This is a genomic window from Bradyrhizobium sp. 63_E2_N1_3, assembly GCF_052076005.1.
Lineage (GTDB): Bacteria > Pseudomonadota > Alphaproteobacteria > Rhizobiales > Xanthobacteraceae > Bradyrhizobium > Bradyrhizobium barranii.
The window spans coordinates 8,584,512-8,918,488 of sequence record NZ_CP197235.1 but is presented as its reverse complement, the minus strand read 5'-3'; the positions used below and the strand labels follow the sequence as shown (position 1 = coordinate 8,918,488).

The window sequence follows — 333,977 nt, the reverse complement described above, 5'->3', positions numbered from 1 at the left end:
CGTCAAAAAACTTCTATTGAGAGATAAAGTTGCGTTGTGAGTGCCATGAAGGGGTCCCGCCAGGATCCTTCAAAGGGCACGACCTCGAGCGATTCCATCGTCGGACACAGCTCCGCCGTTCGGCGCGAACGCCGCGGGTCGGACTAGCGATGTCAGAGATGGAGGGGTCGCGAGGTCAGCGCGTACTCGGCGCTCCGTCACACGCGGGAGGCTGGAGGTTGGGCTGATCTAAACCGGCATCGTTGGAGTAGGTGGCTTGTTTCAATACCGCGTTGAGTCCGTAAGACATGATACCCTCCCCGTCCTGCCGTGATTGCTCACGGCAAGGTCCTGCGTGTCCTGAAGACAACTGCGACTGAAGTCGCCGATGTCCCGCCCGTCTGCACTGTTCGTCCGCTCGGCTACGCCATCACGTGTGTCGCGGTAGTTTCATGACATCTCTCGTTTGCGTCTGGCGCGAGCGGGATCGAAGATCCCACTTGGAGACATTCAGACAAAGAGCTACCGTTCCCATATTGCTATGGGTTTTGAACCGACAATCGCTTGTTGAAGCGTCGCCTACGTGCACACCGCCGCCGATTTGCACGCTCGCCCCGTTTCTAAAACCGCGCTGGTCTTGAGATCGTGGGCGCTGCGGACGACTTAAGGAATACACTATGCGGAAAGACTCGCAACGAAATTGATTCACACTTGAGGCGACTAAAAACTTGACCAGCGTTAACGGCGCGCGGGAGTTGTGCACAGGCTTGCGAGCAAGAGTTTGAATCCGTGCACAGATTCGAAGGCGCCGCGCGTCATGTGACAAATCTCCGCCACCGCCAAAAATTTTTTACAAAAGCGTCACGCGCACGCCTTGCGGGCAATTTTTCCAAATGCTTGTCGGCGCTATGTCGATAAGTGATTATTGAGACACCGCTTTTTGAGTCTCGTTTCGCAGGGTAACTCCATCGCGAGCCGGTTCCGGGAAAACTACGGTGTGCAGAACTCTCGCGCGCGCGGATTCAACTTAAGCCCGCCCCGCAGGGGTTTTTCGCAGCGCAGTGAAAGTTTCCGCTGTTGCAAAAACATCCGCCAGTGAAATTACGGGCGCAGCGCAGCGAAGACGACACGAGTCTTCCAACGGAAGAGTGGTCGCCCAACGACCGCAAGCGTGAATTGTGACAGGCAACAAAAAGCCCGGCGCGAGCCGGGCTGATTGACGAGCGCGATGTCGATCCGATCAGTCGATCGGATGACTCGACGAGCTTACTTCGCGAGCTTGGCGATCTGCGCGGTGAGCCGGGAGACTTTGCGGCTCGCGTTGTTCTTGTGAACGATGTTGCGCTGCGCGGCCTGCATCAGCGCGGGCTCGGCGCTCGCCATCGCCTTCAGCGCGGCGGCGCGGTCGCCGGTGGCGATGGCTTCTTCGACGGTACGCACGGCACCGCGCATCTGGGTGCGGCGCGACTTGTTGACGGCAGTGCGGCGGGCGATCTTGCGCGTCGCTTTCTTGGCGGAAGTGGTATTGGCCATGGTCTCAATATCCTTTGCGGTACCGGTCGCGTCTTGGTCGGGTAGCGCCGGCTGCTTGACCGCTTAATCGACGCTCGGATTTAGGGTGTTCGGTTGCTGGGCTGTTCCCGGAACATGAGCGACGGCCTTGCGGTCGTCTCTGAGGCTCCAAGCCTTTAAAGCTCATGGAGCCTGCAACTGCTCAAAGAACAGCGGCGGCAGGATTGCGCCCACCGCCAGTTGGCGCCCTTATAGAGGGGGTCTGCGGCACCGTCAACGCTTTCCGGGGCTGGAAAACAGGCCCTGAGAGCTCCAGCGCGCGCCGTAACGCCCTGAAGAGGTTGAATTTCTGCCGTCGCCCGGCTATTGGCTGGCGGCATTGCAGAGGTCGTCCGATCGGACGACCATATAGGTGAGGCATGATCCGCGGCTTTTTCCGACTGATTGGGCTGTTGCTGCTGGCCGGCGGGTTCATCTTCATGGTCTATGACGGCGCCCGCTGGGTGGCCGACCAGACCCTGCGGTTCACCCGGTTCGGCCAGTTCTGGAACGACATCAACCAGGCCAGCCAGACGGCGTTCCGCACCTGGGTCGAGGCCAAGGCGCCCTGGCTCTGGACCTCGGTGATCCGCCTCGTGCTGGATCAGCCGGTGTTCGCCGTGCTCGGCATTTTGGGCATCCTGCTGATGATCCTGTTCCGCCCGCGGAAGCCGCTGATCGGTTATTCCCGGGATTGATCTTTCAATTCCCGCCGAGACTGAACCTCGCGTTGACGGCAGCCGTAACAGGGCTGCCCCCTCCTGCGTAGATACCTATATTCCCACCTTGATCGCGAGCGCGCCGCCTGAGCCCTTGGCTTGTTGCATTGGCTCAAGCGACGGACAGCTCGTCTCGGAGAGCCAATCATGCTGTTCATGCGCAAGACCACCGCATTGCCGAGCGCCACGGAAGCGCTGCCGGGCCGTGCGCAAGCCATTCCCACCGCGACCACCCATTTCGTCAACGGCGCGAAGTTGCAGCCGCCTTATCCCGCGGGCCTCGAGCAGGCCGTGTTTGGGCTCGGCTGCTTCTGGGGCGCCGAGCGCAAATTCTGGCAGCTAGGCGACGGTGTCTACGCGACCGCTGTCGGCTATGCAGGCGGCCACACGCCGAACCCGACCTATGAGGAGACCTGTTCGGGACGCACCGGCCACACCGAAGTGGTGCTGGTCGTGTTCGATCCGAAGAAGATCTCTTACGAGAAACTCCTGAAGACGTTCTGGGAGAGCCACAACCCGACGCAGGGCATGCGCCAGGGCAACGATGTCGGCACGCAGTACCGAAGCGCGATCTACACTTATTCAGATGCGCAGAAGAAAGCGGCCGATGAATCGAAGGCGCTCTATCAGAAGGCGCTTGCTGCAAAAGGTCTCGGCGCCATCACGACCGAGATCGCGCCCGCCGGCGCGTTCTATTTCGCCGAGGACTACCATCAGCAATATCTGGCGAAGAACCCCGCCGGCTATTGCGGCCTCGGCGGCACCGGCGTGTCCTGCCCGATCGGCGTGGGCGTGAGTGCGTAAGTTCGCCACGAACAACTCGTCATGCCCGGGACAAGCCCGGCATGACGGAGTGTGCGGTGTCATCGCATCCGCATTGCCGCGCTGCCCCCCTCAACGCTTTGTTAACCATAACCGGTGCATGACTGGACCGTCTCGTTTCGAGGGATTAGGTCCGGTGCCGGTTGCACGCGCGTTTCGATGGTCGATCTTGACAGCCTCCTTGGCAGCGTCCGCCGCGCTTGCCCTCGGCGGCTGCATGCAGACCGCCGGTCCCGTCGCGGTCATGCAGCCCCGTGCCGATCTCGACTCCATGGCCTATGGTCAGCCCTATGGCGCACCACAGCCGGTCGTCGTCGCCGACGGTGGCGGCGCCATCGGCGCGCTGCGCAATTCCTTTGCCTCGTCGCCTGCACCCATGCCGGTCGGCTACGCCGCGCCGATGGCGGCGCCGGTGCGCTACGACTCCTCCTATCATCTCGATGCCGGCGACAGGCTGCGCGTCGTGGTCTACGGCCAGGAAGGCCTCACCAACAGCTATGCCATCGATGCCGGCGGTTCGATCACCATGCCGCTGATCGGTGGAGTGCCGGCCCGCGGCCGCACCCCGGCGGGTCTCGCCGGTGAAATCGCCGCGCGCCTCCGCAACGGTTACATCCGCGAGCCCTCGGTCGCGGTCGAGATCGAAGCCTACCGCCCGTTCTTCATCCTCGGCGAAGTCACCGCACCCGGCCAGTATCCTTACGTGCCGAACATGACGGTCGAAAGCGCGGTCGCGATCGCCGGCGGCTTCTCGCCCCGCGCCAAGCGCGACGTGGTCACCGTGACGCACACCGAAGCCGGCGGCGCGATGCGCGCCATCGTCCCGCTCGGCACTCCCTTGAGCCCCGGCGACACCGTGTTCGTCGGTGAGCGCTGGTTCTAGCTCACCGCCTGAAATCCAGCCGTCCGTTCGGAAAGCATCCGTCGATGCGCGTGCCATCGACCACGAGCCCGACCCATGGCCGCGTGATCGCAGGCGTGGTCAGGTTGATGTACTTTCCGACTAGGCGCGCGCCCTCGCGCGCAGCATCGATCAGGCCGTGCCGGCGGCCATGGTCCCAGTCGAAACGCAGATAGATCCGGCTTCCCGCGACGCGGACTTCGGCGCGCCCCTCTTTCCATCTGTCCGGCGTATCGCCTGCAATGGTCGGATCGGCGCCACCATTCCATCTGCTAGCCCAGATGCCTTCGAGCGGATCGGAGAGGGCGGCAATGGATGTCCATGCCGCCGCGTTGATGTCGGCCGCATCGCCGGCCAGCGTCGCGGTCGCCGCGTAGTCCATGACTTCAGAATCGTCCGGGCCCGGGACGTCCATGGTTCCGAACGGATTGCGGATGACGAGGTGCGTGATGGCTTGCTGCATGGCGATCTCCCGGCGCGAGTTGGTTTGATCGGCCAGCTCTATCGCCGGGTGCCGTGATGCAGCCACCCGATTCCTGCTCTGAGGCCAGACGCACACACTCGCTCTGTCATTCCGGGGCGCGACGAAGTCGCGAGCTATAATGCGCAATTGCGCATCTGAGAATCCATAACCCCAGTTCGTGGTTATGGATTCCGGGCCTGCGCCTTGCGGCGCATCCCGGAATGACAGCGGAGAGAGCCGCGCGCGCTATTTCAAATGCTTCGCGAAAAATTCCATCGAGCGCGGCCAGGCGACATCCGAGCTCGCCTTGTCGTAGCTCGGCCGCTCGTCGCAATGGAAGCCGTGCTGGGCGCCTGGATAGATGAAGACCGCCACATCCGGCCGCTTCGCCTTGACGGTCTCGACGTCGGTCAGGGGAATGCCGGCATCCTTCTCGCCGAAATGCAGTTGCGTCGGCGCCTTCGGTTTCTCGTCGGCAAAGCGCACCACGGCGCCGCCGTAATAGCCGATCGCGGCCTTCAGGCCCGACAGCCGCGTCGCCGCGACAAAGGCAACGCTGCCGCCCAGGCAAAAGCCGATGATGCCGACCGGCCCGACGCTCTTCACCGCGTCGATCGCGGCCTGCGTGTCGCGCAGCATCGCGTCCCAGTCGGGACTGGCGACGAACTTGCGCGCCTCGGCGATCTCGTCGGGCGTGTAGCCCGACTGGAAGTTCGGCGAGGTCCGGTCGAAGATCGACGGCGCGATCGCGACATAGCCTTCCCTGGCGATACGGTCGCAGACCGAGCGGATGTGGTGATTGACCCCAAAGATCTCCTGGATCACCACCACCGCGCCCTTCGGGGCGCCTGAGGGATTGGCGCGATAGGCGCCGAGCTGGAAATTGTCGGAAGCCGTCAGCTTGATGTCTTGTCCCACGCGGGTTGTCCTTCTTGGTTACTACGAACTCTAATCTCTCCCCTCATCCTGAGGAGCGCGTCAGCGCGTCTCGAAGGATGGAGGCCGAGAAGCAGCAGCGTGGCCTTCATCCTTCGAGACGCTTGCTCCGCAAGCTCCTCAGGATGAGGGGAGGCGGCTGTGCGTCGCTCTCACTCCCACATCCAGTTCTCGCCGTAGTCTTCCTTCCATCCCGCCAGCCGTCCGTGACGGAACTGCAGGAACAGGCGATGGCGGTAGGGGATCAGTCCGCTGCCGCCGAGGTTGCGAAGCGCGAGATAGATCTCGTTGCCGGGCCGCCCGCGCACATATTGCAGAGGCTGCCCCAGTGCCCGCGCGGTCTGCTCGGCATCCATGCCGAAGGCGAGCGGCGTGTTGTTCGACAAGGTCGCAACGAAGGGCCGGCGCGGCGGCGTGCCGCCGAACGGTTCTGCCTGCGCAGACATCGATAGCAGCACCGCGCTCGCAGCCAGTATCGCTTGCTTCATTGCCAGTGTCCTTCCGACCGTCCTATCCCGGCAAGTTCTTCAGGAAAGGCGTCACCGCGTCAATAAAAGCCTTGGGCTGATCGATGTTGACGGCGTGACCAGCGGCGGGGATCACGACCTTTTGTGCGCCGGGGATCTTTGTGGCCATGTAGTCGGACGCCGCAAGGAACGGCGCGTCGTCGGCGCCGACCACGACGAGGCTGGGCACCTTGATGTCGGGGAGCAGCTCGATCACGCGGGCATCGCGCTGGGTCAGCATGCCGCGTGCGGCGAGCGCCAATCCCCTGGCGTTGCGATGGCTCGCGGTGGCGCGCTCGCGTGTCGCCGACTTCAGCATGTCGAGACCTTCATGGTCGAGCTTGTCGGCGGTCGCTAGCGCCCGTGCATTCCAGGCCTCGCGCGCGTCGTCCTTCTTGAAGCCGGGGCCGGTGTCGATGATCAGCAGGGCACGGGCGCGTTGCGGGTAAGCGCGATAGAACGCGAGCGACATGTAGCCGCCGAGCGAGAGCCCGCCGATGATGGCGCGCTCGGCGCCGACTGCATCGAGGATCGCGGCCATGTCGCCGACGGTGCGCGCTTCGCTATAGGCATGGGGATCGTCGGGATAGTCGGACTGGCCGTGGCCGCGCATGTCCCACAGGACGAGCTTGTGGTCCCTCGCGAGCGCGTCGACCTGGCCATGCCACATCGCCGAGGTCGAGGAATAGCCGTGAGTGAGCAGCAGCGGCGGACCCGCGCCGTGAACCTCGTAGTAGATCCCGACGCCGTCCCGATCGATTTTTGGCATTGCTTCCGCCCTTGTCGTTCTATCTAGCCACGATGACGGTGCACCCTCGCCCCTTGTGGGAGAGGGTGGCTCGCCGCGTAAGCGGCGAGACGGGTGAGGGGTATCTCTCCGCACCGAAACTGCCCATCGAGTTCGCGGACAGATACCCCTCATCCGGCGCTTCGCGCCACCTTCTCCCACAAGGGGAGAAGGTGCATCCGCGTCGGCGGTTACATTCTAGCCGGTCAAGTTACCTGGAAGAAACTGCCTGAACGCGATGGCACGCATGCCTGATGCATTCTCTGTTGCGTCCAGTCGCTGCATCGGGTGCCGTTGTCGCAACGCACAACACTGAGCTGCCGCGATAGTTTCGATCGATTCCAAATTGCATTTGCCTCTGGCTGCGAACCCGATCATTCTTACGATCAAGGTGGGCGCCAGCCCGGTGGGCGTCCACTGTTCAAGTTGCCGCCGTAAGCGGCTTCATGCACCGGCAGGGGAAGACGCCTATGCCAACTCTCACCATCAACGGGCGGAGTCTGTCCGTGGATGCGGCGAACGACACGCCGCTCCTCTGGGCGATCCGCGAGCAATTGCAGATGACCGGCACCAAGTTCGGCTGCGGTGCCGGGCTGTGCGGTGCCTGTACCGTGCACGTCAACGGCGAAGCCGTGCGCTCGTGCCAGACTATGGTCGGCGATGTCGCCGGCAAGAAGATCACCACCATCGAAGGCCTTTCCGCCAAGGGTGATCATCCGCTGCAGAAGGCGTGGATCGCCGAGCAGGTGCCGCAATGCGGCTACTGCCAGTCCGGGCAGATCATGCAGGCGGCCTCGCTGCTGGCCAAGAATGCCAATCCGACCAAGGAGGAGGTCGTGGCGCATATGGACGGCAATCTCTGCCGTTGCATGACCTATTCGCGGATCCAGAAGGCGATCATGCGCGCCGCTACCGAGATGCGCACCGCATCCGTCTCCGGCAACGAACGGAGGCCCACATGAATAAGCACGTGAACACCATCACGCCCGAGACATCAGATCTCAGCCGCCGCTCCTTCCTGGTCGGCACGGCCGCGACCGGCCTCGTGCTCGGCTACGCCGGCGTGCCCGGCATCGGTGGGGCGCTCGCTGCGCCTTCGAACTTCGAGCCGAGCGTCTGGTATGCGATCGCGCCCGATGGCCTGGTCACCGTGACCTGCGGCAAGGCCGACATGGGCCAGCACATCGCCTCCACCATGGCGCAGATCGTCTGCGAGGAATTGGGCGCGAAGTGGAGCGACATGCGCGTCGCGCTTGCCTCCAACGATCCGAAGTTCAACGACCCCGTGCTCGGGGCACAGATCACCGGCGGCAGCTGGTCGACCATGATGAACTTCGACGCGATGAGCCGTGCCGGCGCAGCCGGACGGACGGCATTGACCGAAGGCGCGGCCGCCGCGATGGGCGTGCCGGCGTCAGAGCTCGTGGTGCGCGATTCCGTGATCTCGCATCCGAAGTCGAAGAAGCAGGTGTCATTCGCCGATGTCGTGAAGAGCGGCAAGGCGACCAAGACCTTCACGCCGGACGAGCTGAAGGCGATCAAGCTGAAGACGCCGGACCAGTACACCATGATCGGCGTGTCGGTGCCGCAGCTCGACATTCCCTCCAAGACCAACGGCACGGCCAAGTACGGCATCGACGTGATGCTGCCGGGCATGGCCTATGGCGCGGTGGTGACGCCGCCGGTGCGCTTCGGCGCCACGGTGAAGTCGGTCGACGACTCGGCTGCCAAGAAAGTGCCGGGCTTCATCAAGGCCGTCACCCTCGACGACAAGACCGGCACGACAACCGGCTGGGTCGTCGCGGTCGCCAGCACCTACGCCAACGCCAAGAAGGCCGCTGCGGCGCTGAAGATCGCCTATGACGGCGGTCCGAACGCGAAGGTCTCGAGCGAGTCGCTGCTCGACGAGGCCAAGCGGCTTCAGAAGTTAGAGGATTCCGGCCAGTTCTTCGTCAAGGACGGCGATCCCAACGCGGCGTTCGGCTCGGCCGCAAAGGTGCTGGAGGCGGAGTACACCACCAGCATCAACATCCACGCGCCGATGGAGCCGATGAACGCCACGGCGGAGTTCAAGGGCGACATCCTGCACATCTATTCCGGCAATCAGTTCGCGACGCGCTCCGGCGCGATTGCGGCAGGCGCCGCCGGGATCGATCCGAAGTTCGTGGTGATGCACCAGATGTGGCTCGGCGGCGGTTTTGGCCGCAGGCTCGATGCCGACATGATGGTGCCGGCGGTGCAGGCGGCGAAGGCCATCGGCAAGCCGGTGAAGGTGATCTATACGCGCGAGAACGACATGACGATGGATTTCTCGCGTCCGCTCACCTACCAGAAGGTCAAGGCCGGCGTGGACGGCGATGGCAAGCTCGTCGCGCTCAGCCACGACGTCGTCTCGGCCTGGCCGACCGCGCGCTGGGGCATCCCTGACTTCCTGACGCCCTCGGTCGACAAGAAGGGCCCGCTCGATTCCTTCACGGTGAACGGGGCCGACTTCTTCTACACCGTGCCCAACCATTATGTGCGCGCGATCAAGAACGAGCTCGCGCACAATGCGACGCCGTCCGGGCAGCTTCGCTCGGTGGCGCCCGGCTGGACGTTCTGGGCGGTCGAAAGCATGATCGACGAGATCGCGGCTGCGACCGGCAAGGACCCGGCGCAATTCCGCATCGCGCTGCTCGACGGCAAGGGCAAGAACGACGGCGGCGCGCAGCGGCTGCGCAACACGTTGCTCGCCGCGATGGGGCTGTCCGGCTACGGTACCAAGCAATTGCCGAAAGGCGAGGGCATGGGCGTGGCCTGCGTCTCCTCGCAGGAGCGCGCGACCGCGAGCTGGACGGCGTGCGTCGCCCATGTCGCGGTGGCGCCGTCGGGCGAGGTGACCGTGAAGAAGCTCACGGTCGCAACCGACGTCGGCACGCAGGTGCATCCCGACAACATCCGTGCCCAGGTCGAGGGCGCGGCGCTGTGGGGTCTGTCGCTGGCGATGTACGAGAAGGCGACGCTCAAGGACGGTGGCATCGAGCAGACCAATTTCGACAGCTACACGCCCTTGCGCATGAGCCAGATGCCCGAGGTCGCCGTCGCCGTGATCGCCAACGGCGAAAAGGCCACCGGCGTCGGCGAGCCCGCGGTGACGGTCATCGCTCCGGCAATCGGCAACGCCATCTTCAACGCCTCAGGCGCCCGCATCCGGGCCCTGCCGATCACGGCCGAGGCCGTCAAGGGGGCGATGAAGGCGTAAGGCGAGGCGTAATTGCCAAGTAAGCTGATCCGCCGGAGGGCAACTTCCGGCGGATTTGTTTTGGTAGGCGTCTCCACAATCTCGCTGTCATGCCGCGCGAAAGCGGGGCATCCAGTACGCCGCGGCCTCTCAGCTCCGGCCGCGCCGCCTCGGCGTACTGGGTCGCCCGGTCAAGCCGGGCGACGACAGCGGAGAGTGGGCGAGAGCGCCCCAAATTCCCCTTTCCCATCAAGGCCCGTTCTACTGTGCATGGGGTTGTTTTCGCCGTTTTCGACTGGAACCGCGCCGGGACCCAAAATCCCTAAAATTGCGCGCAATTCCGCAGGGTTCCGTTGAGCACGCCTCTTAAGGGCCGGAGAACCTGATCCGGCTTAGGCTGACGTCAAATCCAGTCCCGTGCTCTGGGGAAGCCATGAACGCGCCAGCCAAATCCGCCGCAAAACGCCGGCTCTTGCTCGCTTCCGACCGGAGCGACGAGAGCACCGAGCTTGCCAGCATCCTGAAGGCCGTGGGCGACGTTTCGACGGTGACGACGCAGGACATTCCCGAGCAGCCGTCGCGCGATCTGTCCGGTCTCGTGGTCGACATCAATCTGCGCTCGCCCGAGAGCGTGCAGCGGGTGCGCAACAAGCTGCGCGGCGATGCCTATCGCACGATGCCGCGGCTGTTCGTGCTCGCCGATGCCCTGCATCACGGCACCATGCAGGCCTGGGCACTGGGCGCCACCGACACGATCTCGCGGCCGCTTCAGCCCGATGCAATTCTTCAGCGCATCCGCGCCGCGTTCCCCGACACCGCCACCTATGACGCGACCGATCGCGGCAAGACGCTCAACCGCGGCGTCGAGGCGGCGCATGCGGTGCTGGCGAAGATGTTCGAGAAGCTGCCGCTCGGCGTGCCCCTGACCTTCGACGACGTCATCGCCGCCGAGAGCAAGATCCTGAAGGCGATCAAGCATTCATCGCTGCGCGAATGGCTCACCACCGTCGGCTGCCATCATGTCGGCAGCTATCGCCACTGCCTGTTCGTCACCGGCTTCGCCGTCGCCTTCGCGCAGCATCTCGGCATGCGCGAGGACGACCAGCGTCGCCTGACCCGCGCCGCGCTGTTGCACGACGTCGGCAAGGCCTTCGTTCCCTCCGTGCTGCTCGACAAGCCGGGCAAGCTCACCGACGAGGAGATGGCCGAGGTCCGCCAGCATCCGCGCCGCGGCTATGACGCGCTCGCGGAGCAAGGCGGCTTCCCGCCGGAGATGCTCGACGTCGTGCTGCATCACCACGAATTCCTCGACGGCTCTGGCTATCCGAACGGCCTGTCGTCGAACCAGATCAGCGACATCGTGCGGGTCACGACGATCGTCGATATCTACGCGGCGCTGGTGGAGAAGCGCGCCTACCGCATGCCCTTCACCCACTCGCGCGCCTTCACGATGATGGAAGGCATGGGCGGCAAGCTGGATCAGCAACTGCTGCAGGCGTTCCGGCCGGTGGCGCTGGGATCGTTTTGATTCCGGTCTCGTAGGGTGGGTTAGCGCAGCGTAACCCACCACTTCTGTCTCCGCGGATACCAAAGAGGTGGGTTACGCCTTCGGCTAACCCACCCTACAAAACTCACCCCACCATCTTCCGCAACTCCGCCTTCGCCACCTTCTCCAGCGTCGAGCGCGGCATGTCGTCGACGAGCCTGATCTCGCGCGGCACCTTGAAATCCGCGAGTCCCGCGCCGCAGGCCGCCATCACGCGATCATGCAGATCGGGCGCCGCGCCCGCGACGCCGCCGTGCGGGATGATGAAGACAACAGGCACCTCGTCCAGCATCGGGTGCTTCTTCGCCACCACCGCGGCTTCGCGCACGCCTGCTACCACCGCGATCACCTGCTCGATCTCGGAGGCCGCGACGTTCTCGCCGCCAACCTTCAGCATGTCCTTGGCGCGGTCGCCGAACCTGATGAAGCCGTTCTCCAGCCGCTCGACGCGGTCGCCGGTGAGGAAGAAGCCGTGCTCGTCGAAGCTTTCGCGCGTCGCCTTTTCATTGTGCAGATATTCGGCGAACAGCGACAGCCCGACGATGCCCTTGATCGAGAGATTTCCGGTGTCGCCGACCTCGGTCGGCCGTCCGTCATCGTCGGTGATGCGGATCTGATATTCGGGCGCGGCGCGCCCGATCGTCATCGGGATGTTGGGCTGGTCGACCTCGCCGACGATGCCGTGGGTGATGGTCTCGGTCATGCCCCACCAGCCGATCATCTTGACGCCAAACGCAGCAAACGCCGGCGGCTCGTTGATGGCGGTGCCCCACAGGCGGAATTTGTGGTCTTTCGGGATCTCCTGCTCGAGCAGGGCCTTCATGCAGAACGGAATCGTCGAGGTCCAGGTCGAGCCATGCTCGCGCGCGACGCCCCAGAAGCGGCTTGCGGAAAAGCGCGGCTGGATCACGCAGGTGGCGCCGACCCACAGCGTTGCCAGCATCGAATAGGCCAGCGCATTGGTGTGGAACAGCGGCAGATAGGTCTGGTGCACGTCGTTCGCATGAAGGTCCTCATGCGCGGCGTTGATCTTGGCGCCCCACAGCGCGTTGGCGTGGGTCCACAGCACCGCCTTCGGGCGCGATGTCGTGCCCGACGTGTACTGCACGCTGCACGGCGCGAGCGGGTCGGTCGCGCGCCTGGGACGGTCGGCGCTGTCGGCGAACAGTGAATCGAAACTGTCGCCGCGCGAGACCGCTTGCGCGGGCGCCGCACCCGCATCGTGCGAGGTCACCGCCAGCCAGCGGATGTTGCGGCAGTTCTGCGCGACGATCTCGGCATAGGCCGGCTGCGTGATCGCAGCGACCGCGCCGCAATGATCGGCGAAATATTCCATCTCCGCCGGAGCCGAGCGGGTGTTGGTGGTCACCGCGATGGCGCCGAGTTCGACGCAGGCGAACCAGGCCAGCAGCGCCTCGATGCAATTGTCCAGATGAATGAGCACATATTCGCCCGGCTTGACGCCGCGCTTCACCAGCCCCGCCGCGAGCGCGCCGACGCGCTCGTGAAACTCGCCGTAGCTCCAGCGCCGCGCCGGCGCGTCGAACGGCGCCCAGATCAGGAACGCATGATCGCGGCGCACCGCGGCGCGCATCTTCAGCAGCCAGGGTACGTCGAGCCCGTCGAACGGTCCTACGAGTCTGGATTCGGTGTATTGAGGTGGCATGGCTCCTCCCGTGCAGCCTGCATCTTGATGGCGGCTGCCTTTTGATTATTGCGTCTTCCTGCCATTGGATGACGCAGGGAGCAAATCGGGGGGCGCGAAAGATGGGCGCGGCGTACTCCGTGGTGCGCGCACGCTCTCTCCTCCGTCATGGCCGGGCTTGACCCGGCCATCCACGCCTTGGCGCGCTAGTCCTCGTACGACGAAATCTCAATCAGGCTGCCATCCGGATCCCTGCAATAGACCGAGCGCAGCGTGCCGCGGGCACCCTGCTTGGGAACCGGGCCTTCCTCGATCGCGACGCCATGTGCCTTCAAATGCGCCACGACTTCGTCGGGCGATGCAGACGTGAGGAAGCACAGATCCTCGCTGCCGGCGGTCTGATGGTCCGCGGTGAACCACTCCACCTTGTCGGCATCGCGCGGCCGGACGTTGATCTTTTGGTTACCGAATTGCAACGAAGTCCGCGGCGCTTTGCCGCCACCGGGGTCGAACACCTTGACTTCCATGCCGAGAATCTTGCGGTACCACTCGGAGGTCACTGCCACGTCGGCGACGTTGATTACGAGATGATCGAGGGCTTCGACCTTGACCGGCATGCCTTAATCCTTTCGTCGTGATGCGCCCGGCGCACTTTCCGCCTGCAGCAAGCTTTGTTACAACCGCGTCGACGCCACTTTGAAGCCATCTGGCTTTCAAGAACAACACGTTGGGAGAATCCTTGAGATGATCACTCGCCGTACCGCGCTGGGCCTGCTCGCCGCCAGTCCGCTTGCAGCAACCCCGCTGTCGAAGGCCTTTGCCGCCGACTATCCGGCCCGGCCCGTGAAATGGGTGGTCGGCTATCCGCCGGGCGGAGCCACCGACATCCTGGCGCGGCTCATCGGTCAGCGGCTGTCGGAACGGCTCGGCCAGCAATTCGTGATCGAGAACAAGCCCGGCGCCGGCAACAATATCGGCACCGAATCGGTCGTCAATGCCGAGCCCGACGGCTACACGCTGCAACTGGTCAATCCGGCCAACTTCATCAACGCTTCGCTCTACACCAACCTCAAATTCAACTTCGTGCGCGACATCGCGCCGGTGGCCTCGTTCCAGCGGGTGCCGAACGTGATGACCGTCAACAAGGACGTTCCGGCCAAGAACGTCGCCGAGTTCATCGAATATGTGAAGGCCAATCCCGGCAAGGTGAACATGGCTTCGTCCGGCAACGGCACCTCGGTGCATCTGTCCGGCGAGATGTTCATGGCGCTGACCGGCTGCAAGATGCAGCACGTGCCCTATCGCGGCGCGGCGCCGGCGATCACCGACATGCTCGGCGGCCAGGTGCAGGTGATCTTCGACAACATGCCCTCGATCATCCAGCACATCCGCTCCGGCTCGCTTCGCGCGATCGGCGTCACCACCACGGAGCGCTCGCCGCAGCTGCCCGACGTACAGGCTATCGCCGAGACCGTGAAGGACTACGAGGCCAGCGCGCTGTTCGGCATGGGCGCGCCGAAGAACACACCCAAGGAGATCATCGCCAAGCTCAACAATGAGATCAATACGCTCATGAAGGAGCCCGACATGACCAAGCGACTGGTCGAACTCGGCGGCGAGCCGCGGGTGCAGACGCCGGAGGCGTTCGGCGAGGAGATCAAGGCCGAGACCGAGAAGTGGAAGAAGGTCGTCGAGTTCGCCGGCCTGAAGGTCGAGTAGCGATCTTGTGATCCCTGAGATTGGAGCCCTGCCGCCTGGCAGGGCTTTTTTCTTGCGTACTTCGTTCCGTTGATCTGGAATAAAACGGCGCGGCGAAACCTGATGATACATGGCGCGTATCTCGCCCTGTGAAGAGAGGAGTCTGGATCATGCGCAAGACGCAATTGGCGCTGCTGACGCTGGGCGCGACGGTCTTTGCCGGCTTCGTCACCGTCACGCCCGCGGCGGCCCGCGACTACCCCTGGTGCGCCCAGGGCGGCGAGTATGACTATCCCGGCGAATGTGCCTACAGCACCTATGAGCAATGCCAGGCCAGCGTCTCCGGCCGCTTGCTGTACTGCGGGCCCAATCCAATGGTGGCCTATGGCCAGGCGCCGCAGCCGCAACCTCGGCCGCACCGTCGCGCGCGGCCCGTTGCACCGTACTAGCCGCGCGCGCATTGCGCAGCCGCGTATTTTGCGCGATCGCTCCGGAATAAACCGGCTCCGCGAGCCTTTCACTCTGTGAGGTCGGATGTCGCGCGGCGAACATGGGAGGTCGGTCATGGGCAAGGCGCAATTTGTGCTGGGCACCATAGTCCTTGTGTGGCTCGCTGGCGGGAGCCCGGCGCGCGCGGACTATGATTACGCGTGGTGCATTCAGAACTCGGAATACGGCTATCCCGGCGACTGCTCCTATCAGACCCGCGAGCAGTGTCAGATGAGCGCCTCGGGCCGCAAGGGCTATTGCGCGCAAAATCCTGCCCAGGTGGCCGTACGGCCTCCGCTTCAGCCGTCACTACGCGGTCGGTACGTTCGTCCGTACTAGTCGCGCCTCACACTGAGCACTGCCTGATCACGCAGTCGTGCAGATCCGGACGCGCGGGTTCCTGCTTGACGCCTTCTCGTTCACGTCTATACTAAACCAAATGGTTAAGTATAGAGACGAGACGCTCGACCGGACCTTTGCGGCGCTGTCCGATCCGACGCGGCGTGCCCTTCTCGCGCGGCTCGGCGAGCGGGACGGCCTGTCGGTGAGCGAGCTGGCCGCGCCGTTTCCGGTCTCGCTGCCGGCGATCATGAAGCATCTCGACGTGCTCACGGATGCGGGCCTGATCGTGCGGGAGAAGACCGGACGCACGGTGTCCTGCCGGCTCACCGCGCAGCCGATGGAGCAGGCGATGAACTGGCTCAATCGCTACGCGCAGTTCTGGTCCGAGAAGTTCGACCGCCTCGCCACCTTCGTGGAGGACAAGACATGGCCAACGCAGCCGTCAACGCCGATCCCCGCACAGCCGAACGTCCAAGCGAGCGTCCAAACGAACGTCCAAGCCTCACGCTCACGCGCCGGCTCCGCGCACGGCCGGAGAAAGTCTACGCCGCCTGGACGCAAGCCGCGCAGCTAGTCCAGTGGTTCGGGCCGCCGAACATGAAGCCGGCGACGCTGGACGCCGAGCTCGATGTCCGTACCGGTGGCCGTTACCGCATCAGCTTCACTGGTGACGACGGCGAATATTTCGAGGCCGGCGGCATCTATCGCGAGGTCGTGCCGAACGAGCGGCTGGTGTTCACCTGGGCCTGGCATTCGACGCCGGAGCGCGAATCGCTGGTGACGATCACGCTGAAGCCCGATAGCGCCGGCACGCTGATGATCTTCCATCACGCCCAGTTCTTCGACGAAACCGCACGCGACAATCACCAGCGCGGCTGGAGTTCGTTCCTCGACAAGCTCGACGCCTTCGTCGCCTGACACCATGGAGGATACCGTGCAGCAACATCAGATCGTCTCGCGCGAGCAATGGATCGCGGCCCGCAAGGCCCACCTGGCACATGAGAAGGAGCTCAGCCAGGCCCGTGAGCGCCTCGCCGAGCAGCGCCGCGCGCTGCCCTGGGTGAAGGTCGACAAGAACTATGTGTTCGACGGACCGAACGGCAAGGTGACGCTCGGCGATCTCTTCGGGGGGCGCCCGCAGCTCGTGGTGCAGCATGTGATGTTTGCACCCGACTGGGAGGCCGCATGCAAGAGCTGCTCGTTCTGGGCCGACGGTCTCGATCGCATGGTGCCGCACCTCGCCGCGCGCGACACCTCCACGGTTGCGATCTCGCTGGCACCTAGCGCCAAGCTAGAGGCCTTCAAGAAGCGGATGGGCTGGACCTTCGACTGGGTCTCGTCAGGAAGCAACGACTTCAACTACGACTACGAGGTCTCGTTCACGCGCGAGCAGATCGACAAGGGCGTGCCCAAATATAATTTCGGCACCACGCCGTTCTACGGTCCGGAGCTGCCCGGTATCAGCGTGTTCTACCGCAACGAGGCCGGCGAGATCTTCCATACCTATTCATGCTTCGCGCGCGGTCTCGACATGATGAACGCGGCCTATCAGTATCTCGACCTCACCCCGCTCGGTCGTCACGAGGGCGGCCTGCCCTATCCGATGGACTGGGTCCGCCTGCGCGACCAGTACGAGCCGCAGGCGAAGGGAGCGTGCTGCCACGGGTGAGGGGGCGGGTGCGCTGTGCCCACACCAACGGTGTCATCGCCCGGCTTGACCGGGCGATCCAGTACTCCGAGACGGTCGTGTCGAATCTAGAAGCCGCGGCGTACTGGATGCCCCGCCTTCGCGGGGCATGACAGCGGAGGCTGAAGCGCAGTCTACCGCTTCGCGTCGGCCTGCTCCGTGCCGTTGCACGAGATCAGCATCGTGTACGGCCGCGCGTTGCCGGCGATGTCGGTGGTCTTGAGCTCGCCCTTCGGTTCGGCGGTCTGGTAGGGCACCACGGAATTGTCGAGGAAGTCGCGCAGCATGCCGGTCTTGATGGCGAAGTTGATGTTCTCCGGAATGTTGCCGGTCGCAGCGACGATGCGCAGTGCGGGGATCTTTGCGGTGACCACGCCCACGATCTGACCGGTGGTGTCGAACAGCGGGCCGCCGCTATTGCCGGGCTGCACCGGCGCGCTGATTTGCAGGAAACGCGTGTCGTTGCGCATGCCGCTGAGCGAGCTCGCGATACCGGTCGTCACGGTGAAGTCCGACGTGAGCAAGCCATGGAAGGGAAAGCCGATTACGATGACGGAATCGCCGGAGCGGATCGAGCGATCGCGGATCCGCGCAAAGTCCTTGAATGTCGTCATCGACGGCGCCTGCAACAAAGCGAGATCGTTGTTGACGTCGCTCGACACGACGCGCAGCACCATCGCGGCCTCACCGGTGAGGTTGCCCTTGATGTCGCCGACACAGCCGTCGATCACATGGTTGTTGGTGACGACGTGGCCGTTCGCGCTGACCACGAAGCCGGTGCCGGTCTTGGCTCTGGCAACTTTGCCGCCGGCCGGCGGCGCCTGCTTGTCCGGCGCAGGCTGCGGCTTGGCGGCGATCTTGGTGAAGTCGCCGGCCTTGTCGAGCCCGTCGGCTTTTACCTTGGTCACGCAATTGGCCAATGCAGCGATCACCGGCCCGGTCGAGGTCAGATCGAAATTCAGAACGGCGCGGCCGGCCGTCGCCACCATCAGGCTCGCCTTCTGAAACGTACGCACAACATTGACCGGCATGATGGCCGTGAGCATGTTGGGCTGGTACGCCGTGGCGAACAGCCTGGCTTGCTCCTGCCCGTCAAAGGTCACGTCGATCGCGGCGTTCTCGCCCTTGTTGAAGCGGTAGCTGGGACTCGCAAAGGCGAGCGACCATGTGCCGGCGGCATTTTGGCTCACGACGAGGATGACGCCGTTCGCATAAGGCGTCGTCGCGGCGCAATGCGAGAAGGCGCCCGTCTCGTCATTGCTGAAGGCGCCGCCGATCCAGTTGCCGACATTGACGCTGCCGAATGGTCCTTTCGCATGCGCGATGCCGGCGACGCTCGCCTGCAACAGAGACGCGACGACAAATGACTTAAGCCACATACTTCCTTCCCCCCGGAATGCTTTTGAAGCCATCTTATCCGGCCGAGGTCGTGCGGCGCAACCGACAGTTGTTTGTGCGGATCGAACCATCCGGCTGCGACTTCCGGGCTTGCCTTTACTTTGCGGTGCTATATACTTTGCGATACAAAGTGACGGGACGGGCGGTCCCGGTTAATTGGGCGGAGCGGGGTTTTGGCGTTGCCAATGCGCGATCTCGACAAGGCACTGGCCGACATCGTGGCGATCCGCAACCAGATTGCGGCGGGCACGGCGTTCCGCGGCTACGGCCCGGCGACGATCGCTGCGACGGGCGCCGTCGCGCTTCTCACCGCAATCCTCCAATTCTGGCTGCTCGGCGATCCCACCAGCGAGCCGGTCGGCTTCTTCTTCGGCTGGTTCATGGCCGCGGTGCTCTCCGTCCTGATGATCGGCATCGAGATGCGCGCACGCTCGCGCCGTCATCATTCCGGCCTGGCCGATGCCATGATCCATCAGGCGGTCGAGCAGTTCCTGCCCGCGGGCGTCGCCGGCGTGCTGCTCGCGGTGGTGATGTGGAAGTTCGCGAGCGAGACGCTGTGGCTGTTGCCCGGCCTGTGGCAGATTCTGGTGTCGCTCGGCATTTTCGCTTCCGTCCGCTCGCTGCCGCGCACCGTCGCGCTCGCCGGCGCCTGGTATTTTATTTCCGGCTTCGCGGTCGTGGTGCTCGCGAGCCGGACTCACACGCTATCGCCGTGGACCATGGGGCTGCCCTTCGTGATCGGGCAGTCGGTGATGGCGGGCATTCTGTATTTCGCGTCCGGAGACCATGATGTCGAAGACTGACAGCGCACCCTTCTCCTATGAAGGGCTCGACCGCGTCATCCATGAGAAGGCGAGGCTCGGGCTTCTGACCTCGCTGATGGCGCATCCGAAGGGTCTGGCGTTCGCCGACCTCAAGCAGCTCTGCGGCCTCACCGACGGCAATCTCAGCCGGCATCTCGCCGTGCTCCAGGAGGCCGGCCTCGTCGAGGTGACCAAAGGCTATGAGGGCAACCGCCCGCACACGACCTGCCGCCTGACCAAGGCGGGCCGCCGCCGCTTCCTCGACTATCTCGCCGTGCTCGAGCGGCTGGTGCGCGACGCCGCCAAGGCCGCCGGCCGCGACGCGCCGCCGCTCGGCCGTCTCGGTATCATCTCGACCTGATCCCCCTTTTTGACCGGAGACTTTGCAATGCAAAGCGACATGACCTCTCGCAACGAGAAGCTTCACGTCGGCATCATCATGGACGGCAACGGCCGGTGGGCGACGCGCCGCGGCCTGTCGCGCCTGCGCGGCCACGAGGCCGGCGTGGAGGCGATCCGCCGCATCGTCGAGGCCGCACCCAAGCAGGGCATCGGGACGCTGACACTTTACGCCTTCTCCACCGACAATTGGCGACGGCCGAAAACCGAAGTCGCCGCGCTGATGACGCTGCTGCGCTTCTATCTCGCCAACGAGGTGCAGAGCCTCGCCAGGAACGGCGTGCGCCTCACCGTGATCGGCCGCCGCGACCGTCTGCCCGACGGCATCGCCAATGCGATCGCGCGCGCGGAAGACGCCACCGCGCACGGCAGCGCGCTTCACTTGCGCATTGCGGTCGACTATTCCGCGCGCGACGCGATCCTCAACGCCGCAGCGAAGGCGGCGGCATTGACGAGCCTCACCCGCGAAGCCTTCTCGCAGCTCGTTACCGGCGAAGCCGGCCTTCGCGACGTCGATCTCATCATCCGCACCTCCGGCGAGAAGCGGCTGTCGGACTTCCTGCTCTGGGAAGGCGCCTATGCCGAGCTGCACTTCACCGAGCGGATGTGGCCCGAATTCGACGCGGGCGATCTCTCCGCGGCTCTGGCGTCCTTCCACGGCCGCGAGCGCCGCTTCGGCGGCCTCCAGGCGATCATGCCCGACGAGGTGCCGTCACTCTCCCGTGTGTGATGCACGGCACGGGACAACGAGCTGTTCGTTTTCAGCCGCATGATTGGCAGTGGTGTCCAAGCCGCGGAAGCGCGGCCTCGGTTAGGTGTGCGAGCCACGCAACCTGCCGAGAGCATCACGCATGTCACTGTTGTTTCCGGGAGCCGTCGTCGAGCCGGTCGAACTGGCCGAAGCGAAGGGCATGGTCTGCATCAGGACCGCCAGCGTATCCGATGTCGAGAACCTGTCGGTTTATTTCACCGGCCTGTCCACGACGTCGCGCAACAAGCGCTTCATGGGCGCGCGTACCGACTTCGCCCTGGTCGCTGCCGAATGCGTGGCGAAGACGGGCCGTCCCGGTCATTTCACCCTGCTCGCCGAAGTCAGGCAGGACGGGCAGCACGCCATCATCGGCGAAGCGAACTACGCCTATGATGCGGCTGCACGGCATGGCGAGTTTGCCATCTCGGTCGCCGATGCGTTCCAGCGCCTGGGCCTCGGCTTGCAGATGATGACGGCGATGGAGACGCGGGCGACCGATCTTGGCCACGAGATGATCGCCGCGGAGACGGCGCGGACAAATACCGAGATGCGTGGTCTGGCGAAGAAGGCGGGCTTCCGGGATACCGGTCTCGGAGACTGGCAGTCGGTTCACCTCGCAAAGCGCCTGTCGCGGTAGCCGTCCGCGCGTTGCCGCCTGGCACGGATCGTGCTCTAGTATCGCCTGGATTTCCCCAGCGATGGGAGCTTCGGCGATGCGCGCAGTTCTGGATCATTGCACCGGCGGAACGGAGCGGCAGGTCATGGCCGGCACGTCGGTCGTTACCGAGGGCGGCACCAGCAGCGGCCATCTTTACGTGCTCGTCGAGGGCAGGCTCGAGGTGCTCAAGAGCGACACGGTGGTCGCGACCATCACCGAGCCCGGCGCCGTGTTCGGCGAGATGTCCGTGCTGCTCGGGCTGCCGCACACCGCGACGGTGCGGGCCAGCTCGGATTCCGTCATCTATGAGTTCGAGGACGCGGCGTCATTCCTCATCCAGCGGCCCGAGGTCGCGCTGCTGCTCGCGCGCACGCTGGCGCAGCGGCTCAACGTCGCCAACACTTATCTCGCCGATCTCAAGCGGCAATATGCTGGCCACGGCACGCATCTCGCCATGGTCGGCGAGGTGCTCCAGAGCATGATCAACCTGCCGCCGCTCGAGGTGTCGCCAGGCTCGGATCGGCAATCCGATCCAAGGATGTGAGCCAGTCCGGCGGCTCCTCGATGGTGTTTGCGGGCCGCTTCAGCGGTGCGCCGAGGTCGATCCACTGCGCTTCGCCCGCTGCCAGCCAGAACGCCTTGTCCGCAGCGAGATCCAGCACGATATGCGTCGGCGGCCGTCCCGGTTGCAGGCCGGCGTTGAACACCCAGGTCTGGCCGAGCCGGTCGAACCACGAGCCGTCGGCGACGAAGGGCGACTGGTGCACATGGCCCGAGATCACCATCGACGGCTGATACTGCATGATCCATTGCACCAGATCGACGTCGCCGAAGAAACGCTTGCCGCCCCAGCTGGTCGGTGAATTCGCCGGCGGCGCATGATGCGCCCAGATCCAGTGCTGCGGGCGGCTTTCGGCGGCGTCGCGCAGCTGTTCGACGATGCGCTGCTTGACCAGCGGGCCGTCCCACCACGGGCACACCGTGAACAGCGTGTCGCCGATGGTGAGGTTGCCGCCGTCGCAAGTGATCCCGAGCTCCCGCACCTCGGAGATCCAGCGCGAGATCTTTTCGCCCTCCGCATTGCGCTCGTCGAGGTCGTGATTGCCGGAGCAGAGGATCACGCGGGTCTGCGCCGCGAGCAACGCGAGGTATTTCTTCACCACCACGATCTGCGCGCGAAAATCCACCACCGAGCCGATGTCGAGCGCATCGCCGGCGAAGATCACGAGGTCGAACTGCGGTGCCGCGCTGACCAGCCAGTCGAGCTGCGGCAGCGAGTAGTGCAAATCGGCCACGACCAGGCAGCGCATTGAAAATCCGTGGGCGGGTTTGAAAAGGTCTGGGAATTCCAAAACGTTAATTACAAAGCAAGAAGCAGACCAGAATGGCTGCCTCTCTTCGTCAAGCCAATGGCCGGCAGCATGCTGCGGCGCATTGGCGTGCGCAAGTGACCGGGCGCCGCAGGGCTGGACCGTGTCATCGAATTCTGATGTCGTGGCGCATCCTCAAACGCCCGTATCCGCATGACCTCCTTCAAGACCATTCGTGCCCGCGCCGAGAAACGCAAGGGCGGCCCCAAGGCGCTGGACAAGCTGATGCCCGAAAAGCCCGACCTGAAGGGGCTCGCCAAGCTCGGCGACGATCGCATCCTCGCCGAGATGACCAGGCGGGTGTTTTGCGCGGGCTTTGCCTGGAGCGTGATCGATTCGAAATGGGACGGCTTTGAAGCGGCGTTTTTGCATTTCCAGCCGGCCAAGCTCACCTTCCAGCCGGAGGACTATTGGGAGGGCCTCGTGCGCGACGCGCGCATCGTGCGCAACGGCGCCAAGATCATGTCGGTGCGCGACAACGCCAGCTTCGTCCAGGAGATCGCAAAAGAGCACGGCAGCTTCGGCAAGTTTCTGGCGAAATGGCCGCCATCCAACGAGGTCGGCCTGCTCGATCTCCTGACGAAGCGCGGCAGCCGGCTCGGCGGCAACACCGGGCAGATGCTGCTGCGCTTCGTCGGCTGGGATGGTTTTGTCACCTCCAGGGATGTCGTCGCCTGCCTGCGCGATGCCGGCCTCGACATCGCCGAAGAGGTCAAATCAAAGGGCGATCTCGCAAAAGTGCAGGCACAGTTCAACGCCTGGGCCGAGGAGACCGGTCTGCCATACACATATCTGTCACGCATCTGCGCGCTCTCGGTTGGCGAGAACCGAGGCGAGCACTAAGTCACGAGAAACCAGGAGAATAAAAATGGCAAAAGCCTATTGGGTTGCCACCTACCGCGCGATCAAGAGCCCCGACGCCATGGCGGCCTACGCCAAGCTGTCGCGTCCGGCCATCGAGGCCGCCGGTGGACGCGTGCTCGCGCGCGGGATGCCGGTTGCGGCCTACGAGCACGGCCTGATGGAACGCGTCGTTCTCATCGAGTTCGATAGCGTCGAGCGCGCCAGGGCGGCGTATGAAAGTCCCGCCTACAAGGCCGCTCACGACCTGCTCGGAGACGGCGCCGACCGCGACATCCGGATCGTCGAAGCCGCCGAATAGCGGCATCGACAGGCGGATCGTGTGCTTCGTGTGGCGGTCCCGTGCCGTGAGCGCGGCAGATGAAACTCGCGATCACGAAATGCATTTTTCCGGAACATTCGTGCGCAACACCCGTTCGGGAATTTGAGCCAGGCGACACAGGCGCAGGGAACGCCCGTTTTGGCTCAACTCACTGAAACCCGGCACGACAGAAACGGAGCAGCGCATGAAGCTCACATCCGAACAGGTGAAGCAGACCGTCAACCAACTCGGCGCCCAGGTGCTGCCCGACGAACATCCCGCCATGCCGCAGCTCAACAGCATGTTCGGCGAACACACCTTCTTCGTCGACGAAACGGGCCTGAAGGTGCTCGAGCCGACGCCGTCGGTCGGCGCTGAGCGCCAGACCGGCGAAGTCGTCAGCCTCGCCAACTGGAGCGATGCCGACCTCACGCGCCTGATGGCCCATGAGCCGGAGCCGACGGGTGTGATCGTCGTGTTCGAGCATGTGAGGCATTGATTGGCCCGAGCGGATCGGCCTTCATCGGTGGCGGGTCTGAAAATCCCGCCACCTTCCATGGCTGGTTTGGAGCCGCGCCGCGGACAAGGATCTCGCGTTCGCGGAGGGCCTTTCCAGCCTGGTTCAAAGACCGAAAGTCAGCTGCGGCTCCGCATCGTCGCCGTCCTGGAGGGCAGACAGCGACACCCCCAGCAGCCTGACGCGCTTGGGTAGCGGTATCTCGGCTTCGAGCAAGCCGCAGGCCAGCCGCCCCAGATCGTCCCGGCCTGCAACCGGCGCCGTGACGGACCTGCTGCGCGTGATGATCTCGAAGTCGGCGAATTTGATCTTCAGGGTGACGGTCCGGCCGCGGTTGCCGGTCGTCTCGCAATGGCGCCAGACCTTGTCGACAAGCGGCTTGAGCTCGGCGGCCAGCGCGCCGTATTCGTCGAGGTCGGTCGAGAACGTCGTCTCCGCGCCGATCGACTTGCGGATCCGGTTGGCCCGGACCGGTCGCTCGTCGACGCCGCGTGAGATCCAGTAGTAATAGGCGCCCGACTTGCCGAAATTCGCATTCATGAACTCCAGCGTCTGGTTGCGGATGTCGAGGCCGGTGAACAGGCCGAGCGCGTTCATCTTCGCGCTGGTCGCCGGGCCTATCCCGTGGAACTTGCCGACGGGCAGCGTCTCGACGAAGGCGGGTCCCATCTCCGGCGAGATCACGAACTGACCGTTGGGCTTGCGATGATCGGAGGCGAGCTTTGCAAGAAATTTGTTGTAGGAGATGCCCGCCGAAGCGTTGAGGCCGGTCTCGGCCTTGATCTTCTCACGGATCCGCAAGGCGACGTCCCGCGCCAGCGGGATGCCTTGCAAATTCTCCGTCACGTCGAGATAGGCCTCGTCGAGCGACAATGGCTCGATGATTGGCGTGTGCTCGGCAAAGATGTCGCGGATCTGCTTGGAGATCGCCTTGTAGACCTCGAAGCGCGGCCTGACGAAGATCAGGTCGGGACATTGCCGCTTCGCGGTCACCGACGGCATCGCGGAGCGAACACCGAACTTGCGGGCCTCGTAGCTCGCGGCCGCGACGACGCCGCGTTCCGCGGAGCCGCCGACGGCGACCGGCTTGCCGCGCAGCTCCGGATTGTCGCGCTGCTCCACGGACGCATAGAAGGCATCCATGTCGATATGGATGATCTTGCGGACGGGCGTGGCCTCGCCAGTCACCGTGCCGGATTCGCTCATGGAACGATGATACAATTGCCCGAAGAGAAGCGCGAGGTGATGGATGCTTCAGTTGTTGGTCTTCGTCGTCGGTGTGGTCGGCATCGGCTGGCTGATCGGCGCGACCAATCTTCCGGGAGAGTGGTATGCGGCCCTTGCCAAGCCGGGTTTCGTGCCGCCGAACTGGGCGTTCCCGGTGGCGTGGACTATCCTTTACATCATGATCGCGGTTGCGGGCTGGCGGACTTTTCGCCGTGAGCCGCCGGGTCGAGCGATGCAGGTCTGGGCCGCGCAACTGGCCCTCAATTTCGTCTGGTCTCCGGTGATGTTCACGATGCACCAGATCGGAGCCGCGCTCGTCATACTCATTTGCCTGTTCGTCGCGATCGTGACCTACATCAGTCTCGAGACGTCACGGGACAGGCTGGCCGCCGCGTTGTTCATACCTTATGCAGCCTGGGTCGCCTTTGCCGGCCTGCTCAATGCGGCCATCTGGCGCTTGAATTGAGGCGATTTGTCCAAGGTTCATCAAAGAGCAATCTCAGGCTCGTGAGTGGCGAGCCTAGGCACGCGTTCCTATATAGGAGCGCGGAGGACAGCCAATGCAATACAGCTCCGAGCTCATTCAGACCATGCGCCAGGCCCTCGAGACCGTGATGGCGAGCGTACCGGCCGATCAGTCGGTGTTCGGTCTGAAAGCCGCTGTCGCCGAATGCATTTTGAAGGCTGCCGCGCACGGTCATACGTCGTATGACGCCCTGGTGACGTCCGCCTCCGATCAGATCCAGTCGATCATCTCGATGCTGACGTGAGGGAGGCAGGCGGCAGATCCGGAGTTCATGCCGACGGAGGCGCCCATAGGAACTCAGGACGAATGCCCTGCTGGATGAGGTCCGTGCCAAGCGACTGAAGTGTGAACATGGCGCCGATGCTGGGTCTTGTACCGCTTGTCCAGCACGTTTGAAGGCCGATCAAGAGCTGCGACAGGGCCTGATTGAACGCAAGCGACGGACTCGGTGTGACGGTCGATTGCTGAAAATCGAACCAGGTCGGAAACGGGATTGGTGCTCCCGTAAAGCTCCAATGGCCAGCCGCATCCTGCACCAGCGTTTTCTCGGTGTAGATTTCCTTGAAGACATAATAGTGGGCGAATGTTGCATTGCCGGTTGGGGGTTGGTTAGGAGAGCCTTCCGTACCTTCACCTTCGGCCTTGATCAGCAGGATCGCCGCCTGCGCATCGGCGATGCTCTTGATCGGCGTTGCTTCCCCCGAATTGACCGCGAAAGCGCTGGCATTGATCGCGGGATTGACTGTGGTGAAACCCTCGGCGATCGCATCGTAGAAATCACCAATCGTCGCAGGTCCCGTTCTTGCGGCGAGCGCAACCGGTGGAAATTCCGGATACTCGATCTGCATGAAGACCTGAACTTGATCTGGCGTAAGCGGCTTCAGATCAACGGGCAATTTTTGCAGAATTTCTCCGGGCAGGACATTGGTCGGGTAGCTCGGAATGAAGGTCGCATTGGCAATGGATGGCACGCCGCCGATCGCGGTCAGCATGTTGCCTGCCAGGGCAAAGTGATACATCTCTTGCACCACAATGTCCTGAATCATACCGCCGACACCGCCCGGGTCGCTGTTGATCGACCATTGCGCGCAAAGATAAGGCGGGATGGTGGAGAACTCCAATTGCATCGCGGTCTGGAGTGCGTCTTTCAGGTCGGAAAGCGTCGTAATGCGATCCTCGACGAACTGGGCGATGGTTTTCATCTGAAGCACCCCTCCCGACTCGGTTGATTGCGAAGCCCTGTTCCTGGCGCCGCCACTGGATCGACGTCGTCAAGCAGGTTCCGTGTTGGCTCATTGCTTGCGGGACGAGCGCTCCTGGGGTGATTCAGTCCGACAATAACCGGATATCGGTCTGCGACATCACGCCTACAATCGGACCTGCCCCGATGATCGCGACCAGAAACGTGCCGCGATCGGGCTCATTTTCCGCAACCCATGAACAATAGTACAATTTAAGGGTGCAATCAATTGCGCCGTTGGTCAGAGATTTGTGACCGCTTTTCCATTCGACGTGCTTAGCCGGACGCGCGCGCGACGTTGCGAAGGCCAGATTGCGAGCCGCAACATTTGATGGATGGTGCCGTCACAGCGTCAAAAGCCGGCACACAGTCTCGGTCCGGCACACAGTCTCGGTAAAGAGTAGGGAGACTGGCGCACCCGACACGATTCGAACGTGTGACCTTTGCCTTCGGAGGGCAACGCTCTATCCAGCTGAGCTACGGGTGCTAGTCGAGGTTCATTTAGCCGATTGGCGGGGGGTGGGCAACCTCCGCTTTGCCCGTGCCCGGACGCCCGGCATCGCCCAATTCCTGGTCTTATGCTTCGCTCTTCAATCCCGGAGGGCGGCCGGTCCCGAGATCTCGCCGGAATCGGTCACGAACATCAACGGGCCCGTCTCCGAGGTGGCGAACACGGCCGCGGTGAGCGGGCCGCCAAAGCAGGCGCCGGTATCCAGATTCAACCGGTTGGCTCGCAGATCAGGTGTCCCGGACCGGACCGGCGTATGACCATGGACAACGAAAAGCCCGTGGTCGTGATCCGACGACAGGAAGGGTTCCCGGATCCACAGCAAGTCTCGCTCGGATTGTGACGCCAGCGGCACGTCCGGCCGTAGTCCAGCATGGACGAACAGCCGCCCATGCTCGATTTTCGTCAGCTGAAGCGCGCGTATCCAGTCGAGATGCTCGCTCGGCAGATCGGCGGGATCGTCGATCCCGTAGCTGTCGAGCGTCTGCTCGCCGCCGTTGCCCCACCAATTCATGAGGTCGCGGTCGGTGCGCTCCATGTCGGCCGCGCGAAGCAGCATCTCCTCATGGTTGCCCCGCAGACAGACGAAGGGGCGGTCCTGCTTCCCTTCGCTGCCGACGAGAAAATCCATCACCTCGCGGCTTTGGGGTCCCCGGTCGATATAGTCTCCGACAAGCACAAACTGCGCGCTCCGCTCGCCGCGAAGCTCCTCGCACGCGGCGAGCAGCGACGTCAGCTTGTCAAAGCAGCCGTGGATGTCGCCGATCGCGAAGGTGAGTTCTTCGTGCTCGGGAAGATGCAAAGCCAGGTTTCTCCCGCGTGCCAACTTAGATGGTGAGACCCTTTGTCGTGCCTTTGAGCCTGATCCGCTCCGGACCCACGCCCACCTTCGCGAGCGATTCAATCACTCTGTCGCTCAGCGCCTTGCCGTCCTTGTCCTTGCGATCGCGTTGAACCGCGGTGAAATCATACACGAGCAGCCCGACATTGGCGCTGCTCACGTTGAGCTTGGCCCCGTCCGCAACAGCGCGGATCGCCGCAGCCACATTGCGATGTCCGTTGCTCCATTTCGCCATGCCGGCCAGATTATTCGCAACGCATCGATAGCTGTCTTCGATCTCCGTCTTGTGAAGGTCGATCACCTTCTGATAGTCCGCGATCTGACCGACAATATCGCCGTTCTCCAGCTCGGGGTTGCTGAACGTCTTGGCCTCCCAGAACACTAGATCCACGCCGGTCGCCGTCGTTTCGAAGTTCGCCAGGTCCATGCGGGGGAGGTTCCGCTTGATGCCGGGGACGCCGGATGCGTTGATCGCAATCTCGACGTCGACGACGGAGAGATTGGACGTCGCGATCTCGTGGACGCCTTCCTTCTCCTGTCCGGAATAGGGCGATGCGGCCCTTTTGAGCTTCGCCAGCGTCTCTGCGCCTTCGTAGTCGCGCGTCAGCATTCTTGGCTCGGCGTTGCCGAAGGCGAACTTCCCCTCGACCAGCGAGACCTGATCCTTCAAGTCCGGATTCAGCAGATATTTCTCGTGCGTCGAGGCGGTCACCTTCCCGCCCTTGAATGACACTTTGAAGATGGATTGCCCCTGCCAGTAGACGTTCAGGTACTCGTCCCGAATGCCGATGATGAGTGTGGGATCGGCGAGAACGTCTTTCCACCAGCCATCCTGCTGGGCGAGTGTCTCGAGTGCCTTGCGAAAGTCGTCGCCCCGGATTCCGCGTCTGAAGCTCATCTCATACCTCCCACCATTCGCCATCGCTGCGTCGCGTGACGTTGTCAAAATATCTGGAGAAACTGTCGCCTTCGAATGTGTGAACGGGCACGAGCCTGTCCGGCTGTATTGCGTTCGCGAGCCGCTTGAGATCCAGGATGCTGGCGTGGCCCGAGGTGTGGATGATCTCGATGGGAACGCCGCGTGTCGCGAGATCCGCCTTCAGTCTGGCGCCAGGACCGTCCTTCAGATATCCGTCCCATTGCGACCAGATCGCTCTGGTGCCGGGCCAGAGATTTGCGGTCTCCACGTCGTCGGCCATCGCCGGGCGAAACAGCATCACGGTGCGATCGGCGATCTCGGTGATGCGCTCGCGGTAGATCCGTGCGGATTTGTAGGGATCCAGCAGGTCGAAGCGCTTTTTCCTTGCGATCTGCCGCCGTTGATATTCCGGCACATAGACCGACAAATTGGGCCAGCCGGCGTTCGGCAAGCGCTCGTTGCCAGTGGCCCGCAATATCTCCATCGCATAGAGGTCCAGCAGCAGCGTCCGGCCGCTGCGCTTGCAGGCGCGATAGATACTGACGATGCGATCGATGTTCTGCGCGGACGCCGAGAGGATGACGAAGCCTGGCTGCTCAAAACTCTCGGTCAGCCTCGCCTCGATGTCGTCCTCCGTCGGGAATTGCGTGTGCTCGTCGAGACGGCCGAGGCTCGACCCCTCCATCAGCATCGTGTCGATACCGCGGGGCGGATGGCTCACCAATCGCTCGAACAGACCGCCCTTGCGACCGTGCGCACGGATGTCGCCGCTGTAGAACAGACGCCGGCCGGCAGCCTGGATCAGCAGCGCATAGGCATCATAGGCCGAGTGATCGACAAGATAGGGCGTGATGCTGAACGGGCCGATCTGGAAGGTTCTGCGATCGTTCAGCTCGAATGAAACATTGGGCACGAAGGCGTTGGGCACGAAAGGAGCTGCCGCACAGATGATGCGCGCGGTCGCAGCGCCCATGGCGAGGGGGACATTGGGTCTGCACAGGGGGAGCAAACCCCAATGATCGCCGTGTCCGTGCGACAGGACAACCGCACGCAGGGTTGGATCTTCGACGCGAAGCCCGGCCACAGGCGGGAGAAGATCGTCGGACGCGCCGTCGGCATCCAGCGGAAGGCCAAGGTCGAGCAGGATTCGCTCGCCCGCGGCCTCGAGCTCGATGCAGGTGCCACCAATTTGCTGCGTTCCGCGGTGGACACGTCCGCGAAACGAACCGGCTGCTTCGGTCATCAGCGGTTGGTCTTGGCGGCCGAGCCGGGTTCGGCCGTGACTCGCGACCAGGCGATGGCGTTTTTGGCGGAGGGGAGGGCACTGCGAGATGGGCGGGGAAATTTCAAAGCGAATACGGCTCCAGGCAACGACATATCTATATTCAAACGAGCGCCCGAGAAATTGCGGCTTTTCGAGAAGAAAATGTCCGTGTTGTTCCGGCGCAACATCACCTGCTGGTGAGGCCGAACGCAATAGAACCTTCGGTGGGATGAACGTCAGCCCCGGCTGGACCGGCGATTGGCGGCGACTTGAATCCCGGGCGAGCCGCGATCGGCGTGCGCGAATTCGGCAAGCAGGCGTTCGGAGCAGATGACGCGGTTGCGGCCGAGCCGTTTTGCCGCATAGAGCGCCTCGTCGGCCGCACCCAGCAGCCGGTCGGGGCTGCCGTCGGCCTCAGTGGGAATATGGCTTGCGACGCCGACGCTGAGGGTGACGTGGTCGCCGGCGTCAACAGCTCCATGAGCGATCCGCAAGGCCATGACGGCACGGCGGATCTCCTCGGCGATGGCGCAGGCGGCATCGCAATCCACGTCGGGCAGGATCAGCGCGAACTCTTCTCCGCCATAGCGGCTGGCGAGGTCGAGCGGGCGCACGGCATGGCGGCTGACGACATCAGCGACCGCGCGCAGGCATTCGTCGCCGCTCTGGTGGCCGTGCCGGTCGTTGAACAGCTTGAAATGATCGACGTCGACGAACAGCAGCGCCATCGGCTTCTGCGTCCGCTGGGCGCGGGCCCATTCGCTCATCAGCATCTGGTCGAAGGCGCGCCGGTTCGACAGGCCGGTCAGCCCGTCCTTGGTGGCGAGCTCCTTAAGCGCCATCTCGGCGCGCTTCTGATCGGTGAGGTCGCGCAGCGTCTCCACCACGGCGATCAGCTGGCCGGCCTCGTCGTGGATCGGGCCAGCGTCGATCGCGAGATAGAGCTGGCTGCCGAGCTTGGGCATCACGCACCAGTTCTCCGCGGAAAAGCCGAGCCCGTTGTGGCCGCGTGCGGCATATTCCGAATAAAACTCCGGCAGCTGCTCGGGACGGTCGAGCGCGACCAGGTCGGCGAGGCAGGGGCGCCGGGTCTCGTAGAAGGCCTGCCAGTGTTTCGTCGTGCCGATCACCTCCGCGGCGGGGACGCCGGTCAGCCGCTCGCAGGCTCTGTTCCAGATCACGACGCGGCGCTTGGGGTCGATCACGAAGGTCGGCACCACCAGATGCTGCATCAGCCGCACGGCATAGGAATCCGCGACGTCGACGCCTTTCGCTGACGTTTTCCTCGGCTTCGCCATCTCAGGCCACCGCCGCCACCGGCGCGGCATCGTTCGGACCGAACAGCTTTCGCACCTCGGCGGCCGGCTTCGGTTTGCTGAACAGATAACCCTGCATCTCCGTGCAGCCGAGCGCGCGCAGCATCTCGCGCTGCGCCTCGGTCTCGACGCCCTCGGCGACGGTGGTCATGTGGCTCGCCGCGGCGATGTTCACCACCGCCTGCACGATCACTGGCGCGCCGCTGGTCTCCGCGATGTCGGCGACGAAGCAGCGGTCGATCTTGATCTTGTCGAACGGGAAGCGCTTCAGATAGCTCAGCGAGGAATAGCCGGTGCCGAAATCGTCGAGCGCGATGCGCACGCCGATGGACCGGAGCTGGTGCAGGATCGAGAGCGCGGCCTCGTCGTCGCGGATCAGCACGGCCTCGGTGATTTCGAGCTCGAGCCGGGAGGGAGAGAGCCCGGAGGCGGCGAGTGCGCCGGCAATCCGCAGCGCCAGCGTGTCGCATTTGAGCTGCACCGGCGAGACGTTGACCGCAATCCGCACATGCGCCGGCCAGGTCGCGGCCTCGTTGCAGGCCATGCGCAGCACCCAGTCGCCGAGCTCGTTGATCAGGCCGGTATCCTCGGCAATCGGAATGAACTCCGCCGGCGACACCCAGCCGCGTTCGGGATGCCGCCAGCGCAGCAGCGCCTCGCAGCCCGACACGTCGTTGGTGCTCAGGTCGACCAGCGGCTGGTAGTGGATCTCGAAGCCGCCATTCACCAGCGCCTGGCGCAGATCCTGCTCCATGGTCAGGCGCGCCTTGGCGCTCGCATCCATCTCCGGCTCGAAGAAGCGATGGGTGCGGCGTCCTTCGGCCTTGGCGCCGTACATCGCAAGATCGGCGTGCTTGATGAGCTGGTCGAGATCGGTCCCGTCCTGCGGCGCCAGCGCGATGCCGATGCTGGCGTCGGTGGAGAGCTGATGGCCGAGGCAGTGATAGGGCTGGCGGATCGCCTCGTAGATCCGCGTCACGAACGATAGCACGTCCGCAGAGGACTGGATTCCGGTCTGGATCACGGCGAATTCGTCGCCGCCGAGCCGCGCGATCAGGTCGCTCTTCTTGAGGCAGCCGCGCAGCCGGGTCGCGATCGCCTTCAGCAGCTCGTCGCCGACGTGATGGCCGAGCGAATCGTTGATGCCCTTGAATTCGTCGACGTCGATATAGAGCAGCGCGAACTGTTCGCCGCCGGCGACCTTCGCCAGCTCGCGCTCGATCTGTTCGCGGAACAGCGTGCGGTTCGGCAGGTCGGTCAGCGCATCGTAATGCGCCATATGCGCGATCTTCTCGTGGGCGCGCCGCCGCTCGGTGACATCCTCGACGACGCTGATGAGGTAGCGCGGCTCGCCGGACTTGTCGCGAATGCCGATCCGGGTCGAGGTGATGTAGCGCGGTCCCTTGGTCTGGCTCTGCCAGGTGTGCTCGTCCTTGAACAATCCCCCGGGCGCCTGCAGCGCCTTGCTGTCGTCGTCGTTGACGATCCTGGCGGCGGCCTCCGGATACATGTCGAAAGGAGTCTTGCCGACGATGACGTCACCCGACTGGCCGAACTGCTCCTCGGCGGTCCGGTTGACCAGCAGATATTGCCGCGTCAGGGCATCCTTCACCGTGATCTGCGAGGGGATGTGATCGATGATCTCGCGCAGGAACATGTAGTTGCGGTCGCGCTCCTGCTCCAGATTGCGCCGCTCGGTGATTTCCTCGATCGTGGCGACCCATCCGCCCTGCGCCAGCGGGGTGTTGATGACCTGGAAGGCGCGGCCGTTGGGCAGTTCGTGGATCCTGCTGGAGACCTTGCCCTCGGCGACGACCCGCATCACATCGGTGCAAAACGTCTCGACGTCGCCGCCGAACGTGCCACGCTCCTTGCGATGCTGCATCGCCTCGCGGATGTGACAGCCGGGCTTGATGATGTCGTCGGACAGGCCGAACATCTCGGAGTAGCGGCGGTTGCAGGTGACGATAAATCCGGCGGCGTCGTACAGGATCAGCCCTTGCGACATGTTGTTCAGGGCGGTGTCGAGCCGGAGCCGTTCCGCTTCGATCCGCTCCTGGGCTTCCCGGTTCTGCCGGCTGATCTGGCGGATGATCAGGAAGAGGATCAATGCGATCACGATCGCCGAAAGCGTTGCCGTGGTGACCATGAAGCCGGTCTGCTGACGCCAGTCGGCCAGCGCGGCGCTCGTGGTGTTGGTCGCGACGATGACCAGCGGGAAATGCGACAGCGAGGCCCCCGAGCCGAGGCGGTCCTCGCCGTCGATCGGACCCTTGACGCGCAGCGTGTGCCGGCCGCCCTCGGCCAGCATCTTGCGCATCAGCGGCGCGTCCTTGAAATTCCTGCCGATCAGCTCTTCGACATGTGGATAGCGCGCCAGCATCTTGCCTTCGCGATCGAACAGCGAGATCGCCGTACCCTCGGCAAGCGCGACAGAAGCGAAATACTGCCGGTAGCTGTCCGGATCGATCCGCCGGACCATGGCGCCGAGGAAGGTGCTGCCGTCCGCGCCGCTCAGCCGCCGCGCGACGATCGTGGTCCATTTGCCGATGATGAAGCTGCGGACGGATTCCAGGATGACCGATTCGGCCATCGGATCGGATTTGAACGTCTGGAAATAGGCGCGCGAGGAGACGTTGATCTTGGGCAGCGGCTCGGCCCGCGACCAGTTGATCAGCTCGCCGTCGGCATCGTAGATCGCGATGTCGCCGAGATAGGAGACGGAGCTGATCTTGCTCCGCAGCATCTGATTCGTCGCGAGCCCGGACATGCGCTCGCGGAACATCGCCGGCGAGGTGATCTCCGGCAGGTTCATCTGCCCGATCAGGTCGGCGGCGACGACGTCGGAATCCTGGAATTGCTGATCGAAGTGCCGTGCGATCAGCTGCACCGTGTTTTCCAGCTCGCGCTCGCGGTTGGCCAGGGTGCGCTCGCGGAATTCGCCGACGGCCATGGCGGTCACGGCGAAGATCCCGGCGACCAGCAACACGCCGCACAGGGTCAGCCAGAGGACAGGACCACGCCGCGCCAAGGCCGCCCAGCCGTTGGTCGCGGCTGATGACATTCCGGCTGTCACCGTGGAAAAGACCTGGCGCATTCCCCCTCCCTGGAAGGACAGGAATACACCGCACAAATGGCGCAAACCTTAGGAAAGCCAGTTACCTAAGCATTAATCCGGTTGTGCAGCCGCGCCCGTATGCAGTGGGGCGGGAATCACGTCGCGGTTGTGCCGTGCCCATCACAACCGCTGCGCTGCATCATTAACCGCAGCTTAATGCGAAGCGCCCGCGCTCTTGTCGCGGCCGGCGTTGCGCAGACGTCCGACGACGCCGGTCGGGAAGAAGTAGACGCTGGCGATGAACAGCAGCCCGAGCCACAGCAGCCAGCGATCGGGATGCAGCAGCCCCGGCAGCAACGGCAGGCCGGCTTCGCTCGCCGCCTTGGAGGCGACGCCCATCAGCGATTGCAGATAGTTCTGGGCGAGGATGAAGATGGTGGCGCCGATGATCGCGCCGTAGATCGTGCCCATGCCGCCGATCACCACCATCAACAGAATGTCCAGCATGATCGAGAAGCTGAGCGAGGTGTCGGGACCGGCATAGCGCAGCCACAGCGCGTTCAAAATGCCGGCGCTGGCGGCGACCAGCGCGGCGAGGCAGTTGGCGTAGGTCAGGTGGAAGACGGTGCGAAAGCCGAGCGCCTCGGCGCGAAAGCGGTTCTCGCGGATCGCCTGGAGCACGCGTCCGAACGGCGAGTTCACGACACGCAACAGAGCGAGGATCATCAGGGCTGAGACGGCGAACACCAGGTAGAAGGTGAGGATGCGGCCGTTGATCTCGAATCCGAACAGGTTCTTGGAGATCAGCACCGTGCCGGGCCGCAGCAATTCCGGCAGCTGGAAGCTGCGCCCGTCCTCGCCGCCCGTCAGCCAGGAGAGCTGCGAAGCCAGCACCTGGAAGGCGGAGGCGACCGCGAGCGTGATCATGGCAAAGAAGATCGCGGCCACCCGCAGCGAGAACAGGCCGATCGCGAGCGCGAGCAGCGCCGCGAGCGGCAGGCCGACGACGATGCCGGTCGCGACCGCGGCCCAGTTCGGGCCCATCCCGTACAGCGCGATCGCGATGGCGTAGCTGCCGATGCCGTAGAACATGGTGTGGGCGAACGACACCGAGCCGGTATAGCCGAGCAGGAGGTCGTAGGAGGCGACCAGCGCGGCGAAGACGCAGATCTTGGCCGCGACGTTCAGCGCCTTGGCACCCGGGAACAGGAACGGCGTCGCCGCCAGCGCCAGGATGATGACGATGAGGAGGAGCGTGAGCACGCGGCTCTTCGGCGGATCGCCTGACAGGAGCATCATCGGCTGGTCACCGCATAGAGGCCGCGCGGCCGCCACATCAGAATGGCGACCATCAGCAGGATGTTGGAGACGAGGGCGAGTTTCGGCACCAGGAAGCCGCCGTAATTGGCCACCATCGCGACCAGGATGGCGCCGATGAAGCAGCCGCCGATCGAGCCGAGGCCGCCGATGATGACGACGATGAAAATCAAGACGGTGAGGTCGTCGCTCATGGAGGCGTGGACCTGCTCGCGATACAGCGCCCACATCACGCCGCCGAGGCCGGCGAGCGCCGATCCCGTCATGAACACGCCGAGGAACAGGCGGCGGATGCGATAGCCGAGCGCCTCGACCATCTCGCGGTTCTCGACGCCGGCGCGGATCAGCAGGCCGAGCTTGGTGCGGTTGAGCACGAGCTGGATCGCGATGAAGACCGCGAGGCCGACGAGCATCGCCAGCACACGGTATTTGGCGATCGCGACGTCGCCGAGGATGAAGGAGCCTCGCAGCGAGGTCGGCAAGGGTGTCGGGATGATCTGCGGTCCCCACAGCGCATAGAGCGTCTGCTCGGCGACGATCAGGCCGCCCGTCGTCATCAGGATCTGCTTCAGGTGCTGGCCGTAGACGGGCAGGATCAGCACGCGCTCGACGACCAGGCCGAGCGCGCCGGACACCGCCATCGACAGCAGCGCTGCCGGCGCCAGCACCGCGAGGTTCGTCCACAGCGAATCCGCCTGCATCGAGGCCGCGAACGGCGCCAGCACGAGGGTTGCCACATAGGCGCCGACGGCGATGAAGGCGCCGTGGCCGAAATTGAGCACGTCCATCAGGCCGAACACCAGCGTCAGCCCCGAAGCCATGATGAAGATCATCATGCCCATGGCGAGACTCGCGGCGGTCAGCGTCAGCCAGGTGCTGGGTGACCCCACCAGGGGAATCATCGCAAGCGCCAGTGCGACCGGCAGCAGGATCGGCGCGAGATCGCGCTTCGGCTTCGGCAGTGGATCATTTGCGGCGAGTTCAGTCACTGATGCGCCTCCAGGCTCAGGCCGAGCAGCCGCTCCTGCAGCGGCACGTCGGCGGCGAGCGCCGCCATCTCGCCGCGATGGACGATGGTGCCGTTGTCCATGACCAGCACGTTGTCGCCGAGCTCGCGGGCGGCAAAGAAATTCTGTTCGACCATCAGGATCGTCGCGCCCTTGCGCTCGATCTCCTTCAGGCACTCGATCAGTGCCATGACGATCGCGGGCGCCAGCCCCTTGGTCGGCTCGTCGATCAGCAGCAGCTTGCGCGGCTCGACGATGGCGCGCGCGATCGACAACATCTGCTTCTGTCCGCCCGAGAGGCTTCCCGCGCGCGACAGCCAGAACCGGCGCAGCGCGGGGAAGAAGCCGAAGATCCAGTCGAGCTGGGTATCGTCGAGCGGCCCGTCGCGCGCCGCCAGCACCAGGTTTTCCTTCACCGTGAGGTCGGAAAACACCGCCATGCTCTCCGGCACGTAGCCGACGCCGAGCCGCGCGATGTCGGGCGTGGCGCGGCTCTCGATGCGCTCGCCTGCGAGCGTGATTTCGCCGCTGGAGGCCTGCCACAGGCCCATCACGGTGCGCAGCGTCGTGGTCTTGCCGGCGCCGTTGCGGCCGAGCAGCATGGTGGTCTGGCCCTGCGGTACCGCGAGGTCGATGCCCTGGAGGATGTGGTAGCGGCCGATATGCGTGTGCACGCCGGAGAGTTTGAGCAGATCTGTCATGCGGCACTCTTTGGAGCAACGCCGAGATAGGCTTCCTGCACGATCGGTGAGGCGATCACCTCGGCCGGCGGACCGTCGGCGACAAGTTGTCCGTTGTGCAGCACGATGATGCGGTCGGCGAGCGAGCGCACCACGTCCATCTTGTGCTCGACGAGGAGGATGATCTTGCTCTTGTCCTGCTTGAGCTGGGCGATCAGGTTCAGCACGACCGGCACCTCGTCGATGCTCATGCCCGCGGTCGGCTCGTCGAACATGAACACTTTGGGTTCGAGCGCGATCATCAGCGCGACCTCGAGCTTGCGCTGGTCGCCATGCGACAGCGCAGTGGCGGCGACGCCGCGGCGATTGCCGAGTGCGACCTGGTCGAGGATGGCATCGGCGCGGGCGATCAGGTCGCGGCGGACCATCCAGGGCCGCAGCATGTCGTAATGGGTGCCGCTGGCCGCCTGCACCGCGAGGCGGACGTTCTCTTCCACGGTGAGATTCGGAAACAGGTTGGTGAGCTGGAAGGCGCGGCCAAGGCCCGCGCGGGTGCGCAGCGGCGCGGAATGTTGGGTGATGTCGGTGCCGTCGAATAGGATGCTGCCGTGTGAAGCGCGCAGCTGGCCCGAGATCAGGTTGAAATAGGTGGTCTTGCCGGCGCCGTTCGGCCCGACGATGGCGGTGAGCTCGCCGGGGCGGAACGTGCAGGTGACGTTGTTGACCGCGACATGGCCGCCGAAGCGGATGGTGAGGTCGCGCGTCTCTAGCGTCAGGGCCATGAGGATAACTCTGGAATAGGGAAGGATCCTCTCCCCGCACGGGCGGGGAGAGGGGATTCGATATCAGCGCTTGTTGCGGACCGGAACGTCCATGTCCTCGATCTTCAGCTCGCGTACCGGCTCGAGCACGGCCCAGGCGACGTTCGGATCGACCTTGACCTTGAAGTGATACATGCTCTGCAGCGCCTGATGGTCCTCCTTGCGGAACACCATCTTGCCCTTCGGCGTGTCGAACTCCAGGCCTTCCATCGCCGTGATCAGCTTCTCGGTGTCGGTCGACTTCGCCTTGGTGACGGCGGCGACGACGGACATCGCGGCGGCGAAACCGCCCGCGGTGAAGAAGTCCGGCGGCGCGTTGAAGCGCTTCTGGTGCTCGGCGACCAGCCAGTCGTTCACCGGGTTCTTCGGGATGTCGTAGTAGTAATAGGTCGCGCCTTCCATGCCGGGCAGGCCCTTATACGCCGCGAGCGCCGGCAGGATGTTGCCGCCGGTCGAGAGCTCGATGCCGTAGCGCTTCGGGTCCATGTCCTGCAGCTTGGCCAGCGGATTGCCGGCGCCGGCCCAGATCACCCAGATCACCTTGCGGCCGGGCTTGTCCTTGAGAGCGTCGAACAGGCGCTGGCCGACCGCGGTGAAGTCGGTGGTGTTGGTCGGGGCGTATTCTTCCGCGGCGAGCGTCGCGCCGGTCTTGGCGAGCGCCTCCTTGAAGGCGGCGACGCCGTCGCGGCCGAAGGCATAGTCCTGCGCCAGCGTGGCCACGGTGACGCCCTGCTTGCCGATCGCGACCGCGTTCGAGATTGCGTCCTGCGACGAGTTGCGCGCGGTGCGGAAGATGTAGCGATTCCACTTCTCGCCGGTAATCTGATCCGCGACGGCGGGCTCGACGATCAGGATCTTCTTGTTCTCCTCGGCGACGGGGAGGATGGCGAGCGCCGCGGCCGACGAGGTCGTGCCGATCGCGATGTCGGCCTTGTCGTCCTGATAGGCTTCCGCGAGCGCGGCTTTCGACAGGTCGGGCTTGCCCTGGTCGTCCTTGGTGATGACGACGATCTTGCGGCCGTCGAGCATCATGGTGCCCTTGGTGGCGTATTCAAAACCCATCTGCAGGCCGGTTTCGGTCTGCTTGGCATAGGCTTCGAGCGGGCCGGTCTTGCCGTAGATCAGCGCGACCTTGAGGTCGTCGGCCTGCGCGGAGGTGTTCGCGGCCAGGCCGAGGATGGCTGCCGTGAGAATGAGCGATCGACGCACGATGATTTCCTCCTTGAATGAACTGCCTTGATCACAGCGATTTGCACAAGTGTGCATACATTGCAATTCCACCTTCCGGCGGAGCTTGCACGAGGCTCATGTGACAGTCTCTTGACGTGCGCGTGCCGGATCGTCGCAGGCCGCGATGAGTTCGCGTTAACGATCCCCTGGCTTCACATCAGCCCATGCGTTTTCTCAGGCCGCCTCAGAGCAAGCCCTGCGCCAGATCCGGAGTTTTGCGCGGGAATGCCTGAAATTGCGGCGGATCGCGCGCGAATGCCACAGGCGAGTGCCGATATGGCGGTGTCAGGAGTCCGAGACTCCGGACACGTGCCGTCTCGAAAGTCAGACAGGCGGCGATCCCGACGCCAGTCCGAACTTGGCGAGCTTCTTGTAGAACGTCGCGCGCGAGATGCGCAGCATCCGCGCGGCTTCCGAGATCTGGCCGTTGCTGGCGGCGAGCGCATGTTCGAGCGTCTGCTTCTCGAACTCCGCCTCGGCTTCGGCATAGGGGACGACCGAGCCGGTCATCTGCGGCGCCGGTCCAGGGCCGGCCTCCGCGCTGACCGGCAGGATGTGAACGAAATCATCGCCGGTCAGGCGCCCGGAATCGCTCAGGATCAGTGCGCGTTCCAGAATGTTGCGGAGCTCGCGGACGTTGCCGGGCCAGTCGTAGCGCGCGAGCGCCGACAATCCGCTCGGCGTGATCCTGGCATTGAGGAAATCGCCGGAGGCGCTGATGTCCTCGATCAGCCGCGCACAGATGTCGGGCAGATCGTCGAGGCATTTTCTCAGAGGGGGCAGGTCGATCGAGAGCACGTTGAGGCGGTAGTAGAGATCGGCGCGGAAGGCGCCGTCGCTGACGCGCTTGCGCAAATCCACATTGGTCGCGGCAATGACGCGCACGTCGACCTTGCTGATCTTGTCCGAGCCGAGCGGCTCGATCTCGCGCTCCTGCAGCACGCGCAACAGCTTGGCCTGCAATTGCAGCGGCATCTCGCCGATCTCGTCGAGGAACAGCGTGCCGCCATCGGCGATCCGGAACTTGCCCTCGCGCCCCCTGCGGTCGGCGCCGGTATAGGCGCCCGGAGCAGTGCCGAAGAATTCGGACTCGATCAGCGTTTCCGGGATCGCCGCGACATTGACGCTGACGAACGGTTTTTCCGCGCGCGAGGACGCATTGTGGATCGCCTGCGCCAGCAGCTCCTTGCCGGTGCCGGTCTCGCCGGTGAGCAGCACGGTCACGCTCTGCCGCGCCGCGCGTTTGGCGAACTCCTTGGCCTGCGCGATCGCCGCTGTCGTGCCGACGAAATCGGCAAGGGTGAAGCGCGCCGCGCGGGCGTTGGACAATTGCCGCCGCGCCAGCCGCAGATCGCTCTCGAGCTGGGTGACGCGGGCAAGCAGCGGCTTGAGACTCTCGAGGTGGTCGTAGAGCACGAACCCGATCGCGCCGATGACGTTGCGGTCCTCGTCCTCGATCGGCATGCGCGTCACCACGAGCTGTTCGCCGCCGAGCTCCATGATGTCGAGCAGGATCGGCTCGCCGCTCTCGGCGACGTTCCGCATCAGGCTGTTCGGGATGATCTCCTCGATCGGCCGGCCGATCGCTTCGGTGGTCTGCTTGAGGCCCAGCGACGCCAGATATTTCTCGTTGACGTAGATCACCCGCCCGCCGCGATCGATCGCGATCGCGCCCTCGCACAGATGCTCCAGCCGCTCGAACAGCGTCACCATCGCCCGCGCGCGGACATAGGCGGGATCGCTGACGTCGGGGGAGGAGGGCATGGCGTACCTCAGGGAAGTCCGCCCGTGTATTAGCAAAAGGGCAGTAATTTCAAAGGGGGAAATGGGTGTTGCGGATGCGAGCCGCCCCCACCGCTGTCATGCCCCGGCTTGACCGGGGCATCCAGTACGCCGCGGCCTATCGGTTCAACCACAACCGTCTCGGCGTACTGGGTCGCCCGGTCAAGCCGGGCGACGACATCGAGATTGGAGCGGCGCTTGGGCTCTTACCGCCGATACCCGCTCGCCCGAGAATAGCCCTGCCGGTTCTGCTGCGTCGGGCGGTTGGACACGCCGGGACGGGATTCGCTGGAGGTGGGGGTGGCGAGCTTGAGCTCCTCCAGGAAGATCGGCCGGGCGAAATAATAGCCTTGCGCGTAGCGGATCTTGGTCGCGGCCTGGAGATAGGCCAGCTCCTCGTAGGATTCGAGGCCTTCGGCGATCACGGTCATCCCGAGCGCTTCGCTCAGGGATTCGATCGCGCGCAAGATGCCCTGGCTGCGCGGACGCTTATGGATGTCGGTGATGAACGAGCGGTCGATCTTGATCTCGTCGGCGGTGATGTCGGCGAGCGCCGAGAGCGAGGAATAGCCGGTGCCGAAATCGTCGATGGAGATGCCGACGCCGAGCTTGCGGAACATCGGCAGGATCTCGGTCTGGAAATGATTCTTGGCGACGAAGGCGTCTTCCGTCACCTCGATCATGAAGCGCTGCGGAAAGCCGGTCTCGTCCAGCGCCCGCGCGAAACTGCGCATGAATTCGGGATTGCCGGCCTGCTTGGCGGCGACGTTGATGCTGATGGTCGCTTCCGCGCCGAAGCTGTCGTTGATCAGGTCGATCGACTTGACGATCTCGGCGAGCACGAGATGGGTGAGCTCGTCGATGAGTCCCAATTCGCCGGCAAGGTTGATGAACGAGCCCGGCGCCTGGATCACGCCCTCGTCGTCGCGAAGGCGCACCAATGCCTCGATGCCGGTCACGGCCTGGGTGCGGATGTCGACCTTGGACTGGAACGCGCAGCAGAAGCGCTTTTCGAGGATGGCGAGCCGCAGCGACTGCTCGATCTTCATCCGCGCCAGCGCCTCGCGCTCCATGCTGGCGTCGAAGAAGGCCGCCGAGCCCTTGCCGCTGTTCTTGATGCGGTACATCGCGATGTCGGCGTTCTGGCGCAGCGTCTCGAAGCTGCGGCCGTGGTCGGGATAGAGGCTGACGCCGACGGAGGTGGAGGCGAAGACCTCCGAATTGTCGATGAAGAACGGTGCGGTCAGCCGCTCCAGCGTCGCTTGCATGAATTCGGCGACTTCCTCCTGGCTCTGGATCGGGGAGAGCAGCAGCAGGAATTCGTCGCCGGAGATGCGCGACAGCATGTCGGAATCGCGCAGGTCGCGCCCGAGCCGCTTCGACAGCTCGACCAGCAGCGCATCGCCGACGGCGTGGCCGTAATAGTCGTTGATGTGCTTGAAATTGTCGACGTCGAGAAAGGCGAGCGCGAAACGCTCGCCTTTGCCGTCGCGCGCGAGCAGGCTGGCGGCGCGATGCTCGATCACGCGCCGCGAGGGCAGGCCGGTCAGCTCGTCGAAATAGGCCGAGCGGAACAGCTGGTCCTCGAAATTCTTCTGTTCGGTGATGTCGGAGGAGGCCGAGATCAGCAGCTCGCGTCCGGCAACGCGGACGGGGCGATGGGTGGTCAGCAGCACCTGGCGTGCAGCTCCATCCTGGAGCGCTTCCTCGGAGATGACTGCCTCGCCGGACCTCAGTGCCCGCTGGCAGGCTTCCCGGCGCGGCGTCAGATCGGGCGACGGACGGCTGCCGTCCATGCCGAGCTGAGCGGCCGCGACATCGTTAACCAGGAGAAGCTCGCCCTGCGCGTCCTGCACGGTCAGACCGGCAGGCAGCATTCTAACGATTTCCTTGAGAAATCCGAGTTCGGCTTCACTCGCGCCGGAATATCTGTTGTCGTTCATAGAAGTCATGAATCTTGTTGTTTCAACGCGCCTTTGCAATGGACGCGATCTTGCGCAGTTCCCTCTTAGGTTTGGTTAAGGGGTACGGAGAAATACGGGGGTGTTTTGCGGCGATGCGACGCGCCCGACCCATCGTCATTAACGGAGCGTCAACGCGCGCAACGAAACTGCGAGCGGGGCGCGCGTCTCTTGCGCTCGTGCCGCGTCTAACCGTTCTGCGGGATGCGGCATTGCATGATGCAATGCAGGCCGGTCTTGAGATACGAGACCTCGGACTTGCCGTCGAAAGCCGACAGCGCTGACTTCAGCAGCTTGGTGCCGAAGCCGGGCTCGGAGACCTTGTCGATGCTCGGGCCCTCGGTTTCGTCCCAGGTGACGGTCAGACGGTCGCCGCTGACGGTCCACGACACCTGCAATAATCCGCGCGGCGCGGAGAACGCACCATATTTGCCCGCGTTGGTGGCGAGCTCGTGAAACATCAGCGACAGCGTGACCGCGAGCTTCGGCGGCAGGAACAGCCGGTCGCCGTTGAGCGTGAAGCGGACATGGCCGTAAGGTCCGAGCTCTGCGATCAGGAGATCGCGGATATCGCAGCCGCCCTTGTCGATCCGCGAGATCAGATCGTCGGTTGCAGCCAGCGACCGTAGCCGCGGATCGATCCGGGCCCAGACCTGCGGCTGGTCGTGCAGCACCTGGTGCAGCACGGCGTGCGCGGTCGACAGCTTGTTCTTCAGCCGATGCTGCAGCTCGTCGACCAGCAGCTTGCGGTATTCTTCTTCCTCGATCAGCCGTTTGGAAATCCGGCGCTGTTCCGCCAGCATCCCGCGATAGTGCTCGACGCCCCAGATCGTGAGTGCGGAGACGCCCCAATAAAGGGTCAGCAAGGTGAACCTGGAGCGATCGGCAAGAGCGTCGCTGAAATTGACGACGACGCCGAGCACGCCGCCGATCAGCGCGGTGATGATGCCGATCCGCAAGCCGCCGAACGCGGCGGCAAAGAACACGGCCGGAAAGTACGGGGTGAAGTAGACGTCGGGCCGCACATGCGCGAGACCCCAGCGCGCCACCGTCGCAACCAGCAGGCAGGCGACCGCGAAGCCGAGGCTCAGAGCGAGGGATGGCGCTGCCACGCCCTGCCAGCCCTTGCGGAATTCGTCGATCAGCTTCTCCATGCCCGGCCCGGTTGCGCTATGCGCGCGTAAATCGAGAAAGGAGCGGGAATGTTACGCATGTCGCATGCACAAGCAAAGCTTGCCTTGTCGCAGACCGGCAGGAATAGTGACTGTCGCGGCGCCGAGATCGATCGGCGTCCGCCATTTGACATCAAATCATTCGAAAACAGGAACATTCCATGGGTAGGTTGGATGGCAAGGTTGCGGTGATTACGGGCGCGACGAGCGGGATCGGCCTGCGTACCGCGGAAGTCTTCGTTGCCGAAGGTGCCAAAATTGTGATCGCGGGGCGGCGCATACCGGAAGGCGAGGCGCTGGCGAAGCAGCTCGGGGTCAATTGCATCTTTCGCCAGACCGACGTGACGGTCGAAGCGCGGATGCAGGCGCTGATCGCGCTCGCGGTCGAGAAGTTCGGCCGGATCGACTGCCTGTTCAACAATGCCGGCGGCCCGGCGCAGACCGGGGGCATCGAAGGCCTCGATGTCGAGCGGTTCGACGCGGCGATGGCGACCCTGGTGCGCAGCGTCATGCTCGGCATGAAGCATGCCGCGCCCGTCATGAAGAAGCAGGGTTCTGGCAGCATCATCAACAATGGCAGCATCGCAGGCCGTCTTGCCGGCTTTTCCTCGTCGGTCGTCTATGGCGCGGCCAAGGCGGCGGTGATCCATCTCACCAAATGCGTGGCGATGGAGCTCGGCGAGTCCAACGTGCGCGTCAACTCGATCTCGCCCGGTGCGATCGCGACCGGCATTTTCGGCAAGGCGCTGGGGCTCGCGACCGATGCGGCGGAGGCGACGCCTGCCGTGATGCGCGAAGTCTTCAAGACCGCACAGCCGATCCCGCGCGCGGGCCTCCCCGATGACATCGCGCAGGCCGCGGTGTTTCTGGCGAGCGACGAATCCAGCTTCGTCAACGGACACGATCTCGTCGTCGACGGCGCCGTCACCGGCGGCCGCAACTGGAGCCAGCAGCAGCAGGGTTACGTCGCCATGCGCAAGGCGTTCGATCAGGAGGCGTAGTAGCGGCAGGTGACGGTGCCGTAGGGTGGGCAAAGCGAAGCGCGCCCACCAATTCTTTCTTCGCGAGGAATGGTGGGCACGGCGCTACGCGCCTTTGCCCACCCTACGAAAACGGTGCCTAAACCGTCTTCACCCGCACCCGCAAGCCATCCCGCGGCTTCGGGATCGGCCACATCTGCCAGTCCGGCTTGTAGCCCGGCTCCAGCGACACTTCGAGGTTCTGCAAAAAGTGCCGGGCAAAACACTTCGCCTGCATGTAGGCGAAGTGCAGGCCGAGGCACATATGCGCGCCGCCGCCGAACGGCACCCAGGCGAAGCGATGCCGGTTGCGCTGGGCTTCCTCGGTGAAGCGCAAGGGATCGAAGCGATCCGGCTCCGGCCAGATGTCCTTCATGTGGTGGGTGTAGAGCGGATTGACGCCGACGGCGGTACCGGCCGGAATCGTAAAACCCTTGAAGGTGAAATCGCGCATCGCACGGCGCGGCATCGACGGCACCGGCGGCTTGATCCGCAGGGCCTCCTTGAACGCCATCTCCGACAGCGGCATTTTTTCGAGGTCGTCGAAGCTGCTCGGCGAACCCGGTGCGAGCCCCAGCGCAAGAACCTCCGCGCGCAATCTATCCTGCCAGTCCGGATTGGCGGCGAGCTCGCCGATGAAGGAGGTCAGCGACGAGGTCAGCGTGTCGTGCGCCGCCATCATCAGGAAGCTCATATGGTCGATGATGTCCTGCTCGGAGAGCAGGGCGCCATCCTCGTGGGTGGCGCGGCAGAGCTGCGAGAACAGATCGTCGCCGCCGTGATTGCCGCGTCGCAGCGGGATCTGCTCGCGGAAATAGGCGACGATGCGTTTGCGTCCCTTCACGCCAGCCGCCATCTGCGTGCCCGGCAGCGGCCGGCGGATCGGGGCGACCGCGGCCGCGACCATGTCGACGAACGCGCGGTTGATCTCGTCGACCTCCGGCCCGATATCCGCGCCGAGGAACGACGCCGCCGCGAGGTCGAGCGTGAGCTGCTTCATCGCCGGATAGAGCTTCATCTCGCCGGGCTTCGCCTTCCACTGCGCGACGCGCGCGGCGATGCCGTAGTCGAGATCGCTCAGATACGACTTCATCGGCCCCGACTTGAACGCGACCGACAGCGCCTTGCGATGCAGACGGTGCTCGTCGAAATCGAGCAGCATCAGGCCGCGCGGAAACAACAGGCCCAGCACCTTGTTCCAGCCATGTGTCGACGAGAACAGCTTTTGCTGGTCGAACAGCACGAGCTCGTTGGCCTCGGGCCCGAGCAGCACGACATTGGTCTCGCCGAAAATATGGGTGCGGTAGACCGGGCCGTATTTGGCGCCGTTCGCCTCGATATGTCCCTTGGGGTCGGCGAGCACCTGAAAGGTCTTGCCGATGATCGGCCAGCCCTCGTCGCCAGGGATGTGCGTCAGCTCGTTGCGCCTGGGTGCGGTGAACGGAAGCGCAGGGGCGACATTCTGCATCGACATGACGATTGCTCCGGTTGACCGACCGAACAGGCGCGCGAACACAGATGACTACGACCCGCGCCAGCTGACCGGGGTCAGCATAGCACAGGCCGGTATGTCTTTCTTGTGAACGTCGTTACAAGCGTAGTTCCGACGGGCCTACCGCTTCGCCGCTTCCTTCTGCAAATCCGGGGCGTTGACGGCGGGAATGGCGACGCGGCCGGCGCCGGTCACCTTCAAGGCCTCTGCAGCCTTTTCGTTCTCCATGATCTTCGCCATCACGGCCTGCCCGGCGCGTTCGAAGATCGCGCGGTTCTCAATCACGAACTTTTGCGACTTCCGCAATCCGTCGATATAGCCGTTGATCTCCGGCACGACGTAGCGCGCCACCAGGTCCCAGCTTCGGCGGGTATTTTCGGGATTGGCCCAATCGTGCACGAAGCCGATCACGGCGCCGACGCCGCCCGACACCTGCATCACGTTCTTGATCATCTTGACGAGGTCGTCGGGCGTGCCGATCACGGAGGCCGCACCGTCGACGAAAGCGGTCTTGTCCACGGCCTCGTCGGGCGAGGCGAACGCGGTCAGGCCCGGCCGCTGCAGCGTGCCGACATTATATTCGTTGTGCCAGCGCATCAGGCCGGCGCCGGCTTCGCGGCGGGCCTGCTCGCGGGTCTCGGCGAGGTGCCAGGTCAGCAGCACGCGCCAGTTCGCCCGATCCACCTTGGTGCCGTGCTTCTTGGCGGCGTCCTCGGCGAACTGCCATTGCTGTTGCAGGGACATCAACCCTTGCGTCGTCATCGAGCCCAGCGAGATGATGCCGATGCCGTATTTGCCGGCGAGCGTCATGCCCGACGGCGAGATCTGCGAGGCCACCACGAACGGCATCTCCTCCTGCAAGGGCAGGATCTGGAGTGCGGCGTCGTTCATGGTGAACCAGTCGCTCTTCGCGGTGACGCGTTCGCCGTTGAACAGGCGGCGGATCACGCCGATGGCCTCGTCCTGGCGGTCGCGCTGCGTCATCGGGTCGATGCCGAGCGTGTGCGCGTCCGACGCCAGCGCGCCGGGGCCGGAGCCGAAGATGGCGCGGCCGCCGGTCATGTGGTCGAGCTGCACCATGCGCTGGGCGACGTTGAAGGGATGATGATAGGGCAGCGACACCACGCCGGTGCCGAGCTTGATCCGCTTGGTGCGCTCGCCGGCCGCGGCCAGAAACATCTCGGGCGAGGCGATCATCTCCCAGCCGGAGGAATGATGCTCGCCGCACCAGAACTCGTCATAGCCGAGCGCGTCGAGCTGCTCGACCAGGTCGAGATCGCGCCGGAACTGGAGCATCGGATGCTCCCCGATCGGGTGATGCGGGGCAAGGAAGGCTCCGAACTTCAGGCGCGCCATGGCGTTCTCTCCGGCTGAATTTTCTGTTTGTTGAGGCGATGAGGCTACGTGCTGGCGATAGCGAAGGCAATCGCGCGGTGTCCCGCGCGGCGGAATGCAGGCATGCGTTGAGACGCTGCAACGACCTGCCTGGCCTGCATGGTTCGAGACGCCCGCTTCGCGGGCTCCTCACCGTGAGGGTCTAACACCTCGCCGCGAAGCGAGACCTCATCCTGAGGAGACCGCGCAGCGGTCGTCTCGAAGGATGGCCGCAAAGGGACTGTTCGCCAAATTTGCCGCGAAGAACGCCGCTACCGCGTCATCCTGTTCCACGCATCCAGCCCGGCGATCTTGTACGCCTCCGCCAGCGTCGGATAGTTGAACGTGTTCTGGATGAAATAGTCGATGGTGCCTTTGAGGTTCAGCACGGCCTGGCCGATATGGATCAGCTCGGTGGCGCCTTCGCCGAGGATGTGCACGCCGAGCAACCGGCGCGTCTTGGTCGAGAAGATCATCTTCATCATGCCGCTGTTCAGCCCCATGATGTGGCCGCGCGAGGTCTCGCGGAAGCGTGCGATGCCGACCTCGTAGGGAATGCCGCGCGTGCGCACCTCTTCTTCGGTGAGTCCCGTCGTCGATATTTCCGGCACCGAATAGATGCCGTAGGGGAAGAACTCCGGCGGCGCGAGCGGCTCCATGCCGAGCGCGTGGCAGGCGGCGACGCGTCCCTGCTCCATCGAGGTGGAAGCAAGGCTCGGAAAGCCGATCACGTCACCGGCGGCGTAGATGTGCGGCACGCTGGTCTGCAAGGTCACGGGATCGACCGAGATGCGGCCGCGATGGTCGACGACGATGCCGGCCGCCTCTAAGTTTAGCCGGTCGGTCGCGCCGACGCGCCCCGCCGCGAACAGCAGCATTTCCGTGGTGACGTGCCGCCCGTCCGACAAATGCGTGACGATGCCACCCTGCGCAGTCTTCTCGATCGAATTGACCTTGGCGCCGAGCCGCAGCGCGACGTTGCGGTCGCGCAGCTCGTGCACGAATTCGTCGATCAATTCCTTGTCGATGAAATCGAGGAAGGTCGGCCGCGGCTCGATCAGGGTCACTGGCACGTCGAGCGCGCTGAAGATGGTGGCGTATTCGACGCCGATCACGCCGGCGCCGATCACAGCCAGGCTGCGCGGCAGCTTTGCCAGCTCGATGATCTCGTCGCTGTCGAGCACGGTGGTGCCGTCGAACGGCACGTAGTCGGGGCGGAACGGGCGCGTGCCGCAGGCGATCAGGATGAAGGCGGCCGACACCACCTTTACCTCGCCAATTGAGCTCGTGATCTCGACCTCGTGCGGTGAGACCAGCCGCGCCTCGCCATTGGCGGTGCGCACCAGGTTGCGGCTGAACTGATGCTCGAGTACCTCGACCTCATGGTCGAGCGTCTTCTGAAGACGGATCATCAGGTCGCTCGCCGCGATGTCCTGCTTCACCTTGTAGGAGCGGCCGTAAAAGCCACGCTCGCGCCAGCCGGAGAGATTGAGCACGGTCTCGCGCAGGGTCTTTGAAGGAATCGTCCCGGTATGGACCGAGACGCCGCCGACCCGTCGGCCCTTCTCCACCACCAGCACGGCCTTGCCGAGCTTGGCACATTGCACCGCGGCCCGGCGCCCCGACGGGCCCGAGCCGATCACCACCATGTCGTAGTCGTACATCCGGAAAACTTCCGAGCCCGCGAAACCAGCGGGAATTGCCATGCAGCAATCGGGCCAAAGCGGCAAGTCCTACCTCGGAGGTAATCGCGCCAATGACGCCGATCTGCGAGTTTTGCGCGCAAATAAATCGCCGAAGGCTCGCGCGAAAATGCATCAAACCGTCACAAAACAAGTCGATTCGTCGCGCCGCTGGGGCGTGCTGGCGATCGTCGTCGCTGCTCAATTCATGTTCGGCGTCGACGCGTTCATCGTGAACGTCGCCATTCCCACTATCGCAGTGGACCTGCATGCGACGCCGGCGCAGATCGAATCCGTCATCGCGATATATCTGATCGCCTACGCCACGCTGGTCGTCACCGGCGGCCGCCTCGGCGACATCCACGGCACGAAGAATGTCTTCCTGGCCGGCGTGCTCGGTTTCACGGTGACCTCGCTGTGGTGCGGGTTGGCGCAATCGGGCGCGGAGCTGATCATCGCACGGCTGGCGCAGGGCGCGACTGCAGCGCTGATGGTGCCGCAGGTGCTGGCGACGCTGCATCTGCTCTTCACCGACGAACAGCGCAGCCGCGCTTTCGCCATCTACGGCATCGTGCTCGGGCTTGCGGGCGCCGCGGGCTTCCTGCTCGGTGGTCTCCTGGTCACGATCGACCTCGCCGGTACCGGCTGGCGCTCGGTGTTCTTCGTCAACGTGCCCTGCGGCCTCGTCATTGCGGCCGCCGCCTGGTGCATCATGCCGTCGGTGCCGCGCCGGGCCGGCACGCGGCTCGATATCAAAGGGAGCGTGGTGCTGTTCGCGGGGCTGTTGTGCCTGATCGGACCGCTGCTGTTCGGTCACGATGTCGGCTGGGCGCCGTGGCTATGGGCCGTGATGGCGGTCGGCGGCGCGATCCTTGTCGCGTTCCTGAAGCTCGAGCATGCGGTGGCGCGCGCCGGCGGCATGCCGCTGATCGATCTGACGCTGCTGTCCGATGCAGCCTTCCTGCGCGGGCTCGGCGCGGCGTTCTTTTTCTTCGTCGCCAACCTCTCGTTCTATCTGGTCATGACGCTGTTCATGCAGCGCGGCCTGAAGATCCCGCCGCTCGCAGCCGGCATGGCCTTCATTCCGCTCGCGCTGGCTTTCGTGGTCGCGTCGCGCCACAGCGGCGCGCGGGCGCGCCATCGCGGGACCAAGGTGTTGATCGAAGGCTGCATGCTGCAGATCGCGGGCCTCGCCGCACTCGCGCTGGTCACGGGGTATATCGATGCGCCCGCGCCGATCCTGCTCGCGCTCGTCATGATCATCTTCGGCTGCGGCCAGGGGCTGGTGATGGCGCCGCTATCCGGTGCGGTGCTCTCGACGGTGAAGCCTGTCGCGGCAGGCTCGGCGTCCGGCATGTACGGCACGACGGCGCAGATCGGAAATGCGGCCGGAGTGGCCGCAATCGGCGCGGCGTTCTTCGCGGTTGAAGCGTTGCAATCGGCGCGCGCAGGCTTCTTCGTTTCGCTCGCCGCGTTTGCGGCGTTAATCACGATCTGCGCCGCATTTCTGGCGTGGATGCGCCGCGTCTCTGCACGAAGTTGAGGCATTGCGGTTAATTCATGCGTATTCCTGCGGATTTTTGCGTGATTTCGGGTGATAGACAGCACACGGGCTTTTTATTTTGCACCGCAGCAACTATTTGGTTTGGGTGAACGTTGAACGTCGCCTGCCAGGAGTTGCCGTGTCGCTTGCCAAAAATCTCGCTCTCTTGAGACATCTGCCAAAGGTGGATGGTCTGCGCCTTGCCGAATTCGGCCGGAGCGCGGACGTATCCAGCCCGTTGGAAGAAGTCACGGGCTTCGGCGACAATCCCGGAAACCTGCGCATGTTCGCGTTCGTGCCGGCGCAACTCCAGAAGCCGCGCGCGCTCGTTGTCGTGCTGCATGGCTGCGGCCAGACCGCCGCTGCTTACGATCTCGGCGCGGGATGGTCGACGCTCGCGAAGCATTACGGCTTCGCGCTGGTGATGCCCGAGCAGCAACGCGTCAACAATGGCAACACCTGCTTCAACTGGTTCAATCCGGAAGACACTGCGCGGGACGGCGGCGAGGCGCGGTCGATCCGCGAGATGATCGCGCATATGGCCGAAGCGCACCGCATCGATCCCAAGCGCGTCTTCATCACCGGTCTCTCCGCCGGCGGCGGCATGACGTCGGTGATGCTCGCGACCTATCCGGAAGTTTTTGCGGCCGGTGCGGTGATCGCCGGGTTGCCCTATGGCATCGCCTCGAATCTGCGCGAGGCGCTGGACGGCATGTTTCATTCGCCGCAGCGGCCGGAGCGCGAACTCGGCGACTTCGTGCGGCGTGCCTCGAACCATCGCGGGCCGTGGCCGAAGATGTCGGTGTGGCACGGCAGCGCCGACCGCACCGTCAATCCCGGCAACGCCAGCGAGATCGTCAAGCAGTGGCTCGATTTGCACGATCTGCCGGCCGTGCCGATGGCGGAGACCATTGTCGACGGCTATCCGCGCCAGGCCTGGTGGAACAAGGACGGCGAAACCCTGGTCGAGTCCTACGCCATCACCGATATGGCCCACGGCACGCCGCTCGGCCTCGCCGACAATGATCAGCGCTACGGCATCGAAGGCGCATTCCTGATCGAGGCCGGTATTTCCTCGTCGTACAACATCGCAAAATTCTTCGGCCTCACCGGCTGGATTCCGGACGCGGCCGGGAAGAAGGCCGGGCCCGGGACGTCGAAGCCGGCGCTTTCACCCGCGCCGCATCTCGCCCGCTCGATCCGTGCTGCAGTCGCCGTTGCCGAAGAGCCGGCCGAGCCGAAGCGCGCGGCGGCGCGCGGCTTCGATCTCGGCCAGATCATCACGCGCGCACTGACCGCCGCGGGATTGATGAAGTAGTTCGTCGCTCGATAAGCGACGGCTACGCCGTCTGATCGATCCATTCGATCGGCGCCACCGTCACCTCGCCGCCGGCGACCTTCCGCGTCATCTCCTGATAGGCCTTGAAGAAGTCGCGCGATTGCAGCGCTTTTTGCGCAGCCTCGTCGGTGACGCTGGCGAGGTGGAAGTAGCTGGCGTCGTCGCGGTTCTTCAGGACCCGATAGCCGATCCGCCCCTTCAACTCCGGATCGCCCTCGATCGCCTTGATGAAGCGGCCGATCTCCTGGTGCCAGGCTTCCGTCGTGCCGTTTTTGAATTCGTACCTGATCATGAAATGCTTCATGTGACGCTCCCTGTTCGTCATGTGCGCCATCATCTGCGCCTTGCGGGCGATCCTGCAAGTATGGACAAAATTGATAGTATGGACTTTTTCGACGTCGCTCCTATCCTCCCGCAAGCTGGCTGCGTATGGAGGAGGCGACATGGCAAGGGCAAACCCGGCGCGCACCTGTCCGGTTACGGCCTTTCAGAAGATGATCAGCGGCAAGTACAAGCTCCGCATCGTCTGGGACCTCAAGGACGGTCCGCGCCGCTATGGCGAGATCAGGAGCGGCCTGTTGCGCGGCATGGCCGGCAGCGCCGAGATCACCCCGCGCGTGCTCAGCCGCGAATTGAAGGCGCTGACCCAAAGCGGCCTGATCGACCGCAAGGATTTTGGCGAGGTGCCGCCGAAGGTCGAGTATCGCCTGACGCGCAAAGGCAAGAGCTTCGTGCCGGTCGTCGCCGCGATCCGCGACTGGGGCGAACGCAACCTCAGTGACACCGCGGCGTTGGCGGAGGCCGCCGAGTAGAGCATGATCCGGAAAAGTGTGAAGCGGTTTTCCGAAAAGATCATGCTCAAGTAAAAGGCTACATCTCGCCGGTGATGAACGGATTGGTCATCCGTTCCTGGCCGATGCTCGAGCCGGCGCCGTGGCCGCAGATGAAGCCGACGTCGTCGCCGAGCGGCAAGAGCTTGGTCTTGATCGAGTTGATCAGCGTGGCGTGACTGCCGCCGGGCAGGTCGGTGCGCCCGACCGAGCCCGCAAACAGCACGTCGCCGACATGGGCAAAGCGCAAGTCCTTGTTGAAGAACACCACGCTGCCGGGCGAGTGGCCCGGGCAGTGCAAAATATCGAACTGCAGGCCGCCGATCGACACGCTGTCGCCCTCGTCGAGCCAGCGGTCCGGCTCGAAATTGCGGCCGCCGGTCATGCCGAAGCGCGCGCCGCTCTCGACCACGTTGTCGAGCAGGAATTTATCCGCGACATGCGGCCCCTCGATCGGCACCTTCAGCGCATCGCGCAATTCGGCCGCGCCGCCGACATGGTCGATATGGCCGTGGGTCAGCCAGATCTTCTCTACGGTGACGCCGGTCTGCTTGATCGCGTCCAGAATCTTCGGCACGTCCCCGCCGGGGTCGATCACCACGGCCTTCTTGCCGGGCTCGTCCCAGATGATGGTGCAGTTCTGCTCGAACAGCGTCACGGGGACGATGATCGCGCCAGCCTTGGCTTGCTGTGATTCTTGGGTATTGTTTTGCTCGGTCATGGCCTCACAATGCCGATTTTTGCCATGCCGCCAAGCAAAAGATTTGTGTCGTAGCCCCGGGAACAGCCGGTCGTCACACGGCCGTCCCAATTGGCCTGCTGGTTTGAACCGGGGCGTTCCTTTCGCGTTTTCTCGCGCAGGGTAGATTAGTGAGTGGTATTCCGGCCATGGCTCAGGGCGGCGACAATTGGTGGCGCGACGGCATCTTCTATCAGATCTACCCGCGCTCCTTTCAGGACTCAGACGGTGACGGCGTCGGCGATCTCGCCGGCATCCTGCGCCGGCTGCCTTACGTGAAATCGCTCGGCGTCGACGCGATCTGGCTGTCGCCGATCTTTCCCTCGCCGATGGCCGATTTCGGCTACGACATCTCCGACTATACCGGCATCGATCCGCTGTTCGGCACGATGGCGGATTTCGATGCGCTGCTCGCGGCTGCGCATGAAACCGGGCTGAAACTGATCCTCGACCTCGTGCCGAACCACACATCAAGCCAGCATCCCTGGTTCGTCGAGAGCCGGTCCTCGCGCGACAATCCCAAACGCGACTGGTACGTCTGGCGCGATCCGGCCGCCGATGGCGGTGTCCCGAACAACTGGCTGTCCGAATTTGGCGGCAGCGCCTGGCAATTCGACGAGACGACAGGTCAATATTACTACCACGCCTTCCTTGCCGAGCAGCCGGACCTCAACTGGCGCAATCCGGATGTCCGCGCGGCGATCTACGACGCGATGCGGTTCTGGCTGGAGAAAGGCGTCGACGGCTTCCGCGTCGATGTGATCTGGCACCTGATCAAGGATGCCGAATTCCGCGACAACCCGCCGAACCCGCATTACGTCGAGGGCCGGCCGCCGAACGAGAGGATCCTGACGCAATACTCCACCGACCAGCCGGAGGTGCATGACGTCATCGCCGAGATGCGGCGCGTCACGGATGCGTATCGCGACCGCGTGCTGATCGGCGAAATCTATCTGCCGCTGCACCGTCTGATGGCCTATTACGGCAACGATCTCACCGGCGCGCAGATGCCGTTCAACTTCGCGCTGCTCTCGACGTTCTGGAGCGCGCGCTCGATCGAGACAATCGTCGAGGATTACGAGAAGGCGCTGCCGAAGGGCGCCTGGCCGAACTGGGTGCTCGGCAATCACGATCGTCCGCGCGTCGCGAGTCGTGTCGGGCCGGAGCAGGCCCGCGTCGCCGCCATGTTGCTGCTGACGCTGCGCGGTACGCCGACGCTCTATTACGGCGACGAGATCGGCATGCATCAGCTGGCGATCTCCCCCGAGGACGTGCGCGATCCCTTCGAGAAGAATGTGCCCGGCATCGGAGTGGGGCGCGACGGCTGCCGTACGCCGATGCAGTGGGATGCGTCGCCGGCCAGCGGCTTCTCCGGCGTAAGGCCCTGGCTGCCGCTGCCGGAGGACCATATCCGCGAGAACGTCGCCGATCTCGAAGCCGATTCGCGTTCGATCCTCAGTCTGTACAAGCGGCTGATTGCCTTGCGGAAGGCATCTCCGGCGCTGGTCGAGGGCGACTACCATCCGATCGCCGCGCAAGGCGATCTGCTGGTCTATCGCCGCGAGGCCGAGGGCACCGCGATCATCGTCGTGCTCAATCTCGGGCCCGACCCGATCGCCGTGACCACCAGCGCGATCCGTTTCAACAGCGAGATCTTGCTGTCGACGTTTCTGGATCGCGAGGGCGAGAGGCTGGAAGGCGTGCTGGATCTGCGCGGGAACGAGGGCGTGGTGGTGATGCCGCCATATATCTAGCCGTTCGCGGGGACGACAGATGAGCGTGTGGCCGCGGTTCATCGGACAGTGTCCGCACCAACCGGAATCGGCTAAGCTCCCCCCATGGACAGCCCCGCCCGCAACATCGCTCTCGTTCCGCCGCCCGATCGCCGCCAGTCCGAGACGGCGCTTGCGATCGCGCGCGGCACGGCGCGGTTGCTGCGCTCGCTCGGCTTTACCTGCATCAGCGAATTACCGCTGCCGTCGGGCCGGCGCGCCGATCTGGTGGCGCTCAACGAGCGCGGCGAGATCTGGATCGTCGAGATCAAATCGTCGGTCGAGGATTTGCGTGCCGACCAGAAATGGCACGAATACCGCGCCCATTGCGACCGGCTGTTCTTCGCCTTCACGCAGGATCTGCCGTGCGAGATCTTCCCGCAAGACACCGGCCTGATCATTGCGGACGCCTATGGCGCGCACATGCAGTGCGAGGCGCCCGAGCACAAGCTTCAGGCCGCCACGCGCAAGCAGATGACGGTGCGTTTCGCGATGGCGGCAGCGCTCCGGATCAACCGTCTGGTCGACCCGCAGGGCCACGCGGATTTTTGGGAATGAAGTCGTAGGGTGGATTAGCGTAGACGCCGTAGGGTGGGCAAAGCGTAGCGTGCCCACCATCCAAGCCGATCAAAATTGAAGCAGAGTTGGTGGGCACGGCGCTACGCGCCTTTGCCCACCCTACGAGACCGTTACCGCGGCGCGCGCTTCGCCAGAATCCGCTGCAACGTACGACGGTGCATATTCAGCCGGCGCGCCGTCTCCGAGACGTTGCGGTTGCACATCTCGTAGATGCGCTGGATGTGCTCCCAGCGGACGCGGTCGGCGGACATCGGGTTGGTCGGCAACTCGGATTTCTCCGAGCTGGTCGAGAGCAGGGCGGCGACGACGTCGTCGGCATCCGCGGGCTTCGACAGATAATCGATCGCACCCATCTTCACGGCGGTCACGGCGGTGGCGATGTTGCCATAGCCGGTCAGCACGATCGCGCGGGCTTCGGGGCGCTTCTTCTTCAGCGCGGAGACGACGTCGAGACCATTGCCGTCGCCGAGCCGCAGATCCACGACGGCGAATGCGGGCGCGGCCTTGCCGATCTGCGCGAGGCCATCCGAGACGGTGTCACACGACGTCACCGCAAAGCCACGGGTCTCCATCGCGCGCGACAACCGCTCCAGGAACGGCTTGTCGTCCTCCACGATGAGAAGCGAGCGGTCGGTCTGTTCGTTCAGTTCGGCGATGGCGTTCAAGGTGTTGTCCTCTCTCTGCACATCTACATATGGCGTCGCAATCAGGCGGTGCCAAGGCCGCAAATAGTCGATCGGCCCTGCTGTGCGACGCAAGGTCGCGGCCTATCCTATTGTTTCTTCGAGCGTCTCGATAGTCTCAAAACGCTCTCTCGGCCAATTGATGTGAACCACAGCACCGTGTTCCGGAAAGGTCCGGTTGGTAAACGAGACCTTGGCCCCGGTGCGTTCCAGCAAGGTGCGCGCGATGAACACGCCAAGCCCGAGCCCGCGCCGCTCGCCGCCGCCGTCATCCAGATTGCGCCGCCGCGACAAATAGGGCTCGCCGATCCGGTTAAGGATATCGGGCGGAATGCCCGGGCCGTCGTCGGAGATCACGAGCTCGATCGTGTCCTTGTTCCACCATGCATTCACCTCGACGGTGGTGCGGGCGAAATCGACTGCGTTCTCGACGATGTTGCCGACGCCGTAGAGGATCGCCGGGTTGCGCGAGCCGATCGGCTCGGCGAAGGCCGCCACCGCGATCCGCACCTTGATGTCGACGCCGAAATCGCGGTGCGGGGCCACCACCTCCTCGATCAGCTCAGACATTTTCATGCGGTCGAACGGCGCGCCTTCGGAGGAAAGCTGGGTGATCTTGCTCAAGATGTCGCGGCAGCGCTGGGTCTGCTCGCGCAGGGTTTTCAGGTCGGCGGCGAAACTTGGGTCCTTCACCGTCTTTTCCAGCTCGCGCGAGATCAGGAAGATGGTCGCGAGCGGCGTGCCGAGCTCGTGCGCGGCTGCGGCGGCCAGGCCGTCGAGCTGGGTCAGATGCTGCTCGCGTGTCAGCACCAGCTCGGTCGCAGCCAGCGCGTCGGCGAGCTTGCGCGCCTCCTCCGTCACCTGGAACGAGTAGAGACTGGTGACGCCGATCGCGAGCACGATCGAGAGCCAGATGCCGATGAGATAAATCGGCGGCAGCACCAGGGGATCGTCGGAATCCCAGGGCAGCGGCAGATGGAAGAAGAACAGGACCGAAGCACAGGCCACCGCGAGCAGGCCGAGGCCGAAGGTGAGGCGGGCCGGCAGCGCCGTGGCCGAGATCAGAACGGGCGCGAGGAACAGGAACGAGAACGGGTTCTGCAGCCCGCCGGTGAAGAACAGCAGCCCCGCCAGCTCCACGATGTTCAGCGCGAGCAGTCCGGCCGCCTGCATCGGCTCCAGCCGTTGCAGCGGATTGGACACGGTCTGGAGCGCCAGGTTGAGCGCCGCCGACAGCGCGATGATGCTGACGCAGGGGACGATCTCGACGTTGAACTCCAGCCCCTGCGCCACGATGAAGATCGCCGCGAGCTGGCCGAGCACCGCGAGCCAGCGCAGCCGCAGGATCGTGTCCAGGCGGATATGCCGCTGTGCGTGGCGGAAATCGGTATCGGCAGTCTCAGTCATCTCGGCCAATGTGGCGGTGCCTTCTCGGTCACAAACGCGGGGCTCGCGGAACCACCCGGATTACAAGCCTTGCGCTATCCGCTGCAATAGCAGAAGAACGGCTAGCATGACCGGGAACGACAAAGCTTCAAGTCCGCCGACTGTCGCGGAGCGCGGCTCCTCTGCGGCCATTGCGGTCGATCACCTCGTCAAGGTCTACAAGCAGACCCGCGCCGTCGACGATATCTCCTTTTCGCTGCCGCGTGGCAGCATCACCGGGCTCCTGGGCGGCAACGGCGCCGGCAAGACCACGACCATCGCGATGATCATGGGCCTGGTGCTGCCGACCTCCGGCCGCGTGCAGGTGCTCGGGCATCGGATGCCGGAGCAGAGCGCGGCGGTGCTGGGGCGGATGAATTTCGAGAGCCCCTATGTCGACATGCCGATGCGCCTCACGGTGCGGCAGAACCTCACCGTGTTCGGCAAGCTCTATGCGGTGAAGAACGTCTCCGATCGCATCGCCAGGCTGGCCGACGAGCTTGATCTCACCGAATTCATCGACCGCGCCAACGGCAAGCTCTCCGCCGGGCAGAAGACCCGCGTCGCGCTGGCGAAGGCGCTGATCAACCAGCCCGCGCTTTTGTTGCTGGACGAGCCCACCGCCTCGCTCGACCCGGATACGGCCGACTGGGTGCGGGCGCATATGGAGCGCTATCGCAAGGAGAACAACGCCACCATCCTTCTGGCTTCGCACAACATGCTCGAGGTCGAGCGTCTGTGCGACCGCGTCATCATCATGAAGCGCGGCCGCATCGAGGACGACGACACGCCGGAGGCCATCATGGCGCGCTACAACCGCACCACGCTGGAGGAGGTGTTCCTGGACGTCGCGCGCGGGCGGGCGAACGGTGCGAAGGAGGCGGCGCGATGACCGAGCTCTCCCTCCACCGCGGCATTTCCATCCATCGCATCGGCGCGATGATCCTGCGCTACTGGTATCTGTTGATGTCGTCCTGGCCGCGGCTGCTCGAGCTGCTTTATTGGCCCGCGCTCCAGGTCATCACCTGGGGCTTTCTCCAGCTCTACATCGCCGAGAACGCCAATTTCTTCGCGCGCGCCGGCGGCACGCTGATCGGCGCCGTCATCCTCTGGGACATCCTGTTCCGCGGCCAGCTCGGCTTCTCGATCTCGTTCCTGGAGGAGATGTGGGCGCGCAACATCGGCAACCTCATGATGAGCCCCTTGAAGCCGATCGAGTTTCTGCTGTCGCTGATGATCATGAGCATGATCCGGCTCGCGATCGGCGTCATCCCGATGACGCTGCTCGCGCTGTTCCTGTTTCACTTCAACGTCTATGCCCTCGGTCTGCCGCTGATCGCGTTCTTCTGCAATCTGATCTTCACCAGCTGGGCGGTCGGCATCTTCGTCTCGGGGCTGGTCTTACGAAACGGCCTTGGCGCCGAGAGCATCGTCTGGACCCTGATGTTCGCGATCATGCCGCTCGCCTGCGTCTACTATCCCGTCAGCGTGCTGCCGGCATGGCTGCAGTACGTCGCCTGGTCGCTGCCGCCGACCTATGTATTCGAGGGAATGCGGGCGCTCCTGATCGAACAGACCCTCCGGATCGATCTGATGTTGCGTGCGTTGGCCATCAACGCGGTGCTGCTGGTTGCATCTTTTGGGGCATTCCTTGCCCTTTTGCGGAGCGCCAAGAAGCACGGCTCGCTGCTCTCGAGCGGTGAATAATCTCACTTTCCCGTGGATTCAGGCTGATTTAGCCGTTCCGGCTCCGTAGATGTACGGAACCATGCATTGACGCAATATTACGCATTCGGCAGTATGTTGCGATGCGAAGAGGATTTTAACGATGCCTATTGGTGAGTTCGGCGGCGCGCCGCCCCTGGCGGCCGAAGGCAGTCCGGTCCTGACGACGCCGATGTACTGGATGTACGAGATGGGGCAGGCCTCTCTCAATCCGGCGCGTGCGGTCACCGATGCGACCAAGCTCCTGTTTCAGAATCCCCTCAATCCGTGGGCGCGCACCGAGGTCGGCAAGTCCGTCGCCGCGGCCTGTGAATTGTTCGAACGCACCACGCGCCGTTACGGCAAGCCGGAATGGGGCCTCAACGACACCGAGGTCAACGGCATCCGCGTTCCCGTCGAGGTCCGCTCGGTCTGGGAAAAGCCGTTCTGCAAGCTGCTCTACTTCGATCGCAAGTTCGCCCGTCCCTTGCGCAGCCCGCAGCCGCGCGTGCTGATCGTGGCGCCGATGTCCGGCCACTACGCGACGCTGCTGCGCGGCACGGTCGAGGCGTTCCTGCCGGCGCATGAGGTCTACATCACCGATTGGGCCGACGCCCGCATGGTGCCCCTGAGCGATGGCCGCTTCGATCTCGACGACTACATCGACTACGTCATCGAGATGCTGCACGTCCTTGGCGGCAACACCCATGTCATGGCGGTGTGCCAGCCCTCCGTTCCCGTCGTTGCCGCCGTCTCGATCATGGAAGCGCGGCGCGACCCCTTCGTGCCGACGTCGATGACGCTGATGGGCGGCCCGATCGACACCCGCCGCAATCCGACCGGGGTGAACAAGCTCGCCCAGGAGCGCGGCATCGACTGGTTCCGCAACACCGTCATCACCAAGGTGCCGTTCCCGCATCCGGGCATGATGCGCGACGTCTATCCGGGCTTCCTGCAGCTCAACGGGTTCATCAGCATGAACCTCGACCGGCACATGGACGCCCACAAGCGCCTGTTCGCCAATCTGGTGAAGGGCGACGGCGACCTCGTCGACAAGCATCGCGACTTCTACGACGAATATCTCGCGGTGATGGATCTCTCCGCCGAGTATTATCTGCAGACGGTCGACACCGTGTTCGTGAAGCACTCGCTGCCGAAGGGCGAGATGACCCATCGCGGAACACGCGTCGACCCCTCGAAGGTCACGCGCGTGGCGCTGATGACGGTCGAAGGCGAGAACGACGACATCTCCGGGCTCGGTCAGACCGAAGCAACACACACATTGTGCAGCTCGATCCCCGATCACCGCCGCGTTCATTACGTTCAGAAGGGCGTCGGGCATTACGGCGTGTTCAACGGCTCGCGCTTCAAGTCGGAAATCGTGCCGCGCATCCATGACTTCATGGTCTCGGCTGCGAATCCGAGCTCGTTGCAGGCCCTCGCGGCCGAATAAGCGCGTTTTTCGGCTTTCCCGCTGAAAATCGACGCCCTGCCGGGGGTTCCGGCAGGGGTTGGTTCCCTCCAGATTCGCGGTATTTAGGTAGCTTTATAGGAGTGATTCCCACCTCAGCCCTTGGGGGTGCCGCATGCGTCCAGCGGGGGCGAAAAAACCGGGTTCCAACCCCAGTCTGTAGGGTCTCCCGGACGCTAGACCGCTGTATATTGGGCAAATGATTTGTTTTTGCGCCGAGCGCTTTCCCTGGCGGCGGTTATGGCAGAATCCGGGCGCCCTCCTGCCCCCCGGACTGACAGACATGGCCACTCGCGCACTCCTCTATCGACGGCCCCACGAGCCGAAGACCCTGGTCATCACCCATGGATCGCAGTTTTTTGCGATTCGATTGCGTCGGCACCGCCGCGCGCGCCGCTACACGCTCAGAATCCATCCGAGCGATCGCGAAGCCATCCTCACCATCCCGCCGCGCGGCACGCTGGCCGAAGCCAAGGACTTCGCACAACGTCACGGCGCGTGGATCGCTGCACGTCTCGGCCGTTTGCCGAAGGCTGCGCCGTTCCAACCCGGCACAGTGATACCGCTACGCGGCACGGCCCATCGTATCGTTCATCGTGCCGGCACGCGCGGCACGGTATGGACGGAAGTGCGCGACAGCGGTGAACGCATTCTCTGCGTCGCCGGCGGGGTCGAGCATGTCGACCGCCGCGTCAGCGACTTCCTCAAGCGCGAGGCGCGCCACGATCTCCAGCGCTCGGCGGAGGCCTATGCCGTCGAGCTCGGCGTCAGGGTCAAGCGCCTCTCGATCCGCGATCAGTCCAGCCGTTGGGGCTCCTGCACCTCGGCCGGCTCGCTGTCGTTCTCCTGGCGCCTGATCCTCGCGCCGCCCTACGTGCTCGACTACCTCGCCGCGCACGAGGTCGCCCATCTCGTCGAGATGAACCACTCGGCGCGGTTCTGGCGCGTCTGCGGAAAGGCCTGCCCGTCGATGGAGCGCGCCAAGAAGTGGCTCGATACGCACGGCAACGACCTGCACCGCTATGGGGTCGAGGATTGATCCTCGTCGCAGACTAGGCCTCGCTGCTAGCCCAACACTCACTGTCGTCGCCCGGCTTGACCGGGCGACCCAGTATTCCAGAGGCGGTTATTGTTAAGCCGAGAAGCCGCAGCGTACTGGATTCCCCGCTTTCGCGGGGAATGACAGCGGAGGACGGGGCGACATCAGTGCGTCTCGTGCCACGCTTTCCGATTTCCCCGAACGACCGACCCATCGGACTATCTAAGGCGAGCAGCTCTCGTCGCGCGACATCGCGGACGCTGAACGCCGGCGATAGCTGCTCGTTGTTCGGCGTCAGCCGGGATGATCTTGCTTGATGTGCTTTGACTCGTCGCCCGGATGCCGGGCGTCCTCAGACCATCTCTCAGGTCAGGCGCTGATATCTGCGCTTGTCCCCGGCTGCGCGCGCGAGGCGAGATAGGACGATTGCAGTTGCACGGCGGCCTTCGGGCCCTCGGCCAGCATCGCCTGGAAGGCCGCGTCGAGCTGATCGCGACTATAGGTGGCAGAATTGCTTTGACGCGGTGTCCATTGCGATTGCGTGATCGCGGTGGACGCTTTTTCGACGGTGCCGCCAAGCAGCTTGGCGTAATTGTCGGCTCGCCATTGCGCCAGATCAGGTCCACTCAGGCCGGGAGGATCCTCGAGCTTGCCGATCTTTGCGGCCGCCGCGTTGGTCATCGTCGAGGACCCGCCATTGTACAGAGTGGCCACCACCTTGCCGTCAACCTTCACCTGGGCATAGGTGTTCTCAGGTGCATCGTCCGAGGCGGCCGGTTGAGTCGCGTTCGCGCCGTGGGTCATCAGCCAATTCGTTGCCATCAGGTCGCGCAGGACCGGGTTATCAGCCACCGAGATCGGCTTGGCGCCTTGCAGCGGCTTGAGTTGCGACACGCTGATTCCGGGGCTGCTGGTCGCAGCGTCAGTTGCAGTCGACGCCTCCGGCTGGAGATCTGATGTCGTTGTCACATTGGAACCGGACGTTGATGCAGGACGCAGATGGGGCAACGCCGCGCTGGATAGACCTGTAATCATGGAACGCTCCTTCCCACTAAACCCGAGTCTTCGGAACTCAACCTAAGAGAGCAATTCCTGGGCCGATGTCGGAGCCTTGAAGAGACTGGTGTTTTGGCGTTCAGGGATATTTCGGCATCGGTAAATCTTGCCGTCTTGGGCAGGACTTGTTGGGCAGGACTTGTTGGGCAGGACTTGCCGAAGCCGTGGCGCGATGTCAGCCGGAGCAAAACGCTGCTGGCCGCATCCAGTACGCCGCGGCAGCTGTTTTGAATCTCGACGTCTCGGAATACTGGATTCCCCGCTGGAGCCCGTCATTGGGCTAGCCGAAGGCGAGACCCGGTGGCGGGGAATGACAGTTGAGAGTGGGGCGACGTCAGCGCGCTTTGCGCGATCCCCGCCATACTTCGCGACGATTGCGCGGCACGCTCGATTTGTCCCGCCGGATCAAACGTTTCCTACAATCCACCGCGCGGCGCGCCTGAAGTCACCGGCTACTGTGCATGGGGTTGTTTTCGCGTTTTTTGTCTTGAGGCCCTGGGGACCTCAGCTCGAAGCTACCGATTTCCGCCGAACAGCCGGTCCATCAGCCAGCCGTCGAGGCCTGCTGCGGCTTCCGGCCGCACATTGGCGCGCGTCGGAGGCGGGCGATAGCCGCCACTGCTCGCCGGTGCCGGTCCAGGCGCCACCGCCGTCGGCGGCGACACCTGCGATGCCGCCTGCGCGAGGTTCGAGAGGCCCCAGGTCGCTTGCGAGTTCGGCAAGGCGGCCACCGGCACGCCCTCGTGCGCCGTGCGCATGAAGCGCGACCAGACTTCGACGGGCAGGCCGCCGCCGGTCGCCTTCTTGGTCGGCGAGTTGTCGTCATTGCCGAGCCAGACGCCGGTGACGAGGTTGGCGGTGTAGCCGATGAACCAGGCGTCGCGATAATCCTGGCTGGTACCGGTCTTGCCGGCCGCCGGCCAGCCGGGGATCTCCGCCTTCTTGGCGGTGCCTGATATCAGCGTCTCCCGCATCATCGTGTTCATCATGCCGACATAGCGCGGGTCGATCACCTGATTGCGCTCTTCCGCTTGCCGCATGTAGAGCAGCTTGCCACTGAGCGTCCTGATCCGTGTGACGACATGCGGCGCCACGGCGAAGCCGCCATTGGCGAAGGGGGCGTAGGCGCCGACCAGCTCGACGACCGAGACTTCGGAGGTGCCGAGCGCGATCGAGGCATTGGGCTCGAGCTTCGAGGAGATGCCGAGCCGGTGCGCGGTGCGCACAACGTTCTTCGGCCCGACCTCGAGACCGAGGCGGATGGCGACGGTGTTGAGCGACATCGCCAGCGCCTGCGTCAGCGTCACCGCGCCGAAATATTCATGGGTGTAGTTCTCGGGCTTCCAGCCCTTGACCTCGATCGGCGCGTCCTGGCGCACCGTGTCCGGCGTCAGCCCCTGCTCGAGCGCGGTCAGGTACACGAACGGCTTGAACGAGGAGCCCGGCTGGCGCTTCGCAGTGACCGCGCGGTTGTACTGGCTGTCGGAATAGTTCCGTCCGCCGACCAAGGCGCGCACCGCGCCGTCGGGCGTCATCGCCACCAGCGCGCCCTGGCTGACATTGAACTTGACGCTCTTGGCCGCGAGCTCGTCGATGATGGCGGCTTCCGCCACGCTCTGCAGCTTCGGATCGATCGTGGTCTCGACCTTGATGCTCTCGTCGATCTGGCCGACCAGATCGTCCAGCACCTCGCCGATCCAGTCGGCGACGTAGTTGAGCGTGCCGGCGCCGGCCGGCTTCACGTTGTAGGAGGGGTGGCCGATCGAGGCCTGCGCCTGTGCTTCGGTGATGAACTTGGCATCCGCCATCGCCGCGAGCACGATCTGCGCGCGCGCTTCCGCGCCTTCCGGATTGCGGTTCGGCGCCAGCCGCGACGGCGATTTGACGAGGCCCGCCAGCATCGCGGCCTCGGCGACGGTGACGTCCTTCGCCGACTTGCCGAAATATTTCTGCGCCGCGGCCTCGACGCCATAGGCGCCCGAGCCGAAATAGACGCGGTTGAGATAGAGCTCCAGAATCTCGTTCTTGGAATGCTTGCGCTCCAGCCAGATCGCGAGCTCCGCCTCCTGCAGCTTGCGCGCCATGGTCCGCTCCTGGGTCAGGAACAGGTTTTTCGCGAGCTGCTGCGTCAAGGTCGAGCCGCCCTGCGAGACGCCGCGATGGAGTACGTTGGTGACGAGGGCCCGCAGGATGCCAATCGGGTCGATGCCGAAATGCGAGTAGAAGCGGCGATCCTCGATGGCGATGAAGGCCTTCGGCAGATAGGGGGGCAGGTCCTTCAGCGAGACGTTGGCGCCCGCCATCTCGCCGCGCTGCGCCAGCATACTGCCGTCGATGCCGACGATCTGGATCGTCGGCGGGCGCTTGGGAATCTCCAGCGACTGGATCGGCGGCAGATGGGCGCCGACATAGATCACGACGCCGATCACGGCGATCATGCCCCACAGGCCGAGCACCGCACCCCAATAGACGAGGCGGCCGAGGCTGAAGCCTCCGCCCGATTTCGACCGGCGCTTGGCGCCGCTGCGGCCGGCTTGTGCCTTCCGCTCGCGCGGCGGCTCGTCGCCGGCATCCTCGCTCTTGCGCTTGGCGGATGATTTCGTTGATTTCTTCGGCTTGTCCTCGCCGCCGGGGACGCGGTCGGCCGCGGTCAGGCGCAGATCGGCGAGCGCAGCAGGCAAGCCGAACAACGGCTCCTTCCGCCCACCCTTTTTCTTTCCCCACGCCATACGCAAAACGCCCGGTCAGCCCGCCCCGCCGCACGCTACCGGTCGCTGTTTAAGGCCCGGTTACCCAGAGCTTAACGCGCGATTAGGAGGTGCGGCATTCGCCTGCCGCAGTTCCGCTCGCCGGGCGGCAGGGCTAGGATCGCCCGCATAAAACAAGAGGGAACCGGCATGGGCCGTATCGATCCGAGCAAGGAGATTTTCGCGCAGTTCCGGGACAACGACCGCCCCGGCCCGATCCACATGCTCAATCTGGTGCGTTTGCGCAAAGAGGCGGCCTATCCTGACGGCCGCAAGGCGAGCGGCGCGGAAGCCTACGCTGCCTATGGCCGCAACAGCGGCCCGGTGTTCGAGCGCCTCGGCGGCCGCATCGTCTGGCAGGGCAAATTCGAGCTGATGCTGATTGGCCCGCAAGAGGAGCGCTGGGACCATTGCTTCATCGCCGAATATCCAAGCGTTGCCGCCTTCGTCGAGATGATCCGCGATCCCGTCTATCGCGAAGCGGTGAAGCATCGGCAGGCCGCGGTGGAGGATTCACGGCTGATACGGCACGCGGTGCTGCCGGTGGGGAAGAATTTTGGGGAGATACCGGAGTAGATGTCTCTGCGCGCATCTCCCTCCGCCGTCATGGCCGGGCTTGACCCGGCCATCCACGCCCTTGCCTTGCCGCTCCAAGAACGTGGATGCCCGGGCCTTCGCCGCGCCGAAGCGGCTTCGGCCGCGCAGGCGGGACAAGCCCGGGCATGACGTCGTTGAGGCAGTTGTTTCCGAGAACTAATCGATCGGGCCGGCATCCTCCAGGATCGGGCCGAACAGCTCCCAGCGCTCACCGTTGAACTTCATCATCTGAAGCTGCTTGTTGACGCGGTAGTCGGTCGGCGAGGTGTTGGCCTTGATGCCGGGCAGCGCGGTGTCACTGACGACGTCCTTCAGCGACGCGGCCTGCTTCATGACGTTCTCGCGCGTCAGGTCGTCGCCGCACTGCTTCAGCACATGGACCAGCAGCTGCGCCGTGCTGTAGCCGTAGGTGTTGAAGTTCGAGTCCTTGTCGCCGTCCGGATAGTACTTCGCCATGAAGTCGAAATACCTCTTCAGGCCGGCATCGTCCTTCCAGGTCGGATCGAGCGGTTCCTTGCCGTAGTTGACGCTGATCAAACCCTTGGCGGCATCGAGGCCGGCCGGCTTCAGCACCGCGCCGACCGAGGTGGCGTTGATGTCGACGATCTGCACCGGATGCCAGCCCATCTCGGCGATCTTCTTGATCGCTTGTGCGGCCTGCTTCGGCGTGGTGGCGCTGAAGAACAGATCGGCGCCGGCGTCCTTGATCTTGAGGACCTGCGAATCGACGGTCGGATCGGAGACTTCGTAGGAGGCTTCGGTCACGATCATCTTGGCGGCCTTGTCGCCGAGGCCGGCCTTGATGCCGTTCAGATAGTCCTTGCCGAGGTCGTCGTTCTGATAGAGCACGCCGATCTTGGCGTTGGGATGCTCCTTCAGAATGTACTGGCCGTAGATGCGGCCTTCGACGAAGTAGTTGGGATTGAAGCCCATGGTCCACGGGAAGTTCTTCGGATCGGTGAACCTCGATGCGCCGGTGGCCGCGAACAACTGCGGCACCTTCTTGGAGTTGAGATATTTCTGCACCGCCGCGTTCACGGGCGTGCCGATGATCTGGAAGGTCAGCAACACCTCGTCGCTCTCGACGAGCTTGCGGATCTGCTCCACGGCCTTCGGCGGCGAATAGGCGTCGTCATACTGGATCAGGTTGATTTTGCGACCGTTGACGCCGCCCTGGTCGTTGATCATCTTGAAATAGGCGGCCTGGGTCTTGCCGATCGACGAATAGACCGATGCAGGTCCCGAGAACGGCATGGTCTGTCCGACCTTGATCTCGGTGTCGCTGGCGCCCGGATCATATTTTTTCTGGGCACTGGCCGTGGTGACCGACAGCGCCAGGGTCAGCGCCGTTGTCGCGGCCAGATGCAGCATTCCATTCCTCATTCGCAATTTCCTCAGTTTGTTATTGCCGATGATCTGCCCGGATGCTCTTGCGCACAGGACGTCACCGCTGAGGGCGATTGTGGATGAGGCGTTGCTGCAACGCAAGGTGGGTGGAGACGCGCAGTTCGTAGGGTGGGTCAGCCTTGCGGCTGCGCGAAGCGCAGTCCGCCAGGCGTAACCCACCACTTCTGTTGCCGCGGATGTCGAAGAGGTGGATTACGCCGAGCAGATGCGCTTTGCGCATCTGCAGGGCTAATCCACCCTGCGCAGTTACTAACCCGCCGGGCCGTTGTCCTCGATGATCGGGCCGAACAGCTCCCAACGCTCGCCGTTGAACTTCATCATCTGCATCTGCTTGTTGACGCGATAATCGTTCGGTCCGGTGTTGATCTTGATGCCGGGCAGCGCGAAGCTCGGGGTGAAGTCCTTGATGTTGGCGACCTGCTTCATCACGTTCTCACGCGACAGGTCGTCGCCGCACTGTTTCAGCACCTGCGTCAGCAACTCGGCGACCGAATAAGCATAGGTGTTGACCGTGTTGAGCTTGTCGCCTTCGGGGAAATACTTGTCCATGAAGGCGAAGAACGCTTTCACGCCCGGATCGTCCTTCCACTGCGGGTCACTCGGCTCCTTGCCGTATTGGGTCGAGATGATGCCCTTGGAGATGTCGAGGCCGGCCGGCTTTAGCGTCGCCGAGATCGGGCTCGCGTTGATGTCGAGGATGTGCACCGGCGTCCAGCCGAGCTCGGCCACCTTCTTGATGGCCTGCGCCGCGAACTTCGGCGTCGAGGCATCGTAGAAAAGATCGGCACCGAGCGACTTCAGCTTGACCACCTGCGAGTCGACGGTCGGGTCGGTGACCTCGTAGGACACTTCGCCGACGATCATCTTGGCGGCCTTGTCGCCGAGGCCGCTCTTGAGGCCGGCGAGATAGTCGCGGCCCATGTCGTCGTTCTGGTAGAGCACGCCGATCTTGGCATTGGGGTGATTGGCGAGAATGTACTTGGCGTAGATGCGTCCCTCGGACACGTAGTTGGGATTGTAGGCGATGGTCCAGGGATAGTTCTGCGGATCGTTGAAGCGTGCGGCGCCGGTGGAGGCCAGCAGCTGCGGGATCTTCTTGCCGTTGAGATATTTCTGCACGGCGGCGTTCGCGGCCGTGCCGATGATCTGGAAGGTGAACAGCACCTCGTCGCCTTCGACGAGCTTGCGCACCTGCTCGACCGTCTTCGGCGGCGAATAGGCATCGTCATACTGGATCAGATTGATCTTGCGGCCGTTGATGCCGCCCTGATCGTTGATCATCTTGAAGTAGGCGGCCTGGGTCTTGCCGATATTGGCGTAGACGGAATAGGCACCGGAGAACGGCACGGTCTGGCCGATCTTGATCTCGGTGTCGCTCGCGCCGGTGTCGTATTTCTTCTGGGCGAGGGCTTGGCTGGCGGAGAACGCGAAGGCGAGCGCCGCCGTGGCAGCTATGAAGGCTCTGCGATTGTTCATCTTGGTTGTTCCTCCTGACGGAATTTCCGGTCGACGGTCTTTTCCCGTTGATTGCAACGGTCGCCATCGCTGCCGGAGAGTGTGGAGGAAGGTCCGGCGCCGCGCAAGGATCGCGACGCTGCGCCGTAGCGTCTCAGGTCACGAGAATCAGGTCAGAAACAGCGCAACCAGCGCGATCGCCGCCGGCAGCGCCTGCACGAGCAGGATGCGGGTGCTAACGGTCGCCGCACCATAGGCGCCGGCCACGATCACGCAGAGCAGGAAGAATGCCTTGATCTGGAATGCGAAGGCCGGGTTGCCGTGGACGAGGCCCCAGATCAGGCCGGCGGCGAGGAAGCCGTTATAGAGCCCTTGGTTGGCCGCCAGCACCTTCGTGATCTCGGCCTTTTCAGGCGTATTGCGGAATGTCTTCAAGCCAAGCGGCTTGTCCCAGAGAAACATCTCCAGGATCAGGAAGTAGGCGTGCAGTGCGGCGACCAGCGCCACCAGGACATTGGTGATCAGAATCAAGTTGAGCCCCCCAAAGCGTCAGCTTTCGGGTGGACGTTAGCACGGCCGGCATGGCAAGTGCGATGGCGTGTTTCGATGCAATGGTGCCGCAATGCCCGCTCGATCAACCAAACCGCCTGAACGATTCGGCCTCGATCGCCTGACGACGCCGATCGGGATCGCGCTGCTCGTCACCGATGCCGAGGGTGCGCTGCGCGCGCTCGACTGGGAAGACTACGAGCCCCGCATGCGCGAGCTGTTGCGCCTGCACTACGGCGCCGTGGATCTGAGCGATCAGCCTGCGCCGACGGAGATGCGGACGGCGCTGTCGGGCTATTTCGAAGGCGATCTCGGCCAGCTCTCGGGCGTCGCATGGCGCATCGCCGGCACGCCGTTCCAGCAGAAGGTCTGGACCGCGTTGGCAAAGATCCCTGCCGGCACCACGATGAGCTATGGCGCGCTGGCCGCAAGGATCGATATGCCCAAAGCCATTCGTGCCGTCGGCCATGCCAACGGCTCAAACCCGATCAGCGTGGTGCTGCCCTGTCACCGCCTGATCGGCGCGGATGGCTCGCTGGTGAAATATGGCGGCGGGCTCGAGCGGAAGCGCTGGCTGCTGCGGCATGAGGGGGTAGAGATTTAGCTCTCTCCTCACGCCGCCGGCTGCACCGCCTTGTCGCCGGCCATCACGTGGGTCAGCGCGCTCTTGATTGCGGACTGGCGCGTCGGCGCGTTGATCTGCGCGCCCAGGAGGTCGGTGACGTAGAACACGTCGCGGGCACGCTCGCCGAAGGTCGCGACATGGGCCGAGGCGATGTTCAGATTGAGCTTCGAGATCGCGGTGGTCAGCTCGTAGAGCAGGCCGGGGCGGTCGAGGCCGGACATCTCGATCACGGTGTAGCGGTCGGACCATTGGTTGTTGATGGTCACTTCCGGCTCGATCGTGAAAGGCCGCGCCTTGCTGCGCACGGTGCGCCGCGCCACCACTTCGGGCAGCCGCAGCTTGCCTTCCAGCACGTCCTCGATCATCTCGCCGATGCGCGTGGCGCGCCGGCCCTCGTCCTCGTCGCGGTCGTATTCCCTGGAGATCGAGATCGTGTCGAGCGCGCGGCCGTCGGTCGTGGTGTAGATCTGCGCGTCGACGATGTTGGCGCCGGCCGAGGCGCAGGCGCCGGCGATGATCGAGAGCAGCCAGGGATGGTCGGCGGCGAAGATCGTCAGCTCGGTGACGCCGCGCACCTCGTCGAAGCCGACATTGATCGCGAGCTTGTGGCCGGCCTGCTCGCTGGAGCGGACGAAGCGGGCATGGCGGATCTTCCGCGGCAGCTCGACCTTGAGCCAATAGGCGGGATAGTGCCGGCCGATATAGGCATCGAGCTCGTCCGCCGGCCACTCGGCGAAGGCCATGCGGAATTCGGCGTAGGCGGCCGTGAGGCGCTTGCCGCGGTCGACTTCCGAGAAGCCGCCGGTCAGCACCGGTTCGGTTTCATAATAGAGCGAGCGCAGCAGCTGCGCCTTCCAGCCGTTCCACACGCCCGGGCCGACGCCGCGGATGTCGGCGGTGGTCAGGATCGTGAGCAATTTCATCTGCTCGACCGATTGCACCACGGCGGCGAAATTCTCGATGGTCTTGCGGTCGGAGAGGTCGCGCGACTGCGCGACCGTGGACATCGTCAGATGCTCCTCGATCAGCCAGGCCACGAGCTCGGTGTCGGCCGCGCTGAAGCCGAGCCGCGGGCACAGCCGGCGCGCCACCTTGGCGCCCGCGATCGAGTGATCCTCCGGCCGTCCCTTGGCGATGTCGTGCAGCAGCGTCGTGATGTAGATCACCGCACGGTGCTCGGGCCGGATCTTGCGGAAGAGATCGCTGGCGACCGTGAACTCCTCGATGCCGCCGCGCTCGATGTCCTGCAGGAAGCCGACGCAGCGGATCAGATGCTCGTCGACGGTGTAGTGATGATACATGTTGAACTGCATCATCGAGACGATCTTGCCGAAGGCGCGGATGAAATGGCCGAGCACGCCGGTCTCGTTCATCCGACGCAGCACGATCTCGGCGTTGTCGGAGGTCAGGATCTCCATGAACAGCCGGTTGGCTTCCGGGTTCTCGCGCAGCTGCGCGTTGATCAGTCCGAGCGAGCGCGTCACGTCGCGCATCGCGTCCGGATGGAAGGCGAGGTTGTTCTTCTGCGCCAGGCGGAAGATCCGGATCAAATTGACCGGATCGTGCTTGAACACGTCGGGCGCGGCGACGTTGATGCGGTTGTTGTCGACGAGGAAGTCGTCGCTGTCGGGGACGCGGCGCTTCGCGGGGGCGGGGCGCAGCCGCGCCATCATCCGGCTCAGCACCGGCGCGGGCTTGGCCTGCTGGTCCTCGAGCTTGGCGCAGAGGATGGCGGTGAGGTTGCCCACTTCCTTGGCGACCAGGAAGTAGTGCTTCATGAAGCGCTCGACGTCCTGCATGCCGGGATGCGAGGTGTAGCCGAGCCGGACCGCGATCTCGCGCTGGAGATCGAAGGAGAGGCGCTCCTCCGCGCGGCCGGAGTAGAAGTGCAGATTGCAGCGCACCGACCAGAGGAAGTCGGCGCAGCGGCGAAACGTGCGGTATTCCTGCGCGTCAAACACGCCGCGCTCGACCAGCTCGTCGGTATCACGGACGCGGTAGACGTATTTGGCGATCCAGAACAGCGTGTGCAGGTCGCGCAGGGCGCCCTTGCCGTCCTTGACGTTGGGCTCGACCAGGTAGCGCGACTGCCCGCCGCGGCGGTGGCGCTCCTCGCGCTCGGCGAGCTTTGCGGTGACGAATTCGGACGCCGTGCCCTGCACCACGTCCTTGTCGAAGCGCGCGACCAGTTCGTCATAGAGCGGCTGGTCGCCGGTCAGGAAGCGCGTTTCCAGGATTGCGGTGCGGATGGTCATGTCGCCGCGCGCCTGCCGGATCGATTCATCGACCGAGCGCGTGGCGTGTCCGACCTTCAGTCCCATGTCCCAGAGACAGTAGAGAATGGCCTCAGCCACCTGCTCACCCCAGGCGGTCTGCTTGTAGGGCAGGATGAACAGGAGATCGATGTCGGATTCCGGGGCCATCAGGCCGCGGCCATACCCGCCGGTCGCGACCACCGCCATGCGCTCCGCGCCGCTCGGGATCGGCGAGCGGTAGAGATGCCGGGTCGCTGCCGAATACAGGATGCGGATGATCTCGTCCTGCACGTGGCACAGCCGCTCGGCGCAGCGCCTTCCGTGACGGTCCTTCAGCAGGATCGCCTGCGCCGCAGCGCGCGCCGCGATCAGCTCGGCCTTGAGCAATTGCGCCATGGCCGTGCGGAACGTGTCCTCACGTCCCTGATGCTTCTCGGCAAGCGCATCGACCGCGGCGGTGATCCGCGCGGTGTCGAAGCGATCGTCCACCTCGGCCTTGTGCTCAGTCGCGACGCTGTCCATGTCTCACCGGATATAAGAGGTGACAGGCGCTGTCACCCGCCATTCTCTGGCAATAGTCGTTCCATGCTGGAAAAGCCCCGCTTTGAGCAAATCTGTTCTCAGCAGACGGGCTTTCGGGATAGCGATTTTCTCGTTGACCTCTAGAAATAACTCATTGAAAAACAATGAAGTTTTTGAGGAGGCTGGGCATGACCGGGATTACACGACGCATTCTGTTGGCGGGGGCTGTTGCGCTCGCCATGACCCCTGCGGCACGGGCGGCGGATCCGCTCAAGGAAATCCGCATCGACTGGGCGACCTACAATCCGGTGTCGATGGTCCTGAAGCAGAAGGGCCTGCTGGAGAAGGAATTCGCCAAGGACGGCATCAGCATCATTTGGGTGCAGTCGGCCGGCTCCAACAAGGCGCTCGAATTCCTCAACGCCGGCTCGATCGATTTCGGCTCGACCGCGGGCTCGGCGGCGCTGGTGGCGAAGATCAACGGAAACCCCATCAAGTCGATCTATGTCTATTCGCGTCCCGAATGGACGGCGCTGGTGACATCAAAGGATTCCAAGATCGCGAGCGTTGCTGATCTCAAGGGCAAGCGCGTCGCGGTGACGCGCGGCACCGATCCGCACATCTTCCTTGTGCGCGCGCTGCTCGGTGCAGGCCTCACCGAAAAGGACATCACGCCGGTGCTGCTCCAGCACGCCGACGGCAAGACCGCGCTGATCCGCGGCGATGTCGATGCCTGGGCTGGCCTCGATCCGATGATGGCGCAGGCCGAGGTCGAGGAAGGTGCAAAACTGTTCTATCGCAAGGCGGATGCCAACACCTGGGGCATCCTCAATGTGCGCGAGCAGTTCTTGAAGGACTATCCGGACGCCGCCCGCCGCGTACTCGCGGTGTATGAAGAGGCCCGCAAATATTCGCTGGCGAATTACGATGACCTGAAGAAGACCTTCATCGCCGTGACCAAGCTGCCGGAGGCCGTCGTCGACAAGCAGCTCAAGGAGCGCACCGAGCTCACCCACAGCCGCATCGGCGCACCCCAGCGCGAGTCGATCCTCGCTGCCGGCCTTGCCCTGCAGCAGGCCGGCGTCGTCGACGCCAAGGTCGACGTGAAGGCGACGCTGGATGCCCTGATCGACGACCAGGTCCCGCTGCCGACGAACTAGTTCTGCGCAAGAGGCAGGCGCGCGCAACAAACTCCGCTGTCGTCCCGGGGCGCGAAGCGAGCCCGGGACCCATAACCCCAGGGAGTAGTTTGACGCGAAGGCGGTCACTCCGAGTCCCCGTAGCCATGTCTGCCTGTGGCTATGGGTCCCGGGCTCGCGCTTCGCGCGCCCCGGGACGACGGGCTGAGGGCGCGGCAAGAGTCATGTTGCATTCCGGCGTGAGACGCGCTTCCTACCGGCCATGATCACCGACGCGCCAGTCCTGCAACAGACCTCGGAACCGGCCGAAAGTGCCGCCGCGCCCTCGCGGCTGTCGCGTTATGCGCGGCCGTTGCTTGGAATCTTGCTGCCGCTCATCCTCGCGCTCGGCTGGGAGCTGGTGGTCTGGTCCGGCTGGTCCAACGGCCGTCTGGTGCCGTCGCCCTCGCGCGTCTTTGCGACCATCACCGAACTCGCCCGCTCCGGCGAGCTGGTCCGCCACATCGCCGCGACGCTGTGGCGGGTCGGTCTCGGCTTCGCCTTCGGCGTGATCGCGGGCACCGTGCTCGGTGCCATCTCCGGCTATTGGTCGCTGGCGCGGCGGCTGCTCGATCCGACCGTGCAGGCGCTGCGTGCGATCCCTTCGCTGGCCTGGGTGCCGTTATTCATCCTCTGGCTCGGCATCTTCGAGACCTCCAAGATCGCGCTGATCGCGGTCGGCGTGTTCTTCCCGGTCTATCTCGGCGTGATGGGCGCGATCCTTTCCGTCGATCGCAAGATCGTCGAGGTCGGTCGCACCTTCCGCCTCTCCGGGTTCGCCATGATCCGCCGCATCCTGCTGCCCGCGGTGCTGCCGGCCTATGTGGTGTCCTTGCGTGTCGGCCTTGGTCTGGGCTGGATGTTCGTGGTGGCGGCCGAGCTGATCGGCGCTTCCGAAGGCCTCGGCTATCTCCTGCTCGACGGCCAGCAGCTCGGCAAGCCTGCGCAGATTTTGGCCGCGATCGTGATCTTCGCCATCCTCGGCAAGCTTACCGACTGGCTGATCGAGGTCGGGGCTGCGCCGTTCCTGCGCTGGCAGGACGCCTTCGGGCGCGCGAAGGGAACGTAACACGATGCTGGCGCTCGACCGGGTCAGCAAGACCTATCCCAACGGCGTGCAGGCGCTGGCGCGTTTTTCCGCCGAGATCAAACAGGGCGAGATCGTCGCCATCATCGGCGGCTCCGGCTGCGGCAAGTCCACGCTGCTGCGCGCCATCGCAGGCCTCGATCGCGCGAGCGCAGGCACGGTGACGCTCGACAGCGAGGCGATCAATTCGCCGCACGCAAAAATCGGCATCATCTTCCAGGAGCCGCGGCTTCTGCCCTGGCTCAGCGTCGCCGACAATATCGGCTTCGGCCTTGCCGACCTGCCCGCGACCGAGCGGCGCGAGAAGGTGGCGCGCGCGCTCGCCCGCGTCGGGCTCACTGATAAGGCGCAGGCCTGGCCGCGCGAGCTCTCGGGCGGGCAGGCGCAGCGCGTCGCGATCGCGCGTGCGCTGGTGCCGCAACCGGAAGTGCTGCTGCTCGACGAGCCGTTCTCCGCGCTCGACGCCTTCACCCGCAGGGATCTCCAGGATCATCTGCTCGACCTCTGGGCCGACACCCGGCCGACGCTCATCCTCGTCACACATGACGTCGACGAGGCCGTGGTGCTGGCTGATCGCGTTTTGGTGATGCGGCCGCGGCCGGGCCGGCTGTTCGACCAGATCGAGATCAATCTGGGCCGGCCGCGCGATCGCAATTCGCCGCTGTTCGAGAATTTCAAGCGAAGTGTGCTGACGTCACTCGACCGTTCGCTCGACCGCAACGTGCCCGACCGTGACGCAACCCAGGGTCCCGGTCAGGCCATGTGGTGGTGACATTTTCTCTCTGAGCCGGTACATCGAGGGACGATTTTTCCGGGAGAGAACAAGATGGACGCCGCAGCACTGCGCCAGATGCAGGCCCCGATCAAGGAACGCTACAAGACCGATCCCAAGACCGCGATGATCACGCTGAAGGCCAAGGGCTCGACCGACAGCGAAGGCATCGCCTGCAAGGTCGAGACCGGTCGCGCCATCGCGATGGCTGGCCTGCATCCCGCGACCGGCGGCTCCGGCCTCGAGCTGTGCTCCGGCGACATGCTGCTTGAAGCGCTGGTTGCCTGCGCCGGCGTCACGCTGAAATCGGTCGCGACCGCCATCGAGATCCCGCTCAAGACCGGCAACGTCTATGCCGAGGGCGATCTCGATTTCCGCGGCACGCTCGGCGTCGACAAGGAGACCCCGGTCGGCTTCGCCGAGATCCGCCTGCGCTTCGAGGTCGACACCGACGCGCCGCAGGACAAGCTTGATCTGCTCCTGAAACTCACCGAGCGCTATTGCGTGGTCTACCAGACCATCAAGAACGGCCCGAAGGTTTCGGTGTCGATGCAGCGGATGTGACTTCCTGACCCTCCCCTTGAGGGGGAGGGTCGATCGCGCGCAGCGCGAGCGGGGCGGGTGATCTCTCCACTCGGGCGCCGTATCCGTCGAGAGACTGTCACCCCACCCCGTCTCATATTTCGCTACGCTCCATATGAGCCGACCCTCCCCTTCAGGGCAGGGTAAGAAGCAAAAAATGCCCCCCGAGCTCCACTTCATCATCTTCCTCGTCCTGCGCATGGCGATCGCCGCGGCGTTCGTCGTGTCCGCGTCGTTCATTGCCGAGCGCACCGGTCCGGTGATCGGCGGACTGGTGGCGACCTTGCCGATCTCGGCCGGTCCTTCCTACGTCTTCCTCGCGCTCGACCATGATGCCGCCTTCATCGCGCAGGGCGCGCTGTCGAGCCTTCCGGTCAACGCGGCGACGATCGTCCTTGGGCTCACCTATGTCGTGCTGGCGCAGCGGAACAATCTGCTGGTGAGCGCCGGCAGCGCGGTCGCGGTGTGGATCGTGCTGGCCTCCATCATCCGCCTGTTCGACTGGACCCTGACCGCCGGGCTCGCTGTCAACCTGGTCGCCTTCGGCATCTGCATTCCGCTGCTCGCACGATACCGCCATGTGAAGATGCCGCTGGTGACGCGTCGCTGGTACGACATTCCATTCCGCGCCTCGCTGGTCGCGACGCTGGTTGCGATCGTGGTCTCGACCTCGGGCTGGGTCGGCCCGCGGGTGAGCGGCGTCATCGCGCTCTACCCGATCGTGTTCACCAGCATGATGGTGATCCTGCATCCGCGCATCGGCGGCCCGCCGACCGCCGCCGTGCTCGCCAACTCCGCCTGGGGCCTGCTCGGCTTCGGTCTGGCAATTGCGGTGCTGCACGTCGCCGTCACGCAGTTCGGCTCGGCGATCGGCTTGAGTTGCGCACTCGCCACCTGCATCGGCTGGAACCTGACGCTGTGGTGGATGGGACGACGGAAGAGGCCGATGCATCAGCCGCGCCGCGCTTCGTAAGGCGAGTTACGCTGCGCTTGGGACCTCAACCCTGCGTCAGGATAGTTAGTTACCCGGGCTGGCAGACCCGCTAAACTGGCAACAGAGCAAGATCGGGGCGTGCGGTGGAGGGATTGTACAAGGTCGAATACGATATCAACGACGGCTCCGGCCGCAGCGTGCTGTACGCCCATGCCGGGAAAATGCTTGGCGGCAACACGGCCTTCGCGCACTTCGGCACCTACGAGATTGTGGACGGCGAAATCGTCGCCAGGCTCCGGACGAAGCGCCACAGCCGGTCGCCGCAGCACAGGTCGCTGGTCAGTTCCGACGCCGTCACAATCAGCATTCGCGGTCGACCGCAGGGCAAGCTCTACCGCTTCGAGGGAGAAGTGGTCGAGGACGCCTCGGTGTTTCGCGCCGTGATGACGCCGCTCGGCGACGATGACGTTCCCCCGCCCGGTGCGGTCGGCGAGGGCGGCATCGTCAGCGGACTCTATTCGATCGATATCCGGATGCTGGATGGAATTACCGGTGGCCATACCGGCGTGATGTTGCTGCGCGACGGCCGCATCCTCGGCGGCGATGCCTTCTTCTATTATCTCGGCGCCTATTCTTCGGCGAACGGTCGCTGGAAAGGCGAATTCGTCAATCAGGAACACACGCTGGCAAAGAGCGAGCATCCCTTGTTCGGTGGCTATGAGGTGGGCATCGGCTTCTCCGGCCACTGCGATGACAAGGGCGCCGACATGGAAGCGATCGCGCTCGCCGGCAAGCGCAGCATCCGCCTCGCCGCCACCTTGAAGCTGATCGAGCCGTTTGCCAGGGTGGGCCGCTGACGGCCGCCGGAAGGCGTTGCGTTAATGGGGCAGCATCCTGGACGGTAGTCGCGCGGAAAAGCGCGCGCGGGGCCGCAATCCGTTCATGTCGCGACGTCGCTAAGTATCGATTTGATCGTTGCTAATTCGCGTTTCGGCCGTTTCTTCCGCCGGCCATTTTCGGTTCCATCACTCCGTATTTCTTCGGAGATGGGCTGCCCGATTCCGATAGGTGCATTAATCTAAATTTGGTGCATTCCCCGTAAAGCTACTCGTCGGTTGTCGTTTCCGCGTTTGGGCGGACATGGGCATCAAGGCGGGTCCTCTGTACGCGTGAACGGACCCACATAGTTCACAGCTAGTCATATTCCAACGCTCGGTCTGTCCGAGGGCGTCCGCTCGCCTGTCTTTGAGGCGCGTTGCGCTGCGGCACCATGCGATCCATTCTGGAGATGTTTTGATGTTTGGTCGTAATCCCAATGGAAATGCCCAGGCACAGCTCGACGCCATCGGCCGTTCGCAGGCGACGATCGAATTTGCACTGGATGGCACCATCCTCACCGCGAACGAGAATTTCCTGAAGGCCCTGGGCTATGGGCTGGAGGAGATCAAGGGAAAGCATCACTCCATGTTCGTGCCCGCCGATCAGCGAGGCGGCGCGGCGTACAAGGCGTTCTGGTCCGCGTTGAAGAGCGGCGAGTTCCAGGCCGCGGAGTTCAAGCGGATTGCAAAGGGCGGTCGCGAGATCTGGATCGAGGCGTCGTATAATCCCGTGCTTGACGGCGACGGCAAGCCGATCAAGGTCGTGAAGATCGCGACCGATATCACCGCGAAGAAGATCAATGCCATGACGGAAGCCTCCAAGGTGTCCGCCATCGGCCGCGCCCAGGCCGTCATCGAGTTCAAGCTCGACGGCACTATCGTGACTGCGAACCAGAATTTCTGCCAGGCGCTCGGCTATTCGCTGGCCGAGATCGAGGGCAAGCATCACAGCCTGTTCGTGGCCCCCGCTGAGCGCGACAGCGCGGCCTATCGCGAATTCTGGGCCAGGCTTAACCGCGGTGAATACCAGGCGGGCGAATACAAACGTATCGGCAAGGGCGGCCGCGAGGTCTGGATCCTCGCCTCTTATAACCCGCTGCTCGACGAGAACGGCAAGCCGTTCGGCGTTGCCAAATTTGCGACCGACGTCACCGCGGAGAAGCTGAAGAACGCCGACCTCGCTGGTCAGATCTCGGCGATCGACAAGGCGCAGGCCGTGATCGATTTCAACATGGACGGCACGATCATCACCGCCAATGCCAATTTTCTCGGCACGCTCGGCTATTCGCTGGCCGAGATCAAGGGCAAGCATCACAGCATGTTCGTCGAGCCATCGGAGCGCGACGGCGCTGCCTATCGCGAGTTCTGGGCCACGCTCAATCGCGGCCAGTACCAGGCGGCTGAATACAAGCGCATCGGCAAGGGCGGCAAGGAGGTCTACATCCAGGCCTCCTACAACCCGATCCTCGATCTCAACGGCAAGCCGTTCAAGGTCGTGAAATACGCCACTGACACCACGCGGCAGGTGCTGGTCCGCATGGGCAATGAGCGCGTCCGCGGCATGATGGAATCGGTCGCCGCAGGCTCGGAGGAGCTGAACGCGTCGGTGCGCGAGATCTCCGAAGCGATGACCAAGTCCCGCGAGACCGCGATGAGCGCGGTGGAGCAGGTTGCCTCTGCCGACGCGCAGGCGCAGCGGCTGACCGAAGCGGCGAAGGCGATGAGCGGCATCATCGAGATGATCAACAGCATTACCAGTCAGATCAACCTGCTCGCGCTCAACGCCACGATCGAATCGGCGCGCGCCGGCGAGGCTGGCCGCGGCTTCGCGGTGGTCGCTTCCGAGGTGAAGAGCCTCGCCAATCAGGCGAGACAGGCGACCGACAAGATCGGCCAGGAGATCGGCAGCCTCAACGGCATCTCCGGCGACGTCGTCAGCGCGCTCGGCTCGATCAAGCAGGCCATCAACAACGTCAGCGAATACGTCACCTCGACAGCCGCCGCCGTCGAGGAGCAGAGCACGGTCACGAACGAGATGTCGACCAGCATGCAGCGCGCCGCCGCGGAAGCTGCTGCGATGGCGGCAAGGGCGTAAGCCAAGCGCGCAGAAGTCGTAGGGTGGGCAAAGGCGCGCTCTTCGCGCGCCGTGCCCACCATCTTTCCGCGAATTGGTCGTTGAATGGTGGGCACGCTGCGCTTTGCCCACCCTACGGCACCGTCACGGCTTCGGCAGCTTGGCCTTCAACGCATAGAGCGCATCCAGCGCCTCGCGCGGGGACATCTCGTCCGGGTGGAGGGCCTTCACGGCGTCCATCAATAGCTCGGCCTCGGTCGGCGGTGCGGCTTCGGCGGCGGCGCGCGAGGGCACCGCGAACAGCGGGAGGTCGTCGGCAAGCGCGCGGGCGGTCTGGCCGCGGTCCTGGGCTTCGAGTTTCGCCAGCACGGATTTCGCACGCGTGATCACGGCCGGCGGCAGGCCGGCGAGCTTGGCGACCTGGATGCCGTAGGAGCGGTCGGCCGAGCCCGGCAGCACCTCGTGCAGGAACACGACATTGCCCTGCCATTCCTTCACCCGCACCGTCGCGTTGAACATGCGCGGCAGTTTTGCCGAGAGCGCCGTCAGCTCGTGATAATGCGTCGCGAACAGCGTGCGGCAGCGGTTGCTCTCGTGCAGATGCTCGATCGCGGCCCAGGCGATGGAGAGGCCGTCGAACGTCGCGGTGCCGCGGCCGATCTCGTCGAGGATCACGAGCGCGCGCTCGCCGGCCTGGTTCAGGATCGCTGCGGTCTCGACCATCTCCACCATGAAGGTGGAGCGGCCGCGCGCGAGATCGTCGGCGGCGCCGACGCGCGAGAACAGGCGGTCGATGATGCCGATCCGCGCGCGCGTCGCCGGCACGAAGCTGCCGATCTGCGCCAGCAGCGCGATCAGCGCGTTCTGGCGCAGGAAGGTCGATTTACCGGCCATGTTGGGACCGGTCAGCAGCCAGAGCTGGCCGGATTTTTGCGCCGGTGTTGGCGAGAGATCGCAGGCATTGGCAATGAATGGCTCGCCATTGCGCTTCAAGGCCTGCTCGACCACGGGATGGCGGCCCGCCTCGATCGCGAAGCCGAGGGAGTCATCCACGTCCGGCCGCACATAATTGTCGTCGACCGCGAGCTTGGCCAGCGAGGTCGCAACGTCGAGCAGCGCAAAGGCATGGGCGGCGGCGCGCAGATCGTCGCTGATATCAAGCGCCTTCGCGGACAGCCGCTCGAAGATCTCGAGCTCGAGGCCGAGCGCGCGGTCGCCGGCATTGGCGATCTTGGCCTCGATCTCGCCGAGCTCCGAGGTGGTGAAGCGCACCTGTCCGGCCAGCGTCTGGCGATGGATGAAGGTCGCATTCAGCGGCGCCGACATCAGCTTGTCGCCGTGCTGCGCGGTGACCTCGACGAAATAGCCGAGCACGTTGTTGTGCCGGATCTTGAGGCCCTTCACACCGGTATGATCGGCGTAGCGCGCCTGCATCGAGGCCACGACGAGGCGCGAAGCATCACGCAGGCTTCGCGTTTCGTCGAGCGCGGGCTCGTAGCCCTGACGCACGAAGCCGCCGTCGCGCTTGATCAGCGGCAGCGGGTCATCGAGGGCACTTGCGAATTCAGCGGCGAGCTCGCGCGACGGACGCTGCAGGGCCGCCATCACCACCGCGATTTCCTGCGGCGGCTGGTCGAGCTCGGAAAGGCGCGTCAGCACCTGGTCGGCGGCAATGATGCCGTCGCGCAGGCCGGCGAGGTCGCGCGGTCCGCCGCGGCCGACCGAAAGACGGGCCAGCGCCCGCGACATGTCGGGCGCGCCGCGCAGGATGCTGCGGATGTCTTCGCGCGCAGCGGAGTCCGCAACGAAGGCGCTGACGGCATCGAGCCGCCGCGCGATTGCGGGCGCGTCCGTCAGCGGCGCCGCGAGCCGCTGCGCCAGCAGGCGCGAGCCGGCCGAGGTCACCGTGCAGTCGATCGCGTCGAGCAGCGAGCCGCGGCGTTCGCCCGCGAGCGTTCGCGTCAATTCGAGATTGGCGCGGGTGGCCGGATCGATCGCCATGGTCGCGCCCGAGGCCTCGCGCGCGGGTGGCGACAACGGCGGATGCTTGCCGACCTGGGTGCGGTCGACATAGGTGACGGCGGCGGCTGCGGCGGTCGCTTCGAGCCGCGTGAGCTGCGCGAGCCCGTCCATGGTCGCGACGGCGAAATAATCGCACAGGCGTTTTTCCGCGGTGGCGCCGTCGAAGACGTCGCGGGTCAGCGGCGTCACCGCCGGCAGCTCGCGCAAGGTCTGTCCGAGCTCGCTGTCATTGTAGAGCGCGTCGGTGACGATCGCCTCGTTCGGATTGATGCGCGCCAGCGTCGCGGCGAGCTCGCCGCTAGAGCATTCCATCACCGTGAATTCGGCGGTCGAGATGTCGATCCAGGCGAGCCCAAAACGGTCGCCGCCACCGGAGGCGCGGGCACGCGCGATCGCCAGCAGATAATTGTTGGCGCGCGCGTCTAACAGCGTGTCCTCGGTCAGCGTACCCGGCGTGACCAGCCGCACCACGCCACGGCGCACCACGCTCTTGTTGCCGCGCGCTTTGGCGGCGGCGGGATCCTCGGTCTGCTCGCACACGGCGACCCGGTGGCCGGCGCTGATCAGGCGATGCAGATAGTCCTCGGAACGCTCGACCGGCACGCCGCACATCGGGATGTCGGCGCCCTGATGCTTGCCGCGCTTGGTCAAGACGATGCCGAGCGTCTTCGAGGCGATCTCGGCGTCCTCGAAGAACAGCTCGTAGAAGTCGCCCATCCGGTAGAACAGCAGCAGGCCCTGATGAGCCGCCTTGATTTCAAGGTACTGTTCCATCATCGGCGTGACGCGCGCGATGGCTTCCGCCGGCGGCGTGGGCGCTTCGTCAGGGGGCGGCACAGGTATCGGCTGTTGCATTGTCATGGGCGGCGCAACCTACAAAATTTCGCCTCCTGCTCCTACCGGTTTGGCCGGCGAGGGGAGGTTTTCCACGTTGTCCGCACCACGGCATGCATTGGCAGCGTGCGCCCCCCTCGGAACAAGCAAGAAACCGTCAATTGACCTGCCGCGGGCGCCCTCCTAAAACTCCGCGGACATTGAAGAATTTGGGCCGGACCGCGGCATTCAGGGAGAACAACGATGCGTGACGTCTTTATCTGCGATGCCGTGCGGACCCCGATCGGCCGTTTCGGCGGCTCGCTCGCCAAGGTGCGCGCCGACGACCTCGCGGCGGCCCCGATCAAGGCGCTGATGGCCAAGCATCCCAATCTCGATTGGGCACAGGTCGACGAAGTCTTCTTCGGCTGCGCCAACCAGGCCGGCGAGGACAACCGCAACGTCGCGCGCATGGCGCTGCTGCTTGCGGGCCTGCCGGATTCGGTTCCCGGCCAGACCCTGAACCGGCTCTGCGCCTCCGGCCTCGACGCGGTCGGTGCGGCCGGCCGCGCCATCCGTTCCGGCGAGATCGAGCTTGCGATCGCGGGCGGCGTCGAATCCATGACCCGCGCGCCCTTCGTGATGGGCAAGGCGCAGGAAGCCTTCTCGCGCTCCGCCGAGATTTTTGACACCACCATCGGCTGGCGTTTCATCAATCCGCTGTTGAAGGCGCAATATGGCGTCGACGCCATGCCGGAGACCGGCGAGAACGTCGCCGAGGAATTCCAGGTCTCGCGCGCCGACCAGGACGCCTTCGCGATCCGCTCGCAGCAGCGCGCAGGCGCGGCGATCGCGGCGGGTTATTTCGCCGAGGAAATCACGCCGATCACCATTCCCGGCGGCAAGGCCGGCCCGATTACGGTCGACAAGGACGAGCATCCGCGCCCGGAGGCGACGCTGGAAGGCCTGGCAAAACTGAAGCCGATCGTGCGCAATCCCGGTACCGTGACCGCCGGCAACGCCTCCGGCGTCAATGACGGCGCGGCCGCGATGATCCTGGCTTCTGAAGCCGCCGTGAAGAAGCATGGCCTCACCCCGCGCGCACGCATCCTCGGCCTCGCCTCGGCCGGCGTGCCGCCGCGCATCATGGGCATCGGCCCGGTGCCGGCGACCCGCAAGCTGATGGAACGCCTCGGCAAGAAGATCAGCGATTTCGACCTGATCGAGCTCAATGAGGCCTTCGCCTCGCAAGGCATTGCCTGCATGCGCCAGCTCGGCGTTGCCGACGATGCCGATTTTGTCAATCCGCATGGCGGCGCCATCGCGCTCGGCCATCCCCTCGGCATGAGCGGCGCGCGCCTCGCGCTCACCGCCGTCCACGGCATGGAAAAGCGCGGCGGCAAGCTGGCGCTGGCCACCATGTGCGTCGGCGTCGGCCAGGGTGTTGCGGTCGCGATCGAGAAGCTGAACTGAGCTTTCTCCTCTCCCTCTCCCCGCAAGCGGGGAGAGGCGAAGATTCCGGGCTCGTTCGTTTCACTCGCGCCCGGAATGACGGGTAATCCGGAGACGAGCATGATCATCGAGCGCGAGCAGGACGTCACGGCCGCGGCACTGGCGGTGATGGAGCGGACGTCCGATCCGCGGCTGCGTCAGATCATGGTCTCCCTGGTCAAGCATCTGCACGCCTTCGTCCGCGATGTCCGCCTGACCGAGAAGGAGTTCCGGGACGCGACCGCGATCGTGGCCGAGCTCGGCAAGCTCACGACCGACACGCACAACGAAGTCGTGCTGATGGCGGGCTCGCTCGGCGTCTCGCCGCTGCTGTGCCTGCTCAACAACGGCGATCAGGGCAATACCGAAACCGATCAGTCGCTGCTCGGCCCGTTCTGGCGGCTGAACTCGCCGCGGGTCGAGAATGGCGGCTCGATCGTCCGCTCGGAGACGCCCGGCGCGCCGCTGTTCGTCAGCGCCCGCGTCGTCGACAAAGACGGCCGTCCCGTCGCCGATGCGGAGGTCGATGTCTGGCACGCCTCGCCGGTCGGTCTCTACGAGAACCAGGACCCTGATCAAGCCGACATGAACCTGCGCGGCAAGTTCACGACCGACCAGGACGGACGTTTCGCCTTCCGCTCGGTGATGATGGTGGGCTATCCCATCCCGACCGACGGCGTGGTCGGGCGCCTCCTCGAGGCGCAGAGCCGGCATCCCTATCGGCCCGCGCATCTGCACGCGCTGATCTTCAAGCCCGGATTCAAGGTGCTGATCTCGCAGGTCTACGACCCCGCCGACCCGCATATCGACAGCGACGTGCAGTTCGGGGTGACGCAGGCACTGATCGGCAAGTTCCAGCGCCACGACACGCCGCATCCGACCGCACGAGACGTCCCGACCCCCTGGTATTCGCTCGACCACACCTATCGGCTGGAGGCCGGTGAGGCCGTGTTACCGCGTCCGCCGATCAAATAGCGTGGCCCTGCCGGGCGCAGAACGCCCGCCAAACCCGCTTCCCTAGATTAGTTATGTTCTATAATGATCGGGGGAAGCGTTGACCGGCTGGAGCAAAATGGCCGGGGAGGAGTTCGCCAATGACATTCATCTATCCCGTCGACAGCAACAAGGCGCATCCGCTGCCGCTGTCGCCCGAATACAAGAGCTCGATCAAGCGCGCGCCGAACAAGCCCTTGATCCCGATGCGCCACACGCTGTCGGAATTGACCGGCCCGGTCTACGGCCACGAGACCGTGCGCGAGGGCGATGCCGATCTCACCACCCAGCATACCGGCGAGCCGATCGGCGAGCGCATCATCGTGCACGGCCATGTGCGCGACGAGGACGGACGCGGCGTGCCGAACTCGCTGGTCGAGATCTGGCAGGCCAATTCCTGCGGCCGCTACGTCCATGTCCGCGACCAGCACCCGGCGCCGCTCGATCCGAACTTCACCGGCGCGGGCCGCACCGTGAGCGATGCCGCCGGCTACTACCGTTTCGTCACCATCAAGCCTGGCGCCTATCCCTGGGGCAATCACCACAACGCCTGGCGTCCCGCGCATATCCATCTGTCGGTGTTCGGCCATTCCTTCGTCACGCGGCTCGTGACGCAGATGTATTTCCCGAACGACCCGCTGTTCCCGTTCGACCCGATCTTCAATTCGGTGCCGGACGAGAAGGCGCGGGCGCGGATGGTGTCGTCTTTCGACCTCGAGAACACGCAGCCCGAATGGGCGCTGTGCTACCGCTTTGACATCGTGCTGCGCGGCAAGAACGCCACGCCAATGGAGAACACTTAAGTGCAGGACAACGGTATTACCCCATCGCAGACCGTCGGTCCGTTCTTCAAATACGGCCTGACGCCGACCGGCGAATACGCCTGGAACGACGCGTTCACCAACTCGACGCTGACGCCCGACGTCACCGGGGATCGCGTCCGCATCGAAGGCCGCGTGTTCGACGGCGACGGCGTCGTGGTGCCCGACGTCATGCTGGAGATCTGGCAGGCGGATGCGCAGGGCCGCTTCGCCGACCCCCAGGACAAGCGCGCTCTGCCCAATGCCAGCTTCCGCGGCTTTGCCCGCTGCGGCACCGACAAGGACGGCAATTATTCCTTCGACACCGTCAAGCCGGGCGCGGTGCCCGATCCCGACGGCAAGCCGCAGGCGCCGCACATCGTGCTTGCGGTGTTCGGTCGCGGCATGCTGCGGCATCTCTACACCCGCATCTATTTCAGCGACGAGGCCGGCAATGCCACCGATCCCGTGCTGGGACTGGTGCCGGCCGATCGCCGCGCGACGCTGATCGCGACGCGCGAGGCGGGGAAGGCGGTCTATCGGCTCGACCTGCGGCTTCAGGGCGACGACGAGACGGTCTTCTTCGACATGTGAGGCAGCAACGCGTGGCGGCGATATCGACAGCCGCCACGCGTTTCTCATCCAGCGCAACTGAGCTGGTTGCTGCGTTTCATCGGGCCTGAGACGTTTCTGTTCGTGCCCCGAGTCGATCTCGCTGACTCAAAAACGACCGACTGACGTCCTCTTTTCGTAATTTTCCGGTGCCCGCGGGATACAATTTCCGCGCGAAGCAATCCCGTGTTTACCGCAGTTGTTTAGGGTCCGTTCGGATTTCGACCTGCGCCATTGGATTGTTTCATGAAAATTCGTCTCTCGCTTTCTTCTGCGGTCATTGCATTCGGGATCGTTCTCGCCATCGGCTTTACTGCCGTCGTCTCGACCAGCCTTTACGCCCTGCGCGAGCTCAAGGTCGGCGGTCCGCTTTATTCCGACATCAAGCTCGGCAACGACCTCATCGCGGACATCCTGCCGCCGCCCGAATATGTGATCGAAGCCTATCTCGAGGCCACGCTCGCCATGCGCGAGCCGGACCAGCTGTCGGCCCATGGCGAACGCCTGGTCCAGCTCCGCAAGGATTACGATGAGCGCAAGGCATTCTGGACCACCTCCAGCCTCTCCACCGATCTGAAGACGGCGCTGGTGTCGAAATCTGACGCCGAGGTGCAGAAGTTCTGGAAGCTTCTGTCTGATCAGCTCCTGCCGGCCCTCAAAGCCAAGGACGTGGCCGGCGCCGAACGCGCCTATGCGCAGCTCAAGGACGCCTACACCGCGCACCGCGCCGTCATCGACAGCATCGTCGAGAGCGCAAACAAGCAGAATGCCGACATGGAGAAGCTGGCGGCCGAGCGCGACAGCTCGATCCTCTACATTCTCCTCGGCGTCTCCGCAGCCGTCCTGGCCCTTATTGCCGCAGGCCTGCTCGGCGTCGCGCTTGGCGTGGTGCGCCCGATCGTGCGCATGACGGACACGATGCAGAAGCTCGCGACCGGCGATCTCGCCGCCGACATCCCCTTCGCGCACCGCCAGGACGAGGTCGGCTCGATGGCGGGTGCGCTCCAGGTGTTCAAGCAGGGGGCGATCGAGAATTCGCGCCTGCGCGAGGAGCAGTTGCGGAAGGAGCAGGAGGCCGCGACGGCCAAGCGCGGCGCCCTGCACCAGATGGCCGAGACCGTCGAGCGCGAGACCGGCCGCTCGGTCGATTCCGCGAGCGTGGCAAGCCAGGGCGTCGAACGGGCCGCCTCCAGCCTGTCCGAGATCGCCCGGTCGCTGTCCGCGGAGTCGCAGGCGGTGGCCTCGGCCTCCACCCAGGCGCTGGGTAGCTCGCAGACCGTCTCGGCCGCCGCCGAACAACTGAGCGCCTCGATCCGGGACATCGCAACCCAGGTGGCACGGACCAGCACTGTCACGAAATCGGCGGTCGCGGGCCGCGAGCAGGCGCGTTCGACCATCCAGGCGCTGGCGGGCGCAGTGAAGAAGATTGCGGAGGTCTCCGACCTCATTGGCGGCATCGCCGGCCAGACCAACCTCCTGGCGCTCAATGCCACGATCGAGGCCGCGCGGGCCGGCGAGGCCGGCCGCGGCTTTGCGGTGGTTGCGGCCGAAGTGAAATCCCTGTCCGACCAGACCGCCAAATCCACCGAAGAGATCGGGCGCCTGATCGCCGAGGTTCAGGCCTCGACCCAGGCCGCAGTCGATGCCGTCGAGACGATGGGAGGCCACATCGTCGAGATCGACGGCGTGGCGACGTCGGTCGCGGCGGCGATGGAAGAGCAGGACTCCGCGACGCGGGAGATCGCGCGGTCGATTTCCGAATCGGCATCCGCTGCGAAGGAGGTCTCGGCCAAGATCGCCAATGTCAGCCGCGACGCCGCCTCGGTGGACGCGCGCGCCACGGAGGTGAGGCAGGCGATCGCGGGCATGGCGGCCAACCTGGAATCGCTGCGGTCGGTCGTCGTCCGGACCGTGCGCGACTCGACCGCAGCGGCTTGAGCCGGGCGCCGGGTCTGCGGCTGGTGCGTGGGGTCGTGATCGTGCAGTATTGCGCGGGACAGGGGCATCGTGGTCATGACACCTCCACAACTGCCGGCGGTCGTTGAGCCCGCCCAACTGACGGCTGCGCTGCGCAGGGGTGGCGTGCTGGACGCTGGCGCCGTGCGCGAGGTGAAGGTGCTGCATCAGCGTGACACCGTCGTGTCACACATCGTCCGCCTCGGCCTGCGCTATGTCGGGGAATCCGCCGGTGCGCCGCAATCGCTGATCCTGAAGACCGCCAATTCCGCGTTTGCGCAGACGCTCGCCAATGCCGGCCGGCACGAGGTGGCGTACTACACGCAGCCTGCGCCGAAGATGCCGCTGGGATTGGTGCCGCGCTGCTTCGACGCGCATTTCGACGAAGAAAGCCTCGCCTGGCACCTGCTGCTCGAGGATCTCACCGACAGCCACGAGGTCGCAACGCAATGGCCGCTGCCGCCGTCACGCGAGCAGGCGATCGCGATCGTCACGACGCTGGCGCGCTGGCATGCGGCCTGGTGGGACCATCCCGATCTCGGCGAGACCGTCGGCAGCTGGGCGAGCACCGAAGACAGCACGCAGCACATGGAGGCGTTCGCGGGTCATTACGACCGCTTTGCCGATTTGCTCGGTGACCGTCTCAGCGAGGAGCGACGCCTCATCTACCGTCGCCTCATCGATCAGTCGGCCCGGCTATCCGAGCGCTATCATTCGCGCCGTCATCTCAGCATCACCCATGGTGATGCCCATAGCTGGAATTTCCTGCTGCCCCGCACCGGTGTCGCCGATACCGCGCGCATCTTCGACTTCGACCTGTGGGGCATCGACGTCCCGACCAACGATCTCGCCTACATGATGGCGATGCAATGGTACCCGGAGCGACGGCAGGCGCTCGAACGCTCGCTGCTCAATTTCTATCATAACACGCTGATCGAAAGCGGCATCACGGGCTACACGCGAGGTGCGCTCGATCGCGACTACCGTTGGTCCGTGCTCTGGCACATCACCAAGCCGGTCTGGCAGTGGAGCATCCAGATCCCGCCGTTGATCTGGTGGAATAATCTGGAGCGGGTGATGATGGCGGTGGACGATTTGGGCTGCGAGGAGTTGTTGTAGAAGCTCGTGCCACCTGTTCGCTGTCGTTGCCCGGCTTGACCGGGCGACCCAGTATTCCAGAGACGGTTGTGGGATTCGGAGAAGCTGCGGCGTACTGAATGCCCCGGTCAAGCCGGGGCATGACACCTGTGGTTACTCCATCACCGCATGTTCCGGCCCCGCGGCCTGCTTGCGCAGCGTGGCCTTGGTCGAGCCGATCAGCAAGGCGAGCGGGATGGTGCAGAGGATGAAGATCATCACCAGCATATAGTCGTGTGCGAAGGCGATGATCTGCGCCTGCACGCTGACCATCCTGTCGGCCATGGCGCGGCCGGCGTCGGTGGAGAGATTGATCATGCCGCTGACGCTGGGCATCTGGAGCGCGTGGTTGAACGGGTTGATGTACTCGGACAGGATCGCGTAGGTCCTCCGCGTTCCCTGCGTCAGTTCGGCGATGACGACGGAGATGCCGACCGAGCTCGCGACGTTGCGCATCAGGGTCAGCATCGCGGTGCCGTCGGTGCGCAGCTCGTTCGACAGGGTCAGGAACGCCACCGTCGAGAGCGGCACGAAGACGAGGCCGAAGCCGAAGCCCTGGATGACGCTGACGGTGACGATCTCCGGCACCTGGGTCAGGTCGGTCCACCCGGTCATCTGGAACAGCGAGCCCGCGGTCAGCGTCAGGCCGGTGATGATCAGTGTGCGTGCCTCGAAATAACGCATCATGCGGCCAACCAGCATCATGGCGAAGAAGGTACCGAAGCCGCGGCTCGCCAGCAGCAGGCCGGCGGTGATGATGGGATAGCCGATCACGTTCTGCATGTAGGGCGAGGCCAGCGCCATGGTCGAGAACAGCACGAGCCCCATCACGACCATGAACATGCAGCCGGTGACGAAGTTGCGATCCTTGAACAGCGCGAAGCGGATGAACGGCGTCGACGTCGTGAAGGAGTGCGCGAGGAAGAAGTAGAAGGCGACGGCCGACACAATGAATTCTGCGATGATCTCGCCGGATTCGAGCCAGCCCAATTGCTCGCCGCGGTCAAGCGCGAGCTGAAGCGAGCCGATCGCGATCGCCAGCGCGGCAAAGCCGAACCAGTCGAACTTGAGGCTGATGTCCTTTTTGGTCTCGTCCATGAAGACGATCAGCCCGAGCACGGTGATGGCGCCGAACGGCAGATTGACGAAGAACACCCAGTGCCAGGAATAGGTCTCGGTCAGCCAGGCGCCGAGCGAGGGGCCCATGATCGGGCCCATCATCACGCCCATGCCCCAGATCGACATCGCCTTGGCGCGTTCCTGGAGCGTGTAATAGTCGAGCATGACCGATTGCGACAGCGGCACCAGGGCCGCGCCGAACACGCCTTGCAGCAGACGGAACAGCACCATCTGGTTGATGTCCTGCGCCAAGCCGCACAGCACGGATGCGAAGGTGAAGCCGGCGGCGCAGATGATGAAGATGCGCTTGCGGCCGAAGCGGTTGGCGATCCAGCCGACCGGCGCCGTCATGATCGCGGCGGCGACGATGTAGGAGGTCAAGACCCAGTTGATCTGGTCCTGCGAGGCCGACAGTGAGCCCTGCATGTAGGGCAAGGCGACGTTGGCGATGGTGGTGTCCAGCGCCTGCATGATGGTCGCGGTCATGGCGCAGATCGTCACCATGTTCCTGCGCAGGCCGGGGACCATCAGGCTGGCATTGGGGCCGGACATCGGATCAGTCCTTGTCCTGGTCTTTGTCCTGGTTCGCCGTCGCCGACAATCCGAACAGGCCGGCGAGCGAGCGCTTGTGGCCAGTGTCGATGGTGGCGTAGACGCTCATGCCGGCCTTCAGCTTCCGCACGTATTTGTCGGTCTCGTCGAAATAGATCCTGACAGGCACGCGCTGTACCACCTTGACGAAATTGCCGGTGGCGTTCTGCGGCGGCAGGATCGCGAATTGCGCGCCGGTGCCGGGCGAGAGCGAACCGATCTTGCCCTTGAAGACGTGGTTCGGGAACGCGTCGACCTCGAGGGTCACAGGCTGTCCCTCGGTGACGTGGGTGAGGTCGCTCTCCTTCGGATTGGCGTCGACCCAGGGGTGGGCGACGTCGATGATGGAGAACACCGGCGTGCCGGCGGTGACGTAGCGGCCGAGCTGAATCTGCTCGACCTGCGTCGCAACGCCGCCCATCGATGCCCGCACCACGGCGTGGTCGAGATTGCGCTCGGCATTGTCGAGCTTGGACTTGGCCTGCGCGTAGGGGGGGAATTTCTCCAGCGGAAGGTCGGTGTCGCCGAGCAGCTGCGTCTTGGCCGTCGAGATCTGCTGCTTGACGTATTGCGCGATCGAACCTGATGTGACCAGCGCGTTCGCGGAGTTGTCGAGGTCGAGTTGCGAGCCGTAGCTGTTCTTCACCAGCGCCTGCTTGCGCTCGACGTCGCGCTGCTTGAGGTCGACGCCCTGTTGCGCGAGGTTGAGCATGTCGCCGTAGATCTTGATATTGGCGCGGAGGTTGTCATAGGTCGACTGCGCCTGCATCAGCTGCGCCCTGGCCTCGTCCACCGCGAGGCGGAACGGCACGGGATCGATCTCGAACAGCTCGTCGCCTTGCTTGACGATCTGGCCTTCCCTCACGACGACCTTCTGGATCTTGCCGGAGATGTCGGGCGTCACCAGGACCTTCTGCGCGCCGACATAGGCATCGTCAGTGCCGACGTAGCGGCCGCCGTTCAGATAGAAGGTGAGGCCGCCGACGGCGACGACGAGCGGCAGCACGACCAGGAGCAGGAAGCGGCGATAGCGGCGCAGGCCCGCCACCAGGCGGCGGCGCGGATCGGTGCCGGCTTTCTTGGTGGGCTTGCCGCTGTCGCTCTTCTGCTCGGGCTGGAACTTGAGGACCTGATCAGCCATAGCGCTGCTCCTTACGCGCTTGTTCCGCGCCGGATGTCTGGATCGCGTTACGCACGTTTTCCTTGATGGATTCGAGTTGGGTGAGGAGACGGTGGGCGTCCGCCGGGCTGATGCCGTCGAGTGCGTTCGCCGTGAGTTCCGATTTCAGGCCGCTCATCTTGCCGAGCAGCGCACGGCCGGCCTTCTTGAGATAGAGGCGCTTGACGCGGCGGTCCGAGGCGTCGCTGCGGCGCTCGATCCAGTCGCTGTCGCAGAGCTTGTCGATCAGGCGCGTCAGCGTGATCGGCTGCATCTCCAGCAACTCGGCGAGTTCCGACTGCTTCATGCCCTCGCTGCGCTCGACCTTGGCCAGGACCGCCCATTGCGCGCGGGTGATGCCGAAGCGCGATGCCTCCTTGTCGGCATAGACCCGCAAGAGGCGGTAGAGTTCACCGAGCGTAAACAGGAAGTTCTGGTCGACGGACCCGCGGGTCATAACGTTATCTCCAATGAGCTTGACTATAATAAGCAAGCTTATGATTATTTCGTGGCGGATTAGCGGGACGCTGTCCCGCAGCAAGAGCATGGCTGACAGGCGCATTCCCGGTCGCGCTTTGGGTTCCACGGCCGAAATGCTAGAAGGCAGGCCACATGACCCTCGCAAAGCCGGCATTTCCGACGCCTGACCACGATCACGGCCGCTGCACCGCGGACGCGCTGGCGCACGCCGAGACGGTTTGCGAGGCTCGCGCGCAGAAATTCACGCCGATCCGCCGCCAGGTGCTGGGGGCGCTGCTCTCCAGCCACCGGCCGCTCGGCGCCTATGAGATCATCGACGAATTGGCAAAGTCGATGCCGCGGCCGGCGCCGATCACGGTCTACCGTGCGCTCGATTTCCTGATGGCCAACGGCCTCGTGCACCGCATCGAAAGCCGCAACGCCTACCTCGCCTGCGCCGCCCACGACCACGACGCGACCTCGGCGGTGGCGTTCCTGATCTGCGAGCGCTGCGGCCTGGTCGGCGAGATCCCGTCGGCGTCCTTCGCCAAGGATCTCAATGCCGCCGCGCGAAGCTCAGGCTTCGCACCAAAACTGTCCGTGGTGGAGATTACGGGCGTCTGCGCCCATTGTCAGAAAGCTGCATAAAGCAACAAAGGCGCAAGCCGGTATTCGGGAAGAAATGTCCGCACCACAAGCCATACCGTCCGCCGGTCGCCCCCTCAGTGCCGGCGCCATCGCCGTGATGCTCATGCTGTGCCTGACCTGGGGCTTCAATCAGATCGCGGTGAAGCTGGTGCTGCCGGAGGTGCCGCCGATGCTCCAGGCGATGATCCGCTCGATGGGTGCGTTGCCCGTGCTGTTCATCGTCGGCAGCTTGCGCGGCGTCAAATTCTTCGAGCGCGACGGCACGTGGAAGGCCGGCCTGGTCGCCGGGCTGATGTTCGGCGTCGAGTTCGTGCTGATTTTCCAGGGCCTGCGCCTGACCTCGGCCTCGCGCGCGGTGGTGTTCCTCTACACGGCGCCGTTCTTCGTCGCGCTCGGGTCCTACCAGGTGCTCGGCGAGCGGCTCGGGGGCACCCAATGGCTGGGGCTGGCTGTGAGCTTTGCCGGAGTTGCGCTCGCGATCGGCGTGCCGCAGCCCAATGTGGATTCGCACATCCTGCTCGGCGACCTCCTGATCGTGGCCGGCGCAGGGCTTTGGGCGGCGACCACACTGGTCGCCAAGGGCACCCGGCTGCGCTTCGCGGCGCCGGAAAAGGCACTCGGCTATCAGGTCGCGACCTCGATCCCGATCCTGGGCACCGCCGCCTGGCTGTTTGGGGAGACCATCACCCGGACCCCGTCGCCGCTGTCGCTCAGCCTGATGGCCTTCCAGGCGATCTGGGTGGTTGGAACCACGTTCACGCTTTGGTTCGCGCTGGTGAAGACCTATTCGGCCAGCAAATTGTCGGCTTTTACCTTCATCACCCCTTTGTTTGGCGTGGTGGGTAGCTATTTCATCATGCACGACACCTTGAGCCTGACATTCGGGGCCGCTGCGATCCTTGTAATTGCTGGGCTTTTTCTGGTTAACCGTCCCAGCTCAACGGCTGCGGCGCCGCGCGATGCATTGCTCAACGTCACCAAAACCTGATATTTGGACCCCATGAACAAGCTCGAAAACCCCATTGATTCCGACATCGCGGGCCCGGCGCCCCGGCACCGGACCACCCAGGTCAAGGTCGGCGACGTCGCCGTTGGCGGCGGTGCGCCGATCGTCGTGCAGTCGATGACCAATACCGACACCGCCGACATCGACGGCACCATCGCCCAGGTCGCAGCGCTTGCGCGCGCCGGCTCCGAAATGGTCCGCATCACCGTGGACCGCGAGGAGGCCGCTGCTGCCGTTCCGCATATCCGCGACGGCCTCGCCAAGCGCGGCATCACCACGCCGCTGATCGGCGACTTCCATTATATCGGTCACAAGCTGCTCGCGGCCTATCCGGCCTGCGCCGAGGCGCTCGCGAAATATCGCATCAATCCCGGCAATGTCGGCTTCAAGGACAAGCGCGACACCCAGTTCGCCGACATCATCGAGATCGCGAACAAGAACGGCAAGCCGGTCCGCATCGGCGCCAATTGGGGTTCGCTCGACCAAGAGTTGCTGACCAAGCTGATGGACGAGAACGCCGCGTCCGCCAATCCGCGCGACGTGCGCGCGGTGACGCGCGAGGCCATGGTGCAGTCGGCGCTGCTCTCGGCCGCGCGCGCCGAAGAGCTCGGCATGCCCAAGGATCGCATCATCCTGTCCGCAAAGGTGTCGGCGGTGCAGGATCTGATCGCGGTCTATCAGGATCTCGCGGCGCGTTCCGATTACGCCATCCATCTCGGTCTCACCGAGGCCGGCATGGGCACCAAGGGCATCGTGGCCTCGTCGGCCGCGCTCGGCATCCTGCTTCAGCAGGGCATCGGCGACACCATCCGCATCTCGCTGACGCCGGAGCCCGGCGGCGACCGCACCCGCGAAGTGCAGGTCGGCCAGGAATTGCTGCAGACCATGGGCTTCCGCACCTTCGTGCCGCTGGTTGCGGCGTGCCCCGGCTGCGGCCGCACCACATCGACCACGTTCCAGGAGCTGGCGAGCTCGATCCAGGCGTTCATCCGCGACGAGATGCCGGGCTGGAAGACGAAATATCCGGGCGTCGAAGAGCTCAACGTCGCGGTGATGGGCTGCATCGTCAACGGCCCCGGCGAATCCAAGCACGCCAATATCGGCATCTCGCTGCCGGGCACCGGCGAAGCCCCGGCCGCGCCCGTCTTCGTCGACGGCAAGAAATTCCGCACGCTGCGCGGCCCGACCATCTCCGCCGACTTCAAGGCGCTGGTGATCGACTATATCGACCAGCGCTACGGCCAGGGCGCCAAGGTGCCGGTGACCGCAGCGGAGTAAGCGCCCACTCAACATTGAAATTGTAAGGCGGGTTAGCGCAAGCGTAACCCGCCTTATTTTTTGCGCGACCGTGAAATCCGGGGCGCTGCCCACCGCGGAACGACCGTTCCCGGATTGCGCTTCGCTGCGTCCGGGCTACGATGTCCCCAATCAACAATGATTGGGAGTAACACCCATGAGCTCGCTATCCGGCAAGCAGGGTCCGCGCTATCGCCACACGGCCGAAGACGGCGCGGCTTACGAGACCATCGCGGTCGAAAAGCTCACCCCCATCATCGGCGCGGAAATATCCGGCGTCGACCTCGGCAGCCTCGTCGATGGCGATGCCCGCTCCAACCGGCAGATGGACGAGATCCACCGCGCGCTCGCCGAAAACCTCGTCATCTTCTTCCGCGATCAAAACATCACGCCAAAACAGCATCTCGCGTTCGGCCGCAAGTTCGGCGATCTGCATTTCCATCCCGCAGCACCTCACGAGGACGAAGATCCGGCGCTGATGAAGATCTACGCCGACAAGAACTCGCCGCGGGCGAACGGCGAGGGCTGGCATTCGGACGTGTCCTGCGATCTCGAGCCGCCGATGGGCTCGATCCTCTACATCAAGCAGTGCCCGCCGCGCGGCGGCGACACGCTGTTCGCCAACATGTACGCGGCCTATGAGGCGCTGTCGGATCGGATGAAGGCGTATCTCGACGGGCTGACCGCGCTGCATGACGGCGAGCCGATCTATCGCGGGCTTTACGCCAATTACGGCGTCGCCGATCGTCCGTCCTATCCGAGCGCCGAGCATCCGGTGGTGCGCACGCACCCGGTGACGGGGAGGAAGGCGCTCTACGTCAACCGCGGCTTCACCCGCCACATCAACGGCATCCCGCGCGACGAGAGCGATGCGATGCTCGCCTATCTCTACCAGCACGCCGAGAACCCGCTGTTTCAGTGCCGCTTCCGCTGGACCGAGAACGCCATCGCGTTCTGGGACAACCGCTGCACCCAGCACCGCGCGATGTGGGACTACTGGCCGCACACGCGCTCGGGCACGCGGGTCACGGTGAAGGGGGAGCGGCCGATTTAAACGGCCACCGTCGCCAATCGCTCAGTGACCTGAATCACGGACTTGGGATCGCCCCCGTCGAATGATGTGGGCTCGCGGTGCTGCTTGCAGGGGCTACAACCAGCGATATACTCGCAAAGGGCGATTTGGGGGGAATTATGCGCTGGGTGGCGGCTACCATTCTTGCGCTCGTTTTTTACGGGTTCGCGGGTCAGGCGCTGGCCGAGAAGCGCGTCGCCCTGGTGATTGGCAATTCGTCGTACCGGAATGTCCCGAGCCTTCCGAATCCCCGGAATGACGCCGCCGAGATTGCCTCCCTGTTCAGATCTGCAGGATTCTCCGCGGTCGATGCTCGCCGTGATCTTGGTATTTCAGACATGCGGCGCGCGATCAGCGATTTCGCCGAGATGGCAAGCGATGCCGACGTGGCCGTCGTCTATTTCGCCGGCCATGGCATCGAGGTCGATGGTGCAAACTACGTCATCCCCGTCGACGCGAAGTTGTCCCGCGATTTCGACATTGAGGATGAAGCCATTTCCCTCGATCGCATTCTGAAATCAATCGAGCCCACCAGGCGGCTTCGCCTCGTCATCCTGGATGCGTGCCGGGACAACCCGTTCTTGAAGACCATGAAGCGAACCATAGCGTCCCGATCGATCGGTCGCGGGTTGGCCAAGGTCGAGCCGGCGATATCCGATACGCTGATTGCCTTCGCGGCCAAGGCCGGATCGGTTGCGCTGGACGGCGATGCCAAAAACAGTCCTTTCACGGCCGCGCTGCTGCACAACATCGCCGCTCCCGGCTTGGACTTGAGGATTGCGTTCGGCCGAGTTCGCGACGAAGTGCTGAAGGTCACCAATCGTCACCAGGAGCCGTTCGTCTACGGATCATTGGGCGGCTCTGTCATCTCGATCGTCGATGCACCGAAACTGCCGCCACCGCCAACGACGGATGACATCGTCTGGAACGCCGTGAAGGATTCGGCTTATCCGGGCGTGTTCGAGGATTTCATCGCGAAGTTTCCGACGACGCCACATCTGAAGGCGGCCGAATCACGGCGTGATGAGCTCAAGCAGGCGCAAGCTGCGGCTGCCGCGCGCATACCCCCGCCGCCGACCGCCGACGAAATCGTCTGGACGGCGATCAGGGATTCGAACTATCCCGCAATCTTCGATGATTTCCTCAGCAAGTTTCCGGCCAGCAAGCATCGCGCCGAGGCGCAATCGCGCGCCGACGAGCTGCAAAAGCAGATCGCCGCCGCTGCCGCCCGCGTTCCACCGCCTCCGACCGCCGACGAGGTCGTCTGGGATGCCATCAAAGGCTCGACGTATCCGGCAATCTTCGATGATTTCGCCAGCAAGTTTCCGGCAAGCCCGCATCTGGCGGACGCCCAGAGGCGCAGGGATGAGCTGAAAAAGCAGATTGCCGCCGCGCAAGCTCCGCCACCTCCCGCCGCCGAGGACATCGTCTGGGCCGCGATCAAGGGATCGCGCGATCCCGCGATCTTCGATGAGTTCGTGAGTAAATACGCGGCGAGCCCGCACATCGCGGCCGCACGACAGCGAGGGGATGACCTGCGGAAGGAGATCGCTGCTGCTCAAGCGCCGCCACCTCCGCCTGCAGATGAGATCGTCTGGAACGCGATCAAGGAGTCGCACGACCCCGCGATCTTCGAGGAGTATTCCGTCAAATATTCGAACAGTTCGCACCTCTCCGCCGCACTGTCGCGTCGTGACGAGCTGAAGAAGGAACGCGCGGCGACAACGGCACCTCCTCCGCCCCCGCCCGCAACCGACGAGATCGTCTGGAACGCGATAAAGGATGGGCGCTCGCCGGCGATGTTCGAAGAGTTTCTGAGCAAATTTCCCGAAAGCGCGCGCTCCGCAGAGGTGCGCGAACGGTTCAAGGCGTTACAGGCGGTGCAGATGGCCTCCACCAACGCCACGCTTCCGGCTCCAGACACGACCCCGCAGCGCGAAGGACTGACTGCGATCGGCATCAAGGTGTTGTCCGATTCGGAAGAGGCGGCTCTGAAGCAGAAGGCCAGCTTCAAGGAATGTGAAAAGTGTCCGGAGATGGTTGTGGTCCCGCCGGGCGCGTTCATGATGGGGACGTCGGAGAGTGCATCGAAACGCACCGCGGAATCGTCTCGCCACAAGGTGACGTTCGCCCATTCATTCGCGGTTGGCCGTTACGCTGTCACGTTTGCGGAATGGGACGCCTGCGTCGCCGATGGGGGATGCAATGGGTACAAGCCCTGGGACAACGGTTGGGGCCGCGGGAGACGACCGGCGATCAACATTTCCTGGTCGGATGCCAAGAGCTATGCAGCCTGGTTGTCGGCCCGCACCGGCAAGACGTACCGCCTCCTGAGCGAAGCCGAGCGGGAATATGTGACGCGCGCGGGAACGACGTCATCGTTCTGGTGGGGAGTCTCCGTGTCTCGGGGCCAGGCCAACTACGATGACAGGGCCAGCCAGGACAAGAATGCAAAGGGTGCCTCCGGGCAAAAGACGGCTCCTGTCGATTCCTTCCAGCCGAATCCGTGGGGCCTCTATCAGGTGCACGGCAATATCTGGGAATGGGTCGAGGATTGCGTCAACGACACTTATGAGGGCGCGCCTGTGGACGGGAGTCCTTGGCTGAAAGGCCGATGCGAGCAGCGTGTCCTCAGGGGAGGCTCCTGGGTCAGCAAGGCGGATGCAGTCGAAGCGGGGAGCCGTTACGGCGTGCAGTCCGAAGGACGCGTGAGCAACGTTGGATTTCGAGTCGCGAGAACCTTGAGATAGCCGGGCACGAGTGCATCGGCCTCGCCAGCCGGAACAATCCCATACAATAACTCTAAGATTTTTTCATTGGAGACTTATGAAATGACAACCTACCCGGTACGCCTACCGTCGGCCCTCTTGATCAAAATCACCGCGGGGCTCGTCCTGTTCTTCGGAATCCTCTGTGGCGCACATGCGGGCGGGGGGAACACGTCGCTCGTCGTGAAATCGGGCGAGGCAAAGGAAATCTGCAAATGCGGCGGACACTGGCGCGTCGACAGCAGTGGCAAGGTCTGGCCCGTCAGCATTGAAGTCGTGACTCCGCCGAAGAGCGGTGCCGTGACGACGCGAGCGAGCACCGGGCAACGCAAATTGAGAAGCGGAGAGGCCAAGACCGTGCGGCTGACCAGCGTGGTGTACCAATCCAAGAAGGGTTATGTCGGTGAAGACTCCTTCACGTATCGGCGCGTGACGGCGGACCCTACCGACCCGGATAATGGCAAGGTATACACAGTCGCCGTCACCGTCAGGTAATTGCGATGGGGGCGGATAGGAGCCCTAAGATCTGCCCCCTTCGGCCTGCGATAAAGGCGGCGATTACGCTGCGCCAACCCACTTCACGAAGCCGTGCTTGCGTTGACGTCTTCCCGCGTCCGCGCCAATCTTCCCGAAAATCAAATCGGGAGGATCCGCCATGCTCCGCGCCGAGGACAACAAGTTCCTGACCGAGTCCGGCTTGGGGACGGGAATGGGCGAGTTGTTGCGATCGTCGTGCAGCGCTTCGGCGACGTCGCCGACTTCGTCGGGAGGCCGCGGATCGCGGCAGCGGAGTAGGACTTGTCGTTAGGACGAGGCATCGTCACAATTCTCCTCGTGTCGCTGGTCGCAATGTTGCTTCCGTCGATCGACGCGGGCCGTGCTGCCCCGGCCCGAAAGGTTGCGAAAGCCAGACCTAAGCCGTCGCCCGCACCGGAGAAATGCGAGCCGCGAAAATTTCGGATCGTCGTCGACGTCGGGCACACCCCGGACTCCTACGGCGCGTTGAGCGCGCGCAATGATCCGGAGTTCGGCTTCAACTTCCGGCTCGCAAGGCTGGTCACGGCAAAACTCAAATCCGAAGGCTTTACCGCAACCCGGCTGCTCGTCACGGACGGCAAGGCGCGGCCGAGCCTGTTCAAGCGCGTCAGTGCCGCGAATGACGGCCGGGCCGATCTCGTGCTGTCGATCCATCACGACTCAGTGCCGGACAAGCTGCTCGAGACCTGGGAATTCGACGGCGCAAAGAGCTATTTTAGCGACCGTTTTTCGGGTCACTCGCTGTTCGTGTCCGAGCGCAATCCACGCTTCACCAGCAGCCTGAAGCTGGCCCGGATGATCGGCAGGCAGTTGAAGGAGCAGGGGCTGCACTATGCCAGCCAATACACCCTGCCGGTGATGGGCCGCTACCGACGCCAGCTGCTCGACAAGGATGTCGGCGTCTACCGCTATGACGGGCTCGTCGTGCTGTCGCGAGCGAGAAGCGCGGCCGTGCTGCTCGAGGCCGGCTCGATCATCAACCGCGACGAGGAGATGGAGATGAACTCGTCGGAGCGGCAGGAGATGATTGCGGGCGCCGTTGCGGCGGGGGTCGGGGAATTTTGCGAGAGGCGATAGTTGGTGCTGCCGTCATTGCGAGCGAAGCGAAGCAATCCAGAGTCTTTCCACGGCAGCAGTCCGGATTGCTTCGCTTCGCTCGCAATGACGAAAAGGCTACAACGGCACCCCCCGATACTCCCTGTTCGCAAGGCTTGCCTCTTCCAGGTCCAGGTCGCGCTCGATCCGGCGCCGCGTCTCGTCGGTGATCTGGCCGTCGCGCAGGAGGTCGTGGATGAACTTTCGCTCGGCGACGATCAGGTCGCGGGTCAGGGCGGTGCCGGCGGCGGAGACGTCGTGATGGTTGGGGTCGAGTGAATCCGGAAGCTGGTTGACACGAATCTCGTGACGCGCGCGCAGGAGCCGCATCACCTCGTCCGACACATCCTTTTCCTCGGTCATTGCGTCGAGCGACTTCAGCGCCGCCTCGAGCGCCTGGCGGCGTGCCGAGATCTCGGCCTCGTGCTCGGCGACATGCTCGTTGCGGCCGGCCTCGGCGACACCGAGCCAGCGCACCACCGGCGGCAGCGTCAGGCCGACGCCGATCAGCGTCACGAAGATGACTCCGAAGGCGACGAACAGGATCAGGTCGCGATACGGGAAGGCCTCGCCGCCCGGCAACGTGAACGGCAGCGCCAGCGCGGCCGCCAGCGACACCGCGCCGCGCACGCCGGTGAAGGCGAGCACGAACGGCCATTGCCATGGCGGCGATGGGTCGCGCTTGCGCAGGCTCTTGCTCAATATCCGCGGCAGATAGATCGCAGGATACAGCCAGACGAAGCGTGCGATGACGATGACCGTCAAAACCACCGCGGTCGCGATCATGATATCGTCGAGCGGAAACGCCTTCGACTTCTCGTAGAGTGCCCGCATCTGGAATCCGGTGAGCAGGAACAGCAGGCCCTCGATCAGATAGATGATGAGATCCCAGAAGAAGATGCCTTGCAGGCGGGTCGACGCCGAGATCAGCAGCGGCCCGTTCCAGCTCACATAGAGGCCGCAGGCCACGGTCGCGATCACGCCGGAGCCGCCGAGATGCTCGGGCAGCCAGTAGGACACGTAGGGCGTGATCAGCGACAGCGTCAGCTCGACCTGCGGATCCCTGGACCATTTGCGGAAGCGAAGGGAGAGCCAGCCAATGCCGATGCCAAAGGCGATCTCGCTGGCGACGATGAGGACAAACTCGCCGGCCGCCAGCGGCAGTGAGAAATGGCCGACCATGATGGCCGCAAGCGCGAAGCGGTAGAGGATCAGGGCGGTCGCGTCGTTCGCGAGTCCCTCGCCCTCGAGGATGACCAGGAGCCGGCGCGGTATGTTCAGACGGCGCGCGATCGCGAGCGGCGCCACCACGTCGGGCGGCGCGACGATGGCGCCCAGCAGGAATCCGATGGTCCAGGGCAGGCCGATCACATAATGCGTGGCAGTAGCTACCAGCGCCGCGGTGAAGATCACCGCGCCGACCGCGAGCAGCACGATCGGCCGCAGATTGTTCCTGAACTCGCGCCAGCTCATGGCGACGCTCGCCGAGTAGATCAGCGGCGGCAGCACCATCAGCAGCACCAGTTCCGGTGGCAGTTCCACCGGCGGCATGCCCGGCACGAAGGCGAGGCCGACGCCTGAGAGCATCAGGAGAATGGCGGGCGCGATGTTGAAGCGGCGGGCGACCAGCGCGGTGCCGGCCAGCACCGTGAGCAGGATGAGAAAGGTCTGAAATTTCGCTGCGATCATGGCCTGTCTTGGCCCGGAAGCGGCCAAAAGGTCAATGCGTCGCGGCTCACGCCAGCCGTTCGGCCACCATGCGTCCGACGCGCGCGAACACGGCTTCGATCTGCGCGGCGTTGGGCCTGCCGCCCTGGGTGTAGGCCGCGATCAGGATTGGTACATCTGGCTTACTGTCGAGCTTGGGCCAGACGACCGCGATATCGCCCGACGCATCCTTGCCGTTGTTGCCGGTCTTGTCGCCGATCTTCCAGCCTGCCGGCAGGCCGCCGCGCAGCCGGTTGGCGCCGGTCTTGCAGCCCACAATCCATTCGGTGAGCTGGGTCCGCGAGGCCGGCGACAATGCTTCGCCGACCACCAGCCGCTTCAGATTGCCGGCCATCGCCGCCGGCGTCGTGGTGTCCCGGGGATCGCCGGGCGGTGAGCGGTTGAGCTCGGGCTCGTTGTGGTCGAGCCGCGAGGTGGTGTCGCCGAGCGATCGCCAGAAGGCCGTGAGCGCGGCGGGGCCGCCGATCCGCGCCAAGAGCAGGTTGGCGCAGGTGTTGTCGCTGAGCTCGACAATCGCCTTGCACATGTCGGTGACCGACATCGCGCCGGCGGCGAGATTTTGTTTGGCGACAGGTGCGTAGTCGAGCAGGTCGGCCTTGCCGTAGGGGATCATGGCCGCAAGCTGCTCCTCGCCGCGATCGGCCCGCGCCAGCACGCAGGCCGCGAGCGAAGCCTTGAACGTCGAGCACATGACGAAGCGCTCGTCGGCGCGCCATGCGAGCTTCGCACCAGTCGCGAGGTTCTCGGCATAGACCCCGATCCGCCCGCCGGTTTCGCGCTCGTAGGATTCGAGCTCGGGTGGCGCGTCTGTGGCGAGCGCGGGAGAGGCGGCGATCCAGGCGAGCGAGGCGAGCAGGGAGCGGCGGTCGAGAGGCATAAGGGACTTTCAGACATCGTCATTGCGAGCGCAGCGAAGCAATCCAGAATCTTTCCGCGGAGACAGACTGGATTGCTTCGCTGCGCTCGCAATGACGGAGAATGCGGGGCGAGTGTGCCGGATTTCGGGCAGTGCGAGGGTGCCCTCACTCCCTCAGGTCATACCGGTACGATTTCGACACGATCTGCCAGCCGTCGGCGAGCTTCATCGCCACCAGGTAGTCCGTGAAAAAGCGCGGCGGCAGCTGGCACCTGACCTTGATGAAGGCGGTCTTGTCATCCGAGCGGTCCATGGTGACGATGAAATCCTCGCGCGGCTTGCCTTCGGCCTTGCCGGAAGGGCGCTTGCGGACGCGGTCGAGCCAGTCGGGGACGGTCAGCACCTGAAGCTCGCCCTTCTCGACCCAGCGCAAATCGGCGGAGGGATGGAAGATGGCGCCGAGTTTTTCGGCATCGCCTTCGTAAAGTCCGTCGAAATAGGATTGCACGACGGCTTCGACGCTCGAACGGTTCTGGCTCATGGGTCACCCCTTTGAATGATGGCTCGGGGCGAACTTAGTCGTACGCATCAAAATGCGCTATGGGTGTCTGCGTCAATTGCGCGAGGACGCTGGAATGACCGGATCAGAAAATTCGAACGCTCGTATCCTCACCGGCGAATGCTATTGCCGTGCGGTGCGCTACGAGGTCGCGGACGCGTTCTCTTACGCGCTGAACTGCCACTGTTCGAACTGCCGCCGCACCACCGGCTCCGCCTTCAAGCCGTTCGCCGGGATCGTGCAGGACAAGCTCCGCATCGTCCGTGGCGAGGACCAGCGCCTGATCTATGGCGACGACACAACCCACGACGCGCACTGCGCCCGCTGCGGCTCGTTGCTTTATTCCCGGGTGCGCGAGGGAAAATGGGTCCATGTCGCCATGGGAACCCTGGTTGACGCCCCCTCGATTCGGCCGAGCGCCCACATCTTCGTGGGCTCGAAAGCGCCCTGGCATGAGATCACGGACGAGCTGCCGCAATACCGGGGACACATCGGGGGTGACTGAGCGCATACTTGGCCTGCGCCAGCGAACCGCTATCGCTCCGGCGAGACTAAAGAGTTCCTTGGCAGTTTGCCGGCATCGTCTTCGTGATCTCCATCACAAATGCGATGGCGGATTCTGCTAAGGCAATCCCCAAAGGGCGACCGAATTGCTCCCGATCTCTGGAAGTTCTGTCATGCGTAGCCTGCTCGGACTTTGTCCGCTTTTTCTGGCTCTCTTGTTCGGCGCTGCGCCCGCTCTCGCCGGAAAGCGCGTGGCGCTGGTCCTTGCCAACTCGTCGTATCAGTACGCGCCGTCGCTCGCGAACCCCGTCAATGACGGTGCAGTGATGGCCAAGACGCTGAAGGACGCCAGCTTCGAAATTGTGGAGTCCCGGCATGATCTGTCCGCGTTGGAGACGCGGCGCGTGCTGCGCGATTTTGCCGATGCGACGCGCGATGCCGACATCGCCGTGATCTACTATGCCGGCCACGGCATCGAGGTCGAAGGCTCGAACTATCTGATCCCTGTTGACGCCAAGCTCGAACGCGACACCGATGTCTACGACCAGGGGCTGTCGCTCGACCGCGTCCTGGTCACGGTCGAGCCCGCCAAGCAGCTTCGCCTGGTGATCCTCGACGCCTGCCGCGATAATCCGTTCGGCAAGACCATGAAGCGCACGGTTGTCTCGCGCGGCATCGGCCGCGGCTTGGCCCAGGTCGAGCCGAACAGCCCCAACACGCTGATCGCGTATTCGGCCAAGGCCGGCTTCACGGCGCAGGACGGCGACGGCGCCAACAGCCCCTTTACTATGGCACTGTCGAAGCATCTGACGACGCCGGGCCTCGACGTCCGCCGCGCCTTCGGCTTCGTGCGCGACGACGTGCTCAAATCGACCGGCAACAAGCAGGAGCCGTTCGTGTACGGCTCGCTCGGCGGCGAGGACGTGCCGCTGGTGCCGGTTAAGGTGGTCGCGGCCGCTCCGGTGGCGCCGGTGGCGAACCCGCAGGCGGCCGATATCCGCCGCGACTACGAGCTCGCGCTCCAGGTTGGCAACAGGCCGGCCTGGGAGGCATTCCTGGCCCAGCATCCTGACGGCTTCTATGCGAATCTCGCCAAGCTTCAGGTCGACAAAATCGGTGCCGAGCAGGCCCATGCGGCGGCCACCGAGAAGGCGAAGCAGGCCGAGGCCGAACGCGATCGTCTTGCCGCCCTCGGCGCGCAGAAGGATGCGCAGGCCAAGGCCGCGGCTGATGCGAAGGCCGCCGAGCAGGCGCAGCTCGCCGCGCAGAAGGCCAAGGAGCAGGTGCAGCAGCAGGCAGCCGCGGCCGAGCAGCAGCGCGTCAACCTCGCCGCCGCGGCGCCAGGTGCTGCACCCGCCAGCACGGCGAGCCCCGCCGGCACCAGCGTCGCTTCACTGACGTCGACGACCACGCCGGTCGACCTCAGCCGCTTGGTGCAGACCGAGCTCGGCCGCGTCGGCTGTTTCTCCGGGCAGGCCGATGGCAACTGGAATACAACTTCGCGGCGCTCGCTGTCGCAGTTCAACCGTTACGCCGGCACCAGGCTCGACGTGAAAGTGGCGAGCACCGATGCGCTCGATACCGTCAAGTCAAAGCCGTCGCGCGTCTGCCCGCTGGTCTGCGAGCACGGCTTCAAGGCCGACGGCGACACGTGCACGAAGATCGTTTGCCGTGAGGGCTATGCGATCAACGACGACAATGCGTGCGAGAAGCAGCACATCGCCAAGCCTGCGACGGCCAAGCGCGCAACCGCCAAGCGCGACGACGGCGATGAGCGTCCCGCACGGCAGCGCCGTCAGGCCGGTGGCGCGGCGGGCGGCGATGGTGCCGCAGCGGGCATTGCGGCTGCCGCGAGCGCCGGCCGCGCCTCGGGTGGCGGGCAGATTTTCTGCAATGGCGGCAGCTGCCGTCCGGTCAACCGCGGCTGTCATCTCGAATATCGCGGCGGCGGCGGCCCCGGCAACGACGCCAATGCCGAGGTGTGCAACTAGGACCGCGCCATCGACGCCGTCGTCTCGGCACTTGCCGGGATGACGTCAGTTCGAGATCGCGCTTGCCGCGATGTTCACTGTCAGCGCCAGCAGCGCCGTGTTGTAGATGAACGACACGATGCCATGCGCGGTCGCGGTGCGGCGGATGGTCTTGTCGGTGATGCCGACGTCGGAGACCTGCGCGGTCATGCCGATCACGAACGAGAAATAGACGAAGTCCCAATAATCGGCGTGATCTTCCTTATCGCCGCTCGGAAATTGCAATCCGCCCGGCGGGTGCCGGTAATAATCATGGGCGTAATGCAGCGCGAAGGTCGTGTGCACGGCGGCCCATGACAGCGCGATGGTGGCGATCGCGATGGTCAACTCCCACGCCCCGCGATGCGGCGTGCCGAGCTCAGACATGATCGCTGCGATGCTGGCGAAGGCGCCGATCGCCGTCACCAGCAGGATCACGAAGCGGCCGTCGTCCTGCATTGCGGCACTGCGGCGGATGTGCTGCTGGTCGTTGCACAGCATCATCGCGTAGACCAGCACGAGATAAACCGCGATCAACGCATCCCAGCCGAACAGCAGCCGCGTCACCAGCCGGTGCGATCCCGGCAGCAGCAAGCAGACCAGGATGCCGGCAGCGAGTGCGATAAAGGTGCGCGGCCGCGCGTAAATCAGCCGCATCGGCCGCGACATCTTGCGGAAGCGGACGAGGACGGGATCGTCTTTGTCGGTGGCCATGATGGCTCCAGCCCTCTCGCTCAACTCTCGTTGTCGCCGCAGCGGCGGCCTGCTCCCTCGCCCCGCTTGTGGGGAAAGGGTCGGGGTGAGGGGGCGCCTCCGCAAGGACGGTGAGAGCTGGATTCGCGGAGGCTCCCCCTCACCCGATATTCAAGCTGCGCCTGAATATCGACCTCTCCCCGCAAGCGGGGCGAGGTGAAGATCGTGCACTACATCAGTTCTTCCGCTCGGCGACGAAGCGCGCGGCGGCTTGCAGCACGGCGGCGCGGTCGCCGAAGATCGACACGGCGCCGTCGGCCCGCGCGAGCAGGTCGCGCACGCGCTGCTTGGCGCCTTCGATGCCGAGCTGGGTGACGAAGGTGGTCTTGCCGAGTGCGGCATCGGCGCCGGCCGGCTTGCCGAGGGCCGCCGCATCACCCTCGACGTCGAGCAGATCGTCGGCGATCTGGAAGGCTTCGCCGAGCGCGCGGCCGTAATCGTCGAGCGCCTGATATTCCTTTTGCGAGGCCTGGCCGAGAATCGCGCCGGCGATGCAGCCGTAGCGCAGCAGCGCACCGGTCTTCATCTGCTGAATGCGGGCGACATCGATCGGCTCGTTGCCGCCAAAACGGCCTTCGCCGGCGAGATCGAGAATCTGGCCGCCGACCATGCCGCCGATGCCGGCGCAGCGCGCCAGCGCGCGCGTCAGCAGGAGGCGCACATTGGCGTCGCGGTGGATCTCATCGCGGGTGACGATGTCGAAGGCGAGCGTCAACAGGCCGTCGCCGGCGAGGATCGCGGTCGCGTCATCGGTCTTCTTGTGCAGAGTGGGGCGGCCGCGGCGCAGGTCCGAATTGTCCATCGCCGGCAGGTCGTCATGGATCAGCGAGTAGCAGTGGATGCATTCGAGCGCGGCGCCCACGAGCAGCGCCGCTTCGCGGGGAACGCCGAATACGGCGGCGCTCTCGACCACCAGGAACGGCCGCAGGCGCTTGCCACCGTTCAGGCTCGAATAGCGCATTGCGTCCATCAGTCGCTTGGGACGGGCGATCTCATCGTGCAGGATGTCGTCCGCCAGCAGGCGTCCAAGCAGGGCTTCGGTGTCATCAGCGGTCTTGTCCAGGCGTTTGGCGAAATCGGACGGGGACGTGCCGGTCATCAAGAAGGGCTCCAGAACTAAAATTCGGCGGGACAATCCTTTATGCGCCCGCCTCAGTCAATCGTTTGGAAGGCCTAAAAAGTGCTGGAAAAGGCCAGAATTATCACAGACTTAATGGCGGGATCCGTGGCCGCGTTTCATTTTGCGCCGGAAAGGTCGATTTGCGCATCGTCAAGACCCTGCTGGTAGCGCTCGTGGTCGTGGCTCTCGCGCCCTACGTGATCGCGCCGTTCTACCGCACCGGCCATCCCGTTTCGACGCTGATGGCCTGGCGGTCGCTCCGGGGTGCGCCGATGCATCGGGAGTGGATTGATCTGGCCGCGATGTCGCCCTCACTGCTGCGATCGGTGGTGGCGGCCGAGGACGCCCATTTCTGCAAGCATCATGGCATCGACTGGGGCGCGCTGCGCGAGGCGATCGACGATGCGAAGGAGGACGGTACGCCCTTCCGGGGCGCCTCCACCATCACCCAGCAGGTGGCAAAAAACCTGTTCCTCTGGCAGGGGCGGGATTTCGTCCGCAAGGCGCTGGAATTCCCGCTGGCGCTGTGGATCGATCTCGTCCTGCCCAAGGCGCGAATCCTCGAGATTTACCTCAACATCGCCGAGCTCGGTCCCCAGGGCCAGTTCGGGGTCGAGACGGCCAGCGCCTATGCCTTCGGCAAATCGGCGGCCAACCTCTCGCCTCGGGAGGCGGCACTTCTGGCCTCGATCCTGCCCAATCCGGTCAAACGGAGCGCCCGGACCCCCGGGCCTGGCGTCCGGCGGCTGGCGGGGACCTATGTGGCGAGGGCGCAGGCGAACTCGCTTTTGACCTGCTGGCGGGAAAATCGCTGATTTTGGGCCCTTTTCGGACGTATTTTCCGGTCCAAAAGCCTAGATTTACGGCCAGCCTTCCTCTATAAGCCCGGCCTTGATCGGCATTCAGCTCGCCTCGGTTTGCGGGTGCTGAGCCGTCCCCTCGCGGACGATGCCCTGACAACACCAATCCCTAGAGGATATTGAAATGGCCGTTCCGAGAAGAAAAACCTCGCCGTCGCGTCGTGGCATGCGCCGCTCGGCAGACGCCATCAAGAAGCCGACCTATGCGGAAGACAAGGACTCCGGCGAGCTCCGTCGTCCGCACCATCTCGACCTCAAGACCGGCATGTACAAGGGCCGTCAGGTCCTGAAGAAGAAAGAGTCCTGAATTTAGGACCTTTCTCCGGGCAGGATCATTTCGCCTGCCTGATTTCGGCCACCCAATGAGATATGACAATGACGGCGGCGGAGCTAATGCTTCGCGGCCGCATTGTCCTGTCCGGATATCTTGATCGAGAAGGCATTTCGCCGATGGTCGGTTTCCCGCTGCTCCTGATCCCGCTCGCGGTCTACAACATCATCGCCTTCCTGATGCCGTCCGTGTCCTTTACGGACGTGCTGTTCAGGGTGCCGATGATCACGGGCGAGACCTGGCCGGTCACGCTTGCCGACGTGATGCTCGCGCTCGGTATCGTGTTGCTGCTGTTAGAGGTGGTCAAAGGCGCGCGGCCCGGCTCGAAATTCCTGATGGATCATCTGCTGTCGCTGATCGTGTTCGGTGCCGCCGCGGCCGAATTCGTGATGTGGCCCAAGTTCGGCAACTCCACCTATTTCCTGCTGGTGCTGCTCGCGATGGCCGACTTCCTCGGCGGTATCGCCCAGCGCACGCGCCGCCGCGTCACCTATGTCGCGGAGACGACAGTGCCGGCGCCGCGCAAGGCTAAGCGCCAGGCCGAAGCGGCAGCGGACGACGCGGCGCCCGAACCCAAGTTCGAGCCGGTGTCTGCGCCGGCGGTGCCACCCGCGCCTTCAGCGCAGTCGGTCGCCGAATCCGTGCTGAAGGATCATCCCGCGCCGAAACCCGTGAACCCGCCCTCGCCGGAAATTCCCTCGCCGGATTTGCAACCGGGCAACGGCACGCCGCCGTCTCCCGACGCGCCGCGCTGATCCTTCAAACCACCTGCCGCGTGCGCGCGGTGACGCTCGGAAGCGGGCGCTTGCCGCCATAGGCCGTCTGCGCATCTTCGGAAGAGGCGCGGCGGAGCCGGCTGGCCTGGGGCAGGTGCTCCGCATTGGCGATGAGTTGGGTGACGAAGCTCGGATCGGGACGGGGCAGCGGCGCCTTGTGGACCCACTGCAACGTCGGCAGCAGCGGCACCAGGGCCGTGCCCGTGCCGTTGTCCGTGCAGTCCGATCGATCAGTACTTAACATCGCAATCACCGTTGATCCGGCGAGGCCTGTCGCGTTTCGAGACGCTGGCGCCGGTGCGTGTCATGTACTCGCAAGGCCTATGCCGGCCGGGCCGGTTTGGTTCCGCGGGCCTGCGAAACATGGTTTCCAAATTGTTTATGAACTTTGCCTAGAGTCGGAGTCGAATCTGGCCGTATTCTGTGCCGACTCAGGACTCCCTGCTGTCCCGAAACGAGGCGATTTTGACCCCTGCATTGCCGCAAGCCTCCGACATCCTGGCCGCTCTTGGTCAGGCCGTTTTCGCCTGGGACATCGCCAGCGATTCCATCGTGTGGGGTGAGCAGGTCGCCAGCGTCTTTCCCGGCATCCCGCCCGAGCGGCTCGCGACCGGCGCCGAATTCGCCAAGCTGATCGAGCCCGCGCAGACGCTGCGGACCGCCGCGCTGGCGCAGACCTCGCCGGTGCACGGCGCCGACGGCGCGCCCTACCGGGTCGAATATGGCGTGCGCATGAGCGCCGCCGATCCCGTGGTCTGGATCGAGGAGACCGGCCGCTGGTTCGCCGGCCCCGATGGCCGCCCGGTGCGCGCGATCGGCTCCATCCGCATCAACAATGAGCGCCACGCCCGCGACGAGGAATTGGCCAAGCTGGCTCGGCTCGATCCGCTGACCGGCGAGCTCAATCGTTCCCACCTGATCGCGGCGCTGGCCGAGGCGATCGAGGAGACGACCCGCTTCCGCTCGACCGCAGCCTTCATGCTGGTCGGCATCGATCATCTCGCCCGCGTCAACGACGCTTTCGGCTTCGACGTCGCGGACGCCGTGATCCTCGACGTGGCCAAGCGCATCCGCGCCCGCCTGCGCGGCGGTGACGTGCTCGGCCGTTTCTCCGGCAACAAGTTCGGTCTGATTCTGAAGAACTGCACCGTCGATGACATGAACGTCGCCGCCGAGCGCTTCCTTGCCGGCATCCGCGACGAGGTGGTGCCGACCAAATCCGGCCCGGTCTCGGTCACGGCGTCGATCGGCGCGGTTAGCGTGCCGCGCTATGCCCGCAGCACTGACGAGGCCGTCAATCGCGCCCATGAGACGCTGGACGCGGCAAAACAACGCCGCGTCGGTTCGTTCGCGGCGTGGCGCCCGGATGCCGCGCGCGACGCACAGCGCCGCGTCAACATCCGTGTCACCGACGAGATCGTCACCGCGCTGAACGAGCGCCGCATCAAGCTCGCCTATGAGCCGGTGGTCGCGGCCGCCTCGCGCGACTGCGCGTTCCACGAATGCCTGGTGCGGATGGACCAGGGCGACGGCCAGGTGCTGCTGGCACCCGACATCGTGCCGGTTGCCGAACGGCTCGGCCTGATCCGCCTGGTCGATCACCGCGTGCTCGAGCTCGTGGTCGCCGAGCTCGCCGCCGCGCCCGACATCTGCCTCAGCCTCAACATCTCGCCTGATACGACGATGGATCCGGACTGGTGGGCGGGAATTGAGTCGCTGATGCTGGCCCACCCCGGCGTCGCCGAGCGGCTGATCGTCGAGATCACCGAGACGGTCGCGATCCAGGACATCGATGACGTGCGTGGCTTTGTCACGCGGCTGAAGAATTTCGGCAGCCGCATCGCCATCGACGATTTCGGCGCTGGCTACACTTCGTTCCGAAACCTGCGCAAGCTCGGCGTCGACATCGTCAAGATCGACGGCGCCTTCGTGCAGAACATCACCCGTTCCGCCGACGACCGCGCCTTTGTGCAGACCCTGATCGACCTCGCCCGCCGCCTCGACATCAAGACGGTCGCCGAGTGGGTGCAGGACGAAGAGGCCGCCGCCATGCTGCGCGACTGGGGCTGCGACTACATCCAGGGCCGCCTGATCGGGCTCGCCTCAGCCGACCGCCCATGGGGCACGCCGCCGGACAGCGCACTGCCTGCGGCAGGATAGAGCTGCGTCCCTTGCTTCGTCGGATAACGACGAGCTGCGCGGGGCTTTCCGCATGCTCGCTGTCATCGCCCGACTTGATCGGGCGATCCAGTATTCCAGAGACAGTTGTGTTTAAGCCGAGAGGCCGCGGCGTACTGGATGCCCCGGTCAAGCCGGGGCATGACAGCTGAGTGGGAGGCGCGCAGCTACCCCACGCAAATACCGGGCACCGCGACCTTCTGGAACAGATGCGGGCTCGCGACTGCGGATGCGGGGTAGGCGGCGATCTTTGCGCGGAATTCCGGGTGGGTGAAAGCGGCGCGGAAATGCGCGTTGGATTCCCACACCGCGTAATTCAGATAGGCCGGGCTGTCGCCGACGGCGCGGTGAAGCTGGGTGGAGATGAAACCGGGCTGGCGCTTCATGAAGGCGGCGTCGTCCTGCCACGTCTTGAGGAAGCTCTGCTCATCCTCGGCGTCGAGCGTGAACACGTTCACGAGCACCACGGGGCCGGTTTCGAGCGCGATCTGACGGTCGATCGGGAAGGCAGGGTCGAGGGGGCGCATGAGGGGCATGACATTGCTCCGGTCAATTTGGTGTCATAATGTCAATTCGACAGTCCCGGATATAGCTAATCGACATCATGATGTCAATACGGATCAATGGTGCCAAATGAACAAGACCAAACGGACCCCGGCGGGCGAAGCGCTGACCGGCCTCATCCTCGACATGTTCCGCGCCAACAGCCTGCTTCTGACCGCTGGCGACCGGCTGGTGACGTCGCTCGGCCTCACCAGTGCGCGCTGGCAGATCCTGGGGGCGATCGCCGACGCCGAGCGCCCGGAGCCGGTCGCCTGGCTCGCCCGCAATCTCGGCGCCAATCGCCAGAACGTGCAGCGCATCGTCAACGACCTCGCGCGTGATGGTCTCGTTGTCTTCGAGACCAACCCGCATCATCGCCGGGCGCAGCTTGTGGTGCTCACCGACAAGGGCAGGCAGGTCTACGACGCCGCCGGCCGCTTGCAGGTCCCGTGGGTCAACGGCCTTGCGGATGGATTGTCGGTCAGGGATATCGACGTGGCCCATCGCGTCGTGACCGCACTGCGAGCCGGTCTGAAAGACGCCGGTGAAGCGAACGAGTAAGCAAGCGAGGCGCCGGGGGACACGAGGCGTACATCGTGTGAGCCCATTTCGGACTCAAATCCGCCGCCGACTCAATCGATGTATCCAAATGCGGTTGGAGGCATGTCCTGAGTTGGGGAATTTGCCATGAGTGATGAAGATTTAATGCGTCATAAGAGACAGAAGCTGATTTCCACTGCCGAAGATACCGTGCGTGACGAGTCTTTCGAACTCTTGTCGCAGCAGCTCTGCGAAGGCGCTAGCTTTTCGGACGATGAATCCCCGTCGAACGACGTTTTTTTGCTTCTTGAGGAGAATGCGCGGCTTCGTGCACTTGCCATCAGCCTTTCCAGCCTGGTCGGAGACCTCTCCGAACGGGAGTGGAGCAATGCGCTCGCATCGGCCGATCGTGCCACGCTCAATCGCCTGAGGTCGTGTCGGGCGTAACGATAGAGAGAGCGTCGCGGTGAAGCGGAGCGTCACGCCACGCGTCTGACCGCGCTCAGTCGCTCGATCGTGCGTCCGACCTCGGCTGCCGGGCACGGCCTGCCGAAATAGTAGCCCTGGACTGCTGTGCAGCCGCATTCGCGGACGAAGTCGAGCTGCTCGATGGTCTCGACACCTTCCGCCGTGGTCTCGACGCCGAGCACGGAGCCGAGGCTGGCGATGGTGCGAACGATGGCGACGCTCTCCGGGCTCTCGCCGAGCGTGCCGACGAAGGAACGGTCGATCTTGATGCGGTCGAACGGAAACTTGCGCAAATAGCTCAGCGAGGAATAGCCGACGCCGAAATCGTCGAGGCTGACACGCACGCCAAGCGCGCGGAGCTGGTGCAGGATCTCGATCGTCGCCTCGCTGTCGTCGAGCAGCGCGGTCTCGGTGACCTCGAGCTCGAGCCGCTGCGGCGGCAGGTCGGCTTCCGCAAGCGCGCTCGCGACCATCGCCACGAGTCCGCGCGAGCGGAACTGCACCGGCGACAAATTGACCGCGACGGTGACATCGGGCCAGGACGCCGCGGTCGCACAGGCCGTGCGCAGCACCCATTCGCCGATCGGGACGATCAGCCCGTTCTCCTCCGCGAGAGGAATGAATTCGGCCGGCGAGACCAAGCCGCGGGAGGGGTGTTTCCAGCGCAGCAGCGCCTCGAAACCGGTGAGCTCGGTGGTGTCGAGCCGCACCTGCGGCTGGAACACGAGGTGAAATTCGCGTGCCTCAAGCGCGCCACGCAGATCGTGCTCCAGCGCGTGCCGGCCGCGCGCCTGTTCCTCCATCTCGGGCTCGAACAGCTGGTAGGCGCCGCGCCCCTTGGCCTTGGCCTGGTACAGCGCAAGGTCGGCGCATTTCATCAGCTCGTCGGCATCGAGCCCGTGATCGGGCGCGATCGCGATGCCGACGGAAACGCCGACATGGATCGACTGGCTTTCCAGCGGCGGCGGGTGGCCGATGATCTCGACCAGGCGGCGGGCGAGCCGTTCCGCCGATTGCGGCTGCGGTCCGCGCTGGAGAACGGCGAACTCGTCGCCGCCGAGGCGGGCGACGGTGTCATGCTCGCCGACATTCTCCTTCAGCCGTGACGCGACCCAGCGCAGAAGCCGATCGCCGGCGGCGTGGCCGAGGCGGTCGTTGACCGTCTTGAAATTATCGAGGTCGAAGCACAGCACGGCCATCGCTCCGCCGGCGATCGCGACCTGGTTCAGTCCCTCGCCCATTTTCTCGCGGAACAGCGTGCGGTTGGGCAGGTCGGTGAGTGAATCGTGCTGCGCCATGTGCGCCACGCGGGCCTGGGCCTTGTGGCGCTCGGTGACGTCCTCATAGGTGACAACCCAGCCGCCGTGCTCCATCCGCTTGTGATTGAGCTTGATGATGCGGCCGTCGTTCAGGTGACGGTGCAGCGTGTGTTCGCCCTCGCGCAGCCTTTCGACATAGTCGGCATAGATCCTCGCGGCGGTCGTGTTCGGATGGATGCCGAGGTCGCAGCTATGCTCCATGATCTCGCGCATCGAGACGCCGGGCTTCACGACATCGGGCGACAGCCCATACATCTCGATGTAGCGGCGATTGCAGACGATGACGCGCAGGCTCGCATCGAGCATGCACAGGCCCTGGCTCATGTTGTTCAGCGCCGCGTCGAAGCGGCGGTATTGCTCGCTCAGCTCTTCGATCGCGCGCTCGCGGTCGGTGATGTCCTCGTAGGTGGCGACGAAGCCGCCCTCGGGCAGCGCGCAGTAGCGCACCGAGATCACGGTGTCGTTCGACATGCGCCGGCGCATCGGCGAGGAATCGTGGTTCGCGATCCTCGCGCTGGCGGCTTCCAGCAGCTGTTGCGGACTGTATTCGGAAGTGAACGCCCCGTTCACCATCGACCGCTCGATCAGCTCGCCGAGATGCGTGCCAGGCCTGGTTTCCTCCGGCGACAGCCGATAGATCTTGCGGTAGGTGGTGTTGCAGACGCGCAGGCGCATGTCGCTGTCGTAGAAGGCGAGCCCGTGCGCCATGTTCTCCAGCGCCGCATCGAGGATGAAGTTCTGTTGCCGCAGCGCTTCTTCGTACTGCAGCCGCTCGGTGACGTCCTCATGCACCGTCACCCAGCCGCCGTCGGGCAGGAAGCGGGACACCGCCTGCACCATCCGGCCGTCATAGCGCATCACCAGCAGGGTCTTCGCTTTCCTGGCGCGCACGTCCTCCAGGCGCGTGTGGCGGAATTCGTCAATCGGCATGCCCGGCAGGTTGCCGCGCGACATCCAGTGTTCGATCACTGAGCAATGCGAGACGCCCGGCTTCACGATGTCGGGGTCGAGATTGTAGAGGTTCAGAAACCGCTCATTGCAGACGACGACACGGCTGTCGCCATCGTACATGATGAGGCCGTGCGACATGTTGGCGAGCGCGTGCTGGCTGCGCTCCGTCTGCACACGTAATTCCGCCTCGAGCCGGGCGAGGCGGCTGACGTCATCGCAGATCGTCATCCAGCCGCCGCCGGGAAGCGGCTTCAGCTCGAGCGCCATGACGAGTCCGCTCGCCAGTTGCTGCTCCGTGCGGAACGGCTTCCCGCCTGCGATCTGCGCGATCCGCTTCGTATACAGCGCGTCGAGCTCGTCCTGAGGAAAGTTGCCGCGCGCCGCGCTGTGTGCGAGCACCTCGCGGTAGCTCGTGCCGACATGCACGATGTCGGCCGACATGTCGAACAGCGACAGATAGCTCTGGTTGACCAGCACGATCCGGTTGTCGGCGTCGTAGACGCAGACGCCCTGCTCCATGTGATCGAGCGCAAGCTGGCTCAGCCCGACGAGGGCCTGCGGGCCCTCTGCGTGGCGTGCACCAAGCTCGTTATCGCGGATCGGCGTCATGGGATCGACGGGTCTCGGCCGGCAATAGACTTAACGCAACGTAGTTCAGCCACTGAGCGTAGCGAAGAGGCCGGAAAATTCCCTTAAGCGCAGTAGTTTACGGAGGGTGACTGGGGATGCGTAGAGTGTGTGCCGGCGCGCGAATGCGGAAGTGCCTGCAAGCCAGAGTTGGCCGAGAGCCTGCAACAAATCAGGTGTAGTCCCTGCGAACGCAGGGACCCATGACCCCAGGGCGCAGTTTGGCGAAGACTGATCCGGAATGATCTTCCCGCGGTACCGGCGTCTGGGCTCACAGGTAGATCACGCGGTATGGGTCCCTGCGTTCGCAGGGACGACGGCGGATGTTGGGCCCGACCTTACCCTACGGCCCGTACAGCACGAGTTCCGTGTCCGTGAGGTCGCCGAGCTGCGGCCGGTGCGGGCCCTTGAAATATTTACGACCGCGCCGCTCGGTGTAGATGCCGGCGAGGCCGGGTATCGGGCCATTGGAGTCGATCGCCACCGAGATCTTGCCAAGTCGCAGCAGCAGCCGGCCGATGCGGCCTGCGCAGGCGGCGTATTCGGCGGCGCTGCGGCAATAGATCAGCTTCATCGCCGGCGGTGCGATGAAGCCGCGGCGGATGCGCACCGGCTGCAGGACGAAGGGGAACGTTCCCTTCGGCGTGCGGCAGACCAGGCTGAGGCAATTGTAGCGGGCATGCCGCGTGAGGAGCTGCGTCTCGTCGTCGGTCAGCCCCTCGATCGCCTTGGCGTGCTGCGAGATGACCTCGATCTTGCTCCAGCGCGGAGGGCGCGCGAGTGCAGGCACGGAGAAGAAGATGCCGTGGCAATAGGCACGAAAGCCCTGCGTCTCGATGATCGGCCAGGTCCACGGCGCCGGGCTGATGTTGAGATAGGTGACATCCTTGTGCCGCTGCGCGATCTTGGTCAGCAGCGGGGCGTAGTTGCGGTAGGCCGGATCGACATACCAGCTCGACAAATTGCACTGGATGGCGGCCTCTTCGCCGTGCTTTCGCGCCGTGTAGATCAGCAGCAGCACGCCGACGGGCGCGCCGTCATTGTCGAGCATGTAGCCGAAGCGCGGATAGCCCTCCGGCACGGGCCGGAAGGCCTGTCGGCGCAGCCCCTGAATCCAGTAATTGCGCGAGCGGCCGACGAAGCCGCGCGTCAGCAGGTCCGCGACCGCATCGACGTCGGCCTCCGTGATCTCGCGGCATCGGACCTTGGTGTGGATCACGCTCGTTTTACCCGTGGAAATGGGAGGCCTCGTTCGCTCTATCGTTTCAGCATGATCTTTCGGAAAACCGCCCCGCAGTTTTCCGGATCACGCTCTAGCGCCAGCCTTCACCATGGGCATCGGCCGTGGCTAACGGCTGCATGCCCATGATCTCCCGCACCTTGGCGGGCCAGGCGGCGAGATCGGTGCCGTGGGTGTGGAACATGGCGACGGCCAGGCGGTCCATGCCGAAGGCGACGCAGCCGGTGTGGGCCGGTTCGCCATTGGCGTCCTGGATGCCCCAGGTCGTGCCAAAATGTTCGCGGTGATAGTTGAAGCTCATGCAGGCGGTCGGCTGATCCTCCGAGCGGAGCGGGATCAGGAGCTCGAACTTGAGCTGCTGCTGCTTCTGGCTCACTGCCTTGATCTGACCGACGCGGCCGAAGAAGGGGTCGCTGGCATAGTCGACGCGGAAGGTCAGGCCGAGGTCGCGGGCAATCGCCTGCGCGCGCACCATCCAGCGCTCGCGGAAATCGGCGACGTCGTCGGGGCTGCCGATGCAGACATATTCGCGCATCCGGAACGATTGCAGCCGGTCGAGATGTTTCGACGGCTCGCGGCGGAAGCAGTCGGCGGCGACGTCGAAGCGCAGGCCGCCCTTCGGCAAAGGTCCGCGGCTCGCCGCGATCGGATAGACCGGGTAGCACGCGGCGGGCGACAGCACGAGGTCGGCCGGCGAGAGCGATGAAGTCCAGTCGCCGCCGGCGTCGAAGCGGCTCACCGCCGCGTTGATCTCGCGTTCGGTGCCGTGCAGGCCGCAGACGCAGCCGAGCAGGTTCGGAAAACTCTTGAGATAGCCGGATTTCTCGAGCTGGGCCCGGCTCATCACCGGCGGAAAGCGCATGACCTCGGTGCCGGCCTCGCGATCGCTCGTGATCAGCGCGGCGAGACGCTCGACGACGCCCTCATAGAGCGCGGTGCGGGCGTAGACGCCGTCCGAGCCCATGGGGTGGAACAGCTTGTCGGCGAGATGATCGAGCGGATCTGCGATTTGCGGCGCGGTCTCGGGCGAGTTGGGGAGAACAGCAATGTTCATGTTCGACTTCCTGCTATCTGAAATTGTTCTTTTTGGCCGAAAGGCACGTCAGTCGCGAAGGCTTTCTAGTCCCGAAGGCTTGCCGGAATGCCGCTCATCAGCGTCGACGTGGCGGCGTTGGCGAGAATGCGGTCGTTGTTGATCATGATCGGTGAGGACAGCACGTCGCGCAGGTGGCGGCCCATGGTGAACTCGCCGTCGTTGCGGTAGCCGGAGAGGCCCGCGGTGCGCATCGCATGCATCACGGTCTCGACCGCGAGCTCGGAGGCCTGCACCTTCAACAGCGTGATCGAAGACTGGAAATCGAGCGAGCTCAGCGCGCGCTCGTCATGTTCGGCGCGGGCAAAGGTGTCGACATTGGCTGCGATCAGCGCGCGCAGCTTGGCCAGCGACATCTTCGCGGCCGTGAAATGCGCCGCGGCCGGCGGCATCTGGCCGCCCGAGGTGCGGGCCGCCTTGCGAACGAAAGCCTGCGCACGGGTCACGGCCGCAGCCGCGATGCCGGCCCAGGCCGAGGACCAGCACAGATGCGCGAACGGCGTCATGGTCTGGGCATGGATCTTGTCATAGGATTCCGGGAAGATGCGGTCGGCCGGGCAATCGACCTTCAGCTCGAAGCCGGTCGAGCAGGTGCCGCGCATGCCGAGCGTCTCCCAGCCCTGCGTCTGCTTCAGCGAATAATCGTCCTTGGCGAGCGCCAGCAGAACCTGGTCGGAGGCGGCGGCCTCGGTGGCGCGGCGGGCGATGGTGACGAGGCCGTCGGCCTCCGCACCGTAGGAGATCACGGTGGCGTCGCGCATCAGCGAGACTGCGTCGCCGGCGTGGTCGACTGCCGCGGCGCTAGCGCGGATGTTGCCGCCGTTCTGGCCTTCGGTGGTGGAGGAGGCGAGCAGCCACTGGTCGCGGGCGACCCGGCGCATCATCGTTTCCATCCAGGGGATGCCGTGGCCGTGCCTGATGACACAGGCGACCTTGGTCGTGTGCATCGCATAGATCATCGCGGTCGAGGCGCAGGCGCGCCCGAGCGTGTAGCAGATGTCGGTGACGTCGTAGATCGAAGCGCCAAGGCCGCCGAACTCGACCGGGATCATGACGCCGAGCAGTTTCTGCTCACGCGCGACCTCGAAAGCCTTGTGGGGGAAGCGGGCGTCGCGATCGACCCCGTCCGCGTCGGCCGCCGCCGCAGTGGCGGTCCGGGTGGCGCGTTCGATGAGGGAGGGGCCGTGTTCGAGAAAGCTCGTTTGCGTTTCGTCGACAGTGAGGACTGCTTCACGCACGTTCATACTCGTCCGCCTCCGGTTTGCCGTTCAGGATCGCCGGCATCATTCGCGATGCCGTGCAAGCGATCCTCCGACCATTTTGCTTGTGAGACGAGGCTACGGATTTAATTCAAATTCGTCGATGAAATAGAGGGTAAACAAACCGCAATTCCCAACGAACAGTTAAGTTCGGGTTGTTTGCATCGCCGACAATTCCGTGATCGCGTTAGGGATCTGGAAGAACCCGGAATTCCAGACAATCTGAGTCATCGTTTACTAAGAAAGGCGAAGTAATGGTGGCGCCCATTGTGGGATCGGCCCGTCGCGCCCATCGTAGCCGGCAACCGGTCCGACCGTTGAATAGACAGATGGGAATTTACCGATGCAGGCCTTCGATACCGACGTGCGCGATCGCGTCATCAAGCTGGTGAAGGGCATCCTCGAGCAGAACTCGCTCACCGCGGACATCACGCCACAGGCGAGGCTCGTCGATGCGGGCCTGACCTCGATGGACATGGTCAATCTGATGCTCGGCGTCGAAGCCGAGTTCGACTTCACCATCCCGCAGTCCGAGATCACGCCCGAGAACTTCCAGTCGGTCGAGACGCTGGAGCGGATGGTCGCGAACCAGCTGCAGCTGGCCGCGGCGGCTTAATTAGACGTACCTATCTCTCCCCGGGTCGTCCCTGCGAACGCAGGGACCCATACCGCGGAATCTATCGATCGTTGAGGGTCGCAGTACAGAACGACGAACCCTCGCCAAACTGCGCCCTGTGGCTATGGGTCCCTGCTTTCGCGGGGACGACATCGAGTGTGAGGCGAGCACTCCACGCCCCTCACAGCACCGGCATCGCCCCACCACCCCCGTTTCAAAATCGCCGCAAAACTGGCATAGCTTAACCATGTCGCACATAGCTGACAGGGTGGAGCAGGCATGACGCAGGCGGTATTGGGCATCATTGGTGGCTCCGGCATCTACGATCTGCCGGGTCTCGAGGGTGCGCGCGAAGAAGTGATCAAGAGCCCCTGGGGCGAGCCGTCGGCCCCTCTGCGGCGCGGCTCGATTGCCGGCCTGCCGATCGTGTTCCTGCCGCGGCACGACAAGGGTCACCGGCTGTCGCCCTCCGACATCAACTATCGCGCCAACATCGATGTTCTGAAGCGGGCCGGCGTCACCGACCTGATCTCGCTCTCGGCCTGCGGCTCGTTCAGGGAGGAGCTGCCACCCGGCACCTTCGTTCTCGTCGACCAGTTCGTCGATCGCACCCACAAGCGCGAGAGCTCGTTCTTCGGTCGGGGCTGTGTCGCGCATGTGTCGATGGCGCATCCGGTCTCGCCGCGGCTTCGTATCCATCTTGGGGCGGCAGCCGAAGCCGAGGGCATCGCGTTTGCGCGCGGCGGCACCTATGTCTGCATGGAGGGGCCGCAATTCTCCACCTATGCGGAAAGCATGACCTACAAGACATCGGGCTATTCCGTGATCGGCATGACCAACATGCCCGAGGCAAAGCTCGCGCGTGAGGCCGAGATCTGCTACGCCACGGTCGCGATGGTGACGGATTTCGACTGCTGGCATCCCGACCACGACGCCGTCACCGTCCAGGACATCATCCGCGTGCTGACCTCGAACGCCGACAAGGCGAAGGCGCTGGTGGCGCGGCTCGCGACGGATTTTCCGCGCGAGCACGAGCCGTGCCCGATCGGTTCGGACCGCGCGCTCGACACCGCGTTGATCACGGCGCCCGAGGCGCGCGATCCCGAGCTCTTGAAGAAGCTCGATGCGGTGGCCGGGCGCATCCTGCGGGCGTGATACGAAAGGCAGAATGCCATGAAGGTTGACGGCAAGCATTTTCGCAGCATCTGGCGCGAGCGCGATGGCTGGTCGGTCGGCGCGATCGACCAGCGCCGGCTGCCGCATGAGTTCGTCATCGCTAAGCTGACTTCTTGCGAAGACGCTGCGGTCGCCATTCGCGACATGCTGGTGCGCGGCGCGCCGCTGATCGGTGCAACCGCGGCCTACGGCATGGCGCTCGCCATGCGCGAGGACTCATCAGACGCCGGCCTCAAGCGCGCCTATGACACGCTGGTCGTGGCGCGGCCGACCGCGATCAATCTGAAATGGGCGCTCGACGAGATGCGCACGGCGCTCGCGCCGGTCGATCCGGTTGAACGGGCGGAGGCGGCCTATGCGCGCGCCGACGAGATCGTCGAGCAGGACGTCGAGATCAACCGCGGCATCGCCGGCAACGGCTTGAAGCTGATCGAGGCGATCGTCGCAAAGAAGAAGCCGGGCGAGACCGTCAACGTGCTGACCCATTGCAATGCCGGCTGGCTCGCCACCGTCGACTGGGGCACCGCAACGGCGCCGATCTATCTGGCGCATGAGCGTGGCATCAAGATCCATGTCTGGGTCGACGAGACCCGTCCGCGCAACCAGGGCGCCTCGCTCACGGCCTGGGAGCTCGGCCATCACGGCGTGCCGCACACGGTGATCCCCGACAACACCGGCGGACACCTGATGCAGCACGGCATGGTCGACCTCGCCATCGTCGGCACCGACCGCGTCGCCGCCAATGGCGATGTCTGCAACAAGATCGGCACATATTTGAAGGCGCTTGCCGCGCACGACAACGGCGTGCCGTTCTATGTCGCATTGCCGTCGCCGACGATCGATTTCGCCGTTGATGACGGCATCCGCGACATTCCGATCGAGCAGCGCAGCGGCACGGAGGTGACCGACATGACCGGCCGCACCGCCGACGGCCGGCTGGAGACGGTGCGCATCGTGCCGGAGGGCTCGCCGGTCGCGAATTACGCGTTCGACGTGACGCCGGCGCGGTTGGTCACTGGTCTCATCACGGAGCGCGGTGTGCTGAAGCCGGATAGAGCATCGCTGGCGGCCGCCTTTCCGGAGCGGATCGCCGCCGCGGCGGAGTAGTCAGTCTGCCAGGCGAGATGGCTCTACGCCGTCATTGCGAGCGCAGCGAAGCAATCCAGAATCCCTGCGCGGAAAGACTCTGGATTGCTTCGTCGCTTCGCTCCTCGCAATGACAGGCTAGACTAGCGCAGCTTCAGCCCCGTCGCCGCCTCGAGCTCGGCGATGGCCTGGGCCCCGCTGGCTACCTTGATCGTCGTCATGCCCATCTCGCGCGCGGGTTTTAGATTGACGCCGAGATCGTCGAGATAGACGCAATTCTTCGGATCGACCCTCAGCGTCTCGACCATCATCCTGTAGATGCGCGGGTCGGGCTTGCGCAGGCCGATCTTGGCGGATTCGATGACGTGGTCGAACAGAACCATCACCTCGGCGATGTAGAGTGAGCGCCCGGTCATGCTGCCGATCGCGTTGGCAGGCAGATTGTTGGTGATACAGCCGGTCTTGAATTGCGCCTTGATGCGCTTGAGAGCTTCGACCATCTCGGGACGCAGATCGCCCTGAAGCAGCGGCAGCACGTCGCGGCCGCGCACCTCCGCGCCGAGCGCGCGCGATTCTTCCGCGAAGAGCTTGTCGAAGGTGTCGATGTCGACCTCGGCTCGCTCGAACTTGGCCCAGGCGTTTTCCAGATGATTGGCGGCGTTGGTGCGCCGGATGATGTCGACGGGCAGACCGCGCTCGGTCTCGTACCGCGCGAACGCCTCGAACGGCGAGCTCGTCAGCACGCCGCCAAAATCAAAGATCACAGCCTCGATCGTCAAGATCCCGCCCTCGTCAATTCCTTCCCAAGAGCGCTAGCATGCGCTATCGGCAAGGGCCAGTCCGAAGCAATCCCGCCGTCACCGATGCTGACGCCAAAGCGTGTTCCCATGAAGAAGCTTGCAACCCTCATCGCAGCCGCGCTGCTGCTCGCTACGCCCGCACACGCCATCGTCGGCGGCGGCACGCCGCAGGCCGATGGTGTCGCGCGCGCGGTCGTCACCATCGTCGGCTCGCGTGGCAATTTCTGCACCGGCAGCCTGATCGCTCCGAAGGTCGTGCTGACGGTTGCCCACTGTGTGCAGCCCGGCGCGGACTACAAGATCGTCGATCGCGGCGCTGACGGTGCGCCGCAATTGCTGAATGTGCGTACCGTCGCGATCCATCCGAACTTCAACATGCAGGCAATGCAGGCGCATCGCGCCACCGCGGACGTGGCATTGTTGCAACTGGAAATTCCACTCAAGGGAAAATCGACGGTGTCGGTCGGTGCGCCGACCATTCCAATCCAGGTTGGCAGCCGCTTCGTCATCGCCGGTATCGGCGTCACCGTCCGTGGCGACGGCAAGAGCGGCGGCGCGACGCGCGTTGCCGGGCTCGTGGCCACGGGCCAGCCCGGCACGTTCCAGATCCGGCTGGTCGATCCCGTAACCAACGGTGTTCGCGACGGAATTGGCGCCTGCACCGGCGATTCCGGCGGTCCGGTGTTCGAGGACAAGCCGAACGGTCCGGTGCTTGTCGGCGTCATCAGCTGGTCCACGGGACCGAACGGCGCCGCCGGCTGCGGCGGATTGACCGGCGTCACGCCGCTCACCCTCTATCGCGACTGGATTTTGCAGACCGCGCGGAGCTGGGGTGCGGCGTTATAGTTTGACCGCGAATTGATCTGTGTCATTTTGAAGTGGAAGCGCGATGGGCGACCATGCCCGTCGCGGAGGAAACGCGCCGTCCGGTCAAGGGCGGCCACAAAAACAAGCAAGGCACAGAAGCAACAATGAATGTCGCTGTCCGCAGTCACGCCACAACCAAGCAGGCCTCTGAACATTTCGACGTGCTGATCGTCGGTGCCGGCATCTCCGGCATCGGCAGCGCCTATCACATCGAAAAGCAGCTTCCCGGCACGAGCTACGTCATCCTGGAAACGCAGGCGACGTTCGGCGGCACCTGGAGCACGCATCGCTATCCCGGCATTCGCTCGGACAGCGATCTCCATACCTTCGGTTATAGCTTCAAGCCCTGGGTCGGCCCGCCGATCGCGACCGCCGAGGAAATCCTCACCTACATGAACGAGGTGATCGAAGACAACGATATCGCCCCGCACATCCGCTACAAGCACCAGATCAATTCCGCGAGCTGGTCGAGCGAGCAAAATCTCTGGACCATCGAGGCGACGACGACCGACACCGGCGAGGCGAAAACGTTCACCGCCAACTTCCTCTGGATGTGCCAGGGCTATTATCGCCATTCCGAAGGCTACACGCCGGAATGGAAGGGCATGGACCGCTTCAAGGGCCGCATCGTCCATCCGCAGAGCTGGCCCGACGATATCGACCTCGCGAACAAGAAGGTCGTCGTGATCGGCTCGGGCGCGACCGCGGCGACGCTGGTGCCGAACATCGCCGACGCCTGCGCGCATGTCACCATGCTGCAGCGCTCGCCGACCTATTTCCGGCTCGGCCGCAACGCCATCGAGATCGCCGAGGAGCTGCGCCGGCTTCAGGTCGACGAGGAATGGATCCACGAGATCGTCCGCCGCAAAATATTGTTCGAGCAGGATGCTTTCACAAAGCTCTGCATTGCCAAGCCGGAGCAGGTGAAGAAGGATCTGATCGACCAGATCCGCGCGGTTCTCGGGCCGGACTACGACGTCGAAACGCATTTCACGCCGACCTACCGGCCGTGGCGGCAGCGTATCGCCTTTGTGCCCGATGCCGATCTGTTCAAGGGCATCGCCAGCGGCAAGGCCTCCGTCGTCACCGACGAGATCGAATGTTTCGTCGAGAACGGCATCCAGCTCAAGTCCGGCAAGCTGCTGGAAGCCGACGTCGTCGTCACCGCAACCGGCTTCAATCTTGCGGCGCTCGGTGACATCGCCTTCGAGATCGACGGCAAGCCGCTCGCCTTCGGCGACACCGTGACCTATCGCGGCATGATGTTCACGGGCGTGCCGAACATGGTCTGGGTGTTCGGCTATTTCCGTGCGAGCTGGACGCTGCGCGTCGACGTCGTCGCCGATTTCGTCTGCCGGCTGCTCGGCCACATGAAGGCCAAGGGCACGAAGAAGGTCGAAGTCAGGCTGCGCGCTGAAGACCACAACATGCCGATCCTGCCCTGGATCGATCCGGAAAACTTCAACCCCGGCTACATCATGCGCAACATGGACCTGCTCCCCAAGCGCGGCGACAAGCCGGAATGGCAGCACAGCCAGGATTACTGGACCGAGAAGGACGAGATCCCGAAGACGGATCTGGATGACGGGGCGTTTGTTTACGGGTGAGTGATTGTTCGTGTGAGGGGCGGTAGCGATTGCCACGCACACGGCTGTCGTCCCGGGGCGCGAAGCGAGCCCGGGACCCATACTCCCAGGCAGTGGTTCTAGGGCGAACCGCTCACTCCGAGTCTTCGCCAAACTTCTCCCTGTGGTTATGGATCCCGGATCTGCGCTTCGCTTGTCCGGGACGACACTGTTTGTTGGGCGAACTGCGTCTCAACTCATTTGCAGTGCTGCTACGAATTCCTTCGCGTTGCATTCGTTGCAATCGCCGCCGCCGCGGTCCGGTTCTCCACGCCGAGCTTGGCGTAGATCTGCTCCAGGTGCTTGTCGACGGTGCGCGGGCTCAAGCCCAGGATCTGCGCGATGTCGCGGTTGGTCTTGCCCTTGCTGAGCCAGGCCAGCACCTCGCCCTCGCGGGTGGTGAGGCCGAGCTCGCTGGTGAATTCGGGCGGCAGCGCCGTGCCGGACTCCTTGGACAGCCGCAGCAGGAACTCGTTCGGCGCGGTTTCGCCCATGTAGTAGAGCCGCAGTTGCGGATTGTCGGGCAGGGGAGCCGCCTGCGACTTCGAGCTGCCCTTGTCCTTCGCCTGCTCCAGCCATTGCAGGAGTGATGGCGGCAGGACGAAGTCGTCGGCCTGCGCGCCATGATGATCGGCCAGCAGTTTTTGCGCCTGCGGGGTGGCCCAGAGGATGTGGCCCTGGCGGTTGACTGCGAACAGGAAGCGGCCGGAGACGTCGAGCGCGGCACGCGCGCTCTGAGTCAGGCGGGCATTGCCGAGATGGACGCGGATGCGCGCCAGCATCTCCTCGATCACAATCGGTTTTGTCACGTAGTCGACGCCGCCGGCCTCCAGCCCGCGCACGATGTGCTCGGTCTCTGCAAGGCCTGTCATGAAGATCACGGGCACGTTGGCAACGCCCGCGTCGCGCTTGAGGCGGCGGCAGGTCTCGAAACCGTCCATGCCGGGCATCACGGCGTCCAGCAGCACGATGTCGGGCGTGATCTGGTCGACGATGCGCATCGCGGCCGCGCCGTCGAGCGCCACCATCACCGTCATCCCGGCGCCGTCGAGCGCATCGGTGAGCAGCCGCAGCGTCTCCGGGGAGTCATCGACAACGAGCGCGACATCGCGCTTCCTCGACTCAATGCTCATGCGCATGCAACGTCTTCAATGTGGCCATGTACCGGTCGAGATCGAAGCGGTCGACGAGCGACCGCATTTCCGCAACGAAGTCGGCATGCTCGGGGTGCTCGCTGCCGATCTCGTCCAGCTTCAACTGGATGCCCTTGACGTAGCCGATCTGGCCCAGCCCCATCAGCGCCTCGATGTGCCGCACCGGTGGCCTTGATCCGCTCTCGAGCCGCCAGAACGGCACCGCGATCTGGTCCGAGCCGTACTGCCATTCGATCTTTAGGAGTTGGCGGATCGTCTCCAGCAGCCGCGGGATGTCGATTGGCTTCATCAAATAGCCGTCGTGGAAGGGCTGCGCCAGCGGCGTGCCGTGAGCCTCCAGAGCGCTCGCCGACACCATCAGGATGCGCGCCTGGTGATGGCCGCTCGTGCGCAAGGCCTCCGCGACGGCCCAGCCGTCCATGGCAGGCATCGAGATGTCGAGCAGGAACAGGTCGGGCCGGCAATGCTGCGCCAGCGCGAGGCATCCTGGCCCATCGGGTGCACTGAGCAGGATGAAGCCGAGCGGCGCCAGCACCTCGCGCAGGAGGTCGCGATGCACGGGGTCGTCGTCGGTGATGAGGATGGTCTTGCGTGCGCCCCGATAGCCGGAGACCGGCGCCTCCACCGGCGCGATGCGCAGCGGATTGGCGACTTCCGACAGCAGCATCTTGACCTTGAAGGTGCTGCCGGCGCCAACCGTGCTCAGGACCTTGATGTCGCCGCCCATGACGCCGGCGAGCAGCCGGCTGATGGTCAGGCCCAGCCCGGTGCCCGTCTGCGGCTGCGAGACGCCGAGCGCGCCACGCTCGAAGGGTGCAAAGATGCGTTCGAGGTCGTCGCCCTGGATGCCGGGGCCGGTGTCGATCACTTCGAACTCGGCAACGGGGCTGCGATAGTGCACGACGAACTGCACGCTGCCGGTCTGGGTGAACTTGATCGCGTTGGAGAGCAGATTGATCAGCACCTGACGCAGCCGCTTCTCGTCGGCGTAGACCACGACCGGCAAATGCGCGGGCCGCCTGAACACGAAGTCGATGCCCTTGGCGGCCGCCTGGAGACGGAACATGCCGACGAGCTGGTCGAGGAATTCGCTCAGCCGCACTTCGTCGCGCGACAGATACAGCCGCCCGGCCTCGATCTTGGAAATATCCAGAATGCCGTCGATCAGGCCGGAGAGGTGATCGGCGCTGCGACGGACGACGCGGACCTGGTCGCGCGGCTTGGTGTTGAGCGTCGCGTCCTGCTCCAGGAGCTGGGCATAGCCGCTGATCGCGTTCAGCGGTGAGCGCAGCTCGTGGCTCAGGCCCACCACGTAGCGGCTCTTGGCGAGGTTGGCGGATTCGGCGACCTCCTTGGCGCGCTGAAGCTCGGCGTCGGTGCGCTTGTGCGCGTCGATCTCCTGGATCAGCAGCGTCGTCTGCCGCCGCGTCTCGGCCTCGGCGGCGCGGCGGCTCTGCTGCGCCAGCACGAACAGCCAGGCCACCACGCCGATGATGATGCTGAGCGAGAAGAACACCTTCCAGAGCACGTTCGAGACGAGCAAATTCTCGCCGGGCACGCTCGCCGAGGTCTGGAGATAAATCAGTCCCAGCACCAGCGCGACGAGGCCGGCGGAGACCATGAACACGCCGATATAGTGGCCGAACTGCGAGTTGATCCGCCGGTAGATCGGTTCAGGAAGAATCCTGCCGAGCGCTTCGGCGAACTGCACCTGCGCGCGCGCATGCGGTTTGCAGAGGTCGTGGCAGCGTGCATCGAGCGAGCAGCACAGCGAGCAGATCGGGCCGGCGTAAGCGGGGCAGGACGTCATGTCCTCCGGCTCGAAACTGTGCTCGCAGATACAGCACTGGATCGACTCGATATTGGCCCAGCTCCGCTTCGGCTTGCGCGCGATGTAGTACTTTCCGTCGGTGAGCCAGGCGATAACAGGCGCGGTGACGAAGGCGACCGTGAGCGCGACGAAGGCGGCGAGCGCCTTCATGGTCGGACCGAACAGGCCGTAAAACGCCGCGATCGAGACGATGGTCGCGATCGTCATGGCGCCGACACCGACCGGATTGATGTCGTAGAGATGGGCGCGCTTGAACTCCATCTGCGGCGGGCGCAGGCCAAGCGGCTTGTTGACGACGAGATCGGCGACGAGCGCGCCGACCCAGGCGATCGCGACGTTGGAATAGAGCGCCAGCGTCTGCTCCAGCGCCTTGTAGACGCCGATCTCCATCAACAGCAGCGCCACCATCACGTTGAACACCAGCCAGACGACCCGGCCGGGATGGCTGTGCGTCAGACGCGAGAAGAAGTTCGACCAGGCGATCGAGCCGGCATAGGCGTTGGTGACGTTGATCTTGAGCTGCGACAGGATCACGAACATGCCGGTGAGCGCCAGCGCCAGATCCGGCTGCGACAGCACGTAGCGAAACGCTTCGAGATACATGTGCGCGGGCTCGGCCGCCAGCTCGCCCGAGAGGCCGTGGCTTAGCGCAAAGAAGGCGAGAAACGAGCCGAGCAACAATTTCAGTGCGCCGAAGATGATCCAGCCCGGTCCCGCGATCAGCAGGGCGATCCACCACGACGTTCGCGACGTGCGGCGGTCGCGCGGCAGAAACCGGAGGAAGTCGACCTGCTCGCCGATCTGCGCCACCAGCGAGAACACCACCGAGGATGCGACACCGAACAGCAGCAGATCGAAATGTCCGCTCGGGTCGCCATGCTCGCCGGCGAACTTGCGCCACTCCGTGAACGAGTAGGGGTTGGCCCAGGCGATCGCGGCAAAGGGCAGGATGTGCAGGATGATCCAGATCGGCTGCGTCCAGAGCTGGAAGCGGCTGATCAGCGTGATGCCGTAGGTCACGAGCGGAATGATCGCCACCGCGCTGATGAGGTAGCCGATCGGGCGCGGAATGCCGAAGCACATCTCGAGCGCCGTTGCCAGGATCACCGCCTCGATGGCGAAGAAGATGAAGGTGAAGGAGGCGTAGATCAACGAGGTGACGGTCGAGCCGATATAGCCGAAGCCGGCGCCGCGGGTGAGCAGGTCAATGTCGATGCCGCACTTGGCTGCGTAATAGGCAATCGGCACGCCGCAGAAGAAGATGATGATGGAGACGACGAGGATCGCGGCGCTGGCGTTGGTTACGCCGTAGTTCAGCGTGATGGTGCCGCCGATCGCTTCCAGCGCCAGGAAGGAGATGGCGCCGAGTGCAGTGTTGGCGACACGGGCGGCAGACCAGCGGCGCGCGCTCTTGGCGGTGAAGCGCAGCGCGTAGTCTTCCAGCGTCTGGTTGGCGACCCACTGGTTGTACTGGCGCCTGACGCGGTCTATTCGCTGCCGCCCTGCCACTCGTTACCCCACTCCCGATACGTCCCAGAGCCCTCGCAAATTCCGTACCAGAAGCCTACGTCGGTATTTTGCGGTGCAGTATACGCGATCTTGCGTATGCTTGCGCTGCACAAATTCGAGCCATCCTCACGGCACCAATCGCGTGTCCTCGAACAAAAGTGGGGTGCTCATGTCAGACGAAGCAAACAAGGGCCTGTTGTCGCCGCTCCGGCGCAAACTATTGATGGGAATGGCCGCCGTGCCGGCCATTACGATGCTGCCGCGGGCCTCTTTCGCGCAGGCTCCGGCGACCTCGGCGATCAACACGACGGGCCTGGCGGTCACCGACACCGAGGTGACGGTCGGCATCCTGCACTCGGCGACCGGCACCATGGCCATCTCCGAGACCGGCTCGATCGAGGCCGAAAAGCTCGCCATCGAGCAGATCAACGCCATGGGCGGCGTGCTCGGGCGCAAGATCAAGTTCATCCAGGAAGACGGCGCCAGCGATTGGCCGACCTTTGCGGAGAAGGCCAAGAAGCTGCTCGTCAACGACAAGGTCGCGGCGATCATGGGCTGCTGGACCTCGGCATCCCGCAAGGCGGTGCTGCCGGTCATGGAGCAGTACAACGGCATGCTCTATTACCCGACCTTCTATGAGGGCCTCGAGCAGTCCAAGAACGTGATCTACACCGGCCAGGAGGCCACCCAGCAGATTCTCGCCGGCCTGAACTGGATCGCCAAGGAAAAGGGCGCCAAGTCGTTCTTCTTCATCGGCTCCGACTACATCTGGCCGCGCACCTCGAACAAGATCGCACGCAAGCACGTCGAGAATGTGCTGAAGGGCAAGGTCGTCGGCGAGGAGTATTATCCGCTCGGCAACACCCAGTTCAACTCGGTCATCAACAAGATCAAGCTGACCAAGCCCGACGTGATCTTCACCGACGTCGTCGGCGGCTCGAACGTGGCGTTCTACAAGCAGCTCAAGGCCGCCGGCATCGACCTTTCGAAACAGGCGCTGCTGACGATCTCGGTGACCGAAGACGAAATCGACGGCATCGGCGGCGAGAACATCGCGGGCGCCTATGCCTGCATGAAGTACTTCCAGTCGCTCGATAATCCCAACAACAAGACCTTCGTGCCCGCGTTCAAGAAGATGTGGGGCGAAAAGACCGTGATCGGAGACGTCACCCAGGCTGCCTATCTCGGCCCGTGGCTGTGGAAGTTGACGGTGGAGAAGGCGGGCTCGTTCGACGTCGACAAGATCGCGGCGGCCTCGCCCGGCGTCGAGTTCAAGGGTGCGCCGGAAGGCTATGTCCGCATCCACGAAAACCATCACCTCTGGTCGAAGACCCGGGTGGGACGCGCCAAGCTCGATGGCCAGTTCGAGCTGATCTACGAGACCGCCGATCTCGTCGAGCCGGATCCGTTCCCCAAGGGTTACCAGTAAGTCGCGACGTCGCTCGCGCCTTTCCTCAACACCAAGCCGCTCCCTGGCGTGGACCGCAAATCCACGCCCAAGACCCCCGCGTCGCGAACCTGCTCGCGACGCGGGACCTTATCCCCGACGGAGGACATCGATGTTCGGCGACTATTCGCTTGGTGATCTTGGCTCCATCTTCGTCATGCAGGGTTTTGCGGGACTGATCCTGTTCTCGGTCTACGTCCTGATGGCGCTCGGGCTTGCGATCATCTTCGGCCAGATGGGCGTCATCAACATGGCCCATGGCGAGTTCATGATCCTCGGGGCCTACGTCACCTGGATGACCTCGAATTTCTTCCAAGCCTATCTGCCAAGCCTGTTCAGCGGCTATTTCTTCCTGGCGATGATCCTGGCCTTCGTCGCATCCGGCGCCCTGGGAATGCTGGTGGAGTGGGTGCTGATACGGCATCTCTACAAGCGTCCGCTCGACACGCTGCTGGCGACCTGGGGCCTCAGCCTGATGCTGCAGCAGGCCTATCGCTCCGTGTTCGGCGCGCGCGAGGTCGGCGTCGAGCTCCCGCAATGGATGCTCGGATCGCTGCACGTCACGGACAGCATCGAGGTGCCGATCAACGGCGTCTTCGTGATGTGCCTCACTGTGCTGATCACCATCGGCGTCGCCTATGTCATGTACAAGTCGCGCTGGGGCCGCCAGGTTCGCGCCGTCGTGCAGAACCGCATCATGGCCGGAGCCGTCGGCATCAATACCGAAAAGGTCGATCGCTACACCTTCGGTCTCGGCTGCGGCATCGCCGGTGTCGCCGGCAGCGCCTTTACGATGATCGGCTCCACCGGGCCAACTTCCGGACAGCTCTACATCGTCGACACGTTCCTGGTGGTCGTGTTCGGCGGCGCCGCCAGTTTGGTCGGCACCATCGCCTCGGCCTTCTCGATCTCGCAGACGCAATCCACCCTCGAGTTCTTCATGTCGGGCTCGATGGCGAAAGTGCTGACGCTGCTTGCGGTTGTCGGAATCCTGATGCTGCGGCCGCAAGGGCTGTTCGCCCTCAAGGTCCGCAAGTGAGAAACTGGGGCTGATGCAATGACCGACAATCGTTTCTTCAATCGATCGGAGTTCATCGGAATTCTGGTGCTCGCGGTCTTCCTGGTGGTGGTCCTGCCGCTCACACTTGATGTCTTCAGGCTCAATCTGGTCGCGAAATACCTGACCTATGCCTTCGTCGCGCTGGGGCTGGTGATCTGCTGGGGCTATGGCGGCATTCTGAGCCTCGGTCAGGGCGTGTTCTTCGGGCTCGGCGGCTACTGCATGGCGATGTTCCTCAAGCTCGAGGCGTCAAGCGTGGAGAACACCAAGATCCAGTCGACGCCCGGCATTCCCGATTTCATGGACTGGAATCAGATCACCGCGCTGCCGCTGTTCTGGAAGCCATTCAGCAGCCTCACCTTCACGATCGCCGCCATCATTCTCGTGCCTGGCATCTTCGCCCTCATCATCGGCACCGCGATGTTCAAGCGCCGGGTCGGCGGCACCTACTTCGCCATCATCACCCAGGCGGTCGCGGCCATCCTCACCATCCTGATCGTGGGACAGCAGGGCTACACCGGCGGAATCAACGGCATGACCGACCTGCGGACGTTGAAGGGCTGGGACATCCGGCCCGACCACGCCAAGATCGTGCTGTACTTCTTTGAAGTCGGGCTTCTGTTCGCCTGCATCATGATCGCGCAGTTCGTCCGGCACTCCAAGCTCGGGCGTATCCTGGTCGCGATGCGCGAGAAGGAGGATCGGGTCCGCTTCTCCGGCTACAGCGTCGCGAATTTCAAGATCTTCGCCTTCTGTATTGCCGCCGTGTTCGCCGCGATCGGGGGCGCCATGTTCGCGCTCAATGTCGGCTTCATGTCGCCGTCCTTCGTCGGCATCGTGCCGTCGATCGAAATGGTGATCTACACGGCGGTCGGCGGCCGGCTTTCGATCCTCGGCGCGGTCTACGGCACGCTGCTGGTCAACTTCGCCAAGACCAGCCTGTCGGAAACCTTCCCCGAATTGTGGCTGTTTGGCCTCGGCGGATTGTTCATCGCCGTGGTGCTGGCCTTCCCGAACGGTCTCGCCGGGATCTGGGGCGACTACGTGCAGCCGCGCATCGATCGCCTGATCTCGTCGCGCAAACCGAAACCTGACGGCTGGACCGACAGCTCGGTCGCCGACGGCGCCCCGGCGGAGTGAGGAGGTCATCATGCTCGTAGGTCACCACGATGCCGATGCCACGCTGGCAGTGAGGAGATAGATCATGCTCGTCGGTCATCAGCCCAAGGAATTCCTGCTCGCCGTCGAAGCACTGACCGTGTCGTTCGACGGGTTCAAGGCGGTCAACGATCTCTCGTTCTACGTCGACGAGAACGAGATCCGTGTCATCATCGGTCCCAACGGCGCCGGCAAGACCACCGTGCTCGACCTGATCTGCGGCAAGACCAAAGCAACGTCGGGTTCGATCCAGTTCCGTGGCAAGGAGCTGACGCGGATGAAGGAAAACGAGATCGTCAAGACGGGCGTCGGCCGCAAATTCCAGAACCCGTCGATCTACGACGATCTCACGGTGTTCGAGAATCTGGAGATCTCCTATCCGCGCGGCCGCTCGGTGTTCGGCGCGCTGACCTTCACCCGCGACGCCGCCGTGCGCGACCGGGTGCACGAAGTCGCCGAAATGATCTTCCTGAAGGATCGGCTCAACGTGAACGCCGATCTGCTCAGCCACGGCCAGAAGCAGTGGCTCGAAATCGGCATGCTGCTGATCCAGGATCCGGATCTGCTGATGCTCGACGAGCCCGTCGCGGGCATGAGCGTGTCCGAACGCGCCAAGACCGCCGAGCTGCTCAACCGCATCATCAAGAACCGCTCGGTGCTGGTGATCGAGCACGACATGAAGTTCGTCGAGGACATCGCGCACAAGGTCACCGTGCTTCACCAGGGGCAAATCCTCTCCGAGGGCACCATGGAGAAGGTGAAGAACGACCCCAAGGTCGTCGAAGTCTATCTGGGCCATTAAAGGAGACGCGACGATGCTGGCTATTTCCGATCTTCACGTCGCCTACGGCCAGAGCGAGGTGCTGCACGGGCTCAACGTCAAGGTCGCCGCGAACGAGATCGTTGCGATCATGGGCCGCAACGGCATGGGCAAGACCACGCTGATGAAATCGCTGATGGGCATTCTCCCCGCCAAAAGCGGCTCGGTGACCATGGACGGTGCCGAGCTCGGCGGTCTGCCGAGCTACGAGCGCGTCGCAAAGGGCCTCGCCTATGTGCCGCAGGGCCGCATGATCTTCTCGACCATGACGGTGAAGGAGAACATCGAGACCGGCCTCGTCGTCTCCGGCGGGACCGAAGTGCCGGCCGACATCTACGAATTGTTTCCGGTGCTGCTGGAAATGAAGGGCCGCCGCGGCGGCAATCTCTCCGGCGGACAGCAGCAACAGCTCGCCATCGCCCGCGCGCTCGCGACCAAGCCGAAGGTGTTGCTGCTGGACGAACCGACCGAAGGCATCCAGCCGTCGATCATCAAGGACATGGCGCGCACCTTGAAGCGCATCCGCGACGAAAAGGGGCTCTCGATCGTGGTGTCGGAGCAGGTCCTGAGCTTCGCGCTCGATATCGCCGACCGCGTGCTGGTGATCGAGAACGGCGAGATCGTGCGCGACGATCCGCGCGACGCCGTCGATGCCGCGCAGGTCTCGAAATATCTGTCTGTCTAACCAACCGTGTAGAAAGGGGAGCATCTCGATGCCAGAGACACTGATCAAGGTCGATCTCACCAAATCGGCTTACGATAATGACATGGTGCACAACCGCTGGCACCCCGACATCCCGATCGTGGCCTGGGTCAATCCCGGCGACGATTTCATTATCGAGACCTATGACTGGACCGGCGGCTTCATCAAGAACAACGATTCCGCCGACGACGTGCGCGACATCGATCTTTCGATCGTGCATTTCCTCTCCGGCCCGATCGGCGTCAAGGGCGCCGAGCCCGGTGATCTCCTCGTCGTCGACCTGCTCGACGTCGGCCCGATGAAGGAGAGCCTTTGGGGCTTCAACGGCTTCTTCTCCAAGCAGAACGGCGGCGGCTTCCTGACCGACCATTTCCCGCTGGCGCAGAAGTCGATCTGGGACATCAAGGGTCTCTACACCTCGTCGCGTCACGTGCCCGGCGTCAACTTCGCAGGCCTGATCCATCCCGGCCTGATCGGCTGTCTGCCTGATCCGAAGATGCTGGAGACCTGGAACAAGCGTGAGGCCGAGCTGATCTCGACCAACCCCACCCGCGTGCCCGGCCTCGCCAACCCGCCGTTCGCGGCGACCGCCCATGGCGGCCGCGCCAAGGGCGATGTGAAAGCCAAGATCGGTGCGGAAGGTGCGCGCACCGTGCCGCCGCGCGAGCACGGCGGCAATTGCGACATCAAGGATCTCTCCCGCGGCTCGAAGATCTACTTCCCGGTCTACGTGCCGGGCGCCGGTCTCTCGATGGGTGACCTGCATTTCAGCCAGGGCGACGGCGAGATCACCTTCTGCGGTGCCATCGAAATGGCCGGCTGGTTGCATCTGAAGGTCGAGGTGATCAAGGACGGCATGGCGAAGTACGGCATCAAGAACCCGATCTTCAAGCCGTCGCCGATCACGCCGAACTACAAGGACTATCTCATCTTCGAGGGCATCTCGGTCGACGAGGCCGGCAAGCAGCACTATCTCGACGTCCACATCGCCTATCGCCAGGCCTGCCTCAACGCGATCGAGTATCTGAAGAAGTTCGGCTACTCCGGCGCCCAGGCTTATTCGATCCTCGGCACCGCGCCGTGCCAGGGCCACATCTCCGGCGTGGTCGACGTTCCCAATGCCTGCGCCACGCTGTGGCTGCCGACCGAGATCTTCGACTTCGACGTGATGCCGTCGGCGGCAGGACCCATCAAGCACATCACGGGCGATATCCAGATGCCGATCTCGCCGGACAAATAGTCTCCCTGCGCGACGGGATGCGGGACGGCGCGTATCTGCCGCCCCGCATCCGCCGCGGGAATTCTCTCACAGGCAACAGCGTAGGGATGATGCGATGCCGGTCTATGAATATCTCTGTGACGACTGCGGTCCGTTCAAGGATTTGCGCCCGATGGCGGAATGCGACGATCCGCAAAACTGCCCACACTGCGAGACGATGGCGCCCCGCGTCATTCTGACCGCACCGAATTTCTTCTGCATGCCGGCGGACAAGCGCAAGGCGCACGCCGTCAACGAGCGCAGCTCGCACGCGCCGCAGACGCTCGCCCAATACAAGGCCTCGCACGGCCCGGGTTGCGGCTGCTGCTCCACGGGCAAGACCGTGAAGGACAAGAGCTCGACCGACAAGAAAAAGCCCGCGCGGCTGATGACCAAGACCAGGAGCGGCGCCAAGGGCTTTCCGACCGCGCGCCCCTGGATGATCAGCCACTAACTCGGTCGCTCGATCGACGGCAACCTCAAACGAATAAAAGACAGGAGCGCTCAAAATGCTTCACGGTGACATTTCCAGCAGCAACGACACCGTCGGTGTTGCAGTGGTGAACTACAAGATGCCCCGCCTGCACACCAAGGCCGAGGTGCTCGACAACGCCCGCAAGATCGCCGACATGCTGGTGGGCATGAAGGCGGGCCTACCCGGCATGGATCTCGTGATCTTCCCGGAATACTCGACCCAGGGCATCATGTACGACTCCAAGGAGATGTACGAGACGGCCTCGGCGGTGCCAGGTGAAGAGACCGCGATCTTCGCGGAGGCCTGCCGCAAGGCCAAGGTCTGGGGCGTGTTCTCGCTGACCGGCGAACGCCACGAGGAGCATCCGCACAAGGCGCCCTACAACACCCTGATCCTGATGAACGACAAGGGTGAGATCGTCCAGAAGTACCGCAAGATCATGCCATGGGTGCCGATCGAGGGCTGGTATCCCGGCAATTGCACCTATGTCTCCGACGGCCCGAAAGGGATGAAGGTCAGCCTGATCATCTGCGACGACGGCAACTTTCCGGAGATCTGGCGCGACTGTGCCATGAAGGGCGCCGAATTGATCGTGCGCTGCCAAGGCTACATGTATCCGGCCAAGGAGCAACAGGTCATGATCTCCAAGGCGATGGCGTGGGCCAACAACGTCTATGTCGCCGTCGCCAACGCCGCCGGCTTCGACGGCGTCTATTCCTACTTCGGTCACTCCGCGATCATCGGCTTCGACGGCCGGACGCTCGGCGAGTGCGGCGAGGAGGACTACGGCATCCAATATGCCCAGCTGTCGAAACATCTGATCCGCGATGCGCGCCGCAACGGCCAGTCGCAGAACCATCTCTACAAGCTGGTCCACCGCGGCTACACCGGCATGATCAATTCCGGCGAAAGCCCGCGCGGCGTCGCGGCCTGCCCCTATGATTTCTACAAGAACTGGATCGCCGACCCGGAAGGGACGCGGGACATGGTCGAGGCGATGACCCGTTCGACGCCGGGGACGGAGGAATGTCCGATCGACGGCATCCCGAATGGGTCGGCGGCGAGCAATTACTGAGCTATTGCGGACGGCGCGCTTGCCATTCATGCGAATGCGCCGGGGAAGGGGCACGGGGCGCGGCCCTGGATGATCAGCCAAGATGTGAACAGCTGTACATGGAACGGACATTCTGACGCATGGGCGCATGCGCGGGGTAGGAATTGAGCCCGGCAAAACCGTGGCTCGGTTGCAACATGAGTTGTTGAATCTGCCCAAGTTGCGGTCCCGTTGGCTGATTCTCGAGGAACCGTAGTTCTACCGGCCAGCCTCATGGCCTAAGTTCCTCGCGGCGCCGCTGGGGAGCGCCGCGGGTGAGGGGAAGAGCGTGGGGGCTTGGTTGCCATCGAGCGGGCGGGGTTGCTCGCGTCGTGCCACCGCTGTTCGCGCGGCATTCTGGATCGGCCTCGCCTTGAGCGCGGCGGCGGCGGCGAGCCCCGCAGCAGCGCAGCAAATCTTCAACGGGTCGCAGACCACGCCGAACGGCGCCGTCAACGGCGGAGGCGGCGTCTGGGACGCCACCACCACGAATTGGACGGACGTCTTCGGTTCGACCAGCACTGCTTACGATCCCTCGTCAGTCGGCACGGTGTTCGGCTACTCGGGAGTCTCGACGCCGGCAAGCGGTGGCACGGTGACGGTTACGCCAGGCGGCGTGCAGCTCACCAGCCTCGTGGGCTTCGACCTCACCGGCGACGGTTCTGTCTACACCATTCAGGGCGGCGATCTCAGGCTAGCCTCCGGGGGGACGACGTTCTTCACCAACGATGTCACCGGCACGACAGACCCATCGGCCGTCATCGCCTCGCGCATCACCGGCAGTGGTGGCATCTCCGTGCAGGGACCCGGCATCCTGGCGCTGCTGGGCGCCAACACCTATACCGGCGACACTTTCATCTGTTCGTGCGCAGCGCTGCAGCTCGGTGACGCCACCCACACCGCGAGCATCATTGGCGCCGTTAACAACGAGGGCCTCTTCAATATCGTCAATGCCGATACATCGGGAATTACATCGCTCCTGAACGCTATCTCCGGCACGACGATGTTCCTCAACGCGACCTCCGCCAGCTCTATGGTGATCACCAATAACGGCCAGCTGTACTTCGGTGATCCGCTCGGGGGCGGCACCGACACCGCCACGGCCGGCCGGGCGACCATCATCAATGACGGCGGCTTGACCGGCTTCTTTGGCCGGACCAATGCGGGCACGGCCAACATCACCAACCAGAATGGCGGCGGCACCGCATTCCTCGATCAATCCTCGGCGGGCTCCGCGACCATCGTGAACAAGGATTTCAGCGGGACCGTGTTTGGTACGCTGTCCGGGTCCGATACTGCGACCGCCGGCAATGCAACCATTATCAACGAGGCCGATGGCCTGACCAATTTCGGTGCGTTCACGACGGCCGGCAACGCCACGATCATCACCAAGGACGGTGGCAAGACCGAGTTCTTCGATAATTCCACCGGCGGCAATGCGCGCTTCATCACCACCGGCACAGGCGTCGTCGATTTCGGGATCAGCCTCGGCCCGAACGGCGACGGCCGCATCACGGCCGGTTCGATCGAAGGCAATGGCACCTACTATATCGGTGGCGGCAACACGCTCGTCGTCGGCAGCAATAACCGCTCCGCGCTGGTTGATGGCGTCATCGGCGACTACGATCCCTGCGGGTGTGGTTTCATCGGCTCCGGCTCGCTGGAAAAGGTCGGCAGCGGAACGCTGATCCTCTCCGGCACAAACACTTACACCGGTACGACGACGGTGAATGGCGGCATCCTGCGGGTTGATGGCGACATCTCGCAATCGAGCCTGACCACCGTGAATGCCGGCGGTGCGTTGTTCGGCGCCGGGATTGTCGGCAACACCGTTATCGCCACCGGTGGCATCTATGCGCCCGGCGACGGCGGCCCGGGCTCAAGCATGCAGGTCCAGGGCGATCTCACCTTGCAGCCCGGCTCGGTCTATGTTGTGCAGGCCGGTAGTGGATTCAGCACGAGCCATGCGCTCGTCAGCGGCAACGTCACGCTGGACGGGACCGTGGGTGTCGCGCTGTATCCCGGCAGCAAGATAATGCAACACTACTCGATCATGCAGTTTTTCGGCAGCGCCACCGGTAATTTCGCCGACGTTGCCGCGCCGGGTGGCCTAGTCGGCACGACGACGGTCGGGTCAAACGAAGTGTTCCTCGATTTCACGCTGAACTATGGCGCGAAATACGCGCTCAACATCAACCAGCAGAACGTCGCCACGACGCTTCAGAATTTCTTCAACACCAATGGCTTCCTTCAAGCCGAATTCGCGGGCCTCGGCCCCAACGGCCTGACCCAGGCCTCCGGCGAACCGGCAACGGGGTCGCAACAGACGACCTTCAATGCGATGAACCTGTTCCTCGGCCTCTTGACCGATGTGTTCGGCTCGGGACGCAGCGGCACATCAGGTGCGACGCCCTATGCCGACGAGCCGAGCGCGAATGCCTATGCCGCGACCGGCAAGGGCGGGCGTGACAAGAACGCGCGCGACGCCTTCGCCTCGATCTACCGCAAGGCACCGGCCGCAACCTTCGAGCAGCGCTGGGATGTGTGGGCGGCCGGCTATGGTGGCTCGCAGACCACCGACGGCAATGTCGCGCTCGGTTCGAACAACACCACCAGCAGTATCTATGGTACTGCCGTCGGCCTCGACTATCGCTTCTCGCCGTCGACGATCGCCGGCTTTGCGCTTGCCGGCGGTGGAACCGGCTTCAACGTCAACGGGCTCGGCTGGGGCCGCTCCGACCTGTTCCAGGCCGGCGCCTTCGTTCGTCACACGGCAGGACCTGCCTATATCACGGCGGCACTGGCCTATGGCTGGCAGGACGTCACGACCAACCGCATCGTCACGGCCGCCGGCGTCGATCAGCTGCGGGCGCAGTTCAACGCAAATGCGCTCTCGGGCCGTGTCGAGGGCGGTTACCGCTACGCTACGCAGTGGATCGGCCTCACGCCCTATGCTGCGGCCCAGGCCACCCTGTTCAGCCTGCCGAACTATTCGGAGTTCGCGGTGGTCGGCAACAGCACCTTCGCGCTCAACTATGCCGCCAAGGACGTGACCAGCACCCGCACCGAGCTCGGCCTGCGCGCCGACAAATCATTCGCCGCGGCCGGTGGCCTGATGACCCTGCGCGGCCGCGTCGCCTGGGCGCATGATTACAATCCGGACCGCACCGTCGGCGCGGTGTTCCAGACCCTGCCGGGATCGGCCTTCGTCGTGAACGGTGCGGCGCAGGCGCGCGATTCCGCGCTGACCACGGCGGCGGTGCAGATGAACTGGATGAACGGCTGGTCTGCGTCGGCGACCTTCGAGGGCGAGTTCTCGAACGTCACCCGCTCCTACGCCGGCAAGGGCGTCGTGCGCTACGCGTGGTAGAGCGTTGCCACCCTCCCCTGGAGGGGGAGGATAAGAAGGCGTCACTGCTTCTTCTGCGGAGGCTTGCGCGGCGGGCGCGGGGCGGCGGCAGGCGTGGGCGTGCCAGCCATCTTGTTGGCGGCGTCGCTGACGTCGAGCAGCGAGCGGCGGATGTCCTCGACGTAAGCAGCCGACTTCTTCTTCATGGCGTCGGCGAGCTCGTGCAGTCCCCTGATCTTCTCGAACAGCTCGTCCGCCTTGCCGTCGGCGAAGCCGGGGACCACGCCTTCGATCTTGGTGACCGCCTTGTCGAAGCCCGCGAAGGCGCTGTCGACCTTGGCCATGACCGAGTCGATTTCGCCGCCCTTGCTTCTGAGATCGGCGGTGTAGTTCTCGAACGTGCGCAGGCCGTCCTTGATCGCAGGGGCATTGCTGACGATCGTGCGATCGACGCTGTGCAGGGTGTCGACGATGGATTCGGCGTCGCTGAGATCGGCGATCAGCATGGGGACGCCGTCCGTATCCAGCGGCACCGGCGGCGCGGAGGGCGCGCCGCCGATCAACGAAATCGCGGCGACGCCGGTGAGACCCTGGAACTCGATGCCCGCAACCGTGTCCTTGCGAATCGGCGCGGTGTTGTCGAGCATCACCAGCGCCACGATCTTGCGCGGATTATCCAGCTTGATCGACAGGATCTGGCCCGCGGGAACACCGTCGAAATTGACCGGCCCGCCGCGGCGCAGGCCGCTGGCGGAGCCGCCCTCGAACACCACGCGCAACTGGCTCCGGCTCTGGGCGGTGCGCCATTTCTGCACGCCGAGCACGCCGCCGAACGCCACGGCGATGACCGCCAGCGTCGCCGTTCCGATTACGAGGTTGCTCGCGCGTGCCATGCAGGGCGATTTTACGGCCAAAGCGGGATGGTTGGAAGGACGATGCTGCGGCCGCAATACTAGAGCGGGCGGGTTAACGACTTGTCCGCCGTAGCTCGAAGAGCGAAGGCGGAAGCGTAACCCGCCAATCCGCCTTACGCGACATCAATGCCCGGCCGCGCGTTTTGCAGCAGCATTATTCAATACGATCAGCGCGTCGACGGCGACGCCCGTTTTGGTGTTGATCAGGAACGGGTTGACGTCGATCGAGGCGATCCGGTCGCCGGCATCTGCGATCAAATTGGACAGGCCGACCAGCGCTTTCACCGCGGAGGCTTCGTGCAGGGCCGGCTTGCCGCGATAGCCGCGCATCTTGATACCGGCCTTGGTGCGGCCGATCAGGAGCCGGGCCTCGGCCTCGTCCAGCGGTGCGCCGGCGAGCGCGACGTCCTTCATCAGCTCGATGTCGATGCCGCCGGTGCCGAACAGCACGACCGGCCCCATCTCGGCATCGAGCGAGGCGCCGACCACGAGCTCGAGATCGGCCTTGACCTGCTGCGCGATCAGGATGCCGTCGAGCTTCGGCTTGCCCTTCAGCTTCGCCACCCGCGCGGTGATGTCGGCGAATGCCTTCTTCACCTCGGCGGCGCTGTTAAGATTCAGTACCACGCCGCCGATGTCGGATTTGTGCAGGATCTCGGCGCTGACGACTTTTGCCACGACCGGGAAACCGATCTGCTTCGCGATCTTCGCGGCGTCCGCCGCCGTCTGCGCAATCGCTTCCTTCGAGACTGGAATGCCATAGGCCTTCAGCAGCTTCTTCGAGGCGACCTCGTCGAGCGCGGCACCGCTCGCCGATTTCAGCGCCTTCTCCAGCACGGCGCGGGCGGCAGGCTTCGAGCTCGAGACGATGTCGGGCACTTCCTTGCGCAGCCTCGCATAGGCGAGCAGCGACTTGATCGCGGTCACCGCACGGTCCATGCCCTGCATGACCGCGAGATGCGGCAGCGATTTGCGCAAGCCCTTGGTGAACTCGGTGAAGCCGATCGACATCGCGCTGATGTAGATCACCGGCTTGCCGGCCCGGCTCGCCATCCCATCGACGATGCGCAGATTGCGCTCGCGCAGCTCGTGCGGCGCCTTGGGCAGTTCGGCATCGATGATGACGATGTCGATATCGGGGTCGTCGATCATCAGCTCGATCGACTTCATGTAGACGGAGGGATCGACCACCGCGGCAAAGCCGGCATCGAGCGGATTGCCCACGATCGAGCCCGGCCCGAGCATCTTCGCCAGTTCGGAGCCGACGTGCGGGCTCAGCGGCGCAAAGTTCAGGCCTTCGGCATAGAAGGCGTCAAGCAGCATGCCACGCTTGCCGCCTGATAGCGTGACCGCGGCGAGCCGGTCGCCCTTGGGCACGGCCGAGTGAACGAAGCATTCGGTGGTCTCGATCAGCTCGTCGAGCCCGCCGACCCGGATCACGCCTTCACGGGTCGCGATGGCGTCGAAGGTTTCGATTGAGCCCGCGAGCGCACCGGTATGCGCCATCGCCGCGGCGCGGCCGCCCTCGGACGAACCGAGCTTGAGTGCGATGACCGGCTTGCTTGCCGCGCGCGCGGCCTTGCAGGCGTCGCGAAACGCCTTGGTGTTGCGCACGCCTTCGAGATAGACCACGATCACCTTGATGCTCGGATCCTCGGCGAAATAGCGCATCAGGTCCGGCGTCTCGAGCCCGGCCTCGTTGCCGGTCGTCACCATGTAACCGACCCCGACGCCGCGATCCTCCAGCGCCTGCCGGATCGCCATCACGATGGCGCCGGATTGCCCGGCGATCGCCACCGCACCCTGTTCCATGGTGACGACACGGTCGTCGATATTGGTGAAGAGCTTTTCGCCCGCGCTCAGATTGCCGAGGCAGTTCGGGCCGGTGACGGCGAGCCCCGTTTCGCGTATCGCGGCTTGCAATTCGGCAGCGAGCTTCTGGCTCTCCTCATCCTGCAACTCGCTGAAGCCCGAGGTGACGATGGTGGCCGAGCGCGCGCCGCCGGCGGCGGCGTCGCGGATCACCTGCACGGCAAAGCGCGCGGGCACCAGCACCAGCACGTGATCGGGCTTTTCCGGGAGGCTCGCGAAATCCTTGTAGCAGGGCACGCCCCAGACGGTGTCGCGCTTGGCGTTGACCGGATAGAGCCCGCCCTCGTAGCCGTACTTGACGAGGTTGTTCCAGATGCGCTCGGCATAATTGCCGGGCTTGTCGGTCGCGCCCACCAGCACAATGTTGTGCGGGTGCAGCATGGCGTGGATGCCCTTGACGATGTCGCTGGCATCGGGCGCTGGAGACCATGGACGCGGAGAAACGGACGCAGCAGGTACCTTGGCTTCCATGGCGCTTCCTCACCTCTTGTTCTTGTTGCAGCGCGCTGTCTTGCGCCGGCGTCTGGCGGGATTGATCGTGATGGCTCCATGCCGCGTGGCGGAATGGCGGGTGCTTCGCGACAAGGCTAGCATCACCAGACTTTTGGCGAAAGTGCGAACGATCGGACGACGTGCCACGACTGCGTGACGCGCATTCTTTCAAATGGTGATCACGCCTCTGCTATCGTTCAGTAACGCAGCAGGCGCAGCTTGTAGGCGTAGTGATAGGCCAACTGCTTCGCGAGATAGGAAGCGATGGCGCGCCGGATCTGCATCTGCGTCGGATCGAAGCCGAGAACGCGGCGCCGCAGGATGCCCATCTCCCTGACGCCGAGCGCGTAGGTTGAAGCCGTCTTCTGTGCATCGTGGATGCGGAAGCAGGCGAGAAATCGCGGCAGGCGCACGAACTTGAATTCCGCGGCTTGCGCCCGCAGGATAAAATCCCAGTCCATCGCGTAGTGAAAGCTCTCGTCGATGGGCCCGATCATGTCCCACACGCGCTTGCGCCAGAACATCGTCTCCTGCGGGATGTAGTCGGCATATTGCAAAGCCTTGCCGTCATGGGGCGGCAGCACGGCGCGTCCGACCTCGAGCCCCTCGCGGTCGACGAAGATGCGATGGCCGTAGACGACGTCGACATCGGGATGCGACATGAAGTAGTTGGCGACATAGGCGAGCGCTCCGGGCAGCAGCATGTCATCGCTGTTGAGATAGGCCATGATCTCGCAATCGGCACCGGCGAAGCCGAGATTGATGGCGTTCGACTGCCCCTTGTCCGGCTCGCTCGTCCAGCTGATGCCTTCGCCTCCGCTCTTCAGGAGATCGATCGTGCCGTCGATCGAGGCGCCGTCCTGCACGTGATAAGTGAGCTTCGGATAGTTCTGACTGACGATGCTCTCGATCGTGGCGCCGAGATATTGCGCCTGATTGTAGCTCGGTGTGACCATCGTGATCCGCGGCGCATTCGCCGGGATCGCGGGCGCAGGCGGGAAGGCAGTCAGGTTGAGCAGGCGCGGCGGATATTGCTCGAAGGTCCACATCGGCGGGCGTCGCCAGAGGCTCCGCAGCGAGGACCGTCTCTGTCCGGCAGCAATGAGGTCCTGATTCCGTTCAAGGAGCGCGACACGATTTTCGAGTTGCTCCAGCCGCTGTTCGAGGCGCTGCCTGAACTCGTCGTCCATTACAGGTTGTCCTGAAAATTACAGCGCCAAAAGATCAATCGGCTGTTCTTACAGGTCTATGGGAGACGACGCCAGTTCAGCGGCCCGATCAAGCGCGGTTCCCCGGCTGTTCGGCGCGGTCTCTATCGATCCCGGATGGCCGATTGCGAACCGCTATTCACCTGTTTCGATCAAGGTGGCATGCAGGACGTAGCGCTCGGGCCCGGGCGTGACGGCGTCGAAGGGCCAGCAGGTCGTGAGCACCAGTTGGACATCTTGCGCCGCGGGATCGATGCCGGAATCATCGAAGCGAACCACAGCGGAGGAATCCGCCCGATAGCGAAAGTGCTTTCCGTCACGGCGTGTGACATCGATTACGTCACCAATGGCGACATTCCGCAGGAAGCGGAAATGTGTATCGCGGTGCGCAGCATATACGGCAATGCCGCGCTCGCCGGCATCAGCCGTTTGGTGGATATGGCCGGGTCCGAACGCGAGGGCCTGGCCGCTGGCGCCTTCGAGCACGATCGCGCTGGCCCCGATCCGCTTCACCTCGATCCGCGCGACCGGCCAGGTGTCGGCCCATGACCACGGCTTGACCGGCTCGCCGGTCGCAACGCTCCTGTCGAACGCGCGCTCCAGCAGCACCTGCGCGAGCCGTGCCTTGGCATGGATGTAGGCGCCGTCACCGAACAGGATGAGGCCGACAAGTGCAAGAGCGAGAGGAGAGATCAGGCGGAGCATTGTTTCCACACGCGTCATTGCGAGCGCAGCCAAGCAATCCAGAATCCTTCCGCGGAGGCAGCCTGGATTGCTTCGCTGCGCTCGCAATGACGGCAAGAAGAAAAAGGCGCGCGCGGCCGTTGGTATGGGACGGGCAGCCGCGCGCGCTAACAGAGGAGTTCGGGGGGCTCCTCTCTCAAACGACGTCAGTGAGCAAGGGCTGACGCCGGTTGAACACGTACAGAATCAGTGCGAGCACGATCAGGATGAAACCTGCGATCATCTTGAGCTCGGCCGAGGTTGCGGTCTTCGGTAGGCGGATCGTATCGGGCGCGGCGGGCGTCGGCCGCCTCGTCGCCGGCTGGTTGCGCGCATCCGCATGGCGTTCGCGCAACTGTGTGGGCGTCAGGTGCGGTCGCTCGCCAAAAACCTTCTCGAAATCCCAACCGGCCGGCAGGTTGAGCGGTAGCTCGCTGAGCTTGAGCGGCGCGCCCTCGGGGCGGCTCGGCGTCTTGTCGACCGCGACGAGGCTGGTGAGCCGCGTGACGATCTGATGGTCGAGCGCCAGCGCGAGGATCGCCTTGTCGGAGTCTTCGGGCGTCATCTCGCGCATGGTACGCGCCACCTCGGCATCGCCGATCTTGCGCTTGGCCCAGAGTTTTGACAGGCCCTTGCCTTCGGCGGCGTTTTGCAGCGGCAGCGTCACCGACCACGGGCGGTCGCCGACACGTCCCTTGATCTCGAGCGAGCCGGCGAGCTTGTCGAGCTTTGCCGCCAGCACCAGCGGTTCGTCGCGATAGACGTCGGGAATGATCGCAGGCGTCACGTCTGCCTTGGCATCGGAGAACTTTACGCTGAGCCCGGTCACCGCGGGGTTCTCCAGCTTGGCGAACAGGCCGCGCATGCGCTCCTCGACCTGCTCGACGGAGCCGATATGGGTGAAGGCCCCACGGCCGAGCTCGGCGGCGCGCGTCATCAGATAGGTGTTGGGCGCGGATCCGATGCCGACCATGAACACGCGCGAGCGGCCCCGCATCGCAGTGATCGTTTCGAACAAGTGCTGTTCGTTGCCGATCGCGCCGTCGGTCAGGAACACCACCTGGCGGACCATGCTGGTGTCGCCAGCCTTGTCGGTCAGCGCGGCGCGCATCGCCGGCACCATCTCGGTGCCGCCGCGGGCCTGTAATCCATTCACGAAACCGAGTGCTTCGCCGAGATGCGCGGGGTCGGCCGGCACGGAGGTCGAGAACAGCACGTCCATGGTGTCGTCGAAACGGATCACATTGAAACGGTCATTCGGCTGGAGGCGGCCGAGGGCATAGAGTAGGCTCGCCTTGGCCTGAACGATCGACGTACCGCCCATCGAGCCCGAATTGTCGATCACGAACACGACCTCGCGCGGCAGCGGCTTTTGCGTCGTCTGCTCGGCACTGGGCGGGGTGACGAAGGCGAGCAAATAGTCGGCATCGCCGACACGCTCGCGGAACAGGCCAACCGATGGTGCCTTCTCCGCGGCCGGCTTCCAGGTCAGCTCGAAATCGCGGTCGGCGGCCACGGCGCCGTCAGCGAGCGTGACGATTCGCGTCGCATTGTCCGGGCTCTCGACCTTGACGTTATGGTGGTGACTCCTGACCTCGCCGAGCGCGAAGCCTGCCTTCAGGCGCACCGTGATGCTGGTCGGATTGACCGGCGCGTTTCTGGCGGGATCCAGCACCGGCGGCGAGATACGGTCGCGGTCCGGCACCGGCTCCGAATTGGTCGCGCCCCAGCCCGAGCCGTCCGTGCGGAAGTCGACGCTCTGCACGATCGGCGCCGGATTGTAGCGCGGCCCGACCACCAGCGGCAGCCGCAGCGAATATTCATTGCCGGATTGATGCACCGGCTCCTGATATTCGATCTGCACCAGCACGGTTTCGCCGGGACCGATATTGGCGACCGAATTGGTGAAGATGTTCGGCCGCTCCTGCTCGGTGAGCGCGGCCTTCTGGCCGGCACGGCGCGCCTGCTCGTAGATCACCCGTGCCTGCTGCCGCTCCTTGATGTCGCCGATGATGACGCGGTCACCGACCACCATCTTCAGCGTGTCGACGGCGCCGCCGGTGGGAAGCGGATAAACGTAGGTCGCCTCGACCCAGTCCTTGGTCGGATTGCGGAAGGCCTGGGTGACGCGGGCGCGCAGTGTCGGGCCTGATACCGTGATGTCGACGTCGATGCCGAGGCGGATCGCCTCCGTGTAGGCACCGTCCTCCTTCAGGAGAAGGGTGCCGGATTTGGCATCGCCGGGCTGGAGCAGGCTGGCCTGCTCCGTCGTCGCCGACCATCCGGGCTCAAGACTCACGAGCAGGGCCACGAAGGCGACCAGCATCACCGCGATGCCCTGCACCAGAAGAAACAATCCGAGCTTGATCAGCCGCCCCAGCATGGGGTGCTCGTCGCTGTCGGCTGTGTCGTAGCTATCCATTTCGCCTGCTCCCGAAGGGTGTTCGCTGGCTCCGAGCATCCGTCGGGAGCGCCTGAATGCGCGAGCAGAATGATCGGCAATGTTCCGCCGCGGCCGGCCCGGGCAGGCCAAGGCCGGGATGGCCATGTACGGTTTTGTGCTGGTTTGTCCGCCCTGCTAGACTGGCGTCCGTGGAGCAGGGCTGACGATGCAGATGCAGGATAAAGTCACCGACGGACAGCTTTCGGACGAGCAGAGCCGCGAGATCGCGGAGACCATTCGCGAGGAGCTCGCCAGGCGCCGGATTTCCCGGCAGGCGTTGGCCGAGCAGGCCAAGCTCAGCCTGTCGACGCTGGAGAAGGCGCTCGGTGGCCGGCGGCCGTTCACGCTGGCAACGACCGTGCGGCTGGAGCAGGCGCTGGGCGTCTCCTTGCGTAAAAGCACCGCCGTGGTGACGCCTCCGGCCGCAAACGATGTCGCGCCCGACAGCCTCGGCTCCTATGCGCATCGCGCGGTGACCTGGCTCGAGGACGTCTACATCACGCTGCGGCCGTCCTTCGGCGACAAGGATGCGATCTTCGCCTATCGCACCGAGATCGTCTGGGAGCCGAAGGTGTCTTCGCTGGTGTTCCGCGAGGGCGAGCGGACCGATGCCGCCTATGAGCATACCGGCGAAGTTGCGGTGCCGCATCAGTCCGGCTTCATCTATCTCGTCATCATCAAGCACGGCCAGCATCGCGTGATCACGGTGTCGCGGCCGACGGTTGCCGGCGAGATGTACGGCATCATCTCGACGCTCCGCGCCGGACCCGGCTCGCAACTGACGCCGATCGCAGCGCCGATCGCCTATGTGCCGCTCCGCAACGTTGCGAAGCCGTCCCTGGGACGGGTCGGCCCCGACGATGCCAACCATGCATTGTATGGAAAGCATCTGCGCCGCACGGTGGAGGAATCGTTCGCGTTGTTTCTGTCGGTATAGTCCGCGAGAAAGAGTCCGGAATGGCGTCGCGTGCGTCTATAAGGGAATATGCAGGACGTGCCCGCACCATACGGCGGTGAATCTCCGCTGTTCTCCATCATCATCCCGCTGGAACATCACCGCGGGCAGTGGGAGCTGTCCTGGCTCGGCTGGACGTCGCAGACCGCCGACAAATCGCTTTACGAAATCATCCTGGTGGTGCCGCCTGATTTCGAGGCACTCAACGAGCTGAAGGCGCTGGCCGGCGGCAAAGCGCGCCTCGAATTCACCAATTCGGACCATGACATCGGGCTCTGCGCCTTCGGCGCCACCAAGGCCCGCGGCAAATATCTGTTCTTCACGGAGTCGCATTGCCGGCCCGAGCCTGACGTGATGGAGGCCTGCATCCGCGCGATCGACGCGCGTCCCGACTGGGCGGGGTTCTCCTGTCAGTCGGTGCCGATCTGCCATAACCGGCTGTCCGTGGCGGAGGCCGCCATGTACCAGGCCGACATCGAGTTCGGCATGAAACAGCATCCCTGGCGCAAGGTGCTGGACCAGTGCTTCGTGACGCGGCGCGACGTCTATCGGGAATGCGGCGGCCTGCGCGAGGAATTCGGCCATTTCGCCGAATGGGTGCTCGCCGCCGCGTATCACGCGAGGGGCCATACGATCGGCTATCTCGAGGAGGCGCGCTTCCATCACTACTATATCGGCGAAATCGGCGAGCTGAAGACATTCACGCTCGATTTCGTGCGGGGCGAGATCCGCTATCTCAGCGAAGCGCACAACGATCCCGGCAGCGAGCTGCTCGAAACTCCGGTCGAGTGGAGCAGCCGCGGCGATTTCAACGTCGCGCTGGCGCGTAGCGCCCTTGCTGCACGGATGCGCGCCGGCGGCGTAACCGGCGAAGGCCTGCAGGCGATCGGGCGTTGGGGCGCGATCGCACTGGCCGGCGACCGCCTTGCGCTTGGTCTTGCACGTTTGTCGGCAGGCTATGCGCGTTGCAGTCTGACCCTGCTCACCATGGGCGGCTCTCGCGGCAGCATCGCGCGCTGGCTGAAGCGCTATATCGCCGCGCTGATCCACTATCAGCGCCTCCATTGTATCCGTGGCATTCGGGGGAGCCTTGGCGGAGCTGCGCAGAGTCCCGGCGATCAGATGGTCGCACAGGCCGGCTTCCATGCCTGGGAGGTCTGGCAGGGCCGCAGCTTCCGCTGGAGCGAGCCGGAAGCCGCCTTGCGGATCGAGGCGCCGCCTGGACGCACCATCATTCGCATCGCGTCGCCGGAAATTCGCGAGCCGCTGGATCGGATCGGCGTGCAGTTCTATCTCGACGGCGTGCGCGTTGCGGATACCGCGACCGCGATCGACGCGGGTGCCTTCGTTCTTCAGCTCGATCTGCCGCCATCGGGCGGGGCGATCCTGGCATGGGCCTGTCCGCGTTTTGCGGCCATCGATGACCCGCGCCGGCTCGGCCTGCCGGTCGCGGGGATCGACGTCAGTGCAGGCGAAGACGTCAGCTGCACGTCTCCGCCCGTTGCTGCGATGCGTGGCTAGCCGCCCGTTTCGGCGCTGATGATGTCGCCGAACAGCTCCCACTGGCCCTTCTTGAACCGCCACATCTTGAGCTGCTCGATTGGCGCGAAGTCGGTAGATGAGGTGTTGATCTTGATCCCCGGGATCAGCGTGTCGGGGACGAAGTCCTTCAGGCTGGCGGCCTGCTTCATCACGTTCTCACGGGTCAGATTGTCGCCCGACTGCTTCAGCACCTGCACCATCGTCTGGGCTGCGGCATAGGCGTACACCAGATTGGCGTCCGAGATGTTCGCACCGGGCATGTACTTGTCGATGAAGGTCATGAATTTCTTCATGCCCTCGTCGTCCTTCCACTGCGGATCCGACGCATCCTTCAGATAGCCGGCCGACAGCACGCCTTCGGATGCCTCGAGGCCGGCCGGCTTCATCACCGCGCCGATGGAGACCGAGACGTCGGTCATCAGGTGCATCGGCTTCCACTCGAGCTCCGCGATCTTCTTGATGGCCTGGGCCGCGAATTTCGGGGTCGCGATGTTCACGAAGACATCGGCACCGGTGCCCTTGAGCTTGACGATGTGGGCGTCGATCGACGGCTCCGAGGTCTCGTAGCTCTCCTCGGCCACGATCAGCTTCGATGCCTTGTCTCCGAACACGTCCTTGATGCCGGCGAGGTAGTCTTTGCCGAAATCGTCGTTGGCATAGAAGATCGCGACCTTCGCGTCCGGCCTCTCCTTCAGAATGTATTTTGCGAAGATCTGTGCCTCGACCCGGTAGCTGGGCTGGAAGCCCATGGTCCAGGGAAAGTTCTTCGGGTCGTTCCACTTGCTGGCGCCGGTGGCGAGGAAGAGCTGCGGCACCTTCTTGGAATTGTGATACTTCTGCACGGCGGTCTGGGTCGGCGTGCCCAGCGCGTTGAAGACCAGGAAGACCTCGTCGCTCTCGATCAGCTTGCGGATCTGCTCCACGGTCTTCGGCGGCGAGTAGCCGTCATCATAGGAAATCCAGTTGATCTTGCGGCCGTTGATGCCGCCCTGGTCGTTGATCATCTTGAAATAGGCTTCCTCGGTCTTGCCGATGATGCCGTAGGCGGACGCGGGACCGGAATAGGCCTCGACATTGCCGATCCTGATCTCGGTGTCGGTGACGCCGGTGTCGTACGCCTTCTGCGCATACGCGGACGGGGTCGCAAGCAGCGTCAACGCCGTTGCCGCGGCAAGCAGGGAGAGTTTCTTGTTCATGAAAATTCCTTGGGGTTTTCTTTGCGGTTTCTTCTGGGTTGGAGCAGGCACGTCAGAAACGAAGAAGCGCCCGCAAGGGGCGCTTTGATCAGGCGTTGGCGACTTTCTTGTCGACTTCGGACGCCACCGAGAATTCTTTCCGCAACGTCGGCTTGTGGATCTTGCCGGTGGCGTTGCGCGGCAGCGCATCGACGAAGCGCACCTGTCGTGGGCATTTGAAGCGCGCGAGATTGGCCGCGCAGTGCGCAAAGACATCCGCCTCGGTCAGCCGCTGACCGGGCTTGGCTGCGACGATGGCGAGCCCTACCTCGCCCCATTGCGGATCGGGAATGCCGATCACGGCGGCTTCCGCGATCGCGGGGAGCTGATGCAAGACGTTCTCGACCTCGGCCGGATAGACGTTCTCGCCGCCCGAGATGTACATGTCCTTCCAGCGGTCGACGATGTAGTAGAAGCCTTCCTCGTCGACGCGCGTCGCATCGCCCGTGTGCAGCCAGCCGTCGGTGAAGGATGTCTTGTTCGCCTCCGGCCTGTTCCAGTAGCCCGGCGTGATGTTCGGGCCCTTGACCCAGAGCTCGCCGAGTTCGCCGACCTCGGCATCGCTGCCGTCGGGTCGCACGATCCGCACCTCGGTGTGCAGCACCGGCTTGCCGGCCGAACCCGCCTTGCGTGCCGCATCCTCGCGATCCAGCACCAGCACGGCCGGCGAGGTCTCGGTCATGCCGTAGCCCTGCTGCAGCGCGACGCCGCGCGCCTCCCACACCTTGAGCAGCGGCACCGGCATCGGCGCGCCGCCGACACCGCAGACGATCAACCGGGTCAGGTCAGTCGTCGCGAAGGCCGGATGCTGTGCCATGAACTGATAGATCGCGGGCACGCCGAAGAACACGTTGATGCCCTGCGCCGGATCGTTGATCAGGCCGAGCGCCGTGCCGGGATCGAAGGCGCGCATGATCATCACGGTGCCGCCGGCATGCAGCACCGGGTTGGTGTAGCAATTGAGCCCGCCGGTGTGGAACAGCGGCAGCACCGTGAGCAGCACCGAGGCCGGACCGATGCAGGCGGGGCCGCCGAGATTGACGCAATTCCAGAACGTCATGCCATGGGTGATGGTCGCACCCTTGGGATGGCCCGTGGTGCCCGACGTGTACATGATGGTCGAGACGTCATCGAGCGTGACCTCCTCGGCGCGGGCAAGCGGCTTGGCGGACGCGATGCCGGTCTCGTAAGCGCCGCCGGGGCCGAGCAGCAGGCTGGTCGCGACGTTGCAGAGCTTTGCGACGGCGAGCGCGGTCTCGGCGAGATCGGTGTCGTGGATCATCACCTTCGGCGCGCAATCGCCGGTGATGAACTGGAGCTCGGGAACGGTGAGGCGGGTGTTCAGCGGCACGAAGACGGCGCCGAGCCGTCCGCAGGCGAACTGCACCTCCAGCGTATCGGTCGTGTTCAGCGCCAGCACCGCGACGCGGTCACCGCGCGAGACCTTGAGAGTGTCACGGAGAAATCCGGCCAGGCGCGAGACGCGGGCATCGAGCTGCGAATAGGTGAAGCGGCGCTCGCTCGCGAGGTCGATGACCGCGACCTTGTCAGGCGTACGGCGGCCGTGATGGACGATCCAGTCGTAATAACGAACGGCCAAAAATCCCTCCCTCGGCGGTCTTGTGCCGCCTGCGTCCCTATTTGCCGGGCACCATGCCCGGCGTGGCCCTGGGGCCAGCCGGAGTTTGTGCGCACGTCTTTTTTTGCCCCGGAGTTGGCCTGCGAGCGGCGAAAATCGTCTTGCGTTGAGTTGCTAGGCGATGGGCTGCCGTGCAGCGGTTCCCCCGGTCAGCCACTCTGCGCAAGTGAGCGGCAAATGTTCCGGCCATGGTGGCCAACACGAATCCGCCAGCAGGGCGAGACGACGATGAAGAGCCCGTTCTATACCACCGAGCATGACGCCTTCCGCGAGGTGATGCGCCGCTTTGTCGAGAAGGAGATCACGCCCTTTGCCCATGAATGGGACGAGGCCGGCGAATTTCCCCGCGAGCTTTATCGCAAGGCGGCCGAGATTGGCCTGTTGGGGCTCGGATTCCCCGAGGAATATGGCGGGATCGCCGCCGACCAGTTCATGAAGATCGTCGCGAGCCAGGAATTGGCGCGCGCCGGGGCCGGCGGGGTCAGCGCCAGCCTGATGAGCCACACCATCGGCTCGCCGCCGATCGCGCGGGCGGCGCGCCCGGAGGTCAAGGCACGCGTGCTGCCGCAGGTGCTGTCGGGTGAGAAGATCTCCGCGTTGGCAATCACCGAGCCGGGCGGCGGCTCTGATGTCGCGAACCTCCGCACCAGGGCGCGGCGCGATGGCGATCACTACGTCGTGACCGGCGAGAAGACCTTCATCACCTCAGGGATGCGCGCCGACTATCTGACCGTTGCGGTGCGTACAGGCGGCGAGGGCGCCGGCGGCGTCAGCCTGCTTCTGATCGAGGGTGACACGCCCGGCCTGTCACGGACGAAACTGAAGAAGATGGGCTGGTGGGCCTCCGACACCGCGACGCTGCATTTCGATGACTGCCGCGTGCCGGCCGAAAACCTGATCGGCGAGGAAGGCCAGGGCTTCAAGATCATCATGCGGAATTTCAACAGCGAGCGCATGGGCATGGCGGCCGGCTGCACCGCCTTCGCGCGGGTCTGCCTCGACGAGGCGATCGCCTATGCCAAGGAGCGCAAGACTTTTGGCAAGCCGCTCGCCCAGCACCAGGTCATCCGTCACAAGATCGTCGACATGGCGCAGAAGGTCGCGGCATCCCAGTCGATGCTCGAAATGCTGGCCTGGCGGCTGGAGCAGGGCGAGAGCCCGGTCGCCGAAATCTGCATGATGAAGAACCAGGCGACGCAGACCATGGCGTTCTGCGCCTCCGAGGCCGTCCAGATCTTTGGCGGCGCCGGCTTCATGCGCGGCATCAAGGCCGAGCGCATCTACCGCGAGGTCAAGGTCAATGCCATCGGCGGCGGCACGGAGGAGATCATGAAGGATCTGGCGTCAAGGCAGATGGGGCTGTGAACGCCCCACCGTCATGCCCGGGCATAGCCGTCCGCAGGACGGCGTCGCTTCCGCTCGCCTATGTCCTGGGCATCCACGTTCTTGCTGCCGGCTGACGAAGACGTGGATGGCCGGGACAAGCCCGGCCATGACGAGCACATTGGAGATACCGAGAGCTGAGCTGACAAAAATGCTATTCACCGCCGACCACGACCACATCCGTCGTTCCCTGCAAAAGTTCATCGCGGGCGAGATCAACCCTCACGTCGATGAGTGGGAGAAGGCCGACATCTTCCCGGCGCATGAGCTGTTCAAGAAGATGGGCAGCCTCGGCTTCCTCGGGCTCAACAAGCCGGTCGAGTTCGGCGGCTCCGGCCTCGACTATTCCTACGCCCTGATGATGGCGGAGGAGCTGGGCGCAATCACCTGCGGCGGCGTGCCGATGGCGATCGGGGTGCAGACCGACATGGCAACGCCGGCGCTGGCGCGGTTCGGCTCGGACGAGGTACGGGGCGAATTCCTCAGCCCCTCGATATCAGGCGATTACGTCGCATGCATCGGCGTCTCCGAGCCCGGCGCCGGCTCGGACGTCGCCTCGATCAAGACCAATGCGCGCTCTGACGGCGACGACTACGTCATCAATGGCGGCAAGATGTGGATCACCAACGGCACCCAGGCCGACTGGATCTGCCTGCTGGCCAACTCCGGCGATGGGCCGGTTCACCGCAACAAGTCGCTGATCTGCGTGCCCATGAAGAGCAAGGGCGTCACGGTGGCGCGAAAGCTCGACAAGATGGGCATGCGCTCGTCAGACACCGCGCAGATCTTCTTCGACAATGTCCGCGTGCCCAAGCGCAACCGCATCGGCGAGGAGGGCAAGGGCTTTACCTACCAGATGATCCAGTTCCAGGAGGAGCGGCTCTGGGGCGCGGCGGCCTGCCTGAAGGCGCATGAATACATCATCAACGAAACCATCGAGTACACCCGCAACCGCAAGGCCTTCGGGAAGTCGATCCTCGACAACCAGGTCGTGCACTTCAAGCTCGCGGAGATGCAGACCGAAGTCGAGTTGTTGCGCGCGCTGATCTATCGCGCCGCCGAGCAACTCGTGGCCGGCGAGGACGTAACCAAGCTTGCGACCATGGCCAAGCTCAAAGCCGGCCGACTCGGCCGCGAGCTCACCGACGCCTGCTTGCAATATTGGGGCGGAATGGGCTTTACCAACGAGACGCCGGTCAGCCGTGCCTATCGCGATAGCCGGTTGACGTCGATCGGCGGCGGTGCCGACGAGGTCATGCTGATGGTCCTGTGCAAGATGATGGGCACGCTGCCCGGCAGTAAAGGGAATGCCTGATGATCACGCTCTATCACTGCGACGCCGCGCGCTCGTTCCGTCCGCTCTGGATGCTGGAGGAGATGGGGCTTCCGTACGAATTGAAGATGCTGCCGTTCCCGCCGCGGGTCTTCGCCAAGGAGTACCTTGCGCTCAATCCGCTCGGCACCATTCCCTTCATGGTCGACGGCGAGACGAAGATGACCGAGTCCTCCGGCATCTGCCATTACCTCGGCATCAAGCACGGACCGACGCCGTTGATGGTCGGACCCGAAGATCCCGCCTATGGCGCGTTCCTGAACTGGATGTATTTCAGCGATGCCACGTTAACCTTCCCGCAGACGCTGGTGCTCCGATACACCCAGCTCGAGCCGGAGGAGCGCCGCAATCCGCAGGTCGCAGGCGACTATGCGAAATGGTTCCTAGGGCGCCTGCGCGCGGTCGAGGCGGCGACGGCCGATGCCGAAACATTGTGCGCAGGCCGCTTCACCGCCGCTGACATTGTCATCGGCTACGCGCTCCGGCTTGCCAACAACGTCGGACTCGCCAAGGATTTCGGGCCAAATGTCGCAGCCTATTGGGCGCGGCTGCAGCAGCGCGACGGATTCAAGCGTGCGGTCGCTGCGGAGCAGAAGGCCGGCGTCGAGCAGAATGTTGCGCCGCGCGTGAGGGCGTAAGCATTCCGTAGGATGGGACTGCGGTCTCATCGCGGTTCCGGGACGACTGATCATCGTCCCGGAATGGTAATCTTTTGCGCGCCATGACAGCGCTATCGCGCCGTGACAGCGCCCAAATTTCCGCTAAGGTGACCTCCGTCCGCAGCGGCCAAAGAGCCGCGCGAGGAGGATCCCAATGGAAGATAACGGTCGCGAATCCGACCATCTGATGCTGATCACGCCGGAGCGGGTATTCTATGCCGGCCTGCTCGGCCGCCCCCGCAAGCGCACCCCCGGCTGCTGCCACGTCTATGTCGCTGTGAAGGGCAGCCTGCATCTGACGATCGACGACGTTCTCGCCACCGGCGAGCTGTTCGTGACCCTGCCGAACCAGCGGCATTCCATCGCCAGCGACTACCGCACTGCAATCAGCGTCACGCTCGAGCCGGAAAGCATGCCGGACGGCGTGATCGAGGCCCTGGCCGCGCGGCTGACCGGACCCGACCGGGCCGTCTATGCCCGCAAGATCCTCGCCGCCTATACGCTGCTGCGCCAGCGCCGCTATGGCGACATCACCACCGCCGAATTCGACGAGATGTGCTTTGGCGAGGCGCTGCCGCGTCGCGTGCTCGATCCGCGCGTGATGCGCGCCGTCGCCCGCATCGGCCGCTTCTCCGGCGAGCCGGTGACGGCGGATACGTGCGCGGCGGAAGCGGGGCTCTCGGCCTCGCGCTTCCTGCATCTGTTCAAGGAGGAGACCGGCATCTCGTTCCGCTCCTTCCGCGCCTGGAAGCGTGCGCGGCATTTGCTGCACTTCGCCAACCAGGACCTCAACCTCGCCCATCTCGCGCAGGACATCGGCTATCCCGACTCGACCCATTTCAGCCATTCGATCCGCCGCTTCTATGGATTGAAACCGCGCGCGATCTTCGTCGGCTCGCGCGACCTTGCGATCTACCGCAGCACCGAGACGGTGAGGCTCGCGGAGGCGAGCTAGCGTCGCTCTCGTAGGGTGGGCAAAGCGAAAGCGTGCCCACCATCTTCGTTCAGCGCCAAGACATGGTGGGCACGGCGCGAGAGCGCCTTTGCCCACCCTACGATAGCCGTGCCTTCCAGCTTCTCCGCGCAAGAAGCCGCATGCCGCTCATCACATGATCGCAAGCGTTGAATTCTCAACGTGCGAGATATTTTTGGCATGAGCGACAAGGCCGTCATCACCTGCGCGCTGAACGGCGTGCTCACCGACCCGAAGCAGCACAACGTGCCGGTTACGCCCGAGCAGATGGCACGCGAAGCCAAGGCTGCGTTCGATGCCGGCGCCAGCATCATGCACATCCATCTGCGCCAGCAGGCGCCGGACAAGGGACATCTGCCGTCCTGGGACGTGAGTGTCAGCAAGGAGATTCAGCAGGCAATCCGCGAGGCCTGCCCCGGCGTCATCATCAATCACACCTCGGGCGTCTCAGGGCCGAACTACAGCGGCGCGCTCGACTGCATCCGCGAGACCAGGCCGGAGATCGCCGCCTGCAACGCCGGCTCGCTGAATTATCTGAAGGTGAAAGCCGACAACACCTGGGCCTGGCCGCCGATGATGTTCGACAACGCGGTCGAGAAGGTGAAGGACTATCTCGACGTCATGAACGCCGTCGGGACGATCCCCGAGTTCGAATGTTTCGACGTCGGCATCGTCCGCTGTGTCGGCATGTACCACCAGGTCGGCATGTACAAAGGCCCGCTCGAATATAATTTCGTGATGGGCGTTGCCTCCGGCATGCCGTCCGATCCCGATCTGCTGCCGATCCTGATCAAGCTGAAGCGGCCCGAGGCGCATTTCCAGGTCACCGCGATCGGCCGCGAAGAGATCTGGCCGCTGCACCAGCGCTGTGCCGAACTCGGCGGCCATCTCCGCACCGGTCTGGAGGACGCCTTCTATCTCGCCGACGGCAAGAAGGTGACGTCGAATGGCCAGTTGATCGAGGCCATCGCCGCCTGCGCCCGCCGTGCGGGCCGCGAGATCGCAAGCCCCGCCGAGGCGCGGAAGATCTTTGGGACGAATAGGTAAGGTATCGCCTCAACCGTCATTGCGAGCGAAGCGAAGCAATCCAGGGTCTTTCCGCGGTGACGGTCTGGATTGCTTCGTCGCTTCGCTCCTCGCAATGACGAGCAGGATAGAGTTATGTCCATTCTCGACAACACCACTTCCCCCGGCAGCACTGCCTATCATGCCAATCGCGACGGCATGCTCGCGCTGATCGACCGCATGCGCGCGCTGGAAGAGCGCACGCGTGCGGCGTCGGCGGCGGCAAAGGATCGCTTCCACAAGCGCGGCCAGCTGCTGCCGCGCGAACGCGTCGCGCTGGTGCTCGATCCCGGCGCGCCCTTCATCGAGCTCTCGACGCTCGCCGGTTACATGTTCGACGTATCAGATGCGAACAAGAGCGTGCCCGGCGGCGGCGTCATCGCCGGCATCGGCTTCGTCTCCGGCGTCCGCTGCATGGTCAGTGCCAATGACGCCGGCATCGATGCGGGCGCGCTCCAGCCCTATGGCCTCGACAAGACGCTGCGGGTGCAGGAGCTCGCGCTGGAGAACAAGCTGCCTTACGTCCAGCTCGTCGAAAGCGCCGGGGCCAATCTGCTGCGCTACCGCGTCGAGGACTTTGTCCGTGGCGGCAACATCTTTCGCAATCTCGCGCGGCTCTCGGCGGCGGGGCTGCCGGTCGTCACCGTCACGCACGGCTCGTCGACCGCGGGCGGCGCCTACCAGACCGGCCTGTCCGATTACATCGTCATGGTCCGTGGCCGCACCCGCGCGTTCCTCGCCGGGCCACCTCTGTTGAAAGCCGCAACCGGCGAGATCGCGACCGAGGAAGAGCTTGGCGGTGCCGAGATGCACACGCAGGTCTCAGGTCTTGGCGATTACCTCGCGGAGGACGACCGCGATGCGCTGCGCATCGCGCGCGAGATCATGGCAGCGCTGGAATGGGAGCGGCCGGGCCGCGCGGCTCCGCAGTTCAAACCGCCGCGCTACGACCAGGACGAGCTGCTCGGCATCATGCCGATGGACCACAAGCGCACCGTCGACATGAAGCAGGTGATCGCGCGCATCGTCGACGATTCCGACTTCACCGAGATGGCGCCCAATTACGGCCCCGCCACCGTCTGCGGTCACGCCCGCATCGAAGGCCAGGCGATCGGCATCATCACCAACAACGGCCCGCTCGATCCCGCCGGCGCCAACAAGGCGACGCATTTCATCCAGGCCTGCTGTCAGACCCGCACGCCGATCCTCTATCTCAACAACACCACCGGCTACATGGTCGGCAAGGCCTATGAAGAAGCCGGCATGATCAAGCACGGCTCCAAGATGATCCAGGCTGTCACGTCGGCGACGGTGCCGCAGATCACCATCTATTGCGGCGCCTCGTTCGGCGCCGGCAATTACGGCATGTGCGGACGCGGCTTCCATCCGCGCTTCTGCTTCTCCTGGCCCAACGCCAAGACCGCCGTGATGGGCGGCGAGCAGGCCGCCGAGACCATGGCGATCGTGACGGAGGCCGCCGCCGCGCGCCGGGGCAAGCCGGTTGAGAAAGAAAAGCTCGACGCGATGAAGGCGCAGATCATCGGTGTGTTCGACGGCCAGATGGACGTGTTCTCGACCAGCGCCCGCGTGCTCGATGACGGCGTGATCGACCCGCGCGACACCCGTGCGGTGCTCTCCGAGGTGCTCGCGATCTGCCGCGAGGGCGACGCGCGCACGCCCCAGCGCATGCAATTCTCGGTGGCCCGCCCATGAGGAACGGATCAGTGCAGCACCGGCCGTTCTTCAGGGTTTTGGTTGCCAATCGCGGCGAGATCGCGCTGCGGGTGATGCGGAGTGCGCGGCAACTCGGCCTCGGCGTCGTTGCGGTCTATTCGGATGCCGATCGCGATGCGCTCCACGTGCGGCAGGCCGACCAGGCCGTGCGCATCGGCGAAGCCCTGCCGGCGCAATCCTATCTCAACATTCCCGCGATCATCGCCGCGGCCAAGGTGAGCGGCGCAGATGCCGTGCATCCCGGCTATGGCTTCCTCGCCGAGAACGAGGACTTTGCACAGGCCTGCAAGGAGGCCGGCCTCGTCTTCATCGGCCCCTCGCCGCTGGCGATCGAGGCGATGGGCAACAAGGCTGGCGCCAAGGAGATCATGAAGAAGGCCGGCGTGCCCTGCGTTCCCGGCTATCAGGGCGCCGACCAAAGCGACGAGGTCATGCTCACGGAAGCCAGGAAGATCGGCTTCCCCGTGATGATCAAGGCGGTTGCGGGCGGCGGCGGCCGCGGCATGCGGCTGGTCACCGATGCCGCATCCTTCCCCGATGCGCTGCGCAGCGCGCGGTCGGAGGCAAACGCCGCGTTCGGCGATCCCACGGTCATCCTCGAGCGAGCGATCCAGAACCCGCGGCACATCGAAATCCAGGTGTTCGGCGATAGCCACGGCAACGCCATCCATCTCGGCGAGCGCGACTGCTCGGTGCAGCGGCGACATCAGAAGCTGATCGAGGAGGCGCCATCGCCGGCGGTCACGCCGGAGCTGCGCGCGAAAATGGGTGAGGTCGCTGTCGCCGCAGTCAAGGCGCTGCGCTATGAGGGCGCCGGCACGCTGGAATTCCTGCTCGACGCCAGCGGCGAATTCTACTTCATGGAGATGAACACGCGCCTCCAGGTCGAGCATCCCGTCACCGAGGCGATCACCGGGCTCGATCTCGTCGAGCTGCAGCTGCGTGTCGCGCGCGGCGAGCCTCTGCCGGTGAAGCAGCAGGACGTCCGATTCTCGGGCCACGCCATCGAGGTGCGGCTGTGCTCGGAAGATGCCGCGCAGGATTTCATGCCGCAGTCCGGCCGCATGGCGCGCTGGCAGGTACCTGACAGCATCCGCGTCGAGCACGCGCTGCGATCGGGTGCGGGGATTCCGCCGTTCTACGATTCCATGATCGCCAAGGTGATCAGCCATGGCGCGACACGGGAGGAGGCGAGGGGGCGGCTGATTGTCGGCCTGGAGCAACTCACTGCGTTTGGCGTGACCACCAATCAGGCGTTCCTGATGTCCTGCCTGCGCCATCCCGGATTTGCCAGAGGCGAGGCGACGACAGCTTTCATCGGTGCACATCGCGACGAACTGTTGGCGCCGTCGGCGAATGCTGCATTCAATACGGCGCTGGCGGGCCTGCTGCTCTATGTCACCAATCCGCGCGCGCCGTCATGGCAAGGTGGCCGGAGCCTGGCGGCAACATTCCCGCTGCCGGCGAAAGTCGAGATCGCCGGCCACACCCACGAGCTCGAAGTCACGCGTGAGCGCGATGGCGGCTACATCGTCGCCGCCGACGGCCGTCAGGACAAGTTCGAGATCGACCAGCTCGATCCCGACGCCATCCGCTTTCGCCACGACGGCGTGATGGACTGCGCAAAATTCCTGCGCGATGGCGACCGGCTCTACCTCCAGCATCGCGGCATCCCGCTTGCGGTCACCGATCTCACCCTCGCCGCGCCGAAGGCGGCCGCAACCAACGGCGGCGATGGCAAAGTCCGCGCCGCCATGAACGGCCGCGTCGTCGCCGTGCTGGTCAAGCCCGGTGACCGCGTCACCGCCGGTCAACCGGTGATGACCCTGGAAGCGATGAAGATGGAGCACGTCCACAAGGCCGGCATCGACGGCGTTATCGCCGCGATCGACGTCGCCGAAGGCGAGCAGGTCACCACGGGTAGGGTCGTGGCGGAGATCGGGGCGGGGTAGCGCTCTCGCCATTATCGCGAGGAACGACTTGTCCGCCCTAGCTCGAAGAGCGAAGGTGGAGGCGACGAAGCAATCCCGTCTCACTACTCGGAGGGGCCCGGATTGCTTGGCTGCGCTCGCAATGACGATGGGGTGAGATGCTCCGTCGAGCCCTGCCGTGGCAGCTCTTCGTTTTCGCGCCGAAATTTGAATGATTTCAATCCGATAGTTACCAGTTCGTGCTCAAGCGCAGTTTTATTGAACAATATTCACTTTCGGCTTACTAATATTGAACGATGTTCAATTCACGAGGAGGCCTGTATGTTGCGCGCAACTGATCCCGGCCGAAACACAGCTGCCACGCTCCCTTCGCGGTCCAACCGACTGCCGTTCGCCGCACCTCAGATCCGCGAAAAATATTTGATTGGCGCGCTCTTCGTCCTGACGCTGGTGGCGCTCCTCGCGCCGGCGTTGCCCGCCTCCGCCTGGCACATCCCGCATTTCGTCGACACTCGCACCTGGCTGGGCGTGCCCAACGCCGGCGACGTGCTGAGCAATCTTGCCTTCCTGGCGATGGGCGCTTGGGGCTTGCTGCGCCTGCGTGCCCACCCTGATGCGCCCGCGGGTGCAGGTTGCCTCTTCGTGGGTCTGATCCTCACTTGCATAGGATCGTGCATCTATCATCTGGATCCCGACGCGCCGCAGCGGCTGGTGGCCGATCGTCTCGGTATGGCGGTGGCGTTCGCGGGCTTTCTGGGCATCGCGGCCAGCGAGCGCATCAGCGTGCGTGCCGGTCAGGCGGTGGTGGTGCTGGTGACGGTTGCGGGCCTGCTCGCGGCCTGGGTGGCACGCGAGAATCTCACGCCATGGGTGGTCGTGCAGTTCGGCGGCATGGCGTTGGCCGTGGGACTGGCGTTGACACGGCCCCGGCCCGGTGCGCTTGGCGTGTCTCTGGGCGGCGTGATCTTCTTTTACGCGCTGGCCAAGCTTTTCGAGCTGGGTGACGTGACCATATTTGAAGCGACAGGCCACATTGTCTCGGGCCACACGCTCAAGCATCTGGCCGCCGCGCTGGCGGCCTGGCCGGTGATCCGGGCGTTGCGGCCTGTTGCTACTGGCTCCGCCCCGTCCCCTCGTTGAGCAGGCACGCCACCTGATGTCCGCCGCCTGCGTCCACCAGCGCCGGCCGCTCCGTCTTGCACCGCTCGATCGCAAACCGGCAGCGGGTGTGAAATGCGCAGCCGGAGGGCGGATTGACCGGACTCGGCACGTCGCCGTCGACCAGCGGCGCGAGCTTCTTGGCAAACGGGTTCGCAACCGGCACGGAGGCGAGCAGGGCCTGCGTGTAGGGATGGCGCGGATTGCGGAACAGCTCGTCCTTGCCGGCGATCTCGACGATGCGGCCGAGATACATCACGGCGACGCGGTGGCTGATATGGGCGACCACGGCGAGGTCATGCGCGATGAAGAGATAGGAGAAGCCGTGCGCCTTCTGCAGGTCGATCAGGAGATTGATCACCTGCGCCTGGATCGAGACGTCGAGCGCGGAGACCGGCTCGTCGCAGACGATCAGGCGTGGACCCAGCGCAAGCGCCCGTGCGATGCAGATGCGCTGGCGCTGGCCGCCGGAGAATTGATGCGGGAAGTTGCGCATCTGATCGGGCCGCAGGCCCACCTGCTCGAACAGTTTTGCGGTACGCGCTTCCAGCTCCTTGCCGCTTGCGAGCCCATGCACGGTGAGCGGCTCGCCGACGATGTCGCCGGCGGCCATGCGCGGATTGAGCGAAGCGAACGGGTCCTGGAACACGATCTGCATCGAGCGGCGATGCGGCCGCAGCGCGGTCTTGGAGAGACGGGTGATGTCCTCTCCGTCAAGGCGGATCTGACCCGAAGTCGGCTCGACCAGCCGCAGCACGCTGCGCGCCACCGTCGACTTGCCGCAGCCGGATTCACCGACCAGGCCGAGCGTCTCGCCGGTATGAACCGAGAACGAGACGCCGTCGACCGCATGCACGGTGCCGACCTGCCGCCGCAACACGCCGGCGCGCACCGGATAGTGCTTCTTGAGATCGGTGACTTCGAGCAGCGCTTCGGTCATGCCACCTCCGCCACTTCGGCCGCGCGCCAGCACGCCGCGAGATGGCCGCCGCCCCAGTCCTCCAGCGGCGGATATTCGGCCTCGCAACGCTTGATCGCGAGCTTGCAGCGTGGCGCGAAGGCGCAGCCTTTCGGCAACCGCACCAGCGAGGGCACCGTGCCGGGAATTTCGTTCAGCCGCGCCTGCACCGGAACACCTGACGCCGGCACGGCCGGGATCGAGGCCATCAGCCCGCGCGTGTAGGGGTGCTTGGGATCGGCGAACAGCGCTTCCACCGTTGCCTCCTCCACCTTCTTCCCCGCATACATCACGATCACCCGCTGCGCGGTCTGCGCGACGACGCCGAGATCATGCGTGATCAGCACGAGGCCGGTGCCGAGCTCCTTCTGAAGGTCGAGGATCAGCGCCAGGATCTGCGCCTGGATGGTGACGTCGAGCGCGGTGGTCGGCTCGTCCGCGATCAGCAGCGCCGGCCGGCAGGCGAGCGCCATCGCGATCATCGCGCGCTGGCGCATGCCGCCGGAAAGCTGATGCGGATATTCCCGCGCGCGCCGTGCCGGTTCGGGAATGCGGACCAGCCGCAGCATCTCGACCGCGATGTCACGGGCTTCTCTGGCCGGCATCGCCCGGTGCAACCGCACCGCCTCGACGATCTGGTCACCGATCCGCATCACCGGATTGAGCGAGGTCATCGGCTCCTGGAAGATCATGGAGATGCGATTGCCCCTGACAGCACGCATCTCGGATTCATCCAGCGCCAGCAGCTCGGTGCCTTCGAGCGTGACCGACCCGCCGACGATGCGGCCGGGCGGATCGGGCACCAGCCGCATCAGGGACAGCGCGGTGACGCTCTTGCCGCAGCCGGATTCGCCGACGATCGCGAGCGTCTCGCCACGTTTCACGGTGAACGAGACGTCGTCGACGGCTTTGAACAGGCCGGAATTGGTGAAGAACACCGTCTTCAGGTTCTTCACATCGAGCACGAGATCGGATTTGTCTGCCATCAGCCGCGCTGCCGGGGATCGAGGATGTCGCGTAGGGCGTCGCCGAACAGGTTGGCGCCGAACACGGCGAGGCTGATCGCGATGCCGGGGAAGATCACCAGCCACGGCGCGGTGCGGACATATTCGGCGGCGGATTCCGAGAGCATGCGGCCCCAGGACGGATAGGGTTCGGGAATGCCGAGGCCGAGGAAGGACAGCGAGGCTTCGGTCAGGATGGTCGAGCCGAGCTGCGCGGTCGCGAGCACGATCAGCGGCGCCAGCGTGTTCGGCAGCACGTGGCGTAGCGCGATCCGCACCTCGCTCATGCCGATCGACTTGGCGGCTTCGATAAAGGGCAGCTCGCGCAGCGCCAGCGTGTTGGCGCGAATGACGCGCGACACGGTCGGGATCAGCGGAATGGCGATGGCGATGATGACGTTCGGCAGGGACGGACCGAGCGCGGCGGTCATGATCAGCGCCAGGACCAGCAATGGAAGCGCTTGAAGAATGTCGGAGACGCGCTGGAATACGAGGTCGACCCAGCCGGAGAGATAGCCGGAGGTGAGGCCAACGATGACGCCGATCGTACCGCCAAGTGCCGTCGAGCCGATGCCGACCGCGAGCGAGATCCGCGCGCCGTGGATGATGCGGCTGAACACGTCGCGGCCGAAGGAGTCCGTGCCCATCCAGTGCGCCAGGCTCGGGCGCGCCAGCGCACGGGCGGCGTCGATGGTCAGGGGATCGTAGCGCGCGATGAAGTCGGCAAAGATCGCCGTGAGCACGAACAGCGTCATGATGATCAGCCCGGCCGCGCCCAGCACGTGCCGCTGTGCCAAATACAGTACGCGCCGCCAGCCGCCGGTCGCATGCGCGCCGGCCCGCCTCAGTTCGAGATCATAGTCAATCGCGGCCAAGCTGATCTCCTAATCCGTATACCGGATGCGCGGATCGAACACCGCGTAGAGCATGTCGACGATGAAGTTCGCGCTGACCACCACGACCGCAATCAGCATCACGAGGTTCTGCACGATCGGGTAGTCGCGCCAGCGGATCGCTTCGACCAGGAAGCGCGCGACGCCGGGGATGTTGAACACGGTCTCGGTCACGATCAGGCCGCCGATCAGGAACGCGGCCTCGATGCCGATCACGGTGATGACGGGCAGGATCGCGTTCTTCAGCGCATGCTTATAGTTGACGGCGGCGTCGGAGGCGCCCTTGGCGCGCGCGGTGCGGATATAGTCCTGCCGCAGCACCTCCAGCATCGAGGATCGCGTGATGCGCATGGTCAGCGCCGCGCTGCGGAAGCCGACGGCGGCCGCCGGCACGGCGTAGGTCGCGAACGCCTCGAGCCAGGTCTGCGGATTGGGATTGAAGATCGGCATCTGGTTGAACATCGCCACCGAAGCGGTGAGGATCAGCAGGCCGAGCCAGAACGAGGGCAGCGACAAGCCGCTGAGGCTGACGACGCGCAACGCGTAATCGAGCCGTGTCCCCTGCTTCACCGCGCTGATGACGCCGAGCGGAATGCCGATCGACGCCGAGAACAGCAGCGCCAGCCCGGCGAGCCGCGCGGTGATCGGGATCCGCGGCAGGATCTCCTGAAGCGCGGGCTTCTCCGAAACATAGGAGTAGCCGAAATCGCCGCGCAGAAAGCCGCTGATCCAGTGCCAGTACTGCACGACCAGCGGCTGGTCGATGCCGAGCTCCTTCTCCAGATTGGCCTTGTCGGCGGGATCGACGTAGCCCGCCGCGGCAAACAGGATGTCGACGATGTTGCCGGGCACGACGCGCAGCAGGAAGAAGATGACGACCGAGATCCCGAACAGGGTCACGAGCATCAGGAACAGGCGCCGCACCAGATAGGCAAGCATGCATCGCCTCCTGTCGAAATCGTCAGCCGCCTGCGCTACTTGTCCATCCAGACGTCCTCGTAGCGATACCCATTATAGGAGCTGTTCGACATCACCGTTACGCCCTTGACATAGGGCTGCCAGCAGGAGCCGGTGCGCGCGTGGAAGATGATCGGGCGGGCGACGTCCTCCTGCAGCTTCTTGTCGATGTCCCACACCATTTTCTTGCGCTTGTTGACGTCGGTCTCCTGCGACTGCACGTCGAACAGCTTTTCGATCTCCTTGTTGCAGTAATTGGTGTAGTTGCGCTCGGAACCGCAGGAATAGTTCTCGTAGAACGACTGGTCGGGATCGTCCACGGCGTTGCCGGTCAAATTGAGCCCGAGCATGTAGTCCTTGCGTGCGATCTTCGGGAACCAGTTCGCGGTCTCGACCACGTCGAGCTCGCCGTCGATATAGATGCTCTTGAGCTGGTCGATCAGGATCACCGCGGGATCGCGATAGACCGGAATGTTGCGGGTTGAGACCTTGACGGCGAGATGCTTGTCCGGCCCATAGCCGGCCTTCTGCATCAGCTTCCTGGCTTCCTCGCGGTTGGCGTTCACATCGGGGCCATAGCCGGGAATGCTCTCGAGCATCTCCTTCGGCATGCCCCACAGCCCGTTCGGCGGCGGCAGCATGGTGCCGCCGACATCGCCCTGGCCCTCGAACATGATCGAGATGAAGGCCTTGCGGTCGAGCGACAGCGCCATGGCGCGGCGGATATCGATATTGTCGAACGGCGGCGCGGACGAGTTGACGATGATGTTGGTGGCGACATTGTTGGGCTCGACCACGCAGACCGCTTTCGGCGCCTGCGATTTGACGTCCTTCAGCAGCGGAATGCTCACTTCGGTCGGGAACGCCATGTCGAACTTGCCGGCGACGAAGGCGAGGATCGCGGTCGAACGGTTCGGGATGATGGTGAACTCGATGCCGTCGAGATAGGGCCGCCCCTCGCGCCAATAGTCGGGATTGCGGGTCAGCTTGATCGATTCATTGGCCTTGAACTCGACGAATTTGAACGGGCCGGTGCCGATCGGGTGCGTGCGCATGTCGCCGGGCGAGACATGACAGGGATAGACCGGCGTGTAGCCCGAGGCGAGCAGGGCCAGCAGCGACGGCTGCGGCCGCTTCAAGTTGAAGGAAACTTCGAGGTCGCCGTTGGTGGAGACGTCATTGACCTGCTCGTACCAGGTCTTGCGCGGATTCTGCCGGAACTTCTGCTGCGACTTGCCCATCAGCATGTCGAAGGTGCATTTGACGTCCGCGGAGGTGAACGGCTTGCCGTCATGCCATTTCACGCCCGGGCGCAGCTTGAAGGTCAGCGTCTTGTTGTCGTTGACCCAGGCCCAGCTCTCGGCGAGTTCCGGAATGATGTTGTCCATCCTGTTCTGCGCCTCGTCCTGCTTGTAGATGACGAGGTTGTTGAACACAGGCATGAAGGGAACATTGAGCGAATAGGTCGCGCCTTCATGGATCGAGGCATTGCCGGGGCTGTCGCGGTGGTACATCCGCAGGATTCCGCCCTGTTTGGGCCCGCCGGCGAGCGTGGTCGTCGAGGCCGTCAGCACAGATAGCGCCGCCACTGCGGCGAGCGCCCACACGCTCCGCATGCTCATCCTCCCTGGACACTAGTCTTTTGGGCCTTTGCGGCCTGTTTGTCAGACGATAGCGACGCACGTGCAGCGAGGCAACCGGCAAGGCCGCTCGCCGCCTCGACAATTCGGATGACGGAAGGCCGCAGGCGTTCACACTCTCTTCATGTGAGAGTGCAGGTGCGAAGGGATGGTTCCTGTGCAGATGTTGCGGGCAGCTGCCTCAACAAACTCCGCCGTCGTCCCGGACAAGCGAAGCGCAGATCCGGGATCCATAACCACGGGAGTCGTTTGATGAAGACTCGGAGTTACCTGCTCGCGTGACGACTCCCGCCGGTGGTTATGGGTCCCGGGTTCGCGACTTCGTCGCGCCCCGGGACGACAGTGGGGCTCACACGATCCGTGACGTCTTGTTCCCCCAATATCGGTCCCGCAGCAGCCGCTTGTACAGTTTGCCCGTCGGCAGCCGCGGCAGTTCCTTTTCGAAATCGACCGAGCGCGGCACCTTCTGCCGCGACAGCGATTGACCGCAGAAGGCGATCAGTTCTTCGGCGAGCGCCTCGCCCGGCACGATGCCGGGCATCGGCTGTACCACCGCCTTCACCTCTTCGCCGAGATCGGGATTGGGCACGCCGAACACCGCGGCATCGGCGACCTTCGGATGGGTGATGAGCAGGTTCTCGCATTCCTGCGGATAGATGTTCACCCCGCCGGAGATGATCATGAAGGTCGCGCGGTCGGTCAAATAGAGGAAACGATCCTCGTCGACATAGCCGACGTCGCCGACCGTGCTCATGCTGCCGTCGGCCGAGCGCGCCTCCCTGGTCTTCTCGGGGTCGTTGAAATATTCGAACGACGATGCCGTCTTGAACCAGACCTGGCCCGGCGTGCCGGTCGGGCACGCCCTCATGTTCTCGTCGAGGATGTGGAGGTCGCCGAGCAGCACCTTGCCGACGGTGCCGCGGTGGCTAAGCCATTCCTCGCTGTTGCAGGCGGTGAAGCCGAGGCCTTCGGTCGCGCCGTAATATTCGTGGATGATCGGCCCCCACCATTTGATGATGTCGTCCTTGACCAGTGCCGGGCAGGGCGCTGCGGCGTGGATCGCGATCTCCAGCGACGACAGGTCGTAGCGGCCGCGCACCTCCTCCGGCAGCTTCAGCAAGCGCGAGAACATCGTCGGCACCAGCTGGGTGTGGGTGATACCCCATTGCTGGACGAGCTGGAGATAACGTTCGGGATCGAACGTCTCCTTGATGATCACGGTGCCGCCCATGCGGATCGTGAGGTTCACCGCGGCTTGCGGCGCGGAGTGATAGAGCGGGGCAGGCGAGAGATAGACCATGCCCTCGCGGTAGCGCCAAAGCTTTGTCAGGAAATCGAACAGCGGCAGATTGTGCTTCGGCGGTTCCTCCGGCAGCGGGCGCAGGATGCCTTTCGGCCGTCCGGTCGTGCCGGATGAATAGAGCATGGCGGTGCCGAGCCATTCATCGGCGATCGGAGCCTCGGGCAGGTCGGCGGTCACCTCGGCGAGGCCGACGATACGGTCGCTCTCGCCAGGGCCGTCGGCGACGATGCAGAGCTTGATGTCCGGACAGGCCTTGATCGCCTCGCGGGCGATGTCGAGTTTCGCAACGGACGTGATCAGGATTTTCGACTGGCTGTTGACGAGGAGATAGGCGAGCTCGCCCGGCGTCAGGAACGAGTTGATGCAGGTGTAGTACAGCCCGGAGCGCTCGCCCGCGCCGCAGGCTTCGAGGTAGCGCGAATTGTTCTCCATGAAGATCGAATAATGGTCGAGCCGCTTCAAGTCGTGCTTGCGGAACAGATGCGCCAGGCGGTTGCTGCGCGCATCGAGTTCGCGATAGGTGACGGCCTCGCCGGTTGCAGCCATGATGAAGGCGGGCTGGAGCGGGCGTAGACGAGCATGCTGACCTGGATACATCAGTCCTCCGGCTTGAAATTATGCGGCGAGAAGCAGGATTTCGCGAATGTCGGCGGGGCCGCCGATCTTGCGCGGGTTGCGCGGGATCCAGTTGGTGCGCATCGCCTGTTCGGCGATGGCGTCGAAATGCTCAGGCGAGACGCGGACGTCGGCGAGGCTGCGCGGCATGCCGAGCGAGCGGATGAAGGCGTCGAGCACGTCGCCGGCGTTGTGGCCGGGAAAACCCATCGCGGCGGCGACGATCATCTGGCGCTCGGAATTGTCGCGCGCATTCCAGCGCATCACCGCGGGCAGCATGATGCAGGAGGTGTAGCCGTGCGGCACGTCGAAGGCCGCACCCAGGACATAGCCGATGCCGTGGCTCGCGCCCATCGGCACGCCGGCGGCGAGCGCGCCCATCGACAGCCAGGTGCCGATCTGCGCATCCATGCGGGCGTCGAGATCGGCAGGGTCGGCCTTCACCCGCGGCAGCGCGTCGGCGAGCATGGCCAGCCCCTTCACCGACTGCGCGTCGGCATAAGGGTGCGTCTCGCGCGAGCAGATCGCCTCGACGCAATGGTCGACGGCGCGGATGCCGGTGGAGAGAAACAGCCATTCCGGCGTGTGCACGGTGATGGCGGGATCGAGGATGGTCGCACGCGGCACCGTGAGCGGATGCCGCAGCATCTGCTTCACATGCGTGCCACGGTCGGTGACGCCGGCGATCGCGCTGAACTCGCCGCCGGCGATCGTGGTCGGCACGCTGATCTGCCGCACGTTAGGGGCGGTCATCTCGGGCGCGACGCCCTTGTGGACGCGGATGCGCTCGATGCCCTCGACGTCGTCGATGCCGTTGGCAAGGCAGAGCTGCACCGCCTTGGCACCGTCGGTGATCGAGCCGCCGCCCACGGTGACGATCAGGTCGGCGTTCACTGCGCGCGCCGCATTGGTCGCCGCGATCACCGCCTCGCGCGGCGTATGCGCCGGCATGGCGTCGAACAGGCCGGCGCAGCGCGCGCCGAGCGCCTGTTTGATCTTCGCGATTTCGTCGGTCTGACGGTTCAGCGTGCCGGAGACCATCAGGAAGGCGCGGCGCGTCCCCAGCCGATCCATCTGCGCAACGACGGCCTCGGCCGCGGGATGGCCGAACACAACCTCCTCGATCGCGCCGTAAACGACACGTCCCTGGTGCACGCCTGTCCTCCCAGGACAATTCGGCTTTGTTTTTCTGGGAGCAATCTAGCCGAGCGGACGGTGTCCGTCATGTGCGAAGACGCTGGCGACTTTCTTACCCTCCGCCTCCCGGGGAGGGTGGCGAGCGCCGCGTCTTGATTGCTGACCTTCCGCCGACGCGCATCAGCTGCCGCTTGTCATCATCTCTCTCGCTGTCAACCCGTCATCCGGCTAGGGCATCCTCCCAAGCGTTGCGCGCGCTTTCGTCTTGAAGATTTCATCATTGAAACCCATCTTGTGTCGCCCGCGGGTAGGCGAGTACGCTGCTTTTGCTGCGGCAAATGTGCGAGGGACTTGGGATGAGCGGACCGGACCGAAACGAGCATTTTGTCAAAACGCACGATTTCGTCCTACCTCGACTTTGCGCAATTGCCGGGCTCCTCGCCGCGACGTTCGCTCTCACTGGTTGCGGACAACCGGCCTCGCAGGCCGCCGCCCCACCGCCCCCGCCGGTGACCGTTGCCCAGCCAGTCAAGCGCACCGTCACCGATTGGGACGAGTTCACCGGCCGCTTCGAGGCGGTCGAGGAGGTGCAGGTGCGCCCCCGTGTCGGCGGCTTCGTCAACTCCGTCGAGTTCCAGGACGGCGCGATCGTGCATCAGGGCGACCTGCTCTACGTCATCGACCCGCGCCCGTTCGAGGCGGTGGCCGAGCAGGCGGACGGCCAGTTGTCCGACGCGCGTGCCAAGGTGGAGCTTGCCAAGCGCGAGCTCGACCGTGGCCTGAACCTGGTCCAGACCAGCGCGGTCTCCGAGCAGGCCGTCGACCAGCGCCGCCAGGCCCTGCAGGCGGCGCATGCCGCGGAGACGCAGGCCGCAGGCGCGCTGAAGGCCGCCCGGCTCAATATCGAGTTCACCCATGTGACCGCGCCGCTCACCGGCCGCGTCAGTCGCCATCTCGTCAGCCCCGGCAATCTCGTGCAGGGCAGCGATACCGGCACCTCGACGCTGCTCACCTCGATCGTCGCGCTCGATCCGATCTACGTCTATTTCGACATGGATGAAGCTACCTTCATCAAATACAGCAAGCTGTGGTTCGAAGGCCGCCGCCCGAGCTCGCGCGACACCGCGAACCCGGTGCAGGTGACGCTCGCCGGCGAGACCAAGCCGTCGCATGAGGGCACCATCAACTTCCTCGACAACCGCCTCGATGTCTCAACCGGCACGCTGCGCAGCCGGGCCGTGATCAAGAACACCGATCTCTCGATCCTGCCGGGCCAGTTCGGCCGCGTCCGGCTGATCGGCAGCGCGCCCTATGAGGCGCTGCTGATTCCCGACGTCGCGGTCGCGACCGACCAGTCCCGCAAGATCGTGTTCGTCGTGAAGCCGGACGACACCGTCGAGGCCCGCCCGGTGGTGCTCGGTCCGCTCGATGAGGGCCTGCGCGTGATCCGCGAGGGGCTGAAGGCGGAGGACCGCGTCATCGTCAACGGCATCCAGCGCGCTCGCGTCGGCGCCAAGGTCGCTCCGTCTCCCGCGCCAGCGCCGGCCAAGTCCGGTGACAAGTCATGAACCTTGGCCGTCTCTCCATCAACCAGCCCATCCTGGCGATGGTGCTGTCGATCGTGCTGCTGATCGTCGGCGCGCTCGCCTATACGACGCTGCCGGTCTCCGAATATCCGCAAGTTGTGCCGCCGACCGTCGTTGTCACCACGCAATATCCGGGCGCCTCGGCGCAGACCGTGTCCGACACCGTCGCAGCTCCGATCGAGCAGCAGATCAACGGCGTCGAGGACATGCTGTATCTCTACAGCCAGGCGACCTCGAACGGGCAATTGACGATCACCGTCACCTTCAAGCTCGGGACCGACCTCGACAAGGCGCAGGTGCTGGTGCAGAACCGCGTCGCGATCGCACAGCCGCAGCTGCCGGACGAAGTGCAGCGCAACGGCGTCGTCACGCGCAAGAACTCGCCCGACATCCTGATGGTCGTGTTCATGCTGTCGCCGGACGATACGTTCGACCAGCTCTACATCTCCAATTACGCGCTGCTCCAGGTCCGTGACCAGTTGCTGCGGATCGACGGCGTCGGCGATATCCAGATCTTCGGCGCACGCGACTATTCGATGCGGCTCTGGCTCGACCCTGATCGTATCGCCAATCTCGGCCTGACCTCGACCGAGGTGCTGGCGGCGATCCGTGCCCAGAACGTCCAGATCGCGGGCGGCCAGATCGCCGAACCGCCGATCGCCGACCGGGCCTTCCAGCCAAACCTCGTTTTCACCGGGCGCCTGAAGGACCAGAAGCAGTTCGAGGACATCCTGATCAAGGCCGGCTCCGACGGCCGCACGGTGCGGCTGCGCGACGTCGCCCGCATCGAGCTCGGTGCTCTCGCCTACTCCACCAACAGCTTCCTGTTGCGCAAGTCGGCGGTTGCCATGCTGGTGACGCAGCGGCCGGGATCGAACGCGCTTGCGACGGCAAAGAATATCTCCGACACCATGGTGAAGCTCAAGGAGAGCTTTCCGAAAGGCCTCGACTACAATATCGGCTACAATCCGACCGAGTTTATCGCGCAGTCCGTCCACGAGCTGATCAAGACCATCTACGAGGCCATGCTGCTCGTGGTTATCGTGGTGCTGGTGTTCCTGCAAGGCTGGCGGCCCGCGATCATTCCGATCATCGCGATCCCTGTCTCGCTGGTCGGCACCTTCGCGGTGATGGCGGCGCTCGGCTTCTCCATCAACAACCTCACCTTGTTCGGCCTCGTGCTTGCGGTTGGCATCGTGGTCGACGACGCCATCGTGGTGGTGGAGAATGTGGAGCGCCATCTCGAGCACGGCTTAAGTCGGCGCGATGCGGCGCTGAAGACCATGGAGGAGGTCGGCGGCGCGCTGGTCTCGATCGCGCTGGTGCTCTGCGCCGTGTTCGTGCCGACCGCATTCATTGGCGGCATCTCCGGGCAGTTCTTCCAGCAATTCGCCGTCACCATTGCGGTGGCGACCGCGATCTCCTGCTTCTGCTCGCTGACGCTGTCGCCGGCGCTGGCTTCGATGATCCTCACGCCGCACGCAGAGAAGCGACCGCCTGCCGCCTGGAATCTCCTCGCGCGTGGCTGGAATGCGTTCACCGGCGTCTTCAACCGCGTGTTCGACCGGCTCTCGCATGGTTATGCCGGCCTCGCCAATTTCGTGATCCGCCATTCGGTGGTGATGATCCTGATCTATGTCGTGCTGATCGGCAGCGCCGGCTGGCTGATCGCGACCACGCCGCAGGGCTTCATTCCCGCGCAGGATCGCGGCTACGTCATCATCTCCGTGCAATTGCCGGGCGCGGCGTCGCTGGCGCGCACCACCGAAGTCGTGCGCGAGATCGAGCGGATCTCGCTGGACACGCCCGGCATCGTTCGCGTCGCCGCCTTCGCCGGCTTCTCGGGCGCCACCCGCACGCAGGCGGGCAATGCTGCGGCGCTGTTCCCGGTGTTCGACGAGCCCGAGGCGCGGATGAAGAAGGGATTGTCTGCGAACGCCATCACGGTCGAACTGCGCAAGCGCCTGGCCGCAATCCAGGGCGCCTTCATCATCGTGATTCCGCCGCCGGCCGTGCCCGGCATCGGCACCGGCGGCGGCTTCACCATCCGCGTCCAGGACCGCCAGGGCCGAGGACCTGAGCTGCTCGCCGCGGCCACCGACGAGCTTGTCGCCGCGGCGCGCAAATCGCCGTTGCTGCTCGGCCCCACGGTTTTCTCGCCGTTCTCGGCCAACACGCCGCAGCTCTTCGTCGACATCGACCGCACCAAGGCGCAGAAGCTCGGCGTGCCCATCGCCAGCATCAACGACACGATCCAGACCTACTTCGGATCGACCTACGTCAACGACTTCAACCTGTTCGGCCGCACCTATCACGTCACCGCGCAGGCTGACTTCCCGTTCCGAAAAGAGCCCAGCGACCTCTCGCGCCTGCGCACGCGTAACGCCTCCGGCGACATGGTGATGCTGGGCAGCGTGGTCGAGTTCAAGGACGTCTCCGGCCCCGACCGCGTCGCGCGCTACAATCTCTATGCTGCGTCCGAGCTCCAAGGCGAGCCGGCGCCGGGCACCAGCTCGACCACCGCGCTCAACACCATCAAGAAGCTCGCGGACGACATCTTGCCGAGCGGCTTCACCTTCGAATGGACCGATCTCTCCTACCAGCAGGTCACCGGCGGCAATGCGGGCCTGCTCGTGTTCCCGATCTGCGTGCTGTTCGTCTATCTCGTGCTCGCCGCGCAATATGGCAGCTGGACGCTGCCGTTCGCGGTGATCCTGATCGTACCGATGTGCCTGTTGGCCGCCACGATCGGCGTGCGCATCATGGGGCAGGACGTCAACATCCTCACCCAGATCGGATTCGTCGTTCTGGTGGGGTTAGCTGCAAAGAACGCGATCCTGATCGTCGAGTTCGCGCGCGACATCGAGAAAGAAGGCAAGCCGCGGCTGGAGGCGGTGATCGACGCCTGCCGCCTGCGCCTGCGGCCGATCCTGATGACCTCCTTCGCCTTCATCCTCGGCGTGCTGCCGCTGGTGATATCGTCCGGCTCCGGCTCGGAGATGCGGCAGGCGGTCGGCGTTGCCGTGTTCTTCGGCATGATCGGCGTCACCCTGTTCGGCCTGCTGTTCACCCCGATCTTCTATGTGGTGGTGCGGAACCTGGCGGAAGGGCGGAACGAGGGGAAGAAGCCGGAGGTGGTGGCTTCTTAGTTGTTGCGGGTGGCCACTGGCGTATCCACACCCTCGCTGTCGTCCCCGCGTAAGCGGGGACCCATACCCCAGGGGGAAATTGCGGCGCGAGACAGGTAACTCCGAGCCTTCGCAAAGCTTCTCCCTGTGGTTATGGGTCCCGGGCTCGCGCTACGCGCGCCCCGGGACGACAGCGGTGGTTGGCGCGCAGAATCCCATACTAACGGCCTACGCCGAAATGGATGGGCAGGCGCGGGGTTCTTCACTAGTATCCGCGCGATTTCAAAACAGAAAACTGCTGGGAGCCAACATATGAAATCAGCACTTTTGGCCGCTGTCGCGACGTCTGCTCTGTTGCTGGCTGCGCCGGCCTTCGCGCAAGGCGTAAAGATCGGCATTCTCAACGATCAGTCCGGCGTCTATGCCGACTACGGCGGCAAATACTCGGTCGAAGCCGCCAAGATGGCGATCGAGGATTTCGGCGGTGAAGTGCTTGGCCAGAAGATCGAGATGGTCACCGCCGATCACCAGAACAAGCCGGATCTCGCCACGTCGATCGCGCGGCGCTGGTACGACGTCGAGAACGTGGACATGATCACGGAGCTGACGACCTCCTCGGTCGCGCTCGCGATCCACGAGCTCTCCAAGGAAAAGAAGAAGATCGACATCGTCGTCGGCGCCGCGACCTCGCGCCTCACCGGCGATGCCTGCCAGCCCTACGGCTTCCACTGGGCCTATGACACCCGTGCGCTCGGCGTCGGCACCGGCGGCGCGCTGACGAAAGCGGGCGGCGACACCTGGTTCTTCCTCACTGCCGACTATGCCTTCGGCTATGCGCTGGAAAAGGACACCAGCGAGATCGTCACCGCCAATGGCGGCAAGGTGGCCGGCTCGGTCCGCGTGCCGCTCAACTCGTCGGACTTCTCCTCCTTCCTGCTCCAGGCGCAGAGCTCGAAGGCGAAGATCGTCGGCCTCGCCAATGCCGGCCTCGACACCACCAACTCGATCAAGCAGGCCGCCGAGTTCGGCATCGTCTCCGGCGGTCAGAAGCTCGCCGGCCTCCTGATGACGCTCGCCGAGGTGAACGGTCTCGGCCTGCAGGCCGCGCAAGGCCTGGTGCTGACCGAGGGCTATTACTGGGACCTCAACGACCGCACCCGCCATTTCGGCGAACGCTTCTTCAAGCGCACCAGCCGGATGCCGAACATGATTCAGGCCGGCACCTATTCGGCGACGCTGAGCTATCTCAAGGCGGTCAAGGCCGCCGGCACCAAGGACCCCGACGCGGTCGCCAAGAAGCTGAAGGAGCTGCCGGTCGACGACGACTTTGCGCAGGGCGGCAAGGTGCTCGAGAACGGCCGCATGGTCCACGACATGTATCTGTTCGAGGTCAAGAAGCCGTCGGAATCGAAGAAGCCGTGGGACTATTACAAGCTGCTCGCAACCGTCCCCGGCGACAAGGCGTTCTTCGCCGCCAAGGACAGCGGCTGCCCGCTGACGAAGTGAGGCTCTCGTGTCCCGGACGCGCTGCAGCGTGAAACGCTGCTGCGCAGAGCCGGAACCCACATTTCTCCATGGGGCGAGACCAGATTGGGTCCCGGTTCAGCGGCGCGGCGTTACACGCTGCACCGCGCCCTGGAGACGGGCGCGCGTGATGCCGCGCCTCACACCATCCGCAACACCACCGCCCCCAATGCCCCCGCCCACAGCGCAATCGCCGCAATGCCCTGGATCGCAAAGCCCGGGCCGCGCTTTGCCGCCGCCTGCGAATAACCGATGAAGTAGACGATGCGGCCGATGATCCAGACCGCGCCGATTCCCGCTGCAATAGCGTCGCCGATATAGATCGCGAACAGCCAGAGCGCCGGCAGGAAGACCGGCATCCATTCCAGCGTGTTCGCCTGGATGCGGAAGGCGCGCTCGAAATCCGGATGGCCCGACATCGCCGGCACCTTGACCCCGGTCTTGGTGCGCGCGCGCGAGACGTTGATGCAGGTGAACATGTAAAATGCGATCGCCAGCAGCGTGACGAGGGCGGTGAGATGATACATCGCAGATCCTTTTGAGGAGGTCGCGCTTCAATAGCCGGTCAGCTCGAGATAGCCAACGCCGTCATGCGTGCCGGCAAAGCTGATCGGCCCTTCCCAATAGGAGAAGCCGGTCCCCATCCAGGCTTTTGGGTTAAGCGGCCTGCAGCCAATCGAGAATGATCGTGAGGGGATCGCGATCTGCCATTCCACCGGCAACTTGCGCCCCGCGATCTCGGCGGTCGCTTTCGGACTCATCTGGATATCGTCACCCGAAATCATCTGTGTGTCACCCGCGGCGCTGATCCAGTTGCCGAACGGATAGTCCTTGCCGTCCTTCTGGCGCAGCCGGTACAGCATCAGCTTGTCGCCGGATGCGAGATGTAGCGACAGCCAGTCCCAGCCGGTCTGGTCGGCATCGAGCGGCTGGCTGCTCCACTCGCGGTCCATCCAGGCCTGGCCCGAGACATCGACGGATTTGTCGTCGATCGTGAGGCTACCGCGGGCGCGGTAGAACGGCTGGCTGTAATAGTAGGACGCCTGCCCGCGTTCGGACTTGCGGCTGTAGCCGTGATCGCCCTGCAGCACCACGGGACGATCGGCCTCCAGTGTGACCGAATAACTGAAGTCGGTGCCCGAAGCCTTCAGCGTCAGCGGCGCCAACGTGCGATCGTCGGTGCGCTCGGATTCTTTCATCTCCCAATCGTCGATCCACGCCGCAAATGGCTTTGCAGTGACGCCGGCCTGTCCAATGCCGCCGCGCGAAAACACCTCGTTGAAGCGGTGGGTGTCGGCGCGCGTCACCGCCGCATGCGCCATCCAGATCTGCTGATTGGCCCAGCCCTCTCCTTGCGGCCCTGGCCGCGCCGCCTGGCGGAACAGCGTAAATTGCAGGCCGCAAGCCGCTCCGCTGCTATCGACGAGGTTCGCGGTGAGATACCACCATTCGATGCGAAACTCCGGATGCGGGCCGTGATCGGCCGGGAAGCTGAACGTCTTTCCCGGCGTCACCTTCGCAAAGCCGTCGGCGGTCTCGCCGAGCCCGGCATAGCCTTGCGCGCCAGCACGGCGGGCCGCCGCGAGGGCGGCGATGCCGCCGGCGAAGGCGCGCCGCGAAATCTTGTCAGCGCTCATTGGCAAACACCTTGACGAGGCTCGCCGGCTGCATCCGCGCCAGTCGTATCATCGGCAGCAGCGCGGCAAGCAGCGAAGCGATCAGCGCGACCGCGACCAGCTCCACCAGCTGCAGCGGAAACACGTGGAACGGCAGCCGCCAGCCGAACGCCTTCACATTGACGATCGCGATCAGACACCAAGCCACCAGCAATCCGAGCGGCACGGCCAGCAGGGAGGTGAACAGCGCAACCGACAATGTCTTGGTCAGTTCGATCGCGGCAAGGCGCGGCCGGGTGATGCCGATCGCCCACAGCGGCGCGAGCTGCGGCAGGCGGGAATTCGCCAGTGTCAGCAGGCTGGTCAAGAGCGCAATGCCGGCCACGCCGAGCGTGAAGGCATTCAGCGCCGACGTCACCGCAAAGGTGCGGTTGAAGATCCGGATCGATTCCGCCTTCACTGTTGCCTGATCCGCGACGCTGCGGTCGTCGAGCGCGAATTGCTTCTGCAACGCCGCGATCAGGCCGGGGATATTTTCCTTCGCGACGATCAGGCCGATCCGCGTCTGCGGCGTCTGCGGGAAGTGCCGGATCAGCGCCGCGACGTTGACGGCGAGCTGCCCCTTGGGGTTGCCGTAATCGGCATAGATGCCGGCGATGTCGAGCTCCCAGGTGCCGCCGGGCGCCGGCACCTCGATGACATCGCCGACGCGGACGTTGAGGCGGCGGCTCAGCTGCTCGCTGATGAAGGCGGCATTGCCGGGCACGAGCTGGGTCCAGGCGCGCGGCGCGGTCTCCAGCAGTGGCCAACGTTCGCGATAGAGCGCATGATCGGGCAGGCCGAGCAGCTCGACCGGCTGCCCCTGAACCTGCGTATCGGCGCGTCCGCCCGACAGGATCGCCTGCACGTCGCTGCGCTCCTTCAGCCAGCTCCGGATCGCGACGCCTTGCGCATTGTCGGAGGCGCTGATGTAGACGTCGGCGGCAAGCCGCCCGTTGAGCCAGCCGACGAAGGTGCGGCTGAAGGTCTCCACCATGGTGGACACCCCGACATTGACGGCCAGCGCGAGCAGCAGCGCCATCAGGGCCAGCGACAAGCCGGAGAGCTGTTGCCGGCTGTCCGCCCAGAACCACAGGGCCAGCGGCCCCTTCGCCCAGCGCTGGCCCACGAGCAGGATGATCTCGAGGAATGCCGGCAGGATCAGCGCCGCGCCGAACATCAATGCGGCCAGCACGCCGAATCCCGCAATCAGCGATTGCCCGTAGTGCAGCAGCAACAGCGCGACCGCAAACACGGCGCAGGCCGCGCCGCTCTGCAGGATCAGCCAGCGGCGCTGCCGCTGCTGCCAGGCGTACGGCTGCGCAGTCGCCAGCACCGGCATCCTGACCGCCTTGATCAGGCTGGTCGCGGCGGCCACGAGTGCACCCGCGATGCTGATGCCGATACCGGCGAGCCACCATTCGGAGCGCAGTGTGAGCTGTCCCGGGATCTGCGCGCCATACAGCCCGCGCAGCGACGCCGCGACGTCGGGCAACAGCGCAGCCGCGATGAAATAGCCGCAGACGAGCCCGATCAATCCTGCGACCAGCGCCAGCGCCACCAGCTCGACCACCAGCACCGTGTTGACCAGCCGCGCCGAGGCACCGCAGGCCCGCAACGTGCGCAGCATCGGCAGCCGCTGCTCGAAGGCGAGGCCGACGGCGGAGTTGACGATGAAGAGGCCGACGAAGAACGACAGCAGGCCGAAGGCGGTCAGGTTGAGATGAAAGCTGTCGGTGAGGCGCTCCAGCTCCGTCTCCGCATTCGGCTCGACCCGCTGCAACTTCTCGCCGACGATACTGGCCAGCGGCGCCGGCTTGCCCCTCGGCTTGCCGATCAAAAGCCACGACACCTGGCCCGGCTTGTTCAGGAGCCGCTGCGCGACGCCGATGTCGACGACGAGTACGCCGGACACGAGCTGCGGCAGCACGCGCAGCGGCGGCAATTTTGCGCCGTTGCTGATCGGCGGTGCCGCGCCTTCCTGTTCCTGCAGATCGCTCAGCGTCTCCCGCGCCACCAATGTCTGGCCGGGCGGCGCAACAAAACTGCTCAAATCCGAGGCGCCGAGGCGTGGCGCATTGCCGACGTCGGCCGGCATCGTGACCGGCTCGATGCCGAGCAGCCGCACCGAGCGCCCGTTGACCTGGACGCGGCCTTCCAGCACCGGCGAGACCGGCCAGCCCGCGCGGCGAAGTTTTATGAACAGCTCTTGCGAGAAGGTCGCGGCATCAGGCGCCACCAGCATCGCCGTGCGCACGCCGCCGAACGTCGCCGCCGCGCGGTCATAGGCATTGCGGGCCTGCTGGTTGATCGCCTGCACGCCGCTCCACAGTGCGGTCGCCGCGATCAGCCCGATCAGGAGCGTCGCGAACTGCATCTTGTGCCGTCGCCAGTGGCTCAGCAGCACCGCGAGGACCCACAGCGCGCGCCTCATGCGATCCGCCCCGCATGCAAGGTGACGTGGCGGTCAAGCGTGCCGGCGAGATGCAGGCTGTGTGTCACCATCAGGAAGCCGCAGCCGGTGCGGGTGACGAGATCGCGCGTCAGCGCCAGCACGTCGTCGGCGGTATCCTCGTCGAGATTGCCGGTCGGCTCGTCCGCGAGCAGCAGTGAGGGCTTTGTCGCCAGCGCCCGGCCGATCGCGACCCGCTGCTGCTGGCCGCCTGATAATTGCTCTGGATAACGCTTGAGCAGATTGCCGAGCCCGAGCCGCTCGATCAGCTCCGTTGACCATGCCGCATCGTGACGGCCGGCGATCCGCGCCTGGAAGGCGAGATTGTCGGCGACCGACAGGCTCGGGATCAGATTGTACTGCTGAAAAACCAGGCCGATCCGGTCGCGCCGCAGCTCGGCCCGGCCCGCGTCCGAGAGCTTGGTGACCTCGGTGTCCTCCAGGCGAATTGTGCCGTCGTCGGCGGCATCCAGACCCGCGATCAAGTGCAACAGCGTGCTCTTGCCGCTGCCGGACTCGCCGGTCAGCGCGACGCGCTCGCCGGCCTTGAGGTCGAGGTCGACGCCACGCAGCACATGGACCGGCTCGCCGGCCGAGGAGAAGGTCTTTGAGAGGTTTCGGATGCTCAGCAAGGTCAATGCGCCGGACGGAATTAACTCAATGCTGCGTAGCACACTTGCCGTGGAAATGCCGGGGTTGCGTTGGCCTTGAAGCCGTTGTTAGCTCCCAAAACGGCCAAATCAAAAACGTGCCGACAAAAAGACATACGGGGAGATTGATGAGCGCTCAGGGAACGCCCGACGTTGCGGGCAGGACGGCAGGGGAAACCAAGGCAACGCCGAAGGGCGCCTGGACCGTCACTTTTCTCCTCTTTCTCTTCATGGTGGTGAACTTCGCGGACAAGATCGTCGTCGGTCTCGCCGGCGTGCCGATCATGACCGACCTGAAGCTCGATGCCGAGCAATTCGGCCTGCTCGGCTCCTCGTTCTTCTTCCTGTTCTCGATCTCGGCCATCGTGGTCGGCTTCATCGTCAACAAGGTGCCGACGCGCTGGGTGCTGCTGACGCTGGCGGTGATCTGGGCGCTGGCGCAGTTCCCGATGGTGGGCACCGTCTCGTTCACCACGCTCCTGATCTGCCGCATCGTGCTGGGCGCTGGCGAAGGACCTGCCTTCTCGGTCGCAGCCCACGCCATCTACAAATGGTTCCCCGACGAGAAGCGCACGTTGCCGACCGCGATCCTGTCGCAAGGCTCGGCCTTCGGCGTCATCCTGGCCGTGCCGGCGTTGAACTGGGTCATCGTCAATCACTCCTGGCACTACGCCTTCGGCGCGCTTGGCGTCGTCGGCCTGCTCTGGGTCTGCGCCTGGCTGACGTTCGGCAAGGAAGGCCCGCTCGAGGATACGCAGGTTCTCGCCGTCACCGAGCCGAAAATCCCTTATGTGCAGCTGCTGACCTCGCGCACCTTCCTCGGCTGCGTGATCGCGACCTTCGGGGCCTATTGGGCGCTGTCGCTCGGCCTCACCTGGTTCACGCCCTTCATCGTCAAGGGCCTGGGCTTCTCGCAGAGCCAGGCCGGCTACGTCTCGATCCTGCCCTGGGTGTTCGGCGCGACCGTCGTCATCCTCACGGGGTGGGTCTCGCAGGTGATGATGGCGCGCGGCTACACGACGCGCATCTCGCGCGGCGTGCTCGGCTCGGTGCCGCTGATCATCGGCGGCCTGATCCTGGCGATGATGGCGCATGTGCAGGGTGCTGGCCTGCAGATCGCGCTGCTCGTCGTCGGCTCCGGCTTGTGCGGGGCGATCTACGTCGTCTGCCCGCCGATGCTCGGCGAGTTCACCCCGGCCTCGCAGCGCGGCGCGGTCATCGCGATCTACGGCGCGCTGTACACGCTGTCGGGCATCATCGCGCCGAACGTGATGGGCACCGTGATCCAGCGCGCCGGCAACATGGTTGACGGCTACCTGACCGGCTTCACCATCAACGCGGTGGTCATGGTCGGCTCCGGCGTCATCGGTCTGATGCTGCTCTGGCCGAACACGGAAAAGGCCAGGCTGACCCGCGGTGCGGCCCCGCAGGCCGCGGCGCTGAAGGGCGCGGTGTCGCCGACGTAAGGGGCGCGCTTTCTTACCCTCCCCTGGAGGGGGAGGGTCGATCGCGCGCAGCGCGAGCGGGGTGGGGTGATCCCTCCGCTCGGGCACTATTGGATGTGGAGAGACTGTCACCCCACCCCGCTACACATTCCGCTTCGCTACATGCGTAGCGACCCTCCCCCTCCAGGGGAGGGTAAGCGGCAAGCTCGCTTAATTCACCCCCTGCGCACCCCGGATCAACTTCCCCGGTCGCCTGCCGGTGGCCTCACCGTGCCGCCGCGTCACCACGCCCGACACGATCGTCGCGTCATAGCCGTCGACATCCTGCAACAGTCGCCGCCCGCCGACCGGCAGATCGTAATGCACCTTCGGCGGATGCAGATGCAGCCGGTCGTAGTCGATCACATTGACATCGGCCTTATAGCCGGGAGCAATGAGCCCGCGATCGGTGAGGCCGACCGAGAGCGCGGTCTTGCGTGACTGCGCGGCGACCACGAAGGGGATCGTAAGCTTCTCGCCGCGCGTGCGGTCGCGGGTCCAGTGCGTCAGCAGATAGGTCGGGAAGCTCGCGTCGCAGATGATGCCGCAATGCGCGCCGCCGTCGGAGAGGCCCGGCACCGATTGCGGATCGATCAGCATCTCGCGTGTCGCGTCGAGATTGCCGTCGGCATAGTTGAGGAAGGGCACGTAGAGCATGCCCTTGCCCTCATCCGACAGCATCGCATCGTAGGCGAGCTCTTCCGGCTGGCGGCCCTGCTTGCGCGCCTGCGGGCCCAGCGCGTTCTCCGGCGGCTGCTCGTAATCGGGGGGATCGCCGAGCAGGAACATCTTGTCGTAGTTGGGCCGGAAGAACAGCGGATCGTCGGTCGCGGTCGCCGTCTCGCTCAGGATCGCGTTGCGTACGTCCGGCTGATGCAGCCGCGCCAGGCGCTCCCTGAGCGGCAGATGCGCGATCGCCTTGTAGCTCGGATGGGTCTGAAATGGATTGCGCGACAGCTCCAGCCCAAGCAGCAGGCCGACCGGGCGCGCCGCGATCTGCGCGGTGATGGAAAGGCCGCGTTGTGCGGCCGCATTGATCTCGTCCAGCGTCTGGCGCCAGCGGTTTGGCGCCTTGTCGTTCTGCGTGATCGAGAACGAGATCGGGCATTTGGTGGCATCCGCCACCCGCAGCATCATCGGCAGATCCTCGTGGAGGGTGGAGAGGTCGAGCACGAATTGCAGCACGCTGCGGCCCTGGCTGTGCATCGCGCCGGCAATCGCGGTGAGCTCGTCCTCGCCGGCCTTGAGCGTCGGCGTGAAATCGCCGGTCGAGGTGCGGTGGTTGAGCGTGCGCGAGGTCGAGAAGCCCAGCGCGCCCGAGCGCACCGCCTCGCCCGCGAGCTTCGCCATCGCCGCATTGTCCTCGGCCGTTGAGGGATCGCGGCGCGCGCCGCGTTCGCCCATGACGTAGACGCGCAGCGCGGCATGCGGCAGCTGCGCGCCGACATCGATGTCGAAATCGCGCTTCGACAGCCAGTTCATGTAGTCCGGAAAGCTCTCCCACGCCCAGGGAATGCCGGCGCTCAGCACCGGCTCGGGAATATCCTCGACCCCCTCCATGAGCTGGATCAGACGGGTGTGGTCGGCGGGCTTGCACGGCGCGAAGCCGACACCGCAATTGCCCATGATCGCGGTGGTGACGCCGTTCTGCGACGACGGCGTGATGTCCTGGCTCCAGGTGACCTGGCCGTCATAATGAGTGTGCACGTCGACGAAGCCCGGCGTGACGAGCTTGCCGCGCGCGTCGATCTCTTCCTGTCCCTTCGCGGAGATCTTCCCGACCTCGGTGATCTTGCCGGCAGTGATGGCGACATCCGCCTCGAACAATTCGCCGCCGCTTCCATCCGCGACGGTGCCGCCGCGGATCACGAGATCAGGGGTGCTCATGATGTTTCTTCCCGTTTTGTTGTTTTACGTTTTTCTATTCGTCGTCCCGGACAAGCGAAGCGCAGATCCGGGATCCATAACCACAGGGAGCAGTGTTGCGAAGACTCGGAGTGACCAGTCTCTTGCCGCAATGTCTCCCTGGGGTTATGGGTCTCTGCGTTCACAGGGACGACAGTTGAATTTGTGGCTTAAGCCTTGGCTTGCGGCTTCCGCTCCGTGAACGGCGACAGCACCACGGTTGCGACCATGAAGATCACGGACGCCCCGAACACCCAGTGCGGCGCGCTCTGGTCCATGATCCAGCCGAACAGCAGCGGGCTGACGATGCCGCCGAGATTAAAGCCGGTGGAGACGATGCCGAAGGCGCGACCCGCGGCGCCAGGAGGCGCGGCGTTGCGCACTAGCATGTCCCGCGACGGCGCGATCACGCCGGAGAGGAAGCCCGCAGTCGCCATCGTGACGGTCAAAGCCCAGCCCGGCAGTGTCACCAGCGCGATCAGCAGCACGATCAGCGCATTTGCGGCAAAGCAGGCGGCTGCGACATAGCCATGGCGCTCGGTGTAATCAGCGAGGAAGCCGCCCGCGAGCACGCCCACAGCGCTGGAGCCGAGAAACGCCGTCAGCGCGACGTTGGCGGCGGAGTAGGACGCGCCGTAGCCGCTCATCAGCGCCACCACGCCGAAATTGTTGATGCCGGCGACCGACAGGCTGAGCAGCATGAACAGCGCGGTGAGCGTGATCAGCGCCGGCGTGATGACGGCCTGCTTGGGCAGGTTCGCGTTGCCCGGCTTGGTCTTGTGCGCGCCGGCATCGGGAATGTTCATGACGATCAGCAGCAGGGCCACCAGCACGGCGATCGCGCCCGACGCGATCAGCGCACCCGTGCCGCCGGAGACGGTGACGAGCGCCGCGACGATCGCCGGCGCCACGGCGCCGCCGAGATAGCCGGCAAAGGTGTGGACCGAGAAGGCACGGCCCATCCGCGCCTCATCCATATGCTCGGCCAGGATGGCGTAGTCAGCGGGGTGGTAGACGCTGTTGGCAAGACCCAGCAGTACCGCGCAGGCAATCAGCGAGGCATAGCTGAGGTGCAGGCCGAGCAGGATCAGCGTGAAGCCGCCGAGCGCGAGCCCGCCCAGCAGGATCTTGCGCGCGCCAAAATGGTCGACGAGATAGCCGGTCGGCGCCTGCGTCAGGCCGGATACGACCGCCGAGACGGTGAGCGCGAAGCCGAGCTCGATATAGCCGACGCCGAGCTGGCTCTTCAGGAACGGAAACAGCATCGGCAGGACCAGCAGATGGAAATGGCTGACCCAATGCGCGATCGAAATCCCGGTCAGCGTGCGCAGCGCGCTGTCCGCCTTGCCTTGTTGCGGTGCGGCGAGAACGTCGACCATTGCAGTTCCGTTTCACGTCCTTAAGCGGACGCGCAAACTATCGGGCAGAGCCGTTATTTGTCCATGAACGCGGGCGCATGGCAGGTAGCGCGGGTGGGGGAAGTGAGGGGCGTTAGGGCGCCTCCACGCACCCATAACCCAGGGAGCAGTTTGGCGGAGGATCGCTGCTCTGTACTGTGACCTGTCACAGTCGAGATATCACGCGGTATGGGTCCCTGCGTTCGCAGGGACGACAGCGGGGTGTGGGCAGCGCTAGCACGCGATCAAAATCCGCGGCCGCCCTCACAACGGCTCGTCATCCGAACCGTAGCGGTCGCGTTTCGGCGTCGCGATGTCGCCGTCGTCGTAATCGTCGTCGTCGAGCGGAGGCGAGGGCTTCTTCGCCCTGTCGTCCGCTTGCTTGTTATCAACGACTTTGGGCGGCTTGCGCGGCTTGGCGGTCTTGGCCATGGGTGATCCCGGATGGTGATGCGTCATCCGCTTCTACCCCAAAAATATGTGCGGTTCCTGACTTACCGCAAGAAGGGGGCGTCAGTGCACCACAGGCCCGCCCGCCTTCTTCCAGGCATCGATGCCGCCGGCGATGTGGGCAGTGTTGGAAAGGCCGGCTTCCTTGGCGGCGGCGACAGCCATCGCCGAGCGTTCGCCGAAGGCGCAGAAGAACACGACGCGGCGGCCGGTGGCGGCCGCGACCTCGCGCAGCATGCCGCCGGGCTTCAGGCTGTCTTCAACGGACGGGTAGGGCGTATGCAGCGCGCCTTCGAGCATGCCGTGCTTCATCCGCTCATTGGTCTCGCGCAGATCGACCAGCAGGATATCGGGACGGCCAAGCGAGCGGATCGCCTCGACGGCGCTGACCGCGCGGCCCTCTTTCTCCAGCTCCTCCTGATGCAGGCCGACATGCATGTTGGCGGGCACCGCGACGTCCATCATCTTCGGATTGGGCAGCTTCAGGTTCGCCATCAACTCGATATATTCGTCGACCGAACGCACCTGGAGCCGCGGATTGTAGCGCTTCTCCTCGCCGATGGTGGAGACGGTGTCGCCCTTGTAGTCATGCGCCGGGAACACCATCGTCTCGTCCGGCAGCTTGAGCAGGCGATTGAAGATCGAATCGTATTGCGCGCGCGACGAGCCGTTCTGAAAATCGGTGCGGCCGGTGCCGCGGATCAGAAGCGTGTCGCCGGTGAAGACGCGGTCGCCCATCAGATAGGAGTAGGAATCGTCGGTGTGGCCGGGCGTATACATCACGTCGAGCGACAGGCCCTCGATCGTCACCTTGTCGCCGTCGGCGACCCGCATCGCCACAACGTCGGCCTTGGTCTGGTCGCCCATCACGGTCATGCAATGGGTGCGGTCGCGCAGTTCGCCGAGGCCGGTGACGTGATCGGCATGCAGATGGGTGTCGACGGCTTTCACCAGCTTGAGGTCGAGCTCGCGCAGCAGCCGGCAGTAGCGATCGACCTTCTCAAGCACGGGATCGAGGATCAACGCCTCGCCGCCGGGGCGGCTGGCGAGGACATAGCTGTAGGTGCCCGAAACGCTGTCGAAGAGCTGGCGAAAGATCATGGCAAGACCCGGCGTGGAACTGGTTTCGAGGATTCTACTACGCCAGAGGCTGGAAAGAGAAGCAATTCACTGTATAGAGAGTGAAATTTAGAAAATTATTATTCTGCGTGATGGGGTGGGGGGCGGTTTTGCCGTAGGTCCTTGCCCCACCACCGCTGTCATCGCCCGCGAAGGCGGGCGATCCAGTATTCCAGAAGCCGTGGTGGGATACGGAGGGCCCGCGGCGTACTGGATTCCCCGCTTTCGCGGGGAATGACACCGAGGGTGGCGCGGCGCCGTGCCCCGACAAAAAGGTCAGGGCCGCACCACCGTGTACCCATTCTCCGCCAGGAACAGGATCTGCCCGACGCCCACCTGCACCGGCGTCGCAGTCGGAATGAACTCCGGCCGTCTTCCGGTCTCCCGCTCGATCGTGTCGACCGTGTTGAGGCAGATATCGAAGCGCACGCCCTGCACGATCAGGCTTTCGACCTGCTTGCGGCGCTCGCTGCCGGTGAACAGGAGATCAATGCCGGGACCGAACGCCACCACCTCGATCGCGACCTTGTCCGGATCGTAGGCCTTCAGGAGATTGTTGGCGACGCTCAGCACCAGCGCGTGCTTCTTCGCATCGCCGTCGGAGAGCTGAAGCACGATCTTGTGCTCGGCGAACGGCTTGTCCTGGAGCGGCACTTGCTGTGCCGAGGCCCATGGCGTGGCGAAAGCGAGCGCCGCCAGCAGCATCGCGCAGCAGATTTGCGATCGCATCATCCCTGTCCTGCAATGCCTGGATTGCCCTCGACGCCCTTCAGCGTCACGCCGGAGCCGAGCCGCTCCTGAAACATCCGGCCCGAGCGCAGATATTTGGCGACGACATCCCACACCGGTGCGCCCTGCTGGCCGTTGACCGAGGCCCAGCCCGCGACCTTGTAGCGGTTGCTCGCGCTGAGCGCCTTGCCGCCATTGAGCTTCAGTTCGGAGATGCGGCTGCCGATCGCAGCTGTCGGCGTGCAGGTGTAGCTGAGCCCGCCGGCGCGCACCATGTCGCCGCCCTGCTGGTAATAGGGATCGGGGTTGAAGAGGTTGTCGCAGATGTCTTCCAGCACTTCCTTGATCTGGGCGCCGGTCATCTCCTGCACATAGGTCTCGGGATAGGTGATCGCGGTTTCCGCGAGCACATCCTCCATGGTCAGCGGCTGGCCGGACAGTGCGGTGACGCCCCAGCGGAAGCCCGGCGACAGCGCGATCTCGGCATCGAGTTCGCTGCGCAGCGCGGTGCAGATCAGCTCGTCGACGGGGCCGGCGAAATTGTCGCGGCGATAGAGCAGGCGGTCGGGCGTTGCGATCTTCTCCGACCAGTCGGTCACATGCGGCGCACGCACCCGGCCGATCAGCTCGGCCATGCCGGGGTCGGGCTTCAGCAGCTCGGAATAGACCGGCAGCAGATGGTACCTGACATCGCCGACCTTGCCCTTGTCGAGCGCGAGATCGAGGACGCCCAGAAATTTTCCGTTGGAGCCGGCATTGGTGACGAGCGTCGTGCCGCTCGCGTTCTTCACCGCGATGGGCTGCGGGATCGCATCATGGGTATGGCCGCCGAGGATGACGTCGATGCCGGTGATGCGGCTCGCGAGCTTGAGATCGACGTCCATGCCGTTGTGCGACAGCAGGACGACCGCATCGACCTTCTCGGTGCCGCGCAAGGCATCGACATGCTTCTGCAACTCCTCCTCGCGGATGCCAAAAGTCCAGTCCGGCGTGAACCGCTTGGGATGCGCGATCGGCACATAGGGGAAGGCCTGGCCGATGATCGCAACACGATGGCCGCCGAGCTCCTTGATCATCGAAGGCTTGAACACGCGCCCGCTCGCCTTGTCGAAGGCGGGGGCGTCGTTGAACGCGGCCTCCTCGGTCAGGAAGACGTTCTGCGCCAGAAACTCGCCCTTGAAGCGCTCGAGATTGTCGCGCAGCGCCTGCTCGCCATAGGTGAATTCCCAGTGCCCGGTCATCGCCTCGATGCCGAGCAGATTGGCGACCTCGACCATGTCGCGGCCCTGCATGATGTTGGCAAGACCCGTGCCCTGCCAGAGGTCGCCGCCGTCGACGAGCACGGAGTGCTTTTCGCCGGCATCGCCGCGCAAGCGATCGATCAGTGTCTTCAGATGCGCGAAGCCGCCGAGCTTGCCGAAGCGGCCTGCGGACTTCTCGAACTCGAAGCAGCTGAAAGCATAGGCATCGGCGCTGTCGGAGCGGATCCCGAACCGTTCGAGGAAAGCGCGGCCAACCAGATGCGGCGGCCGTCCTGCCATCTCCCCGATGCCGATATTGACGCTGGGCTCGCGGACATAGACCGGGTTGAGCTGCGCATGCGTGTCGGTGGTGTGTAGGATGCGCGCATTGCCGAACCGCTCAAGGTCGTAAATGCTCGCGGTCTCGGCGCCGCGCGCGAGCCGCGGCAGGCTGAGCGATGTGGCGACAGCAGCGGTGCTCTTCAGGAAATCGCGGCGGCGGATGGCCATCCAGAAATTCTCCGCGCCTCTCAACGGCAATTCGACGGTTCCACGAGATTTTTAGTCTAGCGGATTTCCATCGCCTTCCACGCCTCTTTTTCTGACGTCGCCTGGAAGATCGAGGCCTTCGCCAGCGCCTCGGCCTCCTTCGAAGCGGCAACCGCGCGGTCGAAATCGCCGCCGTCGGCCGCCTTCTTGGCTGCCGCCAGCGCTGATACGGTCACGGTCCACTGGTTGCGCATGCCGGCTGCCTCCTTGGAGGCGGCCTCCGCAGCGGCATAGGCCGCCTTGTAGTCTGCCTCGTCTGCCGCGCGCGCTGCTGGCGCGAGGCTCAATGCGAGCAACATGGCGAGAGGAAGTGACAGCTTCATGGCCGCGCTCCCGGCCCTGAAATCGGCAGGCCGTTGGCGACGTAGGACAGGAAATATTCGACGTCGCGATATTCATCGGCCTGCGGCTCCAGCGGAACCGCGCGGGTCTGGCTGTTGCAGGTGACGAAGCGGCGGCTGGTGGTACCCATGCCGCTCCATTCGGAGCGGTAGATCGGCATCGCGTTCAGAATGCCGAGTGCCGGCGCCAGGATCTCGGCGCGGATGCGCTCGCCCGGGCTCTGCACATGGCAGCTCGCGCAGGAGAAATTCATCTGGCCGCGGCGCGTGTAGAAGTAGCGCTTGCCGTTCTCGTACGCGGCGAGCGCGCGCGGGTCGTCGGGAATCTTGATGTCCATCGGCTTGCCGCGCGAGGTGAACGCCATGTAGGCGGTGAGCGAAGCCATCTCGTCCTTGACGTAGGAGTAGGGCGCCTCGCCATTGGCCTCGCGGCAGCGGTTGAGCGCGAGCTCCAGCGTGACGACCTTGCCTTCCCCAGTGTCGAAGTAAGGATAGTTCTGGCGGATGCCGATGCCGCCGTTCGGGAAGCAGTCGGCATAGGTCTTGCCGTTCTTGAACGGGGTCGCGAACATCTCCTTGCCGGCGTCGAGCGCGAACTCGTAGGGCGCAAATTCCTCCTTCTCCTGCCACTGCCGCTTCATGTCCTCGTTCATCGAATAAGGACCGTTGACGAAATCGTCGTGCTTCACGGTCGGAAACTTCTGGAAGAAGAAGTTCTGGAACGCTTTCGCATCGGCAACGGGATCGACCTTGTCGGCCGCGATCACGCGCGGAGAGGTGAGGGCGAACGCGACCAGCGCGGCGCTCAACGAACCAAGCAGGAGATAGAAGCGGACATTCATCACGAAATCTTCGCGGTGGTCGTGTCCGACCCGCCCTTGTTGTCGGTCCAGGAGACCTTGAGGTCGTCGCCCTTCTTGGCGCCCTTGAAGCTGAACTTGACGTAGGGGTCCTTCGAGACCGCGGTGCCCCAATCGGCGACGAAGACATCCTTGCCGTTACATTCGAACTTCAGTCGCTGGATGAAGTGCGCCGGAATCACCTCGCCCTTGGAGTCCTTGACCAGGCCGGTGTCCATGGGGTGCTGGATCAGTACCTGCACCTCGGTGATGTCGCCGTTGGCGGTGGCGCGGACGCGAATGCTGGATGCCATCTAAATTCTCCTAACCGCCGCAGCCGCCGACTGTGACTTTGACTTCCTTCGTCGCGCTGTAGAGCTTGCCGTCGGCTTCCACGATCGCTGTCACGTTGGTGGTCTTGGCCATCTTCAGGCGGTTGGCGACAGCAGGGATCGTGCCATCGGGAATCTTGTAGCTCGCCGCGAGCGCGCTCGGATTCTCGGCCACGAAGAACGAGATCGAGGTGACCTTGTCGAGCGTCGTCGTCACCGAGATCGGCACCACGCCGCCGTTCTCGGCGATCTCGGGCGCGTCGAGCTTGACCTTGTCGGACGGCTCGGCGGTCTTGCCGTAGAGCGCCTTGATCGCGTCCGCCTCGCTCTTCTGCTTGAACGCTTCTTCCGGGTATTTGTCGTTGGCCGCCGCACGCGCGGGCGCGAACGGCAGGTTGCCGAGGCCGAGCAGCGCGACGCCGGCTGCGCCCTGAAGGATCAGGCGCCGCGTCGGATGAGGGCCGGTGGTGATGGTCATCTCGAATCTCCTGGACATTCTCTTGGCGTGCCGGCGGTCACAGGGTCTGGAGGAAATCAACGATCGCGCTGATCTCCTGCTCGGTCAAAATCCGGTTCCGGCCGAACGGCGGCATCATGGTCTGCGGATTGCGCTTGGTCTCGTCGAAGATGATCGCGACCAGCTCGTTGCGATCAGGGTATTTTGACTTGATGTCCTTGAGCTCCGGTCCGATCGTGCCCGGCAGGTCGCCGCCCTTGATGACGTGGCAGGTCAGGCAATTGCCCTTGCCGCGGTCGAAGGCGAGCTTCTGGCCATCGGCCACGGCGGATTGCGCCCGCGCGGGGCCTGCGGCAAGCCCGGCGGCGATCGCCAGCAGGACGTAAAGGACGGGCGTCCGTGGAAAGGCGGTCAAGGCGTCATTCCGAGGCGTTATGTCGATGATCTCGTTCGCGGAAATATAGTGTTCCAAAGCACAAAGGGCATCGGCTGACAATCAAGACTATGCGCGCGGCAAAATGGAGTTAATATCTTCCGCATTGCAACTAAAGAGCTTATTTGTCCGGCGGATTCGGGCCAGGGGTGCTGGCCGGCTGTTTTCGGGGCGTTTGGGCGCCCATCGTGTTTTTTTCCCGTTCTCGTTTTTTCAAGGGGACCTCAATTGGCTGAATATGTCGTCGAATTTGGCAGGGACGGCGGACGGGTGGAGTCGGATGGGCGGCTCGATGCACCGGCATTTCATCGCAATCACGAGCCGCTCTGGGCGGCGCTGGAAAAGCATCTCGCAGGCCTGACCGGCAATGTCGTCGAGCTCGGCAGCGGAACCGGCCAGCACGTGGTCCATTTCGCGCAGCACACGCCCGGCCTGATCTGGTGGCCGAGCGACCTCAACCAGCGCCACCTCAAGAGCATCGAGGCCTGGCGCGTTCATTCGGGCCTGCAAAACATCCGCTCGCCGCTGCGGATCGATCTCACCGACCCCGACTGGTGTCCGGAGATGCGAAGCGGGCAGGGCCCGACGAGCCTGGCCGCATTGTTCTGCGCCAACGTGATCCACATCGCACCATGGAGCGTGGCCGAGGGCCTGTTCGCCGGTGCCGGCCGTTACTTGCGGGCCGACGGCAAGCTGTTCCTCTACGGTCCGTTCAAGCGCGACGGCAAGCACACCGCGCTCAGCAACGCCGTGTTCGACACCTCCTTGCGCGAAGGCAATCCCGAATGGGGCGTGCGTGATATCAGCGACGTCGAGACGCTCGCCCGCGGAGCGGGGCTGAGCCTCGTCGATACGATCGAGATGCCGGCGAACAATCTGACGCTGGTGTTTTCGCGCTAAGCCACGAAGGCGGTGCGCTCCCTCCCCCGCAAGGGGGGAGGGAATGAGAGAGCAGTGGCCGCCTCACGTCGTGATGCGATCAAAGTCCACGAGGGGCTGCGCGCCTACGCCTCCCCGTCCTTCCACCCGATCCTGTCCTTCAAGAACCGGAAGCCGATCACCTCGAAGCCGGCGCGCTCCTTGTTGTCCTTGCCGTAGCCGTGGCCGCCGGCTTCCGGCTCGTAGAACCAGGCCTCGTAGCCCATCGCCTGCAGCTTTGCGGCCATCTTGCGCGCGTGGCCGGGATGAACGCGGTCGTCGCGCCGTGTCGTGGCGATCAGGATCGGCGGATAGGACTGGCCGGCCTTCACGTTGTGATAGGCCGAGTAGGTCTTCAGCCACTCCCACTCTTCGGGCTTATCAGGGTCGCCATATTCCGCGATCCAGCTCGCGCCCGCGAGCAGCTTGGTGTAGCGGCGCATGTCGATCAGCGGAATGGTGCAGAACAACGCGCCGAAGCGCTCGGGGTAGCGCACCAGCATGTTGGTGATGAGGATGCCACCGTTCGACCCGCCTTGCGCCGCGATCCGCTTTGCTTTGGTCACGCCGCGTCGCACGAGATCGGCGGCAACGGCCGCGAAATCGTCGTGCGAGAGTTTCTTGCCGGCGAGCCGGCCGGCGTCGTGCCAGCGGGTGCCGAACTCGCCACCGCCGCGCAGATTCGCCTGCACGATGGTGCCGCCGCGCTCGAGCCACAGCTTGCCGAGCGAGGGGTTGTAGTACGGCTTCACCGCATGGGCGAAGCCGCCATAGGCGCTCATATAGACGGGCGCATCGCCGGTCTCGCTGGCCGGACCCGTTTGCACATAGGGAATGCGCTCGCCGTCGATCGAGATCGCCTCGTGCTGTGTGACCACGAGGCCGTCGGCGGTGAACGTCTTCGGCGCCTGCTTCAGCACGGTCGGGCTTGCGACGCCGCGCTCCAGCAACAGCAGCGACGGCGGCGTGAGCGGGTCCTGCACATTGGCGAGCAGGTCTCCATTGCTCTCGGACGGATGGCGATCGAGCGGCCAGATGTCGACGACGCCGATTTGCGGGAGTCCGGGAAGCGTCTCGCGGCTCCAGCCGCCGGCGGATGGTGTGAAGATCTCGAAGCGCGGCTGCAGCTCGTCGAGGATCGACAGCACCAACTTTCCCGCCGCCCAGAACAGACCTTGCAGGGCCTGCCGCGGCCCGGGTTCGAACAGGACGATGAAATCGCGGTGGCCTGAAAGGAACGCGGAGAGCGAGATGCCGAGCACCGTGTCGGTGGCGTAGGTCCGCTCCTCGACCGTCCAGTCCTTGCGCAGCTTCATCGCGAACCAGTCGCCATGCGCCTGCAGCCAGATGCCGGTCGGCAGATCGAGCTTCGTCGTCGCACCAGCCGCATCGCGCAGCCAGATCGCATGATTGAAGAAATCGATCTGGTCGACGATCCAGACCCGCGGCGCCGGTCCCGTGTCGTCGGCCATGCCTGACATCGCCATGTGATCGGCCGTGGTCTCGAGGATTACCTGGGCCTGATCGACGGGCTCGCCGCGCCGCCACACGCGAACGGTCCGCGAATATCCGGAAGTCGTCGCCATGCCCTCGCCGTGGGCGCTCGACAGCACCAGCGTATCGGCATCTATCCAGTCCACGCCGCCCTTGGCCTCCGGCAGCGTAAATCCGTCCGCAACGAAGCTCTTCGTGTCGAGGTCGAATTCCCGCAAGGTGACGGCGTCGCTGCCGCCGCGCGACAGGCTCAGAATCGCCCGCGAGTGTCCCGGCATCGTGGCGATCCCGCTCAGCAGCCAGTCCTCGCCTTCGCTCGCCGCGAGCTGATCGATGTCCAGCATGATCTCCCACGCCGGATGCGGTTTGCGAAATTCCGCCAGCGTGGTTTGCCGCCACAGGCCGCGCGGGTTGGCGGCATCCTTCCAGAGATTGTGTAGATCGCTGCCGCGCCGGCTGACATAGGGGATGTTGTCGGGACGATCGTAGATCGCCGCGAGGACATCGCGGTCGCGCTCGAAGGCCGCGCCCCCGAACGCGGCGAGCGTCAGCTGATTCTGCCGCGCGACGAAATCGAGCGCCTGCTTGCCTTCGATCTCCTCCAGCCAGAGCCAGGGATCGTCGTCGGGAGCGCTGAGCGTGGGTCGGTCGTCGACAGACATGAACGAAACTCCCAAGGATCGCGGCGGATAGGATTTGATCGAGCGCAAGCCGTCAAGCGCGCAGGCCCGGTATCATCCGCCCGATTGCGTCAGAGGCATGGCCTGCGCCCGTTTGCGCCGGTTGCCCGCCCTCCCGCGCCCCTCCATAGTGCCGGGAATCAACAAGTCCTCTCGGGCGGAAATGCCGATGTTAGACGTGACTACAGCCCACGAAATCGCTGCCGACGCCCGCGTGCGTGCCAATGTGGTGCGCCTTGCCGCGGCGCAAGCGCTGACCGGCGCCAACTCGGCGGTGATCTTCGCCACCGGCTCGATCGTCGGCGCGACGCTCGCGCCCGACATGTCGCTCGCGACGGTGCCGCTGTCGATGTACGTCGTCGGGCTTGCCGCCGGCACGCTGCCGACCGGCGCGATCTCGCGCCGTTTCGGCCGCCGCTGGGCTTTCGTCATCGGCACCGGCTGCGGCGTCCTCACCGGCGTGCTCGGCTCGTTCGCGATCCTGCATGCCTCGTTCGCGTTGTTCTGCGTCGCGACCTTCCTCGGCGGCCTCTACGGCGCGGTGGCGCAATCCTATCGCTTCGCCGCCGCCGACGGCGCGAGCGCGGCCTACCGGCCGAAAGCTGTGTCCTGGGTGATGGCCGGCGGCGTGTTCGCCGGCGTGCTCGGTCCACAGCTCGTGCAATGGACCATGGACGTCTGGTCGCCCTATCTGTTCGCCTTCAGCTTCCTGGTGCAGGCTGCGGTCGCGCTGGTCGCGATGGGCATCGTCGCCGGCGTCGACATGCCGAAGCCGGCACCGGCAGATCTGCACGGCGGCCGGCCGCTGCTCGACATCGTGACCCAGCCGCGCTTCATCGCGGCCGCTTTGTGCGGCGTCATCTCCTATCCCATGATGAACCTGGTGATGACCTCGGCGCCGCTCGCCATGAAGATGTGCGGCCTCAGTGTCAGCGATTCCAATTTCGGCATTCAATGGCACATCGTCGCCATGTACGGCCCGAGCTTCTTCACGGGCGCGCTGATCGCCCGATTCGGCGCGCCCAAGATCGTCGCCGCCGGCCTGCTGCTGGAGGCCGTGGCCGCCGGCATCGGTCTCTCCGGCCTCACCGCGATGCATTTCTGGGCCACGCTGATCGTGCTCGGCGTCGGCTGGAATTTCTCCTTCATCGGCGCCTCCGCGCTGGTGCTCGAGACGCACCGTCCGCAGGAGCGCAACAAGGTGCAGGCCTTCAACGATTTCCTGGTGTTCGGCATGATGGCGATCGGCTCGTTCTCCTCCGGCCAGCTGCTGGCGAATTACGGCTGGTCGGCGGTGAACATGGTGGTTTTCCCGCCGGTGGTGCTCGGCCTCGCCGTGCTCTCGCTGGCGTCCTGGGCCCGCCGCCGCAAGGCGCGGCTGGACGCAGCGATGGGCGAATTCCCGGATGCGATCTGAGTTGGCAGGAGGCTGTCAGCAGCGTTGATAGTTCGATCCAGGTCGAAGTGATTTTCTGAGGTGAGATAATAGATGCTGCGTCATGGCCGGGCTTGTCCCGGCCATCCACGTCTCGGGACGTCGAAGAAAGAACGTGGATGCCCGGGACAAGCCCGGGCATGACGGAGTAGGCGGCAAATGCTCGACAATCCTCAACAGCCCCGAATCGACGAATCCGCGCTCCGCTACGAAGGCTGGCGCATCGTCGCGGTCTGCTTCCTGCTCGCGACCTTCGGCTGGGGGCTCGGTTTCTACGGCCAGAGCGTCTATGTCGCCGAGCTCCAGCGCGCGCGGGGCTGGCCGGCCTCGCTGATCTCCTCGGGCACGACGTTCTTCTATCTGTTCGGTGCGCTGCTCGTCGTCTTCGTTGGCGAGGCCGTCAGAAAATATGGCCCGCGGCTCTGCCTTATCGCCGGCACGCTGGCGATGGCGGCGGCCGCGGTCGCGATCGGCGCGGTGCGCGAGCCCTGGCAGCTCTATCTCGCCGATGCCGTGCTCGCCTTCGGCTGGGCCGGCACGAGTCTCGCCATGATCACCAACACGATCAGTCTGTGGTTCGACCAGAAGCGCGGCATGGCGATCAGCCTTGCGCTCAACGGCGCCAGCTTCGGCGGCATCGTCGGCGTGCCGCTGCTGGTGACCCTGATCGGCCACATCGGCTTCGCCAGCGCGATGTACGCGGCCGCCGGCGCCATGCTGGTGTTGCTGCTGCCGGTGATCCTGCTTCTCGTCGGCCGGCCGCCCGATCTTCACGGCTGGCACGCGACGGCGAAGGCCAGGCCGCAATCGTCGACGGAGATCCGCGCATGGGCGTTGCGCGACGTCGGCTTCCTCACGGTGACCATTGCGTTCGCGCTGGTGCTGTTCGCGCAGGTCGGCTTTATCGTGCACCTGATCTCGTTCCTCGATCCCGTGATCGGCCGCGAGCGCGCGGCGGTGGCGGTCGCGGTGCTGACCGCGATGGCGGTGATCGGCCGCGTGCTGTTCTCGATGGTGATCGACCGCCTCAACCAGCGGCTGGCTGCAGCACTGTCGTTCCTGAGCCAGGCGGCGGCGCTTTGCGTCGTCATCAATTTGCACAACGACTATGTGCTGATCGCGGCCTGCGCGGTGTTCGGCTTCTCGGTCGGCAATCTCATCACGCTGCCGTCGCTGATCGTGCAGCAGGAATTCGACTCCGCCTCGTTCGGCGTGCTGATCAGCCTCAACACCGCGATCAACCAGGTGACCTATGCGTTCGGCCCGGGCGTCGTCGGCTTCCTGCGAGATTTCTCGGGCGGTTACGCGCTGCCGTTCTATCTGTGTATCGCGCTGGAGGTGGCGGCCGCGGCGCTGATCATGGTGCGGGGGAAGCCAAAAGCGAAAACGGCATAGAGGCGCGACGGCGCCTTAACACACTCCGTCATTGCGAGCGCAGCGAAGCAATCCAGGCTGCCACTGCGGAAAGATTCTGGATTGCTTCGTCGCTTCGCTCCTCGCAATGACGAGGAGAGAGCGGTATTTAAGCCTCGCGCTGCTTCAGCAACCCCTCGACATCCAGCCGCTTCGTGAACATCGCAAGCTTGCCGTCCGGCCCGAGCGGCCATTGGTCTTTCGGCTTGTCCCAATACAGCTCCACGCCGTTCTCGTCGGGATCGCGCAGATACAGCGCCTCGCTGACGCCGTGGTCGCTCGCGCCATCGAGCGCAATGCCGGCCGACAGCACGCGATGCAGCGCATCCGCCAGTGCGGGCCGCGTCGGATAGAGGATCGCGGTGTGGAAGAGACCGGTCGTGCCCGGCGGCGGCGGCGAGCCGCCCTTGCTCTCCCAGGTGTTGAGCCCGATGTGGTGATGATAGCCGCCGGCCGAGATGAACGCCGCGCCCGAGCCCATGCGCTGCATCAGCTCGAAGCCGAGCACGCCGCAATAGAAGCCGAGCGCGCGATCGAGATCGGCGACCTTGAGGTGAACGTGGCCGATCCTTGTGCCGGCATTGACGGCTGGGCTTTGCGACATGGTGCTGCTCCGTTGACCAACTCCAGATAAGGCCGGCTCCGGGACAGTGCTACCTGCCTATCCCGAAACCCATCGTTTCCAGATACGAAACTATGAGAGCTCCGGCACCTCGCCCTCCGGCAGCTCGAACTCGAACGTGTTCAGCGTCATCGACACCATTGTGTAATAGCCGCACAGCCCGATCACCTCGACCACGCCGCGCTCGCTGAGGACCTTCACCGCTGCATCGTAGAGGCCCTTCTCGACGCCATGGCCTTCATGCAGCGACTTCGCGACGTCGTAGATCATCTTTCCCTTGGGATCGTCGAAGACAGGCGTGCGGCGATCGCGGATCGCGTCGATGATCTCAGGATCCATGCCGCCCTGGAGCGCCAGGCGCTTATGCGCATACCATTCGTAATGCGCAGTCCAGTGCCGCGCCGTCACCAGGATCGCGATCTCCGAAAGCTTGGCGGGGAATATCGTGTCGTAGCGCAGCACTTCGCCGAGCCGCGTGGCGTGACGGGCCATGTCGGGGCTGTTGAGCCAGGCCATCATCGGCGCCGGCGGCTTGCCGCGCTTGCCGGCAATCGACTCGTCATAGGTCTGCCGCTGGCTCTCGTTCATTTCGCCAGGCGAAAGTAGTTTCAGGCGCATTGTTATTTCCTCTTTGTTTTCAAGCTCGCCGCGGCGGCGACTATAGCCGAATGCAGCGCCACGGAAGTGGTTGAATTCCACGGTGCGATGGCTCAGAGTCGCGCCCAACAAGTCTTTTTGATTGATGGAAACGACCATGAGTGAATCTGAACCCGCCGATCTTGAGAAATTCCGCAGCGAGACGCGCGCCTGGCTGGAAGCCAACTGCCCGCCGGAGATGCGCAAGCCGGTGACCTCAGACAGCGACGTGTTCTGGGGCGGACGCAATACGAAATTCGCGTCAGAGCCGCAGCGCCTCTGGTTCGAGCGCATGCGCGACAAGGGCTGGACCGTGCCTGACTGGCCTAGGGAATATGGCGGCGGTGGCCTGAGCGCCGCCGAGCACAAGGTGCTGCGCGCCGAGATGGCCAGGATGGGCGCGCGTCCGCCGCTGTCGAGCTTCGGCATCTGGATGCTGGGGCCGGCGCTGCTCAAATACGGCAACGAGGCGCAGAAGAGGGAGCACCTGCCTGACATCGCGGCGGGCCTGATCCGCTGGTGCCAGGGCTATTCCGAGCCGAACGCCGGCTCCGATCTCGCCTCGCTCCAGACCCGCGCCGAAAGCGATGGCGACGATTTCGTCATCACCGGCTCGAAGATCTGGACCTCCTACGCCAACTACGCCGACTGGATCTTCTGCCTGGTGCGCACCGATCCCGCCGCGAAGAAGCACGACGGCATCAGCTTCATCCTGTTCGACATGGCCTCGAAGGGCGTGACGACCAAGCCGATCCTGCTGATCTCGGGCTATTCGCCGTTCTGCGAAACCTTCTTCGACGGTGTTCGCGTGCCGAAATCGCACGTGGTCGGCACGGTCAACCGCGGTTGGGACGTCGCAAAATATCTGCTCCAGCATGAGCGCGCGATGATATCAGGCATGGGCGAGCGCGGCGTCGGCCGGCCGCTCGGCCAGATCGCGGCGGATTCCGTCGGCACCGATGCACAAGGCAAGCTCGACGATTCCATGCTGCGCGGCCGGATCGCGAGCTTCGACGTCGATGAGGCCGCGCTCGCCGCTTGCGCCGAACGCGCGGTCGATCTCGCCAAGGCCGGCCAGGCGCATCCGGCGTTCTCGTCCGCGATGAAATATTACGGCACCGAGCTCAACAAGCGCCGCCACGAGATCCTGATGTCGGCCGGCGGCGTCAACGCGCTGGAATGGGAGAGCGAGCGCTCCAGGCAGGGCGCCCGCCCGCGCGCCTGGCTGCGCACCAAGGCCAACTCGATCGAGGGCGGCACGACGGAGGTGATGCTCGGCATCGTCGCCAAGCGCATCCTGGATTTGCCGGGAGCGTGAGGCACGCTCTCACCACCCGTCATTCCGGGGCGCGCGACTTGTCCGCCGAAGCTCGAAGAGCGAAGGCGGAAGCGCGAGCCCGGAATCCATACTCCCGATCGTGGTTATGGATTCCGGGCCTGGCCCTTCGGGCCATCCCGGAATGACGGACCAAAAATAGATTTCGAATCGGAAACACGCACATGGCCCTCGTCCTCACCGAAGAACAATCGATGCTCCGCGACTCAGCGCGCGGGCTGATCAGCGACAAGGCGCCGGTGTCGCACCTGCGATCCCTGCGCGACAACAAGGACCCGACCGGCTTCTCCAAGGAGCTGTGGCATTCCTTCGCCGAGATGGGCTTTGCCGGCCTCCTGGTGCCGGAAGAGTTCGGCGGCAGCGGCCTCGGCTTCATGGAGGCCGGTGTCGTGATGGAAGAGATCGGCCGCACCTTGATGCCGTCGCCGTTCCTTGCCACCAGCGTGGTGGCGGCTTCGGCGCTGAATCGCGGCGGCAATGCTGCGCAGAAGTCGGAATTTTTGCCGAAAATTTCCAACGGCTCGCTGCTCGCGACGCTCGCGATCGACGAAGGCGCCAAGCATCGCCCGCTTCAGACCAGCCTCCAGGCGGTGCGCGCCGGCAACGGCTTCAAGCTCTCCGGCGCCAAGGCGCTGGTCGTCGACGGCCACGTCGCGGACCTCTTCATCGTCGCGGCGCGCACCGCTGGCGCCGCCGGCGAGCGTGAAGGGCTGACGCTGTTCCTGGTCAATCCCAAGGCCAAGGGCGTTGCGATCGAGCGCACCATCATGGTCGATGCGCACAACGCGGCACGGATCGAGCTTGCCAATGTCGAGGTCAACGCCGATAGCGTGCTCGGCGAGGTCGATCAGGGCGCAGCGCTGCTCGACGGCGTGCTCGACATCGGCCGCGGCGCGGTCGCCGCCGAAATGGTGGGCTTGAGCGAAGAAGTCTTCAACCGCACCGTCGAGTACCTCAAGAACAGAAAGCAGTTCGGCAAGCTGATCGGCGAATTCCAGGCACTCCAACACCGTGCCGCCGAACTCTATGTCGACATCGAGATCACCCGCGCCGCCACGATGAAGGCGCTGCAGGCGCTCGATGCCGACGTCGCCAAGGCCGCATCAAGCGTCGCCGTGGCCAAGGCCCGCGCCGGCACCACCGCCACGCGCGCGGTGCAGGAAGGCGTGCAGATGCATGGCGGCATGGGCATGACCGACCAGTTCGACATCGGCTTCTTCATGAAGCGCGCCAGGGTGTGCGAGGAGCTGTTCGGCGACGCGAACTACCACACCGAGCAGCTGGCAAGGGCGCGGGGGTATTGAGGCGAGTGGATGTGAGGCGCGAGGACGTGCCTCACACGCGGTGTCGTCGCCCGGCTTGACCGGGCGACCCAGTACGCCGCGGCCTGTCCGCATACGATTGACGTCTCGGAATACTGGATCGCCCGGTCAAGCCGGGCGATGACAGTTGAGAGTGTGGAGAGCGCCTGCCCCAAGCTCCGTCATGGCCGGGCTAGTCCCGGCCATCCACGTTCTTGCGATGCCTCAAAAACGTAGATGCCCGGGACTAGCCCGGGCATGACGATTGAGAGCGTGGCTGCAACCGAAGTCTATTACCGCATCGGCGGCGCGTACTGCACGCCGCCGGCATTCCACAGCTGGTTCATGCCGCGCGGGATCTTCAGCTTGGACTTCTCGCCGATGTTGCGCTCGTACATCTCGCCGTAATTGCCGACGTTGCGGATGATGCGGACGACCCAGTCCTTGGTGAGGCCGAGCTGCTCGCCGTAATTGCCCTCGGTGCCGACCAGGCGCATCACTTCCGGCTTCTTCGACTTCAGCGCCTCGTCGATGTTCTCCGAGCTCACGCCGAGCTCCTCGGCGTTGATCATCGCGTAGAGCGTCCACTTCACGATCATCATCCAGTCGTCGTCGCGCTGGCGCACCACGGGTGCGAGCGGCTCCTTGGAGATCATGTCCGGCAGGATCATATGGTCGCCGGGCTTGGAGAGATTGAGCCGCAGCGCGTAGAGCTGCGAGACGTCGGCGCTCAGCGTGTCGCACTTGCCGGAGTCGTAGGCCTTCACCACGTCATCCAGCTTGTCGAACTTCACCTCTTCATACTTCATGTTGTTGGCACGGAAGTAGTCGGCGACGTTGAGCAGCGTTGTCGTGCCAGCCTGCACGCAGACCTTGCTGCCGGTCAGGTCCAGCGAAGTCTCCTTGTTGCGTGAACGCGGCAGCATGAAGCCGGCGCCGTCGTAATAGGCCACCGCCGGGAAATAGAGGTCGTAGTCGAGCTCGCGCGCCATGCTCCAGGTCGAGTTGCGCGAGAGGATGTCCACCTTGCGGCTCTGCAATTCCTTGAAGCGCTCGCTGGCGTCGAGTGGAACGAACTTGGCCTTGCCGGGATCGTTGAAGATGGCGGCTGCCACCGCGCGACAGAAATCGACGTCGAATCCGGTCCAGTTGCCCTTGTCATCGGGGATCGAGAAGCCCGGCAGGCCCTTGTTGACGCCGCACAGCACCTCGCCGCGGCGAACGGTGCGCTTCAGGGTGCGGGTATCGTAGAACTCATAGATCACCGCCAGGGCGCCGACCAGTACGGCAACGGCGAGCCCGATCAGCAGGCCGCCTCGAAAAGTGCGCATCATGTTGCTCTCTCGAAATAATCGGGAAAAGGACTATTCGCTAAGGCGAGGAAGATCAGAGTTCGGGCTTCTGTCGGATGACCACCTTGGTGCCAACCGGGACGCGATCGTAGAGATCGGCGACGTCATGGTTGACGAGACGGAAGCAACCCGAGGATACCTTGGTGCCGATCGTATCAGGACGGTTGGTGCCGTGGATGCGGTAGACGGTGGTGCCGAGATACATGGCGCGGGCACCGAGCGGATTGCCGGGGCCGCCGGCCATGAAGCGCGGCAGATAGGGCTGGCGCTGGATCATCTCCGGCGGCGGCGTCCAGTCCGGCCACTCCTTCTTGTTGGTGATGTTCACGAGCCCCTGCCATTGGAAGCCGTCGCGGCCGACGCCGATGCCGTAGCGGATCGCGCGCCCGCCCGGCTGCACCAGATAGAGGTGGCGCTCGGCTGTCGAGATGATGATGGTGCCCGGCGTCTCGGTGGTGCGGAAGTACACGACCTGCTTCTGCCATTCCGGCTCGAGCTGGTAGGCGTCGTCGGCGACCAGGCCCGGCTCGTCGCCGCGGTCAGGCTGCTGGGCGGAGGCGTACGAGGTGGTCAGGACCAGGCCCAGCGCCGCGATGAACGCCCCGGTCAGGCGACGATAATCCGTCATTTCAAGCTCTCCCCGCTGCCACAGCGTAAATCATTCGGACCATCTGAACTCAGGGGCAGCTTCGTGGCAAGTTCATGGCACGCCCGGCTGGTATGTCACGAGAATGCTTTGGTTTTTTGACGAGGCCGGGCAATGCCACAAACAGGGGATGGCGCGAAAAGCCTAGATTGTCGCGGCAATGGTGGTGCGCTCCCTCCCCCGCTTGCGGGGGAGGACGATCGCACAGGAGTTCCTAGCGGCGGTCTGAGCGCGCGCCTCGTCCTTCGAGACGACCGCTTCGCGGTCTCCTCAGGATGAGGCTAAGACGCATCGGAGCCCGTCGAAATTGTCGCCGCGCACTCCGTCCTCATCCTGAGGGCCCGCCGTAGGCGGGCGTCTCGAAGGATGGCCGCAGGCGACTCTGTCAGATCGCCTTCAAATGCGATCGCGACGCCGCAAGCGGGGGAGAGCTAAATCTTGTTATTCTGCGCCGCGATCCCGAGCCGTCGGACGATTTCGGCACCCACCGCTCGGGCCTCGATCCGCGACCCGATTCGTGGGCTGCGAAAGCGTCGCCCCGAGCGCAACCGGATCGTAACGATGCAGTGCTCGTCCTCGGACCGGCCGCGGCGGTCGACGGTGATCGTCTTCACGTCGTGCCCCTCGATATGGTCGGCGCGCGGCGTGCCGTCGCCCCACAGGCGTTCGACGCGGATATCGCTCTCGCGGATGATCCAGAACGCGCCGGTCACCAGGTTGGCGTATCGGTAAACCGCGAATGCGGCGATCGCGCCGAGCGGCAGCAGCAGGATATCGACATGGCTGGGCGGCCATCCACGCCAGAGCTTGTAGGCGTAGGGAACGGCGGACAAGGCGACGGCGATCAGCGCGACGATCCTTATGTCCCGCGCGGAAAACGCCTCGAGGGGGTCGCCGAGACGCATCTCGGGATTGCTGGCATCGAGCGGATTGACGGGTGACTCGACATCGGGGACATCGAACTGTGCGGCGATCCGCGCCACGGTGTCGCGAACATGCGTGACGTCGGAGATCGGCGGGGACGTCAGGCGTTCCCCCGAGGCCAGCGTGAAGGCCAGCTGGAAACGGGCTTTCGCCCGCTTGCTGCCGGGAACCTGTAATCCCCTGATGTCGTCTTTCGCGACGACCCTGGTCCGGAGCTTTCCGAACGGACGCTGTTGCCCGATCAGGATCTCGTTCGGTGTGATGATCCACACCACCGCCGGCGCCAGCATGATGCCGACGACGAACGCTGCTCCGACGAGCAGCGCGGCCACCGAGACGATCACTTCCAACGTGTCGTGCGTGAACAGGCCCGGCGTGAAGCACAGCGCCACGGCGGCCGCAAAGCCGGACATGACCAGCCGTTGCGCGATCGAGGCGCCTTCGCGAAGGCGAATGTCGGTGCTGGTGGTCGCGTCGTCCATTGCGGGCGCTGATTCCGTCGCTCGGGAAACTCCACGGACGGGTCCGTGGAGTCAAGCAACAACGGCGGCAGCGGCGATCCGGCCTCAGCTGTTGGCGTTCAGCAGCTTTGCCACGGTGCGGTCGATCTCGTCGTAGCGGCCCTCGCCCTCGTGCTGGAACACGATCTTGCCGTTCTGGTCGATGATGTATTGCGCCGGCCAATACTGGTTCTGGTAGGCGTTCCAGGTCTTGGAATCATTGTCCTGCGCCACCGGATAGGTGATGCCGTGGCGCTTCAGCGCGGCCTGCACATTGGCGGCGGAGCGCTCGAACGGGAATTCCGGCGTGTGCACGCCGACCACGACGAGGCCCTTGTCCTTGTACTTGGCGTAGAGGTCGGTGACGTGCGGCAGCGTGTTGACGCAGCCATAGGTCCAGAAGTCGACCAGCACGACCTTGCCGCGGAGGTCGGCGATGCTGAGCGGTTTCGAGTTGAACCAGGTGTTGATGCCGGTGAAGTCGGGCGCGGTCTGCTGGCTCGCGGCAGCGGTGACGACAGGGGCGGCGCGCGCGGCCTCGTCGCAGATGCCGGGGATGACGGCGCCTGTTACGGCCATGCCGATCAGTGCGGCGGAGAGGGCGAGCAGTTTGAAAGTCATGGAAGCGTCCTCCGGTGAAGATGAGGGATGATCACAGGCCGATCTGGCCGGTGGGATAGAATCCTGTGAGCCACGCCACGATCAGCGTGTCGTATTGGAAGTAGGCGGCGACCGCGAAAGCGATCACGACGACACCAAAGCCCTGCTGCAGCCGCGGCGAGATCCGCGCAAGGCTGCGCACGCGCGTGGTCGCAGCCTGTCCGCCATAGGCGATCGCGAGCATCGGGATCGCTGCGCCGATGGCATAGGCAATCAACAGCACGCCGGCCCAGCTGGCGTTCTTCGACGTCGCGACCAGCGTCAGGATCGAGCCGAGCACGGGACCGGCGCAGGGCGTCCAGACCAGGCCGAGCGTGGTGCCGAGCACGAGGCCGCCGAGCGCACCCTCGCGCTGTACGGCGCCGGCATTGCCGAGATCGAGCCAGCCGTTGAGCCGGATCGACAGCCATTCGAACGGCGCCGGCCACAGCATCAACAGGCCGAAGCCGAGCAGCAGGATCGACGCGGCCTCGCGCAGCACGTTCGGATCGAAGTCGAACAGCCGCGTGATCGCACCCAACAGCAGCGCGGTCGCCGAGAACGAGACGACGAAGCCGAGCGCGATCATCGCGGGCCGCAAGTGGCCCGCCCGCCCGATCGAGGCGCCAAGCAGGATCGGCAGCATCGGCAGCGTGCAGGGCGCGGCGATGGTCAGGATGCCGGCAAGGACGGCGAAGACAAGTTCGAGCATCGGGCACTCGTGAAGGAGGTCACGAGGGCAGTTCGGGATGGCTGCGCGGGTTGTTACGTGGCGTCACGCCTTCGTGAGGGGCGGCTGCCTGGTGTGGGGCGTGCCGGGCGGCATTGCGAGGCAGCCCTGTTGGCCACAGCGCCGGCGCGCTCCCTCCCCCCTCGGGGGAGGACGGGGGAGAGGGGTGGCCCCGGGAAAGGTCTATCCATCCGCGATCGTGCCGTGCACGACAAATCGAGGGAGTCCCCATGCGGTACCCCTCGAGGGAATGATGGAGCGGTGCCCGCCTCACTGGGTGGCGAGAATGGGCCTCGGCGACCCCCAAATACAAAACGACCCGGAGGGGGGCATCCCGTCCGGGTCGTTGGAAGTCTTGGGAGGTTTAACGAAACCGTATGTGAGCTTTATAGGAGGGAAGTTTTTCCGCCTGATGTTGTGCTTTGTTTCAATTATTGCGTCGGCGGTAACACTTCCGTGTCAGGGGACAGGGCCGAAACCTCGGTCCTATCCCATTGAAATCCTTGGTCTTAGGCAGCGAAACGGTCGACGCCGGCGCCCTTAAGCAAATCGGCCAGTTGCTTGCGGGCATAGAACATCCGGGTCTTCACCGTGCTCTGCGGGATGCCGATGATCTGACCGACCTCCTCCACCGACTTCTCATGGTAGTAGACGAGGTTGATGATCTCGCGATGCGCGGGCGACAGTTTTTGCACGCAGGCGCGCAGGATGGCGCTGGTGTCGTTGCGGTCGAGCGAGGTCTCGGGCGTCTCGGCATCGTCAGGAATCTGGCGCACGTCGTCCTGGTCGATGTCCTCGAAGCGGCGCTGGCGCATCGCGGTCAGCGCTTTGAAGCGTGCGATCGAGAGCAGCCAGGTCGAAACCTGCGAGCGGCCCTGGAACTGGCCTGCCGTGCGCCACACGTCGAGGAACACCTGGCTGACCAGGTCTTCCGCTGTGGTCGCGTCACGCACGATGCGCAAGATGAAGCGATAAACCCGCACATTGTGCCGGCAATAGAGGATGTGCATGGACGTCCGGTTGCCGTCCGCAATGCTCTCCAGGAGCATGTCGTCCGAGGTCGCCTGAGCGGCAATGATGCTCTGGCTGGCTTGGGCGTTGATGGCGATGACGTTCGGCATTGACTTAGCTCCCCGTAGCGCCGCAACCGAGCGGCGTTTCCTTGGACCAATTGTTAATCAGCGAACGTTTCGGGACGTCTGCACGAAAAGCGAAAAATGGTTTCGTGCGCCGCCAAATTGTTTCGTCGGACAGGCCGCGACGAAACATTCGGGGCGAAAAGCCGTGGAATTTCAATGTACGGAAAATACGGGGGTGGGGATTGGGGAGCGCCCGGGGCAGCCGGGAACGAAATTCCGGGCTTTGCGTTCGGTCGCGCCACCCATGCCGTCATTCCGGGGCGCGAAGCGAGCCCGGGACGACAGCGGTAGGTGCCGCGCGCCCTACGCCTTCTCGCCCGCGGGCGAGAACAGATAGCCGCCGCCGCGGATGGTGCGGATCACGGCCGGCTTGGTCGGGTCGGGCTCGATCTTGCGGCGGATGCGCATGATGCGCAGATCCACGGCGCGGTCGAAGGCTTCGGCGTCGCGCGCATTGGCCAGTTCGAGCAGGCGCTCGCGCGACAGCACGCGCTTCGGATTGGCCGCGAACACTTTCAGCAGCCCGAACTCGGAGGCGGTGAGCGGGTGCTCGTTGCCTTCGTCGTCGCGCAAGGCCTGCGCTTCGAGGTCGAGCCATTTGGTGCCGAAGCGCACCAATTGATCCTTGTCCGATTTGGCGGGCGCGGTCTCGGCCGCCTTCACCGGCGTGCTCCGCCGCAACACCGAGCGGATGCGCGCCATCAGCTCGCGCAGCTCGCAGGGCTTTGCCACGTAATCGTCGGCGCCGAGCTCGAGACCGACGACGCGGTCGATCGGGCTCGCGGTCGCCGTCAGCATGATCACGGGCACGTTGATGCGGCTCTTGAGGTCGCGGATGATCGAGAGGCCGTCTTCCTCGGGCATGTTGAGGTCGAGCACAACGAGGTCGGGCATGCTGCCGTCGATCGCGGTGCGCAAGCTCTTGCCGCCGTCGCACAGCGTCACGGTGAAGCCGTGCATCTTGAGGTAATCGCCGACCATCTCCCGGGCCGGGGCCTCGTCGTCGACGATCATGATGTGCTGGCTTTGGGTCATATCACTCAGATCTCGGTACTCGAATCACGGCAACTCGGTCGCGGGCAGGGTGATGGTGAAGGTCGATCCCTTGCCGGGACCGTCGCTCTCGGCCGTCACCTCGCCGCCATGCATGTCGATAATACGCTTGACGATGGAAAGCCCAAGCCCCGTCGAGCTCTCGCCCGCGGTCGGTTTGGCCGACAGCCGCTGGAACCGGCCGAACAGGCGGCCGAGATCCTCCGGCGAGAGGCCGGCGCCCTCGTCGCTGACGCGGACGACGGTATCGCTGGCCTCATGGGTGACGGCGACGATGATCTTGCCGCCGATCGGTGAGTATTTGATGGCGTTGCTGATCAGATTGTCGATCGCCTCGCGGATGCGGTCGGTGTCGCACATGGTGACGATGTTGGGCGGCGCCGTGACGCTGATCGCCTGCTGCTTGTTGACCGCGAGCGGGTGGTTGGCATCGGCGACCTCTTTCACCAGCGCAGCGACGTCGACCGGCTCGCGGCGGATGGTGATGTCGAAGGCATCGGCCATCGCGTCCGAGATCAGATGATCGACCATCGTGGTCAGGCGCTTCGTGGCATCGCGGATGTGATCGACCTGGGCGACCACGCCGTCGGACGAGGCGCCGGTCGAGATCAGCTCCTTCAGCATCTCGGTGCGGCCGAGGATGACGCCGAGCGGATTCTTGAGGTCGTGGGCGACGGTGCCCAAAATCTCGTTCTTGAAGCCGTTGGCGCGCTGCAGTCGCAGCCATTGCGCCGAGAGGCGGCGGTTGGCTTGCATCAGCGCGCGGGTACGCTGGGCGACGCGGTCCTCGAGCTGCGTGTTGGCGTCCTGGAGCTGCTGGTAGAGGATGACGTTGTCGAAGGCGATCGAGAGCCGGCTGGAGAAGATCTCGACCAGCGAGCGGTCGGTCTCGGACAGCTCGCGCTCGGCCTGCAGCAGCACCACCACCTCGCGGCCGGAGCCGGTCCGCAGATAGATCACGCTGCGGTGGTCGGCGAATTCGTTCTTGCGGCCCTGGAACGCGGCTTCCACCATCGTCCGCAGATCGGGGTCGAGCGCCTTCGACGAGGTCGTGCCGATGAAGCGGCTGTAGCAGCCGCTGCCGGCGAGCACGGAGAGCTCGGGGTCCACGCCGCCATTGTCGCGCAGCACCAATATGCCGGCGCAATCGACATTGAGCAGCGAGGCGAGCTGGGTCAGCACGCCCTCGGCGAGCCGCTGCATCGACTTGAAGTCGTATAGCGTCGAGGCGGCGTCGATGATGATCTCGAGCCCGCGCCGCGTCTGCACCATGCGCTCGAGCTGCTGATAGGAGCGCAGCGCCGCGGTCAGCGAGGTGAACAGCTTGTCGGCGGTGAGCTCGGTCTTGGCCTTGTAGTCGTTGATGTCGTACTGGACGATCACGCGCCGCTCCGGCGCCTGGCCGGGCTGTCCCGTGCGCAGGATGATACGTACGGTCTCGTTCTTGAGCTCGTTGCGGATGAACTCGACCAGCTCGAGGCCGGCGACATCGGTCTCCATGATGACGTCGAGCAGCACGGCGGCGATGTCGCCATGCGCGGCCATCAGCTTGCGACCTTCCGCCGCGGAATGGGCGGAGAGGATCTCCAGCCCCTGGCCGTTGAGGCTGTAGTCGGACAGCGCGAAGCGGGTGCCGTCATGCACGGCCGGATCGTCGTCGATGACGGCGATCTTCCACTTCCGTGCGTTCTGGTCCTCCGGTGCGGTACCGGTATCGTCGATCAGGTGGAGGACATCGTCCTGTTCGGCCATTGAGAAGTCCCGTCAGTCTCTGTGCTTTGCGCGCCGCCCTTGGCGACCCGGGGCATGATAATGCGAAAAGTAGTGCCTTGTCCCAGCTTGGATTCCAGCATCATGCGCCCGCCGAGCTGCTGGGTGACAAGGTTATAGACGATATGCAAGCCGAGTCCCGTACCACCTTCATTGCGCCGGGTGGTAAAGAATGGGTCAAAGGCCTGGCGCTGCACGTCAGGGGTCATGCCGGCCCCGTCATCGGCGAAGATGATCTCGATGTCGTCGGTCCCGCGCGGACGCGCCGAGATCGTGATCGTGCCGGCGCGGCCGTCGGCAAAGGCGTGGTTGGCGGCGTTGAGGAAGAGGTTGGTCAGGATCTGGCCGTAGGAGCCTGGATAGCCGTCGAGCAGGAGCCCCTCGGGCACGTCGGCCTGGAGCGTGATCGGCGAGCGCTTCAGGACCGGACGCAGGCTGGCGATGATCTGGTCGGTGGCTTCGCTGAGTGAGAACTGCCGCCGCTCGGCATGCGAGCGGTCGACCGCGACCTGCTTGAACGACTGGATCAGCTCGCCGGCGCGGGTGAGGTTGGCGACGAGCTGCTGCGAGGCGTCGCGCGAGGACTGCACGAACTCCTCCAGCTGCGAGCGGCGCAGGCCGCCGTCGCCTTTGAGCTGGGCCTCGAAGATCTCGGTGCGCCGGGCGAAGCTGGAAGCGACGGTCAGGCTGATGCCGATCGGGTTGTTGACCTCGTGCGCGACGCCGGCGACGAGGCCGCCGAGCGCCGCCAGCCGTTCGGCGTCGATCAAATTCTGCTGCGCGGTGTTGAGCTCGAGCAGCGCGCTCTCGGCCTTCTCCTTGGACGCGCGCAGCTCGTCCTCGGTCTCGCGTTTCGCGATCGCGTTCTCGCGGAACACCTCGACGGCGCGCGCCATGGCGCCGACCTCGTCGCGTGCCTTGGTGCCCTGCACTTCGCGGTCGAGGTCGCCGAGCGTAATCGCGCGCATCGCGGTCATGATCTGCTGCAGCGGCAGGCGGATCGACAGCGCGATCAGCACGCCTGCGGTGAGGATGATGCCGAGGAAGATCACCGCGATCGACAGCACCCGCCGCGAGATATCGGCCAGGGTACGATCAAACGTCTCCTGCGCCTTCTGCTCGCGCTGGCGCATCTTCGTGGAGAGGTCGTCGATGGCGCCGATCGCCTCGGCCTGGCTGGCGTCGATGGTGTTGCGCAGCAATTCGGTGCGGCTCGTCAGCTGCTCGGAGAGCTTTGCGAAACCCTCGCGCAGCGCCATGGTGCGGGTCCCGAGCCGTTGCAGCGCCATGCGCTGCAGGTCGTTGTCGGCGAGATCGATCATGACCGGAATGGTCTTCTCGATCGTCTCGGTGTTGCGGCGCGCGTCGTCGGCGGCACCGGGCGAGAGCGACAGATAGTAGGAGTTGGCCGCCACCAGCATCGCGGTGAAGGCCTCGCGCGACTTGCCGAGCGAGGGCCAGATCAGGGCGTCGCGATGGCCGGTGGCGCCCTCGATGATGGAATAGAGACCGGCCATGTCCCTGGCCGGGCCCTGCACCTGCTCCTCATAGGTCTTGGCGATGGTCGCCTGCACACTGCGCAGCTCGCCGAAGCCGTTGAGGAAGCGGTCGGTGGTGCGCTCCAGCTCCTCGACCGAGCCCGACAGCATCGGGTCCTTGGCGGCACGGTCGGTCAGCGTGCCCAGCACCGCCTCGCGCAGCAGCAGGATCTCGGCGAACAGGTCCGGGCTCGGCTGGTTGATGTAGCGGTGGATCAGATTGTGCAGGCGCCCGGTCTCGCTTTCGAGCAGCGCCAGGATGCGGTCGGACTCGCGCACCTGGCGGACGTCGCCCCAGGCCGAGCCCAGCACCTGCGTGCCGTTCCAGATCAGCCCCACCAGCACCACGACCACGGCCGAGTTCAGCGCCGCGATCGACAGGATGCGCCAGCGGATCGGCACCGCGCGGAGCATCCCGACCAAACGTGCGCGCAGCCGCCCGAGCGGGCCGGGCGGCCTGTCTGCGTGCTCGCTGGGTCCAGGCGCAGCCAAGCGGCTCACTCCACCTTGCGAATGCGTTCGATCAGCGCGGCCGCGGCGGGATCGCGCCCCGCCTTGGCATAGATCGCAGCCATCGCGCCCTCGAACGGCTTGCGGTCGATATCCCTGGCGACGGTGATGCCGGCGGCTTCAGCCTTGTGCTGCGACTGCTCTTCGAGGTCGCGCCACTTCTCGCGCATGAACCGGCTGGAGCGAGCCGCGGCTTCGCGGAATATCTGCTGGTCGTCGGCCGACAGGCTCTTCCAGGCCTTCAGCGAGATCACCAGCACTTCCGGGCTCATCGTGTGCTCGGTGAGCGCGAGGTGGCCGGCATGTTTGTAATGGTCTGTCGTCACGAAAGATGGCCAGTTGTTTTCGGCACCGTCGATCAGATGGTTGGCAAGCCCGGTGAGCACCTGCCCGTAGGGCATCTCGACCGGCTCGGCGCCGAGCGAGCGAATCATCTCGCTCATCAACTCCGACTGCTGCACCCGGATCCGCAATCCCTTGAGGTCGGCGACACTTCGTATCGGACGGACGCCGTTGTAGATCGACCGCGCGCCGGAATCGTAGAAGGCGAGCCCGACGAAGCCGTAGGGCTCGAAACTGCCGAGGATCTCGCTGCCGATCGGCCCGTCCAGCACCTTCTGCATGTGCTCGATGGACCGGAACAGGAACGGCATGGCGAGCACGTTCATCGCCGGGACGAAGTTGCCGATCAGCGCCACATTGGTCCGGTTAAGGTCGATCGCGCCGACCCTGGTCTGCTCGATGGTCTCCTTCTCTTCGCCGAGCTGACGGGAATGGAACACCTTGATCTCGTGCCGGCCGCCGGTGCGCTCGGCAATCAGCGCGCCCATGTAGCGCAGCGCCTGGACGGTCGGGTAATCCTCGGCCTGGGTGTCGGCGGCGCGGAATTCGCGCGCAGCTGCGCTCGTCGCGCAGACCGCGAGCAGAAGCGCGACGAAGATCAACCCGGTCCGCGAGAGTTCGGCACGGTTCAGCACTGGCACACTCAACCCCTCAGTGGTGGAGTCTATGGCGAAGCAAAAAGGTTCAATGCAATCTAGCAGATGGTTGAGGGAAGGCCATCCCGCCGCACCCGGCGGAGCGATTGTGCGGCGCGGCCGCCGTTCATTCCCGGTTGAAACAGGAAATGCCGCGCCTTAAGCAGGTACGGTCGCCTTTGCCGCGCGACACGGGAAGAGCCATCGTGATTTCAGCATCGAGTCTTTTGCGGATCCTCGCCGCTTTCATCGTCCTCGCAATGCCTCTTCAGGCGCGCGCCGCAACCGACATCGCGCTGTGGCACGCCATGTCCGGCGAGCTTGGCCGGCAGCTCGAGAAGCTCGCCGCCGACTTCAACGCCTCGCAGTCCGATTACCGCATCGTGCCTGCTTACAAGGGCAACTACACCGAGACGGTGACGGCGGCGATCTTCGCCTTCCGCTCGCGCAGCCAACCGGCGATCGTCCAGGTCAACGAGGTCGCGACCGCCACCATGACCGCGGCCAAGGGCGCGATCTATCCCGTGTTCACCATGATGCGGGACATGAACGAGCCGTTCTCGCTGGGCGATTACCTTCCCGCAGTCTCCGGCTATTACACCGATGCGGCCGGCAATCTGTTGTCCTTCCCGTTCAATTCCTCGACGCCGATCCTCTATTACAACAAGACCATGTTCCGCGACGCGGGCCTCGATCCGGAGACGCCGCCGAAGACATGGCCCGAGCTTGGGCTTGCCGCAAAACGCCTGCGCGAGCGCGGCGCTGTGTGCGGCTTCACCACCTCCTGGCCGTCCTGGATCCACATCGAGAATTTCTCCGCCTTCCACAATCTGCCGCTCGCGACGCGGACCAATGGCTTTGCGGGGCTGGATGCCGAGCTGACCATCAACAACCCGGTCGTCGTGCAACACATCGCCCAGCTCGCCGAGTGGCAGAAGGACAAGGTGTTCGATTACGGCGGCCGCGGGCAGTCGGCCGAGCCGCGCTTCCAGAAGGGCGAATGCGGCATCTTCATCGGCTCCTCGGCGACGCGGGCCGACATCAAGGCGAATTCGAAGTTCGATATCGGCTACGGCATGATGCCGTACTGGCCCGATGTGAAGAACGCGCCGCAGAACTCGATTATCGGCGGTGCCACGCTGTGGGTGCTGCGCGACCGCCCGCGCGCGGAATACAAGGGCGTGGCACGGTTCTTCGCCTATCTGTCGCAGCCCGGCGTGCAGGCCGCCTGGCACCAGAACACCGGCTATCTGCCGATCACCCGCGCCGCCTTCGAGCTGACGCGCGCGCAGGGTTTTTACGAGCGCAATCCGGGCTCCGCGATCTCGTTCGAGGAGATCACGCTGCATCAGCCGACGGAGAACTCGAAGGGCATCCGGCTCGGCTCCTTCGTGCTGATCCGCGGCGCAATCGAGGACGAGCTGGAGCAGGCCTTTACCGGCCAGAAGGGCGCGCAGGCCGCGCTCGATGCCGCGGTCGAGCGCGGCAACAAGCTGCTGCGCCAGTTCGAGCGCGCCAGCCCGGACCGGTAGCGTATGCGTGAGTGCGCGCCTCGTCCTTCGAGACGACCGCTTCGCGGCCTCCTCAGGATGAGGCTAAGCGGCATCGGTGCCTGCCAAAATCGCTGCCACGCACTCCGCCCTCATCCTGAGGAGCCCCGCCAAAGCGGGGCGTCTCGAAGGATGGGCCGCGAGGGGAACTGTTTTTGAAATGCATAAGGTCGCGATGTCGATGAAACTACCTCACTTCGCCGATGCGGACAGCTTTCTCGCCTTTCGCTCTGATCCACGGCAATGGCTGGGAATTGCGCTCGACATCGCGCGCAGCCACGGTCTCGATATCAGCGCGCCGCACGTGTTTGCGACCGGCACCAATCTCGTCGTCGGCCTCAGTGAGAAGCTGATCCTGAAAATCTTCCCGCCGCAGCTCGGCGCGCAATTCGTGTCCGAACGCGGGTCGCTGGCGCAGCTTGCCGGCCGCCTTCATCTGCCGATCCCGGAGATCGTCGCGGAGGGTGAGCGCGATGGCTGGCCCTATCTCGTCATCACGCGTCTTGCCGGCACGCTCGGCTCGGAGGTGTGGCCGCAATTGGCCGAAGCGCAGAAGGAGCGCCTGCTGCGCCAGATCGGCGAGACCATCGCCGCCGTGCAGCGCGCACCGCTCGGACCGCTGGCGGAGATCGAGCCGCGCTGGGATGCGTTCATGCGCGCCCAGATGCAGGGCTGCAAGGCGCGGCACATGCGCCTCGGCCTTGCGCCGAAATTCCTCGAAGGCCTCGACGATCTCCTGCGTGACGCTGCAAAACTGATCCCGATGGATGCGCCGCCGGTGATCCTGGTCGGCGAATATATCCCTCAGAACTTCCTGCTCGCCTGTCATGACGATCAATGGTCGCTCGCGGGCCTGTTCGACTTCGGCGACGTGCTGACGGGATGGCGCGACTACGATCTGCTCGGCCCCGGCGCCTTCATGGCGGCCGGCCGGCCGGGGAGGGTGCGCAGTCTGCTCGAGGGCTTTGGCTATGCAAAGCCGGACTATGCGCTCAAGCGCCGGCTGATGGCGCTGATGCTGCTGCACCGCGCCAGTGACCTCAACAGCCACGTCTGTATCGAGGGCTGGCAGGACAGGGCGAACGATCTCGTCGAGTTGCAGGATCTGATCTGGGCGGGCTGAACCGCCCAGGCCATCTGCGACGTCCTGCTCAATCCAGCAGCGCTCAATCTTTCAGCTTATTTTTGAAGCAGAATCGCATCTTTGTATGCAATTGACCGGCTTGCCCAAAAGGCGATCAGCCGCCGAAATCACAAAAAATAGATTGGAATCAACGCTTTATATGGAAATTAAGAACCCATTAAGCGCTGGCACGAACCTTGCGAATCCCTGTTCCAACCAGAAACTTTTGCGTTGGAGCATTTTCCATGAAGCGCCGCGATTTCCTCAAGTCCGTGTCCGGATTGGCCGCAGGCGCGGCGCTTCCGGCGATCCCACAGGTCGTCTCCACCGCCTATGCCGATGCGCGTTCGGAGACGCTGCTGATCGTCTCGGAAGGCGGCCCGAACAATCTCGACATCCACGGCGTCGGCACCAACGTGCCCGGCTATGAAGTGTCGTGGAATTGCTACGACCGCCTGATCAGCCACGAGATGAAGGTCGGCCCCGGCGGCGTGCCCTATTACGACCGCGACAAGTTCAAGGGCGAACTCGCCGAGGAGATGAAGATCGACGACATGTCGGTCACCTTCAAGCTGCGCAAGAACGCCAAATTCCACGACGGCACGCCCGTCACCGCCAAGGATGTGAAGTGGTCGCTCGACCGCGCCGTCAGCGTCGGCGGTTTCCCGACCTTCCAGATGAGCGCGGGCTCGCTGACCAAGCCGGAGCAGTTCGTCGTGATCGACGACACCACCGTGCGCGTCGACTTCCTGAAAAAGGACAAGCTCACGATCCCCGATCTCGCGGTCATCGTGCCCTGCATCGTCAACTCCGAGCTGGTGAAGAAGAACGCCAGTGAGAAGGACCCCTGGGGTCTCGAATTCACCAAGCAGCAGACCGCGGGCTCCGGCGCCTACAAGGTGACGAAGTGGACCGCCGGCACCGAAGTCATCATGGAGCGCAACGAGGATTGGGTCTGCGGTCCCTTGCCGAAGATCAAGCGCGTGATCTGGCGCATGGTGCCGCAGGCCGGCAACCGCCGCGCGCTGCTGGAGCGCGGCGACGCCGACATCTCCTACGAGCTGCCCAACAAGGACTTTCAGGAGATGAAGGCGAACGGCAAGCTCAACGTCGTGTCGCTGCCGTTCTCCAACGGCATCCAGTATATCGGCATGAACGTCACCAAGCCGCCGTTCGATAATCCAAAAGTTCGCCAGGCGGTTGCCTATGCGCTGCCCTATCAGAAGATCATGGACGCGGTGATGTTCGGCCTCGCCAACCCGATGTTCGGCGCGCCCAAGGACAAGCCGACCGAAGTCGCCTGGCCGCAGCCGCACAAATACAACACCGACATTGAGAAGGCGAAAACGCTGATGGCGGAGGCAGGCCTCGCCAACGGCTTCGAGACCACGATCTCGTTCGATCTCAACTTCGCGGGCGTCAACGAGCCGCTCTGCGTGCTGGTGCAGGAATCTCTCGCGCAGATCGGCATCAAGACGACCATCAACAAGGTGCCCGGCGCCAACTGGCGCACCGAGCTGAACAAGAAGGAGATGCCGCTCTTCACCAACGTGTTCTCGGGCTGGCTCGATTACCCCGAGTACTTCTTCTACTGGTGCTATCACGGCAACAATTCCGTCTTCAACACCATGAGCTACAAGTCGGCGGAGATGGACAAGCTGATCGACGGCGCCCGCACGGCGGCGGCGACCGGCGACACTGCGACCTACGATGCCGACGTGAAGGGCTTCGTCGATCTCGCTTTCACCGACATCCCGCGCATCCCGCTGTACCAGCCCTTCGTCAACGTCGCGATGCAGAAGAACATCAGCGGCTACCAATACTGGTTCCACCGGAGGCTGGATTACCGCGCGCTGGTGAAGGGGTGAGCCGTCATGCTGATCGTCGGCGACGCATCGGCATGTGTTTGTCTCTCTGCTCGCGATGCGGTTTCGTCATCGCGTGAGATGGCCACCAATCTCTCGCTCCCTCCCCCCTTGCGGGGGAGGGTCGGGGAGAGGGGTAGCCACGAACTCCGACCTCTCCTGGGGCCACCCCTCTCCCTAGCCCTCCCCCGCAAGGGGGGAGGGAACGCAGCGGAGCCAGCCTGCTCACAATTGCCAAGCAGAAGGAGAGCGCTCCCATGCTGACCATGATCGGCAAGCGCCTGATGTTCGCGATTCCCTCGCTGATCGGGGTCGTCATCGTCACCTTCCTGCTGACGCGCGCGTTGCCCGGTGATCCCGCCGCATACTTCGCCGGTCCCGCCGCGACCAAGGAAGCCGTTGAGCAGATCCGCAAGAAGCTCGGGCTCGACAGGCCGCTGATCGAGCAGTTTTTCCGCTACACCAACGACCTCGCCCATGGCGATTTCGGCAACTCGCTCACCACGGGGCAGCCGGTCGCGGCCGAGATCCGCAACCGCCTGCCGGCTTCCGCCGAGCTCACGCTGCTCGGCCTCATCGTTTCGGTCGTGATTGCGATCCCGCTCGGCGTGCTGGCGGCGACGCGGCCGGGATCATGGGTCGACCATCTCTGCCGTGTCACGACGACGGCCGGCGTGTCGTTACCCGTGTTCTTCACCGGCCTGGTGCTGGTCTATGTCTTCTACTTCAGGCTAGGCTGGTCACCCGCGCCGCTCGGCCGCCTCGATGTGTTCTACAGCGCGCCGCCGACGGTGACCGGCTTCTATCTGATCGACACCCTGATCGCGCGCGACTTCGAGGCGTTCCGCTCGGCGCTGAGCCAGCTCATCCTGCCGGCGACGACGCTTGCGATCTTCTCGCTGGCGCCGATCGCGCGCATGACGCGCGCCTCGATGCTGGCGGTATTGTCGTCGGAGTTCGTGCGCACGGCACGCGCCAGCGGCCTGTCGCCGACAACGGTCATCGTCACCTACGCGTTCCGCAATGCGATGCTCCCCGTGATCACCACGCTCAGCATGGTGTTCTCGTTTCTGTTAGGGGCCAACGTGCTGGTGGAAAAAGTGTTCGCCTGGCCCGGCATCGGCTCCTACGCGGTGGAGGCGCTGATCTCGTCGGACTTCGCGCCCGTGCAAGGTTTTGTGCTGACCATGGCGGTCATGTACGTGCTGCTCAATCTCGTGATCGACATTCTCTACGGCGTGATCGATCCGCGTGTCAGGTTGGAGGGCTAGATCATGAGCTCCGTTGCGCCTGCTGTTGAACCCGTCGGTCCCGCGCGGACATCAGGGCTGGTCGCGATCCTCGAACAGACCCGCTACGTTCTCGGCGAGAACAAGGTCACGGGTTTCGCCTTCGCGCTGCTGATCGTGATCCTTATCGCGGCGATCTTCGGCCCCTACGTGGTGCCGTATGATCCACTCGCTTCCGATACCGCCGCGGCGCTGAAGCCGCCGTCGATGGCGCATTGGTTCGGCACCGATCAGCTCGGCCGCGACATCTTCAGCCGCGTCGTCGTGGCGACACGGCTCGATACGTTCATCGCGGTCGCCTCCGTCGTGCTGGTGTTCCTGATGGGCGGCCTCGCCGGCATCGCGGCCGGCTATTTCGGCGGCTGGACCGATCGCATCGTCGGCCGTATCGCCGATACCATCATGGCGTTTCCGCTGTTCGTGCTGGCGATGGGCATCGTCGCCGCCCTCGGCAACACCGTGCAGAACATCATTCTGGCCACGGCCATCGTGAACTTTCCGCTCTATGCCCGCGTCGCGCGCGCCGAGGCCAATGTCCGCCGCAATGCCGGCTTCGTGCAGGCCGCGCGTCTGTCGGGCAACGGCGAATTCCGCATCCTGCTGGTGCACATCTTGCCGAACATCATGCCGATCATGATCGTGCAGATGTCGCTGACCATGGGCTACGCCATCCTCAATGCCGCGGGGCTGTCCTTCATCGGCCTCGGCGTCCGCCCGCCGACCGCCGAATGGGGCATCATGGTCGCCGAAGGCGCGGGCTTCATGGTGTCGGGCGAATGGTGGATCGCGCTATTCCCCGGCCTTGCTCTGATGATCGCCGTGTTCTGCTTCAACCTCCTCGGCGACGGCCTCCGCGACATCGTCGACCCGCAGCGGAGGACGTGATGATTGTTTCCAAGCACGCCGATGCGCTCCCTCCCCCCTTGCGGGGGAGGCACAGGCCGCCTTCGGCGGCCGTCCTCTTAGTCAACGCCGAAGCGAAGCTTCGGCTATGGGAGAGGGGTAGCCCCGGGCGAGGTCTGAGCTCGTGGCTAGCCCTCTCCCTGCCCCTCCCCAGCAAGGGGGGAGGGAATGAGAGGCCGGTGCCCGCCTCACACGCAAATTTCCCGCCGAAATTCACCAATGATTCCAACCCCATTCTACTGTGCATGGGGTTGTTTTCGACATTTTTGATCGGGAGGTCCGCATGACCGCCCAGCCCCTGCTCGACGTCCAGGACCTCACGGTCGAATTCACCACCCGCCGCGGCATCGTCAAAGCCGTCCAGCACGTCAACATTTCCGTCGCCAAGGGCGAGACGCTCGCCATCGTCGGCGAGTCCGGCTCCGGCAAGTCGGTGACGTCCTATGCGGTGATGCGCATCCTCGACCGGGCGGGGCGGATCGCCGAGGGCTCGGTGATGTTCTCGGGCATCGACGTGAAGGCGGCATCCGAAGGCCAGATGCGCGACCTGCGCGGGCGCGAAGTCTCGATGATCTTCCAGAACCCGCGCGCCGCGCTCAACCCGATCCGGAAAGTCGGCGACCAGATCGAGGACGTGCTGCGTACTCATGTGCAGCAGGCGATGGTTTCGGACCACGGAGAAAAGGCGATCGAGGCGCTGGAGCAGGTCAAGATCGCCCGCCCGCGCGAGCGCTACCACGCCTATCCGTTCGAGCTGTCAGGCGGCATGTGCCAGCGCGTCGTCATCGCGCTCGCGCTCGCCTGCAATCCGCAGCTCCTGATTGCGGACGAGCCGACCACCGGCCTCGACGTTACCACCCAGAAGGCGGTGATGGACCTGATCGTCGAGCTGACCAAGCGGCGTGCGATGTCGACCATCCTGATCACGCATGATCTGGGTTTGGCCGCAGCCTATTGCGACCGCGTCGTGGTGATGGAAAAGGGCCGCGTGGTCGAGACCGCGAAAGCCGCCGACATCTTCGCCAACCCGCAGCACCCCTACACCAAGAAGCTGATGCGCGCGACGCCGCGGCTCGGCGTGTCCTTGCGGGATTTGTTGGCCGAGGAGGAGGGCGCGTCCTCATCCGCAGCCGTCATGGCCGGGCCTGACCCGGCCATCCATCAGCCTTCGCAAGGTGAGACCTCCAAGCCCCTCCTGCTCATCGAAAAGCTCGTGAAAGAGTATCCCCGCCAGGGCGCCACCGCCACGCTCGGAAAACTGTTCGGCCGCAAGCCGCCGGTGGAGCCGGACGTCTTCCGCGCCGTCGACGGCATCAGCCTCTCCATCGGCCATGGCGAGAGCGTCGGCCTGGTCGGCGAGTCCGGCTGCGGCAAATCGACGACGTCGATGATGGTGATGCGGCTGCTCGACCAGACCTCGGGCCTGATCCAGTTCGACGGCGAGGACATCGGCGCCATCCAGCCGGCGTCGTTTGCCCGGCTGCCGCAGCGCAGCCGCATCCAGATGGTGTTCCAGGACCCGACCGACAGCCTCAACCCGCGTTTCACCGCCGCCCGCGCCATCGCCGACCCCATCATGCAGCTCGGCGACATCAGGGGCCGCGATGCACTGCGAGCGCGCTGCGAGGAGCTCGCCACCATGGTCGGGCTGCCGCACAATCTGCTGGATCGGTTTCCGCACCAGCTCTCCGGCGGCCAGAAGGCCCGCGTCGGCATCGCGCGCGCCATCGCGCTGCATCCAAAACTCGTCATCCTGGACGAGCCGACCGCGGCGCTGGACGTCTCGGTGCAGGCCGTGGTCCTCAATCTGCTTCAGGACCTGAAAGCGCGCTTAGGTATGAGTTATCTGTTCGTCTCGCATGATTTGAACGTAGTGCGCTTGTTGTGCGATCGTGTCATTGTCATGCGGACAGGTCGAATCGTCGAAGAGGGCCCTTCCGAAAAGGTCCTCAGCGATCCGCAGGACGACTATACCAAGGAGCTGCTGACGGCGATCCCGCATCCGCCGTTGCAGGTCCACTAAGAGTGCACTGAGAGATTGTTTGGGAGCGTGATGGCCGAGCCGCTGGACGAGTATATCGACGCCGTATCGAAAGCGCTGGCGCTGCCGGTCGAGGAGGCCTGGAGGCCGGCGGTGCGCGCCAATCTCGAAGTCTCGCTCCGGCTTGGCCGACTGGTCGACGAATTCGCGCTGCCGGACGAGACCGAGCCCGCGCCGATCTTCACGGTCTGACCCCGCCATGACCACCAAGCCAGAGATGACGGCTGCGGACATCGCCAAGGCTGTGGCCGGCGGCAAGATGTCGGCACGCGATGCCACCGAAGCTGCGCTTGCGCGCATCAAGCAGCACGATGGCGTCCTCAATTCCTTCACCGACCTCACCGCCGATCGCGCCCGTGCGAAGGCGCGTGCGATCGACGCCGACATCGCGGCGGGCAAGGAGGTTGGCCCACTTGCCGGCGTTCCCTTCGCGGTGAAGAACCTGTTTGACGTCGCAGGCCTGCCGACACGCGCCGGCTCGAAGATCAACCGCGACCTTGCGCCAGCGAAACGCGATGCCACGCTGATCGAGCGGATGGAAGCCGCCGGCGCCGTGCTCGTCGGCGCGCTCAACATGGGCGAATACGCCTACGACTTCACCGGCGAGAACGTCCATGACGGTCCCTCGCGCAATCCGCATGACACGACCCGGATGACCGGCGGCTCGTCCGGTGGTTCGGGGAGCGCAGTTGGCGGCGCGCTGGTGCCGATCGCGCTCGGCTCGGACACCAATGGTTCGATCCGCGTGCCGTCCTCCTTCTGCGGCATCTTTGGTTTGAAGCCGACCTATGGCCGGCTGTCGCGGGCGCGCTCGTTCCCATTCGTCGCGAGCCTCGATCATCTCGGTCCGTTCGCGCGCTCCGCCGCCGACCTCGCGCTCGCCTATGACGCGATGCAGGGACCCGATGCGGATGATGCTGCCTGCACCACGCGTGGCCTCGAACCGACGGTGCCGCTGCTCGCCAATCCGATTTCGGACCTGCGCATCGCGATTGCCGGCGGGCACTTTCAGAAGAACGTGTTTCCCGAGGCCGTCGAAGCCGTCAGCCGCGTCGCCAAGGCGCTCGGGGTGACGAAGATCGTTGACGTGCCTGAAGCCTCGCGCGCCCGCGCGGCCGCCTATGTCATCACCACCACCGAAGGCGCCTCGCTGCATCTCGATCGCCTGCGCAAGCGCCCGAACGATTTCGATCCCGCCGTGCGCGACCGGCTGATCGCCGGCGCCATGGTGCCGGCGCCGCTGGTCGACCGCGCGCAGAAATTCCGCCGCTGGTATCGCGCGCAGCTCGCCGAGATCTTCAAATCCGTCGACGTGCTGATTGCGCCGGCCACGCCCTGTACCGCGCCGAAGCTTGGCCAGGTGAATTTCACGCTCGACGGCGTCGAGTTGCCGGTTCGCGCCAATATCGGCATCCACACCCAGCCGATCTCGTTCATCGGGTTGCCGGTCGTCGCCGTGCCTGTGCCGCTCGAGCCGCTGCCGATCGGCGTCCAGATCATCGCCGCGCCCTGGCGCGAGGATATCGCGCTGCGCGTCGCGCACGCATTGGAGCAGATGGGCGTGGTATCCGCGCCGTCGCCAAGGGGACTTTGAGAGGAATTTAGAATGGAGATCGATCTCCCCGAGGTGATCGCGGAAGTGAAGGCCGCGTTCGAGCGCTATGAGCAGGCCCTGATCACCAACGACGTCGCCGTGCTCGGCGAGCTCTTCCGCAACGATCCCCGCACGCTGCGCTACGGCATCGGCGAGAACCTCTACGGCTATGAGGCGATCTCCGGCTTCCGCGCTGGCCGCTCGCCGGTCGGCCTGAACCGCCGCACCGCGAAAACCGTGATCACCAGCTATGGCCGTGACACGGCCGTCGCCTCCACTCTGTTCTACCGCGACACGGCTCCCGGCAAGGTCGGCCGGCAGATGCAGACCTGGATTCGCTTCCCGGAGGGCTGGCGCGTCGCCGCCGCCCATGTCAGCATCATCGACGAGTCGAAAGAGACCTGATCGTATGACGCTTGACGATCTTCCGCCCGGAACATTGCCGGCCGAGCCGGTGGTGCCGCGCGTCGACCGGGCGCAGCCCAGCGTGCACAAGATCACGCGCGCCGAGGAACTGCGGCTTCAACTCGCCGACGAGATCGTGCGTGGAACCCTGGCGCCCGGCGCGCCGCTTGATGAAACCGACATCGCGCGGCGCTTCAGCGTCTCGCGCACACCGGTCCGCGAGGCGTTGCGCCAGCTGGTGGCGAGCGGCCTCGTCGAATCGCGCGCCCATCGCGGCGCGGTGGTGGCGCAGCCTTCGGTCGAGCGGCTGAAAAGCATGTTCGAGGCAATGGCGGAGCTCGAGGCGCTCTGCGCCGGCCTTGCCGCCGAGCGCATGTCGGCTGCCGAGCGCCACGGTCTCGAAGCCATCCACGAAGAGCTGCGCGTGCTCAGCTACGCCGGCAATCCCGATCGCTTCCACGAGGTCAACGAGCGCTTCCACAACGCGATCTATGCGGGATCGCAGAATGGCTACATCGCCGAGATCACGCTGGCGACGCGCGTCCGCGTGCAACCGTTCCGCCGCGCCCAGTTCCGCAATCTCGGCCGATTGGCAAAGTCGCAAGCCGAGCACGACCGCGTCGTCGTCGCGATCATGCGCGGCGACAAGCAGGGCGCCGCCGCCGCCATGCGCGCGCATATCGAGCTGGTGCGCGGCGAGTATGAGATTTACGCGGTGTCGGTGTAGGGCGGCAAACGCGGTACCGTAGGGTGGGCAAAGGCGCAAAGCGCCGTGCCCACCGTCTTTCTCAACGCGCGGTGATGGTGGGCACGCTGCGCTTTGCCCACCCTACGAGACCTACGTCTTCGCTGCTTCCGCCATGAACTTCCGCCAGCCACCATACGCCGTTATATCGCGCGCCTCGCCCAGCACCTCCGGCTCGACGAGAAACCCCTTCACGCTGCGGTCGTCCGCAAGCCTGATTGTGCCGATTGCCATCGGCGCTGGAATTGCATTCACGAACCTGCCGAACGCGGATGACGACAGCGACCAGATCTCCAGCTCGATCGACGCGCCCGTGCCAGCCTCGACGCGCAGCATGCCCGGCTTCGGGGGCGTGGTCTTGAGGGCGTAGAGCTTGTAGTCGGGCGCGGTCCTGGTCGCTTCGATTAGCTTTCCGTTGAGCGCCTTCAATTCGCCGTTCAGCGCCATGCCGGACAGGTGAGCGCCGACCACTGCGATCGGAATCTCGTCGCTGCTGCTTGCGGCAAGCGGCGCCAACGGGGCCTGCGCCACACCCTTCGCGCCGACGGTCAGTTTCGTATCCGCATGGAATGCACGGCCGATGCTCGCAAGCAGCGCATCGCGCCCCGCAGGCGCGAGCAGCGTGATACCGAACGGAATGCCGTCGGTGCGCATCGACGCCGGTACCGCGAGGCCACAGAGGTCGAGCAGATTGACGAAATTGGTGTAGGTGCCTAGCCGGCTGTTGAGCTCGATCGGATTGGCCAGCACCTGCGCGGTCGTATACGCGGTCGGCGCGGTCGGCAGCACCAGCGCGTCGATATTGGCGAAGGTGCGCTCGGCGATCTTGCGCAGGCCCTGCAAACGGTAGAGCGCAGAGAAGGTTTCCGCAGCGGTCAGCCGCGCGCCGGCGACGGTGATCTCGCGCGTCACCGGATGAATCGAATCAGGCGCGGATGCCAGCAGATCCTTGATCACGAGATAACGCTCGGCGACCCACGGCCCCTCATAGAGCAGCCGCGCCGTCTCGTAGAACGGCTCGAGGTCGAACTCGACCAGCTTAGCGCCGAGCGCGGTCCAGCGCTTCAGCGCATCGCCGTAAGTGGCTTCTGCCTTCCTGTCGCCGAAGAAGATCAGTTGTCCGTTGCGCGGTACGCCGAGGCGCAAATTCGCGGGGAACTGCGTGATCGCGCCGAGCGGCCGGTCGCGCGAGAACGGGTCGGCCTGGTCTGGACCCGCCATCACGGAGAGTGCGAGGGCGGCGTCGTCGACGGTCAAAGCGAATACCGAGATGCAGTCGAGCGTGCGGCATGCCGCCACCAGGCCAGCAGTCGAGATCATGCCGAGGCTCGGCTTCAGCCCGACGATGTTGTTGAGCATCGCCGGCACCCGGCCGCTGCCGGCGGTGTCCGTGCCCAGCGACAGCGGCACGAGTCCGGCACCCACCGCGACCGCCGAGCCAGAGCTCGAGCCTCCAGGAATGAGATCCTCGCGGATCGAATTTTTGGGGATGCCATAAGGCGAGCGCACGCCGACGAGGCCGGTTGCGAACTGGTCGAGATTGGTCTTGCCGATGATGATCGCGCCGGCCGCGCGCAGGCGCTCCACCGCGGTCGAATCATGCGTCGGCGTATACGAGAAGGCCGGGCAGGCCGCGGTGGTCGGAAATCCCAGCGCGTCGATATTGTCCTTCACCGCGATCGGCACGCCGTAGAGCGGCAGGCTGGTGGCATCCCTTGCGGCAAGCTTCTCGGCCTCCGCGATCGCGTCCTTCTCGTCGCGCAGGCTGATGAAGATTGCGGGATCGTTGTGATCGCGGATGCGCTGATAGGTTCGCGCGACGGTCTGCGCAGGCGTGATCGTGCCCGCGCGATGCGCGGCCACAATCGCGGCGATCGTTTCAGGCTGCTCAGCCCCCATGGTGACAAAACTCCGGCAACAGGTCTTACCCGGATTGAAGCAAGCGATGTGCCATTGTGTACACAATCCGGGCAGGCGCAATGCCCCGGATATTGTCGAGGGATCAGTGGCTTGTTGGATATTTCGAGGATTGATGGGCCGTCGTGCCAGCGCCCTGATACGGGCATTTGCGTAAATGTTGGGCAGTCTCGATCAGGTGAAGCCGGCAAGGATCTGGAGCAGCCGCTCTCGGTTCTCCTTGCCGATCTTCTCCACGACATGCCGCTCGTGCTCGGCGGCGAGGCGCTTGAATTTGGCAAGCGCCGTCTCCCCCGGTGCGGTGAGGTGCAGCGCGTGGGCGCGGCGGTCCGCCTTCGACTTGATCCGCTTCACCAGCTTGCGCTGTTCGAGGCTGTCGAGCAGATGCACCAGCCGGGCGCGCTCGATGCCGAGCCGCTTCGCCACCGCCATCTGGGACAGGCCCGGATTGGCGCCGATGACCGTCAGCACGGAATACTGCGTCGGCTTGATATCGACCTCGCCGAGCGTCTTGATGAAGTCCTGAAAGATCCAGATCTGGAAGCGCCGCACCGCATAACCGGCGTGCCCGACCAGCGCGTCGAGGCCGATCTCGTCCGCGTCGTTCGGCCGCGCCGCGCCGTTGCCGGCACGTTTGCGTGGGGAGGGGCGGGGCTCAGTTCGGGCTGCGCTGGCTGTCACGTGATCTCTCCTGCCGAGCAACCTTAGCGCTTCGAAGGCCTCAGTGGAAGATTGTTGTTGACGACAACAATTGTCGTGCCAAACAATATGGTCAAAGCGGCCCGGAACGAGGCTGTAGCCGATCCCTGATACGGGCGAGGAGGAAACCATGACAACCGCCGCACGCGGTGACGCTTCGAGCCTGTTCGCAACGCCCAAGACCGTCGCCGAGCATCGCGCCGACGGCAGCATCGTGCTGCGCTCGCCAGACCCCTTGCGCGACAGCGCGCGCTGCATCGGCGACTGGCTGGAGCAATGGGCGCGGCAGACGCCTGATGCGATCTTCCTCGCCGAGCGCGACAGCGCCGACACGCCCTGGGCCACCATGACCTACGCGGGTGCCCTGCGGCGGGTGCGCGCAGCAGCGAGCTGGATCTTGGCGCAAGAGCTCAGCGCCGAGCGTCCCGTCGTCATCCTCTCCGACAACAGCATCGACCATGCGCTACTCGCCCTTGCGGCCCAGCATGTCGGCGTGCCCTCGGCCGCGATCTCGCCGGCCTATTCGCTGATGTCGAAAGATTTCGACAAGCTCAAGAGCATGATTGCGCTGCTGGAGCCCGGCGCGATCTATGTCTCCGCGACGAAGCCGTTTGCCGCGGCGCTGGCCGCGATCAAGCCGCTGCACAGCGCGCAGATCATCAGCGGAAATGCCGGCGATGCTGATGCGCTGGCCTTCCGTGACATTGCGGCGACGCCCGAAACGGGCAACGTCGCAAAAGCCTTCGCCGCGGTGGCGCCGGACACGATCGCAAAATTCCTGTTCACCTCGGGCTCGACCGGCACGCCGAAAGCCGTCATCAATACGCAGCGCATGCTGACCTCGAGCCAGCAGGCCAAGGCGCAAACCTGGACGTTTCTCGAACCGGGCCGCGGCGATCTCGTGATCCTCGACTGGCTGCCTTGGAGCCATACCTTTGGCGCCAACCACAATTTCAATCTCGTGCTGCGCAACGGCGGGTCGCTCTATATCGACGGCGGCAAGCCCGCGCCCGGTCTCTTCGCAACGTCACTCGCCAATCTGAAAAGCGTGATGCCGACGGTCTATTTCAACGTGCCGCGCGGCTTCGACATGCTGATCGCAGCGCTGCGCGGCGACGAGGAGCTGCGCCGCCGCTTCTTCGGCGAGGTGAAATTCGCCTTCTATGCCGGCGCCGCATTGCCGCAGAACCTCTGGGACGCGCTCGAGCAGCTTTCGGTGGCGACGGTTGGTCGTCCGCTGCCGATGGTGTCGGCCTGGGGCTCGACCGAGACGTCACCGCTCGCGACCGACTGTCATTTCCTCGCAGAGCGCTCGGGCAATATCGGCGTGCCCATTCCCGGAACCGAGCTGAAGCTCGTCACGTCGGGCGACAAGCTGGAGGTGCGCGTGCGCGGCCCCAATGTCACGCCGGGTTACTGGAAGGCGCCGGAGCTGACGAAGCAGGCTTTCGACGACGAGGGCTTTTATCTCATTGGCGATGCCGTGAAGCTTGCCGATGCGAACAGGCCGGAGCGCGGGTTGTTCTTCGATGGTCGTGTTGCGGAAGACTTCAAGCTCAATTCCGGCACCTGGGTCAGCGTCGGCACGCTGCGCGTCGCCGGCATCGCGGCACTCGCGCCGCTGGCGCAGGATATCGTCGTCGTCGGCCATGGCGGCGACGAGGTGCGCTTCCTGGTCTTCCCGAACATGGCCGCGTGCCGTGCCCATGCCGGCTTGCCCGAGACGGCAGGCGTCAACGATGTGCTTGGCGATGAGAGGGTCAGGGCTGCGATCGCGCAGGGCCTGGCGAAGCTGAAGCAGCAGGGCACCAACTCCTCCGGCCACGCGACGCGCGCGCTGCTGCTCGCCGAGCCGCCGTCGGTTGACGGAGGAGAGATCACCGACAAGGGTTACATCAACCAGCGCGCCGTGCTGACGCGGCGTGCCGATGCGGTGGCGCGCGTGCATGATGATGCGTCGGGTGAGTGGATCGGTCTGTAGCCACTGGCAGATCAAGTCGGAGTGAGGCCACGCTCTGTCCACATCGTCATTGCGAGCGCAGCGAAGCAATCCAGAATCTTTCCCCGGTGGGGCTCTGGATTGCTTCGCTGCGCTTGCAATGACGGGGATGGGTCGAGCAGCTCGCGAAATACGCCAGCCATTCTGCCGCAATATCCTGCATGATTCTTTTGTTGCTTAAGCAACTAATTTGTGCGAACCGTTCCAGACAAGGATGACGGCGGGGGAACCGCTGCGCCTGATCCTGGAGGAAACGATGCTCGGCAGAGAGGGTGCCGCGGGCAAATGCCGGCGTATGCCTGAAGGCGGCGATGCCGCGCGCTTCACGCGCGCGTCAACTGGTGCTGCTGCCGGTCACTGCGCCGAGATTTTCGTGCAGCCGGCGCAGCAGATCGATCAGCACCTCGCGCTCGTCCTTGCTCAGGCAGGACAACAGCCGCCGCTCGCGATCGAACGCCGCGACGATCACCTTGTCATGGGTGGCGCGGCCTCTGGCCGTGAGCGCGATGGAATGGGTGCGGCCGTCATTCGGGTCGGTTCGAATCGAGACCAGCCCGCGCTTCTCCAGCCCCGCGAGCGTCCGGCTCACCGGCCCCTTGTCAAAACCGATGACGTGGCAGATCCGCGAGGCGGGAATGCCGGGCTCGATCGCCAGCAGCGACATGATCCGCCATTCCGTGACGTTGACGCCAAACTCGCGCTGGTAGAACGCGGTGGCGCTGTTCGAGAGCTTGTTGGCGATGAAGGTGACGAAAGCCGGGACATAACGGTCGAGATCGAGCGTCGGCCCGGTTTCGGCGGGTGCGGGCCTTTGGCGGGCTCTGGTCGAAGACGGCGGCATATCGGTCTTTTGTCTCGCGGCGTGTCCGAAGACCTAAGGGCAAGCGCGGCTCTTTCACAAGATCAAAATGAGGGAGGACTTCAATGAGCGCACCTGGCTCCGCCGTATCAGGCGTCCCGCATCTCGACGTCGATCCCTTCGACATGAATTTTTTCGCCGACCCCTATCCCACGCACGAGCTGCTGCGGGAGGCAGGTCCGGTCGTCTATCTCGACAAGTGGAACGTCTATGGCGTGGCACGCTATGCCGAGGTCCATGCCGTCCTGAACGATCCCGCGACGTTCTGCTCCAGCCGCGGCGTCGGCCTCTCCGATTTCAAGAAGGAGACGCCGTGGCGGCCGCCGAGCCTGATCCTCGAGGCCGATCCGCCCGCGCACACGCGGACCCGCGCCGTGCTCTCGAAGGTGCTGTCGCCGACCGTGATGAAGCAGGTGCGCGACCGCTTCGCCGCGGCGGCCGAGGAGCGGGTGGACGCGCTGATCGAAAGGCGCAGCTTCGACGCGATCGCCGACCTCGCCGAGGCCTATCCGCTCTCGATCTTCCCGGATGCGCTCGGGCTGAAATCCGCGGGGCGCGAGCATCTGATTCCCTACGCGAGCGTCGTGTTCAACGCATTCGGGCCGCCCAACGAGCTGCGCCGGGAGGCGATTGCGCGTTCGACGCCCCATCAAGCCTATGTTGCCGAGCAGTGCCAGCGCGAGAACCTTGCGCCCGGCGGCTTTGGCGCCTGCATTCATGCCCAGGTCGACGAGGGCGCGATCACGGCCACCGAAGCGCCACTGCTGGTGCGCTCGCTGCTGTCGGCTGGCCTCGACACCACTGTCAACGGGATCGGCGCGGCCGTCTATTGCCTCGCGCGCTTCCCCGAGCAATGGCAGCGCCTGCGCGGCGATCTCACGCTCGCGCGTAGCGCCTTCGAGGAAGCGGTTCGTTTCGAAAGCCCGGTGCAGACCTTCTTCCGCACCACCACACGTGAGGTCGAGCTATCAGGCGCGACGATCGGTGAAGGTGAGAAGGTGCTGATGTTCCTTGCCGCCGCCAATCGCGATCCGCGTCGCTGGGACAAGCCCGACAGCTACGACATCACGCGTCGCTCGTCCGGCCATGTCGGTTTCGGCTCCGGCATCCACATGTGCGTCGGCCAGCTCGTCGCGCGCCTCGAAGGCGAAGTGATGCTGACGGCGCTGGCGCGGCGTATCGCGAAGATCGAGATCACGGGCGAGCCGAAACGCCGCTTCAACAACACGCTGCGCGGGCTCGACAGCCTGCCGGTCACCATCACCCCGGCCTGACGAGGAGCCTCGATGCCAGCCATCACTTTCATCCATGTCGACGGCAAGTTCGATCGTGTCGAAACTTCAGGCGACGAAAGCGCCATGCAGGCCGCGACCCGCCATGGTCTCGACGGTATCCTGGCCGAGTGCGGTGGCAATGCCATGTGTGCGACCTGCCACGTCTATATCGACGCAGCCTGGCTCGCGCGCCTGCCCGCGATGGCTGATGACGAAGACGCGCTGCTCGACGGCACCGCCGCCGAGCGGCTGCCGAACAGCCGGCTGGCCTGCCAGATCATGATCACGCCCGCGCTCGACGGGCTGGTGCTGAGATTGCCGGAACGGCAGGTCTGATTCCAGAACGAGCCGGCGGCGACCGGCGCGACACACAAAGGGGAGGGAACGATGAAACACCTGAAATGGACTCTCGCGCTGGCGGCGAGCCTGATGAGCGGCGCGGCGAGCGCCGAGATCTCCGACAATGTCGTGCGCGTCGGCGTGCTCAACGACATCTCGGGCATCTTCCAGGACACCAACGGCATGGGCTCGGTCGAGGCCGCGCGCATGGCCGCCGAGGATTTCAACGGCGGCGGCAAAGGCATCAAGGTCGAGATCGTCTATGCCGACCACCAGAACAAGGCCGATGTCGGCAACGCGATCGCGCGCAAATGGCTCGATGTCGAGGGTGTCGATGCCATCGTCGACGTGCCGAATTCGGCCGTCGGCCTCTCCATCAACACGCTGCTGCGCGACAGCCGCATGACCTTCCTGGCGTCGTCCACGGCGAGCTCGGATCTCACCGGCAAGGCCTGCTCGCCCAATACGATCCAATGGGTCAACGATGCCTGGGCGACCGGCAACACCACCGCGGCGGCGATGATGGCGCGCGGCGGCAAGGACTGGTATTTCCTCACGGTCGACTATGCGCTCGGCAAGGGCATCGAGGCGGAGGCGCAGAAATACATCGAGGCGCATGGCGGCAAGGTGCTTGGCTCCTCGAAACATCCGCTCGGCACCTCCGATTTCGCCTCCTTCCTGTTGCAGGCGCAGGGCTCGAAAGCGCAGGTGATCGGCCTCGCCAATGCCGGCGGCGACACCATCAACGCGGTGAAGCAGGCTGCCGAGTTCGGCATCCAGCAAGGCGGGCAGAAGCTCGTCGCCTTCCTGCTCTTCATCAACGACGTCCATGGCATGGGCATCAAGGTCGCGCAGGGCCTCCAGCTCATGGAAGCGTTTTACTGGGACATGAACGACGATACCCGCGCCTTCGCCAAGCGATTTGCGGCGCGGCCCGGCATGAACGGCAAGATGCCGAGCGGCAACCAGGCCGGCGTCTATGCCTCGACGCTCGCTTATCTGAACGCGGTCGCCGCAACCGGCAGCGACAATGCGAAGGACGCCGTGCCCGCGATGAAGAAGTTCAGGGGTAAGGACAAGCTGTTCGGCGACACCACGATCCGCCAGGACGGCCGCGTCGTGCATCCCATGTATCTGTTCGAGGTGAAGAAGCCGGAGGAGTCGAAATATCCGTACGACTATTACAAGCTGGTCTCGACGATTCCCGCGGATCAGGCGTTTAGGCCGCTCGCGGAGGGCGGATGTGAGCTGGTGAAGTAAAAGATAGCTACGAGCGCTGCTGCACCCTCGCCCCTTGTGGGAGAGGGTGGCTTCGCGAAGCGAAGCCGGGTGAGGGGTCTCTCTCCTCACGAATGGTCGTGCGAGTGGAGAGAACCCCTCATCCGGCGCCATAACCGAAGCTTTGCTTCGGCGTTCTTGAGAACGGCGGCCGAAGGCCGCCTATGCCACCTTCTCCCGCAAGGGGAGAAAGTGAACTCTACGAGGCTCTACGAAGCTATAACAGCAGCAGCCTAAGCTGCTGAAATTACGTAATTTCTCTCTCTTGAACTCTACTGGGCTCTACCAATATCTAGGCTCATCGTAGGGACACTTCAGGGACACCGAGAGAAACCATGGCCCGCCGCATCCGTGCCGCATCACTGGAAAACCGAACCAACCGCCTGAAGCTGGCGGTTCGCAAGAAGCCGTACACCGCGCTGATCGCGCCCAACATCTCGATTGCTTATCGCCGCAACGAAGGCGCGGGTACGTGGAGCGTGAAGTGCAACGGCTCGCTGAAGCGCTTCGCGCTCGCCGACGACTACGAAGATGCCAACGGCGACAGCGTGATGACCTACTGGCAGGGGCTCGACCGTGCCAAGGCGCTGGCGCGCGCCGACGAGGGCAGTACCGACCAGCTCGCCAGCTTGGCCGAAGCCATCGATAGCTATGAAGCCGATCTCGAACGGCGCGGCGGTCGCAAGTACAACGCCACGCAATTGCGCCTGCACGTCTCCAAGACCATGCAGGCGAAGACGGTGGCGCTGCTCACCGAGAAGGAGATGCACCACTGGCGGCTCGGCCTGATCGCGGGCGGCCTGATGCCGTCGTCCGCTGACCGCATCGCCAAGTCGCTGAGATCGGCGCTCAACCTTGCGGCGGCCAATGACGACCGGATCAAGAACGCGAGCGCGTGGAAGGAAGGCCTGAAGAAGCCCGACGACGAGGATGCCGAGCCGCGCAACATCATCCTGCCCGACGAGACCATCGCGGCGCTGGTGCATGGTGCCTACGAGGAGGATGATCCCGCCTTCGGCGTGATCCTGGACACGCTGGCCGAGACCGGCAACCGCGAGAGCCAGCTCTTCCGGCTGAAGGTGCATGATCTGCAGGATCATCTCGCCGCGCCGCGCCTGATGATGCCGTCGAGCAAGAAGGGCAAGAACCGCAAGAAGAACCGCTCCATCGAATACAGGCCGCTGCCGATCTCGGTTCGCTTGGCGAAGGTTCTGCGCCAGCACGTCAAGGGCAGGCGGCTGGATGCGCCGCTGTTTGCCAAGATGTGGGATTTGGCCAAGCGGCTGAAGCCGGTGATCGAGCGGCTGAAGCTCGACGACGACGGCATCACGCCTTATGCGCTGCGCCACAGCTCAATTGTCCGGCAGCTCCTGCAAGGCGTGCCGATCAGGATCGTGGCCAGCCACCACGACACGAGCGTGGCCGAGATCGAAAGAACCTATTCCCGGTTCATCACTGGCGATCCGTCCGAAGCGCTGACGCGAGCCACGCTGCTCGATCTCGCCAAGCCTGCCGCAGCGAGCAACGTCGTCGCGCTGAAGCGGTGATGACCATGACCAAGATCCTGCCCGCACTGCTGGCGCTCGCGATGATGACCGCCGCAGCGTCGGCGCAACAGCGCTCGTTCTACGACGCGAGCGGCAGGCGCATCGGCAGCGCGACGACCGACAGTCAAGGCACGACGACGTTCTACGACGCAAGAGGCCGGGTCGTCGGCCGCCAGGCGACGAGCGGCAACACGACGACGGTTTACGACGCGGGCGGACGGAATGTCGGCAGGGGCACGACGAGCCGCTAGAGCGTTGCCTCTGAGCCGTGCAGCCTCAAAGCCGGTCCTCCGCGCGGATCATCGGGAGACGTTCGTCATCGCGAATCCGTGCCGCCGCTTGTCGAAGCCGCGACAGGGACACTCGCTCTTGCCCCTTCCACGGCTCGCCGGGCAGGAACTCCCGCACATAGTGCTCCGGGCCATTGTAGACAGCGCGGCCTATGCCCCGATCAAAATCGAGTTCAAGGACAAGCAAATGGTTCGCCTGCGCTTCCGAGTAGGTGAACGCGATGCTTTTGGTGGTGGGGCCTTTGGCCTTCACCTGAATGGTGCGCCCGTCCGGCGCGTAGCCGTCGAACCCGGCGTTTGACTTGGCCTTGACGAGCGTCATGCCGTATTCCTCGACGGCGCAGGCTTCGCCCAAATCGCCGACCAAATTGCCATCGAACGTGAATTCGAGATTCAATCCCTTGCGACGATAGTAGTCGCGAACCGCGATCCGAGCTTCGGTGAGCGGGCGCACTTCGGCCGGAAGCCGAAATTCGGTGTCACTGCGGTGACTCATGCATAAAGCTCGCAATCTGGGGAGCACCAGCCCCACCGTTCCTATCGGGATCGTAGTACCTTGTGAATAACCGGGACAACGGTGCCAATTCTCGTATTGCTACCCTGCATTGTGTCAGCGTGATCACTCGTGATTCGCAATAAGAGCAGGTTGGAGAGGCCCAATGGGGGTTGGAGACGATTTTTCCAAGTTCAAAGACAACTATCAAATTTCGGTCGAGTTAATCAGCTCAATTTCTTACCGCTATAAGCGGATTACTAGCCAGCTCAATTCGGATTTCTGGACAACTAATTCTGAGACAGCTCATAGTCTTTACGTCGGCTCTTACGGTCGCGACACGGCCGCCAAAGGGCTAAGCGATCTCGACATCGCTTTCATCCTACCAAACGCTGAATATCATAAATACAATTCATATCAGACGAACGGTCAGTCAGCACTACTGCAAGCCGTCAAGAAATCAATTCAGAAGACCTACAGCACCTCCGAGAGTTTCGGGGATGGCCAAGTCGTCGTCATCACGTTCACGGATGGTTTGACCTTTGAGGTGTTACCAGTCTTCGAAAACAAGGACAGCGATAGCTTCACCTATCCGAACGCGAACGCTGGAGGTAGTTGGAAGGTTTGCAATCCGCGCGCAGAAATTGAGGCCATCTCAAAAAGGAGCGAGGCCACAAATAGGAATATGAAGTACTTGGCGCGCATGGGCCGCGTTTGGTGCAATCATTGTGACGTGCCCATGAGCGGAATGCTTATCGATACGCTGGGATATCAGTTCATCGAAACCTATCAGTACCGCGACAAGTCGTTTGTGTACCATGACTGGATGATGCGCGATTTCTTTGATTTCCTTTCAAAACAGGATCAGAAGCAAACGTACTGGCGTGCACCGGGTAGCGGTTCGTCCGTGACAAGAAAAGGTGTCTTCGAATTCAAGGCTCGAAGCGCATACTTGCGCGCTTGCGAGGCCATCGCGTTCGACGACAAGGAATGGTCGCGCCGACAGAAATGGAGAGAAGTCTTTGGTAGCCTCTATCCCGGTTGAAGGCGAGCGGTATGCGCTCGAAAGCCAAATCCGTGAATTGTACGGACGGTGTGCCTATACGCACAAGACGCACGAAAAGATGGCCGAGCGCGCGAGCACTCACCTTTGGCGCGTCAAGTGGGCTCAAATCATCCTATCGGCACTGACGACAGGCGGAGCTATCGGCGTGCTGTTCGATCAAAGCTCCATAATCTACCCGTTGGCGACTGCCGGATTGTCCATTTCGATGCTCATTTTGAATAGCTACGTGAAAGATATTGATCCGGGTCAGGATGCCCAGATACATCGGGACGCCGCTTCGGACATTTGGAATGTTCGGGAGTCTTATCTGAGTTTGCTCACCGATATCCGCGACCAAGCGTTTAGCCTCCATGACCTCCGCAATCGTAGAGACGAATTGCAGGACCAGTTACACTCGATCTACAAGACAGCACCGCACACGAATGGTAAGGCCTACGGCGAGGCTCAAGACGCTCTTAAGAACAAGGAGGACCTCACGTTTACCGATGCGGAGATCGATGCTTTCTTACCGGGGCCGTTGAAACGAAAACGCGACGAGGCGTAATCACCCAACCGTATGACTTACCGGTGGCGTCGGCTTTCAACAACGCGCAGGCGCGGCTGCACTAGCGCAGGGCGAGCGTCACGGCGACAAGAAAGCGAGGCTTCTAGTGCGCACTTTCTTTGTAAAAATCGGCGCTGCCGAGTTGCCGACGCTCTCTCCGGCGACCGCAACGGACTGGACCAACGCGGAATTTCATGCGCCAGCAGCCCGACGGTTCATCGATGAGTCGAACTCAAACTCGAAAAGTGAACTTGTTGCCAGCCCTGCACCCGGAGATCGAGCGTATATCTGGGTCAACCAAGAAGCCGCCGGACCTGATGGTGGATTGGCTGCGAGCGGAGTAGTTGAGTGGATCGAGCCACGTGATGGCGCTCTCGCCTTTCGGTTGATGGACCTTATTCTTTTCCAAAGGCCCTTGCTGCGCCTGCAGGGCGGCAGGTCTGGCACACCGCGCCGTTTTGTCCGTGGCGGCGAAGGCGTTCCGGAATTTGGATTTCTCGAACGTATTCATCACGACCGAAGAAATAAGACACTCGAGCTTCGTGACTCCGACATCGACGACATTCACCGCGCCCTCGTGCAGCTTGGCACCAGATTGTCACCGACTGCCGAGTCTAGCCCACACCGGTGCTGGCTGGATGCAAACGATGAAACTGTTGCCCGAGAGGCGTCGTTGCGAGACGTTGCGGATCGACCGGCTCAACGCGAATTCAGAGCGCAAATTCGCCAGATTTACGGCAACCGGTGCGCCGTAACAGGCTGCGCCACACCTAGCGCGTTGCAAGCCGCGCACATCCGCACTTTCGACGGGAGCGACAACAACGCCCCAACCAACGGGATTTTGTTGAGAGCGGACCTCCATTTGATGTTTGACGCCTATTTGATCGCGCTAAGCGAAGACGGCAGCCAGTTGGAAGTCTGCAGTAGCCTGCAGGACCCGACATACGATTTTCTACGCAACGCACCTGTTTCGCCGCCAATTCGAGAGGATCTGCGTCCCTCCAGAGAGAATATTCGACATCATCGCGAACGGTTTGAGCGCGCCCGCGAGATGTAGACGAATGATTGGTCGATACAACTTTGCTCTTCGGGGCCCGCGCATTCGTGTGGATCGAGCGGACGGACGGCGTCCATCATCGCTGAGAGATCGATGGCTCCTCACTTCGCAGTCTGCATTTTTGCGCGGTCGTCCTCGACACGGTCGCACTGAGCCTTAGTCTAGATGGCGCACCGCCCAAGGCAAAGTCCCCGCACTGCCAATCAACCACGGCAGCGCGTCCGGAAAGACGTCGGCCTCCGCCTTTCCCGACCGCCAGAACGCCATCAGCTCAGCGCGGTTAGCCGCCCAGTCGGCATGCATCTCGGCGGAGGTGTAATCCGCGACATCGGTGCTCCTGCCATCGCCATAACCGCTATATCCTTGGACCGGGTACCGGATGCGACCCGTCAACAGTTCGTGTCTGCGGTAAGGGCCTAGTGAACTGCGCGATGCGCGCTTGCGTCGGATCACCGTGGTCATGGGTCACCTCTGTAAGGTCCCGCCGGGCGGCCAATCTCGTGACGGGCGGGCTCGATGTCCAAACCAAGGCGGTGCAGCGACCGCACGATGAAGGATTGCGCCGCGAGTTCATGCCGCAACAGCGGGTGGTCTTTGAGCCCCGCCTTGGTGCGGATGGTTGGTCCGTCGCGAGCGATGGCTGTTGCGTATTCGGCAACTCGGTCGGCAGCGGCGCAAATCTGGGTCAGCATTGCCAGTCCACCAGCATCGTCGATAGCGTAGTCGGCGTGGATGGCGTGCCAGAGCTTCGCGCCCGCTTCGCCCGTCCCTGGCGGCGGTGCGAGCGGATTTGGCTTCGATGACGGGTCGATCACCGTGAGCGTGGGGGGCTTTTTCGCCACGAGTTATGCCCTCGCGAATGTTTTCACCCAGTTTCAGTATATTCCGACCGCCGCCGCGCGGGAATAGACTACCTCTGAACCTTTCCAGACCCGCCCCCAGCCCCTGATCGGTGGACCGGCAGCCAGCCCCGCCACTGGGTTTTTAGGCCGGGTGTCTGTTCACCTTAAATTGGCTTATCGACCGCAAAGAATGAGCGATCACTTTGGCCGAAACGAGCAAATATTCGGCCTAGGATCGCAGGTTTCGTAGGCCTAGGCTCGAATAAGCAGTGAGGCTGTAGTAGGTGCGAGAAATCCCGCAACACTCGGAGCAGTTTCTTATGTCGAAATCGCACTACAAATCTCTTGCCGCAGCTTGGTGCGATGGCGAAGTCATCGTCGAGTTAGGCCTCGACAAAGAGCAGTGGGATCGAATAGCTCGGGGAGATCGTGTCGAAATCGAAGGACGTGGATATTGGTACGATGGTGACTGGTTCCAAGATTTCTGGGAATTCAACGGCGGATCGGGCGATCCTGAATTGATCGTCTGGTACGGTCAGCCATCTATCGGCGATTTTTCAGGTCAGGGCTATGTTGGATCGATAGAAGAGGTTCTGCAGGATGCGCTGGGACCACACCTTTCAGCGGGTCAAACCGAGAGCGACAAAATGCCTGAAGAAGATGACGGGCTGGGCAGCCGCTGCATCTATTGCGGCGAGCCGTTCTCGGCCCACGAAGTAGATTGGTGCAGCAGCGAAGAGGAAGCCGCACAGATGAAAGCCATACCGGGCGATCATAATAAGGTTGTCCTGTTCAGAAAGAAGGACCGCAAACCATGAAACCTGATGGTGAACCTGAATAGATCATGGTCATGCTAGTTTTGTCCCGATCAGACTAGTGGGCGCGCCGACCGCCTTAACCAACTCCGCGAGCAATTCAGTGTCGCATTTCCCCCAGTCTTTCAGCCACTCGATTGCTTCCGAGATGCTTTCGGTTGTGAATTGAAATGACTCGCCGCCATATTCGGAGGTCAGAACGCCGCCGCATATATAGCCATCCTCGATCCTAACCACGTCCTTAGGATCGATCTCTGGGGGGAGTATTGGGTTGCCTTCCTCATCGCCTTGCATCTCACCGAGGACTTCATACTGACAAATCTCGAGCACTGCGCTGTGGTCGCTCTTTTTGTCCAGCCGCAAGTATTCGGTCCACGTGCTGGCCATGGTCGAGCATTCTCGGGATGCCAGAATTTTCGGATACTCTGTTTCCATCAGGTCCTCCCAAGGAATGAACACGAGCAATAAATCGCTCTCTTCATTGCGCTTGCGCGCGATTACGCCCCGTTCGAGCTTCTTCTCAGTCCGCCTATAGCAAGCCAATCCTCCTTCACAAGCCACAAGTTGGGGTTGTCCTTCCGTGTTTCTATAGGCAAGTTAGCATCATTTCCAAGAACGGCGGGGACTTCCGAATCGTGAACCACCAAAATCTGTCTTCCTTTATCTGGTCCGTGGCCGATCTGCTGCGGGGCGATTACAAGCAGTCCGACTATGGCAAGGTCATCCTGCCTTTCACGGTGCTTCGGCGGTTGGATTGCGTTCTGGAACCGACTAAGGCGAAGGTGCTCGCCGAGTATACGGCCAAAAAGAAGGCAGGTTTGAACCCCGACCCATTCTTGCTCCGGGCCTCGGGCCAGAGCTTCTACAACACCTCCAATATGGACCTCCGCAAGCTGATGGGCGATCAGGACCACATCGGCCAGAACCTCTATGCCTATGTTCAGGGGTTCTCGCCTGCGGTGCGCGATATCTTCGACAGGTTCAGCTTCTCGACCCAGATCGACAAGCTGGCAAAGAGCGGGCTGCTATATCTCGTCACCGAGAAGTTTGCGGGCATCGATCTGCATCCCGAGGTCGTTGACAACCATGAGATGGGACTGGCCTTCGAGGAGCTGATCCGCAAGTTCGCCGAGCTGTCGAACGAGACCGCTGGAGAGCACTTCACGCCGCGCGAAGTCATCCGGTTGATGGTCAACCTACTGTTCGTCGAGGACGACGAAGTTCTAACCAAACCCGGAGTGGTCCGCACCATCTACGACCCCACGGCGGGCACAGGCGGCATGCTGTCGGTGGCTGGCGAACACCTCGCCGCGCTGAATCCGCAGGCTCGGCTGACCATGTTCGGCCAGGAGCTGAACGACGAGAGCTTTGCGATCTGCAAGGCGGACATGCTGATTAAGGGGCAGGATGTTGCCAACATTGTTGCAGGCAACACTCTCTCTGACGACGGTCACCCTCATGCCAAGTTCGACTACATGCTCTCGAATCCACCGTTTGGCGTCGAGTGGAAGAAGGTCGAGAAAGAGGTCCGCAAGGAACACGAGAGCCAGGGCTTCAACGGACGCTTCGGCCCCGGCCTGCCACGCGTGTCGGATGGCTCGCTGCTCTTTCTCCTGCACCTCCTCTCCAAGATGCGTCCGGCGCAAGATGGCGGCAGTCGCTTCGGCATTGTGCTCAATGGCTCGCCGCTGTTCACCGGCGGCGCGGGATCGGGCGAGAGCGAAATCCGCCGCTACCTGCTTGAGAACGATTTGGTCGAGGCCATCATCGGGTTGCCGGTCGACATGTTCTACAACACGGGCATTTCCACCTACGTCTGGATTGTCTCCAATCGAAAGCCGACGCCACGCAGGGGCAAGGTACAGCTCATTGACGCCAGTTCGTTCTGGCAAAAGATGCGGAAAAGCCTTGGTTCCAAGCGCAAAGAGATGAGCGAGGCAAATATTGCCGACGTGACGAAACTGTTTGGCTCCTTCATCGAGGCTCAACTCGTTACGGTGCTCGATGCTGAAGGTCAAGAAATCGCGCAACAGGTTGTGACCAATGGGGAGAAGGTCCCCGATGCGCCGCAAGGCGGCAAGGTGAAGTGCGCCCCGTTGTCGCGCATTTTCGCCAACGAGGCATTTGGCTATTGCACCATCACGGTCGAGCGCCCGCTCCGCGATGAGAAGGGGGCAATCGTGCTCGGCAGCAAGGGCAAGCAGAAGGATAAAGCACAGGCCGATAGTGCATTACGCGACACCGAAAACATTCCGCTCTCGGAAGAAGTTGACACATACTTCAAGCGCGAGGTGCTGCCTCATGCGCCCGATGCATGGATCGATGAGGAAAAGACGAAGGTCGGATACGAAATCCCGTTCAACAGGCATTTTTATGTGTTCGAGCCGCCGCGCTCACTCGTTGAAATTGACGCTGAACTTCTGCAGGTCACTGACCGCATTAAGGCGATGATAGAAGGGCTAGCTGCATGAGCCGGCCGGTATATGAAGGCTACAAGAAATCAGGTTTGGAGTGGCTGGGAGAAATACCTTCGCATTGGGAAGTGAGAAGGATTTCTTCGATCAGTACGAAGATCACAAATGGCTATGTCGGTCCTACGCGAGATATCTTCGTCGAGCACGGTGTTCGTTATCTGCAATCACTCCATATTAAGAGCAATCGCATCCGGTTCGATACGCCGTATTTCGTGCAGGACGCATGGAGCAGGCAGCACGCTAAATCGATCTTGAACTGCGGGGATGTTCTAATTGTCCAGACAGGCGATATTGGTCAAGTGGCGGTCGTAACTGATGAATTTGCAGGTTGCAATTGCCACGCGCTGATCATTGTCTCGCCACTGTCCTCCGTAGTTAGTGGAGTATGGGTCGCTTGGGTGCTCAGTTCCGATTACGGTTTTCACAATTTGCTATCGATCCAAACAGGTGCACTTCATCCGCATTTAAATTGCGGCGACGTTAAAGACATCTTCATACCTATTCCGTCTCTCGCCGAACAAATCGCAATCGCGACATTCCTAGATCGCGAGACGTCCAAGATCGATGCGCTCGTGGAGGAACAGAAGCGGTTGATCGACCTGCTAAAGGAGAAGCGGCAGGCCGTCGTCTCCCACACGCTCGCAAGGGGCCTCGATCCGAACGTACCGAAGATGGACGTCGAGTGGATTAGCGACGTGCCCGAGCATTGGGAAGTGAAGCGGATTAAACATCTGGCCGTTCTCATATCGAAGGGATCGACGCCGACAACAGTGGGAGCGGAATTCGTCCAAACCGGGGTGCGGTTTCTCAAAGCCGAGAACATCAAAGGTGGGAGCGTTTCAAACGAGCCGGAGTTCTTTATTACGCTAGACACTCACGCTTCTATGGCACGAAGCAACTTGCGTGAATTTGATGTCCTTGTGGTAATCGCCGGCGCGACGACTGGACGATCCGCAGTGCTTTGCGCTGAACTTGTACCTGCGAACACAAATCAGGCGGTTGCCTTTGTTCGATGCAGCGACCCACAACATGCGGCATTCGTCGATTTGTGGCTTTCTAGTACCCCGGTTCAGGAGAGGATCAAGCTGACGTCGGTACAATCGGCTCAGCCAAACCTCTCCATGGAAGATTTAGGAAACATACTCATACCTATGCCGCCGCCTGCGGAACGGTTGCAGATTTTGACCTATCTTAATGCCAAGCTAGAAGGGCTCGCTGATCTTGTAGCCGAGGCCAACAAGGCTATTGAACTCCTTGAAGAACGTCGCGCCGCATTGATATCCGCCGCCGTCACCGGCAAAATCGATGTGCGTGGACTGATCAAAATCGATGCGGTTACTCCCAACATGGTCGCCGCATGAGCCTGCACAAGGAGATCAGCTTCGAGGACGAGATTTGCCGGCATCTCTCCGCGCATGGCTGGCTTTATTCGGAAGGCGATGCCGCTGACTACGACCGCACTCGCGCCTTGTTTCCGTCCGATCTGGTAACGTGGGTGCAAGCGACGCAGACCACCGCTTGGCAGACGCTTGCCAAGAACCACGGCTCCAGCGCGGAGGCCGTGTTAATCGACCGCATTCGAAAGCAGCTCGATGATCGAGGTACTCTCGACGTACTGCGGCACGGCGTTGAGCTAATAGGACTGCGCCAACCAATTTCGCTAGCCCAGTTCAAGCCTGCCCTTGCGATGAACCCTGACATTCTTGCCCGCTACGCCGCCAATCAGCTTCGCGTCGTGCGGCAGGTGCGGTACTCGACTGCCAACGAGAATTGCCTCGATCTCGTGCTTTTTCTTAATGGGCTCCCCGTAGCGACAGTCGAACTCAAGACAGACTTCACCCAGAGCATCGACGACGCCATCGACCAGTATAGGTTCGACCGCAATCCGCGACCGAAGGGACAGGGCGTCGAGCCGCTGCTGAACTTCCCCAGCGGGGCGCTGGTGCATTTCGCCGTCAGCAACAGCGAAGTCCACATGACGACGCAGCTTGCGGGCCCTGCAACGGCTTTCCTCCCATTCAACAAGGGTGACCACGGAGCCAAGGGCAATCCATCTAACTCCGCCGGTCATCGAACCAGCTATCTTTGGGAGGAGGTCTGGCAGCGCGATAGTTGGCTGGAGATCATTGGTCGCTACCTGGTAACCCGGCGCGATGACAAGAAGAAGATCACCAGTATCACCTTTCCGCGCTACCACCAGCTTGACGCCACTCGGAAGCTCCAGGCCAAGGTTCTGGATGAGGGGGCGGGCGGCAAGTTCCTGATCCAGCACTCGGCAGGATCGGGCAAGACCAACTCTATTGCCTGGTCCGCGCACTTCCTTGCCGATCTGCACGACGCCAACAACGAGAAGCTGTTTTCCACCGTCATTGTCATCTCCGACCGCAACGTGATCGACGCCCAGCTTCAGGACGCGCTGTTCGATTTCCAGCGCACCACCGGCGTCGTTGCCACCATCAAGTCCGAAGGAGCGAGCAAGAGCGGGCAACTCGCAGAGGCATTGGCGGCAGGCAAGAAGATCATCGTCTGCACCATACAGACCTTTCCGTTCGCTCTGGAGGAGGTTCGAAAGCTCGCCGCCACGGAGGGCAAGCGGTTTGCGGTCATCGCCGACGAGGCGCACTCGTCTCAAACCGGCGACGCCGCTGCGAAGCTCAAGCAGGTGCTATCGCCGGAGGAACTTGCCGAACTGGGAGACGGCGGAGAGGTCAGCACAGAGGACATGCTGGCCGCGCAGATGGCGGCTCGCGCGAACGACAAGGGCATCACCTACGTCGCCTTCACCGCCACTCCGAAAGCCAAGACGCTGCAACTGTTCGGCCGCTGCCCCGGTCCTGACATGCTGCCCGAGCCGTTTCATGTCTATTCCATGCGGCAGGCCATTGAGGAGGGATTCATCCTCGACGTCCTTAGGAACTACACCCCCTATCGATTGGCGTTCAAGCTCGCCAATAATGGCAAGGAGCTGGACGACAAGGAGGTTGAGCGCGATGCCGCTCTAAAGAGCATCATGCGCTGGGTGCGTCTACATCCCTACAACATCAGCCAGAAGGTTGAGATAGTCGTCGAGCACTTCCGCGCGAATGTTGCGACATTGTTAGAAGGCCGCGCCAAGGCCATGGTGGTGCTAGGGAGCCGCCTTGAAGCGGTGCGCTGGCAGCTTGCCATCGAGAAATACATCAAGTCGCGTGGCTATAAGATAGGGACGCTGGTCGCTTTCTCGGGTGAGGTGAATGACAGCCAGTCGGGCACCGATCCCTTCACCGAGGCCAGCAAGGCGCTGAACCCGGGCCTCAACGGGCGCGACATCCGGGACGCCTTCAAGGGCGACGAGTTCCAAATCCTGCTCGTCGCGAACAAGTTCCAGACTGGGTTCGATCAGCCTCTGCTCTGCGGCATGTATGTGGACAGGCGTCTTGCTGGCATCCAGGCCGTGCAGACGCTGTCGCGGCTCAACCGCGCTTACCCCGGCAAGGACACCACCTACGTGCTGGACTTCATCAATAGCTCGGAAGAGGTGCTGGCCGCGTTCAAGACCTACTACGAGACAGCCGAACTGGAGAGTGTCACTGACCCGAACCTCGTCTACGATTTGAGGGCCAAGCTCGACGCGTCAGGGTACTACGACGAGTTTGAGGTGGACCGCGTGGCAGCCGTCGAGATGAACCCCAAGGCCAAGCAGGGTGACCTCATTGCGGCCCTTGAGCCGGTGGTGGATCGCCTTCTGAAGCGGTTCAAGCAGGCGCAAGACAAGTTGCGGGCAGCACAAGCGAAAGATGACACCAAGGCCACCGAGGAGTCCAATGGCGAGATCAATGCGTTAATTCTGTTCAAGGCCGACATGGGCGCATTCCAGCGTCTGTATAGCTTCCTGTCGCAAATCTTCGACTATGGCAACACCGCCATCGAGAAGCGGTTCATGTTCTATCGTCGGCTTATCCCGCTGCTGGAGTTCGGCCGCGAGCGCGAAGGGATCGACCTGTCCAAGGTGAAGCTTACGCATCACAGCCTAAAGGACGAAGGCAAGCGCCAGCTCGTTCTCGGGAACGGCGAAGCTCCGAAGTTGCCGCCGCTGTCCGAGGTGGGCTCAGGCTCCGTGCAAGAGAAGGAGAAGGCGCGGCTGGAGGAGATCATCGCCAAGGTGAACGACCTGTTCGAGGGCGACCTGACGGATGACGATCAACTGGTCTACGTGAACAACGTCATCAAGGGTAAGCTGTTGGAATCTGAGGAACTGGTTCTTCAGGCCAGCAACAACACCAAGGCGCAGTTCGCCAATTCCCCGACGCTCTCCAAGGAGATCATGAACGCGGTGATGGATGCCCTCGCAGCCCACACGACCATGAGCAAGCAGGCCATCGACAGCGAACAAGTAAGAGAGGGTCTGAAAGGTGTGTTGCTTGGTCCCGCGCAGCTTTATGAAGCCTTACGGGAGAAAGCGGGCGAGATCAATTGACCTCGCCAGCTCCTCCCAGCAGAGCGGCGCATGGAAGACAGTTCTCGTTTCGTTGGGGCGGGTGGCGATGAGACGAGAAGTGTCTGTATGGGATCACCTTCGCTCGCGACGGTAAGCGCGGAACGTCAAAATTCCTGCGGGTAAATCGAGCGAGAGGGAAATGTCGTCAGGGTGCATCGTTGCGGCCAGCTTCGAAAGGTCGAGCAGTGCTGCACCGAGCGCCGTTGGCAACCCCTCCACCGGCCCCAATCCAAAAGTCTGCTCGACGGTGTCGGGCTTTCGCGAAACGAGATCATTTTCCGTGGCAGTCATAATTGCCTCCTGAGGAATAGAGCAAGTCCTCTTGCTATAAGATCGACCAGCAAATCGCGATCATACTCGGGCGCTCCCGAAGTCCGCGAACCCTGCTGCCGCTCGCTCGCGTTCTGACGCTCAGCCGCTTTGGCTTTTTCGAGAAGCAGTGCATTCTTTTTCCGCAAGACTTCCGTACGATGACCCGCAAGATGCTTACGAGCTTGGGCAAATATTCTTGCCTCATCTCGCTTCGTGTACTTGGACATGATGGCTTGCCTCGATGTTCGGTCTCGACGGCGTCACTTGCTTGCTCCATCCAACATACCGCAAGACATGGAGCGGAGTGTCACGGCGTGACGTTTATTTGAGCCAGCGTGCCATCCACTCGATGATCAGGCGTGAGAGGGCCACCTCCACCAGCGCGTGATCCGAAAGGTCGGCTTCCGTCAATAGCCCGGAAACGCGCAAGGCTTCGGCAATTCGAGATTCACGCAAGACGATCACGTAACGCCGCTCACCAGCCTTGCTGCGAGCGCGGCAGCGGCGCTGCCGTTCGCGATCATTCCGAGCCCGCGCGTCCGGTGACGGCGGCGGTTTGCGGCGGCGGGTTGGCGGGCGGTCGTGCATCAGGCGGTGATCGCCTTAGACCGACAGGCGTCCGCGTACAGAAATTCGAACGCGCCACGGTCGTAGTTTATCTCGTCGAACATCTCCTCCGCTGCGCGCTCCAGCGCCGCGATAAGCTCGTAGGCGGTGCTATCGCCTTTCGTGGCGCGGCCAGCCAAAGCGTCGATGTGCGGCTGAGCGGCTTTGATGGCGTCGAAGAGATGGGAGATCGCTGCTTCGTTTTCGGTGGTCATGGTCGTTGCTCCTTGCTGTTGCCGGGCTCCTCCCGGCGCGGTTTACCTCGTCCGTCTCGTCCTCCTCGTCGGCTTGATCCGAACGCTGGTCTGGACCTGTGCGCGCAGAAATGGCCGTAAGAAAAGCAGGCCCAACTCGCGCTTCATGAGTTCTAGATCAACCCTCTCGACCATCGTCTCGCAGATCATCGCGTCGTGCTCGTCGCCAGCAAGGTCCTCCGGGTGGTCCAGCACCTCGGCGCGTAGAAGCTCCTCGCGGTGGCGGAGCGTCTTGATCTCGGCTCTGATGTCAGCGAGCAGATCCACCGGGTGACGGTTCGGCATTTACTCGCCCCCCTCGTCGAGGCGGTGCCGGTAGGCTCCCTCACATTCCCTATGGAGCCGGGCCGTCTGGCCGTCGCTGAAGGCTACCTCGTTGCCACCGGCACGACCGCAATAGTCGCAGACTTCGTCCTCTTCGCCGGCCCCCCCCCCTTCGATCCGCTACACCGCTGCAAGGCCTGCTGTTATAGGGTTTTTCGTATTTGCGATCCGCTACGTCGGTTTCGGCTGTAGCGGATTGAAAAAGCTCGGAAGTGCTGGATTTAAAGGGGTTGTAGCGGTGTAGCGGTTCGGAAGACCCCTCCGGGTCCAAGTAGCGTGAGAAGGCCTCTTCGAAGCGCTCCAAGATGTAGCCCTTGGGCACCTTGTCATCGATCCGGATGTTCTCGGGCACGATCTTCAGCGGCTTCAGCAACCGGGCGAGCTTGTTCTGGGTCAGCGGCTTGTCGTTCTTGCCGTACTCGGCCCAAGGCCGGCCTTCGATCTCGGCGAGCGCCTCGGCCAGTGCGGCCGATGGTATCCGGTCCGCCGGGTCGATCTCGTTCGCCGCCCGCTTGGCGAAAATGTCCCGGATGTCGCCGAGCAGAAGCTCCAGCAGCGCGGCGTCGTCGATGTCAGCGGCGGCACTCGCCAGCGCAGCCGCTTGCCCACGCTCCAGCCACTTGCCACCCGCCACAGTCGCGATGGCGAGCAAGGGCCGCCAGTTGTCCGCCGCGCGGTTGTAGATCCCGGTCGGCATCGTCGGCTCGGTCGCAGCGATCTCAACCGCGTGGTCCGCCGTCCAGCGCGCCAGTCGGCGCGCCAGGACGACGAGGTGTCCGACCCGGTCGAGCCGGAACGGCTTGATCGTCTCGTCCTTCTTCCGCCGGGTCAACGTGATCGGCACCGACCTGTCGGCAAGGGTGCCCGGCAACTGCCCGATGAGGGCGATGGCGCAGGCTCCAAAGGTCGAGAACGAACGCACCTCATGATCGTCGCCGACATTTCTCAGGACGCTGCCGCCCTTCCGGTGTCCGCTGTTCAGGACGCCACGCAGTTCGTCGTTGTCCCGGAGGAAGGTATCGGCCTCGTCGATCATCAAAGTCGGGCGAAAGCCCTCGACGACACGAAAGATCGCACTGGCCGAGACATTGGCGGATGGCAAGGGCCGCAGCACCAACTGCGACATCACGTCGAGCGCGGTGGTCTTGCCGCAGCCTCGGGTCGGCGACGTGATCGCCAACCGTGGCGAGATCATCGTGCAGTCGAGCAGGAAGGTATGGGCGGCCCATAGGGCGCAGGCGTCGCGGCTGGCGTCCGGCATGATCACATGCGCGCCTATCGCCTTGGAGATGTCATCCAGTAACGCGGCGCCATCGACCGGCTCCGGCCATGGCTCCGGTTCTGCAAGCGAGATCGCACGGCCTTGCAAGCCGGTGTCGTCGTCACCGCCAAGGCGCGCCCGCTCGTCCTGTACAAGCCGGTCGAGAACGGACGCACGAACTCCCAGTGCTTCGGCTGCTGTCTTTCTTTCCTGCTCGTATTTGATCACCGGGAGCCGCGCGAGCCGGGCAATCTCGATGTCGATCTCGCTTTGCTCTTCCTCGGGTTCAGACGGCTCGCTTGTTGCCGGACCGGTGGGCTCCCACTCGTCCGCTTCCTTCACGAGCTTCGCCAGCTTCACGCCAGCCGTGTCGTTGGTGATCCAGTCGGAAACGTCGGAGCCGTCATGGCGGTCAGGATATAGATCAACGACCCGGACCGATGCGGCGACGCCATGGATCGCGGTAGCAACTTTCAGGCCGTGCTTGCGGCCGGGCACGTCGGCATCCGGCAGGATCACAACATGCCGATCCTTGAAATGCTTCGTCGCTGCTTTATCCCACTCCGCCGACGAGCCCTCCGACATCGTGGTGGCAATGAAGCCGATCTTGGCGAGGGTGTCGCTGTCTTTCTCGCCCTCGCAAAAATGGATCACCGTAGTTTCCGAAGCGGCTTTCAGCTCAGGCAGGCGATACGGGATTTTCGGACCTTTGGGCGCTCCCGTGACCCAGCCGCTGCCGTTCCAGTAAGACTGCACAAATCTCCTTTTGCCCTTGTCATCCAATTTCTTTTCGACCCTGAGAAATGGCTTGTTGTCTGCATCGCGATAGATGTACGTGCCGAGCGTGGTCCACGGCTTGCCGTCGCCGGTCTTCTTCTGCTTCTTCTCCTTTGGCTTAGCCTTGGGCTCCGCGAGACCGAGCAGCTTGCGAACGTGATCGCGGCAGCTCCGCCAGTCATCACCTGCGAAGCTGTGCGTAACAAAACCTTCGCGGTCGGCACGGTCCGGCTTCACCGATAAGGAGCGGTCGTCGGCGCTGTGGTCCGGACCGGGACATAACACCCCTCCGCCAGCAACGTCGCCGCCGAGCTGCTCGGCGATCTTCGCGAGGCTGGCGATATCGATGCGGCTGGCGCGGATCATGTGCGGCTTCTCGTTTGTGGAAGAGGACCGGCCGGGCGGTATAGTGCGGGCTGGTGGTGCCCGACCTGTCCCCAGTCGGTTCGAAAGCCCGGACGTTTTCTGCGACGTCCGGGGGTAACGCGATGGTCAGCGAGGCTTGGGCGTCAACACTTGCTCAACAAGGCCACCGCTCGGAAATTCGAGACAAAACTCGTCATCCACCCAGACGCTGCGTTGCCAGAGCCTGCGTGACGTTCCGTTCTGGCGAGCGAGGTGCTCGAACGCTGCGGGGACGATAAGCCTCCAGCCCGCATAGCGATCAGCGGTCATCTTCAGAAACCGCGCCATGCTGTAGTTGAATTGCGGCTGGTCGTCGGCGCGGCACAGTGTGAAGGTCTTTGCTTCGAGGTCGCGCCGATACTCTGGTGCCGTGTAGACCTCGTTGCCGTCCCATCCCGCCATGCAGATGCCGAAGTCGAAGCGCGAGAGGTTAAATTGCATCCCGAGCGAGGAGCGCGGCTCGTCGTAGTACGTGTCGGACGGATAATGCAGGCCGATCAGGCAAACTGGTGTAGTCTCGTCGGCCTTCTCGAACTTGGCCACCCGCTTGACGGCCGGGTCGGAGAACATTTCATAGTTCTTCCACTCGCCGACCTTGACGAAGCCGTGCTGCGACCGCAGCAACTTCGCCGCCTCGTCGGTGCAATCGGCGTCAAGGAATAGGTCAACGTCCCGGATCGGCCGTTCTAGCAAAGTGTCGCGCACCGCACCGCCAGCAATATGTGCCGTTGGACAGATGCTCCTAATCGTACTGAGAATTGGGTTATAGCGTTCCAACATTTTTGTCTCCTGTTCTACTCGGTTGAGAGAAAAGAGGCGTCCGCCCTCGCGAGCGAACGCCAAGATGTCAGACCATCGCGGCCATGATCAGCTTGTCCCAGACCCAGTCCGAACCGAGCTGACGTCCGATGTCGGCCAGTTCCTCCGGCTTCGCTCGCGCCAGACGTGACGCGAGGGTGCTGCGAGGCTGGCCACTGCGAGCGTGATAGACCGCAGACGGCGAAACACCGCACGCACGTGCAATGGTCGCCTTGGTCAATCTGGGGAGAGGCCGCTGGCCGTCGATGACAGCGAGCGCGTACTGCACCCGCTCGGTCCGCGACATTTTTCGGGACAGGTGTGCCCGCACGGGCAGCGTTGTGCTGAATGCGCTTTGGGTATATTGCAACATGTACTGGTACTCCTTCTTGGCCCGGTCACCTCGCTCCAACGAGGGCCGGGCCTTCACCTGTTGGGGGGACCGCCGGATGGCCGGTGAACCGCCGACCAGCGGGAGTTCACTTAGGCAACGGCCTCCATGGTGGTTGCGGCTTCACGCATCCGCCGCCATGCCTGTGCGGCTTCAACGGCGATTAGAACGCGCCGACCGACCCGCATCTCGACAGGACCGAGACCTTGGGCTTTGAGCTTGAAATACAGCGCCGGGCTGAAGCCGTTGGCCTTGCAGAATTCAGCGATGGAGAGTGCGAGGAGAGGCAATGCCAGCGCCCTGCGCTGACGGTTTGGCTTCCGCTTCGGTGCAGACTGTTTCTTGCGAGGGCGCGAGCGTGCGCGCGTGCGCTTGTCGGATGACATCGCATTGCTCCGGCGTTCTGTTTGGTAATCTACGGAAGAGCATGCGCCTTCGCCGCCTCGCTTGTGAAGCGGAAAGGCCGGACAGGTTTGGGACAAGTAAGGACAGGTTGGTAACCTGTCCCGTCGCCTAGCGCAGACCGCGAAGGTATCGCCCCAAGGTCTTATCGCTGGCCTTGGTCTCTAGTTTGTCGCGAAGGTCCTGATACTTCATCTTCCAGCGTCGAGGATCGCGCACCAGTTTGGGCAGCAACTTTTGACCTCGTTTGATCTGGTCATCAGACAGCATCGGACCGGGACCGGACTTCTCTTTCGTCTTCTTCACTGGCTTGGCTGTTGCCTTGCGCGGCACGCTCACCTCGGTCGCTGTGCGCCAAGGCCGTGGAAGGTCGCCTACGCGCGGCGGCTGCGGCTGTTGAGCCGCCTCGTACAGGGCCTGCGCCATCTCCGCGTCGGACGAATAAACGCGGGCCGGTTTCGGCCGTGGCTGTTTTGGCTTAGCTTTCGGCTTCCGCACGCCATGCTCCTTTTGGCGTCGGGTTCTAGGGACCGCTCGGCGCTGTAGACGCTGGGCGGTCCTTTGTTTTAGAGCTTTGGGCGTAGGCGCGAAACGCTATTTCCCCGGCTATACCGGATTGGGCGTACGCGATGGACACTATAGGGACACCGAATTTCTAAGCCGCTGATGTCCCACGGCTTTTCCAGATGGCCTTTTTCCCACAAGGGGAGAAGGAAGAAAGATCTACGCCACCTTGCTACTTCCCTGCGTGATCAACCTCGCCGCGCGCTGGTCGCGGGCGTAGATCCAGAGCCAGCTCAGGGCGACGCTGAGGCGGTGGCGCAGGCCGATCAGGAAGTAGATGTGGGCGATGCCCCAGATCCACCATGCGATCGTGCCGCGCAGTTTGACCTTGCCGAAATCGATCACGGCGAGCCGCTTGCCGATCTGTGCGAGGCTACCGGAGTGCTTGTAGCGGAATGCACCTTTATTCTCGCCACGCAGGCGCGTCTTGATGGTTTCGGCGACGTGCCGGCCCTGCTGCTTGGCGGCCGGAGCGATGCCGGGCACCGGCTTCCCCTCCCAGGCATTGATCACAACGGTGTCGCCGATCGCAAAGATTTCGGGATGACCAGGTATCGTCAGATCGTCTTGGACCTCCACGCGCCCGGCGCGATCGCTTGGTGCGCCCAGCCATTCGGCGGCGGGCGAGGCGCGCACGCCGGCGGCCCAGATCCGCGTCTTTGCTTCGAGCAGCTTTCCGCCGAACACGACGCCCTCACGGTTGATCTCGGTGACGGCCTGGCCCAGCACGACCTCGACGCCGATCTTTTCCAGCGAGGCCTGCGCATAGGCCGAGAGATCATCGGGGAAGCCTGCGAGCACGCGCGGTCCGGCCTCGATCAGCACCACGCGTGCCTTGTGGGTGTCGATGTTGCGGAAGTCGGCGGGGAGCGTGTGGTGCGCCATTTCGGCGATGGTGCCGGCGAGTTCGACGCCGGTGGGGCCGGCGCCGACGATGACGAAGGTCAGCCGCGCCGCGCGTTTGGCCGGATCGGTCTCGCGCTCGGCGCGCTCGAATGCCACCAGGATGTGACGGCGCAGCGTGGTCGCGTCTTCGAGCGTCTTCAGGCCGGGGGCGAACTGCTCCCACTCGTCATGGCCGAAATAGGCATGGCGGGCGCCGGTGGCGAGCACCAGCGTGTCGTAGGGCACCTCGCTGCCGTCGTCGATCAGCACGCAGCGCCGGTCGGCATCGACGCCGCTCACCGTCGCAAACAGGGTCGTCACCTCGCGCCGGTCGCGCATCAGGTGCCGGACCGGCCAGGCGATTTCGCTGGTCGCGAGCGAGGCGGTCGCGACCTGGTAGAGCAGCGGCTGGAACAGGTGATGGTTGCGGCGGTCGATCAGCGTGATCTCGACCGGCGCGCCCGCAAGCCGGTAGGTCGCCTCCAGCCCGCCGAAGCCGGCTCCGACGATGACGACGCGGTGGGGATTTGCGGCCATGATACACCCTCGAATCTCGCTGCTGCTCTCCTTCATCTAAGTGCGCATTGGGCGCCGTAGTCCAATAGCCGTCATCAATCGCGGCATAGGCCGGGCGTATCGTCATCCCGCGAAAAAGCGCCGCAGCCTTGGTCGAAGTGAGTAGAATTATATTTCTTGCCATCCTCGATTGGGGCGAAATATGGTGCAGGGGCGGGCGCTGAGCCATTGGCGGCGCGACAGATTTTGCGTTCAATAGAGACAGACCCGGGGCGGCGATCACCCCGTTTCCGGGATCAATAATAAGGAGGGGAGTGGTTATGAGGACGGCATTCTGGCTGGCGGGCGCAGCGGCGCTGGTGCTGGCAAATCAGGCTTTCGCCGGCGACACCATCAAGATCGGCTTCGTTTCGACCTTCAGCGGCCCGACCGCCGTGATCGGCAACGACATGCGCAATTCCTTCGAGCTCGCGCTCGACCACATCGGCCGCAAGATGGACGGCAAGCCGGTTGAGGTGATCTACGAGGACGACGGGCAGAAGCCCGATGTCGGCAAGCAGAAGACCGAGAAGCTGGTGCAGTCCGACAAGGTCGATTTCATCGTCGGCTACATCTGGTCGAACGTGCTCTTGGCCTCGCTCAAGACCGCGGTGGACTCGCAGACCTTCCTGATCTCGGCCAATGCCGGTCCGTCGCAGCTCGCCGGCGAGCTGTGCTCGCCTTACGTGTTCTCGACCTCCTGGCAGAACGACCAGACGCCGGCCGCCATGGGCCTCTACATGAACCAGAAGGGCGTCAAGAGCGTGTTCCTGATCGGGCCGAACTACGCGGCCGGCAAGGACATGCTCGCAGGCCTGAAGAGCACGTTCAAGGGTGAGGTCAAGGGCGAGGAATACACGGTCTGGCCGAGCCAGCTTGATTTCTCCGCCGAGCTCTCCAAGGCGCGCGCCTCGGGCGCCGAGTCGATCTTCGTGTTCTATCCCGGTGCGGCCGGCGTGCAGTTCCTCAATCAATATGCGCAGGCCGGCCTGAAGAGCACGATGCCGCTCTACACCGCCTTCACGGTCGACGAGCTGTCGCTGCCGCTCCAGAAGGAGAACGCGCTCGGCGTTCCCGGCGCGCAGGAATGGGTCAACGACCTCCCGAACGAGCAGAACAAGCGCTTCGTCGCCGACTACCGCAAGAAGTACCCCAATCTGCGCCCGACCTATTACGGCGCCCAGGCCTATGACGCGGCCCAGCTCATCAACAGCGCGGTGGTCGCGGTGAAGGGCGACACCAGCAAGAAGGACGCGATGAAGGCCGAGATGGAGAAGGCCAACTTCAAGTCGCTGCGCGGCCCGTTCAAATACGGCAAGAACCACATCCCGGTGCAGAGCTTCTATCTCCAGGACGTGGTCAAGGACGGCGAAGGCCAGCTCTCGCTGAAGACGGTCGCGACGATCGTGGAAAACGACCAGGATCGATTCCACGACAAGTGTGCGATGAAGTGAGCTGATGCCTTTTCCCCTCTCCCCGTCTGCGGGGAGAGGGTCAGGGTGAGGGGGAGTCTCCGCGGGGACGGAGGTCGTTGTATTCCTCGATAGTCCCCACATCGTCATTGCGAGCGCAGCGAAGCAATCCAGACTGTCTCCGCGGAGGGACTCTGGATTGCTTCGCTGCGCTCGCAATGACGTGTTGAGAGAGCGTTGCTCCTGGGGGACATATGACTCTCGGAGAGTCCCCCTCATCCGGAATTTGCTGCCGCAAATTCCGGCCTCTCCCCGCAGGCGCGGAGAGGCGAAGACCTACACCCGCGGCATGCTCGCAGGTCTTACCTCGCGGGCCTGCGCCGCGAGCCTGATCCCGGCATTGGCTGCGCCGAATCCCTGATAGTCCCGTCGCTCCACGATCTCGAAGAAGAAGCGCTCATCGAAGATGTGGGTGTAGACTTGGAAGAACTCGCCGTCGCCTTCGCGGTCGTAGAGGATGTGGTTGGCGCGCAGCTGCGCCATCAGGTCGGGCGCGAGGTCATATTTGGCTTCGATGTCGTCGTAGTAATTGTCAGGGATATCCAGGAAATCCGCGCCACGCTTGCGCATCGCGGCGACCGTCGCGAAAATGTCCCGGCAGGAGAACGCCACGTGCTGCACGCCCGAGCCGAAGAACTCCGAGATGAAGCGCGCCGGCAGGGTGCGGTTGGCGGATGAGCCGTTGAGCACGAAGCGCAGGCTCTGGTCGGCGTTGATGACCGCCTGGCTCTGCACGAGGCCACGCGGGTCGGCGATCTCCATCTGCGGCAGCCGCTTCAGGTCGAGGATGCCAGTGTAGAACAGCAGCCAGGACAGCATCTCGTCGTAGGGCATCGACTGCGCGATGTGATCGACGGCAAGCAGGGCGTCGGCGTTCGCGTCACTTGCGACCGGCTCGAAATCGGTGTCCCAGTTCTTGCCGGCCTGATCGAGGAAATAGAGCAGGCTGCCGCCGACGCCATGGATCGCGGGAATCTCCAGCTCGCCCGGCCCGACCGGCTGGTAGAAGGTGCGCGTCTTCAGCGCTTCGGCGCGCTGCATGGCAAGACCGGCATTGTCGACGTCGAGCGCAATCGCGCAGACGCCGGGGCCGTGCGTGACGTAATGCGAATGCGCAAAGCCGTCGGTCTCGCAATTGATCACGAGCTCGACCTTGCCCTGCGACCAGCGCTCCACGGCCTTGCTGCGATGCTTGCCCGTCCTGCGGAAGCCGAGCTGCGCGAACAGGCGGGCGAGGTCGACCGCCTTGGTCTCGTTGACGGCAAACTCGATGAAGCCGGTGCCGTGGCTCTTGGCCTTCGGCGCCAGCGGCTCGCCGGCAAGCTTCGGCCAATCCGGTGCAAGCTGGTCCTCCAGCAGGATCAGCGAACGCAGGCCGTCGACCGCGGTCTGCGCGGCCGAGCCGGCACGGAACTGGTCGTTGAAGATTTCGAGCGACAGCGGCCCGGCATAGCCGGTCGCCGCGATCGCCTGCATGAACTCGCCGACCGGGAGGTCGCCCTGGCCGGGGAAGGAGCGGAAGTGCCGGCTCCATGAGAGGATGTCGAGCTCGAGCTTTGGCGCATCCGCGAGCTGCACCAGAAAGATCTTGTCGCCGGGGATCGAGGCCATGGCGCGTACCGGAAAGCCGGGCGCGAGCGCGTGAAAACTGTCGAGGATGACGCCGATCGCGGGATGATCGGCGCGCCGCACGATCTCCCAGGCATCGCGGTAGTCGTTGACATGGCGGCCCCAGGCCAGCGCCTCATAGCCGACGCGCAAGCCGCGCTTGGCCGCGCGCTCGCCTAGCTCGCGAAAATCGTCCGCGGCGCGATCGATGCCGCCGAGCGAGGCGGGCGAGACGTTGGAGCAGATCAGCAGGAGGTCGGTGCCGAGCTCCTGCATCAGGTCGAACTTGCGCTCGGCGCGGGCAAAGTTGCGTGTCCGCTGCGGCTCCGGCATGCCCTCGAAATCGCGGAACGGCTGGAATGCGCAAATCTCGAGATTGAGGTCCTTGCACAGCTGCGCCACCTCGCGCGGGCCGGAGCCGAACGACAGCAGATCGTTCTCGAAGATTTCGACCGAGTCGAACCCGGCTGATGCGATGGCGCGGAGCTTTTCGTCCAGGCTGCCTGAGAGCGAGACGGTCGCGATCGAGCGCTTGTTCATGCTGCGTTGTCCTCCATGGCGCCGCCGAGAAAGAGCTGGCCGATGCGCGGATCGTTCAAAATGCGTTTCGCGCTGTCGACCATGCGAGTCTGGCCGAGCTCGAGCACGATGCCGATGTCGGAAATCTCCAGCGCCGAGCGCGCGTTCTGCTCGATCATCAGGATCGTGACGCCGCGGTCGCGCAAGCTCTTCAGGATGTCGAAGGTCTGCTGCACCATCAGCGGCGACAGGCCGATCGAGGGCTCGTCGATCAGCACGAGCTTTGGCTCGAGCAGTAGCGAGCGCGCGATCTCAAGCTGCTTCTGCTCGCCGCCGGAGAGCGTGGAGGCCTGCTGCGCCGACTTGCGGCGCAGCGCGGGAAACAGGTCGAGTGCGGCTTCGATGCGTGCGGGCAGGTCGATGCCCTTGCCGGCGGAGACTCCGCCGAGCTCGATATTGTGGCGCACCGACAGTTCGGGAAAGATGTTGCGGCCCTGTGGCACGTAGCAGATGCCGGCATTGAGCAGCGCGCGCTGACTTAGATTGGTGACGTCACGGCCGGCAAAGCTGATCTTGCCTTCGCGCAGCTTCAACAGGCCGAAGATCGCCTTGAACACCGTCGACTTGCCGGCCCCGTTGGGACCGATGATGGTGGTGATGGTGGCCTGCGGCACGGCGAAGGTGGTGCCGTTCAGGATCGTCATCTTGCCGTAGCCGCCGACGAGATTGTGAACCGAGAGGATCGGGTCGCTCATGATGGCTTCCTAATGTCCGAGATAGGCTTCGATCACGGCGGGATTTTTCCGCACTTCGTCCGGCCGCCCCATCGCCAGCACCTTGCCCTCCGCCATCACCATCACGCGCGAGCACAGCGACATCACGAATTCCATGTTGTGCTCGATCACGACGAAGGTGGCGTTCTTCTCGCGGTTGATCGCGACCAGGCGGTCCTTCAGGTCCGACAGCATCGACGGGTTGACGCCGCCGGCGGGCTCGTCGAGCAGGACGAGGCGCGGGCCGCCCATGAAGGCCATCGCGGCATCGAGCAGTTTTTGCTGGCCATAGGAGAGCCCGCCGGCCGGCTCGTCGGCGAGATGGTCGAGCTTGAAGAAGCCGATCATCTGGTTGGCGACCTCGGTCAACCCGGCATCGGAGCGGCCGACCAGGCGCGAGGCCATATTGCCCTGGTGCTCCTGCCCTGCGAGGATCAGGTTCTCGCGCACCGAGAGCTTTGGGAAGACCTGCAGGAGCTGGAAGGTGCGGCTGACCCCGAGCTTGTTGAGCTCGGCAGGACGCAGGCCCGTGACCACCTTGCCGTCGAGCTTGACCTCGCCGCCTGATGGTGTGAGCTGGCCGAGGATGCAGTTGAACAGGGTCGACTTGCCGCAGCCGTTCGGGCCGATCAGGCCGAGGATCTCGCCCTCGCGGACGTCGAATGAGACGCCGTCGACCGCGCTGATGCCGCCGAAATTCTTCTTGATGCCGGTGACTTCCAGGACCGCGCTCATTGCACCGTCTCCAGCCGGGACTTTGCCACGGCCCGCAGCGCGGAGGCCGCCTTGGTGCGGCGCTCGGCGAGATAGCGATCGAGAATTCCCAGAATGCCGGTCGGCGACCAGATCAACAGCAGCATCACCGCGACCGCGTAGAGCATCAGATAATACCCTTCCGTGAAGCGCAGCCATTCCGGCAACAGCACCGCGATCATCGCGCCGAGGAAGGGGCCGAAGTAGAAGCCGGCACCGCCGACGATCACCATCATCAAGAGGTCGAGCGAGAGCGACAGGTTGAACGGCACGGGATCGATATATTGCGTCAGCGGCGCATACAGCGCGCCGGCAACGCCGCCGAGCGCCGAGCCGATCGCGAAGGCCATCAGCGTATAGCGCCTTGTGTCGACGCCGAGCGACTGCGCGCGCAGCGGATTTTCGCGCAATGCCATGAAGGCGCGGCCCCAGGGCGAGAGGATCAGCCACCACACCGCGAGCGACACGATCGCAAGCGAGCCGAGGCAGACATAATAGAACGGCAGCGGCTTGTTGGTCGCGATGCCGAAGATGTGCGGCCGGGGAATGTTGGAGATGCCGTAGATGCCGCCGGTGAGCCAGCTTTCGTTGCGGAACACCAGGAAGGCGAGGGTGGAGAAGGCGAGGGTGACGAAGGCGAGGTAATGGTGCTGCACGCGCAGCGCGGGATAGCCGAGCACCCAGCCGACCGCGAAGCTCAAGGCAATCGCGACCACGATCGCCGCCGGCAGCGGCCAGCCATGGGTCGTCATGATCGCTGCCGCATAGGCGCCGATCCCGACGAAGGCGCCTTGCGCCAGCGAGACCTGGCCGGCATAGCCGAGTGTCAAATTGAGCCCCATCGCGGCGATGCTCATCACCGCCCACTGGCTCAGGATGAACAGGCCGTAGCGGTTGAAGTTCATGGGGACGATGATCAGGCCGGCAATGACGATGAGGCCGAGCGCGATCTTCAACGGTTTGGCGAAGCCGCTCATACGGTGCGCTCCTCGGCGCGGCCGAGCAAGCCCTGCGGCCGGAACAGGATGACGGCGATCAGGAAGATCATCGGAACGGCGGCGCGGTACTGCGTCGAGACATAGGCGGCTGCGAGATTGTCGAGCACGCCGATCAGGAGGCCGCCGGCGATGGCGCCGCGCACCTGGTTGAAGCCGCCGACGATCGCGGCGATGAAGGCGGCCTGGCCCAGCACTTCGCCGGAGGAGAATTTTGCGAGGTAGATCGGTGTAATCAAAAGCGACGCCAGCGCGACCAGGAAGGCGTTGATCAGGAACGTCAGCAGGATCATGCGCTCGACCGGGACGCCGATGATGCGCGCCACCGTCGGGTTCTGCGCCGCCGCCTGCATCTGGTGACCGAGCGACGTGCGGTTGAGAAGGCTCGTCAGGCCGAAGACGGCAAGAATGGCGAGGACGAGGACGCCGATGCTTTGCAGCGAGACGGCATGTCCGAGAATGGAGATATCACCGGTCGGCACGATCGATGGGAAGGGCGAGGCCTCCGCGCTGAAGAACTGCTTCACGGCCTCCTTGATGCCGATCGCGAGCGCCATCGTCGCGATCGCCAGCGGCAGCACGCCATGGCGCATCATCGGATCGACCAGCAGCATCTTGAAGGCGAGGCCCAGCAGGAGCATCGAGAGCAGGATGCCGAGGATGATCGCAAGCCAGAACGGCGCGCCGGCATGCATCGCCGCCAGCATCAGGAACGCCGGCAGCATCACGAACTCGCCTTGCGCGAAATTGATGGTCTGCGAGGTCTGCCACAGCAGCGTGAAGCCGACCGCGACCAGCGCATAGATCGCGCCAGTGGCTAGTCCCGCGACCAGAAGATCGAACAGATTGGACATTTTCCCCTCTCCTGTCCCTCGCCCAGCTCTGTCGTCTCCCTCGCCCCGTTCTTACGGGGAGAGGGCGGGGTGAGGGGCACTATCCGCGAGCCCATCTCTCACCGTCCTTGCAGAATCACCCCTCACCCCGCCCCTCTCCCCGCGAAGAGCGGGGAGAGGGAGAGGAGAGGAGAGATCTCTCGCCGCATCCGCCTTCGCTGAAGCTTCGGCGGGACGGGCGCGGGGAGAGCGAAGATCGTCACTTCACCTTCGGCAGCACCTGCTTCACCACCTGCTTGCCTTCGACCACCTCGACCAGAAAGCTCTGCCGGTCGATGTCGCCGGTCTCGCTGAAGGTGACGTCCATCAGGATGCCCGGCTCGTCCGCGGCCTTGATGGTCAGGCCGTGCAGCGTGTCGGCGAACGCCTTGCTGTCGACCTTCCCCATCTTCTCGGTGGTGGCTTTCACCATGTAGACGGCGAGATAGCCCTTCAGGCCGTTATGGTCGGGCACGTAATTGTACTTCTTGGCGAACTTGTCGCGGAACGCCTTGATCAGGTCGACCGGTGCGTCCGTGGTGAGGCCGACATGGCCGCGCGCGCCGTTGGCGGCATCGCCGGCGAGCTCGATCACCTTCTGGCCGATCAGCGTGGTCTCGCCCATCAGCGGCGCGGTGACGCCCTGGCGCTTCAGCTCTTTCAGGATGCGCGCGCTCTCTTCTTCATTCAGGTAGACGAACACGGCGTCGGGATTGGCGGCCTTGATCTTACCGACGTCGGCGGCGAAGTCGGCTTGTCCCGCTTCAGTCGAGAGATCGGCGACCACCTTGGAACCAAGCCGGTCGAGTTCCTTCACGACGACGTCGCGTCCGCCACGGCCGAAGTCGTTGTTGACCCAGACCACCGCGACCGTCTTCGCCTTCATGTCGTCGTGGATGTACTTTGCGACCTTCGGCATCGACGATTGCTGGCCGAACGAGGTGCGGAACAGGAACTTGTTGCCGGCTTGCGTCAGCTCGGCGGCTTCGCCGCCCATGATCTGAGCGATGCCGGCCTCGGCCGCGAGCGGCGCCGTCACCTTGACCGAGCCGGAATAGCCGGGCCCGAGCAGCACATAGGGCTCGGCGTCGAGCGCCTTCTGCACCTGGGCGCGGGCAACGCCGGGGTTGGACTGCGAATCGGCATGGGTGACCTCCAGCTTGCGTCCGAGCACGCCGCCCTTGGCGTTGATCTCCTCGATCGCGAGGTCGATGCCGTTCTTCCAGTTGGTGCCGACGGTGGCGCCGCCGCCCGAGAGCTCGGCGACGTCGGCGAGCTTGATCGCCTGCGCATGGACGCTGGTTGCAGTCGCGAAGGCAAGCAAGGCGCCTGCCACTAGGGTCGATTTCATGGTCACTCCTCCCATTTTTCGTTGATGTTGTCCGCGGCCTTGTGTCCGGCCGCTTCGGTTACGCGGCGTGGTAGGCCGCGCTTCGTGCCGCCATCACCTCGTCAAATGCCTCTCCCATGACCTCGGTCGATGGGGCAAGGCCGGTGAACAATTCGAAGGCGTCAGCGGCCTGGTAGATCGCGAGCTCCCGCCCGGTCATGATCCGCGCGCCCTTGGCCTGTGCCGCCGCCAGCAGCGGCGTGATCAGCGGCGAATAGACGGCGTCCGCGACCCACATTTTCTCGTGCAGCAAGGCCGCCGGGACCGGCATGCCCCGGTTCGGCAGCATGCCGACCGGCGTGCCGTTGACGAGGCCGGTTGCGCCATCGAGCGCGTCCTCGACGCTTTTCGCCACCGTGGCGCCGCCGTGCCTGGCAAGCAATGAAGCGAGCTTTTCGGCGCGCGCCGTCTCGCTGTCGAAAATGCGGAGGCCGGAGACCTTCAGGCTCGCCAGCGCAAAGGCGATTGCCTTGCCGACGCCGCCCGTTCCGATCACGGCGACTGCATTTCCGGACGGTGCCAACAGCGGCGCGACCGCGCGCGCAAACCCGGTCGTGTCGGTGTTGTGGCCGATCAGCCGGCCGTCCCTGACGACGACGGTGTTGACCGCGCCCATGGCGGCCGCGCCCGGCGCCAGCTCGTCGAGCAGCGGGACCACCGCTTCCTTGTAAGGGTAAGTCACGTTGACGCCGGCAAAGCCGAGCCGCCGCACGCCCTCGAGCATCATGCGGAGCCCGGCCGCATCGGCGCCGGCGACCTCGATGAGCTGGTAGTGACCGCGCAGGCCGAGCGCCTCGGCGGCCCGCTCGTGCATGGCAGGGGAGGCGGAATGCGCGATCGGCGCCCCGATTAGGCCGGTGAGAAGCTTCTTGCTGGCGGCGTATCCGCGCTTGGACATGGTTGGCTATCGTCTCGTTGGGAGCGTTGGGTCCTGGCCATTAGCGGGGAAATCCGCACAATTCCAAGGGGGCTTCCAGTTGCGACGATAGCCTTTCCCGTGCCTAACACAATTACCCATTTATTGGGCAAACCTAACATAATGTTATTTCTTCCGCGCGCGTGCCGGGGCGGCGTTGCCCTCGCTGCGGGACGGCTCCACCGCGCGCATCTCGGCGCGCAGGGACTCGATGAAATACTCGACATGGAGCGACAGCGGCGCGCCGCGCTTCACCGCGATATAGGTCTCGAACCGCGTCGGCTCGGTGATCTTCAACAGCTCGATTCCCGGATAGCCGCCATGGGCCACCGTGAACTGGTCGATGATGGCGATGCCGAGCCCCGCCTTCACCAGCGCACACACCGTGGTGCCGAAGCGCGCGCGGATCGTGATGTTGTAGTCGAGCCGGTGGCGCGCAAAGATCCCGGCCATGATCCGGCCGTAGGGATCGTTGGGATCGATGCCGATCAGCGGATAGCGGGTGATCTCGGCGGCCGAGACCTGCTTGCGGCCGGCAAGCTCGTGACCCGGCGGCACGATGCAATAGAGCTCACCCGAGGCGAGCGGCATGAAGTCGAGCCCGGAATGCTCGAGCCGGTAGCTCATCGCCACGCACTCGCCGCGGCCGAGCAGGAGGTAGTCGATGGCTTCCTCGAGCTTGAGGATGTTGATGTCGATGCCGAGATCGGGATAGCGGCGCCGGACGCGCTCGATCGCGCGCGGCACCATCACCTGGGAGATGCTCGGCACCGAGCCGATGCGCAATTCCGACAAACCGCCGCGGCCGATCTTGGAGATGAGCTCGGAGAGGTCGTCGACCTTCTTGTAGACGCCGTTGATCTGCTCAAAGATGTTCTCGGCTTCCGGCGTCGGGAAATAGCGCCCGTTCTGGCGCTGGAAGAAGCGGATGCCGAGCGTGCGCTCGGTGTATTTGACCAGCCGGCTGATCCCCGGCGCCGACACGTTGAGCAGCTTCGCCGCGCCGCCGATGGTACCCGTCACCATCACGGCACGGATCACTTCAACCTGGCGCAGCGTCATCATGTCGTGGGCATCCCAAAGAGGATCGTGGTGGCGATCATCTCACGAGAGCCGTGATGTCATCCAGCGGCAAGTGTGCGACGGAGCGGGCGGCGCTTCACCCTCCCCCTCCAGGGGAGGGTAAGAGCGCAGCTCGCTCACCGGCAACAATTGCTGATTAACTTCGCAGTCAGAATGTTTCGGCCAAAATCGGCACGTTCGAATGGAAGGGCGCCGCTCGCGCAGAACGTATGCCTCACCTGTAACCGCGTTCTAGCTCGCCGGGCTCTCGGGCGACGCGCTGCCGGGCCGCTCCGCGCGTTCGCGCTGCAGCACTTCGCGCGCGTACTCGATGATCTTCTGCTTGTTTGCCGTTTCGCGGACGGCGAAAAACACGCGGTTGAGTTCCAGGCCGAGCACGCTGTTGAGGGCGATGTCCTCGTCTTCCATCGTGATTTTCCCGCTTCAGACGCCATAGGTGTAACTTGACGTCACTTCCTCCACAAGTAGATTAAATCTCGGGTGCAGACGAGGGCCGGTAAACTACGGAAGCAGCGAATTGAGGCAGCTCCCAAATACGTGCTATACCGACGGCGAGGCTCAGGAAACGCACCGATGTCCGCCGTAGACGCCGTAGATTATGGCCGGGAAGCGCTCGACTTCATCGAAGGCCTGGGGACCTATCGCAAGGTACCGGACGCCATGAATGCGCTTGAGGCGGCGTTCGGTCGCTTCGGCTTCGAGACCATCATCGTGACGGGGTTGCCGAATCCCGATCAGCGGTTCGCGCAGATGGTGCTCGCCAAGCGCTGGCCGGCAGGATGGTTCAATCTCTACACCCAGAACAATTACGACCGCGTCGACCCCGTGGTGCGGCTGTGCCGGCAATCGGTCAATCCGTTCGAGTGGTCGGAAGCGCCCTATGATGCCGAGCTCGAGCCGAGCGCGGCCGAGGTGATGAACCGCGCCGGCGATTTTCGCATGTCGCGCGGCTTCATCGTGCCGATCCACGGGCTCACCGGCTACGAGGCGGCGGTGTCGCTCGGCGGCGTCCATCTCGACCTCAATCCCCGCAGCAAGCCGGCACTGCACCTGATGGCAATGTATGGCTTCGACCATATTCGCCGCCTGCTGGATCCGGCGCCGCATCTGTCGACGCGTCTCACCCCGCGAGAGCGCGAGGTGATCGCCTGGGCCTCGCAGGGCAAGTCGGCCTGGGAGATCGGCGAGATCCTGCACATCACGCAGCGCACCGCAGAAGAGCATCTTGCAACCGCCGCGCGCAAACTCGGCGCCGTCAACCGTACGCATGCGGTTGCACTGGCGATTCGCAACAAGCTCATCAATCCCTAAGCGACGTACTGGGAAATTTCCCAATATCGAACCTGCCTCTTTTCGCAGAGGCTGCCCCTCATTCCGGCTGAATGGGGGTTTTCATGATTCACGCAATTTCTTCGGTCAATCGCCACCTTTACGAAGACGTACTCGAGCAGCACTTCCGACTACGCCACGACATCTTCGTCGAGGAGCGGCACTGGGAGACGCTGCGCCGGCCTGATTGCCGCGAGGTCGATTCCTACGACGACGAGGACACCGTCTATCTGCTCGCGCTGGAAGGCCGGCGCGTCGTCGGCGGTCACCGGCTCTACCCCACCACCAAACCCTCGATGATGAGCGAGGTCTTCCCGCATCTGGCATCGGTTCGCGGCTGCCCTGCGAATCCGCTGGTCTGGGAATGGTCGCGCTACTTTGTCGTGCGCGATCGCCGCGACGGCACTCTCAACCTGCAACTGATGGCAGCGGTGCAGGAGTTCTGCCTCGATCAGGGAATCGCGCAGGTCAGCGCGATCATGGAGACCTGGTGGCTGCCGCGCTTCCATGAGGCCGGCTTCGTCGTGACGCCGCTTGGTCTGCCCGCGCTGGTGGAGAACGCCTGGACCATGGCGGCGACCATCGACATTCGCCGCGAGACCCTCGATGCCCTGCATGATCGCATCGGCATGGATTCGATCGTACAACAAGACGGCCCGCGTCTGGACGCCGTCGCCCGTGCCAACCTCTGCGGCCTTGCTGCCGCACAACGAAAGAGCGCCTGAAATGTCGAACATGATGCGGGACAGCCAGATCATGGCGCAGACCAAGGACGAGAATCTCGGCTACATGTCCGACATGGCGCTCGAGCTGGCGCAGATGGCGGAAGACACCGGATTGGCAACGCTCGCCTATCTGTTCCGTATGGCGGCGCTGGAAGCCTCGACGGCCAACAGCGTGCTGGCCGAGCCGGATGATCTCCCCCGGCAGATGACGTCGCACTAGACGCCTTCTCCTACTTCCGTCGACCTTCGCGCCCTCTCCCAGGCATGCCTGGGGGAGGGCGATCGTTTGGGTGCGGCAGGTTGACCCATCCTGTGCGGCAGCCTTCTTGCAAGGCCAATTTCGATCGCATGCACCGGCATGCAACAAAGTGCATGTCTGGTGTTGAATCGCTCTTGCCTCGGAACGATACTGCCATTACCCATTTTTCCGCCTTGAAGAGGCAGGGGGAGCTCTTTCACTGATGGCGACCGTGTTCGAACATCGGCGCGACACCGCGTGCGCCTGAAAGAGTTTTGATGCTGCTCGTCGTCGAACAGTTCTTGAACGGATTGCAGTTCGGCCTGCTCCTGTTCCTGCTCGCCGCCGGCCTGACGCTGGTGTTCGGGATCATGGATCTCGTCAACCTCGCGCACGGCTCGCTCTACATGATGGGCGCCTATTTCGCCGCGACCTTTGCGGCCTGGACCGGCAGCTTCCTGCTCGGTGCGCTGCTGGCGCTCGGCGCGACTCTGGTGCTCGGCATCGTGCTGGAGATGTCGGCGCTGCGGCATCTCTACGGGCGCGACCATCTCGACCACGTGCTCGCGACCTTCGGCCTGATCCTGTTCTTCAATGAAGCCGTGCGGCTGATCTGGGGTCCGGCCGGGCTTGCGCTGCCGCTGCCGGCCTGGCTCACGGTGCCGGTGCCGATCCTGCCCGGCATCCACTATCCCGCTTATCGTCTCGCCATCATCGTGGTGGCGCTGCTGGTCGCGCTGCTGCTCTATCTCGGCGTGATGCGCACCCGCATCGGCATGCTGATCCGCGCCGGCGCCTCCAACCGCGAGATGATCGGTGCGCTCGGCATCAACATCAAGCTGCTCTATACGCTGGTGTTCGGCCTGGGCGCCGCGCTCGCCGGCCTCGCCGGCCTGATGCAGGCGCCGATCCTCACCGTGCAGATCGGCATGGGCGAGAACATCCTGATCCTCGCCTTCGTCATCATCGTGATCGGCGGCATCGGCTCGATCCGTGGCGCGTTCCTCGCCGCGATCTTCGTCGGCATGATCGACACGCTCGGCCGCGCCTTCCTGCCCAACCTGTTGCGGCAGGTGCTGAGCGGCGCCGCCGCCTCCACCGCCGCGCCCGCACTGTCGTCCATGCTGATCTATCTGCTGATGGCGATCGTGCTGGTGGTGCGCCCGGAGGGGCTGTTTCCGGCCAACCGTCGATGAAGGCTTTCACTGTGAGCAAGGCCGTCACGGCCCTGATGCTGGCGGGCCTCGTGCTGCTGCCGCTCTATTCGCAGCTGTCCGGCAACATCTTCATCCTGACGCTGTTTACCCGCATCGTCATCCTGGCGCTGGCGGCCGCGAGCCTCAACCTCATCATGGGTTTTGGCGGCATGATGAGCTTCGGCCACGCCGCCTATCTCGGCATCGGCGGCTACGCGGTCGGCATGCTCGCGCAGGAAGGCGTCGGAAGCGGCTTCATCCAGTTCCCGGTCGCACTCGCAGCTTCCGCGATCTACGCCCTGGTGATCGGCGCGCTCTCCCTTCGTACGCGTGGCGTCTACTTCATCATGATCACGCTGGCCTTCGCGCAGATGGCCTATTATGTCGCCTCGGGCCTCGCGCGTTACGGCGGCGACGACGGTCTCACCGTCTACAAGCGCAGCGACTTCTCCGGCCTGATCAACCTGTCGAACCGCACGCAGTTCTATTATCTCTGCCTCGCCTGCCTGTTCGCCGTGATCGTCCTGATCTGGCGCATCACCAATTCGCGCTTCGGGCTCGTCTTGCAGGGCCTGCGCTCCAACGAGCAGCGGATGCAGGCGATCGGCTTTCCGGCAAAACGCTACCAGCTCGTCTGCTTCGTCATCTCCGGTATGATGTGCGGCCTTGCCGGCGCACTGCTCGCCAACAACACCGATTTCATCAGCCCGGCCGTGATGTACTGGACCCGCTCCGGCGACCTCATGGTGATGGTGATCCTGGGGGGCATGGGCACGCTGTTCGGCCCGGTGATGGGCGCGGTGGTGTTTTTGCTGCTGGAAGAATTCCTGTCGCAGATCACCGAATACTGGGCGCTGATCATGGGCCCGCTCTTGCTGCTGATCGTGCTGTTCGGCCGCGGCGGCATCATGGGCCTGCTCGGGAGGCTCAATCGTGGCTGAACCGCTGCTCCGCGTCGAAAAACTGGTGCGCCGCTTCGGCGGCATCGTTGCGACGGACAACGTCTCGCTCGACGTAGCTAGCGGCGAGTTGCACGCCATCATCGGCCCGAACGGTGCCGGCAAGACCACGCTGATTAGTCAGCTCACAGGGCACCTCGAACCGCATTCCGGCAGCGTCTCGCTCGGCGGTCGCGACATCACCTATCTGCCGGCCTATCGCCGCTGCGCGCTGGGGCTCGCCCGTTCGTTCCAGATCACCTCGCTGCTGCTCGACTTCACCGCCGCCGACAATGTCGCGCTGGCGGCGCAGGCGCATGCAGGCCACTCGTTCCGCTTCTTCGCCAATGCGCGCAAGGAGAAGGGCCTGCGCGATGCCGCCCATGCCGCGCTCGACCGCGTCGGGCTCGGCCATCGCGCCGATGTCCTGGTGTCCAGGCTCAGCCATGGCGAGCGCCGCCAGATCGAACTCGCGGTCGCGCTCGCGAGCAAGCCGAAGCTGCTGCTGCTGGACGAGCCGATGGCGGGTCTTGGCGTCACCGAATCCCAGCGCATGGTGCAACTGCTTCAGGAGCTGCGGAAGGAAGTCTCGATCGTGCTGGTCGAGCACGATATGCCGGCGGTGTTCGCGCTGGCCGACCGCATCTCGGTGCTGGTCTATGGCCGCGTCATCGCCTCGGGCGATCCGGCCGCGATCCGCGCCAACGAGGACGTCAAGCGCGCCTATCTCGGCGACCAGCACGTGGTGACGCACCATGTCTGAAAAGGCGATGGCTGACACGCTGCTCAACGTCGACGGCATCGAGACCTGCTACGGCCTCTCCCAGGTGCTGTTCGGCCTGTCGCTGTCGATCAAGCCGGGCGAGATGGTCTCGCTGATGGGCCGCAACGGCATGGGCAAGACGACCACCATCCGCTCCATCATGGGCCTGACACCGGCACGATCAGGCACGATCCGCTTCGCCGGCGCAGAAGTGCGGCAGCTTCCATCCTACAGAATTGCAAAACTCGGCGTCGGTCTCGTTCCTGAGGGGCGCCAGATCTTCCCGAACCTCACCGTGCGCGAAAACCTGGTGGCGGCCGCGGCCGATCGCTTCGCTAGCCCCAATCCCTGGACGCTCGCCGCGATCTACGTGATGTTTCCGCGCCTCGCCGAACGTGCCTCCAACATGGGCAACCAGCTCTCCGGCGGCGAGCAGCAGATGCTCGCGATTGGCCGCGCGTTGATGACGAATCCGAAACTGCTGATCCTGGACGAAGCGACCGAAGGCCTTGCGCCGCTGATCCGCGAAGAAATCTGGAATTGCCTGTCGCTGCTGAAGAGCCGGGGACAGTCGATCCTGGTCGTCGACAAGAACGTCGACCACCTCGCCCGCATCTGCGACCGCCACTACATCATCGAGCGCGGCAAGACGGTGTGGAGCGGCACGTCCGTCGAGCTGATGGCCGAGCCGGATCTCCAGCACAAATATCTGGGCATCTGACGCGCTCCTGGATCTGACTGCCGTGCAGGATCGCCGCGCGCGCAGAACCTCGTCGAGGACGTCAGTTTCGAAGCTCTCCAAACTGCGCGCAGAGGTCTTGAGTGCGTTGCCGCCAGCCGCCAATGTCGCGGCGTAGCGGATTCGATGCAGGACTTTTACAATCAAATTGCCGGACGGCCTGACGACGACATCATCGGCTCCGCACAGCGAGGCGCTTCGACAGCGCCTCAGTGGCTGGATTTCCCGGGCTGTGTGTTCATCAGAGGTGAGTTTCGCGCCGATCCCGATCGGCCAGCGATCGTAGGGCCGGGCTTGTTCATCTCCGTTGCGCTCGATGAAGGCGCAGGCCGCGGCATTCTGACGCGCACAACCGGTGCAGGGCAGATGACGGCGATTGCCGTGCGCGAATCCGTCGCCGTAGGAGGCTCGGTTCGCTGCGGCGAACGTCCCGCGATCGGCCTGGCGCTTCCGCAAGCCTCCATCGACGGGCTTGGACTCGGCGACGAGGTTCGGGCGCTGTTCAAGACCGACGCGTTGGGCACGGCCATCGTCTCTGTCACGGCGTCTCCGCGTGTGCAGGCCCTCGCGGCAGAAATGTTCTCGCCACCGGTGGCCGGAAACGCGACGCAATTGCTGCTGTCGGCGCATGCCGCCGAGATCGTGGTCCACGCCTTGTTCGGCAAGCGCGGGATCGCGCTCGATCCTGCAGCCGACCTCCAGCGGGTGCGGTTGCAATCGGTCAAGGCGCGCATGGATGCCGATCTCGCTTATCCCTGGAGCATCGACGAACTGGCGCGGAATGCGGGGCTGAGCCGCCGGTCCTTCAACCAGAAATTCCAGATGGCGTATGGCGAGAGCGCGATCGACTATTTGCGGGCCCGCCGACTCGATGCCGCACGTGACCTTCTGATTCATCAACGGTTGTCGGTCACCGAGGCGGCCTTTCGGGTCGGCTATGCCCATCCGGCCAATTTCGCGACGGCATTCCGCAGGCACTTCGGCTATTCGCCGAGCCACTGTCAGTAAACTTGAACGCCTCCACGTGCGATCAAAGGTGATTTGCGCGCGCGCAAAGGCGGTGTGCGCCTCGATCTGGTTACTCCCGGGTTGTTCGAACACGGAACTCGGGGAAGACAATGACGCGCAACGACGGGCGGATGCTCGGCTGGGAACGGATGGCGAGAACTGGTCTGGGAGCGGCCGGCCTGGGAATAGTCCTGCACGCAACGCCGTCGGTCGCACAGACCTCCGGGACCAATGCAACGTCGACGGCGGCGACATTGCCTCCCGTCACGGTGGAGGCACCGATCCAGGCGCGTCCGCGCACCCAGCCCGCTCAGCGAGCTTCGCAGTCGTCGCGCGGCCGCATCGCGACGCAACGCAATGCCGGGCCCGCGCCAGCCAGAAATTCGGGCGCGCGCGAGGCCGGTGCCGGTCGCGCCAACGCGTCGAGCGAGAGCAGCTATGTTGCAGACAGCAGCTCGGCGGGTACCAAGACCAACACGCCGTTGCTCGAGACGCCGCAGTCGATCTCGGTCGTGACGCGCAAGGAACTCAACGACCGCGCCGTCCAGACGCTGACGGAGGCAGTTGGCTATGAACCCGGCGTCCGCATCGATGCTTCAGGCTACGATCCGCGTTTCGACGCGATCGCGATCCGCGGCTTCGACATCACTTATAACGGCGTTTATCTCGACGGATTGCGCCTCGTCGGAGCAGGTCTCAGCGTGTTCAAGACCGAGCCTTATGGGGTCGACAGCATCACCGTGGTCCGTGGGCCGAGCTCGGCACTCTACGGGCTCGGCTCGCCGGGCGGACTGATCGATCTGTCGAGCAAGCTGCCGACCAGCCAGCCGTTTCACGAGGTGCAAACGGTGTTTGGCGACCGCGATCGCGTCCAGGGCAATTTCGATCTTTCGGGTCCGGTCGATGCCAACGGTCAGTTTTCGTATCGGCTGACCGGCGTGATGCGTGACGCGAACGTGTTCGTGCCCGGCGGCAAGGATAACAGGACCTACATCGCGCCCGCCGTCACCTGGAAGCCGGATCAATCGACGACCCTGACGATTCTCGGGTCCTATCAGAAGTCGAAGACGCCCGGATCCATGTTCACCTACTCCACGGGCACCGGCACCGCCACGGACATCTTCACGGGCAGCCCGTCCTACAATTCGCTCGACCAGGAGCAGGGACGCGTGGGCTATCTGTTCGAGCATGCGTTCAACAACGCCGTGACCGTCCGCCAGAAATTCCGCTACGTCGATGTCGACGCGGTCACCCGCTATGTGGGCTTTCTCGGCGCGCCGGTGGGCAATGTCGTCTCACGCTACACCGGCTACGTCCACGACACGCTGCAATCGGCCATTATGGACAACCAGGTCGAGGCCAGGCTATCGACCGGGCCCGTGCAGCACACGCTCCTGGTCGGCACCGACTACACCGCGTCGAAGTTCAACGACAAGCAGGGATTCGGCTTCGGCGTCTCCGATCTCAACCTGGCCGCGCCGGTCTACGCGCCGGAATCCATTCCCGATCCCGCGATCTCGTCCTCGACGGCCCAGCGGCAAACCCAGTCCGGCGTGTATGTTCAGGACCAGGCCAGGCTCGATCACTGGATCCTGACATTGAGCGGCCGCAGCGACTGGGTCAGCACCACGGGCGAGGATCTGTTCGCGCTGACGCGGCAGACGCAGTCCGATCAGGCCTATAGCGGGCGAGCCGGGCTGACCTATGTGTTCGATTCCGGTGTTGCGCCTTACGTTGCCTATTCGACCTCGTTCTTTCCCAATCTCGGCGTCGATCCGTCGGGCGCCTTCTTCAAGCCGACCACCGGCAAGCAGACCGAAGTCGGTGTGAAGTACCAGCCGCAGGGCACGAGGAGCTTCATTGCCGCGGCGGTGTTCGATTTGACCCAGGACGGCGGCCTGGTCACGACGGGGACGGGCGTGACGGTCCAGCGTGGCGAGATTCAAAGCCGCGGCTTCGAATTGCAGGCGCTTGCCAGCCTGGGCGGTGGTTTCGACATCACCTCGTCGTACACCTATCTCGACATGGTGACCAAGCAGGCCGCTGACGACTCGCTGATTGGCAAGTTTCCCTCGGGCAATCCCCCGCATACCGCGACGCTGTGGGCGAACTACGCCCTGCCGCTGGCCGGACCGTTTGCAGGATTGAGCGTCGGTGGCGGCGCGCGTTACATGTCCTGGAGCTACGGCGATGATGCGAACACGTTCAAGAACAGCTCGGTAACCCTGATCGACGCGGCGCTGAAATATGATTTTGGCCAGGCGATGAAGGAGCTGAAGGGCCTCCAGTTCCAGGTCAATGCCAAGAACCTGTTCAATCTGCACTACACCACGTGCCAGGTCGGTTACTGCTACCGCGGCGCGCCGCTGACCGTCATCGCAACGCTCGGCTATCGCTGGTGAACCAGCTTGCGCCTGAGAAGCCCGGTTATCCGGTCAATATGTCTTACCCAAATCGCTGGCGCCGGCGACTAACGCGCCAGGTGGTGGGTGCCGATTTCAACCAAGGTGGTCCGGCAGGACAGGCGGTAGATCAGGCTGAACAATTGAACCCACATGATCGAACTCCACTGTTGATCATATGCAGGATATTAGGCCCCCAGTCTTTCCGGCCGTTTTCGAGGGACAGGGAAAATGGCTTCGTCGGCGAGCGCCGTGATGTCGTCGGAACAGACCGGACGAAGTCGCCTCACGCGGGCGTGAGACGTATCTCCCTCAAAACACCTCGAAATATTCGCGGTGCTCCCAGTCGGTCACCTCTGACAGGAAGCGGTCGATCTCGGCATTCTTGATGTGGGTGTAGTAGTCGACGAACTCAGGCCCGAACTTCTCGCGGAAGAACGGATCGTCCTTCAGCGCGGCGACCGCATCGCGCAAGCTCTTCGGCAACGGCGGCGCCTTGGTCTCGTAGGGCGTGTCGGCGGACGGGCCGGGGTCGAGCTTGCGGTCGACGCCGTCGAGGCCCGAGAGAATCTGGGAGGCCATGTAGAGATAGGGATTGGCGGCGGGCTCGCCGATGCGGTTCTCCAAGCGCGTTGCGGCATCATTGGCGCCGCCGAGCACGCGGATCATCACGCCGCGATTGTCGCGGCCCCAGATCGCCCGGTCCGGCGCCAGCGAATAGGAGCGGTAGCGCTTGTAGCCGTTGATGGTCGGGGTGGTGAACACGGTCGAGGCGCGGGCGTGGTCGAGCAGGCCGGCAAGGTACGCCCGGCCGAACGCGCTGAGCGGCTCGCTGCCGTCCTTCGTCATGAACTGATTTTCGCCAGACGCGCGCGAGACGATCGACTGGTGCAGGTGCCAGCCGCTCGCGAACATATTCGGCAGTTTCGGCCGACACATGAAGGTGGCGTGATAGCCGTGGCGGCGCGCGATCTGCTTCACGGCAGAGCGGAACAGCACCATGTTGTCGGCGGGCTCCAGCCCCTTCTTCGGCGCGAAGGTGAATTCGCACTGGCTCGGCCCGAACTCGACCTCGACCGAGCGCAAGGGCAGTCCGAGCGCGACGATATCGCGGCGCAGGATCTCCAGCACCGGCTCCATCTGATCGAAGCGCTGCTCGGTGAGGTATTGATAGCCGTGGCTGAGCAGGCTCACCGACGGCGGCGTGCCGGGCTGGCCGGCATCCTCGGGCCGCATATGCGCGTCGTCGAGCTTGAAGATGTGGAATTCAACCTCGAGGCCGGCGACGAAATCGTGGCCGCGGCCGCTGAGATCATCGAGCACCTTGCGATAGAGGCCGCGGGTCGCGAACGGCACGGGACGGCCGTCGCCAAAATAGAGATCGCAGAGCACCCAGCCCGTCGCGGGCGCCCATGGCAGCACGCGGAACGTGGTTGGGTCGGCGACCATCAACACGTCGGCCGCGCCCTCCATCTCCTTCATGCCGAATCCGCCGCCTGACGTGAACACCGGAAACACCGTGCGGTGCGAGGTGTCCTTGGCGAGCATGGTCGTGGTGATGGAGCAGCCGCTCTCCAGCGAGGCGATCGCCTCGGCGGCGATGATGGTCTTGCCGCGCAAAATGCCGTGCTGGTCCGGGAAGGCGAGGCGGATGACCTCGAGGTTCTTTTCCTCGACGATGCGGCGCAGGCGCGCTGCGGCGTCCCTCTGCTCATCCGACCACAGCGCATGACGCGCGACGAAAGTCACTCGGTTGCTCCTTCAGTCCGTGCTGTCATCGCCCGCGAAGGCGGGCGATCCAGTATTCCAGAGACGGCGACGTGTCCACGAGAGGCCGCGGCGTACTGGATGCCCCGCCTTCGCGGGGCATGACAGTGAAGTATGTGGCGCCCGCCGCTGATTGACGGCATTATCACTCCGCCGCCGTCAGCCGGTGCACGTTGTCCGCGATCTCCTTCGGCACCGGCGCGGCCCAAGGTGCGCCGCGGCGGCGCTTGACGTCGACCTCCATCCAGTAGAGCTCCCAACCCTGGGTCGGCCCGATGCCGTCCATGGTGGCCGGTCCCTGGATGCTGCGCGCCCTGCTCTCGTCCAGGAACAGCATCGGCTTTTCGCCGCCGCCGACCTTTTCGATCTCAGCCCGTAGCAGGCGGCGGTACTGCACGATCGCCTTGTCGCTGGAGCCGAGATGCTCCTTGGTGCGGTCCTGGATCGCGCCCATCGATTCCACCGCCCACTGGTCGTGCACGTTGATGTCGTTGCCCATGCCGGTGTAGGTCGCGGTCGCCTGCTCGTGCGGATCGAAGCCGTAATCGTTGCCGCGGTTCTTGCGCGACTTGTAGTCGGGCAGCTCATAGAGCTCGAGCCGCTGATCGCGCATCTTCTGCTTGTCGACCGGGTTGGTGTAGCTGGTGAAGATCGCGTACCAGTAGCAGTTCTCGTCGTCGACCGGCACGTGCCACTGCGTGATCGTCATTTCCGTGCTCATGGGGATGACGAAGCCGTGCGGGAAGAGCTGGTTGGTGACGCGCACATGGGTGCGCTCCTCGTCGATCTCGCGCAGCGCGATCAGCCGCAGGCCATATTCGGTGTGTTCGACATTGATGATCGGCCGGTCGTATTCGCGCAGGATCTTTGTCATCGGCAGATCAGAGCCGGCGGAGGCGCCGCGGAACTGCTTGCCATAAGCCGTCGACGTATCCTCGTCCTCGAAGAAGCGGTGCAGATAGGAGGCGTGCGCGGGATCGATGCCGACCTCCAGCGCCTGAAGCCAGTTGCAGGCCATGTGGCCCTTGAACGCAAAAGTGTGCGTGCCGGGCGCGACAAAGCAGTCGAGCTCCGGAAACGCCGGCGGCTCACCCTCGCCGAGATAAGCCCAGAGGATGCCGCTCTTCTCGACCACGGGATAGGAGCGCTGGCGGATGTTCTGGCAGAGTTTTGAATCCTTCGGTTCGGCCGGCGTCTCGATGCACTGGCCGGTGGCGTCGAACAGCCAGCCATGGAAGGCGCAGCGCAGGCCGTCATGTTCGAGACGTCCGAAGGCGAGGTCGGCGCCGCGATGGGCGCAGTGACGGTCGATCAGGCCGTAGCGTCCGCTCTCGTCGCGGAACAGCACCAGATTCTCGCCGAGCAGTTTGACGGGACGGATCGGGCGCGCGCCCTCCAGCTCGTCGACCAGCGCCGCCGGCTGCCAGTAGCTCCGCATCAGCTTGCCGCAGGGGTCCTTCGGACCGGTACGGGTGATCAGGTCGTTCTGCTCCTGGCTCATCATGGCGGGTGCGTCCTTTGTCGGAGAGGCGTTTGTTCGCCTATTGAACGAATGGGCGAATTATGCCATGCCTTGGTCCGGCGGCAAGCAATATTTTGCAGGATGTTCCCGGACCTATGCCCAAGCTGAAGCGAAGCGAAAGCGAAGAGCGGGCGACGGATTTCGTCGAGAGCCTCGATCGCGGCCTGCGCCTGCTGCAATGTTTCGGCACGACCACCGGCCCGATGACGCTGAGCGATCTCGCCCGGGCGGCAGAGCTGCCGCGCGCCACCGCGCGCCGCATGCTGTTCACGCTCCAGCGCGGCGGCTTCGTCGCCGGCGACGGAAAGCTGTTCTCTCTGACCCCGCACGTACTGACGCTCGCGGCGTCCTACCTGCGCTCCAGCCACCTCGTCGCCGTGCTTCAGCCGGTGCTCGATCGCGTCGCCACGGCAGCGCAGGAAATCGCCTCGCTCGCGGTGCTCGACGGCGACGACGTCGTGTTTGTCGCACGCAGCAGCCCGGCGCGGATGTTTTCGGGGGGGCTCGAGATCGGCTACCGGCTGCCGGCGTTCTGCACCTCGGTCGGCCGCGCCATGCTGGGGCAGTTCGATGATGCAGCGCTTGCCGCACGCCTGAAGACAACGAAGCGCGAGATGTTGACGCCGCAGACGGTGACCGATCCGAAGGCGCTGCTGGCCAGCATCACAGCCGATCGCGAGCAAGGCTATTCGCTGGTCGATCGCGAGGCAGAGCCGCATTTCCGCTCGATCTCGGTTCCGGTGCGCCGCTACGACGGCGTGATCGTCGCCGCCATCAACATGGGCGCCCATGTCGACCGCGTGCCGGCAGGGGAGCTGATCGACCGGTTGCTCCCGCTGCTCCGCGAAGGCGCGGAGTCCGTGCGGTCGCAGCTGTTATAGCAACGATCGTTGGCGCCGCGCGTCCGCGGGCCTATAATCTCGTCACGCAAGACAACAGGGAGGACGCCATGAAACACACCATGGTTCCCAGTGATCGCGTGGAGCACGTCTGCGTCTACGGGCGCGACGGCGCGAAGCTCGGCTCGATCGAGCGGCTGATGCTCGACAAGGTGACCGGCACGGTCGCCTACGCCGTGATCAGGACCGGCGGGCTGCTCGGCACGCACCACCATTATCCTGTGCAGTGGGGCGCGCTGAAATACGATCCCGCGCGGCAGGCTTTTCGTGTCGAGGTGACGCAGGACGAACTCGCCAGCGGACCGAGCGAGTTCGACGGCGACGAATTCGACTGGGGCGATCGTTCGCGGCCCTACGCGCACCCAAATTATTGGTCGATCTGACGGCGCGATTGCGGCAGGCGTCGCGCGCTGAGCCGCCTCACTTGGTCGCGGTGCGCCGGCGCGCGCGCTGTGTCAAAAGGCAAAAATGCCGCATGACACACCTCTCATCGCCACCATCGTCGTCGGACTTGGACTAGCTTTCGTACTCGGAACTATAGCGCAGCGGTTCCGCATTCCGCCGCTTGTCGGCTACCTGCTCGCCGGCGTTGCCGTCGGGCCGTTCACGCCAGGCTTCGTCGCCGACCAGGCGCTTGCGACCGAGCTTGCCGAACTCGGCATTATCTTGCTGATGTTCGGCGTCGGCCTGCATTTTTCGCTCCAGGATCTGCTGAGCGTCCGGCACATCGCCGTTCCGGGCGCCGTCGTGCAGATTGCGGTCGCCACACTGATGGGACTCGGCCTTTCATGGCTGATGGGCTGGAGCGTCGGTGCGGGACTCGTGTTCGGACTGGCGTTGTCGGTCGCGAGCACTGTGGTCCTGCTTCGCGCGCTGCAGGAGCGGCGCCTGATGGAGACCGATCGCGGCCGCATCGCGGTCGGCTGGCTCATCGTCGAGGACCTCGCGATGGTGCTCGTGCTGGTGCTGTTCCCGGCGATCGCAAGCCTTCAGGGCGCCAGCGGTGACAAGCCAGCCTTCGAGCCGCTGGCCGCGCAGGCCGGCTTCGGGCTTGCCGGCATCGTGATGCTGACCCTGGCCAAGATCATCGTGTTCATCGGGCTGATGCTGGTGGTGGGGCGCCGGGTGATTCCCTGGATCCTGCACTACATCGCGCATACCGGCTCGCGCGAATTGTTCCGTCTTGGCGTGCTTGCGATCGCGCTGTGCATCGCATTCGGGGCGACGAAGCTGTTCGACGTGTCGCTGGCGCTGGGCGCGTTCTTCGCCGGCATGATGCTGCGGGAATCGCCGCTCAGTGCACGCGCCGCGCAGGAATCGCTGCCGCTGCGCGATGCCTTCGCCGTGCTGTTCTTCGTCTCGGTCGGCATGATGTTCGATCCGATGAGCGTGGTCCGCGAGCCCTGGCCGCTGCTGGCGACGCTGGCGATTATCATGCTCGGCAAATCACTCGCGGCGTTCCTGATCGTGGTCCTGTTCCGGCATCCGGTCGCGACCGCGCTGACGATCTCGGCGAGCCTGTCGCAGATCGGCGAGTTCTCGTTCATCCTGGCCGAGCTCGGCGTCGCCTCGCAGATCCTGCCCAGCGACGGCCGCGACCTGATCATGGCTGGCGCGATCCTCTCCATCATGCTCAACCCGCTGATGTTCGCGGCCGCCACCTGGCTCGCGCCGCGTCTCGACCCGCGCCGGGATTCACCGCAGGCCGCGGCCGCCGTGCCCGAACCGATCCGCACCACGGACCTGACCGACCATACGATCGTGATCGGCTATGGCCGCGTCGGCGCGCTCGTCGGCGATGCCCTGAAGCAGCGGCAATTGCCGTTCCTTGTCGCCGAGGTCGGCGAGAGTGCACTGGCGAAGCTGAAGCAGGGCGGCATCGAGACCGTCATGGGCAATGCCGCGCAGCCCGAAATTCTCGGCGCCACCAATCCGTCACGGGCGCGGCATCTCGTCATCGCGATCCCCGAGGCGTTCGAGGCAGGGCAGATCGTGCAGCAGGCGCGTGCGGCCAATCCGGACATCCGCATCATCGCGCGAGCGCATGCGGATGCCGAGGTCGATCATTTGAAGGGGCTGGGGGCGGATGTCGTCATCATGGGCGAGCGGGAGATCGCGCGCGGCATGATCGAGGAGCTGGAGAGGAGAAATCCGGATGCTGCCCAGCAAGATCCACGTGCGCTCGCGGTCGGTTCGGTCGTTTGACCTGATCACGCCGAAGGGCCGGACCTACCGCTTTCCGCCGCCGACATTGTTGCAGCGGTTGTTGCGGTGGGGGCTCGCGCATGCGGAGACAATGGCGATCTCCGCGGCGATCCTGGCATTGATTTATGTGGCGGGCTTTGTGGCCGAGGCGCTGGATCGCTCGGTGTTTGACGCGTGCAATGACAGGGCTGGGGTGCGCAGGGTGGGTTAACCTGCAGCTGCGCGAAGCGCAGTCCGCTGGAGTAGCCCACCGCGTCCCCGCCTCGCGTTCTGTGTCACTGCCGATTGCGCATCCAGTCGGCAAGGCCCGATATCGCCTTGTCGAGGTCCTGCCGCGCGGCGGCGTCCGTGACCGTCTCGTCCAGCGCGCCGCGCATGCAGAGCAGCCACGCATCGCGCTCGGCGTCGCCAATGGCAAAGCCGATATGCCGCTGCCGCAGCCGCGGATGGCCCTTCTCGACGGAATAGAGTTTTGGGCCGCCGGTCCATTCGGTGAGATAGCGCTTCAGCACGTCCCTGATCAGTCCGAGGTCATCCGCGTGCATCGCGCGGATTATTTTCGCCTCCGGCAGCGTGTCCATGCGCTCGTAGAAACGGTCGACCAGAGAGTCGATCGTCGCGCTGCCGCCGATCCGCTCGAACATGGAGGTGGTGACGTCGCTGGAGGTCATCGTGAGTCCTGTCTGGTGCAAGGCTCTTCATATCGTCTCCCTTTGCGAAACGAAAAGGGGACGCATGGCGTAGCTGCGCGCTCAGCTCTGCTCCCTCCTCCCTTGCGGGGGAGGGCAGGGGAGGGGTCGCCCAGGAAATGGTGTTGGTTGTCGCGAAGAAGAAGCGCGTTGCGCGAGTGATGGAGTCCCCGTGTGGCACCCCTCTCCCTAACCCTCCCCCGCAAGGGGGGAGGGAACGCAGCGAGCGTGCCGTGAGAGATCGCCTTACAGCGCCACGCTGCGCAGGCCGAAACTCCGCGCTTCGTTTTGCAGCACCGGCCGCACCGCATCGATCAGCCGTGCAGCCGCCGCATCGACCGACAGCCCTGCCGTATCGACCACCGCCGTCGCGCGCGAATACAACGGTTCGCGGCTCAGCAAGATGTTGCGCAGCTCGGCCATTGCGGAGCGGTCGTCCGCCATCGGGCGCAGGTCGCCCTGGCGGCGAACGCGGGCCATGTGCTCCTCGGGCTCGGCCTTCAGCCAGATCGTGTAGAACGACGACAGGATCTGGTCGAAGGTCAACGGCTCCGACACGATGCCGCCGCCGGTCGCCAGCACCATCAGCTCGTTGCGCGCGAGCAGCTGTTGCAGCGCTGCCTGCTCCATGCGGCGAAAGCCTTCCTGGCCGTAGAGCGCGATGATCTCGGCGACCGAGAGCCCGTTCTGCTGCTCGACCTCCTTGTTGAGCTCGACGAAACTCCAGCCGACCTTCTTCGCCAGCATCCGCCCAAGTGTCGATTTGCCGGCGCCGCGCAGGCCGATCAGCGCGATGCCGCAGAACGGTGCGCGCCGCGGCGCCGACGCGCTGCCGCCGGCGAGAACGTCCTTGGCCTGAGCGATTTGCGCCGGCGTCGCCTTGCGCAGGAGATCGCGAAACATCTGCCAGTCCGGCGTCGGATCGGCCGAGGGAAGCAGGTCTTCGAGATGCGCACCCATCGCATCGGAGACGCGGCGCAGCAACACGATGGAGACGTTGCCCTTGCCGCTCTCGAGCTGCGCGATGTAGCGCTCCGAAATTCCCGATACCTTGGCGAGCACCTTGCGCGACATGCCGCGCAGCGCGCGCATGGTGCGCACGCGCTGGCCGAGCTGTTCGAGAAATCGGGATTCGGCGTCGGGACTGTCGGTCATGGACTGCAGATCATGGGCCTTCTTTAGTTGATGCCCTGCGGCGCGTTTTAATGAAACATAGTGCCTGCCAGCATTGACAGCAAGCCGCCGCGGTGTCTTTCTATGAATTATAATTCTAAAATCGGGGGAGAAGTCCGTGAGCGAGGGATCCTATAACGCGGTGACCTGGCTGCTCGACCGCAACGTCGAGGACGGCAGGGGAGGAAAGCTCGCCTTCGACGACACCGTCTCGCGGCTCACCTATGGCGAGCTCCAGCGCGAGACCCGGCGCGCCGCCAACATGCTGCGCCGGCTCGGGGTCCGCCGCGAGGAGCGCGTGGCGATGATCATGCTGGACACGGTCGATTTCCCGATCGTGTTTCTGGGCGCGATCCGCGCCGGCATCGTGCCGGTGCCGCTGAACACGCTGCTGACATCAGATCAATACGCCTACATCCTCGCCGATTGCCGCGCGCGCGTGCTGTTCGTCTCCGAAGCACTCTATCCCGTCATCAAGGACGTCGTCGGCCGCATGCCGGATCTCGAGCATGTCGTGGTCTCCGGCGCCAAGATGAACGGCCACAAGCAGCTCGCGGAAGAGCTCGCCGGCGAGAGCGACCAGTTCACGACCGCCGCGACGCATCCCGACGAGCCCGCATTCTGGCTGTATTCGTCGGGCTCAACCGGCATGCCCAAGGGCGTGCGCCACATCCATTCGAATTTGCAGGCGACCGCGGACACCTATGCGAGCCAGGTGCTCGGCATCCGCGAGAACGACGTCTGCCTGTCTGCGGCAAAACTGTTCTTCGCCTATGGCCTCGGCAATGCGCTGACTTTTCCGATGTCGGTCGGCGCCACCGTGGTGCTGAACAGCGAGCGCCCGACGCCGGCGCGCATGTTCGACCTGATGAACAGGTACAATCCCTCGATCTTCTACGGCGTGCCGACGCTGTTCGCGGCGATGCTCAACGACGAGACGATGAAGGCCGAGCGCGGCGGCAAGTCGCTCCGCATCTGCACCTCGGCCGGCGAGGCGTTGCCGGAATCCGTCGGCAACAGCTGGAAGGCGCGCTTCGGCGTCGACATCCTCGACGGCGTCGGCTCGACCGAGCTCTTGCACATCTTCCTGTCGAACGCGCCCGGCGACATCAAATACGGCTCCTCGGGCAAGCCGGTGCCGGGCTATGCGGTGCGGCTCGTCAACGAGGCCGGCCAGGATGTCGCCGACGGCGAGGTCGGCGAGCTGCTGGTCGATGCGCCCTCCGCCGGCGAGGGCTACTGGAACCAGCGCCACAAGAGCCGCCGCACGTTTGAAGGGCCATGGACCCGCACCGGCGACAAATATGTCCGCGATGGCGAAGGCCGCTACACCTTCTGCGGCCGCGCCGACGACATGTTCAAGGTCTCCGGCATCTGGGTCTCGCCGTTCGAGGTCGAGAGCGCGCTGATCACGCATCCCGCCGTGCTGGAAGCGGCCGTCGTGCCCGAAGCCGATCCGGAAGGCCTGCTGAAGCCGAAGGCCTTCGTCGTGCTGCGTCCGGGCGCGGCGACGGCGGACTTGCAGGAGATGCTGAAGGAGCACGTCAAGCAGAAGATCGGCCCGTGGAAATATCCGCGCTGGATCGACGTGGTGGAGTCACTGCCGAAGACGGCGACGGGGAAGATCCAGCGGTTCAAATTGCGCGAGGGCGCAAACTAGCAATCGGTCGTCATGGCCGGGCTTGACCCGGCCATCCACGTGCATCCGCGATTGAGGAAAGGCGTGGATGCCCGGGTCAAGCCCGGGCATGACGACGGAGAAAGAAGAGCGAAGAAATGACCAACCTCACCCCCACCGGCTTCCTGACCATCGGCAGCGCCAGCCTCGAATACAAATGGCTCGCCCCGCAGGACGCCGATGCACCCACCATCGTCATGCTGCATGAAGGCCTCGGCTCCGTCGGCCTGTGGGGCGACTTCCCCGAGAAGCTCCAGCTAGCCACCGGCGCCGGCATCTTCGTCTATTCGCGCGCGGGCTACGGCCAATCCAGCGCGGTCACGCTGCCGCGGCCGCTCGATTACATGCAGCGCGAGGCGCTGGATGTGCTGCCGAAGATCCTCGACGCGATTTCCTTCAAGCGCGGCCTCCTGCTCGGCCATTCCGACGGCGCCTCGATCGCGACGATCTATGCCGGTGCGCATCAGGATCACCGTCTGCAAGGCCTCGTGCTGATGGCGCCGCATTTCATCGTCGAGGACATCTCGGTGAAATCCATCGCTGCGATCAAGACGACCTTCGAGACCACCGACCTCAAGGCGAAGCTGGCGCGCTGGCACAAGGATGTCGACAACGCCTTCTACGGCTGGAACCGTGCCTGGCTCGATCCGAAATTCCGCGACTGGGACATCTCGGAATACCTCGCCTACATCCGCGTTCCCATCCTGGTCGTGCAGGGCAAGGACGACCAATATGGGACACTGCGACAGGTCGATATTGCGCAGGAAGAGTGTTATTGTCCGGTAGATTTGAAAATTATTTCAGACGCGGGACATTCCCCGCATCGTGAAGCGCCGGGGGCGACGCTTGACGCGATTGAGCAATTTGCAAGAGCGGCCCTGCGCGACGATCAGGGACTTCAAGGACGCGCCGCATGATTCTGCGAAGGCACATCCATGAATGTGCCTTCGGATGCAAGCGGCCCGTTGCCGTGGCCGCGATGGGCCTATGTGCCGGGCGAGACCGACGGGGTCGACGCGGATTACGAGACGCTTGACCTGGCCAAGGTGCTGGTGCCCTCGGCCTTCCGCGGCTACGTGCCGGCGCGCCATCCGGCGCTGCGCTACGGGCTCGCGCTCAACGACCGCGGCTATTTCTGGGAATCGCAGGAGGTGCTGGAAGCGGTGTGGGCCGCAGCCCCGCAAGGCGGCCGCGAGCGTATTCTGCTGCGCGCCTGCATTCACATCGCCAATGCCAATTTGCGACTGCGCATGCAGCGGCTGCATTCGGCCGCGCGCCTGTTCGGCGACGCGCAGGCAGAGTTACGGGCGCTGAACTCGCGCAAGGCAGCCGCGGGCGGCGACGGCTTTGTCGAGAGCTTCCCCATTCCGGCGCTGACGGCTCTGCTCCAGGCCAAGCTGGGCCGTTCCGAACTCTCGAAGGCGGACTGGATCACCCTCGGCGCCATTGTGCGGTCTCAATAGGCCTCATGAAACAAAGTGCATGCGATGGCCGTTAAGGGCTAGACGCTTTCGAAAAGATGCACTATTGTGCATCTAACGCTACAGCCAAAACGCATAACCAAGCTCAAGGGTGGCCCATGGCCGGGGAAGATCGGCGCCTCGCAGGCGGCGCGACATTCATCGATTTCCAGACCGTCCCGTCCCGCTACAAGCACTGGAAGCTTGCGGTCGATGGCGACGTCGCCACCCTGACCATGGACGTCGACGAGAATGGCGGCCTGTTCGAAGGCTATCTGCTCAAGCTCAATTCCTACGATCTCGGCGTCGACATCGAGCTGGCGGACGTCGTCCAGCGCCTGCGTTTCGAACACCCCGAGGTGAAGGTCGTGGTGATGCGCTCGGCCAAGAACCGCGTGTTCTGCGCCGGCGCCAACATCCGCATGCTTGCGGGCTCGACCCATGCCCACAAGGTGAACTTCTGCAAATTCACCAACGAGACCCGCAACGGCATGGAAGATTCGTCGGAGAATTCCGGCCAGCGCTTCATCACGGTGGTGAACGGCTCGGCCGCCGGCGGCGGCTATGAGCTGGCGCTCGCGACCGACCACATCATCCTCGCCGATGACGGCTCGTCGGCCGTTGCGCTGCCCGAAGTGCCGTTGCTCGCGGTATTGCCGGGCACCGGCGGCCTCACCCGCGTCGTCGACAAGCGCAAGGTGCGCCGCGACCACGCCGATTTCTTCTGCACCATCGAGGAAGGCGTGAAGGGCAAGCGCGCCGTGCAGTGGCGCCTCGTCGACGAGATCGCGCCGAACTCGAAGCTCGAGGCCAAGATCGCCGAGCGCGCCAAGGAGTTCGCAGGCCAGTCGAAGCGCAAGGGCAGCGGCAAGGGCATCGCGCTGACGCCGCTCAGGCGCGTCATCGACGAGACCAGCATCCGCTACGGTTTTGTCAGCGTCGACATCGATCGCACGGCGCGCATCGCCACCATCTCGATCAAGGCGCCGGAGGCCGCTCCGCCGGCCGACGTCGACGGCGTGATGGCGCAGGGATCTTCGTTCTGGCCGCTCCAGGTCGCGCGCGAGCTCGACGACGCCATCCTGCATCTGCGCATCAACGAGCTCGAGATTGCGATGCTCGTCTTCAAGAGCCATGGCGACCGCGCCCATGTGCTGGCATCCGATGGCTTCCTCGAAGCCAACAAGGCGCACTGGCTGGTCAACGAAATCAGGCACTATTGGAAGCGCGTGCTGAAGCGCATCGACGTCACCTCGCGCACGCTGGTGACGCTGGTCGAGCCCGGCTCCTGCTTTGCCGGCACGCTCGCCGAGCTCGTCTTCGCCGCCGACCGCTCCTACATGCTGATCGGCACGCGCCAGGGCGACAACCGTCCGCCGCCGTCGATCGAATTGTCGGCCATGAACTTCGGTCCGTATCCGATGAGCCACGGCCTGACCCGGCTGGAATCGCGCTTCCAGGCCGATCCGTCCGACGTCGAGCGTGCGGAAGCCACCATGGGCACCGCGCTCGACGCCGAGCAGGCGGAAGAGCTCGGCCTCGTCACCTTCGCGCTCGACGACATCGACTGGGACGACGAGGTGCGCGTGTTCCTCGAGGAGCGCGCCAGCTTCTCGCCCGACAGCCTCACCGGCATGGAAGCCAGCCTGCGCTTCGTCGGCCCCGAGACGATGGAATCAAAAATCTTCGCGCGCCTCACCGCGTGGCAGAACTGGATCTTCCAGCGCCCGAACGCGGTCGGCGAGGAAGGCGCGCTGCGCCGCTACGGCAGCGGCCAGAAGCCGAAATTCGATATGACGAGAGTTTAGCGAGTAGGAGTGGTGAATGGCGAATAGGGATTTCCATTCGCTACTCACCATTCGCCATTCGCAAGCTCACGGTTCGATGCCAATCGTTGAATGAATCAGTCCCCCACGGGAGGTCCACCATGAACATCATGAACGTCGACTACTCGACCAAGATTCCGAACAACGTGAATCTCGCCGAAGACCGCCAGGTGCTGAAGGCGCTGGAAGGCTGGCATCCCGGCTATATGGACTGGTGGAGCGACATGGGGCCGGAGGGCTTCCAGGAGTCGCTGGTGTACCTGCGCACCGCCTATTCCGTCGATCCGCGCGGCTGGGCCAAGTTCGATTACGTCCGCATGCCCGACTATCGCTGGGGCATCCTGCTTGCGCCGCAGGAGGAGAACCGCGTCGTTCCGTTCGGCGAGCATTTCGGCGAGCCTGCGTGGCAGGAAGTCCCGGGCGAGTATCGCGCCATGCTGCGCCGCCTGATCGTGATCCAGGGCGACACCGAGCCGGCTTCCGTCGAGCAGCAGCGCCACCTCGGCAAGACCGCGCCCTCGCTCTACGACATGCGCAATTTGTTCCAGGTCAATGTCGAGGAAGGCCGCCACCTCTGGGCGATGGTCTACCTGCTCCAGAAGTACTTTGGCCGCGACGGCCGCGAGGAAGCGGATGACTTGCTGCGCCGTCGCTCGGGCGATGCCGATGCGCCGCGCATGCTCGGTGCCTTCAACGAGGCGACGCCGGACTGGCTGTCCTTCTTCATGTTCACCTACTTCACCGACCGCGACGGCAAGATGCAGCTGCACTCGCTCGCGCAGTCGGGCTTCGATCCCTTGTCGCGCACCTGCCGTTTCATGCTGACGGAAGAAGCGCACCATATGTTCGTCGGCGAGACCGGCATCACCCGCGTCGTGCAGCGCACTTGTGACGCGATGCGCGAAGCCGGCATCACCGATCCCACCGACATCGCAAAGGTTCGCGCGCTCGGCGTGATCGACCTGCCGACGATCCAGAAGAAGCTGAACCTGCACTACACGCTGTCGCTCGACCTGTTCGGCTCGGAGGTCTCGACCAACGCGGCCAACGCCTTCAACACCGGCATCAAGGGCCGTTATCACGAGACCCAGATCGACGACGATCACCAGCTCAAGAACGCCACCTATCCGGTGCTCAAGTTCATCGACGGTGAGATCAAGCTGGTCGACGAGCCGGCGCTGACGGCGCTCAACATGCGCCTGCGCGACGATTACAGCCAGGACTGCGTCAAGGGCATGCTGCGCTGGAACAAGGTGATCTCGACCGCCGGCTATAACTTCCAGCTCAAACTGCCCAACGTCGCTTTCCATCGCCATATCGGCGAGTTCAAGGGCATCCATGCGACGCCGGATGGTCTTTTGATCGACGATGCCATTTGGGCGAAGCGCAAGGACGAGTGGCTGCCCTCGACCGCCGACGGCGACTTCATCACCTCGCTGATGCAGCCCGTCACCGAGACCGGCCAGTTCGCCTCCTGGATCTCGCCGCCGAAGGTCGGCATCGACAACAAGCCCGGCGATTTCGAGTACGTGAAGATCGAGTCGTAAGAGTCAGGGTTCGACCCTCGCACAATGCAAATGGTGTCATCACCCGCGAAAGCGGGTGATCCAGTATTCCAGAGGCGGCAGAGATAGATCGAGACGCTGCAGCGTACTGGATGCCCCGGTCAAGCCGGGGCATGACTGCGGAGTGTGACGCGCGCTCTGTGCTGAAACGCCCCGCCTACCCGGCGATCTCCAGCCCCGCATTGGCGTACACCACGCCGCCATCCACCGCGATGGTGTTGCCGACCACGTAATCACCCGCGCGCGAGGCGAGGTAGATCGCGACGCCGGCCATGTCCTCATCGGTTCCGATACGCCGCGCCGGAATGCGCTTTGCGACCTCGTCCGCATGGTCGCGCGCAGCGCGGTTCATGTCGGACTTGAACGCGCCCGGCGCGATCGCGGTGACGTTGATGTTGTCCTTGATCAGCTTCGTCGCCATGCGCCGTGTCAGATGGATCACGGCGGCCTTGCTGGCGGCGTAGGAATAGGTCTCGCTGGGATTGACGAAGATGCCGTCGACCGAGGCGATGTTGATCACCTTGGCTGGCCGCTCGTGCGAGGCCGCCGCGCGCAACGGCTTTGCCAGCGCCTTGGTCAGGAAGAACAGCGACTTGACGTTGAGGTCCATCACCTTGTCCCAGCCGCTCTCCGGGAATTCGTCGAAATCCGCGCCCCAGGCCGCACCCGCATTGTTGACGAGGATGTCGAGCTTCGGCTCCAGCTTGATGATTTCGGAGGCCAGCCTGTCGCAGCCCTCGATGGTCGAGATATCGATCGGCAGCGCGACGCATTCGCCGTCATATTGGGCGGAGAGCTCTTTCGCCGTCGCCTCGCACGGCCCGGCCTTGCGCGCGGTGATGTAGACCTTCGCCGCGCCTTGCGCGAGGAAGCCCGCCGCGATCATCTTGCCGATGCCGCGCGACCCGCCGGTCACGAGCGCGACACGGCCTTTGAGCGAGAACAGATCGTTGAACATGGTGCCTCCCTTGGTTGACGCCGTTTTGAGCGCGGCCGAGAGGGGAGTCAAGGAAGGCGCTGGCCAGCTCCGCCCTCATCCTGAGGAGCGCGTCAGCGCGTCTCGAAGGATGCGGGCGGCCATCCTTCGAGACGCGCTCCTTTGGAGCGCTCCTCAGGATGAGGTCTGAGTGTGTTGATGGATCAGGCCGCCGCGATCCGGCGAAAGCCGTTCCACATTGCGGTCGCGGCGCCTGAGGTCAGCACCGGCAAAATTCGCGCGTCCTGGTAATTGCCGTTGAGCGAGACGCGCGGCAGCGCGGTCATGTGGCCGGCGTTCTCGGCGAACAGCATGCCGGGCCGGGTCGTCACCGCGGTCTTGAAGCCGGCCGATGCAGCGAGAGCGAATTCGCGCTCGCCCGCCGCTTCGCGGTCGCCATAGGGGTAGGCGAAGTGCAGCACGGTACGGCCGAGCGCCTGCTCGATCCGCGCGCGGCTTACCGCCATCTCCTGTGCGGCGATCCCCTCGCTCTGCCTGGCGAGATTGCAATGGCTGATGGTGTGCGCGCCGATCGTGACCAGCGGATCGGCGGAAAATGCCTTCACCTCGTCCCAGGACAGGCACAGGCTGCGGCACAGCGCGGCCATGTCGACGTCGTATCTGGCGCAGAGCGCCTCGATCTCGCGCTTGAGATCATGTTCGCCCGGCAGCGCGCGCAGCCAATCGTGCAGGCGGTCGAACGCAACCTGTTTTGCAGCAGGGGTCGTTGCATCCAGCCGAAGCGCGGAATTGCCGATCTGGATGTCGATCTGTTCGGCCTTGGCGATCACGGTTTCCAGCGCGGTCCACCACAGACGTCCGGTGCCCTCGGCAAACTCGCTCGCGACATAGACGGCCAAGGGCGCGTCAAATTCGCGCAGAACCGGCAGCGCGAATTCGAGATTGTCGCGGTAACCGTCGTCGAGGGTGAAGGCGGCGAAGGGGCGGGTGAAGCGGCCCTGCACCAGCCGCTCATGCAGCTCGTCCATGCTGACGATGTCGATCCCGCGCGAGCGCAAATGGCTCAGCGTGGCGCGCAGGAAATCGGGGGTGACTTCGAGGTGCCGGTTCGGCTGGAACGCGGCCTCGCGGGCCGGCCGCACATGGTGCAGCATGAAAATGGCGCCGACGCCCGACAAGAGCGGGCGCAACAGGTGGTGCGCCCCGCTGAAATAGAGTGCCCCCAGCCCGGCGCGGATGACGTTGTTTCGGAGTTGTTTCATGACCGGCTGGCGAACTCTGGCATTCCACTTTCAACTTACGGAAGAACCCTTGAAGAAAAAGTTATTCCAATTGTCGACGCATGGCCTTCGGAAGGGCATCATTTCCGGTTTGACAGCCCGCCAAGGGTTTGTTTTGTCTCCGGTTCCAGAGTTCGGGTCGTTGAATGCAGAAGCTTTTCAGGTGGGCCAGCAAATGGTGGCCAGGGCTGATCCCCCTGGCCGTCATGTGGGGATTTGCGGCCTGGAATAATACCTTGCCGGTCGAGGCGGACCTGTCCGCCCGCAGCTCGGCGGCGCTCAAGGAGACCGTTCTGGACAAGACCCGGATCGCGGTGGACGGCCGGGACGTCGGCCTGGCCGCGGACGCCTTTTCCGAGGAGGGGCGCCGCGATGCCGTGATGGCGGTCGAGCTCGTCCCGGGCGTGCGCCTGGTCGACGACCGGACCCGCCTTGTTCCCGAAGCAACGCCCTTCGTCTGGAATGCCGAGCGTGACGTGGTGCGGGTGACGCTGTCCGGCTCCGCGCCCCTGCCGTCGATGAAGGCGCGCCTGACCGAGGCCGCGCGCAAGGAGGTCAACGGGACCGAGGTCGCCGATCAGATGGGCCTGGCCAGGGGCGCACCGCCGCGGTTCGAGGCCGCAGCGATGCTGCTGCTCGACCAGATCGGCAAGCTCAAGGACGGCAAGATCACGATCACCGACACCAAGGTCAATCTGTCGGGCATGGCGCGCGACCTCGGCGGCCGTGAGGCGATCGCGGCCGCGCTCAAGAACCTGCCGGAGGGCTTTTCGGTCGCCGCCAACGATGTCAAGGCGCCGCCCTACATCTTCCAGGCCTACAAGGACCCGGTTGCTGCGACGGTGACGCTGACGGGCTACGTGCCTGACAACAACGTGCACGCGGCCATTGCAACGAGTGCCTCGCGAAAGTTCTTCACCGAAAAGGTCGTCGACAATCTCAAGGCCAGCGTCGGCGCACCCGGCTCCTTCAATACTGCCGTGGTCGCAGCGCTAGGCGGGCTGTCGCGGCTGTCGACCGGTACGCTCGTGGTGTCCGATCGCGAGGTGAAGCTGTCGGGTGACGCGCTCTACGAAGGGGCCGCCAACGACATCCGCGCAGGCCTCGGCAAGGACTTCCCGAAGAACTGGCAGTACAAGCCGGAGATTACGGTGAAGCCTGCCGCGGGCCCGGTCGACGGCACGGTCTGCCAGCAATTGTTCACGGAGCTCCTGAACAAGGGCAAGATCCGCTTCGCAACGAAACGCGCCGACATCGACCCGGATTCCGCCGGCATTCTCGACCACCTGATCGAGACGGCGCTGCGCTGCCCCACCACCAATATCGAGGTGGCCGGGCACACCGATGCCGACGGTGAGGACTCCTTCAACCAGGCTCTCTCGGAGAAGCGCGCGCAGGCCGTGATCGACTATCTGGTCAAGGCCGGGCTGCCGGCCACCCGCTTCACCCCGGTCGGCTATGGCGCCACGCAGCCCCTCGCCGGCAATGACACCGACGAAGGCAAGGCGCAGAACCGCCGCATCGAATTTCTGGTGAGGTGACGATGCCCTATCTCGTCTCATTCCATCTGGGCTGGCTGATCGGCTCGCTGCTGCTGGGCTTTTGCATGGGCTGGATCTCGGTGGTCCAGCGCGGCAACGGTACCTCGAAGGTGACCGCGCGCTGGCTCGCCGTGCTTGCCGCCGCCCTGGTCGCAGCCTCCTTCGCGCATGTGGTGCCCGGCCGCTTCGGCTATTGGCTCGATCTCGGGCTGGTCATGTTCGCCTGCTACCTAGTCGGCTGCACCATCGGCGCCTGGCTTCGCGACAGGGTGGTCTCGCGGAGCCAGCCGGCGGCCTGAGTCCTTGGGCTCTCTCGGAGGGCGGGCCTCTATCCAACATTGCGATAACGGCCTGATCGGCAAGCAAATTGCTGAACGATCAGAATGCGCTTGACATTAATACGTACGTACGTATTAATTCCCTCGTGCCAAAGCCCTCACTCAAAGACGCCATCCTCGATGCCGGCCTGAAGGTCATGTTCAGGACCGGCTATCACGGCACCAGCGTGCGCGACGTCACCGCTGCGGCAGGCGCGCCGCAGGGGTCCTTCACCAACCATTTTCGCTCCAAAGAGATATTCGCCTCCGAGGTGCTCGACCGCTACTTCGACACCACGAGGGGACTGGTCGCGCAGGCACTCGACGACACCTCGCTGACGCCGCGCGCGCGGCTGCGGCGCTATCTCGACATCATCACCGGCCGGCTCGAGGCCGACGGCTATGGCCGCGGCTGCCTGATCGGTGATCTCAGCCTGGAGGCATCGGCCAGCAGCGAAATGCTGCGTGTACGTCTCGCCGAAATCTTCGCCCAATGGCGCGCGCCGTTCGCCGCTTGCATCAGGGACGCCCAGACGTGCCGCGAGATCGCATCCGATTTCGAGCCCGAAGAGCTTGCCGATTTCCTGCTCGCGTCCTGGCAGGGCGCGATCCTGCGCATGAAGGTCGACCGAAATCCCAACGCCCTCGAACGTTTCAAGACCATCGCCTTTCAAACCGTCTTCAGGGAGCTGACATGAGCAAGCCAACTGAAATCGAGATTCTCAAAACGTCTGTGCTGGGAGGCACGATGGCCTATCGCGAGGCGGGAGATCGCGATGCGCCCGTTGCCCTGTTCTTGCACGGCAACCCGACGTCGTCACATATCTGGCGCAACATCCTGCCGCTTGTATCGCCGGTCGCACATTGCATCGCGCCCGATCTCGTCGGCTTCGGCCAATCCGGCAAGCCCGACATCGGCTATCGCTTCGTCGACCACGTCCGCTATCTCGATGCATTCATCGAACAGCGCGGCATCAAATCGGCCTACCTCGTCGCGCAGGACTGGGGCACCGCGCTCGCGTTCCATCTCGCCGCGCGCCGGCCGGATTTCGTGCGCGGCCTTGCCTTCATGGAGTTCATCCGCCCGATGCCGACCTGGCAGGACTTTCACCACACCGAGGTCGCGGAGGAGCAGGACCACGCCGAGGCGGCGAGGGCGGCGTTCCGCAAATTCAGGACGCCGGGCGAGGGCGAAGCGATGATCCTCGAGGCGAACGCGTTCGTCGAACGCGTGCTGCCCGGTGGCATCGTTCGCAAGCTCGGCGAGGACGAGATGGCGCCTTACCGTGCGCCATTCCCGACGCCGGAGAGCCGCCGGCCCGTTCTCGCCTTTCCCCGCGAACTGCCGATCGCGGGTGAGCCTGCCGACGTCTACGAGATGCTCCAATCCGCGCATGCGGCGCTGGCTGCATCGTCCTATCCGAAGCTGTTGTTCTCGGGCATGCCCGGCGCGCTCGTCGCGCCCGAATTCGCCGAGCGGTTCGCAGCCTCGCTGAATCACTGCGCATTGGTGCGCCTCGGACCTGGGCTGCACTTTCTCCAGGAGGATCACCCCGAGGCGATCGGCCGCTCCGTCGCCGGCTGGATCGCCGGCATCGAGGCCGTGCGCCAGCAGCGCGCTGCCTGAAGGCGGGCGAGATGGCTGATGTGACCATCATCTATTGTCGTCCCTGCGGCTACGAGAAGCGCGCCAAGGACGCCGCTGCTGCGCTGCGGCAGCATCTGGCGCTGGAGGCGGCTCTCGTGCCCGCCAAGGGTGGGATCTTCCAGGTCAAGGTCGGCGACAGCATCGTCGCCAGCCGCAGGAAGGGCCACTTTCCCGGTACCGACGAAATCGTGGCCGCCGTCACTTCCGCGTGGCACTGATCCGGGGCGGATTCCGATCGCTTCCTGAGGCCGCTACCGTCGCCGCGGCCTTTCGGCCCACCTGAATCCCTGAACAACAGCGCCGGCCACCCCCTCTTTCGCCAGGCGGGGGCGGCCCATGGATTGACGTCGGCTTAAGTCGTGACGGAACATTGTGCGGTCGAAATCATCAAAACTTCATGGCGCCTGCGCAGGATTGCCATGGAGATTCGCGTCAGTCTTGCCGCCGAAAGCGCCAATCCGTGCATCAGGAGCCCGCAACCCTGCCTAAAATATTGAAGGCACGAGTTTTTGTTCGAATTGCTGAATTCCACTCCGCCCCAAAACGCGCTAGTGGAAGGGCATGGGGCATGCGCGATGCCGGAGCCGGCGGCAAGGGTTCGTTGAATGCCTGTGCGTCGTCCGCCTGTCCGCCGGCCACCCCGGCCGCTGAAGCGTTGTTCGAGGTCTAGATGCTGGAAGCCATACGCAGGGCGATGACGTTTCTGCGCCAGAAGCAAGTCCTGCATAAGCTTGGAGTTGTGATCAGCGTCGCGGTCATCGGCATCGCTTGCTATGTGCTCTACCACATGCTGCGGGGCATCGACGTCAACGAGGTCCTCGAAGCGATCAAGAGCACCGAGCCGAGCCAGATCGCGATGGCGGCGCTGTTCGTGGCCGCGGGCTATTTCACCCTGACCTTCTACGATCTGTTCGCCGTGCGCGCGATCGGTCACGCCCATGTGCCCTACCGCATCAATGCGCTTGCCGCCTTCACCAGCTATTCGATCGGCCACAATGTCGGCGCCAGCGTCTTCACCGGCGGCGCGGTGCGCTACCGCATCTATTCGGCCTATGGCCTGAACGCGATCGACGTCGCAAAGATCTGCTTCCTCGCCGGCCTGACCTTCTGGCTCGGCAATGCCGCGGTGCTCGGCCTCGGCATCTCCTACCATCCGGAAGCCGCTGCCGCGATCGACCAGCTTCCGCCCTGGCTGAACCGGATGCTGGCGATGATGATCATCGCGGGGCTGGTCGCCTATGTGGTCTGGGTCTGGACCCAGCCGCGGGTGGTCGGCCGCGGGCCCTGGACCGTGGTGCTGCCGGGCGGCCCGCTGACGCTGCTCCAGATCGCCATTGGCATCATCGATCTCGGCTTCTGTGCGCTGGCGATGTACGTGCTGGTCCCGGACGAGCCCAATCTCGGCTTCGTCGTGGTGGCGGTGATCTTCGTCTCGGCGACGCTGCTCGGTTTCGCCAGCCACTCGCCGGGAGGGCTCGGCGTGTTCGATGCCGCCATGCTGGTCGGCCTCTGGCAGATGGACCGCGAGGAACTGCTGGGTGGCATGCTCCTGTTCCGCGTCCTCTATTATCTCTCCCCCTTCGTCATATCTGTAATCTTGCTGACGTTTCGCGAGGTTATAATCGGCGCTCGATCGAAGCGCTTGCAGCAGGCGGCGCTCAAGCTCGACCCCGGCCCGGCGCGTGAAGCCGCCTATGTGAGAGAGCGCAGCGACACCGGCGCCTGACCGGCGCATCCCCTTAGGAGAAGCCCGCCCCGATGGCGATCGACGCCCCATCTTCTCCCTCCGCGCAGCCCTGGTCCGACCGGCTGCGGCACTCGACCGTCATCCTGATCGCCGCGGCGCTGGCGCTGTCGGTGGTGGTCTCGCTCGGCGAATTGTCGGTGATGCGGGCGGCGACGGTGTTCCTCTGCATCGCGGCCGCAGCGCTGATCCCCTGGCGGCTGCACGACAATGCCGCCTCGCGCGACGACACCCGCCGCGTCAACCCGGTCGAGAGCGCGGCGGTGGCCGCGGTCGTCGCCGGCATGCCGGATCCGGCGGTGCTGCTCGACCGCGCCGGGCGTGTCATCCATCTCAATGCCGCCGCCGCCCAGCTGGCGCCGGCACTGCGCAAGAACGAGCTCGCCCAGTTCGCGCTGCGCTCGCCGGAGATCATCACGGCGCTGCGGGAGTCGATCGCGACCACCGAGCCGCGGCGCACGACCTATCTCGACCATGTGCCGGTCGACCGCTGGATGGAGCTGACCATCACACCGGTGCCGGTGCCGACCTCCTTCGGCGGCGCCGACAAATGCATGCTGATGACATTCCACGACCAGACGCCGCTGCGCCGGGTCGAGGAGATGCGCGCAGACTTCGTCGCCAATGCCAGCCACGAGCTGCGCACGCCGCTCGCCGCGCTGTCGGGTTTCATCGACACGCTCCAGGGCCAGGCCAAGGACGATCCCAAGGCACGCGAGCGGTTCCTCGGCATCATGCACAACCAGGCGACCCGGATGGCGCGCCTGATCGACGATCTGCTCTCGCTGTCGCGGGTCGAGCTGTCGGCCCATGTGCGGCCCGACACCCTGGTCGACCTGCTGCCGATCATCTTCCAGGTCGCCGACGGGCTCGAGCCGCTGGCGCGGGAGCGCCAGGTCGAGGTCGAAACCCATCTGCCTGAGACCCCGGTGATGATCGCGGGCGATCGCGAGGAATTGCTCCGCCTGTTCGAGAACCTGATCGAGAACGCCCTCAAATACGGGGCGTCGGGCGGACGTGTCATCGTGTCGCTGGCCGCCGCGGCAGCCACTGATGGAACTCAGGAAATCCGGGTCCTGGTCCGCGATTTCGGACCCGGCATCGCGCCCGAGCATCTGCCGCGACTGACCGAGCGGTTCTACCGGGTCGACGTCGGCGACAGCCGCTCGCAGGGCGGGACGGGGCTCGGATTATCGCTGGTGAAACATATTCTTAACCGCCATCGCGGCCGGCTTTTGATCGAGAGCGTGCCCAAGCAGGGCGCCGTTTTCACGGCCTGTTTTCCCCAGGCGAAGACCGCGGCTTCAACCTGATATTCAAGCGATTTCAATCGCTTGGCCGTGTCATCCAGCTGTCACGAAACCTTCGTAAAAGCACAGCCGACCGCTCCTAAAGGGGCGGCACGGGGAGCGCGATCGGGCGCGGATGGCGCTTCGCTCCCCTGTATGGAGACCACCATGAATTTCATCAAAACTATCGTCGCTGCCGGCTTGGTCGCCGCATCGGCGACGGCGGCGTTTGCTGCCGACATCACGGGTGCCGGTGCGACGTTCCCGTTCCCGATCTATTCCAAGTGGGCTGACGCCTACAAGAAGGAGACCGGCAACGGTCTGAACTACCAGTCGATCGGCTCGGGCGGCGGCATCAAGCAGATCCAGGCCAAGACCGTGACCTTCGGCGCCAGCGACGCGCCGCTCAAGGCCGAGCAGCTCGAGAAGGACGGCCTCGTCCAGTGGCCGATGGTGATGGGCGCCATCGTTCCGGTCGTCAACATCGAGGGCGTGAAGCCCGGCGAGCTGGTGTTCGACGGCGAGACCCTGGCCAGCATCTATCTCGGCAAGATCACCAAGTGGGACGACGCCGCGATCAAGAAGCTCAATCCGAACGTGAAGCTGCCGTCGGACGCGATCACCGTGGTCCGCCGCTCGGATGGTTCGGGCACCACCTTCAACTTCACCAACTACCTCGCCAAGGCCAGCGCGGACTGGAAGAGCAAGGTCGGTGAGGGCACGGCGGTCGAGTGGCCGGTCGGCGTCGGCGCCAAGGGCAACGAAGGCGTGTCGGGCAACATCAGCCAGACCAAGAACTCGATCGGCTACGTCGAGTACGCCTATGCCAAGCAGAACAAGCTGACCTACACCGGTCTCGTCAACAAGGCCGGCAAGCCGGTGCAGCCGACCGTCGAGGCCTTCCAGGCCGCGGCTTCCAATGCCGACTGGGCCAAGGCGCCCGGCTACTACGTCATCCTGACCGACCAGCCCGGCGACAAGTCCTGGCCGATCACGGCGGCGACCTTCATCCTCATGCACAAGGATGCCACCGACAAGGCAGCCTCGCAGGAAGCCATCAAGTTCTTCCGCTGGGCCTTCAAGAGCGGCGGCAAGGCGGCTGAAGAACTCGACTACATCCCGATGCCGGACCCGGTCGTCCAGCTGATCGAGAAGACCTGGGCTGCCGAGATCAAGAGCTAAGCGCTCTTGTCCCGGACTGGGCGCCGGGATCTCACAAGACCTCCGCTCCGGATCGGCCTCGCGCCGCATCCGGAGCGCAAGACCAACAACAAGACCGACAACAAGCGTATATCAAACGGGCACAGGGGATCGGCGTGGCAGAGATGGCCGTTCAGAGCGATGTAATCGACGACGCCGGACCGTATGACCGCGCCAAGGCCTTGGGCGCCTTCAAGCTCGGCGACCTCACCTTCTACTGGATCACGCGGCTGTCCGCGATCTCGGTGCTCCTCATCCTCGGTGGCATCATCATCTCGCTGATCGTCGGCGCGTTCCCGGCGATGAAGGAATACGGCTTCGCCTTCCTGTGGACGCAGCGCTGGGCGCCGTCGGCAGATCCGCCCGTGCTCGGCGCGCTCGGCCCGATCTACGGCACGCTCATCACCTCCTTCATCGCGATGGCGATCGCCATTCCGGTCGGTCTCGGCATTGCGATCTTTCTGACCGAGCTCTGCCCGCAATGGGCGCGCCGCCCGATCGGCATGGCGATCGAGCTGCTCGCCGGCATTCCCTCGATCATCTACGGCATGTGGGGCTTCTTCGTGCTCGGCCCGTTCCTGGCCAACACGTTCCAGCCCTTCATGATCAAGATCTTCGACGGCGTCCCCGTGCTGGGCGCGATCTTCGCAGGCCCGCCGTCCTATCTCAGCCTGTTCAACGCGGCGCTGATCCTCGCCATCATGGTGCTGCCCTTCATCACCTCGATCTCGGTCGACGTGTTCAAGACGGTCCCGCCGGTGCTCAAGGAAGCCGCCTACGGCGTCGGCTGCACCACCTGGGAAGTCGTGCGCAGCGTGGTGATCCCCTACACCCGCGTCGGCGTCATCGGCGGTGTCATGCTGGCGCTCGGCCGCGCGCTCGGCGAGACCATGGCGGTGACCTTCATCATCGGCAACTCGTTCCGCATCTCGTCGTCGATCTTTGCCCCGGGCACCACGATCTCGGCGGCGATCGCATCGGAGTTCGCCGAGAGCGACGGCCTGCACCAGTCCGGCCTGATCCTGCTCGGCCTGCTGCTGTTCGTGCTGACATTCTTCGTGCTCGCGGCTGCACGGTTGATGCTGATGCGTCTTGAAAAGAAGGCGGGGAAGTAACATGAACCCGATCTACGCACGCCGCCGCCGCATGGACATCGTCATCCGTGTGCTCTGCCTGGCTGCCGCTGCCTTCGGCGTCACATGGCTCGCGCTGATCCTGATGACGCTGCTCTACAACGGCATTGCCGGCCTGAACCTGGAGCTCTTCGTTGCGGACACGCCGCCTCCGGGCTCGACCGAGGGCGGCCTGCGCAACGCCATCGTGGGTTCGATCATCATGACCGTGCTCGGCGTCGGCATCGGCGCGCCGCTCGGTCTGTTCGCCGGCACCTATCTCGCCGAGTACGGCCGCAACGACCGCCTGACCTCGGTGATCCGCTTCATCAACGACATCCTGCTCTCGGCGCCCTCGATCATCATCGGCCTGTTCATCTATGGTGCGGTGGTGGTGCCGATGCGCGGCTTCTCGGCGATTGCCGGCTGCCTCGCGCTTGCGGTGATCGTCATCCCGGTGGTGCTGCGCACGACCGAGGACATGCTGCTGCTGGTGCCGAACGCACTGCGTGAGGCGGCCTCGGCGCTCGGCCTGCCGCGCTCGCTGGTGATCAAGCGCATCGCCTATCGCGCGGCGCGCTCGGGCCTCATCACCGGCGTGATGCTGGCCACCGCCCGCGTCGCCGGCGAGACCGCGCCGCTGCTCTTCACCGCGCTGTCGAACCAGTTCTTCAGCCTGGGTCTGAACAAGACGATGGCGAACCTGCCGGTCACCATCAATAATTTCGTGCAGAGCCCCTACGCCTACTGGAAGCAGCTCGCCTGGAGCGGCGCGCTGCTCATCACCCTGACCGTTCTTGCCCTGAATATTGGCGCGCGCATTCTGAGCGCCGAGAGGACCGCAAAATGAGTGATCTTTCCGTATCGATGAGCGCGGCCGGTGGTTTGCCCCAGGCGCCGGTGCTGCCCGAAGCTCCGGCCAAGGTGACGGTGCGCAACCTCAATTTCTATTACGGCGAGCACCACGCGCTGAAGAACATCAATCTGGCGCTCGGCACCAACCGCGTCACGGCGTTCATCGGCCCGTCGGGCTGCGGCAAGTCGACCCTGCTGCGCATCTTCAATCGGATGTACGACCTCTATCCGGGCCAGCGCGTCACCGGTCAGCTCATGCTCGACCAGACCAACGTCCTCGACCCCAAGCTGGACCTCAATTTGCTGCGCGCCCGCGTCGGCATGGTGTTCCAGAAGCCGACGCCGTTCCCGATGACGATCTACGAGAACATCGCCTTCGGCATCCGCCTTTACGAGAAGATCTCGAAGTCCGAGATGGACGACCGCGTCGAGAAGGCGCTGCGCGGTGGCGCGCTGTGGAACGAGGTCAAGGACAAGCTCAACGCCTCCGGCCTGTCGCTCTCCGGCGGCCAGCAGCAGCGCCTCTGCATCGCCCGCACGGTCGCGGTGCGGCCCGAGGTGATCTTGTTCGACGAGCCCTGCTCGGCGCTCGACCCGATCTCGACCGCCAAGGTCGAGGAGCTGATCCAGGAGCTGTCCGAGAACTACACGATCGCGATCGTCACCCACAACATGCAGCAGGCGGCGCGCGTCTCCGACAAGACCGCCTTCATGTATCTCGGCGAGCTGATCGAGTTCGACGACACCAGCAAGATCTTCACGTCGCCGACCGACCGGCGCACGCAGGATTACATCACCGGCCGGTTCGGCTGAGGAGACGGAACATGGGTTCTGAACATACCGCAAAGGCCTTCGACACCGACCTCCAGGAGCTCACGCGCCTGGTCGCCGAGATGGGCGGCATCGCCGAGCGCATGATCGTCGATTCCGTCGACGCGCTTATCCGCCGCGACGTCGCGCTCGGCCAGCGCGTCGTGACCATCGACGCCGAGCTCGACGCGCTCCAGAAGAAGATCGAGGAGCGCGCCGTTCTCACCATCGCGCGCCGCCAGCCGATGGCGGTGGATCTGCGCGAGATCGTCGGCGCCATGCGCGTCGCGACCGATCTCGAGCGGATCGGCGACCTCGCCAAGAACATGGGCAAGCGCGTCGCGGCGCTGGAGACGGATTTCCATCCGCTCAAGCTGTTCCGCGGTCTGGAGCACATGACCGACCTCGTGCAGCAACAAGTCAAGTCGGTGCTGGATGCCTATGCCGCGCACGATCTGCCGGCGGCGATGGCGGTGTGGAAGGGCGACGAGGAAGTCGACGCCATCTGCACCTCGCTGTTCCGCGAGCTCCTCACCTACATGATGGAGGATCCGCGCAACATCTCGTTCTGCATCCATCTGATGTTCTGCGCCAAGAACATCGAGCGCATCGGTGACCACGCCACCAACATCGCCGAGACCGTGTTCTACATGATCGAGGGCCAGGCGATCACCGACAAGCGGCCGAAGGGCGACATGACGACCTTCGCCACGACGGTCCCGAACACTTAAGGAGCGACGAACACCATGGGCGCACGCATTATGGTGGTTGAGGACGAGGAAGCTCTCACCGAGCTTCTCCGCTACAACCTCGAAGGCGACGGCTATGACGTCGAGACGGTGATGCGCGGCGACGACGCCGACACCCGCCTCAAGGAGCACATCCCCGATTTGATCGTGCTCGACTGGATGCTGCCGGGCCTCTCCGGCATCGAGCTGTGCCGGCGGCTGCGCACCCGGCCCGAGACCAAGCAGCTCCCGATCATCATGCTCACCGCGCGCGGCGAGGAGAGCGAGCGGGTGCGGGGCCTTGCGACCGGCGCCGACGACTACATCGTCAAGCCGTTCTCGGTGCCGGAGCTGCTGGCACGCGTGAAGGGCCTGCTCAGGCGCGCCAGCCCCGAGCGGCTCGCCACCGTGCTCGCCTATGGCGACATCGAGCTCGACCGCGACAAGCGCCGCGTGGCGCGCTCGGGCCGGCCGATCGATCTCGGTCCGACCGAATATCGCCTGCTGGAGTTCTTCCTGGAGCATCCCGGCCGCGTGTTCTCGCGCGAGCAGCTGCTCGACAGCGTCTGGGGCCGTGACATCTACATCGACGAGCGCACCGTCGACGTCCATATCGGCCGCCTGCGCAAGCTGCTCAATCTCGGCCGCGAGCAGGACCCGATCCGCACCGTCCGCGGCGCGGGCTACGCACTGGACGATCGCTTTGCGAAGGCGGAGCAGGCGTAGCTCGGTGAGCTGCGGCCACACTCTCGGTGTCGTCCCGGACAAGCGCAAGCGCGGGTCCGGGACACCCACAGCGAGCGGTTATTTTGTGAAAAGGTAACTCCGAGTCCCCGTAGCCACATCTTGCGGTGGTTAAGGGTCCCGGATCTGCGCGCGCTCGAGGCGCGCTTGTCCGGGACGACATCGGATTTGTTGAGCCGCCATCGTGTGACGGCTCCTTTCTGAGCTCAGAACGACTTCAGCGCGGACCCGGCTTCGCCGGCGCGCGCCGGCGATCGGCCGCGGGCTGATACGCCACGCGCGAGTGCTGGGCGCAGTAGGGCAGGCCGGAGAGCGCCTTGCCGCCGCAGAAGAAGAAATCCGGGCTCGAGGGATCGCCGACCGGCCAGTGGCAGGTGGCCTCGTTCAGCTCCAGCAGCGACAGCCGCTGGCTCATCGGCACGACGTTGTCGTAGGTGACCGGTTCGGCCTCGACCTCGACTTCGAAGGCCTGCGCCAGCGCGGTGTTGCCGCGCGCGATCGGGCGTGTCACCCGCATCATGTGCTGGGCGGGGCGCGCCTTGCGCGGCCGCGGCGCTGCCGATGAAGGGCTCTTGGCGCGGCCCGACAGGCCGAGCCGGTGCACTTTGCCGATTACGGCATTGCGGGTCACATTGCCGAGTTCAGCGGCGATCTGGCTGGCCGAAAGTCCGGCCTCCCAGAGCTTTTTCAGCTGCTCGACGCGATCATCCGACCAGGTCAAAACGGTCATTGCACCCTTTCCTTCGCCGGCGCCTGCCATCCTGGCGGCCGCACGGCGAATGCCTAAGCTTCGAAAAACCCGTGCCGCCAGAATCCCTTAAGGCTCGCCGGGCGCACCAGATGCGCCCGAACGCTTACGCCGGTACATGAGGACTTAGAGGATCAGAACTGCTGCACGAGATGTCGTATCTGACAAGCCAAACGCTACAATATGGCGTGACTCACGCGCAAGAGTCCGCCGACTCGCTTCCACATGTTCCGTGGCGGAAATACGCAAAATCGCCACCGCAAGACTACGGATTCTGCGTTTCGCGAGGCTTTCCGGGCGGCATTGACACCGGTTTCACCAGGCATAAGATAGTCAGGCGTGCCGCCCTTAAAAGGCGGCACGTTTCGTTTTCCGGGCCGGTCAATGGTGCGTTGCGCAATGCACGCTCACACCGTCCGCAACATTCAAGTGATCGTCATGACTAACAGCGCAGCGCCGCATTTGCTCCCCGTTTTCGCCAGGTCCGACCTCGGTTTCGAGCGCGGTGAAGGCTGCTGGCTGATTGCGACCAATGGCGATCGCTATCTCGATTTCACCTCGGGTGTGGCGGTGAATGCGCTCGGCCATGCTCATCCTGCGTTGGTCAAGGCGTTGCAAGAGCAGGCCACCAAACTCTGGCACATGTCGAACCTGTTCCAGAGCCCGGACGGCGAGAAGCTCGCCGCGCGTCTGTGCAACGAAAGCTTCGCGGACTTCGTGTTCTTCTGCAATTCCGGCGCCGAAGCGCTGGAAGGTGTGATCAAGCTGGTCCGCCATCATCACTTCTCCAAGGGTCATCCGGAACGTTACCGCATCATCACCTTCGAAGGCGCCTTCCACGGCCGCACGCTGGCAACGCTCGCCGCGACCGGTTCGGCAAAATATCTCGAAGGGTTTGGCCCGCCGATGGACGGCTTCGACCAGGTCCCGCATGGCGATATCGAAGCCGTCAAGAAGGCGATCGGTCCGCAGACCGCCGGCATCCTGATCGAGCCGATCCAGGGCGAGGGCGGCGTGCGTTCGGCAACGCCCGCCTTCCTGAAGGCGTTGCGCCAGCTCTGCGATGAGAAGGGCCTGCTGCTCGCGTTCGACGAGGTGCAGACTGGCATGGGCCGCACCGGCGATCTGTTCGCGCATCGCCGCACCGGCGTCACGCCTGACGTGATGTCGCTGGCCAAGGCGCTCGGTGGTGGCTTCCCGATCGGCGCGGTGCTGGCGACCGCGGACGCGGCTGCCGGCATGGGGCCCGGCTCGCACGGCTCGACCTTCGGCGGCAATCCCCTCGCGATCTCGGCTGCCAATGCCGTGCTCGACGTCATGCTCAAGCCCGGCTTCTTCGACCACGTGCAGAAGATGTCGCTGCTGCTCAAGCAGAAGCTCGCCTCCGTGATCGATCGTTATCCCGACATCGTCAGCGAAGTGCGCGGCGAAGGCCTTCTGATCGGCATCAAGGCCGTGGTGCCATCCGGCGATCTTGGCGCGGCGTTGCGCAACGAAAAATTGCTCACGGTCGGCGCCGGCGACAATGTCGTGCGCTTCCTGCCGCCCTTGATCGTCACCGAAGCCGAAATCGAGGACAGCGTCGGGCGGCTCGAGCGCGCCTGCGCCGCGATCTCGTCCAGTCAGACCAAGCGGGCGGCGAGCTGATGAGCAAGTCCCCGAAGCACTTTCTGGATATCAACGAGCTCCCGTTGTCGGAGCTCAAGAGCATGCTCGCGGCCTCCTCCGCCATGAAGGCGAAGCAGAAAGCGCACCAGCCGGTGAAGCCGCTGGAAGGCAAGACGCTGGCGATGATCTTCGAGCGTCCGTCCACCCGCACCCGCGTCTCGTTCGACGTCGCCATGCGCCAGCTCGGTGGCGAGCCGATCATGCTGACCGGCGCCGAGATGCAGCTCGGCCGCGGCGAGACCATCGCCGACACGGCGCGCGTGCTGTCGCGCTATGTCGACGCCATCATGATCCGCATCCTCAATCACGAGGCCCTGCTGGAGCTGGCGGAATATGCGACGGTGCCCGTCATCAACGGCCTGACACGGCGCTCGCACCCTTGCCAGGTGATGGCCGACCTCATGACCTACGAAGAGCATCGCGGCCCGATCGAGGGCAGGACGGTGGCCTGGACCGGCGACGACAACAACGTGCTGGCGTCCTGGGCGCATGCCGCCGAGCGTTTCAAGTTCAAGCTCAATGTCGCGACGCCGCCGGAGCTTGCGCCGAAAAAGGTGATGCGGGACTTCATCAAGGCCACCGGCGCGCCGATCGTGCTCGGCACCGATCCCGAGGCTGCCGTGAAGGGGGCCGACTGCGTCGTCACCGACACTTGGGTGTCGATGGGCGACAAGGAAGGCGAGCACCGTCACAACGTGCTCAAGCCCTATCAGGTCAATTCGAAGCTGATGTCGCTGGCCAAGCCCGATGCGCTGTTCATGCATTGCCTGCCCGCCCATCGCGGCGAGGAAGTCACGGACGAAGTGATCGACGGCCCGCAATCGGTCGTGTTCGACGAGGCCGAAAACCGCCTGCATGCGCAGAAGGGCATTCTGGCCTGGTGCTTTGACGCGGTGAAGTAACGCGACGGTGGAGCGGGTGGCCGCGCTGGCGGCCGCATCCACCGCTGTCGTCCCGGACCAGCGCCGCACAGCGGCGCGCCGATCCGGGACCCTTAACCACAGGAAGTTGTTTGGCGAGGACGCGGAGTGGTCGTCGCCGGTTACATTGTAATCCTGTGGTTATGGGTCCCGGGCTCGCGCTTTGCGCACCCCCGGGACGACCCTGAGTTTGTCGTGCTTTCGTGCGATCTTTTCTGCATGCCGGGGAGCGTTCCGCGCCCTCTTCCATTTTCCTCCATCGACCCCAGATAAAGCGCCATGGTTTCCCAATCCCCTGACATGAAAACCGGGCCTGAAGGCCCGGTTCGCGCGCCATCAGCGGTTCCCATCGATGACGCCGTGCTGCCTTACGAGGTCGACGCACTCGACGTGCGCGGTCGCCTGGTGCGGCTTGGTCCCGCGCTCGACGAGATCCTGACCAAGCACGATTATCCCGCTGCCGTGGGCAAGCTGCTCGGCGAGGCCATCGTGCTGACGACGCTGCTCGGCTCGGCGCTGAAGTTCGAGGGCCGCTTCATCCTCCAGGCCCAGACCGACGGTCCGGTGTCGTTCCTGGTCGTCGACTACATGGCGCCGGATCGCCTGCGCGCCTATGCGCGCTACGATGCCGAGCGCCTCGGCGAGACAAAAGATTCCGGCACGCTCCTCGGTAACGGTCATCTCGCCATGACCATCGACCAGGGTCCCGACATGAGCCGCTACCAGGGTCTGGTCGCGCTCGACGGTGGCAGCCTGGAAGATGCCGCCCACGAATACTTCCTGCGCTCCGAGCAGATCCCGACGCGCGTGCGTCTAGCCGTCGGCGAGGAGTGGCGCTCGAACGACGGCGGCAAGCATCGCTGGCGCGCCGGCGGCATGCTGATGCAGTTCCTGCCGAAGGCGCCCGAGCGCGCGCGTCAGGCCGATTTGCATCCCGGCGATGCGCCCGAAGGCGCGGAGGTGCATGCTGTCGCCGAAGACGACGCCTGGGTCGAGGCGCGTTCGCTGGTCGAGACCGTCGAGGACGTCGAGCTGATCGACCCCGAACTCTCCGGCGAGCGGCTGCTGTTCCGCCTGTTCCACGAGCGCGGCGTGCGCGTGTTCAATCCGCTGGTTCTGAAGGCGCAATGCTCCTGCTCGCGCGACGCGGTTGGTGCGATGCTGAAGAGCTTCTCGCCCGACGACCGCGCCGCGATGGTCAAGGACGACAAGGTCGTCGTGACCTGCGAATTCTGCTCGTCGGTGTACCAGTTCACGCCGCACGAGGCGGGCGTGGAAGACGCGTAGGCGTCGCATCCTCCGTCGTTGCAAGCCACACACTCGGTGTCATCGCCCGACTTGATCGGGCGATCCAGTACTCCGAAACTGTTGTGATGGATTCGAAAAGCCGCGGCGTACTGGATGCCCCGGTCAAGGCCGGGGCATGACAGTTGTGGGTGTTCGCACGAAATCGCCTGCCCCTAGTTCAACACCCGCTTGTTGTCCGGGCTGTCCAGCGAGAACGTCGGCACATCGATCTCGAAGCGTTCGCCGCTTTCGCTGACCATCTGGTAGCGGCCGGTCATGAAGCCCGAGGCGGTCGCGAGCGGCACGCCGGAGGTGTATTCGAAGCGCTCGCCGGGAGCCAGGGTCGGCTGCTCGCCGACGACGCCCTCGCCCCTGACCTCCTGCTGGCGGCCGGTGGCGTCGGTGATGATCCAGTGCCGCGTCTTCAGCTGCACGGTTTCGTCGCCGGAATTGGTGATGACGATGGTGTAGGACCAGAAATAGCGGGAGCGGTCAGCCGACGACTGCTCCGGAACAAAGTTCGGCTCGACGGTCACTTCGATCTGGCGGGTCACGGCGCGATACATGGCTGCCATCATAACGAAAACCCGGCCGGGAACCAACGCCCGCAGGCGGTTTTGGTGACATCGTGCCGCCAGAATTGCCGAGGAAGTAGACCCAATGTGATCCGGCCGCTTTGCGAGACGACGGCCGGACCTGTACACTCCATGACACGTCGCGATTTGCGGAAGGGTTTCGAACCCCCGATGACCATTGCCGACCAAGTGACGGGATCGACGATCGCGGGAACCGGCAAGCCTGCGGAGGCCAGACCTGCGGAGGCGAAGCTGCGCTCCGCCGCGCCGGCCATCACGCTGCCCGCCATCGGCGAGCGCGAGCTCCGGCTCGACCTGTTCCGCGGGCTCGCACTGTGGCTGATCTTCGTCGACCATCTGCCGCCGAGCCTTTTGACCTGGTTCACGATCCGCAATTACGGCTTCAGCGACGCCACCGAGATCTTCATCTTCATCTCCGGCTACACCGCGGCGTTCGTCTACGGTCGTGCCATGCTCGAAAGCGGCTTCGTCGTCGCTACCGCGCGCATCCTGCGGCGCGTCTGGCAGATCTATGTCGCCCACGTCTTTCTGTTCACGATCTTCCTCGCCGAAATCTCCTACGTTGCGACCAGGTTCGAGAACCCGCTCTACACCGAAGAGATGGGCATCATGGATTTCCTCAAGCAGCCCGACGTCACGATCGTGCAGGCGCTGCTGCTGCGCTTTCGTCCGGTCAACATGGACGTGCTGCCGCTCTATATCGTGCTGATGCTGGCGCTGCCCTTGATCTTGTGGCTGATGAAATGGCGGCCCGACGTGACGCTCGGCCTCTCGGTTCTGCTCTACGCGGTGACCTGGGAATACGACCTGTATCTGTCGGCCTATCCGAACGGCTTCTGGGCGTTCAATCCCTTCGCCTGGCAATTGCTTTTCGTATTCGGCGCATGGTGTGCGCTCGGAGGTGCGCGACGCATGTCGCGCATCCTGGCGTCCCGCGTCACGATGTGGATATCGATCGCCTATCTGGTCGCGGCGTTCTACGTGACGCTGACCTGGTATGTGCCGCAGCTCTCCCACTTCATGCCGAGGCGGCTCGAGCAGTGGATGTATCCGATCGACAAGGCCGATCTCGACGTGCTGCGCTTCACGCATTTCCTGGCGTTCGCCGCACTCACCGTTCGCTTCCTGCCCCGGGAATGGCCGGGCCTGAAATCGCCCTGGCTGCGGCCGCTGATCCTCTGCGGCCAGCATTCCCTGGAGATCTTCTGCCTCGGCGTCTTCCTCGCCTTCGCCGGCCATTTCATCCTGGCCGAAGTCTCCGGCGGCGCAGCCATGCATGCGCTGATTAGTCTCTCCGGAATCCTGATCATGTGGGGCGTTGCCTGGGTGATTTCGTGGTACAAGCGCGTGGCTGACAAGAGCGGTGCGAAAACCAAAAACGCCGTCGGCAACGCCGATCTGGCGGGAGGGGGCTGATGAAGGCGAAGGTTCTCCTGAGCCTGGTCCTGCTGTGCGGTAACCTCGCCGCGCCCCTGGCGCGCGCGGGCGATGCCGTGCCGGCTGCTCCGGCCGCGCCCCCGGCCTGCGAATTGCCATCCTATCTGCTCACCACTGAAAGCCAGCTTCCGAGGGTCGCCGATGCCATCAAGGCCGGCAAACCGCTCGAAATCCTGGTCATTGGCAGCCGTTCGACCACGATTCCGGCCTCGGAGGACAGCTCCTACCCGGCGCGCATGCAGGCCATCCTGCAGGACAGGCTGCTGCCGTCGGAGACCGTGCACGTCTCCGTAGAAATACAGAGCAAGAAGACGGCCGAGGAGGCGGCCGCGACCTTCGTTAAGCTGATGGAAGCAAAAAGGCCTACTTTGGTCATCTGGCAGACCGGGACTGTGGATGCTATCCGAGCGATTGATCCCGATGATTTTCGCGGGGCGGTGACCGAAGGGGTTTCCGCGCTGCAAAAAGCAGGGGCTGACGTTGTGTTGATGAACTTGCAGTACAGCCCGCGTACCGAAACCATGATCTCGGTGCCGCCCTATCTCGACAATATGCGGGTGGTGGCGCAGGAGCATGACATCCCGCTGTTCGACCGTTTCGCGATCATGCGGCAGTGGAATGATCAGGGTCAGTTCGACCTGTTCAGCCCGTCCCGTGGGCCAGAGCTGGCGAAACAGGTCCATGACTGCCTTGGCCGGGCGTTGGCACAGTTTGTGATCGACGCAGCCCATCTGGGGCCGGCCCAGCAGCAAAATTGAGGTCTAGCGTTAATGAGTTCTCTCCGCCCTTTTTGGTTGACGGCATGGCTGGCTGCGCCCGCGGCGGCTCTGCTGCTCCTGACGCCGATGTCGCTGGCACCAGTGCAGGCGCAGGCCACGCAGGCAACGCCCGCGCCGCAGCAGGCCGCTAGTCCGGCTTCCGCTTCGCCCTCCCAGACCACCGTCGCCGCGACGTCCCACGAGCAGCGCGGCGTGACCGCCCGCGCCATCGACAAGGTGAAGCAGGTCGCGAAATCCGCCGGGGACATTTTCAGCCGCGTGCCCTGCCTCACGCCGAAGGGTGGCTCGAAGGCGATGGGCTCGCTGCCGCATGTCGCGGGCAAGCTCGTCGCCGGCAAACCCGTCGTGATCGTCGCGTTCGGCTCGTCGTCGACGGCGGGCTATGGCGCGAGCTCGCCCGATTTCAACTATCCGAACCGTCTCGCCGCGCAGCTCCGCCGGCAATATCCGACCGCCGACATCACCGTGATCAACGCCGGCGTCGGCGGCGAGGACGCGCCCGAGATGATGAAGCGCCTCCAGAAGGAGGTGATCGACGTGCATCCGGATCTCGTGATCTGGCAGGTCGGCACCAATGCGGTGCTGCGCAATCTCGATCCCGGTGACACCGCCAAGATGGTCGAGGACGGCATCTCCCGCATCCAGGCCGCTGGCGGCGCCGACATCGTGCTGGTCGATCCGCAATATTCGCCAGCCGTCAACCAGCGCAAGGAGAGCGCCGGCAAGATGGTGCACCTGCTCGGGAAGGTCGCCGAGCTCCGTCACGTCGGCATCTTCCCCCGCTTCGAGGTGATGCGCGACTGGCACGAGAATCAATCGATCCCGGTCGAGAGTTTCGTGATCGCCGACGGCCTGCATATGAACGATTGGGGCTATGCCTGCTTCGCGCAGATCCTCGGCGACGACATCATCCGCTCCGTCGGCCAGATCAAGCTCGGCGTCAACGTGCCCGCGGACGTGCGAACGTATCGGCCGATGTAGGCTCGGTGCCGTAGGGTGGGCAAAGGCGCGCTCTTCGCGCGCCGTGCCCACCATCTATCGGCGATATGATCGTGAATGGTGGGCACGCTTCCGCCTTCGCTCTTCGAGCTACGGCGGACAAGTCGCTTTGCCCACCCTACAAGAGCCCAATCGCCTCACGCCTTCTCCAGCGCCGCGGTCAGATCCTCGATCAGATCGTCCACATGCTCGAGCCCCGCCGAGAAGCGGATGAAGCCCTCGCTGATGCCGAGCGCGGCGCGGTCTTCCGGCTTGAGGCGCTGATGCGTCGTGGTCGCCGGATGCGTGACGAGGCTCTTGGCATCGCCGAGATTGTTCGAGATTTTTGCAAGCTTGAGCTCGTTGAGCACGCGGAACGCACCCTGCTTGCCGCCCTTGACCTCGAAGCCGACCAGCGTCGAGCCGCCGCGCATCTGCTTCTTCACGAGAGCTGCCTGCGGATGATCGGCGCGGCCGGGATAGACCAGCCGCGAAATCTTCGGATGGCTCGCCAGCACGTCGGCGATGCGTCCCGCCGTCTCGGTCTGCGCGCGCACGCGTACGCCCAGCGTTTCCAGGCCCTTGAGCAGGACCCATGCGTTGAACGGCGAGATCGACGGGCCGGTCTGGCGCATGAAATTGTGGATGTGCTCGGCGATGAACGCTTCCGACGACAGGATGATGCCGCCGAGACAACGGCCCTGGCCGTCGATGTGCTTGGTCGCGGAATAGACGACGACGTCTGCCCCTAGCGCGAGCGGGCTCTGCCAGATCGGCGTCGCGAACACGTTGTCGACGACGAGCCGCGCGCCGCCGCTGTGCGCGATCTCGGCGATCCCTGGAATGTCGAGCACGTCGAGCGTCGGGTTGGTCGGGCTCTCCAGGAAAAACGTCTTGGTGTTCGGCCTCAAGGCGCGCTGCCACTGGTCGAGATCGGCTCCGTCGACCAGCGTGGTCTCGATGCCGTAGCGTGGCAAGAGATCCTGAATGACGTAGAGACACGAGCCGAACAGGGCACGGGAGGCCACCACATGATCGCCGGCCTTCAGCGGCGCCAGGATCGCGGTCGTCACCGCGGCCATGCCGGTCGCCGCCGAGCGGGCGGCTTCGGCGCCTTCGAGCTCGATCATGCGGCGCTCGAACATCGAGATGGTCGGGTTGGAATAGCGCGAATAGATGAAGCCGGGGTCCTCGCCCTTGAACCGCGCCTCGCACTCCTCGGCGCTGTTGTAGACGTAGCCCTGGGTCAGGAACAGCGCCTCCGACGTCTCGCCATATTGCGAGCGCAGGGTGCCGGAATGGACCAGTCGGGTTTCGGGACGGTATTGCGTGGTGGACGCCGGGGACTTCGACATAGGACCTCCTCTGCGTGACCATCGAAAATGGTCACAAAAAAACCGGCCTGGATAACTTCCACGGGCCGGGATCACAGAGGTCCCCGGCCTGTTTAGCGACTTATTTAACGTGGCTGCAAGCCGGCCGGCTCAAATCACCACGGGATAAGTGATGCTCATATTCCGCAATGGCCTTTCCGTCAAGGCGTCCATCGGATAGCCGTAAAAGGCTGCTATTTCCCGCATGTCCGGATGCATTTGACCCCTGACGAGGACCCCCGGTTGAGCTTCACGGTTGCCGCCGACGCCAATGGTATCCTGCCCGACCGCATGATCGCGGCGATGGCGAAGGCGGGCCTCATCCTGCCCGCTTATGACTTCGTCGAAAGCCAGATCCAGCCGGCGAGCCTCGACCTTCGCCTCGGCGACATCGCGTATCGCGTTCGCGCCAGCTTCCTGCCGGGTCCCGGCGCGACCGTCGCCGAGCGCATCGACGAGTTGAAGCTGCACGAGTTCAGCCTCGCCGATGGCGCGGTGCTGGAGACCAACTGCGTCTACATCGTGCCGCTCCTGGAAAGCCTGGCGCTGCCGCCGGAGATCGTCGCCGCCGCCAACCCGAAAAGCTCGACCGGCCGGCTCGATGTCTTCACCCGCGTCATCGCCGACGGCACCCGCCGCTTCGACATGATCGGCGCCGGCTATCACGGCCCGCTCTACGCCGAGATCAGCCCGAAGACGTTTCCGGTGCTGGTCAGTGAGGGCTCGCGCTTGAGTCAGGTGCGCTTCCGCACCGGAGATGCGATCCTCAACATCGACGAGCTCGAGGCGCTGCATGCGACTGAGCGTCTCGTCGATCTCGATGATGCCGATCTCACCGGCGGCGTCGCCGTCTCCGTCGATCTCTCCGGCGAGAAGGCCAACGGCTTCGTCGGCTATCGCGCCAAGCGCCACACCGGTGTCGTCGACGTCGACCGCCGCTCCGGCTATGCGGTGGAGGATTTCTGGGAACCGATCTCGGCGCGTCCCGACGGCAGCCTGATCCTCGATCCCGGCGAGTTCTACATCCTCGCCTCCAAGGAAGCCGTGCAGGTGCCGCCCGATTACGCCGCGGAGATGGTGCCGTTCGATCCCCTGGTCGGCGAGTTCCGCGTGCACTATGCCGGCTTCTTCGATCCCGGCTTCGGCTATGCCGGCGCTGGCGGGCAGGGATCGCGCGCCGTGCTCGAAGTGCGCTCGCGCGAGGTGCCGTTCATCCTCGAGCACGGCCAGATCGTCGGCCGTCTCGTCTACGAGAAAATGCTGTCGCGCCCCGACGCGATGTACGGCCAGCGCATCGGCTCGAACTACCAGGCGCAGGGGCTCAAACTATCGAAGCATTTTCGGGTGTAGCTACACACCCTACTGTCATGCCCCGGCTTGACCGGGGCATCCAGTACGCCGCAGCCTCTCGATTGACTACTGCCGGGATGCAAGCTGAAATCCGGCTGCATGCGAGGTGGCGAGATGAGTGTTCAATCCGAACTCGACGCAAGGATCGTCGACGACGTCGCGGACGCGCTGATCTATTCGGATCGCTCCGGCACCATCACGCGCTGGAATCGCGCATCGACCACACTGTTCGGCTTCTCGGCGGACGAGGCGCTCGGCCAGAACCTCGATCTGATCATTCCCGAACATCTGCGTGCCGCGCACTGGAAGGGCTTCGAAGCTGCGCTTGCCACCGGGGCGATGAAGCTCGCGGGCAGGCCGACGCTGACCCGCGCGTTGCACAAGAGCGGACGCAAGCTCTACATCGAGATGACCTTCGCGCTGGTGCGCGATGCCGGTGGTGCCGTGGTCGGATCGGTCGCGATGGCGCGCGACGTCACCGAACGCGTCGAGCGCGAGCGCGCGGCCAGGCTTGCGCAAAATTCGTGATGCGGAATTGACGGGCTGGCGTGCAGGGCGCTCTGCTTGAGCGTCAGGTTGCCTCGTACAGGGCGCAGTGACACACTCGATCAAAACAACGATCGGGAGCGAACATGACCGCCGCAACAGACGCAGCAGAGGAAGCGCAATGGAAGCGCTGGCGTGCGGTCGCCGACCTCTATCACGCCTATTTCACCGGACTCATCCTCACCGTCGTCACACGGCGCGGCACGGCGGATGCTGCCGAATTCGTCTTCCGCGTGTTTCGCCGCCAGCAGCAGGAGCGCTTCCTGCCGGGGCTCGAAAAGCTCGGTCTCAGTCATCTGCCGCCTGCGGTGGCCGCCGCGCAATATCACTATCTCTCCAACTGGATCGGCGGCGTGCATGTCGAGTACATGTATGAGAGCGATCGCAAAGCCTGGATCCGCTATCCGCCGCCGCGCTGGATCTGGAAGGGCACCGCGATCTGCGGCGTGCCGGGTGAGGTCAGCCGCGCGATGCTGCGCGGCTGGCACGCCAACAATGGCGTCGCGCTCGGCGATACCAGGCTCGGCTTCGTCTGCACCAAGCAGAGCGTCGACGGTCAGGATGGGCTCGAAGGCTATTATTATCAGTACGACCACCCGCTCGAGCTGGATCAGCGCCTGGTCTTCGCGCGTCATCTGGAAGCGCCGCTGTTCGATGCGAAGAGTGCGCCTGCGCTACCTGTTTCGAGCTGGCCAAAACCGCGGCTGGAAAAAGCCTATCGCAACTACGCGATGGAATATGTGCGCACCGCCGCGCCCGTGATGGTGCAATTGTTCGGCCCGGAAGACGCCGGCTATCTCCTGCACCTCACCGGCAAGCTGATCGGGATGCAGTATTTTGACGAGGTCGCGGCGGCACTGTCCATGAGCCGCGGTGGCGCCAGCGAGTTCGCAGCGTTCCTGAATGCGCTGATTGCCGCGCAGGATGACTCTGCCGAGACGACCGCGTCAGAAGGCACGTTTGAATTTCGTCAGCAGAGCTGGAAGCTGATGGATGACGTCGCCGACTATCATCGCGCCTGCACCAAGGTGCTGGAAGGGTTGTTCGAGGGGCTCGCTGCCGGATGCGGGCGGCACATCGGCGTGCACCTGCGCCCGACAGCGGGCGGTCGGCCGCCGCTGGTGTGGACCATTGAGTAATTCCACCACTTGAAATGCGCTGCCGCAGGGCACGCCTGCATCCGGCGCAGGAGGAATCGGCAATTGCCGTGCTAAGCCTGTCGCCGCGCCTTCCGCGCGACGAAATTTATTGGCACACCTACGCATTGCCGCGCCGCGAATGGCCTGCGCCCGGGAGAGGACATGTCCGACATCGCCGAAATCCCGGTCGATGAACAAGAGCGTCCGTTGCCGCCGCCTCCGCGGCCGGTACGAAGCGCGCTGATGGACGGGCCGATTCTGCGCACGCTGCTCGGCCTCGCCTGGCCGAACGTGGTCGCGCTGTCGGCCGGCACCTGTGTGGTGATCGCGGAGACCTCCTATATCGGCCGGCTCGGCGTCGAGGCGCTGGCGGCAATGGCGCTGGTGTTTCCGACAGTGATCCTGACCATGACCATGTCCGGCGGGGCCATGGGCGGCGCCGTGGCGTCGGCCATCGCGCGGGCGCTCGGCGCAGGCGACCGCGAGCGCGCCGGCACGCTCGCCGCACATGCGCTGCTGATCGGCATCACCTTCGGCCTCGTCTTCATGCTGGGCATGCTGATCTTCGGGCCGCGCGTTCTGGAAATGCTCGGCGGACGGGGGGATGTGCTGACGCATGCGGTCGCCTACACACAGGTGTTTTTTGGCGGGGCCGTGCTGCCGTGGCTGCTCAACACCATGGCGGGCGTGTTGCGCGGCACCGGCAACATGAAGCTGCCCTCGCTGTTGATGCTGAATTCCGCGGTCATGCAGGTTGTGCTTGGCGGCACGCTGGGCCTCGGGCTCGGGCCCGTGCCGCAGTTCGGCATGCGCGGCGTCGCGGCCGGCTCGCTGATCGCCTATTCCGTGAATATCTGCGTGATGGGCTGGTACCTGTTATCCGGCCGCGCCCGAATCGTGCCGAAACTGCGCGGGCTTCGCGTTCAATGGGCGATGTTCTTCGATATCCTGAAGGTCGGCGCCATCGCCTGCTTCTCGCCGCTGCAATCGGTGCTGACGATCTCGATCTTCACCCACATGCTGGCAAAGTTCGGCACTGCGATCCTCGCCGGCTACGGCATCGGCGCGCGGCTGGAATTTTTGCTGACCTCGATCGCGTTCTCGTTCGGCATCGCTTCGGTGCCGATGATCGGCATGGCGATCGGCGCGGTGCGCATCGCGCGCGCCCGGCGCATCGCCTGGATCGCCGGTGCGAGCGCGTTCGTCGCCGTCGGCGCGCCGGCGTGCCTCGTCGCGCTGTTCCCGGATCTCTGGGTCAACATCTTCACCGACAGCGCAACGGTGCGTGCGACCAGCCATCAATATCTGTCGACGGTGGCGCCGTTCTACGCCTTCATCGGGCTCGCCTCGACAATGTATTTCTCGTCGCAGGGCGCGGCCAAGGTGATCGGGCCGGTGCTGGCGCAGACCGCGCGCCTGATCTACATCGCGGCGATCGGCTGGTGGCTGTCGACGCACGACGCCACCGCGCAGAGCTTCTTCTGGCTGGCCGCGAGCTCGATGGTCGTGCTCGGCCTGCTCTCGAGCTCCAGCGTGGTGCTGACACGCTGGGGGCCGCGCGAGAGCAAGCCTGCGATCAGGCCGGCTCTGTCGGCTGCCGATTAGCGGTGCCTGTGGCGGCGATGGCCGCCACCGCCGCCGACATTGGCGAGCCGCATCAGCTGCGGAATCATCGCCATCATGTCGCCGCCGCCGGAACCACCCAGCATACCCATGATGTCGCCGCCACCCATGCCGCCCATTCCGGTCGGCATGTAGCCGCCTGCGCCCATCGGCGTGTAGCCGCCGTAGTTCGGCGCGCCGAAGCCACCGCCGAAATTGCCGCCACTCAGGCTGCCGCCGCCCCCCATCATGCCGCCGAGCCCGCCGCCGCCGTTCTCCATCATGCGGCTCATCATCGGACCCATGGTCTGCATCAGCATGGCGAAGCGGCGCTTGCCCATCTTCGCCTTCATCATCTCCAGCATCGGCGCCATCTGGGTCATCATGTCCTCGCCGCCGGCGCCTCCGCCGCCGAGGAACTGCGCCTTTGCCGGCGCGCTCGAGATCGAAAACAGCAGCAGCACGGCGGCCGCCTGGCAGATCACCTTATCCGCACCTCTCATGGCCTGCTCCTCGCGTGCGTGGCTCCGCCGGGAGAGCGGAGCCAACCGGACGCACGCGGCCATGGTTAGGGCCGGCGAGGGCAGGGCTCTGTGCGAAAGATCACGCAGCCACGGCCGGGAACGCCCGGTGTATTGCGGCGACGGCGTCCCTGGTCTGCCCCTGGACATAAGCCGCAAGCTCGTTCGGCAGCATGTCGATGATCCAGACAAGGCGGCAGCTCGCCTCGCCCTCGGCGATCACCTGCACCGAGGCGCTGTAATGCCTGAGCCGCTCGTTGTTGATGGCGTAGACCAGCCGCTGCCGCGCATCGTCGCAATCGACCAGCACCTCGCGCGCCACTGATCCATTGGCGAAGGTGACGATGCGTGCATCACCGTCGAGCGTGCAGGCGGTGACGAAGCCCGGCGCCAGCCGCTGAGGCAGCGCGCCGAAATCGCGTACGGCGTCCCAGACGTCGCGGGCGGGAACGGGGAGGGGGATGTCGTTGTGGATGGAGGCCATGAAGGTGTCCTTGATTGAGAGGTTCGTAGGGTGGGCAAAGGCGCGCTCTTCGCGCGTCGTGCCCACCATTCATCGGCACAGTCGCACGCGATGGTGGGCACGCTTCCGCCTTCGCTCTTCGAGCTACGGCGGACAAGTCGCTTTGCCCACCCTGCGAGTGCTCGTGCGCGGCGGGCTCACACGCAAACCGCCTCGATGTTGTTGCCATCGGGATCAATCAGGAACGCCGCGTAGTAGGTCGGGCTATAGTCCTTGCGCGGGCCGGCGCCGCCATTGTCACGGCCGTCGCTCTTCAAGCCTTCGCTGTGGAATGCCTTGACCGCATCATGGTCCTTGGCGCGAAACGCGATATGCGCGCCGTCGGCCTTGCGTCCCTTGTTCAGGTGCAGCCAGAGCGCCGGCTCGCCCTTCGGCCCGAAGCCCGCATAGCCGTCGCCGCTCGAGCACAGGGCGTAGCCGAGCGGCGCCAGCACCGCGGTGTAGAAGCGCGTGGCGGCGTCGAGGTCGGCAACACGCAGTCCGATGTGGTCGTACATGATCGTCTCCATTGCAAAGCGCGCCGCAACTGGCGCGCGCCGGAGACGACCCTATTCAGTTGAGGGTCGCGCGCTCTTGGAGAATCTTGCGCTCGCCCTTCGACGCCTGCCGGAACTTCGTCGGCGACACGCCGGCGGCGCGATGGAAGGTGCGGACGAAATTGGAGAGATCGCCGAAGCCGACGTCATAGGCGATGTCGGTGACCGCGATGTCATCATCTGTCAGCAGCCGCGCCGCATGGCGTAGCCGCGAGCGCACCAGATATTGATGCGGGGTGACGCCGAGCACGGCCGAGAACAGCCGCAGGAAATGGAACGGGCTGAGGCCCGCCTGCCGCGCCGCCTGTTCGAGGTCGACCTCGGCATGCGAGTTGGCGTCGATCCACAGCGCGGCTTCGACTGCGCGGCGGCGGTCGCGTGCGGTGGGCGTGGCCGGCTTGCGCGCCTTGCCCGAGACGACATCGATGAAGCGGCCGGCCAGAATTTGACCGACCTCGTCGAGACCGAGGTCGCTGTTGCCATCTGCCGCCGTCTGGGCGAGCTCGCCCAGCACCATCAGCTCGGGCAGCGGCGGTGTCGCGCCGACCTGCCAGATCTCGCGCCGTCCCCCGAGGGCATCGACCAGGTCCTCGCTGAAGAAGAAGCCCAGGCAGACGTCGCCGCTGACGTGCTCATGCGTGCAGGTGTATTCCTCGCGTGGAGCGCCGACCAGCATCGAGCCCGCCACCAGCTCGAAGAAGCCGGCGCGGCACTGGCAGCCGAAGCTGCCGGAGCGGACATAGGCAATGGAATGCCCGGTGCGGCACTCCGCGAACGGCTTGTCGTCCGGTCCCGCATCGCAGCGAAACTCCGAGACCGTCATCGATTGCGTGGTCAGCAGCGTGGTCGCATCCATGCCACCTATCTAGGCATGGTCCGGACAAGTGTGTAGCGGTTGTCCGACAAGATCATGCCCAAAAAAACAAAGCTAAGGTGCGATTCCGATCGCGCCTTAGCTGGGCCTCGGTGGCGCAACGGGCAGCAGCACCTCGAACAGCGTCTTGCTCGCGACCGGATGGGCGCCCTCGAGCGCCAGCAGCCGCCGCTTGGAGATCACCCCGCCGTAAGGCGAGAGTCGGTCGGCGTAATTGCCGGCCTCCAGCACCCGGTGACAGGGCACGATCAGCATGTAGGGATTTTTGGCGATCGCCTGCGCCACCGAATGCGCGGCGCCGGAGGCGCCCAGCGCCTTGGCGATCTCGTGATAGGTGCGGGTCTCCCCGCGCGGAATGGCGCAGGCGGCTTCATAAACGCGCCGATGGAAGCCGGGGACGCCGCCGGCGTCCAGGCTGACCTCGGAAAAATCAGGGTCGCCGCCCTGCAGCAAGCCTGCGATGCCCTCGATCGCAAGCTCGGCATTCAGCGGAGGCTGCTGCTCGCGCGCCTCGGGATGGACCGCGAAAATCCGGCGGCGGGTATCGATCTCCCGCGCCTCCGGCAATTGCACGGCGACCACGCCGGTGCTGCTCCAGACGATGCCGCAGCGCCCTATGGCCGTGTTGAATATCGTGTAGCCACGCCCCAGCATGCACACGCCCCACTCAGTGCACGTCTCTCCCCAGACGCGCGATCATAACACCGCCACAATCCGGCGCACCTGGAATCTTACTGAAACGTTAAGAAGCGTCCGGCCGGGTGCGCCAAACCGCTTGGCGGGAGGCGCCGTCTCGGCTAATCAGAGCGGGCGCTGCATGCGCATAAGCGGGCGTAGTTCAATGGTAGAACGGCAGCTTCCCAAGCTGCATACGAGGGTTCGATTCCCTTCGCCCGCTCCATTCAAAAATTGATGGCCGCTGATTTGGCGTGTTGGATGTTTCTCCGACCCATGGCCACGTTCATCTTGGCGTATCCGGAAGCATGAAGGGGCCAAAGATCCGCCAAATGGCGTCGGTCTCCCCAGCGTCGGTTAAAGTGGCCAATTTTTGGCGATGGCAATTCTTGGTGATGTAACGGATCACCGCTCGCGCTGCATTTCAGAATGGAGCGGCTTATTCATCCCGACGACACGAGATCACCCTGAGGGATGCTATGCGCTCTCGCAGTTCGGCGCGGCTGCGTATCGTGAAAGACTGCTGGCGCAGTTTTGATTGCCTGTTGTGCAGCGGCGCAGCCAACGACGCTCAATCTGATCCTTCATCTGATCCTTCGCGGCTGCATCAAGCGTTCGTCATCTAGGGGCACTAAACTTGCCTTGGACAGCAGGGACTCATTGGTGCCGCGTTTCTGTTTCTGATTGTCGTGCAAAACATTCGGGTCCGGCCTGTTGCCGGGCAAACGGAGGCATTGATGACAAATTCAGCACCTGTTTTCACCGCTGGCGGTGGCAGCGACGATGCGTTCACGCGCGTGTCGACCAGCGCAACCGGGGCGCAGGCGGATGGCGCGAGTGTCCAGGCAGCGTTCTCGCCCGACGGCACGAAAGTGGCGTTCGCATCCTATGCCGACAATCTGGTGCCCGGCGATACCAACGGTGCACCCGACGTCTTCGTGAAGGACCTTTCGACCGGGGCGATCACGCTCGTGTCGACCGATGCCAGCGGGGTTCAGCTGGGTGGCTACCAGCCGATTTTTTCGCCCGATGGCACCAAGCTGGCGTTCGCAACGGGCGTCGACATCTTCGTGAAGGACCTGGCCACCGGTGCCCTCACGCGCGTATCGACGAGTGCCAGTGGGGAGCAGGCGGACGGCTTATCGACCACCAACCCGATATTCTCGCCTGATGGCACCAAGGTTGCGTTCTATTCCGATGCCGACAATCTCGTGCCTGATGATACCGACCACGTGCGCGACATCTTCGTGAAGGACCTGACCACTGGCGCGATAACGCTCATAGCGCCCAGTCCATACAACGGAGGACCCGGCGGCGGCGGGCTTGAGAATGGCTTTACCTCCCCCCCCTCGTTCTCGCCCGATGGCACCAAAATCGTGTTCGGGTCGGCCACAGTGCGCGGCGACACCACCGAGATCTACATCAAGGACCTTTCCACCGGGGCCACCACACTGGTGTCGGAGAGCGCCAGCGGCGCTCGTGGGGATCGCGGCAGCTTCGACCCGGTGTTCTCGCCAGATGGCACCAAGGTGGCGTTCTATGCCTTTGCCGACAATCTTGTGCCGGGTAGTTCTAACAACCTAATCGGCAACATCGTCATTAAGGATCTGACCACAGGCGCGGTCACGCTGGTATCGACCGATGCCGACGGAGTCCCGCAGAACAACGGCGAAGCCCAGAAACCCGTGTTCTCGCCTGATGGCACCAAGATTGCGTTCTATTCCAGTGCCACCAATCTCGTGCCGGGTGTCAATGCCGATCAGGTCGTCTATGTGAAGGACCTGGCCACGGGTGCCATCACGGCCGTCTCGACCAATGGGGGCAGGCCGTGGGAATTCGGAGGCGGCAGCCGGCTTCCCGTGTTCTCGCCTGATGGCACCAAGGTGGCATTCGAGTCTTTATCCAGCATTCTGGTGCCGGGCGATACCAACCATACCTACGACATCTTTGTAAGAGATCTTACTACGCCTTCCTTCACCGCAGCGAAGCTGACGGACAATGGCGCTGCCCATGTTTCGACATCGCAGGCGGGTTTCTTTGCCGGTGCCCACACGGTCGCGGTGGCACCGCAAGACGGCAATCTCGGCACACTCACGGCCACCATCGACGTTGCCGATGGCAAGGTGACGTGGAGCTATGATGTCTCTCATGCCGACATCGCTCCGCTCGCGGCCGGACAGACCCATACCGACATCTTCATCTTGGTCCTCGACGGCTTCTACGGGACACAGGGCATCACCGTGACGCTGAGGGGAATCGATGATGCGCCCGTGATCAGCTCGGGCACGACGGCAAGCTTCGCGGAGAATGGCTCTGGCGTCGCCTACCACGTCGCGGCGACCGATGTGGACAGTCCCGCGCTGACCTATTCGCTGTCCGGCACTGACGCGGCTCTGTTCGACGTGTCGGCGACGGGCGATGTGACGTTCAAGTCCGCGCCCGACTTCGAGGCGCCGAAAGACGCGAACCACGACAACGTCTATGACGTCACCGTCGCGGTCAGCGACGGGACAGAGATCGCGACAAAGAACGTCGCGATCACGGTCACTGACGTGAATGACACCAGCGGCGGCGGTGGCGTTCTGACGGTCACCGGCTCGACCGGCTTCACGTCGATTGACCGGGCCACGATCAATATCAGCGTGACCGGCAATTTGCACGAGACCGGCAGCGCCGGTGTCATCAGCAACAGCACGATCAACAATCTCGGTTCACTGAGCGAAGCCCAGGCGATGCTCGCGTTCGTGAACGATACGATCGCCGGCGGTTCCCTCGGTGCGATCGTCGCCAATGGCGGCACCATCACCTTCGACAACGTGCATCTGGACGGGACGTCGTTGGATGCGACGTCAGGCGGGCTTATCGAATCCGTTGCAGGCAGCGCCAACAGCTTCAACAACGTGACACTCAAGGCTGGCGCCGTGTTTGACGACAGTGCCGGAAGCGTTCTGAATGTCAGCGGCACGCTGAACAATGGCGGCAAGATCGAGTTCTTCAATTTCGCGAAAGCCATCCTGACCGGCGACGCCACGGTCATTGGCAATGGCGAGATCAAGCTCGATCCGGGCTCCTCGATCCTGAACAGCGGTGCACATCACACGCTCGACCTTGACGGCGGCACGATCGACGGCGCCGGCACGATCGGAAACGGAGATCACAGCCTCACCTTGGATATCGGCGTCTCCGGCACGCTCGAGGCGAACGGGTCCCAGCCGCTTGCGGTGAATACCGGCAATTCCGTCACCAGCAGCGGCCTGATCGAAGCCGTGCATGCCTCGCTCGATTTCGACGACGCCGTTTTCAACACCTTTGGAACGATCACCGCAGATCAGGGCGGCACGATCGATTTCGGGAATGGCTTGACCAATGGCGGCATCGTCAATGTCCACGCCGGCAGTGAGGTGGATGTCTCGGGCAACCTCGTCAACAACGCCACTGTCCTGGATAATGGCGTGCTCAAGGTCGACAATTTGAGCGGGACCGGAACGGTCAACGTCAACAACGGGACATTGGTGGTCACCGGTAATTTGAGCAGCAATGTCGTTCTGACGGGTACGGACACGTTTGTTTTCGGGCCCGACGCCCGGCAAACATCCGGTGTCATCTCAAACTATACGCCAGGCACGACGCTGGTGCTGGATGGCTTCGACGCCAAGGTGAACGCGGCCTTCGACACTCAGACCAATATTTTGACGCTGACCGATGCGGATCATCATGCGATGACGCTTCACCTCGCGCCCGGATCCCTGATCCCGCAGGCCCACGGCGCGGCGCCGGATTTTCTGGTCTAGCGAATTTCCCCAAGGACACTTTGCCGAGCCCGCCATGTCCAGGCGGGCTGTGGCAATTCGCCAGGGAATTTGCCGCGCAAAAATTCTAATATATTAGCTGCATCCGGCATGCGCGCCCCGCCCGGCTTAAGCTTCTCCCGCCCTGATGGGTGCGGTCCTCCTGTCGGGCAATATTCGGATGAAAGCCATGGACCAGCAGAAACTCGACCGTGCGATCGGTCGTCGCTTGAAGACCTTGAGGACGCAGGCGGGCATGACGTTGAACGAACTCGCGACGCGCTCCGGTGTCAGCCGGGCCATGATCGGGAGGGTGGAGCGGGCGCAGAGCAGCGCCACCGCTGCGCTGCTCAACAAGCTCTGCGCGGCGCTCGATGTCACCCTCAGTGACGTCGTCGCGCTCGCCGAGAAACCGCCGGAGCGATTGATGCGGCTTGCCGACCAGCCGCTTTGGCGCGATCCCGACAGCGGCTACCGGCGGCGTCATGCCTCGCCGCCGGATGCGGCGAGCGGCATCGAGATCATCGTCGTCGACCTGCCGGCCGGAGCGCGTGTCTCCTACAGCCCCTGGGGCCGCAACGCGTTCACCCAGCAGCTCCTGATGCTGGAGGGTGCGGTCTGCGTGCATATCGACGCCAAGACCGTGCGGCTGCGCGACGGCGATTGTCTCGATTTCGACGTGATGCGGGCGGTGACCTTCGAGAACGAAACCAAACAGGATGCGCGCTACGTCATCATCACGCGGCGCGGCACATCGTATGGGAAAATGTGATGTCGCTGATCGTGCGGGACGCCACGCTGGAGGATGCCGAAGATATTTTGGCCATCTACAACTACGCCGCGATCAACACCACGGCGGTGTGGACCGACGGACCGGCCGATCTGGATTCGCGGCGCGAGTGGATGCGCGCTCGGCAAGCGGCCGGCTATCCCGTGCTGGTCGCAATGAAGGGCAGGGACGTCGTCGGCTTCGCATCATTCGGCGATTTCCGCCCCTGGCCCGGCTATCGCCACACCGTGGAGAATTCGGTCTATGTCGGCGAGCAACATCATCGGCTCGGCGTCGGCCGCTGCCTGATGGCCGCGCTGATCGAGCGCGCTACTGCGCTCAACAAGCACACGATGGTCGCCGCGATCGAGGCCTCGAATTCCGCCTCGACCGGGCTGCACGCGTCGTTCGGCTTTGCCGAGGTTGGCCGTATGCCTGAGGTCGGCTGCAAGTTCGGCCGCTGGCTCGATATGGTCCTCATGCAGAAGCGGCTTTCAAGTGAGGTGAGGCCGTGACGATGCAGGTCCGTACCGGCGACACCTTTGATCC

302 protein-coding genes, 2 tRNA genes, 1 pseudogene and 1 riboswitch (1 of these 306 only partly in view) are annotated in these 333,977 nt (G+C 64.2%); of the genes and pseudogenes, 166 read left to right on the top strand and 139 right to left on the bottom strand.

Translation table 11 applies throughout. The annotated features are described in order from the left end of the window. Positions 1-1,245 precede the first annotated feature (1,245 nt). A complete protein-coding gene (rpsT, locus tag AB7531_RS42385) occupies positions 1,246-1,512 on the bottom strand; it encodes a 30S ribosomal protein S20 (protein WP_028151115.1) in 267 nt (88 codons plus the stop codon). 398 nt (positions 1,513-1,910) lie between these two features. On the opposite strand from rpsT, the gene AB7531_RS42380 reads away from it, so the two are divergent. The 3 genes from AB7531_RS42380 to AB7531_RS42370 all read left to right on the top strand — a co-directional run bounded on the left by AB7531_RS42380 (position 1,911) and on the right by AB7531_RS42370 (position 3,954). After that, a complete protein-coding gene (locus AB7531_RS42380) occupies positions 1,911-2,228 on the top strand; it encodes a hypothetical protein (RefSeq protein WP_007616084.1) in 318 nt (105 codons plus the stop codon). A 168-nt stretch (positions 2,229-2,396) separates the two neighbouring features. Beyond that, positions 2,397-3,053: a peptide-methionine (S)-S-oxide reductase MsrA gene (gene msrA, locus AB7531_RS42375; protein ID WP_063980097.1), complete on the top strand. Its 657-nt coding sequence runs from the start codon at positions 2,397-2,399 to the stop codon at positions 3,051-3,053. 154 nt (positions 3,054-3,207) lie between these two features. Further along, positions 3,208-3,954 carry a polysaccharide biosynthesis/export family protein gene (locus tag AB7531_RS42370; protein ID WP_028151117.1) on the top strand — a complete coding sequence of 249 codons (747 nt, stop codon included), beginning with the start codon at positions 3,208-3,210 and terminating at the stop codon, positions 3,952-3,954. A gap of 1 nt (position 3,955) precedes the next feature. On the opposite strand, the gene AB7531_RS42365 is transcribed toward AB7531_RS42370, so the two are convergent. From AB7531_RS42365 to AB7531_RS42350, 4 genes are all read right to left on the bottom strand, one after another. Next, positions 3,956-4,435, bottom strand: coding sequence for a hypothetical protein (locus AB7531_RS42365; RefSeq protein WP_063980096.1), 480 nt, complete (start codon positions 4,433-4,435; stop codon positions 3,956-3,958). A 246-nt stretch (positions 4,436-4,681) separates the two neighbouring features. Continuing rightward, positions 4,682-5,353, bottom strand: coding sequence for a dienelactone hydrolase family protein (locus AB7531_RS42360; RefSeq protein WP_063980095.1), 672 nt, complete (start codon positions 5,351-5,353; stop codon positions 4,682-4,684). Between the two features lie 170 nt (positions 5,354-5,523). After that, a complete protein-coding gene (locus AB7531_RS42355) occupies positions 5,524-5,859 on the bottom strand; it encodes a hypothetical protein (protein ID WP_028151120.1) in 336 nt (111 codons plus the stop codon). Between the two features lie 22 nt (positions 5,860-5,881). Further along, entirely contained in the window at positions 5,882-6,646 is a 765-nt protein-coding gene (locus AB7531_RS42350; RefSeq protein ID WP_063980094.1) for an alpha/beta fold hydrolase, read from the bottom strand. A 488-nt stretch (positions 6,647-7,134) separates the two neighbouring features. On the opposite strand from AB7531_RS42350, the gene AB7531_RS42345 reads away from it, so the two are divergent. The 3 genes from AB7531_RS42345 to AB7531_RS42335 all read left to right on the top strand — a co-directional run bounded on the left by AB7531_RS42345 (position 7,135) and on the right by AB7531_RS42335 (position 11,412). Beyond that, the gene (locus AB7531_RS42345; RefSeq protein WP_014491023.1) at positions 7,135-7,626 is read left to right on the top strand and encodes a (2Fe-2S)-binding protein; all 492 of its coding nucleotides are present in this window, start codon (positions 7,135-7,137) and stop codon (positions 7,624-7,626) included. Further along, a complete protein-coding gene (locus AB7531_RS42340; protein WP_063980093.1) occupies positions 7,623-9,905 on the top strand; it encodes a xanthine dehydrogenase family protein molybdopterin-binding subunit in 2,283 nt (760 codons plus the stop codon). Before AB7531_RS42345 ends, AB7531_RS42340 begins: the two co-directional genes overlap by 4 nt. 412 nt (positions 9,906-10,317) lie before the next feature. Further along, positions 10,318-11,412, top strand: a complete 1,095-nt coding sequence (locus tag AB7531_RS42335; RefSeq protein WP_063980092.1) for an HD-GYP domain-containing protein — start codon at positions 10,318-10,320, stop codon at positions 11,410-11,412. Between the two features lie 103 nt (positions 11,413-11,515). On the opposite strand, the gene AB7531_RS42330 is transcribed toward AB7531_RS42335, so the two are convergent. Both AB7531_RS42330 and AB7531_RS42325 read right to left on the bottom strand, forming a co-directional pair. Beyond that, positions 11,516-13,096, bottom strand: a complete 1,581-nt coding sequence (locus AB7531_RS42330; RefSeq protein ID WP_063980091.1) for an AMP-binding protein — start codon at positions 13,094-13,096, stop codon at positions 11,516-11,518. Positions 13,097-13,281: 185 nt separating this feature from the next. Beyond that, positions 13,282-13,692: a VOC family protein gene (locus tag AB7531_RS42325; protein ID WP_063980090.1), complete on the bottom strand. Its 411-nt coding sequence runs from the start codon at positions 13,690-13,692 to the stop codon at positions 13,282-13,284. Positions 13,693-13,819: 127 nt separating this feature from the next. Between AB7531_RS42325 and AB7531_RS42320 the strand changes: the two genes are divergently transcribed. The 6 genes and pseudogenes from AB7531_RS42320 (at position 13,820) to AB7531_RS42295 (ending at position 17,273) form a co-directional block, all read left to right on the top strand. Continuing rightward, positions 13,820-14,794 carry a Bug family tripartite tricarboxylate transporter substrate binding protein gene (locus AB7531_RS42320; RefSeq protein WP_063980089.1) on the top strand — a complete coding sequence of 325 codons (975 nt, stop codon included), beginning with the start codon at positions 13,820-13,822 and terminating at the stop codon, positions 14,792-14,794. Between the two features lie 149 nt (positions 14,795-14,943). After that, the gene (locus AB7531_RS42315) at positions 14,944-15,222 is read left to right on the top strand and encodes a DUF3551 domain-containing protein (protein WP_063980088.1); all 279 of its coding nucleotides are present in this window, start codon (positions 14,944-14,946) and stop codon (positions 15,220-15,222) included. Positions 15,223-15,307: 85 nt separating this feature from the next. Then, positions 15,308-15,601 (top strand): DUF3551 domain-containing protein, encoded by a 294-nt coding sequence (locus tag AB7531_RS42310; RefSeq protein WP_321576601.1) that lies wholly within the window; start codon positions 15,308-15,310, stop codon positions 15,599-15,601. 100 nt (positions 15,602-15,701) lie between these two features. Further along, positions 15,702-16,178 carry an ArsR/SmtB family transcription factor gene (locus tag AB7531_RS42305; protein WP_063980086.1) on the top strand — a complete coding sequence of 159 codons (477 nt, stop codon included), beginning with the start codon at positions 15,702-15,704 and terminating at the stop codon, positions 16,176-16,178. A gap of 11 nt (positions 16,179-16,189) precedes the next feature. Next, positions 16,190-16,522, top strand: a pseudogene (locus tag AB7531_RS42300) (SRPBCC family protein); the annotation flags it as partial. 16 nt (positions 16,523-16,538) lie between these two features. Further along, complete coding sequence (locus tag AB7531_RS42295) at positions 16,539-17,273, top strand: DUF899 domain-containing protein (protein WP_084795320.1); 735 nt, start codon at positions 16,539-16,541, stop codon at positions 17,271-17,273. 152 nt (positions 17,274-17,425) lie between these two features. On the opposite strand, the gene AB7531_RS42290 is transcribed toward AB7531_RS42295, so the two are convergent. Further along, positions 17,426-18,670, bottom strand: coding sequence for a S1C family serine protease (locus AB7531_RS42290; protein ID WP_063980083.1), 1,245 nt, complete (start codon positions 18,668-18,670; stop codon positions 17,426-17,428). A 204-nt stretch (positions 18,671-18,874) separates the two neighbouring features. Here AB7531_RS42290 and AB7531_RS42285 point away from each other — a divergent pair, with 204 nt between their 5' ends. The 5 genes from AB7531_RS42285 to AB7531_RS42265 all read left to right on the top strand — a co-directional run bounded on the left by AB7531_RS42285 (position 18,875) and on the right by AB7531_RS42265 (position 21,844). After that, positions 18,875-19,492 carry a hypothetical protein gene (locus AB7531_RS42285; protein WP_028155350.1) on the top strand — a complete coding sequence of 206 codons (618 nt, stop codon included), beginning with the start codon at positions 18,875-18,877 and terminating at the stop codon, positions 19,490-19,492. Beyond that, complete coding sequence (locus tag AB7531_RS42280) at positions 19,479-19,853, top strand: winged helix-turn-helix domain-containing protein (RefSeq protein WP_063985952.1); 375 nt, start codon at positions 19,479-19,481, stop codon at positions 19,851-19,853. Before AB7531_RS42285 ends, AB7531_RS42280 begins: the two co-directional genes overlap by 14 nt. A 27-nt stretch (positions 19,854-19,880) precedes the next feature. Continuing rightward, entirely contained in the window at positions 19,881-20,621 is a 741-nt protein-coding gene (locus AB7531_RS42275; protein WP_063980082.1) for a di-trans,poly-cis-decaprenylcistransferase, read from the top strand. A 121-nt stretch (positions 20,622-20,742) separates the two neighbouring features. After that, positions 20,743-21,279, top strand: a complete 537-nt coding sequence (locus AB7531_RS42270; RefSeq protein ID WP_063980081.1) for a GNAT family N-acetyltransferase — start codon at positions 20,743-20,745, stop codon at positions 21,277-21,279. A gap of 76 nt (positions 21,280-21,355) precedes the next feature. Further along, on the top strand, positions 21,356-21,844 hold the full coding sequence (locus AB7531_RS42265) for a Crp/Fnr family transcriptional regulator (protein ID WP_063980080.1): 489 nt from the start codon (positions 21,356-21,358) through the stop codon (positions 21,842-21,844). Here AB7531_RS42265 and AB7531_RS42260 read toward each other — a convergent pair. Next, positions 21,783-22,610 (bottom strand): metallophosphoesterase family protein, encoded by an 828-nt coding sequence (locus AB7531_RS42260; RefSeq protein ID WP_063980079.1) that lies wholly within the window; start codon positions 22,608-22,610, stop codon positions 21,783-21,785. The genes AB7531_RS42265 and AB7531_RS42260 overlap by 62 nt on opposite strands. 213 nt (positions 22,611-22,823) lie before the next feature. Between AB7531_RS42260 and AB7531_RS42255 the strand changes: the two genes are divergently transcribed. The 3 genes from AB7531_RS42255 to AB7531_RS42245 all read left to right on the top strand — a co-directional run bounded on the left by AB7531_RS42255 (position 22,824) and on the right by AB7531_RS42245 (position 24,331). Further along, positions 22,824-23,513: a DNA-3-methyladenine glycosylase I gene (locus tag AB7531_RS42255; RefSeq protein WP_063980078.1), complete on the top strand. Its 690-nt coding sequence runs from the start codon at positions 22,824-22,826 to the stop codon at positions 23,511-23,513. A 25-nt stretch (positions 23,514-23,538) separates the two neighbouring features. Then, on the top strand, positions 23,539-23,832 hold the full coding sequence (locus tag AB7531_RS42250) for a DUF1330 domain-containing protein (RefSeq protein ID WP_028151136.1): 294 nt from the start codon (positions 23,539-23,541) through the stop codon (positions 23,830-23,832). 205 nt (positions 23,833-24,037) lie between these two features. Beyond that, complete coding sequence (locus AB7531_RS42245) at positions 24,038-24,331, top strand: hypothetical protein (RefSeq protein WP_063980077.1); 294 nt, start codon at positions 24,038-24,040, stop codon at positions 24,329-24,331. 123 nt (positions 24,332-24,454) lie between these two features. On the opposite strand, the gene dinB is transcribed toward AB7531_RS42245, so the two are convergent. Further along, positions 24,455-25,555 (bottom strand): DNA polymerase IV, encoded by a 1,101-nt coding sequence (gene dinB / locus AB7531_RS42240; RefSeq protein ID WP_063980076.1) that lies wholly within the window; start codon positions 25,553-25,555, stop codon positions 24,455-24,457. Positions 25,556-25,598: 43 nt separating this feature from the next. On the opposite strand from dinB, the gene AB7531_RS42235 reads away from it, so the two are divergent. Continuing rightward, the gene (locus AB7531_RS42235) at positions 25,599-26,042 is read left to right on the top strand and encodes a TspO/MBR family protein (RefSeq protein ID WP_084794905.1); all 444 of its coding nucleotides are present in this window, start codon (positions 25,599-25,601) and stop codon (positions 26,040-26,042) included. A 94-nt stretch (positions 26,043-26,136) separates the two neighbouring features. Continuing rightward, the gene (locus AB7531_RS42230) at positions 26,137-26,346 is read left to right on the top strand and encodes a hypothetical protein (protein ID WP_014491045.1); all 210 of its coding nucleotides are present in this window, start codon (positions 26,137-26,139) and stop codon (positions 26,344-26,346) included. Between the two features lie 25 nt (positions 26,347-26,371). On the opposite strand, the gene AB7531_RS42225 is transcribed toward AB7531_RS42230, so the two are convergent. The 5 genes from AB7531_RS42225 to AB7531_RS42205 form a co-directional block, all read right to left on the bottom strand. Then, a complete protein-coding gene (locus tag AB7531_RS42225; protein WP_063980075.1) occupies positions 26,372-27,304 on the bottom strand; it encodes a ferritin-like domain-containing protein in 933 nt (310 codons plus the stop codon). A 448-nt stretch (positions 27,305-27,752) separates the two neighbouring features. Then, positions 27,753-27,829, bottom strand: a tRNA-Arg gene (locus tag AB7531_RS42220). A gap of 103 nt (positions 27,830-27,932) precedes the next feature. Further along, positions 27,933-28,652 carry a metallophosphoesterase family protein gene (locus tag AB7531_RS42215; RefSeq protein WP_063980074.1) on the bottom strand — a complete coding sequence of 240 codons (720 nt, stop codon included), beginning with the start codon at positions 28,650-28,652 and terminating at the stop codon, positions 27,933-27,935. Positions 28,653-28,677: 25 nt separating this feature from the next. Next, the gene (locus tag AB7531_RS42210; RefSeq protein WP_063980073.1) at positions 28,678-29,589 is read right to left on the bottom strand and encodes a hypothetical protein; all 912 of its coding nucleotides are present in this window, start codon (positions 29,587-29,589) and stop codon (positions 28,678-28,680) included. Position 29,590: 1 nt separating this feature from the next. Further along, a complete protein-coding gene (locus tag AB7531_RS42205) occupies positions 29,591-30,733 on the bottom strand; it encodes an MBL fold metallo-hydrolase (RefSeq protein WP_441280298.1) in 1,143 nt (380 codons plus the stop codon). Here AB7531_RS42205 and AB7531_RS42200 point away from each other — a divergent pair. After that, on the top strand, positions 30,626-31,075 hold the full coding sequence (locus tag AB7531_RS42200; RefSeq protein ID WP_231145501.1) for a hypothetical protein: 450 nt from the start codon (positions 30,626-30,628) through the stop codon (positions 31,073-31,075). The genes AB7531_RS42205 and AB7531_RS42200 overlap by 108 nt on opposite strands. 35 nt (positions 31,076-31,110) lie before the next feature. On the opposite strand, the gene AB7531_RS42195 is transcribed toward AB7531_RS42200, so the two are convergent. From AB7531_RS42195 to AB7531_RS42150, 10 genes are all read right to left on the bottom strand, one after another. Further along, the gene (locus AB7531_RS42195) at positions 31,111-32,172 is read right to left on the bottom strand and encodes a sensor domain-containing diguanylate cyclase (RefSeq protein WP_063980070.1); all 1,062 of its coding nucleotides are present in this window, start codon (positions 32,170-32,172) and stop codon (positions 31,111-31,113) included. 1 nt (position 32,173) lies between these two features. Further along, positions 32,174-35,287: a bifunctional diguanylate cyclase/phosphodiesterase gene (locus AB7531_RS42190; protein ID WP_063980069.1), complete on the bottom strand. Its 3,114-nt coding sequence runs from the start codon at positions 35,285-35,287 to the stop codon at positions 32,174-32,176. Between the two features lie 174 nt (positions 35,288-35,461). Continuing rightward, positions 35,462-36,547, bottom strand: coding sequence for a branched-chain amino acid ABC transporter permease (locus AB7531_RS42185; RefSeq protein WP_028149341.1), 1,086 nt, complete (start codon positions 36,545-36,547; stop codon positions 35,462-35,464). After that, entirely contained in the window at positions 36,544-37,554 is a 1,011-nt protein-coding gene (locus AB7531_RS42180; protein WP_063980068.1) for a branched-chain amino acid ABC transporter permease, read from the bottom strand. Before AB7531_RS42180 ends, AB7531_RS42185 begins: the two co-directional genes overlap by 4 nt. Further along, on the bottom strand, positions 37,551-38,273 hold the full coding sequence (locus AB7531_RS42175) for an ABC transporter ATP-binding protein (RefSeq protein WP_063980067.1): 723 nt from the start codon (positions 38,271-38,273) through the stop codon (positions 37,551-37,553). Before AB7531_RS42175 ends, AB7531_RS42180 begins: the two co-directional genes overlap by 4 nt. After that, positions 38,270-39,034 carry an ABC transporter ATP-binding protein gene (locus AB7531_RS42170; RefSeq protein ID WP_028155337.1) on the bottom strand — a complete coding sequence of 255 codons (765 nt, stop codon included), beginning with the start codon at positions 39,032-39,034 and terminating at the stop codon, positions 38,270-38,272. Before AB7531_RS42170 ends, AB7531_RS42175 begins: the two co-directional genes overlap by 4 nt. Positions 39,035-39,097: 63 nt before the next feature. Continuing rightward, positions 39,098-40,282, bottom strand: coding sequence for a substrate-binding domain-containing protein (locus AB7531_RS42165; protein WP_063985950.1), 1,185 nt, complete (start codon positions 40,280-40,282; stop codon positions 39,098-39,100). A gap of 345 nt (positions 40,283-40,627) precedes the next feature. Next, a complete protein-coding gene (locus tag AB7531_RS42160; protein ID WP_063980066.1) occupies positions 40,628-42,067 on the bottom strand; it encodes a sigma-54 interaction domain-containing protein in 1,440 nt (479 codons plus the stop codon). Between the two features lie 224 nt (positions 42,068-42,291). Then, entirely contained in the window at positions 42,292-44,028 is a 1,737-nt protein-coding gene (locus AB7531_RS42155) for a putative bifunctional diguanylate cyclase/phosphodiesterase (RefSeq protein WP_063980065.1), read from the bottom strand. Between the two features lie 206 nt (positions 44,029-44,234). Next, entirely contained in the window at positions 44,235-45,200 is a 966-nt protein-coding gene (locus tag AB7531_RS42150; protein ID WP_063980064.1) for a sensor histidine kinase, read from the bottom strand. Between the two features lie 179 nt (positions 45,201-45,379). On the opposite strand from AB7531_RS42150, the gene AB7531_RS42145 reads away from it, so the two are divergent. Further along, complete coding sequence (locus AB7531_RS42145) at positions 45,380-46,219, top strand: SDR family NAD(P)-dependent oxidoreductase (protein ID WP_063980063.1); 840 nt, start codon at positions 45,380-45,382, stop codon at positions 46,217-46,219. A 118-nt stretch (positions 46,220-46,337) separates the two neighbouring features. On the opposite strand, the gene AB7531_RS42140 is transcribed toward AB7531_RS42145, so the two are convergent. The 3 genes from AB7531_RS42140 to sthA form a co-directional block, all read right to left on the bottom strand. After that, positions 46,338-47,711, bottom strand: coding sequence for a cytochrome P450 (locus AB7531_RS42140; RefSeq protein ID WP_063980062.1), 1,374 nt, complete (start codon positions 47,709-47,711; stop codon positions 46,338-46,340). Between the two features lie 138 nt (positions 47,712-47,849). After that, positions 47,850-49,085, bottom strand: a complete 1,236-nt coding sequence (locus AB7531_RS42135) for an LLM class flavin-dependent oxidoreductase (RefSeq protein WP_014491084.1) — start codon at positions 49,083-49,085, stop codon at positions 47,850-47,852. A gap of 290 nt (positions 49,086-49,375) precedes the next feature. Next, positions 49,376-50,767: a Si-specific NAD(P)(+) transhydrogenase gene (gene sthA / locus AB7531_RS42130; protein WP_063980061.1), complete on the bottom strand. Its 1,392-nt coding sequence runs from the start codon at positions 50,765-50,767 to the stop codon at positions 49,376-49,378. Between the two features lie 148 nt (positions 50,768-50,915). On the opposite strand from sthA, the gene AB7531_RS42125 reads away from it, so the two are divergent. Next, positions 50,916-52,328, top strand: coding sequence for an MFS transporter (locus tag AB7531_RS42125; RefSeq protein WP_063985949.1), 1,413 nt, complete (start codon positions 50,916-50,918; stop codon positions 52,326-52,328). A gap of 139 nt (positions 52,329-52,467) precedes the next feature. Continuing rightward, a complete protein-coding gene (locus AB7531_RS42120) occupies positions 52,468-53,646 on the top strand; it encodes an extracellular catalytic domain type 1 short-chain-length polyhydroxyalkanoate depolymerase (protein WP_063980060.1) in 1,179 nt (392 codons plus the stop codon). Positions 53,647-53,668: 22 nt separating this feature from the next. Here the strand turns inward: AB7531_RS42120 and AB7531_RS42115 are convergent, their stop codons facing one another. Then, complete coding sequence (locus AB7531_RS42115) at positions 53,669-53,971, bottom strand: hypothetical protein (RefSeq protein WP_231143720.1); 303 nt, start codon at positions 53,969-53,971, stop codon at positions 53,669-53,671. 139 nt (positions 53,972-54,110) lie between these two features. Between AB7531_RS42115 and AB7531_RS42110 the strand changes: the two genes are divergently transcribed. Continuing rightward, positions 54,111-54,479, top strand: a complete 369-nt coding sequence (locus tag AB7531_RS42110) for a winged helix-turn-helix transcriptional regulator (protein ID WP_063980058.1) — start codon at positions 54,111-54,113, stop codon at positions 54,477-54,479. Between the two features lie 58 nt (positions 54,480-54,537). Here AB7531_RS42110 and AB7531_RS42105 read toward each other — a convergent pair whose 3' ends face one another. Then, positions 54,538-55,218 carry an MBL fold metallo-hydrolase gene (locus tag AB7531_RS42105; protein WP_063980057.1) on the bottom strand — a complete coding sequence of 227 codons (681 nt, stop codon included), beginning with the start codon at positions 55,216-55,218 and terminating at the stop codon, positions 54,538-54,540. 167 nt (positions 55,219-55,385) lie between these two features. On the opposite strand from AB7531_RS42105, the gene AB7531_RS42100 reads away from it, so the two are divergent. Both AB7531_RS42100 and AB7531_RS42095 read left to right on the top strand, forming a co-directional pair. Then, positions 55,386-56,990 (top strand): alpha-amylase family glycosyl hydrolase, encoded by a 1,605-nt coding sequence (locus AB7531_RS42100; RefSeq protein ID WP_063980056.1) that lies wholly within the window; start codon positions 55,386-55,388, stop codon positions 56,988-56,990. An 84-nt stretch (positions 56,991-57,074) separates the two neighbouring features. Next, positions 57,075-57,566 (top strand): MmcB family DNA repair protein, encoded by a 492-nt coding sequence (locus tag AB7531_RS42095; protein WP_063980055.1) that lies wholly within the window; start codon positions 57,075-57,077, stop codon positions 57,564-57,566. A gap of 131 nt (positions 57,567-57,697) precedes the next feature. Here AB7531_RS42095 and AB7531_RS42090 read toward each other — a convergent pair whose 3' ends face one another. Beyond that, positions 57,698-58,252, bottom strand: a complete 555-nt coding sequence (locus tag AB7531_RS42090) for an ActR/PrrA/RegA family redox response regulator transcription factor (RefSeq protein WP_014491094.1) — start codon at positions 58,250-58,252, stop codon at positions 57,698-57,700. A 102-nt stretch (positions 58,253-58,354) separates the two neighbouring features. Next, positions 58,355-59,677: an ActS/PrrB/RegB family redox-sensitive histidine kinase gene (locus tag AB7531_RS42085; RefSeq protein WP_028149359.1), complete on the bottom strand. Its 1,323-nt coding sequence runs from the start codon at positions 59,675-59,677 to the stop codon at positions 58,355-58,357. A gap of 106 nt (positions 59,678-59,783) precedes the next feature. Between AB7531_RS42085 and AB7531_RS42080 the strand changes: the two genes are divergently transcribed. The 4 genes from AB7531_RS42080 to AB7531_RS42065 all read left to right on the top strand — a co-directional run bounded on the left by AB7531_RS42080 (position 59,784) and on the right by AB7531_RS42065 (position 63,909). Then, positions 59,784-60,587 (top strand): ABC transporter ATP-binding protein, encoded by an 804-nt coding sequence (locus AB7531_RS42080; protein ID WP_063980054.1) that lies wholly within the window; start codon positions 59,784-59,786, stop codon positions 60,585-60,587. Next, complete coding sequence (locus AB7531_RS42075) at positions 60,584-61,402, top strand: ABC transporter permease (RefSeq protein WP_063980053.1); 819 nt, start codon at positions 60,584-60,586, stop codon at positions 61,400-61,402. The genes AB7531_RS42080 and AB7531_RS42075 overlap by 4 nt, the downstream gene beginning before the upstream one ends. A gap of 121 nt (positions 61,403-61,523) precedes the next feature. Further along, positions 61,524-62,852 (top strand): polyhydroxyalkanoate depolymerase, encoded by a 1,329-nt coding sequence (locus tag AB7531_RS42070; RefSeq protein ID WP_063980052.1) that lies wholly within the window; start codon positions 61,524-61,526, stop codon positions 62,850-62,852. A gap of 217 nt (positions 62,853-63,069) precedes the next feature. After that, entirely contained in the window at positions 63,070-63,909 is an 840-nt protein-coding gene (locus AB7531_RS42065) for a M48 family metallopeptidase (RefSeq protein ID WP_063980051.1), read from the top strand. A gap of 369 nt (positions 63,910-64,278) precedes the next feature. Here AB7531_RS42065 and AB7531_RS42060 read toward each other — a convergent pair whose 3' ends face one another. Beyond that, positions 64,279-64,944, bottom strand: coding sequence for a hypothetical protein (locus AB7531_RS42060; protein ID WP_063980050.1), 666 nt, complete (start codon positions 64,942-64,944; stop codon positions 64,279-64,281). A 536-nt stretch (positions 64,945-65,480) separates the two neighbouring features. Continuing rightward, positions 65,481-67,694, bottom strand: a complete 2,214-nt coding sequence (locus AB7531_RS42055; RefSeq protein ID WP_063980049.1) for a transglycosylase domain-containing protein — start codon at positions 67,692-67,694, stop codon at positions 65,481-65,483. A gap of 168 nt (positions 67,695-67,862) precedes the next feature. Between AB7531_RS42055 and AB7531_RS42050 the strand changes: the two genes are divergently transcribed. Then, a complete protein-coding gene (locus tag AB7531_RS42050) occupies positions 67,863-68,288 on the top strand; it encodes a DUF1330 domain-containing protein (RefSeq protein ID WP_441280280.1) in 426 nt (141 codons plus the stop codon). A gap of 177 nt (positions 68,289-68,465) precedes the next feature. Here the strand turns inward: AB7531_RS42050 and AB7531_RS42045 are convergent, their stop codons facing one another. The 3 genes from AB7531_RS42045 to AB7531_RS42035 all read right to left on the bottom strand — a co-directional run bounded on the left by AB7531_RS42045 (position 68,466) and on the right by AB7531_RS42035 (position 71,696). Then, a complete protein-coding gene (locus tag AB7531_RS42045) occupies positions 68,466-69,692 on the bottom strand; it encodes an ABC transporter substrate-binding protein (RefSeq protein WP_063980047.1) in 1,227 nt (408 codons plus the stop codon). Positions 69,693-69,965: 273 nt separating this feature from the next. Beyond that, the gene (locus tag AB7531_RS42040; protein WP_063980046.1) at positions 69,966-71,192 is read right to left on the bottom strand and encodes an ABC transporter substrate-binding protein; all 1,227 of its coding nucleotides are present in this window, start codon (positions 71,190-71,192) and stop codon (positions 69,966-69,968) included. Positions 71,193-71,339: 147 nt separating this feature from the next. Continuing rightward, positions 71,340-71,696, bottom strand: a complete 357-nt coding sequence (locus AB7531_RS42035; RefSeq protein WP_187388035.1) for a DUF1304 domain-containing protein — start codon at positions 71,694-71,696, stop codon at positions 71,340-71,342. A gap of 97 nt (positions 71,697-71,793) precedes the next feature. Between AB7531_RS42035 and AB7531_RS42030 the strand changes: the two genes are divergently transcribed. Continuing rightward, on the top strand, positions 71,794-72,324 hold the full coding sequence (locus AB7531_RS42030) for a methylated-DNA--[protein]-cysteine S-methyltransferase (protein ID WP_063980044.1): 531 nt from the start codon (positions 71,794-71,796) through the stop codon (positions 72,322-72,324). Between the two features lie 8 nt (positions 72,325-72,332). Here the strand turns inward: AB7531_RS42030 and AB7531_RS42025 are convergent, their stop codons facing one another. Then, positions 72,333-75,122 carry a [protein-PII] uridylyltransferase gene (locus tag AB7531_RS42025; protein WP_063980043.1) on the bottom strand — a complete coding sequence of 930 codons (2,790 nt, stop codon included), beginning with the start codon at positions 75,120-75,122 and terminating at the stop codon, positions 72,333-72,335. Positions 75,123-75,310: 188 nt separating this feature from the next. On the opposite strand from AB7531_RS42025, the gene AB7531_RS42020 reads away from it, so the two are divergent. The 7 genes from AB7531_RS42020 (at position 75,311) to AB7531_RS41990 (ending at position 82,648) form a co-directional block, all read left to right on the top strand. Beyond that, positions 75,311-76,282, top strand: a complete 972-nt coding sequence (locus AB7531_RS42020; RefSeq protein WP_038943838.1) for an aliphatic sulfonate ABC transporter substrate-binding protein — start codon at positions 75,311-75,313, stop codon at positions 76,280-76,282. A 241-nt stretch (positions 76,283-76,523) separates the two neighbouring features. Further along, the gene (locus tag AB7531_RS42015) at positions 76,524-77,369 is read left to right on the top strand and encodes an ABC transporter permease (protein ID WP_063980042.1); all 846 of its coding nucleotides are present in this window, start codon (positions 76,524-76,526) and stop codon (positions 77,367-77,369) included. A 4-nt stretch (positions 77,370-77,373) separates the two neighbouring features. Continuing rightward, on the top strand, positions 77,374-78,159 hold the full coding sequence (locus tag AB7531_RS42010; RefSeq protein WP_063980041.1) for an ABC transporter ATP-binding protein: 786 nt from the start codon (positions 77,374-77,376) through the stop codon (positions 78,157-78,159). Positions 78,160-78,213: 54 nt separating this feature from the next. Then, positions 78,214-78,723: an OsmC family protein gene (locus AB7531_RS42005; RefSeq protein WP_028149375.1), complete on the top strand. Its 510-nt coding sequence runs from the start codon at positions 78,214-78,216 to the stop codon at positions 78,721-78,723. Positions 78,724-78,898: 175 nt separating this feature from the next. Next, positions 78,899-79,714, top strand: coding sequence for a hypothetical protein (locus tag AB7531_RS42000; protein ID WP_063980040.1), 816 nt, complete (start codon positions 78,899-78,901; stop codon positions 79,712-79,714). 104 nt (positions 79,715-79,818) lie between these two features. Then, the gene (locus tag AB7531_RS41995; protein ID WP_063980039.1) at positions 79,819-80,532 is read left to right on the top strand and encodes a hypothetical protein; all 714 of its coding nucleotides are present in this window, start codon (positions 79,819-79,821) and stop codon (positions 80,530-80,532) included. Positions 80,533-80,971: 439 nt separating this feature from the next. Beyond that, the gene (locus AB7531_RS41990) at positions 80,972-82,648 is read left to right on the top strand and encodes a methyl-accepting chemotaxis protein (protein WP_187387844.1); all 1,677 of its coding nucleotides are present in this window, start codon (positions 80,972-80,974) and stop codon (positions 82,646-82,648) included. Positions 82,649-82,771: 123 nt separating this feature from the next. On the opposite strand, the gene mutS is transcribed toward AB7531_RS41990, so the two are convergent. Continuing rightward, a complete protein-coding gene (mutS, locus tag AB7531_RS41985) occupies positions 82,772-85,510 on the bottom strand; it encodes a DNA mismatch repair protein MutS (RefSeq protein WP_063980037.1) in 2,739 nt (912 codons plus the stop codon). Between the two features lie 216 nt (positions 85,511-85,726). On the opposite strand from mutS, the gene pcaF reads away from it, so the two are divergent. From pcaF to AB7531_RS41955, 6 genes are all read left to right on the top strand, one after another. Beyond that, on the top strand, positions 85,727-86,935 hold the full coding sequence (gene pcaF, locus AB7531_RS41980; protein ID WP_063980036.1) for a 3-oxoadipyl-CoA thiolase: 1,209 nt from the start codon (positions 85,727-85,729) through the stop codon (positions 86,933-86,935). A gap of 99 nt (positions 86,936-87,034) precedes the next feature. Then, positions 87,035-87,928 carry a dioxygenase family protein gene (locus AB7531_RS41975; protein ID WP_063985948.1) on the top strand — a complete coding sequence of 298 codons (894 nt, stop codon included), beginning with the start codon at positions 87,035-87,037 and terminating at the stop codon, positions 87,926-87,928. Positions 87,929-88,047: 119 nt separating this feature from the next. Continuing rightward, a complete protein-coding gene (gene pcaH / locus AB7531_RS41970) occupies positions 88,048-88,749 on the top strand; it encodes a protocatechuate 3,4-dioxygenase subunit beta (RefSeq protein WP_028155300.1) in 702 nt (233 codons plus the stop codon). Next, positions 88,750-89,340, top strand: a complete 591-nt coding sequence (gene pcaG, locus AB7531_RS41965; protein ID WP_063980035.1) for a protocatechuate 3,4-dioxygenase subunit alpha — start codon at positions 88,750-88,752, stop codon at positions 89,338-89,340. A 264-nt stretch (positions 89,341-89,604) separates the two neighbouring features. Then, on the top strand, positions 89,605-91,296 hold the full coding sequence (locus tag AB7531_RS41960; protein ID WP_063980034.1) for a methyl-accepting chemotaxis protein: 1,692 nt from the start codon (positions 89,605-89,607) through the stop codon (positions 91,294-91,296). A gap of 48 nt (positions 91,297-91,344) precedes the next feature. Further along, complete coding sequence (locus AB7531_RS41955; protein WP_231145444.1) at positions 91,345-92,433, top strand: ecdysteroid 22-kinase family protein; 1,089 nt, start codon at positions 91,345-91,347, stop codon at positions 92,431-92,433. A gap of 132 nt (positions 92,434-92,565) precedes the next feature. On the opposite strand, the gene AB7531_RS41950 is transcribed toward AB7531_RS41955, so the two are convergent. Genes AB7531_RS41950 through AB7531_RS41940 form a run of 3 tightly spaced genes read right to left on the bottom strand, consistent with a single transcriptional unit; the run spans position 92,566 to position 95,777 of the window. Then, entirely contained in the window at positions 92,566-94,122 is a 1,557-nt protein-coding gene (locus AB7531_RS41950) for an MDR family MFS transporter (protein WP_063980032.1), read from the bottom strand. Positions 94,123-94,126: 4 nt separating this feature from the next. After that, a complete protein-coding gene (locus AB7531_RS41945; protein WP_063980031.1) occupies positions 94,127-95,302 on the bottom strand; it encodes an HlyD family secretion protein in 1,176 nt (391 codons plus the stop codon). After that, positions 95,295-95,777 (bottom strand): MarR family winged helix-turn-helix transcriptional regulator, encoded by a 483-nt coding sequence (locus tag AB7531_RS41940; RefSeq protein ID WP_014491125.1) that lies wholly within the window; start codon positions 95,775-95,777, stop codon positions 95,295-95,297. The genes AB7531_RS41945 and AB7531_RS41940 overlap by 8 nt, the downstream gene beginning before the upstream one ends. A gap of 155 nt (positions 95,778-95,932) precedes the next feature. Here AB7531_RS41940 and AB7531_RS41935 point away from each other — a divergent pair, with 155 nt between their 5' ends. The 7 genes from AB7531_RS41935 (at position 95,933) to AB7531_RS41905 (ending at position 104,183) form a co-directional block, all read left to right on the top strand. Next, on the top strand, positions 95,933-96,427 hold the full coding sequence (locus AB7531_RS41935; protein ID WP_038943833.1) for a Fur family transcriptional regulator: 495 nt from the start codon (positions 95,933-95,935) through the stop codon (positions 96,425-96,427). A 34-nt stretch (positions 96,428-96,461) separates the two neighbouring features. Then, on the top strand, positions 96,462-97,415 hold the full coding sequence (locus AB7531_RS41930; RefSeq protein ID WP_063980030.1) for a DMT family transporter: 954 nt from the start codon (positions 96,462-96,464) through the stop codon (positions 97,413-97,415). A gap of 12 nt (positions 97,416-97,427) precedes the next feature. Next, the gene (ispG, locus tag AB7531_RS41925; RefSeq protein ID WP_063980029.1) at positions 97,428-98,711 is read left to right on the top strand and encodes a flavodoxin-dependent (E)-4-hydroxy-3-methylbut-2-enyl-diphosphate synthase; all 1,284 of its coding nucleotides are present in this window, start codon (positions 97,428-97,430) and stop codon (positions 98,709-98,711) included. 175 nt (positions 98,712-98,886) lie between these two features. Next, positions 98,887-99,783: a TauD/TfdA dioxygenase family protein gene (locus AB7531_RS41920; RefSeq protein ID WP_063980028.1), complete on the top strand. Its 897-nt coding sequence runs from the start codon at positions 98,887-98,889 to the stop codon at positions 99,781-99,783. Between the two features lie 137 nt (positions 99,784-99,920). Then, positions 99,921-102,551 carry an SUMF1/EgtB/PvdO family nonheme iron enzyme gene (locus AB7531_RS41915; RefSeq protein ID WP_441280279.1) on the top strand — a complete coding sequence of 877 codons (2,631 nt, stop codon included), beginning with the start codon at positions 99,921-99,923 and terminating at the stop codon, positions 102,549-102,551. Between the two features lie 81 nt (positions 102,552-102,632). After that, positions 102,633-103,064, top strand: coding sequence for a hypothetical protein (locus AB7531_RS41910; protein ID WP_063980026.1), 432 nt, complete (start codon positions 102,633-102,635; stop codon positions 103,062-103,064). Positions 103,065-103,418: 354 nt separating this feature from the next. Further along, a complete protein-coding gene (locus AB7531_RS41905) occupies positions 103,419-104,183 on the top strand; it encodes an N-acetylmuramoyl-L-alanine amidase (RefSeq protein ID WP_371498072.1) in 765 nt (254 codons plus the stop codon). Positions 104,184-104,279: 96 nt separating this feature from the next. On the opposite strand, the gene AB7531_RS41900 is transcribed toward AB7531_RS41905, so the two are convergent. The 3 genes from AB7531_RS41900 to AB7531_RS41890 all read right to left on the bottom strand — a co-directional run bounded on the left by AB7531_RS41900 (position 104,280) and on the right by AB7531_RS41890 (position 107,326). Further along, entirely contained in the window at positions 104,280-105,890 is a 1,611-nt protein-coding gene (locus AB7531_RS41900; protein WP_231143716.1) for a Na+/H+ antiporter, read from the bottom strand. Positions 105,891-105,936: 46 nt separating this feature from the next. Beyond that, positions 105,937-106,806 carry a class A beta-lactamase gene (gene bla, locus AB7531_RS41895; RefSeq protein ID WP_063980024.1) on the bottom strand — a complete coding sequence of 290 codons (870 nt, stop codon included), beginning with the start codon at positions 106,804-106,806 and terminating at the stop codon, positions 105,937-105,939. 145 nt (positions 106,807-106,951) lie between these two features. Then, positions 106,952-107,326, bottom strand: a complete 375-nt coding sequence (locus tag AB7531_RS41890) for a nuclear transport factor 2 family protein (protein WP_231143715.1) — start codon at positions 107,324-107,326, stop codon at positions 106,952-106,954. 94 nt (positions 107,327-107,420) lie between these two features. Here AB7531_RS41890 and AB7531_RS41885 point away from each other — a divergent pair, with 94 nt between their 5' ends. After that, positions 107,421-107,849, top strand: a complete 429-nt coding sequence (locus AB7531_RS41885) for a GFA family protein (protein WP_063980022.1) — start codon at positions 107,421-107,423, stop codon at positions 107,847-107,849. Positions 107,850-108,021: 172 nt separating this feature from the next. Then, positions 108,022-109,839 carry a caspase family protein gene (locus AB7531_RS41880; protein ID WP_063980021.1) on the top strand — a complete coding sequence of 606 codons (1,818 nt, stop codon included), beginning with the start codon at positions 108,022-108,024 and terminating at the stop codon, positions 109,837-109,839. Between the two features lie 45 nt (positions 109,840-109,884). On the opposite strand, the gene AB7531_RS41875 is transcribed toward AB7531_RS41880, so the two are convergent. Then, complete coding sequence (locus tag AB7531_RS41875) at positions 109,885-110,571, bottom strand: DUF1345 domain-containing protein (protein ID WP_063980020.1); 687 nt, start codon at positions 110,569-110,571, stop codon at positions 109,885-109,887. A 214-nt stretch (positions 110,572-110,785) separates the two neighbouring features. Then, positions 110,786-111,709 carry a polyprenyl synthetase family protein gene (locus AB7531_RS41870; protein WP_063980019.1) on the bottom strand — a complete coding sequence of 308 codons (924 nt, stop codon included), beginning with the start codon at positions 111,707-111,709 and terminating at the stop codon, positions 110,786-110,788. 161 nt (positions 111,710-111,870) lie between these two features. On the opposite strand from AB7531_RS41870, the gene mtgA reads away from it, so the two are divergent. From mtgA to AB7531_RS41855, 3 genes are all read left to right on the top strand, one after another. Further along, positions 111,871-112,545 (top strand): monofunctional biosynthetic peptidoglycan transglycosylase, encoded by a 675-nt coding sequence (gene mtgA, locus AB7531_RS41865; RefSeq protein WP_063980018.1) that lies wholly within the window; start codon positions 111,871-111,873, stop codon positions 112,543-112,545. 169 nt (positions 112,546-112,714) lie between these two features. After that, positions 112,715-112,897, top strand: coding sequence for a 50S ribosomal protein L32 (gene rpmF / locus AB7531_RS41860; protein WP_028149139.1), 183 nt, complete (start codon positions 112,715-112,717; stop codon positions 112,895-112,897). Between the two features lie 143 nt (positions 112,898-113,040). Beyond that, entirely contained in the window at positions 113,041-113,676 is a 636-nt protein-coding gene (locus AB7531_RS41855; protein ID WP_063985946.1) for a hypothetical protein, read from the top strand. Between the two features lie 4 nt (positions 113,677-113,680). Here the strand turns inward: AB7531_RS41855 and AB7531_RS41850 are convergent, their stop codons facing one another. Further along, positions 113,681-113,941 (bottom strand): hypothetical protein, encoded by a 261-nt coding sequence (locus AB7531_RS41850; protein ID WP_063980017.1) that lies wholly within the window; start codon positions 113,939-113,941, stop codon positions 113,681-113,683. A gap of 221 nt (positions 113,942-114,162) precedes the next feature. Between AB7531_RS41850 and AB7531_RS41845 the strand changes: the two genes are divergently transcribed. Then, positions 114,163-115,857: a bifunctional diguanylate cyclase/phosphodiesterase gene (locus AB7531_RS41845; protein ID WP_063985945.1), complete on the top strand. Its 1,695-nt coding sequence runs from the start codon at positions 114,163-114,165 to the stop codon at positions 115,855-115,857. Positions 115,858-116,042: 185 nt separating this feature from the next. On the opposite strand, the gene AB7531_RS41840 is transcribed toward AB7531_RS41845, so the two are convergent. After that, a complete protein-coding gene (locus AB7531_RS41840) occupies positions 116,043-116,411 on the bottom strand; it encodes an antibiotic biosynthesis monooxygenase family protein (RefSeq protein ID WP_063980016.1) in 369 nt (122 codons plus the stop codon). 97 nt (positions 116,412-116,508) lie between these two features. On the opposite strand from AB7531_RS41840, the gene AB7531_RS41835 reads away from it, so the two are divergent. After that, positions 116,509-116,979 (top strand): MarR family winged helix-turn-helix transcriptional regulator, encoded by a 471-nt coding sequence (locus tag AB7531_RS41835; RefSeq protein ID WP_063980015.1) that lies wholly within the window; start codon positions 116,509-116,511, stop codon positions 116,977-116,979. Between the two features lie 126 nt (positions 116,980-117,105). Beyond that, entirely contained in the window at positions 117,106-117,405 is a 300-nt protein-coding gene (locus AB7531_RS41830; protein WP_063980014.1) for a hypothetical protein, read from the top strand. Between the two features lie 32 nt (positions 117,406-117,437). Here the strand turns inward: AB7531_RS41830 and AB7531_RS41825 are convergent, their stop codons facing one another. From AB7531_RS41825 to AB7531_RS41810, 4 genes are all read right to left on the bottom strand, one after another. After that, positions 117,438-120,305, bottom strand: a complete 2,868-nt coding sequence (locus AB7531_RS41825) for a PAS-domain containing protein (RefSeq protein ID WP_063980013.1) — start codon at positions 120,303-120,305, stop codon at positions 117,438-117,440. Positions 120,306-120,666: 361 nt separating this feature from the next. Beyond that, positions 120,667-121,542, bottom strand: a complete 876-nt coding sequence (locus AB7531_RS41820) for a hypothetical protein (protein ID WP_063980012.1) — start codon at positions 121,540-121,542, stop codon at positions 120,667-120,669. 94 nt (positions 121,543-121,636) lie between these two features. Then, the gene (locus AB7531_RS41815) at positions 121,637-122,617 is read right to left on the bottom strand and encodes an amino acid--[acyl-carrier-protein] ligase (protein WP_063980011.1); all 981 of its coding nucleotides are present in this window, start codon (positions 122,615-122,617) and stop codon (positions 121,637-121,639) included. Between the two features lie 65 nt (positions 122,618-122,682). Next, positions 122,683-123,900 carry an acyl-CoA dehydrogenase family protein gene (locus AB7531_RS41810; RefSeq protein ID WP_231143714.1) on the bottom strand — a complete coding sequence of 406 codons (1,218 nt, stop codon included), beginning with the start codon at positions 123,898-123,900 and terminating at the stop codon, positions 122,683-122,685. 358 nt (positions 123,901-124,258) lie between these two features. Here AB7531_RS41810 and AB7531_RS41805 point away from each other — a divergent pair, with 358 nt between their 5' ends. The 3 genes from AB7531_RS41805 (at position 124,259) to mtnA (ending at position 126,814) form a co-directional block, all read left to right on the top strand. Further along, complete coding sequence (locus AB7531_RS41805) at positions 124,259-124,531, top strand: phosphopantetheine-binding protein (protein WP_063980009.1); 273 nt, start codon at positions 124,259-124,261, stop codon at positions 124,529-124,531. A gap of 279 nt (positions 124,532-124,810) precedes the next feature. Further along, complete coding sequence (locus AB7531_RS41800; RefSeq protein ID WP_063980008.1) at positions 124,811-125,686, top strand: S-methyl-5'-thioadenosine phosphorylase; 876 nt, start codon at positions 124,811-124,813, stop codon at positions 125,684-125,686. An 18-nt stretch (positions 125,687-125,704) separates the two neighbouring features. Next, entirely contained in the window at positions 125,705-126,814 is a 1,110-nt protein-coding gene (gene mtnA, locus AB7531_RS41795) for an S-methyl-5-thioribose-1-phosphate isomerase (protein ID WP_063980007.1), read from the top strand. A gap of 122 nt (positions 126,815-126,936) precedes the next feature. Here mtnA and AB7531_RS41790 read toward each other — a convergent pair whose 3' ends face one another. Beyond that, positions 126,937-127,572, bottom strand: a complete 636-nt coding sequence (locus AB7531_RS41790) for an HAD-IA family hydrolase (RefSeq protein ID WP_063980006.1) — start codon at positions 127,570-127,572, stop codon at positions 126,937-126,939. 108 nt (positions 127,573-127,680) lie between these two features. Between AB7531_RS41790 and AB7531_RS41785 the strand changes: the two genes are divergently transcribed. Beyond that, complete coding sequence (locus AB7531_RS41785) at positions 127,681-128,439, top strand: S1 family peptidase (protein WP_063980005.1); 759 nt, start codon at positions 127,681-127,683, stop codon at positions 128,437-128,439. Positions 128,440-128,564: 125 nt separating this feature from the next. Continuing rightward, complete coding sequence (locus tag AB7531_RS41780) at positions 128,565-130,067, top strand: flavin-containing monooxygenase (protein WP_063985944.1); 1,503 nt, start codon at positions 128,565-128,567, stop codon at positions 130,065-130,067. 230 nt (positions 130,068-130,297) lie between these two features. On the opposite strand, the gene AB7531_RS41775 is transcribed toward AB7531_RS41780, so the two are convergent. Next, the gene (locus tag AB7531_RS41775; RefSeq protein ID WP_049812732.1) at positions 130,298-131,224 is read right to left on the bottom strand and encodes a response regulator; all 927 of its coding nucleotides are present in this window, start codon (positions 131,222-131,224) and stop codon (positions 130,298-130,300) included. Then, positions 131,208-134,579: a hybrid sensor histidine kinase/response regulator gene (locus tag AB7531_RS41770; protein ID WP_063980004.1), complete on the bottom strand. Its 3,372-nt coding sequence runs from the start codon at positions 134,577-134,579 to the stop codon at positions 131,208-131,210. Before AB7531_RS41770 ends, AB7531_RS41775 begins: the two co-directional genes overlap by 17 nt. A gap of 169 nt (positions 134,580-134,748) precedes the next feature. On the opposite strand from AB7531_RS41770, the gene urtA reads away from it, so the two are divergent. From urtA to AB7531_RS41725, 9 genes are all read left to right on the top strand, one after another. Next, positions 134,749-136,008 carry an urea ABC transporter substrate-binding protein gene (gene urtA / locus AB7531_RS41765; protein ID WP_063980003.1) on the top strand — a complete coding sequence of 420 codons (1,260 nt, stop codon included), beginning with the start codon at positions 134,749-134,751 and terminating at the stop codon, positions 136,006-136,008. A 130-nt stretch (positions 136,009-136,138) separates the two neighbouring features. After that, positions 136,139-137,065: an urea ABC transporter permease subunit UrtB gene (urtB, locus tag AB7531_RS41760; protein ID WP_063980002.1), complete on the top strand. Its 927-nt coding sequence runs from the start codon at positions 136,139-136,141 to the stop codon at positions 137,063-137,065. An 18-nt stretch (positions 137,066-137,083) separates the two neighbouring features. Then, positions 137,084-138,226 (top strand): urea ABC transporter permease subunit UrtC, encoded by a 1,143-nt coding sequence (gene urtC, locus AB7531_RS41755; RefSeq protein WP_028155261.1) that lies wholly within the window; start codon positions 137,084-137,086, stop codon positions 138,224-138,226. Between the two features lie 64 nt (positions 138,227-138,290). Continuing rightward, positions 138,291-139,046, top strand: a complete 756-nt coding sequence (gene urtD, locus AB7531_RS41750; protein WP_011083791.1) for an urea ABC transporter ATP-binding protein UrtD — start codon at positions 138,291-138,293, stop codon at positions 139,044-139,046. Between the two features lie 13 nt (positions 139,047-139,059). Further along, complete coding sequence (urtE, locus tag AB7531_RS41745) at positions 139,060-139,749, top strand: urea ABC transporter ATP-binding subunit UrtE (RefSeq protein WP_063980001.1); 690 nt, start codon at positions 139,060-139,062, stop codon at positions 139,747-139,749. A gap of 28 nt (positions 139,750-139,777) precedes the next feature. After that, positions 139,778-141,007 carry a formamidase gene (fmdA, locus tag AB7531_RS41740; protein WP_063980000.1) on the top strand — a complete coding sequence of 410 codons (1,230 nt, stop codon included), beginning with the start codon at positions 139,778-139,780 and terminating at the stop codon, positions 141,005-141,007. Between the two features lie 94 nt (positions 141,008-141,101). Next, positions 141,102-141,479: an FmdB family zinc ribbon protein gene (locus AB7531_RS41735; RefSeq protein WP_063979999.1), complete on the top strand. Its 378-nt coding sequence runs from the start codon at positions 141,102-141,104 to the stop codon at positions 141,477-141,479. Positions 141,480-141,534: 55 nt separating this feature from the next. Then, positions 141,535-142,575 carry an aliphatic amidase gene (locus AB7531_RS41730; RefSeq protein ID WP_063979998.1) on the top strand — a complete coding sequence of 347 codons (1,041 nt, stop codon included), beginning with the start codon at positions 141,535-141,537 and terminating at the stop codon, positions 142,573-142,575. 391 nt (positions 142,576-142,966) lie between these two features. Continuing rightward, positions 142,967-145,963, top strand: a complete 2,997-nt coding sequence (locus tag AB7531_RS41725; RefSeq protein ID WP_063979997.1) for an autotransporter outer membrane beta-barrel domain-containing protein — start codon at positions 142,967-142,969, stop codon at positions 145,961-145,963. 41 nt (positions 145,964-146,004) lie between these two features. Here the strand turns inward: AB7531_RS41725 and AB7531_RS41720 are convergent, their stop codons facing one another. The 5 genes from AB7531_RS41720 to AB7531_RS41700 all read right to left on the bottom strand — a co-directional run bounded on the left by AB7531_RS41720 (position 146,005) and on the right by AB7531_RS41700 (position 153,573). Further along, positions 146,005-146,835, bottom strand: coding sequence for an MlaD family protein (locus AB7531_RS41720; protein ID WP_063979996.1), 831 nt, complete (start codon positions 146,833-146,835; stop codon positions 146,005-146,007). A 144-nt stretch (positions 146,836-146,979) separates the two neighbouring features. Continuing rightward, positions 146,980-149,199 (bottom strand): acetate--CoA ligase family protein, encoded by a 2,220-nt coding sequence (locus AB7531_RS41715; protein WP_063979995.1) that lies wholly within the window; start codon positions 149,197-149,199, stop codon positions 146,980-146,982. Positions 149,200-149,417: 218 nt separating this feature from the next. After that, the gene (locus tag AB7531_RS41710) at positions 149,418-150,410 is read right to left on the bottom strand and encodes a glycosyltransferase family 2 protein (RefSeq protein ID WP_231143710.1); all 993 of its coding nucleotides are present in this window, start codon (positions 150,408-150,410) and stop codon (positions 149,418-149,420) included. A gap of 153 nt (positions 150,411-150,563) precedes the next feature. Beyond that, positions 150,564-151,133, bottom strand: coding sequence for a class GN sortase (locus AB7531_RS41705; protein ID WP_063979994.1), 570 nt, complete (start codon positions 151,131-151,133; stop codon positions 150,564-150,566). 175 nt (positions 151,134-151,308) lie between these two features. Further along, a complete protein-coding gene (locus AB7531_RS41700) occupies positions 151,309-153,573 on the bottom strand; it encodes a marine proteobacterial sortase target protein (RefSeq protein ID WP_063979993.1) in 2,265 nt (754 codons plus the stop codon). A 187-nt stretch (positions 153,574-153,760) separates the two neighbouring features. Between AB7531_RS41700 and AB7531_RS41695 the strand changes: the two genes are divergently transcribed. Together AB7531_RS41695 and AB7531_RS41690 are read left to right on the top strand one after the other, a co-directional pair. Further along, complete coding sequence (locus AB7531_RS41695) at positions 153,761-154,531, top strand: helix-turn-helix transcriptional regulator (RefSeq protein ID WP_063979992.1); 771 nt, start codon at positions 153,761-153,763, stop codon at positions 154,529-154,531. 48 nt (positions 154,532-154,579) lie between these two features. Further along, complete coding sequence (locus tag AB7531_RS41690; RefSeq protein WP_063979991.1) at positions 154,580-156,070, top strand: glycosyltransferase family 2 protein; 1,491 nt, start codon at positions 154,580-154,582, stop codon at positions 156,068-156,070. Here the strand turns inward: AB7531_RS41690 and AB7531_RS41685 are convergent. Beyond that, the gene (locus AB7531_RS41685) at positions 156,067-157,287 is read right to left on the bottom strand and encodes an ABC transporter substrate-binding protein (protein WP_063979990.1); all 1,221 of its coding nucleotides are present in this window, start codon (positions 157,285-157,287) and stop codon (positions 156,067-156,069) included. The genes AB7531_RS41690 and AB7531_RS41685 overlap by 4 nt on opposite strands. A gap of 88 nt (positions 157,288-157,375) precedes the next feature. Further along, entirely contained in the window at positions 157,376-158,926 is a 1,551-nt protein-coding gene (locus tag AB7531_RS41680; protein ID WP_063979989.1) for an acyl-CoA synthetase, read from the bottom strand. A gap of 267 nt (positions 158,927-159,193) precedes the next feature. Between AB7531_RS41680 and AB7531_RS41675 the strand changes: the two genes are divergently transcribed. The 8 genes from AB7531_RS41675 to AB7531_RS41640 all read left to right on the top strand — a co-directional run bounded on the left by AB7531_RS41675 (position 159,194) and on the right by AB7531_RS41640 (position 169,183). After that, positions 159,194-160,330, top strand: coding sequence for an acyl-CoA dehydrogenase family protein (locus AB7531_RS41675; protein ID WP_063979988.1), 1,137 nt, complete (start codon positions 159,194-159,196; stop codon positions 160,328-160,330). A gap of 169 nt (positions 160,331-160,499) precedes the next feature. Next, positions 160,500-161,663 carry an acyl-CoA dehydrogenase family protein gene (locus AB7531_RS41670; RefSeq protein ID WP_063979987.1) on the top strand — a complete coding sequence of 388 codons (1,164 nt, stop codon included), beginning with the start codon at positions 160,500-160,502 and terminating at the stop codon, positions 161,661-161,663. Next, entirely contained in the window at positions 161,663-162,319 is a 657-nt protein-coding gene (locus AB7531_RS41665) for a glutathione S-transferase family protein (RefSeq protein ID WP_063979986.1), read from the top strand. Before AB7531_RS41670 ends, AB7531_RS41665 begins: the two co-directional genes overlap by 1 nt. 175 nt (positions 162,320-162,494) lie before the next feature. After that, a complete protein-coding gene (locus AB7531_RS41660; protein WP_063979985.1) occupies positions 162,495-163,295 on the top strand; it encodes a helix-turn-helix domain-containing protein in 801 nt (266 codons plus the stop codon). 198 nt (positions 163,296-163,493) lie between these two features. Then, a complete protein-coding gene (locus AB7531_RS41655) occupies positions 163,494-164,360 on the top strand; it encodes a 3-keto-5-aminohexanoate cleavage protein (RefSeq protein WP_028155241.1) in 867 nt (288 codons plus the stop codon). A 114-nt stretch (positions 164,361-164,474) separates the two neighbouring features. Then, positions 164,475-166,091 carry an acyl-CoA carboxylase subunit beta gene (locus tag AB7531_RS41650; RefSeq protein WP_063979984.1) on the top strand — a complete coding sequence of 539 codons (1,617 nt, stop codon included), beginning with the start codon at positions 164,475-164,477 and terminating at the stop codon, positions 166,089-166,091. Further along, positions 166,088-168,064 (top strand): acetyl/propionyl/methylcrotonyl-CoA carboxylase subunit alpha, encoded by a 1,977-nt coding sequence (locus AB7531_RS41645; protein ID WP_063979983.1) that lies wholly within the window; start codon positions 166,088-166,090, stop codon positions 168,062-168,064. The genes AB7531_RS41650 and AB7531_RS41645 overlap by 4 nt, the downstream gene beginning before the upstream one ends. 300 nt (positions 168,065-168,364) lie before the next feature. Further along, positions 168,365-169,183, top strand: coding sequence for a hypothetical protein (locus AB7531_RS41640; protein ID WP_063979982.1), 819 nt, complete (start codon positions 168,365-168,367; stop codon positions 169,181-169,183). Here the strand turns inward: AB7531_RS41640 and AB7531_RS41635 are convergent. From AB7531_RS41635 to AB7531_RS41605, 7 genes are all read right to left on the bottom strand, one after another. Then, positions 169,155-170,141 carry an ABC transporter ATP-binding protein gene (locus AB7531_RS41635; protein ID WP_063985943.1) on the bottom strand — a complete coding sequence of 329 codons (987 nt, stop codon included), beginning with the start codon at positions 170,139-170,141 and terminating at the stop codon, positions 169,155-169,157. The two genes, AB7531_RS41640 and AB7531_RS41635, sit on opposite strands and share 29 nt — an antisense overlap. After that, complete coding sequence (locus AB7531_RS41630) at positions 170,138-171,145, bottom strand: ABC transporter ATP-binding protein (protein ID WP_063979981.1); 1,008 nt, start codon at positions 171,143-171,145, stop codon at positions 170,138-170,140. The genes AB7531_RS41635 and AB7531_RS41630 overlap by 4 nt, the downstream gene beginning before the upstream one ends. After that, positions 171,145-172,038, bottom strand: a complete 894-nt coding sequence (locus AB7531_RS41625; protein ID WP_063979980.1) for an ABC transporter permease — start codon at positions 172,036-172,038, stop codon at positions 171,145-171,147. Before AB7531_RS41625 ends, AB7531_RS41630 begins: the two co-directional genes overlap by 1 nt. Positions 172,039-172,047: 9 nt before the next feature. Next, complete coding sequence (locus AB7531_RS41620) at positions 172,048-172,995, bottom strand: ABC transporter permease (RefSeq protein WP_063979979.1); 948 nt, start codon at positions 172,993-172,995, stop codon at positions 172,048-172,050. Between the two features lie 35 nt (positions 172,996-173,030). Continuing rightward, a complete protein-coding gene (locus AB7531_RS41615; protein WP_063979978.1) occupies positions 173,031-174,629 on the bottom strand; it encodes an ABC transporter substrate-binding protein in 1,599 nt (532 codons plus the stop codon). A 373-nt stretch (positions 174,630-175,002) separates the two neighbouring features. Next, positions 175,003-176,553: an AMP-binding protein gene (locus AB7531_RS41610; protein ID WP_063979977.1), complete on the bottom strand. Its 1,551-nt coding sequence runs from the start codon at positions 176,551-176,553 to the stop codon at positions 175,003-175,005. Positions 176,554-176,571: 18 nt separating this feature from the next. Further along, positions 176,572-177,726: an iron-containing alcohol dehydrogenase gene (locus AB7531_RS41605; RefSeq protein ID WP_063979976.1), complete on the bottom strand. Its 1,155-nt coding sequence runs from the start codon at positions 177,724-177,726 to the stop codon at positions 176,572-176,574. Positions 177,727-178,064: 338 nt separating this feature from the next. Between AB7531_RS41605 and AB7531_RS41600 the strand changes: the two genes are divergently transcribed. The 3 genes from AB7531_RS41600 (at position 178,065) to AB7531_RS41590 (ending at position 183,928) form a co-directional block, all read left to right on the top strand. Beyond that, a complete protein-coding gene (locus AB7531_RS41600) occupies positions 178,065-179,276 on the top strand; it encodes an efflux RND transporter periplasmic adaptor subunit (protein WP_063979975.1) in 1,212 nt (403 codons plus the stop codon). Continuing rightward, positions 179,273-182,443, top strand: coding sequence for an efflux RND transporter permease subunit (locus AB7531_RS41595; protein ID WP_063979974.1), 3,171 nt, complete (start codon positions 179,273-179,275; stop codon positions 182,441-182,443). Before AB7531_RS41600 ends, AB7531_RS41595 begins: the two co-directional genes overlap by 4 nt. A gap of 291 nt (positions 182,444-182,734) precedes the next feature. Beyond that, positions 182,735-183,928 (top strand): ABC transporter substrate-binding protein, encoded by a 1,194-nt coding sequence (locus AB7531_RS41590; protein WP_063979973.1) that lies wholly within the window; start codon positions 182,735-182,737, stop codon positions 183,926-183,928. A 158-nt stretch (positions 183,929-184,086) separates the two neighbouring features. On the opposite strand, the gene AB7531_RS41585 is transcribed toward AB7531_RS41590, so the two are convergent. Genes AB7531_RS41585 through AB7531_RS41570 form a run of 4 tightly spaced genes read right to left on the bottom strand, consistent with a single transcriptional unit; the run spans position 184,087 to position 188,685 of the window. Then, positions 184,087-184,473: an MAPEG family protein gene (locus AB7531_RS41585; RefSeq protein WP_063979972.1), complete on the bottom strand. Its 387-nt coding sequence runs from the start codon at positions 184,471-184,473 to the stop codon at positions 184,087-184,089. Positions 184,474-184,500: 27 nt separating this feature from the next. Next, complete coding sequence (locus AB7531_RS41580) at positions 184,501-185,583, bottom strand: lipocalin-like domain-containing protein (protein ID WP_063979971.1); 1,083 nt, start codon at positions 185,581-185,583, stop codon at positions 184,501-184,503. Next, positions 185,573-188,035, bottom strand: coding sequence for an FtsX-like permease family protein (locus AB7531_RS41575; RefSeq protein WP_063979970.1), 2,463 nt, complete (start codon positions 188,033-188,035; stop codon positions 185,573-185,575). The genes AB7531_RS41580 and AB7531_RS41575 overlap by 11 nt, the downstream gene beginning before the upstream one ends. Then, positions 188,032-188,685, bottom strand: a complete 654-nt coding sequence (locus tag AB7531_RS41570; protein WP_063985942.1) for an ABC transporter ATP-binding protein — start codon at positions 188,683-188,685, stop codon at positions 188,032-188,034. Before AB7531_RS41570 ends, AB7531_RS41575 begins: the two co-directional genes overlap by 4 nt. A gap of 146 nt (positions 188,686-188,831) precedes the next feature. On the opposite strand from AB7531_RS41570, the gene AB7531_RS41565 reads away from it, so the two are divergent. Further along, a complete protein-coding gene (locus AB7531_RS41565; protein WP_063979969.1) occupies positions 188,832-190,169 on the top strand; it encodes an MFS transporter in 1,338 nt (445 codons plus the stop codon). Positions 190,170-190,358: 189 nt separating this feature from the next. Here AB7531_RS41565 and AB7531_RS41560 read toward each other — a convergent pair whose 3' ends face one another. The 11 genes from AB7531_RS41560 to soxX all read right to left on the bottom strand — a co-directional run bounded on the left by AB7531_RS41560 (position 190,359) and on the right by soxX (position 199,961). After that, positions 190,359-192,074, bottom strand: coding sequence for an N-acyl-D-amino-acid deacylase family protein (locus AB7531_RS41560; RefSeq protein WP_231143707.1), 1,716 nt, complete (start codon positions 192,072-192,074; stop codon positions 190,359-190,361). 188 nt (positions 192,075-192,262) lie between these two features. Then, positions 192,263-193,471, bottom strand: coding sequence for an MFS transporter (locus AB7531_RS41555; RefSeq protein ID WP_063979968.1), 1,209 nt, complete (start codon positions 193,469-193,471; stop codon positions 192,263-192,265). A gap of 282 nt (positions 193,472-193,753) precedes the next feature. Next, entirely contained in the window at positions 193,754-193,921 is a 168-nt protein-coding gene (locus AB7531_RS41550) for a hypothetical protein (RefSeq protein ID WP_187387843.1), read from the bottom strand. A gap of 81 nt (positions 193,922-194,002) precedes the next feature. Next, positions 194,003-195,040 carry an MBL fold metallo-hydrolase gene (locus tag AB7531_RS41545; RefSeq protein WP_063979967.1) on the bottom strand — a complete coding sequence of 346 codons (1,038 nt, stop codon included), beginning with the start codon at positions 195,038-195,040 and terminating at the stop codon, positions 194,003-194,005. 294 nt (positions 195,041-195,334) lie between these two features. After that, positions 195,335-195,790, bottom strand: a complete 456-nt coding sequence (locus AB7531_RS41540) for a DsrE family protein (protein WP_063979966.1) — start codon at positions 195,788-195,790, stop codon at positions 195,335-195,337. Further along, on the bottom strand, positions 195,787-197,538 hold the full coding sequence (gene soxB, locus AB7531_RS41535) for a thiosulfohydrolase SoxB (protein ID WP_063979965.1): 1,752 nt from the start codon (positions 197,536-197,538) through the stop codon (positions 195,787-195,789). The genes AB7531_RS41540 and soxB overlap by 4 nt, the downstream gene beginning before the upstream one ends. A 56-nt stretch (positions 197,539-197,594) precedes the next feature. Beyond that, positions 197,595-197,900: a hypothetical protein gene (locus AB7531_RS41530; protein ID WP_063979964.1), complete on the bottom strand. Its 306-nt coding sequence runs from the start codon at positions 197,898-197,900 to the stop codon at positions 197,595-197,597. Then, complete coding sequence (soxA, locus tag AB7531_RS41525) at positions 197,897-198,760, bottom strand: sulfur oxidation c-type cytochrome SoxA (protein WP_063979963.1); 864 nt, start codon at positions 198,758-198,760, stop codon at positions 197,897-197,899. Before soxA ends, AB7531_RS41530 begins: the two co-directional genes overlap by 4 nt. Next, the gene (soxZ, locus tag AB7531_RS41520) at positions 198,760-199,071 is read right to left on the bottom strand and encodes a thiosulfate oxidation carrier complex protein SoxZ (protein ID WP_063979962.1); all 312 of its coding nucleotides are present in this window, start codon (positions 199,069-199,071) and stop codon (positions 198,760-198,762) included. The genes soxA and soxZ overlap by 1 nt, the downstream gene beginning before the upstream one ends. 10 nt (positions 199,072-199,081) lie before the next feature. Continuing rightward, a complete protein-coding gene (gene soxY / locus AB7531_RS41515; RefSeq protein ID WP_063985941.1) occupies positions 199,082-199,567 on the bottom strand; it encodes a thiosulfate oxidation carrier protein SoxY in 486 nt (161 codons plus the stop codon). 37 nt (positions 199,568-199,604) lie between these two features. Then, a complete protein-coding gene (gene soxX, locus AB7531_RS41510) occupies positions 199,605-199,961 on the bottom strand; it encodes a sulfur oxidation c-type cytochrome SoxX (protein WP_028151969.1) in 357 nt (118 codons plus the stop codon). A 246-nt stretch (positions 199,962-200,207) separates the two neighbouring features. Here soxX and AB7531_RS41505 point away from each other — a divergent pair, with 246 nt between their 5' ends. Then, positions 200,208-200,879, top strand: coding sequence for a DUF938 domain-containing protein (locus AB7531_RS41505; RefSeq protein WP_063979961.1), 672 nt, complete (start codon positions 200,208-200,210; stop codon positions 200,877-200,879). A 104-nt stretch (positions 200,880-200,983) separates the two neighbouring features. Here the strand turns inward: AB7531_RS41505 and AB7531_RS41500 are convergent, their stop codons facing one another. Continuing rightward, positions 200,984-203,053, bottom strand: a complete 2,070-nt coding sequence (locus AB7531_RS41500; protein ID WP_441280278.1) for a prolyl oligopeptidase family serine peptidase — start codon at positions 203,051-203,053, stop codon at positions 200,984-200,986. 187 nt (positions 203,054-203,240) lie between these two features. On the opposite strand from AB7531_RS41500, the gene AB7531_RS41495 reads away from it, so the two are divergent. Next, positions 203,241-204,488, top strand: a complete 1,248-nt coding sequence (locus tag AB7531_RS41495) for an MFS transporter (RefSeq protein WP_063985939.1) — start codon at positions 203,241-203,243, stop codon at positions 204,486-204,488. 177 nt (positions 204,489-204,665) lie between these two features. Beyond that, the gene (locus AB7531_RS41490; protein ID WP_063979960.1) at positions 204,666-205,901 is read left to right on the top strand and encodes an MFS transporter; all 1,236 of its coding nucleotides are present in this window, start codon (positions 204,666-204,668) and stop codon (positions 205,899-205,901) included. 127 nt (positions 205,902-206,028) lie between these two features. Here AB7531_RS41490 and AB7531_RS41485 read toward each other — a convergent pair whose 3' ends face one another. Together AB7531_RS41485 and AB7531_RS41480 are read right to left on the bottom strand one after the other, a co-directional pair. Beyond that, a complete protein-coding gene (locus AB7531_RS41485) occupies positions 206,029-206,523 on the bottom strand; it encodes a VOC family protein (protein ID WP_063979959.1) in 495 nt (164 codons plus the stop codon). 90 nt (positions 206,524-206,613) lie between these two features. Next, the gene (locus AB7531_RS41480; RefSeq protein ID WP_063985937.1) at positions 206,614-207,159 is read right to left on the bottom strand and encodes a carboxymuconolactone decarboxylase family protein; all 546 of its coding nucleotides are present in this window, start codon (positions 207,157-207,159) and stop codon (positions 206,614-206,616) included. 136 nt (positions 207,160-207,295) lie between these two features. Between AB7531_RS41480 and AB7531_RS41475 the strand changes: the two genes are divergently transcribed. After that, the gene (locus tag AB7531_RS41475) at positions 207,296-208,495 is read left to right on the top strand and encodes an acyl-CoA dehydrogenase family protein (protein WP_063979958.1); all 1,200 of its coding nucleotides are present in this window, start codon (positions 207,296-207,298) and stop codon (positions 208,493-208,495) included. Between the two features lie 182 nt (positions 208,496-208,677). Further along, complete coding sequence (locus AB7531_RS41470; protein ID WP_063979956.1) at positions 208,678-209,817, top strand: acyl-CoA dehydrogenase family protein; 1,140 nt, start codon at positions 208,678-208,680, stop codon at positions 209,815-209,817. A 290-nt stretch (positions 209,818-210,107) separates the two neighbouring features. Here the strand turns inward: AB7531_RS41470 and AB7531_RS41465 are convergent, their stop codons facing one another. The 10 genes from AB7531_RS41465 to AB7531_RS41420 all read right to left on the bottom strand — a co-directional run bounded on the left by AB7531_RS41465 (position 210,108) and on the right by AB7531_RS41420 (position 221,598). Further along, entirely contained in the window at positions 210,108-211,145 is a 1,038-nt protein-coding gene (locus AB7531_RS41465; protein WP_063985936.1) for an amino acid ABC transporter substrate-binding protein, read from the bottom strand. A gap of 55 nt (positions 211,146-211,200) precedes the next feature. Then, positions 211,201-211,794: a L,D-transpeptidase gene (locus AB7531_RS41460; RefSeq protein WP_028151979.1), complete on the bottom strand. Its 594-nt coding sequence runs from the start codon at positions 211,792-211,794 to the stop codon at positions 211,201-211,203. Between the two features lie 449 nt (positions 211,795-212,243). Next, on the bottom strand, positions 212,244-213,218 hold the full coding sequence (locus AB7531_RS41455; RefSeq protein ID WP_063979955.1) for a hypothetical protein: 975 nt from the start codon (positions 213,216-213,218) through the stop codon (positions 212,244-212,246). A gap of 84 nt (positions 213,219-213,302) precedes the next feature. After that, positions 213,303-213,857, bottom strand: a complete 555-nt coding sequence (locus AB7531_RS41450) for a thioredoxin family protein (RefSeq protein WP_063979954.1) — start codon at positions 213,855-213,857, stop codon at positions 213,303-213,305. A 31-nt stretch (positions 213,858-213,888) separates the two neighbouring features. Next, positions 213,889-214,587, bottom strand: a complete 699-nt coding sequence (locus tag AB7531_RS41445) for a cytochrome c biogenesis CcdA family protein (RefSeq protein WP_063979953.1) — start codon at positions 214,585-214,587, stop codon at positions 213,889-213,891. Between the two features lie 527 nt (positions 214,588-215,114). Continuing rightward, positions 215,115-215,726: a sigma-70 family RNA polymerase sigma factor gene (locus AB7531_RS41440; protein ID WP_028151983.1), complete on the bottom strand. Its 612-nt coding sequence runs from the start codon at positions 215,724-215,726 to the stop codon at positions 215,115-215,117. Between the two features lie 321 nt (positions 215,727-216,047). Then, positions 216,048-216,779, bottom strand: coding sequence for a response regulator (locus AB7531_RS41435; protein WP_028151984.1), 732 nt, complete (start codon positions 216,777-216,779; stop codon positions 216,048-216,050). Between the two features lie 24 nt (positions 216,780-216,803). Then, positions 216,804-218,549 carry an ATP-binding response regulator gene (locus tag AB7531_RS41430; protein WP_063979952.1) on the bottom strand — a complete coding sequence of 582 codons (1,746 nt, stop codon included), beginning with the start codon at positions 218,547-218,549 and terminating at the stop codon, positions 216,804-216,806. Further along, the gene (locus AB7531_RS41425) at positions 218,519-220,519 is read right to left on the bottom strand and encodes a sensor histidine kinase (protein WP_223154137.1); all 2,001 of its coding nucleotides are present in this window, start codon (positions 220,517-220,519) and stop codon (positions 218,519-218,521) included. Before AB7531_RS41425 ends, AB7531_RS41430 begins: the two co-directional genes overlap by 31 nt. Before the next feature lie 83 nt (positions 220,520-220,602). After that, complete coding sequence (locus AB7531_RS41420; protein WP_063985935.1) at positions 220,603-221,598, bottom strand: TRAP transporter substrate-binding protein; 996 nt, start codon at positions 221,596-221,598, stop codon at positions 220,603-220,605. Positions 221,599-221,741: 143 nt separating this feature from the next. On the opposite strand from AB7531_RS41420, the gene ugpB reads away from it, so the two are divergent. The 10 genes from ugpB to AB7531_RS41370 all read left to right on the top strand — a co-directional run bounded on the left by ugpB (position 221,742) and on the right by AB7531_RS41370 (position 233,089). Continuing rightward, positions 221,742-223,124 carry a sn-glycerol-3-phosphate ABC transporter substrate-binding protein UgpB gene (ugpB, locus tag AB7531_RS41415; protein WP_063979951.1) on the top strand — a complete coding sequence of 461 codons (1,383 nt, stop codon included), beginning with the start codon at positions 221,742-221,744 and terminating at the stop codon, positions 223,122-223,124. Positions 223,125-223,317: 193 nt separating this feature from the next. Next, positions 223,318-224,265: an aminoglycoside phosphotransferase family protein gene (locus AB7531_RS41410; RefSeq protein ID WP_231143704.1), complete on the top strand. Its 948-nt coding sequence runs from the start codon at positions 223,318-223,320 to the stop codon at positions 224,263-224,265. A gap of 245 nt (positions 224,266-224,510) precedes the next feature. Further along, complete coding sequence (locus AB7531_RS41405) at positions 224,511-226,133, top strand: ABC transporter substrate-binding protein (RefSeq protein ID WP_283017824.1); 1,623 nt, start codon at positions 224,511-224,513, stop codon at positions 226,131-226,133. A gap of 254 nt (positions 226,134-226,387) precedes the next feature. Further along, positions 226,388-227,401 carry an ABC transporter permease gene (locus AB7531_RS41400; protein WP_063979949.1) on the top strand — a complete coding sequence of 338 codons (1,014 nt, stop codon included), beginning with the start codon at positions 226,388-226,390 and terminating at the stop codon, positions 227,399-227,401. 3 nt (positions 227,402-227,404) lie between these two features. Continuing rightward, positions 227,405-228,304, top strand: a complete 900-nt coding sequence (locus AB7531_RS41395) for an ABC transporter permease (protein ID WP_063979948.1) — start codon at positions 227,405-227,407, stop codon at positions 228,302-228,304. A gap of 301 nt (positions 228,305-228,605) precedes the next feature. Further along, entirely contained in the window at positions 228,606-230,345 is a 1,740-nt protein-coding gene (locus tag AB7531_RS41390; protein ID WP_063979947.1) for a dipeptide ABC transporter ATP-binding protein, read from the top strand. A gap of 30 nt (positions 230,346-230,375) precedes the next feature. Beyond that, entirely contained in the window at positions 230,376-230,555 is a 180-nt protein-coding gene (locus AB7531_RS41385) for a DUF4089 domain-containing protein (protein WP_063979946.1), read from the top strand. Between the two features lie 7 nt (positions 230,556-230,562). Beyond that, positions 230,563-231,957, top strand: coding sequence for an AtzE family amidohydrolase (locus tag AB7531_RS41380; RefSeq protein WP_063979945.1), 1,395 nt, complete (start codon positions 230,563-230,565; stop codon positions 231,955-231,957). 12 nt (positions 231,958-231,969) lie between these two features. After that, positions 231,970-232,362, top strand: coding sequence for an oxalurate catabolism protein HpxZ (hpxZ, locus tag AB7531_RS41375; RefSeq protein ID WP_063979944.1), 393 nt, complete (start codon positions 231,970-231,972; stop codon positions 232,360-232,362). Positions 232,363-232,366: 4 nt separating this feature from the next. After that, entirely contained in the window at positions 232,367-233,089 is a 723-nt protein-coding gene (locus tag AB7531_RS41370) for a GntR family transcriptional regulator (protein WP_014491242.1), read from the top strand. Between the two features lie 111 nt (positions 233,090-233,200). Here the strand turns inward: AB7531_RS41370 and atzF are convergent, their stop codons facing one another. Both atzF and AB7531_RS41360 read right to left on the bottom strand, forming a co-directional pair. Further along, positions 233,201-235,006 carry an allophanate hydrolase gene (gene atzF, locus AB7531_RS41365; RefSeq protein ID WP_063979943.1) on the bottom strand — a complete coding sequence of 602 codons (1,806 nt, stop codon included), beginning with the start codon at positions 235,004-235,006 and terminating at the stop codon, positions 233,201-233,203. Between the two features lie 192 nt (positions 235,007-235,198). Further along, on the bottom strand, positions 235,199-235,705 hold the full coding sequence (locus AB7531_RS41360; protein WP_063979942.1) for a MarR family winged helix-turn-helix transcriptional regulator: 507 nt from the start codon (positions 235,703-235,705) through the stop codon (positions 235,199-235,201). A 148-nt stretch (positions 235,706-235,853) separates the two neighbouring features. Between AB7531_RS41360 and AB7531_RS41355 the strand changes: the two genes are divergently transcribed. Beyond that, positions 235,854-237,704 carry a feruloyl-CoA synthase gene (locus AB7531_RS41355; protein ID WP_063979941.1) on the top strand — a complete coding sequence of 617 codons (1,851 nt, stop codon included), beginning with the start codon at positions 235,854-235,856 and terminating at the stop codon, positions 237,702-237,704. Positions 237,705-238,056: 352 nt separating this feature from the next. On the opposite strand, the gene AB7531_RS41350 is transcribed toward AB7531_RS41355, so the two are convergent. Then, complete coding sequence (locus AB7531_RS41350) at positions 238,057-238,563, bottom strand: MarR family winged helix-turn-helix transcriptional regulator (protein ID WP_063979940.1); 507 nt, start codon at positions 238,561-238,563, stop codon at positions 238,057-238,059. Between the two features lie 83 nt (positions 238,564-238,646). Here AB7531_RS41350 and AB7531_RS41345 point away from each other — a divergent pair, with 83 nt between their 5' ends. The 5 genes from AB7531_RS41345 (at position 238,647) to AB7531_RS41325 (ending at position 243,270) form a co-directional block, all read left to right on the top strand. Further along, entirely contained in the window at positions 238,647-239,855 is a 1,209-nt protein-coding gene (locus tag AB7531_RS41345) for a cytochrome P450 (protein WP_063979939.1), read from the top strand. A gap of 12 nt (positions 239,856-239,867) precedes the next feature. Beyond that, positions 239,868-240,191 carry a 2Fe-2S iron-sulfur cluster-binding protein gene (locus AB7531_RS41340; protein WP_063979938.1) on the top strand — a complete coding sequence of 108 codons (324 nt, stop codon included), beginning with the start codon at positions 239,868-239,870 and terminating at the stop codon, positions 240,189-240,191. A gap of 51 nt (positions 240,192-240,242) precedes the next feature. Beyond that, complete coding sequence (locus AB7531_RS41335) at positions 240,243-241,454, top strand: ABC transporter substrate-binding protein (RefSeq protein ID WP_063979937.1); 1,212 nt, start codon at positions 240,243-240,245, stop codon at positions 241,452-241,454. Positions 241,455-241,807: 353 nt separating this feature from the next. Continuing rightward, positions 241,808-243,019, top strand: coding sequence for a site-specific integrase (locus AB7531_RS41330; RefSeq protein ID WP_063979936.1), 1,212 nt, complete (start codon positions 241,808-241,810; stop codon positions 243,017-243,019). Positions 243,020-243,024: 5 nt separating this feature from the next. Continuing rightward, positions 243,025-243,270 (top strand): hypothetical protein, encoded by a 246-nt coding sequence (locus AB7531_RS41325; protein ID WP_187387841.1) that lies wholly within the window; start codon positions 243,025-243,027, stop codon positions 243,268-243,270. A gap of 25 nt (positions 243,271-243,295) precedes the next feature. Here AB7531_RS41325 and AB7531_RS41320 read toward each other — a convergent pair whose 3' ends face one another. Continuing rightward, positions 243,296-243,805, bottom strand: a complete 510-nt coding sequence (locus AB7531_RS41320; protein ID WP_063979934.1) for a DUF6998 domain-containing protein — start codon at positions 243,803-243,805, stop codon at positions 243,296-243,298. A gap of 163 nt (positions 243,806-243,968) precedes the next feature. Here AB7531_RS41320 and AB7531_RS41315 point away from each other — a divergent pair, with 163 nt between their 5' ends. From AB7531_RS41315 to AB7531_RS41305, 3 genes are all read left to right on the top strand, one after another. Beyond that, positions 243,969-244,847 carry an SMODS domain-containing nucleotidyltransferase gene (locus tag AB7531_RS41315; protein ID WP_441280277.1) on the top strand — a complete coding sequence of 293 codons (879 nt, stop codon included), beginning with the start codon at positions 243,969-243,971 and terminating at the stop codon, positions 244,845-244,847. Next, on the top strand, positions 244,825-245,412 hold the full coding sequence (locus AB7531_RS41310; protein WP_063979932.1) for an SLATT domain-containing protein: 588 nt from the start codon (positions 244,825-244,827) through the stop codon (positions 245,410-245,412). The genes AB7531_RS41315 and AB7531_RS41310 overlap by 23 nt, the downstream gene beginning before the upstream one ends. A gap of 106 nt (positions 245,413-245,518) precedes the next feature. Beyond that, the gene (locus tag AB7531_RS41305; RefSeq protein WP_187387840.1) at positions 245,519-246,469 is read left to right on the top strand and encodes an HNH endonuclease; all 951 of its coding nucleotides are present in this window, start codon (positions 245,519-245,521) and stop codon (positions 246,467-246,469) included. A 156-nt stretch (positions 246,470-246,625) separates the two neighbouring features. On the opposite strand, the gene AB7531_RS41300 is transcribed toward AB7531_RS41305, so the two are convergent. Both AB7531_RS41300 and AB7531_RS41295 read right to left on the bottom strand, forming a co-directional pair. Then, on the bottom strand, positions 246,626-246,931 hold the full coding sequence (locus tag AB7531_RS41300; RefSeq protein WP_063979930.1) for a hypothetical protein: 306 nt from the start codon (positions 246,929-246,931) through the stop codon (positions 246,626-246,628). Continuing rightward, entirely contained in the window at positions 246,928-247,311 is a 384-nt protein-coding gene (locus tag AB7531_RS41295) for a hypothetical protein (RefSeq protein ID WP_063979929.1), read from the bottom strand. Before AB7531_RS41295 ends, AB7531_RS41300 begins: the two co-directional genes overlap by 4 nt. Positions 247,312-247,631: 320 nt before the next feature. On the opposite strand from AB7531_RS41295, the gene AB7531_RS41290 reads away from it, so the two are divergent. Beyond that, entirely contained in the window at positions 247,632-248,129 is a 498-nt protein-coding gene (locus AB7531_RS41290) for a hypothetical protein (RefSeq protein WP_063979928.1), read from the top strand. A 30-nt stretch (positions 248,130-248,159) separates the two neighbouring features. On the opposite strand, the gene AB7531_RS41285 is transcribed toward AB7531_RS41290, so the two are convergent. Then, positions 248,160-248,561 carry a hypothetical protein gene (locus AB7531_RS41285; protein ID WP_187387839.1) on the bottom strand — a complete coding sequence of 134 codons (402 nt, stop codon included), beginning with the start codon at positions 248,559-248,561 and terminating at the stop codon, positions 248,160-248,162. A 200-nt stretch (positions 248,562-248,761) separates the two neighbouring features. Between AB7531_RS41285 and AB7531_RS41280 the strand changes: the two genes are divergently transcribed. The 3 genes from AB7531_RS41280 to AB7531_RS41270 are packed head-to-tail and all read left to right on the top strand — an operon-like array spanning position 248,762 to position 255,056. Then, positions 248,762-250,597, top strand: a complete 1,836-nt coding sequence (locus tag AB7531_RS41280; RefSeq protein WP_063979923.1) for a type I restriction-modification system subunit M — start codon at positions 248,762-248,764, stop codon at positions 250,595-250,597. After that, a complete protein-coding gene (locus AB7531_RS41275) occupies positions 250,594-251,961 on the top strand; it encodes a restriction endonuclease subunit S (protein WP_084794901.1) in 1,368 nt (455 codons plus the stop codon). The genes AB7531_RS41280 and AB7531_RS41275 overlap by 4 nt, the downstream gene beginning before the upstream one ends. Continuing rightward, complete coding sequence (locus tag AB7531_RS41270; RefSeq protein WP_063979922.1) at positions 251,958-255,056, top strand: type I restriction endonuclease subunit R; 3,099 nt, start codon at positions 251,958-251,960, stop codon at positions 255,054-255,056. The genes AB7531_RS41275 and AB7531_RS41270 overlap by 4 nt, the downstream gene beginning before the upstream one ends. 93 nt (positions 255,057-255,149) lie before the next feature. Here the strand turns inward: AB7531_RS41270 and AB7531_RS41265 are convergent, their stop codons facing one another. From AB7531_RS41265 to AB7531_RS41215, 11 genes are all read right to left on the bottom strand, one after another. Further along, the gene (locus tag AB7531_RS41265; RefSeq protein ID WP_063979921.1) at positions 255,150-255,368 is read right to left on the bottom strand and encodes a hypothetical protein; all 219 of its coding nucleotides are present in this window, start codon (positions 255,366-255,368) and stop codon (positions 255,150-255,152) included. Beyond that, positions 255,365-255,616 (bottom strand): hypothetical protein, encoded by a 252-nt coding sequence (locus AB7531_RS41260; protein ID WP_187387837.1) that lies wholly within the window; start codon positions 255,614-255,616, stop codon positions 255,365-255,367. The genes AB7531_RS41265 and AB7531_RS41260 overlap by 4 nt, the downstream gene beginning before the upstream one ends. A gap of 94 nt (positions 255,617-255,710) precedes the next feature. Next, positions 255,711-255,977, bottom strand: coding sequence for a hypothetical protein (locus tag AB7531_RS41255; RefSeq protein WP_187387836.1), 267 nt, complete (start codon positions 255,975-255,977; stop codon positions 255,711-255,713). Continuing rightward, positions 255,977-256,210: a hypothetical protein gene (locus AB7531_RS41250; protein ID WP_063979920.1), complete on the bottom strand. Its 234-nt coding sequence runs from the start codon at positions 256,208-256,210 to the stop codon at positions 255,977-255,979. Before AB7531_RS41250 ends, AB7531_RS41255 begins: the two co-directional genes overlap by 1 nt. Before the next feature lie 42 nt (positions 256,211-256,252). Continuing rightward, on the bottom strand, positions 256,253-256,534 hold the full coding sequence (locus AB7531_RS41245) for a hypothetical protein (protein ID WP_063979919.1): 282 nt from the start codon (positions 256,532-256,534) through the stop codon (positions 256,253-256,255). Between the two features lie 49 nt (positions 256,535-256,583). Continuing rightward, complete coding sequence (locus AB7531_RS41240; protein ID WP_441280276.1) at positions 256,584-258,977, bottom strand: DUF3631 domain-containing protein; 2,394 nt, start codon at positions 258,975-258,977, stop codon at positions 256,584-256,586. A gap of 126 nt (positions 258,978-259,103) precedes the next feature. Next, on the bottom strand, positions 259,104-259,796 hold the full coding sequence (locus AB7531_RS41235) for a hypothetical protein (protein ID WP_084794900.1): 693 nt from the start codon (positions 259,794-259,796) through the stop codon (positions 259,104-259,106). Between the two features lie 67 nt (positions 259,797-259,863). Continuing rightward, complete coding sequence (locus tag AB7531_RS41230; RefSeq protein ID WP_187387835.1) at positions 259,864-260,187, bottom strand: hypothetical protein; 324 nt, start codon at positions 260,185-260,187, stop codon at positions 259,864-259,866. Positions 260,188-260,297: 110 nt separating this feature from the next. After that, complete coding sequence (locus AB7531_RS41225; RefSeq protein WP_245328507.1) at positions 260,298-260,591, bottom strand: hypothetical protein; 294 nt, start codon at positions 260,589-260,591, stop codon at positions 260,298-260,300. Between the two features lie 127 nt (positions 260,592-260,718). Then, a complete protein-coding gene (locus tag AB7531_RS41220; protein WP_187387834.1) occupies positions 260,719-261,105 on the bottom strand; it encodes a hypothetical protein in 387 nt (128 codons plus the stop codon). Between the two features lie 225 nt (positions 261,106-261,330). Continuing rightward, complete coding sequence (locus tag AB7531_RS41215; protein ID WP_063979914.1) at positions 261,331-262,593, bottom strand: NAD(P)/FAD-dependent oxidoreductase; 1,263 nt, start codon at positions 262,591-262,593, stop codon at positions 261,331-261,333. Between the two features lie 299 nt (positions 262,594-262,892). Here AB7531_RS41215 and AB7531_RS41210 point away from each other — a divergent pair, with 299 nt between their 5' ends. Beyond that, positions 262,893-264,065 (top strand): ABC transporter substrate-binding protein, encoded by a 1,173-nt coding sequence (locus AB7531_RS41210; RefSeq protein ID WP_028148067.1) that lies wholly within the window; start codon positions 262,893-262,895, stop codon positions 264,063-264,065. A 294-nt stretch (positions 264,066-264,359) separates the two neighbouring features. On the opposite strand, the gene AB7531_RS41205 is transcribed toward AB7531_RS41210, so the two are convergent. The 9 genes from AB7531_RS41205 to AB7531_RS41165 form a co-directional block, all read right to left on the bottom strand. Beyond that, positions 264,360-266,231 carry a bifunctional sugar phosphate isomerase/epimerase/4-hydroxyphenylpyruvate dioxygenase family protein gene (locus tag AB7531_RS41205; RefSeq protein ID WP_063979913.1) on the bottom strand — a complete coding sequence of 624 codons (1,872 nt, stop codon included), beginning with the start codon at positions 266,229-266,231 and terminating at the stop codon, positions 264,360-264,362. Beyond that, positions 266,228-266,965, bottom strand: a complete 738-nt coding sequence (locus tag AB7531_RS41200; RefSeq protein WP_063979912.1) for an ABC transporter ATP-binding protein — start codon at positions 266,963-266,965, stop codon at positions 266,228-266,230. Before AB7531_RS41200 ends, AB7531_RS41205 begins: the two co-directional genes overlap by 4 nt. A gap of 9 nt (positions 266,966-266,974) precedes the next feature. Then, positions 266,975-267,718, bottom strand: coding sequence for an ABC transporter ATP-binding protein (locus AB7531_RS41195; RefSeq protein WP_063979911.1), 744 nt, complete (start codon positions 267,716-267,718; stop codon positions 266,975-266,977). After that, positions 267,715-268,713 carry a branched-chain amino acid ABC transporter permease gene (locus tag AB7531_RS41190; RefSeq protein ID WP_063979910.1) on the bottom strand — a complete coding sequence of 333 codons (999 nt, stop codon included), beginning with the start codon at positions 268,711-268,713 and terminating at the stop codon, positions 267,715-267,717. The genes AB7531_RS41195 and AB7531_RS41190 overlap by 4 nt, the downstream gene beginning before the upstream one ends. Further along, positions 268,710-269,585, bottom strand: coding sequence for a branched-chain amino acid ABC transporter permease (locus tag AB7531_RS41185; RefSeq protein ID WP_063979909.1), 876 nt, complete (start codon positions 269,583-269,585; stop codon positions 268,710-268,712). The genes AB7531_RS41190 and AB7531_RS41185 overlap by 4 nt, the downstream gene beginning before the upstream one ends. 238 nt (positions 269,586-269,823) lie before the next feature. Then, positions 269,824-270,954 carry an ABC transporter substrate-binding protein gene (locus AB7531_RS41180; protein WP_063979908.1) on the bottom strand — a complete coding sequence of 377 codons (1,131 nt, stop codon included), beginning with the start codon at positions 270,952-270,954 and terminating at the stop codon, positions 269,824-269,826. 58 nt (positions 270,955-271,012) lie between these two features. After that, positions 271,013-271,891 (bottom strand): shikimate dehydrogenase, encoded by an 879-nt coding sequence (locus AB7531_RS41175; RefSeq protein WP_063979907.1) that lies wholly within the window; start codon positions 271,889-271,891, stop codon positions 271,013-271,015. Positions 271,892-272,035: 144 nt separating this feature from the next. Further along, the gene (locus AB7531_RS41170) at positions 272,036-272,974 is read right to left on the bottom strand and encodes a LysR family transcriptional regulator (RefSeq protein WP_063979906.1); all 939 of its coding nucleotides are present in this window, start codon (positions 272,972-272,974) and stop codon (positions 272,036-272,038) included. Positions 272,975-273,223: 249 nt separating this feature from the next. Next, the gene (locus AB7531_RS41165; protein WP_014491261.1) at positions 273,224-273,400 is read right to left on the bottom strand and encodes a hypothetical protein; all 177 of its coding nucleotides are present in this window, start codon (positions 273,398-273,400) and stop codon (positions 273,224-273,226) included. 165 nt (positions 273,401-273,565) lie between these two features. Between AB7531_RS41165 and AB7531_RS41160 the strand changes: the two genes are divergently transcribed. The 9 genes from AB7531_RS41160 to AB7531_RS41120 all read left to right on the top strand — a co-directional run bounded on the left by AB7531_RS41160 (position 273,566) and on the right by AB7531_RS41120 (position 282,330). Then, the gene (locus AB7531_RS41160; RefSeq protein WP_063979905.1) at positions 273,566-274,303 is read left to right on the top strand and encodes a helix-turn-helix transcriptional regulator; all 738 of its coding nucleotides are present in this window, start codon (positions 273,566-273,568) and stop codon (positions 274,301-274,303) included. A gap of 83 nt (positions 274,304-274,386) precedes the next feature. Further along, complete coding sequence (locus tag AB7531_RS41155) at positions 274,387-275,046, top strand: acyl-homoserine-lactone synthase (RefSeq protein WP_063979904.1); 660 nt, start codon at positions 274,387-274,389, stop codon at positions 275,044-275,046. A gap of 1 nt (position 275,047) precedes the next feature. Further along, on the top strand, positions 275,048-275,266 hold the full coding sequence (locus AB7531_RS41150) for a hypothetical protein (protein WP_008540920.1): 219 nt from the start codon (positions 275,048-275,050) through the stop codon (positions 275,264-275,266). Positions 275,267-275,562: 296 nt separating this feature from the next. Continuing rightward, positions 275,563-276,480, top strand: a complete 918-nt coding sequence (locus tag AB7531_RS41145) for a branched-chain amino acid ABC transporter permease (RefSeq protein WP_008143427.1) — start codon at positions 275,563-275,565, stop codon at positions 276,478-276,480. Then, positions 276,477-277,421, top strand: a complete 945-nt coding sequence (locus AB7531_RS41140; protein WP_063979903.1) for a branched-chain amino acid ABC transporter permease — start codon at positions 276,477-276,479, stop codon at positions 277,419-277,421. The genes AB7531_RS41145 and AB7531_RS41140 overlap by 4 nt, the downstream gene beginning before the upstream one ends. Next, positions 277,414-278,181, top strand: coding sequence for an ABC transporter ATP-binding protein (locus tag AB7531_RS41135; RefSeq protein ID WP_063979902.1), 768 nt, complete (start codon positions 277,414-277,416; stop codon positions 278,179-278,181). The genes AB7531_RS41140 and AB7531_RS41135 overlap by 8 nt, the downstream gene beginning before the upstream one ends. Then, positions 278,174-278,902, top strand: a complete 729-nt coding sequence (locus tag AB7531_RS41130; protein WP_063979901.1) for an ABC transporter ATP-binding protein — start codon at positions 278,174-278,176, stop codon at positions 278,900-278,902. The genes AB7531_RS41135 and AB7531_RS41130 overlap by 8 nt, the downstream gene beginning before the upstream one ends. A 312-nt stretch (positions 278,903-279,214) precedes the next feature. Further along, positions 279,215-279,928 carry a helix-turn-helix transcriptional regulator gene (locus AB7531_RS41125; protein ID WP_245328506.1) on the top strand — a complete coding sequence of 238 codons (714 nt, stop codon included), beginning with the start codon at positions 279,215-279,217 and terminating at the stop codon, positions 279,926-279,928. A 110-nt stretch (positions 279,929-280,038) separates the two neighbouring features. After that, complete coding sequence (locus tag AB7531_RS41120) at positions 280,039-282,330, top strand: TonB-dependent siderophore receptor (RefSeq protein WP_084794898.1); 2,292 nt, start codon at positions 280,039-280,041, stop codon at positions 282,328-282,330. Positions 282,331-282,642: 312 nt separating this feature from the next. Here AB7531_RS41120 and AB7531_RS41115 read toward each other — a convergent pair whose 3' ends face one another. Continuing rightward, entirely contained in the window at positions 282,643-284,079 is a 1,437-nt protein-coding gene (locus AB7531_RS41115) for a glutamine synthetase family protein (protein WP_063979899.1), read from the bottom strand. Positions 284,080-284,242: 163 nt separating this feature from the next. Continuing rightward, entirely contained in the window at positions 284,243-285,601 is a 1,359-nt protein-coding gene (locus AB7531_RS41110) for an aromatic ring-hydroxylating dioxygenase subunit alpha (RefSeq protein WP_063979898.1), read from the bottom strand. Positions 285,602-285,714: 113 nt separating this feature from the next. On the opposite strand from AB7531_RS41110, the gene AB7531_RS41105 reads away from it, so the two are divergent. The 4 genes from AB7531_RS41105 (at position 285,715) to AB7531_RS41090 (ending at position 288,934) form a co-directional block, all read left to right on the top strand. Next, positions 285,715-286,500 (top strand): IclR family transcriptional regulator domain-containing protein, encoded by a 786-nt coding sequence (locus AB7531_RS41105; protein ID WP_063979897.1) that lies wholly within the window; start codon positions 285,715-285,717, stop codon positions 286,498-286,500. A gap of 68 nt (positions 286,501-286,568) precedes the next feature. Beyond that, the gene (locus tag AB7531_RS41100) at positions 286,569-286,901 is read left to right on the top strand and encodes a PRC-barrel domain-containing protein (RefSeq protein WP_063979896.1); all 333 of its coding nucleotides are present in this window, start codon (positions 286,569-286,571) and stop codon (positions 286,899-286,901) included. 85 nt (positions 286,902-286,986) lie between these two features. Further along, the gene (ybaL, locus tag AB7531_RS41095) at positions 286,987-288,723 is read left to right on the top strand and encodes a YbaL family putative K(+) efflux transporter (RefSeq protein ID WP_231143701.1); all 1,737 of its coding nucleotides are present in this window, start codon (positions 286,987-286,989) and stop codon (positions 288,721-288,723) included. Then, positions 288,674-288,934, top strand: coding sequence for a hypothetical protein (locus AB7531_RS41090; protein ID WP_063979895.1), 261 nt, complete (start codon positions 288,674-288,676; stop codon positions 288,932-288,934). The genes ybaL and AB7531_RS41090 overlap by 50 nt, the downstream gene beginning before the upstream one ends. Before the next feature lie 64 nt (positions 288,935-288,998). Here the strand turns inward: AB7531_RS41090 and AB7531_RS41085 are convergent, their stop codons facing one another. Then, positions 288,999-289,394 (bottom strand): group II truncated hemoglobin, encoded by a 396-nt coding sequence (locus AB7531_RS41085; protein ID WP_063979894.1) that lies wholly within the window; start codon positions 289,392-289,394, stop codon positions 288,999-289,001. Positions 289,395-289,658: 264 nt separating this feature from the next. Continuing rightward, positions 289,659-290,675 carry a helix-turn-helix transcriptional regulator gene (locus AB7531_RS41080; protein WP_256376492.1) on the bottom strand — a complete coding sequence of 339 codons (1,017 nt, stop codon included), beginning with the start codon at positions 290,673-290,675 and terminating at the stop codon, positions 289,659-289,661. Positions 290,676-290,703: 28 nt separating this feature from the next. Here AB7531_RS41080 and AB7531_RS41075 point away from each other — a divergent pair, with 28 nt between their 5' ends. From AB7531_RS41075 to boxB, 5 genes are all read left to right on the top strand, one after another. Then, positions 290,704-292,245 carry a benzoate-CoA ligase family protein gene (locus tag AB7531_RS41075; RefSeq protein ID WP_063979893.1) on the top strand — a complete coding sequence of 514 codons (1,542 nt, stop codon included), beginning with the start codon at positions 290,704-290,706 and terminating at the stop codon, positions 292,243-292,245. A 116-nt stretch (positions 292,246-292,361) separates the two neighbouring features. Then, positions 292,362-293,180 carry an alpha/beta fold hydrolase gene (locus tag AB7531_RS41070; RefSeq protein WP_063979892.1) on the top strand — a complete coding sequence of 273 codons (819 nt, stop codon included), beginning with the start codon at positions 292,362-292,364 and terminating at the stop codon, positions 293,178-293,180. 18 nt (positions 293,181-293,198) lie between these two features. Further along, complete coding sequence (locus AB7531_RS41065) at positions 293,199-293,726, top strand: DUF309 domain-containing protein (protein WP_063979891.1); 528 nt, start codon at positions 293,199-293,201, stop codon at positions 293,724-293,726. 116 nt (positions 293,727-293,842) lie between these two features. Next, the gene (gene boxC / locus AB7531_RS41060) at positions 293,843-295,531 is read left to right on the top strand and encodes a 2,3-epoxybenzoyl-CoA dihydrolase (RefSeq protein WP_063979890.1); all 1,689 of its coding nucleotides are present in this window, start codon (positions 293,843-293,845) and stop codon (positions 295,529-295,531) included. Positions 295,532-295,659: 128 nt separating this feature from the next. After that, positions 295,660-297,096, top strand: a complete 1,437-nt coding sequence (boxB, locus tag AB7531_RS41055; protein ID WP_063985931.1) for a benzoyl-CoA 2,3-epoxidase subunit BoxB — start codon at positions 295,660-295,662, stop codon at positions 297,094-297,096. Positions 297,097-297,271: 175 nt separating this feature from the next. On the opposite strand, the gene AB7531_RS41050 is transcribed toward boxB, so the two are convergent. Both AB7531_RS41050 and AB7531_RS41045 read right to left on the bottom strand, forming a co-directional pair. Then, the gene (locus AB7531_RS41050) at positions 297,272-298,072 is read right to left on the bottom strand and encodes an SDR family oxidoreductase (RefSeq protein WP_063979889.1); all 801 of its coding nucleotides are present in this window, start codon (positions 298,070-298,072) and stop codon (positions 297,272-297,274) included. A 182-nt stretch (positions 298,073-298,254) separates the two neighbouring features. Next, complete coding sequence (locus tag AB7531_RS41045; RefSeq protein WP_063979888.1) at positions 298,255-299,313, bottom strand: polysaccharide deacetylase family protein; 1,059 nt, start codon at positions 299,311-299,313, stop codon at positions 298,255-298,257. Between the two features lie 164 nt (positions 299,314-299,477). Between AB7531_RS41045 and AB7531_RS41040 the strand changes: the two genes are divergently transcribed. The 13 genes from AB7531_RS41040 (at position 299,478) to phoB (ending at position 311,301) form a co-directional block, all read left to right on the top strand. Continuing rightward, complete coding sequence (locus AB7531_RS41040; protein ID WP_063979887.1) at positions 299,478-300,872, top strand: OmpA family protein; 1,395 nt, start codon at positions 299,478-299,480, stop codon at positions 300,870-300,872. A 2-nt stretch (positions 300,873-300,874) separates the two neighbouring features. Beyond that, the gene (locus AB7531_RS41035) at positions 300,875-301,171 is read left to right on the top strand and encodes a hypothetical protein (RefSeq protein ID WP_063979886.1); all 297 of its coding nucleotides are present in this window, start codon (positions 300,875-300,877) and stop codon (positions 301,169-301,171) included. A 125-nt stretch (positions 301,172-301,296) separates the two neighbouring features. After that, entirely contained in the window at positions 301,297-301,887 is a 591-nt protein-coding gene (locus AB7531_RS41030) for a TetR/AcrR family transcriptional regulator (RefSeq protein ID WP_166348139.1), read from the top strand. Beyond that, the gene (locus tag AB7531_RS41025) at positions 301,884-302,816 is read left to right on the top strand and encodes a haloalkane dehalogenase (RefSeq protein ID WP_063979884.1); all 933 of its coding nucleotides are present in this window, start codon (positions 301,884-301,886) and stop codon (positions 302,814-302,816) included. The genes AB7531_RS41030 and AB7531_RS41025 overlap by 4 nt, the downstream gene beginning before the upstream one ends. A gap of 11 nt (positions 302,817-302,827) precedes the next feature. Further along, positions 302,828-303,055, top strand: coding sequence for an Rdx family protein (locus tag AB7531_RS41020; RefSeq protein ID WP_063979883.1), 228 nt, complete (start codon positions 302,828-302,830; stop codon positions 303,053-303,055). Between the two features lie 452 nt (positions 303,056-303,507). Then, positions 303,508-304,563 carry a lysylphosphatidylglycerol synthase domain-containing protein gene (locus AB7531_RS41015; RefSeq protein ID WP_063979882.1) on the top strand — a complete coding sequence of 352 codons (1,056 nt, stop codon included), beginning with the start codon at positions 303,508-303,510 and terminating at the stop codon, positions 304,561-304,563. Positions 304,564-304,595: 32 nt separating this feature from the next. Then, positions 304,596-305,894 carry an ATP-binding protein gene (locus tag AB7531_RS41010; RefSeq protein WP_063979881.1) on the top strand — a complete coding sequence of 433 codons (1,299 nt, stop codon included), beginning with the start codon at positions 304,596-304,598 and terminating at the stop codon, positions 305,892-305,894. 144 nt (positions 305,895-306,038) lie between these two features. Next, a complete protein-coding gene (gene pstS, locus AB7531_RS41005) occupies positions 306,039-307,052 on the top strand; it encodes a phosphate ABC transporter substrate-binding protein PstS (RefSeq protein ID WP_063985930.1) in 1,014 nt (337 codons plus the stop codon). A 143-nt stretch (positions 307,053-307,195) separates the two neighbouring features. Next, on the top strand, positions 307,196-308,185 hold the full coding sequence (gene pstC, locus AB7531_RS41000; RefSeq protein WP_063979880.1) for a phosphate ABC transporter permease subunit PstC: 990 nt from the start codon (positions 307,196-307,198) through the stop codon (positions 308,183-308,185). 1 nt (position 308,186) lies between these two features. Beyond that, positions 308,187-309,032 carry a phosphate ABC transporter permease PstA gene (gene pstA, locus AB7531_RS40995; RefSeq protein WP_063979879.1) on the top strand — a complete coding sequence of 282 codons (846 nt, stop codon included), beginning with the start codon at positions 308,187-308,189 and terminating at the stop codon, positions 309,030-309,032. Then, positions 309,029-309,850, top strand: a complete 822-nt coding sequence (pstB, locus tag AB7531_RS40990) for a phosphate ABC transporter ATP-binding protein PstB (RefSeq protein WP_063979878.1) — start codon at positions 309,029-309,031, stop codon at positions 309,848-309,850. Before pstA ends, pstB begins: the two co-directional genes overlap by 4 nt. An 11-nt stretch (positions 309,851-309,861) precedes the next feature. Then, positions 309,862-310,578, top strand: a complete 717-nt coding sequence (gene phoU, locus AB7531_RS40985) for a phosphate signaling complex protein PhoU (protein ID WP_028155152.1) — start codon at positions 309,862-309,864, stop codon at positions 310,576-310,578. Between the two features lie 15 nt (positions 310,579-310,593). After that, positions 310,594-311,301: a phosphate regulon transcriptional regulator PhoB gene (gene phoB / locus AB7531_RS40980; RefSeq protein ID WP_014491300.1), complete on the top strand. Its 708-nt coding sequence runs from the start codon at positions 310,594-310,596 to the stop codon at positions 311,299-311,301. A gap of 235 nt (positions 311,302-311,536) precedes the next feature. On the opposite strand, the gene AB7531_RS40975 is transcribed toward phoB, so the two are convergent. Beyond that, positions 311,537-312,049 carry a GcrA family cell cycle regulator gene (locus tag AB7531_RS40975; RefSeq protein ID WP_014491301.1) on the bottom strand — a complete coding sequence of 171 codons (513 nt, stop codon included), beginning with the start codon at positions 312,047-312,049 and terminating at the stop codon, positions 311,537-311,539. Positions 312,050-312,505: 456 nt separating this feature from the next. On the opposite strand from AB7531_RS40975, the gene AB7531_RS40970 reads away from it, so the two are divergent. From AB7531_RS40970 to AB7531_RS40960, 3 genes are all read left to right on the top strand, one after another. Continuing rightward, positions 312,506-313,714: an aspartate aminotransferase family protein gene (locus AB7531_RS40970; protein WP_063985929.1), complete on the top strand. Its 1,209-nt coding sequence runs from the start codon at positions 312,506-312,508 to the stop codon at positions 313,712-313,714. Then, positions 313,714-314,637, top strand: coding sequence for an ornithine carbamoyltransferase (gene argF / locus AB7531_RS40965; protein ID WP_014491303.1), 924 nt, complete (start codon positions 313,714-313,716; stop codon positions 314,635-314,637). Before AB7531_RS40970 ends, argF begins: the two co-directional genes overlap by 1 nt. Before the next feature lie 297 nt (positions 314,638-314,934). Beyond that, positions 314,935-315,942: an Hsp33 family molecular chaperone gene (locus AB7531_RS40960; RefSeq protein WP_063979877.1), complete on the top strand. Its 1,008-nt coding sequence runs from the start codon at positions 314,935-314,937 to the stop codon at positions 315,940-315,942. Between the two features lie 173 nt (positions 315,943-316,115). Here the strand turns inward: AB7531_RS40960 and apaG are convergent, their stop codons facing one another. Continuing rightward, complete coding sequence (gene apaG, locus AB7531_RS40955; RefSeq protein ID WP_014491305.1) at positions 316,116-316,508, bottom strand: Co2+/Mg2+ efflux protein ApaG; 393 nt, start codon at positions 316,506-316,508, stop codon at positions 316,116-316,118. A gap of 180 nt (positions 316,509-316,688) precedes the next feature. Here apaG and AB7531_RS40950 point away from each other — a divergent pair, with 180 nt between their 5' ends. The 3 genes from AB7531_RS40950 to AB7531_RS40940 are packed head-to-tail and all read left to right on the top strand — an operon-like array spanning position 316,689 to position 319,735. After that, on the top strand, positions 316,689-317,954 hold the full coding sequence (locus AB7531_RS40950; protein WP_063979876.1) for an OpgC domain-containing protein: 1,266 nt from the start codon (positions 316,689-316,691) through the stop codon (positions 317,952-317,954). Then, on the top strand, positions 317,954-318,733 hold the full coding sequence (locus AB7531_RS40945; RefSeq protein ID WP_063979875.1) for an SGNH/GDSL hydrolase family protein: 780 nt from the start codon (positions 317,954-317,956) through the stop codon (positions 318,731-318,733). Before AB7531_RS40950 ends, AB7531_RS40945 begins: the two co-directional genes overlap by 1 nt. A 12-nt stretch (positions 318,734-318,745) precedes the next feature. After that, positions 318,746-319,735: an SGNH/GDSL hydrolase family protein gene (locus tag AB7531_RS40940; protein WP_063979874.1), complete on the top strand. Its 990-nt coding sequence runs from the start codon at positions 318,746-318,748 to the stop codon at positions 319,733-319,735. Between the two features lie 155 nt (positions 319,736-319,890). Here the strand turns inward: AB7531_RS40940 and AB7531_RS40935 are convergent, their stop codons facing one another. After that, complete coding sequence (locus AB7531_RS40935) at positions 319,891-321,087, bottom strand: O-succinylhomoserine sulfhydrylase (protein ID WP_063979873.1); 1,197 nt, start codon at positions 321,085-321,087, stop codon at positions 319,891-319,893. 71 nt (positions 321,088-321,158) lie between these two features. Then, positions 321,159-321,238, bottom strand: a riboswitch (SAM riboswitch). Between the two features lie 80 nt (positions 321,239-321,318). Here AB7531_RS40935 and AB7531_RS40930 point away from each other — a divergent pair. The 4 genes from AB7531_RS40930 (at position 321,319) to AB7531_RS40915 (ending at position 325,745) form a co-directional block, all read left to right on the top strand. Beyond that, positions 321,319-322,455, top strand: coding sequence for a 2'-deoxycytidine 5'-triphosphate deaminase (locus AB7531_RS40930; protein WP_371496797.1), 1,137 nt, complete (start codon positions 321,319-321,321; stop codon positions 322,453-322,455). Positions 322,456-322,569: 114 nt separating this feature from the next. Next, a complete protein-coding gene (locus tag AB7531_RS40925; protein ID WP_063985928.1) occupies positions 322,570-322,983 on the top strand; it encodes a PAS domain-containing protein in 414 nt (137 codons plus the stop codon). 104 nt (positions 322,984-323,087) lie between these two features. Then, positions 323,088-324,140 carry a hypothetical protein gene (locus tag AB7531_RS40920; protein ID WP_063979871.1) on the top strand — a complete coding sequence of 351 codons (1,053 nt, stop codon included), beginning with the start codon at positions 323,088-323,090 and terminating at the stop codon, positions 324,138-324,140. A 162-nt stretch (positions 324,141-324,302) separates the two neighbouring features. Beyond that, positions 324,303-325,745 (top strand): MATE family efflux transporter, encoded by a 1,443-nt coding sequence (locus tag AB7531_RS40915; protein WP_231143699.1) that lies wholly within the window; start codon positions 324,303-324,305, stop codon positions 325,743-325,745. On the opposite strand, the gene AB7531_RS40910 is transcribed toward AB7531_RS40915, so the two are convergent. The 5 genes from AB7531_RS40910 to AB7531_RS40890 all read right to left on the bottom strand — a co-directional run bounded on the left by AB7531_RS40910 (position 325,742) and on the right by AB7531_RS40890 (position 328,850). Continuing rightward, complete coding sequence (locus tag AB7531_RS40910) at positions 325,742-326,245, bottom strand: hypothetical protein (protein ID WP_063979869.1); 504 nt, start codon at positions 326,243-326,245, stop codon at positions 325,742-325,744. The two genes, AB7531_RS40915 and AB7531_RS40910, sit on opposite strands and share 4 nt — an antisense overlap. Positions 326,246-326,345: 100 nt before the next feature. Next, entirely contained in the window at positions 326,346-326,747 is a 402-nt protein-coding gene (locus AB7531_RS40905) for an SRPBCC family protein (protein WP_028148013.1), read from the bottom strand. A 176-nt stretch (positions 326,748-326,923) separates the two neighbouring features. Then, positions 326,924-327,283 (bottom strand): VOC family protein, encoded by a 360-nt coding sequence (locus AB7531_RS40900; protein WP_063985927.1) that lies wholly within the window; start codon positions 327,281-327,283, stop codon positions 326,924-326,926. A 55-nt stretch (positions 327,284-327,338) separates the two neighbouring features. Then, positions 327,339-328,178, bottom strand: a complete 840-nt coding sequence (locus AB7531_RS40895; RefSeq protein WP_231143698.1) for a helix-turn-helix transcriptional regulator — start codon at positions 328,176-328,178, stop codon at positions 327,339-327,341. Between the two features lie 96 nt (positions 328,179-328,274). After that, positions 328,275-328,850: a methylated-DNA--[protein]-cysteine S-methyltransferase gene (locus AB7531_RS40890; RefSeq protein WP_063985926.1), complete on the bottom strand. Its 576-nt coding sequence runs from the start codon at positions 328,848-328,850 to the stop codon at positions 328,275-328,277. Positions 328,851-329,023: 173 nt separating this feature from the next. Between AB7531_RS40890 and AB7531_RS40885 the strand changes: the two genes are divergently transcribed. The 5 genes from AB7531_RS40885 to AB7531_RS40865 form a co-directional block, all read left to right on the top strand. Continuing rightward, a tRNA-Gly gene (locus tag AB7531_RS40885) sits at positions 329,024-329,097 on the top strand. Between the two features lie 511 nt (positions 329,098-329,608). Continuing rightward, positions 329,609-332,662 (top strand): DPP IV N-terminal domain-containing protein, encoded by a 3,054-nt coding sequence (locus AB7531_RS40880; RefSeq protein ID WP_063979867.1) that lies wholly within the window; start codon positions 329,609-329,611, stop codon positions 332,660-332,662. Positions 332,663-332,849: 187 nt separating this feature from the next. Then, positions 332,850-333,431: a helix-turn-helix domain-containing protein gene (locus AB7531_RS40875; RefSeq protein ID WP_028160282.1), complete on the top strand. Its 582-nt coding sequence runs from the start codon at positions 332,850-332,852 to the stop codon at positions 333,429-333,431. Next, positions 333,431-333,943 carry a GNAT family N-acetyltransferase gene (locus tag AB7531_RS40870; RefSeq protein WP_063979866.1) on the top strand — a complete coding sequence of 171 codons (513 nt, stop codon included), beginning with the start codon at positions 333,431-333,433 and terminating at the stop codon, positions 333,941-333,943. Before AB7531_RS40875 ends, AB7531_RS40870 begins: the two co-directional genes overlap by 1 nt. Before the next feature lie 2 nt (positions 333,944-333,945). Further along, positions 333,946-333,977: the beginning of a GNAT family N-acetyltransferase gene (locus tag AB7531_RS40865; protein WP_063979864.1), read on the top strand. It continues 433 nt past the right edge of the window; only the first 32 of its 465 coding nucleotides appear in the window; the start codon lies at positions 333,946-333,948; the stop codon falls past the right edge of the window.

Excerpts from the sequence above, each read along its gene's own strand:
- AB7531_RS41465 (WP_063985936.1), bottom strand. The coding sequence starts at position 211,145 with ATGCGCACTTTTCGAGGCGGCCTGCTGATCGGGCTCGCCGTTGCCGTA.
- AB7531_RS41130 (WP_063979901.1), top strand. The coding sequence starts at position 278,174 with ATGTCTGAAAAGGCGATGGCTGACACGCTGCTCAACGTCGACGGCATC.
- AB7531_RS42340 (WP_063980093.1), top strand. The coding sequence starts at position 7,623 with ATGAATAAGCACGTGAACACCATCACGCCCGAGACATCAGATCTCAGC.
- AB7531_RS40895 (WP_231143698.1), bottom strand. The coding sequence starts at position 328,178 with ATGGATGCGACCACGCTGCTGACCACGCAATCGATGACGGTCTCGGAG.
- AB7531_RS41470 (WP_063979956.1), top strand. The coding sequence starts at position 208,678 with ATGGCCCTCGTCCTCACCGAAGAACAATCGATGCTCCGCGACTCAGCG.
- AB7531_RS41145 (WP_008143427.1), top strand. The coding sequence starts at position 275,563 with ATGCTGCTCGTCGTCGAACAGTTCTTGAACGGATTGCAGTTCGGCCTG.
- AB7531_RS40925 (WP_063985928.1), top strand. The coding sequence starts at position 322,570 with ATGAGTGTTCAATCCGAACTCGACGCAAGGATCGTCGACGACGTCGCG.
- AB7531_RS42175 (WP_063980067.1), bottom strand. The coding sequence starts at position 38,273 with ATGACAGATCTGCTCAAACTCTCCGGCGTGCACACGCATATCGGCCGC.
- rpsT (WP_028151115.1), bottom strand. The coding sequence starts at position 1,512 with ATGGCCAATACCACTTCCGCCAAGAAAGCGACGCGCAAGATCGCCCGC.
- urtA (WP_063980003.1), top strand. The coding sequence starts at position 134,749 with ATGTCAGACGAAGCAAACAAGGGCCTGTTGTCGCCGCTCCGGCGCAAA.
- mtnA (WP_063980007.1), top strand. The coding sequence starts at position 125,705 with ATGAAGGTTGACGGCAAGCATTTTCGCAGCATCTGGCGCGAGCGCGAT.
- AB7531_RS41640 (WP_063979982.1), top strand. The coding sequence starts at position 168,365 with ATGTTGCGCGCAACTGATCCCGGCCGAAACACAGCTGCCACGCTCCCT.
- AB7531_RS41150 (WP_008540920.1), top strand. The coding sequence starts at position 275,048 with ATGTCGAACATGATGCGGGACAGCCAGATCATGGCGCAGACCAAGGAC.
- AB7531_RS41975 (WP_063985948.1), top strand. The coding sequence starts at position 87,035 with ATGATCATCGAGCGCGAGCAGGACGTCACGGCCGCGGCACTGGCGGTG.
- AB7531_RS40960 (WP_063979877.1), top strand. The coding sequence starts at position 314,935 with ATGGTTTCCCAATCCCCTGACATGAAAACCGGGCCTGAAGGCCCGGTT.
- AB7531_RS41905 (WP_371498072.1), top strand. The coding sequence starts at position 103,419 with ATGTTGCTTCCGTCGATCGACGCGGGCCGTGCTGCCCCGGCCCGAAAG.
- sthA (WP_063980061.1), bottom strand. The coding sequence starts at position 50,767 with ATGTACGACTACGACATGGTGGTGATCGGCTCGGGCCCGTCGGGGCGC.
- AB7531_RS42055 (WP_063980049.1), bottom strand. The coding sequence starts at position 67,694 with ATGGCGTGGGGAAAGAAAAAGGGTGGGCGGAAGGAGCCGTTGTTCGGC.
- AB7531_RS41210 (WP_028148067.1), top strand. The coding sequence starts at position 262,893 with ATGAGGACGGCATTCTGGCTGGCGGGCGCAGCGGCGCTGGTGCTGGCA.
- AB7531_RS41580 (WP_063979971.1), bottom strand. The coding sequence starts at position 185,583 with ATGAGCGCTGACAAGATTTCGCGGCGCGCCTTCGCCGGCGGCATCGCC.
- AB7531_RS42365 (WP_063980096.1), bottom strand. The coding sequence starts at position 4,435 with ATGCAGCAAGCCATCACGCACCTCGTCATCCGCAATCCGTTCGGAACC.
- AB7531_RS41175 (WP_063979907.1), bottom strand. The coding sequence starts at position 271,891 with ATGTCCAAGCGCGGATACGCCGCCAGCAAGAAGCTTCTCACCGGCCTA.
- AB7531_RS41340 (WP_063979938.1), top strand. The coding sequence starts at position 239,868 with ATGCCAGCCATCACTTTCATCCATGTCGACGGCAAGTTCGATCGTGTC.
- AB7531_RS41485 (WP_063979959.1), bottom strand. The coding sequence starts at position 206,523 with ATGTCGCAAAGCCCAGCCGTCAATGCCGGCACAAGGATCGGCCACGTT.
- AB7531_RS42315 (WP_063980088.1), top strand. The coding sequence starts at position 14,944 with ATGCGCAAGACGCAATTGGCGCTGCTGACGCTGGGCGCGACGGTCTTT.
- AB7531_RS41500 (WP_441280278.1), bottom strand. The coding sequence starts at position 203,053 with ATGTCTGTCGACGACCGACCCACGCTCAGCGCTCCCGACGACGATCCC.
- AB7531_RS41275 (WP_084794901.1), top strand. The coding sequence starts at position 250,594 with ATGAGCCGGCCGGTATATGAAGGCTACAAGAAATCAGGTTTGGAGTGG.
- AB7531_RS41405 (WP_283017824.1), top strand. The coding sequence starts at position 224,511 with ATGAAGCGCCGCGATTTCCTCAAGTCCGTGTCCGGATTGGCCGCAGGC.
- AB7531_RS41890 (WP_231143715.1), bottom strand. The coding sequence starts at position 107,326 with ATGAGCCAGAACCGTTCGAGCGTCGAAGCCGTCGTGCAATCCTATTTC.
- AB7531_RS41655 (WP_028155241.1), top strand. The coding sequence starts at position 163,494 with ATGAGCGACAAGGCCGTCATCACCTGCGCGCTGAACGGCGTGCTCACC.
- AB7531_RS41330 (WP_063979936.1), top strand. The coding sequence starts at position 241,808 with ATGGCCCGCCGCATCCGTGCCGCATCACTGGAAAACCGAACCAACCGC.
- AB7531_RS41345 (WP_063979939.1), top strand. The coding sequence starts at position 238,647 with ATGAGCGCACCTGGCTCCGCCGTATCAGGCGTCCCGCATCTCGACGTC.
- AB7531_RS42275 (WP_063980082.1), top strand. The coding sequence starts at position 19,881 with ATGCAAAGCGACATGACCTCTCGCAACGAGAAGCTTCACGTCGGCATC.
- AB7531_RS41590 (WP_063979973.1), top strand. The coding sequence starts at position 182,735 with ATGAAATCAGCACTTTTGGCCGCTGTCGCGACGTCTGCTCTGTTGCTG.
- AB7531_RS41395 (WP_063979948.1), top strand. The coding sequence starts at position 227,405 with ATGAGCTCCGTTGCGCCTGCTGTTGAACCCGTCGGTCCCGCGCGGACA.
- AB7531_RS41585 (WP_063979972.1), bottom strand. The coding sequence starts at position 184,473 with ATGTATCATCTCACCGCCCTCGTCACGCTGCTGGCGATCGCATTTTAC.
- AB7531_RS42350 (WP_063980094.1), bottom strand. The coding sequence starts at position 6,646 with ATGCCAAAAATCGATCGGGACGGCGTCGGGATCTACTACGAGGTTCAC.
- AB7531_RS40970 (WP_063985929.1), top strand. The coding sequence starts at position 312,506 with ATGACTAACAGCGCAGCGCCGCATTTGCTCCCCGTTTTCGCCAGGTCC.
- AB7531_RS41255 (WP_187387836.1), bottom strand. The coding sequence starts at position 255,977 with ATGCACGACCGCCCGCCAACCCGCCGCCGCAAACCGCCGCCGTCACCG.
- AB7531_RS42060 (WP_063980050.1), bottom strand. The coding sequence starts at position 64,944 with ATGATTACAGGTCTATCCAGCGCGGCGTTGCCCCATCTGCGTCCTGCA.
- AB7531_RS41915 (WP_441280279.1), top strand. The coding sequence starts at position 99,921 with ATGCGCTGGGTGGCGGCTACCATTCTTGCGCTCGTTTTTTACGGGTTC.
- AB7531_RS42190 (WP_063980069.1), bottom strand. The coding sequence starts at position 35,287 with ATGCGCCAGGTCTTTTCCACGGTGACAGCCGGAATGTCATCAGCCGCG.
- AB7531_RS42135 (WP_014491084.1), bottom strand. The coding sequence starts at position 49,085 with ATGGCGCGCCTGAAGTTCGGAGCCTTCCTTGCCCCGCATCACCCGATC.
- AB7531_RS41835 (WP_063980015.1), top strand. The coding sequence starts at position 116,509 with ATGAACAAGACCAAACGGACCCCGGCGGGCGAAGCGCTGACCGGCCTC.
- AB7531_RS41370 (WP_014491242.1), top strand. The coding sequence starts at position 232,367 with ATGACGCTTGACGATCTTCCGCCCGGAACATTGCCGGCCGAGCCGGTG.
- AB7531_RS41215 (WP_063979914.1), bottom strand. The coding sequence starts at position 262,593 with ATGGCCGCAAATCCCCACCGCGTCGTCATCGTCGGAGCCGGCTTCGGC.
- AB7531_RS41565 (WP_063979969.1), top strand. The coding sequence starts at position 188,832 with ATGAGCGCTCAGGGAACGCCCGACGTTGCGGGCAGGACGGCAGGGGAA.
- AB7531_RS41065 (WP_063979891.1), top strand. The coding sequence starts at position 293,199 with ATGAATGTGCCTTCGGATGCAAGCGGCCCGTTGCCGTGGCCGCGATGG.
- AB7531_RS41035 (WP_063979886.1), top strand. The coding sequence starts at position 300,875 with ATGCCCTATCTCGTCTCATTCCATCTGGGCTGGCTGATCGGCTCGCTG.
- AB7531_RS41250 (WP_063979920.1), bottom strand. The coding sequence starts at position 256,210 with ATGACCACCGAAAACGAAGCAGCGATCTCCCATCTCTTCGACGCCATC.
- AB7531_RS41910 (WP_063980026.1), top strand. The coding sequence starts at position 102,633 with ATGACAACCTACCCGGTACGCCTACCGTCGGCCCTCTTGATCAAAATC.
- AB7531_RS42100 (WP_063980056.1), top strand. The coding sequence starts at position 55,386 with ATGGCTCAGGGCGGCGACAATTGGTGGCGCGACGGCATCTTCTATCAG.
- AB7531_RS41475 (WP_063979958.1), top strand. The coding sequence starts at position 207,296 with ATGAGTGAATCTGAACCCGCCGATCTTGAGAAATTCCGCAGCGAGACG.
- AB7531_RS41685 (WP_063979990.1), bottom strand. The coding sequence starts at position 157,287 with ATGAACAAGAAACTCTCCCTGCTTGCCGCGGCAACGGCGTTGACGCTG.
- AB7531_RS41380 (WP_063979945.1), top strand. The coding sequence starts at position 230,563 with ATGACCACCAAGCCAGAGATGACGGCTGCGGACATCGCCAAGGCTGTG.
- AB7531_RS42290 (WP_063980083.1), bottom strand. The coding sequence starts at position 18,670 with ATGTGGCTTAAGTCATTTGTCGTCGCGTCTCTGTTGCAGGCGAGCGTC.
- AB7531_RS42285 (WP_028155350.1), top strand. The coding sequence starts at position 18,875 with ATGCGCGATCTCGACAAGGCACTGGCCGACATCGTGGCGATCCGCAAC.
- AB7531_RS41545 (WP_063979967.1), bottom strand. The coding sequence starts at position 195,040 with ATGATCTTTCGCCAGCTCTTCGACAGCGTTTCGGGCACCTACAGCTAT.
- argF (WP_014491303.1), top strand. The coding sequence starts at position 313,714 with ATGAGCAAGTCCCCGAAGCACTTTCTGGATATCAACGAGCTCCCGTTG.
- AB7531_RS41110 (WP_063979898.1), bottom strand. The coding sequence starts at position 285,601 with ATGATGAGCCAGGAGCAGAACGACCTGATCACCCGTACCGGTCCGAAG.
- AB7531_RS40945 (WP_063979875.1), top strand. The coding sequence starts at position 317,954 with ATGAAGGCGAAGGTTCTCCTGAGCCTGGTCCTGCTGTGCGGTAACCTC.
- AB7531_RS42145 (WP_063980063.1), top strand. The coding sequence starts at position 45,380 with ATGGGTAGGTTGGATGGCAAGGTTGCGGTGATTACGGGCGCGACGAGC.
- AB7531_RS41735 (WP_063979999.1), top strand. The coding sequence starts at position 141,102 with ATGCCGGTCTATGAATATCTCTGTGACGACTGCGGTCCGTTCAAGGAT.
- urtC (WP_028155261.1), top strand. The coding sequence starts at position 137,084 with ATGACCGACAATCGTTTCTTCAATCGATCGGAGTTCATCGGAATTCTG.
- bla (WP_063980024.1), bottom strand. The coding sequence starts at position 106,806 with ATGCCTCTCGACCGCCGCTCCCTGCTCGCCTCGCTCGCCTGGATCGCC.
- AB7531_RS40975 (WP_014491301.1), bottom strand. The coding sequence starts at position 312,049 with ATGACCGTTTTGACCTGGTCGGATGATCGCGTCGAGCAGCTGAAAAAG.
- AB7531_RS42005 (WP_028149375.1), top strand. The coding sequence starts at position 78,214 with ATGGACGCCGCAGCACTGCGCCAGATGCAGGCCCCGATCAAGGAACGC.
- AB7531_RS40915 (WP_231143699.1), top strand. The coding sequence starts at position 324,303 with ATGTCCGACATCGCCGAAATCCCGGTCGATGAACAAGAGCGTCCGTTG.
- pcaH (WP_028155300.1), top strand. The coding sequence starts at position 88,048 with ATGACATTCATCTATCCCGTCGACAGCAACAAGGCGCATCCGCTGCCG.
- AB7531_RS41390 (WP_063979947.1), top strand. The coding sequence starts at position 228,606 with ATGACCGCCCAGCCCCTGCTCGACGTCCAGGACCTCACGGTCGAATTC.
- AB7531_RS41490 (WP_063979960.1), top strand. The coding sequence starts at position 204,666 with ATGCTCGACAATCCTCAACAGCCCCGAATCGACGAATCCGCGCTCCGC.
- AB7531_RS41105 (WP_063979897.1), top strand. The coding sequence starts at position 285,715 with ATGCCCAAGCTGAAGCGAAGCGAAAGCGAAGAGCGGGCGACGGATTTC.
- mutS (WP_063980037.1), bottom strand. The coding sequence starts at position 85,510 with ATGACAATGCAACAGCCGATACCTGTGCCGCCCCCTGACGAAGCGCCC.
- apaG (WP_014491305.1), bottom strand. The coding sequence starts at position 316,508 with ATGTATCGCGCCGTGACCCGCCAGATCGAAGTGACCGTCGAGCCGAAC.
- atzF (WP_063979943.1), bottom strand. The coding sequence starts at position 235,006 with ATGGGGGCTGAGCAGCCTGAAACGATCGCCGCGATTGTGGCCGCGCAT.
- pstC (WP_063979880.1), top strand. The coding sequence starts at position 307,196 with ATGGCCGTTCAGAGCGATGTAATCGACGACGCCGGACCGTATGACCGC.
- dinB (WP_063980076.1), bottom strand. The coding sequence starts at position 25,555 with ATGAGCGAATCCGGCACGGTGACTGGCGAGGCCACGCCCGTCCGCAAG.
- AB7531_RS42155 (WP_063980065.1), bottom strand. The coding sequence starts at position 44,028 with ATGAACGACAACAGATATTCCGGCGCGAGTGAAGCCGAACTCGGATTT.
- AB7531_RS41825 (WP_063980013.1), bottom strand. The coding sequence starts at position 120,305 with ATGACGCCGATCCGCGATAACGAGCTTGGTGCACGCCACGCAGAGGGC.
- AB7531_RS41595 (WP_063979974.1), top strand. The coding sequence starts at position 179,273 with ATGAACCTTGGCCGTCTCTCCATCAACCAGCCCATCCTGGCGATGGTG.
- AB7531_RS42310 (WP_321576601.1), top strand. The coding sequence starts at position 15,308 with ATGTCGCGCGGCGAACATGGGAGGTCGGTCATGGGCAAGGCGCAATTT.
- AB7531_RS40900 (WP_063985927.1), bottom strand. The coding sequence starts at position 327,283 with ATGTACGACCACATCGGACTGCGTGTTGCCGACCTCGACGCCGCCACG.
- AB7531_RS42345 (WP_014491023.1), top strand. The coding sequence starts at position 7,135 with ATGCCAACTCTCACCATCAACGGGCGGAGTCTGTCCGTGGATGCGGCG.
- AB7531_RS42070 (WP_063980052.1), top strand. The coding sequence starts at position 61,524 with ATGCCTATTGGTGAGTTCGGCGGCGCGCCGCCCCTGGCGGCCGAAGGC.
- ispG (WP_063980029.1), top strand. The coding sequence starts at position 97,428 with ATGAACAAGCTCGAAAACCCCATTGATTCCGACATCGCGGGCCCGGCG.
- AB7531_RS42030 (WP_063980044.1), top strand. The coding sequence starts at position 71,794 with ATGCCCGCTCGATCAACCAAACCGCCTGAACGATTCGGCCTCGATCGC.
- AB7531_RS41455 (WP_063979955.1), bottom strand. The coding sequence starts at position 213,218 with ATGGACGACGCGACCACCAGCACCGACATTCGCCTTCGCGAAGGCGCC.
- soxB (WP_063979965.1), bottom strand. The coding sequence starts at position 197,538 with ATGGCCATCCGCCGCCGCGATTTCCTGAAGAGCACCGCTGCTGTCGCC.
- rpmF (WP_028149139.1), top strand. The coding sequence starts at position 112,715 with ATGGCCGTTCCGAGAAGAAAAACCTCGCCGTCGCGTCGTGGCATGCGC.
- AB7531_RS41230 (WP_187387835.1), bottom strand. The coding sequence starts at position 260,187 with ATGTTGCAATATACCCAAAGCGCATTCAGCACAACGCTGCCCGTGCGG.
- AB7531_RS42050 (WP_441280280.1), top strand. The coding sequence starts at position 67,863 with ATGGGCCGTATCGATCCGAGCAAGGAGATTTTCGCGCAGTTCCGGGAC.
- AB7531_RS42245 (WP_063980077.1), top strand. The coding sequence starts at position 24,038 with ATGAAGCTCACATCCGAACAGGTGAAGCAGACCGTCAACCAACTCGGC.
- AB7531_RS42225 (WP_063980075.1), bottom strand. The coding sequence starts at position 27,304 with ATGAAAACCATCGCCCAGTTCGTCGAGGATCGCATTACGACGCTTTCC.
- soxY (WP_063985941.1), bottom strand. The coding sequence starts at position 199,567 with ATGACCATCACCACCGGCCCTCATCCGACGCGGCGCCTGATCCTTCAG.
- AB7531_RS40930 (WP_371496797.1), top strand. The coding sequence starts at position 321,319 with ATGCATTTGACCCCTGACGAGGACCCCCGGTTGAGCTTCACGGTTGCC.
- AB7531_RS41090 (WP_063979895.1), top strand. The coding sequence starts at position 288,674 with ATGCTGCCCAGCAAGATCCACGTGCGCTCGCGGTCGGTTCGGTCGTTT.
- AB7531_RS42210 (WP_063980073.1), bottom strand. The coding sequence starts at position 29,589 with ATGAGCTTCAGACGCGGAATCCGGGGCGACGACTTTCGCAAGGCACTC.
- AB7531_RS41880 (WP_063980021.1), top strand. The coding sequence starts at position 108,022 with ATGCGTAGCCTGCTCGGACTTTGTCCGCTTTTTCTGGCTCTCTTGTTC.
- AB7531_RS42195 (WP_063980070.1), bottom strand. The coding sequence starts at position 32,172 with ATGGCGAAGCCGAGGAAAACGTCAGCGAAAGGCGTCGACGTCGCGGAT.
- AB7531_RS42115 (WP_231143720.1), bottom strand. The coding sequence starts at position 53,971 with ATGAAGCATTTCATGATCAGGTACGAATTCAAAAACGGCACGACGGAA.
- AB7531_RS42355 (WP_028151120.1), bottom strand. The coding sequence starts at position 5,859 with ATGAAGCAAGCGATACTGGCTGCGAGCGCGGTGCTGCTATCGATGTCT.
- AB7531_RS41285 (WP_187387839.1), bottom strand. The coding sequence starts at position 248,561 with ATGGAAACAGAGTATCCGAAAATTCTGGCATCCCGAGAATGCTCGACC.
- AB7531_RS42320 (WP_063980089.1), top strand. The coding sequence starts at position 13,820 with ATGATCACTCGCCGTACCGCGCTGGGCCTGCTCGCCGCCAGTCCGCTT.
- AB7531_RS41855 (WP_063985946.1), top strand. The coding sequence starts at position 113,041 with ATGGTCGGTTTCCCGCTGCTCCTGATCCCGCTCGCGGTCTACAACATC.
- AB7531_RS42235 (WP_084794905.1), top strand. The coding sequence starts at position 25,599 with ATGCTTCAGTTGTTGGTCTTCGTCGTCGGTGTGGTCGGCATCGGCTGG.
- AB7531_RS41665 (WP_063979986.1), top strand. The coding sequence starts at position 161,663 with ATGATCACGCTCTATCACTGCGACGCCGCGCGCTCGTTCCGTCCGCTC.
- AB7531_RS41350 (WP_063979940.1), bottom strand. The coding sequence starts at position 238,563 with ATGCCGCCGTCTTCGACCAGAGCCCGCCAAAGGCCCGCACCCGCCGAA.
- urtB (WP_063980002.1), top strand. The coding sequence starts at position 136,139 with ATGTTCGGCGACTATTCGCTTGGTGATCTTGGCTCCATCTTCGTCATG.
- AB7531_RS40910 (WP_063979869.1), bottom strand. The coding sequence starts at position 326,245 with ATGAGAGGTGCGGATAAGGTGATCTGCCAGGCGGCCGCCGTGCTGCTG.
- AB7531_RS42045 (WP_063980047.1), bottom strand. The coding sequence starts at position 69,692 with ATGAGGAATGGAATGCTGCATCTGGCCGCGACAACGGCGCTGACCCTG.
- AB7531_RS41040 (WP_063979887.1), top strand. The coding sequence starts at position 299,478 with ATGCAGAAGCTTTTCAGGTGGGCCAGCAAATGGTGGCCAGGGCTGATC.
- AB7531_RS41945 (WP_063980031.1), bottom strand. The coding sequence starts at position 95,302 with ATGGCTGATCAGGTCCTCAAGTTCCAGCCCGAGCAGAAGAGCGACAGC.
- AB7531_RS41070 (WP_063979892.1), top strand. The coding sequence starts at position 292,362 with ATGACCAACCTCACCCCCACCGGCTTCCTGACCATCGGCAGCGCCAGC.
- AB7531_RS42255 (WP_063980078.1), top strand. The coding sequence starts at position 22,824 with ATGACCTCCTTCAAGACCATTCGTGCCCGCGCCGAGAAACGCAAGGGC.
- AB7531_RS42160 (WP_063980066.1), bottom strand. The coding sequence starts at position 42,067 with ATGCCCTCCTCCCCCGACGTCAGCGATCCCGCCTATGTCCGCGCGCGG.
- AB7531_RS41875 (WP_063980020.1), bottom strand. The coding sequence starts at position 110,571 with ATGGCCACCGACAAAGACGATCCCGTCCTCGTCCGCTTCCGCAAGATG.
- AB7531_RS41045 (WP_063979888.1), bottom strand. The coding sequence starts at position 299,313 with ATGAAACAACTCCGAAACAACGTCATCCGCGCCGGGCTGGGGGCACTC.
- AB7531_RS42265 (WP_063980080.1), top strand. The coding sequence starts at position 21,356 with ATGCGCGCAGTTCTGGATCATTGCACCGGCGGAACGGAGCGGCAGGTC.
- AB7531_RS41900 (WP_231143716.1), bottom strand. The coding sequence starts at position 105,890 with ATGATCGCAGCGAAATTTCAGACCTTTCTCATCCTGCTCACGGTGCTG.
- AB7531_RS40920 (WP_063979871.1), top strand. The coding sequence starts at position 323,088 with ATGACCGCCGCAACAGACGCAGCAGAGGAAGCGCAATGGAAGCGCTGG.
- AB7531_RS41155 (WP_063979904.1), top strand. The coding sequence starts at position 274,387 with ATGATTCACGCAATTTCTTCGGTCAATCGCCACCTTTACGAAGACGTA.
- AB7531_RS41170 (WP_063979906.1), bottom strand. The coding sequence starts at position 272,974 with ATGATGACGCTGCGCCAGGTTGAAGTGATCCGTGCCGTGATGGTGACG.
- AB7531_RS42335 (WP_063980092.1), top strand. The coding sequence starts at position 10,318 with ATGAACGCGCCAGCCAAATCCGCCGCAAAACGCCGGCTCTTGCTCGCT.
- AB7531_RS42230 (WP_014491045.1), top strand. The coding sequence starts at position 26,137 with ATGCAATACAGCTCCGAGCTCATTCAGACCATGCGCCAGGCCCTCGAG.
- AB7531_RS41435 (WP_028151984.1), bottom strand. The coding sequence starts at position 216,779 with ATGACCCAAAGCCAGCACATCATGATCGTCGACGACGAGGCCCCGGCC.
- AB7531_RS41140 (WP_063979903.1), top strand. The coding sequence starts at position 276,477 with ATGAAGGCTTTCACTGTGAGCAAGGCCGTCACGGCCCTGATGCTGGCG.
- AB7531_RS41930 (WP_063980030.1), top strand. The coding sequence starts at position 96,462 with ATGTCCGCACCACAAGCCATACCGTCCGCCGGTCGCCCCCTCAGTGCC.
- AB7531_RS41235 (WP_084794900.1), bottom strand. The coding sequence starts at position 259,796 with ATGTTGGAACGCTATAACCCAATTCTCAGTACGATTAGGAGCATCTGT.
- AB7531_RS42185 (WP_028149341.1), bottom strand. The coding sequence starts at position 36,547 with ATGATGCTCCTGTCAGGCGATCCGCCGAAGAGCCGCGTGCTCACGCTC.
- AB7531_RS41430 (WP_063979952.1), bottom strand. The coding sequence starts at position 218,549 with ATGGCCGAACAGGACGATGTCCTCCACCTGATCGACGATACCGGTACC.
- AB7531_RS40875 (WP_028160282.1), top strand. The coding sequence starts at position 332,850 with ATGGACCAGCAGAAACTCGACCGTGCGATCGGTCGTCGCTTGAAGACC.
- boxC (WP_063979890.1), top strand. The coding sequence starts at position 293,843 with ATGGCCGGGGAAGATCGGCGCCTCGCAGGCGGCGCGACATTCATCGAT.
- AB7531_RS42020 (WP_038943838.1), top strand. The coding sequence starts at position 75,311 with ATGACCGGGATTACACGACGCATTCTGTTGGCGGGGGCTGTTGCGCTC.
- AB7531_RS42010 (WP_063980041.1), top strand. The coding sequence starts at position 77,374 with ATGCTGGCGCTCGACCGGGTCAGCAAGACCTATCCCAACGGCGTGCAG.
- AB7531_RS41935 (WP_038943833.1), top strand. The coding sequence starts at position 95,933 with ATGACCCTCGCAAAGCCGGCATTTCCGACGCCTGACCACGATCACGGC.
- AB7531_RS41830 (WP_063980014.1), top strand. The coding sequence starts at position 117,106 with ATGAGTGATGAAGATTTAATGCGTCATAAGAGACAGAAGCTGATTTCC.
- AB7531_RS41815 (WP_063980011.1), bottom strand. The coding sequence starts at position 122,617 with ATGAACATTGCTGTTCTCCCCAACTCGCCCGAGACCGCGCCGCAAATC.
- AB7531_RS42000 (WP_063980040.1), top strand. The coding sequence starts at position 78,899 with ATGCCCCCCGAGCTCCACTTCATCATCTTCCTCGTCCTGCGCATGGCG.
- AB7531_RS42105 (WP_063980057.1), bottom strand. The coding sequence starts at position 55,218 with ATGACCGAGCAAAACAATACCCAAGAATCACAGCAAGCCAAGGCTGGC.
- AB7531_RS41460 (WP_028151979.1), bottom strand. The coding sequence starts at position 211,794 with ATGACGGATTATCGTCGCCTGACCGGGGCGTTCATCGCGGCGCTGGGC.
- AB7531_RS41920 (WP_063980028.1), top strand. The coding sequence starts at position 98,887 with ATGAGCTCGCTATCCGGCAAGCAGGGTCCGCGCTATCGCCACACGGCC.
- AB7531_RS41015 (WP_063979882.1), top strand. The coding sequence starts at position 303,508 with ATGCTGGAAGCCATACGCAGGGCGATGACGTTTCTGCGCCAGAAGCAA.
- AB7531_RS41320 (WP_063979934.1), bottom strand. The coding sequence starts at position 243,805 with ATGAGTCACCGCAGTGACACCGAATTTCGGCTTCCGGCCGAAGTGCGC.
- AB7531_RS41615 (WP_063979978.1), bottom strand. The coding sequence starts at position 174,629 with ATGCGGAGCGTGTGGGCGCTCGCCGCAGTGGCGGCGCTATCTGTGCTG.
- AB7531_RS41950 (WP_063980032.1), bottom strand. The coding sequence starts at position 94,122 with ATGTCCGGCCCCAATGCCAGCCTGATGGTCCCCGGCCTGCGCAGGAAC.
- AB7531_RS41240 (WP_441280276.1), bottom strand. The coding sequence starts at position 258,977 with ATGATCCGCGCCAGCCGCATCGATATCGCCAGCCTCGCGAAGATCGCC.
- AB7531_RS41160 (WP_063979905.1), top strand. The coding sequence starts at position 273,566 with ATGTCCGCCGTAGACGCCGTAGATTATGGCCGGGAAGCGCTCGACTTC.
- AB7531_RS42065 (WP_063980051.1), top strand. The coding sequence starts at position 63,070 with ATGATTTGTTTTTGCGCCGAGCGCTTTCCCTGGCGGCGGTTATGGCAG.
- AB7531_RS41885 (WP_063980022.1), top strand. The coding sequence starts at position 107,421 with ATGACCGGATCAGAAAATTCGAACGCTCGTATCCTCACCGGCGAATGC.
- AB7531_RS42125 (WP_063985949.1), top strand. The coding sequence starts at position 50,916 with ATGCATCAAACCGTCACAAAACAAGTCGATTCGTCGCGCCGCTGGGGC.
- pstA (WP_063979879.1), top strand. The coding sequence starts at position 308,187 with ATGAACCCGATCTACGCACGCCGCCGCCGCATGGACATCGTCATCCGT.
- AB7531_RS40940 (WP_063979874.1), top strand. The coding sequence starts at position 318,746 with ATGAGTTCTCTCCGCCCTTTTTGGTTGACGGCATGGCTGGCTGCGCCC.
- AB7531_RS42280 (WP_063985952.1), top strand. The coding sequence starts at position 19,479 with ATGTCGAAGACTGACAGCGCACCCTTCTCCTATGAAGGGCTCGACCGC.
- AB7531_RS42075 (WP_063980053.1), top strand. The coding sequence starts at position 60,584 with ATGACCGAGCTCTCCCTCCACCGCGGCATTTCCATCCATCGCATCGGC.
- AB7531_RS41785 (WP_063980005.1), top strand. The coding sequence starts at position 127,681 with ATGAAGAAGCTTGCAACCCTCATCGCAGCCGCGCTGCTGCTCGCTACG.
- AB7531_RS41300 (WP_063979930.1), bottom strand. The coding sequence starts at position 246,931 with ATGACCACGGTGATCCGACGCAAGCGCGCATCGCGCAGTTCACTAGGC.
- AB7531_RS41100 (WP_063979896.1), top strand. The coding sequence starts at position 286,569 with ATGAAACACACCATGGTTCCCAGTGATCGCGTGGAGCACGTCTGCGTC.
- AB7531_RS41575 (WP_063979970.1), bottom strand. The coding sequence starts at position 188,035 with ATGAGGCGCGCGCTGTGGGTCCTCGCGGTGCTGCTGAGCCACTGGCGA.
- AB7531_RS41775 (WP_049812732.1), bottom strand. The coding sequence starts at position 131,224 with ATGCGCATGAGCATTGAGTCGAGGAAGCGCGATGTCGCGCTCGTTGTC.
- pstB (WP_063979878.1), top strand. The coding sequence starts at position 309,029 with ATGAGTGATCTTTCCGTATCGATGAGCGCGGCCGGTGGTTTGCCCCAG.
- AB7531_RS42040 (WP_063980046.1), bottom strand. The coding sequence starts at position 71,192 with ATGAACAATCGCAGAGCCTTCATAGCTGCCACGGCGGCGCTCGCCTTC.
- AB7531_RS41620 (WP_063979979.1), bottom strand. The coding sequence starts at position 172,995 with ATGCTTGCCTATCTGGTGCGGCGCCTGTTCCTGATGCTCGTGACCCTG.
- AB7531_RS41840 (WP_063980016.1), bottom strand. The coding sequence starts at position 116,411 with ATGCCCCTCATGCGCCCCCTCGACCCTGCCTTCCCGATCGACCGTCAG.
- AB7531_RS41600 (WP_063979975.1), top strand. The coding sequence starts at position 178,065 with ATGAGCGGACCGGACCGAAACGAGCATTTTGTCAAAACGCACGATTTC.
- AB7531_RS42330 (WP_063980091.1), bottom strand. The coding sequence starts at position 13,096 with ATGCCACCTCAATACACCGAATCCAGACTCGTAGGACCGTTCGACGGG.
- AB7531_RS41480 (WP_063985937.1), bottom strand. The coding sequence starts at position 207,159 with ATGCGCCTGAAACTACTTTCGCCTGGCGAAATGAACGAGAGCCAGCGG.
- phoU (WP_028155152.1), top strand. The coding sequence starts at position 309,862 with ATGGGTTCTGAACATACCGCAAAGGCCTTCGACACCGACCTCCAGGAG.
- AB7531_RS41780 (WP_063985944.1), top strand. The coding sequence starts at position 128,565 with ATGAATGTCGCTGTCCGCAGTCACGCCACAACCAAGCAGGCCTCTGAA.
- AB7531_RS42025 (WP_063980043.1), bottom strand. The coding sequence starts at position 75,122 with ATGGACAGCGTCGCGACTGAGCACAAGGCCGAGGTGGACGATCGCTTC.
- AB7531_RS41730 (WP_063979998.1), top strand. The coding sequence starts at position 141,535 with ATGCTTCACGGTGACATTTCCAGCAGCAACGACACCGTCGGTGTTGCA.
- pcaF (WP_063980036.1), top strand. The coding sequence starts at position 85,727 with ATGCGTGACGTCTTTATCTGCGATGCCGTGCGGACCCCGATCGGCCGT.
- AB7531_RS41805 (WP_063980009.1), top strand. The coding sequence starts at position 124,259 with ATGCAGGCCTTCGATACCGACGTGCGCGATCGCGTCATCAAGCTGGTG.
- AB7531_RS42270 (WP_063980081.1), top strand. The coding sequence starts at position 20,743 with ATGTCACTGTTGTTTCCGGGAGCCGTCGTCGAGCCGGTCGAACTGGCC.
- AB7531_RS41940 (WP_014491125.1), bottom strand. The coding sequence starts at position 95,777 with ATGACCCGCGGGTCCGTCGACCAGAACTTCCTGTTTACGCTCGGTGAA.
- AB7531_RS42150 (WP_063980064.1), bottom strand. The coding sequence starts at position 45,200 with ATGGAGAAGCTGATCGACGAATTCCGCAAGGGCTGGCAGGGCGTGGCA.
- AB7531_RS41225 (WP_245328507.1), bottom strand. The coding sequence starts at position 260,591 with ATGTCATCCGACAAGCGCACGCGCGCACGCTCGCGCCCTCGCAAGAAA.
- AB7531_RS41960 (WP_063980034.1), top strand. The coding sequence starts at position 89,605 with ATGAAAATTCGTCTCTCGCTTTCTTCTGCGGTCATTGCATTCGGGATC.
- soxZ (WP_063979962.1), bottom strand. The coding sequence starts at position 199,071 with ATGGCATCCAGCATTCGCGTCCGCGCCACCGCCAACGGCGACATCACC.
- AB7531_RS41325 (WP_187387841.1), top strand. The coding sequence starts at position 243,025 with ATGACCAAGATCCTGCCCGCACTGCTGGCGCTCGCGATGATGACCGCC.
- AB7531_RS40950 (WP_063979876.1), top strand. The coding sequence starts at position 316,689 with ATGACCATTGCCGACCAAGTGACGGGATCGACGATCGCGGGAACCGGC.
- AB7531_RS41400 (WP_063979949.1), top strand. The coding sequence starts at position 226,388 with ATGCTGACCATGATCGGCAAGCGCCTGATGTTCGCGATTCCCTCGCTG.
- AB7531_RS41550 (WP_187387843.1), bottom strand. The coding sequence starts at position 193,921 with ATGGCCAAGACCGCCAAGCCGCGCAAGCCGCCCAAAGTCGTTGATAAC.
- AB7531_RS42250 (WP_028151136.1), top strand. The coding sequence starts at position 23,539 with ATGGCAAAAGCCTATTGGGTTGCCACCTACCGCGCGATCAAGAGCCCC.
- AB7531_RS41560 (WP_231143707.1), bottom strand. The coding sequence starts at position 192,074 with ATGAGCACCCCTGATCTCGTGATCCGCGGCGGCACCGTCGCGGATGGA.
- AB7531_RS41190 (WP_063979910.1), bottom strand. The coding sequence starts at position 268,713 with ATGAGCGGCTTCGCCAAACCGTTGAAGATCGCGCTCGGCCTCATCGTC.
- AB7531_RS41120 (WP_084794898.1), top strand. The coding sequence starts at position 280,039 with ATGACGCGCAACGACGGGCGGATGCTCGGCTGGGAACGGATGGCGAGA.
- AB7531_RS41715 (WP_063979995.1), bottom strand. The coding sequence starts at position 149,199 with ATGGAAGCCAAGGTACCTGCTGCGTCCGTTTCTCCGCGTCCATGGTCT.
- AB7531_RS42140 (WP_063980062.1), bottom strand. The coding sequence starts at position 47,711 with ATGTCGATGCAGAATGTCGCCCCTGCGCTTCCGTTCACCGCACCCAGG.
- AB7531_RS41200 (WP_063979912.1), bottom strand. The coding sequence starts at position 266,965 with ATGAGCGACCCGATCCTCTCGGTTCACAATCTCGTCGGCGGCTACGGC.
- AB7531_RS41440 (WP_028151983.1), bottom strand. The coding sequence starts at position 215,726 with ATGCCGAACGTCATCGCCATCAACGCCCAAGCCAGCCAGAGCATCATT.
- AB7531_RS41265 (WP_063979921.1), bottom strand. The coding sequence starts at position 255,368 with ATGACTGCCACGGAAAATGATCTCGTTTCGCGAAAGCCCGACACCGTC.
- AB7531_RS41050 (WP_063979889.1), bottom strand. The coding sequence starts at position 298,072 with ATGTTCAACGATCTGTTCTCGCTCAAAGGCCGTGTCGCGCTCGTGACC.
- AB7531_RS40905 (WP_028148013.1), bottom strand. The coding sequence starts at position 326,747 with ATGGCCTCCATCCACAACGACATCCCCCTCCCCGTTCCCGCCCGCGAC.
- AB7531_RS41700 (WP_063979993.1), bottom strand. The coding sequence starts at position 153,573 with ATGGATAGCTACGACACAGCCGACAGCGACGAGCACCCCATGCTGGGG.
- AB7531_RS41990 (WP_187387844.1), top strand. The coding sequence starts at position 80,972 with ATGTTTGGTCGTAATCCCAATGGAAATGCCCAGGCACAGCTCGACGCC.
- AB7531_RS41245 (WP_063979919.1), bottom strand. The coding sequence starts at position 256,534 with ATGCCGAACCGTCACCCGGTGGATCTGCTCGCTGACATCAGAGCCGAG.
- AB7531_RS41650 (WP_063979984.1), top strand. The coding sequence starts at position 164,475 with ATGTCCATTCTCGACAACACCACTTCCCCCGGCAGCACTGCCTATCAT.
- AB7531_RS41810 (WP_231143714.1), bottom strand. The coding sequence starts at position 123,900 with ATGAACGTGCGTGAAGCAGTCCTCACTGTCGACGAAACGCAAACGAGC.
- AB7531_RS42080 (WP_063980054.1), top strand. The coding sequence starts at position 59,784 with ATGACCGGGAACGACAAAGCTTCAAGTCCGCCGACTGTCGCGGAGCGC.
- AB7531_RS41270 (WP_063979922.1), top strand. The coding sequence starts at position 251,958 with ATGAGCCTGCACAAGGAGATCAGCTTCGAGGACGAGATTTGCCGGCAT.
- AB7531_RS41720 (WP_063979996.1), bottom strand. The coding sequence starts at position 146,835 with ATGGCACGCGCGAGCAACCTCGTAATCGGAACGGCGACGCTGGCGGTC.
- AB7531_RS41010 (WP_063979881.1), top strand. The coding sequence starts at position 304,596 with ATGGCGATCGACGCCCCATCTTCTCCCTCCGCGCAGCCCTGGTCCGAC.
- AB7531_RS41635 (WP_063985943.1), bottom strand. The coding sequence starts at position 170,141 with ATGACCGAAGCGCTGCTCGAAGTCACCGATCTCAAGAAGCACTATCCG.
- AB7531_RS41185 (WP_063979909.1), bottom strand. The coding sequence starts at position 269,585 with ATGTCCAATCTGTTCGATCTTCTGGTCGCGGGACTAGCCACTGGCGCG.
- AB7531_RS41025 (WP_063979884.1), top strand. The coding sequence starts at position 301,884 with ATGAGCAAGCCAACTGAAATCGAGATTCTCAAAACGTCTGTGCTGGGA.
- AB7531_RS42380 (WP_007616084.1), top strand. The coding sequence starts at position 1,911 with ATGATCCGCGGCTTTTTCCGACTGATTGGGCTGTTGCTGCTGGCCGGC.
- AB7531_RS41710 (WP_231143710.1), bottom strand. The coding sequence starts at position 150,410 with ATGGACGACGAGTTCAGGCAGCGCCTCGAACAGCGGCTGGAGCAACTC.
- AB7531_RS41410 (WP_231143704.1), top strand. The coding sequence starts at position 223,318 with ATGTCGATGAAACTACCTCACTTCGCCGATGCGGACAGCTTTCTCGCC.
- AB7531_RS41290 (WP_063979928.1), top strand. The coding sequence starts at position 247,632 with ATGTCGAAATCGCACTACAAATCTCTTGCCGCAGCTTGGTGCGATGGC.
- AB7531_RS42085 (WP_028149359.1), bottom strand. The coding sequence starts at position 59,677 with ATGACTGAGACTGCCGATACCGATTTCCGCCACGCACAGCGGCATATC.
- ybaL (WP_231143701.1), top strand. The coding sequence starts at position 286,987 with ATGCCGCATGACACACCTCTCATCGCCACCATCGTCGTCGGACTTGGA.
- AB7531_RS40870 (WP_063979866.1), top strand. The coding sequence starts at position 333,431 with ATGTCGCTGATCGTGCGGGACGCCACGCTGGAGGATGCCGAAGATATT.
- AB7531_RS41660 (WP_063979985.1), top strand. The coding sequence starts at position 162,495 with ATGGAAGATAACGGTCGCGAATCCGACCATCTGATGCTGATCACGCCG.
- AB7531_RS41800 (WP_063980008.1), top strand. The coding sequence starts at position 124,811 with ATGACGCAGGCGGTATTGGGCATCATTGGTGGCTCCGGCATCTACGAT.
- AB7531_RS42325 (WP_063980090.1), bottom strand. The coding sequence starts at position 13,692 with ATGCCGGTCAAGGTCGAAGCCCTCGATCATCTCGTAATCAACGTCGCC.
- AB7531_RS41450 (WP_063979954.1), bottom strand. The coding sequence starts at position 213,857 with ATGACTTTCAAACTGCTCGCCCTCTCCGCCGCACTGATCGGCATGGCC.
- AB7531_RS41540 (WP_063979966.1), bottom strand. The coding sequence starts at position 195,790 with ATGATGCGATCGCAAATCTGCTGCGCGATGCTGCTGGCGGCGCTCGCT.
- AB7531_RS41675 (WP_063979988.1), top strand. The coding sequence starts at position 159,194 with ATGAAGAGCCCGTTCTATACCACCGAGCATGACGCCTTCCGCGAGGTG.
- AB7531_RS42095 (WP_063980055.1), top strand. The coding sequence starts at position 57,075 with ATGGACAGCCCCGCCCGCAACATCGCTCTCGTTCCGCCGCCCGATCGC.
- AB7531_RS41195 (WP_063979911.1), bottom strand. The coding sequence starts at position 267,718 with ATGAGCGCGGTCCTGGAAGTCACCGGCATCAAGAAGAATTTCGGCGGC.
- AB7531_RS42110 (WP_063980058.1), top strand. The coding sequence starts at position 54,111 with ATGGCAAGGGCAAACCCGGCGCGCACCTGTCCGGTTACGGCCTTTCAG.
- AB7531_RS40890 (WP_063985926.1), bottom strand. The coding sequence starts at position 328,850 with ATGCTGGGGCGTGGCTACACGATATTCAACACGGCCATAGGGCGCTGC.
- urtE (WP_063980001.1), top strand. The coding sequence starts at position 139,060 with ATGCTGGCTATTTCCGATCTTCACGTCGCCTACGGCCAGAGCGAGGTG.
- AB7531_RS41260 (WP_187387837.1), bottom strand. The coding sequence starts at position 255,616 with ATGTCCAAGTACACGAAGCGAGATGAGGCAAGAATATTTGCCCAAGCT.
- AB7531_RS40880 (WP_063979867.1), top strand. The coding sequence starts at position 329,609 with ATGACAAATTCAGCACCTGTTTTCACCGCTGGCGGTGGCAGCGACGAT.
- AB7531_RS41205 (WP_063979913.1), bottom strand. The coding sequence starts at position 266,231 with ATGAACAAGCGCTCGATCGCGACCGTCTCGCTCTCAGGCAGCCTGGAC.
- AB7531_RS41335 (WP_063979937.1), top strand. The coding sequence starts at position 240,243 with ATGAAACACCTGAAATGGACTCTCGCGCTGGCGGCGAGCCTGATGAGC.
- AB7531_RS42015 (WP_063980042.1), top strand. The coding sequence starts at position 76,524 with ATGATCACCGACGCGCCAGTCCTGCAACAGACCTCGGAACCGGCCGAA.
- AB7531_RS41610 (WP_063979977.1), bottom strand. The coding sequence starts at position 176,553 with ATGTATCCAGGTCAGCATGCTCGTCTACGCCCGCTCCAGCCCGCCTTC.
- AB7531_RS41555 (WP_063979968.1), bottom strand. The coding sequence starts at position 193,471 with ATGGTCGACGTTCTCGCCGCACCGCAACAAGGCAAGGCGGACAGCGCG.
- ugpB (WP_063979951.1), top strand. The coding sequence starts at position 221,742 with ATGCCGCGCCTTAAGCAGGTACGGTCGCCTTTGCCGCGCGACACGGGA.
- urtD (WP_011083791.1), top strand. The coding sequence starts at position 138,291 with ATGCTCGTCGGTCATCAGCCCAAGGAATTCCTGCTCGCCGTCGAAGCA.
- pstS (WP_063985930.1), top strand. The coding sequence starts at position 306,039 with ATGAATTTCATCAAAACTATCGTCGCTGCCGGCTTGGTCGCCGCATCG.
- AB7531_RS41495 (WP_063985939.1), top strand. The coding sequence starts at position 203,241 with ATGTTAGACGTGACTACAGCCCACGAAATCGCTGCCGACGCCCGCGTG.
- AB7531_RS41670 (WP_063979987.1), top strand. The coding sequence starts at position 160,500 with ATGCTATTCACCGCCGACCACGACCACATCCGTCGTTCCCTGCAAAAG.
- AB7531_RS41020 (WP_063979883.1), top strand. The coding sequence starts at position 302,828 with ATGGCTGATGTGACCATCATCTATTGTCGTCCCTGCGGCTACGAGAAG.
- AB7531_RS41425 (WP_223154137.1), bottom strand. The coding sequence starts at position 220,519 with ATGCTCCGCGCGGTGCCGATCCGCTGGCGCATCCTGTCGATCGCGGCG.
- soxA (WP_063979963.1), bottom strand. The coding sequence starts at position 198,760 with ATGAATGTCCGCTTCTATCTCCTGCTTGGTTCGTTGAGCGCCGCGCTG.
- AB7531_RS40935 (WP_063979873.1), bottom strand. The coding sequence starts at position 321,087 with ATGTCGAAGTCCCCGGCGTCCACCACGCAATACCGTCCCGAAACCCGA.
- hpxZ (WP_063979944.1), top strand. The coding sequence starts at position 231,970 with ATGGAGATCGATCTCCCCGAGGTGATCGCGGAAGTGAAGGCCGCGTTC.
- msrA (WP_063980097.1), top strand. The coding sequence starts at position 2,397 with ATGCTGTTCATGCGCAAGACCACCGCATTGCCGAGCGCCACGGAAGCG.
- AB7531_RS42170 (WP_028155337.1), bottom strand. The coding sequence starts at position 39,034 with ATGGCCCTGACGCTAGAGACGCGCGACCTCACCATCCGCTTCGGCGGC.
- AB7531_RS41385 (WP_063979946.1), top strand. The coding sequence starts at position 230,376 with ATGGCCGAGCCGCTGGACGAGTATATCGACGCCGTATCGAAAGCGCTG.
- AB7531_RS41180 (WP_063979908.1), bottom strand. The coding sequence starts at position 270,954 with ATGAAATCGACCCTAGTGGCAGGCGCCTTGCTTGCCTTCGCGACTGCA.
- AB7531_RS41645 (WP_063979983.1), top strand. The coding sequence starts at position 166,088 with ATGAGGAACGGATCAGTGCAGCACCGGCCGTTCTTCAGGGTTTTGGTT.
- AB7531_RS41165 (WP_014491261.1), bottom strand. The coding sequence starts at position 273,400 with ATGGAAGACGAGGACATCGCCCTCAACAGCGTGCTCGGCCTGGAACTC.
- AB7531_RS41705 (WP_063979994.1), bottom strand. The coding sequence starts at position 151,133 with ATGCTCCGCCTGATCTCTCCTCTCGCTCTTGCACTTGTCGGCCTCATC.
- AB7531_RS42200 (WP_231145501.1), top strand. The coding sequence starts at position 30,626 with ATGATCGCCGTGTCCGTGCGACAGGACAACCGCACGCAGGGTTGGATC.
- AB7531_RS41630 (WP_063979981.1), bottom strand. The coding sequence starts at position 171,145 with ATGGCAGACAAATCCGATCTCGTGCTCGATGTGAAGAACCTGAAGACG.
- AB7531_RS41695 (WP_063979992.1), top strand. The coding sequence starts at position 153,761 with ATGCAGATGCAGGATAAAGTCACCGACGGACAGCTTTCGGACGAGCAG.
- AB7531_RS41355 (WP_063979941.1), top strand. The coding sequence starts at position 235,854 with ATGACAACCGCCGCACGCGGTGACGCTTCGAGCCTGTTCGCAACGCCC.
- AB7531_RS41530 (WP_063979964.1), bottom strand. The coding sequence starts at position 197,900 with ATGAAGCTGTCACTTCCTCTCGCCATGTTGCTCGCATTGAGCCTCGCG.
- AB7531_RS42305 (WP_063980086.1), top strand. The coding sequence starts at position 15,702 with ATGGTTAAGTATAGAGACGAGACGCTCGACCGGACCTTTGCGGCGCTG.
- AB7531_RS41315 (WP_441280277.1), top strand. The coding sequence starts at position 243,969 with ATGGGGGTTGGAGACGATTTTTCCAAGTTCAAAGACAACTATCAAATT.
- AB7531_RS41850 (WP_063980017.1), bottom strand. The coding sequence starts at position 113,941 with ATGTTAAGTACTGATCGATCGGACTGCACGGACAACGGCACGGGCACG.
- boxB (WP_063985931.1), top strand. The coding sequence starts at position 295,660 with ATGAACGTCGACTACTCGACCAAGATTCCGAACAACGTGAATCTCGCC.
- AB7531_RS41870 (WP_063980019.1), bottom strand. The coding sequence starts at position 111,709 with ATGACCGGCACGTCCCCGTCCGATTTCGCCAAACGCCTGGACAAGACC.
- phoB (WP_014491300.1), top strand. The coding sequence starts at position 310,594 with ATGGGCGCACGCATTATGGTGGTTGAGGACGAGGAAGCTCTCACCGAG.
- AB7531_RS42260 (WP_063980079.1), bottom strand. The coding sequence starts at position 22,610 with ATGCGCTGCCTGGTCGTGGCCGATTTGCACTACTCGCTGCCGCAGCTC.
- AB7531_RS41690 (WP_063979991.1), top strand. The coding sequence starts at position 154,580 with ATGCAGGACGTGCCCGCACCATACGGCGGTGAATCTCCGCTGTTCTCC.
- AB7531_RS41445 (WP_063979953.1), bottom strand. The coding sequence starts at position 214,587 with ATGCTCGAACTTGTCTTCGCCGTCCTTGCCGGCATCCTGACCATCGCC.
- AB7531_RS41085 (WP_063979894.1), bottom strand. The coding sequence starts at position 289,394 with ATGACCTCCAGCGACGTCACCACCTCCATGTTCGAGCGGATCGGCGGC.
- fmdA (WP_063980000.1), top strand. The coding sequence starts at position 139,778 with ATGCCAGAGACACTGATCAAGGTCGATCTCACCAAATCGGCTTACGAT.